Source organism: Halobacillus sp. ABR2_026 (genome assembly GCF_056158545.1).
Genome location: NZ_JBSWTM010000001.1, coordinates 2846359 through 3307731 on the forward strand (window position 1 = coordinate 2846359; position 461373 = coordinate 3307731).

The 461373-nt window shown below is 44.0% G+C and carries 427 protein-coding genes, 1 tRNA gene, 3 rRNA genes, 1 other RNA gene, 5 pseudogenes, 8 riboswitches and 1 other annotated feature (1 of these 446 only partly in view); of the genes and pseudogenes, 94 read left to right on the top strand and 343 right to left on the bottom strand.

The features are described 5' to 3' along the window. Both ACXADE_RS14765 and ACXADE_RS14770 read right to left on the bottom strand, forming a co-directional pair. A protein-coding gene (locus ACXADE_RS14765; RefSeq protein WP_474981204.1) for a pseudouridine synthase crosses the window boundary here: on the bottom strand, positions 1 to 112 show its start. Its footprint begins 614 nt before the window's first position; the window shows 112 of its 726 coding nt (coding positions 1-112); it begins with the start codon at positions 110 to 112; the stop codon falls past the left edge of the window. Between the two features lie 19 nt (positions 113 to 131). Beyond that, positions 132 to 1739 (bottom strand): putative polysaccharide biosynthesis protein, encoded by a 1608-nt coding sequence (locus tag ACXADE_RS14770; protein WP_474981205.1) that lies wholly within the window; start codon positions 1737 to 1739, stop codon positions 132 to 134. A gap of 103 nt (positions 1740 to 1842) precedes the next feature. On the opposite strand from ACXADE_RS14770, the gene ACXADE_RS14775 reads away from it, so the two are divergent. Further along, the gene (locus tag ACXADE_RS14775; RefSeq protein ID WP_474981206.1) at positions 1843 to 3102 is read left to right on the top strand and encodes a BaiN/RdsA family NAD(P)/FAD-dependent oxidoreductase; all 1260 of its coding nucleotides are present in this window, start codon (positions 1843 to 1845) and stop codon (positions 3100 to 3102) included. A gap of 366 nt (positions 3103 to 3468) precedes the next feature. Here the strand turns inward: ACXADE_RS14775 and ACXADE_RS14780 are convergent, their stop codons facing one another. The 6 genes from ACXADE_RS14780 to leuS all read right to left on the bottom strand — a co-directional run bounded on the left by ACXADE_RS14780 (position 3469) and on the right by leuS (position 12151). Next, positions 3469 to 3738, bottom strand: coding sequence for a hypothetical protein (locus tag ACXADE_RS14780; RefSeq protein ID WP_474981207.1), 270 nt, complete (start codon positions 3736 to 3738; stop codon positions 3469 to 3471). A gap of 163 nt (positions 3739 to 3901) precedes the next feature. After that, positions 3902 to 4015: ribosomal RNA gene (gene rrf, locus ACXADE_RS14785) — 5S ribosomal RNA — on the bottom strand. 86 nt (positions 4016 to 4101) lie between these two features. Beyond that, a 23S ribosomal RNA gene (locus tag ACXADE_RS14790) occupies positions 4102 to 7017 on the bottom strand. 170 nt (positions 7018 to 7187) lie between these two features. After that, positions 7188 to 8752, bottom strand: a 16S ribosomal RNA gene (locus ACXADE_RS14795). The 16S, 23S and 5S rRNA genes sit together here, the layout of an rRNA operon. 556 nt (positions 8753 to 9308) lie before the next feature. Further along, positions 9309 to 9620, bottom strand: a complete 312-nt coding sequence (locus ACXADE_RS14800) for a rhodanese-like domain-containing protein (RefSeq protein ID WP_474981208.1) — start codon at positions 9618 to 9620, stop codon at positions 9309 to 9311. A 116-nt stretch (positions 9621 to 9736) separates the two neighbouring features. After that, a complete protein-coding gene (gene leuS / locus ACXADE_RS14805) occupies positions 9737 to 12151 on the bottom strand; it encodes a leucine--tRNA ligase (protein WP_474981209.1) in 2415 nt (804 codons plus the stop codon). Between the two features lie 52 nt (positions 12152 to 12203). Beyond that, positions 12204 to 12418, bottom strand: a binding site (T-box leader). A 117-nt stretch (positions 12419 to 12535) separates the two neighbouring features. On the opposite strand from leuS, the gene mnmM reads away from it, so the two are divergent. Beyond that, the gene (gene mnmM / locus ACXADE_RS14810) at positions 12536 to 13108 is read left to right on the top strand and encodes a tRNA 5-(aminomethyl)-2-thiouridylate-methyltransferase MnmM (RefSeq protein ID WP_474981210.1); all 573 of its coding nucleotides are present in this window, start codon (positions 12536 to 12538) and stop codon (positions 13106 to 13108) included. A gap of 15 nt (positions 13109 to 13123) precedes the next feature. Here mnmM and ACXADE_RS14815 read toward each other — a convergent pair whose 3' ends face one another. Beyond that, positions 13124 to 14200, bottom strand: a complete 1077-nt coding sequence (locus tag ACXADE_RS14815) for a tetraprenyl-beta-curcumene synthase family protein (RefSeq protein ID WP_474981211.1) — start codon at positions 14198 to 14200, stop codon at positions 13124 to 13126. Between the two features lie 20 nt (positions 14201 to 14220). After that, the gene (locus ACXADE_RS14820; RefSeq protein WP_474981212.1) at positions 14221 to 14997 is read right to left on the bottom strand and encodes a lysophospholipase; all 777 of its coding nucleotides are present in this window, start codon (positions 14995 to 14997) and stop codon (positions 14221 to 14223) included. Between the two features lie 59 nt (positions 14998 to 15056). On the opposite strand from ACXADE_RS14820, the gene ACXADE_RS14825 reads away from it, so the two are divergent. Further along, entirely contained in the window at positions 15057 to 15575 is a 519-nt protein-coding gene (locus ACXADE_RS14825; protein WP_474981213.1) for a gamma carbonic anhydrase, read from the top strand. A gap of 63 nt (positions 15576 to 15638) precedes the next feature. Here ACXADE_RS14825 and metK read toward each other — a convergent pair whose 3' ends face one another. Beyond that, positions 15639 to 16835, bottom strand: a complete 1197-nt coding sequence (gene metK / locus ACXADE_RS14830) for a methionine adenosyltransferase (protein WP_474981214.1) — start codon at positions 16833 to 16835, stop codon at positions 15639 to 15641. Positions 16836 to 17091: 256 nt separating this feature from the next. After that, positions 17092 to 17202, bottom strand: a riboswitch (SAM riboswitch). 448 nt (positions 17203 to 17650) lie between these two features. On the opposite strand from metK, the gene pckA reads away from it, so the two are divergent. Next, positions 17651 to 19243: a phosphoenolpyruvate carboxykinase (ATP) gene (pckA, locus tag ACXADE_RS14835; protein ID WP_474981215.1), complete on the top strand. Its 1593-nt coding sequence runs from the start codon at positions 17651 to 17653 to the stop codon at positions 19241 to 19243. Between the two features lie 100 nt (positions 19244 to 19343). Here pckA and ytkD read toward each other — a convergent pair whose 3' ends face one another. Then, positions 19344 to 19808 (bottom strand): RNA deprotection pyrophosphohydrolase, encoded by a 465-nt coding sequence (ytkD, locus tag ACXADE_RS14840; RefSeq protein WP_474981216.1) that lies wholly within the window; start codon positions 19806 to 19808, stop codon positions 19344 to 19346. Positions 19809 to 20009: 201 nt separating this feature from the next. Here ytkD and ACXADE_RS14845 point away from each other — a divergent pair, with 201 nt between their 5' ends. Beyond that, positions 20010 to 20831 (top strand): DUF6612 family protein, encoded by an 822-nt coding sequence (locus tag ACXADE_RS14845; protein WP_474981217.1) that lies wholly within the window; start codon positions 20010 to 20012, stop codon positions 20829 to 20831. Between the two features lie 39 nt (positions 20832 to 20870). On the opposite strand, the gene ACXADE_RS14850 is transcribed toward ACXADE_RS14845, so the two are convergent. From ACXADE_RS14850 to ACXADE_RS14880, 7 genes are all read right to left on the bottom strand, one after another. Next, complete coding sequence (locus ACXADE_RS14850; protein ID WP_474981218.1) at positions 20871 to 21182, bottom strand: hydrolase; 312 nt, start codon at positions 21180 to 21182, stop codon at positions 20871 to 20873. 41 nt (positions 21183 to 21223) lie between these two features. Then, the gene (gene menC, locus ACXADE_RS14855; protein ID WP_474981219.1) at positions 21224 to 22339 is read right to left on the bottom strand and encodes an o-succinylbenzoate synthase; all 1116 of its coding nucleotides are present in this window, start codon (positions 22337 to 22339) and stop codon (positions 21224 to 21226) included. Further along, a complete protein-coding gene (locus ACXADE_RS14860) occupies positions 22336 to 23799 on the bottom strand; it encodes an o-succinylbenzoate--CoA ligase (RefSeq protein WP_474981220.1) in 1464 nt (487 codons plus the stop codon). Before ACXADE_RS14860 ends, menC begins: the two co-directional genes overlap by 4 nt. A gap of 109 nt (positions 23800 to 23908) precedes the next feature. Next, complete coding sequence (menB, locus tag ACXADE_RS14865; protein WP_474981221.1) at positions 23909 to 24727, bottom strand: 1,4-dihydroxy-2-naphthoyl-CoA synthase; 819 nt, start codon at positions 24725 to 24727, stop codon at positions 23909 to 23911. A 66-nt stretch (positions 24728 to 24793) separates the two neighbouring features. Continuing rightward, positions 24794 to 25591 carry a 2-succinyl-6-hydroxy-2,4-cyclohexadiene-1-carboxylate synthase gene (gene menH / locus ACXADE_RS14870; protein ID WP_474981222.1) on the bottom strand — a complete coding sequence of 266 codons (798 nt, stop codon included), beginning with the start codon at positions 25589 to 25591 and terminating at the stop codon, positions 24794 to 24796. Then, positions 25588 to 27324 carry a 2-succinyl-5-enolpyruvyl-6-hydroxy-3-cyclohexene-1-carboxylic-acid synthase gene (menD, locus tag ACXADE_RS14875; RefSeq protein WP_474981223.1) on the bottom strand — a complete coding sequence of 579 codons (1737 nt, stop codon included), beginning with the start codon at positions 27322 to 27324 and terminating at the stop codon, positions 25588 to 25590. The genes menH and menD overlap by 4 nt, the downstream gene beginning before the upstream one ends. Beyond that, positions 27312 to 28715, bottom strand: a complete 1404-nt coding sequence (locus ACXADE_RS14880; protein ID WP_474981224.1) for an isochorismate synthase — start codon at positions 28713 to 28715, stop codon at positions 27312 to 27314. Before ACXADE_RS14880 ends, menD begins: the two co-directional genes overlap by 13 nt. A gap of 227 nt (positions 28716 to 28942) precedes the next feature. Between ACXADE_RS14880 and ACXADE_RS14885 the strand changes: the two genes are divergently transcribed. From ACXADE_RS14885 to ACXADE_RS14895, 3 genes are all read left to right on the top strand, one after another. After that, positions 28943 to 29887, top strand: coding sequence for a 1,4-dihydroxy-2-naphthoate polyprenyltransferase (locus tag ACXADE_RS14885; RefSeq protein ID WP_474981225.1), 945 nt, complete (start codon positions 28943 to 28945; stop codon positions 29885 to 29887). 1015 nt (positions 29888 to 30902) lie between these two features. Then, on the top strand, positions 30903 to 31295 hold the full coding sequence (locus tag ACXADE_RS14890; RefSeq protein ID WP_474981226.1) for a hotdog fold thioesterase: 393 nt from the start codon (positions 30903 to 30905) through the stop codon (positions 31293 to 31295). A 33-nt stretch (positions 31296 to 31328) separates the two neighbouring features. Then, positions 31329 to 31706 (top strand): TraR/DksA C4-type zinc finger protein, encoded by a 378-nt coding sequence (locus ACXADE_RS14895; RefSeq protein WP_474981227.1) that lies wholly within the window; start codon positions 31329 to 31331, stop codon positions 31704 to 31706. A 31-nt stretch (positions 31707 to 31737) separates the two neighbouring features. Here the strand turns inward: ACXADE_RS14895 and ACXADE_RS14900 are convergent, their stop codons facing one another. Further along, positions 31738 to 32331, bottom strand: a complete 594-nt coding sequence (locus tag ACXADE_RS14900; protein WP_474981228.1) for an ECF transporter S component — start codon at positions 32329 to 32331, stop codon at positions 31738 to 31740. 156 nt (positions 32332 to 32487) lie between these two features. After that, a riboswitch (FMN riboswitch) is annotated at positions 32488 to 32634 on the bottom strand. Between the two features lie 1556 nt (positions 32635 to 34190). On the opposite strand from ACXADE_RS14900, the gene ACXADE_RS14905 reads away from it, so the two are divergent. Beyond that, positions 34191 to 34970: an HD-GYP domain-containing protein gene (locus ACXADE_RS14905; RefSeq protein WP_474981229.1), complete on the top strand. Its 780-nt coding sequence runs from the start codon at positions 34191 to 34193 to the stop codon at positions 34968 to 34970. 197 nt (positions 34971 to 35167) lie between these two features. Beyond that, positions 35168 to 35551, top strand: coding sequence for a DUF4183 domain-containing protein (locus ACXADE_RS14910; protein WP_474981230.1), 384 nt, complete (start codon positions 35168 to 35170; stop codon positions 35549 to 35551). Positions 35552 to 35598: 47 nt separating this feature from the next. Here the strand turns inward: ACXADE_RS14910 and ACXADE_RS14915 are convergent, their stop codons facing one another. From ACXADE_RS14915 to ACXADE_RS14935, 5 genes are all read right to left on the bottom strand, one after another. Then, positions 35599 to 35976 (bottom strand): DUF4183 domain-containing protein, encoded by a 378-nt coding sequence (locus ACXADE_RS14915; protein ID WP_474981231.1) that lies wholly within the window; start codon positions 35974 to 35976, stop codon positions 35599 to 35601. Between the two features lie 976 nt (positions 35977 to 36952). Next, a complete protein-coding gene (locus ACXADE_RS14920; protein ID WP_474982240.1) occupies positions 36953 to 38047 on the bottom strand; it encodes a glycosyltransferase in 1095 nt (364 codons plus the stop codon). A gap of 38 nt (positions 38048 to 38085) precedes the next feature. Beyond that, positions 38086 to 38934, bottom strand: coding sequence for an exosporium glycoprotein BclB-related protein (locus ACXADE_RS14925; protein ID WP_474981232.1), 849 nt, complete (start codon positions 38932 to 38934; stop codon positions 38086 to 38088). Positions 38935 to 39240: 306 nt separating this feature from the next. After that, positions 39241 to 39453: a hypothetical protein gene (locus tag ACXADE_RS14930; RefSeq protein ID WP_474981233.1), complete on the bottom strand. Its 213-nt coding sequence runs from the start codon at positions 39451 to 39453 to the stop codon at positions 39241 to 39243. Between the two features lie 98 nt (positions 39454 to 39551). Then, complete coding sequence (locus ACXADE_RS14935; protein ID WP_474981234.1) at positions 39552 to 40610, bottom strand: M20/M25/M40 family metallo-hydrolase; 1059 nt, start codon at positions 40608 to 40610, stop codon at positions 39552 to 39554. 118 nt (positions 40611 to 40728) lie between these two features. On the opposite strand from ACXADE_RS14935, the gene ACXADE_RS14940 reads away from it, so the two are divergent. After that, on the top strand, positions 40729 to 41280 hold the full coding sequence (locus ACXADE_RS14940; protein ID WP_474981235.1) for a thioredoxin family protein: 552 nt from the start codon (positions 40729 to 40731) through the stop codon (positions 41278 to 41280). A gap of 96 nt (positions 41281 to 41376) precedes the next feature. Then, positions 41377 to 42375: a potassium channel family protein gene (locus tag ACXADE_RS14945; protein ID WP_474981236.1), complete on the top strand. Its 999-nt coding sequence runs from the start codon at positions 41377 to 41379 to the stop codon at positions 42373 to 42375. On the opposite strand, the gene ACXADE_RS14950 is transcribed toward ACXADE_RS14945, so the two are convergent. The 3 genes from ACXADE_RS14950 to ACXADE_RS14960 form a co-directional block, all read right to left on the bottom strand. Continuing rightward, a complete protein-coding gene (locus ACXADE_RS14950; protein ID WP_474981237.1) occupies positions 42358 to 42774 on the bottom strand; it encodes a YugN-like family protein in 417 nt (138 codons plus the stop codon). The genes ACXADE_RS14945 and ACXADE_RS14950 overlap by 18 nt on opposite strands. 83 nt (positions 42775 to 42857) lie before the next feature. After that, positions 42858 to 44207: a glucose-6-phosphate isomerase gene (locus ACXADE_RS14955; RefSeq protein WP_474981238.1), complete on the bottom strand. Its 1350-nt coding sequence runs from the start codon at positions 44205 to 44207 to the stop codon at positions 42858 to 42860. A 288-nt stretch (positions 44208 to 44495) separates the two neighbouring features. Beyond that, positions 44496 to 45662 carry an iron-containing alcohol dehydrogenase gene (locus ACXADE_RS14960; RefSeq protein ID WP_474981239.1) on the bottom strand — a complete coding sequence of 389 codons (1167 nt, stop codon included), beginning with the start codon at positions 45660 to 45662 and terminating at the stop codon, positions 44496 to 44498. Between the two features lie 134 nt (positions 45663 to 45796). On the opposite strand from ACXADE_RS14960, the gene ACXADE_RS14965 reads away from it, so the two are divergent. After that, on the top strand, positions 45797 to 46036 hold the full coding sequence (locus tag ACXADE_RS14965) for a DUF378 domain-containing protein (protein WP_474981240.1): 240 nt from the start codon (positions 45797 to 45799) through the stop codon (positions 46034 to 46036). Between the two features lie 61 nt (positions 46037 to 46097). Here the strand turns inward: ACXADE_RS14965 and yugI are convergent, their stop codons facing one another. Then, positions 46098 to 46478, bottom strand: a complete 381-nt coding sequence (gene yugI / locus ACXADE_RS14970) for a S1 domain-containing post-transcriptional regulator GSP13 (RefSeq protein WP_474981241.1) — start codon at positions 46476 to 46478, stop codon at positions 46098 to 46100. A gap of 165 nt (positions 46479 to 46643) precedes the next feature. On the opposite strand from yugI, the gene ACXADE_RS14975 reads away from it, so the two are divergent. Both ACXADE_RS14975 and ACXADE_RS14980 read left to right on the top strand, forming a co-directional pair. Next, complete coding sequence (locus ACXADE_RS14975) at positions 46644 to 47000, top strand: helix-turn-helix domain-containing protein (RefSeq protein WP_474981242.1); 357 nt, start codon at positions 46644 to 46646, stop codon at positions 46998 to 47000. Between the two features lie 203 nt (positions 47001 to 47203). Continuing rightward, entirely contained in the window at positions 47204 to 48403 is a 1200-nt protein-coding gene (locus tag ACXADE_RS14980) for a MalY/PatB family protein (RefSeq protein WP_474981243.1), read from the top strand. A 41-nt stretch (positions 48404 to 48444) separates the two neighbouring features. On the opposite strand, the gene ACXADE_RS14985 is transcribed toward ACXADE_RS14980, so the two are convergent. Continuing rightward, positions 48445 to 49014, bottom strand: coding sequence for a superoxide dismutase family protein (locus ACXADE_RS14985; protein ID WP_474981244.1), 570 nt, complete (start codon positions 49012 to 49014; stop codon positions 48445 to 48447). 86 nt (positions 49015 to 49100) lie between these two features. Then, entirely contained in the window at positions 49101 to 49295 is a 195-nt protein-coding gene (locus ACXADE_RS14990; protein WP_474981245.1) for a hypothetical protein, read from the bottom strand. A 126-nt stretch (positions 49296 to 49421) separates the two neighbouring features. On the opposite strand from ACXADE_RS14990, the gene kapB reads away from it, so the two are divergent. Both kapB and deoD read left to right on the top strand, forming a co-directional pair. Further along, positions 49422 to 49802, top strand: coding sequence for a kinase-associated lipoprotein KapB (kapB, locus tag ACXADE_RS14995; protein ID WP_474981246.1), 381 nt, complete (start codon positions 49422 to 49424; stop codon positions 49800 to 49802). A gap of 92 nt (positions 49803 to 49894) precedes the next feature. Continuing rightward, positions 49895 to 50605 carry a purine-nucleoside phosphorylase gene (gene deoD / locus ACXADE_RS15000; RefSeq protein WP_474981247.1) on the top strand — a complete coding sequence of 237 codons (711 nt, stop codon included), beginning with the start codon at positions 49895 to 49897 and terminating at the stop codon, positions 50603 to 50605. A 15-nt stretch (positions 50606 to 50620) separates the two neighbouring features. Here deoD and ACXADE_RS15005 read toward each other — a convergent pair whose 3' ends face one another. Together ACXADE_RS15005 and ACXADE_RS15010 are read right to left on the bottom strand one after the other, a co-directional pair. Then, a complete protein-coding gene (locus tag ACXADE_RS15005) occupies positions 50621 to 50869 on the bottom strand; it encodes a hypothetical protein (RefSeq protein ID WP_474981248.1) in 249 nt (82 codons plus the stop codon). Between the two features lie 599 nt (positions 50870 to 51468). After that, on the bottom strand, positions 51469 to 52947 hold the full coding sequence (locus ACXADE_RS15010) for a leucyl aminopeptidase (protein ID WP_474981249.1): 1479 nt from the start codon (positions 52945 to 52947) through the stop codon (positions 51469 to 51471). A gap of 239 nt (positions 52948 to 53186) precedes the next feature. On the opposite strand from ACXADE_RS15010, the gene ACXADE_RS15015 reads away from it, so the two are divergent. After that, positions 53187 to 53669: a divergent PAP2 family protein gene (locus tag ACXADE_RS15015; protein ID WP_474981250.1), complete on the top strand. Its 483-nt coding sequence runs from the start codon at positions 53187 to 53189 to the stop codon at positions 53667 to 53669. Between the two features lie 38 nt (positions 53670 to 53707). Here the strand turns inward: ACXADE_RS15015 and ACXADE_RS15020 are convergent, their stop codons facing one another. Further along, on the bottom strand, positions 53708 to 54409 hold the full coding sequence (locus ACXADE_RS15020) for a 3D domain-containing protein (RefSeq protein ID WP_474981251.1): 702 nt from the start codon (positions 54407 to 54409) through the stop codon (positions 53708 to 53710). Positions 54410 to 54489: 80 nt separating this feature from the next. After that, positions 54490 to 54807, bottom strand: a complete 318-nt coding sequence (locus ACXADE_RS15025; protein WP_474981252.1) for a YuiB family protein — start codon at positions 54805 to 54807, stop codon at positions 54490 to 54492. A 213-nt stretch (positions 54808 to 55020) separates the two neighbouring features. Between ACXADE_RS15025 and ACXADE_RS15030 the strand changes: the two genes are divergently transcribed. Beyond that, complete coding sequence (locus tag ACXADE_RS15030; RefSeq protein ID WP_474981253.1) at positions 55021 to 55374, top strand: DUF2200 domain-containing protein; 354 nt, start codon at positions 55021 to 55023, stop codon at positions 55372 to 55374. Positions 55375 to 55499: 125 nt separating this feature from the next. Here the strand turns inward: ACXADE_RS15030 and ACXADE_RS15035 are convergent, their stop codons facing one another. Continuing rightward, positions 55500 to 56720, bottom strand: a complete 1221-nt coding sequence (locus ACXADE_RS15035) for an NAD(P)/FAD-dependent oxidoreductase (RefSeq protein ID WP_474981254.1) — start codon at positions 56718 to 56720, stop codon at positions 55500 to 55502. Positions 56721 to 57007: 287 nt separating this feature from the next. Here ACXADE_RS15035 and ACXADE_RS15040 point away from each other — a divergent pair, with 287 nt between their 5' ends. Next, positions 57008 to 57994: an NAD(P)/FAD-dependent oxidoreductase gene (locus ACXADE_RS15040; RefSeq protein ID WP_474981255.1), complete on the top strand. Its 987-nt coding sequence runs from the start codon at positions 57008 to 57010 to the stop codon at positions 57992 to 57994. An 845-nt stretch (positions 57995 to 58839) separates the two neighbouring features. Here the strand turns inward: ACXADE_RS15040 and ACXADE_RS15045 are convergent. The 3 genes from ACXADE_RS15045 to ACXADE_RS15055 all read right to left on the bottom strand — a co-directional run bounded on the left by ACXADE_RS15045 (position 58840) and on the right by ACXADE_RS15055 (position 59968). Then, complete coding sequence (locus ACXADE_RS15045) at positions 58840 to 59199, bottom strand: HesB/IscA family protein (RefSeq protein WP_474981256.1); 360 nt, start codon at positions 59197 to 59199, stop codon at positions 58840 to 58842. Between the two features lie 131 nt (positions 59200 to 59330). Further along, positions 59331 to 59561, bottom strand: a complete 231-nt coding sequence (locus ACXADE_RS15050) for a YuzB family protein (RefSeq protein ID WP_474981257.1) — start codon at positions 59559 to 59561, stop codon at positions 59331 to 59333. A 77-nt stretch (positions 59562 to 59638) separates the two neighbouring features. Next, positions 59639 to 59968: a YuzD family protein gene (locus ACXADE_RS15055; protein WP_474981258.1), complete on the bottom strand. Its 330-nt coding sequence runs from the start codon at positions 59966 to 59968 to the stop codon at positions 59639 to 59641. Between the two features lie 167 nt (positions 59969 to 60135). Between ACXADE_RS15055 and ACXADE_RS15060 the strand changes: the two genes are divergently transcribed. Continuing rightward, on the top strand, positions 60136 to 60357 hold the full coding sequence (locus tag ACXADE_RS15060) for a NifU family protein (RefSeq protein WP_035511544.1): 222 nt from the start codon (positions 60136 to 60138) through the stop codon (positions 60355 to 60357). Positions 60358 to 60529: 172 nt separating this feature from the next. On the opposite strand, the gene ACXADE_RS15065 is transcribed toward ACXADE_RS15060, so the two are convergent. Further along, a complete protein-coding gene (locus ACXADE_RS15065) occupies positions 60530 to 61516 on the bottom strand; it encodes a 2-hydroxyacid dehydrogenase (RefSeq protein WP_474981259.1) in 987 nt (328 codons plus the stop codon). Positions 61517 to 61704: 188 nt separating this feature from the next. Here ACXADE_RS15065 and ACXADE_RS15070 point away from each other — a divergent pair, with 188 nt between their 5' ends. Both ACXADE_RS15070 and ACXADE_RS15075 read left to right on the top strand, forming a co-directional pair. Next, positions 61705 to 62211 carry a phosphatidylglycerophosphatase A family protein gene (locus tag ACXADE_RS15070; RefSeq protein ID WP_474981260.1) on the top strand — a complete coding sequence of 169 codons (507 nt, stop codon included), beginning with the start codon at positions 61705 to 61707 and terminating at the stop codon, positions 62209 to 62211. Between the two features lie 1124 nt (positions 62212 to 63335). Then, positions 63336 to 64889, top strand: coding sequence for a DUF998 domain-containing protein (locus tag ACXADE_RS15075; RefSeq protein ID WP_474981261.1), 1554 nt, complete (start codon positions 63336 to 63338; stop codon positions 64887 to 64889). 75 nt (positions 64890 to 64964) lie between these two features. Here the strand turns inward: ACXADE_RS15075 and ACXADE_RS15080 are convergent, their stop codons facing one another. Together ACXADE_RS15080 and ACXADE_RS15085 are read right to left on the bottom strand one after the other, a co-directional pair. Further along, positions 64965 to 65750: a TIGR01457 family HAD-type hydrolase gene (locus ACXADE_RS15080; protein ID WP_474982241.1), complete on the bottom strand. Its 786-nt coding sequence runs from the start codon at positions 65748 to 65750 to the stop codon at positions 64965 to 64967. 26 nt (positions 65751 to 65776) lie between these two features. Further along, positions 65777 to 66214 (bottom strand): DUF86 domain-containing protein, encoded by a 438-nt coding sequence (locus ACXADE_RS15085; RefSeq protein ID WP_474981262.1) that lies wholly within the window; start codon positions 66212 to 66214, stop codon positions 65777 to 65779. A 169-nt stretch (positions 66215 to 66383) separates the two neighbouring features. On the opposite strand from ACXADE_RS15085, the gene ACXADE_RS15090 reads away from it, so the two are divergent. After that, a complete protein-coding gene (locus ACXADE_RS15090; protein WP_474981263.1) occupies positions 66384 to 66650 on the top strand; it encodes a DUF3055 domain-containing protein in 267 nt (88 codons plus the stop codon). A 56-nt stretch (positions 66651 to 66706) separates the two neighbouring features. After that, positions 66707 to 66991 (top strand): cytosolic protein, encoded by a 285-nt coding sequence (locus tag ACXADE_RS15095; RefSeq protein WP_474981264.1) that lies wholly within the window; start codon positions 66707 to 66709, stop codon positions 66989 to 66991. 46 nt (positions 66992 to 67037) lie between these two features. On the opposite strand, the gene ACXADE_RS15100 is transcribed toward ACXADE_RS15095, so the two are convergent. Continuing rightward, the gene (locus tag ACXADE_RS15100; RefSeq protein ID WP_474964247.1) at positions 67038 to 67313 is read right to left on the bottom strand and encodes a YutD family protein; all 276 of its coding nucleotides are present in this window, start codon (positions 67311 to 67313) and stop codon (positions 67038 to 67040) included. A gap of 134 nt (positions 67314 to 67447) precedes the next feature. On the opposite strand from ACXADE_RS15100, the gene ACXADE_RS15105 reads away from it, so the two are divergent. Both ACXADE_RS15105 and ACXADE_RS15110 read left to right on the top strand, forming a co-directional pair. Continuing rightward, positions 67448 to 68077: a YhcN/YlaJ family sporulation lipoprotein gene (locus ACXADE_RS15105; RefSeq protein WP_474981265.1), complete on the top strand. Its 630-nt coding sequence runs from the start codon at positions 67448 to 67450 to the stop codon at positions 68075 to 68077. A 115-nt stretch (positions 68078 to 68192) separates the two neighbouring features. Next, positions 68193 to 69095 carry a M23 family metallopeptidase gene (locus ACXADE_RS15110; RefSeq protein WP_474982242.1) on the top strand — a complete coding sequence of 301 codons (903 nt, stop codon included), beginning with the start codon at positions 68193 to 68195 and terminating at the stop codon, positions 69093 to 69095. A 127-nt stretch (positions 69096 to 69222) separates the two neighbouring features. On the opposite strand, the gene ACXADE_RS15115 is transcribed toward ACXADE_RS15110, so the two are convergent. The 16 genes from ACXADE_RS15115 to ACXADE_RS15190 all read right to left on the bottom strand — a co-directional run bounded on the left by ACXADE_RS15115 (position 69223) and on the right by ACXADE_RS15190 (position 85760). Continuing rightward, positions 69223 to 69321, bottom strand: coding sequence for a MetS family NSS transporter small subunit (locus tag ACXADE_RS15115; protein ID WP_474981266.1), 99 nt, complete (start codon positions 69319 to 69321; stop codon positions 69223 to 69225). A gap of 1 nt (position 69322) precedes the next feature. Beyond that, the gene (locus tag ACXADE_RS15120) at positions 69323 to 70849 is read right to left on the bottom strand and encodes a sodium-dependent transporter (protein WP_474981267.1); all 1527 of its coding nucleotides are present in this window, start codon (positions 70847 to 70849) and stop codon (positions 69323 to 69325) included. 271 nt (positions 70850 to 71120) lie between these two features. Continuing rightward, complete coding sequence (locus ACXADE_RS15125; RefSeq protein ID WP_474981268.1) at positions 71121 to 72677, bottom strand: Na+/H+ antiporter NhaC family protein; 1557 nt, start codon at positions 72675 to 72677, stop codon at positions 71121 to 71123. 135 nt (positions 72678 to 72812) lie between these two features. Then, a riboswitch (Lysine riboswitch) is annotated at positions 72813 to 72996 on the bottom strand. A gap of 54 nt (positions 72997 to 73050) precedes the next feature. After that, the gene (gene yunB, locus ACXADE_RS15130; protein WP_474981269.1) at positions 73051 to 73821 is read right to left on the bottom strand and encodes a sporulation protein YunB; all 771 of its coding nucleotides are present in this window, start codon (positions 73819 to 73821) and stop codon (positions 73051 to 73053) included. Between the two features lie 138 nt (positions 73822 to 73959). Further along, positions 73960 to 75345 carry a bifunctional metallophosphatase/5'-nucleotidase gene (locus tag ACXADE_RS15135; RefSeq protein ID WP_474981270.1) on the bottom strand — a complete coding sequence of 462 codons (1386 nt, stop codon included), beginning with the start codon at positions 75343 to 75345 and terminating at the stop codon, positions 73960 to 73962. Between the two features lie 11 nt (positions 75346 to 75356). Next, on the bottom strand, positions 75357 to 76169 hold the full coding sequence (locus ACXADE_RS15140; RefSeq protein WP_474981271.1) for a sulfite exporter TauE/SafE family protein: 813 nt from the start codon (positions 76167 to 76169) through the stop codon (positions 75357 to 75359). A 793-nt stretch (positions 76170 to 76962) separates the two neighbouring features. Then, the gene (sufB, locus tag ACXADE_RS15145; protein WP_474981272.1) at positions 76963 to 78360 is read right to left on the bottom strand and encodes a Fe-S cluster assembly protein SufB; all 1398 of its coding nucleotides are present in this window, start codon (positions 78358 to 78360) and stop codon (positions 76963 to 76965) included. 30 nt (positions 78361 to 78390) lie between these two features. Further along, positions 78391 to 78834 (bottom strand): Fe-S cluster assembly sulfur transfer protein SufU, encoded by a 444-nt coding sequence (sufU, locus tag ACXADE_RS15150; RefSeq protein WP_474981273.1) that lies wholly within the window; start codon positions 78832 to 78834, stop codon positions 78391 to 78393. Then, positions 78824 to 80044, bottom strand: a complete 1221-nt coding sequence (locus ACXADE_RS15155) for a cysteine desulfurase (protein ID WP_474981274.1) — start codon at positions 80042 to 80044, stop codon at positions 78824 to 78826. Before ACXADE_RS15155 ends, sufU begins: the two co-directional genes overlap by 11 nt. After that, complete coding sequence (gene sufD / locus ACXADE_RS15160; protein ID WP_474981275.1) at positions 80044 to 81351, bottom strand: Fe-S cluster assembly protein SufD; 1308 nt, start codon at positions 81349 to 81351, stop codon at positions 80044 to 80046. The genes ACXADE_RS15155 and sufD overlap by 1 nt, the downstream gene beginning before the upstream one ends. A 19-nt stretch (positions 81352 to 81370) precedes the next feature. Beyond that, positions 81371 to 82150 (bottom strand): Fe-S cluster assembly ATPase SufC, encoded by a 780-nt coding sequence (sufC, locus tag ACXADE_RS15165; protein WP_089654165.1) that lies wholly within the window; start codon positions 82148 to 82150, stop codon positions 81371 to 81373. A gap of 240 nt (positions 82151 to 82390) precedes the next feature. After that, complete coding sequence (locus tag ACXADE_RS15170; protein ID WP_474981276.1) at positions 82391 to 82531, bottom strand: YuzK family famiily protein; 141 nt, start codon at positions 82529 to 82531, stop codon at positions 82391 to 82393. A gap of 226 nt (positions 82532 to 82757) precedes the next feature. Beyond that, positions 82758 to 83123: a carboxymuconolactone decarboxylase family protein gene (locus ACXADE_RS15175; protein ID WP_474981277.1), complete on the bottom strand. Its 366-nt coding sequence runs from the start codon at positions 83121 to 83123 to the stop codon at positions 82758 to 82760. 66 nt (positions 83124 to 83189) lie between these two features. Then, positions 83190 to 84047: a MetQ/NlpA family ABC transporter substrate-binding protein gene (locus tag ACXADE_RS15180; RefSeq protein ID WP_474981278.1), complete on the bottom strand. Its 858-nt coding sequence runs from the start codon at positions 84045 to 84047 to the stop codon at positions 83190 to 83192. A gap of 26 nt (positions 84048 to 84073) precedes the next feature. Next, positions 84074 to 84742 (bottom strand): methionine ABC transporter permease, encoded by a 669-nt coding sequence (locus ACXADE_RS15185; RefSeq protein WP_474981279.1) that lies wholly within the window; start codon positions 84740 to 84742, stop codon positions 84074 to 84076. Continuing rightward, a complete protein-coding gene (locus tag ACXADE_RS15190) occupies positions 84735 to 85760 on the bottom strand; it encodes a methionine ABC transporter ATP-binding protein (RefSeq protein WP_474981280.1) in 1026 nt (341 codons plus the stop codon). Before ACXADE_RS15190 ends, ACXADE_RS15185 begins: the two co-directional genes overlap by 8 nt. Before the next feature lie 76 nt (positions 85761 to 85836). Beyond that, positions 85837 to 85941: riboswitch (SAM riboswitch) on the bottom strand. A 455-nt stretch (positions 85942 to 86396) separates the two neighbouring features. Beyond that, positions 86397 to 86502, bottom strand: a riboswitch (SAM riboswitch). Positions 86503 to 86593: 91 nt separating this feature from the next. Here ACXADE_RS15190 and ACXADE_RS15195 point away from each other — a divergent pair. After that, positions 86594 to 87013, top strand: coding sequence for a TlpA family protein disulfide reductase (locus ACXADE_RS15195; RefSeq protein WP_474981281.1), 420 nt, complete (start codon positions 86594 to 86596; stop codon positions 87011 to 87013). A 122-nt stretch (positions 87014 to 87135) separates the two neighbouring features. On the opposite strand, the gene ACXADE_RS15200 is transcribed toward ACXADE_RS15195, so the two are convergent. The 8 genes and pseudogenes from ACXADE_RS15200 to ACXADE_RS15235 all read right to left on the bottom strand — a co-directional run bounded on the left by ACXADE_RS15200 (position 87136) and on the right by ACXADE_RS15235 (position 95477). Further along, on the bottom strand, positions 87136 to 87447 hold the full coding sequence (locus ACXADE_RS15200; protein WP_474981282.1) for a thioredoxin family protein: 312 nt from the start codon (positions 87445 to 87447) through the stop codon (positions 87136 to 87138). 10 nt (positions 87448 to 87457) lie between these two features. Next, the gene (locus tag ACXADE_RS15205) at positions 87458 to 87805 is read right to left on the bottom strand and encodes a toprim domain-containing protein (RefSeq protein WP_474981283.1); all 348 of its coding nucleotides are present in this window, start codon (positions 87803 to 87805) and stop codon (positions 87458 to 87460) included. A gap of 124 nt (positions 87806 to 87929) precedes the next feature. After that, positions 87930 to 88313 (bottom strand): glycine cleavage system protein GcvH, encoded by a 384-nt coding sequence (gene gcvH, locus ACXADE_RS15210; protein ID WP_474981284.1) that lies wholly within the window; start codon positions 88311 to 88313, stop codon positions 87930 to 87932. A gap of 87 nt (positions 88314 to 88400) precedes the next feature. Continuing rightward, positions 88401 to 88757 (bottom strand): arsenate reductase family protein, encoded by a 357-nt coding sequence (locus ACXADE_RS15215; RefSeq protein ID WP_474981285.1) that lies wholly within the window; start codon positions 88755 to 88757, stop codon positions 88401 to 88403. A gap of 189 nt (positions 88758 to 88946) precedes the next feature. Next, positions 88947 to 90728 carry an acyl-CoA dehydrogenase family protein gene (locus ACXADE_RS15220; protein WP_474981286.1) on the bottom strand — a complete coding sequence of 594 codons (1782 nt, stop codon included), beginning with the start codon at positions 90726 to 90728 and terminating at the stop codon, positions 88947 to 88949. Positions 90729 to 90746: 18 nt separating this feature from the next. Further along, on the bottom strand, positions 90747 to 91922 hold the full coding sequence (locus tag ACXADE_RS15225; protein WP_474981287.1) for an acetyl-CoA C-acetyltransferase: 1176 nt from the start codon (positions 91920 to 91922) through the stop codon (positions 90747 to 90749). Between the two features lie 26 nt (positions 91923 to 91948). Beyond that, positions 91949 to 94347 (bottom strand): annotated as a pseudogene (locus ACXADE_RS15230) (3-hydroxyacyl-CoA dehydrogenase/enoyl-CoA hydratase family protein). A 212-nt stretch (positions 94348 to 94559) separates the two neighbouring features. Continuing rightward, positions 94560 to 95477: a proline dehydrogenase family protein gene (locus ACXADE_RS15235; RefSeq protein ID WP_474981288.1), complete on the bottom strand. Its 918-nt coding sequence runs from the start codon at positions 95475 to 95477 to the stop codon at positions 94560 to 94562. A 211-nt stretch (positions 95478 to 95688) separates the two neighbouring features. Here ACXADE_RS15235 and ACXADE_RS15240 point away from each other — a divergent pair, with 211 nt between their 5' ends. Together ACXADE_RS15240 and ACXADE_RS15245 are read left to right on the top strand one after the other, a co-directional pair. Continuing rightward, complete coding sequence (locus tag ACXADE_RS15240) at positions 95689 to 95949, top strand: hypothetical protein (protein ID WP_474981289.1); 261 nt, start codon at positions 95689 to 95691, stop codon at positions 95947 to 95949. 10 nt (positions 95950 to 95959) lie between these two features. Continuing rightward, positions 95960 to 96289, top strand: a complete 330-nt coding sequence (locus tag ACXADE_RS15245) for a spore coat protein (RefSeq protein WP_474981290.1) — start codon at positions 95960 to 95962, stop codon at positions 96287 to 96289. 46 nt (positions 96290 to 96335) lie between these two features. Here ACXADE_RS15245 and ACXADE_RS15250 read toward each other — a convergent pair whose 3' ends face one another. The 12 genes from ACXADE_RS15250 to ACXADE_RS15305 all read right to left on the bottom strand — a co-directional run bounded on the left by ACXADE_RS15250 (position 96336) and on the right by ACXADE_RS15305 (position 106038). After that, complete coding sequence (locus tag ACXADE_RS15250; RefSeq protein WP_474981291.1) at positions 96336 to 96542, bottom strand: heavy-metal-associated domain-containing protein; 207 nt, start codon at positions 96540 to 96542, stop codon at positions 96336 to 96338. 135 nt (positions 96543 to 96677) lie between these two features. Continuing rightward, positions 96678 to 97442 (bottom strand): STAS domain-containing protein, encoded by a 765-nt coding sequence (locus ACXADE_RS15255; protein WP_474981292.1) that lies wholly within the window; start codon positions 97440 to 97442, stop codon positions 96678 to 96680. Next, positions 97429 to 98082 carry a cobalamin B12-binding domain-containing protein gene (locus ACXADE_RS15260; RefSeq protein ID WP_474982243.1) on the bottom strand — a complete coding sequence of 218 codons (654 nt, stop codon included), beginning with the start codon at positions 98080 to 98082 and terminating at the stop codon, positions 97429 to 97431. The genes ACXADE_RS15255 and ACXADE_RS15260 overlap by 14 nt, the downstream gene beginning before the upstream one ends. Positions 98083 to 98093: 11 nt before the next feature. Next, positions 98094 to 98462: a hypothetical protein gene (locus ACXADE_RS15265; protein WP_474981293.1), complete on the bottom strand. Its 369-nt coding sequence runs from the start codon at positions 98460 to 98462 to the stop codon at positions 98094 to 98096. After that, a complete protein-coding gene (locus tag ACXADE_RS15270) occupies positions 98459 to 98764 on the bottom strand; it encodes an antibiotic biosynthesis monooxygenase family protein (RefSeq protein ID WP_474981294.1) in 306 nt (101 codons plus the stop codon). Before ACXADE_RS15270 ends, ACXADE_RS15265 begins: the two co-directional genes overlap by 4 nt. 210 nt (positions 98765 to 98974) lie before the next feature. Further along, positions 98975 to 99781, bottom strand: a complete 807-nt coding sequence (locus ACXADE_RS15275) for a VLRF1 family aeRF1-type release factor (RefSeq protein ID WP_474981295.1) — start codon at positions 99779 to 99781, stop codon at positions 98975 to 98977. A gap of 82 nt (positions 99782 to 99863) precedes the next feature. After that, complete coding sequence (locus ACXADE_RS15280; protein ID WP_474981296.1) at positions 99864 to 101090, bottom strand: hypothetical protein; 1227 nt, start codon at positions 101088 to 101090, stop codon at positions 99864 to 99866. Continuing rightward, positions 101077 to 102300: a DUF58 domain-containing protein gene (locus ACXADE_RS15285; protein ID WP_474981297.1), complete on the bottom strand. Its 1224-nt coding sequence runs from the start codon at positions 102298 to 102300 to the stop codon at positions 101077 to 101079. The genes ACXADE_RS15280 and ACXADE_RS15285 overlap by 14 nt, the downstream gene beginning before the upstream one ends. Then, positions 102297 to 103244 (bottom strand): AAA family ATPase, encoded by a 948-nt coding sequence (locus tag ACXADE_RS15290; RefSeq protein WP_474981298.1) that lies wholly within the window; start codon positions 103242 to 103244, stop codon positions 102297 to 102299. Before ACXADE_RS15290 ends, ACXADE_RS15285 begins: the two co-directional genes overlap by 4 nt. Positions 103245 to 103412: 168 nt before the next feature. Further along, the gene (locus ACXADE_RS15295) at positions 103413 to 104315 is read right to left on the bottom strand and encodes a glycine betaine ABC transporter substrate-binding protein (protein WP_474981299.1); all 903 of its coding nucleotides are present in this window, start codon (positions 104313 to 104315) and stop codon (positions 103413 to 103415) included. A gap of 196 nt (positions 104316 to 104511) precedes the next feature. After that, positions 104512 to 104688, bottom strand: coding sequence for a YfhD family protein (locus ACXADE_RS15300; RefSeq protein WP_474981300.1), 177 nt, complete (start codon positions 104686 to 104688; stop codon positions 104512 to 104514). Between the two features lie 180 nt (positions 104689 to 104868). After that, positions 104869 to 106038, bottom strand: coding sequence for an MFS transporter (locus ACXADE_RS15305; protein ID WP_474981301.1), 1170 nt, complete (start codon positions 106036 to 106038; stop codon positions 104869 to 104871). 324 nt (positions 106039 to 106362) lie between these two features. Here ACXADE_RS15305 and ACXADE_RS15310 point away from each other — a divergent pair, with 324 nt between their 5' ends. Continuing rightward, positions 106363 to 107121: a TrmB family transcriptional regulator gene (locus tag ACXADE_RS15310; RefSeq protein WP_474981302.1), complete on the top strand. Its 759-nt coding sequence runs from the start codon at positions 106363 to 106365 to the stop codon at positions 107119 to 107121. 38 nt (positions 107122 to 107159) lie between these two features. Here ACXADE_RS15310 and ACXADE_RS15315 read toward each other — a convergent pair whose 3' ends face one another. Together ACXADE_RS15315 and ACXADE_RS15320 are read right to left on the bottom strand one after the other, a co-directional pair. After that, positions 107160 to 107399 (bottom strand): hypothetical protein, encoded by a 240-nt coding sequence (locus tag ACXADE_RS15315; protein ID WP_474981303.1) that lies wholly within the window; start codon positions 107397 to 107399, stop codon positions 107160 to 107162. Between the two features lie 67 nt (positions 107400 to 107466). Beyond that, positions 107467 to 108063 carry a serine/threonine protein kinase gene (locus ACXADE_RS15320; RefSeq protein WP_474981304.1) on the bottom strand — a complete coding sequence of 199 codons (597 nt, stop codon included), beginning with the start codon at positions 108061 to 108063 and terminating at the stop codon, positions 107467 to 107469. A 137-nt stretch (positions 108064 to 108200) separates the two neighbouring features. Here ACXADE_RS15320 and ACXADE_RS15325 point away from each other — a divergent pair, with 137 nt between their 5' ends. Then, entirely contained in the window at positions 108201 to 108587 is a 387-nt protein-coding gene (locus ACXADE_RS15325; protein ID WP_474981305.1) for a hypothetical protein, read from the top strand. A gap of 36 nt (positions 108588 to 108623) precedes the next feature. On the opposite strand, the gene ACXADE_RS15330 is transcribed toward ACXADE_RS15325, so the two are convergent. Both ACXADE_RS15330 and ACXADE_RS15335 read right to left on the bottom strand, forming a co-directional pair. Then, entirely contained in the window at positions 108624 to 108875 is a 252-nt protein-coding gene (locus ACXADE_RS15330; protein WP_474981306.1) for a small, acid-soluble spore protein, alpha/beta type, read from the bottom strand. Beyond that, complete coding sequence (locus ACXADE_RS15335) at positions 108875 to 109078, bottom strand: DUF4025 domain-containing protein (protein WP_474981307.1); 204 nt, start codon at positions 109076 to 109078, stop codon at positions 108875 to 108877. Before ACXADE_RS15335 ends, ACXADE_RS15330 begins: the two co-directional genes overlap by 1 nt. A gap of 127 nt (positions 109079 to 109205) precedes the next feature. Between ACXADE_RS15335 and ACXADE_RS15340 the strand changes: the two genes are divergently transcribed. Beyond that, positions 109206 to 109343, top strand: coding sequence for a hypothetical protein (locus ACXADE_RS15340; RefSeq protein WP_474981308.1), 138 nt, complete (start codon positions 109206 to 109208; stop codon positions 109341 to 109343). Between the two features lie 11 nt (positions 109344 to 109354). On the opposite strand, the gene hpaB is transcribed toward ACXADE_RS15340, so the two are convergent. The 4 genes from hpaB to ACXADE_RS15360 form a co-directional block, all read right to left on the bottom strand. Further along, positions 109355 to 110794, bottom strand: a complete 1440-nt coding sequence (gene hpaB / locus ACXADE_RS15345; protein ID WP_474981309.1) for a 4-hydroxyphenylacetate 3-monooxygenase, oxygenase component — start codon at positions 110792 to 110794, stop codon at positions 109355 to 109357. A gap of 157 nt (positions 110795 to 110951) precedes the next feature. Continuing rightward, positions 110952 to 112244 carry an isocitrate lyase gene (gene aceA / locus ACXADE_RS15350; RefSeq protein WP_474981310.1) on the bottom strand — a complete coding sequence of 431 codons (1293 nt, stop codon included), beginning with the start codon at positions 112242 to 112244 and terminating at the stop codon, positions 110952 to 110954. Positions 112245 to 112256: 12 nt separating this feature from the next. Continuing rightward, a complete protein-coding gene (gene aceB, locus ACXADE_RS15355) occupies positions 112257 to 113849 on the bottom strand; it encodes a malate synthase A (protein ID WP_474981311.1) in 1593 nt (530 codons plus the stop codon). A 404-nt stretch (positions 113850 to 114253) separates the two neighbouring features. After that, on the bottom strand, positions 114254 to 115135 hold the full coding sequence (locus tag ACXADE_RS15360) for a LysR family transcriptional regulator (RefSeq protein ID WP_474981312.1): 882 nt from the start codon (positions 115133 to 115135) through the stop codon (positions 114254 to 114256). 111 nt (positions 115136 to 115246) lie between these two features. Here ACXADE_RS15360 and ACXADE_RS15365 point away from each other — a divergent pair, with 111 nt between their 5' ends. After that, positions 115247 to 115780 carry a flavodoxin family protein gene (locus tag ACXADE_RS15365; RefSeq protein WP_474982244.1) on the top strand — a complete coding sequence of 178 codons (534 nt, stop codon included), beginning with the start codon at positions 115247 to 115249 and terminating at the stop codon, positions 115778 to 115780. An 81-nt stretch (positions 115781 to 115861) separates the two neighbouring features. Beyond that, positions 115862 to 116275, top strand: coding sequence for a VOC family protein (locus ACXADE_RS15370; protein ID WP_474981313.1), 414 nt, complete (start codon positions 115862 to 115864; stop codon positions 116273 to 116275). 32 nt (positions 116276 to 116307) lie between these two features. Here the strand turns inward: ACXADE_RS15370 and ACXADE_RS15375 are convergent, their stop codons facing one another. From ACXADE_RS15375 to ACXADE_RS15385, 3 genes are all read right to left on the bottom strand, one after another. Next, entirely contained in the window at positions 116308 to 116880 is a 573-nt protein-coding gene (locus ACXADE_RS15375; protein ID WP_474981314.1) for a histidine phosphatase family protein, read from the bottom strand. A 108-nt stretch (positions 116881 to 116988) separates the two neighbouring features. Beyond that, positions 116989 to 118689, bottom strand: coding sequence for a dihydroxy-acid dehydratase (gene ilvD, locus ACXADE_RS15380; RefSeq protein ID WP_474981315.1), 1701 nt, complete (start codon positions 118687 to 118689; stop codon positions 116989 to 116991). A 195-nt stretch (positions 118690 to 118884) separates the two neighbouring features. Beyond that, positions 118885 to 119043 carry a DUF1540 domain-containing protein gene (locus tag ACXADE_RS15385; RefSeq protein ID WP_474981316.1) on the bottom strand — a complete coding sequence of 53 codons (159 nt, stop codon included), beginning with the start codon at positions 119041 to 119043 and terminating at the stop codon, positions 118885 to 118887. Positions 119044 to 119293: 250 nt separating this feature from the next. Between ACXADE_RS15385 and murB the strand changes: the two genes are divergently transcribed. Then, positions 119294 to 120214, top strand: a complete 921-nt coding sequence (gene murB, locus ACXADE_RS15390) for a UDP-N-acetylmuramate dehydrogenase (protein WP_474981317.1) — start codon at positions 119294 to 119296, stop codon at positions 120212 to 120214. 87 nt (positions 120215 to 120301) lie between these two features. Here murB and ACXADE_RS15395 read toward each other — a convergent pair whose 3' ends face one another. The 3 genes from ACXADE_RS15395 to ACXADE_RS15405 are packed head-to-tail and all read right to left on the bottom strand — an operon-like array spanning position 120302 to position 121791. Further along, positions 120302 to 120796: a lactoylglutathione lyase family protein gene (locus ACXADE_RS15395; RefSeq protein WP_474981318.1), complete on the bottom strand. Its 495-nt coding sequence runs from the start codon at positions 120794 to 120796 to the stop codon at positions 120302 to 120304. Positions 120797 to 120817: 21 nt separating this feature from the next. Beyond that, positions 120818 to 121657 carry a zinc-binding dehydrogenase gene (locus tag ACXADE_RS15400; RefSeq protein WP_474982245.1) on the bottom strand — a complete coding sequence of 280 codons (840 nt, stop codon included), beginning with the start codon at positions 121655 to 121657 and terminating at the stop codon, positions 120818 to 120820. Beyond that, positions 121654 to 121791 (bottom strand): hypothetical protein, encoded by a 138-nt coding sequence (locus ACXADE_RS15405; RefSeq protein ID WP_474981319.1) that lies wholly within the window; start codon positions 121789 to 121791, stop codon positions 121654 to 121656. The genes ACXADE_RS15400 and ACXADE_RS15405 overlap by 4 nt, the downstream gene beginning before the upstream one ends. A gap of 151 nt (positions 121792 to 121942) precedes the next feature. Here ACXADE_RS15405 and ACXADE_RS15410 point away from each other — a divergent pair, with 151 nt between their 5' ends. Continuing rightward, positions 121943 to 122314: a winged helix-turn-helix transcriptional regulator gene (locus tag ACXADE_RS15410; protein WP_474981320.1), complete on the top strand. Its 372-nt coding sequence runs from the start codon at positions 121943 to 121945 to the stop codon at positions 122312 to 122314. A 29-nt stretch (positions 122315 to 122343) separates the two neighbouring features. On the opposite strand, the gene ACXADE_RS15415 is transcribed toward ACXADE_RS15410, so the two are convergent. Then, entirely contained in the window at positions 122344 to 122949 is a 606-nt protein-coding gene (locus ACXADE_RS15415; protein ID WP_474981321.1) for a YpjP family protein, read from the bottom strand. A 295-nt stretch (positions 122950 to 123244) separates the two neighbouring features. On the opposite strand from ACXADE_RS15415, the gene ACXADE_RS15420 reads away from it, so the two are divergent. The 3 genes from ACXADE_RS15420 to ACXADE_RS15430 all read left to right on the top strand — a co-directional run bounded on the left by ACXADE_RS15420 (position 123245) and on the right by ACXADE_RS15430 (position 125422). Beyond that, positions 123245 to 123868 (top strand): spore coat protein, encoded by a 624-nt coding sequence (locus tag ACXADE_RS15420; protein ID WP_474981322.1) that lies wholly within the window; start codon positions 123245 to 123247, stop codon positions 123866 to 123868. A gap of 118 nt (positions 123869 to 123986) precedes the next feature. Beyond that, positions 123987 to 124604, top strand: a complete 618-nt coding sequence (locus ACXADE_RS15425) for a LysE family translocator (protein WP_474981323.1) — start codon at positions 123987 to 123989, stop codon at positions 124602 to 124604. 62 nt (positions 124605 to 124666) lie between these two features. Further along, a complete protein-coding gene (locus tag ACXADE_RS15430; protein WP_474981324.1) occupies positions 124667 to 125422 on the top strand; it encodes a YqcI/YcgG family protein in 756 nt (251 codons plus the stop codon). On the opposite strand, the gene ACXADE_RS15435 is transcribed toward ACXADE_RS15430, so the two are convergent. After that, complete coding sequence (locus tag ACXADE_RS15435) at positions 125411 to 126727, bottom strand: amino acid permease (protein WP_474981325.1); 1317 nt, start codon at positions 126725 to 126727, stop codon at positions 125411 to 125413. The two genes, ACXADE_RS15430 and ACXADE_RS15435, sit on opposite strands and share 12 nt — an antisense overlap. Before the next feature lie 126 nt (positions 126728 to 126853). Between ACXADE_RS15435 and ACXADE_RS15440 the strand changes: the two genes are divergently transcribed. Both ACXADE_RS15440 and ACXADE_RS15445 read left to right on the top strand, forming a co-directional pair. Continuing rightward, complete coding sequence (locus ACXADE_RS15440; RefSeq protein ID WP_474982246.1) at positions 126854 to 127786, top strand: arginine deiminase family protein; 933 nt, start codon at positions 126854 to 126856, stop codon at positions 127784 to 127786. A 110-nt stretch (positions 127787 to 127896) separates the two neighbouring features. After that, positions 127897 to 128331 (top strand): DUF2512 family protein, encoded by a 435-nt coding sequence (locus ACXADE_RS15445; RefSeq protein ID WP_474981326.1) that lies wholly within the window; start codon positions 127897 to 127899, stop codon positions 128329 to 128331. 55 nt (positions 128332 to 128386) lie between these two features. Here the strand turns inward: ACXADE_RS15445 and ACXADE_RS15450 are convergent, their stop codons facing one another. From ACXADE_RS15450 to smpB, 6 genes are all read right to left on the bottom strand, one after another. After that, positions 128387 to 129631, bottom strand: coding sequence for a molybdopterin-dependent oxidoreductase (locus ACXADE_RS15450; RefSeq protein WP_474981327.1), 1245 nt, complete (start codon positions 129629 to 129631; stop codon positions 128387 to 128389). 3 nt (positions 129632 to 129634) lie between these two features. Further along, positions 129635 to 130672, bottom strand: a complete 1038-nt coding sequence (locus tag ACXADE_RS15455) for a sensor histidine kinase (RefSeq protein WP_474981328.1) — start codon at positions 130670 to 130672, stop codon at positions 129635 to 129637. Further along, entirely contained in the window at positions 130669 to 131376 is a 708-nt protein-coding gene (locus ACXADE_RS15460) for a response regulator transcription factor (protein ID WP_474981329.1), read from the bottom strand. The genes ACXADE_RS15455 and ACXADE_RS15460 overlap by 4 nt, the downstream gene beginning before the upstream one ends. Positions 131377 to 131441: 65 nt before the next feature. Next, positions 131442 to 131774: a hypothetical protein gene (locus ACXADE_RS15465; protein WP_474981330.1), complete on the bottom strand. Its 333-nt coding sequence runs from the start codon at positions 131772 to 131774 to the stop codon at positions 131442 to 131444. A 266-nt stretch (positions 131775 to 132040) separates the two neighbouring features. Then, positions 132041 to 132403, bottom strand: a transfer-messenger RNA (tmRNA) gene (ssrA, locus tag ACXADE_RS15470). A 100-nt stretch (positions 132404 to 132503) separates the two neighbouring features. Then, the gene (gene smpB, locus ACXADE_RS15475) at positions 132504 to 132968 is read right to left on the bottom strand and encodes an SsrA-binding protein SmpB (RefSeq protein WP_474981331.1); all 465 of its coding nucleotides are present in this window, start codon (positions 132966 to 132968) and stop codon (positions 132504 to 132506) included. Between the two features lie 155 nt (positions 132969 to 133123). Here smpB and ACXADE_RS15480 point away from each other — a divergent pair, with 155 nt between their 5' ends. Then, a complete protein-coding gene (locus ACXADE_RS15480) occupies positions 133124 to 133990 on the top strand; it encodes a GNAT family N-acetyltransferase (RefSeq protein ID WP_474981332.1) in 867 nt (288 codons plus the stop codon). A 93-nt stretch (positions 133991 to 134083) separates the two neighbouring features. Continuing rightward, on the top strand, positions 134084 to 134503 hold the full coding sequence (locus ACXADE_RS15485; RefSeq protein WP_474981333.1) for a Thoeris anti-defense Tad2 family protein: 420 nt from the start codon (positions 134084 to 134086) through the stop codon (positions 134501 to 134503). A gap of 41 nt (positions 134504 to 134544) precedes the next feature. Here the strand turns inward: ACXADE_RS15485 and rnr are convergent, their stop codons facing one another. The 3 genes from rnr to secG all read right to left on the bottom strand — a co-directional run bounded on the left by rnr (position 134545) and on the right by secG (position 138059). Further along, positions 134545 to 136836: a ribonuclease R gene (gene rnr, locus ACXADE_RS15490; protein WP_474981334.1), complete on the bottom strand. Its 2292-nt coding sequence runs from the start codon at positions 136834 to 136836 to the stop codon at positions 134545 to 134547. Between the two features lie 38 nt (positions 136837 to 136874). After that, positions 136875 to 137618 carry an alpha/beta hydrolase gene (locus ACXADE_RS15495; protein WP_474981335.1) on the bottom strand — a complete coding sequence of 248 codons (744 nt, stop codon included), beginning with the start codon at positions 137616 to 137618 and terminating at the stop codon, positions 136875 to 136877. A 207-nt stretch (positions 137619 to 137825) separates the two neighbouring features. Beyond that, entirely contained in the window at positions 137826 to 138059 is a 234-nt protein-coding gene (gene secG, locus ACXADE_RS15500) for a preprotein translocase subunit SecG (RefSeq protein ID WP_474981336.1), read from the bottom strand. Positions 138060 to 138331: 272 nt separating this feature from the next. Between secG and ACXADE_RS15505 the strand changes: the two genes are divergently transcribed. The 6 genes from ACXADE_RS15505 to ytzI all read left to right on the top strand — a co-directional run bounded on the left by ACXADE_RS15505 (position 138332) and on the right by ytzI (position 144191). Further along, a complete protein-coding gene (locus ACXADE_RS15505) occupies positions 138332 to 139081 on the top strand; it encodes a DeoR/GlpR family DNA-binding transcription regulator (protein WP_474981337.1) in 750 nt (249 codons plus the stop codon). Continuing rightward, the gene (gene pfkB / locus ACXADE_RS15510; protein ID WP_474981338.1) at positions 139078 to 140001 is read left to right on the top strand and encodes a 1-phosphofructokinase; all 924 of its coding nucleotides are present in this window, start codon (positions 139078 to 139080) and stop codon (positions 139999 to 140001) included. The genes ACXADE_RS15505 and pfkB overlap by 4 nt, the downstream gene beginning before the upstream one ends. Before the next feature lie 6 nt (positions 140002 to 140007). Next, on the top strand, positions 140008 to 141903 hold the full coding sequence (locus tag ACXADE_RS15515; RefSeq protein ID WP_474981339.1) for a PTS fructose transporter subunit IIABC: 1896 nt from the start codon (positions 140008 to 140010) through the stop codon (positions 141901 to 141903). Positions 141904 to 141958: 55 nt separating this feature from the next. Further along, positions 141959 to 142225, top strand: a complete 267-nt coding sequence (locus ACXADE_RS15520) for a phosphocarrier protein HPr (protein WP_474981340.1) — start codon at positions 141959 to 141961, stop codon at positions 142223 to 142225. A gap of 4 nt (positions 142226 to 142229) precedes the next feature. Next, positions 142230 to 143948 (top strand): phosphoenolpyruvate--protein phosphotransferase, encoded by a 1719-nt coding sequence (gene ptsP, locus ACXADE_RS15525; RefSeq protein WP_474981341.1) that lies wholly within the window; start codon positions 142230 to 142232, stop codon positions 143946 to 143948. Between the two features lie 81 nt (positions 143949 to 144029). Further along, positions 144030 to 144191 (top strand): YtzI protein, encoded by a 162-nt coding sequence (ytzI, locus tag ACXADE_RS15530; RefSeq protein WP_474981342.1) that lies wholly within the window; start codon positions 144030 to 144032, stop codon positions 144189 to 144191. Here the strand turns inward: ytzI and ACXADE_RS15535 are convergent, their stop codons facing one another. The 11 genes and pseudogenes from ACXADE_RS15535 to ACXADE_RS15585 all read right to left on the bottom strand — a co-directional run bounded on the left by ACXADE_RS15535 (position 144192) and on the right by ACXADE_RS15585 (position 153874). Further along, positions 144192 to 144788 (bottom strand): nitroreductase family protein, encoded by a 597-nt coding sequence (locus ACXADE_RS15535; protein WP_474981343.1) that lies wholly within the window; start codon positions 144786 to 144788, stop codon positions 144192 to 144194. Between the two features lie 10 nt (positions 144789 to 144798). Further along, positions 144799 to 145380 (bottom strand): YdcF family protein, encoded by a 582-nt coding sequence (locus ACXADE_RS15540; protein WP_474981344.1) that lies wholly within the window; start codon positions 145378 to 145380, stop codon positions 144799 to 144801. Positions 145381 to 145469: 89 nt separating this feature from the next. Continuing rightward, positions 145470 to 146756 (bottom strand): phosphopyruvate hydratase, encoded by a 1287-nt coding sequence (gene eno, locus ACXADE_RS15545; protein WP_226591942.1) that lies wholly within the window; start codon positions 146754 to 146756, stop codon positions 145470 to 145472. Positions 146757 to 146769: 13 nt separating this feature from the next. Further along, a complete protein-coding gene (gpmI, locus tag ACXADE_RS15550) occupies positions 146770 to 148308 on the bottom strand; it encodes a 2,3-bisphosphoglycerate-independent phosphoglycerate mutase (protein WP_474981345.1) in 1539 nt (512 codons plus the stop codon). Beyond that, positions 148301 to 149062: a triose-phosphate isomerase gene (gene tpiA, locus ACXADE_RS15555; RefSeq protein WP_089651370.1), complete on the bottom strand. Its 762-nt coding sequence runs from the start codon at positions 149060 to 149062 to the stop codon at positions 148301 to 148303. Before tpiA ends, gpmI begins: the two co-directional genes overlap by 8 nt. A gap of 19 nt (positions 149063 to 149081) precedes the next feature. Then, positions 149082 to 150263 carry a phosphoglycerate kinase gene (locus ACXADE_RS15560; RefSeq protein ID WP_474981346.1) on the bottom strand — a complete coding sequence of 394 codons (1182 nt, stop codon included), beginning with the start codon at positions 150261 to 150263 and terminating at the stop codon, positions 149082 to 149084. A 179-nt stretch (positions 150264 to 150442) separates the two neighbouring features. Beyond that, positions 150443 to 151449 (bottom strand): annotated as a pseudogene (gene gap, locus ACXADE_RS15565) (type I glyceraldehyde-3-phosphate dehydrogenase). A gap of 38 nt (positions 151450 to 151487) precedes the next feature. Next, positions 151488 to 152516, bottom strand: a complete 1029-nt coding sequence (locus tag ACXADE_RS15570) for a sugar-binding transcriptional regulator (RefSeq protein ID WP_474981347.1) — start codon at positions 152514 to 152516, stop codon at positions 151488 to 151490. 151 nt (positions 152517 to 152667) lie between these two features. Then, positions 152668 to 152889: a glutaredoxin family protein gene (locus ACXADE_RS15575; protein WP_474981348.1), complete on the bottom strand. Its 222-nt coding sequence runs from the start codon at positions 152887 to 152889 to the stop codon at positions 152668 to 152670. Positions 152890 to 153314: 425 nt separating this feature from the next. After that, the gene (locus ACXADE_RS15580; RefSeq protein WP_474981349.1) at positions 153315 to 153539 is read right to left on the bottom strand and encodes a hypothetical protein; all 225 of its coding nucleotides are present in this window, start codon (positions 153537 to 153539) and stop codon (positions 153315 to 153317) included. 259 nt (positions 153540 to 153798) lie between these two features. Beyond that, positions 153799 to 153874 (bottom strand) — tRNA-Arg (locus ACXADE_RS15585). A gap of 679 nt (positions 153875 to 154553) precedes the next feature. Here ACXADE_RS15585 and clpP point away from each other — a divergent pair. Continuing rightward, positions 154554 to 155141 (top strand): ATP-dependent Clp endopeptidase proteolytic subunit ClpP, encoded by a 588-nt coding sequence (gene clpP, locus ACXADE_RS15590; protein WP_474981350.1) that lies wholly within the window; start codon positions 154554 to 154556, stop codon positions 155139 to 155141. Positions 155142 to 155240: 99 nt separating this feature from the next. Here the strand turns inward: clpP and ACXADE_RS15595 are convergent, their stop codons facing one another. The 19 genes and pseudogenes from ACXADE_RS15595 to ACXADE_RS15685 form a co-directional block, all read right to left on the bottom strand. Next, complete coding sequence (locus tag ACXADE_RS15595; protein WP_474981351.1) at positions 155241 to 155495, bottom strand: HPr family phosphocarrier protein; 255 nt, start codon at positions 155493 to 155495, stop codon at positions 155241 to 155243. A gap of 137 nt (positions 155496 to 155632) precedes the next feature. Then, on the bottom strand, positions 155633 to 156589 hold the full coding sequence (gene whiA, locus ACXADE_RS15600; protein WP_474981352.1) for a DNA-binding protein WhiA: 957 nt from the start codon (positions 156587 to 156589) through the stop codon (positions 155633 to 155635). 33 nt (positions 156590 to 156622) lie between these two features. Next, positions 156623 to 157576 (bottom strand): gluconeogenesis factor YvcK family protein, encoded by a 954-nt coding sequence (locus ACXADE_RS15605; protein ID WP_474981353.1) that lies wholly within the window; start codon positions 157574 to 157576, stop codon positions 156623 to 156625. Between the two features lie 3 nt (positions 157577 to 157579). Beyond that, complete coding sequence (gene rapZ, locus ACXADE_RS15610; RefSeq protein WP_474981354.1) at positions 157580 to 158464, bottom strand: RNase adapter RapZ; 885 nt, start codon at positions 158462 to 158464, stop codon at positions 157580 to 157582. 16 nt (positions 158465 to 158480) lie between these two features. Beyond that, on the bottom strand, positions 158481 to 158948 hold the full coding sequence (locus ACXADE_RS15615; RefSeq protein ID WP_474981355.1) for an NUDIX domain-containing protein: 468 nt from the start codon (positions 158946 to 158948) through the stop codon (positions 158481 to 158483). Between the two features lie 534 nt (positions 158949 to 159482). Next, positions 159483 to 160303: pseudogene (locus ACXADE_RS15620) on the bottom strand (FAD-dependent oxidoreductase); the annotation flags it as partial. 116 nt (positions 160304 to 160419) lie between these two features. Then, positions 160420 to 161436 (bottom strand): tetratricopeptide repeat protein, encoded by a 1017-nt coding sequence (locus tag ACXADE_RS15625; protein ID WP_474981356.1) that lies wholly within the window; start codon positions 161434 to 161436, stop codon positions 160420 to 160422. 89 nt (positions 161437 to 161525) lie between these two features. Next, complete coding sequence (hisIE, locus tag ACXADE_RS15630; protein WP_474981357.1) at positions 161526 to 162149, bottom strand: bifunctional phosphoribosyl-AMP cyclohydrolase/phosphoribosyl-ATP diphosphatase HisIE; 624 nt, start codon at positions 162147 to 162149, stop codon at positions 161526 to 161528. Then, on the bottom strand, positions 162146 to 162904 hold the full coding sequence (gene hisF, locus ACXADE_RS15635; RefSeq protein WP_474981358.1) for an imidazole glycerol phosphate synthase subunit HisF: 759 nt from the start codon (positions 162902 to 162904) through the stop codon (positions 162146 to 162148). The genes hisIE and hisF overlap by 4 nt, the downstream gene beginning before the upstream one ends. Then, positions 162905 to 163636: a 1-(5-phosphoribosyl)-5-[(5-phosphoribosylamino)methylideneamino]imidazole-4-carboxamide isomerase gene (gene hisA, locus ACXADE_RS15640; protein WP_474981359.1), complete on the bottom strand. Its 732-nt coding sequence runs from the start codon at positions 163634 to 163636 to the stop codon at positions 162905 to 162907. Between the two features lie 12 nt (positions 163637 to 163648). Beyond that, entirely contained in the window at positions 163649 to 164278 is a 630-nt protein-coding gene (gene hisH, locus ACXADE_RS15645; RefSeq protein ID WP_474981360.1) for an imidazole glycerol phosphate synthase subunit HisH, read from the bottom strand. Continuing rightward, the gene (hisB, locus tag ACXADE_RS15650) at positions 164278 to 164871 is read right to left on the bottom strand and encodes an imidazoleglycerol-phosphate dehydratase HisB (protein ID WP_474981361.1); all 594 of its coding nucleotides are present in this window, start codon (positions 164869 to 164871) and stop codon (positions 164278 to 164280) included. Before hisB ends, hisH begins: the two co-directional genes overlap by 1 nt. Then, positions 164868 to 166142, bottom strand: coding sequence for a histidinol dehydrogenase (gene hisD / locus ACXADE_RS15655; protein WP_474981362.1), 1275 nt, complete (start codon positions 166140 to 166142; stop codon positions 164868 to 164870). The genes hisB and hisD overlap by 4 nt, the downstream gene beginning before the upstream one ends. Continuing rightward, on the bottom strand, positions 166142 to 166777 hold the full coding sequence (gene hisG, locus ACXADE_RS15660) for an ATP phosphoribosyltransferase (RefSeq protein WP_474981363.1): 636 nt from the start codon (positions 166775 to 166777) through the stop codon (positions 166142 to 166144). Before hisG ends, hisD begins: the two co-directional genes overlap by 1 nt. Further along, complete coding sequence (locus tag ACXADE_RS15665) at positions 166770 to 167954, bottom strand: ATP phosphoribosyltransferase regulatory subunit (protein WP_474981364.1); 1185 nt, start codon at positions 167952 to 167954, stop codon at positions 166770 to 166772. Before ACXADE_RS15665 ends, hisG begins: the two co-directional genes overlap by 8 nt. 698 nt (positions 167955 to 168652) lie before the next feature. Next, complete coding sequence (locus ACXADE_RS15670; RefSeq protein ID WP_474981365.1) at positions 168653 to 170311, bottom strand: acyl-CoA dehydrogenase family protein; 1659 nt, start codon at positions 170309 to 170311, stop codon at positions 168653 to 168655. A gap of 10 nt (positions 170312 to 170321) precedes the next feature. Further along, positions 170322 to 171839: a class I adenylate-forming enzyme family protein gene (locus ACXADE_RS15675; RefSeq protein ID WP_474981366.1), complete on the bottom strand. Its 1518-nt coding sequence runs from the start codon at positions 171837 to 171839 to the stop codon at positions 170322 to 170324. After that, positions 171836 to 172228 (bottom strand): MerR family transcriptional regulator, encoded by a 393-nt coding sequence (locus ACXADE_RS15680; protein WP_474981367.1) that lies wholly within the window; start codon positions 172226 to 172228, stop codon positions 171836 to 171838. The genes ACXADE_RS15675 and ACXADE_RS15680 overlap by 4 nt, the downstream gene beginning before the upstream one ends. 893 nt (positions 172229 to 173121) lie before the next feature. Next, positions 173122 to 173940: a hypothetical protein gene (locus ACXADE_RS15685; RefSeq protein WP_474981368.1), complete on the bottom strand. Its 819-nt coding sequence runs from the start codon at positions 173938 to 173940 to the stop codon at positions 173122 to 173124. Between the two features lie 164 nt (positions 173941 to 174104). Here ACXADE_RS15685 and ACXADE_RS15690 point away from each other — a divergent pair, with 164 nt between their 5' ends. Then, the gene (locus tag ACXADE_RS15690; RefSeq protein WP_474981369.1) at positions 174105 to 174269 is read left to right on the top strand and encodes a hypothetical protein; all 165 of its coding nucleotides are present in this window, start codon (positions 174105 to 174107) and stop codon (positions 174267 to 174269) included. Between the two features lie 49 nt (positions 174270 to 174318). On the opposite strand, the gene ACXADE_RS15695 is transcribed toward ACXADE_RS15690, so the two are convergent. The 16 genes and pseudogenes from ACXADE_RS15695 to ACXADE_RS15770 form a co-directional block, all read right to left on the bottom strand. After that, positions 174319 to 175986, bottom strand: coding sequence for a glycerol-3-phosphate dehydrogenase/oxidase (locus tag ACXADE_RS15695; RefSeq protein ID WP_474981370.1), 1668 nt, complete (start codon positions 175984 to 175986; stop codon positions 174319 to 174321). A gap of 231 nt (positions 175987 to 176217) precedes the next feature. Beyond that, a pseudogene (gene glpK, locus ACXADE_RS15700) lies at positions 176218 to 177716 on the bottom strand (glycerol kinase GlpK). After that, complete coding sequence (locus tag ACXADE_RS15705) at positions 177713 to 178531, bottom strand: MIP/aquaporin family protein (protein WP_474981371.1); 819 nt, start codon at positions 178529 to 178531, stop codon at positions 177713 to 177715. Before ACXADE_RS15705 ends, glpK (ACXADE_RS15700) begins: the two are co-directional and overlap by 4 nt. A 122-nt stretch (positions 178532 to 178653) precedes the next feature. Further along, positions 178654 to 179199, bottom strand: coding sequence for a glycerol-3-phosphate responsive antiterminator (locus tag ACXADE_RS15710; protein ID WP_474981372.1), 546 nt, complete (start codon positions 179197 to 179199; stop codon positions 178654 to 178656). Beyond that, positions 179196 to 179717, bottom strand: coding sequence for an acyltransferase (locus tag ACXADE_RS15715; RefSeq protein ID WP_474981373.1), 522 nt, complete (start codon positions 179715 to 179717; stop codon positions 179196 to 179198). Before ACXADE_RS15715 ends, ACXADE_RS15710 begins: the two co-directional genes overlap by 4 nt. Positions 179718 to 179721: 4 nt before the next feature. Next, positions 179722 to 180360 (bottom strand): pyrophosphatase PpaX, encoded by a 639-nt coding sequence (gene ppaX, locus ACXADE_RS15720; RefSeq protein WP_474981374.1) that lies wholly within the window; start codon positions 180358 to 180360, stop codon positions 179722 to 179724. Next, on the bottom strand, positions 180335 to 181291 hold the full coding sequence (locus ACXADE_RS15725; protein ID WP_474981375.1) for a nucleoside recognition domain-containing protein: 957 nt from the start codon (positions 181289 to 181291) through the stop codon (positions 180335 to 180337). Before ACXADE_RS15725 ends, ppaX begins: the two co-directional genes overlap by 26 nt. Positions 181292 to 181304: 13 nt before the next feature. Further along, the gene (lgt, locus tag ACXADE_RS15730; RefSeq protein ID WP_474981376.1) at positions 181305 to 182138 is read right to left on the bottom strand and encodes a prolipoprotein diacylglyceryl transferase; all 834 of its coding nucleotides are present in this window, start codon (positions 182136 to 182138) and stop codon (positions 181305 to 181307) included. A gap of 15 nt (positions 182139 to 182153) precedes the next feature. Next, on the bottom strand, positions 182154 to 183086 hold the full coding sequence (gene hprK / locus ACXADE_RS15735; protein WP_474981377.1) for an HPr(Ser) kinase/phosphatase: 933 nt from the start codon (positions 183084 to 183086) through the stop codon (positions 182154 to 182156). A 1038-nt stretch (positions 183087 to 184124) separates the two neighbouring features. Further along, positions 184125 to 184475 carry a phage holin family protein gene (locus ACXADE_RS15740; protein ID WP_474981378.1) on the bottom strand — a complete coding sequence of 117 codons (351 nt, stop codon included), beginning with the start codon at positions 184473 to 184475 and terminating at the stop codon, positions 184125 to 184127. Positions 184476 to 184506: 31 nt separating this feature from the next. Next, a complete protein-coding gene (locus ACXADE_RS15745; RefSeq protein ID WP_474981379.1) occupies positions 184507 to 185541 on the bottom strand; it encodes a DUF4097 family beta strand repeat-containing protein in 1035 nt (344 codons plus the stop codon). A 96-nt stretch (positions 185542 to 185637) separates the two neighbouring features. Then, positions 185638 to 186294, bottom strand: coding sequence for a bacillithiol biosynthesis deacetylase BshB2 (bshB2, locus tag ACXADE_RS15750; protein WP_474981380.1), 657 nt, complete (start codon positions 186292 to 186294; stop codon positions 185638 to 185640). Then, positions 186287 to 186658, bottom strand: coding sequence for a YojF family protein (locus ACXADE_RS15755; protein WP_474981381.1), 372 nt, complete (start codon positions 186656 to 186658; stop codon positions 186287 to 186289). Before ACXADE_RS15755 ends, bshB2 begins: the two co-directional genes overlap by 8 nt. Before the next feature lie 66 nt (positions 186659 to 186724). Beyond that, positions 186725 to 189601 (bottom strand): excinuclease ABC subunit UvrA, encoded by a 2877-nt coding sequence (uvrA, locus tag ACXADE_RS15760; RefSeq protein ID WP_474981382.1) that lies wholly within the window; start codon positions 189599 to 189601, stop codon positions 186725 to 186727. A 7-nt stretch (positions 189602 to 189608) separates the two neighbouring features. Then, the gene (gene uvrB / locus ACXADE_RS15765) at positions 189609 to 191588 is read right to left on the bottom strand and encodes an excinuclease ABC subunit UvrB (RefSeq protein WP_474981383.1); all 1980 of its coding nucleotides are present in this window, start codon (positions 191586 to 191588) and stop codon (positions 189609 to 189611) included. 215 nt (positions 191589 to 191803) lie between these two features. Beyond that, positions 191804 to 193393 (bottom strand): peptide chain release factor 3, encoded by a 1590-nt coding sequence (locus ACXADE_RS15770; RefSeq protein WP_474981384.1) that lies wholly within the window; start codon positions 193391 to 193393, stop codon positions 191804 to 191806. 318 nt (positions 193394 to 193711) lie between these two features. Between ACXADE_RS15770 and ACXADE_RS15775 the strand changes: the two genes are divergently transcribed. Next, positions 193712 to 196915 carry a DEAD/DEAH box helicase gene (locus ACXADE_RS15775; RefSeq protein ID WP_474981385.1) on the top strand — a complete coding sequence of 1068 codons (3204 nt, stop codon included), beginning with the start codon at positions 193712 to 193714 and terminating at the stop codon, positions 196913 to 196915. Between the two features lie 150 nt (positions 196916 to 197065). Here ACXADE_RS15775 and ACXADE_RS15780 read toward each other — a convergent pair whose 3' ends face one another. Continuing rightward, entirely contained in the window at positions 197066 to 197953 is an 888-nt protein-coding gene (locus tag ACXADE_RS15780) for a COX15/CtaA family protein (protein WP_474981386.1), read from the bottom strand. Positions 197954 to 198057: 104 nt separating this feature from the next. Beyond that, positions 198058 to 198618 carry a metal-dependent hydrolase gene (locus ACXADE_RS15785; RefSeq protein WP_474981387.1) on the bottom strand — a complete coding sequence of 187 codons (561 nt, stop codon included), beginning with the start codon at positions 198616 to 198618 and terminating at the stop codon, positions 198058 to 198060. A gap of 76 nt (positions 198619 to 198694) precedes the next feature. Between ACXADE_RS15785 and ACXADE_RS15790 the strand changes: the two genes are divergently transcribed. Continuing rightward, positions 198695 to 199345, top strand: coding sequence for a haloacid dehalogenase type II (locus ACXADE_RS15790; protein ID WP_474981388.1), 651 nt, complete (start codon positions 198695 to 198697; stop codon positions 199343 to 199345). Positions 199346 to 199377: 32 nt separating this feature from the next. On the opposite strand, the gene ACXADE_RS15795 is transcribed toward ACXADE_RS15790, so the two are convergent. From ACXADE_RS15795 to ACXADE_RS15805, 3 genes are all read right to left on the bottom strand, one after another. Then, entirely contained in the window at positions 199378 to 201438 is a 2061-nt protein-coding gene (locus ACXADE_RS15795) for a sensor domain-containing protein (RefSeq protein WP_474981389.1), read from the bottom strand. A gap of 328 nt (positions 201439 to 201766) precedes the next feature. Further along, a complete protein-coding gene (locus ACXADE_RS15800; RefSeq protein WP_474981390.1) occupies positions 201767 to 202606 on the bottom strand; it encodes an ABC transporter ATP-binding protein in 840 nt (279 codons plus the stop codon). A gap of 205 nt (positions 202607 to 202811) precedes the next feature. After that, a complete protein-coding gene (locus tag ACXADE_RS15805; protein WP_474981391.1) occupies positions 202812 to 203474 on the bottom strand; it encodes a hypothetical protein in 663 nt (220 codons plus the stop codon). 340 nt (positions 203475 to 203814) lie between these two features. On the opposite strand from ACXADE_RS15805, the gene ACXADE_RS15810 reads away from it, so the two are divergent. Continuing rightward, a complete protein-coding gene (locus tag ACXADE_RS15810; RefSeq protein ID WP_474981392.1) occupies positions 203815 to 204789 on the top strand; it encodes a C-terminal binding protein in 975 nt (324 codons plus the stop codon). A gap of 23 nt (positions 204790 to 204812) precedes the next feature. Continuing rightward, a complete protein-coding gene (gene rpiA, locus ACXADE_RS15815) occupies positions 204813 to 205529 on the top strand; it encodes a ribose-5-phosphate isomerase RpiA (protein ID WP_474981393.1) in 717 nt (238 codons plus the stop codon). A gap of 75 nt (positions 205530 to 205604) precedes the next feature. On the opposite strand, the gene ACXADE_RS15820 is transcribed toward rpiA, so the two are convergent. The 32 genes from ACXADE_RS15820 to ACXADE_RS15975 all read right to left on the bottom strand — a co-directional run bounded on the left by ACXADE_RS15820 (position 205605) and on the right by ACXADE_RS15975 (position 233700). After that, the gene (locus ACXADE_RS15820; protein ID WP_474981394.1) at positions 205605 to 206078 is read right to left on the bottom strand and encodes a DUF4367 domain-containing protein; all 474 of its coding nucleotides are present in this window, start codon (positions 206076 to 206078) and stop codon (positions 205605 to 205607) included. Between the two features lie 172 nt (positions 206079 to 206250). Further along, positions 206251 to 206394, bottom strand: a complete 144-nt coding sequence (locus tag ACXADE_RS15825) for a hypothetical protein (RefSeq protein WP_474981395.1) — start codon at positions 206392 to 206394, stop codon at positions 206251 to 206253. Positions 206395 to 206487: 93 nt separating this feature from the next. Then, complete coding sequence (locus tag ACXADE_RS15830) at positions 206488 to 207675, bottom strand: PDZ domain-containing protein (protein WP_474981396.1); 1188 nt, start codon at positions 207673 to 207675, stop codon at positions 206488 to 206490. A gap of 109 nt (positions 207676 to 207784) precedes the next feature. Continuing rightward, complete coding sequence (locus ACXADE_RS15835; RefSeq protein ID WP_474981397.1) at positions 207785 to 209284, bottom strand: S41 family peptidase; 1500 nt, start codon at positions 209282 to 209284, stop codon at positions 207785 to 207787. A 424-nt stretch (positions 209285 to 209708) separates the two neighbouring features. Then, positions 209709 to 210395 carry a cell division ATP-binding protein FtsE gene (ftsE, locus tag ACXADE_RS15840; RefSeq protein ID WP_474981398.1) on the bottom strand — a complete coding sequence of 229 codons (687 nt, stop codon included), beginning with the start codon at positions 210393 to 210395 and terminating at the stop codon, positions 209709 to 209711. Between the two features lie 197 nt (positions 210396 to 210592). Further along, a complete protein-coding gene (locus tag ACXADE_RS15845; protein WP_474981399.1) occupies positions 210593 to 211006 on the bottom strand; it encodes a c-type cytochrome in 414 nt (137 codons plus the stop codon). Positions 211007 to 211057: 51 nt separating this feature from the next. Then, entirely contained in the window at positions 211058 to 211897 is an 840-nt protein-coding gene (locus ACXADE_RS15850; protein ID WP_474982247.1) for a YitT family protein, read from the bottom strand. 228 nt (positions 211898 to 212125) lie between these two features. After that, positions 212126 to 213007 (bottom strand): UTP--glucose-1-phosphate uridylyltransferase GalU, encoded by an 882-nt coding sequence (galU, locus tag ACXADE_RS15855; RefSeq protein WP_474981400.1) that lies wholly within the window; start codon positions 213005 to 213007, stop codon positions 212126 to 212128. A gap of 141 nt (positions 213008 to 213148) precedes the next feature. After that, positions 213149 to 214253 (bottom strand): peptide chain release factor 2 gene (prfB, locus tag ACXADE_RS15860; protein ID WP_474981401.1). Its coding sequence is split into 2 segments (ribosomal slippage): positions 213149 to 214180 and positions 214182 to 214253, totalling 1104 coding nucleotides; the frame shifts between segments, so codons are not numbered across the junction. A 66-nt stretch (positions 214254 to 214319) separates the two neighbouring features. After that, complete coding sequence (secA, locus tag ACXADE_RS15865; protein ID WP_474981402.1) at positions 214320 to 216833, bottom strand: preprotein translocase subunit SecA; 2514 nt, start codon at positions 216831 to 216833, stop codon at positions 214320 to 214322. Positions 216834 to 216953: 120 nt separating this feature from the next. Next, positions 216954 to 217136, bottom strand: a complete 183-nt coding sequence (locus tag ACXADE_RS15870; RefSeq protein WP_474981403.1) for a hypothetical protein — start codon at positions 217134 to 217136, stop codon at positions 216954 to 216956. A gap of 363 nt (positions 217137 to 217499) precedes the next feature. Continuing rightward, on the bottom strand, positions 217500 to 218060 hold the full coding sequence (gene hpf, locus ACXADE_RS15875; protein WP_146816972.1) for a ribosome hibernation-promoting factor, HPF/YfiA family: 561 nt from the start codon (positions 218058 to 218060) through the stop codon (positions 217500 to 217502). 296 nt (positions 218061 to 218356) lie between these two features. Beyond that, positions 218357 to 218740, bottom strand: a complete 384-nt coding sequence (locus ACXADE_RS15880; protein WP_474981404.1) for a DUF8042 domain-containing protein — start codon at positions 218738 to 218740, stop codon at positions 218357 to 218359. Positions 218741 to 218753: 13 nt separating this feature from the next. Then, complete coding sequence (gene fliT, locus ACXADE_RS15885; protein ID WP_474981405.1) at positions 218754 to 219104, bottom strand: flagellar protein FliT; 351 nt, start codon at positions 219102 to 219104, stop codon at positions 218754 to 218756. Then, a complete protein-coding gene (fliS, locus tag ACXADE_RS15890) occupies positions 219104 to 219493 on the bottom strand; it encodes a flagellar export chaperone FliS (RefSeq protein WP_474981406.1) in 390 nt (129 codons plus the stop codon). Before fliS ends, fliT begins: the two co-directional genes overlap by 1 nt. Positions 219494 to 219516: 23 nt before the next feature. Then, positions 219517 to 221058 (bottom strand): flagellar hook-associated protein 2, encoded by a 1542-nt coding sequence (locus tag ACXADE_RS15895; RefSeq protein ID WP_474981407.1) that lies wholly within the window; start codon positions 221056 to 221058, stop codon positions 219517 to 219519. A gap of 12 nt (positions 221059 to 221070) precedes the next feature. Then, positions 221071 to 221427, bottom strand: a complete 357-nt coding sequence (gene flaG / locus ACXADE_RS15900) for a flagellar protein FlaG (protein WP_474981408.1) — start codon at positions 221425 to 221427, stop codon at positions 221071 to 221073. Positions 221428 to 221637: 210 nt separating this feature from the next. Next, on the bottom strand, positions 221638 to 221772 hold the full coding sequence (locus ACXADE_RS15905) for a flagellin (RefSeq protein WP_425484301.1): 135 nt from the start codon (positions 221770 to 221772) through the stop codon (positions 221638 to 221640). 310 nt (positions 221773 to 222082) lie between these two features. Continuing rightward, positions 222083 to 223228: a flagellin N-terminal helical domain-containing protein gene (locus ACXADE_RS15910; RefSeq protein ID WP_474981409.1), complete on the bottom strand. Its 1146-nt coding sequence runs from the start codon at positions 223226 to 223228 to the stop codon at positions 222083 to 222085. 123 nt (positions 223229 to 223351) lie between these two features. Next, positions 223352 to 223579: a carbon storage regulator CsrA gene (csrA, locus tag ACXADE_RS15915; RefSeq protein ID WP_474981410.1), complete on the bottom strand. Its 228-nt coding sequence runs from the start codon at positions 223577 to 223579 to the stop codon at positions 223352 to 223354. Beyond that, positions 223566 to 224012 carry a flagellar assembly protein FliW gene (fliW, locus tag ACXADE_RS15920; RefSeq protein WP_474981411.1) on the bottom strand — a complete coding sequence of 149 codons (447 nt, stop codon included), beginning with the start codon at positions 224010 to 224012 and terminating at the stop codon, positions 223566 to 223568. The genes csrA and fliW overlap by 14 nt, the downstream gene beginning before the upstream one ends. A gap of 2 nt (positions 224013 to 224014) precedes the next feature. Beyond that, positions 224015 to 224566 carry a DUF6470 family protein gene (locus ACXADE_RS15925; RefSeq protein WP_474981412.1) on the bottom strand — a complete coding sequence of 184 codons (552 nt, stop codon included), beginning with the start codon at positions 224564 to 224566 and terminating at the stop codon, positions 224015 to 224017. A gap of 63 nt (positions 224567 to 224629) precedes the next feature. Beyond that, positions 224630 to 225523, bottom strand: coding sequence for a flagellar hook-associated protein FlgL (gene flgL, locus ACXADE_RS15930; protein WP_474981413.1), 894 nt, complete (start codon positions 225521 to 225523; stop codon positions 224630 to 224632). An 11-nt stretch (positions 225524 to 225534) separates the two neighbouring features. Beyond that, complete coding sequence (gene flgK / locus ACXADE_RS15935) at positions 225535 to 227091, bottom strand: flagellar hook-associated protein FlgK (RefSeq protein WP_474981414.1); 1557 nt, start codon at positions 227089 to 227091, stop codon at positions 225535 to 225537. 18 nt (positions 227092 to 227109) lie between these two features. Then, positions 227110 to 227601, bottom strand: coding sequence for a flagellar protein FlgN (locus ACXADE_RS15940; RefSeq protein WP_474981415.1), 492 nt, complete (start codon positions 227599 to 227601; stop codon positions 227110 to 227112). Between the two features lie 18 nt (positions 227602 to 227619). Continuing rightward, positions 227620 to 227880 carry a flagellar biosynthesis anti-sigma factor FlgM gene (flgM, locus tag ACXADE_RS15945; protein ID WP_474981416.1) on the bottom strand — a complete coding sequence of 87 codons (261 nt, stop codon included), beginning with the start codon at positions 227878 to 227880 and terminating at the stop codon, positions 227620 to 227622. 85 nt (positions 227881 to 227965) lie between these two features. Next, positions 227966 to 228379: a TIGR03826 family flagellar region protein gene (locus tag ACXADE_RS15950; protein ID WP_474981417.1), complete on the bottom strand. Its 414-nt coding sequence runs from the start codon at positions 228377 to 228379 to the stop codon at positions 227966 to 227968. 75 nt (positions 228380 to 228454) lie between these two features. Continuing rightward, positions 228455 to 229015 (bottom strand): ComF family protein, encoded by a 561-nt coding sequence (locus tag ACXADE_RS15955; protein ID WP_474981418.1) that lies wholly within the window; start codon positions 229013 to 229015, stop codon positions 228455 to 228457. Between the two features lie 101 nt (positions 229016 to 229116). Then, positions 229117 to 230532: an ATP-dependent helicase ComFA gene (locus tag ACXADE_RS15960; protein ID WP_474981419.1), complete on the bottom strand. Its 1416-nt coding sequence runs from the start codon at positions 230530 to 230532 to the stop codon at positions 229117 to 229119. A 60-nt stretch (positions 230533 to 230592) separates the two neighbouring features. Continuing rightward, the gene (locus tag ACXADE_RS15965; RefSeq protein WP_474981420.1) at positions 230593 to 231438 is read right to left on the bottom strand and encodes a DegV family protein; all 846 of its coding nucleotides are present in this window, start codon (positions 231436 to 231438) and stop codon (positions 230593 to 230595) included. Between the two features lie 274 nt (positions 231439 to 231712). Further along, entirely contained in the window at positions 231713 to 232390 is a 678-nt protein-coding gene (locus ACXADE_RS15970) for a response regulator (RefSeq protein ID WP_474981421.1), read from the bottom strand. A 170-nt stretch (positions 232391 to 232560) separates the two neighbouring features. Further along, entirely contained in the window at positions 232561 to 233700 is a 1140-nt protein-coding gene (locus ACXADE_RS15975; RefSeq protein WP_474981422.1) for a sensor histidine kinase, read from the bottom strand. Between the two features lie 161 nt (positions 233701 to 233861). On the opposite strand from ACXADE_RS15975, the gene ACXADE_RS15980 reads away from it, so the two are divergent. Both ACXADE_RS15980 and ACXADE_RS15985 read left to right on the top strand, forming a co-directional pair. Then, entirely contained in the window at positions 233862 to 234503 is a 642-nt protein-coding gene (locus ACXADE_RS15980) for a YigZ family protein (RefSeq protein ID WP_474981423.1), read from the top strand. Between the two features lie 16 nt (positions 234504 to 234519). Further along, positions 234520 to 235545 (top strand): LCP family protein, encoded by a 1026-nt coding sequence (locus ACXADE_RS15985; protein ID WP_474981424.1) that lies wholly within the window; start codon positions 234520 to 234522, stop codon positions 235543 to 235545. A gap of 34 nt (positions 235546 to 235579) precedes the next feature. On the opposite strand, the gene ACXADE_RS15990 is transcribed toward ACXADE_RS15985, so the two are convergent. Further along, positions 235580 to 236617 (bottom strand): glycosyltransferase family 4 protein, encoded by a 1038-nt coding sequence (locus ACXADE_RS15990; protein WP_474981425.1) that lies wholly within the window; start codon positions 236615 to 236617, stop codon positions 235580 to 235582. Positions 236618 to 236996: 379 nt separating this feature from the next. Between ACXADE_RS15990 and ACXADE_RS15995 the strand changes: the two genes are divergently transcribed. Continuing rightward, the gene (locus ACXADE_RS15995; RefSeq protein ID WP_474981426.1) at positions 236997 to 238445 is read left to right on the top strand and encodes an APC family permease; all 1449 of its coding nucleotides are present in this window, start codon (positions 236997 to 236999) and stop codon (positions 238443 to 238445) included. A gap of 36 nt (positions 238446 to 238481) precedes the next feature. Here the strand turns inward: ACXADE_RS15995 and ACXADE_RS16000 are convergent, their stop codons facing one another. Continuing rightward, positions 238482 to 241607, bottom strand: coding sequence for an FN3 associated domain-containing protein (locus ACXADE_RS16000; RefSeq protein WP_474981427.1), 3126 nt, complete (start codon positions 241605 to 241607; stop codon positions 238482 to 238484). Positions 241608 to 241945: 338 nt separating this feature from the next. On the opposite strand from ACXADE_RS16000, the gene ACXADE_RS16005 reads away from it, so the two are divergent. Then, positions 241946 to 242830: an LCP family protein gene (locus tag ACXADE_RS16005; RefSeq protein WP_474981428.1), complete on the top strand. Its 885-nt coding sequence runs from the start codon at positions 241946 to 241948 to the stop codon at positions 242828 to 242830. A 76-nt stretch (positions 242831 to 242906) separates the two neighbouring features. On the opposite strand, the gene ACXADE_RS16010 is transcribed toward ACXADE_RS16005, so the two are convergent. Together ACXADE_RS16010 and ACXADE_RS16015 are read right to left on the bottom strand one after the other, a co-directional pair. Continuing rightward, the gene (locus ACXADE_RS16010; RefSeq protein WP_474981429.1) at positions 242907 to 243164 is read right to left on the bottom strand and encodes a hypothetical protein; all 258 of its coding nucleotides are present in this window, start codon (positions 243162 to 243164) and stop codon (positions 242907 to 242909) included. 175 nt (positions 243165 to 243339) lie between these two features. Next, on the bottom strand, positions 243340 to 243549 hold the full coding sequence (locus tag ACXADE_RS16015) for a YkvS family protein (protein ID WP_474981430.1): 210 nt from the start codon (positions 243547 to 243549) through the stop codon (positions 243340 to 243342). A gap of 193 nt (positions 243550 to 243742) precedes the next feature. On the opposite strand from ACXADE_RS16015, the gene ACXADE_RS16020 reads away from it, so the two are divergent. Continuing rightward, a complete protein-coding gene (locus ACXADE_RS16020) occupies positions 243743 to 244324 on the top strand; it encodes a YdcF family protein (protein WP_474981431.1) in 582 nt (193 codons plus the stop codon). A gap of 6 nt (positions 244325 to 244330) precedes the next feature. Here the strand turns inward: ACXADE_RS16020 and ACXADE_RS16025 are convergent, their stop codons facing one another. The 4 genes from ACXADE_RS16025 to ACXADE_RS16040 all read right to left on the bottom strand — a co-directional run bounded on the left by ACXADE_RS16025 (position 244331) and on the right by ACXADE_RS16040 (position 249064). Continuing rightward, positions 244331 to 244792 carry a hypothetical protein gene (locus ACXADE_RS16025; protein WP_474981432.1) on the bottom strand — a complete coding sequence of 154 codons (462 nt, stop codon included), beginning with the start codon at positions 244790 to 244792 and terminating at the stop codon, positions 244331 to 244333. A 220-nt stretch (positions 244793 to 245012) separates the two neighbouring features. Then, positions 245013 to 246026, bottom strand: a complete 1014-nt coding sequence (locus tag ACXADE_RS16030) for an SEC-C metal-binding domain-containing protein (RefSeq protein ID WP_474981433.1) — start codon at positions 246024 to 246026, stop codon at positions 245013 to 245015. 213 nt (positions 246027 to 246239) lie between these two features. Beyond that, entirely contained in the window at positions 246240 to 247940 is a 1701-nt protein-coding gene (locus ACXADE_RS16035) for a methyl-accepting chemotaxis protein (RefSeq protein ID WP_474981434.1), read from the bottom strand. Further along, entirely contained in the window at positions 247937 to 249064 is a 1128-nt protein-coding gene (locus ACXADE_RS16040; protein ID WP_474981435.1) for an ATP-grasp domain-containing protein, read from the bottom strand. The genes ACXADE_RS16035 and ACXADE_RS16040 overlap by 4 nt, the downstream gene beginning before the upstream one ends. 655 nt (positions 249065 to 249719) lie before the next feature. On the opposite strand from ACXADE_RS16040, the gene ACXADE_RS16045 reads away from it, so the two are divergent. Beyond that, positions 249720 to 250910, top strand: a complete 1191-nt coding sequence (locus ACXADE_RS16045) for an IS110 family RNA-guided transposase (protein WP_474981436.1) — start codon at positions 249720 to 249722, stop codon at positions 250908 to 250910. Between the two features lie 722 nt (positions 250911 to 251632). On the opposite strand, the gene ACXADE_RS16050 is transcribed toward ACXADE_RS16045, so the two are convergent. The 5 genes from ACXADE_RS16050 to ACXADE_RS16070 form a co-directional block, all read right to left on the bottom strand. Further along, positions 251633 to 252571 (bottom strand): ArsA family ATPase, encoded by a 939-nt coding sequence (locus tag ACXADE_RS16050; protein WP_474981437.1) that lies wholly within the window; start codon positions 252569 to 252571, stop codon positions 251633 to 251635. A 14-nt stretch (positions 252572 to 252585) separates the two neighbouring features. Next, a complete protein-coding gene (locus tag ACXADE_RS16055) occupies positions 252586 to 252849 on the bottom strand; it encodes a cory-CC-star protein (RefSeq protein WP_474981438.1) in 264 nt (87 codons plus the stop codon). Further along, entirely contained in the window at positions 252840 to 253202 is a 363-nt protein-coding gene (locus ACXADE_RS16060) for a hypothetical protein (protein WP_474981439.1), read from the bottom strand. The genes ACXADE_RS16055 and ACXADE_RS16060 overlap by 10 nt, the downstream gene beginning before the upstream one ends. Before the next feature lie 54 nt (positions 253203 to 253256). Further along, on the bottom strand, positions 253257 to 254993 hold the full coding sequence (locus ACXADE_RS16065) for a carbon starvation CstA family protein (protein WP_474981440.1): 1737 nt from the start codon (positions 254991 to 254993) through the stop codon (positions 253257 to 253259). 242 nt (positions 254994 to 255235) lie between these two features. Further along, complete coding sequence (locus ACXADE_RS16070; RefSeq protein ID WP_474981441.1) at positions 255236 to 256369, bottom strand: acyltransferase; 1134 nt, start codon at positions 256367 to 256369, stop codon at positions 255236 to 255238. 622 nt (positions 256370 to 256991) lie between these two features. Here ACXADE_RS16070 and ACXADE_RS16075 point away from each other — a divergent pair. After that, entirely contained in the window at positions 256992 to 258185 is a 1194-nt protein-coding gene (locus ACXADE_RS16075) for a S8 family peptidase (protein ID WP_474981442.1), read from the top strand. A 443-nt stretch (positions 258186 to 258628) separates the two neighbouring features. Then, a complete protein-coding gene (locus ACXADE_RS16080; protein ID WP_474981443.1) occupies positions 258629 to 259594 on the top strand; it encodes a sodium:calcium antiporter in 966 nt (321 codons plus the stop codon). 44 nt (positions 259595 to 259638) lie between these two features. On the opposite strand, the gene ACXADE_RS16085 is transcribed toward ACXADE_RS16080, so the two are convergent. The 3 genes from ACXADE_RS16085 to ACXADE_RS16095 form a co-directional block, all read right to left on the bottom strand. Then, positions 259639 to 260361: an amino acid ABC transporter ATP-binding protein gene (locus ACXADE_RS16085; RefSeq protein WP_474981444.1), complete on the bottom strand. Its 723-nt coding sequence runs from the start codon at positions 260359 to 260361 to the stop codon at positions 259639 to 259641. After that, positions 260361 to 261017, bottom strand: coding sequence for an amino acid ABC transporter permease (locus ACXADE_RS16090; RefSeq protein ID WP_474982248.1), 657 nt, complete (start codon positions 261015 to 261017; stop codon positions 260361 to 260363). The genes ACXADE_RS16085 and ACXADE_RS16090 overlap by 1 nt, the downstream gene beginning before the upstream one ends. A gap of 118 nt (positions 261018 to 261135) precedes the next feature. Further along, positions 261136 to 261951 carry a glutamine ABC transporter substrate-binding protein gene (locus ACXADE_RS16095; RefSeq protein ID WP_474981445.1) on the bottom strand — a complete coding sequence of 272 codons (816 nt, stop codon included), beginning with the start codon at positions 261949 to 261951 and terminating at the stop codon, positions 261136 to 261138. Positions 261952 to 262221: 270 nt separating this feature from the next. On the opposite strand from ACXADE_RS16095, the gene ACXADE_RS16100 reads away from it, so the two are divergent. Together ACXADE_RS16100 and ACXADE_RS16105 are read left to right on the top strand one after the other, a co-directional pair. Beyond that, positions 262222 to 263079 (top strand): GAF domain-containing protein, encoded by an 858-nt coding sequence (locus ACXADE_RS16100; protein ID WP_474981446.1) that lies wholly within the window; start codon positions 262222 to 262224, stop codon positions 263077 to 263079. A 47-nt stretch (positions 263080 to 263126) separates the two neighbouring features. Further along, on the top strand, positions 263127 to 264077 hold the full coding sequence (locus tag ACXADE_RS16105; RefSeq protein WP_474981447.1) for a nuclease-related domain-containing protein: 951 nt from the start codon (positions 263127 to 263129) through the stop codon (positions 264075 to 264077). Between the two features lie 155 nt (positions 264078 to 264232). Here the strand turns inward: ACXADE_RS16105 and ACXADE_RS16110 are convergent, their stop codons facing one another. The 9 genes from ACXADE_RS16110 to ACXADE_RS16150 form a co-directional block, all read right to left on the bottom strand. Continuing rightward, positions 264233 to 265513, bottom strand: a complete 1281-nt coding sequence (locus tag ACXADE_RS16110) for a (Fe-S)-binding protein (RefSeq protein ID WP_474981448.1) — start codon at positions 265511 to 265513, stop codon at positions 264233 to 264235. Next, positions 265506 to 266909, bottom strand: coding sequence for an FAD-binding oxidoreductase (locus ACXADE_RS16115; protein WP_474981449.1), 1404 nt, complete (start codon positions 266907 to 266909; stop codon positions 265506 to 265508). Before ACXADE_RS16115 ends, ACXADE_RS16110 begins: the two co-directional genes overlap by 8 nt. A 13-nt stretch (positions 266910 to 266922) precedes the next feature. After that, a complete protein-coding gene (locus ACXADE_RS16120) occupies positions 266923 to 267801 on the bottom strand; it encodes a MurR/RpiR family transcriptional regulator (RefSeq protein ID WP_474982249.1) in 879 nt (292 codons plus the stop codon). 14 nt (positions 267802 to 267815) lie between these two features. After that, the gene (locus ACXADE_RS16125; RefSeq protein ID WP_474981450.1) at positions 267816 to 268652 is read right to left on the bottom strand and encodes a carbohydrate ABC transporter permease; all 837 of its coding nucleotides are present in this window, start codon (positions 268650 to 268652) and stop codon (positions 267816 to 267818) included. Positions 268653 to 268671: 19 nt separating this feature from the next. Then, positions 268672 to 269565 carry a carbohydrate ABC transporter permease gene (locus tag ACXADE_RS16130; RefSeq protein WP_474982250.1) on the bottom strand — a complete coding sequence of 298 codons (894 nt, stop codon included), beginning with the start codon at positions 269563 to 269565 and terminating at the stop codon, positions 268672 to 268674. Between the two features lie 152 nt (positions 269566 to 269717). Then, entirely contained in the window at positions 269718 to 271088 is a 1371-nt protein-coding gene (locus ACXADE_RS16135; RefSeq protein ID WP_474981451.1) for an extracellular solute-binding protein, read from the bottom strand. A 57-nt stretch (positions 271089 to 271145) separates the two neighbouring features. Next, on the bottom strand, positions 271146 to 272051 hold the full coding sequence (gene murQ / locus ACXADE_RS16140; protein WP_474981452.1) for an N-acetylmuramic acid 6-phosphate etherase: 906 nt from the start codon (positions 272049 to 272051) through the stop codon (positions 271146 to 271148). 2 nt (positions 272052 to 272053) lie between these two features. Next, positions 272054 to 273013: an N-acetylglucosamine kinase gene (locus ACXADE_RS16145; RefSeq protein ID WP_474981453.1), complete on the bottom strand. Its 960-nt coding sequence runs from the start codon at positions 273011 to 273013 to the stop codon at positions 272054 to 272056. A gap of 167 nt (positions 273014 to 273180) precedes the next feature. Further along, positions 273181 to 273930, bottom strand: a complete 750-nt coding sequence (locus tag ACXADE_RS16150; RefSeq protein ID WP_474981454.1) for a nuclease-related domain-containing protein — start codon at positions 273928 to 273930, stop codon at positions 273181 to 273183. 311 nt (positions 273931 to 274241) lie between these two features. Between ACXADE_RS16150 and ACXADE_RS16155 the strand changes: the two genes are divergently transcribed. Both ACXADE_RS16155 and ald read left to right on the top strand, forming a co-directional pair. Further along, positions 274242 to 275492 carry a PucR family transcriptional regulator gene (locus ACXADE_RS16155; RefSeq protein WP_474981455.1) on the top strand — a complete coding sequence of 417 codons (1251 nt, stop codon included), beginning with the start codon at positions 274242 to 274244 and terminating at the stop codon, positions 275490 to 275492. A gap of 105 nt (positions 275493 to 275597) precedes the next feature. Then, on the top strand, positions 275598 to 276728 hold the full coding sequence (gene ald, locus ACXADE_RS16160) for an alanine dehydrogenase (protein WP_474981456.1): 1131 nt from the start codon (positions 275598 to 275600) through the stop codon (positions 276726 to 276728). A gap of 97 nt (positions 276729 to 276825) precedes the next feature. On the opposite strand, the gene ACXADE_RS16165 is transcribed toward ald, so the two are convergent. Then, complete coding sequence (locus ACXADE_RS16165) at positions 276826 to 277434, bottom strand: pyroglutamyl-peptidase I (protein ID WP_474981457.1); 609 nt, start codon at positions 277432 to 277434, stop codon at positions 276826 to 276828. Between the two features lie 122 nt (positions 277435 to 277556). Here ACXADE_RS16165 and ACXADE_RS16170 point away from each other — a divergent pair, with 122 nt between their 5' ends. The 3 genes from ACXADE_RS16170 (at position 277557) to ACXADE_RS16180 (ending at position 281219) form a co-directional block, all read left to right on the top strand. Then, positions 277557 to 278603 (top strand): CdaR family transcriptional regulator, encoded by a 1047-nt coding sequence (locus ACXADE_RS16170; RefSeq protein ID WP_474981458.1) that lies wholly within the window; start codon positions 277557 to 277559, stop codon positions 278601 to 278603. Between the two features lie 122 nt (positions 278604 to 278725). Further along, a complete protein-coding gene (locus ACXADE_RS16175; RefSeq protein ID WP_474981459.1) occupies positions 278726 to 279853 on the top strand; it encodes a glycerate kinase in 1128 nt (375 codons plus the stop codon). A 7-nt stretch (positions 279854 to 279860) separates the two neighbouring features. Then, positions 279861 to 281219, top strand: coding sequence for a GntP family permease (locus ACXADE_RS16180; protein WP_474981460.1), 1359 nt, complete (start codon positions 279861 to 279863; stop codon positions 281217 to 281219). Positions 281220 to 282249: 1030 nt separating this feature from the next. Here ACXADE_RS16180 and ACXADE_RS16185 read toward each other — a convergent pair. From ACXADE_RS16185 to ACXADE_RS16355, 35 genes are all read right to left on the bottom strand, one after another. Beyond that, positions 282250 to 283191: an LCP family glycopolymer transferase gene (locus ACXADE_RS16185; protein ID WP_474981461.1), complete on the bottom strand. Its 942-nt coding sequence runs from the start codon at positions 283189 to 283191 to the stop codon at positions 282250 to 282252. A gap of 63 nt (positions 283192 to 283254) precedes the next feature. Then, positions 283255 to 284223 (bottom strand): metallophosphoesterase, encoded by a 969-nt coding sequence (locus ACXADE_RS16190; protein ID WP_474982251.1) that lies wholly within the window; start codon positions 284221 to 284223, stop codon positions 283255 to 283257. A 525-nt stretch (positions 284224 to 284748) separates the two neighbouring features. Continuing rightward, positions 284749 to 286539: an ABC transporter ATP-binding protein gene (locus tag ACXADE_RS16195; RefSeq protein WP_474981462.1), complete on the bottom strand. Its 1791-nt coding sequence runs from the start codon at positions 286537 to 286539 to the stop codon at positions 284749 to 284751. A gap of 14 nt (positions 286540 to 286553) precedes the next feature. After that, a complete protein-coding gene (locus tag ACXADE_RS16200; protein ID WP_474981463.1) occupies positions 286554 to 287732 on the bottom strand; it encodes a nucleotidyltransferase domain-containing protein in 1179 nt (392 codons plus the stop codon). Continuing rightward, entirely contained in the window at positions 287692 to 288192 is a 501-nt protein-coding gene (locus ACXADE_RS16205) for a lasso peptide biosynthesis B2 protein (RefSeq protein ID WP_474982252.1), read from the bottom strand. Before ACXADE_RS16205 ends, ACXADE_RS16200 begins: the two co-directional genes overlap by 41 nt. A 27-nt stretch (positions 288193 to 288219) precedes the next feature. Next, positions 288220 to 288507 (bottom strand): lasso peptide biosynthesis PqqD family chaperone, encoded by a 288-nt coding sequence (locus ACXADE_RS16210; RefSeq protein WP_474981464.1) that lies wholly within the window; start codon positions 288505 to 288507, stop codon positions 288220 to 288222. Beyond that, complete coding sequence (locus ACXADE_RS16215) at positions 288504 to 289436, bottom strand: HPr kinase/phosphorylase (protein WP_474981465.1); 933 nt, start codon at positions 289434 to 289436, stop codon at positions 288504 to 288506. The genes ACXADE_RS16210 and ACXADE_RS16215 overlap by 4 nt, the downstream gene beginning before the upstream one ends. Before the next feature lie 68 nt (positions 289437 to 289504). Beyond that, complete coding sequence (locus ACXADE_RS16220; RefSeq protein ID WP_474981466.1) at positions 289505 to 289636, bottom strand: paeninodin family lasso peptide; 132 nt, start codon at positions 289634 to 289636, stop codon at positions 289505 to 289507. A gap of 14 nt (positions 289637 to 289650) precedes the next feature. Then, a complete protein-coding gene (locus ACXADE_RS16225) occupies positions 289651 to 291573 on the bottom strand; it encodes an asparagine synthase-related protein (RefSeq protein ID WP_474981467.1) in 1923 nt (640 codons plus the stop codon). Positions 291574 to 291827: 254 nt separating this feature from the next. Beyond that, positions 291828 to 294422, bottom strand: a complete 2595-nt coding sequence (locus ACXADE_RS16230; protein ID WP_474981468.1) for a hypothetical protein — start codon at positions 294420 to 294422, stop codon at positions 291828 to 291830. Between the two features lie 15 nt (positions 294423 to 294437). Continuing rightward, entirely contained in the window at positions 294438 to 295295 is an 858-nt protein-coding gene (locus tag ACXADE_RS16235; RefSeq protein WP_474981469.1) for a fibronectin type III domain-containing protein, read from the bottom strand. A 184-nt stretch (positions 295296 to 295479) separates the two neighbouring features. Further along, a complete protein-coding gene (locus ACXADE_RS16240; RefSeq protein WP_474981470.1) occupies positions 295480 to 297258 on the bottom strand; it encodes an ABC transporter ATP-binding protein in 1779 nt (592 codons plus the stop codon). 48 nt (positions 297259 to 297306) lie between these two features. Further along, the gene (locus tag ACXADE_RS16245) at positions 297307 to 298500 is read right to left on the bottom strand and encodes a glycosyltransferase (protein ID WP_474981471.1); all 1194 of its coding nucleotides are present in this window, start codon (positions 298498 to 298500) and stop codon (positions 297307 to 297309) included. Then, entirely contained in the window at positions 298497 to 299621 is a 1125-nt protein-coding gene (locus ACXADE_RS16250) for a glycosyltransferase (protein ID WP_474981472.1), read from the bottom strand. Before ACXADE_RS16250 ends, ACXADE_RS16245 begins: the two co-directional genes overlap by 4 nt. Before the next feature lie 16 nt (positions 299622 to 299637). Then, on the bottom strand, positions 299638 to 300828 hold the full coding sequence (locus ACXADE_RS16255; protein ID WP_474981473.1) for a glycosyltransferase: 1191 nt from the start codon (positions 300826 to 300828) through the stop codon (positions 299638 to 299640). Positions 300829 to 301148: 320 nt separating this feature from the next. After that, positions 301149 to 301565, bottom strand: a complete 417-nt coding sequence (locus ACXADE_RS16260) for an FAD synthase family protein (RefSeq protein WP_474981474.1) — start codon at positions 301563 to 301565, stop codon at positions 301149 to 301151. Further along, the gene (locus ACXADE_RS16265) at positions 301552 to 302706 is read right to left on the bottom strand and encodes a CDP-glycerol glycerophosphotransferase family protein (protein ID WP_474981475.1); all 1155 of its coding nucleotides are present in this window, start codon (positions 302704 to 302706) and stop codon (positions 301552 to 301554) included. The genes ACXADE_RS16260 and ACXADE_RS16265 overlap by 14 nt, the downstream gene beginning before the upstream one ends. After that, complete coding sequence (locus tag ACXADE_RS16270) at positions 302703 to 303761, bottom strand: glycosyltransferase family 2 protein (protein WP_474981476.1); 1059 nt, start codon at positions 303759 to 303761, stop codon at positions 302703 to 302705. Before ACXADE_RS16270 ends, ACXADE_RS16265 begins: the two co-directional genes overlap by 4 nt. 15 nt (positions 303762 to 303776) lie before the next feature. Next, a complete protein-coding gene (locus ACXADE_RS16275) occupies positions 303777 to 304955 on the bottom strand; it encodes a glycosyltransferase (RefSeq protein WP_474981477.1) in 1179 nt (392 codons plus the stop codon). After that, positions 304927 to 306075, bottom strand: a complete 1149-nt coding sequence (locus ACXADE_RS16280) for a glycosyltransferase family 1 protein (protein WP_474981478.1) — start codon at positions 306073 to 306075, stop codon at positions 304927 to 304929. The genes ACXADE_RS16275 and ACXADE_RS16280 overlap by 29 nt, the downstream gene beginning before the upstream one ends. 4 nt (positions 306076 to 306079) lie before the next feature. Next, a complete protein-coding gene (locus ACXADE_RS16285; protein ID WP_474981479.1) occupies positions 306080 to 306445 on the bottom strand; it encodes a helix-turn-helix domain-containing protein in 366 nt (121 codons plus the stop codon). Positions 306446 to 306470: 25 nt separating this feature from the next. Next, complete coding sequence (locus ACXADE_RS16290; protein ID WP_474981480.1) at positions 306471 to 307640, bottom strand: aminotransferase class I/II-fold pyridoxal phosphate-dependent enzyme; 1170 nt, start codon at positions 307638 to 307640, stop codon at positions 306471 to 306473. Between the two features lie 14 nt (positions 307641 to 307654). Then, positions 307655 to 308287 (bottom strand): acetyltransferase, encoded by a 633-nt coding sequence (locus tag ACXADE_RS16295; RefSeq protein ID WP_474981481.1) that lies wholly within the window; start codon positions 308285 to 308287, stop codon positions 307655 to 307657. Further along, entirely contained in the window at positions 308288 to 308890 is a 603-nt protein-coding gene (locus ACXADE_RS16300; RefSeq protein WP_474981482.1) for a sugar transferase, read from the bottom strand. A 4-nt stretch (positions 308891 to 308894) separates the two neighbouring features. Next, positions 308895 to 309056, bottom strand: coding sequence for a hypothetical protein (locus ACXADE_RS16305; protein WP_474981483.1), 162 nt, complete (start codon positions 309054 to 309056; stop codon positions 308895 to 308897). Then, the gene (galE, locus tag ACXADE_RS16310) at positions 309049 to 310146 is read right to left on the bottom strand and encodes a UDP-glucose 4-epimerase GalE (protein ID WP_474981484.1); all 1098 of its coding nucleotides are present in this window, start codon (positions 310144 to 310146) and stop codon (positions 309049 to 309051) included. The genes ACXADE_RS16305 and galE overlap by 8 nt, the downstream gene beginning before the upstream one ends. Positions 310147 to 310167: 21 nt before the next feature. Next, positions 310168 to 311238, bottom strand: coding sequence for an EpsG family protein (locus ACXADE_RS16315; RefSeq protein ID WP_474981485.1), 1071 nt, complete (start codon positions 311236 to 311238; stop codon positions 310168 to 310170). A 28-nt stretch (positions 311239 to 311266) separates the two neighbouring features. Further along, on the bottom strand, positions 311267 to 312157 hold the full coding sequence (locus tag ACXADE_RS16320) for a glycosyltransferase family 2 protein (protein WP_474981486.1): 891 nt from the start codon (positions 312155 to 312157) through the stop codon (positions 311267 to 311269). Then, positions 312154 to 313275: a glycosyltransferase family 1 protein gene (locus ACXADE_RS16325; protein ID WP_474981487.1), complete on the bottom strand. Its 1122-nt coding sequence runs from the start codon at positions 313273 to 313275 to the stop codon at positions 312154 to 312156. The genes ACXADE_RS16320 and ACXADE_RS16325 overlap by 4 nt, the downstream gene beginning before the upstream one ends. Next, entirely contained in the window at positions 313260 to 314411 is a 1152-nt protein-coding gene (locus ACXADE_RS16330; protein WP_474981488.1) for a glycosyltransferase family 4 protein, read from the bottom strand. The genes ACXADE_RS16325 and ACXADE_RS16330 overlap by 16 nt, the downstream gene beginning before the upstream one ends. 18 nt (positions 314412 to 314429) lie before the next feature. Continuing rightward, a complete protein-coding gene (locus tag ACXADE_RS16335) occupies positions 314430 to 316262 on the bottom strand; it encodes a polysaccharide biosynthesis protein (protein WP_474981489.1) in 1833 nt (610 codons plus the stop codon). Positions 316263 to 316540: 278 nt separating this feature from the next. Continuing rightward, positions 316541 to 317203, bottom strand: coding sequence for a CpsD/CapB family tyrosine-protein kinase (locus ACXADE_RS16340; protein WP_474981490.1), 663 nt, complete (start codon positions 317201 to 317203; stop codon positions 316541 to 316543). Continuing rightward, positions 317184 to 317930 carry a YveK family protein gene (locus tag ACXADE_RS16345; RefSeq protein ID WP_474981491.1) on the bottom strand — a complete coding sequence of 249 codons (747 nt, stop codon included), beginning with the start codon at positions 317928 to 317930 and terminating at the stop codon, positions 317184 to 317186. Before ACXADE_RS16345 ends, ACXADE_RS16340 begins: the two co-directional genes overlap by 20 nt. A gap of 187 nt (positions 317931 to 318117) precedes the next feature. Continuing rightward, positions 318118 to 318747, bottom strand: coding sequence for a hypothetical protein (locus tag ACXADE_RS16350; RefSeq protein WP_474981492.1), 630 nt, complete (start codon positions 318745 to 318747; stop codon positions 318118 to 318120). A gap of 65 nt (positions 318748 to 318812) precedes the next feature. After that, complete coding sequence (locus ACXADE_RS16355) at positions 318813 to 318956, bottom strand: paeninodin family lasso peptide (RefSeq protein ID WP_474981493.1); 144 nt, start codon at positions 318954 to 318956, stop codon at positions 318813 to 318815. Between the two features lie 304 nt (positions 318957 to 319260). Between ACXADE_RS16355 and ACXADE_RS16360 the strand changes: the two genes are divergently transcribed. Beyond that, positions 319261 to 320988 (top strand): ABC transporter ATP-binding protein, encoded by a 1728-nt coding sequence (locus ACXADE_RS16360; protein ID WP_474981494.1) that lies wholly within the window; start codon positions 319261 to 319263, stop codon positions 320986 to 320988. A 236-nt stretch (positions 320989 to 321224) separates the two neighbouring features. After that, positions 321225 to 323552 carry an immune inhibitor A domain-containing protein gene (locus tag ACXADE_RS16365; RefSeq protein ID WP_474982253.1) on the top strand — a complete coding sequence of 776 codons (2328 nt, stop codon included), beginning with the start codon at positions 321225 to 321227 and terminating at the stop codon, positions 323550 to 323552. Positions 323553 to 323601: 49 nt separating this feature from the next. Here ACXADE_RS16365 and ACXADE_RS16370 read toward each other — a convergent pair whose 3' ends face one another. From ACXADE_RS16370 to ACXADE_RS16415, 10 genes are read right to left on the bottom strand one after another with little or no spacing between them, the layout of a single operon-like run. Further along, the gene (locus ACXADE_RS16370; RefSeq protein ID WP_474981495.1) at positions 323602 to 324603 is read right to left on the bottom strand and encodes a sugar kinase; all 1002 of its coding nucleotides are present in this window, start codon (positions 324601 to 324603) and stop codon (positions 323602 to 323604) included. Continuing rightward, positions 324600 to 325232 (bottom strand): bifunctional 2-keto-4-hydroxyglutarate aldolase/2-keto-3-deoxy-6-phosphogluconate aldolase, encoded by a 633-nt coding sequence (locus tag ACXADE_RS16375; RefSeq protein ID WP_474981496.1) that lies wholly within the window; start codon positions 325230 to 325232, stop codon positions 324600 to 324602. The genes ACXADE_RS16370 and ACXADE_RS16375 overlap by 4 nt, the downstream gene beginning before the upstream one ends. A gap of 12 nt (positions 325233 to 325244) precedes the next feature. Then, entirely contained in the window at positions 325245 to 326087 is an 843-nt protein-coding gene (locus tag ACXADE_RS16380) for an SDR family oxidoreductase (protein WP_474981497.1), read from the bottom strand. Then, positions 326053 to 327138: a mannonate dehydratase gene (locus ACXADE_RS16385; RefSeq protein WP_474981498.1), complete on the bottom strand. Its 1086-nt coding sequence runs from the start codon at positions 327136 to 327138 to the stop codon at positions 326053 to 326055. The genes ACXADE_RS16380 and ACXADE_RS16385 overlap by 35 nt, the downstream gene beginning before the upstream one ends. After that, on the bottom strand, positions 327135 to 328544 hold the full coding sequence (gene uxaC / locus ACXADE_RS16390) for a glucuronate isomerase (protein ID WP_474981499.1): 1410 nt from the start codon (positions 328542 to 328544) through the stop codon (positions 327135 to 327137). The genes ACXADE_RS16385 and uxaC overlap by 4 nt, the downstream gene beginning before the upstream one ends. Beyond that, positions 328537 to 330951 (bottom strand): glycoside hydrolase family 31 protein, encoded by a 2415-nt coding sequence (locus ACXADE_RS16395; protein ID WP_474981500.1) that lies wholly within the window; start codon positions 330949 to 330951, stop codon positions 328537 to 328539. Before ACXADE_RS16395 ends, uxaC begins: the two co-directional genes overlap by 8 nt. A 19-nt stretch (positions 330952 to 330970) precedes the next feature. Further along, entirely contained in the window at positions 330971 to 332269 is a 1299-nt protein-coding gene (locus ACXADE_RS16400; RefSeq protein WP_474982254.1) for a TRAP transporter large permease, read from the bottom strand. Between the two features lie 9 nt (positions 332270 to 332278). Continuing rightward, on the bottom strand, positions 332279 to 332767 hold the full coding sequence (locus ACXADE_RS16405; RefSeq protein ID WP_474981501.1) for a TRAP transporter small permease: 489 nt from the start codon (positions 332765 to 332767) through the stop codon (positions 332279 to 332281). Then, positions 332768 to 334555, bottom strand: coding sequence for a beta-glucuronidase (uidA, locus tag ACXADE_RS16410; RefSeq protein ID WP_474981502.1), 1788 nt, complete (start codon positions 334553 to 334555; stop codon positions 332768 to 332770). A gap of 54 nt (positions 334556 to 334609) precedes the next feature. Next, positions 334610 to 335629 carry a TRAP transporter substrate-binding protein gene (locus tag ACXADE_RS16415; protein ID WP_474981503.1) on the bottom strand — a complete coding sequence of 340 codons (1020 nt, stop codon included), beginning with the start codon at positions 335627 to 335629 and terminating at the stop codon, positions 334610 to 334612. Positions 335630 to 335752: 123 nt separating this feature from the next. Here ACXADE_RS16415 and ACXADE_RS16420 point away from each other — a divergent pair, with 123 nt between their 5' ends. Continuing rightward, entirely contained in the window at positions 335753 to 336928 is a 1176-nt protein-coding gene (locus tag ACXADE_RS16420) for an ROK family transcriptional regulator (protein WP_474981504.1), read from the top strand. A 45-nt stretch (positions 336929 to 336973) separates the two neighbouring features. Here ACXADE_RS16420 and ACXADE_RS16425 read toward each other — a convergent pair whose 3' ends face one another. From ACXADE_RS16425 to ACXADE_RS16590, 34 genes are all read right to left on the bottom strand, one after another. Beyond that, entirely contained in the window at positions 336974 to 337423 is a 450-nt protein-coding gene (locus ACXADE_RS16425) for an RDD family protein (protein ID WP_474981505.1), read from the bottom strand. Between the two features lie 518 nt (positions 337424 to 337941). After that, positions 337942 to 339354 carry an NADP-dependent phosphogluconate dehydrogenase gene (gene gndA, locus ACXADE_RS16430; protein WP_474981506.1) on the bottom strand — a complete coding sequence of 471 codons (1413 nt, stop codon included), beginning with the start codon at positions 339352 to 339354 and terminating at the stop codon, positions 337942 to 337944. Positions 339355 to 339394: 40 nt separating this feature from the next. Continuing rightward, the gene (gene zwf, locus ACXADE_RS16435) at positions 339395 to 340840 is read right to left on the bottom strand and encodes a glucose-6-phosphate dehydrogenase (protein WP_474982255.1); all 1446 of its coding nucleotides are present in this window, start codon (positions 340838 to 340840) and stop codon (positions 339395 to 339397) included. A 591-nt stretch (positions 340841 to 341431) separates the two neighbouring features. Next, positions 341432 to 342946, bottom strand: a complete 1515-nt coding sequence (locus ACXADE_RS16440; protein ID WP_474981507.1) for a tripartite tricarboxylate transporter permease — start codon at positions 342944 to 342946, stop codon at positions 341432 to 341434. Positions 342947 to 342963: 17 nt separating this feature from the next. Beyond that, positions 342964 to 343428: a tripartite tricarboxylate transporter TctB family protein gene (locus ACXADE_RS16445; RefSeq protein ID WP_474981508.1), complete on the bottom strand. Its 465-nt coding sequence runs from the start codon at positions 343426 to 343428 to the stop codon at positions 342964 to 342966. A 49-nt stretch (positions 343429 to 343477) separates the two neighbouring features. Continuing rightward, complete coding sequence (locus ACXADE_RS16450) at positions 343478 to 344485, bottom strand: tripartite tricarboxylate transporter substrate binding protein (protein WP_474981509.1); 1008 nt, start codon at positions 344483 to 344485, stop codon at positions 343478 to 343480. Between the two features lie 247 nt (positions 344486 to 344732). Then, positions 344733 to 345398 (bottom strand): response regulator, encoded by a 666-nt coding sequence (locus ACXADE_RS16455; RefSeq protein WP_474982256.1) that lies wholly within the window; start codon positions 345396 to 345398, stop codon positions 344733 to 344735. Beyond that, the gene (locus ACXADE_RS16460; protein WP_474981510.1) at positions 345388 to 346992 is read right to left on the bottom strand and encodes an ATP-binding protein; all 1605 of its coding nucleotides are present in this window, start codon (positions 346990 to 346992) and stop codon (positions 345388 to 345390) included. Before ACXADE_RS16460 ends, ACXADE_RS16455 begins: the two co-directional genes overlap by 11 nt. Before the next feature lie 233 nt (positions 346993 to 347225). After that, a complete protein-coding gene (locus ACXADE_RS16465) occupies positions 347226 to 348152 on the bottom strand; it encodes an aldo/keto reductase (RefSeq protein WP_474981511.1) in 927 nt (308 codons plus the stop codon). Between the two features lie 78 nt (positions 348153 to 348230). After that, positions 348231 to 349340, bottom strand: coding sequence for a M20 peptidase aminoacylase family protein (locus ACXADE_RS16470; protein WP_474981512.1), 1110 nt, complete (start codon positions 349338 to 349340; stop codon positions 348231 to 348233). 264 nt (positions 349341 to 349604) lie between these two features. Further along, on the bottom strand, positions 349605 to 350912 hold the full coding sequence (locus tag ACXADE_RS16475) for a (Fe-S)-binding protein (protein WP_474981513.1): 1308 nt from the start codon (positions 350910 to 350912) through the stop codon (positions 349605 to 349607). Continuing rightward, the gene (locus ACXADE_RS16480; RefSeq protein WP_474981514.1) at positions 350905 to 352308 is read right to left on the bottom strand and encodes an FAD-binding oxidoreductase; all 1404 of its coding nucleotides are present in this window, start codon (positions 352306 to 352308) and stop codon (positions 350905 to 350907) included. Before ACXADE_RS16480 ends, ACXADE_RS16475 begins: the two co-directional genes overlap by 8 nt. An 11-nt stretch (positions 352309 to 352319) precedes the next feature. Then, complete coding sequence (locus ACXADE_RS16485) at positions 352320 to 353750, bottom strand: NAD-dependent succinate-semialdehyde dehydrogenase (RefSeq protein WP_474981515.1); 1431 nt, start codon at positions 353748 to 353750, stop codon at positions 352320 to 352322. 12 nt (positions 353751 to 353762) lie between these two features. Further along, positions 353763 to 355040 carry an aspartate aminotransferase family protein gene (locus tag ACXADE_RS16490; protein WP_474981516.1) on the bottom strand — a complete coding sequence of 426 codons (1278 nt, stop codon included), beginning with the start codon at positions 355038 to 355040 and terminating at the stop codon, positions 353763 to 353765. A 12-nt stretch (positions 355041 to 355052) separates the two neighbouring features. Beyond that, a complete protein-coding gene (locus ACXADE_RS16495; RefSeq protein WP_474981517.1) occupies positions 355053 to 356759 on the bottom strand; it encodes a M20/M25/M40 family metallo-hydrolase in 1707 nt (568 codons plus the stop codon). 16 nt (positions 356760 to 356775) lie between these two features. Continuing rightward, positions 356776 to 357729, bottom strand: a complete 954-nt coding sequence (locus ACXADE_RS16500; RefSeq protein ID WP_474981518.1) for a D-2-hydroxyacid dehydrogenase — start codon at positions 357727 to 357729, stop codon at positions 356776 to 356778. Between the two features lie 6 nt (positions 357730 to 357735). Beyond that, positions 357736 to 359022, bottom strand: a complete 1287-nt coding sequence (locus ACXADE_RS16505) for a TRAP transporter large permease (protein WP_474964593.1) — start codon at positions 359020 to 359022, stop codon at positions 357736 to 357738. Next, positions 359019 to 359519, bottom strand: a complete 501-nt coding sequence (locus tag ACXADE_RS16510; protein ID WP_474981519.1) for a TRAP transporter small permease — start codon at positions 359517 to 359519, stop codon at positions 359019 to 359021. The genes ACXADE_RS16505 and ACXADE_RS16510 overlap by 4 nt, the downstream gene beginning before the upstream one ends. 90 nt (positions 359520 to 359609) lie before the next feature. Further along, positions 359610 to 360626 carry a DctP family TRAP transporter solute-binding subunit gene (locus ACXADE_RS16515; RefSeq protein ID WP_474981520.1) on the bottom strand — a complete coding sequence of 339 codons (1017 nt, stop codon included), beginning with the start codon at positions 360624 to 360626 and terminating at the stop codon, positions 359610 to 359612. Continuing rightward, a complete protein-coding gene (locus ACXADE_RS16520) occupies positions 360623 to 361288 on the bottom strand; it encodes a GntR family transcriptional regulator (protein WP_474981521.1) in 666 nt (221 codons plus the stop codon). Before ACXADE_RS16520 ends, ACXADE_RS16515 begins: the two co-directional genes overlap by 4 nt. Before the next feature lie 251 nt (positions 361289 to 361539). Then, positions 361540 to 362688, bottom strand: a complete 1149-nt coding sequence (gene dgoD, locus ACXADE_RS16525) for a galactonate dehydratase (RefSeq protein WP_474981522.1) — start codon at positions 362686 to 362688, stop codon at positions 361540 to 361542. Between the two features lie 43 nt (positions 362689 to 362731). Then, entirely contained in the window at positions 362732 to 363733 is a 1002-nt protein-coding gene (locus ACXADE_RS16530) for a 2-dehydro-3-deoxygalactonokinase (protein ID WP_474981523.1), read from the bottom strand. Beyond that, positions 363730 to 364374 carry a bifunctional 4-hydroxy-2-oxoglutarate aldolase/2-dehydro-3-deoxy-phosphogluconate aldolase gene (locus ACXADE_RS16535; protein ID WP_474981524.1) on the bottom strand — a complete coding sequence of 215 codons (645 nt, stop codon included), beginning with the start codon at positions 364372 to 364374 and terminating at the stop codon, positions 363730 to 363732. Before ACXADE_RS16535 ends, ACXADE_RS16530 begins: the two co-directional genes overlap by 4 nt. Before the next feature lie 109 nt (positions 364375 to 364483). Next, positions 364484 to 365260 carry an IclR family transcriptional regulator gene (locus ACXADE_RS16540; protein ID WP_474981525.1) on the bottom strand — a complete coding sequence of 259 codons (777 nt, stop codon included), beginning with the start codon at positions 365258 to 365260 and terminating at the stop codon, positions 364484 to 364486. A gap of 98 nt (positions 365261 to 365358) precedes the next feature. Next, entirely contained in the window at positions 365359 to 366852 is a 1494-nt protein-coding gene (glpK, locus tag ACXADE_RS16545) for a glycerol kinase GlpK (RefSeq protein WP_474981526.1), read from the bottom strand. A 24-nt stretch (positions 366853 to 366876) separates the two neighbouring features. Further along, the gene (locus ACXADE_RS16550) at positions 366877 to 367707 is read right to left on the bottom strand and encodes an MIP/aquaporin family protein (RefSeq protein WP_474981527.1); all 831 of its coding nucleotides are present in this window, start codon (positions 367705 to 367707) and stop codon (positions 366877 to 366879) included. A gap of 276 nt (positions 367708 to 367983) precedes the next feature. Further along, the gene (locus tag ACXADE_RS16555; RefSeq protein ID WP_474981528.1) at positions 367984 to 368937 is read right to left on the bottom strand and encodes a TraB/GumN family protein; all 954 of its coding nucleotides are present in this window, start codon (positions 368935 to 368937) and stop codon (positions 367984 to 367986) included. Between the two features lie 72 nt (positions 368938 to 369009). Further along, entirely contained in the window at positions 369010 to 370890 is a 1881-nt protein-coding gene (locus ACXADE_RS16560; protein WP_474981529.1) for a family 20 glycosylhydrolase, read from the bottom strand. Continuing rightward, positions 370887 to 371888, bottom strand: a complete 1002-nt coding sequence (locus ACXADE_RS16565) for a Gfo/Idh/MocA family protein (protein ID WP_474981530.1) — start codon at positions 371886 to 371888, stop codon at positions 370887 to 370889. The genes ACXADE_RS16560 and ACXADE_RS16565 overlap by 4 nt, the downstream gene beginning before the upstream one ends. Further along, positions 371885 to 372667, bottom strand: a complete 783-nt coding sequence (locus ACXADE_RS16570) for a sugar phosphate isomerase/epimerase family protein (protein ID WP_474981531.1) — start codon at positions 372665 to 372667, stop codon at positions 371885 to 371887. Before ACXADE_RS16570 ends, ACXADE_RS16565 begins: the two co-directional genes overlap by 4 nt. Before the next feature lie 27 nt (positions 372668 to 372694). After that, positions 372695 to 373597 carry a hypothetical protein gene (locus ACXADE_RS16575; RefSeq protein ID WP_474981532.1) on the bottom strand — a complete coding sequence of 301 codons (903 nt, stop codon included), beginning with the start codon at positions 373595 to 373597 and terminating at the stop codon, positions 372695 to 372697. A 25-nt stretch (positions 373598 to 373622) separates the two neighbouring features. Beyond that, positions 373623 to 374450 carry a carbohydrate ABC transporter permease gene (locus ACXADE_RS16580; RefSeq protein ID WP_474981533.1) on the bottom strand — a complete coding sequence of 276 codons (828 nt, stop codon included), beginning with the start codon at positions 374448 to 374450 and terminating at the stop codon, positions 373623 to 373625. Positions 374451 to 374470: 20 nt separating this feature from the next. Next, on the bottom strand, positions 374471 to 375484 hold the full coding sequence (locus ACXADE_RS16585; protein ID WP_474982257.1) for a carbohydrate ABC transporter permease: 1014 nt from the start codon (positions 375482 to 375484) through the stop codon (positions 374471 to 374473). A gap of 21 nt (positions 375485 to 375505) precedes the next feature. Continuing rightward, a complete protein-coding gene (locus tag ACXADE_RS16590) occupies positions 375506 to 376840 on the bottom strand; it encodes an ABC transporter substrate-binding protein (protein ID WP_474981534.1) in 1335 nt (444 codons plus the stop codon). A 148-nt stretch (positions 376841 to 376988) separates the two neighbouring features. Between ACXADE_RS16590 and ACXADE_RS16595 the strand changes: the two genes are divergently transcribed. Together ACXADE_RS16595 and ACXADE_RS16600 are read left to right on the top strand one after the other, a co-directional pair. Further along, entirely contained in the window at positions 376989 to 378821 is a 1833-nt protein-coding gene (locus ACXADE_RS16595) for a sensor histidine kinase (protein ID WP_474981535.1), read from the top strand. A 2-nt stretch (positions 378822 to 378823) separates the two neighbouring features. Further along, a complete protein-coding gene (locus ACXADE_RS16600) occupies positions 378824 to 379879 on the top strand; it encodes a response regulator transcription factor (RefSeq protein ID WP_474981536.1) in 1056 nt (351 codons plus the stop codon). Positions 379880 to 379937: 58 nt separating this feature from the next. Here the strand turns inward: ACXADE_RS16600 and ACXADE_RS16605 are convergent, their stop codons facing one another. The 5 genes from ACXADE_RS16605 to ACXADE_RS16625 form a co-directional block, all read right to left on the bottom strand. Next, positions 379938 to 381995: an alginate lyase family protein gene (locus tag ACXADE_RS16605; RefSeq protein WP_474981537.1), complete on the bottom strand. Its 2058-nt coding sequence runs from the start codon at positions 381993 to 381995 to the stop codon at positions 379938 to 379940. Next, entirely contained in the window at positions 381995 to 383056 is a 1062-nt protein-coding gene (locus tag ACXADE_RS16610; protein WP_474981538.1) for a dihydrodipicolinate synthase family protein, read from the bottom strand. Before ACXADE_RS16610 ends, ACXADE_RS16605 begins: the two co-directional genes overlap by 1 nt. Continuing rightward, complete coding sequence (locus ACXADE_RS16615; RefSeq protein ID WP_474981539.1) at positions 383056 to 384072, bottom strand: NAD-dependent epimerase/dehydratase family protein; 1017 nt, start codon at positions 384070 to 384072, stop codon at positions 383056 to 383058. The genes ACXADE_RS16610 and ACXADE_RS16615 overlap by 1 nt, the downstream gene beginning before the upstream one ends. A 234-nt stretch (positions 384073 to 384306) precedes the next feature. After that, positions 384307 to 384462: a hypothetical protein gene (locus ACXADE_RS16620; protein ID WP_474981540.1), complete on the bottom strand. Its 156-nt coding sequence runs from the start codon at positions 384460 to 384462 to the stop codon at positions 384307 to 384309. Positions 384463 to 385342: 880 nt separating this feature from the next. Further along, complete coding sequence (locus ACXADE_RS16625; RefSeq protein WP_474981541.1) at positions 385343 to 385948, bottom strand: hypothetical protein; 606 nt, start codon at positions 385946 to 385948, stop codon at positions 385343 to 385345. A gap of 251 nt (positions 385949 to 386199) precedes the next feature. Here ACXADE_RS16625 and ACXADE_RS16630 point away from each other — a divergent pair, with 251 nt between their 5' ends. The 5 genes from ACXADE_RS16630 to ACXADE_RS16650 all read left to right on the top strand — a co-directional run bounded on the left by ACXADE_RS16630 (position 386200) and on the right by ACXADE_RS16650 (position 392851). Continuing rightward, a complete protein-coding gene (locus ACXADE_RS16630) occupies positions 386200 to 387399 on the top strand; it encodes a M20 metallopeptidase family protein (RefSeq protein ID WP_474981542.1) in 1200 nt (399 codons plus the stop codon). Between the two features lie 5 nt (positions 387400 to 387404). Further along, positions 387405 to 388703, top strand: coding sequence for an amidohydrolase (locus ACXADE_RS16635; protein ID WP_474981543.1), 1299 nt, complete (start codon positions 387405 to 387407; stop codon positions 388701 to 388703). Next, positions 388700 to 389947 (top strand): M20 family metallo-hydrolase, encoded by a 1248-nt coding sequence (locus ACXADE_RS16640; protein WP_474981544.1) that lies wholly within the window; start codon positions 388700 to 388702, stop codon positions 389945 to 389947. The genes ACXADE_RS16635 and ACXADE_RS16640 overlap by 4 nt, the downstream gene beginning before the upstream one ends. Continuing rightward, positions 389944 to 391251 (top strand): hypothetical protein, encoded by a 1308-nt coding sequence (locus tag ACXADE_RS16645; RefSeq protein WP_474981545.1) that lies wholly within the window; start codon positions 389944 to 389946, stop codon positions 391249 to 391251. The genes ACXADE_RS16640 and ACXADE_RS16645 overlap by 4 nt, the downstream gene beginning before the upstream one ends. 64 nt (positions 391252 to 391315) lie before the next feature. Continuing rightward, positions 391316 to 392851: an AbgT family transporter gene (locus ACXADE_RS16650; RefSeq protein ID WP_474981546.1), complete on the top strand. Its 1536-nt coding sequence runs from the start codon at positions 391316 to 391318 to the stop codon at positions 392849 to 392851. Positions 392852 to 392956: 105 nt separating this feature from the next. Here the strand turns inward: ACXADE_RS16650 and ACXADE_RS16655 are convergent, their stop codons facing one another. Then, a complete protein-coding gene (locus tag ACXADE_RS16655) occupies positions 392957 to 393136 on the bottom strand; it encodes a hypothetical protein (protein WP_474981547.1) in 180 nt (59 codons plus the stop codon). Between the two features lie 138 nt (positions 393137 to 393274). Next, complete coding sequence (locus ACXADE_RS16660) at positions 393275 to 394342, bottom strand: lactonase family protein (protein WP_474982258.1); 1068 nt, start codon at positions 394340 to 394342, stop codon at positions 393275 to 393277. A gap of 169 nt (positions 394343 to 394511) precedes the next feature. On the opposite strand from ACXADE_RS16660, the gene ACXADE_RS16665 reads away from it, so the two are divergent. Further along, positions 394512 to 394889 (top strand): PilZ domain-containing protein, encoded by a 378-nt coding sequence (locus ACXADE_RS16665; protein WP_474981548.1) that lies wholly within the window; start codon positions 394512 to 394514, stop codon positions 394887 to 394889. A 775-nt stretch (positions 394890 to 395664) separates the two neighbouring features. Beyond that, positions 395665 to 395768: riboswitch (purine riboswitch) on the top strand. A 144-nt stretch (positions 395769 to 395912) separates the two neighbouring features. Next, on the top strand, positions 395913 to 396782 hold the full coding sequence (locus tag ACXADE_RS16670) for a 5'-methylthioadenosine/S-adenosylhomocysteine nucleosidase (RefSeq protein ID WP_474981549.1): 870 nt from the start codon (positions 395913 to 395915) through the stop codon (positions 396780 to 396782). 968 nt (positions 396783 to 397750) lie between these two features. Here the strand turns inward: ACXADE_RS16670 and ACXADE_RS16675 are convergent. From ACXADE_RS16675 to ACXADE_RS16745, 15 genes are all read right to left on the bottom strand, one after another. Further along, the gene (locus tag ACXADE_RS16675) at positions 397751 to 398911 is read right to left on the bottom strand and encodes an amidohydrolase (RefSeq protein ID WP_474981550.1); all 1161 of its coding nucleotides are present in this window, start codon (positions 398909 to 398911) and stop codon (positions 397751 to 397753) included. A gap of 13 nt (positions 398912 to 398924) precedes the next feature. Continuing rightward, positions 398925 to 401045 carry a helix-turn-helix domain-containing protein gene (locus ACXADE_RS16680; RefSeq protein ID WP_474981551.1) on the bottom strand — a complete coding sequence of 707 codons (2121 nt, stop codon included), beginning with the start codon at positions 401043 to 401045 and terminating at the stop codon, positions 398925 to 398927. A gap of 52 nt (positions 401046 to 401097) precedes the next feature. After that, entirely contained in the window at positions 401098 to 401763 is a 666-nt protein-coding gene (locus ACXADE_RS16685; RefSeq protein ID WP_474981552.1) for a DUF1028 domain-containing protein, read from the bottom strand. Positions 401764 to 401766: 3 nt separating this feature from the next. Beyond that, a complete protein-coding gene (locus tag ACXADE_RS16690; protein WP_474981553.1) occupies positions 401767 to 402729 on the bottom strand; it encodes an ABC transporter ATP-binding protein in 963 nt (320 codons plus the stop codon). Beyond that, a complete protein-coding gene (locus tag ACXADE_RS16695; RefSeq protein WP_474981554.1) occupies positions 402680 to 403708 on the bottom strand; it encodes an ABC transporter ATP-binding protein in 1029 nt (342 codons plus the stop codon). Before ACXADE_RS16695 ends, ACXADE_RS16690 begins: the two co-directional genes overlap by 50 nt. A 16-nt stretch (positions 403709 to 403724) precedes the next feature. Further along, entirely contained in the window at positions 403725 to 404564 is an 840-nt protein-coding gene (locus tag ACXADE_RS16700; protein WP_474981555.1) for an ABC transporter permease, read from the bottom strand. Between the two features lie 16 nt (positions 404565 to 404580). Then, a complete protein-coding gene (locus tag ACXADE_RS16705) occupies positions 404581 to 405522 on the bottom strand; it encodes an ABC transporter permease (protein WP_474981556.1) in 942 nt (313 codons plus the stop codon). A gap of 77 nt (positions 405523 to 405599) precedes the next feature. Beyond that, positions 405600 to 407162, bottom strand: a complete 1563-nt coding sequence (locus tag ACXADE_RS16710) for an ABC transporter substrate-binding protein (protein ID WP_474981557.1) — start codon at positions 407160 to 407162, stop codon at positions 405600 to 405602. Positions 407163 to 408322: 1160 nt separating this feature from the next. Then, the gene (locus tag ACXADE_RS16715) at positions 408323 to 409372 is read right to left on the bottom strand and encodes a Gfo/Idh/MocA family protein (protein WP_474981558.1); all 1050 of its coding nucleotides are present in this window, start codon (positions 409370 to 409372) and stop codon (positions 408323 to 408325) included. 7 nt (positions 409373 to 409379) lie between these two features. Beyond that, positions 409380 to 410459 (bottom strand): Gfo/Idh/MocA family protein, encoded by a 1080-nt coding sequence (locus tag ACXADE_RS16720; RefSeq protein ID WP_474981559.1) that lies wholly within the window; start codon positions 410457 to 410459, stop codon positions 409380 to 409382. A 27-nt stretch (positions 410460 to 410486) separates the two neighbouring features. Then, a complete protein-coding gene (locus ACXADE_RS16725; protein ID WP_474981560.1) occupies positions 410487 to 411308 on the bottom strand; it encodes a carbohydrate ABC transporter permease in 822 nt (273 codons plus the stop codon). Next, entirely contained in the window at positions 411305 to 412243 is a 939-nt protein-coding gene (locus ACXADE_RS16730; RefSeq protein ID WP_474982259.1) for a carbohydrate ABC transporter permease, read from the bottom strand. The genes ACXADE_RS16725 and ACXADE_RS16730 overlap by 4 nt, the downstream gene beginning before the upstream one ends. 54 nt (positions 412244 to 412297) lie before the next feature. Beyond that, positions 412298 to 413566 (bottom strand): ABC transporter substrate-binding protein, encoded by a 1269-nt coding sequence (locus tag ACXADE_RS16735; protein WP_474981561.1) that lies wholly within the window; start codon positions 413564 to 413566, stop codon positions 412298 to 412300. A gap of 25 nt (positions 413567 to 413591) precedes the next feature. Then, positions 413592 to 414356, bottom strand: a complete 765-nt coding sequence (locus ACXADE_RS16740) for a sugar phosphate isomerase/epimerase family protein (protein WP_474981562.1) — start codon at positions 414354 to 414356, stop codon at positions 413592 to 413594. A gap of 120 nt (positions 414357 to 414476) precedes the next feature. Next, positions 414477 to 415496 carry a LacI family DNA-binding transcriptional regulator gene (locus tag ACXADE_RS16745; RefSeq protein ID WP_474981563.1) on the bottom strand — a complete coding sequence of 340 codons (1020 nt, stop codon included), beginning with the start codon at positions 415494 to 415496 and terminating at the stop codon, positions 414477 to 414479. A gap of 371 nt (positions 415497 to 415867) precedes the next feature. Between ACXADE_RS16745 and ACXADE_RS16750 the strand changes: the two genes are divergently transcribed. Continuing rightward, positions 415868 to 417283, top strand: coding sequence for an alanine/glycine:cation symporter family protein (locus tag ACXADE_RS16750; RefSeq protein ID WP_474981564.1), 1416 nt, complete (start codon positions 415868 to 415870; stop codon positions 417281 to 417283). 45 nt (positions 417284 to 417328) lie between these two features. Here the strand turns inward: ACXADE_RS16750 and ACXADE_RS16755 are convergent, their stop codons facing one another. From ACXADE_RS16755 to nikB, 9 genes and pseudogenes are all read right to left on the bottom strand, one after another. Beyond that, positions 417329 to 417781, bottom strand: a complete 453-nt coding sequence (locus ACXADE_RS16755; RefSeq protein ID WP_474981565.1) for a recombinase family protein — start codon at positions 417779 to 417781, stop codon at positions 417329 to 417331. A 162-nt stretch (positions 417782 to 417943) separates the two neighbouring features. After that, positions 417944 to 418477 (bottom strand): chromate transporter, encoded by a 534-nt coding sequence (locus ACXADE_RS16760; protein ID WP_474981566.1) that lies wholly within the window; start codon positions 418475 to 418477, stop codon positions 417944 to 417946. Next, a complete protein-coding gene (locus tag ACXADE_RS16765; protein WP_474981567.1) occupies positions 418477 to 419052 on the bottom strand; it encodes a chromate transporter in 576 nt (191 codons plus the stop codon). Before ACXADE_RS16765 ends, ACXADE_RS16760 begins: the two co-directional genes overlap by 1 nt. A gap of 32 nt (positions 419053 to 419084) precedes the next feature. Further along, positions 419085 to 420698, bottom strand: coding sequence for a gamma-glutamyltransferase family protein (locus ACXADE_RS16770; protein WP_474981568.1), 1614 nt, complete (start codon positions 420696 to 420698; stop codon positions 419085 to 419087). Positions 420699 to 420745: 47 nt separating this feature from the next. Beyond that, positions 420746 to 421720, bottom strand: coding sequence for an ABC transporter ATP-binding protein (locus tag ACXADE_RS16775; protein WP_474981569.1), 975 nt, complete (start codon positions 421718 to 421720; stop codon positions 420746 to 420748). Next, positions 421692 to 422693 carry an ABC transporter ATP-binding protein gene (locus ACXADE_RS16780; RefSeq protein WP_474981570.1) on the bottom strand — a complete coding sequence of 334 codons (1002 nt, stop codon included), beginning with the start codon at positions 422691 to 422693 and terminating at the stop codon, positions 421692 to 421694. The genes ACXADE_RS16775 and ACXADE_RS16780 overlap by 29 nt, the downstream gene beginning before the upstream one ends. A gap of 7 nt (positions 422694 to 422700) precedes the next feature. Continuing rightward, a pseudogene (locus tag ACXADE_RS16785) lies at positions 422701 to 424255 on the bottom strand (glutathione ABC transporter substrate-binding protein). Positions 424256 to 424264: 9 nt separating this feature from the next. Further along, on the bottom strand, positions 424265 to 425104 hold the full coding sequence (locus ACXADE_RS16790; protein WP_474982260.1) for an ABC transporter permease: 840 nt from the start codon (positions 425102 to 425104) through the stop codon (positions 424265 to 424267). 86 nt (positions 425105 to 425190) lie between these two features. After that, the gene (gene nikB, locus ACXADE_RS16795) at positions 425191 to 426132 is read right to left on the bottom strand and encodes a nickel ABC transporter permease (RefSeq protein WP_474981571.1); all 942 of its coding nucleotides are present in this window, start codon (positions 426130 to 426132) and stop codon (positions 425191 to 425193) included. Between the two features lie 316 nt (positions 426133 to 426448). Here nikB and ACXADE_RS16800 point away from each other — a divergent pair, with 316 nt between their 5' ends. Then, on the top strand, positions 426449 to 426898 hold the full coding sequence (locus tag ACXADE_RS16800; RefSeq protein WP_474981572.1) for an Lrp/AsnC family transcriptional regulator: 450 nt from the start codon (positions 426449 to 426451) through the stop codon (positions 426896 to 426898). 241 nt (positions 426899 to 427139) lie between these two features. Here ACXADE_RS16800 and ACXADE_RS16805 read toward each other — a convergent pair whose 3' ends face one another. Further along, entirely contained in the window at positions 427140 to 427358 is a 219-nt protein-coding gene (locus tag ACXADE_RS16805) for a hypothetical protein (protein WP_474981573.1), read from the bottom strand. A gap of 512 nt (positions 427359 to 427870) precedes the next feature. Then, positions 427871 to 428281, bottom strand: a complete 411-nt coding sequence (locus tag ACXADE_RS16810) for a hypothetical protein (protein WP_474981574.1) — start codon at positions 428279 to 428281, stop codon at positions 427871 to 427873. 230 nt (positions 428282 to 428511) lie between these two features. Beyond that, a riboswitch (SAM riboswitch) is annotated at positions 428512 to 428616 on the top strand. A gap of 67 nt (positions 428617 to 428683) precedes the next feature. Next, a riboswitch (SAM riboswitch) is annotated at positions 428684 to 428791 on the top strand. A 740-nt stretch (positions 428792 to 429531) separates the two neighbouring features. Between ACXADE_RS16810 and ACXADE_RS16815 the strand changes: the two genes are divergently transcribed. The 5 genes from ACXADE_RS16815 (at position 429532) to ACXADE_RS16835 (ending at position 435824) form a co-directional block, all read left to right on the top strand. Continuing rightward, positions 429532 to 430710, top strand: coding sequence for an acetyl-CoA C-acyltransferase (locus tag ACXADE_RS16815; protein ID WP_474981575.1), 1179 nt, complete (start codon positions 429532 to 429534; stop codon positions 430708 to 430710). Beyond that, positions 430707 to 432650, top strand: coding sequence for an acetoacetate--CoA ligase (locus ACXADE_RS16820; protein ID WP_474981576.1), 1944 nt, complete (start codon positions 430707 to 430709; stop codon positions 432648 to 432650). The genes ACXADE_RS16815 and ACXADE_RS16820 overlap by 4 nt, the downstream gene beginning before the upstream one ends. Next, on the top strand, positions 432650 to 433810 hold the full coding sequence (locus ACXADE_RS16825) for a thiolase family protein (protein ID WP_474981577.1): 1161 nt from the start codon (positions 432650 to 432652) through the stop codon (positions 433808 to 433810). Before ACXADE_RS16820 ends, ACXADE_RS16825 begins: the two co-directional genes overlap by 1 nt. Then, positions 433807 to 434229 carry a Zn-ribbon domain-containing OB-fold protein gene (locus ACXADE_RS16830; protein WP_474981578.1) on the top strand — a complete coding sequence of 141 codons (423 nt, stop codon included), beginning with the start codon at positions 433807 to 433809 and terminating at the stop codon, positions 434227 to 434229. Before ACXADE_RS16825 ends, ACXADE_RS16830 begins: the two co-directional genes overlap by 4 nt. Before the next feature lie 95 nt (positions 434230 to 434324). Beyond that, positions 434325 to 435824, top strand: a complete 1500-nt coding sequence (locus ACXADE_RS16835) for a sodium:solute symporter family transporter (protein WP_474981579.1) — start codon at positions 434325 to 434327, stop codon at positions 435822 to 435824. A 242-nt stretch (positions 435825 to 436066) separates the two neighbouring features. On the opposite strand, the gene ACXADE_RS16840 is transcribed toward ACXADE_RS16835, so the two are convergent. The 7 genes from ACXADE_RS16840 to ACXADE_RS16870 all read right to left on the bottom strand — a co-directional run bounded on the left by ACXADE_RS16840 (position 436067) and on the right by ACXADE_RS16870 (position 443823). Beyond that, the gene (locus tag ACXADE_RS16840) at positions 436067 to 436753 is read right to left on the bottom strand and encodes an L-ribulose-5-phosphate 4-epimerase (protein ID WP_474981580.1); all 687 of its coding nucleotides are present in this window, start codon (positions 436751 to 436753) and stop codon (positions 436067 to 436069) included. An 18-nt stretch (positions 436754 to 436771) separates the two neighbouring features. Next, positions 436772 to 438304, bottom strand: coding sequence for an FGGY-family carbohydrate kinase (locus ACXADE_RS16845; RefSeq protein ID WP_474981581.1), 1533 nt, complete (start codon positions 438302 to 438304; stop codon positions 436772 to 436774). Between the two features lie 45 nt (positions 438305 to 438349). Continuing rightward, positions 438350 to 439426 carry an alcohol dehydrogenase catalytic domain-containing protein gene (locus ACXADE_RS16850; RefSeq protein WP_474981582.1) on the bottom strand — a complete coding sequence of 359 codons (1077 nt, stop codon included), beginning with the start codon at positions 439424 to 439426 and terminating at the stop codon, positions 438350 to 438352. A 23-nt stretch (positions 439427 to 439449) separates the two neighbouring features. After that, the gene (locus tag ACXADE_RS16855; protein WP_474982261.1) at positions 439450 to 440376 is read right to left on the bottom strand and encodes an ABC transporter permease; all 927 of its coding nucleotides are present in this window, start codon (positions 440374 to 440376) and stop codon (positions 439450 to 439452) included. Positions 440377 to 440426: 50 nt separating this feature from the next. Beyond that, a complete protein-coding gene (locus ACXADE_RS16860) occupies positions 440427 to 441926 on the bottom strand; it encodes a sugar ABC transporter ATP-binding protein (RefSeq protein ID WP_474981583.1) in 1500 nt (499 codons plus the stop codon). Between the two features lie 58 nt (positions 441927 to 441984). Further along, a complete protein-coding gene (locus tag ACXADE_RS16865; RefSeq protein WP_474981584.1) occupies positions 441985 to 442932 on the bottom strand; it encodes an ABC transporter substrate-binding protein in 948 nt (315 codons plus the stop codon). A gap of 300 nt (positions 442933 to 443232) precedes the next feature. Then, complete coding sequence (locus tag ACXADE_RS16870; RefSeq protein WP_474981585.1) at positions 443233 to 443823, bottom strand: ANTAR domain-containing response regulator; 591 nt, start codon at positions 443821 to 443823, stop codon at positions 443233 to 443235. 116 nt (positions 443824 to 443939) lie between these two features. Here ACXADE_RS16870 and ACXADE_RS16875 point away from each other — a divergent pair, with 116 nt between their 5' ends. Next, positions 443940 to 445787, top strand: a complete 1848-nt coding sequence (locus ACXADE_RS16875) for a histidine kinase dimerization/phosphoacceptor domain -containing protein (protein WP_474981586.1) — start codon at positions 443940 to 443942, stop codon at positions 445785 to 445787. Positions 445788 to 446020: 233 nt separating this feature from the next. Then, positions 446021 to 447073: an S-layer homology domain-containing protein gene (locus tag ACXADE_RS16880; protein WP_474981587.1), complete on the top strand. Its 1053-nt coding sequence runs from the start codon at positions 446021 to 446023 to the stop codon at positions 447071 to 447073. A 381-nt stretch (positions 447074 to 447454) separates the two neighbouring features. Here ACXADE_RS16880 and ACXADE_RS16885 read toward each other — a convergent pair whose 3' ends face one another. After that, positions 447455 to 448726: a hypothetical protein gene (locus tag ACXADE_RS16885; RefSeq protein WP_474981588.1), complete on the bottom strand. Its 1272-nt coding sequence runs from the start codon at positions 448724 to 448726 to the stop codon at positions 447455 to 447457. A gap of 261 nt (positions 448727 to 448987) precedes the next feature. On the opposite strand from ACXADE_RS16885, the gene istA reads away from it, so the two are divergent. Further along, positions 448988 to 450220, top strand: coding sequence for an IS21 family transposase (gene istA / locus ACXADE_RS16890; RefSeq protein WP_474982188.1), 1233 nt, complete (start codon positions 448988 to 448990; stop codon positions 450218 to 450220). Beyond that, positions 450217 to 450978, top strand: coding sequence for an IS21-like element helper ATPase IstB (gene istB / locus ACXADE_RS16895; RefSeq protein WP_474979087.1), 762 nt, complete (start codon positions 450217 to 450219; stop codon positions 450976 to 450978). The genes istA and istB overlap by 4 nt, the downstream gene beginning before the upstream one ends. 232 nt (positions 450979 to 451210) lie before the next feature. Here the strand turns inward: istB and ACXADE_RS16900 are convergent, their stop codons facing one another. From ACXADE_RS16900 to ACXADE_RS16945, 10 genes are all read right to left on the bottom strand, one after another. Then, positions 451211 to 452620: an O-antigen polymerase gene (locus tag ACXADE_RS16900; RefSeq protein ID WP_474981589.1), complete on the bottom strand. Its 1410-nt coding sequence runs from the start codon at positions 452618 to 452620 to the stop codon at positions 451211 to 451213. A 157-nt stretch (positions 452621 to 452777) separates the two neighbouring features. Continuing rightward, positions 452778 to 453893, bottom strand: a complete 1116-nt coding sequence (locus tag ACXADE_RS16905) for a glycosyltransferase (RefSeq protein WP_474981590.1) — start codon at positions 453891 to 453893, stop codon at positions 452778 to 452780. A gap of 25 nt (positions 453894 to 453918) precedes the next feature. After that, positions 453919 to 454587, bottom strand: coding sequence for a glycosyltransferase (locus tag ACXADE_RS16910; protein WP_474981591.1), 669 nt, complete (start codon positions 454585 to 454587; stop codon positions 453919 to 453921). A 68-nt stretch (positions 454588 to 454655) separates the two neighbouring features. Continuing rightward, positions 454656 to 455072 carry a hypothetical protein gene (locus tag ACXADE_RS16915; RefSeq protein WP_474981592.1) on the bottom strand — a complete coding sequence of 139 codons (417 nt, stop codon included), beginning with the start codon at positions 455070 to 455072 and terminating at the stop codon, positions 454656 to 454658. Between the two features lie 49 nt (positions 455073 to 455121). Continuing rightward, positions 455122 to 456357: an oligosaccharide flippase family protein gene (locus ACXADE_RS16920; protein ID WP_474981593.1), complete on the bottom strand. Its 1236-nt coding sequence runs from the start codon at positions 456355 to 456357 to the stop codon at positions 455122 to 455124. Positions 456358 to 456374: 17 nt separating this feature from the next. Next, positions 456375 to 457655 carry a nucleotide sugar dehydrogenase gene (locus tag ACXADE_RS16925; protein WP_474981594.1) on the bottom strand — a complete coding sequence of 427 codons (1281 nt, stop codon included), beginning with the start codon at positions 457653 to 457655 and terminating at the stop codon, positions 456375 to 456377. A 25-nt stretch (positions 457656 to 457680) separates the two neighbouring features. Beyond that, entirely contained in the window at positions 457681 to 458694 is a 1014-nt protein-coding gene (locus ACXADE_RS16930; RefSeq protein WP_474981595.1) for an NAD-dependent epimerase, read from the bottom strand. Positions 458695 to 458713: 19 nt separating this feature from the next. Beyond that, positions 458714 to 459820, bottom strand: coding sequence for a glycosyltransferase family 4 protein (locus ACXADE_RS16935; protein ID WP_474981596.1), 1107 nt, complete (start codon positions 459818 to 459820; stop codon positions 458714 to 458716). 16 nt (positions 459821 to 459836) lie between these two features. Further along, complete coding sequence (locus tag ACXADE_RS16940) at positions 459837 to 460727, bottom strand: SDR family oxidoreductase (RefSeq protein ID WP_474981597.1); 891 nt, start codon at positions 460725 to 460727, stop codon at positions 459837 to 459839. Positions 460728 to 460747: 20 nt separating this feature from the next. After that, a complete protein-coding gene (locus ACXADE_RS16945; protein WP_474981598.1) occupies positions 460748 to 461332 on the bottom strand; it encodes a sugar transferase in 585 nt (194 codons plus the stop codon). Between the last annotated feature and the right edge of the window lie 41 nt (positions 461333 to 461373).

Genomic DNA, 461373 nt, shown 5'->3' on the forward strand with positions numbered 1-461373 from the left:
TCGGGCTTTTTTCAGGGTTTCCATTAATCCGAACGTTTCCTCCCTTTAAAAGGCTCTTTACCTCTTTCCTCGTACCATATCCCATATTGGCTAACAATTTATCAATTCTCATAGGAAGACGTGCCCTCCTTTTATCTTCTTTTTAGAAACTTATCCAGTACTCGAACGCGACCGCCCAATACATGCTCAAGCAGCGTCGTCTGGTAACTTAACCATAGATAGACGATACCTCCCGCTCCAATACTCAAAAACAGGACGATTAAAGCGTCTACTCTTTGTTCCATTGGATCCAGCATAAATTCCAGAACCCATTTGAAGACAAACACTACCACTGACATAATCGTCGTCAATATCAATACTAGCAGTGTCCTTTTGAAAAGCTGCTGATAGGAAAATTCAATCGTGGTGAAGATTTTCCAAAAATTAAGGATGACAGCAGCTGCTACTCCCAATCCTGTTGCTATGATGGCCCCTTTTGCCCCAAATAATTGAATCAGCCACCAGTTCAATCCGATCTTCATCAAAATCCCTGTACCTAAACTGATCACGGCAAAATTCTGCTTGTTGATCCCTTGCAGGATAGATGAAGTTACGGTGTATAGGGCTAAGAATAACCCTACAGGGGCATACCAGCGAAGCAAGTCTCCTCTGTAAGCCAGCTCCTCCACTCCATAAAATGTCGCATAAGCCTCAAACGCTACGACCGAGAGTCCTGCCACCGCTGGGATGATCAACAAGGCTACAATCTGCAGTGCTTGATTCACTTGATGATTTAACCGGCTCATTTCATTTTTCGTATACGCCTGGGTTATCGCAGGCAGTAAAGCCAGAGATAGCCCCAGTCCTAATGTGACCGGAATCATGATTAACTTATGACTCAGGAAATTAATGATCGAAAAAGCATTGTTATACTCAAGGCCCGAAGCCCTTATTGCTTTTTCCAGCGTGAATTGATCGACAAGCTGGTATAACGGTGTTGCAATTCCAACCAGAATAAAAGGGCCGGCATACGTAAACAACTCTTTAAACATATCTTTATTCGATAGTCCATACGTATACTCTTGTGCCTCTAATTGGCGGTCCAAGAATGGCTTTCGCTTTCTCCAATAGTAGTAGAGGACCATGCACGATGCAATGCCTCCAATAAATGCTGCAAACGTTGCAAAGCCAACTGCTTTCGAAGTAGGCCCCTGGAGAACTTCAATAATGATGAATACTGAAACGAGCAGGAACACAATCCTTACAATTTGCTCTATGACCTGTGAGACAGCTGTAGGAGCCATAGATTCATGTCCTTGGAAAAAACCTCGTGTAATACTCATCGGGGGAATGACTAGCAGGGCAAAGCTTACCATCTGGATAACCATAGTCGCCTGTCCAAGCCTTTCAGAATCTTCACCGATTGTCCAGGCGGCCACCTGTCCAGCGGAGAAGAATAGAATCAAGAAAGCTAATACCCCGGTAATAGCCATGAGCGTTAATCCAGCCCTTAGCATTTTGCGGCCTGTTTCATAATCACCCAGAGAGTTATATTTAGAAACAAACTTGGAAACAGCTACAGGTACCCCCATGCTTGAAAGGCTTAATAATATACTGTAAGGAACATAAGCGATTGAAAATAAATCCGTACCTTCCGTTCCAACCATGTTCTCAAATGGAACCGTATAGATCATTCCTAGAAACTTGGACAAGAAAGTGCCGGCCGTTAATAACATCGTACCTTTAAGTATCTTTGACATAATTCGCTTTTCACCTTCAATTTTATTGTAGAATCGACCTCATCTATTTTATCATAGATAAAGGAAGAACAAGGAACGAATGAACGAAGAAAGGAAGACATCCATGACTTACCAAGTAACTGTAATAGGTGGAGGGCCTTCGGGGCTGATGGCGGCTATCGCTGCAGCTGAACAAGGTGTTCACACTCTGCTCATTGATAAAGGAAAAAAACTAGGCACAAAATTGGCCATTTCTGGGGGAGGAAGGTGTAATGTCACCAACCGTCTTCCCGAAGACGAAGTGATCAAACATATCCCCGGGAACGGGAAATTTCTATACAGTCCATTCTCGGTATTCAATAATTACGATATCATTGATTTCTTTGAAGAACTCGGGGTCGCTTTAAAGGAGGAAGACCACGGAAGGATGTTCCCTGTAAGTAACAAGGCAAAAGATGTCGTCCAAGCCTTGCTCAACCGCATGGATGAGTTGAATATTGAAGTACGGAAAGAGACACCTGTAGATGCCATACATTACGGAGAAGACGAACATCAAATCATGTTAAAATCCAAAGAAAAGATAACGACTAAATCATTGATTTTGGCTGTGGGAGGAAAAGCTGTTCCTCATACAGGATCTACAGGAGATGGTTACGCCTGGGCAAAGAAAGCAGGGCACACCATCACTACATTATTCCCGACGGAAGTGCCCCTTCTCTCTAAAGATTCATTGATCAAAAACAAAACCCTTCAAGGACTCTCTTTGAGAGATGTGGATGTATCTGTGTTAAATGGTAAAGGGAAAAAAATCGTTACACACCGGATGGACATGCTGTTTACTCACTTCGGTCTCTCCGGCCCTGCCATTTTAAGGTGTTCTCAATATGTTGTGAAAGAATTCATGAAAGGCCACCGGCCGGTAACCATTGAAATTGATGCTCTTCCTGATGAGAAAGAGAATGTCCTGCTTGAAAAACTTCAAACCATGATGGTAGACCACCCAAAGAAAACCTTTAGAAACGTTACGAAAGGGATGGTCCCTGAACGATTTCTGGACTATATTCTCAATCAATCTGAGATTGCTGCTGAAGAAAAAACGGCCAACATTTCTAATGAAAAGCTACGGAATTTCACCAGTTTATTAAAAAAGTTTCATGTGCATGTTTATGATTCGCAGCCCATTGAAAAAGCTTTCGTTACCGGCGGCGGTGTTTCTATTAAAGAGATTGTTCCGAATACCATGCAGTCCAAACTGATGGACCGCCTTTATTTCTGTGGAGAAATTCTTGATATCCACGGATACACAGGTGGTTACAACATCACTTCTGCCCTGGTTACAGGTAGAGTTGCTGGGATGCATGCAGCCTGGGAAGCAATGGGATAACTAGTAATAGTGAAAGTACAGTTTATTTCTTTTGAATTTATAAAAAAAGTCGAGAAAGGATCATCCCTTTCTCGACTTTCTTTGTTCATATTCTCTCAATCTTCCTAATTCATCATTTATGATATGCTGCATTCTTTCGCGGTCCTCTCTTGTTACAAGAGGATCGGCCTCATGCCAATCTACCATATATACAATATAAAACCTCCGTATACGTCTGAAATACACCGTCGAATTCGGAAATTTATCAAAATATCCTCGGACCATTTTCCTTCTTGAATAGCTCCAGCGTATTAATTCCATACGGGACCCTCCGAACATATATTCTCTCTTAAGTATAATGAGTAATCTTAGAAACCTCAACCATTTTTACCAAATGAGGGTAAGTCCCAAATACGCAAAAAGAAGACTGCTCACCAAATATAAATATCCATACACCTTTAATCTCTCATAACGGTTCGTTATGCCGAAAACCCCTACCACAGACAGCCAAATGATGATTACAATAAAAAGAATATGTTGGATTGAACCGATTTCTTCCCTTAAAGATACTAAGTAAAATCCTAGAGGAATAAGGGTAAGCATAATCGCATACTTCCAATTCCAAAATGTATTCCGTCTTCTTACCAATTCTGCCATCTCAGACACCCTTCCCTTACAAAATGAAACTCTTCAATGTTTACTATTGTCGTAAATCTCCAACCATACCAAAAACTATGTACTTGTTATTTTATCAAATGTCCTGTGAAAATCTATACATAAAACAACCCTTCAGGCAAAATTCCTGAAGGGTTGTCGGTTTATGTGGCGGCGTCCTACTCTCACGGGGGTAAACCCGACTACCATCGGCGCTGAAGAGCTTAACTGCTGTGTTCGGCATGGGAACAGGTGTGACCTCTTCGCCTTCACCACCACATCAATATAAAGTTTGAGGTGAACCCTCAAAACTGGATAAGGAAACATCTATTTGAAGAAACGCTTTTCACGAACACTATCATTTCGATAGATAAGTCATCGATCCATTAGTATCCGTCAGCTCCACGTGTCACCACGCTTCCACCTCGGACCTATCAACCTCATCGTCTCTGAGGGATCTTATTTGCTTAAAGCAAAGGGAAATCTCATCTCAAGGGGGGCTTCATGCTTAGATGCTTTCAGCACTTATCCCGACCACACGTAGCTACCCAGCGATGCTCCTGGCGGAACAACTGGTACACCAGCGGTGTGTCCATCCCGGTCCTCTCGTACTAAGGACAGCTCCTTTCAAATTTCCAACGCCCACGACGGATAGGGACCGAACTGTCTCACGACGTTCTGAACCCAGCTCGCGTACCGCTTTAATGGGCGAACAGCCCAACCCTTGGGACCGACTACAGCCCCAGGATGCGATGAGCCGACATCGAGGTGCCAAACCTCCCCGTCGATGTGGACTCTTGGGGGAGATAAGCCTGTTATCCCCGGGGTAGCTTTTATCCGTTGAGCGACGGCCCTTCCATGCGGAACCGCCGGATCACTAAGCCCGACTTTCGTCCCTGCTCGACTTGTAGGTCTCGCAGTCAAGCTCCCTTGTGCCTTTACACTCTGCGAATGATTTCCAACCATTCTGAGGGAACCTTTGGGCGCCTCCGTTACCTTTTGGGAGGCGACCGCCCCAGTCAAACTGCCCACCTGACACTGTCTCCGGACCGGATCACGGTCCTGGGTTAGAATGTCCGTACAGCCAGGGTAGTATCCCACCAGCGCCTCCACCGAAGCTAGCGCTCCGGCTTCTAAGGCTCCTACCTATCCTGTACAAGCTGTACCAACATTCAATATCAGGCTACAGTAAAGCTCCACGGGGTCTTTCCGTCCTGTCGCGGGTAATGTGCATCTTCACACATAGTATAATTTCACCGGGTCTCTCGTTGAGACAGTGCCCAAGTCGTTGCACCTTTCGTGCGGGTCGGAACTTACCCGACAAGGAATTTCGCTACCTTAGGACCGTTATAGTTACGGCCGCCGTTTACTGGGGCTTCGGTTCAACGCTTCGCATAAGCTAACGCATCCCCTTAACCTTCCAGCACCGGGCAGGTGTCAGCCCCTATACTTCGCCTTACGGCTTCGCAGAGACCTGTGTTTTTGGTAAACAGTCGCTTGGGCCTTTTCACTGCGGCTCCTCGGCAGAGGAGCACCCCTTCTCCCGAAGTTACGGGGTCATTTTGCCGAGTTCCTTAACGAGAGTTCTCCCGCTCACCTTAGGATCCTCTCCTCGCCTACCTGTGTCGGTTTGCGGTACGGGCACCTCTTTCCTCACTAGAGGATTTTCTTGGCAGTGTGAACTCAGGAGCTTCGGTACTATATTTCCCTCCCCATCACAGCTCAACGTTGCCGGACGGATTTGCCTATCCGACCGTCTCACTGCTTGGACGCGCACATCCAGTGGCGCGCTCTCCTTATCCTCCTGCGTCCCCCCGTCGTTCAAACGGAAAGGAGGTGGTACAGGAATATCAACCTGTTGTCCATCGCCTACGCCTTTCGGCCTCGGCTTAGGTCCCGACTAACCCTGAGAGGACGAGCCTTCCTCAGGAAACCTTAGGCATTCGGTGAAAGAGATTCTCACTCTTTTTTCGCTACTCATACCGGCATTCTCACTTCTAAGCGCTCCACCAGTCCTTACGGTCTGACTTCACGGCCCTTAGAACGCTCTCCTACCACTGATCATAAGATCAATCCGCAGCTTCGGTGGTGTGTTTAGCCCCGGTACATTTTCGGCGCAGAGTCACTCGACCAGTGAGCTATTACGCACTCTTTGAATGATGGCTGCTTCTAAGCCAACATCCTGGTTGTCTAAGCAACTCCACATCCTTTTCCACTTAACACACACTTTGGGACCTTAGCTGGCGGTCTGGGCTGTTTCCCTCTCGACCATGAACCTTATCACCCACGGTCTGACTCCCAGAACAAAGTCGATGGCATTCGGAGTTTGACTGAATTCGGTAACCCGATAGGGGCCCCTCGTCCAATCAGTGCTCTACCTCCATGACTTTCTATTCTGAGGCTAGCCCTAAAGCTATTTCGGAGAGAACCAGCTATCTCCGTGTTCGATTGGCATTTCACCCCTACCCACACCTCATCCCCGTAATTTTCAACTTACGTGGGTTCGGGCCTCCAGTCAGTGTTACCTGACCTTCACCCTGGACATGGGTAGATCACACGGTTTCGGGTCTACGACCGCATACTCACTCGCCCTATTCAGACTCGCTTTCGCTGCGGCTCCGCTTCTGCTGCTTAACCTCGCATACGGTCGTAACTCGCCGGTTCATTCTACAAAAGGCACGCCGTCACCCATTAACGGGCTCCGACTACTTGTAGGCACACGGTTTCAGGTTCTCTTTCACTCCCCTTCCGGGGTGCTTTTCACCTTTCCCTCACGGTACTGGTTCACTATCGGTCACTAGGGAGTATTTAGCCTTGGGAGATGGTCCTCCCGGATTCCGACGGAATTCCTCGTGTTCCGCCGTACTCAGGATCCACTCCGGAGAGAGAAAGATTTCGACTACAGGGCTGTTACCTGCTCTGGCTGATCGTTCCAGATCGATTCATCTATCTTTCTCTTTGGTAACTCCAATGGAGTGTCCTACAACCCCAGAAAGCAAGCTTTCTGGTTTGGGCTGATTCCGTTTCGCTCGCCGCTACTTGGGAAATCGCATTTGCTTTCTCTTCCTCCGGGTACTTAGATGTTTCAGTTCCCCGGGTGTGCCTTCCTATACCTATGTATTCAGTATAGGATGCTGTCCCATTACGAACAGCGGGTTTCCCCATTCGGAAATCTCCGGTTCAAAGCCTACTTACGGCTCGCCGGAGCATATCGGTGTTAGTCCCGTCCTTCATCGGCTCCTAGTACCAAGGCATCCACCGTGCGCCCTTATTCACTTAACTATCTTCGTGAAAAGACGTTTACAATTTCAATTAGATGTCTTGTCATCAATTGCCTCATCGTTAGATGAAACAATGATTCCTTATCCAGTTTTCAAGGTTCACAAGTTGAAAGATTCTTTGATCTCTCAAAACTGAACAACCAACACAGTACGTTTCCGTAATATCCTTAGAAAGGAGGTGATCCAGCCGCACCTTCCGATACGGCTACCTTGTTACGACTTCACCCCAATCATTGGCCCCACCTTCGGCGGCTGGCTCCATAAAGGTTACCTCACCGACTTCGGGTGTTGCCAACTCTCGTGGTGTGACGGGCGGTGTGTACAAGGCCCGGGAACGTATTCACCGCGGCATGCTGATCCGCGATTACTAGCGATTCCGGCTTCATGCAGGCGAGTTGCAGCCTGCAATCCGAACTGAGAATGGTTTTATGGGATTTGCTACACCTCGCGGCTTCGCTGCCCTTTGTACCATCCATTGTAGCACGTGTGTAGCCCAGGTCATAAGGGGCATGATGATTTGACGTCATCCCCGCCTTCCTCCGGTTTGTCACCGGCAGTCACCTTAGAGTGCCCAACTGAATGCTGGCAACTAAGATTAGGGGTTGCGCTCGTTGCGGGACTTAACCCAACATCTCACGACACGAGCTGACGACAACCATGCACCACCTGTCACTTGGTCCCCGAAGGGAAATCCCTATCTCTAGGGAGGTCCAAGGATGTCAAGACCTGGTAAGGTTCTTCGCGTTGCTTCGAATTAAACCACATGCTCCACCGCTTGTGCGGGCCCCCGTCAATTCCTTTGAGTTTCAGCCTTGCGGCCGTACTCCCCAGGCGGAGTGCTTAATGCGTTAACTTCAGCACTAAGGGGTGGAAGCCCCCTAACACCTAGCACTCATCGTTTACGGCGTGGACTACCAGGGTATCTAATCCTGTTTGCTACCCACGCTTTCGCACCTCAGCGTCAGAAACAGACCAGAGAGTCGCCTTCGCCACTGGTGTTCCTCCACATATCTACGCATTTCACCGCTACACGTGGAATTCCACTCTCCTCTTCTGTCCTCAAGTTCCCCAGTTTCCAATGACCCTCCACGGTTGAGCCGTGGGCTTTCACATCAGACTTAAGGAACCGCCTGCGCGCGCTTTACGCCCAATAATTCCGGACAACGCTTGCCCCCTACGTATTACCGCGGCTGCTGGCACGTAGTTAGCCGGGGCTTCCTCGTTAGGTACCGTCAAGGTACCGCTCTATTCGCACGGTACTTGTTCTTCCCTAACAACAGAACTTTACGATCCGAAGACCTTCATCGTTCACGCGGCGTTGCTCCGTCAGACTTTCGTCCATTGCGGAAGATTCCCTACTGCTGCCTCCCGTAGGAGTCTGGGCCGTGTCTCAGTCCCAGTGTGGCCGATCACCCTCTCAGGTCGGCTACGCATCGTCGCCTTGGTGAGCCGTTACCTCACCAACTAGCTAATGCGCCGCGGGCCCATCTGTAAGTGATAGCGAGAAGCCATCTTTCAACTTTCCTTCATGCGAAAGAAAGTATTACCCGGCATTAGCCCCGGTTTCCCGGGGTTATTCCGATCTTACAGGCAGGTTGCCCACGTGTTACTCACCCGTCCGCCGCTCGTTCCACGAGCTTCACCCCGAAGGGATCCGCTCGCTTCCCGCGCTCGACTTGCATGTATTAGGCACGCCGCCAGCGTTCGTCCTGAGCCAGGATCAAACTCTCCATAAAAGTTAAGTTTGACTTGCTCATTTGCACACCGAATGTGCTTTGTTTCAAATCTCTTCTATAAAAGAAGAAATGTTTTGACGTACTGGTTGGTTCGTTCAGTTTTCAAAGATCAAATACTGCCTCACCCGACAGTAATCAAATTCTAGCATAGTTGACTGTGTATCGTCAATAACTTTCATAGAATTTGTTGAAATAAATCTTTTAATAAGATGTTTTGTGTGCTTTCAATTAAGCAACGTTATCTATATTACAACGTCTCTCTTCATTCGTCAATAGTTTCATAGATTTTTTCGCGAAATACAAAATAAACCTTAACGCTCCCTTAGGTGAAATAAAAAAAGGAGTTCCTTCCATCTCTTTGGGAAGAAACCCCATTTCTCTTTATACTAAGCTCTGGGTGAATTGAAAACTTTTGTTCATCTGTTGCTAAGAGAAAACCTGATGATATCGTTGCATGATTAGCAGGGGCCGTTATAAAAGATTCGATGTGCACACGGATGAATCCTCAGCCGTTCTCCCTGAAGCTTTTAAGTAAACCCCTGTCATAAGGAGGAAGTTAAAAAACCAATTCCCCTTTCCATTTCAACATGCCGCCCTCCATATTCAGGACATTCGCAAAGCCTCTTTCCTTCATGAATTCAGCTGCATTCATACTGCGGCGGCCGGAACGGCAGATCATAACATACTCCTGTTCCTTAGGAAGATTTTCTACGCTCTCAGGTATATCACCAAGTCGTATATGTTTGGCAGTAGGGATCATTCCTTGCGAAACCTCTTCATCTTCTCTTACATCAATGACAGTGATGTCCTCATTATTATTGATTTTTTCTTCTACTTGTTGAGGTGTAATTTCTTTAATTGTGGTCATTTTATCCCTCCATTAGAATGATTTCTATCTTCATTTTATTTTAGTATTAGCTAAAATCAAACACGAAAGCTTATAAAATTAGGAAAGCACCCTGATATCAGAGTGCTTTGCCATTATTAATTCGCTACAATATTTACAAGCTTTCCGGGAACAGCAATCACTTTACGGATGGTTTTCCCTTCGAGCCACTGTTTAACATCTTCGTTCTCAAGCGCCTGCTTTTCTAAATCTTCTTTGGAAGATTCTTTATTCACCAACATTTTTGCCCGTACTTTCCCCATTACCTGTACAACGATTTCCACTTCATCTTCTTCGAGCTTCGATTCGTCGAACTGCGGCCAGGATTGGTAGCTGATGGTTTCTTTATGACCAAGCTTCTCCCACAACTCTTCTGCAAGGTGCGGGGCAACAGGAGATAGGAGTTTAACAAACCCTTCTACGTATTGTTTCGGAAGAACATCTGCTTTGTATCCATCATTGATGAAGACCATCATTTGAGAAATACCTGTATTGAAACGAAGTTCTTCAAAATTCTCTGTAACTTTTTTGACGGTTTCATGATAGACCTTCTCCAATGTCGCATCATCTGAGCCCTCTTGAATCGCTTCAGATAATACACCTTCCGTCACAAATAACCGCCATACACGATCCAGGAAGCGACGAGCGCCGTCCAGGCCATTTGTGGACCACGCAACAGACGCATCCAGTGGTCCCATGAACATTTCGTAAAGTCTCAAGGTATCTGCCCCGTGAGAATAAACGATGTCATCCGGATTCACAACATTCCCTTTAGACTTACTCATCTTTTCATTATTTTCGCCAAGGATCATTCCTTGGTTAAATAATTTTTGGAAAGGTTCCTTTGTCGGTACAACCCCTGCATCATAAAGGACTTTATGCCAGAAACGGGCATATAGAAGGTGAAGGACAGCATGTTCAGCACCACCAATATACACATCAACCGGGAGCCACTTCTTCAATGCTTCATAATCAGCAAATGTGTCTGGGTTTCCTGCATCGATGTAACGAAGGTAATACCAACAGCTTCCTGCCCACTGCGGCATTGTGTTGGTTTCTCTGCGTCCCTTCATACCTGTTTCCGGATCAACGACATTCACCCACTCATCGATGTTAGCCAGCGGGGATTCTCCCGTACCCGAAGGCTTAATCTCCGTTGTCTTCGGGAGTTGGACAGGCAGATCTTCTTCTTTAACCGGAGCGATCGTACCATCTTCCCAATGGATGACAGGAATCGGCTCTCCCCAATAACGCTGTCGGCTGAAGAGCCAGTCGCGCAGACGGTAGGTCGTTTGTTTCTTCCCCTTACCGTTAGTTTCGAGCCATTCAATGGCCTTATCGATCGCTTCATCTTTTCCAAGACCATCCAAGAAATCGGAGTTGATGTGAGGACCATCTTCTGTAAAGGCTTCTTTCTCCACATCTCCTCCGTCGACGACAGGAATGATAGGAAGACTAAACTGCTGTGCAAACTCAAAGTCTCTTTCGTCGTGAGCTGGAACGGCCATGATTGCTCCGCTTCCATAACTCATGAGTACGTAGTCTGCCACCCATATCGGCAGTTTTTCACCATTGATCGGATTAATCGCATAGGCACCTGTAAACACGCCGGATTTATCTTTAGCTAAATCTGTCCGTTCCAGATCACTTTTATTTTGAGCCTTCTCGGTGTAAGCACGAACGGCTTCCTGTTGTTCTGCTGTTACGACTTTTTCCACGAGGGGATGCTCGGGCGCAAGAACTGCGTACGTAGCACCGAACAATGTATCCGGTCGGGTTGTGAACACATCAAATGAGCGATCAGTATCTGCGATTTCAAAAGTTACTTCTGCCCCTTCTGATTTCCCGATCCAATTTCGCTGCATATCTTTAATGCTCTCCGGCCAATCCAAATCTTCCAAGTCTTCCAAAAGGCGATCGGCGTATGCTGTAATTTTAAGCATCCACTGTTTCATCGGACGTCTTTCGACAGGATGGTCTCCTCTTTCACTGCGACCATCAATGACTTCCTCATTAGCCAAAACAGTACCTAAAGCTGGGCACCAGTTCACGGCAACTTCATCAATATAGGCAAGACCTTTTTCATAAAGCTTCAAGAAGATCCATTGGGTCCACTTATAGTAATCAGGATCTGTTGTATTCACTTCCCGGTCCCAGTCATAAGAAAAACCTAGTTCCTGGATTTGGCGGCGGAACGTATCAATATTTTGTTTTGTAAATTCTTCCGGGTCATTCCCCGTGTCAAGCGCATACTGTTCAGCCGGAAGACCGAACGCATCCCAACCGATCGGATGCAGGACTTCATACCCCTGCATTCGCTTCATACGGGAAAGGATATCTGTAGCCGTGTATCCTTCCGGGTGACCGACGTGCAGACCTGCTCCTGATGGATATGGAAACATATCCAGTGCGTAAAATTTCTTCTTGTCAGAATAACTGTCTGTTTTGAAAGTTTTCTCTTCCAGCCAGTGCTTCTGCCATTTCTTTTCAATGGTTTTATGATCAAAAGCCATTTCCTTACCTCCTCATAATCTCTCTACAAAATATAAAAAGCCCCTCATCCCAACATGGGACGAGAGGCTTGATTCCCGCGGTACCACCCAAATTAACACATACGTGTTCAACTTGATATCGATAACGGCGATCTCACCGGCGGAAACTACTTCTGTTCACTTCCGCGACATCCAAGGTGAGTTCATGACCTCCAAGGACAGCTTGCACCACCCGCTGTCTCTCTACTGCTTGGAAGAATCACTACTACTCCTTTTCAACGTCAGAGTATTATAACCGTATATTAATGAATGAAACGTGCTTTGTCAAGCAGCACAGAGGTGATCCACATGACAGGATGGTTCATGCTACAATAATCAAAGAACAAGACATATGGAGGCTTCACTATGACGATTGAAAGAATTTTAGACTATGCACATACTTTGATAAAAAGAGCGGTTGCCCCCGGTGATGCAGTCATCGACGGCACATGCGGGAACGGACACGATACGGCCTTTTTAGCAGGACTCGTTGGCTCAGAAGGGCGCGTCTACGCCTTTGATGTCCAAGAGAAGGCCATTGAAAACACTCATCAGCGTTTATTGGATCAAGGATATGACAAGCAGACGACCCTGATCCATGATTCTCATGAGCACATTCAAGATTACCTGCAAGAAGAACATGAAACGAACATTGCAGGGGCCTTATACAACCTCGGTTATCTACCTGGCAGTGATAAAAGTGTCGTCACTCAAGCGGGTGGGACAATCCAGTCTGTGCAAAACGTCCTGACCTCCTTGAAAAAAGGTGGTCTCATCGTTCTTGTTGTCTATCACGGACACCCTGGAGGCGCCGAAGAAAAAGAAGCCCTGATGGAATACGTGACACAACTAAACTCCCAAAAATACCAAGTCCTGCACTACGGATTCCTGAATAAGAAGAGCACTCCACCATTCATTTTAGCTATCGAAAGAATTTAAAAAAAGCCTGGTCCGCTACAATTCGCGGCCAGGCTTTAATTTATGATACATTTTGGTATTAAAATAGAAGAAAGTCGCTTTCCTTCCACTCACTTTCAGCATTTCCTTTACAAAGCTCTTCGCATTGGAAAGCCTGCCCACCTTCCTGTCAGCAAGATACATCCCGACTAAACCTTCGTGGATCATTTGATGGAAAGAAGCATCAGGTAGTCGCTGAATTTCTTCATGTGTCCTTTTTACGAAATATCGGAAACGTGTCTTCATGTCCTCATCATGATCGTAGTAGGCGCAAAAATTCAAATCCCCTTCTTTTTCATCCTCTTCTTGGTCAATGTAATAATCAAGCAGAATATGTAACCCCTGCATGTACGGAAAATAACTTCGGACGATTTGGTCGGATAAAGCCATATCCATACGACCACTCAATGTGTAGGAGATCAGGCAGAAAATCCCTAAAGTAGATCCTGTGCAAGCAGAGAATTCATACCAGCTAAGTTCGGGCCATTCTTTTTGATAACGCGTGAACCAACGTTGCAGCCTGGGGATTCTCTCATTTTCGATAACATGCTTATGTACTTGCAGGTCTCCATACAGTTCACCGAGCTTCAACGCTTGCGCCTGGACGGTCGAATAGTTCGAAGCTTCTGCGAGTACCTCCTGGCAAGTAGCCACAAGTTGGTGGAGGTAACCCCCATCATCTTTTTCTTCCCGGTACTGATAATAATCCTGCAATGGGTTGCCGGGAGTTAAAGCATCAATCATTGATTCATGAAGCATACGAAAATCTTCAGGGTCCATCGAAGTACTTCGATCGCAAAGATTGTCTAAATAATCACTGATGGTCTGATAAGCTACAATAAAACGGATGGCCTGTTTATCTTTCGTCCCCGACAGGACAGAATAAATGGACCCACCCTCACAATGGAATGTCTTTTCCTCAATACTCGTTAAGGCTTGATTTCTCAGCTCTTCGTCAGGAATTGCTTTGGCACGTTCAATCCAATGCGATAATTCACGATGAACAGCGGGAAAGACATGACGATACACTTGATACATCAAAAGGATAGCGTTGGTAGGAACGGCTCGTTTCAAAAGAAATCCTCCTTACAGTCTTACGTTAAGTGATCCTCTAAAAAAGACAGCGTATGTTGATAAACTTCCTTCCACTCAGGTTCATTGTAGATCTCGTGGTAGAGCCCCGGCCACTGTTTATACCTTTTCTCCTTCACTTGTAAACGATCGAACCACTCAGCTGTCTTCTCAATCTTCACCATGTAATCCTCTTCTGCCTGCATCATTAACAACGGGACATCAGGGTATTTGGGAAGATCTGCAAATGCTTCTCTGGTCGCTTTCTGGAACTCGCGGTACCACCGTACGGAAACTTTATCAACGATCATAGGATCCTGATTAAACTCTATAATCTTGTCCTTATTACGTGTAATGTATTCAGGGTCCTGCGGGGCTTTTATTCGTAAAGATGGAAAAAAAGTATTCAATAAATAAGAGATAACCTCCAACGGGATACTTGCTTTTTTGAGAAGTCCTAGAGCGGGAGAGGATAAGACCACCCCATCCACACCCAATCGGGCCGTTTCCATCGCTCTGACAACAGCAAGTCCTCCCATGCTATGACCGATGACGAATACTTTTTTTGTGGGATCCGCCTGATGGATCCAGTTTTTTATCGTATCCACATAATCTCCAAAAGACCGTATATGTCCCCTCTTACCAGAAGAACTCCCTTGGCCGGGCAGATCACCGTAAATGACAGAAAAACCATCATTATGAAATTGTTCAGCTAATCCATGATACCGACCGGAATGTTCAAAAGCACCATGAACAATAACAATGGTTGCCCGGTCATGAGCGGCTTCTAGTTTCTTCACAGCATCCCCCTCATTCCTTCTGCTATACTATCATTAGATATATTATAAGGGGGTTCTTCATGATTTGCGAATATAAAGGAAAAACACCGGCCATTCATCCAACTGCTTATATCGCTGGAGATTCGGTGATTACAGGGGATGTAACGATTAGTGAAAATGCCAGCATCTGGTTCAAAACGGTCATCCGCGGAGACGTTGCTCCCGTACATATCGGCAAAAATACGAATATCCAGGATTTGAGCCTTCTACATCAAAGTCCTGACCTGCCTTTAGTCATTGAAGATGGAGTAACGATAGGCCATCAGGTCACCCTACACTCTGCTCATGTGAAAGAAAACGCATTGATCGGTATGGGATCTTTAATCCTCGATGGTGCTGTGATAGGAGAACAGGCCTTCATAGGGGCCGGTAGCCTTGTGCCACCAGGTAAAGTTATCCCTCCAAATACCCTTGCTTTCGGCCGTCCTGCCAAAGTGATAAGGGAACTGAATGAAGAGGACATCCAAGAGCTGAACCGAATACGAAAAAGTTACGTTGAAAAAGGTCAGTATTATAAAGAGATGCAGGAGAATTCATAGATATCCACTCTGTGTCTATTCATAAAAAAAACCGTTCCTACCGATTGGTTGGAACGGTTTTTTTTATTTACAACGAGCTTTCAACTCATCGGCTTTGTCTGTCAGTTCCCAAGGGAATTCTACGTCTGTCCGTCCAAAGTGCCCGTAAGCAGCTGTTTGACGGTAAATCGGACGGCGCAGGTCCAGCATTTTAATGATTCCTGCAGGACGCAGGTCAAACAATTCACGGACAGCTTCTACTAATTTCTCTTCTGAAACCGTACCTGTTCCATTCGTATTGATAGCAATGGAAACAGGTTGAGCCACACCGATAGCATAAGCAAGCTGAACTTCTACAGAATCCGCCAGCCCTGCAGCTACGATATTTTTAGCGACGTAACGTGCTGCATAAGCAGCCGAGCGATCCACTTTCGTAGCATCCTTACCGCTGAATGCGCCGCCTCCGTGACGAGCATATCCACCGTAGGTATCGACTATGATTTTTCTACCAGTAAGACCCGCATCCCCTTGTGGACCGCCAATAACAAATCGCCCTGTAGGATTGATAAAGTATTTCGTCTTTTCATCGATATAACCTTCGGGAACGATCGGTTGGATCACATGCTTTTTCAAGTCTTCCTGAATCTGTTGAAGTGTGACTTCTTCAGCATGTTGAGTGGATATAACGATAGTATCTACACGGACAGGCTTGTCGTTTTCATCATATTCCACTGTCACCTGAGTCTTTCCATCCGGCCGAAGATAATCCAAGGTGCCGTCGTTTCTGACATCTGATAAACGTTTTGATAACTTATGAGCTAAGGAGATTGGCAGAGGCATCAACTCTTTGGTTTCATTGTTGGCGAATCCGAACATCAACCCCTGATCTCCAGCTCCAATCGCTTCTATTTCATCATCACTCATTTTCCCTTCGCGGGATTCAAGAGCAACATCCACGCCGCCTGCTATATCCGGCGATTGTTCATCAATAGCCGTTAATACAGCACAAGTGTCGGCGTCAAATCCAAATTTCGCCCGGGTATATCCAATATCTTTAATTGTTTGGCGAACGATGGCAGGAATATCTACATAAGTATTTGTACTAATCTCACCGGAAACGAGTACAAGTCCCGTTGTCACTGTTGTCTCACATGCAACCCTCGCATTGGGGTCGTTTTTTAATATTTCATCTAATATCGCATCAGAAATCTGGTCGCAAATTTTATCCGGGTGCCCTTCTGTAACTGATTCTGATGTGAATAACCGGCGGTTTGCAGGCATCTCTTAAAAACTCCTCCTTCTGTAAGTACAAAGTATTAGACGGAACTCTTTACCAGTATGTGCAGAAACTTTTATAAGTTTCATATATGTGCATGCTGCCTCTTTTACAAACAATGGAGCATTATCATAGGAATACATGTACAGGTTTTCCTGTAAACATTTCTTCATTAAAGGCTGATCTGATTTCACATTTAAAGAAAAGCCTATAAAAAAGAAAAAACCTTTCCTTATCGAGGAAAGGGGCTGCTTCCTTTCGCTCTTATCGTCCAAGGAGCATGTACTCCTTGCTTCAGGTTAGCACCGTGTCATGTTTATGACGGTTGCCGGGTTTCAAAGGGCCTGTCCCTCCACCAACTCTGGATAAGAGAGTATCCGTTCCTCGTTATCGTAACGAAATCCTAAATTAATGTCAATTGAATTCCATCCGGTGGATACAAGGCCGGTAAACGTTTTAAGTAAATGCACATATATTATTAGAACACTTTTCTTTAACGGGCCACCGGCAATCTTCCTTGTATAAGTGTTCCAATGACCACTCACTCCAGAAGCCCCGCTGAATGTTAACCAACACGATTCGTAAAACTCACCCTTATAAATAAGTACGAATGATTCTTTGACAGAACTAGCACATTTTTTCTCTTGTGGTCCTAAAATTCCCCTAGGTTGTTGAATGAACCAGCTATTTTATGGTTTAATTTTTCTGAATAAACAAAATGTAAGCTTTTTCACATATAGTATGGACTAATATATTTAATGTGTTATACTAATCTCACATTAGGTTGATCATAATTAATTGCAAAGGCGGGTCGACGCATATGAGTACCATTAATCAAATGTCTGAACTGAATCTTTTACTTGCCCAAGAACATGTGAACCATCAGTTATCAGTGCCACACTTGGTGGAAAGAATCTTATCTCGTAACGAAGGCACTCTTACTGAAAAAGGGGCCATCCAAGCAACAACAGGTACTTATACAGGCAGATCTCCAAAAGATAAATTCATCGTCAAAGATGATGTGACTAAAGACAAAGTTCAATGGGGCGCTGTAAATCAGCCTATTGACGATCAAACATTCGTAAAACTTTATCATAAAGTACTAGATTATTTGAAAGATCGGGAAGAACTCTTCGTTTTTAAAGGATTTGCAGGCGCTGATGAACGATACCGCCTTCCTTTACAAGTACTTACAGAATTCGCATGGCACAATTTGTTCGCTCAGCAAATGTTCATTAAGCCCGATGAAGAAGAGCTGGAAGATCATGAAGCAGAGTTCACCGTCGTATCAGCTCCTACTTTCAAAGCTGACCCACAGGTCGATGGAACAAACTCAGAAGCGTTTATCATGATCTCATTCAAGCACCGAATCGTTCTAATCGGCGGAACAGAATATGCCGGCGAAATTAAGAAATCCATCTTCTCTGTCATGAACTATATTCTCCCAGAGAAGAACGTTTTACCAATGCATTGCTCAGCGAACGTAGGTAAAGAAGGAGATGTCGCTCTATTTTTCGGTCTGTCAGGAACCGGGAAGACAACTTTATCGGCGGATCAACAGCGCCGGTTGATTGGTGACGATGAGCATGCCTGGTCCAACTATGGCGTCTTCAACATAGAAGGCGGCTGTTATGCCAAGTGCATCAACCTTTCTCAAGAAAAAGAACCGCAAATTTTTGATGCCATTCATTTCGGTTCAGTATTGGAGAACGTTGTGCTCGATCCACAGTCTCACCGGCCTGATTATCATGATACGAGTCTTACGGAAAACACACGCGCCGCCTATCCTTTGGAGCACATCAGCAACACCGTGCAGCCAAGTATCGCAGGTCATCCGAACGCGATTATTTTTTTAACGGCTGATGCTACAGGTGTTCTTCCACCAATCAGTAAATTGACAAAAGAGCAGGCCATGTATCACTTCCTGAGTGGATACACAAGTAAATTAGCAGGAACTGAACGAGGGATTACAGAACCACAGGCTACTTTCTCCGCCTGCTTCGGATCGCCTTTCCTTCCGCTTCCACCTTCCACCTATGCTGAGATGCTGGGAGAGAAAATTGATCAATTCAATACAGATGTTTATTTGGTCAACACTGGATGGTCCGGAGGTTCCTATGGGGAAGGTCAAAGAATTAAGCTAAGTTATACAAGATCCATGATCCATGCAGCATTAGAAGGAGAATTGAGTTCAGCAGAAACGTATCAGGACCCGTTCTTCGGTCTTAATATCCCAACCCACTGTCCAGGCGTCCCAGATGAAGTTCTGTTCCCTAGAAAAACGTGGGCAGATCCAGATGCCTATGACGAGAGTGCGAAGTCATTAGCTGGAAAGTTTCACGATAACTTCAAGAAGTTCACTTATGCGAGTGACAATATCAAAAATGCAGGACCGACCTATCACAGGTCATAACCATTGTTTCCTCATCTCCTCATATAAAAAGACCCCGCTGAAACATTCAAGCGGGGTCTTTACTATTCCCTCCGGCTCATAAAAAAAGGAAGAAAAGCCATCATGGCTTTTCTACCTTTTTCAAACATTCCGGCAGAACTTCGTCTTTCATCATAAAGCTGAAACGGTCATTGGTTTTCAAGTTACGAGGGAGATGACGGAACAATACTGGTCCGTGTGTCTCAAAGTAATGGTCTTGATCATCAATTGTTTCAATCCTGGCAAAATAAACGTTTTTGATGACCGTCCCCCCTTTTCCCTCTACGTGGTACTGGCCGATGTAAGATAACTGGGAGATGACAGCTCCTGTCTCTTCTCTTACCTCGCGATAAGCTGCTTGCTCTGCCGTTTCTCCTTCTTCCACTTTTCCACCGGGAAATTCGAGACCTCGATCTTTATGCTTGGTGAGCAGCCATTGATCCTTGTATCGGCATATCACCCACACATGTTTCGGGGTCTCAGAAAAAGGATGATCCTCAAAAGATAAGCGCACAGGATTGTGGTAAAAATCATAAAAAGTTTTCATGTCTGCTCAACTGCCTTTAATCCTTGATATACGTTCTGTTATTTACCTGTATAAATCGTACCACAAGCCGAGCTAAATACAAACCGGTCCGCAGACAAACTTCTTAATGACATGAAAAAAATGTAAAAATAGACAAAAAAACGAAACTTTCTGCCTGGTAATCCGTAAAGATATGAAAAGAAACATGAGAGGAGACTAACCATGACAAAGCGAATGTGTGTCGTCATGTTTACCATGGTACTTACACTTTTTTTGAGTGCCTGTGGAAGTTCAGAAGGGAGCAAGCTCGAGGAAGTCATGACAGAAGCTTCTAAGGTGAATAATGACTTGAAGAGTTATGCTGTTCAAACAGAGACTGAACAATTGCTGCAGATGGGAGGAGAAGGGAACAACGGACTCCCGGAAAGCGGAATACCGATTCAATCAACTATTGATGCTGTTCATCAGGTAGAACCTATGGCCTTCCATCAGACCATCGAGACAATGGGGCTGGAAATCGAACAGTATTATACAGACCAGGGCCTTTTCATGACAAACCCGGATGGGGAAGGATGGGTAAAAGCGCCAGAAAGTGTGCTGGAACAACTTCAGAATCTTCAATCCAACAGTCAAACCCCAGCTGAACAAATAGAAGTCCTCAAAGAGTACAGTGATGACTTTGAATTAACAGCTGAAGAAGACCGGTACGTCTTAACCTTTCAATCGGAAGGAGAAAACGTTCAAAAAATCATGGAAGATTCGCTTGAGGACACCCTGCCTTCCGGACAATTACCTGAAGAACTATTAAAAGGATTGACGGTGAAGGACCTCTCTTACACGATAAAAATAGATAAAGACACCTATTACCCTGACATGTTCCAAATGGATATGAGCCTGGAACTTGATCAAAATGGGGAAAAGAGTGAAATAGAGCAATCCATTTATAGTGAGTTCAGTCGCTTTAACGAGATTAAAGCCATTGAAGTTCCAGATGAGATCATTCAAAATGCCGAAGAAATGGAAAGTATGCAGGGATTGTTCTAGCTCCCATAGAAGAACCGCCTCTTTTTAAGAAGCGGTTCTTCAGTCATTCAGGACTCCCATTCCCTCAATATGATGCTTGGTGGTTTCATCACCCAGTTCATAAATCTTCTGAAAAGCCTTGACCATCTCCATATCCGCTTCATCATTCGGCTGATCATCATGATAAGGTTTAAAAGGCACATGGGATCTCCAGAATGATTCAGCGTCCGCATTATAAATTTCGTCAAAGACTTCTCTCAAAGCCTTTACCTCTTCGTGTGTCGCATAAATTGTAAAATCATCATTGTTTGCGTCATGGTTCAAAGAAATTTCCCTTGTTCCCATATTTATATAATATTTATCTTTTTGCACCTTCGCACCTCCTCTTCCTATTGTGAGCAAGTAAGAGAAGTTTATTTATGATTACCCGTTTTTAAAAAAATTTGAGAAGCTGTAGTTACTTTTCCTAAGTATTCTTCATCAACATCCAACCCAATACCTGCTCCATGTGGAACTTTAATGGTACCTTCCTTCATTACGATTTCCGGGCAGACAATGTCTTTGTGGAAATATCGGGTGGATGCTGACAAGTCCCCCGGCACCGTAAAGTTCGGAAGAGAAGCTAGGGCAAGATTATGCGCTTTGGATATGCCAGATTCAACCATACCCCCGCACCATACCGGAATCCCCTTGGATTGACAATAATCATGGATTTGTTTTGCTGCGGTTAAGCCACCTACACGGCTAATCTTTACATTGATGACCCGGCAGCTGCCCAGTTCAACAGCCTGTACAGCATCTTGCAAAGACATGATAGATTCATCCAGACAGATAGGGGTCTTCATTCGCGCCTGCAGAAGGCGGTGACAATAAAAGTCCCCCGCTGGAAACGGCTGTTCTATCATCGTCAATCCATAACCATCCAGTGAAAGGAGATGTGCCATATCTTCTTGTGAATATTGACCATTAGCGTCAATCATTATCGGAAGTCCCGGCTCGATTTTTTGAATGGTTTCGATGGCTTCTTTTTCCTTTCCTTTGATTACTTTTAATTTATATCGTTGAAACCCTTCCTTTTGAAGCAGGGATAGATCTTTTTCAAGAGAAGACCCCAGGCTGATAACAGCACCTGCTGCGACAGAAGTCCGCTCCCCGCCAAGGAGTTCGGAAAGACTCTTTCCTTTCTGCTTCCCAAATAAGTCCCACAATGCTGCCTCAAGTCCGGCTTTAGCCATCGGATGACCCTGCACCTTATGATATAGCTCCACAAGGTCACCAGGGGAATGGATGTCATTGTCTAACACCTCAGGGATAAGGTGTCGCTCAAGAATATGCCAGGCTGTACGGATGGTTTCATACGTATAAACAGGTGCAGGAAATGCTGTCACTTCTCCATATCCAATCCTGCCGTACACATCTTTTGCTTCAATAATGATTAATGGCCTCTCGTTCATCTCGAGTTGATGGGTTACAAACGGCGCTTTGAGCGCAAGGGATACCTCTCTCATGCGAATAGATTGGATCCTCATTGCTTCTCCCCTTCCCGCGACTTCTCCGCTAAATGCCTTCGCAAAATCTTATTGGAGGCGTTCCTTGGAAGTTCCTCGATCCAATAGATCGCTTTTGGACATTTATACCCAGCCAAATGCTTTTTACACCGATTCACCACTTCTTCCTTTGTCAGAGTCGCACCCTGCTCACGCACGATATACGCAGCGGGTACTTCCCCCCAGCTCTCATCAGGTTGTCCACTCACCCCTGCCTCACGCACACCCGGGATGGATGCAAGCACACTCTCAATTTCTGCTGGATAGATATTTTCACCACCGGATATGATGACGTCTTTTACCCGATCCACCACATACAAGAAACCATCTTCGTCCTCATAACCGAGGTCCCCTGTTCTCAAATCGACCGCTGCTCTCTCTTCACGATTGTAATACCCCTTGGACACCATCGGTCCCCGAACAATGATCTCCCCAATATCTCCTCTTTCCTGACTGTCGATATACAACTGTGCTGTACTTAATGCTTTCCCGGCAGAACCAAGCTTAGAAAAGGCGAACTCAGGACTGAGTGTAGCAATCTGGGAGGATGTTTCTGTCATACCATACGTTTGGAATACCGGAATACTCTTCGCTGATGTTTTCCTAAGCATCCCCTCTGGGACAGGCCCCCCACCCAGAAGCATGCAACGGAAAACTTCCGGATAAGTCTGGTCCCGAAGATGTTCCAGCAGACGCTGCAGCATGACCGTTACAACAGACGCATGGGTCACTTCTCCGCTCATGATTGCTTTGTGGACCTTTTCCGCATCAAACTTCTCCAGAAGTAAGACCGGCATTCCATAGATGACGCTTTTCATTAAGATTGAAAAGCCGCCGACATGAAACAATGGCAGACAATTCAACCACTTGTCTTTTTCTACTACCCCTATGTTCATAGCGGATGCCATTGCGCTGTGCCAATGGTTCCCGTACGTATGCATGACAGCTTTAGGGTTTCCAGTCGTTCCGGATGTGTACATCATCGTATAGACTTTATCAAGGTCCAATTCTGTTTGTAACTCACATCTTTCTCCTTCCTGGCTAGACAAATCGGAGAGGCTGCAGAGTTTCAAGTTCAATTTCCCAGCCGCTTCTTCAGCTTTTTGAAACAGCGGTGCACTGACATACACATGCGAAACGTGAGCGTCTTTAAGCTGGTACGTAATTTCGCTCGGTGCGAGTCTTGTATTCAGGAGGATACCCACGGCTCCTATATAACTAATGGCGTGAACAAAAGCTGTGTACTCGGTGCTGTTTCCTGCCAATAGCGCCACATGATCGCCGTAATTCACCCCTTGTTTTCGTAGACCAAACGCCAGCCTGCGACTTTTTTCTCTTAACTCTGAAAAACTTAAAGAGAAGCCTGCTTCCGACTCCAATGCTGTGCGATGCGGATGTAAATCCGCCTGCTTGTCCAACCAGTGAGGAATAATTTCTCCCATTCCAATCCTTCCTTTACCTATGTACTATGTACTAAAATCAATTGAAACAAAAAGGGCCACCCTTCTTACAGGATGCCCCTTCTCCATTACTTTCATATATCCGGATCAATCAAGGAAAACGAGGGAACTGATCAAAGTCAGGCTTTCTTTTTTCCTTGAAGGCGTCGCGTCCTTCTTTAGCTTCATCTGTTGTGTAGTAAAGAAGTGTAGCGTCTCCACCCATTTGCTGAAGTCCTGCCAAACCATCTGTATCAGCATTGAATGAAGCTTTAAGAAAACGAAGAGCCGTCGGGGATTTCTCAAGCATCTCACGGCACCATTGAACCGTTTCAGCTTCAAGCTCCTCCAGTGGTACGACTGTGTTTACGAGTCCCATATCTTCAGCTTCTCTTGCCGAATATTGACGGCACAGGTACCAGATTTCACGGGCTTTCTTATGTCCTACGATACGAGCAAGCAAACCTGCTCCATACCCAGCATCAAAGCTGCCTACTTTTGGACCTGTTTGACCAAAGATGGCATTATCAGCGGCAATCGTCAAGTCACATACGATATGTAGAACATGGCCGCCGCCGATAGCATAACCAGAAACCATGGCTACCACCGGTTTCGGAATGACACGGATCAAACGCTGCAGATCAAGGACATTCAAACGCGGAATATGGTCATCCCCTACATAACCACCGTGGCCGCGGACTTTCTGGTCCCCACCTGCACAGAAAGCGTCATCGCCTGCACCAGCTAGAACGATGACACCAATTCTGGAATCGTCACGCGCATAGGCAAAGGCATCAATTAACTCATGCACCGTTTGCGGACGGAATGCATTACGAACTTCCGGACGGTTGATCGTAACTTTGGCAATCCCTTCAAATCTTTCATACGTAATATCTTCGTATTCACGATCGTGAACCCAATCAAAAGACATTGTATTTCCTCCTTCTTTTTACGTACCTTTACTTTATTCCTCATGAAAAACGCTTTCAAGCACGTTTCATTTTATCATGAAGCCATCTACAATTTTAGCAAAAATTCCAGGATTCTCAAGGTGAACGGTGTGACCGGCATCATTTACCACTCGATGTTCAGCATTCGGAAAGCTTGCGGCCATTTCCTTATTAATGTTGTGAAACTTTTCATCTTTTTCCCCGGTGATCAGTAGGACCGGGCGTTTAAACGAAGAAAGCTGCTCCCACCATGAAGGCTGATGTCCTGTCCCCATACCCAGAAGTGATTGAGAAAGACCTTCGGCAGACTGACTTAACCGCTCCTCCCGCAACGCTTGTTTCACTTCTTGAGAGAGACTATGCTGGGATGCAAAGAGAGGAATCCTTTCCCAAAATCCCACAAAATCTTCGAGTCCATCCTTCAGAAGCTTTTGAGACAAGCCTTGATCTTTGGCTTGCCTTGCCAGCTGCTCTTCAGTAGTAGCTAAACCAGGAGAGGCACTTTCCAACAACAGGCGGTCAACTTTTTCCGGATACAGCATGGCAAAAGACAGGGCTGCTCTTCCTCCTAATGAATAGCCGAGGAAGGAAACCTTATCCATTCCCCGTTGGACCAGGATGGAGTGAAGGTCACGACAGAAGCGCTCCATTGTTACCACACCTATAGGACCGGTCCTGCCGTGGCCAGGTAAATCGATCTTCAATAACCTGTAGGATTGATTGAGCTTCGCCTCGATCGAATCAAAGGTAGAAGGAGTTCCCGTAAATCCATGCAGCAGCACGAGCGGAGGGCCCTCTCCCTTATCTTCGACCCAGTAGGACCTTCCATTCACATCCAGCTTCATGAAAAATCGCTCCAATCCAAAACCGCTTGTTCCACACTTTCCCATCGTGCCTCGTGAAAAGCCACATGGTCTTCTCGGCTGGTTACAGCTTCAATGATATTTAGTCCAGGATTTTCATAACTTTCTGCCAGCGCCTGTTTATAGGAATCCCATGTCGTCACTCGTTTGTGAACCCCTCCATACATTTTGACAACAGGACCAAGGTCGAGACCGAGCGGTGTACCAAAGAGCTCCTCAAAATGGTCCGGATGTTTAGATTGAGGAAGATAAGAAAAGATACCTCCCCCATCATTATTAATCACAACAATAGTAATTGGAATCTGTTTTCTCTTAGCCATCCATAATCCATTTAAATCATGGAAAAACGATATATCCCCTAACAATAACGTTGTGTTCTTCCCTGTGGATGCTGCCCCTATAGCGGTACTGACGACCCCGTCTATTCCGTTCGCCCCTCTGTTTGCCATCAAATGAATGTTCTTGGGTGAAGACATAAAAAAGCTGTCAACATCGCGAATCGGCATACTATTTCCAATAAACAGGTTGGATTTATCGGGCAGAACCTCTGACAAATATACAACCGCATGCCCTTCATTCAACGGTTCTCCAGGGTCCTTCAACATTTCACGCTTCGCGGTAATGTTCATCTCTTGCCACTGATTCAGCCATTTAGTCTCAACATTTCCTTCAGGTACGTAGGCCGATAATCGTTCACATAAGTTGACGGGATCATTCCATATGAACGTAGCCTGAATTCCTGCCGGCTCGCGGAACCCTGCTTGATCATCTACGACAAAATGATCGATGCGCTCATCGATATCCTTTACCCACTTCAGATATGTTTTAGAAACCGGCATCGCTCCAAACCTCACAATGAAATCAGGAATAAACTGCTCCTTGACCATTTGAGACTTCAGCAGCGAGCCATAATTTTCAACGATATTCCTCTTGTCATGATCGCCGGTCCTGAGTTGAGATAGAGGATCAGCGAATACCGGGAGGCCCAGACGTGCGGCCAGTTTCGTGATACTTACCGATAAATCAGGGTCCGTTTGAGGCCCCACAACAAATAAACCCTTCTCTTTGCGAGCCAAACGTTCGAATAGCTGTTTTATCTGGTCCTCCGGTAACGTGAGACTTCCTCTATGAGCGATTTGAATCGGCCGAACATCTCCTCTCCACGCGCCCTTAAGACCGAAGTCAGGAATCAAGGGTTCGCGAAATGGCATATTCAAATGGACAGGTCCCTGGCCGGACAGTGATTCCTCAACAGCCCTCGCCGCCTGCTGCCTTGCATAGAAATAATTGTTCTCTTCCGGCAATGCCAAATCCTGATACCATTTGACGTAACTTCCATACATTTGGATTTGATTAATCGCCTGCGGGGCTCCAACCCCTCTCAATTCGTGCGGCCGATCTGCAGTCAATACGATTAAAGGGACTCGACTGTAAAAAGCCTCTACAATCGCCGGATAATAGTTAGCTGCAGCCGTACCGGATGTACAGACAAGCGCGACTGGTTTTTTCTCCTGTTTAGCGACCCCCATAGCAAAAAAAGCTGCTGAGCGTTCATCAAGGTGAACCCAGTGTTTCACCCCGGAATGCTCAGCAAAACTCATTGCTAAGGGAGTGGATCTCGACCCTGGTGAAACGACAACGTGTTCAACACCTGAGTACACCATTTGGTCAACAAAATGAGTCACATATTTTGTCAGAGCTTCTACATGTCCCATTCTGATCCTCCCAATACATTTAACATCGGTTTTAGTTTGACAGCTGTTTCTACAAATTCTGCTTCCGGATCGGAGTCTTCGACCACACCACAACCGGCAAACAGAGACGCCTCGTTCTGGCGGACCAGGGCTGAACGTATCGCCACAGCAAACTCTCCGTTATCCTGGGCATCAATCCAGCCAACCGGTCCCGCATACCACCCTCTATTCAGAGCTTCATGTTTCCGGATATACTCGACGGAAGTTTGCTGCGGCATTCCCCCTAGAGCTGGTGTTGGGTGCAGCTTTTCGATGACGTCCAATAACGAAAAACCGTCATCTAAAACAGCTTTCACCGGGGTATATAGATGCTGTAGATTTCGAAGTGGATAAAGAACAGGTTCCGTTGGGACTTCTACCTGACTACTGCACGCTTCCACCGCTTCTTTAATCATGTCTACGACGAATTGATGCTCCTGTCGGTTTTTCGCATCCTGGAGCAATTCTTGTCCCAATAGAATATCCTCTTCTTCGGTTCGTCCTCGAGGGACCGTTCCTGCCAGACAAGTCGAAATCAGCTCACGGTCTTCCACTTTGGCAAGCCTTTCGGGGGTAGCACCAAGGAAATGGTCCCCATCACTTTCGTAACAAAAGATATAACTATTCGGCTGTGTCTCAGCCAATGCTTGGAGTACACCGGGAATATAGACGTCTCCCTTAAACGAAACGCGCAGTTCCCTGGCAAGTACGACTTTTTCCAACAAACCGGAAGTAATATCTTTTGTCGCTTGTTTCACCGTATCTTTCCAAGATTCGGGTCCGATTTCAAATGCCTGGTCAATCACAGGCAGGGAGCCGGCCTCAGATCTTTTCAGAAGTAGGGTTTCTTTATGATTTTGTATTTGTCTTGTTATCTGTTGTAGATGATCTTCAGGAAAGAGCAGAGCATTGATGGTCAAGTAAGATTCCCCATCTACCTTCGTCAACAGGAAAGCCGGAATCGTCATTCGACTGTCAGGAAAGGATTCCCAAGGTGTCCCTTTTTCTTCCTCAGGGTCAAAACTAAATCCCCCGAGCGCCACCATCCCTGTCCCTCTTTTCTTGTATACATCATACAGTGTCGCGTTCTTCTGCAGTTGTTTCCATAGACCCTGGGTTTCGCGATAACGTTGTATACTTTTTGCATACAATTGACTTGCTTTTCCAACCCCGACCATGGTCAAATCATTATCTGCACTCTGCCAAAAGGAGCAGTGCGGATCAACTGTGAGTCCTGCTTCAAAAAAACGAAATGGATCTTGATGTTCTATATGTTGAACGATACTTATTAAATGAGGTTCCCCAAGATGATGTGCTTGTTGAAGAGCCTCCCCTATCATCTCTTCTATGTGAGGGGTCTTCGTATGAAGCATATATATTCCTCCCATTCTTTAAGGGACGTTATCTACTCAATACGCACACTACGTTTGATTGTTCTACGTGTGTCCATCACTTTCTATTTTATTCTCTTTTTTCTCTTGACTCAAGGAATCTAGCTTTAAATCCATCTTTTTCTTACAATGATTGACACTATTGAGCGGTTTCCCTAAACTTAAATTGTTATCATAACATTAGTATAGTGACAAGGGAGAGAACACCAATGAGCTCTGTTCAAAATCAAAACATTAAAGCTTCCTTGAATGAACGCGAAGGTTTCCAAGTATGGTGGCGGCTCCTCCGCCCGCATACACTTACAGCAGCCTTTGTTCCTGTTTTCGTGGGGACGATGCTTGCTGCTTCGGAACAAACGATCAATTTCTGGTTGTTCGCAGCCATGCTGCTAGCCTCCATCCTCATTCAAGCTGCTACCAATATGTTTAATGAGTATTATGACTATAAGAGAGGCTTGGATAATGAAAGTTCTGTGGGAATCGGCGGGACGATCGTCCGCGACGGTATCAACCCTAGAACCGTACTTACGCTGGCCCTTACCTTCTTTTTGCTTGCCGGGTTATTAGGCCTCTACATCTGCGCTTCGTCCAGCTGGTGGATCGCTGTGATCGGAGTAGTATCCATGTTGTTTGGATACTTGTATACCGGAGGACCTCTGCCGATCGCTTATACACCATTTGGTGAAATCACAGCCGGCTTTTTCATGGGCACCATCATCATAGCCATCAGTTACTTTATTCAGACATTATCCATCACTAGTGAAGTTATCATCGTTTCTATTCCGGTGGCCATTTTTGTGGGGGCCATTTTGTTAGCAAACAACATCCGGGACAGAGTCAATGATGCAGAAAACGGCAGGAAAACTCTTGCTATTTTATTCGGTCATAAAGGGTCTATCCTATTCATAAGTTCCCTGTTTGCTACCGCCTATATATGGACAGCCATTTTAATTCTCTCTGGTACCCTGCCTATATGGGCACTCCTCACTTTCTTTAGTGTTGGAAAAGCAGGGAAAGCCATTCAGGGATTTGTAGGAAAGACCCAGCCACTCGAAATGATGCCTGCTATGAAAGCCACAGCTCAGACAAACACTATTTATGGTTTTCTTTTAGGTCTATCCCTGCTCTTACACCTAAACTTCCCTCTTTCATAAAGGCGCAGTTAGAGTTTAGTGATGATATTACTGCAAAAAGGAGCTTCCAATTTTATGGAAGTTCCTTTTTTTATAGTTGGCTTATTCAACGAAAGCTCCCTTCTCTTGAAGACTCAGCTTCGAGATGTTTGTGTGATTCTAGGGGGCTCCGGGAAAAGGTTCGCTTTCCATGGGGCGGGCGGTGAGCCTCCTCAGGCTACGCCTTCCGGGGTCTCACCTGTCCCACACGTCCCATAGGAGTCTCACCGTTTCCCTCCGCCCCCTTAACCTAATAAGTGTCTCGAAGCCATTTTAAAAAGGGTGAGCTTGAATGGTCGAGGTTCGAACATCTGTATGGATTCGTAAGTTTCCAATTCTTCTCCCCCAGGCGGGCAGATCGTGCGTAGTATCAAGCGTTTGCTAAACGTTCATGGGGTAGAGATGATATCATTCCCTTCTCTTAACCATACAAGCTGATTTTTCAAGTAGTGGTTTCGAGTCACTTATATGGCAAAGGGGCGGAGGGGAATGGCGAGACTCCTGCGGGAAGAGAGTGCTTGGTGAGACCCCGCAGGACGTAGTCCGAGGAGGCTCACCGCGCTCCCGCGGAAAGCGAGCTATTCCCCATAGCCCCCATCCACTCAACAAAAGTCTCGAAATCAAGCCTTCAACAATCCTGACATTTAGCGAAAGGCTCCGTTTCGAGATAATAATCCAACAAGATTCAATGGTTGGATCGTGAAAGGAGATCATCTAAAGGTTTCGACACTTGGAAATAAATTCTCTTTTACCATCCTATCATTGTTAAGTTATGAACGGTATACGAAGCCTTTCTTACCTAAGTACAAATAGTGGAAGTGAACCTTTTCTTTTAAGTTTGCGGTGAGAGGTTAAACGTAAACCAGCAAACACGTGTATAATTTGAAATATAAATAAGTTCATTTGATTTTTCGAGATTACTTCTACTCCGGGCACATTGAACATAAAGGTTTGACCCAAATGACAATGGGAATAATACAAAAAGGACGGGATGAAAATGAATAGATCTATGATGGACAATACATTAATGGAAGCATTGGGAATGGAAGTTGTCGTTGCCGAAGCGGCTAAGGTCCAGATACGAATGCCTGTGGATCACAGAACACATCAGCCTATGGGATTCCTGCATGGAGGTGCCAGTGTCGCCTTAGCAGAAAGCGCAGCCAGCATCGGTGCCTTCTTAAACATAGACCCTGACAAACAACAGGTGTTCGGTGTGGAAATTAATGCCAATCATATTAAAAGTACCCGCGAAGGATATGTAACAGGGACGGCAACCCCCGCACACATCGGTAAAAATACGATGGTTTGGGAGATTGTCATCACCAATGATAAAGGAGATCCTTTGTGTTTATCGCGATGTACGATCGGAGTCGTCCCCAAAAAATGAATGGAATGCTACGTTGAAAGGAGTCGATCGAGGATGTTGAATGAAGAGCAGATCCAAAAATTTAAGAACCGCCTTCTGGAAATGAAAGAAGAAGCGGAAGCGCATATGGAAGAATACAGAGAGGACGAGGCAAAAGAAGCGTATGAGAATGATCGGACCGGTGAAATATCCAGTGTAGCCGATCATCCAGGCGACCAGGGAACCGACCAATTTGAACGGGCAAAAGAACAAACCTTTTACGAGCAGGCCCGGGAAAAACGAATGGAAGTCGAAGATGCATTGCAGCGGATAGAAGAAGGACGTTATGGATTAAGTGAGAAATCGGAAGAGCCCATTCCTGTCGAACGTCTGGAAGCTATGCCAACGGCCCGTTATAAAGTAGACGAAATTGAGAATGAAAAAAACGCATAAAAAAAGCGAGGGGTGACCACCCCTCGCTTTTTTATGCGGCCGTCTGACGGATACTCTTCTGTTCTATCCATCCTTTCATCTTAACGAACAAGAACACAAAGAGCGTCCCGGCAATCGCACCTTTCAGAACATTGAACGGGAGAATCCCCGCCATAATTGTCATCCACTTAACATCTGTACTCATAGTCTCCCATCCCATAAACCAACTGTAAGCAGGGAGTATTAGGAAATAATTGAGGACACTCATGATGACAGCCATAAAAATGGATGCTGAAACCAATCCAAGAACAAGAGATTTCATTGTACGTCCTCTACGATAAATAAGGGCGGCAGGAACAACGAACAGAACACCCGCAAAAAAGTTTGCAACGACCCCGATAGGATCAGAAACCCCTGTAAAAATTGTATATAATCCATTTTTCAACGCTTCCACCACGATGCCTGCCAGCGGCGAAAACATTATGGCCGCAAGAAGAGCAGGAATATCACTGAAATCTACTTTTAAATAAGGGGGTAAAAAGGGAAGCGGAAATTTCAAAAACATCAACACCATTGAAATGGTACCAAGTAAAGCTAGAATTACTAATTTTTGCAGTTTTGATGATTGTCCTGTATCGGATCTCATCATCGATCTCCTCCTTCATCTTTTCATCGATTCACATCCCAGATGAAGGTAAACGGCCTAATAAATAAGGACACAAAAATAACCCTGTAGCATTCGGGCTAAGGGTAGGCGTGTCCATAGGAAATTACAGATAGATTTTCACCTATCTGTTCCGTTCGACATCTTCTCCCATCCAGACTTTAACTGTCGGTCCCGGACTCTCACCAGGTCCACCGCATGTTGGAAACATACGGGTCACGGACTTAAAGAACCACTGTTCTTCTTACCGTCGGTCGGGAATTGCACCCTGCCCCGAAGATGGAATCGATATGATATTGTAAATTTATTTTATACAAAACCTTGGAATATCGCAAGTTTAATGTTTTGAGATTATTTACACCGGTTCTTTTAGAATAGCTCTGTTAAAGTTTAGTGTTGATATTACTGCAAAAAGTAACTTCCAATTTTATGGAAGTTACTTTTTGCAGTTGGCTTATTCAACTAAAGCTCCCGTTTGTGGAAGGCTCAGCTTCGAGATGTTTGTGTGATTCTAGGGGGCTCCGGGAAAAGGTTCGCTTTCCATGGGGCGGGCGGTGAGCCTCCTCAGGCTACGCCTTCCAGGGTCTCACCTGTCCCACACGTCCAATAGGAGTCTCACCGTTTCCCTCCGCCCCCTTTCCCTTATAAGTGTCTCGAAGCCACTTTAAAAAGGGTGAGCTTGAATGGTTGAGGTTCGAACATCTGTATGGATTCGTAAGTTTCCAATTCTTCTCCCCTAGGCGGGCACATCATACGTAGTATCAAGCATTTGCGTATGCTAAACGTTCATGGGGTAGAGATGATATCATTCCCTTCTCTTAACCATACAAGCTGATTTTTCAAGTAGTGGTTTCGAGACACTTATATGGCAAAGGGGCGGAGGGGAATGGCGAGACTCCTATCTTAAGTGTGCAGGCGCCTCGTTCAGCGGCGTATGGACTGGACTGAGCTGGAGGAGATAAAGGAAACACGAAGAACGAAGAGATTCGATGTTGACTTATCGTACAGAAGCGAGGGAAGTCTCACTAGCCGCTAGGCGCAGAAACCGGATATCTACGAGGAAAAAAGTTCAGGGTGAGACCCCGCAGGACGTAGTCCGAGGAGGCTCACCGCGCTCCCGCGGAAAGCGAGTCATTCCCCGCAGCCCTATCCACCACACAGAAGTCTCGAAATCAAGTCTTCAACAATCCTGCCATTTAGCGAAAAGCTCCGTTTCGAAATAATAATCCAACAAGATTCAATGGTAGGATCGTGAAAGGAGATCATTCAAAGGTTTCAACAATTGGAAATAAACTCCTTTTACCATCCTATCATTCATTGTCACTTCCATCCGTTGCTGCAAATATCAACACTGAACTTTAACAGAGCCTTTAGAATAGAAACTGGTGATGGTTGCTAAATTCAGACAACTGTTTGACAACAAAAAAATCCAGCAGGATCGTAGACTGTTGGGGTATATGAGATCTTCCTAATATTCCCCAAGGAATATTAGGAAGATCTGAAGAATCGGTTTGGGAAAATGTATTAATACCTAGTTTTAAATATGTAGAAGATTACTGCCAACCAGGTCACCTTATCAAAGCTTTAATGATTTAAATTAATGACTTATGGTTATATACTATTGTAACTATCCCTTAAAGAGCTACGTAGACCAAAACCATTTAATTTTTACAATAAAAAATGCGGACATTCTTTATCGTCTTTTATTAGATTATGCTCAGGAGGTCATTTTTATGGAAGCGTATACGTTAGATGAAATTTCTTAATATGTTGAGAAGAGTCCTAAAGTTATTGATCAATGGTTTGAAGAATTAAAAAATAGATTAAACCACCATATCAATATGGAAAACAATGAACATATCTATGACGATGAAGACTTTAAAATCATTCAATATATAGCTGAACAAAGAGAAGACAGAGTTCCCTATGACGATATATTTAAAAATGTGAAGTCTATCTTTTCAATTCGCGATAATATACACACGCCAGAAAATGATGCTACCTTTATGTTCGATAAATCTACTCAGAGTTTAGGACAAGATCCAGAAACACTCTTTTATGAGATCGCTCAAGATAATGAAGTCATACATCTATTTAAGTACCATTCGCTCCGCGTGATGTTTCTTTCAAGTATGTTAGCTAAAAGAGTGGGAGTTTATGATGAAGATCTCCGTGTGGCATCTTTATTACATGATATTGGTAAAATGGGGATATCTAAAAATATTTTGTTCAAATCAGAGAAGTTGAGTGACTTGGAGTTTACTATAATTCAAAGCCATTCACATGTTGGAAATGTAATTGTTCGAAAGCACCTTGGTTTAACAAGAGCAGCGAGGTTTATAAGAGACCATCATGAGAGATGGGATGGTAGCGGCTATCCAAGACGCCTCTTAGGAGATGAAGCAACGATACAGGGACGTATAATCTCTATTTGTGATGCATTTGACACAATGACTATTGACCAACGTATCTACTCAAGGGAGACATTGAGTGACCAAGAAGCATTTAAAGAGTTAGAAATGTGTTCCTGGACTCAATTCGATGGTAATTTAGTTAACGCTTTTATTAGGATGATGGAAGAAGGGGTTAAAATTCCTAAATACATGCTGGAAGAAATATAATTGATAATATTAGAGTTTCAAAAATCAAAAAATCATTTATGACCTATATATTTTTAATAACCGATGCCAATTTAATTCCATTCCTAAGTAAAACCAACTACTTCCAATACAATAGACATGATTTAATTAAAGAGTCTAAACCAAATCTAAATTCAGACCATATTATAGTAATAACGCTAGTATAAAGGAGGTTAATTATGGCCCTTCAACTTATGAAGCTTCAGATTACAGCTTCTTCCACAGTTTCCGTAGACCCAACTGCAGAAAAATATTTTCATATAACTACCGGAGAAACTGCTGCAGGAGCTACTTTGTCCATTGATACAGCTGATTTTTTTGATGACTCAGGCTCAGCAGCTACCGATCTACCTACACTCGCTACAGAAAACAGTTATTACAATGTTTATATTAATGGTGTTCTGCAAATGGGCGGAATTTCAACTTATACCCCAGGAGCCACTGCGGTTGGATCACTCGATATCGATGTACCAGCTGGTGGCGATCCACTCATTACCGGTTCCCCAGTATTATTAGAAGTAGTAAACTACACTCCAACTTCTACTACAGATATTACGACTTAATTATAAAAATATAAATAAGGGTTCCTAATATTAGGAACCCTTATTTATTATGATTGATACACTGTAATAAACTGAAGAATTATCGGTGTGTTCTCTGCCGGTATATGATTTGTATTTAAAATCAAATAGCCTTTTTTTACTGTATAGGTATTGGGAGGTTGTAATACTCCATTTACGAATAGATTGATATAAGATACAGTTGCGGGATCTAAAATACCTTGATTCCCATATTCCTTCAGTTCCTCATCATCAGTATAGATTAAACTCCTTCCGTCAGATAGAGCATTGTATTGGTAAGTATCAACTTTAAAGGGTTTTGGTTTAGGACTTGACTTTATAGGTATTTTAATTATAAATTCGTCGTTTGAGGATTGCCAATCATAGACCATTCGAGCGTTTACCCTGTGCTTTCCTTTCTTCCCCATAAACACCACCTAAATTAGTACTTTCTTTATAGTATGTTGTTTCATAATAGATGTACGTCAGTTAAGAATACTAAATGCATTTCCGCATACACCTACCATCTAAAGATCTCTTCTATCTTTGACAAGGCTTACTGCATTGCAATGAAACTGATGCTCTTGGTCATTTTCTATGCCTGATTACTATCTAGATTGGTTATGTTTCCAATCAACTCCAGATAATAGTTTTGAAGTGTTCAATCATTGGTAAATTAATGTAATTTTACTCCCTGCCTATTTTCTTATCTTCTTCCTATGATAGGGTGGGACAAAGTCTTGAAATGAAGAGTTGTGAAATATTGAAATTATTTCCTCTGAGATTTCTAAAACAGGAGGCTAATATCTGAGCAACTTCTCCTCTCCCTATGAAGAATTTAGTGACGAATTGTTAGTAAATGCTTATTATGATTTACTGACTCAAATCCATATCGGGAATTTATCAACTGCTATGTTCAATGAAACGACTTTATTAGAAAAAGCAGCATATAAACGAGGCATGAACCTAACGTACCTAAGAAGAATCGCCCATTCACGAAATCCCTTTCAAGTTCTAATTCTTATTGAAATGTTAGAGTAAAACCTATTTCTCTTCCTTTACTATATTTCCCATATGGGCAGGTACGGATCCTTCAACATCCTGGAACTGAACCCCTAATTGCCCCTCATCCAAATCTTCTCGCAAATGAAATGGATGCATATTTGGTTCAGGCTAGGAATTACCCAATCATTTTCCTTCATACACCCAAAGGTTGGGTATGAGGGGCTCCCCAACATCCCTGCCTTTGATTCCTCGTTAGATCTTAGATAGAAAATTTGCTGTATTTTCAATCTATATAAAGAGAAATAATCCATTAGTTGAATGAGTTTGTTTCATATTGTTTAATCGTTCTTCACCACACATAAAAACCAACAGTTTTAACTATTGGTTTTAAAGGTGATATTATTCAAGAATCGAACTACTTTTATTATTCTGGGTGCTTTCCAGCTTTTCCATTAAATATTTCTCATTGTATAACACATCAGCATTCAAAGGATTGAACTTTTTGGCGATTTGATTATGATAAGCGGCTTTCTCGTAATCTTCGATCCGATCATAGCAGAAACATAAGTTTAAATGTGGAAGCCATGTATAACACGGATAATTAATGAACCCGCCTTTCTCTTTAACAACATCCAACTCACAATTGGATGCAAAAGTATACCAGTAAATCGCTTCCTCGTATTGTGAATTCAATAAGTACATGTAACCTAACCGGCAGCATTGTTCGGCACGCGGAATATCATATTCAAATGTTTTATGAATCTGCTGAACGGCTTCCTCATTTTTTCCTATGAGACGATAACAATCGGAAAGCTTCGCATGTGCTGAAATTCGATCTTCCACCCAGCCCGAATCAGTATTCAAAAATTCCAAGTATCTTTCCGCTGCTTTTTCCCACATTTCATGATCAAAGCATTCATTCGCATAATAATATAAATCTCTCGGGGTCATCTCTTCCCCTTCTTCCATCATTTGCTCATAAATGTTCAAGTTTCGCTTCGAGAGTGAAACTTCACCTTTTTTATGCCATACCTGGATATCACTGCTTATCAGAGATCCGCTGACTTCCAGGTATTCATGGACACGCCCCTGCCAAGCGAAATTCCTGCTTCTTTTCACAAGGCGGTTCCTCGTCACACTGGACGTAATGTTCTCATTCTCATCTACTGCGAGAATATAGTGCATGGATAGGGCATCACAACCATGAAAACCTAGTTCTTTCATCTCTCTGATCTTCTCTTTGTCCGCTTCTAACACCACATCGTCTGCATCTAGCCAAAATATATAATCCATAGAGGCCTGCATGAATGAAAAATTTCGAGCTTTTGAAAAATCATGGACCCACGTAAAATCATAAATGAGATCTGTATACTTCTCCGCAATTCTTTTTGTTGAATCTTCCGAACCCGTATCAACGATGATGATTTCATCAACAACATCCTGGACAGATGATAAACATCTATCCAGGCAGTCTTCTTCATTTTTCACAATCATACACAAACTGATTGATGCCACAATGGTCTCCCCTGTCGTTAGTTGATGGTGACACCTGCACTTGCGTATCCTAAAACAGTGCTCGCGACTGTGATCCCTTCTTCAATAACGGAAAACACCATGAGCAAACGGTCGCCCTGTGATACGGGCACACTTAAATCAGATGCATCTCCCCGTGCGATATCACCAATGTTTAGAATGGGGTTGAACGTCGGGGACAGCTGAACGAGAGTGTCTGGAATTGGAGTGAAAACATTGGTTGCCGGGTCTTCAGAGACATAGAGTTGAGCTTGAATGGTAAGGTCACCGATAAGTTGGAGAGCTACTGTAGAACTAAAGTAAGCAGAGAGTGAAGAAATCGTACCATCACGCGGAACTGAAAAAGCAAAGTTCAGCAGCGTCCCTGCTGCTCCCGTCAAATCAATCTGACCACTACCAAGGATAGTTACACCCGTTACACTGCTTCCAAATCCAACCAAACTTGACGTTCCAAGTAGTCCGCCTAAGGCTGAAGTCATCGCCACTGGAAGTCCTGAAGCATAAGGAATGATAGAACCCGTAGTTCCAGGTAAACCTGTTGCTCCTGTGGCCCCCGTTGCTCCTGTTGCTCCCGTTGCTCCTGTTGCTCCCGTCGCACCTGTTGGGCCTGCTGGACCTGTCGCACCTGTTGGGCCTGCTGGGCCTGCTGGACCTGTCGCACCTGTTGGGCCTGCTGGGCCTGCTGGACCTGTCGCACCTGTTGGGCCTGCTGGGCCTGCTGGACCTGTCGCACCTGTTGGGCCTGTTCCTCCCGCTCTGGATGTACAGCATTGAACTGGACGGATTTGAGACGTATCTCCTACCACCCTGACTTCTCTAGCATCACTTGCATTAAACTTCTTTCTCATATTTTCTATCCTTTCCACACGTTATGAGAGTATTTTATTTCCAAAACTCTCAAATTGTTCGGGCGATATAATCATATATACTAAATATATAATTACAATCTACAAGTAGTAGAAAACAAATGCTTTTTAACATAACTGTTCATTTAATAAATACTCTTTTATGAATGTTTACTGGTTGATAAGAGTTGTTTTCAACAAGAAAGGACAGGCTGCATAAAAGCAAACAAAAAGAGCTCACCCGTGGTGCGCTCCCGTTCATGGTTTCTCTAACCATATTAAAGGTTACGTTCTTTTAATTTTATGTGGTCAATTTGATGGAGACTGTATTTTTTCCGTAGCATCAATAAACAAACGAAGGGTAGAAGAAACAGTGGACACATCGACAAGACCATCTTCACTATCTTTCACTTTATCCAGCTGCATGAGGAGGTATTCGTCATACCCATGGAGCTGAAGCTGCCCGGCACAAATCTTTCCTTTCAACGTCATAATTTGTTGATGCAGTACTTCCCGATCCATGCAGATCACTCCTTAATATATTGAAGATTATATCTGCTATTCTTTCCAATTATGCTTAAAATAAACAAAACACCGGGGTTCTCCCCGGTGTTTTGGCTTTAATCTTCTAACGGATTCAAACTTTCTTTCCCTGTCATATTTTTAATCATTTCTACAATCAAGGAAATTTCTTCTTCCATATCTTCCAAACTGACGGTCTCTACAGGTGAATGCATATAACGAAGGGGCAGGGAAACAAGACTAACGGGTACGCCCTTTCCTGTAAGTCTCATTTTATCTGCATCTGTTCCTGTCATTCTCGGTGTAAGCTCATACTGCACATCCATCTCCAGTGCTTTTGCTGTTTTTTCTAACAACTTGTTGATTTTACGGTTAATTGGCGCCCCCTTTGCGAGTACAGGACCCCCGTCTAAACGAATGTCCCCATGCTTATTTCTGTTGACGCCCGGATAATCCGTGGCAAATGTCACATCACAGGCTATGGCCATGGAAGGTTCAATGCCTGCTGCGGCAAAGTACGCGCCCCCCATGTTCGTCTCTTCATTCACCGTGCTGGCCGCGTATACTCCGACATGGATTTCCATTTCAGATAATCTCCTCAGCACTTCTCCTACGATAAATTGTCCTGTTCGATTATCTAAGCCGCGGCCCGCTATGTATCGGTCCATCAGCAGTTCCGGTTCCCTCTTATAAACGGCAAGATCACCGATTTGAACATACTGATCCATTTCTTCTTTTGACTTGGCCCCACAGTCAATAAATAAGTCATCGCAGCCAAAATCGCCTTTCAAACCTCCATGGTGCTGAGCATTCACCCCAATAACTCCTGTCAGTTCTTTTCCATAACCGAGTATGGTTACCTTCATGCCCACCGCGGCCTTCGGATTAACTCCACCCATTTTATCAAAATGGAGGTATCCTTGGTCATCAATCCTGTTGATGACCAGAGCAATTTCATCACAATGACCGGCCAAAAGAATTTTAAAATCAGCTTCAGGATTCAAAATAGCGATCGCATTCCCTGCATGATCAGTCTTGATTTCGTCAGCATATGGTCGCATTTCTTTGATCCACCTCTTCTGAATTTCCATTTCCATACTGGAAGGAGAAGGTGTATTCAGCAGTTCCAATAAATAATCCAATCGTTCTTTGTCCATAATCATCCCCCTTTTCTTCTATCATACCAAAAAAGCAGGATTCCATTATAATCGGACGCTTACTCCTTCACATTTTAGGGAACGTGATTATGTACGGAGTTTTTAGAGGAGGGGTTTTATGAATTTGGAAGAATGGTTTAAAAGAGGGATGTCTGCACAAACTTATGTAGACCATATGCAAACACATCAAAAAGACTTTATTTATATATATGAGAATTTCCCTATTCCTGTAGAGGACCATCCACTTTTTGAAAAGATCCAGCAAAAGCAATTACGTGCAATCGTCCTTACGGAGGACTGGTGTGGAGATGCGATGCTCAACCTGCCGATTTTCATTAAAATCGCAGAGTACAGCCGGATCCCAGTCCACTTCCTTTTACGCGATGAAAACCCTGAATTAATGGACCGGTATTTGACAGATGGCCGGTCACGAGCCATCCCTAAAATCATATTCATCAATACGGAAGGGAAAGAGGTTGGAACCTGGGGTCCGCGTGCTCCGGATATCCAGGCATTCATCGATGATTCGCTGGCCAATCTGCCGGATCAGGATGAAGAAGAATACAATGAAAAACGCAGAGAAGTGCTCACTTTCATTACAAAAGCGTACCGGGACAATAGAGATTTCTGGTATTGCGTCTATGATGATTTAAAAGAAAAGATTTCATAAAACATTGAAGAGGGTTTCCTTCACTAGAAGGAAATCCTTTCATGTTTGAAGGATGGATAAAAGAGCCATACTAAGGGTAAAAAAGGGGCGTATGGCATGCAATCCTTAATCCGCCTGTATTTTCAAATGCCGCTGTTTATGCGGTTATTGACAACCGTACTCTTTACCATGTCATTATTCGGCATGATCATCCATATCCTTGAACCTCATAACTTTCCTACATTTTTTGATGGCCTCTGGTGGGCATTCGTAACGGGGGCGACTGTGGGTTACGGGGATTATGTACCTTTGAGTGCAACAGGGAAGCTTACAGCTATCGTGCTGATTCTTTCCGGCGGTGGGCTTGTAACCTTCTATATGGCTACCCTGTCAGCTTCGACCGTTAAACATGAAACCGACTTATCTGAAGGCAAGGTAGCGTTCAAAGGAAACAATCACTTAATTCTCGTTGGTTGGAATGAACGGACCCGTCATCTCCTGGACATGTTGGAAAAACAAAACCTGCAGGAAAGAATCGTTCTGATCGACCGGACGATGAACCAATTCTACCAACGCCTCTCCAGCGTTCACTTTATCAATGGAAGTGCAACAAATGAAGAGACGCTAGAAGATGCGAATGTCAAAGAAGCAAGGATCGCCATCATCACAGCTGACCCATCCATGGCTGAGGAACAATCTGATCAGACCGTCATCCATCAGATCGTTTCTCTTAAAGGGCATCACCCTGGCTTATTCATTATTGCAGAAGTGTTAACAGACAGACAAAAAATCAATGCCGAACGAGCAGGTGCCAACACCGTCATCCGGTCTAACGATTTCATGAGCAGCCTATTCTATCAGGAGCTTTATCGAAACGATCCAGTTAAACCTTTCGAACTTCTTCTGGAATTATTAACAGAACGTCAATTCCACGAAGAAACCATTGACGGTAAGTTGATTGGCCAACCCATGTTAAAGGCATTCGAGCATTTCTTAAACGAACATTACCAAATCATCGGCATCAAAAAAGGGGAAGATCTATCTTTCGATCTCCACCCTGATATTGTATTGGAAGAAGGAGATGTTCTCGTCGTTTTCTCACCCCTTCGGAAGTAACACTTGTTCCACTTGCGCCAGTAGTTCTCTTCCTTCGTTAATTAATTCTTCAGGAAACGAAGCGTCCTTATCCACTGGTTCCTGGAACTGATCAAAAATGGCACGAAAATTCCCCTCTTTTACGTTATCATCAAGGCCGGGATTATACTTGTGGGATAGCAAGAACGGTTCCTTCATTTCTATAGTTGCATAATCACTAGGTGCGTCCAAGGAACCTGAAGTTACCACGAAAGGGAGACGGATGAACTGATAGCCCACATGGTCATCGATCTTGTAATCAAAATAACCATGCTCATAATCCCAGTTGTCAGAGAGTTTAAAACCCAGAACCTTCAGTTCACTTTCAACATCATTAAACGAGTACACCTGGCCAGTAATCGGTGAAGATAATGGAATCACTGTCATCACTCCTTTATTCCTTACTATGCCCAAACAAAAAAAGCTCAGGTCATCCATTTTTTGGAGACCTGAGCTACTCATTTTTATTTCAAGCGTTTTTCAAGTTCTTCTTTTTCTTTTTCAAATCCTGGCTTACCAAGTAGCGCAAACATGTTGACTTTGTATGCCTCTACACCTGGCTGGTCGAACGGATTCACACCCAATAGATATCCGCTGATGGCACATGCTTTCTCAAAGAAGTACACGAGATATCCAAATGTGTACGCATCGCGTTTTGGCAGGTGCAAAATCAAGTTCGGCACATCACCATCTGTGTGGGCAAGCATCGTTCCAAGGTAAGCTTTTTCATTAACCTCATCCACAGTGCCGCCTGCAAGGTAGTTCAGTCCGTCCAGGTTCTGGTTGTCCTCTTCAATCGTAATGTCTGAAGAAGGTGTTTCGACATTCAGGACCGTTTCAAATAAGTCACGACGACCTTCCTGTACATACTGTCCAAGAGAGTGCATATTTGTCGAGAAGTTTGCAGAAGCAGGGAAAATTCCTTTTTGGTCTTTTCCTTCACTTTCGCCAAACAGTTGCTTCCACCACTCCGCAAAGTATTGAAGGGATGGCTCATAGTTCACGAGCATCTCGATCGTCTTCCCTTTGTTGTATAAGACGTTTCTAACGGCAGCATATTGATAGGCAGGGTTTTTAGACAGCTCATCCGTGCTTAATTCGCTTTGTGCCGCCTGAGCCCCTTTCATCATCTCTTCAATATCAATGCCGCTAGCAGCAATTGGTAGAAGACCCACTGCTGTCAGTACAGAATAACGACCACCGACATCATCAGGTACTACGAACGATTCATACCCTTGTTCAGTCGCCAGTGTCTTCAAGGCTCCTTTTTCTTTGTCTGTCGTAGCATAAATACGTTTCTGAGCTTCTTCTACCCCGTATTTCTCTTCAAGGAACTTACGGAAAATACGGAAAGCGATTGCTGGCTCTGTCGTTGTTCCACTTTTAGAAATGACATTTATGGAAACATCTTTGTCTTTAAGTACATCGAATAGTTCATTCATATATGGCGCACTGATGCTGTTACCAACAAAGAACACTTGAGGGGTGTTCCGATCTTCTTTAGAAAGTTCATTGTAGAAGCTGTGGTTCAGCATTTCAAGCGCAGCTCGCGCTCCTAAGTATGATCCGCCGATCCCTATTACCAGTAAAACATCAGAATCGGACTTGATTTTTTCTGCTGACTTTTTAATACGACCGAACTCTTCTTTATCGTAATTCTCTGGTAGATCCAACCAACCTAAGAAGTCATTGCCTGCTCCTGATTTTTCATGTAGCGATTTATGAGCAAGGGAAACCGCTCCTTGCATATATTCTAATTCATGCTCTCCGAAGAATGGCAGAGCTTTTTCGTAATCAAAACGAACGTGTGTCATTGATGACCCTCCAAATCGTCATTTTTTAGAACCAATTTCACTTTATCGAAACCTTCCTTTCAAATCAAGCCATCCCTAAATTGTAAACGGATACATGCAAAACTTTCATAAAATTCTCTTTGAAACACCTCTATCATCAAGTGATAAATTTTCATTTTTTCTAATTTAATCCAAATACGTTAAGGGTGTCTTTACGTGAATTTTCATCAAAGTGCAGGAGGGTTATGTTTAAGAGGAGCCACGAAAAGAAAAATCGGAGGTTCCCCTCCGATTTACCAAAGCCATCTTTTATTTGGACATTTCCAAGATTTTTTGAACATCTTCTTCATGAAGCTGATTAAAATTACCGAATGGTCCGCGCTTCATTGCGCGATCGACGATAACATCGAACTTGTCATCTTCGATCTCATAGTCAGCGAGCGTTTCAGGTGCACCGATTGAACTCCAGAAACGGCGCAGCGATTGAATACCTTCTTCAGCAATCTCTTTATCGGTTTTGCCCTCTGGGTTCACATGGAAAACCTTAGTTGCCAGACGAGCGAAACGTTGTTCATTAACCTCAAGGTTGTGTTTCATCCAATTCGGGAATAAGATCGCCAGTCCTCCTGCATGCGGAATATCATATACAGCAGAAACCGCATGTTCAATGTTATGACTCGCCCAGTCCCCGCGGTAACCCATTTGCAGCATGCCATTTAAAGCAACTGTACCTGCATACAAAATGGTCTCTCTATGCTCCAGGGAATCAAGGTTATCAAGAAGCTTCGGCGCCGTTTCAATAACTGCCCTCAGAACTCCTTCAATCATTTCATCCTGAACCGGTGATTGAGTTGGATTATGGAAATACTGCTCAAACATATGTGTCATCATATCAACAATTCCATAAATGGTTTGATCTTCTGGAACAGAGGCTGTGTATGCTGGATCAAGAATAGAAAATGCTGGGTTTGTAAGAGGGGCTGCTCCCCACCCATACTTTTCATTCGTCTCCCAATTCGTGATAACCGAACCTGCGTTCATTTCTGACCCCGTAGCCGCAAGGGTCAACACTGTTCCAAATGGAAGGGCGGATTCCGGCTTCGCTTTTCTTGTCACAAGATCCCAAGGAGCGCCTTCGTACTCAGCACCGGCAGCAATCGTTTTCGTACAGTCGATAACACTTCCGCCACCTACGGCTAAAAGGAAATCGATGTTCTCTTCCTTACAAATCCGTACCCCCTTTTCTACAGTGGTCAACTTAGGATTGGGTTCAACGCCTGAAAGCTCCTGGACTTCTACGTCCGCCTCTTTCAATTGCGCCATTACCTGATCGTAAACACCATTTTTCTTTATACTTCCCCCTCCATATACCACAAGGACTTTCTTCGTCCCTGACGGCAGTTGAGAAGGTAATTGATTGATTTGATCCTTACCAAAAATTAATTTCGTTGGATTATGAAATGTAAATGCCTCCATGGAAATGCTCCTTTCTAAACTAAGCGTACGAGGTTATTATCCCCGATTTTCAAAGCATTCTCAAAGGATATGCAATTCGTATATTATTTTTTTATGGGTTCAACCTATAGAAGAAAGAACAAGGAGGTGTTCATATGAATGCATTGAATCGCGTTGCCCTGCTGCTTGTAATTATTGGAGCTGTCAACTGGGGATTGATTGGTTTATTTCAATATGACCTGGTTGCCGGCCTTTTTGGTGGAGGCGAACAAGGAGCATGGTTAGCTCGGGTCATCTATACACTTGTGGGTATAAGTGGACTTATCGTCATATCCCTTTATTTCTCTCCTGCAATGGATCGAGAAGAAGCCACGGCCACTGATCCAGTGGACTGACTAAAAGCAATAAAAAAAGGACCTGCTCAAAATGAACAGGTCCTCTTCTAAGATCGAAAGCTTATTTACGGAACTTTTCACGATCGTCGGACTGTTTGATCCAGTCTTCCAACTTATCTTTAAGCGTGTTGAATCCAGCAGTGGATTCTTCCTGCTTAGGTGCCGCCTGCTTACGTGGACGACGTGCGGCCTTTGGCGCTTCTTGTGTAGCACGGATGGATAGAGAGTACTTGTTACTCTTTTCATCGATGTTCAAGATTTTAACTTGTACTTCATCTCCTTCAGAAAGGTGCTCATTAATATCTTTCACGTAACCATGAGTAACCTCTGAAATGTGAACAAGACCTTGAACCTGCTCGTCAAGTGCAACGAATGCACCGTATGGCTGAATTCCTGTAACTTTACCTTCTAGTACTTGACCTTCTTGAAACTTATCTGACATGCTATACAACTCCTGATTTATTTATTATTCGCTTCTTTTCACGCAATAAATGATTTTACCATAAAGAGAGACATTTAGCAAAGGAATCTTAAACTTCTTAAAACATTAAAATTTTCTCCTCTAAACTAATGTTATAATAAGTGAAAATACAGAGGAGGTCTGCTCATGTCCACAGGTAATAAAATTAGGAAATATCGCGAATCAAAGAATTTCACTAAAGAAGAACTATCCATGAAAGCTAGAATCGGTATTCACACTCTCGAAAGCTATGAAAATGATGAACGAGTCCCTGAATTGGATACGATCTTAAAAATTTCAACAGTGCTTGATATCCCCGCCTCTGAATTGTTGGAGAATCATGAAGAACATGCTTCAGATATCGATGAAGAACTACAGTCCCTCATTCAGGAAATCGGGGTGAAACGTTCAAAACTTCTGCTCAAAAAGGCGCGCGATTTCTCAGAACAAGACGTGCTTCGTGCGATGAACCTCCTCTATGATTTAAATCAGCAAAAAAAATAAAAAAATAGGTTTATAAACTATGAAATATGGTTATATTAAGTAACGTAAGACTTTCTCGTATTCCCCCTGTGTAAGCAGAGCGAACGTTCGCTTTGCTTTTTTTTTGCGTTTTTCCGCTTACGATTTCCTCAAACAACATATTTTCATTCAACGGTCAGGTTCGGGTAAGATAGATACTAATTAGGAAATTGGAGGTACAAGTTATGGGACATTTCGATAAAGTCGTCACACGAAAAGGAACAAGGTCAGTCAAATGGGACATGGTCAAAGACCTTTATCAAGATGAAGAAGTATTGCCGATGTGGGTCGCTGATATGGACTTCAAAACCCCTCCTGCCATTACAAAAGCTCTTAAAGAAAGAGTGGAACACGGAATCTTCGGGTATACATGGCCGGACGCTCCTGTCAAAGATACGATAACAAGTTGGCTTGAAAAACGACACAATTGGAAAGTGGACCCTGAATGGATTACATACAGTCCCGGGGTTATCCCGTCTCTGCACATGATCATTCAGTCTTTAACCGAGATCGGAGATCATATTATCATCCAGACTCCTGTCTACCCTCCTTTCTACAGCGTCGTAAAAGACCATGGGAGACATATCGTAAAAAATCAATTACAGATCCATGGGGACCGTTATGAAATTGATTTTAATGACTTTGAAAATAAAATCAAAGAAAATAATGTAACTATGTTCATCCTCTGCAATCCCCACAACCCTGTCGGGCGGGTATGGACTAAAGCTGAATTGAACAGGATGATGGACATTTGTCTGAAACACGACGTCAAAGTCGTCGCAGATGAAATACATGCCGACCTGATTTACAAAGGTCATACTCATATACCGATGGCGAGCTTATCTGAAGAAGCAGCTGCTCAGACCATCACCTGCCTGTCACCGACGAAGACCTTCAACCTCGCCGGCCTTCAGGCATCCTACGTAGTAACTCCTGATAAGCAGGCAAAAACGAAAATGGACCGCTCCTTTAAGAATCAAGGAATGATGCTCCTTAATACACTGGGTCTGACAGCTATGGAAGCCGCGTATGACCACGGAGAAGAATGGCTGGAAGGATTAATGGAGGTTCTGGAAGACCATAAGGATTATGTTATGGAACAATTCCATAACGAAACCAATTCCATACGGGTATTTCCTGCCGAAGGGACTTATCTTCTATGGATCGACTGCAGGAATCTCGGATTGGACAATAAAGATTTGAAAAAACTCATGCAGAAAGAAGCGAAAGTTGGTTTGAATGACGGGGCTTCTTTCGGTAGCGAAGGCGAAGGTTTCATGCGGTTAAACATCGCAGCACCCAAACCAATTATTGAAGAGGGCGTTTCCCGTATCCTTGAAGCTGTCAAGAAACAAGAGAAATCACCAATTAACAGCCGATCATAAATGTTCAAAAAAGGTGTCGGAAAAATTCCCGACACCTTTTTTTATTCTTGTTTTTTATCTGGTTCTGTCGGGTCACTTGTCTCATCCTCATCCGCTTTCAGCGTGATTTTTCCACAAGCGACGCGCTCTCCCGAATCACCGGCTGGCTGAGTCATCCCGTCATCCGGACCACTATTAATGACGATTGAAGTTCCCTCATCCCTGAGGAGAGACTTCTTTCCTTCTTTAAGTTTTGCTTCTGGTAACATTAACTTGACATCCACCATTCCACTTTGATCGGCCTCAACATTCGGCATGTCCCCAACATGTGAGCCCTTTGGATTCATTAACCCATGCTCTTTTGACAAAGGATTAAAGTGATTTCCTGCACTTTGGAAGTCCGGGGCTTCGCATTTAGGGAATTCATGGATGTGAACCCCGTGCATTCCAGGCTCCAGCCCTTCAACTTTCAACTGCACTTCCACTCCTTCCGGTTGTTCCGTAAGAGTGGCTGTCCCGATTTTATCATTGTCACCATTATAAATCGACGTCTTCAAAGGAGACCGTTCCTGTCCTGCACAGCCTGTGAGGATTAGCAGAAGAGCAGTCACCAGACTCAAGATGAATTTCATAAAAACCCTCCGTTCCATGAAATATTCCATGGATAGTATCTCCTTTGAAGCATGAAAATATAACAAAAGCCACGTCAGGCTTATGCCTAACGCGGCTCTTCTTTTTCACGTGTGCTATGTTCTTCTGTTTTATATACCTGGTCCATCTTTTTCTCTTCTTTTTGGGAAGCCTTGATGAACCAAATCATCGTAACTGCAGCAAATACGATAAACAGCATCAACATGATGATCGCTGGAATATACTCTGATTTATCCTGTGGAAAATAAAGAAATTCCATCATAGGGCAACACATCCTTCTATTAAGCAGTATACCAAACAATCCCTCCTCTCATGAAGAGCTTCACGATATCTTCACATTTTCTATTTTTGTTACAATAGAGAAAGTATAGATAAGGAGTGATGGAACATGGATGGTTTTTCCAATGGATCGATCGTGAAAGCTCATTATAAAACCGGCATTTATATTGGAGAAGTGGTAGAAGACCGTAATCGGTTCTACCTCATCAAGGTGTTAGCTGTAGATAAACACCCCATGCAAGGAGATCTACATAACCCCGGCAAGACGGAGGAAGTCTTCTTCCATCAACGAAAAGCATTAAGCTTTAATGAAAAGGCTAATGTACAAAAAGAAGCCGTCAAACCCTTTGATGGGGAAATTCCAGGATATGAACAGTCCTTGAAAGAAGCTGTCGATTCTCTAAAGAATAAGTTAACGAGAAGAGAGACAGCATTCAATCAAAGTGCAAAGAAACAGTTGGATGATTTAGAAAAACAGTATTTTGGTTGATTGCACCATGAGAGCGCTTTTTTCGGAATTTGTTTTCTATTCAAGGGTATGGTAATTTTATATAGTCAAAAGTAATGGAGGAGGTCATATCCATGACAACACATATTGGTGCTAAACCAGGAGATATCGCAGACAAAATCCTTCTTCCCGGGGATCCGCTGCGCGCAAAATACATTGCAGAAAACTTCTTGGAAGATGCGACATGCTATAACGAAGTACGCGGAATGTACGGTTATACAGGTACTTATAAAGGACACAGAATTTCTGTTCAAGGAACAGGGATGGGCGTTCCTTCCATCTCTATCTATATCAATGAATTAATGGAAAGCTACGGCGTTCAAAAATTAATTCGTGTAGGTTCTTGCGGCGCGTTGCAAAGCGATGTAAAAGTCCGCGACGTCATTCTTGCTTCTACATCAACAACGGATTCACAAATGAACCGTATGGTTTTCAACGGCATTGACTTTGCACCAACAGCAGACTTCAACCTATTGAAAAATGCTTACGATGCAGGAACAGAAAAAGGATTAAAGCTCAAAGTTGGAAACGTATTTACAAGTGACAGCTTCTATCGCGATCAAGCAATGGACCTTTTCAACTTGTTGGCGAAATACAATGTCCTGGCAGTAGAAATGGAAACGACCGCTTTGTATACACTAGCTGCCAAATTTAATCGTCAAGCCCTTTCTGTGCTGACAGTCAGCGATCATATCCTGACAGGGGAAGAAACAACAGCAGAAGAACGTCAAACGACATTCAATGAAATGATCGAAGTAGCACTGGAAGCAGCCATTCAGGACTAATAAAGCAAGCACCTTCTACCATAATAGAGGGTGCTTCTCTTTTGGTTCGACTGCCTTTATATCCTTCAATGGAAGGATGTAGACACGATCCCCAATATTCATGTAAACATGACCATCCCACACCCGCTCCATTTTTCCTGTGAATACTCCATCTACTGTATGAATATGAAGAAATGTTCCCACGCGTTTCTTCACAGTGGTTTTGATGGATCGACGGCGTGCCAAAAAACAACATTTTTGCCACAGTTCCTTCAGATTGAACACCTTCAAGCCTCCCCGCTCCAGAACATCTAGACCTCCTTATACTTTATACACGGTTGCGTGAAGAGGAATGGGCAGCGATTTAAAAAATTGGCTCTGTTAAAGTTTAGTGTTGATGTTACTGCAAAAAGGAACTTCCAATTTTATGGAATTTCCTTTTTTTGATATTTGGCTTATTCAACGAAAGCTCCCTTTTCTTTTCTTGAAGATTCAGTTTCGAGATGTTTGTGAGGTAGTATGGGGCTGCGGGGCTGACTCGCTTTCCCCGCAAGGCGTAAGCCTGAGGAGGCTCACCGCGCTCCCGCGGAAAGCGAGTGGCTTCCCAGCCACCCCTAACGCTCAACCAGGCAATGAAACCCCGAACCATCTCGAAACGGAGTCTTCAACAATCCTGTTCTTTAGCGAAAAGCTCCGTTTCGAAATAATAATCCAACAAGTTTCAATGGTTGATCGTGAAAGTAGATCATCTAAAGGTTTCGATGATTGGGAATAATTTACATTCCGCCATCCTATCATTCATTACCACTTCGAACTGTTGATGCAAATATCAGCACTGAACTTTAACAGAGGTAAAAAATTAAAAAACCTCCCCAGAGGGAGGTTTACTCATCCAAAATATATTGGGCCAAAGTCTTGGACATGACCCCTGTCGGCCCTTTTGGACCGAGTTCGTGAGGGCCTTCTGCAGTTGATGTACCCGCTATATCTAAATGGACCCATGGGAGCTGTTCAACAAAAGCACCGACAAAAGCACCACCCATAATAGCATGAGCCTTTCTAGTCGGAGAGTTATTCAAATCAGCGACCGAACTTTTCCTGACCTGGGCTTTATAATCGTCATTGTACGGCAAAAGCCAAATTGGCTCCCCCGATATCTGTCCCGCTCTCTCCAACTCTTTGTAGAAAAAGTCGTCATTAGTCATAGCCCCTGTCATCCAGGACCCAAGCGCTGTCACAACGCCGCCGGTAAGTGTAGCGACATCGATCACTCGATCTGCCCCTTTGCTCTTCGCATAGGTTACTCCATCAGCGAGAGCCAGGCGCCCTTCTGCATCCGTGTTCGTAACTTCGATTGTCAAGCCACTCATTGACGTAATGACGTCATCAGGCTTAAACGCTTCTCCCGAAACCATATTGTCAGATGATGGGATGACGGCGATGACGTTTCTCTCCGGCTGCAATTGGCCAATGGTTTCCATTGCTCCGAGAACCGCAGCTGCCCCGCCCATATCTCCCTTCATTCCTGGCATACCTGTTTTGGATTTAATCGAATAACCACCTGTATCATAAGTGATTCCTTTTCCAACGAAGGCTGTAACATCCTTCCACTCTTCCAACCCCTGATACTTAAGGACAATCATCTTCGGTGGTTCAACTGACCCTTGATTGACAGCAAGTAAAGCTCCCATTCCCAGTCTCTCCATATCTTCCTTTTCAAGAATATCCCACTCAAACGAATAATCTTCCGCCAACGTTTTAGCAAACTCCCCCATTTCTGACGGCGTTAATATATTCGCAGGTAGATGGACTAAATACCTTGCCGTGTTCACACCATCCGCAAACGCTTTCCCTCTTCCCAAAGCTGTAAGCACTTCTTTTTCTTTCTGTTCGGTCCAAACAGTCAAACCGCTAAACCCCTCGTCTTCCTGTTGGTTCGTCTTGAAGGAAGGAAGTTTATAGGTGGATGTTCCCATAGCCTCTGATATAAGAGACGCGCACCTTTCAAAACCCTCTCCACCAGGAACGAGACTTTCCAGAAAGATAGAAGGGGAAGTCACTCCTTCGTGAAGAAGGCTTTGGAATACGCTACCGAATGACTTGCGATAGTCTATTTCATTAAACGTATGGAAGGATCCGAGCCCCATGACATAGATTTTTTTCAATTCACTATCGTTCATGAGTAAAATTTTATCTAATTTTTTTCTTTGGGCAGATAAGTGGCCCGCTTTTATGTAAGCCCCGAGATCTACCCCGCAGGAACGTTTCACCTGATCAATCATACGCTCATTCTCTTTATTTTCTTTAAAAAGACCAACGAGTAGTGCATCTGTTGCTTTCCATTCATTTGTAACCGTAAACATAATAGACACCTCCACACCCAGTATAACAAACTCGTCGGCAACTCCCCTTCCAGAAAGGTTTTTTCTATGTTAATAACAGCCATAGAACTATCTCCTGCTCTTCCTCCTATGGTATAATATCCTTGCTCTGGTAAGATAAATCATGAAAAACACCCTATCCTGTTCTTCATTCTTCACTGTATGGTGAACAACTACATAGATGGTTACTTTACTCCCCATTGATCAGAAAGGATGTCACAATGCTATTAGATTTAGTGCAAAACTTTCCTCTTTGGGCGTCAATTGCTTCTATCTTTTTCGCCCAGATCATCAAAATACCCATTCAGTTCATCGCTTCGAGACAATTGAATACAAGCCTCGCCTTCAGTACGGGCGGCATGCCCAGCAGTCACTCTGCAGCCGTCACGGCATTAGCTACAGGAGTAGGATTGGAACAAGGCTTCGGCTCTTCTGTATTTGCCATCGCCTGTGTGTTCAGTATCATCGTTATGTTTGATAGTACAGGTGTGAGACGCCAAACGGGTGAACAAGCCATCATGTTGAATATATTACTAAATGACTTTAACCGGTTCGTAAATGAGGCTAAGAGCTGGCAGCAGAAAGAAGGATACCAGAAAAAAGAAGAGTTGAAAGAACTCCTGGGTCACCAGCCGATAGAAGTTTTCTTCGGAGGCCTCACGGGAATTCTTCTCACCTTTCTCCTTCACTCTCTGATTTATTGAAACAAAAAACTCTTCCCTATTCTCTAGGGAAGAGTTTTTTAACGTTTCATTTGAGCTCGGAACACCTGTAAGGATTCATCATCATTTAGATGATTCAAGTCCTCTTCAGTCAGCTGGCCGTCTCCTTCCTTGACAACATATACTTGCAGGGTCTGCTTCCCCCACTGATCGTACACATCATCCACTGTAGGAAAGTAAAGATCAAGCTTATTTCCTTTAATCGCTCCACCTTTATCGGCTACTACACCATACCCGTAGCCCGGAATAAATAGAACAGTCCCTAAAGGAAACATCTCTAAATCAGCTGCAATCGTGGAATATAAATCTCTTTTTACATTCACACCTGAATATGTGATGCCATACCCAGGATGGGAAGGCGTTTTTCCTGTAGATTCAACCCCAGCTGTATACCCTGTGGCTGTGACCTCCCGACTCGGGTATTGACTGAAATCAATGGATTGTTCAAGAAGCTCCACCGCTTCGATAACTGCGCTAGACACATACGTATGAGGAGCATTCTTGACTTTCAAACTTTTTTCATCAATCGAAGAAGTTTTATCAAGAAGTGCCTCGCCTTCTAAAGGCTCTTTTCTCAACTTAGACGTTATCCATTCATCAAAGTCCGATAACGAAAGATTGGTTACATTCGTAAAAGTACTATAAAGGGCAAAGCTGAACAATAGAATGAAAAAGATAGACTTCGTCCGGCTGTTCATGAAATCACCTCTAGGTGTCATCATGTCCAAGCCTCTGTTTTTTATACGTGGCGGCCCTGAGGCTAAAAAAAGCTGACAGCACAAGAGCTGTCAGCCAATAAGCATTAAAACATTTGATATCCGTTTTTCCGAAGCTTGTTGATGACGATGCCTGCCACAATCGTTCCAAAAAAACCACTCGCTAAAATCACGATGTCGACAAGTTTCAAGTTAATGATTTCTCCAAAGACCGTGGAAAAAGAGTGACCAGGATTCCATATGTAGGAAGTCCATGGAAAGTCGTCAACAATGAACAATACAATAACCGGATATACAAAAGCCATCAACCAAGAAGAACGTAAAATCATATTCAATAAGAAAGAAATTCCGAAAAAAAGTACAAAAAACAATAACATTGATACGATGAACTGTACGATATTCACTAACGCTTCCCCCTATGTATGTTCAACGAAACACAAACAAATCCAATCCTCATTCTATAACGGTTGTAAAAAAAGCGCAAGAGCTCTGTTGTTCTGCTCCTCCATATCTGTTCAAGAGGGAACATTTGCTACAGGCTTGTTAGTTGTGCCTCGAGATTAAGGAGCATGATATAATAACCAATAACAACATAACCATGAACAGGAGGAACTATAGTGGCAAAACACAAAATCTATACGATGAGCTTTTCAAGTGTCTATCCTCACTATGTTGCAAAAGCCGAAAAAAAAGGACGAACCAAAGCAGAAGTTGATGAAATCATACGCTGGTTAACCGGTTATAGCCAGGAACAACTTGAAGATCATTTGGAAAAGAAGACAGAGTTTGAGGCTTTCTTTGCACAAGCCCCCCAAATGAACCCATCACGGACTTTGATCAAAGGGGTCATCTGTGGTGTACGAGTAGAGGACATTGAAGAACCTACGATGCAGGAAATCCGTTATTTGGATAAATTGATCGATGAGTTAGCGAAAGGGAAAGCCATGGGAAAAATTCTACGTACAGCATAAACACAAAATCACTTCTCTTCGATGGATCGAAGAAGGGTGAACTTCACCTAAAAAAAGCGGGAGCACTTTCATGCTCCCGCTTTCCTTATTTTTGAACGATGACCACTCCATCGGTGAACCATTAATTAATAGAAAAAGTTAAGCTTTCCTTTTTTCAGAACAAGTGGAAGACCGCCAAGTTTTAGTAGGTAGCGGTTATCGATCACTTTTTTCATAGCGGTTGCTGACCAGCCGAACAGCTTCTTATCATCAAAGACCACCCCGATGGCATCATTATGACCAAGAGATGCAACCGTCCCTTTTAAATCTGGCTCAAATGGCTCAAGATGATCTTCTCCGCCCACAAGACGCTTTAGATTTGCAGCTGTATGCTCTGCCTGTTGAATGGCAATTTGAGCGGTCGGAGGATACGGGCGTCCTGTTTCTTCGTTCATAATTAACGCGCAGTCACCAACGATAAAGACATCGTCATATCCGTACGGGCGAAGGTCGTCCCCTACTGGAATCCGTCCGCGGTTAGCTTCGAACCCTGCTTTTTCAACGAGGGAGTTTCCACGAACTCCAGCCGCCCAAACAACTGTATTTGTATCAATTTCTTCAATTTGTTCATCTTTTTCAAAGACAAGTTTGTTTTCAGTAACTTCTTTAATCATCGCACCAATTTTAAATTCTACGCCACGGGACTCCAGCGAGTTCATCGCATATTCTACAAGCTGTGGATCGAAACCTGGCAATGCTGTCGGAGCAGCCTCTACGTTAATAATACGAACATTTTCCCGGGGAACATCGTACTCCTTGCAAAGTTCAGGTACGCGGTTCGCCAACTCTCCAACAAATTCAATACCCGTGAACCCTGCACCGCCGACAACAATGTTCAGACGCTCTTGTTTCTTTTCCGATTCATTATTATATTTGGCAAAGTTATATTCAATATGCTGTCGGATCAAACGCGCACTATTAATGCTGTTAATAGTAAAGGCGTTTTCTTTCAATCCGGAAATTCCGAATGTAGCAGCCTCGAATCCGAGTCCAATGACAAGATAATCGTAGGATAGTTCCCCATCTTCAAGCAAAACTTTTTTCTCTGCAGGCTTAATTTCAGTCACCGTATCCTGGACGAAATTCACTTTGCTTGTGTTGAGGACGTCTTTAATTTGAATGCGTGTGCGGTCATGATGTAAAGTACCTGCCGCATTCTCATGCAGCCATGTCGTTTGATAATGATAGCTGTGCTTATTGACGAGTGTTACATTGGCATCGTGAGCCCCTAAACTCTTCTGTAATTTAACCGCCGTCATGATTCCACCATAACCGGCACCGAGAATTACAATATTAGGATTTTTCATGATTCATCACTTCCATCTCATTATTAATGATTTCGCTTGTGACATCTTTCACACAAGGTTACATGAAAAAAACCTGAGTCAGGTCCAGGTGAAAATGTCACAGAACTTTACTATTTCATCTTATTTTATCTTAGACCCTTTCCCATCCTTTTTCAACCCTGGAGACATTTATCGGAATTATTCATCAATTCAATCCGTGCAAAGGGTTACATCTCCCCCATTGTTCCCATTAGAAAAATTTTTATGATAGAATGTATTTTAGTGAAATTTTCATCAGGAGGTTTATTATGAGTGAAAAAATATATGATATAACCGTAATCGGCGGGGGTCCTGTCGGTTTGTTTACAGCATTCGATGGCGGAATGCGTGAAGCCAGTGTAAACATTATCGAAAGCCTTCCGCATTTAGGCGGACAGCTTTCAGCCCTTTACCCTGAGAAATACATTTTTGATGTAGCTGGGTTCCCAAAAGTAAGAGCACAGGAACTTGTAGACAATCTTGAAGAGCAGGCTATGATGTTCAACCCTACCATTTCTTTGAATCAGGAAGTCGTGTCGGTGGAACGTATGGATGATGAGACCATTAAATTGACGACGGATAAGGACATCCATTACACGAAAACGATCATCATCACTGCCGGAAATGGAGCGTTCCAACCAAGAAAGCTGAAAATAGACGACACGGAACGATTTGAAGAAACAAACCTCCATTATCACGTCAGTAATATGGATAAATTCCGCGATCGAAAAGTCATGATTGCAGGAGGCGGAGACTCTGCTGTAGACTGGGCGCTTATGCTTGAACCCATCGCTGAACAAGTCACTTTAGTCCATAGAAGAGATAAATTCCGCGCCCACGAACATAGTGTTTCCCAGCTCAATGATTCCAACGTGCGCGTTATGACCCCGTTCACTCCAGAGAAAATGATTGGCAGTGAACGAATTGAGCAGGTGGAATTAAAAGAAGTGAAGGGGGAACGCGTGGAAACCATTGACGTCGATGATGTGATTGTAAACTACGGCTTCATCTCCTCACTTGGACCGATTAAGGACTGGGAATTGGAAATCGAAAAAAACAGCATTGTCGTCAATTCCAAGATGGAAACCAATATTAAAGGAATTTACGCAGCAGGGGATATATGTACCTACCCTGGAAAAGTGAAACTAATTGCCTCCGGATTCGGTGAAGGGCCGACAGCCGTGAATAATGCGAAAGCTTTCATGGACCCTGGAGCCCGCGTCCAACCGAAGCATTCTACAAGCATGTTTTCTTAAATAATAGGCTCTGTTAAAGTTTAGTGTTGATATTACTGCAAATGAGGAACTTCCAATTTTATGGAGGTTCCTCATTTTTATATTTAGGCTTATTCAACGAAAGCTCCCTTTTCTTGAAGACTCATTTTCGGGATGTTTGTGCGGTAGTTTGGGGATGCGGGGGATGACTCGCTTTCCGCGGGTGCTTGGTGAGCCTCCTCAGGCTTACGCCTTGCGGGGTCTCACCAAGCACTCTTTTCCTCGTAGATATCCGGTTTCTGCGCCTAGCGGCTAGTGAGACTTCCCTCGCTTCTGTACGAGGCGCCTGCACACTTAAGGTAGGAGTCTCGCCATCCCCCTCCGCCCCTTGGCTAGGTCAGGGTCTCGAAACCCCTTCTTGAATCATCAGCTATTCTAGTTGGTGAGAGGATAAGGATCATACGCCCAAACCAGGGTGCTTGAACCCGGAAAGCTTGATACATAGCGTTTTATGCTTACAACAACCGGGGGAATGGAAGACCATCCAACGTTGGTAAAGGGGTCCGTTTCTCGCATGATCGAATGGGTGGTTGGGAAGCTGCGAGACTCCCGTAGGAGAAAGGAGATCAGCGAGATCCCGCAGGGCGATAAGCCTGGGGAAAGCGAGTAGCTTCCCAGAAACCCCTGGCACTCAACACGATAACGAATCCCGAACCCTCTCGAAACTGATAATAATCCCAAAAAGGCTCAAGTAAAAATGCTTTTGATATTCCAAGCAAAAACGAGGAACTTCCCATTGAAGTTCCTCGTTTTTATAGAATAAATCAGCGGCAAATGTTCATAGAGTCAAACAAAAAACCTTTCTGTAGTTACAGAAAGGTTTTAGATTAACAGTTAGGGTCAGGCGTACCGGCATTCGTAGCTGTCTTGAATGAAGAACCACAACCACAGGAAACGATCGCGTTAGGATTATCAATCGTGAAACCTCCGCCCATCATGTTTTGTTTGAAATCGATGGTCGTTCCCTCAACGATTGCTGCATCTTGGCGGTTAATGACGACAGGAATTCCCCCAGACTCTTCGGTCAAGTCAAGCTCATCATTGATTTCATCTTCGAAGCCCATGGCATAAGACAATCCACTGCAGCCTCCACCTTTTACACCGAAACGAAGACGGACCTCTTCGCCCTCTTCTTTCATCATTTCTTTAATTTGGTGACTTGCGGCTTCTGTGATGTTCAGAATCATACCAAGCCTCTCCTTTCTCTTCTTATCGTCAGTATACTAAATGGAAGAACTTTTTATCAAATATCCAGAACTGTTAAATAAAAGGCACCCTTTGGCTAAGGATACCTTTCACAAGCAGTGGCTGAACCGTGTTATAGGATTTCATCCAAATGTTCGTATATTTTATCGACCAGTTCATCAGGGGTATCCGCCATGATACGATCCCCTTCAACCACAGCGTATAACATCTGGGAACACAATCCACAGTTTCTTAAACATCCATAATCGACAACGTCTAAATCCGGATCTTTCTCCAGCGTTTCTTTCGCTTTTTGAGAACCGCTGACTAGGTTGTTGATACAAAACTCAATCAATGGATTCATCCTTATCACCTCTATTTATGGATGAAACCCTATTCACACTCATCATATCATACCGTTCACTACTCGAGCTATTGTTTCTATTGAGGAACAAGTCCATGCTTTTCCAACGCATGAAAGATCTTCTTAAGCCTTGGGTCCCCTTCACCCACAATTTCATCCTCCACCAGAACAAGTGGATAGAAAAGTTCACTATCCAAAAGTTGTTGGATTATGGAAGCATCCGCCCCCTCCTGATCCTTCCGATCGATATCATAATACTTGTACTCGATAGCCGTATCATTGTATTTTCTAGCAATCGCTGCCTGCAGCCATTCATATGTTTCCCGTGAACCCGGAGCATTGACACAGCTCGCACACTTTACATCAGCTCCATAAACTTCTACCTGAATTCGCCTGCGTTCCCCCATTCTCCTTCTCCCCCTTTTGGTTTGTCACTTTTTTTCTATTTTACAAAAGATACGAAAAAAGATAAAATGATAATAGTTCTCAATATTAATAAATAGAGACACAGTCAACCATAGATTTTTAAGTCATTTCGTTTTATAATGATACTTAAGAAAGGGGAAGATTGAACATGCATGAACAGGTTCAAGAGGTACTCAATAAACTTCGCCCATTTTTATTACGTGACGGTGGGGATGTCGAGCTTGTCGATGTTGAAGACGGAATCGTCCGCCTGCGGCTCATGGGTGCTTGCGGAAACTGCCCTAGTTCCACAATCACTTTGAAAGCAGGAATCGAAAGAGCTCTGGCGCAGGAAGTACCAGGGATTTATGAAGTCGAGCAAGTATTTTAATACAACGAACCAAAAGAGCCGCTCGGTTAAGCGGCTCTTTTTTTATGGGATATTAAAGCAAATTTACAGTTATATTTGCGGGAGGGCGGTCGGAGGAATGGCTCGCTATTGCCCCGAACACCCTGTCCATATTGTATTGAGCATACGGATAGAAACGGTCCATCACTTTTTATCAACCTTGTTTAGATGAAGGCCCGGTTACCGGGGTAAGAAGCGCTTTTCCTTGGAAATGGTGGACGAGATTATCCAGACTGAGCCTCATCATCTTGTACCTCGTTTCTTTTGTAGCTGAGCCGATATGAGGCAGACAAACGACTTCGGGCAGATGGAGCAAAGGATGATTGGAAGCAATCGGTTCATTTTCGAAAACATCCAGACCTGCTCCAGCGAGCTCCCCTTCAACAATCGACTCATATAAGGCATCTTCATCCATCGTTGCCCCTCTTGAAGCATTTATGAAGAAGGCCTCGTTTTTCATTCGCTTGAAGACCTCTTTATTAAACATATGTTTGGTTTCAGCTGTCAACGGAGTTAAACAAACGACATAATCCGCTTCCTCAAGCAAAACATCAAACTCCCTATAGGCAACACCGATGCTTTTCTCAGCTTCATATTTACGAGAGCGGTTGGAGTACAGCACATTCATATTGAAACCCTTTGCTCTTCTAGCTACAGCTTCACCGATTCTCCCCATTCCTACGATCCCCAATGTTTTTCTATGAATATCCGTTCCTGCTAACATGAGTGGAGACCAATGCTCCCATTTTCCATCTTTTATGTACTGATTCGCTTCAGTGATTCTTCTGCCGGCAGCCATCAATAGACCGAACGTTAAGTCAGCTGTCGTTTCCGTCAGTACATCGGGTGTATTTGTAACAGAAATATTCGCTTTCTCTGCTGCTTTTACATCGATATTATCATAGCCTACTGCCATGTTAGCTACGATGGATAAAGGGCCGGATTGGGCCAATATTTCATCATCAACTTTTTCTGTTAACATCGTCAATAAGCCATTGGATGAACGAGCTTTCTCTAAAAGATACTCACGGTCTATTGGATTTTCCTCACTGTTCCACATGTCGATATCCAGGAACTCTCTGTATGGATCCACCACTTCAGCTGGAAGATGACGGGTAATAAAGACTTTTGGTTTTGTCATTTTGACAACCTCCCTCCTATTTTCCATTATTTTATCATAGCCCTGTGCCGAGTGTAGATTTAATCCTGTCCACTTTTGCACCTTCAGGGGAAAGTTTTGGTATAATAAACATAACCCCGATCGTTTGTGCAATAATAAGCGCGGGTATGTAACAGGGCAAGTCATGATGAGCAGGGAGGTTTTTCACTATGGCAGAAAACAGAAAAGTATCCACTCTTGAAAAAACTGCAAGAGAATGGCTGGTGGAAAGAGGGGTTACCATTGATGACATTGCAGACCTTGTGTATTATTTACAATCCAAATATCACGATGAATTATCAATGGATGACTGCCGATTTAATGTAAATAAAGTTCTGACAAAGCGGGAAGTACAAAACGCAATCATCACCGGGATCCAAATGGATCGTCTGGCAGAAAAGAAAATGCTTGAAGAGCCTTTGCAAACCACTATTGAAGTTGACGAAAGCCTTTATGGAATAGATGAAATCATCGCTTTTTCTATTGTGAATGTATATGGTTCCATCGGATTCACCAATTATGGATATATCGATAAACAAAAACCAGGAATTCTACAGAAGCTGAATGATAAATCTTCAGGGGAGTGTCATACTTTCCTGGATGATATCGTCGGGGCTATCGCTGCCGCTGCATCAAGCAGACTGGCTCACAGTATTGCAGGAGACCCTGAAGATTAATGAGGATAGAAAGTCGTGCTATGGGAATACCACTGCACGACTTTTTCGTTTCTAAAATAATGGCTCTGTTAAAGTTTAATATTGATATTACTGCAAAAAATGAAATTCCATTTTATGGAATTCCCTCATTTTTATAGTTGGCTTATTCAACGAAAGCTCCCTTTTCTTGAAGACTCAGCTTCGAGATGTTTGTGAGGGAGTTAGGGGCTGCGGGGGATGACTCGCTTTCCGCGGGAGCGCGGTGAGCCTCCTCAGGCTTACGCCTTGCGGGGTCTCACCCAGCACTCTTTTCCTCGTAGATATCCGGTTTCTGCGCCTAGCGGCTAGTGAGACTCCCTCGCTTCTGTACGATAAGTCAACATCGAATCCCTTCGTTCTTCGTGTTCCCTTTATCTCCTCCAGCTCAGTCCAGTCCATACGCCGCTGAACGAGGCGCCTGCACACTTAAGATAGGAGTCTCGCCATCCCCCTCCGCCCCTTAGCTAGATCAGGGTCTCGAACCCCCTTCATGAATCATCCGCTATTCTAGTTGGTGAGAGGATAAGGATCATACGCCCAAACCGAGGGGCTCGAACCCGGAAAGCTTGATCCATAGCGTTTTATGCTTACAACAACCGGGGTAATGGAAGACCATCCAACGTTGGTAAAGGGGTTCGTTTCTCGCATGATCGAATGGGGTGGTTGGGAAGCTGCGAGACTCCCGTGGGAGAAAGGAGATCGGCGAGATCCCGCAGGGCGATAAGCCCGAGGAAGCTCGGCACTCCCCCACAGGAAAGCGAGTAGCTTCCCAGCCACCCCTGGCACTCAACACAATAACGAACCCCGAACCCTCTCGAAATCAAGTCTTCAACAATCCTGCCATTTAGCGAAAGGCTCCGTTTCGAAATCATAATCCAACAAGATTCAATGGTCACATCGTGAAAAGAGTAAAGGTTTCGACACTTGGAAATAAATTCCCTTTTGCCATCTTATCTTTCATTGTCACTTCCATCCGTTGATGCAAATATCAACACTGAACTTTAACAGAGCCAAAATAATAAGAAACTTTTTTCATTTTTCTGAAACCTACTGCCCCATAGCTTCGTACTAATTTAAGAGACAAAAAAAGGAAGGGGTAGGAACGCATGAAAAACTGGAAAGGAAAATTTATATGGATACTTCCTGCGATCATAGTACTGATCGCTGTATCCCTGTTATTTTCCCATAATTATCAAAAGGTAACGGAACCACCGGATGAGGATTGGAGCCGGGCCCTGGATATTGGATCGACCTCCGTATTACGAACGCCTTATACAGGAAATCATGGAGGTTCCCCTGCCGTTTCATTCTTAACTGAAAATGGAATTCAACAGAATGTATACAATGATCAATATGAATTACAAGAACAAAATACCTATAAGATTCCTGTGGACAAATTCACTCAGTTTTACATAGAAGGAAACCAAGTGATTTATGCGGACTATTATAGTATGTATGATCAAAAGACAAAGAATAAGATTTCGGATGTTCAATCCTTTTATCCACTTGAAACGAATGTGTTCTACAGGAACAAGGATAAACTGTACCGATTCGATGTAGAAGAATCATCCAGTGAAGAACTTATGACCATTGAAAACCCGAAAGCATCTGTGAATATGGAAGAAACGAATGATGGCATTTATCTGTATACGAACGAAGTCACCTCAAACGGAAATTTATTAAAGTATTATCAAGTGGAACTAAGTGAAATGAAAAAGCTCGGTGAAGCGACATTTTCTGTAAAGGAATCCGAGCAGGTAAAAGATGTCCAATTCACGACGAATGAAAACAAGTACCAACTGCTTGTGACAACGATTCAAAAACAAAGCCAATCCGGAAAGATTCAAAATTACTATTACTTTGGGGAGGCTCCGTTTGGAGAAAATCCTGAACTGAGTCAGGTGACCTTCCAGGATCCCCACTCCCCCAATGAACTGACAGAAATCTCAGATTTAAGTATTCAGAATACGAAAAAAGGACCTGTCACTCTTTTTAAAGCGAATGGTTGGACGGAAACCCTTTTCCGACCGGGTACACAATTCAATATTTATCAGGCTCTCCTTAAAGAAGACTCTACTACTGATGTGATGCGATTGAGCAATACCCCGGCCTTCTCCAATTTTCCAGTCCGCCTGGATGAGCAGACCATCGTCTGGGTCGATAATGGTGGTGAAAATCACGAGTTGTTACTTGCTTCCAATGAAGTTGAGATAGTAGATCGGGCTGACGAAATAACAAGTCATTCGCTGCTGCTTGCTTCAGGTAAAACCATCGGCATGCTTGCGTCCGGATTATTCGCGCTCATCATCTCAATCTTCTGGTTTCTCTGGCCTTTACTGTTCATGGTAGTGATCATGTTCTCTAAAGCAGATGCACTGGATCAAGATCGCAGTTGGGTCCTGTATACAGGGATTCTCATTTATCTTGCAGCGGCTATACTCGTAAGGGATCCCATGTTTTCAGATGCTCTACTTGCTAGAGCTCCCGATTATTTGAGCTTTCCAGGAAGCCCAGTCCTCTTTCTCCTTGGCTTTGCCATGATTGCTTATGGGATCATGAAGGCTGGTGCACGAGACTGGTCGAATCCAATAAAATTGACCTATTTTGTAGGCATGCATATCCTCTTTATTACTGTCTTTTTTGGACCTTATCTGTTGTAAAACTTTTAAGGAACCGTAAATAAAATCAACACAAAAAAAGGAACGTCTGAATTCCCTCCAGACGTTCCTTCTTTTCTACCCTTTATTATCCATTCGCCGCATCCATTCAAATAAATCTTTGCATTTGTAAGTGGGCTGATACCCGTTTTCCTTGATTTCATCAAATGTACTCAAACCAGTTTCCACCATCAATGTATCTAATCCAGCTTTCATACCGGCTTTAATATCTGTATGATAATTATCACCGACCATTAAGACATCCTCACGACTCAAACCAATCCGCTTCAAGGCCCGCGACATAATCAATGCTTCAGGCTTGCCTACAAATACAGGATCGACTCCTGTGCTCACGGAAATCACAGCCGTCAGTGCTCCATTGCCTGGTACCAGTCCACGTTCAGTAGGAATGGCAATATCAGCATTCGTACTGATAAAGGCAGCACCTTTCCTTACCTCTAAACAGGCGGCAGCCAATTTTTCATAGCTGATTTCGCGATCAATCCCGATCACGACATAATCCGCCTCTTTCTCCACTACTTTCAATCCCTCTTTTTTTAAAGCATCAAACAGCCCATCTTCTCCAATGGCGAGCACTCGAGCACCTGGTGATTGGCTGTTTATATGCTCTGCTGTTGCAAGGCTGCTTGTGTACACTTGGTGAGGCTTCGCATAAACACCCAGTTTGTCAAGTTTGTCAGCAATTTGAGCAGTTGTTTTGGAAGAGTTATTCGTCAAGTACATAAAAGGAAGACCTTCTGCACGTAAATGTTCTACAAATTCAGAAGCCCCTTCTATTTTTTCCGCTCCTTTATACATCGTTCCATCAAGGTCGATCAAGTACCCTTTATAGGCTTTTCTCATCATCCATCCGCCCCTCTTTACTCCAGTCAGTTGTTTGAAAAAGCGGAAACTGGACCGAGCTCATTATCCAAGTAACTGCGCACCCGATCAGGAAAAGCCTGAAGGGAATCCATTAATCTGCTCCACACATCTTCAATGGAGTGGTGGTCGATTTCCGTATACTGCTGAATAATCATCTTTCTTAGTTGTACAAACTCTTTATAAGCCTCCTGTTCGTCTTCCGGAAGCACCTTTTCATCGGTAAGGATATCAATAATGTCCTCATAACTACCTGGGTCTCTCATGATAAATCCATCAATCATCATATTACCGACGTCAATGATGGCCTCGATATTCAAATGAGTCATCCGTTCCAGGAGAAGTTGTCCAGAGAAACTCTTATAAGATTGGGCATGAAATTCTTTTTGTATTTTTTCCATATAGGATAAAATTTGTTCAATTTTTTCTCGATCTACAAAATACATACGACCTTGTCTACCTCCTTAAATGTGAACCTTTTCACCCCATGATACCATATATAGCTGATTCTCATGATTTATCATGAGAAGTATTTTATGCTCACTATTTCGGGCATACTATTTCTAAAGTTATACACAGCGGATCTATTACAACATGACGGGAGATGATGGCACCATGGTACAACGTCCGCTTCTTGAAGACGTCACACAAGATACGAGTACCCGATTTGTTTCATTTACGGCTGGCAGCCACAGATTTGAACTTGCCCTCATGAAAGCAGATTATTTCCAAAATCAAACGATGGTCATCAACCTGCCGAAAAATCGTCAGGCACTGCTGGATCATGAAAATATTAACGAAGTCGGCCATCTGGAACATATGTTCCAACTGAGTGCAATGGAAGCAGAAGAGTTGCGAAATTACCTCCCTTACCTTCTGTAGTTCAAAGCATAAAATAACCCCCTTTGGCAAAAATACTCCTTAAGGGGGTTATTTTGATGAGGAAAGAAAAACGTCAGTATTCGGATTTCGCCAATGTCGAAGCCCAACGCAACTATTTGACTCCTGAACAGCTCCCTGAAGGTCCGTATGGGGCACCAAGGAACAAATACGAACCCGTCTCCAATGAAAAAAGCGCACCTTGGACAGAAGATCAACGATATTTCAGTGCCTTCACCTATGAAAACAAGGCACTTCACCAGGATCTTCCTCGTCAGGAAGACGGCGCTCACCCCACGCATGACCAGCCGGGAGCAAATGTTAAACCTTCTGAAGAAAAGTAGGAAAAATAAAAAAACAACGGCGTGCGATCATTTTGCGCGCCGTTGTTTATTGACGGATTCTCTTTAATACAAAATAAGAACATCCAAAGTTGCAGTATTCATATAAATAATCTTCCAGCGTACTAATTTTCGTATCGAATGTAGCCTTGGAATTTTGATCATCATAAAAACCTTTCAACCTCAATTGACCGTAACCCCAATCACCTACGATGAAATCATATTTATTCAGAATATCACTAAAGCGACCTTCCACTTCTTCTTGTTGAAAGCCTTCCTGATAATCCTCCAGGATATCGTATGTTTTTCCAGCCAGCTCAATCATTTCGATCACCTCTGTCCTTTTTAGTGTATCACATTTCTTTACAGGTTAGGAAATACAAATGATATGCAAAGTATGTTTCCCGCAAAACTGCTCAATCTAATGATGACCAATGCTATTACTTAGGAGGAATTCTTATGAAAAAATTATGGAGTGTCCTACCTCTTTTACTCCTGTTCACCATCATAGCGGTAGGATGTCAGGAGACAAAAGAAGAAGAAGCCAAAAACATGATGGACGATGACACCTTAAATGGAAACGCGATGGATGGATATAACGAAAAACCGAAAGATGGACAAGTCGGTTATGTACGATTTAATAAAGACCAATTGAATCAAGATACAGAGAAAAAACGGGAAATTAAAGTGAACCGTGAAGAAATGGCAGATATGATTTCCCGGATGATTCTCCGCTATGATCAATTCGATGATGTAGCCACCGTTGTCACAGATAACGAAGTACTGGTAGCTTACCAAAAAGCAGATGACACAGATCGAGAATCAGCGGCTGATATGGTCCAGAAAACTGCATACTCATTAGTTCCAAGCTTTTACCATGTCTATGTGTCGGATAATCCAGCATCATTCGGTGACATTCAAAGTTTAAGCAACTCTACAGTTTATGATCAAGGGTATAACAGTACCATCGATAGCATCATCGAAAAAATGAAAAAATCCCCTCAAGGTAAAGTGGACGAATCGAATCCTGCTCAACCAGACGTAGGACCGAATATGAATACAGAAAAAGAAACCGGGATGGAGAACTAATATCATCCCTAATTTTCCATTCATAACCGGGGGCGGACTGCTCCATGCTAAAGGTATCAAAACATTGTAGGTGAATTTTATGAAATACATCTGTTCAATGCTCTTATGTCTTTGGATGTGTGCAGTTGGAACAACACACACGATACATGCAGATGAAGAGAGCGATTCGAGGCTTGCCTTATATAAGAAAACCTCAGCCATCACAGATATCCCCTGGGAGTACCTTGCTGCTATTGATCAGTATGAGCGCCAGGTCCATGACGATCCTGAGGAAGGGCGTGTAACAGCCATTGAAGCAGATCCTCTGTTCTGGAATGGATCTGCTGAAACCTTTCCATCTTTATTCTTCCCTGAAGGATGGGGCGCTGATGGTAATGGAGATGAAAAAATTCAACAAAAGGACGATGAAGATATTCTGTATTCTATAGGAATGTACCTGAAATCCTATGGAACGACAAGTGAAGATATAAAAATTGCTTTATGGAATTATTACCAAAGAGATCTTACCGTTCAAACGATTATGAACACCGCACGTGTTTTCAAAAAATTCCAGACCGTAGATTTAACGAATCGGGACTTTCCTCTTCCTTTACAGGCGAATTATAGCTATCGAAGCACCTGGGGAGATGCACGTGGCTTCGGAGGCAGAAGAGTTCACGAAGGCACCGATATCTTTGCCAACTACGGAGTGCCCGTCAAATCTACAACATACGGGGTAGTGGAAATGAAAGGATGGAATAAGTTCGGAGGCTGGCGGATCGGCATACGGGATATATACAACATCTATCACTATTACGCCCATCTGCACAGCTTCTCTGAAGATATCAAAGTGGGGGACATCGTCCAGCCCGGAGATGTGATTGGAGCAGTAGGTGCTTCTGGATATGGACCACCCGGAACATCCGGGAAATTCCCCCCGCACCTGCACTATGGGATGTACCAGGACAACGGTGAAAATGAATGGTCTTTCGATCCGTATCCTTTTTTAAGGAAGTGGGAAAGAATGACCAAAAATTAATCGCTTGAAGTGATGACCTGAAGTAAAAAGGTGTATGAATGGCCGATTCCCACCACATGTGCCGGATTGGACCAATCGCATTCGACCATAAAAAAGCGTCGCATGAAATCATGCGACGCTTCTCTTATTATTTTGATTTTTTCACGGCATTTGTAATACTCGCAGCGAGGCCGCCCCATATTACAAGCATTCCAATAATCATCATCGTTACTGCACTTGCTGTCATATTAGCTTACCTCCTTTTTTACCTCTTCGACTGCTTTGGAATCCCAGCGCTTCAAGGTCATCAAGAATCCTATGACAATGGCGAACGCAGCTACGAACCAACCACCGAATAAGATAAATCCATCTGCATAACCTTCATAGTTTCCAGTAGGTGTATCAAACTCTCTTAAAAGATTGGTTTTGAATAAATCGAACATCATGTAGCCTAACACCACTGGTGTGAGGACTCCAAGACAGATCTTCCACCATCCGCCAAGACGGATATCGGAAATACCGTTAGCATGAGCCTGAAAGTCATTAAGGTTCCGCAAGAACCATGCAACTACTAATACTTCCACAAGACCCACAAAGGCTACTCCAAATTGGTTGATGAAGTAATCGGCAGCATCCAATAGGAATAGACCACCTTGGGTTGCGAACAACAGGGAGATGACAGCGGATAGACCTCCACCGATACCAACAGCCGCTTTTCTTGACAGCCCGAACTTCTCACTCAAAGCTGCTACATATGTCTCGGAAATGGATATGAGTGAGGATAGACCAGCCAATACCAATGATGCAAAGAACAGGAATCCGAACAATGCATTGAATGCCGGAAACTCATTAATGATCTGTGGGAAAACAACAAACGCAAGTCCCACACCTCCACTGACAACTTCATTAACAGGAACACCACTTTGAGAAGCCATAAACCCTAAAGCACCAAACACTCCGATACCCGCTAATAGTTCAAAGCTGGAGTTACCAAAGCCTGCGATAAACGCATTGTTTGTCAGGTCAGATTTCTTCGGCAGATAACTGGAGTACGTAACCATAATTGCAAATGCGATTGACAAACTGAAGAAAATCTGTCCATACGCAGCTACCCATACAGAACTGTCCATGATAGCACTAAAGTCCGGAGCGAAGAATGTCTGCAAACCTTCAGCAGCTCCTGGTAGTGTGATTGCACGGATGACAATAATAAGGAAAAGGACGATCAATGTAGGGATAAAGATCTTGTTGGCAGCCTCAATCCCTTTCTTGACTCCCTTGAACAATACACCAAGAGTAATCGCCCAAACGATAAGAAGTGGGATCAATACACCAGGTACAAGGCTTCCTGTTTGACCAGGATCTACGGATAATTGCAAATAATCGCTAAACAAAAAGCCTTCGGTGTCCTCCCCCCAAGAAAGGTTGAAAGAGAAAATACTGTAGGAAATTGCCCAGGCAATAATAACAGCGTAATAAGTTGAAATGACAAAGGCTACAAGTACGGCCCACCAGCCCAGCCATTCTGTTTTACGGTTCATTCTAAAGAATGAAAGTGGGGCTGAACCTCTAAACTTATGCCCGATTGTAAACTCCATGACAAGCAAAGGAATACCTGCCGTAAGAAGAGCGAATAAATATGGAATAAAAAATGCTCCGCCCCCGTTTTCATAAGCTACTGCCGGGAAACGCCATATGTTACCTAAACCGATGGCTGAACCCACCGCAGCCAGAATAAAACCAGCCCGTGTCCCCCATTGTGCACGATTTTCCATGTGAAAGACCTCCCTGAGTCAAACATCCTAAAATTAAGATGTTTTTTAATTTTTATTTTTCTGATTATTCTGCTTAAATTATAACCAGCAATGCAGAGCTTGTCAAAATAATTTTTTAATTTTCAGAAATTGGAAGGTGATTCGAAAGTCTTATGAAGGAAAGGGGGCCATTTTCTTCCATGCAATGATCCATATAGGACCTTATCCCTTATTCACTCGCCTACACAAAAAACGAGGAGGAAACGTCATCCGTTTCCTCCTCGTTTTATAATCAGGCTGTAGGCTGGCTGTTATTGAATTTATGAAGGATCACTGCTGTGATTCCTACGATGAGTAAAGTCACAAATAATGGGATTAAAATGCCACCTGTCACTCCCAAAATGACGTATCCTATCGAAGCTCCTGCTGCGGCAATCAGTGCATACGGAAGCTGGGTAAGGACGTGATCGATATGGTTTGCTCCTGCTCCTGTTGAAGATAGGATTGTCGTATCTGAAATGGGTGAACAATGATCGCCAAATACAGAACCTGCCAATACGGCAGAAAGTGCTGGTAAGATCATTTCAGGCGCAGACACAGCAGCAATTTCCCCTGCAATGGGCAGCATAATTCCAAATGTTCCCCAGGATGTCCCGGTGGAAAGAGCCATGAAACCTGATAATAAGAAAACAATCAAAGGTAGGAAGGCAATATTGATGTCGGCTTGTGTGAATTGCTGCGCCAAATATTCACCAGTTCCTAGCTGGCCAATGATGTCTCCAATCATCCAGGCAAAAATTAAAATGTAAATAGCTGGAAGCATCGCTTTCAGTCCTTGTCCAAAGACACGTGCGATTCCGGATTTTGGTTTAGGTTGCCCTATATACAAAAGAAAGGCTAAGGCAACGGCAACCACTCCACCTGTGAACAATGAGATATTTACATTGGTATTGGCAAAGGTAGAGAGTAAATCGACACTTCCTTCTGTATTACGGATCCCTGTGATGACCATTGTCATGACGGTACCAACTACAAGAGCAACAATCGGCCAGATCAGATGCGAGATTTTACCATGATCATGTTCTTTGAATTCATTATTCAGATCTCCTGGTACATCACCTTTGTCAGGATTGTTCAATTCTCCCGTTTCAAGCGCTCGTTTCTCATGGGTCTTCATTGGTCCTAGATCAAGTCGCAAATATATCGTCATAAATACAAGCAAAAGAGCTGCAAAGACATATAAATTCGATGGAATCATATAGACAAATGCTTCGAGAGCTTGATACTGGGTAATTTCATTGGCTGCCAATATACTTCCGATTGTTCCAATGATATAGGCTCCCCAACTGGAAATGGGGGAAATCACTGTAACCGGCGCAGATGTCGAATCAATATAATACGCCAACTTCGCCCTCGATACTTTGTATCGATCTGTAACAGGGCGTGCGACTTGTCCTACTGCCAGAGCATTGAAGTAATCATCAATAAAAATGACGATTCCGAGAAGTGCCGGAACGAGTGTCGCTCCCTTTCTCGTCCGAATACGCTCCACAGCCCATTTTCCGAAGGCACGACTGCCTCCCGATGCGGTCATGAAGGCGGTAGTGATTCCTAATAAGAATAGAAATGATAACAAGTAAATACTACCCATATTCAATGCGCCTTCACTTACGAAGATTGTGGCAAAAGTCGACCAGATTAAAGCCAGGCCTCCGCCAATATCCATTTGTGTGAGCAGGAATGCTCCTACGATGATGCCGATCCCTAAAGATAGGATGACTTTCCTTGTCAGCAGAACAAGGATTAACATTAATACTGCTGGAATTAAAGAATAGATGGTTCCTTCCATGATGGTTCCCCTCCGTAAATCTTGATGTAACGGGAATGGAAGGCTACTGCGGATAAAAATGAGGAATAAAAAAAGACAATGATAGAAAATAACCTACCATCGCCTTTGTAAGTGGCAATTGGATTATCCTCCATTTCGATCAGTAGCGCCCCATGCACCCAAAAGCATGCATGACAGTGTATCTCTTGTTCAGATATACACCAGCGCCTTATAGCATGACGAACTATAAAACACTTCGGCAAACATCCCCTTCCATCAATCATCGTCGCTTGTCGGGCTCCTATTGATTACTGATGGTGTCTGCACCTCTACCTCACCGATCTGATAAGGTCACGCATATTCAATTCTCAGTCATTTTATCAATTCCAGACAATTATTGCAAGGGTTCCATTGGATAGGAGAATGATGGATCTCCCTCTCCACCCATCCCGCCATAGAAATTAGGAACCTTCCCAAGGATTGTCGCCTGATCAATCGGAATATTGTTTGTGACAACTGTCGTTTCTGTAGAGAAAGGGATAACAATTCGTACATTCACTTCAAAATGGATCGTCAGTTCAAAAAGTGCAGCATTGATTCCATATTCGGTCATCTTAATATCAACTTCAGATTGAACATCTCCGATCACACGTAACTGCACGGGAACTTTCGGGCCGAGGTTGGCTAATAAACTATTATTAGTCGCTACACCTATTGGAAGTTCAATGAGTGTGGCCGGCTGTTCTCCCAACTCATCCGGGGTCCGGTCCGGATCGATATTCGGTTCTAATGAAGTGTCCTCCATCGGAAGCTCTCCAAGTTCCATCCTCTTTAGAAAATTCTGCACGCGGATCGTCGTATCCCTAAGGGCTCGGTTCACCACTACGGAATTCCACCCCATATATACAATATTCCCTTGGTCATCTTTCTCCATATTAACAAGATCATTGAATTGCAGATCTTCAGCAATCGTTTTACTGACTGCTTCATTGATGGCGTCTCTTGCAAGCTGCTGTGCTTTTGTTTCAGCGATTTCAACAAGGGCAGGCGTGACCCCACGGTTGATAAACCAAAGGCTCAACGCTGTGAAAAGGGCGAAAAACAGCAGACTAAGTACAATTCTTTTTCCAATGGTGGATCCAGTAGTCGCACTCTTCTTAGACATAGGTTAACCCTCCTCATCTATCTATATGAAAAGAAAGGAGAGTTTAAGCACCAACTTATTAATATCAAGTGAGGCCCCACCAATCTTCAAGAGGGAGCTTGCCACTATAAAAAAAGCTACCCGATGAGGTAGCTGAAATTATGATTGAAGCGCCTCGGACAAGAGGTCCCTAAGAAGCTCAGGCATAAAATACTTTTTGGACTTTGCATATGCAATCTCAGGAAAGAAGCGGCCGAAAGTGAAAGTATCAGCGGTAGCAAAGCGATACAAACGGTCATGGTCAATCGGCTCCCCACCGAAAGTAACCCGCTTCACATGCTCTTTTTCCTCTTCATCTTGCTCTATTTCAATATCAATACCGGCAAAGACCATTTTCCCAATCACTTCACCTCTGAACCCGAAACCTTTAAGCCTGATCTCTGTAAGTTCTTTGGTATGGGCTGCCCGGATCACCTCAAGAATCTCATCACCTTTCAACTCCACGAGGCATGGATTCATCGGATGTGGACAGATGCGATGGATATCCTCATAAGTGATTTCCCCCGCCGGCAGATGATCGAGGAGAACCCCGGCATTTAACATCGCTATATCTGCCGAGGTCCATCTCCGCAACTGTTCAGTTAGACGATCCATTAATGGTGTATTCTGAAACCATGCAATATGAAGAGGTGCATCGAGGTGAGCAACAGGATTACCCAGCTCATGAATGGCCTTGGAACGAATCTCCTGGACCTTCTTTGTCACGTCATCATCTTTTTTCATATGTTCGGTAGGAATAGCATAAGCTTCTTTCTTCTCCAGGTGACGCGTATCAATATTCCATTCCACAGCAATTTCACCAAGATGGGTGCCATGTTTCCCTGCAGCTGTTAATAATGCTCCCTCAATATATTCCCCATTCTTAAACAGGTGATGGGTATGACCTCCAATAATGATATCTACGCCAGGATAACGCCTGGCAATTTCTTCGTCTTCATTAATACCCAGGTGGGACAAAAGAATAATGATATCCGTCTGTTCTCTTAACTCACTCATGATTTCATCCAATACATCGGAGGGAGACCTAACTTCCCAGCCGAGTTGCTGATAGAACGCTTGGAAAGGTGCTGTCAAGCCGATGACGCCGACCTTAGTCCCGTGTTTAGACTCAAGGATGTGGTAAGGTTTCAGCCAATCAGGGGTGTCCGAAACCACGCAATCCAGATTTGCACAAACAACGCTGAACGATGCCTCATTATATAACGAGTGAAGATCGTCACTTGCAAGCGTAATTCCTTCATTATTACCAAGAGTAGCAACATCGTATCCTGCGTCATTGATCAACTCGACATTGCCTTTTCCCATCAACCCTTCAGCAATAGGATGGAAACGATCCACGTGATCCCCATTATCAAAAAACCAATACTCTTCCCCTTTTTTCTCATGCTTTTTTTTCTTTTCATTAAAATACCCTACGATTTGGGGCCAATTTTCAAAGTGACTGTGCAGATCGCTAGTATAATAAAAGTGCAGTTTTTCCTTCATCATCAGTCTCCTCACCCTAAACCTTGCCAAATTAACCGCAAACCGATAAGGATAAGCAGCAACCTTAAGAATCTTTCCACTACTTTCTCATCAAGTCGGCGATTGACCCATGCTCCAAGAGTACCACCTGCATATGCCCCTGGTATAAACCATAGCGTATGACTCCAATCCACGTGTCCAAGAAAAACATGGGTGGCGGAACTTGTTATGCTCGCAAAAAAGATCATGAACATAGAAGTAGCTGTGGCAATATGCGGGGGAATATTCAACAGCAGAATCATAGCCGGAACCATCAGTGAGCCCCCGCCTATGCCTAAAAGTCCTGAAAGCATCCCCACACAAAAGGACAACACAAAACCGACCCAAAAAGGCATCCGGTATTTGTAAACTTTTCCATTTATCGTCTTCTCGCTTACCATTCCTTTATGGAACAAAGGACGATCCGTTTGTCTTCTCGGAATAAAAAATAATAGGGAAACTCCAATCATGACAATACCAAAAAACAAGGAAAAACCATCTGTTTCAAAGAACTGGTTCAACCATGAACCAAGGATACCTCCCGGGATACTCCCATAAAGGAAAACTCGTCCAATCGCTGTGTCCACACGATTATGTTTCATATACGAGATTGCAGAGGACATCCCTGTGAAAATCATGACGACTAAAGAAATGCCTACGATTGTTTGCGGGTTCACCCAATCAAAAGCTGAAAAATGGTCTCCTAAAAACAGGAGGACAGGTACCAATATAACGCCCCCGCCAAGTCCTGCCACACTGCCGACAAGGGCCGTAATCAATCCGACCACAAACATAATCAAAAACATAACGAACCTTCCTTAACTCTTAATAGATAATATTATAGTATCATGTTTTGTATTCATAAAACATCTTGCTTCCATTGGAGTATCAAATAAGCTCCCGATTGTGGAATACTCCGTTTGGAATTACTCCGGGGTCGTTGCCTCAGTTGAGCATCAGGGGGGCTGAAAAGCTACTCACTTTCCTGTGGGGGAGCGCCGAGCTTCCTCGGACTGCGTGCTGCGGGATCTCGCCTATCTCCTTCTCCCACGGGAGTTTCGCTGCTTTCCAACCATCCCATTTGATGTATATGAGAGACGAACCCTTTTACTAAGCTTGATTGTCTCCCCTATCCTGATTGTTGAGTTCAAATACCTAGACAGGGGGAGTTTTAGTCTTATTCTCCAATCAAACGGTATAGCTGTTTATTCTGTAAGCAATTTCGAGACACTGATATCGCAAAGGGACGGAGGAGAATGGCGGGACTCCTAATTTAAGTGTGGAGGCGCCTTGATCAACGGCGTATGGACTGGGCTGGTGGAGATAAAGGAGACACGGAGAACGGAGTGATATGATGTTGACTTATCGGACAGAAGCGAGGGAAGTCTCACTAGCCGCTCGGCCCCGGAACCGAATATCGAAGCGGAAAAGAGTGCTAGGTGAGACCACGCAAGGCGTCAGCCTGAGGAGGCTCATCGCGCTCCCGCGGAAAGCGAGCTATTCCCCGTAGTCCCCATCCACACAATAAAAGTCTCGAAACAGTGTCTTCCACAATGAAAAAGCCGTGCAGATGATATCTGCACGGCTTTAATCCCGTTATTAACCGATAGAACCTTCCATTTCAAATTTGATCAGGCGGTTCATTTCAACAGCGTATTCCATAGGAAGCTCTTTAGTAAACGGCTCAATGAAGCCCATGACGATCATTTCTGTAGCTTCTTCTTCAGAAATTCCACGGCTCATCAAGTAGAACAACTGCTCTTCAGATACTTTGGAAACTTTCGCTTCATGCTCAAGAGAGATGTTCTCATTCATGATTTCGTTGTAAGGGATCGTATCGGATGTAGACTCATTATCCATGATGAGCGTATCACACTCAACATTTGAACGAGCACCTTCAGCCTTACGACCGAATTGTACAATTCCACGGTACGTTACTTTACCACCATGTTTAGAGATGGATTTCGAAACGATAGTAGACGATGTATTCGGTGCCAGGTGGTGCATTTTCGCGCCGGCATCCTGGTGCTGTCCTTTACCAGCAAGAGCGATGGAAAGCGTCATGCCTCGCGCTCCTTCACCTTTAAGAAGTACAGCAGGATACTTCATCGTCAACTTGGAACCTAGGTTTCCGTCGACCCATTCCATCGTAGCGTTTGATTCTGCAACTGCACGTTTTGTTACAAGGTTGTAGACGTTGTTCGCCCAGTTCTGGATCGTCGTATAACGGCAGTAAGCGTTATCTTTCACAAAGATCTCTACAACGGCACTGTGAAGAGAACTGGAAGAATACGTTGGTGCTGTACAACCCTCTACATAGTGTACTGAAGACCCTTCGTCAGCGATGATCAACGTACGCTCGAATTGACCCATGTTCTCAGAGTTGATACGGAAATACGCCTGAAGTGGCGTTTCTACTTTTGTATCTTTCGGTACATAGATAAAGGAACCACCGGACCAAACCGCAGAGTTCAATGCTGCAAATTTGTTATCAGACGGCGGAATGACTTTACCGAAGTATTCTCTGAACAACTCTTCATCCTCTTTAAGAGCTGAATCAGTGTCTTTGAAAATAACACCCAGTTCTTCAAGGTCTTTTTCCATATTGTGATAGACCACCTCAGATTCATACTGTGCGGAAACACCAGATAGATATTTCTGCTCAGCTTCAGGAATCCCAAGACGGTCAAACGTGTTTTTGATTTCTTCCGGAACTTCATCCCATGAACGTTCAGAACGCTCAGACGGCTTCACATAATAAGTGATGTCATCAAAATTAAGTTCAGATAGATCGCCGCCCCACTGAGGCATTGGCATTTTATAGAATTGTTCCAAAGACTTCAAACGGAAATCAAGCATCCATTTCGGTTCTTCTTTATAGTTGGAGATTTGTTCAACGACTTCTTTCGTCAAACCTTTTTGCGTACGGAAAATCGAAACATCTTTTTCGTGGAAACCGTATTGATACTCTCCCACTTCTGGCGCTTTTTTGGCCATGTTATATACCTCCTTTTGGTATAGAAAAGCTTAGTCTTCCTTCTCTCCATCTACACCTTTTTCCATTGCTTTCCAAGCAAGCGTCGCACATTTTATACGCGCAGGAAACTTGGAAACTCCCTGCAGGGCTTCGATGTCTCCGAGATCCATATCACCTTCATCGACATCTTTCCCCTGCATTAAATCAGAAAAAAGTTCAGACATTTTTAATGCTTCGTCAACTGGCCTTCCTTTAATTGCCTGCGTCATCATAGAAGCTGAGGACAAGCTGATGGAACAGCCTTCCCCATCAAATTTCGCATCCTTCACTATACCATCGTCCACTTGCAGTTGAAGCTGGATACGGTCGCCGCATGTAGGGTTATTCATATCTACAACCATGGGGTCTCCTTCGATGGATCCACGGTTGCGCGGATTTTTATAGTGATCCATGATGACTTGACGATAAAGTGTATCCAGGTTATTAAAAGACATCGCCAAAATACTCCTTTGTTGTTTTTAATCCTGAAACGAGTTTATCGATATCTTCTTCCGTATTATACAGATAGAAGCTCGCTCTTGCGGTCGCTGACACTTCCAGCCAACGCATTAACGGCTGTGCGCAGTGGTGCCCGGCACGGACGGCAATCCCTTCAGCGTCGAGTACTGTCGCCAGGTCGTGAGGGTGGACATCAGCAAGGTTGAATGTGACAAGCCCAGCACGTTCTTCAGGACCGTAGATCTTCATACCATCCACCTTCTGCATTTCCTGCATGGCATAGGTGGCAAGTTTCTCCTCATGAGCTTTGATATCATCCAAACCGATATCTGTTAAGAAATCAATCGCTGCCCCTAATCCTACAGCACCTGCAATAATCGGGGTGCCCCCTTCGAACTTCCACGGGAGCTCTTTCCAAGTAGAGTCATATAGATTAACAAAGTCAATCATTTCTCCACCGAATTCTGCAGGTTCCATGTTCTTAAGGATCGCTTTCTTCCCGTACAACACTCCGATTCCTGTCGGCCCGCACATCTTATGACCAGAAAACGCGTAGAAATCTGCATCCAGATCTTGAACGTCAATCTTCATATGAGGGGCACTCTGGGCACCGTCTACAAGCATAACAGCCCCCTGCTGGTGAGCAATTTGTGCAATCTCTTTCACCGGGTTGATTGTGCCAAGAACATTCGATACATGCATAACGGCTACGATTTTAGTTTTCGAAGTGATCGTTTCTCTTACATCATCCAACGAAATCGTGCCATCCGCCTGAAGAGGGATATACTTAAGTGTAGCTCCTGTTTCCTTCACAATCTGCTGCCATGGAATGATATTACTATGGTGTTCCATAGGGGTAATAACAACTTCGTCCCCTTCACTCAAGTTGGCTCGACCATAGCTTGACGCTACCGTATTAATAGCTGTCGTTGTACCACGGGTGAAAATGACTTCCTGTGTGCTTGACGCATTAATAAAGCGCCTTACCTTTTCACGAGCTCCTTCATATTCATCAGTAGCTCTCGTTCCGAGAGTATGAACACCCCGGTGAACATTGGAATTGTAACCCTGGTAGTATTCTCCCAGCTTTTCAATAACCTTGATCGGCTTTTGAGAAGTAGCTGAAGAATCCAAATACACGAGCGGATGTCCATTAACTTCCTGATGGAGAATAGGAAACTCGTCGCGTACCGCTTTTACATCCATTAATATACTTTCCTTTCAATTACTTGTTGAAGCTGACGTTTAACCGCTTCTACAGGCAATTGTTTTACTACTGGTGCAAGGAATCCGTGAATGATAAGTCGCTCCGCTTCAAACTTGGATATCCCACGGCTCATCAGATAATACAATTGAATAGGATCCACACGTCCCACAGAAGCTGCGTGTCCTGCTGTTACGTCATCTTCATCAATGAGAAGGATTGGATTGGCATCCCCGCGTGCATCACTGCTAAGCATAAGAACACGTGATTCCTGTTCAGCATTCGACTTGCTCGCGCCATGCTCAATCTTGCCAATTCCGTTGAAAATGGCTGAAGCTTTATCTTTCATTACTCCGTGTTGGAGGATATACCCATCAGAACCTTTTCCGAAATGAGTAATGTTTGCTGTAAAGTTCTGTTTCTGTGTGCCACGTCCGATCGCTACCGTTTTAGCGTTGGAGTGGGAATTGTCACCGATTAAATGAGTGATGTTCTCAGAAACAGTATTTCCTTCGTTCATTTGGCCAAGAGCCCATTCGATGACAGCATCGCGATAGGCAACACCGCGACGGTTCGTGTACACTGTAGTACCTGCTTCGAAGTTGTCCACCGCACCGAAAGAGACTTTTGCTCCATCTTTAGCAATTACTTCTGTAACGATATTCGCAGATGTTTTATCTTCCTTGTTGTTAGAAATATAGTTCTCAACATACGTTACTGAACTATTCTCTTCAGCTACGACTAAAATGTGATTGATCAAAGAAGCTTTAGGATCTTCCTGCCAGAAGATGGCCTGGATAGGATCTTCAATTTGTACATCTTTCGGAATATAAAGGAAAATACCACCGTTCATAAGGGCTGCATGAACAGCTGTCAAACGATGTTCATCTACATGGACAGCATCATTCATATAATACTTCTCCACAAGTTCGCTATGCTCTTTAAGAGCTGTGCCGATGTCTGTGAAAATGACACCCTGATCTTTCAGCTTTTGATCGATCGTACCATAAGCCACCGTATGGTTACGCTGGATTACAAGATTCTGTTGTTCTTTTTCTTCATCTAAGAAGTCTTTAATTTCAACTGGAAGTTCATCAAGAGATTCAATGATATCACCTGATACGTGATGATTGAATTCTGTAAAGTTCCATTTGGAGATATTCGTTTTGTCCGGTTTCGGAAGCTCTAAAGTTTCCGACTTCTCCAGGGCGTTAAGACGAAGGTTCTTCATCCATTCAGGCTCGTTCTGCCCTTGGGAGAATTGCGAGATATACTCTTTGTCATATGGTAGTGAGACTTCTACTGTCATGATTACCCTCCTATCTTAATTACGCGTTAACGGTTTCGTCTTCGATGCCAAGTTCCTGTTTGATCCAGTCATAACCTTCCGCTTCAAGACGCTGGGAAAGTTCTGGTCCGCCGGATTTAACAACACGGCCCTGCATCATAACGTGTACTTTATCAGGAGTGATGTAGTTCAATAGACGCTGGTAGTGAGTGATGATCAAGCAACCGAAAGCATCGTTACGCATTTCGTTGATTCCTTTTGCAACGACTTTCAATGCATCAATATCAAGTCCTGAATCAATTTCGTCCAAGATAGCAATCGCTGGTTGAATCATCATTAATTGTAGGATCTCGTTGCGCTTTTTCTCACCGCCAGAGAAACCTTCGTTAAGATAACGCTGTGCCATGTTTTTATCCATATCAAGCGTATCCATCTTAGCGTCCATCTCTTTGATGAATTTCATAAGAGAGATTTCATCGCCTTCTTCACGGTGAGCATTAATAGAAGAACGTAGGAAATCAGAGTTTGTTACACCACTGATTTCACTAGGATATTGCATAGCAAGGAATAGACCTGCTTGAGCGCGCTCGTCCACTTCCATTTCAAGAACGTTCTCGCCATCAAGCAAAACTTCACCTTTTGTCACTTCATATTTAGGGTGACCCATAATTGCGGAAGCTAGTGTAGATTTACCAGTTCCGTTTGGTCCCATAACGGCGTGGAATTCCCCACCGTTGATTGTTAAATTAACACCTTTAAGGATTTCTTGACCTTCGATTTCTACGTGAAGATCCTTGATTTCTAAAGTTGATCCTGCCATAAATGAATACCTCCAGTATCTATTATTATTGAATGTCCAAGTTGATCGGAATCAAAGAACTATTCTCAATTTATTCTCATTACAATCTTATATCATTTAGTGTGTGTTATCAACTTTTTCCCCCTCTGCAAAATGAAGGGATTATGATAGATCAACACCAAAATTCGTCGCTTTTCATCAATATTATAACATGAAAAAATCAGGTGGCTAAACACACCTGATTTTAGAAAATTGTATCTATTACCTATGAAGCTGTCGATCAACCTGGGCAAACATCTTTTGACTCTCTTCGAATTCACGTTGGCGTTTTTCTTCCACTTTCAAGCGTGTATCCAACTTCCTGCTGTACTCCGCATAGCTCATGTTATGTGCCTGATGCATGGCCTTCTCCATATCAGCAGTATAATTCAAACTGAGATCGTCACTAATAACGAATCAATCCTTTCAGATTATTTACACAATTTAAAGTAACACAATTTCTATACCCTTATAAACCCCCCTGAAACTTTAAATTTGCGTAAAATAAATACTGAACACCAATGTAAGCGCTTAACTCGTTTGATACTATACTATACATTAAATTTCCTCGAATTTTCTAATTAATCAATTAATTAACAGTTGTAGTCAAGTCCATATATGCATCCTGCACAAGAGTTACCGCCTGACTAAGAGCAGCCCCTCCTCCGAATGCTGCTGCTACACCGCAAGCCTCAAGAATTTCCTTTTCAGTAGCCCCTTGATCTACACACCCTTTGGTATGATAAATCATACAGTATTCGTCCTGGGCAACGATACTTATTCCTAAAGCCATCAATTGTTTATCTTTCTTTGACAACTCCCCCGCTTTAAAACATTCTTCTGTGAATGCATCAAATTTATGGGCAACTTCCGGCATATGTTCTCTGAAAGAACCCATTCCTTCCTTATAATCATGTAGGTACGTTTGCGTCCATGTCATATTTTGCTCCTGCATAAGGTGACCTCCCAATAAAAAATAAGTGACTGCGGTTAGTATCACCGCAGTCACTCTTTTTATCCGCTATTCCGCACCCTCTGACACTGGAACAACGGCTCCATCATATTCTTCTTTAATAAAGTTTACAATTTCTTCAGAACGAAGAACTTCCACGAGTGTATTCAACGCTTCGTTATCTTTATCTTCACTGTTGGCAGCAACCACATTCACATACGGGGAATCAGATGACTCGAGAATGATGGAATCTTCACTTGGAGAGAGTCCAGCTTCGATGGCATAGTTGGTATTAATCGCTACAAGGACATTTTCTTCACGTTGATAGACTTGTGGAAGATTAGCCGCATCTACACCTGTATCAAACTCGATGTTTTTTGGGTTTTCTACAATATCCTGCACTGTTGCATCAACTTTTTCGACACTTTCATCCAACTTGATCAATCCCTCTTTTTCAAGAAGAGAAAGGATACGTCCATGTGTGGATACAGAACGACTCATTACAAGCGTTGTGCCATCTTCAACGTCTTCCAGGCTTTCATACTTTTGAGAATACACACCGATCGGTTCAATGTGAATCCCTCCGAGATTTGCAAAGTCATATCCTTTTTCCTCTTCCTGAATCTCCATGTAAGGGATGGTTTGGAAGTAGTTCGCATCAATGCGGCCTTCATCCAAATCCTGGTTTGGCAAGATGTAATCCTGGTACTCTTCAATCGTCAATTCGATTCCTTTTTCTTCAAGCATAGGTTTCGCCTTCTCTAATACTTCCGCGTGTGGAACACTTGTCGCACCTACCTTAATTTCATCAGATCCACTATCTTCACTATCAGAACCTGAAGTGGATTCTCCTTCATCTGATGATCCGCAGGCCGCGAGTACGAATATTAGCAATACAGCTGCAAAACTTGTCCATAGTTTTTTCATGTCTTAATACTCTCCCTTTTTTAAAATTATCTTTTATCCAATTTCCGAGAGATAAGATCTCCGATGAATTGAAATATAAACACGATTAAGATGATTAAAATTGTACAAATGAACACAACATCAAAGTTACTTCTTTGGAAGCCATAAAAGTAAGCAAAATCACCAAGACCACCCGAACCGATAGCACCGGCAACGGCCGTGTAACCGATCAAAGCGATGGCTGTAACAGTAATCCCTGATATAAGGGCGGGCATAGACTCTGGGAGCAAAACCTTAAAAATGATCGTCGAATATTTGGCACCCATGGATTTCGCTGCTTCCACGACTCCTTTATCCACTTCTTTCAAAGCAATTTCCACTAAGCGAGCGTAAAAGGGAGCTCCTCCAATAATTAAAGCCGGTAAGGCTGCCTGGGGCCCTCGAATCGTTCCTAACAGAAAATCTGTAAACGGGAACAATAACAAAATGAGGATAATAAATGGGATTGCCCTGAATACGTTAACGACGGAGGCAGTAATCCAATTCAATGTCTTATTAGCCCACAACCCACCGGGGCCAGTTAAATAAAGCAGGAGGCCTAAAAGCAGCCCCAATACAAATGTGCCAGCCACAGAGATCAGTGTCATGTACAACGTTTCGTTCGTAGCTGTAATCATGTCTTCCAGCCTTACATTAGGAAACCATTGATTAAACATGTGGATTCACCTCCACTTCTACGGACGTCGATTCAATATATTCAATTGCACGTTGCACTTCTTGCTGGTCACCCTCAAACTGGACAAACATGGTTCCATAAGCGCCTTTCTGCGTCTGGGTGATCTTACCGTGAAGGATATTCACATCCAGGGCGAACTGTCTGGAAACATCACTGATGAGGGCCTGGTTGGTACTTTCCCCTACAAAATGGAGCCTTAGAATCTGTCCGGATTGATAATTATCCTTAATCAATTCCATAGAGGTTTCTTTCTCAGGATCCCCCATCACCTGATCCACAAATTTCTTGGTGACGGATTTTTGTGGATGCAGGAAAACATCGAGCACTTCTCCCTGCTCCACAATTTTCCCTTGTTCCATAACTGCCACCTGATGACAAATTTTGCGAATCACGTGCATTTCATGAGTGATTAATACAATAGTAAGACCTAGTTTCTCGTTTATGTCTACCAGAAGGTCGAGGATCGAGTCGGTCGTTTCAGGGTCCAATGCAGATGTCGCTTCATCACAAAGCAGCACTTTAGGGTTATTAGCAAGTGCCCGGGCGATTCCTACCCTTTGCTTTTGGCCGCCACTTAACTGAGAAGGGTAAGAGCCTCCTCGGCCTTTTAAACCAACTAATTCAATCAGCTCGTTGACTCGTTTTTGCCGTTCACCTTTTGTAAAACCCGCAATTTCTAGAGGAAAAGCAATATTGTCATAGACCGTGCGTGACCATAAGAGGTTAAAATGCTGAAAAATCATGCCGATCTCCTGTCTCGCCAGCCTCAATTTGCTTTTGTTCATGGCTGTCAGTTCCTGGTCATCGACACTAATACTTCCGGCTGTCGGGTCCTCCAGTCGGTTGAGTAGGCGGATGAATGTACTTTTACCAGCCCCACTATATCCAATAACCCCGTATATTTCCCCTTTTTTTATATTAAGACTCAGGTCATCCACCGCTCGGACATCCTGATCTTTCGTCTGGAAAATCTTCGATAATCCTTTGATTGTAATCATGCTGTTTCCCTCCAACTAAAAAAGCGCCGCTCTGTGGAGAACAGAGTGGCGCTTTTAATCTACCTGATTTTCTGTTCTCTCATCTGCCAAAGAATCACTTTGCAGGAATTGGCACCTGAGCAATACTATTGCTGGTTGCCGGGCATCGTCGGGCCAGTCCCTCCGCCACTCTGGATAAGAGATTTTAGTATATTAAATTATTATTGCTTTAACTCGTTTAAGCAGTACAAAATGGATTGTAGCACCGTACGAATTTTATGTCAACTCAGAATACAGAGTGTTCAGAAAAAATAAGTGATAAAGAATCTTCCTTCACCTTTTTTAACCAACAGGCTCTGTGGTAAATAGTGTTGGTATTCCCAAAAAAGATTCCATTTCGAGATGGTTGTATAGGTTTAGAGGCTACAGGAAAAGGTGCGTCTTGCTCCATCAATATCTCAAAACGACTTCTTTTGTAAGAGTGTAGAATCTTAAGACCTGTCTTGCAAAAGAGGGCGATTTTCTTTCCTTACCATCGAACAACTAAACTTCGTGTAGGAGCCCGAGGAATACGAGGGATTATCCGGAGCCCTCATACTTTAACAGACACTCTCAATAAAAAAATCCCATCTATGATAGAAGGGATTTATTAGTACCTTCTCATCTATCAAAGTTAAAAACTTTGCAGGATTTAGCACCGTGCAGTTATTCTGCCGGTTGCCGGGCATCGTTGGGCCAGTCCCTCCGCCACTCTGGATAAGTGAAGATGTCGATATGAAATTAATCAATATGTTAGCATGGAAAATAGAAATGCGTCAATCCTAAACGGTCTTTCGGTACAAAGGAGAATGAATATGAATCAGCAAGCACCTTTATTTGAATTGCCCTCTATTAATAAAGCGTTTCATTATAGTCTAAAAGAAGACTTAGGGAAAGTCATCGTATTAACGTTCTGGGCTTCCTGGTGCCCGGATTGCGGCAAAGATTTGCCTAAGAAAGAGCAACTCTATAAAACCATGGATCATGAGAAAGTGAAAATGATAACAATCAATGTGACCGGTCGGGAACGTGATGCAGAAGAAGCCGTCCAATACACAGAGAAGTTTTTGAAACAACCTACCTTATCAGACAACGGACGAACTGTATATGACCTCTATAAATGCGTGGGCGTTCCTACCACTGTAATCATCAATCAAAAAGGGGAAATACATGCTTCTTTTGGTGATCAAGCCCCTTTTCTTGACATTGTAAGTAAATTAGGAGAACTAATATAAACATTGGAATAAAAGAGACAGCGTAAGTCCAACGGACCCATGCTGTCTCTTTTTTATACATTCTACAAACCCTTTTTCTCAAACGTTGAACAAAAACGGTCATTTCCCGGGAAATTGTACCACTATTCTACATACCTTTTTACTTTTTCATACATGAAAGTAACAGAGTGAAAAGCATAGATTTTCTCTTCTACTTCTCCATCTCTTGTCACTAAAAGGCAGGGAACACTTTCAACCTGATAATGCTGCATCCAATCGGGGTGTAAGGAAGCATTCATTTCTGTAAAGACTTCCTTGTGAAAAACACTTTCCAGCGTAGTGAGCATTTTACGCGCTAAGTGACAAGTGGCACAAAACGGGCTATGGATGAACGTTAGACTTGTATGTGAGGACTCAAAAGTTGTCTGTACCTCTGTTGCGAGAATTTCCTCCACAGCCATCCTCCTATATTAGATAAATTGATTTCACGTTAAAGTGTCTACTAAGTAGAGCTCTTGCCAATTCAGGTTCAGGTGTGGCTGCCACTTCCCTGAAAGCACGATCGATATAAATATGCTCAGCATGGGGGAGTTCTTCCGTAAGCTGCTTTCTCAGTTTATATCCTGAATCGTCTTCATCCACCAAAATATAGACGGTGCGTTCATCCAGGTTATGGTCGAATATCATTTCTTCCATTCGTTCAATCCCTAGTGTGCCGTGTGTACAGATGATTTCAATTTCTTCATCCAGAACCTTATTCAATTTCTTTTTATCTGTGATCCCTTCCACAATGACGATACGCTCTCCATCCATCCTCATCACCTACTATATAGAAACAGACCATGCCATCCAGGCATGGTCTGAACATGATTAAGATCAAACGTGATCATGTCAGACAAGGTATCCAATGATCCCTGCCTGTCCAATGCACTAACCTTTAGTCTTCATCAATCATGGCTTCATATTCTTCTGAAGTCATCAAATCGTTGATGTTTGATGGTTCACTTGGTTCTACAACTACCATCCAGGCTTTATCATATGGAGATTCGTTTACATACTCTGGACTGTCTTCAAGTTCTTCGTTCACTTCTACAACTTTACCACTTAACGGGGCATAAAGTTCAGATACCGTTTTTACAGATTCTACACTACCAAATGGTTCATCTGCTTCAAGTTCATCCCCTACTTCAGGAAGCTCTACGAAGACGATATCCCCAAGTTCTGACTGAGCAAATTCAGTGATTCCGACTCTTACTTTTTCTCCTTCTTCTTTCACCCATTCATGTTCTTCAGAATAACGCAAGTCTTTAGGTACGCTCATTTTCATTACCTCCAAAATAAATAGTAATCGTTCAACTACAAATATAAACATAAAAGCTATAAGCTTCTATTCCCAATCAAATGCTCATCAAGACCAAATTCTTTCATACTCTTCCTGCTTGAACCCTACAGTCGTATTTTCACCATCTGTAAGAATTGGGCGTTTGATCAGCATGCCATCAGATGCCAGCCATTCTATCATTTCGTCTTCTTCAGCATCTTTTAGCTTTTCCTTCATGTTCAACTCTCTATACTTTTTTCCGCTGGTATTGAAGAATTTTTTTGCCGGCCGGTCACTGGATGCAATAAAACTCTTCAACTGCTCTTCTGAAGGGGGATCATTGACGATATGTACAGATTCGTAGTCAAACCCTTCATCATCCAACCATTTCTTTGCTTTTTTACATGTACCGCAATTCGGATACCAGTAGAAGGTTAAAGACATCTACAAACCCTCCTTCGATCTTGTTGTCTAATATTTTATCATAACGGAGGGAATGTTTTCATTTTTTTCTACTATTGTTTTATTATCTATTCCAATCCCCAAACCGTACTTCTATTGTATATTGCAAAACAAAGGCCTGCACCTTCGCTTCTTCGAAAGTGCAGGCCCTGTATCACATGGAATTTCTTTTTAAACCGTGTATTTTTCGGCTTCGATCAATGCTTTGGCAATTTCACGTTTTTTAGGAATCACGTTTGTCGGTGTGTGGCGTGTCAGCTTACGAAGAGCGCCCAGCATCATTCGAAGAGAATCTCCGGATTCGGCGGCAATCAATGTTTCTTTGGCATGACCTTCAATCCGATTGAAAGCTTCCTGGACATACACTTGCGTATAAAGAAGTTTCTGCTTGTTTTTCTCTTCCCCTGTTTTGTTGATCGCTTTTTCAGTTCGGAGAACGGCAGATTCCATGTTGTAAATTTCACCCACTATATCAGCAATATTCACAAGAAGTTCCTGCTCATTTTCAAGTTTTTCCCCGTATTTTTGGGCAGCCAGACCTGCGGCTAGTAAACCGATCTTCTTGGCATTTTTCAATAGATATTTTTCTTGCTCAAGTACTTCCACTCCAGGTTCTTCAGGCATCATCATCATAATTTCTTCCTGCAGCGCCTGCGCTTTTTGAAGTAGAGGAAGTTCCCCTTTCATGGCTTTCTTCAATAATGTACCTGGAACAATCATACGGTTGATTTCATTCGTGCCTTCAAAAATACGGTTAATCCTGGAATCGCGGTACATTCTTTCTACTTCATATTCAGCCATGAACCCATAACCACCGTGAATTTGGACCGCTTCATCTACTGCAAAATCCAGAAGTTCTGTACCGAAGACCTTATTCAACGAACATTCAATCGCATATTCTGCAATGACTTTTGCTACTGCGGCACCGTCTTTTAGTTCTTCATCCGATAATTTACCCATGCTCTGTTCAAACAATCCTACTGTCCGGTAAACAGAACTTTCATTTGCATACGTATTCGCGGCTACAGAACCAATTTTTTCTTGAATAAGCGGGAAACTTGCGATTGGAGTTTTAAATTGTTTTCTGTCTTTTGCATACTTTACAGACAATTCGATTGCCCGTTTGGATCCACCCACTCCGCCAATCGCCAATTTATAACGTCCAACATTCAAAATATTAAAAGCTATGATATGACCGCGTCCGATTTCACCCAGCACATTCTCTACAGGTACTTCTGCATCCTCAAGGATTAAAGTACGTGTGGATGAACTCTTAATCCCCATTTTCTTCTCTTCAGGACCAGTAGATACCCCAGGATAATCACGCTCGATGATAAATGCGGTAAATTTATCTCCATCCACCTTCGCATAGACGACAAACACATCAGCAAATGCTGAGTTTGTTATCCACTGTTTCTCCCCATTCAATATATAGTGGGTTCCAGTATCATTTAATTTAGCTGTTGTCTTCGCTCCAAGTGCGTCAGAGCCTGATCCAGGCTCTGTCAGAGCATAAGCCGCGATTTTTTCTCCTGTTGATAGTAGTGGAAGATATTTCTTTTTTTGGTCTTCATTACCGAAGAACACTATAGGAAGCGAGCCGATTCCTACGTGTGCGCCATGCGTAACAGAAAATCCACCTGCACGGGAAAACTTTTCAGTAATTAAGGAAGAACTGATCTTATCCAACTGAAGGCCGCCGTACTCTTCAGGTACATCTGCTCCTAGCAATCCCAGTTCTCCCGCTTGTTTTAACAATGCTACTGAATGTTCGAATTCATGGTTTTCAAGATTATCTATTTTAGGAACAACTTCGCCCAGGACAAAATCTTCCGCAGTTTTTGCAATCATTAAATGTTCATCCGTGAAATCCTCTGGTGTAATTACATCCTGTGCAGCCAAGTCTTCAACAATAAATCCTCCGCCTTTGATCATCTCTTTCAAATCGCTCATCATTTGTTCCTCCCCGGATTAAATTAATTCAAAAACGCCAGCAGCGCCCATTCCTCCACCAATACACATCGTCACAACACCAAACTGCTCATTTCTGCGTTTCATTTCATGAATCAAACTTAACGTCAGCTTTGTACCCGTACATCCTAATGGATGTCCTAGAGCAATGGCGCCACCGTTAACGTTCACCCGGTCTTCATCAAGCCCGAGTTCACGGATGACTCGTAAAGATTGTGAAGCGAAGGCTTCATTCAGTTCAAACAGGCCTATATCCGATAGAGAAAGTCCAGCCATCTTCAATGCTTTTGGTACAGCTTCAATTGGACCGACCCCCATTATTTCCGGCTCTACACCTGCAACAGCGAAAGAACGGAACTTAACGAGAGGTTTAAGACCCTGACTCTCCGCTTTTTCACGGTCCATGACCATTACCGCTGCTGCTCCATCACTCATTTGTGAAGAGTTGCCAGCAGTTACTGAACCTTTCGTGGAGAACGCCGGCCTCAGCTTTCCAAGAACGTCTGTCGTCGTATCCGGGCGTACTCCTTCATCCATGGAAAAGACCTTTGTCGATTCTTTAACCTTGTTATCCGTACCAAGTTCACGGTTCGTCACTTCCACTGGTACGATTTCATCTTCAAATTTCCCTTCCTTGATCGCTTTCGCAGCACGTTCGTGACTTTGGACGGCAAATGCATCCTGCTCTGCTCTTGAAATCTCAAAACGTTTAGCTACTTCTTCAGCCGTGTGCCCCATCGACATGTAATATTCCGGTGCATTTTCAACCAGCTGAATATTAGGTTTAATAACATGGCCTCCCATTGGGATGAGACTCATAGATTCTGCCCCTCCCGCAATGGCTGTATCACTATGTCCAAGCATAATTTTTTCAGCAGCATAAGCGATGCTTTGCAGCCCTGAAGAACAATATCGGTTGATTGTAATGGCCGGTACTTTATGGTGCAGACCAGCAAGCCCCGCAATGTTCCTCGCCATGTTCATGCCCTGCTCAGCTTCTGGCATTGCACATCCGATAATGACATCATCAATATTCCCCTCATAATTTCCAGCCCTTTTCAGAGTTTCCTTAATGGTCAACGCTGCTAAATCATCAGGGCGTGTATGGGCAAGCGCCCCTTTTTTCGCGCGTCCTACTGGTGTTCGAGCTCCTGATACGATTACTGCTTCTCTCACGACTCTTCCCCCTTTTAAATATATGATTAATTGCGTAGCGGCTTCCCTTTCATCAGCATGTGCTGCATTCGCGCTTGAGATTTCGGCTCTCCTACGAGACTAAGGAAAGCTTCACGCTCAAGGTCTAATAGATATTGTTCATCCACAAGTGTGCCTTCTTTCAACTTTCCTCCTGACAAGACAAAAGCAAGTTTTTCGGCTATTTTAAGATCATGTTCACTGGCGTAACCACTTAAAGCAAGAGATTTTGCACCAAGAAGCATGGTGGCATACCCCTGTTCACCCACTACAGGAACTTTGGTACGTTTAGGTGCCGTAAAACCAGAGCCAGCAAGACCGAGAACTTTCTGTTTAGCGTCGTGAAGAAGATGATCTCCGTTCGCACTGATCGCATCCTGCTGATCCAAAAATCCGTTTTCCTTCGCTTCATCTCCAGAAGTTGAGACTTTCGCCATGGCAATCTTTTCAAAAACGCTATTCGCCACCTTCTGAAGATCGAAATCGACACCCTCTGGTATATTTCTCAAATGTTTCATGTAGAGTTCTTTGTTACCGCCTCCGCCAGGAATCAATCCGACCCCTGCTTCTACGAGACCCATGTACGTTTCCTGGGAGGCTTGAATTGCATGAGCAGGCAGACACACCTCTGCTCCCCCCCCCAAGGTCATACCAAAAGGTGCGGCCACGACAGGCTTATCTGAATACTTCAATTTCATCATGCTGTCTTGAAAGCTTTTGACGACCATTTCAATTTCAAAGAAGTTGAAGTCCTGCGCTTCCATAAGAATCATTCCGAGGTTTGCACCTACACAGAAGTTTTTAGACTGGTTACCAATGACGAGTCCCTCGAAGTTTTCATCTACATGATCAATGGCATAGTTGATCATTTGAATGATATCCAATCCGATGGCATTACTCCTCGAGTGGAACTCTAAACCGGCCACGCCGTCACCAAGATCAATCAGGCTTGCCCCGGCGTTCTTTTTGATGACTTCCCGCTCTTCCTTCAAGCGCTTAATATTTATAACTTTCTCATTAAATGACTGTTTCTCATAACTTCCATTATGATGGAAGAAAACGCTCCCATTTTCATGTTTATAAAAAGTTTCGCTTCCTTGTGCCAGCATCTTAAGGATCCAATCAGGGACGTTTTCTCCTTCATTCTTCATACGTTCAACGGAAGCCTTCACCCCTATGCTGTCCCACATTTCAAATGGTCCAAGTTCCCAGCCGAAGCCCCAGCGCATGGCTTCATCAATGGAAGGAACATCATCCGCGATTTCTCCATACAATTCCGCCGAATATAGAAGGACTGGTTTCACTATGGACCACACTAAATCTCCTGCGCGGTCTCCTTCCGCATTTACAAGAGCCTTTAATTTACGGTGTGGGCCTTTTTCTTGCTTAGCCATCTCTGTGGCTTTCGTTTTCAATCTTCCCCGTTTTTCATAATCCATGGTTTCAGGGTTTAACTGAAGGATTTCACTACCGCTTTCTCTTTTTTGTTTAAGGAAAAACCCCTGACCGCTCTTAGAGCCGAGCCAGCCCTTTTGAAGCATCTCCTTCATGAATGAAGGCACTTCAAATGCTCTCTTTTCGTCCCCTTCTACTTGATCGTAAACGTTATTAGCAACATGGATAAATGTATCCAGCCCCACCACATCAAGTGTACGGAAAGTCGCACTCTTCGGCCGTCCAATCATAGGCCCTGTGACAGAATCGACTTCCCCGATAGAGTAGCCTTTTTCCAACATCTGCTGAACAGTGATCAGAAGACCATACGTACCAATTCGGTTGGCGATGAAGTTAGGAGTATCCTTGGCTTCAACGACTCCTTTTCCAAGAACGTTTTCTCCGAACTCTTTCATGAACTGAAGAACGTCCGGGCTTGTATGTTTGGTAGGAATAACCTCCAACAATTTCAGGTAACGGGGAGGATTGAAAAAGTGTGTTCCTAAGAAGTGGGCTTTGAAATCCTCACTGCAATCCTCTGACATATCTTCAATTGAAATCCCAGAAGTATTGGAACTGACGAACGCCCCTGTTTTTCGATGACGGTCGACATCTGCTAATACTTTCTTCTTCACTTCAAGATTTTCTACTACTACTTCAATGATCCAATCCACTTCAGACAAGCGTTCCATATCATCTGTAAAATTACCGACTTCAATCAATTCTAGGTTCTTCTTACTAGTGAGCGGAGACGGCTTCTGCTTGAGCAAGGCTTTTTTATTTTTAGATGCGATGCGGTTTCTAACGACCGGATTTCCAGCGTCAATCCTTTTCCCTTTTCTTCTTCAGTAAGTTCACGCGGAACGATATCCAACATCAATGTTGGAATTCCGACATTCGTTAAATGAGCGGCGATGCCTGCCCCCATAACACCAGATCCAAGAACGGCTGCCCGCTTGATTTTATGATTCATTATAGTTCCCCCTATCTCGTTTGAATGAATACTCATTCATTTTGAAACCAAAAAAATAAGTACGGCTGAATCGTATCTATGTATAATATAAAATATTTTCAGACATTTCGCAATCCTTTTCTCCATTTTCTGTGAAATCTTCCTGCGTTTTTTTCTTCTGTACGCAGTATATGCAAAAACAGATAAAATGCCCGCACTAAACGGGCATTTTATCATTTTCCAAATACACCTTTTAATACAAAAGCTACGTTCGCCGGCCTTTCAGCCAGCCTTCTCATAAAATACCCATACCAGTCATTGCCGTAAGGGACATAAACTCGCATTTTATACCCTTCTTTCACCAATTCTTCCTGCCTCTCCACCCGAATACCATAGAGCATTTGGAATTCAAAAAGGTCCTTGGGAATATTTTTTTCTTTCACAAGGGATTTCGTGTACTCGATCATCTTATCGTCATGACTGGCCACAGCTGTATAATTCCCATTCATTAAATGAATACGAATGATTTTCTTTAAGTTTTCATCGACGTCTTTCTTTTCCGGGAACGCCACTTTAGGGGACTCTTTATAGGCTCCTTTAACAAGGCGGAGGTTTGGATTGTACGTATCAAGATCCTTGATATCCTCTACCGTCCGGTACAAGTATGATTGCAGGACCGTCCCGATATGGTCATAATCCTCTTTGAGTTGCTTAAAGATCTCCAGCGTTTTTTCACACCGTTCATAATCTTCCATGTCAATCGTTACAAATACATCTTTTTCCTCGGCGACATCGAGGATTCTCCTCATGTTCTCCATGACAAGATCTTCTGATATATCCAATCCCATAGACGTTAACTTTAATGAGAGTTGTGAATCCAGTTTATAATAAGCGATCGCTTCGATCGCTTTTATACACCCCTCTGCAGCTTCTCTAGCTTCCGACTCGCTATCGATGAATTCCCCGAGATGGTCAATCGTTACAGACATCCCTTTATTATTGAGTTCTTGTATCGTTTTAACAGCATCCGGTACGGTTTCACCAGCTACAAACTTTCCAGCTCCGAAGCGAAGTCCGTATCTTTTAGCTAATTTCGTAAAGAAGCGGTTTTTTGATAAAAAAAGAAAGAAGTTTCTAAGTAAACGTTCCATCCTTTATTCAACCCCCTAAATCCATCCCCATATCGGGTCAGACTTTTCTGTCTTGTAATCGTTAACATACTACAATTTTATCATTTTTTTAATAAAATAGGGAAAAATAATGGTTTGTTCGACGAAATCCTATATGTTTCGTAGGTATACAATTTTTATTATAGAAATAAAGAAGACGGTCATAATAAGAAAAGAAAAAGGAGGTTGCCTCATGCAACAACAAAATCAATCAGCTATGCAGCAATCCCAGTCTATGCCTCAACCCCCGGACATTGTAAGCACCAAGGACCAACTCTATCTGGCTGATATGCTGTCCTGGAATTTAAATGCATGTAAAAAAGCGCACTTTTTCGCGCAAAATTGTCAGACGCCTGAAATTCAAGCCGCTTTGGAAGAGGCTGGTCAAATGCATCAGCGACATTATGATCGCCTGCTCAATCATTTGAATACTCCCTCTCAAAAAATGAATTAGGAGGATAATAATGACCCAAACACAAAAAATCCAAAATCCTGAAACAAATGTCCCAAAAACACCGCAAATGAATGAAAGAGACTTCATTAATGACCAATTGACGACAGAAAAGTATATGACGTCTTCTTATAATGTAGCTTTAAATGAAGCAAGCAACCAAAACCTTTACCAAGACCTGGCTACGATTTTCAAAGAAACCCAAGACTGTCAGCGCAACTTATACAACCTCATGTTTAAGAATGGCTGGTATGCGCTTGAAGTTGCGGAGAGTCAAAAAGTTGACCAGACGTATCAACAGTTCACCGGTTATAAGACTCAGCTCCCCTATACCGTTCAGTAATCCTATGAGTAGAGAAAAAGGAGCCCGGCATTCGGGCTCCTTTCCTTTATCCTACAGGTTCAAAACCTTGGGCAGATACTGCCTCTTTCATCATTCCCTTTGTCACATAAGCTTCATCGAAAGTGATGTTCACTTTTCCACTGTCTGCGTCTGCTTCAACTCCATGAACACCTTCCAATTTTTGCAGGACACCTTTGACTGATTGTTCACACTGTTTGCCTGTCATTCCATTTACCTCTAATGTCATTTCCATGATCATTCACCCTTTCTCATTTGATATTGTCCTTTTTATTACCATTCCACAAATTAGGAAAGATTTAACCTACAATTTGATTAGGACCGCCTAAAAACAACCCCCCGCTTCCATATTGGAGACGGGGGGTTGTTTTTAGGTGATTTCATATTTTTTTAAAGCTTGATGTAAAGAGTTCATAAAAGTGATTTGGGAGGGAAAGCCAAGAGATTGTACACGTTTGACTTGTTCTGGACGAATGCCAATGATCATGACTTGTGATCCCATATAGAAAAGGGAGGTCATCAGGTTTTTTAATAAGTGGGCTCCGTCTTCATCCATCTCACCTACAGCGGTAAAGTCGAAAAGCACTTGATCGACATCACTTTCCTGCACGGATTGTAGCAATGGTTCTTCAACGGCGTGCATCTTTTCAGCAGTGATAAGCCCGAAAAGTGGAATCAACGCTGTTTCCTCTGTTAAACGTATAAAAGGAGCGGATAAACGGTTCCCGTGATGAATGGCCTCTTCAAGCTTTTCTTTCTCCTCCAAAAGCTGAAAGTTGGTATCATTCAATCTTGATCGCAATTGATCCATCGTTCTGTTCACTTTCAGTAACTGATCATCTTTAGAGATAATTAGTACTTCTGCATATAAATCATTTTTCCAGCTTACATGCATATCACATGTCACAGGTACGCCTTCATCTACGGAAGGTTTGACCGCAATTTCTATCGACAGTTTGTGCACCTCTGGATTCACCCAATGTTTCACTTTAGAAAGACTTCCCTCATCGATAATATTCAACAGGCTTTCAACCTCACCAAACGTTGATGCCGCCTCATCAGACAGGGATTCAATCCGATAATTTTTATTCATGATAAAATGCGGGAGAGGGAAGCTGCGTTCAACTCGTTTCATTAATCGTTTCTTCCCTTCCTTCATTGAACCACCGTTTCAGATGATCCAGATCCTTGACGATCATGACCTGATCGGACTCAAATTCTTCTAAATCGTAATTCATCGCCAATCTTCCGCCAATCATGATTAAAGGTTTCCACTCCAGCGCTGAAAATTTCTCAACCATTGTCTTTATTGATTTCAACCGATAAGGCAAAGCAGCAGACACTCCAATGACATCCGGTCGGTATTTCTCAATTTGCGTGAAAGAATGAGCCATCGGAAGGTCCGGGCCCAGGTACCTCACTCTCCATCCATATACTTTGAAAGTGTCTGCTACCATTTTCAAACCAATATAATGCTGCTCTTCTTCCACACCAAACAATACGGCTTTGAACCTTTTCTGCTGCTTACTGCTGGAAAGAACTATTTCTGCTTCTAGTTTGGATAATACGAAATCACAAATGGCTGTAGCTAGATGTTCATCTGCTACTGAAATCTCATTTCGCTCCCAGAGTTCTCCAACATAATACATAGCAGGAGTAATAATGTCTTTATATAAATAAGCCCTTGGATATTTTTCTAACAAAGCTTTTGTATAGTCTACAGCCCCTTGTTCATCTCCTTCAAGAAACAAGCGGGCCAATTTTTCATGTTGCACGTCCAAAGTATTCACCTCTTTGAAAGTGTATGCAAGTGTTGTAACGCCGTCTCCAGGTAATTGATATAACACTCTTTTTCGTCTTCATCCACTACATTCATTCCTGTTAATAAACGAACAAGACGTTCATAATTATCAATGATTAATGTAGTGGGGACCTCCCTTGAAGTAAGGACAGTGTTCAACCATTTGGTATAATCCATAAAAAAATCGACGCTATTCATTTCATAGGCCGCTTCTAAGTGATCCAAATGATGGAAATTATCTTCTTCCGTACGATCCCGGCCGTTTTGTCCAAATTTCTCCCATAAATAGGGGTAAGCCTCATAGATTTCATCAGCTACCTGCTGAACCACGCGTGACTGCTCAGATTTATTCACGTTGCAACCACCTCATATTTCGTCACCTTAGGAACGATGCCTTGAAGCTCTTGATCGGGATAGTGCTTCTCTAACTCATGGATCTTCTTGAACTGTTCACTGCGCGCCCACTTTAAATAAGCTTCTTTCGATTCCCACTCCATATGAACCGTTAACTCTCCAGGCTTTCGATCATTCTGAAGCAATTGAAAAGATAAGAATCCCTCTGCTTCATCTACAAGCCTCGATCTCTTTTTGTATATATTAATTAAGTCATCCGCTTTATGTTCAGGTACCTTCACCATAGAATCCACGACGAACATATATAATTCCCCATTCTGAATTATTTTCACTAAATACTATTTTATCATACCTATTTCTTTTATGTATAATGTAAAGGTTCACCATTTCCCGTTCCATAAGCAGGCTATTTTCTATGGATAAATAATGAACCAGCACTTCACAAAACCCTCTCCCCACACTACATGCCCATAAAAAAAGTACCGGCGCATAACCGGTACTTTTCCACACCATTATTGGACGACTTCATCGATGACATGCATCTCTTCATGATCCAATAGGTTTTTGTTGACCATATCTTTCGCTTCCTTATTCATGTTATCCTGCAGATCCTTAAGCTCTTCCTTATCTCCAACGAGATAGAAGCGCTCCCATCCATAATCCTTGGCCAGTTTATCAATTTTCGGAGCTACACTCTTGTACCAGCGATAACGATTGGCATCAAAGCGCTCCTGAAATTGATCCTTTTTGGATGTTTTCGCTCCACCAGATCCCATGGAAGGCTGAGCTCGGTGTGGACCTTGATGCTGCCTCCAGTCTTCTGTATCCAGGTCAAGTTCGAACAATTGTGTATCTTTCAGAGAACCAAGCTCTGCATCAATCAATTTTATCTGGTTCTTTTGTGTTAAAACGATTCCTGTTTTAGGAAAGTTCTTCTGCATTTCCTTCAACTGATCCAGAACAGGGCTTTCTTCCCAATAAAATTCCGTCTTCACAGGCATCTGAAAGCGTTCCGCGAACCAGACAGTCTCATCACCGCTTGCAAATAAGACCACGCTTTTAGCAAAGTTTTGTTCATTCTCTTCTATGAATTGCTCCACTTTTTCTTTGACCGCCCAGTAATTCCGTTTTTCGTCGGAATCACCATCTTCCTTTAAATAGGATTCGAAGTTATTCAAACCGTTCTTTAAATGGATTTTCCATTCTCCTCCTTGTTGCTCTGGGTCGGAAGGGTCGGTGTTTAAATACATCGTCAATACTTTTTGTGGTTTTTCTAAGTGTACTTGTTCTAGTTTCTTTATTTCTTTATTTAAGTCCATAAAACAGCGACTCCTTTCAAGAATTGTAAATCGAATCTACACTATATGTTTCCTGAAAAAGAAGGACTTAAACTTATTTCTTTTACGAGTCCACGCATTTGTTCTCGATTTGATTCTTCAATTCTTTCAATTCCCGATCCAGCTGTTTTTTTTCTTCTGATGACAGTGTTTGCTTTCCATAGCGGACATTTTGGTAAAGGACGGTCGATTCAATATCCAGACCAACTCTCTTGAACCAATCTTCTATAGATTCATGCCAATCCCTGCCACAGCCTTTTTTCGCTGCGAATTTTTCAAATGAACGAAATTGCTTTCGCGCCCATCCATTTGCACTTGAACGATGAAAACGAACAGGGAAGATTGATCGATTCCTCTTTTTTTCGTCATACGTAAAATACTTATAGGTAACGGCATCCACAGGTTGAGCACTAGAATCTTCTCCCCGCTTCCTTACAATAAAGAAAATGAAGAGAGCCAACAGAACCGCGCATACAATCAGAACGACTACGCCTGTTTCCACTGCCTCCGCTACGGCTTGAGCCGTTTCTTGATTACTTTCATTCATCTGCTTCAACTCTTCTTCTCTTTCTTCAGTCGAGGTTTGGAACTCATGAAGTGCATCTTCCTCTATCTGCTCAATCTTTGAAACATCAAGGCCGATCATTGCAAGAAGGGACAAGAGCCCATGAACTACGACAAGACCACCATACGAGATCCCACTCCAAAGAAACCCAACAGTTGCACGCATATAGGGAAGAAGAAATAGAAGGACGTAGGTTCCTGTAATCAGAGATAGAAACATGACGAGAAGGCTTCCCCAAGCCCCTTTCCGCTTCCTTTTTTCCACTTTGTAGTAATGGGAAACTGCATATCCTCCCCAAGTTACCACGTACAAAGAACAGAGAGCGGCAACAAGTTCCCATGCAGGAAAGAAAAACAAGAAGAGAAAAGTCATGATAGACGCGGTCAATAGTAACGGAATTTCATGATTCATATCCCCGTCCTTATCATGCGCATGGTATCTCCAAATTAAGAAGGACCCTACCATGAAACTTATAAGCAAATCCCCTTCTATGAAATAAGCTGTCAACATTACGACACCTATACTTAAAAGAAAGGGTAGAAAGCTGGATGTCCATTTCCCAGTAAATAAGAATGAAGCAATGCTAAAAGCCACATATGTACAGAATTGACCAAAAGAAAGAGAGAGTGGCGTCCATTCCCATACAGGAAAGAAAAGAATGTAAAAAACCAGTACTTCGCTTAGTACCTGATAAAAGAATACGATATCCTTTTTACCTTCTACCATAAGTGACCACTCCTTTATCCAAGGCTGGACGTAAAAAGGAAGAGGTTTCATCAAGCTCCACCTGGAGGACGCGAATTCCTTTTGCCTCCCATTTCTGTATTTGGGCTTTTGTATTTTCCGGGACTTCTCCGACAATCAGAACAACCTTACTATCTACACCATCAGTTCCCAACCAGTGAAACAGTTCATGGACAGGGAGAAAACGCATTTCTTTGTCAATCCTCGCCATCATTTCCAACGACTTTTTCAAGTGTTCCCGGCCTTCTCCTTTTTCCTGATAAAAGTAAGGGTTCTTCTGGGGCTTCCTCGTATTGATGAACAACTCATAAGGATAACCAAAATCCGCCGCAGTATAGCATAAATAACAGGCCGCAGAGAGTAAAGGTTCCAGTTGCAAAGAAATATGCTCATTCCCGAGCCGCGTTTGTTCCACTACATTGACAATAATCGTCCAACTCGCATCCGCCTGACGCTCCAGTACCTTCGTTTTCAGCGTTTGGGATTTAGCACTGGCTTTCCAATGAATTTTATGAAAAGCATCCCCTTGTTCATAGTCCCTCGTTCCAACCGGCGTTAGAAAATCTTCATATGGAGAGAGACTCGCTCGTTGTTCCCCCACTGTAAACGGAATGAATTCCTTCACCCCATGGACCGGAGCCGGAGATGGATAAACGATAAATTCTGTTTGAAAAGGCTTTTGATACCACATCCTTACAGGTGTGAAGTTCATCAAGTGAGGAAACCTGAATGATAGATGATTCGCCTTTGTGACTCCGCGTTTTACTCCTTTTATCGGAATGTTGACCACAGATGCCCCTCGACTAATTAAAGAAAATGGAACCTTGTACGCGTTCCATTGCGTCATTTCCTGCATAATCTCTTTACGACTGCTTACTGATTTTCCAATATAAAAGGAGATGGTTCCATTAAGCACGGGGACACGTGAATAATTGTTCACTTGAATTTCCCAGTCTACTTCATCTCCAGGAAAAAGTCGGACAGACCCCCGCTTATTGATCACTTCGAAGTTTGACCCTCCAAAACGGTCAAAAGCTATACTTCCTATTAAAAAAATAACGAGGAGCACAGTAGGGACGTAGAGTAGAGGCTGGTTGATGACAAAACCGATGAAACCAGTAAAGACAACAGCAGCAAATACGCCATCATAGAACCCCCGGCCCATTCCGGGCTGCTTTTTCCAATCCTTCACTGCACAGGACCTGCTTCTACAGGGACCGGGACAGACTGGATCACTTCCTGAATCACCTGGATTTTCGTTTTCCTTATCGAACCTTCCATGGAAAGAACGATGCGGTGCTCCAACACATAAGGAGCCAGAAACTTCACATCTTCAGGACGTACATACGAATAATCTGAGAGCAGAGCTCTTGTCTGACAGGCATTCATGAAAGCAAGCGCCCCTCTCGTACTCACCCCTAAGTCAATATCATCATGTTCACGAGTAACACGTACAAGGTCCAGTATATAATTCATCACATCGTCCTCAACTTCGATCTTTTTCGCCTGTTCGCGGAGACTCAAAATATCCTCGATAGAGATTTGCTGGGTTAAAGCATCCATGGGTTCACCTTTTTGATAGGTCTTTAAAATGTTTCTTTCTTCTGTTTCGCTCGGATAGCCCATGTCGATCTTAAAAAGAAACCGATCCAACTGTGCTTCCGGAAGAGGGAAGGTTCCATGATTCCCTTCTACTGGATTCTGTGTTGCCAGGACGAAGAGCGGCGGTTGAATCTTCATCGTTTCTCCATCTACCGTGGTTTGCTTTTCTTCCATAACTTCAAGCAGACTGGACTGTGTCTTTGGGGTCGCCCGGTTGATTTCATCCGCCAGCAGGATGTTTGTCATGACCGGCCCTTCTCGAAGTTCGAACTCGTGCGTTTTAGGATTGTAGATTTGAATCCCTGTCACATCACTGGGAAGTACATCCGGTGTAAATTGAATTCTAGAGAATTTCCCATCCATCACCTTCGCGATGCTTTTAGCCAATTTCGTTTTGCCCGATCCCGGTACACTTTCTAATAATGTGTGACCATCTGCAATGAGGGATATGAATAACAGCTCTACTACATCATCTTTACCAAGGATTACTTGGCTGATTGTTTTTTGGGCGTTTCTTATTTTCTCTATACTCACTATGTATGAACTCCTTTATCCTTGAATATTCAGGCCCCATTATATCAGATGTTATTGGATAATTCTTTCAATTCAGACGAAGATTCAAAGTTTTCACTTCGTATTGGGGCCCTTCGATTATGCAAACATACAAAGAACCCGCTCTGAATCAGAGCGGGTTCTTGTGTGTTATTCTTTCGTCCATTCGTCAATAAGGTCCTGGTGCTCATCAATCCATTTCTGCGCACCTTCTTCAGCGTCACCAGCTTCATTAATACTGGCCATTAAACTTCCAAGTTGATCATCGTTCAACATGAACGTGTCAAACCATTTAACGACTTCTGACTGATCCTCTTCCAAACCTTTGCGCGCTGCATAGGAAATGTTCTCGGAATCGCCATAAACGTTCTTCGGATCTTCAAGGAATTTCAAATCCATCTCTGAGAATACCCAGTGAGGCTTCCAAAGGGTTGCAACGATCGGTTCTTCACTTTCCATTGAATTTTTCAATTCTGTAATCATCGTTGGTTCTGAAGATGCTGCAAGCGTATAATCCAGGTCATACTCGCTGATCACATCATCAGTCAATGACATAATACTTGCTCCGGCATCAATTCCTACGATCTGTTTGTCAGGGAATGCGTCTGACCCTTTCAAGTCCTCAATGGAATTAACGTCTTCCATATAGCTTGGTACAGCAAGTCCTAACTTCGTTCCTTCATACCACGTTTCCCGCCAGTCGATATCTTCCTCATACTTTTCATAAAAGGCTTTGTCTGTATTTGGAAGCCAGATCTCCATTCCGATATCCAAATCTCCACTGGATAGAGCTTCGTAAAGGAAACCTTTCTCCACCTGTTCCAGTTCCACTGTATAACCTTTCTCTTCCAGAATAAGCTTCCACATGTTGGATACTGCAACGTTCTCGGCCCAGTTGTTCATTCCTATACTAATGGTTCCTTTTTCATCGGAACTTTCTGCATTGTCACCTTCACTACCGTTTGTATCTTCTCCAGACTCTCCACCGCAAGCAGCTAATGTCAAAAGAAGACCAAGCAGCATGGTCGGCAACCATATACGCCATTGTTTCATAACTTTAAACCTCCAATTAAGTATTCCTTGCTTATTATGTGATTCGTTTTGTAAACACCATTCGGAATTATACCATAAAGTATTACAAGTTCAAACAATTCAAACTGTACAGAATGAATAACTGTTTATTTTATGGGAGACCAGGTCATCCAATATTTGGATGACCTGGTGTAGTAATATTTACCAATTCTAACCTTTATTGTCGTTTGTGTGCGCGACGATCTGCGGCTTCTGCTCTTTCTTGAGCGATTTTGTCGTCACGATCAGCAAGCTCTTGAGAGAACTCTACATCAATGTTCTTTTGATTCTTTGGAGTCTGAGGCAGTTTACGCTTTTGTTTTCCTTTATTCTTACGGTGGTCATCTCTACCCATGTTCTTCCCTCCTTTTAGGTTGGAACATTGATAGTATTTATCGAATGAGGAAAAATATGCTCAGCGCAATCTTTGATTTTGTCGCTCCTGTGAGGGCATTGTACAGATTGGGGTGCTGGAGCTCCCTCCATTAAAATGGCACCCAATAAAAAAACCCCACCGTTTCCGGTGGAGTTGTGTCTATTGCTGGACGGCTTCCTGACGATACGCTTGACGGCCGCGAGTGATGGAGTAATAAGCAGAACCGAGCGCCATAAGAATGAAAAATCCACCCACGGTTGCATTATGAATCACCGAAGTCTGTTCAATGACAAATCCACCAATGGAAGAACCAAACGCAATCCCGAAATGCAGCGCAGAGTTGTTCAGACTTTGCTGGATATCGGATGTCTCAGGTGCCGATGAAATCAAGTAATTTTGCTGTGCAGGAGTTACGGCCCAGCTCAGGGCACTCCAAACCACCATCACCATTAAGAATAATGGAAGGGAGAAAGTAACATATGGAATCGTGAAAATGGCAACTGCAAAAACAAGAATAATCCCGAGGATACTTTTCTCAGACCCAAATCTATCGGATAAGAATCCTCCGACTCCTCCTCCCATAACTGCAGCTACTCCAAAGATAAAGTACACGATACTTACCCACGTACCGTTCATTCCCATTTCCGACTTTAGGAATGGAGTCAAGTAAGCATACAAAGCAAGGTGACCGCTCAGGAACAAAAATGAAGTCAGCTGCGCAGAGAAAATTTTCTTATCTTTCAACGTCCTTAATTGTTCTTTAACTGAAATGACAGGTTTCGGAGCGATACTTCCCAGTGAAATCCAAACTGCTGCAAAAGAAAGCAGCGTCAGTACACTGATCAGTAAAAAAGGGGCACGCCATCCGAAACTGTTTCCAATCGTCAGTCCGATCGGTACACCGAGAACAAGCGAGGCACTGATCCCCATAAAAATGGTACCAATAGCTCTTCCTCTATACTCTTTATTAACAATAGCAGAAGCAATCGTTACAGCGAGCACCACCAGCAGCGATCCACTGGCTGCTGTCAATACTCTTGCCAACATGATTGTTGAATAATTCGGACTCATATAAGCAAGTATGTTACCAAGAAAGAAAATGACCAACGTGACAAGCATCAATTTCTTCCGATCAAACCGGGCGGTTGCTGTTAATAAAATGGGGGACGCCACCGCGAATACTAAGGAGAAAATGGTAATTAATAAACCTGCTTGACCAAGTGTAATGCCAAGGTCATTGGCTACAAGGTCTAAAATTCCGCCGATAATCAATTCGACTGTTCCGACAACAAAGGCAACAAGTGCTAATAAATATACTTTTTTATTCATAATTGCACGACCCTTCCTATTAGGTTACCACTATAATGGTAACCATTTAAAAAGGAGAAGACAAGAGGAAATGTTTACGTTTTTCCTTCCTCCATGTATTCTAAATTTAACAAGGGAATTTACTCTTCAATTGTGGATTTTCAGTTTGACATGTTTTGGGGTTCCCCTCCACTAAAGGGGTGCTTTATACTCTCTTTTGGTTATTTACTCTCCTTCTATAGAACCTGGACAATCAACTCACACAAAAGCCTCGAAACTGAGTCTTCCGCATTCCCATAATAAAGGTGTACACCTAAAATTCTTTTCATAAAAGCGAGGTACATGATGTTACAGAAATTCGGTTTTACTCAATATGAAAGCCAAGTATACGAAACCCTTACCGCGAGTGAGGATCCAATGGATGCTGCGACCATCGTCAAATATTCCCAAGTTCCAAAATCTAAAATTTACGAAGTGCTTCAACGACTCGTGGAAAAAGGGTTGATTCTTACATCATTTCAGGAACGAAAAAAACTTTATTCCGCTCTTTCTCTAGAAACGACCATTGAAAAGCTAACAACTGAATTTCAAACAAACATTGATGAGATGAGACACAACACCTATAAACTCCACGAATCAGATGAGCGGGTATGGACGATTCAAAACGAAGCCTCCATCCAGGCGCTTTTAAAAGAAAACATTGAAAAAGCTCAGGATGAAATCCTCCTTACGGGGTGGAGTGATGAATTGCAGCAGCTGCTCCCTCTTCTTGAAAAGAAAAAAAAAGCTGGAATCAAAGTAGAAATTTTATCAGTCGGAGAGCTGTACAGCTCCCCCTTCAATGCCCATGTGCTTCTTCCAGACGAACGACATGAAGCACTGGAAAGGCATAAGCTCATCATCATTGACAACGAAGAAATTTTGTTCGCTGGCGTTGAAGGTGGCGTGTTCCAAGGGATCCGTACATTATCAAAACCTCTCGTGAAGTTTTTCACTGAATTTTTTTACCATGACGTAGCTTTAACAGAAATCACGAAGAAATATGAAGACATCCTCCTGAAAGATGAAGAGGTAAGAGAAATTCTCATGAAGTTAAGGTACTGATTTCCACATAAAAAGGGCGCCCATTATGGGCGCCTTTTTTATACCTTTTCAACGATATAGGCTTTCTTTTCACGATAATATTTTTCCCCGTCTTTGGAAGAATGTTCGAAAAACCCTTCAAAGACATCTACAACTTTGTACTCTCTATCTGGTTCTGTGAACAATTGCGACTCATTGTTGGAAAGGACCAGAACATCTGTCGTGGAGACGAAACTGTCTAATTCCTTCGCTTTATAATTTTTTCCGATTTCTACTTCACTCAAACGATATTGTGTCATGATTTCATTCCACCTTTCTAGTACTGCAAATTCCCAGAAATATGGAATATCAAACGACTAAATCGACTTAAATAGGCAAGAGCCTTTTTCGATACAATCGTATGATAAATTCTATAAAGAAACGGGGATATTTTTTAGGAGCATACCGGCGCTGATAAAACGTCTCGTAAGCCCTTTTCAAGTCCCGCCAATGGGGGCAGTCCAACTCTTGCGTGAAACGGACGACATCGATCACCTTCACTTCGCCTTCAGAAGTGAGCAGGATATTTTTCAGATGTGTATCGGAAGGGTTGAAACCAAGCTCGTAAGCAAATTCGAGCGCTTCATCTACACGATGGACCATTTCATCAGTTATGGCTACTCCGTTGACAAGACAATCATAGAAGGTTATGCCTTCTACATACTGCATAGTCAAGTACCCTTCCCCCTTCTCATAAAATGCAGGGAAGAACTCATGATTGTTCAACTTCTCATAAACATCACCCTCAATATCAGCAAGCTCCTCATAACCGGGGTAAAAAATTTTTACAGCTATATTCGTTCCCGTCAGTTGAAAAACAACAGCACTTCTTCCTTCGCCCACCCATTTCAGTTCGCGTGGAACCTGGATGAGACGTTGACCTTCAAACTGTACTTTTCCAACCAAATCTTTGATATTCCCCATAAAGATTCTCCTCTGTGAAAAAGCCATGTTATTACTATACATTATAACAAAATTCAGATAAAAGACGTGTATTTTTGTTTGACATTGATAATCATTATCAACTATTATGATGATATCACGTTGAAAGGAGAATGGCTATGGAGAATATCTTAACCGTTCTACGACCGTTTACTTATGAAAAAGGCAATCAAGGATGCTCCTGTCATGAGATGGTTGAATTCCATCCAGGAGACCACCTTCATATAATGGAAGATCCCTTTTATGTAGATCAGGCAGGCTGGCATATCGCCGTCGGAAAAAATGAAAGTGACCCTTTTTACATGTCCATTCCATTCATCGACGAAAGATACGAGGACCGTTCTCTTTATACCGAAATGGATTTAGATTTGGCCATCCTCATTCACCAGCATCGAATTGATCAATCACTGGCCGCTAAAAACAAGTCCGAATTCATCTATCATAAACAGGAGCTGGATACATTGCTGCTGATGCACCCTAAAAAAATGCTCACCAACAATGAATAAAGATAATCAAAAATAAAAGGCGCCTGCCAGCGCCTTTTATTTTTCCATTTGTTCACGAGCTCTTTTCACCAATTCTTTTACCATGGTTCCGCCGATACGGCCACCGATCCGCCCTGCATCTCTTGATGAAAGTTCAAGATTTCCACCTTTAGAATGCAGAGGGATGCCTTGCTCCCTTGCCACTTCGTATTTCGTTTGCTCAGGAGAAGATGTCCTTTGAAGATCCACTTTCATTTGATCAAGCCCAGCCCGGGCCTCAGGAACTAACAATTGATTCCTGCGAGCCATCAGCGATTACGCCTTTTCCCTTTCTTGACGTCTTCACCCCGATGACTAATCAACTGTCCATCATTATCCACTTCATCTATTTTCGCATCAAACGTACCTTCTGTAAGCGTATCTGAAACCTGCTCTTGTGTGATCGCTAACCCCTGGGAGCTGAAATCCTCCCTTTCGTCATTCGTTTTACGTTTCTTTGATTTGTGATTCATCCAAAAAAACCTCCTTCACCCGTAGCTTCTGCCTATAGGAAAAAACCATTCATTGTCAGCTTTTGCCTGCAAATGAAAGGGATAAAGCAGACCCTCTATCTCCAAAATAAGTGTCAGGAGGTGTGTTATGAGTAAAAAGAGCAATGCTTATAAAAGAAACGCTGGAAACACAGTAAACCCACAAGGGATCTCTGAAGATACTGCCGATCAACAGCCACAATCTCAATTGGAGCAAAAAGCGAAAAAAGCGAATGCGAAACGATAAGAAGCTGACATTTACTTGTCAGCTTCTTTGGTTAAAAATGGGTGAATGCTGCTAGATGCTGTCCGATCATCATATAGTTGGTAGATGGTTTGAGAAAGCCTGATAGGGTCTCCAAAAAAGAAGCGCTCATACTGCGTTTGTCTTGAACCGAAACTGCTCATCGTCAAGTCCCAAGCCAGACGAAATAGAGCGACCCGATCCTGCCCCTTCACATCAACCCCTTGAAGGAAATGATCGAGTTCTTCCCCCATTTCTCCTTCGAAATCCTTCTCTTTAGGAATACTCATCATCCCACTCGCCCCAAGCAACTGTAAGATTTCAGAAAATCGAGGATAGGCTTCCTGAAAATGATTGACAGCTACATATAAAGGCTGTTTAGCAGGTACCATGATTCCCGAGTCATCCAGTGAAGCTTCTTGTTCTGATTTAAGAACAAGGGCTTTCATTACTTCCAACCCTTTTACAATTTCTACCACTTTGCTTTGCACATGCTGATATTCTCCAATTTGTATCGTGTCTACAATTGCCTGCGCCACCCCTAACAGAAATTCAGTTTTTACAATTTGACGGGAGACGATTTGATGCAGCGTAAATGGGACAAATTTCCCTTGGACATACATTCGGGTAGTCGCACGAATATTATCATGGATGAATACGCGCTCCCAAGGGACGACCACATGATCGAAGAGTACGATGGTGTCCATTTCCTCAAACTTGGAAGACAAAGGATAATCATACGAAGACCCTGTGTGCGCAAAGGATTCTCTACATATGAACTTCACCCCTTTTGTATCACTCGGGATGGAGAAGCAGTACGCCTGATTATTATCTTGAGCGCCTGGAGCGGAGAAAACGATCAATTCATCCGTAATCCCACCCTGGGTAGCGAGCAGCTTAGCTCCGCGAATAACAATCCCCTCATCCGTACGATCGACAATGCGGGCATTGGTAACATCCTCTTCTAAAAAGGCTAACTTCGAACGATTGCTTTGAGGATTGACAAATGTATGCGTGAACGATAAATCATTCTCGCGGGCATAGTCGTAAAACTTAAGAAGCCGCTCTGGATAGCAGTTTTCTTCTCCATCCAATACATCAATGGATGCTGCGAAGGCAGCGAGCACTGTATTCATGTAATCAGGGCTTCTTCCCATGACTCCTCCAGAATGATGTGCCCACCGCTGGATCATTTTTCTTCTTCGCTCCCACTCCCCTTTTGTACTAGGTATTAAATAAGAGAGGCCTAATTGATTCCCTGTGATCTCAGAGGGAAAGGTCATTTCATCCATAGAGGAGCACTGAAGATCATACAGTTCCGCCTGGCTCTTAATGATCCCTTTGAAAGCTTCATGTTCAGAGATTTTCCCTTTGACTCTCTCTCCAGCTATCCAGACTTCCGTAGTCATTCCATCAATCCGCCGTTTATACTCATCTCCTGAAATCACCGGCATGTTATCACTCCTGATTTTAACCATTCACTGAAAATGACTGATAACATACCATATTAATTTGATGCAGAAGTGTGAGCTATGGACAAGAAAAAGACGAAAAGTCAAAAAAGAAACGCCAGAAGTCTGGCTTCTGACGTCCTCTTTTTCTTCCTGGTTTCTATGAGGGGCTTACAGTTTCCGAATTAAATTGTTCGGATTCTGTAGATCCTTTTAGAGCGGTTGTAGACGATGTGCCACCAGATATGACCTGAGCAACCTCATCAAAATATCCTGTTCCTACCTCGCGCTGGTGTCTGGTCGCTGAGTACCCATGAATCTCACTGGCGAACTCAGCCTGTTGAAGTTCAGAGTAGGCTTCCATCCCACGGTCTTTGTATTGACGGGCCAATTCGAACATCCCATGATTTAAAGCATGGAATCCTGCCAGCGTAACGAACTGGAACTTATACCCCATTTCTCCCAGCTCCCTTTGGAAGTTAGCGATAGTTTCATCACTCAGTTTTTTCTTCCAATTGAAGGAAGGTGAGCAATTATAGGCGAGCAGCTTTCCAGGATATTGTTCGTGAATAGCTTCAGCAAATTGGCGAGCCTCTTCCAAATTCGGTTCCGAAGTTTCACACCAAACCAAATCAGCATAAGGCGCATAAGCTAGTCCCCGGGCTATCGCCTGGTCCAGCCCCGAACGTGTTTTGAAGAATCCTTCTGCTGTTCTCTCCCCTGTAATAAAAGGATCGTCGTATGGATCGACATCACTGGTAATCAAATCGGCTGCATTCGCATCTGTCCGGGCGATAATAATCGTAGGCACTCCCATAACGTCAGCAGCGAATCGAGCGGAGATAAGATTACGAACCGCCGTCTGTGTCGGTAACAGGACCTTACCACCGAGATGCCCGCACTTCTTCTCGGAGGAAAGTTGGTCTTCAAAGTGAACAGCAGCTGCTCCAGCTTCAATCATGCCTTTCATCAGTTCGAAAACGTTCAATTGGCCGCCAAAACCTGCTTCCGCATCTGCCACAATAGGCGCAAACCAATCAATCTCATTCTTTCCTTCCATATGATGAATTTGATCGGCTCTTTGAAGCGCTTGATTGATTCTTTTCACCACTTGAGGGACACTGTTTGCAGGATAGAGGCTTTGGTCAGGGTACATATGACCGGAGAGGTTGGCATCAGCTGCCACCTGCCATCCACTCAAATAAATAGCTTTTAAACCAGCTTTCACCTGTTGCATCGCCTGGTTCCCCGTGAGCGCACCAAGAGCGTGAACATAATCTTCTTCCTGCATCAATTTCCACAGTTTTTGTGAACCTTTTTCCGCCAGCGTATGTTGAATATCCATAGACCCTCTTAAGCGGATAACTTCTTCAGCTTCATAGGGGCGAATAACCCCCTTCCACCGGTTTTCATCTTCCCATTGCTGCTGCAGATTCTCTACTCTTTTATTCATAAAATCTCCCCCTCAGGATAAATGATTGTAGGCATTTAAAGTTAAAAATTCTGGAAATTCATCATCACAAATCAATTGATCAAATAGTTGAGCCGCTTCCTCATAAGACCCCGATTCAAAAGCGGCATCCCCTACTTCCCATCGGATCGCTTCCATTTCTTCATCTTTCCATGCGGCATACAGTTCCAAAGTGATCTCTCGCCCATCATTCAAAACACCTTTTGGATGCCGGATCCATTGCCACACTTGAGCTCTTGAAATTTCTGCAGTAGCCGCGTCTTCCATCAAGTGATGGATCGGGGCAGCCCCTCTACCATCCAACCAGGAAGCCATATATTGTATCCCGACATTTATATTCGTTCTCAAACCTTTTTCAGTGATTGATCCCTCGGGAACCTCAAGGAGATCGTCCTGGCGGTAGATTGTTTCTTCCGGACTTTTATTCAATTGATTCGCATCAGGCATATATTTGTCAAAAATATCCATCGCTGTGCCGACCATACCCGGGTGGGCGACCCATGTCCCGTCGTGCCCATCTTTCACTTCCCGCTCTTTATCTGCACGTACTTTTTCAAAAGCGGCTTCGTTTTTATCTTTGTCATTTTTCACAGGAATCTGGGCAGCCATTCCGCCCATAGCATGAGCTCCCCGCTTGTGGCAGGTTTGAATCGTCAACTTGGAATACGCCCTCATAAACGGCACTGTCATGGTTACATCTGCTCGATCCGGCAGAAGAAATTGTTCGTTATGTCGGAACTTTTTCAAATAGCTGAAAATGTAATCCCAGCGGCCGCAGTTCAACCCAGCAGAATGGTTTCTTAACTCATAAAGGATTTCATCCATTTCAAAAGCTGCCATAATCGTTTCGATCAAAACCGTCGCTTTAATCGTTCCTTGAGGGATATTCATGTATTCCTGTGCGAAAACAAATACGTCATTCCACAGGCTCGCTTCACGATGATTCTCGAGTTTCGGCAAGTAAAAATACGGTCCAGAACCATTTTCCATTAACTTTTTCGCATTGTGAAAAAAATAAAGTCCAAAATCCACGAGACTGCCGGAAAGTCTTTCCTGGTTATAGGTGAGATGCTTTTCTTCTAAATGCCACCCCCGGGGGCGCACTTTAAGTACAGCGGTTTTTTCTTTTAACGCATACACTTTGCCACTTTTGTTTACAAAGCGGATGTTCTTTCTGACCGCATCTCTCAAATTGATCTGCCCTTGAATGGTGTTCTGCCAAGTAGGTGAGTTGGCATCCTCAAAGTCAGCCATAAACACTTTTGCACCGGAATTCAGACCATTGATGACCATTTTCCGGTCAACGGGACCTGTAATTTCCACCCGACGATCTTGAAGATCTTCGGGTATAGGAGCTATCGTCCAATGAGATTCTCTAATTTTCTTTGTAGCCTCGAGAAATCCAGGTCTTTCTCCTTGGTCAAGTTTCTTTTGAATATCCCTGCGATCCTGGAGTAGCTTTACTCTTTGGTCATTGAACTTTTCATGAAGTTGAATCAAGAACTTTAAAGCTTCATCTGTCAGAATCTTTTCAAATCCATCATGCATCGTACCGTGAATTTCAATACCGGACAATCGAGTTTCCATGAATTCGCCACCTTCTGTTGTATATTAAAGATAAATAAAAAATTACTGATATATAACAGTAAGGGTGTGATTATTCGTCTTTTTTGGAAAGACACCGATCGCACTCCATCATGTAATTGTAAGTATGACCCTCAATTTTTGAACCACATTGCGGACAAGGAACCGTTTGTTGTTTTTTCATTTGAACTCCTCCTTTGTTATAACAGAACTATTTTTATTAATCTGTTATGGTACAGTTTACTGTGGGAAATTAGAATTTGCAACCGTTTTCTGAAATTTTTTAAAATTTAGGCGTTTATGTGACATAGAAAAGGCGCTGGACGTAGGGTCCAGCGCTTTTAAAAACTTTATTAGATTCACTTTAAAACAATGATTGTTTAACTGTTATCATACAGCAGCAAGAATTAATGAAGTTCGTGAAGCAATTGAATAAATTTCCCGAGAGAAGGCGATAACCATTTTTTCTTATGATGGATGATCTGTATGAATAACACCAACTCTTCATGGTCAAATTCCAGCGTCCGCAAATTTCCATCCTTCAATTCTTTTGTAACCGCCATTTCCGGGAGCATGGCTATTCCAAGGTCATCAACCACGCATTGTTTAATGGCCTCAATACTCGTAAAGGAAATGATAGAACGAGGTTCTACCGAATGCTCTTTCAAAAGCTTCTCTAACATATTTCTGTATGAACAGCCCTTTTCTGTAAGAATGAGCGTTTCATGCTCGATATGATGCAGATTCACGCTTTCTTTTCCCACTAGAGGATGGCTATGAGGGGCGACCATCACCATCCGTTCTTTTCGGATCGGGAAAGTTTTCAGTTGGGGATGATGGATTTCCTCATCCAATACAACAGCGAGATCGTATTGACTTTCTAATACACCTTCTTTTAGATTCGGACAGAGTCCGGACTCCAACTGAATGCGCAAATCAGGATTTTGCTCTTTGAACGTTTTCAATGATTTCGATATAAAATATGCGGCCAAAGATTCTACAGATCCAATTCTGACAGTCCCGCGCATCCGGACATTTGCAGACAAGTGGCTTTCTGCTTCTTCCAAGAGATCGATCACTTGTTCCACATAGAAAAGCAGCTGCTCACCGGATTGAGTCAGCCTCATGGATTGTCCGGCACGTTCTAAAAGCTTGACTCCATAATATTCTTCTAATTTTTTTATTTGTGTCGTCACACTGGATTGTGCATATCCTAATTCTTCTCCTGTCCTGGTATAACTCCCCCATTTTGCTAATTCTTTAAACGTGTATAAGTACGAAATGTCCATGTATCCACCTCTATCATTTTTTACAATAGTTATTATCAATAAGTATAGATAACTATGATACTCCATTCAATGATATAATCTCAAAAGAAGAAGGGAGTAGAATTCATGAGAATTTTAACGATATTAGGAAGTTCACGCCAGAATGGAAACTCTGAGTATCTTGCCATGAAAGCTATGGACGGGGTGGAACACACGCAGCTGCGTCTTAGTGATTACAACATTCTACCCATTATGGATGAGCGTCATAGTGAAGAGGGCTTCTCGCCGGTGGAGGATGATTATGAAGCGTTACTTCGTGAATTTTTATCCCACGATTTGATTTTATTCGTCACTCCGATTTACTGGTTTGGAATGACTTCCCATATGAAATTGTTCTTTGACCGCTGGTCCCAATATATGCGTGATGACCGTTTTGATTTTAAGAATCAGATTCATGGGAAAAAGGCCTATGTTATAACAACCGGAGGAAGTAACCCATATGTCACGGGGTTGCCGTTGATTCAGCAATTTGGTCACATTTTCGATTTCGTAGGGATGAATTTTGAAGACTACGTAATCGGTCATGCCGTTAAACCAGGGGATATTCAGAAAGATCTCCTGGCCCTGGATAAAATGAAAGCTTGGAACCATACTTTTAAAAAATAATCGAACGAATGTTCTTGTTTTCTTCTGATCAACAGCATATAATAAGGGTGCTCAACTATTTTAAAAGGAGTGTTCACTTTTATGAAGCAACAGGCAACGCCCTATCTAACGTTCAATGGTCATGCAAAGGAAGCTTTGAACTTTTATAAGCAGGTTTTTGATGGCGAAATCACCCAGATGCAGACTTTCGGAGAGGCTGACTTTGAAACCCCGCCTGAAATGGACGACCGTGTGATGCATGCACGATTTCAAAAAGGTGCACTGTTCTTTATGGTTTCCGATTCTTTTTCTGAAGAGGAAATACAGACTGGAGGAAACATCGCTCTTGTTTTAGAATTTGATCAGGAGGATGAGATTCAAACCTATTACAACCGTCTAAAACAAAATGGAACGGTATTGATGGAGCTTCAAGATACTTTCTGGGGCGCGGCCTATGCAAAAGTGAAAGACTCATACGGAATTACTTGGGATTTAAATCATACAAAAGAACAGTAAAAAAAGAGCGGCTCTTAGTTGAGCCGCTCTTTTCATTCCAGATGCAGGGTACAATTAAACCGATCACAGCACCATTGATCATTTCTGAAATAAACTTCCGATAAGGAAGTGTTTTTCATATGCTCTTCCTTTATACATGCAGGATCCAACTCTCTCAGCAAGAGACTAATCCATGCCCCATGACTGACAACGATAATATTTTTTCCACGATGATGGTGTAAAACATCATCCATGAACGATACTCCTCTGGTGACTACCTGCTGGGGAGGCTCCAATCCCAAGTCTAAAGACCTCCAATCCTCCCCCCACTGGGCTACTCTTTCGGGTTCTGTCGTTCCTTCGATTTGACCGCCGCCGGCCTCTTTCAGCCTCTCATCGAACACAATTTCCAAGTTTGTTTTTTCCTGTATGTATTCGGCTGTCTGTTGCGCCCTTTTCAAAGGACTTGAATAGAGGACATCCCAAGAATGATCACTCATTCTCCCTGCCAGCTTTCGGGCGTCCGATTTCCCATCGTCATCCAATAGTATATCTGAACTCCCCTGGGCTCTTTTTTCTTTATTCCATAGTGTACTTCCATGTCTGATTAAAGCAACCTTTGTCATATCATCCCTCCCCCTCTTCATTTTCTACAAAAGTCCTCCTTCTCCTCCTCTGGGATTTCCTGATTCACACCATCACAAAAATACCCGGAGCGCACTCCGGGTCTCTTCTTACTCTTCATGATCCAAATCAGTGACAGCGCCTTTGGATGAGGAGGACACAAGCCTAGCATATTTAGCAAGTACCCCTCTTTTATGTTTAGGTTCCGGACGCTTCCACGCCTGTTTTCTCCGTTCGTATTCTTGCTCATCCACTTCAAAGTTAATTTGCTGTGTATCACTATCGATTGTGATGGTGTCTCCTTCATGCAACAAGCCAATTGGACCTCCAACAAAGGCTTCCGGTGCCACATGACCAATGACGAAACCATGGGAACCACCGGAGAATCGACCGTCCGTAAGAAGAGCCACTTTGCCGCCTAACCCTTTTCCTACAATCATGGCGGTAATGGAGAGCATCTCAGGCATTCCAGGTCCCCCTTTAGGACCTACATTACGAACGACCAGCACATCTCCCTCTTTAATCTCATCGTTGACGATTGCTTCTGTCGCTTCATCTTCACTATTATAGACCCGTGCCGGACCCTCAAAGCGGCTGATTTTTTGGCCGGACATTTTGGCTACGGCTCCTTCCGGGGCGAGATTGCCTTTGAGAACGACCAATGGACCTTTTTCCTTGATCGGCTGATCGAATGGAACAATTACTTTCTGCCCTTCTTTCAAAGAAGGAACTTCCGCTAAGTTTTCAGCGACGGTCTTTCCTGTGACGGTTAGACAGTCACCGTGGAGCAACCCTTCCTCCAGAAGGAGCTTCATGACAGCCGGCACTCCCCCGCTCTCATATAAATCCTGCATGACATACTTTCCACTTGGTTTCATGTCCGCGATATGAGGAACTTCCTGTCTCACACGCTCAAAGTCATCCAGTGTGAGATCTACATCTGCAGAATGGGCCATGGCCAGAAGATGTAGAAAAGCATTGGTGGAGCCACCAAGAGCCATCACAACCGTAATGGCGTTTTCAAAAGCTTCTTTTGTCATAATGTCGCGCGGATAAATGTCCTTTTCGAGAAGCTCAAGGACAAGTTCTCCTGCCTGCTTACATTCTGACTCTTTATAATCGTTCACCGCAGGCGTTGAAGAGGAACCAGGGATACTCATCCCCAAGGCTTCTACTGCAGAGGCCATGGTATTGGCGGTATACATTCCTCCGCAGGCTCCCGCTCCAGGACAAGCGTTACACTCCACACGGTGTAGTTGTTGATCATCAATCTGTCCTTCATGATACTGACCGACCGCTTCAAAGGAGGAGACAATATCAATATCTTCGCCATCCAGTTTGCCTGGTTGAATGGTCCCGCCATATACGTACACGGAAGGAATATTCAAACGCCCAATAGAAATCAGACACCCGGGAGTCGTTTTATCACAACCGCCGATTGCAACGAGGCCGTCCAGTCTTTCAGCATTCGTAACGGTTTCAATGGAATCAGCAATGACTTCACGGGATGGAAGGGAGTAAAACATCCCCTCATGCCCCATGGCGATTCCGTCAGCCACTGTGATCGTATTGAAGATCATCGGCGCGCCACCATTTTCTCCCGCTCCGCTTTTCGCTTCTTGAGCGAGTTTATCGATATGTACATTACAAGGTGTAACCTCACTCCATGTACTGGCAATTCCGATCATCGGCCTTTGGAAGTCTTCATCTGTAAATCCAACCGCCCTCAACATCGAGCGGTTCGGGACACGGTTGACACCTTCACTGATGACTTTACTTCTGATTCTCAAATCTTTTTTTGTTTTTTCCATCCCTTTCACCCCTTTGAAAAATGGTCGAACATTTTAATAAATGAAAATAACTTACCATGATGATACTAACAAGTAAGGAGCATAGCAATGATTTTTCTGAATATAATAAACTTTCTGTATAATAAAACGCTTTCATTTAGAGAAAAATATGAAAAAAAGGCCTGCAGAAACGCAGACCCTTCTATTAGGTGAAGGCTACACATTGGCAGGTTTGAATGTTTTACAATCCGTTTCTTCACTGTGTGACGCTTTTTCACCAGTGTGGCTGACAACGAAAATTTCATCCGCTCCGCAGGAAATACCGTCTTTATTGTGGACGCAATTACGAACTTCACATTTCACATCTAATGCCATTTCCAACACCTCCCTATCGTGATTATTTTCACCTTATGGACGTATTATATTCTTGTCAGTAATGTCCATCTCCCTCCGGAAAATCCTACACAATGACCACAATGATTTGTGATAGAATAGATAGCATGATTGTAATGAAGCAAAATGAACTTTTCATACGCTGCTTCATAACATTGTAGTAGAACCAATCGTTAAAAAGCTGGTTGAGGTCCAACCCGAATTTAATCAACTAATAATAGGACTGGTGGTTATGAATAACAAACAAAAGATCTACAATAAATTGTTGAAGCTTGTCAAAGAGGAAAACGTTAAAGTGGATGAAATGTTGAAAGACCACTTGTATACAAAGCTTGGAGGAAGAGCTGATTTTTTCATCACTCCAACTTCCTACGAAGAAATCCAGAATGTCGTTAAGCTTTCCAATGAAGACGATATTCCTTTCACCCTCCTCGGCAATGGTTCGAATTTGATTATTAAAGACGGTGGAATACGTGGGATTGTCATCAATTTAAAGCACCTCGATGATATATCCTCTGACGGAGATACGGTTGTAGCCCAGAGTGGCGCACGAATCATCGATGCTTCTCGTTATGCCCTGTCTGAAAACCTGTCCGGTCTTGAATTTGCCTGCGGCATCCCCGGAACTGTCGGTGGGGCTTTATACATGAACGCTGGAGCATATGGCGGAGAGATCAAAGATGTGCTGGATTATGCTTATGTGGTTGATAAACAAGGAAACCTCGTAAAGCGGCTGGCTTCTGAGCTTGACCTCGATTACCGTACAAGTAACATTCCTGATAATGGAGACATTGTCGTTGAAGCCACTTTCCATTTAAAGCCTGCTAAATATGAGGACATTAAAGAAGTGATGGACGACTTGACTTTCAAACGGGAGTCCAAGCAGCCGCTAGAATATCCTTCTTGTGGAAGTGTTTTCAAACGACCACCAGGATACTTCGCCGGAAAACTGATCCAGGACAGCGACCTGCAGGGAATCAATATCGGAGGGGCCGAGGTTTCTAAAAAGCACGCTGGGTTCATCATCAACAAAGATAATGCCACGACCTCGGATTACATCTCCTTAATTGAACACGTTCAAAAAACGGTCAAAGAAAAATTCGGAGTTGATCTTGAGAGAGAAGTCCGCATCATAGGAGAAGATAAAGAATAAAGAAACAGCCTGCGCATAAACGCAGGCTGTTTCTTTATTCTTTTCACTTCTTCATTTTTCGTATCGTTCAGGCGGCACAACCCCCTCTTAGTATGCACCTTTCGAATACGTCAACTCATAGCTGTGGGTGTAGATCTCAAATACGTTTCCGAAAGGATCTTCCACATAAACCATCTTGTATGGCTTTTCCCCTGGGTAATATTCACGGATCGGCATCCGCTGTTTTCCGCCTTTTGCTTTGACCTTTTCCACAACGTCTTCGATATTCGGGTCTTGGATACAGAAATGAAATATTCCATTCTTCCAATACTCGAAGTTGTTTTCCGGCTCTTCCTGGTTGGGAAATTCAAAAAGCTCTATTCCGATTTTATCTCCTGTTGAGAGATGAGCGATTCTAAATTTGTCCCAATCATCTCCGAATACATCCCGGCACATTTGACCGACGGGTGTATCATCATTGAAAACCTCGGAAGGATCCATCAAGACATACCACCCGAAAAGTTCGGTGTAAAACTCAATCGCTTTTTCTAAATCAGGTACAGACAAACCAATATGTGAAAAACTTCTTGGATATGGATACATATCTTAAAACTCCTTTGCTTCTTATAATTTGGCTACGATTTTTCCTTTGACGTGACGTTCTGACAACCGTTCCAGGGCATTGGGAACCCCTTCCAATGAAATCGTCTCTTCGTGTAGGGATCTAAGACTGCCTTCCGCCAACATGTTCAACATCACGTCACCAATGACAGCGAGGTCCTTTCGGGATCGATCATCTGCCTGATGGGTCGCTCCAAGGGCAATTTCATGAAGGGAGGGCACATTTGTAAATGGCTTTACTTTAGCAAAATCAGGAGCACCAGCAATGTATACAAGGTGTCCCATAAAAGCAAGAAAATCGAGAGCCGCTGTTGCACTTTCACGGCCGATCGCATCAATAACTGCATCCACACCCCGCCCGTTAGTGATTTCTGCTATTCTCTCCCCAACGTCACCTTTGCGATAATCAATCACATAATCGGCACCCAGCTCGTGCACATGATCATGGTTATTGGAAGAAGCCGTGGTGATAACCGTCTTTCCTGCGGCTTTTGCAAGTTGAACCCCATAACCACCAACACCACCTGCACCCCCATGAATCAGGATTGTTTCTATATGGTTGAGGGGGAGCTTACGATGGATAGCCTGATAGGCCGTATAACCGGCAGTTGGTAGAGCCGCAGCAGCTTCAAAGCTGATTTCATCAGGGATTTGTGAAATTGTATCAGCGGTCGTCACAGCAAATTCAGCATAAGCTCCTTTCCTTTGCAAATCTCCGTGGTAAACGACTCTGTCCCCTTCTTTCCAATGGGTAACACCTTTTCCAAGAGCTGCAATGGTACCGGCAGCGTCAAGACCCAGAATATGAGGATACGACCAGTCCGAATGACCATTTGCCGCTATTTGTAATCAACAGGATTCAATCCGACCGCGTGTACTTCAATGAGGACTTCCCCCTCCTCGGGAGCAGGCATCTCTACTTCTTCAACCTTCATTTCTCTCCGGCCATTTTTTTCATGTAAAAGCAATGCTTTCATTTGTTACCCTCTCCTTATCCATCCGTTTCTTTCCACAAACGTAACAATATCCTTTATACTAACGAGTGGACAAAAGAGATACAAGAAGGCACTTTTCAGTAACTGAGTTACTAAAGAGTAACCTATGATCTTATAGAAATGAGGCATATACATGAAAGAACTGCAGTCTGACTACCAATGTGCGATCAATTTAGTCATAGATTTAGTTGGTGGGAAATGGAAAGTATTAATCTTATGGCATCTGAATGAAGGAGACAAACGATTCAACGAATTAAAAAAGACCATTCACGGCGTCACTAAAAAGATGTTGACCCAACAATTGAGGGAACTTGAGGAACATAGACTTGTAAAGAGAACAGTCTTTGAAGACGTTCCGCCGAGAGTAGTCTATGCAACGACGGATATCGGCCGTAAGATTCAACCCGTCCTTTATGAGATGTGTAAATGGGGCGATGACTATGCAGAAAAAAATAGCATCCAAATGAACAGCCACTGGACAGGCCGGGATTTCATGCAAAAATAAAAACGACCTCTCACAAGGTCGTTTCTTCTTTATGACATCCATTTCGGTGGAGTATTCTTTTCCCAATAAATATCACCAAGCTCATGGTGTTTCACAAAGTTGTCGTCGTGAAGGTGGTAATGAAAATTAAACCAATATCCTTCGCCCGGTCGTTTATCTCTGCGAACGTGGAAACGGGCTACTTCCTCGTCTGTATGTTTGTTATAAATATTAAAAATTCTCTCCCCGTATCCGGGTGAGGGGTCTTCAGTTATTTCAAAATAAGGGACAACTTCCGGGTCTGCCGAAGTAAGAATATTTTTCATCACTTCTTCAATTTTAGGTAAAATCGTTTCTGTCATGTCTTCATCCACTTTTTCGATGATCCGCGGCCCCATTTTCGTGAGAGTTTGAGATTTAGCCTGTTCTGTCATTTCAGTTATCCAATCCTCAGTCGTCAGAGGCTGTTCTAACGATGGTGGATCGATTTCAAGTTCTTCAGATTCCGTGGAAAAAGAAGATTCTTCTATGTGTCGGTCAGAGGACAGTTCTTTCTTGTCCGCAGCGTCCGTATCCATCTGCATCGGTGGTACATAAAGACCTAAAGTCATAACAGATATAAGTACAACGAATATTTTTCTCATTAGCGGCTTCATATCAGACAATCTCCTTCTACTTCAGGCTACCTTCATTCTACCACTTCCACATAGGTTGTCTATAAGTAAAAAGAAACCATTTCCAGTTGGAGAAAGGGTTTCTTTTTTTCTGAATGGTCACCGACCTCCCGTTCGGAGCTTTGAACGAATACTTCCGATATCATAACCCCCTGCGTCCCATCACCTTCATGGATTCTCCTCATTTCTCCTAAGTGGAGCATGTTGTTATGGAACTCTGTACATGAATTGAATGATTAAGGATAACTTAAAAAGTGAACATGGAGGAGGAGTAGATATGAACCCTAATCAAGGGCAAAACCAACAACAAAATCAGCAAATGCCACAACCCACGATGAACTTAAATCATGGTGGTCATGAATTGTTTGACGCTCACGAAGTCATCGCAAGCTTAATCAACATGCTGGATCAATATCAAATGTATGCCCAGCATATTCAGGACCCGGAACTACAAAGCATCCAGCAGCGTCAACATGCTTTTGTAACGGATATGTACAACACGATAGTCCAGAGCTTCAGTACTGGTAAAGATCCTGCTCAAGCTACAAAGTCATACAAAATGCAGCAAAGCAATGATGTTGTATACGGCATCAAGCCTGGTCAGCCGAAAAAGCCGAACCAATCCGTCAATGACCTGGCTGATAAGGGACTCTCTGCCTATATGCTTGGTCAAACAAAGACTCTCGCCACCTTATTGTCGATGACCGCCCTGGAAATGACCAATCCTGTGCTGCGGCGTGTAGTGGCGGACAGTGTTCCAAACTTCATTGAAATGAGTTACGAAATCTTTCTTTATCAGAACAAGCATGGGTATTATCAAGTACCTCAGCTCCAGCAGCAGGACATGAATCAAATGCTGCAGAGTTATGCGACCGTTCCTGAAGGAAACAAACCTCACTAACCCAAAAAGGACGCCCATCCAAACGGGCGTCCTTTTGTATCTCATGACATTTTATTAATACAAATAGAAAATGATTAATATAGTGTAGGGACAAGAACCAAAAAGGAGGCTGTAAGAATTGCTCTTCAGTTATATTCTCCTCGGTTTATCCCTATCCGCTCCGATCGGTCCTATTAATGCTGCACAGTTGGACAGAGGAATCCGCTACGGATTTTGGCATGCCTGGCTGGTCGGCGTAGGAGCCATGTGTGCGGATGGACTGTTCATGATGTTGATCTATTTCGGACTTGCTCAGTATGTGGAGCTGCCTTTTGTAAAGACGTTCCTCTGGTCCTTCGGTGCCTTCGTTCTGATTTATACAGGGATTGAAAGTTTGACAGCCTCCCCTGCGGATGAGAAGGATAGATCCCCTAATACATCCAAAATGAAATCATACCGTACAGGTTTTCTGATGGCTTTATCCAATCCATTGAACATCCTCTTCTGGATCGGTATTTACGGATCGATATTAGCTCAAATTTCATCTCAACATGGACAATCCCAACTACTTATGTACAGCGGTGGCATTTTTCTAGGCATCATGCTTTGGGACTTCATGATGGCAGGAGCCGCTTCCGGGGCAAGAAAATGGATGACGGGCGGAGTGTTAAGGGGGATCTCCATATTCTCCGGCTTCATGCTGATCGGTTTCGGGATGTATTTTGGTTATCAAGCGGTCAGGATGTTCACAGGATAAACAGTCACCTATCCCCTCTCTCTCCAATAGGATATGGATGTATCCTAGGAGGGAGATTTTTTATGTTGTACACCAAAGAAGATATAGAAAACCACACCATCGACCTAGACCTCTGGCAGTTAGAGGTTTATGAAAAATTTGCCCGGATGATGAATCAGCGGCAAACCCCCTACCCATGTGTCCCCGGCATTCAAGGGTTCCAAAAAAATATGCTGCGATTCGGCTTCGTCGACGACCCGCGTACAGACGCCTGCTCGGATCAACTTGCTGCATTATTAGAAGCATACGGGCGCATATCCAGAGAGACTGGAAACTATGCGTCTCTTGTCGTCTTTTGTGAATCACAAGCGCTTGTAAAGGAACATACGTCGGTTGAAGCATATGAAGACCTTTTTTGGAAAACAATCAATGAAACACATCGAAAAGATCCAGTCCCCTGGCCTGAAGATATCCCAACGACCCCTGAGAATACCGCCTGGGAATTTTGTTTCGGAGGGGAACCTTATTTCGCCTTTTGTGCAACACCTGCCCATAACGTTCGAAACAGCAGAAATTTCCCGTGTATGCTGCTTGCTTTTCAACCTCGGTGGGTCTTTGATGAAATCAATGATACTACTCCCTTTGGAAGAAAAATTAAGCGCGTGATCCGCACACGCTTGGAAGATTATGATGGCATCCCCCCACACCCCGCATTGAAATGGTATGGCCAAAAAGATAACCATGAATGGAAACAGTACTTTATCAAAGATGATGATTCTACCCTGCCTAAATGTCCTTTCTCTGCTTTCATGAACAAAGGGAAAAGCTTACGCCCCTGAATGGGGTGTTTTCTTTTGCTTCACCCAGGAAGCGCCCCCAATCAGGATCAAAAAGGATAAGCTGACAAAAAAACCGATTCTTGTCATGGAATCCAACCAAGTGCCTGAAACAGCTATACCAATAAGCCCGATGCCGATACAGACCACCACGGTTCCCTTTTTCCCTCTTACCATCAACTTTTGGTAAGACATCAGGATGAACGCCCAGTTATACAGAAGCATTAATCCTGCTGCAGTAGTTACATATTCAAAGAGCCGGTTCGGCAGAAGGACGGCGAGGATAATTGAAGAAACAACAACCGAAATAGTAAGGACAAAGGCAGCCTTAGACACCTTCCCTTCTTGTTTTCCCGCAAAGATTTCAGGTGCATCCCCTTCTTCACTTAAAGTCATCAGCATAGTCGTGACCGCATACAGCGAGGCCACCATCGTAGAGAAGCCGGCGATGATCAAGACACTGTTGAACACATGAGGGATCCATGGAAAGGAAAATTCCATCAAGGCTGTGAGAAATGGGCTTTCCTCTGTGGAAATGTTCTGCCATGAAGTGAGCTTGATGACAAAGTAGAATGCAGCGACATACACGAAAGTCAGAATAAAAAGCATCAAAGTTCCAGACTTTGGTGCTTCTTTGGGATTTTTCAATTCATTGGCCATCAATCCCATGACTTCAATGCCACCATAGGCATAAAAGGCATAAAGCAGAGCCCCCCACATGCCGGACCACTTCCCTTCAAAGAAAGAAGATATCGGGAGTTTCACACCTTCCTCATTTCCATTTCCGATCATACCTGTCAAAGCAAGAACAGCGATTAAAATGAACATAAGAATCGCCGACATTTTTATTAATCCAAAAACATTTTCCATCCGCTCCACTTGAGTTATTCCAAGCCAAATCACAAGAAGACCGAGAACGGCAAATACTCCCGCCAGCATCCACAATGGAAGTTTCGGGAACCAAAATTGCGCAAAAATCGCAAGAGCCGTTAACTGACTTCCCATAATCAACATCTCTGACGACCAGTAAACCCATCCGTTACTGAACCCGGCCCATGGACCGAAAGCCTGTTTAGCATAGGTGCGGAATGAACCTTTTTCCGGGTGATTGGCCGTCATAGCTGCCAGCGACCGGAAAACGATATACGTCCCCATTCCCGCTGTGAAATAAGCGATGAGCACGGAAGATCCTGCCTTTTGGATCGCGATACTTGAACCTAAGAAAAATCCTGTACCGATGATGCATCCAATCCCAATAAAGGAAAGCTGCCACCATGAAAATTTCCCTTTGCTATGGACTTCATCCATTTTCATCCCACCTCTTCCGCTTAGTTTGAAAGGATTCGGCAAGATTATGTGTCACCGGAGAATGTTTTCAGAATTGGAGGAGAAAGTATCAAGAGATGATAAAGGAGCGTGACCCAATTGTTAAAAATGACCCCGAATTGCTGGAATGAATATGACGAACTTAAGAGTGTCGTTGTTTGCAAGCCTTCCATCCTTGACGTCCCTAACAAGCAAATTGCTGATGATTTACGTTGGGAAAGGACAGCAGACAGCAATAAAATGAGAGATAACTTCCATCATATGGTAGACGCTATGAGTTCTCAGGGTGTCCAAGTTGTGGATTACTCTCATTTTTTAGAACAAAAAGAAGAGAACTTCCATGAACAATTGATCAACCGAGTCTTTGTACGCGACCTTGCCTGTGTGTTTGGAACAAATGTCTTTCCCGGTGAAGCAGGAACAACGCTCAGGCGGCCAGAGTATAAATACGCTCACAAAGTTTTTCAGGAATGGTTCAATGATGACCAATTCTCGATTCATGAAAACGATCAGACGAATGCATTGGAAAATGGGGATGTTTTCGTCCTTGGGAAAGATGCGGTCTTCATCGATGTCGGCATGAGGACAAGTTATGAGAGTGCCCAACGTTTGAAAGAAAAACTGATTCCTCTTGGTTTTGCTGAGATAGGAGTCATCGACCTTCCACGGCGCGGGGATACCATGCATCTGGATATGAATTTTAATATAACCGGAAGAGGAATGGCTTTAGCCAAAAGTTATATGCGTTATTTCCCAGTAGAAGTCCTTACAACGAACGGCTCCTATTATGTCATGATGCATGAATTTTTAAAGCGGCATGGCTATGACATCATATGGACGGATGACGTCAGGCATACGGTGGCAGACATCAATTTTTTGAATCTAGATCCTGAAACACTGTTAATCAGTAGTAAAGCAAATAAGAAAATCTTCCGACACGAACAGCTCAGAAAAAAGCGCTTGATCGAAGTGGATGTGGATGAACTAGAAGCAGGTGGAGGAGGGATTCGTTGCATGACTCTTCCAATAAAACGAAATTAACTGGAAAAGAGTGATGGTTCAAGCGAAAATGTCTGATGATCCTCTTCCACCTCCTGATGTCTGAATGATGAGCAAAGGATTGTGAAAGGCTAAAAGAGGAGGTGCATTCTTTGGAACATCTGAAATTATTCGCTGTTAAGTTCATCGTTACTTTCGCTGTTTTCATCACGCTTTTAGGATCATGGTTGGCTGTTTCTATTGGAGATGTTTTCCTGATTAGTATGGTTGTGAGCATCGTAGGATACACCTTGGCGGACCGCATCATCCTGGACCGGGCAGGGAACATCTTGACTACCCTCCCCGATGTTGTCATCATTTTCGGCTTTGTCTATGTGATGACAAACGTCGTCCTCCCAGAAGCATTTATATTTACCGCCGTATCCATGGCCACCCTCTCCCTGACTGCATTCGAATACTTCTTCCACCGCTACGTCCTCCATACCCTGGAAGAAGCAGAAGATACCGAAGAGAGTCTCCCCCATTCCTTGGATTCCTATCAGACAGAAACATCGGAAGAACTGTCCCAACACAACGATGGAAAATAAAGTAAGACCTGGTCACCCAAAAAATGGGTGACCAGGTCTTACTTTATTTTCCATTTTAGCTATTCGAGTTTTTTACCCAGGCATTTTTATCATACCCTCGCTTTTCCCAGTATCCGATGTGTTCTTCCTTGATCAATTCGATACGGTTCAGCCATTTGACGGATTTATAAGCATACATTCTTGGAACGATCAACCGGACAGGTCCGCCATTTCTGCTCTCAATAAGTTCGCCATCTATAAGCATAGCTACCATAATATCGTCCCCCATGGCTTGTTCCAACGTCAATGTGTCGGTGTAAACACCATCCTGCGAATAGAACTTTACGTATTGTGCCTCATTCTTAACTCCTGCCGCATTTAAGAGATCCTTCAGTTTGATCCCTTCCCATGTGACATCATAGACGCTCCAGCCCGTTACGCAATGAAAGTTCGAAACCTGGACATCACGGTTCAACTCGACAAATTGCTTCCAATTCCAGGACTGAGAGCGGTCAACGAGACCATCAATTTTAAATGTGAAATTCTGATCGGAAATTTCAGGCATACTGGTTACCGTATAATATCGGAAACTTCCACTACGCCCTCCGCCTACTGGTGGATTTGAGCGTGGAGCAGGGGTTGGCATAGGAGAAAACATTTCAGTCAACGGTAAAGGAGAGGAGGATGGGGGAGTTGTTGCAGAACCAAGGTACGGTTTCAACCACTGATAAATAAACGGCGTGAAAATAAAGGCTATGGCTGCTCCCGTCCCTCTTCTTAAAAGGGTGCGGCGGTTAAGAATTGGATTCCCTTTTTCAATGACCATCCTTTTTTCCTGAAGCTTTTGATCACGTCTTTTTTCCATTTTTTTAAACCGCAAGCTTCTCGTAATGCTGTGATAAATAAGATAAGGAACACCCAGCCATGTCATGATGTCGTGAATGATCAATGCAAATGAACTGAACCTTGGGCCGAAGCTCCGATGGTAGGTCAGTACTAGTCCGGACAGGATGAGAGATAAAAGAATAAATAAAACAACATATAAATTTATTCGATTTCCTCTTCTTTTCCTTAAGGTTTGCAGATGTCTAGTCATTTTCGGACCATAAAAGAGCACTGGTAAAAGACTGATCAAACCCATCCATATATGAATGTCTTTCACCCAAATCCTAACCTGGGGGAGCGATTGTCTAAATTCAGTGGAGACCAGAACAAGGCCAGTGAAGGCAAGAAACGTAAATAGAATAGCATTCCAATGGTGAAGCTGTTTCAGTTGCTGACCGAATTTCTTTTGTATTTGATAGAACACGCGTTTATCCAAGACCTATCCTCCTTCCAGAGGAAGTGAAATTTGAAAAACTGCCCCTTCTCCCTGATCACTGACAACTCCGATTGAGCCGCCATGAGCTTCGACAATATGTTTGGCAATTGCAAGCCCAAGACCAGTTCCTGCCGATTTCTGACTACGGGAAGCTTCAACCCGGTACGTACGCTCAAAAATGAGCGCCTGATGCTCTTTCCTTATCCCTTCTCCCTGATCAGCGACTTCAACATACACGGTCTTCGCATCCTGTCTGATGCGAATGCTTATAGTCGTATCCGGCGGGGAATGGCGCAGGGCATTATCCAGTAAGTTAATCATGACTCTCTTCATTTTTTCCCTGTCGATCAAAGCCCGTTCCATCCGATCAGGCAAATCGATGTCGACCTCTCTTTCTTGTTCTTCCAAAGTGAATCGTTTATGTTCCATAACTTCCAGCATCCATTGATCAAGGGCTACCCATTCTTTATGGAGCTTCAACTGACCCGAATCATAAACAGACAGCTCAAATAGCTGCTGTATCATTTGATCCAGACGCTCAACTTCAAGGGATATGGTATGCATATATTGAGCCTTTGCCCTCGGATCCTCCACTACCCCGTCCTGAATAGCTTGAATGAAGGCACGGATTGAAGCCATCGGCGTCCGGAGGTCATGGGAGATATTGGCTACAAGTTCCCGCCTCGATTGTTCAGACTGATGGATCTGCTGAAAAGATGTCCGCAACCGCTCGTTCATAGCGTTGAACTGGCGAGTAAGCAAGCGTATTTCCTTGGGCCCCTCTTCTGGAATAAGTGACCCAAAATCCTGACCGGAAATTTGACGGGCCTCTTCCGATAACCGCTTGATTGACCGCTCTACCGGAGAGGTCAAAAGATAGTAAACGACAAACGAAAGGGCAGCCGAAAGAATCGTAAGCAAAGACAGCCATCCGATCACTTCAACTGAGAGCAGCATAGAAAAGTAACTGATGATCAAAAAAGTACTCATCAAGAGAATACTACTTCCATTTGCAAGTAAAAAAATGGTTTTGATTTTCATTTCGATTCCCCCGGGTCAAACTTATAGCCAATGCCCCATACCGTGTGGAGAAGCAGCGGCTTGGAAGGGTCTTTTTCTATCTTTTCCCTCAGCCTGCGGAGATGTACTGTTACCGTCGTTGTATCTCCATCATAAGAGGTTTCCCAAATTTGGTGGAGAAGCTGGCTTCTAGAAAACACCTGCTTCGGATGACTCATTAGTAGGAGAAGCATATCAAACTCTTTAACGGTCAGATTAACAGATGTACCGTACGCAAAAACTTCCCGTGTCGCTGTATTTAATACAACTCCTCCTGCTTCTATTGTTTCCCTTTGCTCACGGATAGCAGGATTCGAAGAGTCCATTAAACGGAACATTGATTTGACTCTTAACACCAACTCCTGCGGGTTGAAAGGTTTGCTCATGTAATCATTCGCACCGATTGTCAGTCCGAATAAACGGTCGTAATCCTCGGACTTGGCCGTAAGCATGAGAATCGGCGTTTCATCCTCCCCACGTATCGTCTCACAAACCTGCCAGCCATCTACGTGAGGCATCATCAAGTCTAATATGATTAAGTCGGGATGATACTCCCGCCATAGCCGGAGAGCTTTACGGCCATCGTATGCTTCTATTATAAAAAAACCTTCTCTTTCTAAATAACGTTTGCAAACATCTACGATCGAATTTTCATCATCCACGATCAGCACCGTTCTCTGCTCCAACTCGATTCCCCCTTTTGCCCACTTTTTATTATCATAGCATGAACAGCAAAAGGGAACGGGAGGACTTACTGACCTTCCATGTCGTCATTGTCCATATCATCGCTTTTCTCCATATCACTACTGTCACCACTCATGTCATCGTCGCCTTCCATATCACTGCTTTCCTCACTCCTATCATCATTGCCTTCCATGTCATCGTTGCTCTCCATATCTGATTCGGAACCTTCCATATCCATGTTTTCCTCACTCATCTCACCATCGTCACCATTCATATCCTCGCCGCTTTCCATCTCTTCCTGCTGTTCACCTTCCATTTGATCCTCTCCATCATTACCTGATCCACAAGCAGCAAGTGTTACTACAGATAGCAAACCTATCATCAGCATCCATTTCTTCATCGTGTTGATCATCTCCTTTCGATTTGTCTTCAGTGTAAAGGACAGGACTTACAGATCACTTAAGGAAACCTTACAAAAGTATTAATACTTTCTAATATAGAGGGAAACTCCTGAATAGGAGGAGGGAATGTAAAAGGAATCGTGCGCAAAAAAGCCGGGAAGCGATAGCTGCTATCACTTCCCGGCTTTTTTATTTTATTTGAAAGGTTACCACCTGTATTCATGAGTCAGGCATATAGACATAAAAAAACCACCAATATATGTATTGGTGGAGACGGTGGGAGTCGAACCCACGTCCGGAGATATCGGCACTCGGGCTTCTACGAGCGTAGTTGATATATTATTGTTCACTTCCTCTTCAGCCTACCAACAGGCTTCCGAGGAGCTAGCCTGATTAGTCTCTTCGTTTTTCCTCAGGCGGTGGAAAAACGCGTAGCCCACTTTAGTTTGAGACCCTTCATCTAGCACATGGGCGATGCCAGGAAGGATCAGCTATAGACTACTTACGCAGCTACAGCTAGGTTTTCGTTAGATTCGCCAGTTATATTTAGGCAAATGACGGTTTTACGAGGCGTCGCTCGACTCGCGACCCGAGCTCGACCTATCCCCGTCGAATCCGTAACGTCCCCGTTAGGATTAAGGGATAACAGTCAAGCTGTTGATCCATGTCGTAATGACGACAATAAACATTATAGCACAAATATATTATTTTTCAAGCTCAGGAGATTCTTATCGAAGACTATCCTTAATGGCACGGTCAATTTCGCGATTCTGCTGTTTCCGCTTCAAGTCTTCACGCTTATCATATTTCTTTTTCCCTCGACCGACACCAACCAATACTTTCGCCACACCATTTTTAATGTAAACTTTCAATGGAACCAGCGAATACCCTTTTTGCTGAGTTTGGCCGATCAGCTGATTTATTTCTTTACGATGGAGCAATAGTTTGCGTGCACGTGTCGGTTCATGATTGTAAATGTTCCCCTGCTCATATGGAGAAATGTGCATGTTGTGCAGGTATACTTCCCCTTTATTGATGCGGGCAAAACTGTCTTTCAAGTTCAACCGCCCGTTTCGAATCGATTTGATTTCAGTCCCCTGCAATACGATTCCCGCTTCAAAAGTTTCCTCTATGGCAAAATCGTGACGGGCTTTTTTATTTTGAGCTAACGTTTTTCCATGTCCTCTAGGCATAGCTTTTCCTCCTCTGTTGCGTCCCTTTATTGTACCAAAATACTCGTCCATTTCCAATTGATCGAACATATGGGGATTCTGGTTTTAAAAATAGACTTCAAAGGTCTGCCTGTGAGAATATTAAAGAGACCTGTACGATAAAGGAGATCGAACATATGGAACAAGTGATGAATGTTAAGCCTTTAACCATGGAAGACTACCCATCCCTGAAGAAAATGGATACTGGGATTGAAGACGACTATGTGGTCAGAATTTTCGACCGTCTGATCACATCGGAAAGCCATGAACTTTTTGGTCTGTTTCATAGGGAACAATTGGTTGCCGTCGGTGGGTACAGTTTGTTCGGCCAGGGGAAATTCGCCATGCTTGGGCGTCTCCGGAGTGACCGGCGTTTTCAGATGAAAGGGAATGCTACCGAACTATTAAAACCCATTGTGAATGCCCTAAAGGACGATCCTCAAGTCCATTGGATCGGTGCGAATACACATCTCGGAAACCTCCCTGCCCGACGCGTCCTCGAGAAACTGGGAATTGAGCAGGGACCTATCATTCATTACCTCGTACTTAAGCGCCCTGAACGAATCACTGGACACACGCCCGGTCCTATCTGGACGCCTGTCCATGACTTAAACAAAAAACGCGAACTCTTGAATCATTTACAGGAAAATGCTCTGGAGATATTCCCTTACGAATGTTATTATCCATTCCCCTATGACCCTGCGTTGTTCACCGACGAATATCTGAAGGAATGCGCGTTCTTTGAAAGTCCTGATCAACAGCGCTTCATCGTTATTAAGAAGGACACAAAGAAATATGATTACTCTCATGTGAAATACTTTTGGGACGATCATTATCAACAACCAGGCTGGTTCGAGACGGTTCTCCACCATTGGGCAGAGCACTCTGAGCACGTCGGCTGTTGGATTGACTTCTCTGATTGCGGATTCAAGAAGATTCCTGACCTGGAGGCTTACGACGTCCAGAACCCGTGGATCCTGTATGGCACATGGAAAAAGGCATAATTATAGAAATACTTCTGCTCATATTGACAAGTACCTTCATAGTATTTAGAATCCTTTAAGGAAATATTTTAACGCAAGAAAGGATTAAAGACTATGAACTTTATGCAAGCCGCTCAGCTGTTAGATGAAGGTCATGCTTTGGAACGTCATACATGGAAGAATTCCGGATATATTGTGAAAGATGAAAAAGGGAAAATCGTATATTTTGATCATAATGAACCTGCGTTTTATTCCTTAACAACAGAAGATGCCCTGGCAGCGGATTGGGAACAAACAACGAAAGACCAATGGACGATCGTATCTGTTTCTCATGACCGTGAATTAATGGAGGGGCGCTTGTTCGTCTCTTATCATATTTGCTCTGAAAACGAAGGAAGCATTATGAACAATCACCTGGTGGAAGAAGATGAACTTTCTCAATGGGCCCGATACGTGAAATTGGATATGGCCAACTCTTCCCGTTATTTAAATGAACAGGATGTAGCAACTGTCCAAGACGCGATCAGTGCTTAACTCCCATAGAAAAAACGCGCGAAATCCTTCGCGCGTTTTTCTTATTTTTTCTTCTTTTTATTTCCTTTTTTCGGAACACCTTTATTTCTATAGAAAGGCTTATTCCCTTTTTGCTTGTTCTTCTTTTTATCTTTGTTACGATCAGGTCCTTTGGACTTGATCTGTTTCGGACGCTCCGGACGCTTCCGTTCTTTCCTCGGCTTCATGCCATCAATCTCAAAGTCAACGACTCGTTCCTCTATGTTGACGTTCGTCACTTTGATGGTGACTTCATCACCTATACGGAAGACATTCCCTGTACGCTCACCAATCATCGCATATTGTTTTTCATGGTAATGATAGTAATCGTCGGTCAGGGTGCTGACATGGACGAGACCTTCTACTGTATTCGGAAGTTCAACAAACATGCCGAAGCTAGTGACCGAACTGATGACACCCTCGAATTCTTCTCCGATTTTGTCCTGCATGAACTCGGCTTTCTTCAAGTCGTCTGTTTCCCGCTCCGCATCAACGGCTGCTCTTTCCATTTCTGAGGAGTGACGGGCAATTTCCGGCATTTGATCCTTCCAGTGCTTCCGTGTTTTGTAATCCAGCTTTTTCTCAACCAAATACGTGCGGATCAGACGGTGGACGATCAAGTCCGGGTACCGGCGGATTGGAGATGTGAAGTGTGTATAGAAATCTGTCGCAAGACCGAAGTGACCGAGACCTTGCGGGTCATATTTCGCCTGCTGCATGGAACGAAGCATCAGTTTGGATATGATCATATCCTCCTGCGTATCTTTCACTTCTTCCAGCACTTTCTGCAAGGCTTGTGGATGAACATTGTCTGCCGTGCCTTTGACAGAGTACCCCATGTTGGCGACAAACTCAAAGAAGTTCTGTAGTTTATCTTCATCTGGATCCTGGTGAATACGGTGAATGAATGGAACATCCATCCAGTGGAAGTGTTCAGCAACCGTTTCGTTGGCTGCCAGCATGAACTCTTCGATCAACCGCTCAGCAACGGAACGCTCACGCAAGCGAACATCCACCGCTTTTCCTTCTTCATCCACTACGACGCCCGCCTCTTTGAAGTCAAAGTCAATAGCGCCGCGCCCCATTCTTTTTCCTCTAAGAATACTCGCAAGTTTCTCCATGTCCCTGAACATCGGTACAAGTTCTTCATACTTCTGGATCAATTCAGGATCTTCATCTTGAAGAATGCTGTTCACATCTTTATAAGTCATACGTTCATTGGTTTTAATGACACTTTGGAAAATCTCATGGTTCACGACTTCCCCGCGGCTGTTAATTTCCATTTCACACGTCAAGGTTAGACGATCCACTTGCGGGTTCAGGGAACAGATGCCGTTGGATAACCTGTGAGGGATCATAGGTATGACCCGGTCTACTAAGTAAACACTTGTCGCTCGCTCACGCGCTTCCTGATCAATCGGCGATCCTTCTTCTACATAATATGTGACGTCTGCAATGGAAACGCCCAGCTTATAATTGCCGTTGTCGAGTTTTTTGACCATAACTGCATCGTCAAGGTCCTTAGCATCGGCTCCATCAATCGTAACAATGGTTTCATCTCTCAGATCCCGGCGATTCTTAATTTCATCTGGATTGATTTCATCCGGTGTGTCAGCTGCTTGCTGCAGGGCTTCTTCCGGGAAATCCATTTTGATGCCGTGCTTGTGAATAATCGAAATAATATCAATACCTGGATCATTTTTGTGACCGAGGATTTCTACAATTTCACCTTCCGCGCTCATTCGATCTTCTGGGAATTTCGTAATGTTCACGATAACTTTATGACCGTCGATCGCCCCGTTATTCTGACTCTTCGGGATGAAAATATCATTAGGGATACGTTTATCATCGGCAATGACAAACCCGAAATTCCGGCTGGATTCGTAGGTCCCGACTACGCGTGTCGTCGCCCGTTCAAGAATTCGGATCACGGTTCCTTCAGGGCGTGTTCCATCCTCTTTTCTTTTCTCAATCCGTACAAGGACTTTATCGTTATTCATAGATGAATGAAGATCAGAATGGTGAATGTATACGTCATCCTTATCCTCTTCATCGGGAATGAGAAAGGCGAACCCTTTCGCATGCATTTGAATACGACCGCGGATCAAATTCATTTTCTCAGGAAGACCGAAGCGGTTTTTTCTTGTCCGCACTAGTTCTCCTTCTTCTTCAAGCTCATTGAGTGCCTTCATGAGGTCCTTGAAGTCGTCGGAACTTCCAAGCTCCAGCGTCTCTTCAAGCTCTTGTACAGATAATGGCTTCGATGCTGTTTCTTTGAAAAAGTTTGAAATTTGCTGTTTCAACTCTATACTCAATTGTCTTACCTCCTTTTAAATGAAGGACAACACTCCAGTCAAGACCAGTCGAGAGACTCGAGGAAAGCGAGAATATCTTCGTGCAACTGCTCTTTTTCCTTGTCCATCGTAATGACGTGACCAGAGTTTTTGTACCATTTAATATCTTTTTGATTGGATTCTACTTGTTCATAAATATAGTTTGCACTATCCGTATTAATCATTTCATCATTTTCTGCTTGTACGACAAAAGCAGGGGTATAAATTTGATCGATCTCATGATGAACTTCTGTAATGAACCCGCCCAATTGTTTGAACATTTCTTCCGATTCATTCAGCAGTTCCTCTACTTCATAGTCGATGGTTTCTTTATCTTTCCCTTCCAGTTGCTTGTACTGGCGTGCTTTAAACTCAAACCCCTGGGTCAACTGTTTTTCATTGTCGAAAAACATAGGCGAACACATTGTAATAATCCCTTTGATTGGTTCGGAATAAGCGAGCTTCAGACCCAGTACTCCACCTAGAGACAAACCAGCGACAGCAATTTTCTTATACCCAAGCTCCCGCAAATGGTTAAGGGCGCTTTGGACATCTGCCCACCAGTCTTCAGGTCTGGCATCAATCAAGGCTTCAAGCTCTTTCCCATGCCCGGCGTATATGGGCGCATGAGACGTATAGCCATGCTTCTGAAGAAAACGTCCGAGCATACGTACATCTGCCGAGTGACCGGTAAAACCATGTAATAATAATACCGCACGTTCTCCTTCCTCAAACGTAAATGGCTGAGGTTGTTTAATTTTCATGTCATTCTCTCCTTACTTCATCTATGTCCTTATTTTAAGATTTCATTCTAAAGTGCAATGGATTCTATTTTACCAAAATTACGCTCCCCTGGCACATGTTGCATGAGAACCTTTAACACTCATTCAGACACAAGCTTTCCGCAAAGCGGAAACAGGGGGGAAATAATAAAAAAACTGTGCTCCTTTGGGGAGGCACAGTTTTTTTGATTATCCAAGGATATATGCAGTCAAAAAAGCTAAAACAAAGAAAAGAACACCTGTCACCACAGTAGCCTTGTGAAGGAAGGCGTCGATTCCCCGCGCTTTCTGCTTTCCGAATAGTTGTTCCGCTCCACCAGAAATAGCTCCTGAAAGACCGGCACTCTTTCCTGATTGCAATAGTACAAGAACAATCATCGCAATGGTATTGATGGTCAGTAAAGTAATCGTAAGTGTTTCCATGATGTGCCCACACCTCCTAAAAACGTACAGATAACTAGTTTAAATGTAGCACAAATGCCCATCATCAGCAAGCGAATTTTGAAGTCTGAAAAGAGTACACAGCCCCTTACTCTCCTCCTGTCATTTAAGATCCATTCGCATGAATCCTATCCCTCATTTGATCGTTCATGAAAATTAGTGATTGTTTTTGATTACTTTTGAAAGATTATGGTTGATTTTTGTAAGGGTTTTCTTTATGATTAAATTAGATAACAAGCAAGGAGTGTAGGGAAATGCTTACTCCAGAACGCCAAGAACTTATACTAAAAACTGTCAAAAACGATCACACTTCTAAAATCAAACGATTGGTCGAAGTCACAGGAGCATCTGAATCCACCATTCGCCGCGATTTAGACCAGCTGGAAGAACAAGGTCTGCTTCGACGTGTGCATGGCGGGGCGTCACTTCGGAGTTCAACCAGTGAAGAACCGACCATGGGTGAAAAACTCACGAAGTTTCACACAGAAAAACAAAAGATCGCACGATTCGCAGCATCTATTGTCCAGGATGGTGACTGCATCTTCATCGATGCAGGTTCAACTACTTATGAAATGATCCCGTTCCTTAAGGAAAAAGACATCATTGTCGTTACGAATGGTTTGACTCATCTAGACGCATTGAATGCTCACAAAATCAAAACCTACGTTTTGGGCGGCTTGATGAAACATCAGACAGGGGCAGTTGTTGGGGCAGGTGCTATTCAGAACCTTCAGCAATACCGATTTGATCAGTGTTACATGGGAGCCAATGGAGTAACTGCGCAGGATGGTTTTACAACGCCAGATCCAGAGGAGGCGGCGATTAAACAGATGGCATTGAGCTTATCCAAGAATCGTTATGTACTCGTCGATCATTCTAAATTTGAGAAAGTTTCCTTCATGAAGTTTGCTGATTTGAAAGAATCATCGATTATTACCAACGATAGCGGTGAACCTATGGAAGACTACCGCGATATAACGAATATAAAGGTTGTGACAACATGATTTACACATGTACTTTGAACCCTTCGATCGATTACATTATGAACGTCGAAGGGTTTGAACCCGGAGCGCTGAACCGCGCCAAAGGAACGTTCTATTATCCAGGAGGCAAAGGGATCAACGTTTCCCGCGTCATGTCCCGCCTGGAGGTTAAAACAAAGGCATTAGGCTATATCGGAGGATTTACAGGTACTTTTGTCCAGCAATTTCTAGATGAGGAAGACATTGCCCATGCCTTTATTGATACTGCTCAGAACACAAGGGTGAACGTTAAGCTGAAAAGTTCAGGTGAAACCGAAATCAACGGGCCGGGACCTGATATCTCAGAAGATCTCCAAAGAGAGTTGTTAGACCAGGTAAGCAACCTCACCAGTGAAGATGCACTTGTGCTGGCCGGAAGCCTCCCCTCCTCTCTGCCAGCGGATTTTTATATTACAATGGCATCCATCTGCGCAGAGAATGATGTGAGAATTATAGCCGACACTTCAGGAAAAGCTTTGGAACAACTGCTGGGGCAGCCTCTTTTTCTATTGAAGCCGAATCATCATGAATTGGGGGAGCTTTTCAATGTTGAGATAGATACTAAAGAAAAAGCTGCCATGTATGGAAAGAAGCTTACCGAACAGGGTGTGGAACACGTCATCGTATCCATGGGAGGTGAAGGTGCCGTTTATACAGGGCACGACCGCCAGCTTTTTGCCAATGTACCCAAAGGTCAAGTGAAGAACTCAGTAGGAGCAGGCGATTCCGTTGTCTCAGGCTTCCTTGCTGCACTGGAAAAGGATGAAACAATTGAAAACGCCTTTCGATATGGAGTGGCAGCCGGCAGTGCCACCGCTTTCCAGGATGACCTCTGCCAAAAAGAAGATGTGGAACAACTGCTTGAGCAAATCCATGTTTCAACTATAAATAATGGGGAGTGATTAACCATGAAAATCACAGATTTATTAACGAAAGAAACCATCGCTTTGAACATGTCGGCTTCTTCAAAACCGGAAGCGATTGATGAGCTTGTCGGTCAATTAGATAAAGCCGGAAAGCTGAATGATCGGGATGAATTCAAGAAGGCCATTGAGGCGAGAGAACAACAAAGCACCACAGGGATTGGTGAAGGAATTGCCATCCCCCATGCGAAAACGGCCTCTGTTAAAGACCCGGCCATCGCATTTGGACGCTCTCAGGAAGGGTTGGATTATGAATCGCTGGACGGACAGCCCACCAATCTATTCTTTATGATTGCCGCTTCCGAAGGAGCAAACAATACACATTTAGAAACACTTTCCCGTCTCTCTTCCTTTTTAATGGATAATAATTTCCGTAAGCAATTGGAAGCTGCCAAAACAGAAGCAGATGTCATTGAAGCGATCAATGCAAAAGAAGCTGAAGATGAGGAAGAAGAAACAACAGAACAGAGCTCAGGGAAAATTTTAGCGGTCACTGCTTGTCCGACTGGTATTGCGCATACGTATATGGCTGCTGATAAATTGAAAGCGACGGCAAAAGAAATGGGTGTGAACATCAAAGTTCAAACCAATGGCTCAAGCGGAGTGAAAAACCGTTTAACACATGAAGATATCGCTGAAGCTGATGCTATTATTGTAGCTGCAGATACGAAGGTGGACATGGAAGCGTTCCAAGGGAAACCTGTTATTGAAGTACCTGTGGCTAAAGCGATTCACGAACCGAAGGAATTGATTGAAAAAGCCACAAAGAAAGATGCTCCTATTTATCAAAGCACAGGCGAACAAAAAGAAAGTTCTCAGGAAAAAGGTCAGCGTACAGGATTCTATAAACATTTGATGAACGGTGTATCGAACATGCTTCCTTTCGTTGTTGGTGGAGGAATACTAATCGCGATTTCCTTCTTCTGGGGTATTAATTCAGCGGATCCTTCGAACGCTGAATATAACCGATTCGCTGAAATGCTCAGCATTATCGGTGGCGGAAATGCGTTCTTCCTTCTCGTCCCTGTTCTTGCCGGGTTCATCGCATCAAGCATTGCCGATCGGCCAGGTTTTGCTCCAGGTATGGTTGGTGGATTGATCGCGGTTACGCAGACAGCCAACGAGAACGCGGGCAATGGTTCTGGTTTCCTTGGCGGTTTAATTGCAGGTTTCCTTGCCGGTTATATTACTTTACTCATTAAAAAGTGGCTCGAAGGATTGCCAGCTATATTAGATGGAATGAAGACGGTACTTTTCTACCCTGTCCTTGCTATTTTTGGTACAGGTATGATCATGTTACTCATCAACCCGGCTCTTACTAGTGTTTATACAGCTCTTTTCAACTTCCTGGAGAATATGAGCGGATCCAACCTTGCCCTTCTAGGACTGATCGTCGGAGGTATGATGGCTGTAGATATGGGCGGACCTGTTAACAAAGCAGCCTATACATTCGGTATCGCAGCACTTGATGCAGGAAACTATACGTTCATTGCTGCAGCTATGGCTGGTGGAATGGTTCCACCGCTTGCCATGGGATTAGCAACAACACTTTTCAAAAATAAATTTACAAAACAAGAACGTGAAACAGGTAAAGCGGCTTACCCGCTTGGAGCATTTTTCATCACAGAAGGAGCGATTCCGTTTGCAGCGGCCGATCCAGCTCGTGTCATTCCTTCAATGGTTGCCGGTAGTGCATTAACAGGTATGCTTACCATGCTATTCGGAATCGGTCTGAGAGCCCCTCACGGCGGGATCATCGTAGCTCCACTTGTTGAAGGTGGATTCATGCAAGTGGTCCTTTATCTTGCGGCCATCATTGCCGGTACAATTCTTTCAGCAATTGTTGTAGGATTCTTGAAAAAAGACCTTCAAAAGGCTTAAAATAATAAAGTTAGGGTAACTCATAAACAAGAGCATGTTTCAAGGAGGAATAATAATGGTAGAAAAAACTTTCAAAATTACATCGTCAGACGGTGTTCACGCTCGTCCAGCAACTGTACTTGTACAAAACGCAGGTAAGTACGAGTCAGATATCAACCTACATTACAAAGAAAAATCCGTGAACCTTAAATCCATCATGGGCATCATGAGCCTTGGAATCCCTGCAGACGCTGAAGTGAAGATCACAGCTGAAGGCAGTGACGAACAAGAAGCAATTGATCATTTGGAAACAACTATGAAGAATGAGAACCTGGGGGAATAACAGCATGACACAGCTTCAAGGTATTGCGGCTTCCAGCGGTATAGCGATCGCTAAAGTATACCGCCTGGAAGCGCCGGACCTTTCTTTCGAAAAGAAAGATATCGACCAACCGGAACAAGAAGTTAAACGACTGCATGACGCTTTGGAAACTTCAAAATCAGAGCTTGAAAAAATCAAAGAACATACGAGAAAATCATTGGGTGATGAGCACGCTGAAATTTTCTCTGCCCATCTCTTAGTGTTGAGCGATCCTGAATTGATTCAACCGATCGAAGATAAGATCAAGAGCGACAACGTGAACGCAGAATCTGCTCTTTCTGAGACAGCGAACATGTTCATTGATATGTTTAAGAACATGGATAATGAATATATGCGCGAACGTGCGGCTGATATCAATGACGTGACAAAACGTGTCATGGCTCACCTTCTGGAAGTTACATTCCCGGATCCAGCCTTAATCAATGAAGAAGTTGTCATCGTTGCGGACGATTTGACTCCTTCAGATACCGCTCAATTGAATAAACAATACGTAAAAGGATTTACGACTGACATCGGCGGCCGTACCTCCCACTCTGCTATCATGGCTCGTTCCCTGGAGATTCCTGCCGTGGTCGGTACGAAAAACATCACCTCTCAAGCTGAGAAGGATACCATGATCATCGTCGATGGAATCAATGGCGATGTCATCATCGATCCGAACGAAGACCAAATTGCAGAATACAAACAGAAGCAAGACGACTTCGAAAAGCAAAAGCAGGAATGGGCCAAGCTTAAAGATGAAACGACTGTTACGTCTGAAGGCGACCATGTCGAGCTTGTTGCGAATATCGGTACACCAGACGACGTAGAAGGCGTCTTAAATAACGGTGGTGAAGGTGTCGGACTTTACCGTACAGAATTTCTGTATATGGGTAAAAGTCAACTTCCTACAGAAGAAGAACAGTTTGATGCGTACTCTTCTGTATTGAAACAGATGGAGAACAAGCCTGTCGTTGTCCGTACACTTGATATCGGTGGCGATAAAGAGCTTGATTACCTGGACCTCCCTGAAGAAATGAACCCGTTCCTAGGTTATCGTGCGATCCGACTCTGCCTAGAACGTGATGACATCTTCCGTGTTCAGCTGCGTGCCCTACTGCGTGCCAGCGTCCATGGAAACTTGAAAATCATGTTCCCAATGATTGCTACCTTGGAAGAATTCCGTCAGGCAAAAGCGATCCTCGATGAAGAGCGCACAAACCTTAAAGAAGAAGGTCACTCGATTGCTGATGATATCGAAGTCGGCATGATGGTTGAGATTCCTGCAACAGCAGTAATTGCCCGTCAATTCGCAAAAGAAGTCGATTTCTTCAGTATCGGAACCAATGACTTGATCCAGTATACAATGGCTGCTGATCGTATGAACGAACGTGTATCATACCTGTACCAGCCTTATAACCCGGCTATTCTTAACCTTGTCAACAATGTTATTGAAGCTGCACACGCCGAAGGCAAATGGGCCGGCATGTGTGGAGAGATGGCGGGTGACGAAATTGCTATTCCACTTCTTCTTGGACTTGGATTGGATGAGTTCAGCATGAGCGCAACCTCCATCCTTCCTGCCCGTACACAGATCAGAGATCTATCCAGAAAGGAATGGACTTCCTATAAAGAGCAGATCCTTTCTATGGGCACGGCAGAAGAAGTTGTTGCATTCGTTAAAGAAAAAACGGAGACCAAGTAGTATTTGTGATCTGAGTGTGGGACAATAGGATTGTGCCGAATAATGTTCGGCAAGTTTTCGTAAAGAAAGAGATGTGTTTCCATGACATTTACTGTGATCATGATCGTATGTATCGCCATTGTGCTTGGGATTGCCGCCATGTTCGGCATGGCTGTCTCTAAAGGATACGAATACAAACACACGGTAGACCCTTTGCCTGATGAACAACACTCGAAAGACGATCATAAAAAAGCTGACGCTTAATCAAGCGTCAGCTTTTTCATTTTCATTATAAATGGAGAGTTTTTGATGGATGGGTGTACGGGTTTTCGGTTTAGGGATGCGTTTCGGCAAGCCTATTTGCAAAACCGATACCAATTTATATCGATCGACGTCGAGACCGACCTCCTCTGAAAATTTCTCATCATGGAGATACGGACTTGTTGTCCACAGCATACCTACCCCCGCCTCCCACGCAAGAAGCTGAACATTCTGTATATAAGCACATACGGCAGCATAATCTTCTTCATACTTACGGACGTCCCTATCCTTTTCCATATAAACTAATGCATGATGAGGGATGTTCAATAAAAAATCTCGAATTCCTTCTTGCAGGCTATGCGCTTTTTCAGGATCATATCCTGCAAAGAACCCCTCCCGCTCATAACTCTCCAAGACGCACCTGGCATACTCCTTTACCCCTTCATCCTGATACAACCGTATCTTCCAGGGTTCTTTCATCCGATGGTTCGGCGCCCAGGCAGCCTCAGAAAATATTCGCTCCAGTACCTCCTCTTTCACTTTTCCCTGTTGATACTCGTGAACAGAACGGCGGGAACGAATCGCCTCCAGCAAATCCATCACGTACACCTCACAAAATAATCAAGTTTGTCACCGGCTGCCCCATCCAGTATCCCCATTCCCTTAAAAAGAAAGGAACCTTAGTTTCCATGCTTTTATAAGCAGAATATTGAGTCGGAACACCTTCCACTTTCATATCTAATTGTTCCGCCATGGCAACAGCCCTTTTCAAATGAAACTGATCACTGACAATGAGAAAAGAATGGATTCCTTTTTCATGACTCACTTCTTTGGCATTGCTCAAATTGTCTTCTGTAATCAGAGAACGATCCTCGTACAGAATATCTTCTTCATTTACTCCGTGTTCCATGGCATAGGATTTACCGACTTCAGCTTCAGAGGAAGCGGCTTTTTCACTTTTGCCACCGGTAAGGATCAGGAATTCAACCTTACCATCCTTGTACAGCTCAATCCCTTGTTTAAGACGTCCTTCAAAGACAGGACTTGGCTTCCCATTCCATTGGGCGGCTCCCAATACAATCGCGGCGTCCGCTTTAGAATCTTCCGACTGCCCATAATTCCATACTGAGTACCCTGTATAAAGAGCATACAGGACCATTAATCCTAAAATAATACGAATGATTCTTTTCATAACTTCTGGTTCTCCTACTAGTAAATATATGTACCATCATACCATAGAAAAAAGCCTCTCTGAATAATCAGAGAGGCTTTTTGTAAACATTATTTATTCAAGTTGTAGAATGCTTTCTTGCCCGCATATGTTGCAGTTCCAAGCAGCTGGTCTTCGATACGAAGAAGCTGGTTGTACTTCGCTACGCGGTCCGTACGGGATGGAGCACCTGTTTTGATTTGACCCGCATTTGTCGCAACAGCGATGTCTGCAATTGTCGCGTCTTCTGTTTCACCAGAACGGTGAGAGATGACAGCTGTGTAACCAGCGCGCTTCGCCATTTCGATTGCTTCGAAGGTTTCAGTAAGTGTACCGATTTGGTTCACTTTGATCAGAATGGAGTTGCCAACGCCTTCTTCAATCGCACGGCTTAGCTTCTCTGTGTTTGTTACGAACAAATCGTCACCGACAAGCTGTACGCGGTCTCCGATACGGTCTGTAAGAAGTTTTGTACCTTCCCAGTCGTTTTCATCAAGACCATCTTCAATGGAAACGATTGGATACTTGTTCACAAGCTCTTCATACCAATCAACCATTTCTTCAGACGTACGTACCACACCTTCACCTTTCAGGTTGTACTTACCATCTTCATAAATCTCAGAAGAGGCAACGTCCATTGCAAGCTGCACTTCTTCGCCTGGCTTGTAACCAGCCGCTTCGATCGCTTCGATAATTGTAGATAGAGCTTCTTCGTTTGAACCAAGGTCCGGAGCGAATCCGCCTTCGTCACCTACAGCCGTGTTGTAGCCTTTGCCACCAAGTACTTTCTTAAGAGCGTGGAAAATCTCAGCACCCATGCGAAGCGCTTCTTTGAATGTCGGCGCGCCAACAGGCATGATCATGAATTCCTGGATGTCTACATTGTTATCCGCGTGCTCTCCACCGTTTACAATGTTCATCATTGGTGTTGGAAGCGTAGCTGCTGTGAATCCTCCAAGATATTTGTAAAGTGGAAGACCTACAACGTCTGCAGCTGCGTGAGCAACAGCCATGGATACGCCAAGAATAGCGTTCGCACCAAGGTTTCCTTTGTTTTCTGTACCGTCAAGCTCTCTCATCATCTGGTCGATGATGACTTGCTGTGTTACGTCCATACCTAGAAGGTTTGGAGCAATCTTTTCGTTTACGTTATCAACAGCGTTTTGTACGCCTTTGCCAAGGTAACGTTCTTTGTCACCATCACGAAGTTCTACCGCTTCGTATTCACCAGTGGAAGCACCACTTGGAACAAGTGCTGTACCGAAGGCTCCGGATTCTGTATAAACTTCTACTTCAACAGTTGGGTTACCACGAGAGTCAAGGACTTCACGTGCATATACGTCAGTAATGTAAGGCATGAATATCTCTCCCTTATTTTTTAATGAGTGATGTTCCTGTCATTTCTTCAGGTTGTTCAACATTCAAGAGCTCCAGCAATGTTGGTGAAAGATCACCAAGAATTCCTCCATCACGGAGTTCCGCCCCATCCTTCGTTACAATGACGGGCACAGGGTTTGTTGTATGAGCTGTCATAGCGTCTCCATCCAAGGTCGTCACCTCATCAGAGTTCCCATGGTCAGCGGTTATAATTGCATGTCCACCTTTTTCGTGTATCTTATCTACGATCTTGCCTAAGCATTCGTCCACGGCTTCAATCGCTTTAATAGTCGGCTCAAGCATCCCTGAGTGTCCAACCATATCAGGATTGGCAAAGTTTAGAATGATGGCGTTGTGCTTTTCAGCATCCAGTGCTTCAAGAAGAGCATCTGTAACTTCATAAGCACTCATTTCTGGTTTCTGATCATACGTCGCTACTTTCGGAGAATCGATGAGGATGCGCTCTTCCCCTTCGAATTCTTTTTCGCGGCCGCCACTCATGAAAAACGTCACGTGTGGATACTTTTCTGTTTCAGCGATACGCAACTGCTTCATGTCATTGTCAGCAAGGACTTCCCCGACTGTATTTTTCAAGTCATTCGGAGGGAAAGCAATCTTACTTCTGACCTGGTCACTGTATTGCGTCATTCCCACAAAGTGAAGGTTTTTCGGTGCTCTGTCTCCACGCTCATAACCGTCAAAGTCGTCATTTGCAAATGTACGAGAAAGCTGGATGGCGCGATCTGGACGGAAATTGAAGAAAATGATACTGTCTTCATCTTCTACTTTTCCGATTGGGTTGTTGTCCTCATCTGTTAGAACAACAGGCTCCACAAACTCATCATACACTTCCTGCTCATAAGAATCGTCGATGGCTTTGATTGGATCCTTGTACGTCGAGCCTTCACCGTAGGCAATGGCATCATAAGCTTTCTTGACACGCTCCCAGCGATTGTCACGGTCCATCGCGTAGTAACGACCAGATAGGGTAGCGATTTGGCCAACGCCCACTTCTTCAATCGCTTCCTGTGTCTGTTTGATATAAGTCTTAGCCGATTTCTGACCTACATCACGGCCATCTAGAAAGGCATGGATGAAAACTTTCTCGAGCCCTTCTTCTTTCGCCAGCTTCAAGGTAGCGATCATATGGTCGATATGACTATGGATACCACCATCAGATAACAGACCGAAAATATGAAGAGCTTTATCTTTCGCTTTCGCTTCACGAACCGCGTTCAGCAGCACTTCATTCTCAAAGAAATCCCCTTCACGAATGGAAAGGTTGATTCTTGTAAGACTTTGATAGACGACACGGCCTGCGCCAATGTTCAAGTGTCCAACTTCAGAGTTGCCCATTTGACCTTCTGGCAGTCCTACAGCTTCCCCGCATGCCGTTAATTGAGAATGGGGGAATTGGTTCCAGTAACGATCAAAGTTTGGGGTGTTCGCTTGTTTGACAGCATTCCCTTTCTCTTCATCACGAAGAGCGTAGCCATCAAGGATGATTAAGGCAGCAAGGTTTTTCTTACTCATTCTTACCTGCCTCCACTAGTTTTAGGAAAGAATCAGCTTCAAGGCTGGCTCCTCCTACTAGAGCACCATCGATGTCGGACTGAGAAAGAAGTTCATCAACATTAGCAGGCTTCACACTGCCACCGTACTGAATGCGGACAGCCTCTGCAGCATCTGCACTGACGTAATCACTGACGACTTTGCGGATATGTGTACAAACTTCATTGGCTTGTTCAGAGGTTGCTGTACGACCGGTACCAATCGCCCAGATTGGTTCATAAGCAATGATCGTTTCCGCACATTGATCGTTTGTCAAACCGTCCAATGCTTTTTTCACCTGGGTTTCAACAACGTTCATCGTTTCATTCGCTTCACGCTGTTCCAATGATTCACCTACACAAATGATTGGAGTCAGGCCATGGTTGAATGCCGCATGGACTTTCTTGTTGACCTCTTCATCGGTTTCTTTGAAGATTTCACGACGCTCGGAGTGACCAAGAACTACGTAAGAAACGCCAAGTTCTTTCAGCATAACCGGGCTTACTTCACCGGTGAAAGCACCACTTTCTTCAAAATGCATGTTTTGAGCTCCGATTTTAAGGCTTGTGCCTTCTGTTTCCTCTACAAGCTTTTGCAGAAAAGGAAATGGAGCACAAACAACCGATTCTACCTGCTCTGAAGAAGGAACTTCATTCTTTGCTGTTTGAATAAAATCTTCCGCTTCACGGTGGTTTTTATTCATTTTCCAATTACCTGCGATTACTTTTTTACGCATATGGTTTCACCTCTCCTTTTTATTTATCGTTCAACAAAGATACACCAGGAAGATCTTTACCTTCCATGAATTCCAAGGATGCCCCGCCACCAGTGGAAACGTGGTCCATATCATTCGCGTATCCGAATTTTTCAACGGCTGCTGCAGAGTCTCCTCCACCGATGACCGTATAACCATCTGTTTCAGAAAGAGCATTCGCTACAGCTTTTGTACCGTTAGCAAAAGATTCGATTTCAAAGACGCCCATAGGTCCGTTCCAGATGACCAATTTAGAATCTTTAATGACTTTTGCATATTTTTCTCTTGTTTTCGGACCGATATCCAGCGCTTCCCAGTCGGCTGGGATGCTGTCGATTCCTACTTCTTCCTTATTAGCAGAATCAGAGAAATCATCAGCAACAACGACATCTTCTGGCATAAGGAAATTGACGCCTTTTTCTTCTGCTTTTTTCATATATTCTTTAGCTAAATCGATTTTATCTTCTTCTAGCAGCGATTTACCGATTTCATGACCTAGTGCTTTTACGAATGTGTAAGCAAGACCTCCACCGATGATCAAGTTATCAACTTTATCGATCAAGTTGTCGATGACACCGATTTTATCTTTTACTTTCGCACCACCAATGATGGCTGTGAATGGACGTTCTGGGTTAGATAGGGCCTTACCTAGAACATTGATTTCTTTTTCCATCAGGAAACCTGCAACAGCCGGAATATGCTCGGCAATACCTGCTGTAGAAGCGTGCGCACGGTGTGCCGCTCCAAATGCGTCGTTAACATAGAGGTCAGCCATATCTGCAAAAGCTTTGGCTAATTCCGCATCATTCTTTTCTTCACCTGGGTGGAAGCGCACATTTTCAATAAGAAGGACATCGCCGTTTTCCATTTCGGAAATGGCTTTATTCACTTCATCGCCGTACACTTCATCCGTCTTGGTAACCGTCTGTCCAAGAACATCGCTCAGACGGTTCGCCACAGGGTCAAGGCGAAGTTCTTCGACAACTTCCCCTTTCGGGCGGCCAAGGTGACTGGCAAGAATGACTTTTGCACCATTTCCAGTCAGGTGCTTGATTGTAGGGAGAGCCGCTCTGATTCGTGTGTCATCAGTGACTTCACCCTCACTCATCGGAACGTTGAAGTCAACACGGCAGAAGACCGTTTTTCCTTGTACTTCAACATCGCGGATTGTTTTCTTGTTCATAGAATGACAACCTCCTTGGTTTGTGGTCAGGTTCAACGCCTGCCCATATGTACGTTTCCACAGTTTCATTATGCAGAAACGCCGATAAGCAGGAACGGAAAAAACATGGATAAAGGAGGAGGACCTGAGACCTCCTCCTTTCCAGCTTTTTCATAGTATTTTCTACTAAGACTCAGATATTACAAGCCTTGGTTTTTAAGATATACAGCCAAGTCTACACAACGGTTGGAGTAACCAGTTTCGTTGTCATACCAAGAAACGATTTTAACCATGTTGTTTTCAAGAATAAGTGTAGAAAGACCATCGATTACAGAAGAGTGTGTGTTTCCATTGTAGTCTGTAGAAACAAGTGGCTCGTCACTGTAGCCAAGGATTCCTTTAAGGTTGCCTTCAGCTTCTGCACGAAGAGCTTCGTTCACTTCTTCAGCAGTTACATCTTTATCAAGCTCAGCTACCAAGTCTACGATAGAAACGTTAGACGTTGGTACACGCATAGCCATACCGCTAAGCTTACCATCAAGGTGTGGAAGAACTTTTGCCACGGCTTGTGCAGCACCTGTAGTTGTTGGGATGATGTTTTCTGCAGCAGCACGAGCACGACGATAATCTTTGTGTGGAAGGTCAAGGATTGCTGGTCGTTCGTGTAAGAGTGAACAGTTGTCATCATACCGCGCTTAAGACCGAACTTCTCATCAAGAACTTTAGCGTATGGAGCTAGGCAGTTCGTTGTGCAGGAAGCGTTAGAAATAACGTGGTGAGAATCTTTGTCGTACTGGTCTTCGTTAACACCCATAACGACTGTAAGATCTTCTTGCTTAGCTGGAGCAGAAATAACGACTTTCTTAGCACCTGCATCCAAGTGTTTCTTCGCATCGTCACGCTGAGTGAAGCGACCTGTAGATTCAATTACGATATCTACACCAAAATCTCCCCAACCAAGTTGAGCTGGATCTTTTTCAGAAAGTACTTTGATTTCCTTACCACCAACGATTAGGTTGTCACCATTCGTTGTTACTTCTTGCTCAAGTTTACCATGTACAGTATCGTATTGAAGCAAGTGTGCAAGCATGTTCGCATCTGTCAAGTCGTTTACCGCTACTACCTCAACTTCATTGTTGTTCAATGCAGCACGGAAAACGTTACGTCCAATACGTCCAAATCCGTTAATACCAATTCTTACTGTCATGCAAAATTCCTCCTTAGGATGATTGAAATCATATTTATTTAAAGGGATAAATCCCTTATTAACTCTTGGGCTGCGCCTTCATCAGTGATGAGGACATTACTCTGACCCGGCTGGAAATAAGATGAGATGGCCTGAGCTTTTGAACGGCCTCCAGCGACAGCAATCACATGATTCGCACGCTTCAAATCTTCTAATTGCAATCCGACAGTGCGAACCTTGTGAACGATCTCACCATTCACATTGAAATAGTAACCAAAAGCTTCACCAACAGCATGATGTTCTTTGATCAGTTCCAATTGCTCGGGAGAGGTTTTTCTACGTTCTGCCATCGTGAGTGCGTCTCCAACACCGTGGATGACGATTTCAGCGTTACGGATGATGTCCAACACTTCTTTGATCGAAGGTTCTTCTTTTATCGTCTGATAGGATTCCTCACTCAAAGGATCGGGTACATATAACAGACGATAGTCACCTCTCGCTTTCTTCGCCATTTCAGCACAAATGGTGTTGGCCTGATTTTCAACTCTTTCACCAAGGCCCCCACGTGCTGGAACATATAAGCACTGGTCAGCTCCGGAAAGCGGCGTCATCACCTGTGCGACAGAAGCCATTGTAGTTCCACCCGTAATGGCAATGGCCTGGTCTGGTGACATATGTTCTTTCAAATATTGGACACATGCTTTTCCCATCTCTTGTTTTACCCAATTGAGCTCATCACTATCACCTGGAACAACAACGACATAGTCTAAATTTAATTTATCCTTTAATTGTTGTTCTAAAACCTTTATCCCCGAGACCTCTTTAATAAACTCTGACAGCTGCTCAAGTATGTTCTGCCCTTCATAACTCAAGTGCATCCCCCTTGAAGTGATTTCTACAGCTCCTTGTTTATTCAGAAAGTCCACTTCACTCCGGACTGTACGCTCAGCAAGTTCAACACTTTCTGCTAACGCTCTTCGTCCTACAGGCTGCATGATCTGAATGTGGTACAACAGCTGATAGCGCCGTTGAATAACCTCCAGAACATCCGGGAATAATTTTCTTTGTAAGTCGATGAACGCTCTCATGGAAAAAGCCCCTTTTTTGAAATGGTGCCTAGCGGGATGTAATGCGTCCCAGCTAGTCGTATTATGTCCCGCTCGGAGCAAAAAAATATCTTATTTCAATTTTATATTAACAGTGGGGGTGTCCAGGTGCAAGCGTAAAACTCAACGTTTTTCATTGTAAACGCTTCATCAGCTCCACGTAATCGATCTGTCGATAATCCAGCTCTTCTTCACCTATTTTCAACACCGGAACCTCCAGCATATACTTCTCAAGAAGCAAAGGGTCCTTTTCAATATCAACGACGTCAACCTGGGTGTCAAATAAGGTTAAAAGATTCTTCACTTCCTCACACAACCCGCAGTTTTCTTTGACATACAATAAAACCAGAGACATGCCATATCCTCCCTTACTCTACATCCATTTCTACCCCTAGTTTATCAAAGCCCCCGACCTTCATCCATTCTCACAAATTCCCCTTGGAAAAAGTTTGTTTTGCTTCATCGTTCAGAAGCGAAGGAAACCTCTCTAGTCACCAGGCGCCAGAATTGGATACCAAAGAGGAAGAGAGTGCTTGGTATGGCCCCAAAGGAAGAAGTTCGCAGAGACTTAAAGAGAGGAAGTTCGATTAAATCCTGTACTCATATCGCCCCCACTTCGTGTGAATTCCCGTGGCAAACGAGTGACTACCCGGAGTCCTTCCGCTCAACTAAAATTCGAAATAAACGATTCAACCATTGCTTCCTTATAAGGAAAGTTCCGTATCCAGTTAATAAATATCAACAGCAAACTTTATAAGAACCAGCAAAAAAAGACACGCTTCACGAGGCGTGTCCTTTCTTATCGTAAAAACCGTTATCGATTTTCATCTTACGTTTATTCAAAAAATCCGCTAACTCTTCGCCTACGTAATTCTCGGGTGTGCGTTTTAATGACTCGTAATTGAAGGATAACTTTTGCTGCTCCTGCATGTCGAACACATGAATCCGCCTGTCTTCAGAAACTTCCTCAGTCGACAACATTTTGTAACGGATTAAGTTTGTCATAAATACCCCTCTTCTAAATAAAGCGAAAAGTCTGACTTTATTTATTAAATCATAACATAGAAAAACCAGGAAAGAAACTACATCGAGATAATATACCCAAATAAACGTTCGTATAATTCTTGTGAGGTTTCTGTGTAATCTTTATTCAAATTACATAAGTGTAACTGTGGTCTTTGAGGGGGTATATGATATTAATATAATGATTTTTCTGTAAAAAAAAGGATCATCCTTACATAATAAGGATGATCCTTCCAATTAGCGCGCCCGAGAGGATTCGAACCCCCGACAGACGTAGAACCGGAATCTACCGCTCTATCCAACTGAGCTACGGGCGCAAAAGCGACATGCAAATTATATTATAAGGATAATACTCCAAAAACACAACCCATTTTTTCAATCTTCAAGAAAACTTTGCCTTTGTTCACCCTTGAGTTCCGAAAAAACAGGCGCACCTCCAGGGGGTAGACAAAGATTCGCTTGCCACAGGACGTCCTCCTTCTAAAATTCTTTGGGCCTCGCCTGGCGCACACCCCTTTGAAGTTTCACCTTTCCTCTTTATACCGTTCTCACTTTCTCATAACGAACATTGTACGATCGATGCTCAGATTATGGCTAATCGTTTAAATGGGAGAGTTCAAAAACTCTATCCTTAAGAGGGGGAGACATGTGGAGTCTGCGAATGAAACAAACAAAGATCATGTCAGAGGATGATCAAGAGGGGGAGCTCGATAATGATTCTTCAACTGATCTCTACCTCTACTTTCCTTCTACTGTTTCATACGATAATTCTAGTTCAGGACGTTTATATGGGCAATTTTAGGGTATGATGGTAGGAGGAATCGGAACACTTCACATAGAACGAAAAAGTAGAGCCTTTTTTCATACTTAGATATTAAAACACCCCTGCTGAAATACAGGAAAAAGGTCGATTGTTTTTGTTTGACCTTTATTGACCTTAAAGGTATGATGAATGTATTCCATCATTATTAATTTGATGTTAAGGAGGAATTTCAAATGAATTTAGTCCCTACAGTCATTGAACAAACAAACCGCGGAGAACGTGCGTATGATATTTACTCCCGCTTACTTAAAGACCGTATCATCATGCTTGGAAGCCCGATCGATGATAACATTTCAAACTCTGTCGTCGCTCAATTGCTTTTCCTTGCAGCAGACGATCCGGAAAAGGATATTTCCCTATACATCAACTCTCCAGGTGGATCGATCACAGCCGGCATGGCAATCTATGATACGATGCAGTTCATCAAGCCGAACGTATCCACCATCTGTACAGGTATGGCGGCTTCTATGGGAGCTTTCCTACTGAACGCCGGAGAACCAGGAAAACGTTATGCACTACCGAACAGTGAAGTCATGATTCACCAGCCCCTTGGTGGTACACAGGGTCAGGCATCGGATATTGAAATTCATGCCAAACGCATCATCAAAATGCGTGAGAAGCTCAATAAAATCCTTGCAGAGCGCACAGGACAGCCGATGGAAGTCATCGAGCGTGACACGGACCGCGACAACTTCATGTCCGCACACGAAGCTGTTGAATATGGTTTGATTGATAAGGTTATGGAGAAAAACGAGAAATAAGTAAACGTAAAAAACCGCTGTGGGTCCACAGCGGTTTTTTTGATGGGCATGAGAACGTTCCCTCATATGAGAACGTTCATTTTTTCACATACTTGAATATTAATCATTGGTGACGAAATCAGTAAGTACCTGTACCGCCTGTTCCTCATCCGAACCATCAGCAATCAATTTAATTTCCTCATCTGTGCCTACGGCCAGACTCATTAAACCCATGATGCTTTTCGCATTGACTCTCTTTTCACCTTTCTCTATGAAAACGTCAGCGGTAAATTTATTAGCTTCCTGTACGAATTGTGCAGCGGGTCTTGCCTGCAAGCCCGTTTCCAGTTCAATTTTTACCATTCGTTCAATCACGTATCATTCCCCTCTCTTCCTATATTTTGAAATTCTCATATTTTGTAAGCGGATTCAACTCTAAGGAAAAAGAACGCTCTCTTAAAGAAAGCGTTTATAATTGTATTTCATTATAGCATGAATCTGGACAAGAAACATTAATTTCTTGTGTTTTCTGTTACTTCACCTTTTCTTACTTTTTCAGCAAATTCATCGATTTTACGCAGGCGGTGATTGATTCCTGATTTACTGATCGAACCCCCGGATACGTATTCCCCGAGCTCTTTCAAGGAAATTTCCTGGTGTTGAAGTCTTAGAGAAGCAATTTCCTGAAGTTTATCAGGCAACGCTTCCAAACCAACCGTCCGTTTAATGAATTTGATGTTTTCAACTTGACGAAAAGCGGCTCCGATCGTTTTGTTCAAGTTCGCTGTTTCACAATTCACAAGCCGGTTGACAGAGTTTCTCATGTCTCTGACTATCCTTACATCTTCAAATTTGAATAGCGCCTGGTGCGCCCCGATGTTGCTAATGAGTTCCGTGATTTTATCTGCTTCTTTCAAATAAGTGATGTATCCTTTTTTACGACTTAGTGTTCGTGCATGCAAACCGAAACTGTTCATAAGCTTACACAACGCCTCGTTGTGTTCCTCATCGGAAGAATGAATTTCCAGATGATACGAAGAGGTTTCCGGATTGTTCACAGAACCGCCCGCCAGAAATGCCCCGCGCAAATACGCTCTTTTACAGCAGGTTTCTTGCATATATTTTTTTGGAATATCTGGATTGATGGAAAGCGGCCCATTCATGATCTCCAAATCTTCCAGCACCACATTCGCTTTTTCTGTCATCCTTACTATATAAACATTATTCTTCTTGAGCCTCATTTTCTTACGGACAAGAAGTTCTACTGGGTAGGGATAAAGCTTTTTGATTAACGTGTAGATCCTCCTGGCGATTGCTGCGTTTTCTGTCTGAATATCAAGGATATATTCCCGGTTGGAAAGGGAAAACGTTCCATTCATACGCACAAGAGCAGCTAATTCAGATTCCAAGCAGCACGTGTCCGCTTCTACATTCGTTAATTCTTTTTTGATTTCTGATGCAAATGACATGATGTACACCCCCTTCTACCCACCATACAAAGCCTACAGCATAGAATGCAGCAGTTTCGCTAATTTTTCTGTGTCATGCCGCAACATAGGCTTACTATGGTCGATGATGTCTTCTTCTATAACTTTCAATCCCATGGATTTAATTCTCTCAATATCATACACGACTGGTTCTGCATTTTCTTCTGCATAAGCAGCTCTAACACCTTGATCAATCGGTCGGTTATGCACAATCACTGACTGTAACACGCCTGACCCGATATGATCAAATAATGCCTGAATATGATCACCAGCCGTGTAACCGGAGGTTTCTCCCTCCTGCGTCATGACATTACAAATATACGTAACCTGCGCTTTTGTATCTCTTAAAGCTTGTCCAATTTCAGGAATGATGATGTTCGGCAGAATGCTTGTATAAAGACTCCCTGGTGATATCACGACCATATCAGCGGATTTGATGGCTTCCACCGCCTCAGGAAGAGGTTGAATCGGGAGAGGGCTCACGTATACTCTCTTAATTTTTTTCTTTTGTTCAGGGATTTTGGATTCGCCTGTAACCACGGTCCCGTCTTCCATCTCCGCATGAAGGTTCATGGAATGGTTGGCAATGGGATAAATATGCCCCCGGACGTTAAGGACTCTTGAAATTTCTTTGATTCCTTTGTAAAAATCCCCTGTCATCGAGGCCATGGCTGCAAGCAATAGGTTCCCCATCGAATGACCGGACAACCCATTTCCAGAAGCAAACCGGTGCTGAAAAAGATCTAACAACATAGGTTCAGCATCCGAAAGGGCGGCGACAACATTCCTAATATCGCCCGGGGCCGGAATCGCCATCTCATCCCGTAAGCGGCCGGAACTCCCACCATCATCGGCAACTGTAACGATTGCCGAGAGGTCGATCGGTAAATTTTTTAACCCGCGCAACAGCACAGGCATTCCGGTACCGCCACCTACGACGACGACACGCGGCTTCGTCTTTTGGTCCATCCGTTACAATCCCTTTCTTTTATCAATATCTCTGTGTGTGACATGAGTCACAAAATCCGTTGCGAAGTACTCGGATAAATGTTCAGCAAGCGCAACAGATCGGTGCTGACCGCCTGTACAACCGACAGCTACGACGAGCTGGCTTTTCCCTTCCCGTTTGTACTGAGGAAGCATAAAGTGAAGCAGATCTTTCAATTTTTCAAGGAACTTCTGCGTATCCGTCCATTTGAAGACATATGAAGAAACCTCTGTATTCAAGCCTGTCAAAGGACGCATATGCTCGACATAATGTGGGTTCGGCAGGAAGCGGACATCAAACATCAAGTCTGCATCGATCGGAACCCCATATTTGAATCCGAACGACACCATCTGCACAGAAAAAACCTGCTGTTCTTTCTGACGATACGTTTCAATGATACGTTCCCGGAGTTCTTTCGGTTTTAAGGATGTCGTATCGATAATCGTCTGCGAACGGCCCCTTAGTTCATCGAGCATTTTTCTCTCTCTGCGGATGCCTTCCAGGGGCAGACCCTCTTTAGCAAGTGGATGAGACCTGCGGGTTTCTTTATATCTGGAAACGAGCGCCTGATCCTCGGCATCGAGGAATAGGATATGCTCCTGCATCCACTCCTCTTTCCCAAGACGATCGAGGGAATCGAAGAGCGCATCAAAGAATTCTCTTCCGCGCAGATCCATGACGAGCGCTACATTTTGAATGTTATTGCTGGAATCTTTCATCAGTTCTAAGAATTTTGGAAGCAGAGCTGGCGGTAAGTTATCGACACAAAAAAAACCGAGATCTTCAAAGCTTTGAACAGCTACGGTTTTTCCTGCCCCTGACATTCCTGTGATGATTACTAACTGCGTATCGTTGGCATTTACTATCATCTTTCATCGCTCCCCATTAGTCAGGTCGAGACGGATCCAGGTCTTGATCAATCAAACGGAAATCCGTCGTATATACAAATGTTCCATACACTTGCTCGTCACTACTTAAGATATGCTCGAATATTCTCCGATCTCCCTCTGCCATCGGCTTTTGAAGAACTTCTGAAACCGGAACCCATTCCAGTTCCCCTTCTTCACTTTCATCAAGCAAGTCACCTGAATAGCTCGTACTGTAAAACGTGAACATCATCCATTCGTGGGAGGTTTTTCCTTCTTCCCGCATGACGAATGTGAAAGAACCGCGCAACTCTGGATTTTCAATGAATAGGCCGGTTTCTTCCTGGAATTCCCTGACGACGGAATCTTTTATGTTTTCTCCGGCTTCCATCTTACCTCCGGGTGCTACATACCAGCCTCTGCGTGGTTTTTTCAACATTAATACGGAGTCGTTAACTTTTAAAATACAATTGGCTACACGCTGCATCGTTATGGTCACCTCATTTTCTTTCTAGAGGGCATCTCCACCCATTATACAATGAATATACAGGTTGCTACAATATTATGTTCCACAGCCTTGATTGAAAACGATTTCCTGAAATTTATTTGGATGATTTACAGATCGGTCGTTTTGAGTAAACGGATGATGGTTGGGAAAGCACATGGTTCCCCGTCACCCCGCTCTTCTTCTCATACCTCTAGAAAATATCTCTTTACACCGTTGCCTATTCCAACCCCCATTTTTAACAGCTAAAAAACAAAAAAAAGCACAGATGACGAGCACCTGTGCTTCATAGAGATTAATCTATTAAAAGGGGGTCAATTAATCATCACCATCGTATCAAGAAAATGTTTCACAGGTGTTACACCTGAGTTAAGATGGTGTTTCTTTTTAATTGACGACTTTTAATTCCTCCAGAAGGTTTTCGATATAGTGCTGGGCTGATTGTGCAGCGATACTTCCGTCACCAGTCGCCGTCACAATTTGACGCAATTCTTTTTCACGGATATCTCCCGCAGCGAACACGCCAGGCACTTTCGTTTCCATGTTTTCATCGGTTTCGATATATCCCTGTTCATTCGTGATGCCAAGGGTTTCGAACGGCTGGGATAATGGAATCATCCCAATATAGATAAAGGTACCATCCGTATCAAACTCATACTCTTCATCCGTTTTTTTGTTGTGAAGCGAAACGCTTCCCACTTTTCCATCTTTGTCATTGATGGATTTGACAACTGTATCCCAAATAAAGTCGATCTTATCGTTATCGAAAGCACGATCCTGCAAAATCTTCTGCGCACGTAGTTCGTCACGACGGTGAACGATCGTCACTTTGCTGGCAAAGCGTGTAAGATAAACGCCTTCTTCAACAGCGGAGTCCCCTCCGCCAACGACTACAAGTTCTTTATCACGGAAGAATGCACCGTCACATACGGCACAGTAAGATACACCGCGGCCACCGAGTTCTTTCTCTCCGGGCACACCAAGTTCTTTATATTGAGCACCTGTCGTTACAATCACCGCACGTGCTTTATATTCTTTATTTCCAGCTTTTACTGTTTTATATTCTTTACCCTCTACGACTTCTTTGATATCTCCGTACGCGTATTCTGCACCAAATTTTTTCGCATGGTCAAACATTTTATTGGATAAGTCCGGTCCGAGATGCTATCGAATCCCGGATAGTTTTCCACATCTTCAGTGTTCGCCATTTGACCGCCTGGAATTCCACGCTCGATCATAAGCGTATCCAGGTTGGCACGGGAAGTATAAACAGCTGCTGTCATGCCAGCAGGACCTGCACCAGCGATAATAACATCATAAATGCGTTCTTCACTCATCAATCTTCACTCCTTATGACCTAAATAATCTTAGGTGTCTTTCCTGTACATATCATAGTAAATCATACGAAAACCGTCCATTAATGTGCTTATAGAGCTAAGAAATGCATCTTTACCTATTCCTGTTCCCAGGGACCGCCCTCTTCACCCATCTTCGGGAATTGTTTACATCCTTCTTCCCATAGCTGAAGAGCTTTCGAAGGATTTCCAGTATGATATGCAGAAATGCTGTACCATTTATAATAGACCCTGCGACGGGTCACTTGCTTATCACGAAGCCCCTTGAAACGTTCGACCGCTTCCAGGTAGTAACCGGCTCGGGCCAGGATTTCAGCTACCGCTAGTTTCTGCTGTTCATGCATAGGAAATACATTGCGCAGACGTTCGATATGAAAATCTGCTTCAGAAGAGCGTCCCTCTTTCAAGTAAAAAGTAGCCAAGTTCACATCACAATGGATGTTCCCTGGTTCCTCGTTGAGGTTTTCACGTTCAAACTGGATAGCTTCCTGCCGATTCCCGTTCATAAACAGAGCATATGCATAGCGGTGATTGGCCATTTTGAATTCTGGAAAAAGCTCCATCATTTCATCAAGGACACTTAACGCCTGCTCCCATTCTTCATGTTCTAAATGATAAAAAGCTGTTTCCTGATAAATGATCAGTTCATCTTCATCTTCAAAAGCCCATTCATCATCCTCATCCTCTTCTTCTAATGAATCAAGCATGTCCCTCAGCTGTTGGGCCGCTTCCTCAAACTCCCCGTCCCCAGGCTGTTCAAGATACGTTTCCACATATTTTTTTGCATCATTAAGAAGACCGAGGTGCGCGTAATTGTTCGCCATCAGATAATAACAGTCGACATATTCTCTTCCATGCTCTGCTAAAACCTCGGTGAGTACCTGGTTTGCCGCATGATAAGAGCCAACTTCCGTATACACGACCGAAAGTTGGCATGGATATAATGGTTCATCGGGAGAAGCTTCAATCGCCTTTTTCAGCCACTTGACAGCAGCACTGAACCGACGCTTCTGGAAAGCCTGTATCCCATGTGAAAAATAAAATGAGCCTGTAGGTACAAATGGGATAATGTTCGTATCCTGTTGTGCTGTAGTTCCTTTAACTGTAGTCGTCATGACTGTCCCCCTATTTCCGTTTCAAATCTCACTAATTATGCAGTATAACATAAATGACACATGAGAAATAGGAGAAAAATGTAATTCATTCAGGAATGACGTTTCTCGAGAACAGCCAGTATATCATCCAGTGGGACATGACGGTCTGCAAGAATCAGCAGCAGGTGGAAAAGGAGATCCGCGGACTCAAGGGCAATTTCATCTGGATCATCATTTTTAGCAGCAATGATGACTTCACCAGCTTCTTCTCCAATTTTTTTAGCAATGCGATCGACACCCTCCTGAAACAGTGTCGACGTATAGGAGCCTTCTGGTAGAGTGGCTTTCCTTTCCGCTAAAATCGTTTGCAGTTCATCCAAAATTTGATAGCGATGATCTTTTAAACGATCATCCGTCTGAGTCAGTTCTTCGGAAAAACAACTATACTCTCCTTTATGGCAGGCGGGCCCGGCTGGAGTGACCTGGACGAGAAGAGCATCCTGATCACAGTCGTAATGGATACTTTTCACTTTCTGCGTGTTCCCTGAGGTCTCTCCCTTGTGCCACAGCTCTTGCCGAGAACGGCTGTAGAAAACCGTCTCCCCTGTTTCCAACGTTTTCTTCAAAGACTCTTCATTCATGTAAGCCAGAGTAAGCACGGCTTTTGATCCTGCATCCTGCACGATCGCTGGAACGAGTCCATGTTCATCGAATTTGATTTCCTCTATATTCATCGGACAGGCACTCCTTTTTCCTTCAAATACGCTTTAACGTTTTGTACAGATGTTTCTTTATAGTGGAAGATAGAAGCAGCAAGCGCAGCATCTGCCTCTACTTCCGTGAAGACATCATAAAAGTGCTCGCTTGAACCCGCACCACCTGAAGCGATGACAGGGACATTCACAACCTGCTGTACTGCATCCAGTAACGGGAGGTCAAAACCTGACTTTTCTCCATCTTTGTTCATGGATGTCAGCAGAATCTCCCCTGCTCCAAGTTTGACGGCTTCTTTCGCCCAGTCAGTGACAAGCCATTCCGTAGCCGTTCGTCCACCGTGCGTGTAAACCCGCCAGTTTTTTACGGACGGATCATACTTAGCATCAATCGCCACCACCATACACTGGCTACCGAAGTATGCGGCACCTTCTGTGATCAATGACGGATTTTTCACGGCAGATGAGTTCAGGGAAACTTTATCAGCTCCATTTCTCAACGTCTCCTTAATGTCTTCGAGTGTCCGGATCCCGCCCCCCACTGTAAATGGGATGGCAAGTTCTGAGGCCACGGAACGAACAACATCAATCATGGTTTTCTTCCCTTCATGACTGGCTGATATATCCAAAAATACCAGCTCATCCGCCCCTTGTTCATCATAAACCTTTGCGAGTTCAACGGGATCACCGGCATCACGTATGTCGACGAACTGAATGCCTTTGACTACACGTCCTTCTTTGACATCCAGACAAGGAATAATTCGTTTGGAAAGCAATCAATCCACCTCCACAGCAAGCGCTTCTTTTAATGTGAACTGGTCGGTGTAAAGAGCTTTACCAACAATGGAGCCTATCACGTTCCGGTCTTTGTATTCTTTCAGCTCTTTCAAATCATCCAAACCTTTGATACCGCCTGAAGCAATCACATCGACACCCGTTTCTTCTGCTAAACGAACAATCTCTTTCGTATTCGGTCCGGAAAGCATCCCATCTTTAGCAATATCAGTGTAAATAAACGTTTTCGCACCGGAACGAGCAAGATCTATGCCTAAATCGACCGCCTTAACTTCTGACTGTTCCAGCCAACCGGCCGTCGATACATATCCATCTCTTGCATCCAGTCCAATCGCAATGCGCCCCCCATACGTTGCTAAAAGCTGCTTCGTCGCTTCCACGTCACGGACAGCTAGGGAACCGATAATCACACGATCTACCCCTTGATCCAAATAAAAGCGGACATCTTCTTCTGAACGGATGCCACCACCGATCTGTACACGACAATCCAGTTCCTTAGCCACTCTCAATACGTGTTCCGCATTTTGCTTGGAACCTTGCTTTGCTCCATCAAGGTCGACCATATGAATCCATGAAGCACCAGCTTCTGCGAACTCTTTCGCCACTTCAAAAGGGTTTTCCCCATAAACGGTTTCTTTATCAAAATCTCCTTGCTCAAGACGTACACATTTTCCGGCACGCATATCAATCGCAGGATAAATCGTAAAACTCATCGTTAAAACTCCTCACTGTTTGCACATTACTTTACAGAAATTCTCTAATAATTGCATACCTGCGGTCCCGCTCTTCTCCGGGTGGAACTGGCTGGCTACCAGATTCTCTCTTCCAATAACCGCTGGTACTTCCATGTGATAATCTGATGTTGCATATAATATAGAAGGATCATTTGCCTTCACAACGTAAGAGTGAACAAAGTAAACGTGGTCTTCGCCTACATCTTTCATCAGAGGTTTTTCGGGTTGGTGAAGCTGCAGCTGGTTCCAGCCCATATGCGGCACTTTGTATGAACGTCCTTGTTCATCTAATCCAGGAAAACGGGAAATGGTACCTGGGAACAATCCCAGCCCTTCCGTAAATCCGCCTTCTTCACTGCTCTGAAATAAAAGCTGCATTCCAAGGCATATGCCATAGACAGGGACACCATCAGACACCTTATCTTTTATAAAATCAATGAATCCGTGTTCTTCGAGGGCTTTCATAGCATCAGGAAAAGCACCGACTCCTGGAAGAATGTAACCATCGCATCCGTCAAGCGCCTGCGGACGATCGCCTAATTTATAGTCCACGCCCAATCGTTCGAGCGCTTTTGAAACACTGAATAAATTCCCCATTCCATAATCAATGATGCCTATCATTATAAACTTCCTTTCGTACTCGGAACTCCTTTGACACGAGGGTCAATCGTCGTCGCTTCATCAAGGGCACGGGCGAAAGCTTTAAACATCGCCTCAATAATATGGTGTGTGTTATACCCGTGGTGGAGGACGATATGTAAGTTCATCCGGGCTTCAACAGCAAGTTTCCAGAAAAACTCATGGACATTTTCCGTGTCGAATGTTCCCACTCGATCTTTCGGCAGCTCCGCCCGCCACTCAAGGTGAGGACGGTCACTCAAATCCACAGCGACAGTAACGAGCGTCTCATCCATTGGAAGTGTCATAGACCCATAACGTTTCATGCCATATTTATCTCCTACAGCTTCTCTTAACGCCTGGCCGAGACAGATTCCGATATCTTCCGTTAAATGATGATCATCAACCTCTACGTCGCCGCGACCGACAACTTCTAAATCAAAAAGACCGTGCTTCGTAAACAGTTCCAACATATGAGAGAGAAAGGGGACCTGGACATCCAAGTCCGCTTTTCCCCCGCCATCAATATCCAACTGGAGTTGTATATCCGTTTCTCTCGTTTTCCGTTCAATTCTTGCCTTTCTCGTCTCTGTCATTTCCAACGCTCCTTCCGTTTTTCTACAGCACGCGCATGAGCTTCCAACCCTTCCAGCCGTGCGAACCGGGCGATTTTATCGGCATTGTTCTCAAGAGCCTGCCTGCTATATGAAATGACGCTTGATTTCTTCACAAAGTCATCTACACTCAAAGGACTTGAAAAACGGGCGGTCCCGTTTGTTGGAAGAACGTGGTTCGGCCCCGCGAAATAGTCTCCTACAGGCTCGCTGCTGTAGGGACCGAGGAAAATAGCTCCTGCGTGCTTGATCTTTCCAAGCTCCTGAAAGGGATCTTCCGTGACAATTTCCAAGTGTTCCGGAGCGATTTCGTTGATGGTCTGGACCGCCTCCTTCCACCCTTCCGTAATTACAATCATTCCATAGTCTTCCACACTCTTTCTTGCGATATCAGCACGCGGCAGAGATTCAATTTGAGTCTGCACTTCCTCCTTGACCGCTTCCGCAAGAAGCTCGCTTGTCGTTACGAGGATGCTCGAGGACCGTGCATCATGCTCGGCCTGGGAAAGAAGATCGGCAGCAATTTCCTCTGCCCGGGCGGTATCATCGGCAAGGATGGCAATTTCACTCGGTCCGGCGATCATATCAATATCGACATCGCCAAACACTTCTCTTTTGGCAAGGGCTACGAACACATTTCCCGGGCCGGTGATTTTATCGACGGAAGGGATCGTTTCTGTTCCATAGGCAAGTGCCGCCACAGCCTGGGCTCCACCTACCTTGTAAACGGCGTCAACACCTAGGATCCGTGCAGCAAGGAGGACCCCGGCAGGAACTTTCCCATCTCGCCCCGGGGGAGTCACCATTACGACACGGCCCACACCCGCCACTTGAGCAGGGATGACATTCATGAATACGGAGGATGGATAAGCAGCCGTTCCACCGGGTACGTATACTCCGGCCGCTTCAATTGGAGTGATTTTCTGTCCTAAGAGAGTTCCATCCTCCGAAGTGTCGAACCATGAGGCACTTTTTTGTTTTTCATGAAAGCGGCGGATGTTCTCTGCCGCCTCTTGCAAAATTCCCACGAACTCTCCATCCAAGGAGTCATAGGCTTCATCAAATTCTTCTTCTGTCACTTTGAAAGTGTCCAGGCTGACATGATCAAAACGTTCTGTAAATTGTTTGACAGCCTCATCCCCGCGGTTTTTCACCTCTATGAGAATCTCCTGGACCGCCCGTCGCTGTTCTTCTGTTCCCTGATCGACGGAACGCTTCATTGATGGTAAATCACTCTTCTTCATGATCTGCATCAGCGCACCCCTTCCATGACTTCCTGCAGGTTCCCTACCATTTCATCGATCTCACGGCTCTTCAGACGATAACTGACGGGGTTTACAATTAACCGTGACGTGATGTCTGTAATTTTTTCATACTCTACCAGACCATTTTCCTTTAACGTCCGACCGGTCGATACAATATCCACAATCCGGTCTGCCAACCCGATCAAAGGGGCGAGTTCAATTGATCCATTCAAAGGGATAATTTCAATCTGTTCTCCCTGCTCCCGGAAATAATCTGAGGCTACTTTCGGGTATTTGGTTGCGATCTTTGGGGCAATACGGCTCAAAGGCTGTTCAGGTAAGCCGGCCACCGCTACGTAACAAGGGCTGATCTTAAGATCAAGCACTTCGTACACGTCACGGTCCTGTTCGAGAAGGACATCCTTTCCTGCAATCCCCAGATCCGCTGCTCCATATTCAACATATGTTACCACATCCATCGGTTTCGCCATCATGACTCGGATGTTCTGCTCAGGAAATTCCAGAATCAACTTTCTTGATTCATCCATGTCCGCTTCAAGCTCATAGCCCGCCCGTTTCATAAGCTCAGCCGCCTCTTCGTATATACGGCCTTTAGGCATGGCGATAGTCAACGGCTTACTCATGACGATCACCTCCACCTTTCGTTAAATCGATTGTATCCGATAGCTCGGCTTTGAAAGCTTCCAGATCAGGGATTTGATCTACGTGCTGCAAAAGGACAGCAACACCACTTTCACGGAAACGCTTCGCTTCCTTCAATCCCTCTCCATAGTTGTCATCGTCCACAATGACTCCGATTCGTTCATCCTCTGATTCCTGTTCATTCAAAGCTTCGACGAGACGTTCCAGATGGATGGCAAAACCGGTGGCTGATGCACTGAGTTGAAACGATGGCAGCAGCGTATCATACCGTCCCCCATTGCAGAGGAGCGCTCCCAGGTTCGGAGCATAACCTTCGAATAAAATCCCTGTATAATAGTCCATGTGACTAATCAAATTCAAATCAAAATGAATATATTTCTCCACTTCATATTGTTGCAGCAGTCGATACAGTTGCTTTAATTCATTCACAGCCTGCATACAGGTTTGGTTACGCGCAAGGGAACGGCTGCTGTCGAAAATCTCTTCTCCCCCTTTTAAGGTAAGCAATTGGAGGAGGGCTTCCTTTTTCTCCATGGAAACCGTTAACTCTTTGACTGCTTCGCGATACCCAACATAGTTTTTACGATAAAGATAATTCAAGAGGTTTTCGATCGTCTCTTCATCATCGCCTAAAAGATCTGTGAAGAAAGCCTTGACATAACCGATATGACCAATGGTGATGACAAAGTCATCAAGCCCCGTCGCTTTTAAGGATTCGACGAGAAGCGCTATCCCTTCTGCATCTCCATAAGAAGAATGATCCCCGATCAATTCCGTTCCTACTTGTTCAAATTGAGCAGGTTTTCCACCTTCTGCTTGTTGAGCACGAAAGACCGGCCCTTCATAGGCAAGACGAAGTGGAAATTCCGCGTCTTTCAGCTGGGAGGCAGCAACCCTGGCGATCGGTGCTGTCAAATCCGGTCTCAACACGAGCGTATGCCCCTGCTGATCAAGAAGCTTGAACAACTGCTGATCAAGCGTCGCACTTACTTTTCCTACCGTCTCGTGATACTCCACAATCGGTGTATCCATAAATGAATACCCGAAGGATAAGATTTTATTGGATAATTGTTGGCGTGCTTTTGATTTCTGATTATAAAAAAAGGGAAGCGTATCTCGCATTCCCAGTGGTTTTTCAAACATCAGGCGTTTGACCAATGGAATTCATCCTTTCCTCAATCCTTTAACTTGCTAATATGCTAACATGATAAAGATAGACCGTCAATGAACAAACTTATTGGCTTTGTTCCCCTTCTTATCATAGCAGAAACCGGTTCATAAATACGGATGGAAGAAAGGGAGAACCTCATACGTGGAAATCTGAATGGAGAAAGATTTGGAGAAGGATGTCCGGAATCAAAAAGAAACGCACAAAAGTGTACGTCTCTCTTTATTCACACAGATCTGTTAAAGTTTAGTGTTGATATTACTGCAAATGAGGCACATCCAATTTCATGGAAGTGCCTCATTTTTATAGTTGGCTTATCCAACTAAAGCTCCCTTTTCTTAAAGACTCAGCTTCGAGATGTTTGTGCGGTAGTTCGGGGCTGCGGGGGGATGACTCGCTTTCCGCGGGAGATCGGCGAGATCCCGCAGGGCGTAGCCCGAGGAAGCTCGGCACTCAACACGATAGCGAACCCCGAACCCTCTCGAAACGGAGTCTTCAACAATCCTGCTCCTTTAGCGAAAGGCTCCGTTTCGAAATAATGATCCAACAAGCTTCAATGGTTACATCGTGAAAGGAGATCATCTAAAGGTTTCGACACTTGAAAATAAACGCCCTTTTACCATCCTATCATTTATGGTCACTTCCATCCGTTGGTGCAAGTGTCAACACTGAACTTTAATAGAGCCTTTCACATAAAAGCTTTATTGAATTGAAGAATTTCATCTGCGTATTGAAGGGCTAACGGGTGATCCGTCGGTACCTCCTCTTGAAGGTTCTTCCGGATGTACAGTCGTCCTACTTTCTTATACCTGCCACCTTTGTTCATCAATTCCAGAGCAATGACCGCTTCATACACGGAAGCCATTTTTTCTGCCAATGTTTTGCTATAGTATGTCTGTATATCACCCTGCTGTTTTAAAACGTGATCGACATACTGAATCAGGTTTGATAAAGAAGCATTTACCAGCTCTTTTTCAGGAGCTTCATTGATTTTATTCAACCGCCCCTTTAGGTATTGAACAAATAACTCGTGAGCATCGTACTTGTTCATCAGCTTTAATACTTCCAATCCAAGGATATTCGCCGTACCTTCCCATACTGTCAGCACTTGAGCATCCCTTAAAAGACGGGGAGTGACAAAGTCTTCGATATATCCGTTACCTCCATGCATTTCAATGGCTTCGTGTGTAAAATGGACGGCCTGTTCAGCCGTTTCCTTTTTCATAATAGCAATGAGTAGCCTGTTCAAGATCTGCTCTTCAAACCTTGTACCTTCAGGGGAACGGGCTACTCGCTCAAAGGTTTGGATGAGGTCGAACACTGTTCTCGTTTCAACTTCCTGTTTCACCGTCATAGTAACTAGCGTATCTTTAATCATCGGAAAATCAAGCAGTGACTGACCGAAAGCGGTTCTGTTTCCTGCATAGTCACGTGCTTCTGATAAGGATCGCCTCATAATGCCGATGGAAGCGACAGCATTGCAAACACGTGAGAGGTTCAGCGCCTCCATCATGTAATAAAATCCCCGCTCTGCATCACCGACCCTATATGCTACAGCTCCTTCAAATTCAACTTCTGCAGATGGTACCGCCCGGACTCCAAGCTTATCTTTCAGTCTACGGATTTTTATCCCATTCAATTCCCCGTTTTCCTTCCTCCATGGAACAAGGAAAAGGCTAAGCCCTCTCGTCCCCGCTGGTGCTCCTTCTGTGCGGGCGAGGACCATAGCTACACCGCATGGACCCGCATTGCTCGCAAAATATTTTTCCCCGTAGAGGGTATAATGCCCGCCTTCCTTCATGGCTTTCACTTCATTGGCCCCGACATCCGATCCCCCCTGGCGCTCTGTAAGAAAGGTAGCCCCTTCATAAAGCTCAACATCTCCCGTTGATAAAACGTGAGGGAGGTACTTTGCTTTTAGTTCTTCGTCGGCATAATGATCGATCAAATAAGCAGTAGCCATCGTTAACGTCACAGGACAGTAAAACCCCGGCTCTGATTGGGAAAGAAGATATCCTTGCGCATAAGAATACGTGTAATCCGCTGTACGTCCAAGCTCAGGAATTTCCTTATGCACATAACCAACAACCCCCTCCCCGTACGTGTCTTTGATTGTTTCCTTATAGCCTTCGTTCAGCCACACATGTGAAATATCGTTCCCCATCTTATCGTATTTGATCAGCCTCGGTTGTCCTTCCCGGTCCGTATGATCCGCACGTTCATCAATATCATGCGCACACCTCTCTCCGAAATAACGAAGCCGTTCCTCCGCCCATTGATGAAAAGGCTGGTCCCAGAGCTCCTTCAACAGGTCCTTTAGATTTTCATCTCTCTCATAAAAATTCATCCCGCTCCTCCTATGCCTGACTCGTCTGTTCACGCAGACGATGTTTCATTAGTTTTCCGGTCGCATTTCTTGGAAGTTCCTCCAATGCCTCGTACAGCTTAGGAATTTTATAATCGGCTAGATGCTCTTTCAAGAAATCCCGGCACTCTTCTTTGATATCCGTGATTCGGCCGTTCTGAACGATATATGCTTTCACCGTTTCTCCCCAATCCGGATGCGGAATCCCGACGACAGCAACATCATCAATATGCGGATGCTGCAGCAATACCTCTTCTACTTCACGGGGATAAATGTTCACACCTCCGGAAATGATGATATCTTTCTTCCGATCGATGACCCATAGATAGCCATCTTCATCCTTCTCCCCTATATCACCGGTTAACAGCCACCCATCCCGGAAAGCCGCTGCGGTTTTTGCTTCATCTTTATAATACCCTTTCATGTTCCCTTCACCTTTTATGGCGATTTCGCCGACTTCCCCATTTGCAACTTCCTGACCATCTTCATTTACGATCTGCACTTCACAATTCAGGGCTGCCCGCTTCCCTACACTGCCCGCTTTTTCATCGTGTTCCTGCGGGAGTAACAGCGTCCCGTTTGGTCCTGCTTCCGTTAACCCATACAAACAGCAAAGACTGTCGGTTTCAAACTGACTTCTCACAAACTCTACTTCCTGTTTGGAAAGCGGCGCCCCGCCGTATGTCCAATACTTCACCCAGCTTAAGTCTGTCTCTTTTACCTTTGGATGCCTGGCTGTCATTAAATAAGCGACAGGGGCACCGAAGAAATGAGACGCCCGCTCCTTAGAAGCAAGATCCAGCAATAAATCAGGAGTGAACGTAGGAGCAATAATGTGTGTTGCCCCTACAAACGTGCCGCCCGCTAAGAATAAATGCAAAGGAGCAGAATGACTGAACGGCATCATATGAAGCATCCGGCTGGACGGCTTCATTTCCAACTCCAAAGCCATCATGGAAGAGACAGTTAAAATATTTTTGTGAGTAAAAACGACCCCCTTCGGCTGCCCCGTTGTCCCTGATGTATATAAAATAGAAGCTTCTTCATCTTCATGGGCATCATTAACGAGTTCCAGCGGTTCTTCCTGCTGCAGGATTTCGGAAAAAGAACGCCATCCCCCGTCTGCATCCCCGGTTTTTATAAAAGTACCCGGCCTCTCCTCCGCAAGGTTTTTCACTTGTTCATAAATCATCTCATGAGTCAAAAAGGCGACAGCATCACTGTGATCGTATATGTAGATCACTTCATTTAAAACTAACCTGGCGTTGATGGGCACAGTGATAGCCCCGATCCGTTGGAGGGCAAAGTAGCTGATCACAAATTCTGTCGTGTTCGGCATATGAATGACCACTTTGTCGCCTGTTTGAATGCCAAGCCTCATCAAACCTCTGGCGAACTGGTTCACCCGGCTGTTCCACTCTTTATACGTCAAACGGTCCTCAGGCGTGACAATGCCCTCTTTTTCAGGATATTTACGAGATTGGTAAGCCAATAATTCAGAAAGATTCATACAAAATCTCCTCTCCGTTCCTTTAATTCTTTTTCGAACTTGTCCAGCCATTGACTCATTTCCGCCTTTAAATCCTCCAATTCCCGAATCCGATCCTCAACCTCCTGCAGCTTTTGCCGTCCATAATCCAGCGTACGCTCCAGCTGACGAACACCAGAGGGGTCCTGGTCGAAAAGGTGGATCATCTCTTTGATTTCATACAGCTGGAAACCATACTTTTTCCCGCGAAAAACAAGACCGAGACGTGTCAGATCTTTCGTTGAAAATGAACGGTGCCCCCCTTGATTCCGGGAGGGTTTGATCAGTCCCAGTTCTTCATAGTACCGGATGGTCCGTTGGGTGACATCAAAGTTTTCGGCTACCTGTTGGATCGTTAAACGTTCCGTCATATAATCCCCTCTTAATGAAAGAAAATTCTAACAATTTAACTATACCATTAACGTTAACGTTAAGTTCAACTATAAAAATATGGAAATTAATCATAAAAAAAAGACCCTTATGGAGGGCCTTTTTAAATGGCTCTGTTAAAGCTTAGTGTTGATATTACTTTTTTTATATTTGGCTTCTTCAACTAAAGCTCCCTTTTCTTGAAGACTTTATTTCGAGATGTTCCGGGGGTTCATTGCCTGGTTGAGCGTCAGGGGTGGCTGGGAAGCCACCCCATTCGATCATGCGGGAATCGAACCCCTACATCAAGAAGGAGCATCCTCCACTATTACTACTTACAGTAAGAAAGTGCTCTATAACAAGCGATTATGACCTCCATCCATACGATGGAGGTAAGGGATACAGCTCTCCATTCGTATAGAGAGCACCTACTTCTGAAAGTAGTTTCGAGACACTTATATGGCAAAGGGACGGAGGGGAATGGCTCACCAAGCTCCCGCGGAAAGCGAGTCATTCCCCGCAGCCCCCATCCACTCAACAAAAGTCTCGAAATTAAGTCTTTAATCATCCTATCATTCATGGTCACTTCCATCCGTTGATGCAAATATCAACACTGAACTTTAACAGAGCCTTTTAAATAAGGGTCATTTACCGCTTAGTACGGATCTTTCTAACATAAATTTATTTCGAGTGATTTGTATAGGTTTTAGAATCCAGACTGCGCCAACATCGAAAAACCTCACTTCGTATGATGGGGCTTCGTGGAAAGCGAGCAATTCACCGCACGCCTCTCCTCACCAAACCTCTCGAAATAACACTTTCACAATTCTGTCTTACATGTACCATTTTCATACAGTTGCTGGAACATATATTTCATCTATGGAAATAAAGGCTATTATCTTTCCCTCGTATGAAGCAGGAATAAAAAGGCAAGGAGCGAAGCAGGGATATCATCCCGAATGTGCCACTCTACGAGATAGCCGGGCATATGTTCAAACCGATCTACTGCTTCAGTCGGAATAGCGCCCCGTTTTATAATGGCCCATACCTTTCCTTCGTGGTCTTTGATGGTATAGTGACCAATATAATCATCCCCCTCTGCACTCCAGCTACATTTGTCCGCTTCAATATAACGTGTGATACGCTGGCCGGTCGTTTTATTTTTAGATTGCTTCGTGTAAGCCACATAAGCCCCTTCTTTATGCTGAATGTATCCTCTCCACTTGAAACCTCCTTTTTTCTCAACCTGATAAACCTTCTGCCCATGTTGGTCTTTCAAAGTATAATCCGCTGGTCTGAAGGAATCGTAGGAAAAGGCGGCTGTAAACATAGAGGCTGCTTTATTTTTCCACTTCATTTCTTCCCTGATTTCCCCGTAACTCTCACCGTCCATATCAAACAAACCCGCCTGGAAGGTTTTTAACCCTTTCTGCCCCATAAACATGCGTGCAGGCACCCGGTCTAATAAAATAGAGGTGAAATCCTGTTCAAACTCCAAAGCTGTCTTTGATTTTTGAAGGTCGTTGAAGCCACTTTTTAATAAGCCAATTCCTGTGATTGCAAAAATCAGGAAATAGACGATCGTTATAAGAAAGCTGCTCGCTTGAAATGTAAAAAAGCCTAGAATAAAGACGATCGATACAATAGAAAGAAGAGCTCCCCCCCATAGTTGCCGTCTTGCATCTTGATAGATCATAGTTTGAACAAGTGACATGTGAACTTCCTCCTTGGCATACGCTTTTCTATCTATACGGATGAGTGAGGGAAAAGTTCCATAATCAGGGAGAATCATATTTAACTTCTTCACAGCCATATACTTCAGCTATTTCTAACGGGTGAAATGACTTATAATAAGTAGAAGGAAGGAGGTTGTAACGAGTGAAAAGATATCTTCCAGGATTTTCAGGACTGATCTCAGCTTCAATCGGATATTCGCTCAGTTTTTTTGATAATTTTACAGGTCCTACTCTATTTTTTTACTTACTGGCAGCGGTCTGCTTTGTCGTTCAAGCTGTCCAACTGATCGGTAACAGGAAGAAATAAAACACGCTTGGAAAAGTAATCCAAGCGTGTTTTATAATCGTTGCTGTAATCAAACATATTCAATTGGAGTGACGGCTTCTTCCAGAAGTTGATCAAGCTGATCTGTATATTCCTGCTTTTGCTCATCTGTATAATCCAGAGCTTTCGCCATGTAATCTATGACAGAAGCTTTATGGTCGTGTACCCAGTGGATATTGAAGAACAGGGCAGCTGTCCGTCTCACAAAGAAATCAACCGGCTTGTAGGTCATTTCTTCTTCAAGCGCATAAGCGAGCTGGGCGAAAACAAGAGCATCAATATTTTCCTTCTCGGCTTCTGCTTTGCGGTCTTTGAAGTTGTGGAAGACTTTATCCACATTTGAACCGTACAATTGAATCATTTGATCGGCCTCTTCTTCACTCAATCCAAGAGATTCACCAATCTGGATTCTTTCTTCCTTGAATTTCTTAAAGCCTTTAGAACCGCCTACATCTCCGCCTGAGATCGGCATATGCTTCGTTTCAGAATCCGAATAACGAATGCCGTACTCTTCCATCAATTGATCACGGACAAGATCGATAGCTGTTTCAGCCATTTTACGGTAGCCGGTCAGTTTTCCACCAGCCATGGAAATTAGCCCGGAATCAGACACGAAGATTTCATCTTTACGGGAGATCTCGGAAGGATCTTTTCCTTCTTCATGAATCAATGGACGCAAACCTGCCCAGCTTGACTCTACATCATCAGCCGTAACTTCAACGGTCGGGAACATATCCTTCATGGCATTCAGAATATAATCACGGTCTTCCTCAGTCATCGTCGGATGAGCAATATCCTGATCATACGTCGTATCGGTCGTGCCGATATAAGTTTTGCCATTACGAGGAATCGCAAAGATCATCCGCCCATCCGGGCTATCGAAATAAATGGCCTGACGCAGTGGGAAGACAGATTGATCAAACACAAGGTGGACACCTTTGGTAAGCTGCAATGTTTTCCCTTTTTTGGAACCATCAATTTCACGCAGTTCATCCACCCATGGACCGCCCGCATTGATGATCTTCTTCGCTTTCACATGATACTGTTCCCCGGAAACTGTATCTTCCACTTTAGCTCCTACGATAGAACCTTGATCATCATATATGAAATCGACGACTCTCGCATAATTCGTAGAGCACGCTCCATAATCTACCGCTTTCTTCATCACTTCAAGGGTGAGTCGGGCATCATCTGTCTTGTATTCCACATAATAGCCAGCGCCTTTCAAACCTTCTTTTTTAACAAGTGGTTCACGTTCAAGGGCTTCTTCTGCGCTCATCATGGTACGACGCTCAGATTTTTTCACACCGGCTAGATAGTCGTATACACGGAGACCGATATTCGTTGAAAATGGTCCGAAGTTACCTCCTTCGTGGAACGGAAGCATCATCCACTCCGGAGTGGTTACATGCGGACCGTTTTCATAAACGATTTCCCGTTCTTTTCCTACTTCAGCTACCATTTTCACTTCAAACTGTTTCAAATACCGCAGTCCGCCATGCACCAATTTCGTGGATCGGCTGGACGTACCTGCCGCGTAGTCCTGCATTTCAACAACCGCTGTTTTCATTCCTCGACTTGCTGCATCGAGAGCGATTCCAGAACCGGTAATCCCTCCACCTATAACAAGAACATCCCACTCTTCCTGTGTTAAACGGTTGAACTGATTTTGTCTTTCGTAACTAGAAAATGATTGCATGGTATCTCTCCTTCTTCCGTTGTCTTCGAAATTCTTGGTCTGATACGGGTATTCCCTTTTCTACCGGCAAATATGTGTTGGATTGACTTTTTATGTGTTTGAATCCATAAAAAAAGAGACCACGAACACCCTTATGCGGATTGCATAAAGCTTCGTGGTCTCTCCGTATCTCCGACCGATTTCATTAACTTGTGACTCTATTATATCAGAGCGGGAGATGTTTTCAAGGAATTATTCTTCTTGTTTGAATACCCTTGTTGCTTCCACAGCTTTCTGCCAGCCTTTATATAGTTTCTTACTTTTCTCTTCATTCATACTCGGTTCAAATTCTCTTTCCATCTGCCATTGTTTGGCAATCTCGTTTCGATTTCCCAGAAACCTACAGCCAGTCCAGCTAAGTAAGCGGCGCCAAGCGCTGTCGTTTCATTGACTTGCGGTCGTTCCACCGGAACATCCAGCAGGTCACTCTGGAACTGCATGAGAAGATTATTTTTAACAGCTCCTCCGTCGACGCGAAGCTTCTTCACTTCAATACCTGAATCTTCGACCATCGCATCAACGACATCTTTGGTCTGATAGGCCAGTGACTCTAGTGTAGCCCGGACAAAGTGCGCCTTTTTCGTGCCACGGGTCAGTCCAAAAACGGCCCCTCTCGCTTCACTGTCCCAGTAAGGCGTCCCGAGACCTACGAAAGCAGGAACAACATAAACACCATCTGTCGATTTCACTTCACCCGCTATTTCTTCACTCTGCGGCGAGGATTCAATCATATTCAACCCATCTCTGAGCCATTGAATGGCCGAGCCAGAAACGAAAATGCTTCCTTCAAGGGCATACTCAACTTTTCCATCGATGCCCCAGGAAAGTGTCGTCAATAGACCATTCTCGGACTTGACGGCTTCCTCCCCGGTATTCAGCAGCATGAAACCACCTGTACCATACGTATTTTTTCCCATTCCTTTTTCAAAACACGCTTGCCCGAACAGAGCAGCCTGCTGGTCGCCCGCGATTCCGGCAATCGGGACCTCTTTACCAAAGAAGTGATAATCTACCGTATTTGCATACTTTTCCGAAGATGGTTTTACTTCCGGCAGCATACTCTTCGGTACTCCAAGCAAGTCGAGAAGCTCATCATCCCACTTCAGATCAAAAATGTTGTACATTAATGTGCGGGAAGCATTGGAATAATCCGTCACGTGGGCTTTTTGACCGGAGAGCTTGTAAACGAGCCATGTATCGATCGTACCAAACATAAGGTCACCATTTTCCGCTTTCTCTCGTGCTCCATCCACGTTATCCAGAATCCACTTCACTTTTGTCCCTGCAAAATATGGATCAAGCAGAAGTCCGGTTTTATCACGGAACGTCTCTTCCAGCCCTTGCTCTTTCAGCTCATTACATATGCTCTGGGTCTGACGGGACTGCCAGACAATCGCTTTATAGATCGGTTTACCCGTATTTTTGTCCCACACGACTGTCGTTTCCCTCTGATTGGTGATTCCAATGCCCTGGACCTGCCCTGCATCAATATCCGATTTCCTCAAAACATCTGCGATACAAGCTAAAACAGACGTCCAAATTTCGTTCGCATCGTGTTCCACCCAGCCTGGTTTTGGAAAATGCTGCTCGAATTCTTTTTGAGCGGTTTCTACAATCTGTCCTTCATGATTGAACAAAATGGCTCTGGAACTTGTTGTTCCCTGATCGATCGATAAAATGTACTGATTCATGATTCCACTCCTTTTTCAGATGTCTTTACTTTTCTAAGCTCCACTCGCATGGAAGCTAGTAGAATAAACAAAATGACAGCGGTTCCTATCCAGAACCAGACGTTGGCATTCGCTTCAAAAATAGCCTGGTAAAACAATCCGCCGTAGACACCGCCAATAATCGGCCCCACGAGAGGAATCCAGGAATACCCCCAATCCGAATCTCCCTTTCCAGGAATCGGCAAGAGCGCATGAGCCATGCGCGGCCCTAAATCACGCGCCGGATTGATGGCATAACCGGTCGTAGCACCGAGGGACATCCCGATGGCAACAATCAACAGTCCGACAATAAGCGGGTTCAGCCCCTGAGTGAAATCATTGGCCCCGATGAACAAAATTCCCATGACTAAAACGAACGTTCCAATGATCTCACTAACCAGATTCGATATCGGACTGCGGATGGCAGGGTCTGTACAAAAAATCGACTTGATGGCCAGTTGATCTTCAGTATCCTTCCAGTGGGGAAGATAGTGAAAGAAAACGATGACCGCCCCGGTAAAAGCACCTGCCATCTGTGCCGTGATATACATCGGAACCTTGCTCCAAGGAAAATCCCCAACCGTCGCAAGACCGAGCGTTACCGCCGGATTAATATGGGCCCCGGTCACTCTACCGACCGCATAAACCCCCATCGCTACAGCAAGTCCCCAGGCAACCGTAATCAACACCCAGTTCCCTTCCGCTTTGGTCGCTTTTAAATTAGCCCCGGCAATGACCCCTCCTCCGAAGATGATGAGGATCATCGTACCAATCAACTCGCCCATAAATTCTGTCATGATGAAATCTCCTTTCTGTGTACACCAGTGACGTATAAAAAAACCACACAACCATTAGTGTCATCTAATCATTGTGTGGATCCGCCTGTCTCTTCACGAAAGGTGAATATGTAATCCTGCTGTTAAAACCGCCATAATTCAGAACGTGAAGTAGAGACTGCAGATGCACCTGAGGCAAGCGCTTGATCGACTTCTTCCTTAGAGCGGATCAAGCCTCCAGCAATGACAGGAACACCAATCTGCTCCTTAATCTCTACTATCATTCCCGGTAATACTCCTGGTAAAACTTCCACAAAGTCCGGAGCTGTCTTTTTTATGAGCTTCACGTTGTGCTCGATCGCCTGACTATCGATTAAAAAAAGCCGCTGCACGGAGACGAGATGGTACTTTTTCGCCTGCTGTATGACATGGGCTCTCGTCGAAATGACGCCATCCGGCTTTACTTCCTGACCAATGTATTCCATTCCGTAATCGTCAGCCTTCAAACCTTGAATCAAATCGACATGGACAAATATTTTCTTGCCTGCCTTCTGTCCGATTCTGACTAACTTTCTTAACAGTCCTAATCGACTCTCCAATAGAATGATATACTCCGTATCGCTGTCTAATAAGGCTTCAAATTCTTTTATTTTCTTTACTGCTGGGAGAACCGGCTGTGTCAAAATCATCTTTCTCCTCCGTTCTGTCTCCGCTCTTCCATCTGCTCATTCGTGTAGATGAGCTTCATAGGGTTCCCGCCTACGAATGCGCCTGCTGGGACATCCTTGTGCACAAGGGTACCCGCAGACACTACCGCACGGTCACCGATGGTAACGCCGGGAAGAATGGTCGTATTCGCTCCGATCAGGACTTCATCACCAATAATGACATCGCCGAGACGATATTCCTCGATCAGGTACTCATGAGCAAGGATCGTCGTGTTGTATCCGATGACCGAATTGCGTCCCACCCGGATTTTTTCCGGAAACATAATATCAACCATGACCATTAGTGCAAAAGCCGTCTGACTGCCGACCTTCATATGGAGGAACGTCCGGTACAACCAGTTCTTCATGGAGAGAAACGGCGTGTACCGGGCCAATTGAATAACGATGAAGTTTTTGACGACTTTGAAAAACGGGACCGTCTTATAAATGTGCCAAAGTGAGTTGGCTCCCTTGACTGGATAGCGTTCCGTTTTCCTCATACCGTCATCCTCCTGTAATGTCTAATAGATCACGCATATTACCAAGCATGTAATCTGGATTCAAATCATCCAGGACTTTTCTACCTTTAACGGTCCAGGCCACTCCGGCTGTCCTCGTTCCTGCATTTTGACCAGCTTCAATATCATGCGTATTATCACCGACCATCAATGCTTCCGATGCTCTAGAACCCAGGTTCGTCAAAGCTTTTACGATAGGTTCAGGATGAGGCTTTGCATTCGTTACATCATCCAAGGTCACAACCGTTTCAAACATGCCGTCAAGATGAGTCAACTCAAGACCCATATGAACGGTATTTCTCATTTTCGTCGTGACGATCCCGAGCTTATATCCCTGGTTCTTCAATGTGTGAATGGTTTCCACCACACCTTCATAGGCTTCCACATAGCGGTCATGATTTTCAATGTTGTGCTTTCTATACGTCTCCACCATTTCTTCTACTTTGTCCGGGTTCACTTTGTGCAGGCTCTCGCGAAGTGGAGGGCCGATAAAGTCAAGAATTTCTTCCCGGCGGTAAGGACGGTCTGAAAATTGTTCAATCGTATGTGTGAAAGAAGCGATGATCAATTCATTCGTGTCGATCAATGTTCCATCTAAATCAAAGAGAATGGTACGTATGCTCATTGGAAGGGTCCTTTCTTTTCTGTAGTAGTCTATTCCAGACAAAGCCGACGAGAGCTGTCAATAGGATGGCTGTCAAAAGCCGGATCAACAGCAGGGGCCAAACCGGGATGCCGAGCGGGATGAAGATCAACGTATCTTCAACTACCGCATGGCAGGAAACGAGGAAAAGGATGGCTAAATACATATCTTTTCTGGAAACCCCATCCTCTTCCACCGCCTGAATCATAAGTCCGGCGCCATAAGCAAGGCCGATGGTCAGGCCTGCTGCCAGGGTCATCGATGTATTTCGCTCCATCCCGAGCACTCGGGTAGCTGGAGCTACCCACGTGGAAAAGCGGTCCAACCAGCCTTTTTCACGAAGGTATTGCATAAAGATCATCAGCGGAATAACGATTAATGCAAGCTGCACGACGCCCATAAAAGCGGTTTGAAAGCCCTGAAGGACGATATCCACCCACCCGGACGGATCAGCAGTCTTTTCAGGAGCAAACCCATACTTTGCGGTTTCGCCTCCGCCTTTCCAAAACAGGTTGATGAGTGCAGCTGAAACAAATGCGAGGCTTAAGCGAACACCGGCCACAAACCACCAGCTGACGCCCACTTTTTTAGCCACTGTAGATTCAATCAACAAATTGTGAGAAAAAGAAAGCATGACAGCAAGGATGAAGACCTCTTTTACCGTGAATTCAAAGGAGATGATCGCAGCAATTCCGGCATACAGGTTCAAAAAGTTTCCGACCACCAGTGGAACAGCCGCTTCTCCGGACAGGCCGATCCATCCCATTAACGGCTCCAGTTTCTCCATGATCCACGGAAGAATCGGCGTATATTGGAGGATCGTAACGATGAGCGTTACAGGAAAAATGACTTTTCCAAGCGTCCACGTCAAATCTAAACCTTTCTTACTTCCGCGTTGTAAAATCCCCTTCATGCTACCTGCTCCCTTATTTTACTTTCTTTCCGTTATAATATTTATCCGACATTCCATTCTTTCTGCGGTAGATGATCGTAAGGACGGCAACGATCACAAGCACTATTGAAATAAACTGGGCGGTACGGATTTCACCGAATAAATAGAGGCTGTCTGTACGCATGCCTTCTACGAAGAAACGGCCGACAGAATACCAGATCACATAACTTAAGAAAACTTCACCACGACGTGGGTTGAATTTATGACGCAGTACCAGCAGCAGGACAAAACCGATAATATTCCATACCGACTCATATAAGAAAGTCGGATGATACATCGTCCCATCGATACACATCTGCTGATTGATGAATCCAGGCAGATACTGCATGAAGTTATTGTAAAAAGATTCCGAAACAGGTCCGCCGTGGGCTTCCTGGTTCATGAAGTTCCCCCAGCGGCCGATCGCCTGGCCGAGAATAATACTTGGAGCCGCAATATCAGCCATCATCCAGAAGGACAATCCTTTGATTTTCGTATAAATATAAGCCGTTAACACAGAACCGATCAATGCCCCGTGGATGGCGATCCCGCCTTCCCAGACAGCAAACACTTTCCACCATGGGCCGCCGACATATCGGTCCCATTCAAAAATCACATAGTAAATGCGTGCACAAACAATGGCCGCTGGAATCGCAAATACAACGATGTCGACCATATAATCTTTTTTCAAACCAAGGCGCTCAGTCTCTCTTGTCGCAATCCAAAGCCCAAGAAAAGCTCCAGTAGCAATGATTAGTCCATACCAGTAAATCGAAAGCGGACCTAATTGGAGGAAGACCGGGTTCAATGGCTCAGGTGTACAAGTCATCAGTGGTTCCCTCCTTTATCCTTGCGTTTGGTCTTGATCGATCACTTTTGTCAGACGCTCTGAAAATTCTTCCGCTGCGTTGACACCCATACGTTTCAGACGGAAGTTCATAGCCGCGACTTCGATGATGACGGCTAAGTTACGGCCTGGTCGGACCGGAATCGTAGCTTTTGGAACTTGAACATCCATGATTTTCATCGTTTCTTCTTCCAAGCCGAGGCGGTCGTATTGTTTGTTCTTGTCCCACAATTCAAGGTTGATGACGAGCGTGATCCGTTTATAACTGCGGACAGCACCTGCGCCGAATAAAGTCATCACATTGATGATGCCAAGTCCTCTTATTTCTAAAAGGTGCTCAATCAAAGGCGGACTATTACCAATCAAGGTGTCGTAATCTTCCTGACGAATTTCAACACTGTCATCCGCAACGAGACGGTGTCCCCGCTTCACGAGTTCCAAAGCAGTTTCACTTTTACCGACACCACTTTGACCTGTGATCAACACACCGATCCCATAAATGTCCACAAGCACCCCGTGGATGGCTGTAAATGGAGCAAATTTAGATTCCAAATAATTCGTCAGTCTGCTGATGACCCGTGTCGTCTTATAAGGAGACAACATCAATGGAACACCTGCTTCATTGGCGGCATCATAAAGCTCATCAGGAATGTCCATTCCCCGGGTAATAACGATTCCAGGTGTAACATCTGTACAAAGCTTTTCTGCACGTTCCTTCCGCTGGTCTTTCGTCAATTCATTAAAGTAAGAGAGTTCTGTTTTGCCAAGCAGTTGCAGTCGATCTTTCGGGTAGAACTTGAAATAGCCTGTCATTTCTACTCCAGGTCGAGAAATATCGCTCATATGTATTTCACGGTGGACGCCGTCAGCACCGGCAACAAGTTCAAGCGCGAATTGTTCCAACAAATCTTGTGTACGGACTTTACTCATGGTCCATCAACCTCCTCTTTCATCAATCACTGTCCCCTATTGTAGCACGTTTTCCTTCAATCTTGGATAGGGAGGTTTTCCGCCACCCTTTTACTTAAGGCTCTGTTAAAGTTCAGTGTTGATATTTGCATCAACGGATGGAAGTGACAATGAATGATAGGATGGTAAAAGGGAAGTTATTTCCAAGTGTCGAAAACTCTAGATAATCTACTTTCACGATCCAACCATTGAAAACTGAGCCTTTCGCTAAATGGCAGGATTGTTTAAGACTCCGTTTTGAGATGGGTCGTGGTTCGTTATTGTGTGGAGTGCCAGGGGTGGCTGGGAAGCTTCTCGCTTTCCTGTGGGGGAGTGCCGAGTTTCCTCGGGCTTATCGCCCTGCGGGTATCTCATCGATCTCCTTTCTCCCACAGGAGTCTCCCAGCTTCCCAACCACCCCATTCGATCATGCGAGAAACGAACCTCTTTACCAACGTTGGATGGTCTTCCATTACCCCGGTTGTAGCAAGCATAAAACGCTACGTATCAAGCTTTCCGGGTTCGAGCACCTCGGTTTGGGCGTATGATCCTTATCACCTCACCAACTAGAATAGCTGATGATTCATGAAGGGGTTTCGAGCCCCTAACTACCTTACAAGCATCTCGAAATAAAGTCTTCAAGAAAAGGGAAAAAATTTGATAATCTGTATGAAGGAGTCTAACAATCTCGCAGGGAGGTGATCACCTCTGTATGTGAAAAAGATTCGTTTACCTTGTTACGAGTCAGCGGTGATAGAAAGCCCCTTTCCCCTGAATGGATGGAGAGTTGTAGGAATAAGAGGTACAATCGATGGCCATTAAGTAGATTTTGAAGACTTTAGGAGAATGATGAGAAGACGATTGCTTTAAAATATACAAATCCCCCTGAGTTCTTCTGTTTGAGAGAACTCCCCCTTTGTAAGAGGACGAACTTACTGAATGGCTGCGTCACATAAAATTCGGAAGGGCGTTCTACAATCAAGAAAAAAACCGTATGAGGGACTCATACGGTACGAGAGGTTATTTCATGTCTTTGATTAAGCTGTTTAGAATGAGGTTAATGAAAGAGATGATGATGGCTGCGATGATAGTCATCCCAAAGCCTGCAATTTCAAATGTGCTTCCAAGGAATACATCAGTCAGCCACAATGTAATTGCGTTGATGATGAATAGGAACAGGCCAAGAGATAATATGGTGATCGGCAAAGTCAGAACCACTAACACCGGCCTTACGATCGCATTAAGGATGGATAAGATCAATGCCGCAAGCAAGGCACCACCAACACCATCAATGTTGACGGAGTCAAACAAAGCTCCAACCGCAATAATTGCTACCGTGTTGACGATAATATGAATCAACCAATTTTTCATGCCTTCTCCCTGCCTTTCAAGAATCGTCTATTTAAAGCTGTACAGGAGGCTGTACAGCTACGGCGCCTGTCTTCGTTTCCGCCTCCATATGAAATTTATCTTCGAACTGCTCATATGCTTCGAACTCCAGCATTTTTTGGGCAACGTCTTTTTTATCTTTCAATATTTTATAGTTATCCAATTCACATTGTACCTGACCGAACATTGTGCGAAGGATTCCATCCACTTTCTTTTCTTTCGGGAGAGAAACTTCAATTTTCCCTGCTGTTGTTTTATAAAAGCCAGTATGAGCTTTCGATCCTTTATAATCTACGGCAATACTTCCACTTACTGCAGAAGCATCCACCTTACCGATATCACCGAATAAAGTGACCGAGCCATGGACTGTGTCTGCTTCACATTCTTCAAACGTACTTTCTTCTATTTGAACAGGGCCGTTCGCCGTTTGCATTTTACAAGTAAGCCCGGACGTTCGCTTTAATTCAATCGGTCCATTGGAGTTTTTCAGTTGGAAATGATCACTCTTCACATCCTTAAAGGAGAGGTTTCCGTTCATTAATCGCGTTTTAATGAACTCGTAATTTTTATGAGGGATATAGAGGTCGACATTCCATTTAATTTTCTTCCCGGAAGAAGCGACACGGAGCAATCCATTCTTTATCCCGATTTGTGTTTCCTCATGAAACCGTCGTCTAGCTTCTTCTTCGGTCTCCACTTGATAAACCTTTGCTTGATAGGAAGCTTTCACTTCCTCCTGGTCCCAAGTGTGGACGTTTACCGACCCGTTGGCTATGGAAAGATCGATGTCATGAAACTCTCCGCTGGAAAGTACCGTTTCATCGCTGAATTCTACATATTCTCCAAAAGAGAAATCGAAGTCAGCATTTTTTATCTTTTCCATTGCATCGTCCAGGAAGTTTCGAATGCCATATTTCGTCTTTTCACTTTTTCCAGAATCATATGATGAGGAGGGTTCTTCAACCGCTTCTAGCAATTTTGCGCCTTCTTCAGCGGTGATCGTTCCTTTTTCAATCATTTCTAAAATTTTCATTCGCTCTTCGTTCATACCATCAGCTCCTTTTCATCTTCTACGTTTTTCCCTTCTGAAAGGATTCAAAAACAAAAAAAACCTGAGAAAAGATGTTTTTCTCAGGTGTTGGGTTCACTGAAATGTATACCTATAGAAACGTTCGGTCTTCAGGCGCTCGAGTTGTTCAGCTGTTTGATCATGATTTTCAATCAAACTCATCATCCCATCGGCCTGGGAGAGGTGAGCTTTTATCGCAGCTAACTTCCTTTCCCAGTATGGGCGCACATCTGTAACGATTTGCGGGTTTCCTAAATCCTTCTCAGAGTTGTTAGAAATCGCATGCATCCATACTTGTGGACGGGCCGATTCCGGCATTGCTTTGACCGCTTCCACAACAGCTGCTCCTAACGCATCATGGTCCGGGTGAACTCCATAGCCAGGGTAGTGAGTAATGACGATGGTCGCCCCTAACATTTCAATCCGTTTTTTCAAGTGCTCTGCCACTTGCTGCACAGGTTCGAATTCTAATGTTTTATCCCGGTATCCAAGCATTTCCACCTCAATATCGAGTTCTGAAGCGGCTTCTGCTAACTCCTTCTTCCGAAACGAAGCAAGCGTTTCACGATTAGCGAATACGGGATCACCCATATTTCTTCCCATTTCCCCGAGGGTTCCGCATAAATAAGTGACCGGCACGCCCTCATCACGGAACTTAGAGATCGTCCCGGACGCACCGAACGATTCATCGTCGGGGTGAGGGAATATGACGACGACTCTTTCCTTATTCATCAGGGTCCGCCTCATGTGAAAAAGGGGTTTCGCTGATTTCAAGCGCGACCATTAAGCGACCTTCACGGTCATGGCCTGCCATCAGCAGTCGATTTTTTTCATCAATTTCAAAATCCGTCAGACCTTCAGCATAGACCCAGCCAAGATCGAGCTTTAATCCTACCCTGTAGGACCCGCCGGTGCTGATGATCTTACCATGCTGGTAAGAGACATGAGCATTACGGATGAACGCCCCGACGTTATAGGCATTTTCATCGAAATGGCTTGCATACGCCCCGTTTGTCGTTTCTAAATGTACGTAAACTTCTTTATTGGACAGTTGATCGATTTTATCTTGAACAACCTTTTGTTGGATAGCATCCACTCGTATTCCTCCCGTCAAACGATTCTTGTTTAACGATACTCAATTTAGAGGCAAGCGTCAAAACATCTACTTATTCCCTACTTTTTCACGGGCGTCCATTTGCTTTTCCATGCGGGCTCTGTCCCGCTCCAAAATCGGTTTCAAATAGTGCCCTGTATAAGAAACTTTCTGTTCTGAAACGTGCTCAGGGGTTCCGCTCGCAATGATCCGTCCTCCGCCGTCTCCACCTTCCGGGCCGAGGTCGATGATATGATCAGCTTCTTTAATAACATCAAGGTTATGCTCAATGATCAATACTGAATCACCGTTGTCGACAAGCCTTTGCAGGACTTTCAACAAGCGGGAGATATCATCGACGTGCAGACCAGTGGTCGGCTCATCTAGAATGTAGAACGACTTCCCATTGGAACGACGGTGAAGTTCACTTGCCAGCTTCACCCGTTGAGCTTCCCCGCCTGACAGCGTAGTGGCAGGCTGACCGAGTTTAATATATTCAAGACCTACATCAGCAACGGTTTGGAGCTTACGTTTGATCTTAGGAATGTTGGCAAAAAAGTCGAGAGCTTCTTCGATGGTCATTCCTAACACCTCAGCTATACTCTTACCTTTATATTTCACTTCCAACGTTTCGCGGTTGTACCGTTTCCCATCACAAACTTCACATGGAACATATACATCGGGCAGGAAGTGCATTTCAATTTTAATGATGCCATCTCCACGGCAGGCTTCACAACGACCACCTTTCACGTTGAAACTGAACCTGCCTTTTTTATACCCTCTGATTTTCGCTTCGTTAGTCTGAGCAAAAACATCCCGGATGTCATCAAACACACCCGTATAAGTGGCGGGATTGGACCGCGGCGTACGCCCAATCGGTGACTGGTCGATATCGATCACTTTATCCAAATGTTCGATTCCTTCGATGGTTTTGTGCTTTCCTGGTTTTTGTTTCCCGTTGTGAAGCTTCATAGAAAGAGATTTATAGAGGATCTCATTAATAAGCGTACTCTTTCCGGAACCGGAAACCCCAGTGACCGCTGTAAACAATCCGAGCGGAATTTCCGCATCCACTTTCTTCAAATTGTTCTCTTCCGCCCCTTTGATTTTTAAAGCGCGGCCATCTGTTTTTCTTCGTTCAGACGGGAGTGGAATGAATTTTTTGCCGGACAGATACTGCCCCGTTAGTGATTTTCGACTCTTCATCACCTGCTTTGGCGTCCCTTGGGTGACGATATCTCCCCCGTGAGCACCAGCGCCCGGCCCGATATCGATTAAATAGTCGGCTGCGAGCATCGTATCTTCGTCATGTTCAACGACGATGAGTGTGTTATCCAAATCCCGCATCCGCTTCAACGTATTGATCAACCGGTCATTATCCCTTTGGTGTAAACCAATGGATGGTTCGTCCAGGACGTACAAAACCCCGGTCAAAGCAGAACCGATTTGGGTGGCGAGACGAATACGCTGCGCCTCCCCGCCTGACAAAGTTCCTGCCGAGCGCGAAAGTGTCAGATAGTCCAGACCCACATTCGCTAAGAAACTTAACCGCTCGCAAATCTCTTTAAGGATCATGCGGGCAATCGTTTCTTCCTTCTCCGTAAGCTCGAGCGCTTCGAAAAACTCTTTAGCTTCTGTAACAGAATAATCTGTAGTGATCCCAATATGCTTTCCGTTGATGAGCACCGCTAAAGCTTCCTCATTCAAACGGTTTCCTTTACATTTCGGACAAGGTTTTTGTGCCATATACTTTTCCATTTGTTCCCGGATATAATCCGAGCTCGTCTCCCGGTAACGGCGGGAGATGTTCGGAATGACTCCTTCAAAGAAAATCTCGTTTTCACGGACTTTACCAAAATCATTCTCATAACGGAAGTAGATCTTATCCTCACCGCTTCCATACAACACCTTTTCTTTATGTTCCTCAGGAAGATCACGGAACGGTTGGTTCATATCGATTCCGTAATGATCGGCGACGCTCTTAAGCAGCTGAGGATAGTATTGAGAGCTTTGCGGTTCCCAGGCAGCGATGGCATGTTCATTTAATGAACGCCCCCAATCCGGAATCACAAGGTCGATATCGACTTCCAGCTGCGTCCCTAGTCCATCGCAACGATTACATGCTCCGTATGGGCTGTTAAAGGAGAACATCCTTGGTTCCAATTCACTGACGGAAAATCCGCAGATCGGACAAGCATGGTGTTCACTGAACATCAGCTCCTCTTCCCCGATTACATCGACAATTGTATGACCTCCGCCCAATTTCAGGGCTGTTTCGATTGAATCCGAAAGGCGGCCTTCCACCCCTTCTTTCACGACAATTCGGTCGATTACGACTTCAATCGAGTGCTTTTTATTTTTATCAAGATTTATTTCCTCGGAAATTTCGCGCATTTCCCCGTCAACACGCAGACGAATATATCCTTCTTTTTGGAGTTGGTCAAAGACTTTGGCGTGTTCTCCTTTTCTGCCTGAAACGACAGGAGCAAGAATTTGGAGTTTTGTCCTCTCCGGATATTCCATCACACGGTCCACCATTTGCTGCACGGTCTGAGAGCTGATTTCCACCCCGTGTTTCGGACACGTAGGGCGCCCGATCCGTGCATACAACAGCCGCAGGTAATCGTAAATTTCGGTGACTGTCCCTACCGTGGATCGCGGGTTCCGGCTGGTTGTTTTCTGATCAATGGAGATCGCCGGGGATAAACCTTCGATAGAGTCTACGTCTGGCTTGTCCATCTGCCCTAAAAACTGCCGAGCATAGGCACTTAGTGATTCGACATACCGTCGCTGTCCTTCCGCGTATATGGTGTCAAAAGCTAAAGAAGACTTCCCGGAACCTGACAAACCGGTCATGACGACCAGTTTATTCTTCGGGATGTCGATATCGATATTTTTTAAATTGTGAGCCCTGGCTCCTCTGATACTAATATGTTTACTGGCCATACTCTTCTCATCCCTCCGCTTTTAATTCCAACAGCACATCACGCAGTTCGGCTGCCCGTTCGAAATCGAGGTCGCGTGCGGCTTGTTTCATTTCCGTTTCCATATTGTCGATCAATTCCTGACGTTCTTTCTTCGTCATTTCTGAAGGTTTCTTGCCTGTATCATAACCGGCTTCCTCTTCCGCAACATTCGTAGCTTTAATAACGTCACGTACTTCTTTTCTAATGGTTTGCGGCGTGATGCCGTGCTCTTCATTATATGCGATCTGTTTTTCACGACGTCTGTAGGTTTCATCGATGGCAAACTGCATTGATTTCGTCATTTTATCAGCATACATGATGACCCGGCCGTTCTCATTACGTGCGGCTCGTCCGATCGTTTGAATAAGAGAACGGTCGGAACGTAAGAACCCTTCCTTATCCGCATCCAGTATGGTAACAAGTGAAACTTCCGGAATGTCCAGCCCTTCACGAAGCAAGTTGATTCCGACAATGACATCGTATTTTCCGACTCTGAGGTCGCGAATGATTTCAATACGCTCCAGTGTCTTAATTTCCGAATGCAGGTAGGCGACTTTCATTCCTAAGTCTTTCAAATAATCAGTGAGATCCTCCGACATTTTTTTCGTTAATGTCGTTACGAGGACACGTTCGTTTCTATCTTTCCGTTTATTGATTTCTCCGACAAGATCATCGATTTGACCATGGATCGGACGAACGTCAATTTCCGGATCAAGCAATCCAGTTGGACGGATGATCTGCTCAACCATTTTCGGAGTATGTTCAATTTCATAAGGTCCCGGGGTTGCCGAAACATAAGCGATCTGATTGATATGCTTTTCAAATTCAGGGAACATGAGCGGGCGGTTGTCCATGGCTGACGGCAAGCGGAAACCATGGTCCACCAATACTTGCTTTCGTGCACGGTCCCCGTTGTACATTCCCCGGACTTGAGGAAGAGTAACGTGAGACTCGTCCACCATCATGAGAAAATCATCCGGAAAATAATCAAGCAGCGTATAAGGAGTCGCTCCCTCTTCCCTGAATGTGAGATGTCTCGAATAGTTTTCAATTCCGGAACAGAAGCCCATTTCGTTCATCATTTCCAAGTCGTAATTCGTTCGTTGTTCCAGACGCTGGGCTTCCAGTAGTTTATTCTGATCCCTCAGCTCTTTCAATCGGACTTCCAATTCTTTTTCTATATTTTTTATAGCTTTTTTAAGCTTTTCTTCACGTGTAACGAAGTGAGAGGCCGGGAATATGGCGACGTGATCCCGATCTCCGACAACTTCACCTGTTAGTACATCCACTTCCCGAATCCGGTCAATTTCATCCCCGAAAAATTCCACACGCATCGCATGTTCTTCCCGTGAAGCCGGGATGATTTCTACAGAATCTCCACGGACCCGGAATGTTCCGCGCTGGAAGTCAATGTCGTTTCTCGCATATTGGATATCGACAAGATTTCTCAGCAATTCATCACGGTCTTTCTCCATTCCTGTTCTAATAGAAAGAACCTGACTGCGGTATTCGTCGGGAGAACCGAGACCATAAATACAGGAAACACTCGCTACGATAATGACATCGTTACGCTCGAAGAGAGCAGATGTAGCGGAGTGACGTAATTTATCGATCTCATCGTTGATGCTTGCGTCTTTTTCTATAAACGTATCCGAAGACGGTACATATGCTTCCGGCTGATAATAGTCATAATAACTGACGAAATACTCGACAGCATTGTTCGGAAAGAACTCTTTGAACTCGCTGTACAACTGTCCGGCCAGTGTTTTATTGTGGGCGATTATCAGTGTCGGTTTATTTACACGCTCGATCACATTGGACATCGTAAATGTCTTCCCAGTACCCGTTGCCCCAAGCAATGTCTGATGTTTGTCTCCTCGTTCGATCCCCTGGACAAGCTCTTCGATCGCCCTCGGCTGATCTCCTTGAGGTGAAAACTGTGAAACTAATTCAAACTTCTCCTCCACGACGAAAACCTCCGTTCATTGTCTATACTCGTACTTTTTAGTTTACCACAACAGTTTACCATTCTAACATCAAACGAACAAACATTCGCATCCGTGTTTTTCTGTAAATTCATGGATGACCTGGTGTGGAATTTTATTCCACACCAGGTCATCCAGTTTATTCCATTCAGACTCATAGAAAAAAGCACTTTGCGGGTAGCAAAGTGCTTTTTTGTTTAGGAATTCAATGTTTGGTTGTATTCATTGACTTCAAACAGATCGGTAAGTTCGATGTCAGGGTTCTTGTCTTTGAACCATCGGAGAGAGAAGTCGTTCTTAAAGAGGACAAGCGGGTTACCTTCCCGATCTTCAGCAAGCATGTTCCGCTCATCAAACAACGACTCATCCACCTGGTCTTCCTTTAACCAGCGTGGAATCCGCTCACCAAGTGGTGTCAATTCAATATCCACGTTGTATTCGTTTTTCATCCGGTATTCAAACACTTCATATTGAAGCTCACCAACAGCTCCAATGATATAGTCCTCAAAACGATAACGTTTAAACAACTGGATCGCGCCTTCCTGCACCAGCTGTTCCAAACCTTTACGGAACTGCTTCGCTTTCATGACGTTCTTAGCCGTCACTTTCTTAAACAATTCAGGCGGGAATTGCGGAAGCTCATCATATTCGAACTTGGATTTTCCGGTCACAATCGTATCCCCGATCCGATAAACGTTTGGATCATAAATTCCGATGATGTCTCCTGCATAGCCTTCTTCGACAGTACCTCGCGATGAGGCCACAAACTGCTGGGATTGAGCAAGTTTGAACGTTTTCCCTGTTCGAGAAAGCGTCACGTTCATGCCACGCTCAAATTTTCCGGAGCATATTCTGACGAAAGCAATCCGGTCTCGGTGCTGAGGGTTCATGTTGGCCTGGATTTTGAAAATGAAGCCAGAGAATTCTTCATGATCCGGAGACACAATGCCTTCGGTCGATTTTCTCGATGCCGGTTCAGGAGCCATGTCAATGAATGAATTAAAGAACGTTTCCACCCCGAAAGGAGCGAGCGCACTACCGAAGAATACAGGCGTCTGGTCCCCACGCATAACTTTCTCCATATCAAACGTATCACCGGCTTCTGCTACCATTTCCATTTCTTCCTCCGCTTCCTGGAAGGTGGCATTTTCCGTTAATTCAGGATGCTGGTCAAGTTCGCTGTATGGAATGTATTCTTCTTCCTCGTTTCCTGTGTATTGAACAAATTGCTCATTTTCACGGTCGAAAACGCCTAAGAAGCGCTTGCCCATTCCAGCCGGCCAAGTCATAGGATAGGTTTCGATATTCAACGTTTCTTCGATCTCTTCCATCAATTCCAATGGTTCACGACCTTCACGGTCCATTTTGTTAATGAATGTGAAGATCGGAATCCCACGCATTTTACAAACTTTGAAAAGTTTCAGCGTCTGCGCTTCAATACCTTTCGTTCCATCAATGACCATGACCACACTGTCCACAGCCGTCAATGTACGGTAGGTGTCCTCACTGAAATCTTCGTGGCCGGGTGTATCGAGAATATTTACTTGATAATCTTTATAAGGGAAGTTCATCACACTGGATGTAACGGAAATCCCACGCTGCTTTTCGATTTCCATCCAGTCGGACGTCGCAAACTTTCCTGACTTTTTCCCTTTGACCGTACCAGCTGATCGGATCAGGTTACCGAATAATAGCATTTTCTCCGTCATCGTTGTTTTACCTGCGTCCGGGTGGGAGATAATAGCAAACGTACGGCGTTTTTTCATTTCTTCTTGTATTTGACTCATCGTGATATCCTCCGTTTATTCATTATTTCAATTCAGTAGGCGGGGTAGGATATACGTTTTACATCGGCAGATTCACTCCATAAAAAAAAGCGCTCACACACTTAAGCGCCTTCGTCGAATTTTTTTATTATACTTTGAAAGGTAGCATACCCCACATGTAAAATCAATCACAAAAACAAAGAGCTTACAAATATTGGTGTACCAGGTCATCCAGAATATGGATGACCTGGTCACACAATTCTTCCCAACCCCTCTCATTCTCTTTGGGTTTTCAAACCTGTTATAATAGGGATAAAAACGATAGTAAGGATGCCAGTTATGCAGAGTTACTTATTACAACCGAACGATATAAAGAAAATCACCGGACCGGCTTTTTACACGCGCGGAAAACAATATTTTGATCGCGGGAAAGTGTACGGGCTTTCTCATAATAGTGCGATCCGTTCCTGGCGGGCAGTCGTTGCCGGCACTCACGACTACGAAGTCCGTGTCTTCTTTTTTGAGGATGAGGATGTGGAAGCTACGTGCGAATGTCAGGCTTATGCGACCTACTACACGTGTAAGCACATAGCAGCCGTACTGATCGCCATCCGGGAAAAGACTCTTGAAGACCTTGCCCCGAAGTTGGCCGAAAAAGGCCGGAAAGCTCAAACCAGTATGTCGAACCAAGACCGGATGTTCGCCGTCAGCCTGTTCGAGGCTTTCCGACAGCGTCAGGAAAATAAAGGCGGCCAGGATTTGAAGAAACCTCTTCAAATTCACTATTACCTTCATCTGCAGTCTATCCTGGGAACGAAAAGCCTCGGCCTTGAGATGAAGCTTGGTGAAAATTATCCTTATGTCATTAAGAATATCCGCGACCTGCTTGATCATATGAGGAAAGATCAGGCCTACCGGATCACAAAGAAATTTACGTTTGACCCTGCTGAACATACGTTTACCGCAGAAGACAGGGAAATCTTAAGACTGTTACAACTTGCTTATGAACAGGAACAGTTTTATGAACAGCAATGGAACACAACAGAATCCAAAGTGCTTCGCGTACCACCTGCCCTTGCCTCCCAGCTGCTTCCTCTATTGGAACAGCAGCAGACAGATGTCGTGGAACGAGGGGATAACGTAGGACCGGTCCGTTACGAAGAGGCGTTTCCTGACCTATCTTTCTATGTGTCCGAAGAACGCGGACATTTTCATATGCACATGAACCATTTGAAAGATTATGATTACTTGACGGACTATCACCTTCTTTATAAAAATGGAATTTTTTATCCTGTCGATGCTGAAAAAGAAGAGGTTATTCGGACGTTATACACGATACTTCCTTACAATTCGAACGGAAACCATACTGTCAGTCATCACGATATGGAGGGGATTGTCTCATACGTGCTTCCTGAACTGGAAACGATCGCGAATGTTCAACTCGACCGATCCGCACAGGAAAAGATCGTACAAGAGTCACTATCAGCTGAGACTTATCTGGACTTCCAACAATGGACACTCACCATTGATGTGAAGTTCCACTATGGTGATTTAACTATAGATCCTTTTAATGAAAAGAAATCAGCCAACCAAACGATCGTCAGACGTGATCGACAGACTGAGCAGGAAATTATGCAGATCATTGAACTTGCTGAATTTAAATTTGATGGAGAGATGGTCTACATTGAAGATGAAGATCAGTTGGATCATTTCCTTTATCATTACCTGCCGAAATTGAAAGAACATAGCGAAGTTTATCTATCCTCTTCGGTCCGTTCTCTCGTGAACGATCATCAGCATGAGCTGGAAGCGTCCGTTGAACTGGAGAATGAGGGCAATTGGCTGGATATTAATTTCACGATTGAAGGCATTAGTGATGACGATGTGACCGAAGCTCTCAAGGCTGTCATCGAACGAAAAAAATACTATCGCTTGTCGGACGGAGCTCTTATGTCGTTGACGAATGACTCGTTTGAACGTTTTCAAAGACTGGTGGAGGACCTGGATCTAAGCACGAAGGATTTAGAAGACAACCATTTCCAAGTCTCGACTGCACGAAGCCTGCAAGTGGAAGATGCACTCGGTCCGAAGGAAGCGGAAAGGAATCAACTGTTCCAAGAGCTTGTCGACCGACTGAAATCGCCCCACTCTTTTGAAATTGACCCACCGGAAGGACTGCAAGCCGATCTACGTCCTTACCAATTGACAGGTTTCAGATGGATGAAGATGCTGAGCCATTACGGTTTAGGCGGTGTGTTGGCTGATGATATGGGGCTCGGAAAGACCATTCAAACGATCACTTTCTTATTGGATGAGAAAATCAACGGGCATATGAAGGACCCAGCAATCATTATCGCTCCCGCTTCCCTTGTCTACAATTGGAAAAAAGAAATTGAAAAGTTTGCTCCTCCATTATCTGTACAGATACTTACAGGAGATCCATTAACAAGACAGGAAGCCTTGGCTGGAGCGAAGCAGAAAGATATATGGATCACGTCCTACCCATTGCTCAGGCAGGATATCGCCTCCTATGAAGAACAGTCATTTCATGCTATGGTTCTGGATGAGTCGCAGGCAATTAAAAATGAGACCACCAAAACAGCTGTCGCAGTCAGAGCCATCAAATCAAGATACCGCTTTGCCTTAAGCGGCACACCGATTGAAAACTCTTTACAAGAGCTGTGGTCATTATTCCGTGCCATCATGCCGGGGTTCTTCACGAGTAAGAAAAAGTTTTTACAATTGAAACCGGAGAAAATCTCCCTCATGACACGTCCCTTCATCTTACGAAGGATGAAAACAGAAGTACTCGACGAACTGCCGGATAAAATTGATACCGTCCAATATTCAGAGTTGACGCGAGACCAGAAAGAGGTCTACCTCGCATACCTGGAACGCATACAGAACGATATTCAGAAAACGATTGCTACAAAAGGAATTCAACGAGGGAAACTTGAAATTCTGGCGGGCCTTACAAGATTACGGCAGATTTGCTGCCACCCGGCATTGTTCCTCGAAAATTACGAAGGACAATCTGGAAAGCTCGAGCAATTAAGAGAACTGACCAGAGAGCTGAAGGAAAGCGGCAACCGGATGTTGATCTTTTCCCAATTCTCAAGCATGCTCACCTTGATGCATGACGAGCTTGCCAAGGAAGGATTGGAGTCGTTCTATTTAGATGGCAGCACGCCATCCGAAAAACGTATGGAAATGGTGGAAGCTTTCAACCAAGGCGAAAAGGATGCTTTCTTCATCTCCCTCAAAGCCGGCGGAACAGGGCTGAACTTGACAGGGGCAGATACCGTCATTCTCTACGACCTCTGGTGGAATCCAGCGATTGAAGAACAAGCAGCCGGCCGCGCGCACAGAATCGGCCAGGAAAAAGTCGTTCAGGTCATCCGGATGATCTCCGAAGGTACGATAGAAGAACGCATTTACCAGCTTCAACAAAAGAAACGCGACCTTGTCGACCAAATCATCCAGCCAGGCGAATCCATGCTCACCTCCCTAAGCGAAGAAGAAATCAAACAGCTATTCCAATAAAGAGCCGTACTCCACGGCTCTTTATTCTCACCCACTAATTGGTATTTTCTGTATGACCTGGTCTGGAACAAAGTTCCAGACCAGGTCATACATATTTTTCCATTCTCACCAAAAAAAGGAAGCTGCCTTCTATGGGCAGCTTCCTTTTTGTTATGCTTTGATCGCTTTCTTTTGTAATTTGAACCAGTATCCTCCCAGGATGCATGCGCCGATGACCATGGTCACAGTAGAGAGCAGCATGTGCATTGATGAGGCGAGGACAACATTTCCGGTAACGACAATGATAAATCCTACGACTGCATTCAACAGCAGGGAAATCAAATAGGCCCAGGACAACGTAATATGGTACTTGAACCGTGAAGCGTAAATGACGAACCAGATCGCGGCAACGATTACAACAAAGGTAGCAACCCAGTGCAGGGAGTATACAGCGTTCGCTACAGATTCACTAGTAATCAAGTATTCTACAGCTGGGATGTCCAGCATAACATTGCTTGCTCGGCTGTGCTTAAAGAAAGCGCCGAGAATGACCTGAGCCACATACGCGATATAACCAAGTAGAAAAGCGCGGTAACTCATGGAAACCGATGCCCAGCTCGTTCGATTCAGCTCGATTTTTTTCTCATGGAGACTGTAACTTAACAGGACAAGGACAATCAACAGAAGCTGACTGAACGTAACATCGAATGTTGTAAATCCCGGTGGTGTTCCGAGCAGGACGTTCAAGCCTCCGACCATGGATTGAAAAACGAGCAGTGCCAGGCTCAAAATTGCTAAAATAAAAACGGATTTGTGTTGACGGTATTTATAAATCGCACCAACAGCATTAATGGCTGTAAGCATGATCAGCAAGGGAACCATCAAACGGTGCGAATACTCTATGATGACATGATAATCCGTAATATCAGGAAAAACCTTTCCATTACAGACCGGCCACGTCGTCCCACATGCATCCCCCGAATCAGTCGCAACGACCAGATTACCAAGGATCAGTGCGAGAAACGTAACGAACGTCGTTAAAATTGAAAATTTCTTCATCGTCTTACCCTTTCTCTCTCTGTAATCATGAAGTTCTTATATAGTGTTTGTTCTCTACGTAAATCATATCATGAATTTCAGATGATAGAGAAAGGAAAGCGCAGTCATGAGTCATGAACTTTTTGTGAACGGCGCTTTTCCTTAATTCTGCTGATGAGTAAATACATGAGAGAGACGAAAATGAGTGTTGTATTTACAAGGGAAAAGGTGGCGGCATAATGGTCATCGTCCCAATAAGATATCGGACTATGGAACGTATAGCTGCTGATCGGATAAAACATCGGCACAGCATCATCATGGTGCGTAAGAATATCAAGAACGACGTGCCCCAGCCATCCGTATGCAAAAGCCGTCCATAACGTAAGCTTTTTCCCTTTCCATACTAAAAGGATGACAAAGGCCAACCCCCAGACGAACAATGAATGACCCGCTTGCCGGAGGATGAAGACGACGGGGTGTTCAAAAAGATCATGGACCAGTCGGAAAAGAGAACGAAGCGGCTCTGTGTCCTCTGCCACCTGCCAAGCCTTTCTGCTAATGCTCAAATAAATAAACATGACATAATACACAAGATCGGGGGCAAGACTTCCGAAGATGAACCAACCGGTAAACTTCTGTTTTCTTGCGGCAAAAAATGTCCAATAGCCGTGGTGTAGTGTGTTCATTGTTTTCCTCCCCTAAACACCTGTTTATCCTTTTTACCCAAGGGGAAACTTATCCAAAGGAAAGGAGTCTTTAACTATGACTTATAAAGCTTATGTGTTCGACGCTTATGGCACACTGTTTGATGTCCACAGCGTCATGAAGAAAATTCATCAATTTTTTCCTGACAAAGGCCCTTCGGTCAGTGCGGAATGGCGGAGCAGGCAGGTCCATTACTTTCTAGTACGACAATTAGTGGACGGCTACACCCCTTTCACCAACATTACCCGCTGGGCGCTGCTCGATGCCCTGGCCTACAGTGACGTGGACATTAAACCGGAAATTGTCGACGAATTGATGGCTGAATATGAAGAACTTCATCCTTACGACGAAGTTCCTGGACTTAAAGCATACCATCAGGATAAAACGTTCACCATTTTTTCGAATGGCACGCGTTCTATGCTGGAGCCCCTTTTAAAGAATAACCAACTGCAGGGAGACTTCCAGTTACTGAGTGCTGATGATGTGAAAGTGTACAAACCCCATCCGAATGCGTACAGCTATGCGCAGGAACAATTAGGGTTTGAAAAAGAAGAAATTCTCTTCTTCTCTAGTAATCCTTGGGATCTTACAGGTGCCGCTTCCTACGGGTTCCATACCGCATGGGTGAACCGTAAACAGCAAAAATGGCCGGAACTTGGGGTCCAGCCGACACATATCATCAATAACCTCAAGGAAATCCCCGAGTAAAAAGACGGAGCCTCCCCGGGCTCCGTCTTTGCTTATATAAAACGCACCTGGTTTTTTCCTCCCCGTTTCCCTTGATAAAGAGCACGGTCTGCCGAACGGAAAAGATCATCCAACGTCCGGCCATCTTCCGGATAACAAGCAGCACCAATGGAAAAGGAAGAATGGATGACTTCATTTTTGACATAGTAGGGCAGTCGAAGTTTTACAAGTGCCCGCATAGCTACTTCAAAAATTTGATCACGGTCTCCGATGTTTTCCAGGAGGATGGCGAATTCATCGCCGCCGATTCTCCCGACAGAGTCACCCGCCCGAATGCAATCTTTCATACGCTTCCCTACGTGGCATAGAAATTCATCACCGATTTCATGACCATACTCATCATTGATGCGCTTGAACCCATCTCCATCTAAATAAAGCAGAGCAAATGAATCACCCGAACGTTCCGACTTCGTAATCGCCTGCTCGACACGGTCTTCAAACAACCTGCGATTCGGCAGGTCTGTCAAATAGTCATAAAAAGCAAAGCGTTCCAGCTTCTCTTCGTAATTCTTTTGTTCTGAAATATCACGCGCCACTATGACAAAGTGGCTGACCCGGTTCTGTTCACCTATGACAGGTGTTCCTCTGCATTCAAACCAAACCGGCTCCCCATTTTGACTCGTCAATTTAAGAGACACCGTGAACGCTTCTTTACTTTTTCCGCTCCAGCGAAAGGCTCCCGAAACCTTTTCAAGTCCTTCAGGTTCCAACATTCCCATCAGGTCGTGCGGCTCCATTTCCAACGGATCACGACCGAAAAACTTCGTGTGGGACGGCGAGGAATAAACTAAATGTCCATTCGGTGAAAAGACGGAAATCAAATCATTGGAATGATCGGCGATCAGGCGGAATTTTTCTTCACTCTGCCGCAGGGCTTCATGCGCTTTCACCTGTTCGGTACGATCTTCAAGAATCGCGTACAGCCCTTCCTTCTTCCCCTCATTAATGATAGGCACTAAGGAAACTCTTAAAATGCGCTCTTCTCCGTCCATCCAGAAACTTGTTTCAAACCGGGTCCCTTTTTGAAAAAATGACTCCAGAAGCTGTTGGCTGAGCCAGGATCTCTGCTCCCTGGGCACCCATTCGATAATTGATGTTTGGACCAGGTCATTTTCGTCAACTTTCAATAGTTTTGCTGTCGCCTTGTTCACCTTTTGGATAACGCCTTGGAAGGTTAGTGTCAAAATAGGCTGCGGATTATGCTTGAACAACGAGCGGTAACGGGACCTGCTCCCTTCCAGTTTACGCTGGGCCGCCTTGTCTTTCGATACGTCCCTCACAATCGAACTGACCCCGATGATTTCACCTGCTTCATTATGAATCGGCGATAAGCTGATGGACACGTCTACCAATGTGCCATCTTTACGTTTATGTACGGTTTCATACCTGGGAATCGCTTTTTCCGCCCCTTTGCGAATCAGCTCTTCGGCTTCTCCTTTCCTACTGGCAGGGACAAAAGGAAAAGGAGAAATGACCATATCTTCTTTTGAGTACCCGTACAATTCCTCCAGCGCACGATTCGCTTCTAAAACACACCCTTCTTTATCCACAATCAATATGCCGTCCGTTGTATCCTTCATCAACGAACGGTACATGGCATTGATACGGCTGAGATCCCGCTCTTTTTCGATGACTTCGGTTATGTTACGAGTGATGGCAATGATATGGGTAACTTCTCCAGACTCGTCCAATGTCGGCGTTAGGACCGTGTGCCCTCGAAACAGTTTTCCATTTACGGAAATCTCGTCTTCATAGGTCAACGATTCTTTTTCTTCAACCACTGCCTGATAAGCTTCAATGAGATCCTCCGCCTGGGTATTTCCTAATAAATCCTCTATGTATCTGCCTTCCCACTCTGCTCCTTTAATAGGGGAATGGTTTTTAGCTGAATGGTTCATATAAACGTATTTAAAGCGTCTCTCTTCAACGACTTCCATAAAAAAGATATAGTCGGATATTCCATCCATTAACATACGCAGCAAGTGTTCATGAGGGATGCGCTCGGCAATCCCTGCAATGACCTCTTGGTCCATCCATTCTTTCACCCGTTCCATGGATTATCCCCTCAATCATTCATTGTATTTACACATGTATCCTATGTTATCACGTTTGATTCGCTCTTCTCTATGTATCTTTCTACCAATAGCAGAGAAAACCCTTTTCTAATTCTTATAAAAACTCGCGGTCAGAGTTTAGGGTGATGATTTATGCGACGGATACTTACGATTCAATATGAAAGAGATCTTCTCGATTTACTCAGACAAGAAAGGCTCACAACAAGCCCCGAGAAGAGCATACAACGGAGTCTCATTTCTAGTAATACCACCAACCTTTTAGAAGCCATAAAAAAAAGCAATGTGCTCTGCACATTGCTTTTTTTAGTCATACGGTTTGTTTTTGCTGGACTTGAGCTTCCGCCTGGGCTTCTTTAATTAAACAGCGTCCCTTCCCGTGCGGGATACACATAGGTGTACCAAAAAGCGGATCTTCCCTGACATCACACATCATTTCAAAAACATGATGCATCATATCACACGTAACGACTTCTTCAGGTTTTCCTTGAGCAAATACCGTTTTATCTTTTACCGCGATGATATGATCCGCATAGCGGCAAGCTAAGTTAATATCATGCAGGACCATGACGACCGTACGTCCATTATCCTGGTTCAAATCAAACAACAGATCGAGAATTTCAATCTGGTGTGTCATATCTAAATACGTCGTCGGTTCATCCAAGAGGATAATGTCCGTATTCTGTGCGAGCGTCATCGCAATCCAGGCACGCTGACGCTGACCACCGGACAGAGAATCGACGGTCCTGTCTTTCAACTCCATCAGGTTCGTATCTTCAAGGGCGCGTGTGACCGCCTGCTCATCTTCATCCGACCAGCGTTTGGCAAAACCTTGATAAGGATAACGTCCCTGCTTCACAAGCTGATAGACGCTGAGACCTTCAGGTGTTGTCGGGCTTTGGGGAAGGATCGCCATCTTTTTCGCCACATCTTTTGTACGCATCTTGGAAATGTCCGAACTATCCAGTACGACTTCTCCGGATTTTGGACGTAAGAGACGAGCCATCGAACGGAGCAAAGTAGATTTGCCGCAACCGTTTCCACCGATAAGCACAGTAACTTTTCCTTTAGGAATTGTTATATCCAATGAATCTATGATGATGGAATCTCCATAGCCAAGAGTTAAGTTATTCGCCAACAGGGTATCCATAATCTGACCTCTCCTTTATGTCTCACGAAATCTATCGCTGTTGGAGCTACACGAAAATCACGAATTCTACATATTTTCTCTAATTCCTAGTTTATGGGCTCGGTTCCACTCTGTCAATGAATTTGAGAATCATTTTCATCATTGGCCTGTGAAAAGTGTATGCCTAACAGGATAAATGGAGAACACATCGAGGATGCCAGAAGGCTCAGGAAAAATTTCCGGTGCGTCGTTCTTCCCTGATCAACTGCCTGTATTGAAGATCACCAAGGCCAAACTGTTGAAAACGTCCAATCATCCTTCTTACTAATTCTTCTTCCGGTATTTCCGAATGAGCTCTAATGTATCTCACAAGTTCGTTTTCCCCTGATTGATATAGCAAATACAACTCAATCCCTCGAAGGAGAGATTTTACAGATACATAGGCTGGACGCTCTCGATTCAAAAGAACCATTCGATACAAAGCATGATAACCACTTACATCGAGTCTGCAAGTAGTCAGTGGTTCAAACGTTCTCGATATGAGACACAGCTCCACCTTTTTGTCGTATCCGATTTGATCCAGCCATGCGAGCAGTGTGAGAAGGTTGATTTGACAGAACATATCCTCATCAAACCATAACTTAAGAGCCTCTATTTCCGGATCAAAGATCGGCTCCAATTTTTTCACCGTCACCTCTCTGTATTGTTCCTTGGTCACCCCGTGTACCTTGGCCCTCCGTGCTATAAACTCTTCCGAAAAAATCTTCTCATCTGTACTGCCTGCACACATCGCTTCATTGAAAGGGACCTTCACCCCTTTTTCAAGGTACCCGTTCTGTTTAAATACGTTCAGCATTTCTTCCCCGTTCAATATGTGTAAGACCGTCATGGAACCTTCCTTTCTACAAGACTGATGCATCGTAAATTCATCTGCTGATGTTTTTATTCTACTATGTTTTACCAAGAGAAACACCCGCCATTCGTCAGGGTGGTAATGAACCTACTATAAAAATATTTTCAATTCATTCTTCTTTTACTAGAAAAAAATTTTATGTATAATAAGCGACAAGAAAGTATTTTTTGAATATTTAATCAGCCCTCATTTGTTTGTGGAAAACTTCAGGCTTCCATTTCACTCTTTTTTGAATCCGCTTACAATTGAAGGCTGTTCAGGAAGCTTGTCACAAACGAGAGTCTTCCTATTCTACATACTATAAGGAGAGATGACCATGAGTAAATACAAGGTGTTGATCGCTGATTACACGTACAGCACACTGGAACCGGAAAGAAAAGTGCTGGAGGAAGCAGGAGCAGAGATGATAACCGCTCAGTGCCGTACGGAAGAAGATGTCATCGAAGCCGCTAAAGATGTGGACGGTATCATTTGTCAATACGCTCCAATCACGAAAAACGTGATCGATCAACTGGACCGTTGCAAAATCGTCGCCCGTTACGGTGTCGGGTTCGATACGATTGATGTTCCAGCCGCTACGGAAAAAGGCATCATGGTGACGAATGTGACGGACTACTCTTTGGATGAAGTGTCCAATCACGCATTTTCCCTTCTGATCGCGTGCTCAAGAAAAATCGTTCAGCTTCATGAATCCGTACAAGACGGCACATGGGATTCTAAATTAGCAAAACCTGTATACCGACTCCGTGGCCAGACGCTTGGATTGATTGGGTTAGGCAATATCCCGCAAGCGCTCGCCGCCAAAGCGAAAGCGTTCGGGTTAGAAATTCTTGCGTATGATCCGTTTGTATCCAATGAATTAGCAGCAGAGCTCGGAGTAAGACTCGTCGATTTGGAAGAACTGTGCGCTTCCTCCGACTATATTTCTGTTCATCCCCCGCTGAATGAACATACCAAAGGCATGGTCAGTGACGAGCAGTTCAAATCAATGAAAGAATCCGCCTACATCATCAATACAGCACGTGGAGGTGTCATTGATGAAGCAGCATTGATCCGGGCGCTGGAATCGAAGGAAATTGCAGGGGCCGGCCTCGATGTCCTGGAAACTGAGCCGATTGCCGAGGATAACCCACTGCTGTCGATGCCAAATGTCATCCTTACCCCACACGCTGCCTACTATTCCGTAGAGTCAGAGCTTGAATTGAAACAGAAAACAGCTCAAAACGTAGCTGATGCCTTATCCGGCCGCGTACCAACCTATATAGTAAACAAAAACGTCGTTCATGCCTAGTTTTGAGAGAGGGAGGGATACCATTGTCCGAACAAGCAGATTATGAAAAACTGGTGACCGACAGTGACCGCGGAAAGAAGGCAGCCGCCGAAAAAGCGGTGGATTATATTGAGGATGGAATGAACATTGGGCTGGGTTCTGGCTCCACCGTGTACTGGGCAATCAAAAAGTTAGGACGGCTCATAGAAGAAGGGGTGAACGTCAAAGGCATCCCTTCTTCCAAACGGACGGAGAGATGGGCACACGAATTCGGAATCCCCCTGACTACTTTCCACGAGGTTCAGGAACTTGACCTTGCCATTGACGGGGCAGATGAAGTGGATGATCATCTTCATCTCCTCAAAGGAGGCGGCGGGTCTCTAGTGAGGGAAAAGATTGTCAACACAGCTTCCAGCCGGGTGATCATCGTTGCGGACCCTTCCAAAAAGGTGTTCCAACTTGGCAAACGTCCTCTGCCTGTAGAAATCCTCCCCTTTGGCTGGGAAGTGACCGCTAAGGGAATTTCTGCAAAAGGAGCCCTCGTTTCCTTACGTGAAAAAGAGGGCAAGCCTTTCATTTCAGACAACGGCAACTATATCCTTGATTGTCAATTTCCGATGATCCCTGACCCAGACCAGCTTCACGCAGGCCTCAAACAAATGGTGGGAGTTGTGGAGACCGGATTATTCCAACCTGCTGATACCGTCATTCTGGGCCTCGACCAGGAACTGCAGATTTTAGAATCCCCACGAATTCAATAAAACAGAAAACAGCAGCCATTTTCCCCAAAGGAAAGTGGCTGCCTTTTATCGCTCGTGAGCCTCTCAGCTCAACCATTATTCAAATGACTCCGAAACACTAATCAACTGCTCTTTCGTCACTTCTGTCTCGGACTGGCCGGAAAGATATTTCAATACGTATTGAACCTCTCCCTGCTTCCATCGCAACGTCTTCGTATCTTCCTCATCCACAAAAAATTCTCCATCGCTCTCCCCTATTTGCACATCCTCATATTCTTGACCAGACGTAGAGGAAACGTCGCCACCATTGACCGTAAGCAGACTCAGGTGTTCCTGTTCTTCCCCGTAAAAATCGAACGTCAATGTTTTCGCCGGTCGCTGAACTTCAGGTGGAAGTGTGAGTTCAGCATTCGATACCTCAAATGGAAGCTCTGTCGGCAATTCAGGCTGAAAAGCTGCATCTTCTCTCTGCGTATCAAGCTCGCTATGATCAAAAGACTGCAGTCCACTAGTTGACCCGCATGCAGCTAATAACAGCGGAATTGTCATCATTAATAAGATTCGTTTCATATCGATCATCCTTTCTCTGCGATTCAAAAAGCTATGTATAACCATCATAAACTTCTGTACCTTTCTATACGGCTGCGACTCCAGGAAGTTTCACTTCAGTGTGAAATCGCATAAAAAATCAGTAACCCTTCTCCTTTTTGGAAGATCAGGTTACTGAATATTATCTAGAAGCTTATTGAAAGAATGGCATAATCCAGACGATCAAGTACATAGGAACCGCTACTATGATCATTCCTGTTAATATATAACAGATACAACGGCATAGAAACATCCCTACATCATAGAGAGAGCCTGCTACATCCTCGATGAACTTCACCCTTCCGCCACCTCCTTCTTATTCCTCACAATCACGAGAAGGTGAGAGAGCACGATCAAACCAATCTATAACAGAACGATTGGAAAGTTACCACTAGAAGATTCCAACAGAGGCCTCATGAGTCGCAGGTTCCACAAAGACTAAGCCGAGCTCATAATGTTCCCCTTCGTACATGGCCCGCTGCACATACCGGTTCTCTCCCCATTCATCACGCACTTCAATTTTTGTAAATGCTCCTGAATTTTGAAGAGCTTCATAAAACTGATTTTCTGTCCGGACAGGAATCGCGTTCACTTGTTCAATGACTTCCCCTGGGATAAGGCCCATCTGATCAGCGGGACCGCCTGGGATCACCCCTAGAATACGAATCCCTCTCGTAGCGGAAGAAAAGAACGGCGACCGATCTTCTCGCACCCGATGACGGATGAAGATAAATTCACGCCCGAGAAGCCCTGCGATGATCGCAGCCAGCGAAAGCACGGGAAAAAACAAACTCCCTATCGATAAGGCAAGTACAACAATGGCCAAAAGAAATACGTGCCTCCCCATCGTTTTGGCAGCCACAAGCGGAGACTGTCCTCGGGCTTTCCACTCCCATCCTGTCACGAATGGAATAAGAATAAGCGCATACGAGTCTTCTCCCATCGAGAGAAGCGGCCACCAAGGCGCAAAAGCTTCCAGCATTCCCCCCGGAAGCAACCCAAAGAAGGGGACAACCGCCAGTTTTCGCGACCGGTGTTGACCGATCCACATCCCCCGTGACCCCTTCACCCGTTCAGGATAGGTATGGGAAGGAGTGCTGCGAAGCATGAGAACAGCCTCTGTCACGAACAAAACCCCCATGACAACCGGCAATACGCTCAAGGGTGTCTCTTCAAGAATGAGAATCCATTTATGAGTCCTGATCTCTTCCGGAAGATAAGGGAGGACGAGCAGAAGGAGGTAACTCACGCCTAGTGTATAGGCAGGAGAATACCAACTCAAACGCCCGCTTAAACTTGCCAGCAGCAGCACCGCTGATATAAGAAAGAGAAGAGGATAACTGAACACCATCCCGCCCGCAACAGCGATGACGGACAGCAATGCACCACTAATGAGCGCTGTCCCCCAAGTGCCTTTCCACTCGGTGAACCGATCAAAAATTCTAGTTCCGAACACCGCCCGTTCTTTTTTTATGCGTTGTCCAGATAATATGAAAATCATTCCTATAGCTATGTATAAAAAGGGGAGGGTGAACAACATCCCTGCACCTTTGCCTAATGCCATCAACCAAACGTCCAACATGATTCTCCTTTCAAGTCGTGCCGCTCTGAGTTGTCCCATTTGAAAACGAAAAAATCCGCAGTCTCAGACTACGGATATAATTCGTCATTCAACGTCAAAATCCTGCTTATTGAAACAAGACCTCGACCGCTTTCTGCATTTGTTCGTCGTTACTCTTGTCTCTTACTTCCTGAATGATCGCTTCCTCAAGCTTTCCACCGGTCTTCTCATCCACGACACCGGTAGCTTCAAGGCCTTGATCCTTTTGGAACGCTTTTACAGCCTTTTCCGTGTCCTTGCTGTAATAACCGTCCGTTCGGCCAGGTTCATGCCCGAGACCATCGAGCATGATCTGGATATTTTTCACTTTTTCATCATTGTCGTTATACTGTAGAGGTTCTTCGATCTCCACTGGATTCGTGTAAAAGTATTCCGGCTGCTTGATAGCGACCGTCGGCTCAATGCCTTTTTCGTGAATCCAATTGCCTTCAGGCGTCAGCCACTTATACAAGGTCAATTTGATAGTACTCCCATCGCCCATCGGCAGTGCCTGCTGGACAGTCCCTTTACCGAAACTCTTCGTACCTACCAGATCATAGCCGCCGGCTTCCTGCATCGTTGCTGCTAATATTTCGGAAGCTGAAGCACTTCCTTCATCCATCAGTACCGTAATCGGATACGGTTTTTTCTCACCGGTTTCAGACATGTAACGGGTCTTCTCTCCGTTACGATCCTCGACTTGTACGAGCGTTTCATCTTTCGGGATAAACTCTTTCAAAATCTCACGCACATCCGTGAACAAGCCGCCCGGGTTGCCGCGAACATCGATGACAAGGCCGTCCATTCCATCGTCTTCAAGCTTCTCCAACGCTTTATGGAACTCATCAGACGTTTTCTCTGAGAAAGAAGTGATTTCAATGACACCGACATTCTTGCCGTCCACCTTTTTCGTATCGGTATAAACCGTTTCGAGAGGAATGTCATCACGGGTGATCTTAATATTCAACGGATCCGTAACGCCGGGACGATCAATCTGCAGCGTTACTTCCGTCCCTTTTTCCCCACGGATCTTAAGAACCGCTTCGTATAGGTCAAGACCTTCAACACTATTGCCATCGACTTTTAAAATTTGATCATTCGGCTTCAATCCCGCTTCTTCAGCCGGTGAACCTTTAATCGGAGCAACGATCGTCACTTTGTCATTGACCATGCTCACTTCGGCTCCGATCCCTTGGAACGAAGATTCGATCGTCTGGTTGAACTGCTCCATTGTTTCAGGGTCCATGTACACACTGTATGGATCCTCAAGCGTGTCGAGCATCCCCTGGATTGCCCCTTCGACAAGGGTATTCTTATCAACATCTTCTACATAATTTTCTTTGATCGTACTGAATGCCTGCTCCACCTTTTTAAGATCGGTGTTGCCTGACATACTTTGTATGAATGCCTTCTGTTCCTCTTCTGACAGACTTCCAAAGTTCTCTGCATCTTTATCCGCATATTGATCGGACTGCGACTGCTCGTTCGTTCCGTCAGCAAAGTATTCTATTCCTATGTACGAGCCTGCCGCTCCAAATAGGACCGCTAGCGCCAGCAAAAGCGCAACGTAACGCGGTTTTATATTCATCGCATTCACCCTTCTATTTTGGATTTCATGTTGCTTCTATCCTAGCAAAAAAGCGCCTTCAACGTAAATGAACGATTGCTCTAGAGTTAACATATGCCAGGAACAAGTAGAGCATGTCCATTTCATTATAGGACATCCCTACATATCTATCTACCTGTTTATGGTTTTCAAAAGAGAAACACTGTTTTTGGAGTGGGTGGGGGCTCTTCTTATTGGTTCCTTCTTATTGGTTCCAGGTACAGTCACTGATTTTTTCGTACCTGGTACCGGGCCACTGGTTTTAGGTACCAGGTACCGGATTTTCAATTCCTGTACCTGGTACCAGTGAACCATCATTCAGTGCCAGGTACAAAAACCCGTCACAAACAGTGCACCCGTTTGTAAAGAAAAAAGACCATCTCTAGTCAGAGACAGCCTTTACCTTTTACATTTCGTAACCGTATTCTCCGTTGCTTTGGTCACGGACAACCATCCCGTCTTCGATCGCGATAACACGCTTACGGATCGTGTTGACGATTTCCTGACTGTGCGTGGCCATCAACACGGTTGTCCCTTGAGCATTGATTTCTTCAAGGATATGCATGATCTCCCAAGACGTCTCAGGGTCAAGGTTACCTGTCGGTTCGTCAGCAATCAGCACTTTCGGGTGGTTTACGATCGCACGGGCGATCGACACGCGCTGCTGTTCGCCTCCGGAAAGTTCATCTGGAAGGAAACGGGCTTTGTTCTTCAAACGGACTTGGTCGAGCACATCCATCACGCGGCGGCGGATGTTCTGTGTATTCTCCTCGATCACTTCTAATGCGAAAGCGACGTTCTCATATACCGTCAGCGTCGGCAATAGACGGAAGTCCTGATAAACGACTCCAATTTGACGGCGCAGCATCGGGATGCGGCGCTGTTTCATTGTAGAAGTATCGATATCATTTACGAGTACAGTCCCTGTTGTCGGCTTTTCTTCACGATAGATCAGCTTAGTGAAGGTGGATTTACCAGCACCACTCGGTCCGACCACATAGACGAATTCTCCCTGGTCAATGCGGATATCCAATCCGTTCAAGGCTGTGACACCGTTCGGGTATGTTTTATATACGCCTTGCATTTGAATCATAGTTCATCACCTGTATCTCTCATAATGTTAAGTCAGTTGTCTTCTTTCTTGTCTACAAACACGTCTATTATAACATTAATTTTCGATCTTTTTAGACAAGAAATTATTACAATTGTTTATCATCTCGTAATGTCTAACCTCCGGCATTCCTTCCAATAAAAAAAGTCTGGCATGAGCACCAGACTTTTTCCAACTCATTATTTCATTGTTTCAAGCCAGCTTGCTACCAACTGAGCATCTTCATCAGAAACTTTGCCCTGAGCTGGCATACTACCTTTTCCGTTCTTAATAATATCTACGATTTCATCCGCAGAATACTTGGAACCTACTTCTGTCAGAGCTGGTCCCATTCCACCGCCGAGGTCCCCGCCGTGACACTTGGCACAGTTGTTTTGAAAAACTTGTTCAGCAGCTTCGGTATCTACTGTTCCCTCATCACCGCTGTCAGAAGTGCCTTCGTCTGTACCTTCACCAGATTCCTCGTCGGTTTGTTCTTCGCTCGTTTCATCGTTGTTTGCACTGTCGTCGGTCGCGCCTTCGTCTCCGCCGCCCCCACAGGCGCTCAAGACGAGGATCAGCCCTAAAAATAGAGCAGATAATAGTTTTTTCATTTCTGTATCCCCTCTCGTCATATGATGACATCTAGAGATATTATAACCGAGTCAGGTCGTTTTGAAACCCTCGCCGAGGACTTCGGTGGCGTTCATGGCTACCACGAAAGCCCCGGGATCCACTGTTTTCACGGTTTGTGTCAATTTGATGAATTCATTCTGCTGAACGACACACATGACGACCCGGCGTTCTCGATCGGTATATCCACCAGCACCGCTCAAGACCGTCACTCCACGGTCGATTTGTTCAAAAATGGCGGATCGCACCTCATCGACATCTTCTGTTATGATCATGACGTTTTTCGATGTATTGAGTCCGACCTGTACAAAGTCAATCGTCCGGCTCGTTGCAAATAACCCAATGAGCGCATACAGTCCTTCCTCTAAAGAAAACACGATGGCTGAGGTTAAGACGATCATTCCGTCTAGTAAAGCCACGCTCACGCCGAGCGGCAGATGGGTAAACTTGTGTAAAACCTGTGCAGCCAAATCGATGCCACCGGTCGAAGCCCGTCCTCTAAAAACGATGCCAAGACCGAGACCGACGCCCATGCCACCAAATATAGCGCCGAGCAGAGGATTCGGTGTCGCTGGCGCCATCTCACTCGTCAAGATTACAAAAAGAGGCAGGGTCACAGTTCCCACAAAAGACTTCAGGCCGAAGTTTTTGCCGAGAATGACGACGCCCATGATGAACAGAGGAATGTTCAAGATCCACTGGACGAGACCAGGCTCCCAGCCGAAGACTCCTTTTGTAATTGTACTGACACCGGCCACCCCTCCGGAGGCGATGTTATTCGGTAACAAAAACAGATTAAACGCTAAGGCAACAAAAAAAGATCCAAGAATAACCAGTCCATAATCCAAAGATTGTCTAAGCACAGGCGGCATCGGTTCCCGCCGGTATTTTTTAGCCATCATCATCATGGTGTTCGACTCTCCCTATGTAACGTTCTCTATAAACCGTAAGGAGTATAACACTAGGGGATGCTCCTGTAAATGAGAGTAAAATAACGCATTAATACGGTAAAGGAGAAAGCTGCCTGATTGCGATTAGTTTCTACTTCAAATCATTGACTATACAAAAAAACGGCGGGGCTAAAGCCCGCCGTTTCTATATTAAATATTGATGGATCTTTGTTTATCCATGACTTCCTTCATAAGCTGAAGCACATCATCCCGCATTTCATCACGTTCCATGGCGATTGCAAGGGTCGTTTTGATGAAACCGATTTGATCCCCGACATCATATCGTTCGCCTTCAAACTCATAGCCATAAACCGTCTGATCCGTATTCAAGCGCTCGATTGCATCGGTCAACTGGATCTCTCCGCCTCTTCCCGTCTCCTGGGTAGCCAGCAAATCCATGATCTCCGGTGTAAAAACATACCGGCCGATGATGGCCAGATTGGATGGAGCATCATCCACCGCCGGCTTCTCGACAAAATGTTCCACCTGGTAACGGCGCCCTTCCTGATGCTTAGGAGCGATAATACCGTAGCGATCCGTTTCTTCTTGCGGAACCTGCTTCACGCCGATGACAGAGGATTCCGTTTCCTCATATTGATCGATCAATTGTTTCAGGCAGGGTTCATTCGACCTTACGATGTCATCTCCTAAAAGGACAGCAAACGGCTCGTCCCCAATGAACTTACGGGCACACCAGATGGCATGACCAAGTCCTTTTGGTTCCTTTTGACGAATATAGTGAATATCTACCTTCGCCGACTGTTTCACTTTTTCCAAAAGATCGAACTTCTCTTTTTTATAAAGATTATCTTCCAGTTCGAATGCATGGTCGAAGTGATCCTCAATCGCACGCTTCCCTTTACCCGTTACTATGATGATATCTTCGATTCCAGATTCAATCGCTTCTTCTACGATATATTGAATGGTCGGTTTATCAACGACCGGGAGCATCTCTTTCGGCATGGCCTTTGTTGCCGGCAGGAACCTCGTACCGAGTCCCGCTGCCGGGATAATCGCTTTCTTCACCTTCATTCTTCATTCGCCTCCTACTATGTAAGTATCTTCATAGTAGCAAAAATTTATCAAATTGGACAGCAATGAAGCGGGTATCTTGTAACATTTGTAAATCTTTACAACAATAAAAAGACCCCCGGCTCAGCGGGAGTCTCTGTATTAGGCATCCATCTTGGATCGCAGGTAAGAGTTAATGAATTTATCAAGGTCGCCATCCATAACGCCCTGCGTATTTCCGACCTCTTCATTCGTACGATGGTCTTTGACCATGGAGTAAGGGTGGAAAACGTAGGAGCGGATTTGGCTTCCCCATCCGATTTCTTTCTGTTCTCCACGGATGTCATCAAGCTGCTGCTGCTGACGTTCGATTTCCAGCTGGTAAAGCTTTGCCTTCAGCATTTTCATCGCCTGATCACGGTTTTTGATTTGAGAACGCTCCGATTGACACGTGACGACCGTGTTCGTTGGCAAGTGTGTAATACGAACGGCGGAATCCGTCGTGTTAACGTGCTGACCGCCGGCACCACTTGAGCGGTACGTATCGATTTTCAAATCTTCCGTACGTACATCAATCTCGATTTCATCGTTGAACTCTGGCATGACTTCACACGATACGAATGAAGTATGGCGGCGACCGGATGAATCGAAAGGTGAAATCCGCACGAGGCGGTGAACTCCTTTTTCAGCCTTCAGGTACCCATAAGCATTGTGCCCTTTGATCAAGAGCGTCACACTTTTGACCCCTGCTTCATCTCCTGGAAGATAGTCCATCGTCTGTACAGAAAAACCGCGCTTCTCAGCCCAGCGCGTGTACATACGCAGAAGCATGCTCGCCCAGTCCTGAGATTCGGTACCACCGGCTCCTGGGTGAAGTTCAAGAATTGCATTGTTCTTATCATAAGGTTCACTCAACAAAATGTTCAGCTCAAACTCATCCAGGTCTTTCTTCAATTGTTGGACTTCCTGCTCCAAGTCCTCACGAAGCTCATCATCCTCTTCTTCTTTGACAAGCTCATAGGATACTTCCAGGTTCTCATGAGATTCTTCATGATCTTCAAGCGTATGAACAAGGTTTTTCAATCCATTCACTTCATCAATGACTTTTTGAGCGGTCGTCTGGTCTTCCCAAAAGCCCGGCTCTGTCATTTGTTCTTCTAATTCTGCAATTCGGGTTTTTCTTTGATCGACGTCAAAGAGACCCCCTGAAGTCCGCTAATCGCTTAGCTGTATTATCCAATGCATGGCGGATTTCTGCCATATCCATATCCATCACTCCTATATGATTCTTACACAAGGGAAGACACCCTCTAGAAAGAGAGTGCCTCTACCCTTATTTTCCGTGACAATTTTTATATTTCTTCCCGCTTCCACAAGGACACGGGTCATTACGCCCAACGTTTTCTTTTCTTACAAATGGCGTTTTCTTCTTCGGCTCTTTGCTTTCACTGCCGCCGGATACGGCTGTTGCCCCCTGGGCCACTTCCTGGCGCTGCAGGTTATTGCGAATCTGCGCTTTCATGACGTAACGGGAAACTTCTTCATCAATGTTGGTAACCATCTGTTCAAACATACGGAAACCTTCGAAGTTATATTCCCGAAGCGGATCGTTTTGACCGTAGGCACGCAGATGGATTCCCTGGCGCAGCTGGTCCATCTGATCGATGTGATCCATCCACTTCTGATCGACGGTACGAAGCAGAATGACTTTTTCAAACTCCCGCATTTGTTCTGGAGTGAGTTCTTCTTCTTTCTCGTCATAACGCTCTTTGACTTTGGCAAGGATCAGCTCCTCCATCTCTTGAGGATCTTTCCCTTTCAAGTCAGCCGCCGTCACATCACCTTCATGCAGCAAGTTAGCACGCAAATACTCCACAAGGCTGTCAAGATCCCAGTTTTCATCTTCTTCATCACTCGTATGAGAAGCGACGGTTTGAGAAACGGTACGCTCGATCATCTGTTCAATGATTTCACGCAGATTCTCAGAAGTAAGCACGTCATAGCGCTGTTTGTAGATAACTTCACGCTGCTGACGCAGGACATCGTCATAAGAAAGAATCGTCTTACGTGCATCGAAGTTGTTACCTTCCACACGTTTTTGTGCGGATTCAACGGCACGGGAGATCATCTTACTCTCAATCGGCTGGGAGTCGTCCATACCGAGGCGGTCCATCATGCTGCGGATATTATCCGAAGCGAAACGGCGCATCAGTTCGTCATCTGTAGCCAGATAGAACTGAGACATCCCCGGATCCCCTTGACGTCCGGAACGGCCTCGAAGCTGATTATCAATACGACGGGATTCGTGACGCTCTGTACCGAGTACGGCGAGTCCTCCCACTTCTTTCACGCCTTCCCCAAGCTTGATGTCCGTACCACGACCAGCCATGTTGGTAGCGATCGTCACTGCACCCTTTTGACCGGCGTTTTCAATGATTTCCGCTTCACGGAAGTGGTTCTTCGCGTTCAGAACGTTATGCGGCACGCCTGCTTTGTCCAAATAACGGGAGATGATCTCAGACGTTTCAACAGCTACCGTACCGACAAGAACCGGCTGCCCTTTTTCATGACGTTCTTTAATGTCTTCAACTACCGCTTTGAACTTGCCATCCATCGTTTTATAAACAAGATCAGCCTTGTCATCACGGATGATCTCACGGTTGGTCGGAATGACAATGACCCGCATGTTATAGATGTTCAAGAATTCCTCTTCCTCGGTTTTGGCTGTACCTGTCATACCGGAAAGCTTTTCATACATACGGAAAAGGTTCTGGAACGTGATCGAGGCTAGTGTCTGGCTCTCATTTTGAATTTCAAGACCTTCTTTTGCTTCAATCGCCTGGTGCAGACCGTCGCTGTATCGGCGCCCTTTCATCAGACGTCCCGTGAACTGGTCGACGATAACGACTTCGCCATCTTCCACAACATAGTCAGTATCTTTCTGCATCGACGTGTGGGCTTTAAGCGCCTGGTTGATGTGGTGGATCAGGGAAACGTTGGAAAGATCGAACAAGTTATCAATTTTGAAAAAGCGCTCGGCTTTGTTGATTCCTTCCTCTGTCAGCTGCACATTTTTCGTCTTTTCATCATAGGTATAATCTTCTTCGTTCGCCAAAAGACGGACAAAGGAGTTCGCCCCCTGGTATCGGTCCGGAGATTTGGATGCATTTCCGCTGATGATCAACGGTGTACGCGCTTCGTCAATCAGGATCGAGTCTACCTCATCTATGATTGCGAAATGAAGCGGACGCTGGACCATCTGCTCTTTATAAAGCACCATATTATCACGCAGGTAATCGAAACCGAACTCGTTGTTTGTTCCGTACGTAATATCCGCCAGGTATGCTTCTCGCTTCTCGTCTTTGGACATGCCGTTCGAGTTGAGTCCGACAGTCAGACCGAGAAATTTATACAGTTCGCCCATCTCTGTCGCATCACGGCTCGCCAAATAATCGTTGACCGTGATGATGTGGACGCCTTTTCCAGTAATAGCATTCAAATAAGCCGGCATCGTTGACGCAAGTGTCTTACCTTCACCGGTCTTCATCTCTGCGATGTTCCCTTCATGAAGGGCGACAGCGCCTAGAAGCTGCACACGGAACGGGCGCATTTCAAGCACACGTTTAGCCGCTTCACGAACAACCGCAAAAGCTTCTACGAGCATATTATCTAAATCTTCGCCTTTTTGATAGCGTTCTTTGAATTCTTCTGTTTTATTTCTTAAGTCTTCATCAGACAAGCTTTCAATTTGCGATTCCATCGCTTCGATATCATCAGTGATTTTCTCCAATCGCTTCAGTTGACGCGTATTTCCATCGCCAAAAATTTTCTTTAAAGTCCCAAGCATTGCAACCGCTCCTCTATTGATTTCCGATCTTCGGTTGAATAGTGTAATCCATCTCTTATCATAACACTAAGAGAAGCGGCCTGACAATCAAGACTAGGACCAGGGACACCCACGGGGAAATTATGTAGAGGACGTAAAAGAAAGAGGACGTTCGCGGATGATTTGATGCTCCACACCCATCTGTCTGCGATCAAGATCTGTAATGCGGCGGTTCGTCGTACCGATGATTTCCACCAGCTGAGCAATCGTTTCTTCCTGCTGGTTCAAACGCCTGTATAAATACGCATATTCTTTGTTCTGCACTCCATCACCTCCTGTCATAACCTTTATACACCAAACGAGACCATCGAGCGAATCTACAAATCTCCATTTTCTACTAACATGAATGATAGAAAAACCATTTTCATACAGGGAAAAACGATTTTTCGATACGCTAAAAACATGTATCTATCAAAGTTTGTTTGATTTTATCATCTGGAAACGAAGGCTTTGAGTAGAATAGAATGTTAGTTTTCTTCCCTCCCCTCATAAGAAAACCAACTCAAACAAGTAGAGGCTTCGAGATTGATAAAAAGCACTGAGACTATAATGGAAAGTTACATTTACACAGAGCCCATAACATAAAAACGCTCCTGCAGATGCAGGAGCGCTTGCTTTATTGGGTTATCATGTTTCGATCAAGCCGTAACGGCCGTCACGTCGTTTATAAACGATGTTCGTTTCATCTGTGTTCGCGTTTGTGAAGACGAAGAAGTTGTGGCCAAGCATATCCATCTGCAAGGCAGCTTCCTCGCTATCCATCGGTTTCAAATCAAAACGCTTTGTTTTCACGATTTCAACATCAAATTCATCATCGATCGTCTGTGTTTGGTATTGCTGCGCCTCGCGTTCCAGCTCGGCAAAGACGTGTTTCGGAGCACCCTCTTGTCGGAACTTACGATTCACCTTCGTTTTATGCTTGCGAATTTGTCGTTCCAATTTATCTACCACAAGGTCGATGGCAGCGTATAGATCTGTGTTGTGTTCCTCTGCACGAAGAAGTAGATTCTTCATCGGGATCGTGACCTCGATAGTCTGCTCATCATTATAGACACTTAGATTAACGTGTACCTCGGAAGACGGCGGAGTATCAAAGTAGCGTTCGAGCTTGCTCACCTTTTTCTCCACATATTCTTTAATAGAATCCGTCACTTCCAAGTTTTCCCCACGAATGTTGTATTGTAGCATTAGAAGTGTCCTCCTTTCATCCTTATGTGATATATATTCTATCATACCCATGCCCTTTCCTGCATAAACTTTCTAAATATTTTGTCTAATTTGTGTCAGTAATTGTTGGAAAAGGTAGAATGTTTGGGGAGGAAAGGTAAAATGCGGACAAGTTTTGGCAGATTTTGAGCTGAAATTGCTGTTGTTGGTGCGGTTTGATAGAAAAATTAGTAGAATCGTAAGCCGAAGTTATTTTATGAAAATTTGTTCTGTTCATAAAAAAAGAAGCGTCTCCTTCTCCAGCAGACGCTTCTTCTTTAATGTGAGATATAAAGTTTTACGAACGACTGCATCCTTGTCCGCCATTCTTCATAAGCAGGTACAACCTGTTCGACTAAAAGGCTACGCTTTTCTTCATTCGTTTCAAGCGAGAACCACCCTTGAAGTAAGTGTACGACGTTATGAAAGTCGAGGATGAGCGGTTGAACCTCTTCCCGACCTTCAAAAATCACGGTCATCTGGTCATGACTTCGGCTGATTTGTTCAAGCCCCAATAACACGTCCTGAAATACCTGCTGGGTTTGTGGGGGAGCTTCTGATGTTATATTATTCTCCAAGTACTCCAGACCTTCGCTGATAGTATCTAACAGCTGGTCATACTGTTCAAGCATATGATGCTGTTCTACTGTAAGTTCTGACAAAGAATCACCTATCCTATTTCTTGAAATCTACGTAAGTCCCATCATAGCCGGAAACACTCTGATAAGGATTGATGTACTGTTTTTTACTGGATTTCTGTTTCTTCATCAAACGCATGTCACGTTTTAATCCATCAAGAAGAAACTCTAGCTTCTGATTCACTTTCAAATCCAGACGAATCACTTCCTGGACCGTCGCTTTTTCTTCATCTGAAGGCTGTGGAAGGTCTACAAGCATGGACTCCCGTTTGTCCAGAAGGGCTTCTGCCTGTTCGACAACAGCGGAACGGTTCTTCTCATGAACCGGCTGCTGAACAAGCTCGTCCAGTTCTCTCGTAACTGATAAAAAGTTGTTCCAAGCACTCATCAAGCATTGCCGCCCTGTCCATACTGAGCTTTACGCGCTTGGAGAATGACCTGTTTCCAAGTATCCCTGAACTCTTCGACAAGGCCCTGCACCTCATCCAAAACCACAACATCATTCTTCGTGTTCGCTTCCATCAAACGGCGGTTCATATAATCATACAACGGCATAATCTCTTTCGTCACCGCATACTGCTGATCCATCGTCACCATCAACTCTTGAATGATCTTCTGCGCTTTTTGGATATTCGTATTCTTCTTCTCAATTTCGTTATTTTCCATCGACTTCCGGGCCACTTTAATGAACTTGATACATCCATTATAAAGCATCAGCGTCAATTCGCCAGGGGAAGCCGTTTCTACTGAATTATTTTGATAGGCTTGGATAGACATCTAGCCGCACACTCCCTTTTCCTTTAACCGAAGTTCTGCATAATATAGGCAGACTGCTGGTTCATTCTTTGAATCGCTTTTTCCATCGCACCGAACTCACGCCAATACCTGTCCTCGATTTGAACGAGACGGTCCTGGAAGTCATCCATTTCCTTGTTCAAATCTTCTATCCGGCGTCCAAGTAAAAAGGTGCTGTCAACCGTGGTAGATTTACCCGCTTTTTTCTCAATCGACTTTACCGTCTGATCAATCGTCTGTTCCAACCGGCGGGCAACTCCTGGATTCTCATCTGTCCCTGAAAATAATTGATGCACAGACTCAGGATCCTTACTGAGCGCCGTCCGCAAATCATCTTCATCAATGAAGAGCTTGCCACCATCTCTATAGTTGGAGGAGGTCGTTATCCCGATCTCTGACATCATTTTAAATGCCCCGTCATTCTCAACCGGCGTATACCAGTTCGTACGCATCTGGTTCAGTCCGCCTTCAATGACTGAATCATTTCTGAGCATACCACTCTTCGCTTTCTCTTCCCACAGCTCAATTTCCCGTTCTTCCATATCTTCCTTCTGCTTTTCCGTCAAAGGAGGGAAATCACGGTAGCGCTTTTCATCCGTCTTTTCATTGAGCTGTTCAATGACCTTGTTATACTTTTCAACAAAAGCCACGATTTTATCAATGGCATCATCGACGTTGTTGGACACATTAACTTTGATATTTCCGTCGGTCACATCATTGAACTGAAAGTTGACGCCGTTAAGGGTGTATTGGTTGGAGTGAGAAGTGATTTCAAGGCCATTATTGTAAGTGAATTTGGCATCTTCTCCACCTTTTTCATTTAACTTCCAGGCGCCGGACGAATTGTCTCCGTTTTTTATATCTAATGTTGTTGATAAAAATTCCGCATTTCCATCAAAGCCGATTTCGGCTCCCAAGAATTCATTTTCGTTCTGGTTAAAGTTTCCTGTCACTGTTCTTTCAATCATCACTTGATCTGCGCTTTTATCATAAAAAGCTCGAACACCTAAATCAGAATCGCTGATTTCAGAAAGTATGTCATTCAATGATTTATCTCCAGTGACATCAAAAGATTGAGTATTCTTTGAACCATCTTCATTATATGTTGTGATAGAGAACGTTTCCCCCAACGTCAACCCATGTTTGAAGTTTCCGGTTTGAGTACTTAGGTTGGCGTTTGGATCTAGAGTTTTTCCATCTGATGTAATAGGATTTCTACTATAATTATAAGCAGAAGTAGCCACCTGCTCTACGCTAAGGGTATAGTCCCCGTTGCCCGCGGATGCCGTTGCCGTCGCAGTCACAGCAGAGCTTGAGGATGTGACATTTTTGGAATTGAACGTCCGCTCTAATTTCATATCAAAAGCGAGCGTATCCAGTTCACTCAACTGCTTATTCACATCACGATACGCATCTCTTTGATACGTCAGCCAATTCCGATCCTGCTCCATTTTGTTCAAGGGCTGCCGTTCGGCACGCATCAAATCATTGACAAGCTTATCAATATCCATGCCGGAGGCTAAGCCCCCGATTCGCATATCACTCATTATTTCACCTACTTATATTTTTTCATCTACGATCATTCCGATAGACTCTATAATCCAAGCATACAAATCCAGCATCTTTCTAGGCGGGATTTCCTTTATTACCTGGTCCGTCTGATTATCGACGATGGTAACATAATATTCTTCAAGTTTTTCGTGAAATTGAAAGCGCAGGGAGGTTTCCAGCTTTCTCAAAATTTCATTCATGGTATCTGTCGCTTTCAATACCCTCTCTTTTTGTTCCTGAATAGTACCTTTATATTTAGAAGTTTCATTTTCGTTTATTTTCTCCTGAACCGATGAACTGCTGCCATGTTGTCCTTGATTTTTCTGCAGAAGTTGTGAGTGGGATGAAATATTTCTCACATTCACCTTCAACAACTCCCCTTTTTATTTAGTTTCTTTTTATATCGGATGAGTGAGATTATTGTTAAGTTATGAAGCAATAAATGAATGGGGGATAGGTAAGTAGTAATAACGTGAGTACATTTAGAATTTAACAACAAACATTAGCTTTATGTACAATAATAAATTTCAAATAGAAAAAGGACCTCAAATCTGAGGTCCTTTTGGTAAAAAGTATTAACGTAGAAGTTGAAGAACTCCTTGTGGCATTTGGTTCGCTTTTGCAAGCATTGCTTGAGAAGCTTGAGACAAAATAGATGATTTCGTTTGGTTCATCATTTCCTTCGCCATCGTGCGAACATTTACTTTCATAAATGACCAGACTATATCTTCACCCTTTTATAAAAGGGGTCGGGCACTTCGGATTCACAATGCTGATGATCAATTGTTTCACCTACGGATTTCATCACCTCTAGCGGTGGTTTATCCTAGTCGTTGAACCTTCTCCACTTTTTCAAGACAGGAGCTTGGCTGCTGATTGCCCAATCTTTTCTTTTTTTTCACCCTCACGTCTGTCGTTTCCAACTACGTTGTGGTAAGAAAAGTTCTCAGGGGTTTCCAGCAATTCACCCGATTGTAATCGCTAACCGTTACCAGTTAGGACGACTGCGCTTTTTGCTGCTTAGGCAGCTAAAGCATAATCTACGTCACGGATACGTGATTCAGATGCTGTAAGATTCTCAGAAGAAGTACCAAGGTTGTTAATGGTGTGTTCAAGTCTGTTTTGATTAGCACCTAGTTGAGAACGCTCAGCTGACACGTCCTCAATTGCTGAATCTATAGCAGTAATTGCAGCTGCTGCGCTGTCAGCCGTAGATACATCAAGGCCATATTCCGCCCCTGCATTATCAGTTCCATTTGTTACTTCTTGGTTAGCAGCAAAACCGCTTCCTGATGTAGTTGATGAAAGTCCTAAAGCTACAGATCTCATATCGCTAATTTCAAGTGTAAGACTTTGGTTTTCATTTGCTCCAATTTGGAATTCTAGTCCCGCGCCAGCATCTGATCCACCAGCTAAATTAGTTGCAGCCACTGTTCCAGATGTTGGAGGAGTTGATGTCCAAGTAGCGTCTGCAGATACAGTCCAATCAGATACATCCACACCATCTACAGTTCCTAAACCTTGAATTGCACTTTCGATTGCGGACGCTGCGTTATTACTTCCTGTAGTTCCATCTAAATTGACAGTAATAGTGTCGCCTGATGAAGAAACACCGAACGCTCCTCCTGAAGTCATCTCTACTTTAATATTATTAGCATCTGCACTTCCACTACCATCAGTGATTGTTATGATACCAGCACCCGAATCCAGCGATACAGCCCCTGCTTGAGCTGCAGTACCTGATGTCTTCTCACCGTTTAAGAGGTTTTGAGTATTGAACTCAGTAGTGTTACCAATTCTATTGATCTCAGATGTCAGAGAGTTAACCTCTTTTTGGATTTCTGCTCTGTCTTCAGCAGTATTCGTATCGTTGGAAGATTGTACAGCTAATTCACGCATTCGCTGAAGAATTGAGTGCGTTTCATTTAAAGCACCTTCAGCTGTTTGAATAAGTGATACACCATCTTGAGCATTACGACTAGCTTGATCCAATCCGCGAATTTGCCCACGCATTTTCTCAGAAATCGCAAGACCAGCTGCATCATCCGATGCACTATTGATACGAAGACCAGAAGATAGTTTCTCCATTGAATTTGACTGGGCATTGTTTGCCTGCCCTAGCTGGCGGTAAGTATTTAGCGCCGCAATATTATGATTAATTCTCATTTTTAAAATTCCTCCTTGAAATAAGTGACCCCACATCCTTGTGTGGTCCTCTAGTTACAAAACAAAGCCGGCCGACTTATGTAATGTTTTACATTACTTATATCGACCGACTTCCCAATTGTTTTAATCTTTTTTTGCATTTTTTAATAGATTCAACAGATTTTCCGACACATTTGCGGCTTTCCTATTCTCTTCTTCAATCGCCGCATACACTTCCTGACGGTGGATGCTGATATGTTTCGGTGCGTCAATCCCAAGTTTCACCTGACCGCCTTCCACATCGAGGACGGTAATGGTAACATCATCTCCCACCCGGATGGATTCTCCTTGCTTTCGATTAAGAACGAGCATGAGACTCACCGCCTTTTCCATAGGACATCAATGGATGCTTCGTATGGTAATCCGTTTCGTTCAAAATCAACTGTTTCGCCTTCCACTGTTTCGTGTTCATGACAATCGGCGCCTTTAGATTTAGAGTGGATTTTTCAAAAGGATCTTGCAGTGTAACGACATTGTAGACGGCAACGTCTTCCTCCGTTTGAATCCCCAATTCTTCTGCATCAATATCAAACGCATAGTCTTTAAAGAATACATACGGGTTTGTAACAACAAGAGAGACCCCTGCTTCATCTACTGACTGTAGGGCAAAGTATGTACCAAGATCGTCTACAGGGAGCAGGATAAAGGAGTGATAGTTTTCAAAACCCGGGAGGCCGTTCGGAAAGTCGATCAGCTTTTCTTGTTCTACATCCACCTCACCAAAATACTTCGTTTCAACTTTCATCTTTACACCTTCCAATCTATTTTCAAGTTTGGCATTTGTTCCATCGTCACGTTCACGTTCCCCGGTTGATAATGGTGCTCGGGGTCACGTTTCCTCGTTTCAATGGAGGGTTCCCGCCGTTGGATATCGATATGCGCTTCTTCCGGCTGGTATTTGATGTCGACGAGATCATAAGCAGGTCTTCCGCCAGGTTCGAATGTAAAATCGAATCCTGCGTTCCGCTCGGCTTGTGCGGCGATTGGGTTGCCGCCGTTTTCGATCCGCATCATTTCATCTCCTTCTTGAGAGACGCGGGCGATTCCTTCCAGCCACTGATTTTTTGCCATACCGACGAGTTCTTCACTTCGAACAAGGACGTTTTTCAAATCAAGGTTATGCCAGGCGTTCGTCTGGTCGATCGTCAGCTTGCCGGGACGCTGACGAATATCCATCTCTGCCTGTGGCTGCTGGATCGATTGTTCGGCTTTATATTGACGGATGGTTCGCTCGGGCTTTTGTATGTTCAAACCAATACGTCCGGGCGTCGACTGGATGTTCAGTTTAGGTATCGTCATCATCACACCTCATTTCCTTGTCCATTCAAGAAAAATAAGACTGTCTCGTATGGAGACAGCCTTTTATCTTAGGAAATCCATCAGTGTCGGTTGAATGATTCTCGCCCCGACGCCCATGGCCGCTCTATGGATACTTTCCTGGGTCTTTAAATCGGTGATCACTTTTTCGATGTCGGCATCTTCGTTATCGGACATCATCTTCGTGGCACTGACTTTTTGAGTTTCCAGACGGTCTTCCACTAATTCGACCCGGTTCATCCGGGCGCCCAAGTCGGCACGCTCATTGACGATATTTCCGATGTGACCGTCAAACTTGCCAAGGAAATCGTCTAGTTCACCTTTCGTGGCATCTCCTTCCAAGGCCTGTGCAAAATCATCAAGATCTTTGAACAAGTCCTGGTTGAACACTCGGCCCGGCAGGACATTGGCTTGAAGTTTGACACCAGAGGATACCTCGATTCTTACTTCATCTTCCGTAGTTGCAGTCGGAATCACTGTATCTTCAAGGGCATTAAGATCCGCAAACGGCGGATTCGTCGTATCACCGCCATTGAAAATGTACTTGTCGTTCACCTTTGTATTGGCAATTGTTCCAAGGTGCTCCTTTAACTGTCGGATCTCCTTGGCAATGTTTTCACGCTGCCCTTCTTCATACGTTCCGTTGCTTGCCTGAACCGTCAGCTCACGAACACGCTGCATCGCCTGGGTCGCTTTGTCCAGGGCGGAGTCACTGTTGTCCATCCAATTGTGGACTTCACCGATATTGCGCTGGAACTGTTCGACTTCTGTTACCTGCTTACGATAGTTGATCCCTTTCATCGCTACAACGGGGTCCTGAGACGGACGGGAGATTTTTTTCCCTGTCGACAATTGATCCTGGTATTTCCCCATGTTGTCATAGCTGTTGCTCAAATTGCGGAGCATGTTGTTCGAAAGCATCGATTGTGTTACGCGCATCGTTCATTCACCTACCTTCCGACTCTACCCATTTGATTAATGATTTTATCCAGCATCTCATCCACGACCGTGATGTTCCTTGCAGCAGCATTATACGCATGCTGAAACTTAATCATGTTGGACATCTCTTCATCAAGAGAAACGGAACTGACGGACTGCCGCTGTTCACTGACAGAAGCTTTCAGAGTTCCTGCGTTCCGTGACATCCGCTCCGCTTCCTGTGTTTCAACGGCCATCGTTCCGATCATCGATTCGTAATAGCTGTTCAATGATGTTTCTTCCCCAAAATAATCTCCATTTGCAGTGTTCTGTACCTCAGAGAGCGCCAAGGCATTTTCGCCGTTCCCCGCCTGGTCGAGGGACGCAGCAGCGATATTGTCTACATCCGCCCGGATTTCATCGGAAATCTTCAAGGTACCGGCAAGACCTTCCACCACATCTCCAGCGGCAGGGGGTGTTGTTCCAATGTCAAAGAAGTTCGGAACTTCTGCACGGTCTCCGCTAATTGTATTCAACGATTCTCCCTGCTTGTGAACAGCATTAAAGGAGGTCGCAAAACCAGTAGCCATCCGGTCCAGGTCACTAAGCATCTGCTGGTAGGTACCTTTGGACTCTCCGTCCTGTATGTAGCCACCGGATTCAATTAAACCTTTCAACTTCCCTTGAGAGCCGAACTCGTCAATCGAATAGGCCTCTCCCCCTCCGAGTTGAATGCCATTCGCAAGAGAACCACCGTTTTCATACTGAACGTTCATCTCATTTACCGTATTCGCCGCTCCATCTACAAGGACTGCTTGTGGCTCCAGTGGCTTTCCGTCAGAATCCACGATAGTTACCGACGCTTTCCCCATGGCGAGTGGATCGGCAGATGTTGGAGCATCTTCATACTTCACATCAATGTTGACATGTTGAGATAATTGATCAAGGATTCGGTCACGTTCATCATACAGATCGTTCGGTACCATTCCGTGTGGTTCCACTTCTGCAATCTGCTGGTTGATCCGGTTCACCTGATTGGCGAGAGAATTGATTTCTTTAACGGTGACGCCTGTCTCCCGCTTGATATCTTTCTGCTGGGCCTGCAGCGTGTTGGACAAGTAGTTGAAGGTCTCGGCAACGGCCTCTCCCCGTTGACGGACGACCGAACGTGCTCCTGAATCTTCCGGGTTCACCGATAAATCCTGGAGAGATTCCCAGAATCGGTCCATCGTACGCGCTAGACCATCATCGGACGGTTCATTCATCACTGCTTCCAGTCGGCCGAGTGCATTGCTGCGGGTATCGTAATAACCTGCTTTGCTGCTTTCCCCGCGGTATTGAAAATCGAGGTATCCGACACGTACACGTTCGATGGAGCCGGCCTGCACACCACTCCCTACTTGACCGGGAATTTCCGGACGGTTCCGGGAAGCAGGTGGATACGGACCCGTCTGTTCAAAGTTTACCCGCTGGCGGGTATATCCTTCTGTATTCGCGTTGGCAATATTATGCCCTGTCGTATATAAAGCGGATTGTTGGGTGAAGAGTCCGCGCTTTGCGACTTCCAATCCGTGAAACGTTGATCCCATGATTGCTGCTCCTCTGCTTTAAGCTTTTGAATCGAAAATCGAACGATCAGCCGTGCTGCGGTTGCTCTTCTCGTTCCCTCCATAGTTCACGGACTGAAGGGTAGGCTGAAGAAGATCGAGAGACATATTGATAAACTGCAGAGATTGCTGAGTTAAATCTGTGTTCAGCTGCTCCTGCTGTTTTAAGTCTGCCAATACAAGAATGAGCTTCTCATAAGCATTTTCCAGCTCCTCTTTTTCATCCCCTTCCAGGATTTCAATCATCGCTGAAACGGTCTTCCTGTCCTGAGGTACCTCTTGCTGTGAGGCCCACTCGTCGACAGCCTTCTCTCGTTGTCCATCAACCTTCCCAATCGCCTGCACATGCTTTTTTTCCTGAATCAACAGCTGTTGAATGTCTGTGACATCATTCGTCTTCAAAGCTTCTGTTTTCTTCATGGACAAAGACAACAGGCTTTCATGCAGCTGTTGAAGCTGATTCATATGGTGAATGACCATTTGGATCGTCATGATGATTCTCCTCTATCTTTACTTGGACCAAAAATCAAGCATCTTCTTAGCCGTCGCCTGGGCATCGACGTTGTAATTTCCTTTATCAACATCCGATTTCACTTGTTCGACGAGCTTTTTCCGTACAGCATCGCTTTTCCCGGATTCCTGCATCTGTTTGGCTTCATTAGAAATCTCAATTTTATCGGTGTTCTGTTTTTTCGGTCCGACTTCTGCCTGTTTATTCAGTTGTTTTTGATATGGGTTCAAATTCGTATGATTCGGGCCGTTGATTTTCACGCCAGTCACCTCTTTTCCTCCGTCTGTCTATTAATCCTTATATCGGCAATGGATGTGGAAGTATAAATCATGCTTATGATTCATTTCACCATGAATAATAAGTCCTGTTTGCCTTTTCACGTTCCTCTTTTTCTTTTTTCGCTTTTAATGTTTCCTTACGCTCCTGTGACTCCAGTCCTTTTTGAATCGATGCTTTACATTCGTTACACAAACGTTCCTCTCTAATCGGTGCCCCACACTTTTCACATGAATAGCTCACATTTGGAAACTGGGCGGGATGCAGGCGTTTCTGTTTGACGAACTCCCGGATCTGACTTTCAGAAACACCCGTACCCTCTTCAATCTGTTCGACTGTCGCGGTCCGGTTCTGTTTCCTTCGTAAAAAGGAATAAACGGTTTGAAAGTCCTTTTCCTCCTGCTTACGGCACTCTGGACAAACGTTGCTCGATCCTTTCAAAAAAAGGGTGTTGCATCGTGAACAATTGGCTAAATCCCCCATCACATCGTCCTCCATATTCTCTATTTATCTATTATATCGGCAGAGGGATGTAGATTCAAAAGTCCTATTCCCTATTCAGCGGAAAATCGTAAAGGAAGAAACGGAAGGACACCCCCTATTTTTCAGTAAAGCTGCCAGGTGACGGACCGTTCGGCCGGTAGTATATATATCATCGACGATCACCACAGGTTCTGTGACGGGCTGGAGCAATCGGAAGGGGTTCTCTGCTTCCATCCTGTCCTTCCTCCCCCGCTTCGACTGCTTTTCAGTGTGGGAACGTTCGAATAGGAGGAGGGGAGTCTCTCCTAGCAGCCGAATAATGGCTTCGGATTGATTGAACCCGCGCTCCTCGAGACGCTCCTCACTTAAAGGTACCGTCACTACATGCTTCCCTTTGTAACCGGAATTGAACCAGGATTGGAGTAATGCATCTTGAAGCACATGGACCAGCACATAATCCCCGCGATATTTCCAACGTGCAGAGAGCTCCTTATTAAAGGCATTGTAGGGAAAAACGGAAACATTGCGTTCCAGGAGGCCCGGATTTCTTTTCTCCCATTTTTCACAGTCCTGACACACCTCGCTATAATTCGGACGATGGCAGAGCGGACAGCAGGAGGAAGTTAGTAGCTCCATCCTGTCCTCACAGTCCCGGCATAGCTTTTTCTGGATCGGCGGTTTCCAAAACGTGCTCCACGTCACATCTGGAAGAACATCTACGCTGCAAATATAACACCTCACAGCTTTCGTGCCAGCCTGTTCATATAGCGGATCGATTCGACGGCATCCAGCATGTCATCTGTTTTTCCCGCGTGATAAAAGAGGACCTCTCCCGTCGGATCATGAGGGCTCCGGCCTGCCCGCCCAGCGATTTGTACAAGCGCCGCTTCATCAAAAACGACGTGTCCGGCATCCATGACGTAGACATCAACGGATGGAAACGTCACCCCGCGTTCTAATATCGTTGTTGTAATAAGGACACGGTATTTTTTATCTCGGAACGCCTGGATTTTACCAGCTCTTTCGGCATCTTCCGCATGCACAGACTGAACTTCCATCCCTCTATGTTGTATAAAAGCAGCGACTTGTTCCGCACTTTTAATGGACGGGAGGAAAATGAGCAATTGCCGTGCCGTCTGTTGTTGGTCCATAATTTGCTTCATCAGTTTCGGTGGAAGCTCTCCTTTTTTCAAAAAACGATGCAAGGAAGGCGTCAATTTCAAGAGGGGGACGGGGAGAGGTTGTCCGTGGAAACGCTGGGGAATGAAAACAGCGGGAAGGTCCCTGCTTCGGATCTTTCGCTTCTGCTTTTTCCTTGGTGTGGCGGTTAAATAGATGAGAGAGGCATCAGGTTTTGCTGCCCGGCGGCTGGCGTAATGAAGGGAGGGATCGCTGTGGAAAGGAAACGCATCGACCTCATCGATGACCATGACATCAAAGGCATGAGCAAATCGAAACAGCTGATGAGTGGTGGCGATTACGAACGGAGCGTTCCCCACTTGATAAGGACTGTCCCCGTACAACGCCTGAATAGGAACATGAGGAAAAGCACTTTGTAAACGAGGGAGCAGTTCACGAACGACATCTGTTCTCGGCGTCGCCAGGCAAAAGCGCTTCCCATGTTCAAGTGCCGCTGTAATGGCTGGAAAAAGGATTTCGGTCTTTCCTGCTCCGCACACGGCCCAGACCAACTTTTCGCCTTGGCCGTTCTGGATGAGTGTCACTAGTTCATCGGCAGCTTTTTGCTGGTGAACTGTCAGTTCTCCCTCCCAGCGGCACGGATTTTTATAATCCGGCCACTTGTAGGTAGAGGTTCCGTAATATAACGGCTGACACTCCATCACCCGGCCCATTTGAATACAGGACCGACAATAAAGACAGGCTGGACTGCAGTTGGCGTGCGGCATTTTTGCAAACAGGTAAGCCTTTGTGTTTCCGCAGCGACGGCACCGATTTCCCCAGGGGAATGACTCGATGCTTTCGACTTTTGTTAGGACTTTTTCGTGAAGGAGTTGTTCAATCTCATCATTTTCGTAACGGAGGTCATCGCGCAGCAGAAGTTTGCCGGATAGAGAGGGATAATCATGAGGAGAATTCACATGAGGAATCCAGGAGAAATCATCGTGAAGGTATTGCTTGAAGGTTTGGAACATGGAATCACCATCCTTTAGAAAAGTAGAGCCTGTTTGAGTCTCACAAACAGGCTCTACTTCTTAGGAGTGGCGGTACCAGCCGAGGCCCATCGCCCCTTCACCAAGGTGCGTGCCGATAACAGGCCCGAAATAACTGAGGACAACTTCGACGTTGTCGTGTTTTTCTTCCAGCTCTTTTTTCAGTTCAGCTGCTTCTTCCGGGCGGTTGGCGTGAATCAGGCAGGCTTTATATGTGCCGCCTTCTTCCACCTTTTCTTCAAACAGAGTTGTGATTTTTTTGATCGCTTTTTTACGCGTCCGGATTTTTTCGTAAGGGACGATTTTCGTGTCTACGAAATGAAGGACCGGCTTCACTTGAAGGAGACTGCCGACGAAGGCCTGCGCTCCATTTAAACGACCGCCACGTTGAAGGTGGCTGAGGTCATCGACCATGAAATAAGCACTCATCGTTTTCTTCATTTCGTTCAGCCTGCTGAGAATCTGGTCTGGCGTTGCTCCATTGTTCGCTAATTCAGCTGCTTCCAATGCATAAAATCCCTGCATGTGGCAGCTGATCTCTGAATCAAACACATGGACTTCGACTTCCTCCACCATTTCGCCAGCGGTGACCATTGCCTGATACGTGCCGCTGATGCCGCTCGAAAGATGGATGGATATGACGGCATCATAATCCTGAGCCAGTTCTTCCAGCTTCTCTGTCATACTGCCGATCGATGGCTGGGACGTTTTCGGAAGCTGTCCGCCTTCTTTTACCATATCGTAAAAATCATCGGCGTTAATATCCACTTCTTCCTGATAGGATTCGTGACCAAAAATTACATTCAACGGAACCATATGTATATTGTTGGCTTTTCGTACATCTCTCGGAAGGTAAGCCGTACTGTCTGTGATTACCGCTGTTTTCATCCGATCCAACTCCTTGTTTTCTTTATCGTTTCTATCTATGAATATATGTAGGTTCATTTCCGATATTCTCTCTATCTATTTTACATGAAGCCGCCCTACAATGCACCCACAATTCCCAAAACAGTTGTCCGCATGTCTATATTTGGAGTACCAGGTCATCCATATTATGGATGACCTGGTACTCCAAATAATTCCATTCCCGCACATAAAGAAGGCTGTTTTTCCTTGTGCTTGGGGGCACGGGAAAAACAGCCTGGAATTCTATTATTTTTATTTAGATGACTTCGACCCATCCGTTTTTGATGGCTGTTACGACAGCCTGGGTCCGGTCGTTGACATTCATTTTCTGGAGGATATTGCTTACATGGTTTTTAACCGTCTTTTCACTGATATACAAAGCTTCCGCTACGCCACGGTTGCTGTTTCCGTCCGCCAACAGTTGCAGCACTTCACATTCACGGCGCGTCAGCAGATGCAGTGGTTTCCGGTATTCAATCGTACGGTAGGCACTGCTTCCTTTGCTGTCTGCCAGACGACGATATTCTGCCACGAGGTTATGAGTAACTTTCGGATGCAAGTAAGAGCCACCGGCACCGACGACTTTAATCGCATCGATCAAAGCATCTGAATCCATTTCTTTCAGAAGGTATCCTTGTGCTCCTGTTTTCAAAGCGTGGGTTACATAATTCTCATCATCGTGGATGGAAAGAATGATCACTTTCATGTCCGGGTAACGTTTAGTAATCTCAGCTGTTGCTTCGACTCCATTCATGCTTGGCATGTTGATGTCCATCAGAACAACATCCGGCATATGTTCTTCAATAAGGTGGATGGCTGTATCGCCGTCATCCCCTTCAGCTACAACTTCGAAACTGGATTCAAAATCTAGTATTCTCTTTACGCCCTCACGGAATAATTTATGATCGTCAATTAGGACTATTCTGGTCGTCATGGTCATTTCCTCCTGTTTCTCATGTATAGAATGGTTTTTTAGTTCCCCTAACCTATTCTTTATCTCTCTCTATGTTTTTTCTTTGTCTTTTTTAGAAATGTGAATCTACCCTAATCCTATTTCCTATTATAAACGATTCACGTCCATTTACATAGTTTTTCCTTGTTATTTCAATTTATTGGTAAATGGATTGTGACAATCGTCCCTTCTCCGATGCTTGAATCGATATGGAGGTCGCCATTTAACATATCGACGCGCTCTCTCATTCCGACCAAACCGAAAGAATTTTCTTTTTTACGGGAGGTGTCGAAGCCTTTTCCGTCATCCTTCACGATGATCATGACAGCATTCGACTGCAATTCAACTTTCACTTTGATTTCTGTTGCTTCTGCATGCTTGAGCGAATTTTGGACAGCTTCCTGAACGAGACGGAATAGAGCGACCTCATATTTTGTTTCCAGACGCTTCTCTTCCCCGAAAGCGGCAAAAGAAAACTGGACATCTTTGTTGTAATCTTCGATCGTCGCCAAGTACTTTTTCAACGTTGGAACAAGTCCAAGGTCATCCAACGCCATCGGCCGGAGGTCATAAATGATCCTCCTCACTTCATAGAGGGCTGAACGTACAAGGGATCGTACGCTTTTGACCTCTTCCATCGCTTCTTCTATCCCACGTTCACGGTACGTTCGTCCAACAAGGTCGGAGCGTAACATGACGTTGGCCAGCATTTGGGCCGGGCCGTCATGGATTTCCCGTGATAAGCGACGACGTTCTTCTTCTTGAGCCTCTATAATCTGCAAGCCGAATTCCTGCTTTTCTTTAGCATCCTCAAGAGCGTCTGTGACGTGCTTGAAGTCTTCTTGCAAATAATTCAGAACGATGGAGATTTTTCCACTGAGCGCTTCTGCGCGGCCGATCGTCTCCTCCAAATTCCGAAGTCTGATTTCCAAGTCGTCTCTTCGTTCACGCAGTTGTTTTTCTTTCTCCCGCTTCATGGACAAATCCATTTGCAGTCCATGGGTTTGTTCATAAACTTTTCGAATGTCTTCTTCAGAATACTTTTGGAAGTGTTTGCTGACTTCTGATAAGCGGATTCTTGAATGTCTGACTTTTTGTTCAAGCTTATCCCCTTCATCAATCAGAGAGATGACTTGTTTTTTCGTTTCCGTCAGCTCTTTGTTCAGTTTCTCAAATTCATTGCGGGATTCTTCACCAATTTGAAAGATTTCATCCTTACTATTGGTAACCGTATCGACCATTTCATTAATGATGTGGTCAAGGGCGATATCCCCGGTCTTTTGTACACTCATCATAAGTCCCTCCATCAATATTCACATACTCATTCGTTAGTCCCATGTCCATTTGTGGGGGTGTTTTGCAGTAAAAATGTACAATAGTGAACAAAAAATCACGCCGTTTGCCGTTTTTTTCACCCCTCGATATAATAAAACCTTAGGAGGTTTTGTAAACGATGTTAGAAAGCTATTATACCGTAAAACCTGAAGGATCAGAAGAAGTGACAATACAGAAATCCCGCTTTATCGGCTATGTACAACGTTGTGAAACAGAAGAAGAAGCCCAGCAGTTTATTGCTTCTATTAAAAAGAAGCATAGTGATGCCACCCATAACTGTTCAGCCTATATGATCGGTGAGCACGACCTCATCCAAAAAGCAAATGATGATGGAGAGCCTAGCGGTACAGCAGGCGTTCCGATACTGGAAGTTTTGAAGAAACGCGGCTTGAAAGACACGGCGGTCGTCGTGACCCGTTACTTCGGTGGCATCAAATTAGGCGCCGGAGGGTTGATTCGTGCGTATGGTTCAACGGCTTCAGCGGCCATTGAGACAACAGGCGTCGTTAAGCGTCAATTGATGCAGGGGATGAAAGTGAAGATGGAATACCATCTGCTTGGAAAAGTGGAAAATGAAGTCAGGAATTCCTCCTATACACTTGAAACGGTTAATTACTTGGAGAATGTGGAACTAATAGTATATGTAGAAAGCGGTCTTGAGGAAGAATTCGAGAACTGGATGACGGACCTGACGAGCGGTCAGGCTGCCATTGAAAAAGGGGACGCTTCCTACGTGGAATTTGATGTCACACCTGAGTAAAGGAGCTTAAAGCACCATGAAACTCACCAAGCTGGCCATGTTCATGTGGTCGATCGCTTTTATCCTGTTAGTCGGTGTAGGTGCGGCTGCCGGTTACGCCGTCTATCTCACCGACGAAGTGAAGGAAACCGCTACAGAATCTCACCAGGGGCTCGACAGAGGAGACAAGTCTGACAAGCGAGTGGAAGTAATAAACCCAGCGAAGGATCACACGTCCGTGCTATTTGTCGGCATTGATGACAGTGAAGCGAGATCCGAAGAATCCTCCCGCTCCGACGCCCTTGTGCTCGCCACATTCAACCGAGATGATCAGTCGATCAAGATGGTGAACATCCCTCGTGATTCCCTCACGTATATTCCAGCCGTCGGTTATGAAGATAAAATCGCCCATGCTCATGTGTTCGGCGGCATTGATTCAACGGTAGAAACCGTGGAACGGATGCTTAACGTCCCTGTGGATTATTATGTACGGATGAATTTCCAGTCATTCGTAGAAATCGTCGACGCCATTGGGGGCATTTCTTATGATGTGCCTTTTGCAATATCTGAAAAGAACAGTTCAGATGTGTCAGGTGCCATTGAACTTCAGGAAGGAAAACAAACGTTGACAGGAGAAGAAGCTCTCGCTTTAGCAAGAACTCGGAAGTATGACAGCGACCTCGCCCGTGGAGAAAGGCAGATGGAACTCATCCAGCAGATTTTTCGCGAAACCATCACAACAAGAGGATTGAATAATGTCGATGAAATTCTTACTTCCGTCAATGAAAACCTGCGTACGAACTTGACCTTTGAAGAGATTATTACGTTCAAAGATTATTTTCTCCAGGAACAGGGATTCACGTTTGAAAAGATGCAGTTGGACGGCGAAGGCGGATTTACGGATCATGGATGGTATTACCAAGTCGCTGAAGAGGATCGTATAGAAATAAGCGACGAGTTGAAAGCCCACCTAGGCATTGATCACCCGATCGCCAGCGAAACCCCTTCATCAGTAGAAACGAAAGACGACAGTCAAACGTCCTTAGAATCCTCATCCTCATAAGAAAAACGGCTTCCTGCTCAGGAAGCCGTTTTTCTTATTTTTCTTTCTTGATCATATTCAGTATCGGTTTATAATCCTTTCCGATCAAACCGGTCATTTCGACAATCATTTCAATCATGAGCAGCAGCATACCGAGAACAATCACTGCTCCGTACATCGTCGCTTGGGAGAAGATGACGGCCGCAAGACTGAACAGAGCGCTGACAGCATAGATCATTAGAACGGATTCAGGGTGACTGTACCCTAGATTCAACAGGCAGTGGTGCAGATGAGACTTATCAGGTGCCGACAGGGGTTTCCTGTGGATGACTCGTCTCACAATCGCAAACAAGGTGTCTGAAATAGGAACCCCAAGGATAATGATCGGGATGATGAATGAGAACAAGGTGACGTTTTTAAAGCCGAGCAGGGAAAGAACACTGATCATAAATCCTAAAAACAAAGCCCCTGTATCTCCCATAAAGATTTTAGCCGGGTAGAAATTATAGACGAGGAATCCGAGCGTACTTCCAAGCATCATCAAACCCGCAAATACGACAAACACATTGCCCATCGTTATGGCCATTCCGGAAATGGTCAAAAGAGCGATTGCTGATACACCTGCGGCCAAGCCGTCAAGACCATCAATCAGGTTAATCGCATTGGTAATCCCAACGATCCACAAGATCGTAATCGGAATGCTTAAATACCCGAATTCGATTTGACCTCCGAATGGAAGGTTGATGTAATCAATCTGTACGCCTCCGAAAACGACGACAAACGTAGCCAAAAGCTGTCCACCCAGCTTCACTTTAGCGGACAATTCCTTCAGATCATCAAGCACCCCTGTAATAATGATGATCGTTGCCCCTATGAGTACGGGCCACGTGTAATCACTTTCTGGAAAGAAAAATAAAATACCGAAAGCAAAACTGAGATATATGGCTAAACCACCTAAACGCGGCATCACATTTTTGTGCACTTTCCGATGGTTCGGTTGATCGGTGGCACCAATTTTCACTGCTATCTTCTTGACCAATGGTGTAATTAAAATGGATGCGATCAAGCAGAATAGCAAGGCCTTGTACTCCATAAAGATCCTCCTCAGGTTTATTATGTCCTCTCCCAGAGGTCATAAGCTGATATATAATTTCCATATTTGTCTGTATAGTTACAGCCCATTTGCTACATATTAACCGTGAAAAATTATATCACATGAAACCGGCTTTGATTGTAACGATTCGATTACTTTTCTTTAGCCATCCCCCCATGTTTTGAAACATTTCTATGTAAAAACCTCCAAAACCCGCCAGCGATCAACAATCAGAAAAGAAAGAATTATTGACAACAGACCTGATGAACTTGCAAAATACGTCAAGTACCTACATTCTATTACATCATAACAGAATGGATTGGAATATTTTACACATAAATGAAAATTTACAATCATTTTCATTTGGGAGGTCTTACACATGAGAGAAAGACGCAAATTGGATCGGTCCCTGAAGCCCCACTGGGTATGGGCGATCGCCTTTGGGTCTGCCATTGGCTGGGGAGCTTTCGTCTTACCCACCGACTGGATCAGTCAGGCTGGTCCGCTAGGCGTAGTGATTGGTCTATTATTAGGGGCAATCCTGATGATGGTCATCGGCGTAAGCTATGGATTTTTAATTGAAAAGTTCCCTGTAACCGGTGGAGAATTCGCCTATGCCTATATCGGCTTCGGCCGGCAGTTTGCCTTTGTGGCGGGATGGTTTCTGACGCTCGGTTACATTTGCATCGTCGCCCTGAACGCTTCCGCATTAGCACTACTTGCTAAATTCTTATTCCCGGACCTTGTCCGGACCGGGAATCTTTATACAGTGGCAGGTTATGACGTATCCATCATTCAAATAGCGATTGCCAGCCTTGCGTTGATCGCTTTCGCCTTTTTGAACATTCGTGGGGCTAGCTTTTCCGGACAGACACAGTTTGTTTTCAGTATGATTTTAATCGCCGGCATCGCTTTACTGGCGATCGGTGCGGTGATGACAGAAAGCCCTCAACTTTCAAACATCACTCCTGCGTTTCATCCGGACCAGACATCCATCGCTTCCATTCTTACGATTTTAGCGATCGCTCCATTTGCTTACGTAGGATTCGATAACATTCCGCAAGCTGCAGAAGAATTCAAATTCGAGGCAAAGAAAGCATTCGGTCTGATCATTTGGTCCCTGCTTGCGGCCGGGGTCGCCTACAGTGCCATGATATTAATCACGGCAAGCACGATGCCTTGGCAGGAACTGCTCACTTCCATTGCCGAGAACAATTCAGTGTGGGGGACGGGCGATGCAATTGAAAGTTACCTTGGAAGAGCAGGCGTTTGGATTATAGCTGTAGCAGTCTGTATGGGAATTTTCACTGGATTGAACGGGTTCTATATTTCCGCCAGCCGCCTGACGTTTGCGATGGGGCGGGCGAGGATTCTTCCGGATCTTTTCAGAAGGCTTCACCCTAAATATAATACCCCTTATATCGGGATTCTCTTTACTTTGATCATCTGCTTGATCGCCCCATGGTTCGGACGGGAAGCTTTGTTGTGGGTGGTGGACATGTCGTCTACAGGAGTGGCAATCGCCTACTTTTTCTGTACAGCCACTGCTTATAAGTTTTTCTCATGGAAAAAAACAGAGACTGATCAGAAACGGACGGTTTCTCCGTGGAAGAAGATGTTTTCCTTAATCGGAATGATCAGCGCCTTAGGGTTTCTTGCTTTACTCCTTTTACCTTTCTCTCCTGCCTCGCTCGGGAAAGAATCGTACATCGCCCTGCTGATCTGGATCGTTATGGGAGTCGTTTTCTATGCTTTCAACGCCAAGCGTTACAACAGCATCGATCGAAAAGAAATGAACTATTTGATTTTAGAAAAAGAAGAAATATAAAGAAAATCCCCCGCTGCTCCCAGCGGGGGATTTGTATTAATGGAAGAGATATTCCCACAGTTTTTTCAACCATGGCGGGAAAAAGGAATGCGATTTCTTCACGTGAATTTGTGCAAGAACTGGATCATGATCACTGGCACGGCCATCCGCTTCAGAAAAGTCGGCATTAATATTCACCGATTCCACTTTTGTACGTTTGGCGAGATGGTTACTCACCAGGATATGATCAAGTACTTGAGAGTTTCCTTGATAGATGTACGTATAGCGTTCCTCCTCAGGAAGCTTCTCCATCATGTTTGTCAGGTCATCCCCTTTAAGGGTTTCGACTGGTGCCGAGAACTCAAAGTCATTCAAGTCACCAAGGACGACGACATTGGCATCATCCACCTGTTTTTCTACATCTTCAACAAAACTATTGATGACCTCCGCCTGCTTTAACCGCTGGACCTCACTTCCAAGCTCTACCGGGTGTTCCGCACCGAATAAAGCGTCATCTCCGCCTTTGGAATTGAAATGATTGGCAACGACCACCACTTTTTCGCCGTTAAATTCAAATTCAGCCGCTACCGATTTTCTAGAATCGTTGAATGCTTCATTCCCAGGGTCAATACGTCCAGGGTTCAACGTCAAGCCTTCATCGTTCACACCAATCGCCGTTTCCGCATCACCTGCCGGCTTATCTGTCAGGGTTACGCGGTCAGGGTTATAAATAAACCCGACACGGATGTTTCCACCCGGCTGCCCCCCGTCCGTTTTATCCTGCGGGGCAATGTCCGTAAATTTATACTCTGGCCCACCGGCCTCTGCGATGGCATCGATCAGCGTTTGGTAACTTTCATCCGCTTTTACTGTGCCATCATCGGTCGGACCGCTGTTATCCTGCACTTCTACAAGACCGACCACATCCGGGGCATTCAAATGGTTCACCATGGATTCGGCAATACGCTCGATCTTCTCCGGGTCTGTCCCTGCATGGAAATTTTCCATGTTATAAGTCGCCACGGTCATTTTCTGTTTCAACCCACGAAGTTTTGCCGCTTCCCTTACTGTTCCACCATCCTGAATCTCAGGAAGTTCCCCTGTGACTCGAATTTTGAAATTGCTGTAATCGTAACTGACCACACCCGTAATGGACGCATCAAAATAGTCCCCGGTCTTCGCCTGGACGTCGAATCCATCTACATCAACAAGCACACGTTCTGGATTATAGTCTTCCGGAGAAATCAGCAGTCCACCTGCACGGGTAAAGGCTTGATCTTCGTTCGTTTCCACGTATACAGGAAGTTCATCATATTTGACTGGTCCCGTGACCTTAGGTTCAGAAAGCTCAATCAGCATCCCTTCCAGACTCTCATAAAAATCAAGCCCATCTTGTTCGGGGTCAAAAGTTTCCATCCCGTCATCTTCTATATTTTTCATCGGTTGTTCCCGGTCTTCCCCGATGACCACAGGAGCTGGTAAAGGATTCCCGGAAGAAGATACGGTCACTTCGTTCGCACTAATTTGTGTCGTTAAAAGATCTGCTGCATCCGAATAGCCGTCTTCCCGATATTCCGTCACTTTTCCATCCACTGACACGACATCGCCAGTCTGTACGCTTACAGATCGTTTGTACACGTATATTCCTTCAGAAGTAGCAGGGTCTTGATCAGGTTCCAACGATTGGATATAGAAGCCATTGGCCCCATCCACCTTCGTGACCACACCTTCTACATTTTCAACCGTTTGCCCTTGATAAGGAGAGGTGTGACCTGCCCCTTGTAAATCGTGGATGGCTACATCATTCAAAGCTTTTAAAACCTTGTATTCAAAGACGGCAACATCACTCGTTTCACCGTTATCACGAGCAACAACCGCTTTCACTATGGCATCCTCAGTGATTGCAATCGGTGAATCATAGACCTCACTATCCATCGTAGGGATGGACCCGTCTACGGTGTAATGAATACTTGCGTCAGGTTCTGCAGTCATCAGTTCAACTTCTGTTCCCTCAACGATCTTCCCGGCAGCGGGGTTCGCTGTAACAGCAAATACTTTTTGAATCACATCAGAAGCATTTCTAGGAAGCAGCTTATACTCCCCATAGCTGTAATCCACTACCCCCATTAACCGTTCATACGTCTCTCCAACACGGACAGAAGCGCCTCCCTGAGGCTTAAGCAAAAATGAACCTTGCTCCCCTTGAATCGTAAATTCACCATGCTCATTTTCATCAACGACCTCGAGATCGTTCACTTGAACGAACTCCCCTTCTATTGCTTCTCCTTCAGCCGAAGAGAAAGCAGAAGCATCGACCACTTGAGGATCCGGGACTCCTCCACCACTTTCCACAACTTTCACATTCGCAGAGGAGGTGGTTACCTGAGCCATTCCGTAATAATCACTGTTTTCCCCCTGAGCTTCGATACGATCACCAGGCTTAGCATCCAGGCGTGGGGCGCGGACGATGATGCCGGCTGTTTCATCTTGTATGTATAGGTTCGTCTGTCCACCAGCCTCAAATGATGCGGTAACAATGCCGCTGACCCGGACAGTCGTTCCCTCATCTGTCTGACGGGCTTCCTCAATCGTTGTTAATTCTGCAGGCGCTTCTTCCTCTCTTTCATAACTTCCAAGGTGAAGGAACGTATCCATCGGAAAAGCATCCCATTCTGCACCAGCTTCAAACGCATCGGTAGGATCCGTATCCCCTTTGAGGATTTCCGGCTGTCTTAGCAGGGTTACATCCTGCCCGAATGAATCGGTGTTCCTGATTTGTCCCATACTGTCTATAACACTGCCCTCTTTCTTCAAGACGAGAGCATCGTTTCCATTAAAGTTTACGACTCCGCTGGTCATATCTGTCACGGATTGAATGTCTTCCCCAGCACTACTGTTAGCGACCACATACACTTCACCTGGTGCCAGATTTCCTGTTAGACGCTCTGTCTGGGAAGGCTCAGTGTTTCCATTGGAGTACAATTCCAGTTGGTAACGGGACAGATCAACTTGTCCCCCCGTTCCATTGTAAATCTCCAAGGCTTTGTTGTTCAATGATCCCTCCACATACTCCGAAATCAACAGCTCCTCTGCTTCTTCCGCATGAGCAACCGGAGATGTAGGTAAAACGGCATAGCTTAGGATTAAAGAACCAATCAATAGAATATGAAAAAATTTCTTCAACAGATTTCCTCCTTCTTATAATGCATTCAGGTCCAGTATATAAAATTCAGAAAATAGTTGATATTTATTTTCCGTAAAAATATGTAAATGACTACAATGACACATGAAAATCCGACTATTTGTAACAGCTTTTTTACGAATACTCCGACAAAAGGAGCGTTTCTATCGAATGTTTTCAACTGTGGTAAAATAAAAAGATGAGAGGTTAGAAATAGAGGTGTTACAATTTGGCGAAAAGAATCGTACGTGTACGAAGACGAAAAAAGAAGAGAAAGCTGCGCATTTTTGCTGCTCTCTTATTTCTCATATGCTTACTAGTTGGCGGAGGCTTTTATTATGTGACACAAGTCTACACAGCCGCCTTTGAAGGTCTGGACCGTGGAGAAAAATCCGACCTGCGCGAAGAAGCTGTGGATGCTCAGGAAGATCCGATTTCCATTCTGCTGATGGGTGTTGAGGATTATTCCACCGACGGGAAAGCTGGACGTGCGGATGCACAAATCGTTCTGACGCTCGATCCAGATACGAATAAAATGACGATGACGAGTATACCGAGAGATACAATGGTGGATATTCCAGCGTCCAAAGTCCGCCAGCACTATGCGGGTACCCATAAGATCAATGCTGCCTATACCCTGGGCGAAGTAACTGGATATGGAGCTGAAAAACTTACCGTGGAAACAGTAGAAGATCTGATGGGCATCCCCATCGATAAGTATGCAACCGTCAACTTTGATGGTTTCATAGAAGTTGTAGACCTCCTCGGCGGTGTAACGATTGACGTTAAAGAAGGATTCTGGGAGCGAAGCAGTTTAGATTTTTATAAAAAGATCGAATTTGAAGAAGGTCCTATGAAAATGGATGGAGAGGAAGCACTGGCCTTCGTCCGTATGAGAAAGCGTGATGTAGCTGTTAGTTACACGAGAGATGAAAGACAACGGCAATTTATTAAAGCAAGCATTGATGAAGCCTTGTCCCCCGGAATGTTATTCAAAATAAACGAAATGAAAAACATTGTAGGAAAAAATGTGAGCACCAATCTCACTCCAGGTGAGATGCTGAGCCTACGAAAAGCTTTTTCTTCCAATGAGACATCCGTAGAAACACTAGAGATTGACGGGGAAAATAAACGTCTGGAAGATGGACTGTATTATTTCGTACCCGACGAAGAAAGTCTGAGTAAAACAAAAAACACTTTGAAGAAATCACTGGATTTCCCGTGACCGAGAGCAACACTTATGAGAACTCTATTAATGGAGAATAAGAAAAGGGACTTCCATTTATTGGAAGTCCCTCCCTTTATGTCAATGGCTTAAAAATGAGAATCCCGTTCATCCGGCGGAATTTAAACGGACCCTCGTATCTTTCAATCAATTCCTCATCCGCATTTTCAATGCCGATGGTATGTACATTCTCCTGATTCAAAACTTTCCTGAATGTGTCTTCCGTCAACTGCCTCAATGGTTCAATCACAATTGTCCGATCAATTCTTACACTATAACGTGCTTCCAACGCTAACTCTGTGTGCTCTAATAAAAGCCTGTTCAATTGCGGCAAATGATCACACCCTCTCATCAAACGTACGCCTGACTTTTTACTTCCTTCTAATATATCTACAATTTCAATGATTGGAAACAGTATTTTTGACTAGTAATTATTGATTACAGAAGAAAAAATTACCAATAAAAAACCATGAATAAAATACCCTTCCAGTTAAGGAAGGGTACACGGTTTATTCTTCTATGATACGATAATTGGTATGAGCCACAACCGTTCTGTCATATTCGAAATCGATTTCATCTAAGTTATCCATTATCGTCAAATCTACAATCACCGATTGTTGGCATTGACTCGGAATGACTCTACCTGTAAAAGTAATATCATTTCTCTCAAACGTTACGATTTGCCCAGGAGTGGCAATGCGATCATCAGGTTGCACCATATCTCTCTACCCCTTCTCTTCCTCGTATTTGAATAAACTTTACAATAAATTAACAAACAATTCAAACAAAACTTTTACAATATATGTTACTAAATTCGACAAGATTATACAAGTAAAACACCTGTATGTTTAATTTTTTTCCAGGGAGATATATACAGGATTATGGGCATTTAAAAAAAATGGAGGGGTTATGATGGCATTAACGAAAAAAATCATTCTGGTTTCCTTTTTAGGAGGCGTATTATTACTGGTTGCCGCAGTCATTACCCCATTTCTCTTAGGGGCTGAATATCTGGTCGTCGAGGATACGCTTGATTCCTCCGAAACCTATGATGCCATCATTGTCTTAAGTGGAACGGAAGAACGGATCACCCGTGGGGCAGAACTTTATAATGAAGGAAGAGCTGATCACTTCATCTTGACCAATTCGACAGAAAACTGGACCACCCCTGAAGTGGCCCATGAATTAGGCGTGCCCAGGAGCGCGATTTTAGAAGAACCTGAAGCCACCAGTACATATGAAAATGCGACACTGTCTAAAGAAATTATGGAAGAAGAAGGATTAGAGTCAGCGATTGTCGTTACGAGTGAGTACCATTCCCGCCGAACTAAGATGACGTTCGATGACATTTATGATAACAACATCCAGTTGGACTACTCCTTCTCTTCATCCTTTTTCGACCCTTCCGATGGTCTGACTGAACACGAAAAGAGGGTAACGTTTGGGGAATATGTAAAGATGGGAGTTTACTGGATCCGCCTGCTCTTCCAGTAGGACGAATCACTTTTGGTAATCCCATAAAATCTTCCATTCCCCTTCCTCTTCAGCTACATACACCTCTTGATGAAGACGGAAGAGTCCATACTTCCCTTTATACGTTTGAATCACGACGGAATGATACACAGGGGATAAAGATTCAGCCCCTTTTTCCATCGTCCATTGATCGATTTTTTTCATATCTCCAATATCATAATCGAACGTTTCTACATCAAAATGGTTCATAAATACATGGGCCCTGTCCTGTATGTAATGACCTTTCGTGAACTTCTCCTTCATTTGGGAGTGAAAAAGCTCCCAGGAATCCGAAAACTTTCCCTGCTGTTCATGCAGATAAAACTCTTCAATAGCCTGTTCGGCACGGTGCCCGGGCCGCATCATGAAAAATAACGTGAGCCCAACGGCAAGGATCAGAATCAAAGCCGAGCAAACGATGAAAATCACCGGTGAACGATTGCGCTTCATGCGATCCCCTCCCTTTCATACCTTATGCAGCAGAGAAGAAAAAAAGAAAAGCCTGACTCTCGGTTTAGCGGCATCCAGGGTTTTATTATCACCTTTGATCATTTTATTAGCGGGTTTGTTGAGTAAATTAGCGCCTTTCCAGTTTTTATTAGCGAAATTACCAACTATATTAGCAAGTTGATAAAAAAAGCTTAGAGCGAGTGCTCTAAGCTTTTTACCATTATCCTTCCATATATCCTTTCAGCTGAGTGATTCGTTTACTCATGCTGCTCGGACTCACGTCATACTTCGTTGCCACCGCTTTTTTCGTTACTTTTTCTGGCTCTGAACGGAATTCTTCAGACGTCCGATAAATGTGCTCCAATGCAGCAGACACTACTTCCGGCTTCCGGAATGTAGGATCTTCCTGCTGTTTGTATGAAAGCCACGCTTCCCGGAGTCTTTCAAACGTCGGCTCTGCTTTAAGCTCATCATCGACTAGATCGAGGACGACGTCTTTTGATATTTCTTCGGATGGTGAGCCTTGCTCCTCCACTGCTTCTTCAGAAACGTTCATATACATCCAGCTTCTCAACTGCTCAATCAGCGTTTCCTGCATGTACGCATGAATGGAATCATAACCAGCATCTTGACTATCCTTCGTGACCTTATCACGGAAAGTCTGATAGGTCTCTTCATAATTTGGAATAGCAAGGGGTACGAAATTGAAGATCGGTCCCCATTTTAAAAGAACGCCGATAACATAAGGCATGTGAGCGTAATTCTCTTCCTTCAAAGGAATACCGTCACGTTTCACTTCATATTTTTCACCATTCCAAACGTCCTCAACCCCAACCGTCTGCTCGGACGGAAGGTCCTGAATGCGGAACACACTCACATGGGGCGCTTTCCACGCTTCCATGGAAGCAGCTGTTGACGGACGGTTCAGCTTGTCTTTCTTCTTTTCGTAAAACTCATCATACAAAGTGGTTCCATCTTCCTGTTTGGCAATGAACACCCCATGAACCATACGGAAAGCCGCTTCCACTTCTTCTTCCTGCGTTTCACGCTCTTCGTTCGGCGTCACATTCGGATAGTTACGGTTCACATATGCCATGAAGTGGCTGTAATGGCCTTTCAACTCTTCATGAAGACTAGTGGAACCTACACCCTCTTCCCTCTTATTCATGCAGCACTTCTTATATTTCTTCCCACTCCCACAAGGACATGGGTCATTTCGTTTGATCTTACTCATTATAAATCCCTCTCTTAACTTATAAACGTTCAACTATACTAGAGTACCGAAGATTGAGCCAACATGCAAAAAATCAAGGAAAAAAGGAATAAAAATTCCCTTGTTTCATTAAAAAGTGCCCAGGCAACCTACTGTCTCCTTGGGCACTTCGTCTTGTTAAGATTTATAATTTATTCAAGTTAAAAGCGCCTGCTTTTTTGTCTAAAAAGCTTTTCACACTTTAAATTCTTTAATATTATCACTAAGTTCTTCTGCCAGCTGAGACAATTGACTCGCACTTGATGACACTTCTTCCATTGAACTGCTGGTTTGTTGGGAGGAAGCAGCGACCTGCTCAACCCCTGCTGCCGATTCTTCCGAAACAGATGCAATTTCTTCAATTGACCCATTCATGTTCTGACTGCGAACGACGATGTCTGATAAATGTTCTGAAATGTGCTGGACTTTTCCTGCCATATCCGATACGGAATGATGAATGTCTTCAAATGTTTTTTCGGTGATATTTATTTGTTCAGAACCTTCATTCACTTCTTCATACCCGGATTCCAAGGATTTCACGACGTGGCTGGACTCTGACTGTATCGTTCCAACAATGGATGTGATATCTACGATCGAATTCGAAACCTGTTCCGCCAGTTTACGAACTTCATCCGCTACGACCGCAAAACCTTTCCCATGCTCACCAGCACGCGCGGCTTCAATAGCTGCATTCAATGACAATAGATTGGTTTGTTCAGCAATGTCCTGAATGACCTGGACGAGTTTTGTAATTTCTTTGGACTGCCGGTCCAATCCCTGCACTTTTTCAACCGCATCTTTTACGATTCCGTTGATCGATGTCATTTTTTGGACAGACAGCTGGATTTGAGTACGCCCTTCATCAGTCATGCTGAGTACTTGACGAGAGGTATCAGAAACACTTCGACCGCCTTTGTTCGCTTCTTCAATTTGCTGTACGAATCCTTCCATGACCTCTGATAGGTGACCGGAACTATTTGCCTGAGATTCTGCCCCTGAAGAAAGTTCCTGCATCGTTGAGGCAATCTGCTCACTTCCCGACCGTACTTCATTTGCCGATTGGGTAAGTTCTTCCGATTGTACGGATACATGATCAGAAGCAGATGCTACACGATGGACGAGGGTTCGGAGACCTTCCACCATTTCCTTCATAGAAAGAGAAAGCTCTCCAATTTCATCTTTTCGATCTGTTTGGATTTCTTCAGTTAAATCTCCATCTGTTACGCGCTTGACCGAATTTAATAGAGAACGGACAGCCTTATTCAATCGGTTTCCAAACCAGGATGCAAATATTATTCCGATAATAAGGGCAGCTGCAAGGAATATAGCAAGAAAAAGGAGAACATTCTTTTCCAAATCTTTCACAAATTGAGTGCTCATATCTACTCCGATGATGGCATCCGTTCCTTCCACGGGCATGAAGACGGATTTGTGAACACCCCATTCATCCTCATAGATATCAGTAACGACAACTTTATTATCATTAAAGGATTGATTTTGTGCTTCTGTAAATGGAGATTCTACCATCACGTCTTCGCTGCCACTCAAGCTGACAATATAATCCGTATCTTCTTTCTTCGTTAAGATGTACATATACTCCAAGCGATCATTGTTTTCCATCATCATGTCGAGCGTATTCAGCAACGGACTATGATTACCCCCAGGGTTCTGGATCGCTTCCTGGACCTGTTCACCATCGATGCTGCGTTCTAATTCCTTCCCATTTGATATTAAAATTTCTTCAAATTGGGGAAGGACATGTTCATCTACAATATAAGAGGAAAGCATTTGGACAAAAGCGAAAACCAGTACCCCCAGAATGATCATAGGAATCATAATATTAATGAATAATTGCGTCTTTAATGATTTTCTTGGATTCAATCTCTGAAGGTTCATCGAACAGCTTCCTCCAATTCTTTGATAAACAAATAAGGTTCTAAATCAAGAGTTAATAAGCGATCGATTTCATCCATATCTCTCGTTTTAAAGAATACGACTGCAAAAGTACGATCGTTCACCGATTCAATTTCACGATAGTCCAATATTGCGCTGAACTCCTTTTTCAAAGCCTCATGGTCTGCACCTGCGATCAAATTCCTGCTAATATGAGTCGGTACTTCCGCACAGAAAAAGCCATAAATAAAGGAATCATTTTGTTCTGTAATCTCCTCCCAGTGTGGAGATTCATCCAGAAAGTACGCCTCAGCCGCATTAATTCCGTAAGCAAAGTGACTGATGTCTGTTGTTCCAATCCCTGCAAAACGCATAGGGTTCATTTCAATTGGAACTATACCTTTGGCTGACCTCCTTACCTCCATATGAAATGGATAATTTTTAAACCCTAAAGTGTGATTCAAGGACGTCATGTATTCAAGGGCTTCATCATGGACTTCGGAAATAACTTTGACGGAGGTGTAATAAATCCGGTCAGATGTATCCCGTTCACTGGCAAACCTACGCTTCATAATGTTCAATATGACAGGCTTCCCTTGATCATTAAAATAACAGTCAAGCGCATACTCTTCCCCGTCGATCCATTCTTCGATAATGATTTGTTCACTATCGATGACAACGTCGGAATATACACCACGGGTCAAAAGAAGCTCCGAATATAGCCGTTGGACAGAAGGCTCCCAATCGGTTTCAGATTCGACGATATGGACGCCGACGCTGGAATAACCTTTGTTCGGTTTAATGACAACCGGGAACGGAATCCTCGATGAATCGAGATACTGAAGTTCTTCCAGATCAACCCGGCGGTAATAAAATTGATCGGAGATAGAAGCTGTAACTTCTCTGAATTTAGCTTTATCTTTTACAAGTTTAGAAGCTTTCACGTGGACATGTCCGGGTTCGTTCTTCTCAAGCAGCTTTAAGCAGCTCTCTGAGTTCGTTAGGATTTTGGATTGATTCGGAAGACTGAGACTCCTTACATCATCGCTGTAATAAATAGGAACGCGATGGGTAAGGGCCGTCTGCATCAGAATAGGTGATAAGATTTGTTCGTCAATGATTAACAAGATGGACACCTCCGCATATAGTAGTTGTCTAATCGACTACCTTTATATCGACGCGTAGGTAAAAATGTACAGCCGGGATATATCAATTGAACATAAAGTCCCAATAAGTTCGAAAAATCACATTTTTAAAGCAAAACTCTGATAAAGTTCAGTGTTGATATTTACATCAACGGATGGAAGTAACAATGAATGTTAGGACGATAAAAAGGAATTTATCCCCAAGTGTTGAAACCTTTAGATGATCTTCTTTCACGATCCAACCATTGAATCCTTGTTGGATTATTATTACGAACCGGGGTCTTTAGCTAAATGGCAGGATTGTTGAAGACTCCGGTTCGAGAGGGTTCGGGGTTCGTTATTGTGTTGAGTGCCAGGGGTGGATGGGAAGCTACTCGCTCGTATATTATAGTTACCAGATCATTTCTGGTGGACCTCACTACCTTCTTACGAGGTATAATGAGGACAATCAGATGGAGGTGTCGACGCCTCGCTTGAAGCCATGTCTTCGTAGGAAAGAATGACACCTCCCTCTTTACAAGATAATCCGTATAAGCTGGATGACACGTCGTTGTCGTATATCTAACGAGCCTGGATACTTGTAAAGATTCGGAGGAACCCTCCCATCTGGTAATTATTACAGGGCAGGTGGATTTTCTTGTATTATCTCGGCATTGATATTGGAAAACAGAACCATGAGGCTGGTTTAATTGATGAGCATGGACAACCGATAGGTAAAACCGTACGTTTCTCTAATTCCAAATCAGGGAGCGACAAACTTCTAAATTTTTTAACTCAACACGAGATTACACCAGATAATTGCGCATGTGGACTTGAGGCCACAGGTCATTACTGGTTATCCGTCTTTTCATTTCTACATAAGCTTGGATTTAAAGTAACCTCGTTCAATCCTCTACAATCCGATGCCTTACGGAATTTTTATATTCGTAAGACGAAAACAGATGAACGAGATGCGTACCTCATCGCTCAGGTTATCCGGATTGATAACCCGGAGGCTACCCCATTTATTGAAGATGACCTCCTTCAGTTAAAGAACTTGGAGCGACTTCGCTATTCTTTAGTGGACCAAAGTTCAGATATCAAACGAAAGATTATTTCTCTTCTCGATCAAGTGTTTCCGGAATATGAACGTTTGTTTTCCGATACTTTTGGTGTATCTTCTACCGAAGTTCTCCTTCATTATCCTTTGCCTGAAGACCTTCTATCTATTGATACAAAAAAACTGGCTGAGCTCCTAAATCAAGCTAGTAAAGGAAGATACGGCGAACGGCGTGCTCAGGAAAAGGCAGATCAATTGAAAGAAAAAGCACAGGAAAGCTTCGGCATATCCATAGGAGGAGAAGCATTTCGGGTGCAGATTCACATTCTCCTTGAACAACTATCCCTCTTGGACCGACAAATTAGCGAGATAGAAGCATCGCTCATAGAGCTTTCAAATCGCCAGGAGCACTACTTAACTACAATTATCGGTATTAGCGATGTTCTTGCGGCAGCCATATTAGGGGAGATCGGTTCCATCGACCGTTTTGAACGTCCTGAACAACTCGTTGCCTTCGCAGGATTAGATGCTTCTGTACACCAATCAGGCAACTTCCAAGGAAACAGGATGAAGATGTCGAAGAGAGGGTCTCCTTACCTCCGTCGTGCCATATGGCAAGCCGCTTTTGTCGCTAGCTTTCAAGATCCTGCTTTGTCTCAGCACTATAAAAAGCTAAGAAAACGAGGGAAAGCCCACGGAACAGCCGTGGGAGCTGTAGCCCGTAAGCTGACCCATATTATCTTTGCGATATTAAGGGATAAGAAGCCTTACGAGTCTCGCCCGAAATAAAGTCATAACAGAAAAAAGCTAAAAGCTTTTAAATGCCTCTTCCAAGAGGTTTATTTGGCATGGAGACAAAAATGCTTCATAAAGGATAATGAAATTTCACTTTACAACCTTGACTTTTTATAGCTGGTCTTTCCTGTGGGGGGAGTGCCGAGCTTCCTCGGGCTTATCGCCCTGCGGGATCTCGCCGATCTCCTTTCTCCCACGGGAGTCTCGCAGCTTCCCAACCACCCCATTCGATCATGCGAAAAACGAACCCCTTTACCAACGTTGGATGGTCTTCCATTCCCCCGGTTGTTGTAAGCATAAAACGCTATGTATCAAGCTTTCTGGGTTCGAGCACCTCCGTTTGGGAATATGATCCTTATCCTCTCACCAACTAGAATAGCTGATGATTCATGAAGGGGTTTCGAGAACCTGATATAGCCAAGGGGCGGAGGGGGATGGCGAGACTCCTGCGGGAAAAGAGTGCTGGGTGAGACCCCGCAAGGCGTAAGCCTGAGGAGGCTCACCGCGCTCCCGCGGAAAGCGAGTCATCCCCCGCAGCCCCTAACTCCCACACAAACATCTCGAAACTGAGTCTTCAAGAAAAGGGAGCTTTAGTGGAATAAGCCAAATATAAAAAAAGGACCTTCCATAAAATTGGAAGGTCCTTTTTTGCAGTAATATCAACACTAAACTTTAACAGAGCCTAAAGCAAAAAAGAATGAAAAGGGAGCCCCTTCTCATTCTTTTTTGCTTATATAGGATGAAAAAGTATGTAACTTTTCCATATCCGAAACATCTTCTTCAAATAATGGGATGCGGATCAAATGCTGCTGAGCAAAGACTCGCTCAATTTCCTGCAGATATACACTCTCCTGCCTGCGCCTTTTCTCCAAAAAAGTACCATCTGCATGAGCAGGCAGCACCTTGTTTACAATGAGTGTATTTACGGTCAAATCATGTTGCTGTAGCTTACGGACGGCCTGTTCCGTTTCTAGTATTGGAAGCCGTTCAGGGTTAAGTACAAAAACAAAACCTGTCTGAACGGGATCGAGAATCACTTTCCTCACAGCCGCGAATTTTTCTTTCCGCTTCTGCAGAACGTCGTAGATGGGATCATCAACAGGTTCCCCGTCGTTCAACAACTCGGTATAGTTATCATTGATTTTCTTTCGACGCTCAAGCATTCCATCAATCCAAACACTCATGAGCTCCGGCAGGGTCAGCAGACGAATCGTATGACCGGTCGGTGCTGTGTCAAAAACGATCTTATCAAAATTCTCCGCTTCTTCCAGAATGATGGATATGAGTCGATCGAACAGGGCTGCTTCGTCTGCCCCTGGAGATGCACTGGCCATATCAATCTGCCTGTGGACTTCCTCCACCATTTTTGATTTTACCAACCCTTCTAAATTGCCTTTCACTCCTGCAATATACCGTTTCGATTCGTGATTCGGATCTATCTCAATGCCCCAGAGGTTGTCCAGTAACGGTGTTTTCTCATGGTCTACTTTTTCATGAAAGATGTCGCCGAGGTTATGAGCAGGGTCCGTAGAGACGACAAGCGTCCGATTCCCTTCTTTAGCAAATGCTACGGCCAGAGCAGCCGAAGAAGTGGATTTCCCCACCCCTCCTTTTCCTCCAACAAAAACCACTTTATTTTTTTCGAAACTATCCACTTTTACTTCCTCCTCTAACAACAACGAATGCCATCGAGTGGAGACTTTTCCATCCCCATTCGCAAATGCCAGTCGTGAAACTTTTCAATGATATGCGGATACAACTCTAACGTATAATAAAAAGCTGGATTTGGAATCCCTAACAAGTCTGAGTACACAAGAAGTAAAAAGAGGTCATCCTCGTCCCTCAATTCTCTGGCAATTTCCTGTTTGTGAGGGAGACTCAACACTTCATCATAGAATTCGAACAAACGTTTTAAAGAAAACTTTATTTCCATGCCTCACCCTCCTCCATGTTCACACATGTACCATCAATGAAAATACTTTGGTAACGGATGCGGAAAAAAACAGATCTTAAAGCACTCTGAAACGATATATTTCCGCTTTTCACGTGGCGGAAAAAATATACAAGGATTGCCAGGAGGTTTCTTGGATCTACATAATCTACCTGGAGGTCTCTACAATTCTCCATCACATTCTCTCTATACCATTCCCCGAGTTTAAGACGGTCATGGTCGTAAGGCTGGAACTCCTCTTTCATGTTGATCAACCCATCATCATCGCTGCAGATCCCACCACAGCACCCCATGCCTATTTCTTTCTCCGGACGGATGATTATGACTTCCTTCATGGTGTCTCCTCTCCTTTCAAGGCAAAAAAAGCCGACAGATGCCGGCTTTTTTAGTTAAGCACTCTTTTCAATCGAGTTTTTTCGGTTGCCACTGATGGTTGAAACGGCGGTGATCAGAATCCATAACGTAAAGACAAGAATGATAGCCCCGAATGTGAACAGCATCCAGTCACTTCCTTCATTCCAAGGTGCCCATTCGGTCACCACCTGATCAATCATTGCCCATAAGGTCATAAACATAAGAAAGACCATGGGAATGATTGTAGGAAGATAATTACGTCCCTGCTGCTTCAGCCAAATCGATACAAGCAGTAGGCTGATTCCCGCCAGAAGCTGATTGGACGTCCCGAACAGCGGCCATAGTAAGTACCCGCCGGAACCGAATCCTTTTGGACCTTGAGGAATCAATGTCAGTGCCGCACTGGATACAACAGCTACTGTTGTAGCGACGTGGGTCTTCGTAAGAGGTGTCACTTTATATTCCGTTCCAAGCTCTGCAATAATATACCGCATCAACCGGACGGACGAATCAAGGGTAGTTGCAGCGAAACTAACGACAATGACAGACACAATGGTTGCAGCGACAGATGAAGGAATGCCAAGTCCTGAAGCTAATTGCCCGGCACCCTGGATAAAGACATTGAGACCTGCTCCACTTGCCGCTTGGAAACCACTGTAGGTGGCCGTAAATTCTCCTGCGGTCGGGAAGAAGGTGACCACAGCGATAATCGCTACAAGGGCTAAAGCTCCTTCACCGACAGAACCTAAATAACCGACAAAACGTGCGTCGGTCTCTTTATTCAATTGCTTTGAAGACGTTCCTGATGAGACAAGGCCGTGGAATCCTGAAATCGCTCCACAAGCAATCGTAATAAACAGCAGCGGGAACCACGATGTATCTGCAGATGCGTTGGTTACAGGTGCCGTTATTTCAGGATTTGTGAACAACAGACCTAAATACAATAGACCCAGCCCGACAATCAACTGGTGGGAATTGATATAATCCCTCGGCTGCAACAATTTCCATACAGGAAGAGTCGAAGCGATATAGACGTAAACCATCAACACGACAATCCACACTAAAAAAGCTGTAGAAGTTGCACTAAGTCCGAATAATGCGGAAGCCCCTTCTCCTCCAAAATAGCGGACGAGGTCAATCTGCAGGGCAGGGACATAACTGGCAACAATGGCTGCTAAGTACATGACCGCAAGCGCTACGACGGAAGGAAGCAGCATATTCCCCTGCTTTTTATAAACGCTGTAACCAATCCAGATGGCCAGTGGGATTTGAATGAATACAGATACGACACTAGCTGGGAAAGAAATGAACAGATTCGCAATGACCCAGGCGAAAACAGCATTTACCATGAGAACCAATAGTAAAATGATGAATAAAAACAGGACTTTCGCTTTTTGACCGATCAACTTACTTGCCAGTGTCCCAATCGACTGGCCTTTATTGCGGACGGATAAAACCAATGTCCCAAAATCATGAACTCCTGCAGCAAAAACGGTTCCAAGCAATACCCAAAGCACTGCCGGCAGCCATCCCCAGTAGACCGCAATGGCCGGTCCAACAATCGGGGCTGCGCCTGCGACCGAAGTGAAATGGTGACCCCATAAAACGAATTTATTCGTCGGGACAAAGTCGACCCCATCCTTATACTGATGGGCCGGAGTTACGTAATTCGGTTCCAAACGATAGATTTTCTCTGCAATAAACTTCGAATAATACCGATAACCTAGAAAAAAGACGAGACCTCCAACAACCGCTAACCATATGCCACTCACAAAAACCCTCCTCAATCTCCAAAATTATGTATGCGTTTACATTTAAATGTATTATATATTACTTTTCTCTCGGAATTCAATGCTGTATACAGATTTTTCTGAAAATATCAACAATAGAAAGATGTTTCAATTGCGATCTTCCATTAGATTATTTAAATAAGGCCTATTCTTCCGTACGTCATAATCCGAACAAAAAATACTTCTCCAAATACATAAAAAAGAAAGGAGACTAAACTCCTTTCTTACTGTGCAGATGATTTTGCTTCTTCATATTTCTTAACTGGTCGTTTAATTCCCAAAAATCGTGGTTTCCCCTGTGGCAGTTTACCAAAGATCAAACTGGCAAATGGGAAATACCGATGCGTCAACCATATAATGGAATAGCACAAAAACAGAGTCAAAAGTAATCGCAGGGAAATCCCTATATGGAACCAGTAATTATTAGGGGTTGGAATGATTCGGGCAACTACTTTCAATACAAACGGGTGAAGTAAATAAAAACCAAAGGAGTAAACCGCTATATTTTTCACATATGGAAGTACTGGCTTCCATTTAAAGGCGATCCATTCCATCAGGCGGAACATCGCGTAACTTCCAGTCATCATAAACATCAGGTTCACTAATAAATAGACCCACCCAGGCAAATAAAAAGTCGAAACAATATATAGGTGATAGTGAAGCTGCACTGTTGCAATACCCGCAATTCCTGCCACTACTGCCCAAACAGCAGTAGATTTACGGAAGGCTTTTTGTTTCTGTTCTTTAAAGTTAATTCCAATCCAGGCTCCAAGTAAATATGGGCCCATACTACTCAGGAAAAAAGTGAAAGGAATCAGTTCGAATTCACTATTCAAGAAATAATAGGATAAAGAAATGACCATTCCAAACAGCCACAAATATTTCCGGAAAAATGCTATCTTTTGCACTATAAATAATACAGCCGGGAAAAACAGGTAGAATTGCACAATTAGAAAAATAAAATGGAGCTGGTAGAAAGACTCTCCTTTTAATATACGCATTCCCATCTCGCCTAAGTCAAAGCTGACAACGCCTATATACACAGAAAGAGCTTCATAGAATAAGGCCCATACGATATACGGAAAGACGATATATAAAGCTCTCTTTTTATAAAAAGATTTTAACTCAGCGCCGTCCATTTTTTGACTAATATATTTATAGAAAAATACCATTGCTGTAATCATAATGAAAATTCCAGCTTCTATTCGTATAATTCTATTAATAAAATGATATTTAGTGTAAGCATCTCCGTCGGGTGGTAGGACGGACACATATGAAGCTGTTACGTGAACCAACACAACCATGACCATGGCAAAGAGACGCAATAGAAAAATAGACTCGATTTTTTCTCTAGCCATTTTAATCATCCTTTACTTGTTATATATGAACATAAAGCCTTTGCTATCTTACCACGGTCAACTAGCAATCTCCAGGTTGTTTCCTTATTTTTATAAAATTTTCATATCAAGTAATAATGCAGACAGATATTTCCTGTCCCTACTAAACCAGAATCTACTTTTCTGTCACCGAGAAAAGTTATCATAGGATGATCTGCCAACTCATTCTACTACCTCTTCACATCTGTCTACTTTCCAATATTCCCAGAGGTAAAGAACGAAAACCTTCCATATAAGTGTTGAATTCAATACAGAAAATTCTTTATAAACTGGCAGAAAAAGGTCACAAAAAAGAAGAAACCTACGAAACATGTAGCAAAATCCCCCTTCATTGTTCCCCCCCATTTTTCACAAAAATTTAACTCGATACGTGAAAATTTCATGATACCCCCAAAAATTACCACTCATTTACATTTATATAAGCCCCAAGACCCTTTTCGCCCACAAAAACTTGGGAATATCCACATTCAAAAAGATCACTTAACCGGCCTATATTCCTCCGACTATCCCAACCCGTATTTTGAAGGAAAACGGCGAAAATCTTAGAATTAGTAGAGTATAAACTTTTAAGGAGGAATTGTATTTGAAGTTCAAAAAGTTAGCAACATTGTCACTCGCAGCCTCATTAGCCCTTGTGCCGACAACAGGTCAGGTGTTCGCTGATTCCGAGCCGGAGTCACTGAACAAAGTGAACGTACAGGATGAGAAAGAAGAGTTCGTCAAAGGAGAAGTTGTCGTTAAATTTAAAAACGGCAAATCTCTCAACGCAAAACAATTGGAAAAATACGGTGCAGATGAAGTGACGGAAAAACGCTCCTTCGTCAACTCCCAAGTAAAAGTACTTAAAGTAGGAAACGTAGAAGCCGTAGCAAAAGCTCTCAGCAAAAACCCTAACGTTGAATATGCAGAACCAAACTACGTTTTCGAAGTTTCATGGTCACCAAATGATACTTACTATAGTGGATACCAGTACGGTCCACAAAACACAGACACAGAAGCTGCGTGGGACATCACACGCGGAAGCAGCAGTCAGGAAATTGCCATCATCGACTCTGGTGTTGACTACAATCACCCAGACCTTAATGATAAAACAATCAAAGGGTATGACTTTGTAGATGAAGACTATGATCCAATGGACTTGAACAGCCACGGTACTCACGTTGCAGGAACAGCAGCAGCAGAAACGAATAACAATGCTGGTGTTGCTGGAATGGCACCAGATACGAAAATTCTTGCTGTCCGTGCTCTTGATGCAAGCGGAAATGGTTCTTTGTATGACATTGCTGATGCCATTCGTTATTCTGCGGATGCTGGAGCAGAAGTCATCAACCTGTCTCTTGGCTGTAACTGTGATACACAGACACTTGAAGATGCCGTTAACTATGCATGGGGCAAAGGTTCTGTCGTAGTAGCTGCCGCGGGTAACGACGGTGTATCTACAACGTTTGAACCAGCTTCCTATAATAATGTCATCGCTGTTGGTGCTGTTGACAGCAACAACAACAAGGCCTCTTTCTCTAACTATGGAACATGGGTCGATGTAACAGCCCCTGGTGTTGACATTGCCTCCACTGTACCAAACAGCGGATATGCCTACATGTCAGGTACATCCATGGCTTCCCCACACGTTGCCGGACTTGCTGGACTTCTTGCATCCCAAGGGCGTTCCAACAGCAACATCCGTGCAGCTATCGAACAAACAGCAGACCCAATTTCCGGGACCGGCTCCTACTTCGAGCACGGCCTAATCAACTCTTATGACGCTGTAAACTATTAATCTAAAAAAAGCGGCCGGGTGGCCGCTTTTTTTATTAGTTTTCTTGAAAGATAATCTTCCTGGTGCAACAATCCCATTCATTCAAAAGAGGGTTTCGACACCCGCTATTCCTAAAAAGGGTTCAACGCCCCCCTTCACGAACAGCATTCCTTTTCACGGATCCCCAACAATCGAAAAAAACCTCGAAATCCTATCTATATTAAATAGCTCTACCCATTATAAGTAAAAAGCATTCAAAGGAGAGACTACCTTTGACGTCCTAGTAAAATTCCGCTATATTATTGGTAACAAGGGGAGTAGCGACCGTGCAACACGGTTGATGAGTCGTCATTTCAGTGGACCACCACTCGGCTCATCAAACTATGACCATAGTACGCAAGACCTTGGCCTGATTGAATAAGGGCCAAGGTCTTTTTTATTGGCCCGATAGGAGGATGAAAAATATGAACGCCCTATTATTCGCTGTATCCGCTGCTGTCGTCGTATTTGCTGCTGTAAAGCTCAACCGCTATGGCGATGTCATCAGTCAAAAATCTAAACTGAGCGGTGCAGTCGTCGGCACTTTTCTTATTGCAGGAGCCACTTCCCTGCCGGAACTTACCACCAGTTTAACGGCGGTGTACATCGATAACCCTGATATCGCCGTCGGGAACATGCTCGGCAGCAATGTGTTTAACGTTCTGATTCTCGCAGCTGTCGACCTCATTTACCGAAAGCATCAAATGTTCAATAGGATTGAAAAAACAGACCATATGCCGGCTGCCATTGCCAGTATACTTTTCACAGTCGTCGTAGCCACCGCTCTTTTCATGAGCTCAACGGTATCGATCTTCAATGTTGGGATTGAAATGTTCATTCTTGTTGGATTGTATATAGCCACTGTGAAGTTTTTTGAAAACAAGGATAAAGAGGAAATGGATGAAGCTGCGGCTACGAGTGACGGGATATCGCTAAAAAGAGCAAATATTGGATTTGCAGTCAGCGCTCTCGTTGTGTTCGCTGCAGGAAGTGTTCTTTCGATATCCGGGGATGCATTAGCTCAGCAGACGGGGATGAGTTCAAGCTTCGTCGGCAGCTTTTTGATTGCCGCTTCCACTTCCCTTCCGGAACTTGTCACTGTTCTTGCAGCCTTTAAAATCGGCAATTATAATATGGCCGCTGGATCAATATTGGGCAGTAACTTATTCAACTTACAGCTACTTGCCATTACAGACATTTTCTATCAAAAAGCTCCCATTTTAAGTACGACATCAGGAGGAAACCTATCTGTCGCCATTTTATTCATGGCCATGATGGTTCTGATCATTTTTATGATGATCCGAGGGAGAGTCGAGCACTTTATCAAATATGGAGCTCCATCCTTACTTATTGTCCTGCTTTATTTTGTATCATCCTATTACCTTTTCTGAAGATCGTAAAAAAATCTGCAGACCATCCGGCCTGCGGATTTTTCTTATAGGACTTTACTTAAGAATTCCTGAGTTCTTGGGTTTTGTGGATTGCCGAATAAATTCTCCGGCACATCCTCTTCCATGATGATTCCTTCATCCATAAATAAGACCCGGTCCCCTACTTCACGTGCAAACCCCATTTCGTGGGTAACAACTACCATCGTCATGCCTTCCTTTGCCAGATCTTTCATGACAGCCAATACATCACCCACAAGTTCAGGGTCGAGCGCAGACGTCGGTTCGTCGAACAGCATAATACTTGGCTCCATCGCGAGAGAACGCGCAATCGCTACACGCTGCTTCTGGCCGCCGGATAAGCTTTCCGGATAAGCGTCGGCTTTATCGCTTAACCCTACTTTTTCAAGAAGCGGGCGGGCTACTTTTTCAGCCTCTGCTTTTTTCATCTTTTTAACTTTGACGGGGCCGATCGTAATGTTTTCTAGCACGGTTTTGTGCGGAAACAGATTGAAGTGCTGAAACACCATCCCAACCCTGGAGCGTACATCATTAATATTTATTTTGGGATCCGTCAGGTGATCGCCTTGAATGATAACATCTCCGGAAGTTACCTCTTCCAGTAAGTTCAAGCAGCGAAGAAAGGTACTTTTCCCTGACCCCGATGGTCCAATCACACAAACGACTTCTTTTTCCTTGATTTCAGCATCGATTCCTTTCAAGACTTCGTTGGAACCGAATGATTTATGCAGATCTTTGACAGTAATCATTAGACATCCAGTCTCCTTTCCACTCGTCTCAAGTACACGGCAGTCGGTACCGTAATAATCAAGTACATCACACAAACCATCGTCAACGCCTGAAAGGCCTGGAAGGTCATTCCGTAATATTGCTGCCCCATGTAAAGCAGCTCACCCACAGCAATGACCGAGAACAAAGAGGTATCCTTCAAGCTGATGACAAACTGATTTCCAAGTGGCGGAATCATCCTTCTGAACGCCTGCGGCCAAATAATGTAGCGCATGGTTTGATTGCGGGTAAGACCGATGGACCGTCCGGCTTCTTCCTGTCCTTTGTCAATCGAATAAACGGCACCACGGACAATTTCAGCTATGTATGCACCGGCATTAATGGCGATTGCTATGATGGAAGCCGTAATTTTATCAATATTGATGCCTGTCAAATCAGATAAACCGAAATAAATGAATAAGATTTGGGCGAGGATAGGCGTACCACGTACCGCCTCAACATAAACAGTCGCGATTCCATAAATGATTTTACTTTTAGACAATCGTGCAAAACCGAAAATCGCCCCGAGGACAAATCCGATGAGCAATCCGACGAAAGTGATGAGTAATGTCCACACCAAACCCTCCAGCAAAAACGGCATGACACGGTAATAGTGCGATTCCGTAATGAACTCCATAGATGTATTCGCTCCTTGTGTTTTGATTTGTGTAATGAATCGTGCCAACCATTCCACTCATGGAAAAAGCGTAACAAGCCAATCACTTGCTACGCTTTATCTGATCAGCTTTGCTCTATTACTCGGATGATTCTGTGCCGTATTTACGCTCACCGAACCATTCTTCATAGATATCATCATAGGTTCCGTTATCAATTAAAGTCTGAAGAGCTTCATTCACATCGCTCACAAGTTCGGAATCCTTAGGAAAAGCGATTCCGTATTGCTCACCCTGGAGAATATCACCCGCCGTTTTCAAACCTTCAGAGTCGTTAGCTACATAATACTGAACGTTGGGAACGTCATACATGACCGCATCCAAACGACCGGATTCAAGATCCATATAAGCTTCTACGATTCCCGGGAATGTGATTAATTCTGCATCCGGGTGATTTTCTCTAATGTATGTCTCACTCGTTGTACCGGAACGAGTCCCCACCTTTTTACCGGCCAGATTGTCCTCAGATTGAATTTCATCATTGTCCGCGCTTACGGCAAGCATGAGACCAGCATCGTAATACGGATCAGAGAAATCAATAGTCTCCTTACGTTCATCTGTTATTGTCATACCTGCAATTCCAATGTCGTAGCGTCCAGACTGCATGCCTGCGACTACTCCATCAAATTTCATAGATTCAATTTCGATATTAAATCCTGCCTCATCGGCAATCGCCTTGATCAAATCAATATCGAAACCTTCCATCTCCCCCGTCTCCTCATTCATGAACTCGAACGGGACAAAGTTGTTATCCGTAGCTACTGAATATGTCTCTCCTCCAGAGTCTCCGGAATCACCAGAGTCCCCTGAGGACCCTGTGTCACTGTCACTGCCACAGGCAGCAAGTAGCATACTTAAAGCGATGACCATAATGAATAAGTACCATTTTGCTTTCATTCATATTTCCCCCTTTTATTATGTGACCTCTATTATCTCAAATTTTACTACTAATGCAAATTTTCTGAATAATATATATTTCACCCTTTTAAGGGGAAAAACTGGGTTTTAGGAAATATTTCATAAAATCACTCACTATTTCATTATTTTCTATCAAATATCTCACGATTACGACAAATAAATGAAGAATTTAAGGATTAATCTCAGCTTCAAAGGGTAATAGGGTATAATGGGGTATAGTTCCTAATTTTGTGTAAGGGAAGGTTTTACATGGCGGTAGAATATCACTTGAGATCAGAGCAATACCAGTCTCTTAAATCAGCTGCTCAAAAGATTTTTGAAGTCATTACGAGAAGACTGAATGTCCAGACCGCGTATATCACCATGCGGGGGAAAGACTCCATGACTGTCTTAAGTTCATTAAATAAAGAAGAAGAAATTGTTCCAGAAGGGTTCACCATTGATTATAACGAAAGTCACTGTCGCTTGGTCATTAATGACGAAAATAACATACTTAATACAAACAACCTGATGGAAGACCAGTTCACAAGGGAAATGGAAGCTTCATCCCTTTTAAAGGTGAAAGGGTACCTTGGGGTTACGCTTAGAGATCTCAAAGGAAGTGTGTTCGGAACATTATGTGTGATGGACAGGGAAGAAAAAGATTTTGATGAAGAAGACGTAGAATTTCTTCAAACCATCGCTTCCGTTCTTGCTCATATGATTGATCTGGACCAGACCCATTACAATATGGGATTAATGAATGTACCCATCATACCTATAACAGAAGGAATTTCCGTAATACCCATTCAAGGGATTGTCGATGAGGAACGGGCGGATAAATTACTTAGTGATGTTTTGACCTATGGTAAAGAGAATGATATCGATCATTTTGTCCTTGATCTGTCAGGTTTGGTCGTCAGTGATCAATTTTTCTCTGAAATGCTCCCCAAACTGATCCATGCCCTTCAAGTCATGGGAATTGAAGCAATTCTGACAGGGATTACGCCGGAAATTGCACAGAGAGAGATTCAAACGAACGTGTTGACCAAATCTAAGCCAAGAACAGTACCGAATTTAAAAACCGCTCTTTCTTCGATTGGGTTACAATTGATCGAAAGTCCATGAATCCTGCCTTCCCGGCAGGATTCGTCTTTCCTGAAAGGAACGATGCCATGATTATTAAAACAAGAACATTTCCCCGCGATATTGAACAGTTACAAGCGATCGAAAGACGCCTACAGGAAGAACACCCTCAATCATCAAAGGCGAAAGAACTATTAAAAGTCCGCCTCTCCGGCCATAAAGGAGAAATCGCCCTCGACTACCCTCTCTCTTTCCTCCCTGATCATTATCAAATCTTTCATCACCTTCGCCTTTTCGACGGCACCCACCACTTTCAAATGGACGGCTTAATCTTAACCGATGCATGGATCCTTATCATTGAAGCAAAAAACATCGGAGGAGATTTATTTTACAATCAACAGTTTAATTTTCTATCAAGGACCAGGGATGATGAATCCCAAACATTTTCCGACCCTGTCCTCCAAGTGCGCAGGCACCGTAGACAGCTCCAACATTGGCTTAAATGGAAAGACTTCCCCGAAATCCCTATCTACTGTCTCGTTGCAAACAGTCATCCAGCAACCTCGATCCAGACGGATGACCCTTCGTTAGATATTGTCATTCGGACAGAGACACTCCCTGAAAGAATCCAAAATATAGCTGATAAACACCAAGGACAACCTTTTTCTCCATCTATAGTTACAGATTTTTGCCGTGAGATTCTCCAGTCCCACAAGCCTTATCATTTTAACTACATGCGTAAACTCGCCATTAAGGAGTGTCACCTTAAAAAGGGCGTTTTCTGCCCGGCCTGTCGATGGTTGGCTATGATATGGGAGCATGGAAAATGGAAATGCCCTCACTGTGAACACAAGGATAAAACCGCTCACCTCCAAGCGTTAAAGGATTACTGTTTATTGTTTGATCCTGTAATTACGAGCAAGGATCTAAGAGCCTTTCTGATGATCCATTCCATTCATACGGCTCAGAGGATATTAAAGAATCTCGGATTAAGGTATGAGGGAAAGAACAAAGGTCGGGTGTATCATTTGAAATGCTAATAAAATGAACATTTTCGCTAATATCACCCGTGAAGTCGCTAATAAAACGACCAAAATCGCTAATAAAACTCTAAAAGGCGCTAATAAACGGTCACAACCTGCTAATTCCCATCACCTCCCCCAACAAAAAAAGACGACCTCCTAAAGAGATCGTCTTACTTCTTTGGCTTCGGGTCCGCCTCCATTAATAAATCAACGAGGTGCACAGTTTCCATCTCTAACCCTTCACGCTCAACCCCAAGCTTCATCTGAAGCTGGCAGCCTGGATTTGAAGTCACAATGCCCTCTGCACCTGATCCGCATACATCCTTCATTTTGACATCTAATATATGCATAGAGTCTTCATAATTGACAATGTTGTAGACCCCTGCAGAACCACAGCAGAACTCCGGCCGCTCCAATTGCCTAAGTTCAATTCCTGGAATCCGGCGGATCAATTCCAACGGCTCCTCAATCACGTGCTGTACGTTTCGTAAGTGGCAGGAAGGTTGATAGGTGACCGTTCGATGCAGTTCTTTTTCAAAAGTGAGCCCGTCTATTTCAACAAGTACTTCTGATATATCCTTCACACGTTCAACAAATCGTTCGGCTCTCTCCCGCCATGCTGTCCCTTCATCAAACAGATGTGAATATTCGATCAGGCGGGCGCCACATCCCCCTGCGTTGTTTACGACGTAATCGAAACCTTCTTCTTCAAAAGCTTCGATATTCCGTTTCGCAAGTTCTTTGGATTGATCCACTTTTCCTGAGTGGGCATGAAGGGCGCCGCAGCAGGTTTGACGATCGGGGAGCACTACTTCTGCACCGCTTCTCAATAACAGTTCAATCGTCCGTTGGTTGGTATCGAAAAAAACGCTGTCCATCACACATCCTTTGAAAAAGCCTACCTTCGCAGCTGCAGGGCGAGAACGGACATAACGGTTCGACCGCTCCTTACGTCTTCTTTTTGGTGAAGGCATCTCCGGTATTGCCGCTTCAAACTCATGAATCCGTAGTGGCGCTCGTTTTGTCAGACCAAAACGCTGGGAAACTTTTTGCAGGCCGCTCTTCTGATAAAGCCAAGTCGCGTTCCCTAATGTATCCATCCACTCGGATGAAGGGAAGAAAGATTGGAATAAAAAATTCTCCATTCGCGAATGGGGTTCATGATCATCAATGACCTGTTTTGCTCTTTCAAAAATCTCTCCGTATTGGACGTTCGTCGGACACACCGTCGTACACGCCATGCAACCCAGGCATTTTTCAATCGGTTCTTTCAAATCTTCAACCGAAGCTTTCCCTTCGGCCACCATTTTCACGAGGTTGATGCGCCCTCTCGGAGAGTGGGTTTCCTTCTCCATCGTTTCATAAGTGGGGCACGCAGGCAGACAGTAACCACATTGAACACAGTCAAACGTCAGATCATAGTTCAACTTTTCCTTTAATGTACTATTCATGATGAAGCACCAACTTCTGTCCTTTCTCAGGGAACACTTTTCCCGGGTTCAAAATTCCGTTCGGATCCCAACTGTCTTTGATTCGTTTCATCATATCCAACCCTGCTTCACCAAGTTCAAGCTCCATAAATGGCGCTTTCATCGTACCGATCCCATGCTCTCCTGACAACGTCCCTCCAAGATCTAGAGCGGCCTGAAACATTTCCTCTACCGCTTGTTCCACGAGCTTCATTTCTTCCGGATTACGCTTGTCACACAATATATTCGGATGCAGATTCCCGTCTCCTGCGTGCCCGAAAGCGACCACTTCCAGGCCGTACTTTTCCTTGATGAGTTCGAGCCTGTCCATGAAGTCAGGAATTTTACTACGTGGGACAGTTGCGTCCTCGGAAACTTTCGTCGGTTTGATCTTTGCAATCGCAGGGGAAACCTGCTTTCGGGCATGCCAAAGCTTGGCGGCTTCTTCATCACTTTTAGGGATGATGATTTCTTTGGCTCCCATACCTTTCATGATGTCTTCAATCAAGTTCCGCTCCGCGCGGAGAGTCTCTGGATGGCCATCCAGTTCGATAATGATGATCGCTGCTGCATTCACAGGCAGGCCGACGGGCTGAAAATTTTCGACCGCGGCAATACAAGCCTGATCCATGAATTCCATTTTGGCAGGAAGAATTCCTGAAGTAAGGGTTTGTGAAATGGCTTCCCCGGCTTTTCTTACCTCATCAAACGCTACCATCATCGTCTGTACAGCCGGTGGCTTTGGCATCAGTTTTAAAGTGGCTCCCACAATCACGCCAAGCGTCCCTTCTGAACCGACAATCAATTTTGTCAGATCAATTCCTGTGACATTCTTGATCGTACGTCCCCCCGTTCGGATCACTTCTCCTTCAGGGGTGACGACCTCCAAACCGAGCACATGGTCCTTTGTTACCCCGTACTTTAACCCGCGGGGGCCGCCTGAGTTTTCTGCGAGATTCCCGCCGATTGTTGCTACATGGGCACTGCTTGGGTCAGGAGCATACATAAGTCCGTGTTCCTCTGCCGCTTTATTAATGTTCCCCGTCAGCACACTAGGGGTTACGTTCACCGTCAAATCCCTTGGACTAAGGTCGATAACAGCAGGGAATTGGGACAAATCAAGCACCATCCCTCCATGGACAGGAAGAGGGCCGCCGCTCAGACACGTTCCTGAACCACGAGGATGCACCGGCACTTTATAACGGTTAGCAAGCTTTAAAACATCCGCGACTTCATGTTTGTCTTTTACTTGTACGACAGCATCGGGAAGATGTTCTCCGAATGACGCATCAAAACTATAACTATGCCGGTCAGCGAGCGCCGTCAGCACCCGACCCTTCGGGATCAAAGTCTGCAATTCTTCCAACCATGGTTCCATAGAAGTTTCCTCCTTAGCCTTTTTTATGTTTCTCTTTCAACAAATCCATGACATCCGTTATTTCATGAAAGTATTCCGATGCAAGGTCCCACTGTTCGGTCACAACATTTACAAATAAAATATCAATCATATGTAGCTGAGCTAAACGCGAAGAGGTGGCTCCGCTTCGAAAAGGGGCTGGAATCTCTCGCGATGCCGAGATATATAAAGATACATCCGCATAGTCCGTCACGGGAGACTGTCCATACCGTGTCAAGCTGATCGTCCGAGCACCCTTCTTCCGGGCGATCTCCATTATCTTTGCTGTTTCATGAGTTTCCCCCGAAAACGAAATACCGAAAACGACATCGTTCGAGTTTACGTTGGCAATATTCATCGCTGCATTATGCATATCGGTAAACGCAGAGGTCGGCTTGTTCATTCGCAGGAATTTCTGCTGAGCATCCTGAGCAATAATCCCCGAAGCTCCTACTCCAAAAAAGTGGATCGACCCTGCATCCTTCAACAAGCGCACCGCTTCAGACAAACTCCGGTAATCGACCATTTCCGTCGTCTCCTGAATGGCCTGCAGACTGTTGCTTGTTATTTTTTCTACAATCGAATCCGATGCTTCTCCCGGTTGAATATCCCGGTACCGCGCCTCGGGTTTTTTTTGCAAATCCCCAGAAATTCGCAGTTTCAACTCCTGCAGCCCTTTCAGACCAAGGGATTTACACAACCGTATGACAGCTGCACTACTTGTTAAGCTCAATTCCCCCAATTGGGTAGCCGTGCAGTGGATCGCTTCATGAGGCTGATCCAGTATAAATTCGGCAATCTTTTTTTCAGAAGGCGGAAGCTTGTCTTTCATCTCTTTCAAAATGACTAGACCGCCTGTAAGTGAATTTTTCAATATCAACACCACACTTATCCTTTAATGGCTCCTTCAGTCATTCCTTTAACAATTCTTCGTTGGAAAATCGCATACAGAACAATGACGGGAACGATGGCAATGACAAGGCTCGCAAACAGCGTCCCCCATGCATTCGTATATTGGGTTTCATTGCTGATATAATCAATGGCAAGAGCGAGCGTATAGTTTTCTTCGGTTTGAAGAAAAATCAGCGCCATGAAATATTCGTTCCAAAACTGGATCATATTCATAATCGTAACGGTAATAATGCCGGTTGTCGAAAGAGGGGTAATGATTTTCCACAGAATCCCGTAAGGAGACATTCCATCAATAGCGGCCGCTTCTTCCAAAGACTTCGGAATCGTTGCCATAAAGCTCGTCAGAACAAAAATACTGAACGGCAGCTGACTGACCGCATAGACAATACTTAAACCAAAAATATTATCCAGAAGGTTCAGCTGCATCAATAAAAAGAATAAAGGAATCCAACCGAGGACCATAGGAATCATCATGGCGGAAATATATAACGTAAACAACAGCCGATTACCTCTGAACCTCATCCGCTCAAGCGCATAGGACGTCGGGATGGCCATGGCAAGGGTCAGAGTCGCGCCGAGACCTGTCACAATGAAACTGTTGAACACACTCGTATCAATGTTATAGTTGCTCCACGCATTGACAAAATTACTGAAACTGAAGGATTCCGGCAATCCCCATGGATTTGCATAGATTTCAGCATTGGATTTGAAGGCCCCAAGAACCATCCAAAAAATTGGATATAAAACAGCGAGCGACCATATGATCAGTGGGATACGAACGATCGTTCTTGAAAAAAAGCTCCCTTTCTTCACTCTATTCCCCTCCTGCCTATCAGTACTCTACTTTCTCTCTTCTCATAAGAAACTGCATGATCAAAACAGTCACAAGCGACAAAATCAAAATCATAACGCCGATCGTCGCACCATAACCAAAGTTATATTTCACGAAAGCCTGCTCATATAAATAGGAGCCCATTACATGGGTAGAATTGTTCGGCCCTCCTTTGGTCATGACCTGGACGATGATGAAAGAACCATTCAATGTCGTAATAATGATATACAAAATTGAAATTTTGATTTGAGGCCAGATCAAAGGCAGCGTCACTTTCCAAAATTGCTGCCATTCCGTAGCTCCATCAATTTCCGCCGCTTCGTAGTAGCTCTTTGAAATATTTGATATTCCGCCCATAAGCATGAGCATAAACAAACCGATTCCTGCCCATACAGACGGAAGAACAAGACTCGGCAGCGCCCAGTCTTCACTCCCAAGCCATGGACGTGTCCAACTTTCCAGACCTATTAATTCAAGTCCTGAGTTCACAAGACCGAGACTCGGGTTGTAGATGAACATCCAAAGAATACCGATGACGACAACAGACATGATGTTCGGGAAGAAGAATACAATCCGGTAAAATGGGGCTTCTTTGATCTTCATTTGTGTCAACGCCACTGCAAAAAAAGTGGATAGAATCATAATGCCGATCACTTTTGTAATCACGAGAAAGTAATCATGCCAAATAGTGCGCGGAATGATGCCATCCGTAAAAAGGCGTCGATAGTTATCAAAGCCTACGAATTCTGCAAGCGACGATGCTCCTGACCAACGGAAGAAAGAATAATAAAGTCCATTGAACAAAGGGTACAATGTAAATACAGCAAACAAAACGAAGGTAGGAATAAGACAAAACGCAAGGAACATATTCCGCTGCCGCTTGGACTGTACCATAACAAACACCTCTTTCTTTTGTAGGAATGAGTATCCGAAGCATAGGTCAATCAACAGCAGGAACGTTCGATTCCCGCCGTTGATTGGCTCATGCCGGGATTCATGTGGAAAATGGAATGTGAAGACACGCGCCTCCACATTCCACATCTCTTTTACTCCAAGCTGCTGCGGTAATCCGCCGCCGCTTTTTCAGCTTCTTCTACGAATTCTTCTGCTGAAATATTTCCGAGCATCAACGATACAAGTGAGTTACTGATTGGTGTCTCAAGCTCTGAACTCATCGGGTGAGGCTTTTGGTGAATTTGAACTTGTTCAGGGTCATTGATCATCTTGTTTGCTTCGATTAAGAATGGAGGGACTTCCTCACTGGAAGCAAGATCAACGCCTTGAAGGTTCATAATCGCCCCCGTATGTTCAGAAAAGCTCTTCGCATATTCTTTTGTGAATACAAACTCAACAAAAGCTTTGGCTGCATCAGGATTTTCTGCTTTTTCAGCAATGGCTAATGGGCGAAGGTCCGGGACAATCGCATAAGGTTCGCCTTCATCCTGCATAGGAGATGGAATGAACCCATATTCGAAATCTTCCGGCGTATCATTGGCCATTTCATTCGGAAGCCAGAAGCCTACAGGAATAAACGCATTGTCATGAAGCAGGAAGTTCATTTGGGACTGAGTATGGTTCAAGGCACCAAAGCCTGAGTCAATCATACCTTCCTGCTGCATCTGTTCGACTTTTTTCATGACATTCAATACAGGCTCACTTGTCCAGGCGCCTTCTTTACCTGTAATGACATCATTAAGAAGCTCATCCCCTCCAGCTGCCCCGAAGGCAGGGTAAAGAACTCCGCGGAGGAAATAATAAGGATACTGTCCGGTCGTCACGAACGGTTCCATTCCTTCAGATTCTTTAATTTCGCTCATCGTATCCATAAAGCTTGGGAAATCCTTAGGCACATCCCAGCCCTTCTCTTCGAACCAGGCATTGTCATACCACGTTCCCCATGTGTCAAAAACGAGGGGCAGGCTGTGAATTTCACCATCATAAGTGGAAGGGTCGACGATGAAGCTCTCACTTAGAGCCGAACCATCTTCCAATTCAATCCCATTCAACCATTCCGTCAAGTTCATCAGCTGCCCATCTTCAACCATCTGCGTTTCACTGGATCCCGCTCCATCAATATATACGACATCAGGTGGATCATCGGACACCCAGCGCGACCTCATTTCTTCATTGATATTAGGGCCTGCATGTTCCGTGATGGTGACATCAGGATATTCTTCTTGGAAATCAGCGATGACTTCCTTCCACCAGGAATCTCCGTATCCTCCTACAAAATATTGAATTTCAAGTTCTCCAGAAATGGAACCAGACTCTCCAGAATCAGAAGTCGATTCCTCCTCGCCACCTTCACTCTCCGTCTCTTCCGTACCCGCTCCAGGTGCACACCCGACAAGCAACAAGAAAGCCAATAAAACCCCCATCATCAACCAAGCAGATGTTTTCCGCCACATGCTCAACATAAGCTCCCCCTTTTTGATTGGAAAATATATTTGAAACCATGAAATATGGTCTTCAAATCAGTCATATTCCTTCATTGCTTTTCGTAGATTCTCCTCATTCTCCTGAAGTAGCCGCCTTGCCTGGTCGTAGGAAACGCCAAGCTTCAACATGATGACCGCCGGCTTCACTTGCAAATGGGCGAGCTGTAATGTTTCTTCTGCTTCCTCATAAGTCGCAGACGTACTTTCCATCAGAATGCTCTTTGCCCGCTCCCTCAATTTATGGTTACTTGCGTGGACATCCACCATTAAATTCTCATAAACTTTCCCAAGTTTGACCATGACTGTCGTACTTATCATGTTCAACACCATTTTGTGAGCCGTCGCTGCTTTCAAACGTGTAGAGCCTGTCAATACTTCAGGACCTACGATCACTTCTATCGGACAGTCTGCAAAGCCGCTAATTTCAGATTGTTCATTGCACGATAAGGAAATCGTATAAGCGCCGACAGAACGTGCGTGTTTAAGAGCGCCGATGGGGAAAGGTGTGCGGCCACTAGCCGTTATGCCGACCACCACGTCTTTGGAAGTCAACTTCTTAGCCTGGAGGTCCTTTTCACCTTGGGAGGCATCATCTTCAGAGTTTTCGCTCGCTTTCATGAACGCTTCCCCTCCGCCAGCCATGACGGCCTGGACCATGTCAGGGTCCACTAAGAAAGTCGGTGGGCACTCGGAAGCATCCAATATCCCGAGCCTTCCACTCGTCCCCGCTCCTACATAAAAAAGGCGCCCTCCTTTTTTCAATGAAGCAGCCGTATGATCCACAGCCTTCGTAATGGAAGGAAGGACGGCCTTCACCGCTTCTGCCACTTTGTAGTCCTCTGCATTCATCACTTTTAAAATCTCTGAGGTTGTCATTTCATCCATATTTTTTGTGCGTTCATTTCGCTTTTCTGTCGTCAGGAACGTTAACGAATCCGTCACCGTCAGCACCGCCTTTCGTGATTATCAGATAATGCCAGCATCGCTGCTCCAAACTCTGGGGGAGCCAAAGGTTCCTTGAAGACACCGTAGCCTTTCGTCTCGATCTGGCGAATGAAATGCTGTTTCAACAATTTCGAGTGTTTGAAGATAGACCCTGCTGCAGTAATAGTGGCGCCTGTTTGAACCCCCTGCCTGACTATACTCTCCACATGAAGGACAAGCTCATCAGCCGCTTCTTTCAGAAGTTGGATCGCCACAGCATCTTCTTTCGCTGACGCTTCAATGACGCATTCAGCCAGCCTGGCAATTTCATGTTTTCCATAGGGGCGGCCATACATATACCGAACAAGATCCTCCTCCTTTTCCAGCTTCAGCTTATCCAGCAATAGCCGGGTGAGGAGCGTTTCACGCCCCCGCCCATCAGCGGCTTTCGCCACTGATGATAGCGCTTTCAAAGAAAGGGAATAGCCACTGCCTTCATCCCCGATCAGATGCCCCCAGCCTCCGCATCGATAGAGAGCACCACGAGAATCAATACCAACAGCATTGGACCCTGTTCCCGATATGATTAGAATTCCGGACGAATCATTAGGAGAGAGTGCTCCTTTTAGAGCCGCTACACTATCAGAACCAACCCATATGTTGCAATTTTCAGAAAATGAAGACCGTAAAAAAAGATTCTGGACCATCCTTTTCATCTGTTCTTCATCTTCAGGCCTTCCAATACCCGCAAGTCCGAAACCGATGCCAACGATTTGTGCAGAATCTAAGTGGAACATTTGCATCCCTTTTTCAATCAGAGCCTTCAACCGATGAGAAGATTCCTCAAAGCCTACTTGATGAGGATTCGTTCCAGGGCCCTGGACGACTTTAGGTTGTTCAGGATATGTAGCGTGATGAGCTTCAAGGAACAAACAGGTCGTTTTCGTACCTCCACCATCAATACCAAGTAAATATTCCATAGACTTCCTCCAACCTTTGTTGGTATCATTATAAAATCTATGAATTATTATGTCAACATATGTTTTAATATACTGTAATTTTATTTCAAAAGAATAATTACGCATTATATTTGTTTTATATTATCCATTTATTGGATGACCTGGTGCACCATTTTTTTCCTTGTTATTTACATGCGACTGGATGTGAAGCGGCATGTCGGGAATTCCTGGCATCCTTTGTAAGCGCCATACTTACCGATCCGGTCGATGAGTTGTCCGCCACAATCAGGGCACTCCATTTTTTTAACTTTTTCTTTCCTCTTTTCTTGTTTCCATTTAATCCTTTGGACGTGTTGAACTCTCGCTTCTTTACCCTTGATATTATAGTGGTTCAAAGCATAAACGATCCCCTTCATATGAGCGTTGGAAATTAGTCGTTCATCATATCTTTTGATAAGGGCAAGCAGGTCTAAATGATTCACAACATGAACGAGTGGCGAAGCAATGGAAATTTCCTTGAGCGTGGACTTGGAGCTGAAGGATACGATTGAACAATAAGGATGCGTATAGGTTTTTCCCAATACTTCCTCTAAGCTTTTCATGTGACCATAATTTTGATGGATCGGATTCATAAACTTATATTCTCGTTTGTAAATGGCCTGCGTCCATTTCTTATTTTTTTCATCCCCATAAATCCACCCTCGATAATTCTTCGTTTCAATCACAAACACTCCGTATATAGAAACAACGACATGATCAATTTGTGTCGTCCCCCGCTCTGTCTCTAGTAAAAGATCGTTCATCACACAATACTCGTTTTCATTCAGAGTCTGAAGCAGAAAAGAAACCTTCGCTTCACCGATCTTTCCCTTGACCACCGGCGTCGCGAAGGCTCCACTCAAAAACATTACGACCACTACCAAAATGACAATCCCCACAAAATCCCCTCCAAATCAAACTTGTCCATAACTTTTCTCTTATCGAATTATAGCTTCATATGTAAATAAATGCCACACCAGGTCATACAGAAATTGTAAAAACCACTTCTGTATGGTGATCCACCAGGTAGACATATGATTAATAAACGCTCTTTTTCTGTTTCTCTCGTTTCAAGCGGAATGGTCTGTAAAACCTACGATACTGAGCCCGATTACGATAACGTTTGTAAAGACTACAATAGGAAAATGGATGTTTCTAGTGAAGAATCAATGATAATATAAGGGTAGACACACGATTAAGGAGTACGGCTATGAAACATTCATCACATTTAAACTATTCCTATAAAGATTTCATCGACTCCCCCGAAGGATTGGCCGACAGCATCGCCGAAACTTTGGGCTGTCCTGTAACCATTGAAGATGCCAACCACCGCATCGTCTCCTACAGCAGACATGAGAAAAATGTGGATGAAGCAAGAACAGCAACTATCATGAGACGGAAAGTACCCGAGCATGTTATTAACGGCCTGTGGAAACAGGGAATTATGGCAAAGCTGTTTGAAAGTGATCAGCCGCTTATTGTCAAAAAAATTGATACCATCGGTTTGGGCCATCGTCTGGCGATTTCCATACGCAAAAACAATGAAATCCTCGGGTTCATTTGGGCACAGACGAACGAACTTTCCGTTACGGCGGAGCATTTGGAAGAGATGAAAGAAGCTGCCCAGTGGGTAAGTCACCATCTCCTACGACAGCAGGCGAAAAAAAAGAAAACCGAAGAAAATCGCAAAGAGTTTTTCTGGCAGTTGCTCACAGGGTCCCTGCAAAACCAGGCGGAAATCAAACGCCTCGCCAAAAAGTTCCATATGAATCTGCAAGGGCAATTGTGCGTCGCTGTTTTTGAGTTTACAGAAGAAATGAGTCAAGCCGTCGAGCGGCATGCCTATTATTTGACGGAGACCCTTCACCAAACGAGGATCGTTAACCGGATTTTTGATGACCAACAGCTGATTCTCCTCGTTCGGACGGACGATAATAAGGATGCTAATGAAATGAATCAGGCATTCATTCGTGAATTCACCCAGAAGATGGAAGAACGTCTGCATTTTGAAGATTTAAAAGGGGCGTTCGGGCTGATCTACGATTCACCGACTTTGATCAGCGACAGTTATAAGCAGGCGTTGAAGGTTTTGGAACTGAAAGAGCAGTTCACAGGAGCACTCCAACATATCGACAACTATCAGGATCTCGGGGTATACCAATTCCTTAACGAACTTTCCGCCCTTCAGAAGCGGGAAAACTACAAGAACGATGCATTGAGGAACATTCAAAATTACGACAATCAGCACAATTCCAGGCTTCTTGAAACATTAAAGGTCTTCCTTGAGAGAAACAGCAATGTCCACCAGGCCGCTGCTCATATGCATATCCATACCAATACGTTGAACTACCGCCTGAAGCGTATAAAAGAGATTGCCAACATCGACTTCAAGAATGCCAATCAGAAAACAATGCTTTACTTGGATCTATTGATTCATGAGAACGAACAGGAGGGTTTGTGATTTTTCACAAATCCTCCTGTTTATTTTTTCATTTTCACCTAAACAAAAATTCAGCTTAGCAAGCTATACTTTTGTTACATTCAATTTGAAAGGTGGACGTTCCTCATGATTATCGGAATTCCAAAAGAAATAAAAAACAATGAAAACCGCGTAGCTATTACGCCTTCAGGTGTCATCAACCTCATGAATGCCGGGCACACGATCCGCATCGAAACCCAAGCGGGTACAGGCAGTAACTTTACGGATGAAGAATATCGTAACGCCGGTGCTGAGATTGTTGAAACCGCTTCCGATATTTGGGCGGATTCAGAAATGGTCATGAAAGTCAAAGAACCTCTTCCATCTGAATACGGATACTTCCGTAAAGGACTACTATTGTTCACATACCTTCACCTTGCAGCGGAACCTGAATTGACAAAAGCATTGGTCGAAAACGAAGTGACCGCTATTGCCTACGAAACGGTGGCTGTTGACAATAAACTGCCTCTACTCACACCGATGAGTGAAGTGGCTGGACGTATGGCTACACAAGTAGGTGCGCAGTATTTGGAAAAATCCTTCGGTGGCAAAGGAATTCTTCTCAGTGGGGTTCCTGGTGTTTCCCGCGGAAAAGTCGTCATCATCGGTGGTGGAATCGTCGGAACCAACGCAGCGAAAATCGCTATTGGTCTCGGAGCTCATGTAACTGTATTGGATCTCAATCCAAACCGTCTGCGTGAATTAGACGATCAGTTTGGCGCAGACATCCAAACAATGATGTCCAACCCGTTCAACATTGCGGAAGCAGTCAAAGAGGCAGACCTCGTAGTCGGAGCTGTCCTTATCCCAGGCGCCAAAGCGCCTAAACTCGTAACGGAAGACATGGTGAAAGAAATGAAAGAAGGATCCGTCATCGTAGACGTAGCCATCGACCAAGGCGGAAACTTCGAAACCGTCGATCACATCACGACTCATGATGATCCGATCTATGAAAAACACGGAGTGCTGCATTATGCAGTAGCCAACATTCCAGGAGCGGTTCCTCGCACATCTACAATCGCCCTGACAAACGTAACCATCCCATACGCTTTGCAAATTGCCAATAAAGGCGTAAATAAAGCGGTCGAAGAAAATAAAGCGATTGAAGCAGGCGTGAACACAGCCAATGGCCACCTAACGTACGAAGCCGTCGCCCGCGACCTAGGGTATGACTTTAAGCCAGTCAAAGAAGCCCTGGAAACCATGGCCCATGCCTAAAACACAAAAACTCCCCCACACCGCTGGGGGAGTTTTTGTGTTGGGTTTTTACAAATTTTACCGCACCAGGTCATACATATATTGGAAACACAAACTCTTATTCGTCTAAACTACGGATCATAACGCGTACGGCTTCCGTTAAGGTGGCCTGTGACCAGCTTGGTAGATCTCCGTGCTGAACTGCCAGTTCATGAGAGGCTGGCATGTGGATGAACCCAGAGCGGACCAGGCGATTATCTTTCTTAAAATAATCGAGTCCTCTATATATGACATGGTTACATAAATATGTTCCTGCCGTATTGGAGATATCAGCCGGATATCCCTGATCATTCAAAACATCAACGAGTGAGCGGATGGGGAGAGTTGAAAACAACCCGTCAGGTCCATCCTCCTCTATCTTCCCACCTCCCGGACGATTCCCCTCGTTATCAGCTTCCTTGCTTTCGTTCCAATTCACGGCCATCCGTTCAGGCGTCAATTTATACCGTCCCGCCGCAAGCCCTAGAGACATTACCACATCGGGGTCCACATCCTTTATGTAGGAAATCAATAGATCGCCAGACTTGCTATAATCCACAGGGAGAACCCGACCTTCGATTTTATAATCCCCAACTGCCTCCCCGTCCAAGGCTTTCACTATTTCTTCTGTAGGATTGATTTTATAACCCAGAAAGGGTTCAAATCCTGTCAGCAGTATTTTTTTCATATTCTGTTCCCTCCTTAATCAGCATCGATCGTTAATGTAAATCTTACCTCCAGCGTTTTCCTCCTTCAAGAGATTCAGTTCTACTACAATCTGATAGAATGATAGAAAAGGAGGAATCGACCGTGGAAATTACAGTTCAACTAGGAAAAGAAATCATCCATCGCTTATCAAGATACATCGACGTATCCATCAACCTCATGGACCCCACGGGAAAAATTGTAGCCAGTACGGACCCCGGGCGTGTCACACAAGTTCATGGAGGTGCACAGTTGGTCGTAGAAACGCTTCAACCCCAGCGGATCACTCCCCAACTCGCTCATCGGTATATCAACACCAAACCAGGGGTCAATCTCCCTATCTTTCATAGAGGGGAACTGGCAGGCGTAGTCGGATTGACAGGAAACCCGGATGATGTCTATCAGGCAGCCGGAATGACACAGGGTTCTGTAGAAATTGCCTTGGAACAGCTGTACTTACAAAAAGAAAGCTTTTATCAAGAAAGACAATGGAACCACTGGTTTCACCGCCTCCTCTCCAGTCCGGATACGGCTGATTTGGAACAAGAAGCCCGCTATTCCCTTGGGACAGATATAAAGAAAACATGGCAGGTCCTCGTTTTCAAATCTGAATCTCCTTATGAAGAATCAGAACAAGTAAGGTTTCAGGCCGAACGTTCAAATATTCCACCACTTTTCGTCCTGCCTTTTCAAGATAATCTTGTTGTCATGCCGATCCCTTTTCAAAAGAATCTTCCATCTTTGGACATACAAAGTCCAGCAGCCATCGGGGAACCAGGCTTCAGCGCCAAAGGAATTTATGCTTCGTTCCAACAGGCCAAGCAATCGCTGGAGATTGCCGGATCTCAAGGAACTATTATTGAAAGCTCGTCTTTGAAAATGGAACGACTCCTCTCAAGCATAGCGCAAGCAACCTTTCAAGAAATCACAGAACCTTATGCTCAACGGCTAAGTCAATTAGAGAGCCCTTATCTCACCACCCTCCATGCTTTTTTTACCAACGATTTAAAAATGAGCCGGACCGCCGGTGAACTGCACATCCACCGCAACACTCTCCTTTACCGTTTGGATCAAATCCATAAGAAAGTAGGGCTGGATGCCCGGGTTTTCAAAGATGCGATCATTTTACAATCGATTTTGATTTGCAGATAACTTGTGCAACTGCACAAGTATCCGCTTTCATTTTTCTGATATTTTGTTCATCCCATCAATTGTTTTCCTTTCTCTTTTCTTGTTGAATGGAAGTAACCAAGAAAATAAAGGAGGTCAAAGAAATGAAGGTCGTTTTCGCTCCTGATTCTTATAAAGGGAGTTTATCATCCATTCAGGTCGCAGAAATCATGAAAAAAGCTTTCCAGTCCGTGGATGCCGATATAGAGACCATCACAAAACCCATGGCCGACGGGGGAGAAGGCACCCTTGAAGTATTTTCTGAGTCGGTCCCACACGAGAAAATCCACTTCTCATGCAAAGGACCCTTAGGAGAAGAACGTGAAAGCTGGTATGTGAAAATGAATCAATCCCAAGCCGTCATTGAAGGTGCAGTAATAGCGGGTCTCCCCCTTGTCCCAGAAGAAAAACGCAATCCAGACAACACGACAAGCTATGGAATTGGCCAGGCTATCACGCATGCCCTGGATGAAGGCTGTACAAACCTGATGATTGCCATCGGTGGGAGTTCAACAAACGATGGAGGGCTTGGAATGCTTCAGGCTCTGGGCATGAAAACGTATGATGCAAATGGACAAGAAACAGACATGTACGGAAAAGATTTGCACGATGTTCATCAGGTCGATTTTTCTCATTTAGATCTGCGTCTGAAAAACACATCCATCCAGGTTGCATCGGACGTTGACAATCCATTGACCGGTCCTGAAGGGGCCAGTCACATTTATGGCCCGCAAAAAGGTGCGACACCCAAGCAAGTGGAAACGTATGATCAGTCGCTATCCCGATATGGAACTCTCATTGAAAAAGAAATAGGAACCTCCCACATGGAAACTCCTGGAGCAGGGGCTGCCGGCGGTCTGGGCTTTGCTTTTCTTACCATCGGTGCTGCGCTTGAATCAGGCGCAAAGCTTGTAGGTGAAGCGACCGGTCTCAAAGAAGCGCTCCACGGTTCCTCCTTTGTATTAACAGGAGAGGGACAAAGCGACGAACAGACCCTGTTCGGAAAAGCTCCCGGATACGTAGCGGAGCAAGCTCAGGCGCAGCAAATTCCTGCGATCCTCGTCTCCGGAAGTCTAGGAGGAGATTGCGAATCTCTAAACAAACGATTCACGAGTTGTTTTTCCATTACCCAAGGCCCTGCTTCTCTTGAAAAGTGTGTGACCCATGCAGAAGACTATTTATTTGAAACTACGAAACAAATTGCACGGTTGATCGTAAATAAAAAGGAGTGAGCATTGTATGGAAAGTTTCGGTTTAGTCCTCATTATTTTACTAGGTGTTTTATTCGTTATTGTCGCTACAGCAAAGTTTAATCTTCACCCTTTTCTTTCTTTATTAATCTCAGCTTTCGCTATTGGAATTTTATCAGGGATGCCCCTAGCTAATGTAGTAGAGGCTGTAAATGGTGGCTTCGGGGGGCTGATGGGAGGAATCGGACTCGTCATCGTGTTCGGTACAATCATCGGCGTCATCTTAGAAAAGTCAGGGGCTGCTCTTCGTATGGCCGAGGTTGTACTGAGGATTGTAGGAGAAAAGAGACCTCAACTTGCGATGAGCGCCATCGGAAGCATTGTAAGTATCCCCGTTTTCTGTGACTCTGGTTATGTTATTTTATCCTCCTTAAAGAAAGCGCTTGCAAATAAAACAAAAGTGACCGTTGCTTCGATGGCAATCGCCTTATCGACGGGCCTATTTGCTACCCACACGCTCGTCCCGCCGACTCCAGGACCGATTGCTGCCGCAGGGAACATTGGAGCACAAAATTATCTCGGTACTGTTATCTTATTCGGCATCATCGTTGCGATCCCGGCGATCTTAATCGGGTACTTTTGGGCGGTCAAAGCAGGAATGAATATTCATATTGAGCAAAATGAAGAAGATGCCGCTTATGATTATGACGAGGTCGTCAGCAGCTTTGGTGACATGCCTTCCACTGCAAAATCATTTGCGCCGATCCTCGTTCCCATTCTTCTCATCGGCTTCAGCTCGGTCATTACTTTTGCCGGTTGGGAAGGAGCTTTGTTCTCCTTTTTCTTATTCCTTGGATCACCAGTCGTCGCACTTTTAGTCGGCGTGTTGTTCGCCTTTTCGCTACTTCCTAAATACGATGAGGAGACTCTTACTCAATGGATCGGAATCGGTATTAAAGAAGCGGCTCCCATCCTCCTTATTACAGGTGCCGGCGGGGCATTCGGGTCTGTTATTAGTTCAACCAGCATCGCGGACCTCATTAAAGGAATCGCTGGCAACGAAACCGCTGTCGGAGCCGTATTCATTTTCATTCCATTCATCATTGCAGCCGCATTAAAAAGTGCTCAAGGATCTTCAACAGCAGCCATCGTTATTACATCAACATTGATCGCTCCGCTCCTTCCACAAGTTGGAATCGAAGGGGCTGTTCCACTCGCTCTTGTCGTAATGGCTGTCGGTGCAGGCGCCATGGTCGTCTCCCACGTCAACGACAGCTACTTCTGGGTGGTGAAGGAATTCAGTGGGATGTCGATCACTCAAGCCTACAAAGCTCAAACAATGGGGACATTGCTGCAAGGTTTGACCGCTATCGCAGTAACGTCCATTTTATGGTTTGTATTTGTTTAACAGAAAGACAAAAAGACAGTTGTTGTTCTATTAATAAAAGGAAACATGAACAAACCCAACAAAAAAGTGATGCACCTCCGTCGGAGAGCATCACTTTTTTAATTTACCAAACAAAATAAACAACCGTCGCCACTAATCCCCAAACAGGCAGAGAAAGAAGCACTGCCCATAGAAGTCCTTTAAAAAAATTCCCTTCCGACTGCTCCATACCATCACCTCTTACCATTCAGTATGGACATGACTAAGAATAAACCTACCTTCTTTATTGATACAAAATCCGACGCATATTTCCCAGGTAATAATCATTACCCGGCATTTTTCATCAAGTTTCATAAAAAAGAACTTCCAATTTTATGGAAGTTCTTTTTTATATTTGGCTTATTCAACTAAAGCTCCTTTTTCTTGAAGACTCAGTTTCGAGATGTTTGTGGGGGAGTTAGGGGCTGCGGGGGATGACTCGCTTTCCGCGGGAGCGCGGTGAGCCTCCTCAGGCTTACGCCTTGTGGGGTCTCACCCAGCACTCTTGTCCCGCAGGAGTCTCGCCATCCCCCTCCGCCCTTGGCTATATCAGGGTCTCGAAACCCCTTCATGAATCATCAGCTATTCTTGTTGGTGAGGTGATAAGGATCATACGCCCAAACCGAGGTGCTCGAACCCGGAAATCTTGATACATAGCGTTTTATGCTTACAACAACCGGGGGAATGGAAGACCATCCAACGTTGGTAAAGGGGTTCGTTTCTCGCATGATCGAATGGGGTGGTTGGGAAGCTGCGAGACTCCCGTGGTAGAAAGGAGATCGGCGAGATCCCGCAGGGCGATAAGCCCGAGGAAGCTCGCCAGTCCCCCACAGGAAAGCGAGTGGCTCCCCAGCCACCCCTGGCACTCAACACAATAACGAACCCCGAACCCTCTCGAAACGGAGTCTTCAACAATCCTGCCATTTAGCGAAAGACTCAGTTTGAAATAAATGCAAATATCAACACTGAACTTTAACAGAGCCAAAAAAAAGCTGCTCAATAATTGAGCAGCTTACGATTGATAATCCAAGATCATATCTCTTACTTCCTGTACTTCTTCATCCGGAACTTCTAAATAGTAGATACCATTAATTTTTGTTCCAGTCCCACTCATCTGATAGGTCGATAGATTTTCTCTAGCCCCGCTGTAGTTTTTCATCAAGTCCTGCATCGTACTGAAATCCATATTGGTCGAAACATTCTTACCAAGCACGTCCATGACATTTCCAATTTTATTAATGGATCCGACATTCATCCCTTTATCTACAATTCCCTGGATGACTTTACGTTGACGTTCATTACGCCCAAGGTCACCCTGTGGATCATCATAACGCATACGAACATATCCTAGAGCTTCTTCACCATCCATGGTCAGTTCACCTTTTTTATAATGGAAGTTGTCCTTCCCATACCATTCGATATCATTTTGAATAGTGATTCCACCAACGGCATCCACCATTTCTTCCAAGCCCTCCATGTTCACCTGGACATAGTAGTCAAGGTTAATGTCGAGGAATTTTTCGACAGTCTGTATAGCCATATCTGCTCCGCCAAAGGCATAAGCATGATTGATTTTATCCAGATTGCCCGCTTGAGAAGAATCGCCGACCATCTCCGTACGTGTGTCACGAGGGATGCTGATGATTTGACTTCGATTCTCATTTGGATCAACAGACAATACCATCAAAGCATCGGAACGGCCGGAATCGCCAGCTCTTTCATCGACGCCCATCAGCAAAATGTTAAGCGGTTCTTTTTCCTTGCGCTTTTTCTCTGTCAATTCATGATCGATGGATGCAACTTGTTGATGCATTTTCGAATCCACTGTATCCTTAGCCCCGCTATATACAGAGTAAGCATAAACACCTACTGGTAATAACAACAACACTAGTAAAACAAGGGATACCTTCCACCATCGACCTTTTTTCTTCTCGTGTTTTTTAGAACGACTCATCTTCCAATTCACTCCATCTTTATAGCAATCTATACCTATTATATAATTTTGCAACTTAGATTACTAATCTTTTTTCAAGGTAATCCTATTGATTTCTGGAGTGTTAAACAAGCGAAAGTTTAGGAGATTTATAGCATCACTACTGCCTAAGCCCGCACTTACATATTGTTTTGTTCCTCTGTATTCCCAAAGTCCTTTCACACGATTTCTTGGGGGCATAAACCCTCCATTCTTATAAAAAGGTTCCGGAATAAAAAGCGCACCCAAAAAAGGTACGCGGATTTGCCCGCCATGATAGTGACCAGCAATAATTAAATCGTATTCCCCAAAACTATAATAAGAAGTCTTATTAATTTGATCGATTCGTGGATCAGAAACGGGATAGTGATTGAGCGCTATTGTAATTCCTTCGCCATTCATTTGATTTAATTCTTGCAATAATTGATTATGGTATTGGATGTAAGGCTCTGTTTTAGAATACTTGGGTTTCACTCTCCCATTTGCAACAACAAATCCATTCTCAGGTTTCAGAATAGAAAGTTCGAAGTCAAGAAGGTTAAGTCGTTCCCCTAGGTGCTCAATGACTTCAATAGATTCAAGGAGTTTCACCCCTCGTTTTTCCGTTTCCTCTATAAATTCACTTTTAACCAATACACCTTCCTCTATATCATAATTGGACGGGTCTGTATTACCAGCGACATAGTAGGCATATTCTTTATTTTCAATCCCGTCAATAAGACTAAAAAAAGGTGCTGTATTATCACTGTTTACGCCATCCATCATGTCTCCAGTAAAGAGGACCAGGTCATAATCCAAAGAATTTATTGTACTAATTAGTTTTTCCTGATTCTTACCAAAGGTCTTCTCGTGAAGGTCAGACACCTGTAATATTTTAAAACCATGAAGCACATCTGGTAATCCTTCTACAACGATTGCTTCATCAACTATTTTTACCCTCTTGTTATCCCAAATGGTATAAGGAATGACTAAAATGATTAAAAGAGTAGTGGTTATTATAAATAAGAGGATCATTTTTTTCACCCGTCATTCCCTCCGAAACTATAACTTAATGAGCTTAATCTTATTGCGTATCTGCTGCTTATGCCATTATAAGTGGAGCAACTAATACTTACTACCAATGTCCCAAACTCCACAAAAACCATTATTTCAACTGGACTGAAATCACTTTGTACCGCTGCATCGATGCTAATAAAGGTACGAGCAGAGAGAATTTGAGCAATCTTCTCCTAATCCAATACTCTTCAAAACGTACATTCGCTTTATGAGGACCTATTATTATCCCGTTCCCTCTTGCCATTTGAAGACTTTCAACTTTCTTCCTTTGTTATCTCCGCCCTGTTCCTTTCCCCGGAGCTCTGCTCTACCTGGAGTAGGTGTTGTATTACATGATGGAAAATTGACGCCAACACTCCCTTTTCCAGGATTCCATCTCTGAGCTGTTTCAAATTTAATTGACAGATGATCCCTCACTTCAAGAGCCTTGCATTTCTTTGTCACGCCCCCCATTCTTAATAAAGAACGATGAGTCAAAATTTTTTATCGAACAACTTTCATTTGATTACTTAACAAGTGACTAAATACATTCTTCTTATCTTTAGCCAGTTGATGGAATTCTCCTTTTTGAACCACTTCTCCTTCTTCAAGAACAACGACCTGATCCGCATTTCTTATCGTAGAAAGACGATGGGCAATGACGATGATGGTCATTCTACCTTTCAGGTGTTCAATAGCCTGTTGAATTTTCTTTTCATTTTCTGAATCCAACGCGCTTGTGGCTTCATCTAAAATGAGAATGGATGGTTTTCTTAGAATGGCGCGAGCTAACACTAAGCGTTGCCTTTCTCCACCAGAAAGCTTGATTCCACGGTCACCAATAAGTGTATCGAGTCCTTGAGGGAGCTTTCGCACGAATTCCGCTGCAGATGAAAATTCTAACGCACCCCATATTGCCTCTTCACTCGCTTCTGGATCCACTAACAGCAAATTGTCACGAATGCTCTCATTGAAAAGAAAAGGATCTTGAGGAACATAACTGATCGCTTTTCGAAGAGACCGAATCTTCTCGTCGGATATAAAATCACCATCAACAAGAACTTCACCCTCATCTGGGTAATTTAATCCCATTACCATATCTATCAATGTACTCTTCCCTGCCCCGGAGCGTCCGACAACTGCCGTCATTTGCTGTGCAGGAATAGTAATATTAATATTCTTCAGAGCATAACGACTTTCCTTTTTATATTGAAAAGAAAGATTCCGACATTCGATGGCATTATTAACCTGCAAGGGCTTATTCTGTTGATTCTCATCCATAAACTCACGGTCCTGTTCACTTTCATGCCTTACTCTGTTCACAGCCTCTAAAGAAGGTATTACTTTTGCAATTTGTTCCATAGACGCTTGAATGCCTGTGACTCGCGGCCACAACCTGGAAAAGATTACAATGATCAGCATCAATTGACCTGCTTGAGCATTGAATAACCGAATGGCAATGAATATAAAAGCAGCAATCAGAATAGACGAAGCAATTTTGTAATAGAGCCTTGATGTAGCTTTCAATTTTGTGTATTCAACCTGCTCATCCTGCATCCCTTTTGTAATCATGGCATGCCAATCGCCTCTGGATTCTTCCAGTGTATTGCTCTTTAAGTCTTTCATTCCATTCATCTGATCCGTTACTCCAGAAAGGTACCTTCGATTCAGACTATAACTGCGATTGCCTAACTCAAGCGACCTCTTTAAGAACTTCCGGTTAAAAAGGATAAGAATAAATCCGCATGTAATAACGAAGGTCGTAATGTTTGGAGACAGAATAAAAGCGAGACCAACCTGGATGAAAGTGAAAACTAAGGATGCTGCAAACTGTAAGAAAGACTGTGTACCGCTGGCTGCACGGGCAATTTCCCCGGTCATAATATTTACTAAATCTGACTTTCTCTTGTTCAAATAAAACTGCCACTTCGCATGAAGGAGTGAATCATACGTTTTCATTCGCAAATGCCTCATAAATCCCTGATGAATCACTGCATTTCTTACAGTAATCCTCCGTTGAAGTAAATTTTGAGTAATAACAATTCCTACATAAAATAAAAGAATCGATGGAAGCCCGATTTCAGGCGGAATTTGCTCCACAAACTGAAAAGCCTCGATAAAAGGCAAACCCTGAGTGCCTAAATCTACAATTCCACTTAAGCTAATCAAAGGGACAAGCAATAAGATTCCGATCCCTTCCAGGAGCCCGATTACGGTCATAGCAAACAAATTGATATACAAGATTTTTCCTGAATAACTATGAATCTCTTTCAAAAAGTAAAGGACATGCTTCATAATTTCGCGTCCCCCTATGTGATTGCGTGCTTTCTAGTCTTTCTCCACCCCCACAGAAAAGGGCGTAGAGGAAAATATAAAAAGTGGAGTCTTTTAGGCAATGGCAAAAGCTCGGCATCCTCGGGATAAGGATACAAAAAGCTCAGGATAAAAAAGAACTTTTGATTCCATGACATTAAAGAAAATAAATGACGCTTATGATAGTCTGCAACCTCCTGCGGCAAAGGCTCTGAGTGGAGGTTGATCATAGACTCTAAATAGAAAATCGCTTGTTGTGCCAAAACACGGGACTTTTTATTAACTGGCATTTCCAATGGAACAGGAGTTTCCAAAAGGACGGAAGATAAGTAAAGAGCTTGAGCTCCAGCGAGGTGGAAGTGATTGTGAATCAATAATCGCTTAAGGTTCTTCCAATCAATGGACGGATCCACCAAACGGTCTATATCTACCAACCATCGTAACCTGGACCACCCGTGCCTCGCTCCATGTGCAGATAAAAACAAAAATAAATCCTCTTTCCCCAGAATGTAGATAGGGGTTTTTGAAATCGAGCTAACCTCTTTTCGCTTCCATAAGTGTTCAAACCCTGGCTCTTTGCACGGACCGGGATTCAAACGCCAATGCAGCTCGATTTTCACTTTCTTTCGGGGATGATAGTAGGTCACATGATGATGCCTCCACTTCCAATCTTCTAACACGGTTTCGATGTAATCATCTTTTTGATATCCGTGACTTGTTAATAAATGTTCAGCTTTCTGAAGATCTTCAATCGAAATCATCACATCCAAATCACCCGAAGTCCTCAATGAAACATCCCCATAAAGTTCATGGGATAGCATGGGGCCTTTCAAAAAAAGCAACCGAATTTCATTAGATGAAAACAAACGACTCATCCGTTCCATCTCTCCACTCAATTGCAACATTTGAAAGGTATTACGCTTATATTCAAAGCAAAGTTTTTCTTCGACAAACTCTGGTATACGTCCGCTTTCAACCATTTTTACTTTGGAGTAGAGTAACGGGTAAACACGGTGATGTAACGATTGTTTAATAAACAAATTCCAATCGATGTCCTCAAACGAACTTCTTGAAAGTGCATCAATATCTTGTTGTTTATCTGACTTTAGCAACTGAAGAATCAAGTGAACCTCTTTAGGTACGTTCGCTAATTGAAGGTTTGTAGCTTTGCTCATGTGATTCACCTCCTACAGGACACGCAAAGGTACTGACAATAGTAAACCTCTCCATCCCCTTCGCTCCTGTGACAATATAAGGACCGCTTCTCAACCAGGCATGAGCAACCATCTCACCGTTATCTTCTTTTGCCGTCCCCAAGTAAAGAGTATTTCCGACCCCTCGTTTTTCAAGCATCTTCTTTGCAGCAAGAGCCTGGACAAGGCAACGACTCTCCCAGAACGTGTATTTACTCATGATTTGAATAGCTTGAGAAACTTTCGCTAATGTTCTACGATCTGTACACTCATCGTCCATTCCTGTTTCTTGCATATGTTTCCCTAATGAAGGAGCTAAATTAGAAAAAGGACGGCGCTTTTGGATTCTCGCCCAACCCAAATAAAAAAAAGACTCCAACAACAATCTTTTTGATTCCCTACCCAAGGTCAAAAAAGTCATCAACTTCCTCATGAGCTTAATTCCTTTCCAAGACTGTTCTTCTGAAGTCTATTTCTTCACTTCTATTAAATTCTCATCACGAAGGTGCTTAAGAAACGCTTGAACCTGGTCTTCACAAACATCCCGTTCCACTTCATAGACCTCAAGCAACTCATCAATCAATTCACTTACAGGTTTCAGGTTTTCGATCTTATCCCATATCTCCCCGCCAAGCTCTCCTAAATTGTAATACTTCCCATTTTCAATACTGAGCATCACACGCTCCCCATCCATATCACTCACAATATGTCCTTCTTTCTGCTGAACCATTTGTACTAAAGCTATCGATTGACTCATACTACAGATTCCTCCTTACCAATGGCCTGTAGAACCTTGTCTACTAACTCATTAGCTGTAAATTTTGAAACTGGTCTCCTCATATGAAACATATCCACATGGGGCAAGATCTTTGAAGAGGTATTAAAATGCCAATCCATCAGCCCGGCACGTCGAATAATAAAATTCCGATACGTATGCTTGAATAAAGTACTGAAGCGATATAAATCCTGTATTGGTTCAATATGAATCTGTTCGTCATCTGTTTTTGTTAATTCAATGATGCCCGCTAAAGGTAACTGACGTTCTTCGAATTGATCAACGACTGGAACTTTGAATTTCGTTTCACGATCAATGATTGGTTCGAACTCCCTTGATTCCAACCCAAAGTGATCCATGCTTTCCTGCCATAGTTTCTGTTGCGGATACGCTGGTGTGACCCTCGGAACTCCTTCATCGGAAAATGAGACGGGGATGACATCATCACTTAATAATTTATATCCGCGCTTTAGGAATGCTGAGGCCAAGGTTGATTTTCCTGCTCCCGAGTCCCCAACGATGGCATAGGCTTTTCCGTCGATGGAAATGGCGCTGCCGTGTAAGGGGAGTAATCTCCTTTGCATAAGTATAATTCCTAAGCATGTGCCCAAAACAAATATTGGAAGGCTATCATCACTATTATCCTCAATCGGAAAAATACAAATATCTCTACCATCAGATACTTTAAAAAGTGCTTTATTCTTGATTAAAAATGTTATAGAGTCAGAATCATAATGAAAACATCGCCCTTCCCGAAACTGTTGGAAGTCTACCTCTTCTTTCTTAATCTGCACCCTTACACTACGACTTTCCAAATTGTCCTCAGCTAAAGGTAATTCAGGTATATATAAATTACTCTCAAGGGTAAAACCAAACGCTTTGTATTTAGTTATAGGTATAGATAAAGACATCCACTCACCTCTTGAAGAAAGTTATTAGGCCCTGACACTACATGTTAGGGCCTAATCTATCAAAACTCTTAACTGTAGTGGTCTGCATCTTCTTCGTCTGGGTCATTTTGATGCTCATCTTCATATCTTAGTCCAGGGCCAGCCATAGTCTTATTGAAATGAAGTGTTTCTAAGTAAGGTTTTTTCCAAATTTCTTTCATATTTTCACCTCCTTTCAAGCTGTTCTAGTCATAAACCTGTGCAATATTAAGCACCTCATCATATTTTTAAATACTGGATCGAAGACATATTCATCTTTTGGCCCTTTTTCTAAATGAGTGATTCCTTCAGCTAGGCTTTGTTCATTTATATAATTTTTGAATAAAGGATCCTTTTGTAAAACCTTCAGCTCATGTATTAGTCCTTGCCATTCGGGTTTCATCCTATAAATCACGTCAGCTCCTTGAACTCCTCTCACCTTCTGGTTCAATCTAATCTCATCAGGTAGATAATTTTTTGTAGCTTTACGAATCAGAGCCCTATCCAAACCATCGTTCACAAAACATTTATCAGGTAAAGACAAGCAAAACTTTACCACTCTCAAATCATTGGTAGGATCTCTTTCCCAGAGACCATACTTCAGTGATAATTGTGTAGCATTAATACCATTCAAATTCCAAAAGAAGAGCTGTTCAAACTGTTTCATTCTAGCTTTGTTTAAATCCTGATATTGAATAAATTTGAAGTCTATTCCCTGATTTAACAACTTCTCTTTTACTCTTATTCCATTTGCGAAATTAGGATTAATGATGCTTGGGTAACTTCCTACCACTTTATTTGCATTGAAAATCCTACGCTTCATTTGTGATAATAGTTTCTTTCTGCCAACACCTGTGTTTTTACTGTACATGTGCACTTCTTTGAATAATTTAATCCACTTTAAATTTTTCATTAAATTGCTGTATTCAAACAATGCTGACCCATGAGATATCGTATAATTTCCTCGAGACCCTTTTAATAGTATGTTCACTCCATTTTTCTTGGCTTCCTCATAAATTCCTTTTGTCCAAAACGAATTACTAAAAGATTTATAGGGCATTTCTCTAAGGTCCAACCACTTATTCACTTCACTCAAAGGGCTTTTTCCTTGGAAATCATAATAATGAGCGTTTATATTACCTACAAAGTTTGCTGTAGATTTTATAAGAGGTTTTTCATTAGCCACTCTACTTTTTGGCGTCCAATCTTCGAATCCTTGAACAGGTATATAACTAAAAGTTTCTAAATGCATATTTTGTTCTCTTAAAGTATTTGCTGCAAAACTACACACTGATCCGGAATCAAGACCTCCACTTAGCTGAGCCCCTACTTTAGATTTAACTCTTAGGCGATCTTTTACAGCCCTATGGAATAACGATTGAAATTCACCTATATAATCTGTGTCAGACTTATATATTTTTTTTTCAGTATTTGTTATATCGCAATACTTTGAAAATTTCACCTCTCCCTCTTTAACTACTATTGAATGAGAGGGAGGTATCTGAAATACATGCTTATAAACCGTGTTATAGTAATCTGTTGACTCATGAACTCCTGGTATAGCTAAATATTCAGCTACCCAATAATCGTTTATATCCCTATTGATATATGGGAGTGACAACAACGCATGAATGGTTGTACTAAAAGCAAATATGTTCGCTCTATGATGGTAGTAAATTGTTCTCATTCCAGAGAAATCTCTTGCTCCAAACAACTTTTGATTTCTTTCGTCCCAAATCATAAATGCGAAATCTCCTATTAGATACCTCGGACAATCCTCTCCCCATTTCTCATAAGCCAAGAGAATAATTTTGCTATCTGGCATATTATCTTTTAGAACCTTAGATACTCGTAACATTTCAAGGAGTTCCATTCTGTTATCTATAATAGCGTCTGAAGTAATAGCCAACTTTCGATCTTGATCGTAATAAGGTAATTTTTCACCAACCGATTCTGGAGTAATCCACTGTGAATGACATCCTAAGAACACATTACGATTTTTCCAAGTATGCCTGTCATCAGAAGGGTACTTTCTTAATGACTCCATCATCCCATTCATGTGTTCCGTCAATATGGATTGTTCATTTTTCATATCAATAATACCTACGATTGCACTCATGGGATCCCTCTTTTATATTCATTTCCTGAATGAATTCTTTTTCTTTATTAAGAACGCATAGCTAAAAATAAAAAACACAGATATATTTATAGGATAGGAATATTCTATATAAAGAACATACTACACTTCTATAAAGAACGCAATATTAATCTCTATAATTCTAGCAATTATTTCAAAAAACGCCCCTTGAGTTAAAACAAGCAAAGAAGGGTACCGGTACTTTCCGGTGCCCTTCTTTGCTTGTTTAACTACAATTATTCTTCTATTTTTCCATATTGTTTGAATACCGCTAAGTCACTAATAAAAGACCACGTTACACCCCCATCCGACATATTACCAGATGAATGGTTCGGTGCAACAGAAGATGTAGTCCCACCACTTAGAGCTTCATAAACTTTTTCATTTACATTCACTCTGTCACCAACCTTATATACAGTCGATGGCCGCCAATTCGTATTGTTTGCCGTTCCTTCTTTTATGCAAATCCATCCAAGGTAATCACCAGGTTGGATTACTTCTTTCTCCACCTTTTGCCTGTATTTAAAGTACCCACTGGTTGGTTTCATATTGAAAATATAGTATGGATCCTTCACCCCATCTATAATGTTTTCATAAACGGTTAAGTTAACATTTGATGGGTTCAAAATTGTGTTTTCAAGTGTATTATCGGTAAATCTGAATGTTTGGATAGGAAATTGGGAAAGAGTCATTGCTTCCATTGGAGCACCATTAGAGTCAAAAGTATTTCCTGTTACTAATATTTTTTCACAAGAGGTAAATGAGGAAGCGAGCAAAGATAGTACTGTACCTCCAGTAGCTGAGTCCATAATAAATCGATTATTTGTAACTTCAATGACACCATTCATATCTCTAAAATAGAAAAATCTGTTCTTTGTGCTCTTTATATCACACCGATCAAACCTTAATAATTCCATGGGCTGATTATAACTTGCAAAGAAATCAACATCCTTAAAATCACAATCAATATACTCATATTTATAACCACTGCTATTAACACGAAACTGTATGGGGGTAGTTAGATTAGAACAATCAAATATGCAATTTTTATAAGTACCCGGAGCCAATGTAATAGCGACCGACCCTGTAATTAATTTAAAGTAGTTATTCGAAAATAACCAATCATTCACATCAGAGAAATTGTATATTCTCACTTTATCAAAATGATTATTTTGAATGATTTGAGGTTGACCAAATGTATCAAACTCGCTTTTGTTATTGGAAATATCAGTATTCACTGCGTCTCTACAAAAATAATTATCACTCACCAAAGAAGTAAAGCGCAAAGATTTATTAACACTCAATGAACTATTGTAAAAAAAATTATCATTAATAATGTGCATAGACTTATTCCTTGAACTTACAGAGGAATGATATAATGTATTTCCATGAAACAAGGTCTCCCCTTGTAAATCCCATGTAGATGACCTGACAATATTTTGGTTAATATGGACTTGCCTACACTCCCCCCACACGGTGCTAGGTCCCAATCTTTCCATGTAATTGCCTACAAAGTGTACATACTGGGTACTTACGAAAGCTACTCCAACCCTTGTATCGTAGAGATGATTGTCATATATTCTGATGTTTTGATTTAATCCATAACCATCCTCTACATCTATAGCACATCCAGGAGATGTCCCTCTTATGTGATGAATTTTATTATCCCGAACGTAAATATGCTTGCCTGTCGGTACTAATCCACACCTTCTAGAATGATGGAGATCGCATTTCTCAATATATACGTGGCGTGGACATAGGGATATACATAAACTTAAAGCAGTACCTTCTTCATCCAAAGGAAGATTCGATTGGTAATAAGAAAGTTTAAATTTATAGGCTCCCTCTGGTACTTCAATATCATCAAAAACCTTTACTGTCTGAACAACACTTAAAAAATCATTGTTGTTATCATAAAAAAAGATGTCAAAAGTTTCGCTTTCAATATCCCTTCCATAATCTCCAAAACTATTTCCGCAGACATTAAAGAAACCATATTCATCACGCGCACGCTCGGGGATAGATATAAAATCCTCACTTCTAATCCGAGAGCTATCCGTTATTAAAGATCCATCCCCAGTGCTTATACTTCCTTGTTCCCAACGATCGAATGCTCTCATATCAATGAAATTTGGTATTGCTTCAGTATAAATACAATCACCAGTAAAATTAAACGCATGGATATAATCGATATGAATAAATCGACTATGATGCATTACAGATATCCCCATCCCCCACTCATGAGTACCTGGTACTGTATCATAATCATGGTTATAGCGGTCTCCCTCTAATTCACCATTCGTAATTCTAATATATTCCGATTTATTCGGAATTGTAATTATCGTGTACCTTTCCAAGCTGTTATCTCTAATTCGCAATCTAGCTCCACCTAGATTTAACGTCATTCGACTTGGGACAATAATAGGATTGTTTTCATCAATAAGATAAGTTCCATTTGGTAAGACAAATTCATCATACCCATTTCCACTTGCCCATTGAAGTGCTTCATTTATCTTTGACGAAGTATTTTGAGCGTCCTCCCCAGTATTTGAAACTTCCCATTTTGACAAGTCAAAAAAATAACTATTCGTTATATCGGGGACAACTTTCAGTGCTCCACCTTCAAAAGAAAAAGTACTCCTATCCTTGACTGCTCCAAAATCAATATCAATAATGTCTTCAAGCGATATTTCATTTATTTTTCTATCTAACTCAAAAAGCTTACTTTGTAAATTTTGCTCTTCATTTACATATACAGCTTTTGACACTGTTAAAGGATATATGAATTTATTTTCACAATTGTCTTTTAATCTTTTTATTTTCCCTAACATTTATACACCCCTTAATTAATCAGCTTCAATAAACTGATGATCTCCTACGATATTGGCGTCATATCCATTTCCAGATTGATCCAGAACACTTCCAGTTGATGTATCATAATAAGCAATTACATTCTCATCATAATAAACAGATACCTTGTATATATTTCCAGGAACAGCATTAGAGTTATTTGATCCAAATATTGAAAGGATTTTATCTCTCGAAGAAGTAAGATAAATAGTAACCCGACACTCTACTCCTATTGGAACCTCATGTCCAAAATTCCCCATAACTTCTACTCCGTTTATTTCCACTTTATTAATATTCATTCTTCCTCCAGACATCGCCAAGAATGTATTGACCCCCCCTGCGTAAAACATATCTCCATTATCTTTCCGAGCAATTAATACGTTTAAATCTACTTTATTATATTTAGGCAAAGAAGTAGGAGCTGATAACCGACTTTGTTCGCCCGACATCCGGAGAAAATATTTAACATTCTCGGTAGTAATTGTTAAACTTACACCTGAAGATTCATTATTGTTAATATCGACTGATTTTATAGTGAATGTATATTGTGTTCCAGCATTAAGTGATGACACATAAAATTCTGTTTCTGAGGTATTTCCAATCAAACTCCCTTCTAAGTAAATATTGTATTGTTTTACATCACTTGAAGTACTCGCTATCCAGTTGAGAATCAAGCTTTCTTGTTGAACGTTTAGAGCAGAAAAGTTAGAGACTTCATTTGGAGGTAATGAGTCTTCTATTTCGACAGCTTCAGAACCATCAACCCAAGTTAATGCAGAAATATCTTGACATTCCTCTGAAAAATTCCGCCCCCCATTTTTAACTTTCGCATCAACATTTATTTTTTTTGTCATTAACTCCCTCCTATATACCTTGATTTATAAAATGAACAATATTATGTATATGGGGTTTATGGAAGCAAAAGAATTAGTAATCGTACAGACAACTTATTCCTTTATTCTCCATTAAATTATTCATTATATCCAAATATTGTAAATTAACGCGAAAAGGTTAACTCCCATTGGAATTAACCTCTTTTCACATAATTGATTTTTTCAGTGTCTTATTCTCTATGTCTATAAGCTTACCTTTACTCATTTTATATACGACATCGCAATTTTCTATAGTACTAAGTCTATGAGCAATAATAATAAGGGTTTTCTCACCTTTTAACCCGTCTATAGCTGCCATGATTTCCTTCTCTGTTTCATTGTCTAATGCAGAAGTTGCTTCATCCATAAACAAAATCTCCGGGTTAGTGTACAAAGCTCTAGCTATACCAATTCGTTGTCTCTGGCCACCAGATAGCCTTACTCCATTTTCTCCAATTTTAGTATCAAGTTTTTCAGGCAAGCCTTTCACAAAATCTTTTAACTGCGCCTGTTCTAATGCCCTCCATACGTCATCGTTAGAAATCTCTTCTTCCTGAATACCAAATGCAACATTAGCTTTTATTGAGTCATCAGACAAGTATATAGATTGAGGTATATAGCCTATTTTTTTCTGCCACAGATCTTTTTGATAAGATAGTTGTTTTCCATCAACTGTCACCTTTCCTTCTTCAGGTTCATATAATCCCAGAATAATATCAACTACAGTTGTCTTTCCTGCACCAGATGCCCCTATAAATGCTACAGATTTACCTATTGGTATATCTAGTGACACGTCTTTAATAGAATAAACATCTTGTCCAGGATATTTATACCAAACACTCTTCATACTTATAGAATCATTAAATATTTTATCATCCGCATTAACATTTCCCGTTTTATTTGGCGGATTTAGAGCAACTTCTGATCCCTTGTTTAATATTAAATCATTATAAACTACGTCAAGAGCAGGTTGATTATATTTTATTGAAGTAAGCATAGCTACTACTCGTGTGATTGAAGGCATTAATCTAAAGGCAGCCATAGCGAATAAAGCCATTGTAGCAATAAGCTCAGAAGTGTTTTTACCTTGAATTAAAATAATAACCATTGTCATTAAAACTACTGAGACTAATAAAGTTTCAATAAACAAACGAGGAACTTGCTCCAACATTTTTATATATCTACTATTATTTGCTTTAATTTGGCTTTTCCCTTTATACGCGTTTATGAAAAAGCTCTCTCTCCCTGATACTTTCACTACTTTACTAGCTCCTAACCCTTGGTTTACCCATTTAATCATTGAACCACTCACATCTTGCTGTTCTTTTCCTAATTGTGATATTTTTTTCTTGAAAAATTTGAAGAAAATATAAACACTTCCACCTAATAAAATAAAAGCTGTGATTGTTGCAACAGGAGAGGTAATAAGCAATAAAGTTAATATACATATAATAACTAAAAACTCTGTAAGCAATTGAAAAGTTGACATTATTACACCTTGAAACATTTTGGATACTTCCTCATTTACATTACGAAGTAAATCAGCTGTATTTCTTTGTAAATGGAAAGTGTACGATTTAGTTAAATATTCCTTAAACAAATTACTTGATAATTTCACTTGTTGATTTAATATCACTCTTAACTGTGAATATTGGAAAAGTAATAAATAAATATTTTTTAATATAAAGACTATAAGAAGTACTCCTACTGAAAATATAATAAATGAATGGTCAGACTTGAAATTTAATGAGTCATATATATTGGACAAGAAAACGCTTTCCTGAATTTGATTTGGGTCTGTAATAATACCAACAAATGGAACGATTAATCCTATTCCGATTGTTTCAAAAAAAGCTGCAAGTATCATCATAAAAAATAATATTAAAAACTTCTTTTTATCTTTCCTTTCTACTAATTCCATAACTTTCTTTATGGAATTTGACATATGAATCGCCCCTTTATCTAGCGTATAGAATAAGATATTAAAATGCCTTCAAAATACCACTTTGCTTGATACCCAAGTGGAGTTAGTGTCTGATATTGCAAGATTATTGCATAAGTACTCTCGATATTCTCTTTTCTCTATAACCTTAACTAGATTACTATATAACTCTTTTTCGTCATTAACTATTATTCCGTTTTCCCCATTCTCTATTTGCTCCTGGGCCCCAGCAAAATTAGTTGTTATGATGGGCTTTCTTAAACATTTAGCTTCAGCTAAGGTCATGCAAAAACCCTCATGCCTAGAAGGTTGTACGTACACATCCCCTCTATAAACATAAGGATATGGATTCGTTTTAGCGCCTAATAGAATAAAATTATCTTCCAAATTATATTTTTTTATGAGATCTTCATAAAAAGCACGATCTTTTCCTTCTCCTATACAGAACCACTTCACATCATAGTTTCTTTCCCTTAATTCACTTAATACTTTTATTGCTATATCTTGCCCTTTTTCTTTAGATAACCTTCCTACAGTTACAATTTTAATCCCTTTGTATTCTTCATCAAAATCTACTTTTTCTTTTGACATTTCAATAATTATATTAGGCACTATTAGATTGGAAACTCTTTCACATTTGTATTGAATTTCTGGGAACTTTTTTACTAACCGTTTTTTAGCCATTTCTGATACGACAAAAATTCTGTTAAACTTTTTATACAATTCACTATAAAGGTTATGATTAACTTTGTGTTTTGACACATCAAAATGCACCCAAGATATTTTTTCAACTGCTTTTACTTTTTTGGCTATATAGTAATCTATGATTTCAGTTGGTCCTTGATATGCGATGGCAATGTCATACCTTTCAAGGCATTTTGGTATTCTTCTCATCACTTCCTTATAATATATATACCTTTGATCAAGTTTCTTTGCTAATAGGTAAGCTAAAATAAAAGAAGGTATTTTATGAATTTTTTTATCTTTTAAGAATCCATGAACTGTTGCTTGCGGCGATTGCATTATTATTGGTGCCAAATCCGGGTACCATTTCGCTTCCTTAACGTTCACCCATTTTGGTATATAGTTCAGAAGCTCTCCTTTCTTTTCAAGTAATAGGACAGTAATGTTATAATCTTTTTTTGATAGAGATTGCAAAAAAGAAAGTAAAGATTTCTCTACTCCACCTATATTCATGCTACTTAACATGATAAGTATTTTTTTTCTTTCATCCCCCTTTTTCATGATACTCCCTCTTTTCTCTCAATAATTTTAAGCAAAGTAATTATATTCTCACTCATATCATGTTCATCAAAATTTACAATTCTGGCCTCTTTCCTATTGCTTAACTGCTCGTAAGCTCCTGTAAAATTAGTACTAACGATGGGTTTGTTAAAAACTTTTGCTTCAGCTAGAGTTAAACAATAACCTTCATGTCTAGATGGTTGAACATATAGATCACACTCTTTCATATATGGATAAGGATTTGAAGTTGAACCTAATAAAATTAAGTCATTCTGAAGTTCACTTTCTTTTATAAGCTTTTCATACCGTTCTCTTTCCTTTCCCTCACCAATGCAATACCACTTAAAACTTAAACCCTTCTGCTTTAGTTCCGTAGCTACCTTTATTATTAAATCGTGTCCTTTTTCATAACTTAAACGTCCGACAGTGAGTAATCTGATTCCACTATAATTATCATTAAACCCACCTCCTTTAACTGCCATTTGTTCGATCATGGTATTTGATATTTGGTTAGGTTTTGCATATACTTTTCCTTCCAAACTTGGAAGCAATTCTAGAAGTTTGCTTTTGCCTTCTTTTGAAACAACATGAACTTTATCGAAATTCATATATAGATTCTCAGCATTTGCTTTATTGAATCCGATCTTAGTCACATCAAAATGAATCCATTGAATTTTTTCAATAGCTCTAACTCTATTCAGAATAAAATAGCTTATGAGGTCCATTGGACCTGCATAAGCTATTGCTTGATCATATTTATCTCTATAGTTTTTTATGTCTTTCAATAAGTACTTTATTATTAAACTATTATTTTTTTCAAATTTAGATCTAACGTACAATTTCAGGAAATTATATGCTTTTAATAACTGTTTTTTTATAATAAATTGTTTAATTACATGTAAAGGAGGATTATCAATCAAAGGTTTTATACTTGGATAATCATCAAGATAGTCAATATGAACGTGACTTGGGATATATTTCAGAAAAGCACCCTTCTTCTCTAACATTAAAACAGTGATTTCGTACTTTTCCTTTGGCATCTCTGCTATTCTATTTAGCAGGGATTTTTCTGTTCCACCGATGTTCATATTAATGATCATAAAGAGGACTTTCTTTTTCATTTCTTATCCCTCACAGTCAACTTATTAGTTCATAAAACTTCTCTAACTCTTCCGTATTCCCTTTCTTTTCTTCTTTTAAGTTCTTTACTATTTGTTCTTTGAGTGAAGGGTTATTTACAAGTTTCATTATACCTTCAAAAATGCTATGCCCATCCATATCCACAACCAAACCATTTCTTTCATGGATCATTTGATTATACACGGCATCAAATCTAGTTGTAACAACAGGGATATTTAACATCCTTGCTTCTGCAATGGCTAACCCAAAACCTTCAAACCTTGAGGTCTGGACGTATATATCCGAATTTTTTATATATGGATATGGATTCGATTTAACACCTAGTAATATAAAGTGATTCGCTAAGCCTCTTTTAATAATTTCTCTTTCTACAAACTTTAATAAAGGTCCTTTCCCTAAAACATACCACTTAAAATTCACCCCTTGTTTCATTAATTTTTCACAAGCCTGTAACGCAATGTCATACCCCTTCTGATAGGATAGCCTCCCTATAGTAAGTATCCTCAAATCTCTCGATGTTTCTCCAAACCCCGATCCTTTCTGAGCCATGCTTTGGATTAAACTTGCATTATTTATATCGTATATTACCTTCATTTTTTTCTCGAATTCTGGAAATGTTTCAGCAAGTACATCCCTAGCGTTTTCTGAAACAGCAATAATTTCATCTATCCTTTCATAAAATTTAGTTTGATATTTTTTGTTTTTTCTATTTAACCTGTAATTAGCATTCACCCAAGCAACTTTACGTCTTGCTTTTACTTTTTCTGCCACATAAAAAGTTGGTACTCCTTGAGCATAACTTATAGCGACATCATAAAACTTATTATTGTTTTCTAACACCATTGATGTAGTTTCCCAATAAATCCGTGCTTTTTCTGGGTTGTTGTATTTTTTTAACCTGATTTTTGTGGAATATTTTATTCTAGATAATAGCAAAGCCGAATTTTTACTTTTAAATGAATATATAACAGCATTGTTAAGCTTTTCATTAGAATACTGAGTGAATTTTAATTGAGGTAAAACATTTACTTCCTTTGGTAAGAACTGCTCTAGAAGCTTTCCATGTGAAAATAACATCATATTTACCGAAAACTTTTGATAATCAAGTAGATTCAGCAATGAAATCAAGCTTTTCTCTGCCCCTCCGATATCTAATGAATCAATTACGAATAACAATTTCTTCTTCATTAACCCTGCCTCCTCTTCCTATTCACAATTAAAAAATAATTTTAATCCTATAAATTAATGAATCCGCCTCACATTATTATTTAATAAGAGGGATAATCTCAAAATGATTTACATCCTTTACTTTTATATTCATTTACTTCATGTGATATATAGCATGAGGTGTCTTGGTCCAATAATCGTAAGGTAATATACACAAAGCATTCTTGAAGTAATATTTTCTTTTTTGAAATTAATTATTTCATACCGACACTGTAATGCCTATGAGAATTGAAATTATATACTGGTATAATGACACTTTTTACAGGTCACATACCTATACCTTAAACGTTCATTTTCTCTTTCACCGAGGTAGAAGATACCCCTTTCGTATAAGGAAAATACACGATTTCTACTCCAACTTCTGAAAAGTCTTGCTCTAACTTAAAAAACAAAGGATCACCTTTCCAATCATCTCCTACAAACATGACATCAAAATTAAGGCGTTCCCATGCTCTATATTTATCTCTATCAACCTGTGGGACAACTTGATCTACGTACTTAATCCCTTCGACAATTTCTCTCCGATCTTCATATGGAATGACCGGCGTTTTGTTTTTATATTTCTTAACTAAATCATCTGTGCTAACACCGGCGATTAGATAGTCACATTGCTCTTTTGCTCGTTTTAAGATATTCAGGTGACCTACGTGAAAGAGATCGAAAACCCCTGTAGTATATCCAATTTTATATTGCTTCATCTAACTCACTCCTCTTATTGCCAAAGCAAGAGTCCGTTATATAATTCACTACTTCTTCTGACGCTCTACCGTTTTCAAAGGTGCCGATTTGATGTAAAAACAAATTTAGATTTCTTTGGTAATGACTTAATGAAAAGTTACTTATCACCCCTTCTAGTTCCTCATTTGAAAGAGCTGGAAGGAAAGGCAGCTGGTTGACAGCGAAGTAAAGCTTTCTATCTTGTTTTTGGTAATTATCTAAATCAGGAACATATAAAAAGCACGGGCGTTTTGTAATAGAGAAATCAAACATCAATGACGAGTAATCTGTAATCAATACGTCTGATATATGAAGCAGTTCTTGGATATCATCATACTTTGTAACATCAACAATGTGTTCGCCTTGGATTCTATCAATTAAGGATATGAGGTGAGGATGGAGTTTCACTAGAACGATCCATTCGTCACCAAACCGATTGGTAAGGCTTTCTTTCAATTTTGCATAATCTAGATCATAAACAGACATGTCGTTATTTTTTCTGAAGGTTGGCGCATACAGTACGATTTTCTTTTTTGATTCAATGTTCAACTTCTTTTTGATTTTGTTGGTTACATCACCTTGATATAAAAGATCATTCCGGGGTGTCCCTTTCTCTAAAATTTCTCCTTTATACCAAAAAGACCGCCTGAATATTTGTGTGCTGTAGGCACTCCCTGAGAGTAAAAGATCACACTTTTTGGAGTCTTTCTTAGCCATATCAATATAATGAGCAGGCAATGCATGTTCTGCGTCTTTCTCTATTTGTTTCAAACGGAGCGAGCTATGCCAGGTTTGGATATAGATTTGATTCTTTCTTTTTACAAATAAATCTGTGCTCCTGAAATTGGTTATGATGACTTTTGAAGTGCACAATTCATAAAAGTACCTTAGCGACATAATTTTCACTTTTCGAATTCGATCATCAATCAGGCGCGTGTTTGGGTCATTGAATGCCCAAACAATCTCGAATTGGTCGGGTTTATGCTTTAACATGTACTGAGTTAAATATTTTGGATTACACCCATATTGGCTTCCGTAATAGCTGAACATGAATACTTTGTTCTTTTTTATAGGAAGACAGTTGAATAAATGGGTGATGATGAGCGATAATATTTTTTTCATACAAGCTGCCCTCCATTTTTATTTAGCACCTTAATTTTTTCTAAACCATTCGTTCGTGAACGGAATGTTAATTTTCCACCTATTTTCTTCCCCCCTAAATAGAAGATGTTCAAATATGGATGAATATAAAAAAGACGCAGCTGACGATTCAGCTCCGCTTCATTTTCTGTAGCCTCATTATATTTTTCAAATTTTATATTGATTGTGTGCTGAATTTTACGACGGTGTTTGCCTTTTCGATCAACCCTTTTATTCAAGGTCAGAAGGTTGTAATGAATAAGAGAGGTTTCTAGTAACACTCTGTATGAGTCTGCTGTTAGTGATTTATAATACTTTTCTATGAATGCATGTCTTTCTTTCAATCCTTCTAAAATATCCAGATTTCTTTCTGTGTACGCCGCAACAATGCTGTCTTCTCTCTGTAAATAATGATAAAGAGGAGCCTGGATGTGAATGAACATCTTCACTCTATGCATGACTTGGTAGGCCCAATATACATCTTCAAACAATACTCCTTTTTTAAATGGAATATCTTTGATCAGTGTTGTTTTATAAAGCTTTCCCCACGCAAAGTTCTTTACGGTTTCATTTTTTAGCAGCTCTTTCATCAGCGTTTCGTTATCCAATAGGAGGAGATCCCCACTTTTAGCATAGTACCTTTGATCAAACAAAAGGTAAGAATCATGCGCATAGTAGAAGGCAGATTGTACAACATCCGCATTGAAACTCTGACTGTGGTTAATCATTCTTTCAATGGCATCCACTTCTAACCAATCATCACTGTCTACGAACATCGTATAGTGGCCGGTCACATGATTCATCCCATAGTTTCTAGCATCTGATAAACCCCCATTTGATTTATGGTAAGTTTTCACCCTCGAATCGCGGTTCGCATATTGATCAGCGATATCCCCGCATTGATCCGGAGATCCATCATCTACTAAAATAACTTCAATATTTTTATAGGTTTGATTCAGGATACTGTTGATACAGCGATGGATATATTTTTCCACCTTGTAAATCGGGACAACGATACTCACTTTTTCTGCGTCCAAATGACTCCCTCCCTTCTATACCAATTCATATAATTTATTCAGTTCTTCATGGTTGCTAAAATTCTTTTTCTCACAATGGGATGATAATTGATTTCTGGTCGATGGATGTAAATACAACTTTTCGATTCCGTCGGCAATACCTTCCGAAGACTTCTCACAAATGATGCCGTCCACCCGATTTTCCACTTGGCTTCCCGACGTTGGATATTTCGTAATGAGCACTGGTTTGCTTAGAATCTGCGCTTCCGTTACCGTCACGGCCTTTCCTTCATATCGGGATGGCTGTACATATAGGTCGGCTGCTTTGATAAAAGGGTAAGGGTTTACTTTCTTCCCTAAAAGAATAAAATCCTCAGCTAACTCATGTTCTTTGATCAGCCTTCTCATATATTCTTCATCTCCACCATAACCAACCACATACCAGACGATGTCTTTGTAACCACGTTCCTTTAAGAGCTTTAATGCAACAATCGCTTGATCGATTCCTTTGGCATGGGAAAGCCTGGAAACTGTAACTAATTTAAATCGCTTGTCCGCTTCTAGTGGATTTTCCGTGCGTTCTTCCGCCAATTCTCTTACAAGATCCGGGGAAGCTATATTCTCGATCACCACTACCTTTGTAGACAGCGATGGGTATTTCTTGATAAAAGTCTTTTTACAATCTTCAGAGACGGCAACAATATGATCAAAGTGATTCCACATTTCAATATCCAACTTTTCATCCGTATCAACTGTAGAAAAATCGGTGTGAATCCAGGCGATTTTCGTTTTTGCGTTCACCTTTTCAGCCACAAAGTAATGTGGCCACAAATAGCTGATGGCTACATCATAGGTCTTTTCGAATTTTGGTAGATACGGAATCAATAACTTCCATATATATTGCATTTGTTTATATCCGTTTTCTTCTGAACGGTGCCTGCTTGCCCTGTACTTGGCCAGAAGTCTCATTAAGCCAATCAGAAACTGTCCACTCTTCATCGTTTGAAGTATGGACATCCGAAAGGTTTTATATGGCTTCATTTCACCTACCAAACGTGGAGAAGTGGGAAGTAAATCCATGAAGTCTCCTGTATGACTATAGAGCATGAGATCCACTTTATATTGTTCATAATCGAAGTTATTTAAAAGGCTGATTAAACTTCTTTCAACCCCTCCAACTTCCATATCATACGAAGCGATCAATACGTCTTTCATACACTTTCCCACCTGTCTGTTTGTAAATCTCCATCACTTTTTGAACAGCTTGCGGAATACTATATTCGTGATTTTGAAATCGATCCTTAACTCTCTCTTTATCCCTTTCCTTCTGTCCGACTAAATTCAGAACATTTTCAGCCCATACATCAGGTCCTTGAGATAATTCTAAATTCCACATCAAATTAAGATTTAAATCAGCTTCCGGCTGAATGGCTTCCGATACAACACATGGAAGTCCAGCCGCTTGGGCTTCGAGTAAGACTAATCCTAAACCTTCATAAGTAGATGGAAAAACAAAAACATCCATACATTGGAGAAGGGTAGGGATGTCTTGTCGGACTCCTAAGAATCGGATATGATCTTGTAAATGATACTCTTCAGCTTTCTCTTCTATTTCTTTTCTTAGATTTCCGTCCCCCACTAACAACAGTTGGATGTTCTTATCCTTTTTCACTAGGAGCTTCATCACTTGTAAAAGGAACCGGTGGTTTTTGGCATCCATGAATCTACCAATATGTCCAATTACAGTTTTGTTTTCAATATCTAATTCTCTTTTTAATGCTCTTATTTCAATATCTTGCACGTTCCAACATTCCTCATAGTTGATGAGATTAGGAAAGTAATCATATTTTTTATTTGAAAGGCCAACTTTACCGAACAGATACTGCCCAGCCTTTTCGCTGCAAGCCAGATAATGGGTGGAAAATAACTTTACCGCTCCCCTCATGCAGGAAAGGTACATTTTCCTCAGCAGCGTGTCACTTTTGTCCAAAGTGGTATGAGCGTGAGAAATTCTCGTTTTGATACCCGCCAACCAGGCTGTAAGATTGGCAATGCCACAATGGAAAAGGGTATGAGAGTGGATGGCTTGATATGGGCCATTCTTTTTGATGACTTGGTATAGCTCTTTGATGGAATAAGTATGTGAAAGGTGGATTACTCTGCCGCCGAGACGTCTGATTTCTTCGTCATAATGCGCCTCTTCCGGACTATAAGATATAAAATCAAATTGAACTCTTTTCCGATCTATGTTTCTATACAAGTTCATCAGCATGGTCTCAGTTCCCGCACGGTTCATCCCTCCCACCACTTGGAGAATGCGTATAGGTTCGGTCATTCAATTATCCCTCCTTCCACTCTCTGTCTGTTTTCTGTACATTCTGCCAACGGATGAATTCCATGATCATTTTATACTCATGGATTTGTTCTTTTTTCATGCCGGAAGATTGCAAATCATGAACGAACTCAATCCATTCTTTCTCTATTGGAAAGGAAGAACATCTGCTGTATTCTCCAGAATTAAGGACTTCTTCGAGATTGACGTTTAATGCAATGGATATTTTCCGGAGCATTAATATAGAAGGATTTTGATTAATTTCCCTCTCAATATTGCTTAAATAAGACTTGGATATACAAGCTCGTTCAGCTAATTCAGATAACGAAAGGTTCTTCCTTTTTCTAATTTCCACTATATTTTTCCCAATCATTATAAAAATCCCTTTTCATTTAGAATCATACAATTCCTTCTTTAACCCCAGCACGCTCGACCAAACTTGTTAAGAAATCTATGACTTTCCTCTGATCATCAGAAGTAAGACTGGAACCGGATGGTAAACAAATCCCTTGGGCGTATAGATTATCGGAAACACTGTTTCCTTCTTGATGCGAATAGAATTTCTTGTCCCTGAATAAAGGCTGTAAGTGTAAAGGTTTCCAAACTGGACGAATCTCTATATTGTGTTTAACCATTTCATGAGCTATGTCTAAACTTCTAATTCCAGTTTCTTTTTCATTGATGGTAAGAGCAGTCAGCCAACGGTTACTCTCGGTCTCAATAAATTCCGGCAGAAAATTGAGACCAGGGAGAAAGGATAGTTGTTCATAATACTTATTGAAAATTTCCCTCCTTGTTTTCACACGGTCTGCGATGACCTCCATTTGAGCTCGACCGATGCCGGCAAGGACATTACTCATTCTATAATTGAATCCAACTTGACTATGTTGATAATGAAGTGCGGGGTCACGGGCTTGTGTAGCCAAATACCTTACGCGCTCCAGTGCTTCCAAGTCATCTGACACTAAGGCGCCACCACCGGATGTGGTTATAATCTTGTTCCCATTGAAAGAATAAACGCCATATTTTCCGATCGTCCCAGTCATTCGCCTCTTATAAGTAGAACCCAAACTTTCTGCAGCATCTTCGATTACTGGAACGCCGTGGGCCTCACTCAAGCACATAATCTCATCCATTTTTGCAGATTGCCCATAAAGGTGGACGACGATAATCGCCTTTGGTAACTGGCCTTCTCTTTTTGCTTCTAGTAATGCTCGTTCTAAGGCTTGCGGTGACATATTCCATGTGTCTGGTTCAGAATCAATGAATACAGGTTCAGCGCCTTGATAAAGGATAGGGTTTGCACTAGCAACAAACGTCAAACTTGAACAAAATACTGTATCACCTTTTTCTACACCTAATATAGAAAGAGCTAAGTGAATCGCAGCTGTTCCTGAACTGACAGCGACGGCTCCCTTAGCTCCTACATAATGAGCAATATCCTGTTCAAATAAATCTATATTTTTCCCTATAGGGGCAATCCAGTTCGAATCAAAGGCTTCTTTGATATACTTCTGTTCATTTCCCGTCATGTGTGGGGGCGATAAATAAATTTTGGAATCAGTCATTGGCACACATCCTTTTATATTACTGATGCTTTTGAAATGACCTTGGCAGGGCATCCAACTGCCGTTTGATTTGCCGATATGTCCTCGATCACGGTCGCTCCAGCTCCAATAACTGCCCAAGACCCAATTTTTAATCCCGGGATCACAGTAGCTGCAGCCCCTATGTTCACACCCTCTTCTATATATACCTGACCAGTTAATGTAGCCGTTGGAGACAAATGTACGAAGTGATCAACAAAGCAGTCATGTTCTACCGTTGATCCTGTATTTAAAATGCAGTGATTGTTCACAACAGCATTTGCATTTACGACCACTTTTGGCATCACTACAGTTCCTCGCCCAATACTGGCTGATGGGCTTACGATGGCTGATGGATGAATAACAGTTACGAACTGGCTCGGGTGGATTTGTAATCTCTCGACCAGTTTTTTTCGAACTTTATTATTCCCGATGGCTAAGATGATTCCCACATTTCCCTTTATGATTTCAAATATAGAATCGACAGGGCCTACAAAGACATTCTTTCTTGTTGAACCCCTTTCATATTTATCATCCAACAATCCGATCACCCTGTGCTTCCCTTCAGATTGAATGATTTCTTGAATAACTTTGCTGTGCCCCCCGTCCCCGATCAACAGCACATCCATTTACATCACATCCTGTGAACCTTTAAATTTTTCCATGCTCACGTGATTATCCTGATGGATCCCTTCCCCTTTCAAAACTTTTGAGAAAGTTAGGAATAAGATTTTCAAATCGAGCAGGAAAGTTCGGTTGTTTACATACCAGGCATCCAATTTGAATTTTTCCTCCCAGGTAATAGCGTTTCTTCCATTGATTTGAGCCCACCCTGTAATTCCCGGTTTGACATCATTCCTAACTGCTTGTGAGGCATTGTATAAAGGAAGATATTCCAAAAGCAATGGCCTTGGTCCGACGAGACTCATTTCTCCTTTCACTACATTAAATAGCTGTGGAATTTCATCTAGTGAATACTTTCTTAAGAACTTACCAACAGCTGTCAACCTTTCTTCATCGGAAAAAAGATTCCCGTGACCATCCATCCGGTTATTCATTGTGCGGAATTTATAAAGTTTGAAAGGCTCTCCGTTCATTCCTGGTCTTTGTTGTTTAAATAAAATAGGAGACCCCATTTTCATTTTTACGATTAAACTAACTACTAAGAAAATAACAGATAAAAAGATAATCATAATTAAGGAGACAGTTAAATCCAATATTCTCTTTCTCATATGATTAACCCCTTTTATCAATGGATGACATAGTAATGGAGAGTTTTCTTTTCATTCCCTGGATCATATCGATTGCGTCAAGTTCTTTGGAAGCAAGGCTTCTGTTGTAAACACTTAATAAAACATGATGTACATGTAATCGGGTCAATTCATTCGTTTTATTCATTGAGAACCTTCTCCTGTTTTTGAGGAACAAAAAACTTCGTCGGTTCTTTCTCCAACGAAGTTTGTTTATCTGTTTCTAGAGAAGGATAGCCCTCCGGATTACTCCATTGCCATCTCCATGCGTCTTCACACATTTCATTGATTCCTCTCTCTGCTCTCCAATTAAGTTCTTCGGACGCTTTTCTCGTATCTGCAAAACACACTGGAACATCTCCAGGACGTCTTCCTAAAACCGTATAGGAAATTTTCTGTCCGGAAGCTCTTTCAAACGCTTCCACCATTTCAAAAACGCTATATCCTCGGCCTGTTCCTAAATTATAGGTATGAACTCCTTTTTCATTCTTCACCTTTTCCAAAGCCTTGACATGACCAATAGATAAATCAACAACATGGATGTAGTCGCGCACCCCGGTTCCATCTTGTGTTTTGTAATCATTACCAAACACCTTCAATTCATCTAACTGACCAACAGCAACTTGAGAGATATAAGGAAGCAGATTATTTGGTGTACCTTGAGGCGCCTCTCCGATCTTTCCACTTTCATGAGCTCCAATGGGATTGAAGTATCTTAACAGGGCTATGCTCCATTCCGGATCTGCAACATGAAGGTCCCTTAGAATCTCTTCTATCATATACTTCGTTCTCCCATAGGGATTATTTGTTTTCAATAAAGAACATTCAGGTATAGGTACAGTTTCCGGCTCCCCATATACAGTTGCAGATGAACTGAATACTAGGTTTTTCACGCTATTCCTCTTCATTACTTCACATAAGACAATCGTTCCAATGACGTTGTTCCTGTAGTACCAAAGAGGTTCCGATACGGATTCCCCAACAGCTTTTAATCCGGCAAAATGAACCACACAGGTAATTTCATATTCTAAAAAAATACGTTCTAATCCTTCTTTGTCCAATAAATCAATATGATACGTGTGAAAAGTCTTGCCTGTAATTTCTTTTACTCTTTCTAATGCTTCGGGATGACTGTTGGAGAAATTATCAATCACCACAATTTCATGACCAGCATTCAATAATTCTACACATGTGTGACTGCCGATATACCCGGCACCACCTGTAACCAGAACGGTCATACACTAACCTCCTAAACATTATTACCAAGTTAAATAATCACTTCGGTATTCTAAATTCAAGTTGATCACATTCTCAAAATAAAAGTACCCGAAGTATAAAACGATAATAGCCAAATAAATAAGCTTTTCATCTCTCGGACGAAAAAGCTTAACAACCCATGAAATAAGAATTAATTGATATAAAGTAAAGTAAATGGAGAACCTCGCAAATATCCAGTTTTGTGTAGAAACGATCATGAAAACCAATCCTACCAAGGTTAAATTAACGATATAGTCACTTTTAGGGAAAATGTTTCTTAACTTATGCCTCCCAAGATAAGCCAATACGATAGGAGCTCCAAAAACAACCACTCTTAAGAAACTCGCTCCCCCTTCAGTAAAATCTTTATATTCACCATACTGCGTATCTTCTATCGCACTGAATAAGACCGCTGAAAATTGGTCAAATCCAATGACAATCGCTACGGATAATAATAATAAGGCAACCGTTGCTTTTGACCATGCTTTGAAACGTACAAGAAAATAAATAGGTAGTAAAACTAATGCACTTTGATGAAATAAGGAGGCAACGAAAATAACGATCATGTACCTTTTCAAATTTCCATTGATAATGTATCGGAGTGCTGTAAAGGCGATAGCAGCTGCGAGAACCTGACGAATTCCGTTCATAGATACGATGAACAGTCCGCCTGTAATATAGACGTATAAACTCAGTTCAAATAATCTGGAATATTGGTAAAGGACCAAAATAATGAGTGTATTCGTAATAAGTGCTGTAGTGAAAACCATAATTTGTGGATCACTGGATATGTTTTTAAGTAGGGCTTGCAAAAGGCCGAAACCAATATCTTTTTGTGATTGAATAAACTCCCAAGTGAAATCGTTAATTTCATAGATCCTCTTGTAGAAATACGTATCCCCAATGTTCGACCTTAATCCCGATACAATCACCAATGTGGCTAAGGCCAACAATACAAAAAACTTGTTCGGCTTTGGCAGCACCATTGTTTTTGTTTGTATATTCACTCCAGCAAACCTTGCACAAAAGGCGAAGGTGAAAACCAGGGACAGATTCATCCATAATTGAGCCATAATCATTTCCTTTCAAAAGGAACGACGATCAATAGATGACATCCTTCGTTTTATTCGTAATATATAAATACAATAAAAAACCGGGAGGGATAGCTAGGCAGGTTAACCCCTTCTTCGGTGATTCACTAAGAAACCGCCAGTTTTTTTCTAGAAGACTACTAGATACATAATGGATCGACTGCCTGAATTGAAATGGAACACTAGTGAATGATAATTTCATAAGTTCTTTTCGATAAAAGGAAAAACCCTTGGGATTTCTCCGGTATTGTTTTAACATGTTTCTCGATGATCCGTCTTCCAGGTATTCGACACAACACAATACTTCATTCATTAACAACATTTCATATTGTTCATCCAACTTGAAATATTTATAGGCTAAACCTACATACTTTTCTTCATCAAACAATGGATAAGGATACTTTTTCGTTAGTTCTGTTCGATAGACTAGTTTCTTATCACCCTGTACACCATGTTTATGGTAAAGATCAAAAAGCGTTGAACGCTTGATGTGTATAGGAAACTTTGTACCAATAATGCTTTGATCCGTATACGCATCGAGGCCGATGATTCCTCCCACTGACGGACTTCCATATTCCTTCCAGAAAGTGGTAATCTTTTCGACGGCATCTTCCGGCATATAGTCATCTGAGTCAATACAGACATTTAATTCTGTTTCAATTAACTGATAAGCTGTATTATGGGCACCATGCATCCCCTGGTTTTCTTGCCTGCAATAGTGAATGGTTATAAACTCTTCCTCTATCCAGCTTTTCACTAACTCTTCCGTATCATCCGTAGAACCATCATCAATAACCAACCAAACGAAATCTTGAGATGTTTGCTTTTTCAAACTCTCATAACATTTATCCAAGCAATAGGCTCGATTATAAGTGGGAGTGAACACGGTTAAAGTAGTCAATGTCCGACACCCCCCAGTTGCAAATACTCCCTTTGAATATTTGCTGCGGTATGGTTAATGTTATATCCTTTTTCATTAAAAGAATCAGAGGGAATGGGTTTACGTTGTCCATTAGATATTCGATCAATTTCATCCAACCAGCTAGGTAATCTGGTTGGACTTATAGGCAATTGTTGTATTAAGTTTATCCCCATATCGACTTCTTCAGAGATCCTATCTGATATAAGACATGGGATTCCAGCTCCTTGAGCTTCGATTAATGTTACTGGCAACCCTTCATGGAAAGAGGGGAATAAAAATACGTCCATTGCTTGAAGTAACTCATTTATGTCAGAACGAACTCCCAGCATAAGAACATCTTTTTCAATCCCTAACTCTTTCACCTTCTCTGAAACCTTTTCTTTTAAATCCCCCTCTCCCACCAGCATTAATTTCGAATGGGGATTTTTCTTTCGATATTCTGTAAACACTTCTAGAAGGAACATGTGGTTTTTTTGAAGTGAAAACCTTCCAACATGACCAAGCACTAATGTATCTTTACCAATAAGCAAAGATGAGCGCACCTTTTCTCTTACCGAAGTAGTAAAAGAAAATTTTTTTTGTTCAATGCCGTTTTTTAAGATGTGTGCTGATGCCGCCTTTTTCTTGAAAAGCCAGTACGCAGCTGAATTTGAACAGGCATACATTTCTGTAGCAGCCGATGAGACTTGTTTACCCGCATACCATTTATAAAGTTTGGCACCCGCTCCTCCTTCACTGCTTGTATTGTGACTATGCGCGATCCTCACTGGAATATCCTCATGTTTTGCAGCTTTCAGGACAAACCCACTCATTTTATCCATGTGAGAATGAACAATTCGATAGTTCTGGTTTTCCTGAAAGAACTTTTGTAAAGATTTGATATATTTACTATGCCCGACGTCTGTTACGTAAGGAATTCGATGTATTTTCCCACCCATTTCTTCAATTTCTTTATCGAACACGCCTTTTTTACATGTAAGGAAATCGAATTGAACTTTCGACCTGTCTATGTTGCGGTATAGATTCATAATCAAAGTTTCTGCTCCGCCTCGATTCATATTCACCACAACATGCAAGACTCTTAACGGACCGCCCATAGCTTCCGTTCACCTCCGTCCATATAGGTCTGATAAATCCGGCTGTTTTGTTTAATCACCCTATTTGTACTGTATTTGTTCAAGATCATATTCCGTCCATTTGCACCGAGTTTTTCCTTCACATCTTCAATCTGTGCGATCAACTTCAACTTTTCAGAAAACTCTATAACCTCATTTTTTGGAAGAACCCACCCATTCACATTATCCCTCACTAATTCGCGGTGTCCTCGATTGTCGATGGCGACTACCGGGGTAGAACAGGCCATAGCTTCCATAATATTAACCGGAAGTCCCTCTCTTAAGCTTGAGGCCGCTACTGCGTCACATATCGACACTATTTCTTTGATATCATTTCTGTATCCTAGGAAATCCACCATATTTTCTACTCCCAGTTTTTTTGCGAGTTGCTTGCACTCAGCCCATGTACAACCCTCACCAGCCAGCAATAACCGTGCTTTGGGAACTTCTTTTTTCAATAAGGCTAGAGCTTGAATAAGCAGCTTTTGATTTTTATTCTTATTAAACTCTGCCGCATAAAACAATAAAAAGTCATCCGGCTTATAACCGAATGACTTCCTGGCTTTCATCTTCTCCACACGAGATAACGGCTTGAATTCATCCGTATCTACTCCTACACCATGAACATGCTCGATATGTTTCGTTTTAAATCTCTTCTGCGCCAACTGATAATCTTCCTGATTAATGGTAATCAAACAATCCGTATAGGAAGCGAGCTTCCATTCAATGGGATAATACAATAACCAATTAGCTAAAGGAGCACCTTTGCAAAAATGGAATCCGTGAGCGGTATAGATTACTTTGGTTCCTCTTTTTCTGGCAGACCGTGCTGCAAGGCGTGCAAGCGTTCCTCCCATTGGTGTATGGCAGTGAACAATCTGATACTGGTTTTTATCTATTAGATGTTTTAAGATTTTGTACGCCTCTATGTTCTTCTGTGCGAGTGGAGATCGTTGAATCGGGATCTCGTATTTCACATCGACGTAAGGTAGGGTCATGTTTCCATTAGCTGCGACATGAACCTCCCATCCTTGTTCCTTGAACCACTTTAAGTATGGTAAGTGAAACAATTGAAAGTGGTAATCGACGGTGGCGCAAAATAGGACTTTTTTTGGCATGATCTACTTCCACCTTTATCAACTTGTAATTGAAACCGGAGACCCTGGTCGAGACAATCCTTCATTATTTGCTAAGCTTAATAACTGCTCTCTCAACGTGTGTTTATCTAAATGATGATAATTTTCTATCAGATCTTCAATATCATCCATGACCATATCTGTTGCTCTTCCCAGATGAATTTTCGGATACACTTGCTCCCTCTCAACTTCTTCATCTTTTAGCAGTTCTTCATATAATTTTTCACCTGGTCGAATACCTGTAAATTCAACACCAATTTCATCCACACTGTTTCCAGAAAGTTTGATTAAGTTTTGAGCAAGATCGACGATTTTCACAGGCTCACCCATATCAAGCACGAAGATTTCCCCACCTTGTGTTAGCGCCCCTGCTTGAATGACAAGACTGGATGCCTCAGGAATTGTCATGAAAAACCGAACCATGTCAGGGTGGGTGACTTTGACAGGGCCACCTTTTTCAATTTGCTTTGTAAAAATAGGAATCACGCTTCCTCTGCTTCCAAGCACGTTACCAAAGCGGACCGCAACAAATTTAGTTTCACTCACTTTATTCATATTTTGAATAATAATTTCAGCCAATCTTTTGGTGGCTCCCATCACACTAGTTGGGTTTACGGCTTTATCGGAGGATATCATCACAAACCGTTCAGCGTTACTCCAACTAGCTGCCTTAGCAACATTAAACGTTCCAATGACATTATTCTTAACGGCTTCTTCCGGATTGCGTTCCATAAGAGGAACATGCTTATGTGCAGCTGCATGATAAACGACATCCGGACGATAGGAGTTAAAGATTTCCATGATTTTTTGATCATCTTGAATATCGGCGATTTCTGTTCGAATGTCGATGTTCATGCCTGAGTATATTTCCCTGAGCTCCATTTCAATGGCATGGATGCTATTTTCTCCATGACCTAATAAAATCAATTGTCTAGGTTTGAACTTCACAATTTGTCTGGAAATTTCAGAACCAATGGACCCTCCTGCTCCCGTCACAAGAATAACTTGACCTGACACATAACCTGAAATCTGATTGATATCCAAATCAACCGGATCACGGCCTAACAAGTCCTCTACTTTTACATCCCGAAACTGTGTCACTGATACTTTACCAGTCACTAAATCTTCTAACATCGGTAAAATCTGTGTTTTAGCATTTGTTTTGGCGCATTCCTTAAAAATATTTTGGATACCCTTTCGACTTAAGGACGGGATAGCGATGATGATGTTTTCCACGTCGAACTTTTCCACATACTTTTGTATTTGATTGACTCCACCAACCACGGGAATCCCAAAGATATCCAAGCGTTGCTTTTTAGGGCTATCATCGATAAAAGCGACAGGAAGTAGATCCGTATCACGATTATTCTGCAGCTGTCTTGCCACCATCGTTCCAGCAGCACCTGCTCCTATAATCAACGTTCTTTTGTGTGTTTTTGGCTGAAGTAAATAATTATCACGATAGATCCTCCAAATGAAGCGCGAACCACCAATGATTAAAAGATTCATCATCCAAATAACCGCAACTGCTCTTGGAAACACCATTTGGAAAAGAAGCAAATGAATACCGACTGTAGTTAACAGGGAATATGTCACGGTTTTTAATATAAGGATTAATTCCCCTATACTTGCATATTCCCAGGCTTTTCGATAAAGCTTCAGTTTGTAAGCAAAAAACAAGTGGCTTACAAGGACGGCTGTAACAGTTATGACCAGCGGTAACACAGGCGCATTGCCTTCAGAAGTAACTAACAATCGACTAATTAAAATTGAGCTGAGAATAATGCATGAATCAATGAATATGAATAAGGACATTCTTTGTCTATACGTCATATATTTGCCCCTTTCTTTATTCTAAATCTAGTTGAATGATTGATTATGTAGGATTTTCAAAGTTTTTAGAAATAGGACCTTATCAATCCTACTTCTAAAAATTTGAAAATAATGGGCATTCAACCCGCCCTCACGCCACACCACTGACGACTAGCGTCTAAGGTTATGGATTCTCCAGTAACCCACAGCATGACCGAGTGCCTCCTTTGATATCGGTTAGGAGACATCACCACGTTTTAACAAACGAACATTCTTTATAAAGAACGATTAGGTGTAAATTATTTGTTATTGTTCAATAAAAGGCCTAGGACGTTGGCTTGAGCAAGATCCATAACCTTCTTCGATTCTTCCGCTTCCTCTACTTTCGTCTTACCTCGGTTCAAGAGTATAAATACACCATCACAGAGGCTGGCCAGAATTCTCGTTTCGGTTGATTTAAGTACAGGTGGCGTGTCTATCAAGACTAGATCATATGCTTCTCCGACTTCCTTCAGAAGATTCTCCATCCGGTAATCCCCTATGGTGTCCGACGGGTTAGGGGAGATCGTTCCACTTGTTAATAGGTCTAGATGAGCAATACCCGTTTGATCAATGGCTTCGTTTAATTTTGTACTGCCATTTATAACATTGGTCAACCCAATACTGTTAGACGTCTTAAATAGTTGATGTAACGCGGGTCTCCGTAAGTTCGCATCAATCAAGAGAACTTTCTCTTTGTTTTGAGCGATCGATACTGCTAAGTTAGCGATTGATGTGGATGTCCCTTCTTGTTTATTAGGAGATGTAATCAAGAACACCTTTCTATTGTTTTGTTCTGTTAAAAAGTGAATATTGGTCCTAATGGTACGAAATTGTTCTGCAATCATGGAATTAGGATTCGTGTAAGTGACCAGTGGTTTCTTGTTTTTATTCGCCAGCTTTCTAATTTTGCTTAATACCAACAGATTCACCTCTAACTTCCATATTATTTGAACCATTCTTAGCTTTCTTGATTACCGAATTCTTCCGATTCACATAAGAAATTTCACCGAGAACTGGGATATCTAAAATATCCTCAATTTCTTTTCTTGATTTAACAGCTCCATCTATTGAATCCAGCAAGTAGGCAAGTCCAACACCAGTAATTAGTCCGAATAGGATAGCTATATAGATGGGGCGGTTTTGGCTTCCACTTATCGAAACAGGATTAATACCAGCTTCTGATAGGAGCTGAACTTGCTCATAATTTAAGAGGTCAACAATTTTACTTTTGTACACACTGGCTGTTGTGTTTGCGATTTGAGCAGCTCGTTCAGGATCCGTATCTGTAACTGAGATTAATACGACTTGTGATTCATCAATCCTGGAAACTTCAATTCGATTTGCCAGCCCTTCAGGTGAGCCTTCCATGCCAATAGCTTTTTGTACTTCACTCATGATAATAGGATCTTTAATCATGACCATTAAAGTATTCATATCCATGTCCTGTTCACTGGAGCCGAGAATAATTCTAGTTGACGTTTGATAAAGAGATGTATTATTCATTTGGCTGTAGCCATATCCTAAAGCTCCCATGATGATGGTAATGATAACAATAAGCCAAAAGCGGTCTCTTAACACATCAAAATACTCTTTGATGTTAATATCTTTGGACATGTAATCATCGTAAACCAATGTTTTCTTTCTCATGAGACCCACCTTTTCTTAATTAATAACGAAAATAATATATAACGAACGAAGAGTGAAAAAAATTAGCTCCTTTTAGGCGAGCTATGATTACTTAACAGTATAGTTCTATATAAAGAACAAGTCAATACTATAATACAAAAATTGCTAAATTCACTTTATAAAGATTATATAAAAACTAAAGTACAGCCTACTTTCTACAAATTTTTTGTGTGAAAGAAAATAGAGGTCGTATTTTATTTAATATAGATGTATATAGACTCTTTAGAATTTGAAAAAAGTTATTATATTTAACAATTCTCATATCCTCTAACACATTATTAAGATCGTATGCTGTTATCGATACAGGTAGCAATTTAGTATTGTGTTCAATTAATGGTTTTCCTAATACTTCAATCTGAATTCCATATTCTATTTTTAACATACGGTAAAATTTACTTTCTATATAGGCCAGATAATAGAGAGGTTGATGCTTAGTGACATGGTGAGAGAGTACTTTAATAAACAGTTCAAAATAACCCTTTCTTTGGTATTCTTCCTTAAGGCAAAGTTTATCTACTTCCCATACTTTACCATTTATTTCTGCGAATTTATGAAACATTGAAAAGTCACAGGATTTACCTTCCACAGTACTTGAGTTACTATGAGGGAAATAAGGAATAAATTCCACCGTTCCTATTATTTTCTTCTTATCCATTAAATTATAACGTATACCATCAATTGCGTACGGGTCATTATACCAGCGGTATTTGCAGCAAAAATACTCCCACGTTTGTTCAAAGTCTTTTTGCTGTTTTTTTGTTTTGACAACTTTATACAAGGACCTTCACCACCTTCAAAAAAAATCCTTATATATAAAATATAAGGAAGTGTCATTTATATACCTTAGCTATCCATTCCATCAACTGGCCAACAATCGTCTAAGATGTCATCAATTTTATCTTTTATATGTTCATAATCCCCTCCCCCCTTCATCGTTTCATTAATATAAAGAGTTTGTACCGAGGGTTGTTTCCATTCTTTTTTCATTGTTCCCCTCCTAAATTCATCAAAGTTCATTCTTTATTAAGAACATTTTCATAATATCAATATCTTTGTCAAGTGTCAATCTAAAAGGTGACTTTAATACCATTCTTTCAAACTCACATTTACACTTTAAAGTTCCAAGTCACATTTGTTAACATAAGCACCTTAAAAGTTCTTTAAGAAAGATGTAAGAAAATTAAATGCACATCTTAATCATAAAGACATTTATAAAACAATAGTCCCCCATTCAAGAACGCTATCCGCTATACTGAAGATGAATCTAAAATAGTTAAGGAGTTCCTTACATATGCAGCCAAAATGGAAACAGCTTTTTCAACTCATCAAAGCTACACGGCCGCCTAAACTCATTTTCACTACAGCCTTGTTTCTAAGTTTGTTGACGACCATGGCAGGCCTTGCGATTCCGCTGCTCGCCAGCCGGTTGATTGACAATTTTGATTTAGAAAATTTGAATCACACTGTCATCATCGGAATGGCGACTGCTTTTTTCATTCAAGCAATTGCGGGAGGTGTATCGGTATACTTCCTTGCTAAAGTCGGTCAGCACATCATTGCATCCCTGCGTGAACAGCTATGGAGTAAACTTCTTCACCTGCCTGTTCCTTATTATGATGAACATGAGACGGGGGATGCTGTCAGCCGGATGACCAATGACACCGGCATCATTAAAAACCTGATCACGGAGCATTTCACTGGTTTCGTCACAGGAATCATATCCGTTGCAGGGGCGATCATCATCCTCTTCTATCTGGACTGGCCGCTAACCCTCGTCATGTTCTCGATCATCCCAATCGCTCTTCTTTTTCTTATTCCCATTGGACGTAGAATGGCCTCCATATCTCGTAATCTACAGGCCGAAACCGCTGGATTCTCTGCAAATTTAACAAGAGTCATTTCGGAGATCCGGCTGGTGAAAGCTTCAAATGCTGAGCATAAAGAATGGAACAAAGGGAAAAGCGGGATACAAAAGCTATACCGGCTTGGTTTACGGGAAGGGATCATCCAGGCATTGTTGTCACCCCTCGTCTCTTCCATGATTATTATTGTCCTTGTCCTCATCATCGGATTCGGTGGTATTCGAGTAAGCTCCGGAGCCATGACGGCTGGTGAATTGGCCGCTTTCTTCATCTATTTGTTCCAAATCATCATGCCAATTACTCAAATCGTGACGTTTGCCACTCAGTACCAAAAAACTGTCGGTGCTACGGAGAAGGTATTATCCATCTTGGATCTTGAAAGTGAAGATTTGGAGAATGGCGACCCTATTCCTGCCAACGACAAAGATCTAATCGTGGAGAACGTATCGTTTGCTTATACGGATGAGGAAACCATACTGAAGGATGTTTCCTTCACAGCTGAAAAAGGGGACGTGACAGCAATTGTTGGTCCAAGCGGGAGTGGCAAGACTACGATGTTTTCTTTATTTGAACAATTTTACTATCCTCAAGAAGGACGGATTCTTTACGGCTCTGCCCCTATTCATCATTACCCGCTGGAGTCCTGGCGGAGAATGCTTGGCTACGTTTCTCAGGAAAGTCCGATTTATTCTGGGACGATCAAAGATAATCTCACCTACGGGTTGGAGGAAGAACCGTCGATGGACGACATCCGATCCGCTGCAAAAATGGCCTATGCCGATGCTTTCATCGAGGAATTGACCCATGGGTATGACACCGAAGTCGGGGAACGGGGAATTAAATTATCTGGCGGACAACGACAAAGGGTCGCCATCGCTCGCGCCCTGCTCCGTAACCCGAATGTACTCATGCTGGATGAGGCGACCTCAAGTCTCGACAGTCAATCAGAAACTGTCGTTCAGCAGGCTTTGAAAAACTTGATGAATGGGCGCACGACGCTGGTGATTGCCCACCGCTTGTCCACGATCGTAGATGCGGACAAGATCATTTTCCTGGAAAAAGGAAAAGTAACAGGAACCGGGACACATGAAGAACTCTATCAAACGCACACCCTTTATAAAGACTTCGCCAGACAGCAATTGAAAATAAGGGAATAAGCAAGTTCGCTTTCCGGCATAGAAAAATAGTTAGCATAGACTATGGCTCCGAAAGAGCTGTAGTCTTTTTTTCTTATTTTTCTGAAAATTCAGTACATAATATTGATTATTCCCCTTCTTTTGATAAATTAGAAAATGTAGGATAAAAAAGGTTTCGAAAGAAAGGGGTCATTTTATTGAAGAAAACGTCAAAGATTGTAACATCTGCCTTAGCTTTAGCCCTAACGGTGGGGCCTATGAGCGCAAGTGCCATCGACATGCCGTCCTCAGGTCATGAGAACGTACATAAAACTCATAACCATTCTTCTACAGGGATGCCTTTTGATGGGGCAATCGCCAATGATGAACGGTTGATCGAGATGTTGAAGAAGAGCGGAAAGATTGCCAATGATGCTTCACCTGACGAGGCTGAAAAAGGATTGAAAAAGTTCCTGGAATCAAAACAGGCTTCAGCTGAAAAAGCAAAAGGCCAGTTCTCTGATGAAGAAGCAGATACAAAGAAAAAACTAAAAAAAGCGATGGAAAATAACAGCCTGACCAAGGGCAAAGGTAACAAACTTGGACAGGCAGACACGCCTGATGGTGTTAAGGAAGAAGCTTACGATGGAGAAATGCGTACAGACAAAGTCCTCGTCCTTCTCGTCGACTACCCTGATAAACCACATAATTCTATGACTGCCGATGAAACAGACATGTATTACGAAGGCGAAGATGCTTACTCCCGTGACCATTATCAGGATATGCTATTCGGTACAGGTGGCTGGACAGGACCGGACGGAAAAAACTATGTATCGATGAAACAGTATTATGAACAGCAGTCTGGGGGAAGTTATTCTGTGGAAGGCGAAGTCGCCGGCTGGTACACGGCCAGCCAGCCTGCAGCAGCCTATGGAGGAAACTATCCAACAGAAGATGGCAGTGATGTCAATGCCCGCGGTCTGGTCAAGGAAGCTCTTGAAGCAGCATCTCAAGACCCGGATGTTAATATTTCCGACTATGACCAATGGGATCGCTACGACCTGGATGGCGACGGTAACTACCTCGAAGCCGATGGACTCGTCGATCACCTGATGGTTATCCACTCCGGCGTTGGAGAAGAAGCTGGGGGAGGTTCCCTAGGTTCTGATGCCATCTGGTCCCACCGTTGGAATCTTGGAGGAGTGACTCCAATTTCAGACACAACAGCCACTGTCGATTACTGGGACGGTGCCATGGCTGCCTATGATTACACAATTGAGCCCGAAGACGGTGCTGTAGGTGTCATGGCGCACGAATTCGGACATGACCTTGGTCTTCCGGATGAGTATGATACCCAGTATACCGGTCAGGGAGAGCCAGTCAGCTACTGGTCGATCATGTCGAGCGGAAGCTGGGCGGGGGATATTCCGGGTACTATGCCGACAGGATTCAGTCCTTATATGAAAGAAATGCTGCAAGCGTCTGCTGTCGTAGATAACGAAGGGACCAAAGGAAATTGGTTAACCGGAACTGAAGTAAATGTAGAAGATGTGAATGAAAAAGGTATGGAATTCCTTTTGGATGAAGCTAATACCAAAGGTAAGAACAATGATGTTGTAAAGGTCCATTTACCTCAAAAAGCAACGGTCATTAATGAACCCGCTAGTGGTGAGTATGAGTACTTCTCCGGTAGTGCCGATGATTTGCACAACTATCTATCTACCACAATAGATTTAACAGACGCCGACAGTGCTGAATTCAACTTCAAGACTTGGTACGATATTGAAACAGACTGGGATTATGCATACGTGACTGTTGATGGTGAGTCGATAGCAAGTGATATCACAACAAACACAAACCCTTATGGTTCTAACCTTGGAAACGGCATCACTGGAAGCTCTGACGGATGGATTGACGCTTCTTTTGACCTTTCAGCCTACGCAGGTCAGGAAGTTGAAGTAGCCATCGAATACGTAACAGATGCTGCTGTATCGAACCCAGGGCTTTATGCGGATGATCTATCTATCGTAGTTGATGGAGAAGAAGTATGGCTTGATGACGTTGAAGGCGAAGCTAAATTCAGCCTTGACGGGTTCACAAAAGATGATGGAGTGAAACGTTCCGATCACTATTACCTTCTTGAATGGCGCAGTCACAACGGTGTCGATGAAGGTCTAGCGAACATTCGCCGCGGAGACAGCCTGATGACCTTCGATGATGGACTTGTTGTTTGGTACGTGGATAAGAAATACTCGGAAAACTGGACCGGGATTCATCCTGGGGATGGATTTGTCGGAGTCGTGGATGCCGATCAGCGTGTGAACAAATGGAGTGATGGAAGTGTTGGTCTGACCCGCTACCAGGTTCACGATGCTGCCTTCAGCCTTGATAAATCCGAAAAAATGTACCTCGATTACCGTGATCTGCTTGGCGTAACGATGAAAGATAACTACACGAAACGCACACCGCTTTTTGATGATGATGAGGATTATTCCAATAAAGGTCTCGTAGATGCGGGACGTAATGTTCCGGAATATGGACTGAAGTTCAGAGTCACCGGTCAAAGCGAAGATGGCACAGTTGGCCAAGTGTTGATTTACAAGTAAAAGAATACAAAAAAGTCATGGAAGAAAAACTCTTCCATGACTTTTTTATTTAACGGTTAACATCCTGCAGATGGGCATGCATGAACTGAAACACTTCATCTTCAGTAAAGGTGGAATGGTCCCCTTTGACGGTATGTTTCAGAACACTCGAAGCCATGCCGAAATCAAGGATCGATACAGGATCCAATTCTTCAAGCAGGCCATGCAGAATTCCGGCCGCAAAACTGTCACCGCCGCCGATTCGGTCAAGAACCTGGATGGAATGTTTGCGGCTTTCTAAGAGCCTTCCGTTTTGATATAAAAAGCCCTGCAGGTGGTGGTGCTGGGCATCGGCCACTTCTCGATTGGTACAGGCGAACATGGAGATATCATACTCGCTGGCTGCCTGTTTGAAGTACTTTTCCAACAAATGAGGATGGAAGTCTTCCTTCGGTCCTTTACCGAGCAGGTGAGTGAAGTCCTTCTGCCCCGCGAAACAGATGTCCACGTAAGGAAGGATCTGCTCAAACGCGTGCTTGGCTTCATCTTCACCCCAAAGCTTGCTTCGGTAATTACAATCGAAACTAACACGAACGTTTCTGTGCTTCGCTTCCCTTACCGCCTGGATTGTAAAGTCCCTCATTTTTGAGGAGAGCGCAGGTGTAATTCCTGATACATGGAACACATCACAGGTTTGGAAGAGTTCATCCCACTCCCATTCTTGTTCAGCTGTCTTCAAAAACGAAGAATAGGCACGATCATAGGTCACCTTTGCGGAACGCGGGCCGTATCCTTCCTCGACAAAATAAATGCCAAGACGCCCTTCTTCCCTTTTCACGAAGCGATCGCTGACGTTTTGCTTGCGTAAGAACGTCCGCACGTTTTCCCCGATGTCATTAGCAGGAAGGGCCCCCATAAGCGAGACCTCATGATGGAAGTTTGCCAGACTTACACCCGTATTGAGTTCTGCGCCTCCGATTGTAGCCTGGAATTCTTTCGACTCTTTCACTCTTTGAAAAGATGGAGGCGTCATTCTCATCATCGGTTCTCCAAGTACTACGATTCTACTCATACGAACACCTCTTCAACTGCCTCGACAAACAACTTCGCATTTGCCGTAATAGCTTCATAATTCCCTTGCGCGGCAGGTTTGGTAATGTCTCCTCCTACACCCACATGGACCGCTCCATTTCTGAACCATTCCTGGATGTTATCCAAATTCACCCCGCCCGTCGGCATGATTTCCACTTGGGGCACGGGCCCTTTGACCGCTTTGATATGCGATGGGCTGAACGCCTGCCCGGGAAACAGCTTCACTATGGATGAGCCATGTTCAAGGGCTTCAATCGTTTCATTCACGGTCATGCAGCCGGGAATATAAGGAATTTGATACCGATTACATAGCCGTGCCGTTTCTTTACTGAAATTCGGTCCGACAATAAATGCCGCTCCTGAATGAACCGCGAGTTTAGCCGTTTCAGAATCTAGAACAGACCCTGCTCCTATTATCAGTCCTTCACGATTGGAAAAATGCCGGATGACTGTTTCAGCCTGTGGGATGGTGAAGGTGAACTCCAGACTTTTAATGCCGCCTTTTATGCACGCTTCAGCGGTTTCAATCGCCTCCTCTGGAGAATTTCCCCGGACGACCACAGTCAGTTTGCTGTTTAATAATTGCTGATAAACCTCAAGTTTTTTCATCTCGTTTCCTCCTTATACTCCGGAATATGCGGAAAAACCACCGTCGACTGGGACGACGATTCCATTCACGAAGCTTGACGATTGGTGATCGACCAGCCAGAGGAGCGTCCCGGCAAGCTCTTCCGCCTCGCCGAATCGGTCCATCGGTGTCTGGGTCAAGATTTTCTCGGCGCGTTCCGAATACTCGCCCTCTTCATTGAGAAGCAGGTTCCGGTTCTGGTCGGTAAGAAAGAACCCTGGGGCTAAAGCATTGACACGGATGCCCACCTTGGAAAAATGGACAGCGAGCCACTGGGTGAAATTACTGACCGCCGCTTTCGCTCCACTGTAGGCAGGAATTTTGGTCAACGGTGTGAATGCGTTCATCGATGATACGTTAATGATCGTGCTGCCGACATGTCCCGGCATATCCTTGGCAAACACCTGCGTCGGAACAAGCGTCCCTGAAAAGTTGAGACGGAACAGATCATCAACGGCGTTTGGCGATAAGTCAAAAAAGGATTGTGATTCTTCAGCATCCCCGGTAAAATACTCGCCGCTTGTTGTTGCTTTCGGATGGTTCCCCCCTGCACCATTGATGAGGATATCCACGTCTCCCCACGTTTCGTTAATGCTCTTCTTCACCTCATGAAGACAGGCAGAATCCAGAACATCGACACTGAAGCCTTCGGCCGTTCCTCCATCTTCCGTTATGGATGTAACAACCTGATCAATTTTTTCCTGATTTCGGGCAAGGACAGCCACCTTTGCTCCACATTGAGCAAGTGTCCGGCTGAGAACGGAACCTAAGACTCCGCTCCCCCCTGTTACCACTGCTACTTTATCGCTGAGATCTACTTGAAATGGCAGCTTCATCTTTTCCCTCCGTTCTTAAATTCAACTTCCACGTATCGATGATGCCGTTCAAATATGTCGCACCGAGAGCCCGGTCATACAAACCATACCCGGGACGGCCCTCTTCTCCCCAAATCATCCGTCCGTGATCAGGGCGGATGGGACCCTCATACCCGTTGTCGATCAGTTTTCCAATGATATCGACCATCGGCAGTGATCCTTCATGAATCGAGTGGGAGGATTCCTGGAAAGAGCGTTCACCTGTCCACTTGACGTTTCGCGCATGGACGAAGTGAATACGACCTTTTGCAGCCTCGATGATTTGCAGCAGATCATTCGCATCACTCGCCCCGAAGGATCCGGAGCAGAACGTCAAGCCATGACGCGGACTGTCTACACGTGCAAGAATCCGTTCGATATTCTTTTGATTGGTCACGACCCTCGGTAGACCGAAGATGTTCCAAGGGGGATCATCTGGATGGATCGCCATGTTCACGTCTGCCTGCTCAGCGACTGGAATGACCTTTTCTAAGAAATAAAAAAGATGTTCCAGCAGTTGCTCTTCATCTATCTTTCGGTATTCCTCCATAATCGTCTGCAATTCAGTAGATTGATAGGATAAATCCCAGCCCGGGAGCGTCAAGGAACCGTCCAAAGGATTCAAACGCTGGGCAGTGTCTTCCTTATAAGCGAGCGAATGAGAACCGTCGGATAGGGGCTCTGTCAAGCTCGTCCTTGTCCAATCAAAGACGGGCATAAAATTATAGCAGACGGTAGAAACCCCGGATTTCCCAAGGTTCTGCAGCGTCTGTTGATAATTGGAAATGTAATGATCACGCGTCGGTCGTCCCAGCTTGATATCTTCATGGACAGGAACACTTTCGATGACGGTAAGCTCGAGTCCTGCCGCTTCAACGACTTCTTTTAATTCTTCAATTCTTTCAAGCGGCCACACTTCACCAGCCGGGATATCATAAATCGCAGAAACAATCCCTTTCATCTGAGGAATTTGCTTGACCTGCTCCAATGTGACTGGATCGTCTTGTCCATACCAGCGGAAACTCATTTTCATAACGTCACCCCGTTCTTTAATCCGAAGTATTCTTTCGCATTATAATAAGAGATATCTTTCACATAGGTCCCGAGCCATTCGCGGTCTGGCGGCACTTTTCCTTCTGCCGCCCACGTGCCGAACATGTTGCAGAGGATTCTCCTGAAATATTCATGCCGTGAAAAGGACAGGAAGGACCGGGAATCGGTCAGCATTCCGACGAAATGTTTAATAAGTCCAACGTTCCCCAGGATTTTCATTTGATTTTCCATCCCATCGATATGATCATTGAACCACCAGGCGGTCCCGAATTGAATCTTACCGGCACGACTGCCATCCTGATGATTCCCTGCAATCGTCGCAAGAGCATAATAGTCCCCGGGGTTGAGACAATAGAGGATCGTTTTCGGCAATCCGCTCTCATACTCAATCGAATCGAGCATCGCGGATAGAGGCTTCGCCAGCGGCTGGTCGCCGGGTGAATCATAGCCCGCATCCCTGCCCACTTTTTCAAACATCTTCGTATTATTGTTACGCATCGCCCCGATATGGAGCTGCATGACCCAGCCTTTTTTCTGATAGTGGGAAGCAAGGAAACGCAGCGTGTACGTTTTATATTTTTCAACTTCCAAAGCTGTGACATGCTCCCCGCGCCTCTTTTTGGCAAAAATACCGGCGACCTCTTTTTCATCTGTCCTGGCATAAAACATCTCATCAATGCCGTGGTCGGCGGCTTTGCATCCATGCTGGTCGAAATACTCGATCCGTGCAGCCAAAGCTGTAAGAAAGTCTTCATACGTTTCAATCTCAGCCCCTGTGACATGGCCAAGCTTCTCCAGCCATTGTGAAAATTCATCTTTTTCAATTTTCATACCTGGATCCGGTCTGAATGAGGGGGCGACTTGAAAAGAATGCCCCTCATCCATCAACTGTTTATGAAAAGCGAGATTGTCCGTCGGGTCATCCGTCGTCCCTACGAACTCCACCTTATCTCTTCTCAAAAGATGCTGAGTGGACATATGCTGAAGTTGTTCATTGGCCGACTCCCATATGCGGTCCGCGGATTCAGAATTGAGATAGTCATCGATCCCGAAGTATCTTTTCAATTCCATATGCGTCCAATGGAAGAGCGGGTTACCGAGTGTATTCGGAACGGTTTCCGCCCATGCTTTGAACTTCTCTTTAGCCGTCGCGTCCCCTGTAACATAGTGTTCATCGATTCCGTTCGCTCTCATCAAGCGCCATTTGTAATGGTCTCCCCCAAGCCAAATATCTGTCAGCGTGTTGAACGTGACATTTCCGGCGATTTCATCGGGCGGAAGATGGTTATGAAAATCGATGATAGGAAGGTCTTTCGCATAATCATGATACAAAGTTTTCGCAAAATCGTTGGTTAACAAAAAATCTTCCGTCATAAATTCACTCATCGCCATCACCTTCCTTAATATCTTGGACAAGCACATCTGTATAGCTCTCCCTCAAATGAGTGCCGTTTACGATGATCGTCCTTGTTTCATTTTCCGGGAAATAGATGCGCACCTTTTCATACTCAGGCTGGTAAGTCCCGTTCATGCTGAGATGAACGTTTATTTCTTCTGCATCTGTTTCTATCAAAACCGTCAGCCAGCTTGCTACATTGTTTTCGTAGGCCATCGTTTCTCCATCATCGTCATAAAATGACTTCAAAGATGAGTGCTCTCCTCTTGCTGGATAAAGGAGCAGTCCCCGTTCAACGTCTCCTTTATGTTTATAGGAAATTTCTCCATCCCTGATCGGAAAAACGGCTCCCCCTTGGGCGAACAATGGAACTTGATGAAGGTCCGCCTCCATCGTCACCGTCTGCCCGCCGTCATACCAGGTATTTGTATTCATGTCGTACCAGCCCCGGTCATTCTCAGGAAGATAGACTTCTCTTGTCGTCTGTCCTTTTTCCATGACGTTTGCGACCAGCAATTCTTCCCCGACCATAAAATCATCATTTTCCTGGTAAGTTTTTTCATCCGCCTCAAAATGGTAGAACGTCGGTGTTAGGACAGGCTTCTGCTGCTCATGCGCTTTATATAACAAATGATAGAAATAAGGCATCCATTTGACACGTTCTTTCATCCAGTAGCGAATGGTCTCCATATATTCCGGATACATCCACGGCACGTTCACCGTCTGGTCTTCATTCCAGGAATGGATCGTAAACCGCGGATGAAAAATGCCGTTCTGAATCCATCTGATCAACAGCTCCGGTTCTGGGGCTTTTCCTGAAAAACCACCGACGTCATGACCGAAATTGTAAACCCCGGACAAGCTCAGGCTGAGACCCATCTTCAAGTTGTACCGGATGGTTTTCCATTCCGTGTAATTATCACCCGACCATGTTTGCACATAACGCTGCATACCCGGACCACCGGAGCGTGAAATGAGATAAGGACGGCGGTTCCTATCGTATTCCTGCTGGGCTTCAAGTGAAGCTTTCATCATGAGCAAGGTCTGAATGGGCTTGATCTTCGATACGGACAGCGGCTCACCGAACCCAAAGGCCAGCGCTCGTTCGTCCCACACTTCATATTCATTGTTATCGTTCCAAGTGGAATCAATCCCAAATCGCAGGAGGGCATCCTTGACCTGGTCTTTCCACCACTGGACAGCCGTCGGATTGGTATAATCCAAATAAGAACCAACCGCATCCCAGAACTGGGAGATCTCAGGGGATTCGCCCGACTCGTCTGTAATGAACATCTTCTCTTGAGCCGCTTTTTCATACTCTGGGTGGTCGGTCAACAGCACCGGCTTTATATTGGCACATACTTGAATCCCGTTATGATGGAAATAGTCATTCATCCCTTCAGGATCAGGCACTTTGGAGCGGTTCCAATGAAAGACGTAGCGCTTATCGCCGATAGACGTATAGCCGGAAGACAGCTGAAAAGAATCACAGGGGATATCGTATTCTCTGCACGCATCCACGAACTTTTTAAGCTGTTCCTGGGCATCAGGAGCGTCTGTATAAGTCATCGTCGAACCCGAATATCCGAGGCTCCATTTTGGCGGAAGGATCATTTTCCCTGTCATCCACGTATAGGTCTGAACGACGTTTTTCACCGAAGGACCGAGGATGAAATAGTAATCGAGCGTCCCTGATTTCGACTGATAGTAGCGGTAGAGCCCATGATAGTTATCCAGCTCCGCCCCCATGTCGAATATACTGTCGGAATAATTGTCATAATACATCCCGTAAGCGGTATTCGTTTTTGGTGACTGAACGATAAAGAAAGGGATGTGTTTGTAAAGAGGGTCCGTCCGTTCAGCATCGTAGCCCATCGCATCAATGGTCCGCATTTGATACCGTTTATGGTGCCGGTCCATCTCCCCGCTTTTTTCGCCCAGTCCATAATAACGATCAGCAGGATCCCTCTCCATATAATGGAAGACTCCTTCTCCGAGCTGTTGGCCAAAATTGTAGCTCTGCGTTTTCCGATCCCCTGCAACTTTCCGCCATTCTTCTTCCTTTTTTTCAAACCAATCGATATGGAAACCTTGAAGGTTGACCACAGCCATCAATTTAGAGGTATAGATATGAAGCTGACTCTCTTTCTCAATGGTTTCATAGGAAGGAAGAGAAAAAGCTGTTACGTCCTCCCTGTCTCTTCCTTCAAACGGGACATCTTCCATTCCCGGGGCAATCGCCCACGTTTTTCTTTCATCCAGATCTTCACCTGTGTGATGATGGACCCGGAAAACATCTTCCTCTAAAACGTGTAGAGAAATTTTTTCATTAGTAGATTCAAAGGTTACACGGTTGTTGCGGCCATCTGTCCATGTGAACGCTAACTGGGTAATCATGAGAACACTCCTTTTTCATTTACAATAGTCCGAACAATTCCGGCAGAGCGAGACTGATCCATGGGATATAGGTAACGAGAAGCAGAGCGATAATCAAAGCAACGAACATACGCGTCAATGGTTTGAGCACCGATTCTATCGACACATCCGCCACACTGCAGCCGACAAACAATGCACTGCCAACCGGAGGCGTCATGATCCCTATACACAAATTGAAGACGAGAACAATTCCGAAATGAACCGGATCCATTCCCAGCTGTAAAGCAATCGGCAGGAAAATCGGGGTGAAGATCAGCACCGCCGGTGTCAAATCCATGAATGTTCCGATGATGAGCAAGATGATGTTCATAATAAGCAGAATGACAATCGGGTTCTCAGATGCTTGCAGCAGCATGTCACTGATTGCAGTCGGAATCCCTGTAAAAGCCATGACCCAAGACATAATGGAAGATGCACCCACAAGGAACAGGACAATTCCTGTCATGACGACCGTCTCTCTTAGAATATCCGGAATGTCTTTCCATTTAATTTCACGATATATGGCAGCCAGAATGATCGAATACAGTACAGCGACTGCTGCACCTTCTGTTGCGGTGAAAATTCCAGCGACAATCCCGCCAATGACGATAACAATCAGCAATAGACTCGGAATCGCATCCAAAACGACTTTGAGACCTTGCTGGAACGTCGGACGTTCCGCCACCGGGTACGACTGTTTTTTCGCAATGAAATAAGCAACGATCATAATGGCTAGTCCCATCAATATACCCGGGAGGTAACCAGCCATGAACAGCGCTGATATGGATGTTCCTCCACTGACAAGAGAATAGAGGATCAAGACACCACTAGGAGGGATTAACAGTCCGGCTGGTGCAGAAGCGATATTCACAGCTGCAGAATAGGAACGATCATACCCTTCTTTCGCCTGCAGCGGCCCCATCACTCGACCGATGGCAGCAGCTGACGCAACCGCAGAACCTGAAATTGAACCGAATAACATATTCCCCACCACATTCGTATGCGCAAGAGAACCAGGAAGACGACCACCGATCAACTTCGCTAAATTGATCAGCCGGATAGCGATTCCGCCATTATTCATGATGCTTCCGGAAAGAATGAAGAAGATAACGGCGAGCAGAGCAAAACTGTTGATGCCCTGGACCATCTTTTGTGCAGCTGTAAATACAGCAACATCAAAAGGCACGACACTTAGAGCCGTAATAAAAGAAGCGACCCCGATCCCGACGGAAATCGGCACCCCGAGCGCGAGTAATAAAAAGAAGACACCGAACAAAATAAGTGAAGCCTGTAATGCCATGTCCATCCGTTACCCCTCCTTTCCAATCCTGAGTTCTTCTTGATATTCTTTGATCAGCAGCAGTTTATAAAGGACGACAAGCACCCCGCAGATCGGCAGAATCGAATAGACGACCCCCATCGGAATGTTCAGAATCGGGGTTGTCTGTGTCATCGTAATGTTGACCACTTCCATCCCGCCTTTGATCATGATCAGAATCGCAAAAGCGAAGATGAATAGATCATTGACAATCCTTACTCCAAGACGACTTTTTCCTTTGAACTTGTTCTTCAAAAAAGTGATAGCCAGGTGCTGATTGGAACCGAACGCATAGGTCGCTCCCAAAATCGCTGTCCAAACTAACAAAAATCTGAGCAGTTCACCGGTCACGGTACTAGGAGCATTGAAGAAATACCGGCTGACGACCTGCCAGATCGCTCCGACGACCAACACAGCTGTAAACACGGTCGTGACGGCCATAATTGTGCGATCCAGCACTTTTTTTATTGTTGCTACCATTTACATTTCCTCCCTCAGCGGGCTTTTCCATCTCTTTTGCAAAGTCGATTGAGCCATTTTTGGCTGGCGATCTCGGGTGAAAATTCCTTTTTTGTTACCGTCCACCCGTACGGTATCCTGCTTTGTCAAGAAGTCTGCAAAGTTCCATACCTGTTCCCCGATCACTTTTGGAAATTGATCAAATGACGCATGGTACGTCTCCAAAAACTGGACTTGAAATTCTTCAGTGAACATGACTGCTGGCACTTTATGCAGCCCTGGGATCGTATCAACCCCATATTCTGTGATGACCAATGGCTGTTCGTGGGTTTGTGTCCATCTTTCCAAGTAATCTTGCAAGTCCTCGGCCCCTGTTTTCAAATCCCCGGGGGTCGAATACCAGCCAAAATATACATTCAAGCCGATCACATCTACAAGCTTCGATACAAAGCATTTTTCCGGTTCGATCAGCATCAAGTTCACATTCATGATCGGCCGGTCATCAAGCGCCCGCACCGTTTCCACCAATGTCCGATAGTAATCTTCTGCTTCCGGCTCCATCGTGGAGGCTTCATTGGAAAGCGACCACATAATGACCGATGGATGATTGCGGTCCCGTTCAATCAAGCGCCGAAGTGTATCCAAATGGTACTCTTTCAACCGTTCCGAAATCTTCCCATTGCTGAAGACAGGTTCTAAGGCCCCTGTAGCAGGGACTCCCTGGCTCAACAATCCAACAGCAGACGTTTCATCGATCACGAGAAAGCCCAGTTCATCCGCCGTTTGTAACACCTCTTCTGCGTAAGGATAATGAGCGGTGCGGAATGAATTCGCCCCGGTTTCCTTCATTAGATACATATCACGCAAATCTGTCACCGGGTCATATCCTTTGCCCCTCAGGATTGAATCTTCATGCTTGCCGAAACCCTTCAAGTAAATCTGTGAGCCATTCAACCACAACCGGCCGTCTTCCACTTCAATCGTCCGGATTCCCACACTCGTATAATAATGATCCACCACTGCTTTGTTCTCATCTTTGAGATAAACATCCAGCCTGTATAAATACGGATGCTCAGGACTCCAAAGTTCGGCATGAGGAACGTGGAGTTCAACACGTGCTCCTTCTGCTTCAGCTACGACACTCCCATGCTTATCTTTCAGCGAATAAAAGGCAGATGGGATCCCTGTTTCCACTGAAACCTTCCCGGCATCGCCATTGAAATCGGTACCAATGTGAAGCGAATGAATATACGTATTTGGAGTTGTATAAAGAGCGACAGATCGATGGATCCCCGCATAATTGAAGAAATCATGCTGCTGATGGAGCGTTCTGCTTTTCTCCCCATTTTTCTTGGTTTCCTCCATCACTTCTCCTGGTGGGAGCATCTCCCATGACAGTTCATTGTTCACTTTCACAACAATCCGGTTCATCTTTTCCTCGTACACAAAGGGACGGACATCCACCTCAAACGGAAGAAATCCATTATGGTTCTCCACGACAAAATGACCGTTCACCCATACTTCTGCATGATGGGCGACCGCACCGAACCGAAGCATAACCCTTTCTTTCATCCATTCAGATGGTACATACGTAGACGTTTCATACCAGACATCTCCTATGTGGTCGCGTATCACCTCTGAAGTGGTAATATCGTTATAGCTTGAAGGAACAGGCATATGTATCGGGGCCGGAAGACCTTGCGTCGGCCAGCCTTCCCCGGCACCTTCTCCGTTTGGATCCAACTGGAATTTCCAAACACCATCCAATGGCTTTTTTTGTCTTTTTTCAGTCATTTTTGGATACAACAAGATCTCCGCCCCCTTAAAGATGAAGGTGCCCATAATTATGAGCACCTTTTGGTTTTATTCGTTCAAACTCTTAATCTGTTCCATAATTTCAGCGATACGGTCATCCTCCATGAATTCTTCGTGCATCGGCTGTACCGCTTCAATAAATGGCTCTTTGTCCACATCGTTGAATTCAACGCCCATTTCTTCAGCTTCAGATACAGCTTCTTCGATCGCTTTGTTCCAGATTTCAGTATGATATTCTGTTGCTTCCTGAGCAGCTTCCTCAAAGGCTTTCTTCTGGTCATCAGAAAGTCCATCCCACGTCTGCTTGCTTACTATAGCAATATCCGGGATCATCGTATGTTCGTTACGTGAGAACGCTTTCGCAACTTCCCCATGTTTACCTGTCGTTAAGGCTGTCGGGTTACTTTCCGCCCCATCCACGACTCCCTGCTGAAGAGCTGTGTAAATTTCACCATAAGGCATTGGTGTAGGCGTACCGCCAAGAAGTTCAACCATCTTGATTGCAGTCGGACTGTCCATCACGCGAATCTTCAAACCTTTCAAATCTTCAGGCGTCTGGATCGGTGTATCTTTTGTATAAAAACTGCGCGCTCCAGAATCGAAATATGTCAGACCGACAAATCCCTTATCTTCTGTCGATTGATAAATGTCCTGCACGACGTCAGACTCCATCACTGTCCGATAATGATCTTTGCTTTCAAAAATGTAAGGGAGAGAGAAAACGGAATATTCATTGGAGAAACTTTCAAGGGCACCTGCGCTCACTTTTGTCATGTCAATCGCACCACTTTGAAGTTGTTCCAGCACTTCCTTCTCGCTTCCAAGAACTCCATTTGCAAAAATCTTGACCGTAACATTACCGTCCGTCTTTTCATCAACACCAGAAGCAAATTTTTCAAGAGCCTTATGAACCGGGTGATCTTCACTCAAGTTGTGAGCCAGACGAAGTTCCTGACTTTCTCCTCCAGAATCTCCATCCCCTGAAGCTTCCGAGTCGGAACTTCCACAACCAGCAAGCAAAAGCAATGAACCAATCAACAACAAGGACCATAAACCTAACTTTCTCACTTGAACCTCTCCCCTCATTTTTTTAAGCGTTTTCAAAACTTTGTTTGTTTACACAACAAACTGTTAATCATATAATAAAGGGAACCAAACTAAATTTCAAGAGTTTTTTGAAAGGGGTTACATATGAGTACTGGAGATGCCACTTATATTAAAGCGTTAAACAAACGCATCTTAATAGAAAACATCATTGAACATCAATCGATTTCCAGAATCGAGCTCTCCCGGTTGACGGGATTGAACCGCTCAACCGTTTCCTCCCAAATCAATCATATGATGGAGGAACAGCTGATCATCGAACGGCCATCTGAAGTTTCCTATGGGGGGAGAAAACCGATTCTCCTCCAAATGAATGAAGAAGCAGGCTACACGATCGGAATTGACTTTGACATGCCTCAAACGCAAATCCATATCGCCAACCTGCTGGGTAAACCACTCGCCCATTACCAAGTGCAGACCGATGAAGAAGAAGTTTGTAAAAACATCCTGAAAGTCGTCGGAAAAGTTCACGAAGTGCTTAAGGAACATCAAGTATCCGACTCACCAAAAGGTCTGACAGGTATCGGGATCGGGATCCACGGCATCGTCAACAGTGACCACACCATTGTTTTCACCCCGAAAGTACAATGGAATAACATCAACATGAAAGAAGAGTTTGAGCAGCACTTTGATGTACCGATCCATATTGATAACAACGCCAATTTGACCGTATATGCAGAACAAGTGTACAACTTTCCGATGGAAGATTTATTCAGCATTACGATGTACTCCGGCATCGGACTCGGGATTCTCGAAGGCAATGAAATTTACAAAGGAAGTCAAGGATTCGCCGGGGAAATTGGACATATGATCGTTGAGCGGAACGGGCGCCAGTGCAGCTGTGGCAACAAAGGATGCTGGGAATTATATGCCTCCGAACATGCTCTCCGGAAAACGCTTCTGGAGAAAGGGTACATGAACAGCTTCACGGATGACTTTGATTTTGAAGCCATTCAGGACGCTTCCATCATTGAGGAATTCCTGGATTACATGGCGGTCGGACTGAACAACATCATAAATATTTTCAACCCTGAAATCCTGATCATTAACAGCGAGTTCATGCATCAGAACAATCACCTGCTCACCTCGCTGAAAAAGCGATTGAATTCCAGGATGAACAATTACAAGGAGATCGTAACCTCCTCCTTCGGGAAAAATGCCTGTGCTCTTGGCGGGATCGCCATATCCCTGAAGGAATACTATGGCATCCATTCCTTAAACCTCAGTCAGTATCCTTACTTCGGAAGGCAGGATGAAACCTGAGAAAAAACGCTCCATAAAAAAAGCGTCCCTTTTGGGACGCATTTTTTATGCATGTTTTCCTTCCACTGTCTGTTGCGAAGAAGCATCAGGCGTCAGCTTGGTTACATAAGTACCGGCAATCATGTCATGAATCGCACGCTTATCCTCACGCATACCTACCATAAAAGCACTGACGATCAGAGCGATTCCAAGCGTGAACGCATAGATGAGTGAACCGACCACTTCCCTCGCCAGCAGGCGTCCTACTCCCGCTTCCTGTCCGTTCTTTTGTACAATACGGACACCCGCTGCCTTCTTACCAATCGTATAGCCGTGCCATACAATGGGAAGCACCACGAAATAAACCATATTCATTACATTTAAGTACGGATAGTCTCTGGAGACCTCTCCAAAGATCACTAATGAAAGCAGGCTGATAGTTATTCCGAGAATGGCACTATCCAGCAACCTCGCCCCAAACCTCGGCCAAAACCCGGCAGGTTGTTTAAAGTCCATGTCTCCAACTCCTTTCAATGTTATGGGTTATATACCACAATTTGTAAAATTAAATCTCGAATATAATACAGACTCTTTTCCTGTATATAATTTGAATTAGCGCAAGGGATTGTTTATTTCCTATAGGGTACCTTCCGAGAAGGAAACCCTTCTTTTCCACCGTTCCCATTTTTAATGAAGGCTCTGTTAAAGTTTAGTGTTGATATTACTGCAAATGAGGAACTTCTAATTTTATGGAAGTTCCTCATTTTTATAGTTGGCTCATTCAACTACTTTCCATGGGGCGGGCGGTGAGACCCCGCAGGACGTAGTCCGAGGAGGCTCACCGCGCTCCCGCGGAAAGCGAATCATTCCCAGCAGCCCTATCCACAACACAAAAGTCTCGAAATCAAGTCTTCAACAATCCTGCCATTTAGTCATCTTTCAAATTATAGGTTTTAAAGCTTTTCTTTCATAATAGGTTTCCGTTGTACACCAATAAAAAACGCAGGCCATTGAAGGCCTGCGCTTTAAAATAATTATCCGTTGATCCAGTCTGTATGGAACGTCCCTTCTTTGTCGACACGCTGATACGTGTGCGCCCCAAAGTAGTCACGCTGAGCCTGCAGCAGGTTCGCTGGAAGCTTGGCTGTACGGTAGCTGTCATAATACGCAAGAGCGCTTGAGAATGAAGGTACCGGTACTCCATGTTGGATCGCAAGAGCAAGTGTTTCACGAAGCTCTTTTTGATAAGAAGTGGCAATATCCTGAAAGTATGGATCAAGCAGCAGATTGGTCAAATTCTCTTCTTTATCATAAGCTTCCTTGATTTTCTGCAGGAACTGAGCACGGATGATGCAGCCCCCGCGGAAGTTCATCGCGATGTCACCGTACTGAAGGTCCCAGCCTTTTTCTTCAGACTGTGCACGCATTTGCGCGAAACCTTGGGCGTAGGAGCAGATTTTACTCATGTACAACGCTTTACGAAGGGACTCGATGACTTCTTCTTTGTTGCCGTCAAAAGTAATTTCAGGACCTGTCAAATATTGGCTCGCTTTCTGACGCTCTTCTTTCATAGCTGAAATGAAGCGTGCGAACACGGATTCAGTGATGATCGGAAGTGGAACACCAAGATCTAGAGCACTCTTACTCGTCCATTTTCCTGTTCCTTTTTGACCGGCGGTATCAAGGATCACTTCGACAAGCGGTCGGCCTGTTTCTTCGTCTACCTTAGTGAAAATGTCAGCAGTAATTTCAATCAGATAGCTGTCAAGTTCGCCTTCATTCCACTCTTTGAAGACTTCATGCAGTTCCTCAGCAGAAAGTCCAAGTACGTTTTTCATAATGAAATATGCTTCACAAATCAACTGCATGTCGCCATATTCGATGCCGTTATGAACCATTTTCACGTAATGACCGGCTCCGCCACGGCCCATGTAGGCGGCACACGGCGTACCTCCGACATTCGCTGCAATGGCATCAAAAATCGGCTTCACTTCTGCATAAGCTTCGCTTGGTCCACCCGGCATGATGGATGGGCCTTTACGCGCCCCTTCTTCTCCACCGGAAAAGCCTGCACCGATAAAGTGGATCCCTTTTTCCTCAAGGTACGAAGCCCGGCGTTCGGTGTCTTCATAGTATGTGTTTCCACCGTCGATCAGCATGTCCCCTTCTTCAAGATGAGGCACAAGGCTTTCGATGACTTTATCCGTCGTGTCCCCTGCTTTAACCATCATCAAAATTTTGCGAGGTTTTTCAAGAGAGGCCACAAATTCTTCGGCACTGTAAGCACCGGAAACATTTCCAGTATTTTGATCGTTTCCGACCAGCTCATCTACACGGTCTGTCCAATAATCGTAGACAGAAACTGTATAACCGTTATCCTGAATGTTCAGGGCAAGGTTCGCCCCCATGACTCCTAAACCGATGACTCCGATATTCTGCTTATCCATGTTCCGATCAAATCCTTTCCATTCTATCTGTCAAACGTTCTTACCACCATGTATAACCGTCTTCGTTCAAGAGCTTCTCCGCCGCTTCCGGTCCTTCAGATCCTGACTGATACCCGTGAAGGGGAAGAGCGTCATTTTCGAAGGCTTCCAAGATTGGCTGGACCCACTTCCACGAAAGTTCCACTTCACTCCAATGGGCGAAATAAGTGGAATGTCCCTGCATCGCATCATTCAACAGGTTTTCATAAGCTTCCGGCTGTGCATCCAAGTTTTTAGAAAAGTTGATGTACGCGGGTTCGAACTTCTCATTAGAATCATCCTTCAAGTTGATCCGTAGACCGACACTTTCATTCGGATTAATCTCGATCATCAGCAGGTTAGAAACTGCACCTGCAGCATCTTCCTCAGCGTCGACTTCATTTTTAAATTCGATGACGATGCGCGTGGATTTCTTCTCCATACGTTTCCCTGTACGGATGTAGAAAGGAATGCCTTTCCAGTAATCGTTATCGATGTAGAGTCGAGCGGCGAAATAAGTATCGTTGTTCGAGTTTTCCGCAACCCCGTCTTCTTCCAAATAACCAGGAATCGGTTCTGCGTTCATTTCCCCCGCTTCGTACTGTCCACGCACCACATCTTTGGACATTTCTTCCTCATTTACCGGGCGGAGCGATTCCATGATCGCTTTTTTCTTTTCTTCAATTTGTTTCGACGTCAGTTTTTCAGGGTGGTGAAGAGCCGTCATCATCACTAACTGAAGCAGGTGGTTCTGAACCATATCTCGGACCGCTCCAGCTTTATCATAATAACCGGCCCTCGTTCCCACTCCGACAGTCTCACTAGCTGTAATTTGGACATTCGCAATCTGTTCATGATTCCACAGAGCTTTCAAAATCGGGTTCGGGCGAATCAACGATTCAAGGTTCTGGACCATCGGTTTACCAAGGTAGTGGTCAATCCGGAAGATCTCCTCTTCCTGGAAAACTTTCGTCAATTCTGCGTTCAAATGGCGGGCAGAATGCAGGTCGCTCCCGAATGGTTTTTCGACAATCAGACGTTTCCAGCCACTTGTGTCCGTAATTCCGTGCTCATGAAGCGAAGCTGCGATCGGTTCAATGAGCTTCGGTGCAACGGAAAGATAGAACAAACGGTTTTCCGGAACAGATAGCTCCGTTTCCCTTTCTTCAATAAATGACTTCAGCCCTTGATAGGACTCATCCTTCATTGCATCAAAAATGAAGTAGCGGAAAGAAGATAGGAACTCCTCAAGGTTGGATGCATCCACGTCTCTTCTTGAGAATGCTTCGAGTGATTCTTTAATAATGCTGTGGAAGTCCTCCTGCGAATAAGGTCTGCGTCCAAGGCCTACGACAGAAAGGGAAGTCGGCATTTTCCCTTCGATATATAGATTATAGAGAGCGGGATAGATTTTCCGTTTTGCCAAATCACCGCTTGCTCCGAATAAAACAAAGGTCATGTCATCCATCATTTCTAAGGTATCGATTCCATGACTTTTCATGTTGAGTTGGTCCATGATTCCTGTTACCTCCTGTACTTTTGCGCTTTTCTCAGTATAAAGCATGAGCATCAAATATGTAAGTGAACAGACTTACGCCAGGAACACTGGTTTATTGTTTGTCTCATCCATGACTATTATGAAAAATGGCAGTTCTTTATCGTGTGCCATGAAAATTATTTTACTGAAAATTCGGCTGTTTTTAAAGAGGCACCAGGCATCACACAGTCCGCCGCAGGCTTAATTTTAGCGATGTGGGAAACGTGACGCTTTGTATGTCGGCTATACTCTTAGTGTGAGCGTTTTCACTCGTATTTGCAATAGATTGAAAAAATTTTTCATAATATATTTTAATTTCACTTGATTTGCTACAGTTCTGAAGCTTTCTTTTGAAAGGATTTCACATCCTTCCAATGTCCTTTTAATCTCATTAAAAACTCTCTGACCACCACCCTGGATGGTGGTCCAGGAAATAGATGGTTTCAGTCCACGTTCTTATATAACGTAAAGGGGTTGATCGTTCATCAATGAATCCGTAATAAAAAGCCGAATGCTCCTGTATTAGGAGGCATTCGACTCTTGGTCCTTTTCGTCCGTTTGTGACCGGCGGTTCCGGATAATTGGAACGACAAACGAAAGGATACTTACAATATAAAGTCCGATGGATACGGGATCTGAAATGAGTGTCATCATATCCCCGCCCGCTGCCGTCAGCGACTGTCTGAGCGACTGCTCCATCATTCCACCGAGGATGAACGCTAATATGAAGGGCGCAGCTGGGAAGCTGAACAACCGCATCAAGTAACCGACAAAACCGAAAATCAACAGCAGGTACAAATCAAATGTACTGAAGCTGATGGCGTACACGCCGATCAAACTGAAAATTGCAACGAGAGAAATGAGCATCGGACGCGCGATTTTCAAAATTTTTGCGATGTAGGGAATCAACGGCAGGTTCAGAATCAGTAAGAAGATATTTCCGATATACATACTGGCAATGATTCCCCAAAATACTTCCGGACGGTCTGCCATAAGAAGAGGTCCTGGCTGGATACCGAGAACTAAAAAGGCACCGAGCATGACAGCGGTCGTACCAGACCCTGGAATTCCCAGGCTTAACAGAGGGACGAAGGCTCCACTTGTCGCAGCGTTATTGGCCGTCTCGGGAGCCGACAGACCTTTGATTGAACCTTTTCCGAATTCTTTCGGATTTTTGGCGATTTTCTTTTCCGATATATATCCGATGAACGAAGCAATCGTTGCTCCTGCACCTGGGAGAACGCCGAGAATGAATCCAAGAAACGACTGGCGGGTCATCGGGCCACGCATTTCTTTGAAATCAGCTTTGCTAAGCTTCAGACTCCCGATGTCCCCTTGATTCTGCAGGGATTGATCCTTCCGCTTTTTCACTAGAAAACAAATCTCAGCAAGGGCGAACAAACCGAGAGCGATGACAAGAAAATCAATGCCTTCCAGCAGGTTCGGATTTCCAAAGGTGAAACGACTTGTGCCGGTCTGGCCGTCGATTCCGATCGTCGCTACCATAAAACCGACCGTAGCTGCGATCAATGCCTTAATGGTTGAGCCGTCAGATAAACTGGAAATCGCGGTGAGTCCTAAAAACATCAACGCAAAATATTGCGGTGGTCCAAATGAAACGGCAACCGCCGATAAAGCGGGAGCGAACAACATCAAAAGGACGACAGAAACGGTTCCTCCGACGAAGGAGGAAATCGCAGCGATCGCCAGCGCTTTTCCTGCTTCTCCCCGTTGTGCCATCGGATAGCCGTCAAAGGACGTCGCAACAGTCCCGGATATTCCCGGGGCATTCAAGAGGATGGAAGATGTCGACCCTCCAAATACTGCACCATAATAAACTCCCGCCATCATGACCAAAGCGACGGAAGGGTCCATTCCGTAGGTGATCGGAATCATGATGGCAATCGCACTGATCGGACCGAGTCCCGGCATCATACCGATCAATGTTCCGGCAACGACACCGATCAGCACAAACATAATCCCCTGCCAGCTGAACGCGACTTGAATTCCCTGCATTAATCCTTCCATTGCACCCATGGTGACTCACCTCCTTTTTAAAATGGTAATAATCCTTGTGGTAGACGGATTTGTAGTAAATAGTTGAACGACAGATACATGATTAAGGGAAACAGAACGGCGACAAGAAGGGTGGTTACGAGTTTTCTATAACCCAGGAACCATGAACAGGCGAAAATAAACAGCATGGAGCTTAAAACAAATCCGAGGATTTCAAGTAGAAAGATATAAAGAAAAATCATAGAGCCGACTGCAAGTAAAACGAGCATTTCTTTTTTAGGCACCTGACGCTTTTCTTTTTCTTCTTCCGTTTCTGAAGACTTATCAAAAAATAGGAAAATAGCGAGGACGATCAGTAAGTAACCGAGGATTTTCGGAACTAAATCTGAATCGACCGGCACGTAGGGATACTCCTTCAAGTTGTAACTCAAATACAGATATCCAGCAGCAAACAAAATCAAAAAGATACTGACTTTCTGGTTCAACGTTTTCAGCAATTCCATCACCTTCGTTCTAATAGAAAAGGGCCTGCGCACAGACCCCGTCTATCGATTATTGATTCAATCCAAGCTCTTCCATCAAGATTCCGAGTTGATCCCTTTGTTCGTCCAGGAACTTGCTGTATTCTTCGCTGTCCATATACATTTCGTCCCATCCGTAGTTGGAGCGGATTTCTGCGAACGCTTCAGAATCACTGACTTCTTTCAGTTTCTCTTCATAGTAAGCGACTTGTCCTTCGGTCATATCCCCAGGTCCGAAGAAGCCTCTCCAGTTGACGAATGTCGCATCAATGCCTTGTTCTTTAGCTGTCGGGAAGTCTTCCAACACTTCTCCTTCCAGGCGTTCTTCTGCGGTAATCCCAAGGACACGCACTTTTTCAGCTTTCACTTGTTCAACCGTTTCAGCGATCCCGGTAGAATAAACATCAGCACTGCCATTCAGAATCTGCGTCATTCCGCCGCCATCCTGGGCAGAAACGTACTTGATTTTTTGAATATCCACACCTGCTTCTTTCGCAATTGTGACGAACTGCATGTGGTCCATAGAACCAGGAGCAGATGTACCTACAACCGTTACACTGGACGGGTCTTCTTTCATGTCTGCAAACAGCTCGTTCAAATCCTGCCACTTCGCATCATCAGCAACAGCAAAGGCTGCATAGTCTGCGATCATGTTGGAAAGCGGCGTGAAATCTTCATGAGACAAATCAGACTGTCCGTTCAATGGAACGAAGATCAATGGAGGAGAAGAAACAAAGATGTTATGCGGGTTGTTCGTACTGTTTATGTAAGACCAGCCGACAGCTCCCCCGCCACCTTCTTTGTTAACGACGCCAACACTTTGTTCTGTAATCTCTTCTTCTTCAAGAATTTTACCAACAGAGCGGGCCGTTGTATCCCAGCCGCCTCCGGACCCTGCCGGTGCAACGATTTCAATGTTCTTATCCGGCGACCATTCTCCATCGCCGCCCTCTCCACTCGTTTCAGAAGAGTCGCCGCCACAAGCAGCTAAAACCAATACCAACAACAAACTACCAAACATCCATAATTGCTTTTTCATAGAAACGCGTCCCCTCTCTTCTTGCTATTTGTTGATAGTGTATAAGATAAAAACACAAATGTAACCGTTTTCAAAATAACCGAAATTAAAAGCATAAAATCAATTAACCAAATAAAATGCACGGGCATGGATAAAACTGTAAGACCTGGTCACCCATTTTATGGGTGACCAGATCTTACAGTTTTTTACTATTCACTTCCACCCACAAAAAAACTCGCCTTTTAGGCGAGTGGGTATGTTCGTTTTTTTATTCTCTATAGTACTTTCTCTGCGGGCGGCCGACTTTTCCATAGTTCATTTCGGCCCGGCCTTTGCCAGTGTGGATCAAATATTCTAAATACCGCCGGGCAGTCGTTTTGGAAGCACCCATTTGGCGGCTGGCCTGCTCAGCTGTCAGCCCTTCCCCATCTGCTTCTGTCAGCATTTCTTCTACTTTTTCAAGCGTCATAGGGTCGATGCCTTTGGGAACAGGATCAGACACAGCTGCTGTTTCATTGGATGATTTGATCAACTGGTCCACAGCCTGCTGGTCGAACGTCTCGATTTCAGCCATTCGCTTTTTTCGTTCCTGATAACTCTCAATGGTCTCTTGGAAACGCTCCATTGTAATCGGTTTAATGATGTAATCAAACACGCCATACTTCAGCGCCTTTTCCACAATCTCTTTTTCTTTAGCGGCAGTAATCATGATAACATCCGTCAGCGGAGCGATCGCACGGACGTCATGGAGAAGCTCAACACCAAGCTGGTCCGGCATATAGACATCAAGCAACAAGAGGTCCGGTTGTTCCTGCTCCAACATTTTCAATGTTTCTTCCGCATTCAATGCCTTGCCGACAACTTTCACTCCATCGACCACCCGCAAAAATTGAGCATGAAGCTCTGCCACTCTGAAATCATCTTCACTGATCATCACTTTCACCGCGCCCACCTCCTCTATGTTTGGGGATAAAGATTGAAAATACAGCTCCTCCTGCTTCACTGTCGTCCACTTCCATTGTTCCTGCCAATCGCTCTACGATTTCCCTCACATTATGAAGACCGTACCCGCGGTGCTCTCCGTCTTTCGTAGAAAAGCCTCTGACAAACAACGAAGAGTACACGTCATCCGATATCCCCGGGCCATTATCTGTCACTTCAAAGACAAGGTCGTTTCCTACATCTGTCACAAAAAACTCCACCTGTTTCCTACTCTGACCGCTCACCGCTTCAAAGGCATTATCTATGAGATTCCCCAACATCGTCACAAGTTCTGTCCTTGTAATGTGAGAAGGAACCCGCTGTAATTCTGATTCTTCCTGTATGGTGAACTCCACTTTCTGTTCAGAAGCAGCACTCATTTTCCCGGTAAGGATCGCCTGCACAGTTTCATCCTGAATCCGATCAAAAATCAGCGCTTGATGCTTTTGAGAAGTTTGGAAATCTTCCTCCAGCATACTCATTGCTTCCTCCTGTTTTCCAAGCTGCAATAATCCAAGAAGCACATACATTTTGTTGGCATGCTCATGCGTTTGGGATCGAAGACCTTCAGAATGGCGTTTCACTTCTGAAAGCGCCTGAACCATGTTACGTACTTCCGTCTTATCACGAAAACTGGATACGACTCCGGCCACTTCTCCTCCGTGCAAAATCGGTGTGCGGTTGACGATCACGATTTTATCCAACAGGACCATCTCTTCGTCGCGAATTGCTTCTCCCGTTTCCAATACTTTGAGCATCTCTGTATTCGGGAAAACATCTGTGATCAACCGGCCTTCCGCTCCATCCGATACGTTCAATAAATCTATCGCTGACTGATTGATCATCGTCACAACGCCTTTAGAATCAATCGAGATGATCCCTTCCTTGATCGAAGAAAGAATCGCTTCCCGGGTTTGATAAAAGGATGTAATTTCATAAGGCTCAAGACCAAGTGTATCCTTCCTGATACTCCGGGCGAGCAGTAGACTACCAACTGCTCCGACGATCAATACTAAAACAGCCACCCCGAAGACGTTCTCAAGCTTACTCCAGACAATCGACCTTACATCCTCAAGCAAAAATCCGACTGAGACGATGCCGATGATTTCACCATCCTCACCGATAATTGGAGCCTTTCCCCTCAACGAAGGTCCAAGCGTTCCTTCTGCTTTTGATATGTAAAACTCGCCATTTTTCAAGGCACGCTCATTATCCCCGCCGACCATACGTCGGCCGATTTTCCATTCATCCGGATGCGCATAGCGGATGCTGTCTTCGTTGCCGACAACCACAAATTCCGCACCCGATTCTTCCTGCACACTCAGTGCAATCGGCTGGATAATTTCCGAAGGATGATCACTGTTGAACGCTGCTTTGATTGAAGGCATGAAAGAAACCGTGCTCGCAACTTGAAGAGCCAGCTGCCCCATCTGATCTTCGACATCTCTTTTCTCCATATAAGCAAACACACCCGCTAGCGTCCCGATGACGAAAACGAGCAGGGATAAGATCAGCACCATGATTTTCGTGCGCAGGGAAACCCTCATTGACATCTCCACCTATGAAAACGTTATCTTACTTATCGTAACATAGGAGAAGATTCTATCGATTGATAAAGTCTGAATTTTTCATCATCTATTTCGTTTATAAAAGGAGAAGGCATTCCTCTCAGTCGCCCATAAGAAAGTAGCCAGTCACAAATCGTGTTTTATAGGCTGACTTGCACCTAAAAAAATGTTCACTCCTTTTAGAAGTGAACATTTTTCAATAACTCAGATCCTTACGAAAAAATCTTATCAACCTTAGAAATTTCATCATCTGTCAGCTGTACATCTAATGTTTTCAAATTATCGACGACCTGCTCCGTGCGCTTCGCCCCCGGAATAACAGCATCTATGGATGGCTGATTCAAATACCAGGCTAATACAATATGAGGAACCTTTACGCCTTTTTCTTCAGCAATGGGGCGCAGTTGATCCACTTTAGCCAAATTCTGTTTAAAGTTCTCTCCTTGGAAAAGAGGATTTTTCGCCCGGAAATCATCAAACGTCGTATTTTCATTATACTTTCCTGCAAGCAGCCCGGATGCAAACGGGAAATAAGGAACGAACGAAATTTGGTTCTCCTCAGTATAAGGGAGCATTTCCTTCTCTGCTTCGCGCTTGAACAAGTTATACTCCCCTTGAATTACATCTACATAACCATCCTTATTCGCTTCTTTCAACTGCTCCACAGAGAAGTTCGACACCCCGATGGAGCGGATTTTCCCTTCATCCTTCAATTCTTTTAGAGCTCCTACAGCTTCGTCTTTCGGCGTTTCTTCATCAGGAAAATGGATATAGAAGAGGTCGATAAAATCGGTGCTCAGTCGCTTCAAACTGTCTTCCACAGATTTTTTCAAAAACGCAGGAGAATTATTGAAGACGACATCTTCCCCTTTGAACTGATGAGCTCCTTTTGTAGCTAGGACGATTTCTTCCCGCTGATACTCTTTCATGACCTCACCGACCAATTCTTCGGAACGTTCCGGTCCATAGATGAAGGCGGTATCCAGGAAGTTCATGCCATGATTCAAAGCGGTCCGGACGACAGCCTTCCCTGCATTTTCATCCAGATTCGGATAAAGGTTATGGCCACCGACCGCATTGGTCCCGAGTCCGATCGGATTAATCTGCAAATCTGACTTTCCTAACTGCGTCTTTTTCATCGTTTTACATCTCCCTTGATCGTTGTTCTCTTCCATTGTTTACCACGATAGCCTCCTACAGAAACAAGCAAACCGGACTTACCTCGTCTTTAATACTCCTAAAACCGCTTCGACCAATACTTCTGAGGCTTCATTCATGACGCTTTTATCAAAATCCATATGAGGGTGATGCAATCCCGGCTGCAGGTCACATCCCACCGCAAGCATCGTGGCCTTCAGATCAGGTTTCTGGATGGTATAAAAATGAAAATCATCTCCCCCGGTCGTTTGAATCGGAGGCTTCACTTTATCCTCACCTGTAACTCGGACAATCGCCCGCTTCAGTATATCCGCGGCATCTTCGCTGACTACGGCTGCCGGTACGTGAGATTTCTCCAAAAGTCCTATAGTCGATCCATGCAGAGAGCCAAGCATTGTACACGTTTCTTTCACTCTAGCCACTAATGCTTCCATGACATCATTCGTTTGAGCCCTTACATCGATTGAAAATGTAGCATTCCCCGGGATGATGTTTGTACTTTGGCCCCCGCTGTTAAAAGAAGTCACTTTTGCTGAGTGTGGAACGGATGGATCCATGTGAATGTTATTGATCATTTGGACGATTTCCGCCCCAAGTTCGATAGCATTCTTATTCAAATGGGGACGAGCTCCGTGCGCATCTTCCCCCTCAATTCTTCCCTCTAAAAATCGAACAGCCCCATGCCGGATGGCAGGAGCAAATTCTCCCGACCGCATCTCCTGAATCGGCCGCAGGTGAAGGCCGAACAGATAATCTACAGGATCGATGACGCCTTTTTCCACCATGGCAAGCGCCCCTTCGATCTTTTCTTCAGCAGGCTGAAAAATGACCCGAAGTGTTCCTGTCCACTCCTTCTGCGTCTTTTCCAAAGCAAACATGGACTGGAGCACTATAGACATGTGGGCATCGTGGCCGCAGGAGTGATTGGCCTTGAATTCGCCATCTACTTCCTGCCAGAGCGCGTCTATGTCTGCTCGAAGCGCCACACACGGTTTTCCTTGACCAAGTTCTGCGACTAATCCTGGACAATCACTAAAACGATGAATTTTAAAGTTGGTATCCTCTAACAATTTCATGATGTAATTAGTAGTCTCGTTTTCCTCCCAACTTGTTTCGGGATGATTATGGAGGTGGGTGAAAATTTGTTGAATGGACGGATAATTCAACATAATATATATTTCCTCCTTTAAAATATTTATCAATTTAATTCTCTTTCCTTATTAATTTGCTTTTGTAACTTCTATACTTTTCCTTAATTATCCTTTGACAATAATAAAGTGAATACATTATCACAAAAAAATTATATTTTTCACTTCTTCATAAGGGAGACTTTTTAATCATAAAGTGATCACTTTCCTGTTAAAGAACCATTAAAAAATTGAAACCAAAGCGAAAATTTTCGCTCTGGCTTATTTAAGGAAAACCCCCATACCCTAATAATCGTTCTTATTTTGAGGATTCGATTGAAGCAATAAATCAACAAGATGCTCTGCTGATATGCTTTCAGATTTCCCTTCTCTTTCAATACCAACTTTCATTTGCAGCAAACATCCTGGATTGGTGGTTATAACCATGTCAGGATTTTTCGCACAAACATCGTTCATCTTCACATCAAGGATTTTCATCGACTCGTCATAGTTCACCATGTTGTAAATCCCGGCACATCCGCAGCAAAATTCAGGACGATCCAGTTTCTTGAAAGTCAGTCCAGGAATTTTACTCAGCAGTTCCAACGGTGGAGAGGTTACCTTCTGCACATTCGTCATGTGGCAGGATGGTTGGTACGTAATCGTTTGATTTACGGGTTCTTGGAAATCCAGACCGTCCACCTCGACAAGCACTTCTGAAATGTCTTTCACTTTCTCTGTAAAGACTAGAGCTCTGTTGTACCATTCTGATCCTTCCTCGAAAAGATGATGATATTCAATAAGGCGAGCGCCGCACCCGCCTGCATTGTTAACGATATAATCGATCTCTTCCTCTTCAAAAGCAGCAATGTTTCTCTTTGCCAGCTCTTTGGATTCTCCCACTTTTCCTGAATGAGCATGAAGCGCACCGCAACAGGTCTGCTCTTCAGGGAGTACGACTTCAAGACCACTTCTCAGCATCAGTTCAATTGTTTTCTGATTGGTTTCAAAGAAGACACCATCCATGACACAGCCGGTAAAAAAGGCAACCTTTGCTTTGGCTGGACGGTTCCTTATGTACCGCTTCACCCGCTCGTTCCGTCTCTTCGGTGATGGTTGTTCGGGTATGACTTTTTCAAACACACCTAAATGAAGCGGAGCAGCCTCGGTGATCTTCATCAGCTTGGCTAAACGCTGGACTCCGGACTTTTGATAAAACCAGGTTGCTTTCCCTAAGGTATCCATCCATTTACTCGAAGGGAAGAACGTACGGAAAAGGAAGTCCTCTGTCCTCTTTTGTAATGGTCCCTTAGATCTGTTCTCTTCGATAACTTCTTTTGCACTTTCTAAGATTTGGCCGTATTGAACGTTCGTAGGACAAACGGTCGTACAAGCCATGCATCCGAGGCATTTCTCAATGGGGTCCTCCAAGTCTTTAATGGAAGCTTTATTTTCTGCGACCATTTTTACAAGGTTGATGCGTCCTCTTGGAGAATGAGTCTCTCGCTCCATCGTTTCATAGGTTGGACAGGCAGGAAGGCAATAGCCACACTGGACACAATCAAAGGTTTGATCATAGCTGAGTTTTTGCTGAAGCTCTAATAAATTACTCATGAGTCAGCACCAGCTTCTGGTCTTTTTCCGGAAATATTTTGCCTGGATTCATAATGCCATTCGGATCCCAGCTGTCTTTAATGCGTTTCATCATATCCAAGCCAACAGCGCCTAGTTCGTATTCCATGAATGGAGCTTTCATCGTGCCGATGCCGTGCTCGCCTGAAAGGGTCCCTCCTAAATCGACCGCTGCTTCAAATATTTCCTTCACGGCCTGCTCCACGCGCTCCATTTCTTCTGTATCCTTTTTGTCACAAAGGATGTTTGGATGCAGGTTTCCATCACCGGCGTGGCCGAATACAACAAGAGAAAGATGGTATTTCTCTTTGATTTGTGTCAATCGGTCCATCATATCCGGAATTTTGCTTCTTGGCACCGTAGCATCTTCGGATACTTTGGTAGGCTTGATCTTAGCAATCGCCGGTGACACCTGTTTACGAGCAAACCAAATCGCTTCCTCTTCTTCTGGAGTTTGCGGCACGGTGATCCCGGTTGCTCCAATGGTGGTCATAATTTCATGAAGCGAATCCATTTCGATTTTCAACGTTTCCGGGTGCCCATCCAGTTCAACGATGACGATCGCCTCTGCTTGTTGCGGAAGCCGTGACGGTCGGAAGTTTTCTACCGCGACAATACAGGCGTGATCCATGATCTCAAGCTTGGAAGGTAAGATGCCGGTGGTCAGCGTCCGTGAAATAGCCGCTCCAGCTGTGCGCACATCAGCAAACTCCACCATCATTGTCCGTTTCGCCAACGGTTTAGGGACGAGCTTCAAGGTCGCTTGTGTGATCACTCCTAAGGTACCTTCAGATCCAACAATCAGTTTGGTCAAGTCAAAACCAGTGACATTCTTGATCGTCTTTCCTCCTGTCCGGATCACTTCGCCTTCCGGGGTGACCAGCTCAAGTCCAAGCACATAATCTTTCGTCACTCCGTATTTCAGCCCTCTTGGTCCTCCTGAATTTTCTGCCAGGTTTCCACCGATGGTTGCCACATGGGCACTGCTTGGATCCGGGGGATACATAAGACCATGCTTTTCAGCTTCCGCATTGATCCTCGCTGTCAACACACTGGGAGAAACCGTCACCGTAAGGTCTTCAATAGCTACATCCAGCTCTTCAGGCCACTGGGACAGATCAAGAACGATTCCTCCATGAACAGGCAAGGGACCGCCGCTTAAGCAAGTCCCTTGTCCTCTTGGATAAACTGGAATGTGGAAGTCGTTCGCTACCTTCATCACATGAATGACCTGCTTCTGGTTCTTCGCCTGCACGACCAGTTCCGGAAGATGCTCACCGAAAGAGGCGTCGAAGCTGTAACTGTAGCGTCCGGCCAGGTCGGCAATCAACTGCTGACTGGGGATCTTCTCTGACAGAACTTCCATCCACTTCTCCATATGTTTTCCTCCTATATATTTCCGATGGAAACAAATTTATCTTCCAAGTATTCTTCGATTCCCTGACGTCCGCCTTCACGTCCGGTACCACTTTCTTTCATTCCCCCGAAAGGTGCTTGAGCGGTTGTCGGAATCGGATCATTCAGACCGATGATGCCGTATTCCAAACCTTCCATTAGCCGGTATGAGCGAGAGATGTCTTTTGTAAATGCATAAGCGGCCAGCCCGTATTCTGGATGGTTCGCCCGTTTGATGGCTTCTTCCTCTGAAGAAAATGTGTAGATAGGAGCGACAGGGCCGAACGTCTCTTCTTTTGTAATGACCATGTCATCAGTTGCATTCCCTAACACTGTCGGTTCAAAGAAGCTGCCGCCTTCTTGTCCAACTGCATTCACTCGCTGGCCACCACATAAAACGACGGCTCCTTTTTCTGTCGCATCTTTGATTTGTTCTTCGACCTTTTCTACGGCACCTCCGTCAATGAGTGGACCGATTTCAACTCCATCGTCCAATCCATTTCCAATCGAAAGGGCCTGGACTTTCTCAACAAAACGTTTGGAAAACTCTTCGGCGATCGTATCCTGCACATAGATCCGGTTGGTACATATACAAGTCTGTCCGGCATTACGGAACTTGCTCCCTACAACACTTTCGACAGCGAGATCCAGGTCAGCATCCTCAAAAACGACAAAAGGCGCGTGACCTCCGAGCTCCATCGATACTTTTTTAACGGTCTCTGCCGAATCACGAATCAACTTTTTGCCGACTTCCGTGGAACCGGTAAACGTAATTTTTTTCACTTTCGGGCTTTTCGTCATTTCACCGACTACTTTGGAAGCTGAACCCATGATCAAGTTGGCGACACCCTTAGGTAGTCCTGCTTCATGGAAAGCTTGAAACACTTTTATCGCAGACAAAGGCGTAGCGGAAGCAGGCTTGACGACGACCGGACAGCCGGCTGCGAGGGCCGGGGCGATTTTTCTAGTAATCATCGCCACAGGAAAGTTCCAAGGCGTGACGGCTGCGGTCACACCGACAGGTTCTTTGAATACGTGCAGACGCTTGGAAGGATGAGAAGCCGGGATCGTCTCTCCATACACCCGTTTGGCTTCTTCGGCGTACCAATCCAAATAATCGATCGCAAGATTCACTTCGCCTTTCGATTCATTCAACGGTTTGCCCATTTCTTTTGTAACGGTCTCTGCAAGTTCATCCGCTTGTTCACGCAGGATGTTTGCTGCCTTCACAAGATAGGCGCCGCGCTCTTTGGCGGTCAACTTCTTCCATCCTGAAAACGAACGATCGGCGGCATCAATGGCCTGTAATGAATCTTCGGATCCGCCTTTCGCCACTTGTTGAATCACTTTTCCAGTGGCAGGGTTCGTGACATCCAACTGTTCTCCCGACTGGCTGTTTGTCCATTCTCCATCGATATATAACATGAAAGGCCCCTCCTATTTTTCCGTCAAAACTTGTTCAACGACGTTGATTACTCGATCAATTTCTGCACGCTTAACTGTTGTTGGTGGAATGAAACGCAGGACATTCTTCTTCGTTCCGCAACCTAGTAGAATAATACCTTCATTCAATGCTTCTGATCTGATTTTAGAAAGCATATCGGAATCTGGAGAACCATCCTCTTTACGAAGTTCGATGGCAAGCATCAGTCCGACACCACGAACATCTCCGATCCCTTTCACCCGTTCTTTCAATTGGATGAGAGCTTCCTTGAAGTAAGCGCCTTGATTTTTGGCATTTGGCAAACCTTCTTTTTCTAAAATGTCGATAGAAGCAAGAGACGCAGCACATGCTACAGGATTTCCTCCGTAAGTCCCTCCGTGGGTGCCGGCCGGCCACTGTTCCATGATTTTTTTCGGTGCCACAATCGCACTGAGTGGGAAGCCCGCTGCAATCCCTTTCGCAAGCGTTAAAATGTCTGGTTTTACACCGAAATGCTGATAGGCGAACATTTCACCCGTACGTCCGAAACCCGTTTGGATTTCGTCAAAAATAAGAAGGATGCCATGCTCATCACAAAGGGTGCGAAGTTTTTCCAGGAAGCTCTTCGGTGGAACGATATATCCGCCTTCGCCTTGAACAGGCTCGAGAATGATCGCAGCAACACTCTCAGGGTGGACTTGGAAATCGAACAGTTCCTGCAGTTGAGCGAGGCAGCGCTCGACTTCTGTTTCTTCCGAAAGTCCCGTCTGGTAAGCATAAGGATAGTCTGCATAGTAGACACTCGGAAGCAGCCCTTCATAATCCTTACGGTACGCCGCGTTCGAAGCGGTAATGGACGTTGCCGCAATCGTACGACCATGGAAGCCTCGTTTGAAGGAGATCACCGCTGGACGTTTCGTCACTTTTTTCGCAAGTTTAATGGCGCCTTCATTCGCTTCGGCCCCGCTGTTGCTGAAATACACCATCTGATCTCCACCGTTCAACTCGTTCAGCTTCTCCGCGAGCTTCACATACGACGGGTAGTAGACGACATTGTGTCCGCCATGGATCATTTCATCGAGCTGTGCTTTCGCTGCCTCCACGACTTTCGGGTGGTTGTGACCAACGTTCGTCACGGCTACACCACTCGCAAAATCTAAATACTTCGTTCCATCCTCACTGAATAAATAATGGCCTTCGGCTTTCACCATTCCTAATGTCGTTGCACGGGAAGCTGTCGGTGGCGTTACTTCACTCGCACGTTCATATAAGCTTTTTGTCATTTGCACCATTGGTCGTACCTCCTAGTTTTGAAAAATTTTCTCCGTAACCTGACGAGTCAACTGCGGTAACGTTTTGAACGTGTAGGGTTTATACACGCGTTCTGTATATTTGTGCGCATCCTTTCCATAGACACCCATGTTGATCGATGGGATATTCAACTTACGAATCTCCTGAATCGGTACTGGATAGATTTCATGATACTCTGGAAAGTTATCAATCAAGGCCTGCACTTCTTCCTCTGAATCGTGCAGCGATAAATAACTGCTGTCCGATAAGAACGGAAAGAACTTTTTGACAGCAAAAGTTCCTTCCACCTGATTCTTGTTTTGGTCCGTTACTTCTCGAAGCACATCTATGATTCTCTTTTCACTATCGATCTCTTCCCGCAAAAAGTTGTGCGGGCAGTAAGGCGGTGCAAAGAATATGACGACTTTAGGGTGTTTATCAGGGTCGATACTCTGTAAGCTTTCTACAACTTGGAAGGCGATTTCCCTTTTGTCCATCGTCTCCTGAGAGTAATCCAGCTCCTTAATGAAAGTTTTGACATCGATTCCCTGCCCTTCAAGGTGACGAATATATTCTTCATACGTATAAATGGAAACATCCCAGGTGAGTCCTTCGTGGTCCGGGTAATTCCCCGTATTTAAAAACGTTTGATACTGCTTCTCCATATGCCTTTGTGTGGACGCACAGGCTTCAGCCGTTTTGGAAACAAGCTTTGCCATCACTTCATCTGGTGAAGATTCATAGATGAAATAATTGAAGTAGAGCCGGCTGGCGAGAGGCGTCTGTACATTATAGAAATCTTTCTGATCACGCTGATGCAGGCAGGTCGGTGGAAGCATATGTTCACCACTGATCCGCTCTGAAAATTCCATATTATTGTTGATGCGCCGGTTGATCTCTGCTGAAATCAACGTTGGATCGACCCCTGTCAGCGTTTCCCCAACGTGGGCTTCCCGCCCGTAAATGGAGAAGCACGGAAGCAATTTCCCGATAGCCCCCGTATACATGTAATAGTTCGGGTCGCCAGGGTACAGCTCCGTTACAAAGTCATTGTTGATGGCTACCTTCAACTCCAACTTCCACTCTTCTTGGAGGCGTTGAAGCTCCCCCACCGAGTCTATGATCCCGGTGTGCTCGTTTTCTTCAATGGGATTCAGCATAAGGAGAATATTTCCTTTAAGCTCCTCCGCCCTCTGGGAAAAATGGATAAGGTTCACTAAGTGAACTGCGATCCCGCTTTTCATATCCACAGAACCGCGTCCGAACATCCAATCGCCACTTCGTGCGTGACTACGAACTTCAGGCGTTGGGGCATGTTTGGCGAAATGTTCGTTCAGTTGATCCGGATTGTACGCAAGCCCCTTCAATTTCCCAAAATCATCGATGCCCACCGTGTCCATGTGGGAGTGATAAAGTACCGTTTCTTCATACTTAGGATTCCGAATGATCGCGTACACATTTTTTCTTCCTAGAGAATCGTTGTGCAGCTGTTGTGTCCATACAGCTTCTGGTCGTTCTTTAAAATAGGGAATCTTTCGAATGAACGCTTCCAGATACTCCGCGATTGTGACTTCTCCTGAGGTCCCGTTAATGCTTGGAATATGTACAAAAGCTTCCGTCAATCGCTCGATCTTGTCTGCATCTTTGAGGTCGCGAATTTCGTTGTAGAGAGTTTCCGGACTCTTCGGTTCCAGCGCATCTGCATGAGAAGATAGATTCATAGGAACGCTCCTTCCTTTAATAGTATTTGGCCAGGTCGACGAGATTTCTCATTCGATGCTGTTCGTTTCCCGTGAATTTGCGATAGTTCTCCAAAAAGATCTCCATACACCTCGTCATATAATGATCCGATTTCGCTGACATGTGAGGAGTCAACAGCAAGTTGGGCAATTCCCAAAAAACATGGTCACGTGGGAGGGGCTCTTCGACGAAGACATCCAGCACCGCGCCTTTTATTTTCTCCTGCTTCAAATAAGCGGCAAGAGCTTCTTCATCAACGACACCTCCACGACCCAAGTTCATAAATACAGCCTCGTGATGGAGACGACCGAGCTTTTCATGAGAGAAAATATTTTTCGTTGACGGTGTGTAGGGAAGAACCGAAAGGACATAATCGTATTCACCAAGCCGATCAAGCCCTTCCTCCATCGTGTACACCCGTTCAAAAGGCTCTTTGAAGCTTCCCCTTGTGTTCACCCCATCGATCCTCATCCCGAAAAATTGAGCGGCTTGCCCAATTTCGCATCCTATCGTGCCTGTACCGAAGACCAGGACTCTGCGGTCGACCAATTCCCCGACCAACGTCTCTCGTTCCCAGACCCGGTTTTCCTTTAATTGCAGGAAGCGGTGGAAGTGTTTTTCAAAATGGAGCATTGCTCCGATCACGTATTCCTTCATAGACCGGCAGTGAACACCTCTGGCATTTGTAATCAACAGCTGCTTATCTCGTAATTCTTCAAAAGGAAGATCTTCCAAACCTGCGCTTAACAGCTGGATCCATTTCAATGACTCAAAATGGTGGATATTCTCATTCGTCAAATCATTTCCGAAGGTAATCAAAACATCCGTTTCACTGCGGACGTCTTGAGGGACTTCATCGAGACATGAATAGATGAGAACGTCTTCTTTGTTCTCCCGCTGCCAGCTTTCTATATGGGTTTGTCTCCATTCATCCGAAGTACTTACGATCATGGCCGTTTACCTCCCATCATAAAGTTCTGGTAGATATAGAGATAAGGAAGGAACAAAGGTAATGATTAAGAGCGACACAATCAAGACCAATAAGATTGGCAGAATCGCTTTAGATATGCTCTCAATTCTTGTTCCGCTTATATTTGAAGCAACGAATAAGTTGACGCCTACAGGCGGTGTAATGAACCCAATAGCAAGGTTCGCGACCAATACGACGCCGAAGTGGACAGGATCAACGCCAAGCGCCGTGACCACCGGCAACAGAATCGGCGCCAGAACAACAAGCGCGGAAATCGTATCAATGAACGCTCCGACGATCAGAAGTAAAATGTTAATCAAAAGGAGAATGACAAACGGATTCTGTGACAAATTCGTCAAGAACTCCGCAATCGTCATCGGAACACGTTCTGACGTCATGAGGAAGGAAAACGAAATGGACAAGCCGATGATAATCATCGTTGCCCCGTTAATGACAGCTGCCTCAGACAGCGCGTCATAGACATCTTTCCAGCTGAGTTCCCGGTAAACGAACAGACCGACGACGATGGCATAAACGACGGCCACTACAGCTGCTTCCGTCGGAGAGAAAACGCTTCCGTAAATCCCGCCAAGAATGATGAAAGGTATGAGCAACGCCCACTTCGCTTCCCAAAACGTGCGAACAACATCCTTGAACGAAAAGGATTCTACAGCCGGTTTGTAATCATTCTTTTTTGAAATGACATACGAAATCGCAAGCAGACATATTCCGATGATAATTCCCGGGATGATTCCGGCTAAGAACATGCTTCCGACAGAAACACTTCCGACAACCCCGTACAGAACGAAGGGAATACTAGGCGGGATAATGACCCCTATGGAACCGGATGCGGCCGTAATGGCAGAAGCGAATCCTTCCCCATAATTTCGGCGCTTCATTTCCGGAATCATGAATGAACCAATAGCGGCAACCGTTGCCGGCCCAGATCCTGAAATGGCAGAGAAAAACATACACGCTACAACTGTGACCATCGCCAGTCCACCGACAATCCAACCGACGAGCGCACTGGCGAAGTTTAGAATCCGCTTGGACACTCCCCCTTTTCCCATTAAGATCCCTGCCAGCATAAAAAACGGGATGGCCATTAATGGAAAGGAATCGAGCGAGGTAAAGGCTCGCTGGGCGACAATCGTCAAATTCATATTGGTTGTAAATAAAATCGTAAAGATCGATGACAACCCGAGAGCAATCGCAATCGGAACATTGATGATGATAAATAGAAACAACGTACCAAATAAGATTAATATCGTCATAATTGTTCACCTTCCGAAGAGGAGTAGTCTCGATTCGGATTCTTGATGAGGAGGAGGAATTGTTGAATCAAACGGATGGACATCAACAAACCACCTGCGGGAATTGCAAGATACGCCCACCACATCGGGACCCTCATCGCAGGGGATACTTGTCCTTGCTCTATCAAGCTGAGAATTACATCGCTCCCGACATAGGCAAGCGTCACTGCAACAAAGAACCAAAGACCAAGGGCAATGAAGTCTATGATTCTTCGATAGAGCGGGGGCAGCAGATCTTTGAACATCTCCACTTTAATGTGCTTGCCTTTGCGAACCGCAAAACTTGCCGCAATCCACACCTGCCAAATATGTATGTAACGGGCTAATTCTTCTGTCCAGCTCATCGAGTCATTGAACACGTAACGCGATACTACTTGATAAAAAATGAGAAGTACCATTAAGGCCATCGTGATGACAATGAGTATTTCTTCTAACCTTTCATCTATAAATGTCTTCATCATGTCTCTCCTTTGATAATCACGCCTCTTTCCGTTTTTGAACAAATGAAAAGAGCCCGGTGGAGCTCATCACCCCACCGCTCTCTCTTATTATTCGTTCGCTGCTTTCGCCTGTTCGATTAAATCCGCACCAATTTCATCTTCGTAATCGTCATACACGGATTGAGTGGCTTGAATGAACTGATCCTTTTGTTCCGGAGTCAATTCATTGACGTTCAACCCTTCATTTTCCTGCAATTCTTTCAGGAACTGCTCATCTTGCTCACTTGCGAGTTTACGTTGTTCGTCTCTGTAGGTTTTTGCTTCTTCTTGGAGGATCGTCTGTAGTTCTTCTGGGAGGCTGTCCATAAAATCTTTGTTCATAAGTAGAATTGTAGCGGCATAGAAGTGGCCACTGACGGTCAAATAATCTTGGACTTCGTAGAATTTGTTTGTGTAGACAAGGGATACTGGACTTTCCATCGCATCGTATGTACCTTGTTGCAAAGAGGTATAAAGTTCACCAAAGGCAAATGGTGAAGCATTTGCTCCTAAGGCATTAAATGTATCTGTGTGGACAGGGTTTTCCATTGTTCTCAACTTCAAACCATCCAAATCACTAGGGTTTTCAATCGGACCTTCATTATTGAGGATATGACGGAACCCATTTTCACCGAAAGCCAGCCCCTTAAACCCTTCATCTTCAAGATCTGTTAACAAAGACTCGCCTAATTCCCCATCCAGCGCAGAATATGCGGCTTCCTTTGTCTTGAAAAGGAATGGTAAATCAAACACCATGAATTTACTATTGAAACCGGAAAGAGGTGCAACCGCAGGGATCGTCATCTCAAGATTCCCCATTTGAACTGCTTCAATGGCTTCTCGGTCAGAAGCATATAAGGATCCGTTCGGGTACGCTTCGATTTGAAGTTGACCATCCGACCTTTCTTCCACACGCTCAATAAAAGATTCTAATGCCACGTGTGTCGATTGTTCTTCACTTACTAAGTGGGCAACTTGGATTTCGTATGTATCCCCTCCCCCTTCTGAACTTGCTTCATCACTGCTACACCCTACTAATGCAGAAGATACCAACAAACCAACAATCGGTAATAACCATTTTTTCATCTTTTAACTTCCTCCCCGTTATGATTGATAATTCTTTTTGTAACTTGTTTTATGTGTGTTTCCATTGCACACTCTGCCTGTTTTGGATCATCTTTCTCAATTGCATCAATGACTTGGTAATGCTCCTCCACTGCGCCAATCGCACTATTGGATAGAGTACTCGTCAATATCAAAAAACGTTGGATCTGGCTGTTTAAATTCTCAATGAACTCTTTTAATTTATTATTTCCAGATATCTCGGCGATGTACGAATGAAACGCATAATCAAGGTCGATAAACTTATGAAAGTTCTTTTCAGCGACTGAAGCACGCTGCAAATCTGATAACCTGCGAAGCTCTTTCACATCTTCTTGCGTCGCCAGACTGCATGCTAAACCTGCAGCCATCGACTCCAAACGCTCACGAACCAATAAAAAATCGTGTGCATTTTCTGGTGAAACCGAACTGACTCTTGCTTTACTTCCTTTCTTCACCTCCACAAGCCCTTCAAAGGCTAACTTCTTTAAAGCCTCCCGAATAGGGGTTCGACTAATTCCCAATTGAGAAGCAATTTTCTCTTCTGTTAAATAATCTCCAGGAAAAACTTCATTATTAATGATGGATGCTTTGATCGCCTTATAGGCTTGTTCCATCAATGTTTCGGTACGAGCAATTCTTTCCACGAAACCTTCCTCCATCGTTTAAGTATTCTGTATTTCGCATTCTGTATACTGTATACAGAAATCTTAAGTCTTATTGTGCTCGTCAAATGACTGAATGTCAACACTTTTCAGAAAATTTAAGAAAATAATGGTTCTTTCACGTTCTTTACTTATTAGAATGATTAATAGCTCTTAACCAAATAATAAGAACTACGAGGCATGCCCCGTAGTTCTTATCATGATCCATTATATATCTGTTTACTTCTCGACCTTTACCACTCCGCTATACTCCCATCCCTATGTCTCCAAATCGGATTCCGCCAATTATGACCTTCTTCCGCACGCTTTCGGACGTAATCTTCATCAATCTCAATTCCGAGACCCGGACCAGCAGGAAACGAGACATGTCCGTCATCGTAATCGAACACGCTCCGGTCTTTCACATAGTCTAATAGATCATTCTCTTTATTGTAGTGAATCCCTAAACTCTGCTCCTGAATGAAAGCATTGTGGGCTGTCGCATCAACATGGAGGCAGGAGGCCAATGCAATCGGTCCTAATGGACAGTGTGGCGCGAGTGCGACATCATAGGCTTCCGCCATGGAGGCGATTTTTTTCACTTCGGTGATTCCACCGGCATGGGAGAGATCAGGCTGGATAATGTCGACGACGCCATCGGACAAGAGGTTTTTGAAATCCCATCGGGAATACATTCTTTCACCGGTCGCAATGGGAATCGAAGTATGGGCGGCGATATCTTTCAACGCATCATTTTGTTCAGATAATACCGGCTCTTCGATGAACATTGGGCGGTAAGGTTCCAGTTCTTTGGCCAGGATTTTTGCCATCGGTTTATGGACTCTGCCGTGAAAGTCGATGCCGATGCCGACATCTTTCCCAACACTTTCTCTTACACTCGCGACTCTTTCGACCGCTTCATCGATTTTGCTGTACGAATCGATATACTGCAGTTCTTCCGTTCCGTTCATTTTGACGGCAGTGAATCCTGTGGAGACGGCTTCCTGGGCCGCTTTTCCGACATCGGATGGCCGATCGCCGCCGATCCAGGAATAGACTTTGATGGAATCGCGGCAGGCACCACCGAGCAGTTGATAAATGGGAGCGTTATAGAACTTCCCTTTGATATCCCACAACGCCTGGTCGATGCCAGCTAATGCACTCATCATGATCGGGCCGCCTCGGTAAAATCCGCCTCTATACATCCTGTTCCAATGATCTTCAATGCGTAGAGGATCTTCACCGATCAAACCCTCCATCAATTCTTCAACCGCTGCTTTCACCGTATGAGCTCTGCCTTCAATAACGGGCTCTCCCCAGCCTGTCAGGCCTTCACTCGTTTCTATTTTTAGAAACAACCAGCGAGGGGGGACTTGAAATAGTTCGTAGCTTACGATTTTCATACCATCGACTCCTCCATATATATTTTTCCTTGTGTGTCTATTTTCATAGATTCATAACGAACTGTCTGCCGACTTCCAACGCTCCATAAACCGCAGCCGTCTCCACTTGATCATCATCCGCCATTTGAATAGAGACTGGGTAATTCTCCTGGACAAGTAAATGATAAAAAATACTTCGCAGCGGCTCGGAACCACCGATCGTAACCCAGGATACTCCTTCTTCCTCGAGCATTTGCGCCAATGCATCTATATCATAGGACAAAACGGCTCCGGCATAGTAGTTCGCCCGCTCATTCTCACTCAAGTCTGAGAACAGCTGCAGAAGACGGATCTGGTATAGACTGCGCGTCACTCCGGATTTTCTGGCCGCTTCAAATCCTTTCAATAGATAGTAGGGATCGACTTCATCCACCAGCTTTTCATTCAAAGAGTCCGATAGAATCGTTTGGTCCCTTACAGCCTTCAACATCTCTCCACCAAGAGTGGAACGGCAGCTCAACAGTTTCTGGTCCTCCCCGACGAGGACATATTTCGTATGCGACCCTGGGAGGATCATGATCCCTTTGCCTTCTGCAGGAATTTGTTCCAACAGGCCGTAAGTCTCGACTTCTTCTCCTCGCATCACATCGTACTGGTCAATGACCTCCAAGTCTTCTTTCAGGGAATCAGTTACGCTGTTCTTCATTCCCGGTACATAGAGGCAAGGGATATGGAAAAACTCTTCTGCCTCCACGATTTTCGCTCCCTGGATGAAATCCTCGATGCCTGCTGGTGACTCTACATGAGGGACTTCATAGAGTCCGAGATTAGAGGTGATCATGCCTGCTGCGACGATGTAACGGATGTCTTCTCCTGTAAAAGAATGCTCTTCCAGCAATTGAGCCACGCCTTTCGAAAGCTCCTGCTTCAAACGTTCATTGCTACCGTCAATCGCAGTATTCCGAACACCGATCGGAAGCTTCACTACTCCGATCACTACTTTATCCTCTTCCTTCACTAAACGTATGCGGGAATTTGTTGTACCCGTATCAATCAGGATGATCAATGTCTCACCTCATTTTGGTTTATGATTTCGTCCCGTTTTTGAATCAACTCGACCGCTCTTGCTTTCACTTCATCCATATTTATGTTTCCGCTCACCAATGAACTGCCGATGCCGACCGAAGCCCATCCGGATTTCAAGTAATCAGCCACATTGTCGACCGATACTCCGCCGACAGCCATCACTTGAATGGAAGGAAGCGGTCCTGCCAGATCCTTCGCAAACTGGAACCCGACCGACCGGGCCGGAAAGACTTTGACAAGCTTCGCTCCCCATTCATAGGCCGTCAAAGCTTCTGTAGGTGTCATGACTCCTGGGATGACAGGAATTCCTCTGCGATTCCCAATCTCGATGGTTTCTTTTTTTAGTGTTGGCGCGAGCAGGAAATCAGCACCTGCATCGATCGCCGCCTCTGCTCCATCCGCGTCGAGAACTGTCCCGGCACCGACGAATAGTTCATTCTGAAATTTTTCTTTCATTGTCTTCAAACCTTCTAATGCTCCCGGTGTGTTTAATGTGATTTCAACCACCCGGATTCCGCCCTCATACAAAGCCTGCGCTAAGCGTTCGACGGATTCGATACGCTCAAGCCTTACGATAGCGACAACCTTCTCCTTATTGATCCGCTCAATCGCTTGATTCATAATAAACCTCCTCGTTCCTTATTAAGGAACACTGTTCCAATTATGTAACAAAAAAAGAGGAACAGCTTTTCAAATTTTATAAAAAGTATATCCCCTGCTGAAAACGCTGTCAACTTCCAGGCAAACCGAGCAACCCTGAAATCTCTCGCGAAACCCTCTTCAAATCTTCCGCCAGCTGCTGCAACTTTTCCTCATCGACTCTCATCTTCGGTCCAGCCACACTAATTCCAGCTATGACACGACCATGATGATCGAACAAAGGGGCTGCTGCACACTGGATGCCATATTCGTGTTCTTCCAGATCGAACGCTACGCCACGGCTGCGGATTTCAGCCAGGTGCTTTTTCATCTCGCCTGGATCGATGATGGTATGTTCCGTGAATTTTGTCATCGGTCGTTCCGTTAATACTTCGTCTATTTTCTCTTCCGGTAAAAAAGCGAGCATTGCTTTACCTACACCTGTACAGTGCATCGGTGACCTTTTTCCGATGCGGGAAAACATCCGGATGGTCGTTTCCGGTTCCGTCTTATCAATATAGACGATCTCCAGTTGATCCATCATGACTAGGTGGACAGTTTCTCCCGTATCCCCGGCGAGCTGGTTCAAATAAGGCGCAGCGATGCTGCGGATATTCAATTGACTCGAAACGACTTCCCCGAGTTCTATCAACTTCAATCCAAGCTGGTACCTTTCTGTTTCCGACTCCTGCTTCACATAGCCCTGGATGAGGAGAGAACTCACCAGCCGGTGGATCGTGCTTTTGGAAACATCCAGCCGGTGGGACAGTTCCGTCACTCCCAGCCCTTTCGGATGTTCTTTCAGGATGTTCATAATATGTAAAGCCCTGTCGACGGATTGAACGGTCACTGCTTCTTTTTTGGCCATTCCTAAAACCACCCATCTGCTAAAGTTACAACAAAATTATATCATAAAGCCAAACAAAGGACCGACGATATTCCGCCGGTCCTCGTCCTTATCATCCATTACTTGAACTGTCTCGTCGCTTCGACTGCTTTCTGCCAGCCTTTATAAAGGTTGTTCTTTTCTTCTTCACTCATTTCAGCTTGGAACGTACGATCATTTTCAGATTGCTTCCGTATATCCTCTTTATCGTTCCAATATCCGACCGCAAGGCCTGCCAGATAAGCTGCTCCGAGAGCCGTCGTTTCCTGGACGACCGGACGCTCGACCTGGACGCCGAGAATGTCACTCTGGAACTGCATGAGGAAGTTATTTTTAACGGCCCCGCCATCGACGCGTAACGCTTTAAGATCGATGCCTGAATCAGCGATCATAGCATCCAGCACATCTTTCGTCTGATAAGCGAGCGATTCCAGTGTGGCACGGACAAAGTGCTCCTTCGTCGTTCCACGTGTCAACCCGAACATCGCCCCGCGGGCTTCACTGTCCCAGTAAGGCGTTCCGAGTCCGACAAATGCAGGAACCATATACACGCCGTCGGAAGATTCTACACCTGTAGCCAAAGCTTCTGTTTCTGAAGCGCTTTCGATAAGGGCCAAGCCATCCCGGAGCCACTGAATGGCTGATCCTGCAACGAAGATGCTTCCTTCAAGAGCATATTCCACTTTTCCGTCAATGCCCCACGCGAGCGTTGTCAAAAGTCCATGCTCAGAAGCTACGCCTTCTTCCCCTGTGTTCATCAACATAAAGCAGCCGGTACCATATGTGTTTTTCGCCATTCCTTTTTCAAAACAGCCCTGACCAAACAATGCCGCCTGCTGATCTCCAGCGATACCGGCAATGGGTACTTCCTGACCAAAGAAGTGATAATCAACGGTTTTCGCATAAATTTTTGAAGACGGTTTCACTTCCGGCAGCATAGAAGCTGGCACACCGAGGATATCCAGGAGTTCTTCGTCCCATTTCAAATCATAAATGTTGTACATCAACGTACGGGAAGCATTGGAATAATCCGTGATATGCGTTTTTCCACCAGACAGCTTGTAAACGAGCCATGAATCAATCGTTCCGAATAGCAACTCACCATTTTCCGCTTTCTCACGCGCTCCTTCTACATGGTCCAAGATCCATTTCACTTTGGTCCCGGAGAAATAAGGGTCCAGCAACAGGCCTGTCTTTTTACGGAACCGCTCATTGTGACCAGCTGCACGTAATTCTTTACAAATATCCTCAGTTTGACGAGACTGCCAGACCACAGCATGGTAGATCGGCTTTCCAGTATTTTTATCCCATACAACCGCCGTTTCCCGCTGGTTGGTTATCCCGATACCGGAAATCTGCCCGGCCGTAACATCTGCTTTTCTTAACACGTCAGCTATACAAGCAAGAACAGAGGTCCAAATTTCATTAGCGTCGTGCTCGACCCAGCCTGGTTTTGGAAAGAACTGTTCAAATTCTTTTTGAGCTGTTTCAACGATTTTTCCTGCCTGATCGAAAAGAATGGCTCTTGAACTTGTGGTCCCTTGATCAATCGATAGAATGTATTGGTTTTGCATATCCAACATCTCCTTTTGGTATGATTAACTAATTTTCTCCTCTAACTGTCCACTGACGGTCTGGCCTTTCTTCAACTCAGAATTGACCGCTCCCAGGATAATAACGGAAACGATTCCAGATAAAACCCAGAATGGTACGGAGAACTCCTGCATAAAGGTCGCTTTGTAAAACAGAGCTCCATAAATTCCTCCAAGAATCGGTCCTACGACAGGAATCCAGGCATAGCCCCAGTCTGACCCACCTTTTCCCGGAATCGGAAGCAAAGCGTGGGCAATTCTTGGACCCAGGTCACGGGCGGGGTTGATCGCATATCCGGTCGTTCCACCAATGGACATCCCGATAGCCACAATCAAAGCTCCAACAATGAGGGGATTCAATCCTTCGGTAAATTCATTGGCTCCAATGAATAGAAGACCCATCAACAGAACGAATGTCCCGATCATCTCACTGAGCAGGTTGGAAAAAGGACTGCGGATTGCAGGATCGGTAGAGAATACCGCCCGTTTCGCTCCTTGATCTTCTGTTGCCTTCCAGTGAGGCAGGTAGTTCAGAAAGACAATGCCCGCGCCGATGAAAGCTCCGATCATCTGGGCAGCGATGTAAGCAGGTACGTCCGCCCATGGAAAGTCCCCAACGGAGGCGAGCCCTAAGGTTACGGCCGGGTTAAGGTGTGCCCCTGAAAAACCACCGACGGCATAAACGCCCATCGTTACCGCGAGTCCCCAGGCAATCGTGATGACAATCCAGCCGGAACCTTCCGCTTTTGAATTTTTTAATACGACCCCTCCGACGACTCCGCCGCCAAAGATGATCAAAATCATGGTGCCAATAAGTTCAGCTAAAAACACTGACATATCGAACACTCCTTTCTTGGATGGCTGGGTTGGAACGAAAAAAAGACCCACAACGATTCACCAGACGATAAACGTCCGGCTTTCGTGTGAGTCTCCATGTCTCCGTCACAACCTTAACTTGTAATGCTGATTGTACTCCTTTATGAAAGCGGTGTCAAACATAATTTCAAGGATGTTTTTTCCATTCATTCTTGAAAAGGAACTTCCACCTTTGAAAAAAAGACAAGACCACTCAGACGTTAAACATCCAGGTGGCCTTGACGTAAAAGCGATGGTCTACGGCTTCATCGTCTGATAGCTTTGATATTTATGAATCGCCTGTCCCGCATAGGAAGGTTCGTCCTGGTACATCTGATGGAGGATCTGCAGTTGTTCATTCATATAAGTTTCACCTTCTTCAAAGAAAGACACTTTTTCATAAGGTTCTAAGTACTGCGTCTCTACGCCAAGGACTACGGTGCGGTTAATCTCATTGCCGTATTGGATTTCGTGATCCGTATGATAGGTGATGGAATCCTTACCTTCCGCAAAATCCCGATAAGCCATGATCACCACTCCATCACTCACGATGTCCATGACGTGATTGGAAAGAGGCTTCGTGACCCCATGATAAGTGGTTTCATATTTATCCCCATCAAACCAGAACGGCATAGCGACCATGAACTCGAAATCATGCTTCCAGTTGTAAACACTCACAACCGATTCGATGATGTGCAACCCTTTCAAATATTGATCGATGACGTCCGCTCGTTCTTCCGTATCCCATGCATCCAGTAAATAAGGTTCAATATCAAACTGGATGCCGTCAAAGCGCTGATCTTTATCCGCTTTCCGGTTATATTTCATGACGTCGAACAAACGTGACAAGGGGACGCGTCTGTTTTCTGCCAGGGCCCACTCTGCAGCACCGTCCAGGGCATGGACTTCAATGCCGTTTTCATGAGCACGTTCAATAAACGCTCGATAATGGTCCGGATGCTTTTGAATATAGGGAAGGTCCTCCCTTGCGCCAATGTTCAAGTATATGACGTTGACACCCTTCTCTTTCGCGAAAGCAATCATCTCTTCCCGTGATTCTTCACTATTGATATCCTCATTCGGGAACCAGGACCACATGCCTTTCACCTTACTGCCGGAAGCATCTGCAGAAATCACTCCAGGGAACATGACAAAGCCACAAACCATCACCATCAAAACCATCCACCATCGCCATTTTTCAGTTTGCTTCATCCGACTCCTCCCATCTTTTTATCACCCACTAAGACACGAACCCTGCGCCCTTCACCTCCTTGAATCTATGCTTTATAGCGGATTGGCGGATGCGATGTTTCGGTAAACATTGCACCGGACCCATCCGTTATTCGTTGGTTCTGAAAAAGGCAGCCTTTTCTCATCCAGTTCAGGAATGTCGTCGATGCGCCCTTGCACATAATCCGATAGTCTTCGCTCAGCTGTCTGGAATCTCGCGATCAACCCGCCGTAACGCAGATCGAGAACTTCCCATCCGAAGGGTTTGTTGGTCCTCATCCACTGTTCATAGTGCCTCTCTCTTAGCTGTTGAATTTCCTCTTTCACCTTGGGGAGGAAAGTACCATGAAGTAGCTGGAGCGCTGGAAAATCTTTCTGCTCATAAGCCTTTTTCAATCGTTCGGTCCACTCCACTTTCAACCTCAACACGTTGCACATCTGGCAAGGGACATCGAAAATCCATGCCCACTGACCGGCATGTTTTTTCAAGTCGTCCAGCTCGTGGAAGAGAGTCTCATAATAGATACTCCATGAACCATCTTCCTCTTGTGGAGCGAACAATACGACGAGGGGGTCCTGCCACAATAAATATTTGGACGGATTGGCAGGTTCAAGCTCACCTTCTACAGACCCTGGAGGCTGATCAAGCGTCCCCAAAGTCAAGAATGCCTTCATCTCAGCCCCTGTACAGAAAGCGAATCGTCGGTTGACTTTTTCCATATCCACTTCAAGGGAATACCCATGTTCCGCAATAAGCTGAAGTCCTAACAACGCTTGGAATGGATGGGTTTCTGCACCATCATCCCCCCAGAGTGTGGCGAATACTTCCTGGATGCCTTCTTTCTTGCACGCTTGATAGGAGGACTGGATGACATGGAACGTTTTCGGATAGTTTATGGAAACCCCATTCCATGTCCAGATGCCCGAAGCGAAGATGGGCGCACGACCAAAGGTGTGGTGCTTTTGAAGAAAGGAACGATAAAAACCTTCTTCTTCATGGTAATAATCCCAATAAACAAAACGGACATCCTTCGGCATATCGTCGATGACTTCCTCCGGGATATGAGCTTGCGGATCATAATATTCCCCGTCATCTGATGCCATCCGGAAGTACATGTCACTCCATACCATCGGATGGAGTCCATAGCTGCGCGTAATGTTCAAAACTTCATGAAGGTGCTCATTCATAATGTCAAAGCTCGCCCGGTGTCCGTTTTTCTTTTCATACTGCCCTTTACCTAACAGATGGGCTTCGTCCATTCCGATATGGATCCGTTTTGTCCGGAACGGCTGCATGACGGATGAAATCATTTGATCGATGAGCCGGTAAGTGTCAGTAGACCCCGCAAGCAGGATATCGGATGTGTCTCTAATCGGAGCATTTACATCCCAACGTAGAAACGTCGAAAGGTGAGCAAGCGTCTGAATACTCGGGATGATCTCGATTCCGAACTGATGCGCATAGTCGTCCAATTCTTTCAGTTCATGTTTGCTGTACCGGCCTCGCCGGTAGCCGAAGTAGGGCTGTTCTTCGATTTCGTATGTATCTTCCATATAAAGCATCAGCATATTTAAACCCATGACGGCCATCGTCCGGATCAACGCTTTGATTTGTTCCGGCTGCATGACCGCGTTCCTCGAGCAGTCGAGCATGATTCCGTTCATTGTAAACTGAGGCGTTTCCTCGATTGTAAAAGACTCCTTATGAGCAGCCATTTCCAACAACAGCCCCATCGCCCGGAAAAAATGAATCGGTTCATGATAGAAGATCGCACCCTTACGACCATCGAATGTGACCTTCAACTCATTTCGATCCCATTGGGTCACATGAACAGGAAGTCCGTCCTTTTTAACGAACGAACAGCCATACGAGTCCTTTAGCTCTGCCACCCCCGCATGTAGGAATCCTGACGCTCCTTCGAGTTTTACGTTCATATAACATCCTCCTTTCTTTCCATGGATAATGGAATTTGTACAGGTTCCTTCTCTTGATCAGATTCGTAGATGGATTGAATGGTATGAAGGATTGACATTCCATAGGCTCCTGTATTTGTAATCGGACGATGACCAGAAATCCCGTCCACCAGTTCTCTCAACTGTTGTTGAAAAGGTTCCTCTTTCCTAGACACATAGATTTGTTCATATTCACCATCGTTACTGATCCAAACCCCTTTCCCGATTTCCACTTTCATCATCCCATCCGTAAACACATATTCCGTCACATGAGTGGGGACCGGGTTGTAACCGGAGATGGACATACTTACCGGTATTCCTCCAGCTGTTTCCAAATGCACCAGGCCAGCTCCTTCGATCCCGGGGGAGTGATACGATAAACGGGCCGTCACTTTTTTAAACGGATCCTCCAAGACCCATTGGACCTTATCGATGCAGTGCGCACCGATGTTCATCATAATTCCTCCGCCGGAGCGGCCAGGATCTAAAAACCATGGAGGACGCTCTTCCGTAAAATAGGGAAGATGACGCGTTTCATTGATGAACACCAACTCTCCCAGTGCTCGATTGCGAACGATCTGACGCGCCTGTATGTTTTCTGGAAAATAATGCTGGATGTGTCCGACCAAAAGTCGTACTTGATAGTGTTCAGCTGCTTCGATTATTGTCTTGCACTCAGAAGTGTTCAAAGCCATCGGTTTCTCAAGCAGCAAATGACATCCTTGTTCGGCGGCGTAGAGAGCCGCTTCCTTGTGTAAATGGTGAGGAAGGGTAATGATAACCAGATCAGGAGTCGTCTCCTGGATCATCTGCCGGTAATCGGCATAGCCGTTCATTCCATAGGCTTCTGCCAGTCTCTCTCGCTTGGACGTATCGATTTCCGCTAAGGCTACAGCGTGAAGGTCATCCATCTGTTGGATGGCATTCAAATGTTCGGTTGCGATGATGCCGCCCCCGATGACTCCTACTGTTAACATCATCGCTGCACCTCCTGTTTCTTTAAAAGTTTTTTGAGAGTGTGTAAATCCTCTACCGCCTGCACATATACATCCTGTGTCTTTTCGGCTGGAGCAGCCACACCTTTTGTAAATTCAACGGAATACGACCCACGGTATCCAAATGCCTGCATTATGTGCAGCCGCTCTTGTATGAAACGAGGATCTTCCGACAAGGCATGGAACATTTGGTCTTTGTAGAAACTAACGTGAGCATGGACAATGCGGTCTCCTAACGCACGGAACCACTTCTCTATCTCCACTTGTTCATGGAACGGATGTATGATGACTTGGCAATCAACAACATCCAGCTGTCCCAGGACTTCCTTCGCAAAAAACGGGTCTTCCATTACCGTCCCAGGATGACATTCACATAAGAGCCGGCAACCCTTCGGCAGTTGTTCCTTCCATTCTTTCAAGTTATGAATATACGTATCGATAAGGTTTTCAGAATCTCCGAAGTTGAACTTGACCTGCTTTGCATTCAGACGTTTGACCATGGCTGCAGCTTCCATTCTTTCTTTAACCTGATCACTTTCAAAACCGACATAGGAATTAAAAATTTCCACCGGCAGCGAATGACTCCTTAGTGCTTCTATTTCCTCACCGGAAACCTTTAGAGCGTGATTCGCCCAAAGTTCAACACCTTCAAATCCATCGGCCCTTATCCGATCCATCCACTCACTTCCGTAAATGGACGGCAGTTGGTCCGGGACCCAGCGGTTTTTCTCAAGCAGAACGGTATTCATAAAAAAACGCGTCATCCTCCACATCCTTTCTATACGATTCCATCATCCAAGGGCAGATAAAGAAGTTCTTTGGTGGAAAGAAGACAAATTCACCTGATAGACATACCTCGGACGTCCTCTTCCGACGACCTGCTCTTCCCCGACGATCTTTGCTAACTGGTTCGTTTCCAATGTCGCAAGAATCCTCCGTGCACTCCTCAGTGTGATCGAGAACCCTTTGGCTAACTCAGCGGCCGTCATCCGGTCACGCCCAAGCAGACGGCATAAGGCAATCAGACGGGAAATCGTCGCCCCGCTGACGCCGATATTTTTCACAGGCTGCATGGAGTGTTGATTTTCATGTGGATAAGCAGACGGGAAGCTGGCAAAAACACCGTGCTCGCTCATCTTTTTTAATACGGTCCGTATGCAGGAGCAGGTCGGCTGGATCAACTGAACGTCATCCACACGTCCATTCAATGAGTGGTAAACATCCGGGTGGGTCGTGATGAACGTCTTTACCATAGACCGCTTCATCGAATGTTCATGATGGGCAAGAAGATCCTCCACTTTGCTTCCCTTCCGATTGAGAATCATGCACACCTGTTCCAGTGGAAACCCTGCTTCCAACAGCTGCATGCGGACATCCGCTTCGCTGCCGAAATCAATGCTCAACCCTTCGTTTTCCTTTCTTTTGGAGAAGATTTTATATAACGCCGCCTGCAGGGCCACTTGTGAGCAATGAAGTTCATAGACAGGTACTGTTGGAAAGCGTTCATTCACGTGGACACTTTGAAAGCATGGAGTAAGAACAGCGTCGAAGGAGGACGTAAGCTTTTCCCGTAACGCCCCCGGATCTCCTTCTTCTAACCACGGAGTTATCGATAAGGAAGAAAATTCTTCAGCCACTCGTTCGACTTTCTTCCACGTTTCTTCCGGTCCGACGAACAAACATCTTTTATTCATTTGGATTCACATCCCATAGACAATACTATTTCAAACCCGAGGAACTGGCTCCTCTGACGAAGAATTTCTCTGTAAACAGGAAGACGAGCAAAATCGGCACCAACGTCATCAAAGCCGCTGCAACTAAATATTGTTCCTTCCCGAACCAGGCACCTGACATCGACAGGACACCGATGGGAAGGGTGAATTTTTCAGCAGAAGACAAGTAAATGACTGGGGCCATGATTTCATTCCACTTGGTCATGAACGTGAAGATCGTCAATGTGGCAAGCTGCGGCTTACACATGGGAAGGAAGATCCTCCAATACGTCTGAAATGGGGAACACCCATCAAGCTTCGCCGCTTCTTCGTAACTTTTCGGAATCGAAAGGAAGGCCTGGCGCATCAAGAATACGCCGAACGGCTGGGCGAGCCACTCCATAATCCACAACGGGACAAGCGTGTCCAGAAAACCCATATTCTTAAAGATAATGAACTGCGGAATGATCATAACGACCGGTGGAATCATCAAGGTGCCAAGGACCATCACGAACAAGGAATTCTTGAAAGGAAACTCAAGTCGGGCGAAGGCATAGGCGACCATCGAGCAGGAAAATAACGCACCAAGGACAGACAGCACAGTCACAACCAGACTGTTCCACCCGTACTGGGCGAAATCCGTCATCCTCCAAACTTCGATGTAGTTCTCCCATTTGAAAGGGTTCGGAATCCATTCGACCGGAATCGCCGTATATTGGGTATAGGACTTCAAAGAGTTCAGTGCAGCGGCCACAAAGGGCGTAAGCATGATCAGCGCACTGAAAGTAATAACAAGATAGCTGATGATTTTCCTTTTCTTATTGGGATTTTTCATAGAAAACACTCCTGGATCCTCTATTTCTCATAGTGCACCCACTTGTTCTGCAACTTCACCTGGACGAGTGTAATCGCGAATAATATCAGGAACAGTACCCAGGCAATGGCTGAGGCATAGCCCATCTTCAAAAAGGCGAACCCTTGCTGGAACAAGTAAAGCATGAGAACCATACTGGCATTGTTCGGACCACCGGCAGCTGTAATGTCTCCGGAATTTCCTGTCATCACATAAATCTGTTCAAATGCCTGGAATGTCGTAATTGTACTTAGAACAAGAACGAGAAACGTCGTTCCAGAAATGAGGGGAACCGTGACGTGTCTGAATTTCTGCAGGACGCCCGCCCCTTCGATATCCGCCGCTTCATAAAGGTCCTCGGGTACATTCTGCAAACCTGCAAGGAAAATGATCATCATGTAACCGATCCCTTTCCAAACAGCGACGATGACAAGAACAGGAATGACGAGAGCTTCATTATTCAGCCATTGCTGTGGTTCCATGCCGAGTTTAAGAAGCAGGTCGTTTGCAAGTCCAAAGCGAGGATTGAAAATGGCATCCGCGACGTACAGGACGACCGTCCAGGAAGAAATGACCGGGATGAAGTGGGCCATCCGGTAAAACTTCAGCCCTCTCAAACTCTGGTTCAAAGCGGTCGCCAGAATCAAGGCGAAAATCGTCTGTGTCGGTACAAAAAGTACCGTGAAGTAAACCGTGTTCCACAACGACTTCCAGAACACAGGATCATTGATCAGTTTGTCGTAATTATCAAGCCCGATCCATTGAGGTGCATTCAGCATGTCGTACTTGGAAAAGCTGAAATACAAGGATGCAAGCAATGTGAAGGCGATAAAGACGATGAACTGAATGAGGTATGGGGAGATCATGAACAATCCCCATTTACCCTCATTCGTCAACCATGATCTATTCGGCGGCTTCGGTTTCTTCTGCCTGGCTAATGTCAACTTTGATTTTTCTTTAGACTTTCCGTTCTGCTGATCCGGAAAGTCCTGCTTCGGTTTCAAGTTATCCGTCATATCAGCCACACACTTTCTTCTCTATTGGTTTTCGTAAAATTCATCCAATACTTTCTGCACTTCCTGATCCGCGTTTTCCAGCGAGTCTTCTACACTCGTTTCATTAAGGAACGCGCGGTTGATGTTATCCCCGAATTTCTTCACCCATTCGGACCAGACGGCGTTTACATCAAGCGTGCCCGCATGTTCGAAACTGTCGAGGAACGCCTGCTTGTTGGCCGGCTTATCTCCGGAACCGAGGAACAGATCAGAGTTTGCGACCGATTTCTTCACAGGAACCGCTTCACCTAGAGCCGCCCATTCTTTCTGGACCTCATCTTCCTGCACCCAGTATTTCACCCATTCCCAGGCTGCTTTCGCTTTTTCATCCGGAGCACTGTCACTGATGACCCAGGAGTTGGCGATAACCGGAGAAAATCTCTCTCCATCCGGACCTTTCGGAAGGACGGTTACATCATAGTTCACGCCTGTTTCATTCGCTGCGAGAGTTCGTGCGTAAATGCCGATCCGCATCGCGGCTGTTTCACTTGGAAACGGAGACATGGGACTTTGGAAAGCCTGCAGGTCAGATGGATCGGTGAAAATGCCACGCTCCATCCCATCTACGATATAGCTAATGGCTTCTTTGTTTTCTTCCGAATCAATGATCGAGTTGCGCAAATCTTCCCCAAGAACCCCGCCACCATAAGACTTCATGACCGGCATCCAGCCTTCAGTAATATTGAAGAAGGTCAGCCCGTACTGTTTTACGCTGTCCGGTTTGAAGGAAGCATCATCAGCGACTTTCCCATCCGTATCGATCGTCAATTTCGCTCCGGCCGCTTTCAAATCTTCCCACGTCCAACTGTCATCCGGGTATTCGACACCCGCTTCATCAAACATATCCTTGTTATAGAAAAGCGCTCCGATTTGGATCCCTTGAGGGACGCCCCAGTACTTTCCATCGGAGTCCTTATTGAAATCAAGGCCATAATATTCGTCTTTGTCCAAATCTTCATCAATCCACTCCGTCAAGTCCTTCGCTGCTCCTCGCTCTGCATATTTCTGGACGAACACTCCGTCCGATAGCCATACGTCCGGCGCAGTTCCGCCTGCAATCTGGGTGTCGAGCTTTTGGAAAAACTGCTGATACGGAGCATTCTGCGTGTTCACTTTGATGTCCGGATGCTCCTCTTCAAATTTCTGAATCAGTTCGTTCATTTTTTCATCCGCACTGCCGGAAGAATAAAACCCTAACGTAATCTCGGTCTGTTCCGAATTGGCATCCGCTTCACCGCTGGATGCATCCGAACAACCGGATAAAATAAATACAAAAGCTAAAAGAAGTATTGTCCATTTGGTCCACTTGCCAGCCATCTGATTGCCCCCTCAAAATTTTTGTTATCGCTTACAACCTTTATTCTATAGCGCTTTTAATAAACATAAAATGTAAATCCATTTGAAAATTTGTGTTTTTTTCAATAAAATTAAAAATATTCAAAATATTATCCAGGAGAGGATAAGCATGAAACGGAGATTATTGAAAAAGAACTCGATCCAGTCCAAACTTTTTATGATCATCGTTGTGTTCGTCTGTATTCCACTGCTTATCCTCGGGTTGTTCTGGTATGGAAAATCGACGAACACGATCGAAACCCATGCCGTGCAGAATAGTCAGCATCTGCTCGCCCAAACGAACGAATACCTCGATTTTTACCTGAACGATCTCGAACAGACGACGGTTCCAATCGTCTCGATGTCATCGATTCAAAAATACTTGGATGTAGCTCCGGAATCTTCCAGTCGTTACGAGCGCTTCACCTTATCCAGAGACATTAATGAAGACGCCTTCTCAAGCATCCTGGAAGGAAGAACGGACATCTTCGGCCTCTCTCTTATCAATCACCTTGGGATGCAAGTAAACAATTACAGCCAGGTGAACCATTTCCTGAATATGGACAGAATTCGTAAGCGAAATGAAGAACTGCTCAAACAGACCGAAAACCTGGACGCTTATCAGATTATGGACATTGACATCATCCATGACACACCTGTATTGACCGTCGTCCGGAAAGTCTACGATGTCCAAACTTTTGAAACCTCCGGATTATTGATCATCAACCTTCGTCTCAACCAAATTGAAAATATTATCAACGAAGTGACAAAGAGCCATTTCAACCGCGTATGGATCGTCAATGGCAGCAACCGGATCATTTTCCATCCTGACAAGGAAGAGCTTGGCCAGGACTTTGACTTTGAAGAAAACCAGACCGAAAGCCAGAACTTTCTCATCAATCAGATGGAAGATAAGCGGACGCTCATGGTCATGGACCGTTCCGATCAGTCCAACTGGATGATGATTGCGAACGTTCCGATGCAGGCAGTCATGACCAACCTGATGAGCTTCCGGAACTTGACCATCTGGATCGGACTAGCTCTTATCGGTGTGGCGTTATTGTTTGTAGGAGGATTCTCCTTCTCTTTGACGAATTCCTTGGTCAACCTTCAGAAACTGATGAAAAAAGCTCAGTCCGGACGGTTGAAATTCAATAAAATCAAACCTCCGAGGTTCTACCGGAACGATGAAGTGAGCGAGCTTTATGACAGTTTCTATACAATGACCGATGAATTGAATCGGCTAATCGAAGAAGTCCATCATTCCAAGCTGAAGGAAAAAGAACTGGAAATCAAAAACCGAGAGTCAGAACTGCGAGCCATGCAGTCGCAGATCAACCCCCATTTTCTTTACAACACACTCGAACTTATCAATTCACATGCGATCATTGAAAACCAGATGATGATCAGCCGGATGACGACTTCCCTTGCTGATATGTTCCGATACAATGTGAGCAACTCAAAAAAAGTCGTCACCTTGAAAGAGGAAATGCATCAAATCCGATCATACCTGGATATTCAGCAGGAGCGATTCGAAGATTTGGAAGTGGTTTACGATGTGCGGGAAGAAGAGACCGAAGAAGTCCTCGCCACACGGATTACCCTGCAGCCCGTCTTGGAAAATGCCTTCATCCATGGGTATGAAGAGCACGGGCTTCCTCCTTCTTTTATCGGCATTTATGGAAGAAGGAACAAGTTCGATTACTCCCTGCATATCGTCGATCGCGGCGGGGGCATGGATGATGGAACCAAAGACGATTACAACAGGGCGTTCCAAGCGAATGAACCGGAAGATGATCATGAAAAGACAACGAAAAGAATCGGCATGAACAATGTTCACCGCCGTCTCCATGCCACGTTCGGACAACCTTATGGCTTATCAATCGAGCAATCCGGTGACAATGGAACCGTCATCGTCATTACGCTCCCTTACCTGACAACCGAAACGAAGAAGGAGGCTTGACCATGTATACAGTGATGACTGTCGACGATGAGAAAATGATCAAAAAGAGCATGGCCGCATTGATCAGGACGAACGAAACGGGTTTTGAAATCACAGGGGAAGCGAAGGACGGGGTGGAAGCTCTCGAACTCCAACAGAACACCACCCCTGACTTGATCATTACCGATATAAGGATGCCGAAAATGGATGGATTGACTTTCATTAAAGAAGTGAAAAAGAGGAGTCCGCATACGAAGTTCATCATCCTCTCCGGATATGATGAGTTTGAATATGCCCAGACGGCGATCCGCTACGGCGTCGTCGACTTCTTACTCAAACCGATCAAACCGGATCAGTTTTTGACTTCATTGGACAAAGTGTTCCGCCAGATGGAAAGCGAGCAGTCCTCTACCCGGCAGCGCAGCGCGAGTCTGCTGATGGTCAAGTCATGTGCTGATGATTTATCCGGTCATCTCTGGCTGCTTGAAGAAGAGCAGGTTTTCCGGACAACTGGAGAATTTGCACAGAAGCTCGAGGTGTTGGAGATTGAGCCTGACGTGCTGAGAAGTATGTATTCCGATTTGATCGTTTATGTTCAAGGCAATTTGGAAAAACAGCAAGCCTCTTTCAAAGATTCCCCTTTATTCGCCGGGGTGGACTTTCCGAGAGAGCCTGAAGAATGGAAGCCGCGTCTCGACCGAATGTGTGAGGAGGTTCTTGAAGAAATCAAAGCCTCAAGGAACATCGGTCACCGCAACCGGATCCGGACCGCCGTCCATTATATCGAAGCCAATTTCACAGAAGAAAACCTCACGCTGAGTGAGGTCGCTGAAACCATCAATATGTCTCCTTCTTATTTCAGTATGGAATTCAAATCCGAGATCGGCATCAGCTTCAAACAGTTCCTGACGAAGCTGAAAATCGAAAAAGCGATGGAACTCCTGAACAATCCCTTATATAAAACGTATGAAATTGCGGAAAACCTCGGATATAATGATTATCCGCATTTCACGAAAACCTTTAAGAAGCACATCGGACTGACCCCTACCCAATACAGGAAACGAAAAGGAATCAGCTGATCATGCCTGGCAGTCGAACGGTGAGGAGCCCAGCCTCTTCGTTCGACATTCTTTCCACCTAAACCTTTACAATGAAACGCTGTTCTTCCTTCCCCTTCCGTTTTACCAGCAGCACCTCCCCGGTCATTTGCGTGTTGCTGAACTGAAAACTTTTCGGTCCCTCGTGGGAAAACAGCAGGACTTCAGAATCATTTCCGCATTTCACCTCAAAAGCCGTCACTTCTTCCTTAGACAGCTTCTGATTTCGCGTATCATAGACGTCGATCTTCGTCAGCTCCATAGCCGGCGATTCACCATCCCGATACGGGGAAAGGAGGGTGACGATGTTCGTCGTTCCCTTTCCTTTCCTTTCAGCTTTTATTTTTTGAGAGGCTGTTTTTTGGTTGTAGTCCCTTGATATCCAGCATTTTTCCTGACGGACGTAACAATCGTCCAAATAGGTCAGATTCAGGTGGACGCCTTCCCCGCCTTTGACTTCAAGCAGACGACGGGATGAATTGTAGTGAAGGCCCGTATGTTCTGCGAAATGAAAGTGCTGGGTATACGTATGCTCCTCTTTAGAGTGGAACGTATCGACCAGCACCCAATAATAAGGCTTCACGAACATCATTTGACGCTTTACCTGGACAGGGTCATCCAAGTGGAAATACCCATCATGTCCCGCCTGAACATAATCATAGGCATCCTCACTTTTCCAAACAGCATCTACAGGTTTTGCGACATTCGCCCAATGCCAGGAATCCACGTATGTGGAAATGGAAATATCGTCCACACTGCACGTGTTATGCTGAAAAGATTCCTTGAAATACTGACGGTCCTCATTCTCTTTGTACGTGTACCTGCCTGGATCGATGATCAACTCCGACCCGTAGGCGATCAGGTCAAAATGAAGAAAGTCATCATGCCCATGAGCTCTGATCACATCCATATGACCACCATCAAACAATAGATAATGGCTGTCCGGGTCCCACCCGCTTCTCATGATTCCGTACCCACTCTGCTCAAGGAACACCGAACGAAAGGAAGGCTCCGCCGCATCAAGCTTTTCATAATCTTCGAATCCTTCCCGTCCGTAATACCAGAGTCCCTCAAAATCCAGAACATCATACCCTTGGTGTTTTAGCTCCTTACGCCCATAAAGCAAAGCGCCCCGGGAAAGCACATCCCGGATATCGGTATGGTCACTGTCACTCGTCATTGGCTGGCAGCCCCCGGGTTTCACAAAAGATAACGACGCTGTCAACATTCGGGATAAAGTCTCTTCCATGATATCCGGCACCTGCAGCTGATTTTTACGGGCGAGCAACACCGGCTCGAACAAGCAGTGCAACACTTCATGGTGATACATCGGACTTTGTTCATTGTGCATGCCATCATTAAAAACCTGCAGCTCACACATCCGCGCAAGTCTTTCCCAGGCAGCAGCCAACCATTCCTCCGCCCCTTCTGTTTCAGGAAACAGAAGCGCGACCTGGAACAATCCATTCGTTTCAAGAAATCCCCAGTTGCTCTGCTGGTCATGAGGCGTATAAGCGATGTTCAGATAGTTCCCGTGAAGGGAGAGAGCCTTTTGAAAAATCTCCTCTTCAACTTCTCCCCATACGGCCGCTTCTTTCACGCAGTGGTACCCTTTAATCCAATTGCAGATCCGGATGCCGCTGTCCAGTTTCCTCCACGTATCTTTCACATTGTACTGGCGGTGTTCACTGGCATGGATTTCTTCATCAGTCAACGGGTTCTGCCGGAGCCAATCGTTCATCAGCCGAATGAAATGTTCGGCAAATTGTTGATCGTCGGTCAACCAGTAGGCCTGCCCGAGTTCTGCCATGAAACGTGCCCGGTTCAAATTTACCGTCCACTCGAAATCGTCCTGAAACTGAAAGGTCCAGTCGATGTCATCCGAAAAAGTGACCGGAGTTTCACACCTTTCCATATCCCACCGGTGAGTGAATATGAACGTATTCTGACAGGCGAGTCGCGCACGTTCAATCACCTCATCCCTTTCGTTTCTCCAATACTGACGGGTCAATTCCTTGATGCTTTCCCTGTCTTCACCCGTATAGAAAAACTGACGAACATCTGTCTTCGTTAGTTTCCTCTCTGAAAATGTCGACATTATAAAACCCCTGTTTCCATGTGCTGGCGGACGAAATCATCGTCAAGCAGATGCGGATAGTCGCGGCAGACGCGGTCGATTTCCGCGGCCTGCCCCGGACTGAGCATCTCATGATTTTTCAAACAAATCCGCTCCCTGAGCAGCCCCTGACGTCTCAAAATTTCATTGATTCCGGCTATGCTCCCTTTAAAACCATTGGCTGCATCAAAAATTGCCGCATTGGCATCTGTCAGTTCGGCCCCCGTCGTTAACAGTTCAGCGGGAATCTGCCCATGCCTCTTCGCTTCCTTCACTTCGTTTAGCAGCGTAACGGCTTTGGATGTCCAAACCGCCCATTGACCGAGCAGCCCTCCGACAATCGGCTTCGAGACGACTGTTCCATGGACAGGGAAACGAAACGTCGTCAATAAATCATCGACGATATGGTCATCGTTCCCGGTATACAGAGCAATCTCATCCACCCGGTCGGAATGGCAGACCGCACGGACCACATCAATCGTCCGATATCTGTTAAAAGGAGCGAGTTTGATCGCTTGAACCCCTGGAATATCAGCAAACGCGCGCCAAAAATCATAGGAAAAGTTGCGTCCTCCTACAGCCGGCTGCAAGTAAAAACCGAAAACCGGCAGAATATCAGCGACCGCTCTTACCCGTTCCAAATGTTCGCGTTCACTAAGGCGGGAGAGACCGCCCATACTGACGAGCGCCAGATCATACCCTAGTTCCCCCGCTATTTTCGCTTCTTCCAATGCCTGGCTCTTCTCTCCGACGACGCCCGCCACTTTAAGGAACGGCCGGGAAAGATCCGCCTGTTCGATTTCTTCCACCGCCATACGGAGTAAGGTTTCATACAAATCAATGCCTTCTTCGCGAATCTCGAACTGGGTCGTATGAACGCCGACCGCGACTCCACCGGCCCCGCTCGATATATAATAATTCGTCAAGACCCGCTGCCTCTCCTCATCAAGCTGACGTTCCTTCGTCAAAGCAAGCGGATGGGCAGGGATGACCGTCCCTTCATGCAGCAATCGATGAACGTCTGGTTTCAACGCTTTTCCCATCAGAACTGCCCCTTTCGTTCCTGGAAATGGGTTGGCTTATCAAGCACCTGCCCCTGACCTTTCACCCAATCTGCCGTCCATTCAATCATCTGTCGGATTCCAATCGTCGGGTAACCAAACAATTCATGGGCACGGGAGGCATTGCTCAACAGAGCTGTTTCCTGCTCTCTCCCTTCGAAAATCGGTCGTTTCCCCAGCCTCTCGCCCAGCCTTTCAGCTAGCCATCGTACAGACAACGTTTCCGGACCGGTAAGATTCAATGTGACGGGAGGCGAATCACAATGCAGCAGAGACCGGATCGCCACTTCATTGGCATCTCCCTGCCAAATGACGTTGACGTGCCCCATGCTCAGGTCGATCGGTTTTCCTTCATTCACGGCTTTTGTAATTTCCAATAACACCCCATACCTTAAATCGATCGCATAATTGAGCCGGAGGTGTAATAAAGGCGTGCCGTACCGGTGGGAAAAGTGAGTGAAGACACGCTCTCTGCCGAGGGCGGACTGGCCGTATTCCCCGATTGGTCCTGTCTCGTGTTCCTCAGAAGCTCCTCCTTGACCGACTACTGTTTGTGGATACACGTTTCCTGTAGAAAAAGAGACAAGCCTTGAGTTCCTGAACTTTTCAGCTACTCGCCCGGGAAGATAGGCATTCATCGCCCATGTAAAATGTTCATTTCCAGTCGTTCCGAATTTATTTCCAGCCATATAAATGACATTCTCCATTTCAGGCAGCCCCTGAAGCTGTTCTTCATTGAGAAGATCGGCTGCGATGGTCTCTATGCCATGATCATGGAGCTCTTCCTGCAGCGTTCCGTTAGAAAACCGTGACACTCCGATGACCTTCTTCTGCACCCCGGCCTCCTCAATCGCGTTTTTCGCAAGCTTAGCAAGGGTGGGCCCCATTTTTCCGCCTACCCCTAAGATCAGTAAATCCCCATCAACTTTGGCTATATCCTCAATCAACGCCGTTGTCGGCTGACACATCACAGACTCAAGTTCTTCGATCGTTTCCACGTGGATACCCTCCCTGATTTTTTCAAATATTTCCTCATCTTATAAAAAAGTTTAGAGAGACGCCTGTGATAAAACAACGACTTAAATATGTCCTTTTTTATCCCATGCGCTGACCAGGAAGGAAACCTCTGAAAAAAGACAAAAAAAAAGAGCCGGGGGACCGGCTCTCACATGTGAATCAAACAAAAAACTCAAACGGACGCATTTCCACCGTTTGAGTGTCATTTCCTTTTATTAGGCACCTACCATAGAAGGCGTCTGTTCTTTTTGCTGTTCTTTCTGCATTTGAAGGACCTTCATCCGTTCCTGCTCCAGCTCTTCGCGGAGGCGCTGATTCTCCTTCACAAGCAAATCTCTTTGATCAAGTACTCTCAGCATGTCTTCTCTCATTCATTTCCCTACTTTCTTTTAATGATCAATCCTTGCATCCTCAAAACTTATCGGCCAGCATCTCATTTGTCATGATTTGACGTTTTCTCTGTCTTTTTGTAGTCAAATGAATAATACCCCATTAGAAGAGTACCTAAACAATTGGCTCTGATAAAGTTCAGTGTTGATATTTGCATCAACGGATGGCAGTGACAATGGATTCACGGTGTAACCATTGAACCTTGTTGAATCATAATTTCGAAACGGAGCCTTTTGATATAGGGCAGGATTGTTTAAGACTCAGTTTCGAGACTTTTGTGTTGTGGATAGGGCTGCGGGGAATGACTCGCTTTCCGCGGGAGTCTCGCCATTCCCCTCCGCCCCTTTGCCATATAAGTGTCTCGAAACCACTACTTAAAAAATCAGCTTGTATGGGTAAGAGAAGGGAATGATATCATCTCCGTTTAGCATACGCAAATGCTTGATACTACGCACGATCTGCCCGCCTAGGGGAGAAGAATGGGAAACTTACGAATCCATACAGATGTTCGAACCTCAACCATTCAAGCTCACCCTTTTTAAAGTGGCTTCGAGACACTTATAAGGTCAAGGGGGCGGAGGGAAACGGTGAGACTCCTATGGGACGTGTGGGACAGGTGAGACCCCGGAAGGCGTAGCCTGAGGAGGCTCACCGCCCGCCCCATGGAAAGCGAACCTTTTCCCGGAGCCCCTAGAACCACACAAACATCTCGAAACTGGATCTTCAATAAAAGGGAGCTTTCGTTGAATAAGCCAACTATAAAAAAGATGAACTTCCATAAAATTGGAAGTTCATCTTTTGCAGTAATATCAACACTAAACTTTAACAGAGCCAAACAATAAAATGTATAGCTTTAATCCTCTACTTCTTTTTCTGGATCAAATAGAACAGAGCTCCTGCGATTGGTATCGCACCGATCCAATGAATGGAATGGCGGTGTCCTTCCTTATGCTCTCTCCAATTGATCACATAAATGGACAAAAGCGTCAGCACCAAGAAATCAACCGTCATCACATGGACGAACTGGGAAGTCCGGAATGCTTCAAGATAAACGTAAATATCGCCCTGGACGCCTCCATACCCGGCTAAAGCAACCGTCCCTATGAACAATAGAATGAGGAGAATACGAGATTGCAGCAGTGACAAAAGCCATGCCGGCGTCCTCTGAGGTCTTACGGATTCTCCTTTTGTAAGGAAAAAATAGGGCATAAGTGCAAATGCTCCGAATACGAACATTCCGGCAACAAAAGGCCATAGGGGAAGAGGCGCATCATCCGCCCCGAGCAGTAAACTCGCAAATACCATGGGATAGATTCCGAGAAAACTGAAAACCGCAAGCAGGGTGGGATCTGGGTCATCCATCCTCACCAATTGCTGGAGGTATCCTTGGTCTCCGTCCGGTGCAATGATAACCGCATACAGAATGAAGGCGATCCAACCTATGAAAAAAAGAAGACGTCGTCTCATAACTTTCCCTCCTCCCTATTTGGTTGCATCAGATTTTATATCTTTTTCCCAATTAAGAAAAAGAGAAACATAGATTGCGAAAACCCGCTATACGAAGGCCCTCTGTCCTATCTTCGTGAATAAAAGGACCATCGGTAAAATTCAGAAAATTAGTGAATTAGGGTGCAATCTTTCATCATGTCTGTTATAGTACATAATTAACGGAACATTTTAGGACAATGTCCAAAATAAATTTGAAGGGGTGCCTTTTTTTGGGAACCTTACAATCTTACATCCATGATATTGAAAAAGACATTTATCAAATTCGCAGACAACTTCATAAATATCCTGAACTGAGTGGCGAAGAAATTCAGACTTCCGCGCTCGTCAAAGAGAAGCTTACCGAATACGGCATCCCTTATAAAAACGGGTACGCCGCTACCGGCGTACTTGGCATCATCGAAGGTGGAAAACCCGGAAAGACCGTCGCCTTAAGAGCCGACATGGACGCTCTTCCGATTAACGAAACGAACGATCATGCGTTTGTTTCCACCGTCGAAGGAAAAATGCATGCCTGCGGACACGACGCTCATACCGCTATGCTCCTGGGAGCAGGTTACGCCCTCAAGCAAGTGCAGAACCAGATGGAAGGGACCGTGCTGCTCGTTTTCCAACCAGCAGAAGAGGATGCTCCGATCGGCGGTTCCAAACCAATGATGGAGGACGGCGTATTCGAGGAATACAAACCGGACGTCATTTACGGACAGCACGTCTGGACGGGACTTCCCGTCGGACAGATCGGGGTCCGCGACAAAGAAATGATGGGGGCATCCGATCGTTTTACGATCAAAGTAACGGGCCGGGGCGGTCACGCGAGCATGCCTCATGAAGGCAATGATGCCATTATCATCGCCAATCAGATGATTACGAGCCTGCAGACGATCGTAAGCCGGAACATCAATCCTCTCGATTCCGCGGTTGTCACTATCGGCCGGATCGAAGGCGGACACCGCTACAATGTCATTCCGAAAGAAGTGACCATTGAAGGTACAATCCGCACGTACAAGCCGGAAGTAAAAGAAAAAATCAAACACCGCTTCCATACCATTTTGAATCAAACCGCCGACGCTTTTGAAGCGGAAGTCGATATCGAATATTTGGACGGCTACCCGGCAACGATCAACACCCCCGCCTATGCCCAGCAGGCGAGACAGACTGCTCAGCGGTTGTTCGGAGAATCCTCCACCCCGGAAGTCGAACCTGCTCTCGCCGGAGAAGATTTTTCACGCTTTCTCCTGGAGTATCCGGGAGCGTTCATCTGGCTCGGCACTCGCTTTGAAGATGAGGACGGTCAAAAGCCGCTGCACGACCCAGGCTTTCAATTGGACGAAAGAGCCCTGCCGATGGGCAGCCGGTTTTTAGCAGAAATCGCCCGGGACACCCTGCAATCTCTATCGAGTCAGGAGGGATGACGAGAATGGAAACATTCGATGCTTTTATAAAAAATCTGCAGCCCCGGTTGACCGATTGGCGCCGGGAGCTGCACCGAGAGCCGGAATTAGGGTTCCTCGAATATAAAACCACGTATAAAATCTCCCAGGAACTGACGGAGCTCGGATTTACAACCATTACCGGACAGGAAGCCATGAACAGTACATCCCGCTACGGCGTACCTGATCGTCATGTACTACAACAGGCAGAAGCCGAAGCCCTTGAATATGGGATCCCTTCTGAATCGATGGAAAACATGAGAGGCGGGCATACCGGCGTTGTTGCACGTTGGGATACAGGCAAGGACGGCCCCCATCTCGCTTTTCGTTTTGACATCGATGCCCTGCCGATCCAGGAATCCACTTCCACCGGTCACTTTCCGTACCAGCATGATTTTATTTCCAATCATCCGGACGTCATGCATGCATGTGGTCACGATGGACACACCACCATCGGTCTCGGCCTTGCTCACATGATCGCTCACTTCCATGAAGAATTGAGCGGGACGTTCACGCTTCTTTTCCAGCCCGCAGAAGAAGGCGGTCGAGGAGCGAAAGCCATGGTGGACCAGGGATGGCTTGACGGAGTCGACGAATTCTACTCCGGTCACATCGGTATCAATTCCCTTCCAGTCGGCACGGTTGCTGCTTCGACTCAAGGGTTTCTCGCTTCATCAAAATGGAACGTGACATTCCGAGGAGAGTCTTCCCATGCCGGAATGAAGCCTGAAGATGGAAGGAATGCTTTACTCGCAGCAGCGACAGCGACCGTCCAACTGCACGCAATCCCACGCCACAGTCATGGGATCAGCCGGGTCAACGTCGGCAGACTAACGGCTGGAAATGGACGCAATATTATTGCGGACAATGGTTACTTGGAGCTTGAAACCCGGGGAGAATCCGCAGAAATTAATGCATATATGCAAAAGGAAGCGAAACGGATCATTCAATCGGCAGCATCGATGTACGATGTGGATGTTACGATCGATTTTGTCGGTGAAACGGAAGAGATGCGATGCGACGATTCGCTCGTTCGTCGCTTGACCGATCAAATGAAAAGTTCCTGGATTGACCGGGTCGATCCTGTCGCTTATGTATCCGGATCAGAGGATGCAAGTTTCATGATGAATGCTGTCCAATCGAACGGCGGCCTGGCGACCTATATGTTGTTCGGCACCGCCCTGCCGGCTAATCACCACTCGCCAGCCTTCGATTTCGAAGAAAAGGTTTTACCTGTGGCTCTTGCCGCCTATGCCCATACGCTTAGAGGAGGAACAATTGAATGAAGCAATGGTTGGAAGAAAAATTACTACAACTGAATGTAACCGAATTCATGGATGAAGAAAATGGGTTCACCCGCCTCAGCTACACCGAGGAAGAAAAGCAAGCCCACAAAGCTTTTATTGCGGTGGCTGAAGAATTGAACCTGGAGGTCACACAGGACAAGGCCGGGAACTTATGGGCCAGGTGGAACGCGGCAGATCGTGACGCACCAGTGATCGCTATCGGATCCCACCTCGACACGGTCAGTAACGGAGGCGGGTATGACGGTGCTGCCGGTGTCCTCACAGGCCTCGCAGCGGTCAAAAAACTGCAGGACAAAGGATTTCAGCCGAAAAAGAATGTAGACATCGTCTGCTTCGCTTCGGAAGAATCTGCCCGGTTCGGCGTATCCACCATCGGAAGCAAGGCGGTCACAGGCCTTTTGGAAAAAGAGGAACTCGGAAGCGTCGCGGACGTAGACGGCGTCACAGTGAAAGAAGCGGTTGAATCTTACGGACTTTCCTGGGAGGCCATCGATCAGGCAGAAAAGACGGTCGATGAATTGGAGAGCTTCCTGGAACTGCACATTGAACAAGGGACACAAATCGAAGATCACGGAGCAGAAATCGGCATCGTCCGCGGAGTCGCCTGTCCCGTTAGACTTCAGGTCACTATCAAAGGAATGGCTAACCACACGGGCACGACACCGATGAACAACCGTGCCGACGCGTTCGTAGCCGCCGCTCCCGTTGTTTCTTTCGTGGAAGAGGAAGTTCGGAAGCTGAATGAAACGCAGACGATCCCCATCGTCGCTACGGTCAGCACCGCTAAAGTTTCACCAAACGTCATGAACGTCATCCCAGGAGAGGTCGAACTCGGCATCGACATTCGGAGCGTAGATGATGACCTGAAAAGAAGCCTGGCGAAGCATATCCAGCAGTATTGTCTAACCATTGAAGAAACACGTGACGTAAATGTCCACGTTCATACGCTCGTCGATAATGATTCTGTACTCCTGGATGACTCGATTCAGGAGCAGCTCACTGCGCTTACAGAAAAAGCCGGTTACCGTCCCCACGCCATGGACAGTGGAGCAGGCCACGATGTAATGAACATGGCTGCACGCTGGCCGTCAGGACTCATCTTTATCCCGTGCCGCGAAGGGCTCAGCCATCACCCGAAAGAACATGCGTCCATCGAGGACTTGAATAAAGGAACAGACGTCCTCGCGTCTTATATTGAGACGATGGCGAGTGAACAGCCATGAAAACGAAAATCGGCGTCATCGGACCAAAAGACTCCGTTGAGCAGATTATGTATGTAGCAGAAGAATTCAAGCAAATAACGTTTTATCCATTTTGCTACGAAAAATTATCCGATGTCACGGACATTTTGAGAGAACACAGGCACGAAGTCGATCAATGGTTTTTCTCGGGTGTGCTGAACCATACGTACGCCATGGAAAATGGTTTGATCACCGAAGAAGAAGGTGGCTACCCTCCTCTTCACGGTTCAAGCTTTTTCGGAATTCTTCTGGAAGCTCAGCTGACGACGAACCACGTGTATCGCAAAGTGAGCATCGATACGATCGCCAACGAAGAATTCGATAAAATCCTATCTTATTATCAGATGGACGATTTGGAATATGAAAACTTTCCGTTTGAGAAAGTCCGTCACACCGATGAACTGACTGATTTTCACACCAAGGTGTACAACGAAGGGAAAGCGGAAGTGGTTATCACGTCGATCAAGGCCGTCTATAAAGAATTGAAAGAAAAGAACATCCCGGTCTTCAGGGTCACGCCCTCTTACCTTTCCATCAAAATGCTGATCCAATTTTTAGAGGAGCGGGCCCAGTCCAAACACTTCCGTAACTCCCAGGTAGCGATCATCGGCTGCCGGGTCGAAATGAACGCCTCGCATGCCGAAGAAAACTACTACTCATTCAAGACGAAATATCAGGAGCTCGATGTCCGCCGGCAGCTGCTTTCCTTTGCTGAAAAAACGAACGGTTCCGTGATGCAGCTCGGCGACGGCTTATTCTTCATCTTTACAACACGCGGCGAATTGAGTGAGGAGGCAGAAGCGGATTTGTTCACCCTGATCGAGGATATACGGATTCAAACCAATCTGACGGCACGTGTGTCCATCGGGTTTGGAGAAACCGTCTCCCAGGCGGAAAATCACGTCCGCATCGGCTTCCGCCACATTAAAGCAGAACAGGAACCCCTGCTTCTCATCGTCGACGAAGATCAGTCGATTTCTGTGAAACAGCAGCAGAAGACCTTGAGTTATCATACTACTGAAATCGGTCATGTGCTGCAGAACAAGATGAAAGAGGCGAACCTGAGCCCGGGGGTGATCTCCAAGCTTCTCGCCTATTCCAAACAGTATCACCGTGAACATTTCTCCTCCCAGGACCTTTCCCGCTGGTTGAAAAGTACAGAACGAAACGGACGCCGGATTTTAGCCGAACTCGAACGCGTCCAGATCGTCGAACAAGCCGGGGAACAACAATCCGGGGAACGGGGAAGACCGAGGAAAGTGTTTCGTTTCATGAAGGAGGAATAACCTTTCCTCCCTTTCCACTCTCTTTTACGGAATAATAAAGGAATTTTTCCTAAATATAGAAAGGATGATTGATGTGAGCGAAAAAAGCTCAACGAAGAAAACCAAAGGTTTCTCTAAGTTATTGAACGGTGTGGAGAAGGTAGGGAATAAGCTGCCCGATCCATTCATGCTCTTTGTTTACCTGGCTGTCTTTACTATCATCGGATCCTGGATCATTTCTCTTTTCGGGGTGACTACCACTCAGCCCGGGACAGGCGAAGAAATCCCGATTAAAAGCTTGATTTCAGGAGAAGGACTGCAGTACATCCTGACGTCGATGCTCGAGAACTTCACTGGTTTCAAACCGCTCGGCCTGGTGCTGGCCATGATGCTCGGTATTGGCCTTGCGAATAAAGTCGGCCTTTTGGAAACAGCGATTAAAAGCACCATTTTGAAAGCACCAAAGTCTCTGATCACGTACGCCGTCATTTTCGTCGGTATTCTAGGTAACTTAGCTTCAGACGCAGCTTTCGTCATCGTTCCCCCTCTCGCAGCCATGGTCTTCTATACGCTCGGCCGTCACCCGCTGGCTGGTCTCGCTGCAGGTTTCGCCGGTGTAGGTTCTGGTTTTACCGCAAATATCATCATCGCAGGAACGGATGCCCTTCTTTCCGGAATTTCCACAGAAGTGATGGAAAGTTTAGATTCCAGCATCGTCGTCACTCCTGTCGACAACTGGTACTTCATGATTGTATCCGTTATTGTCCTATCCGTTACAGGTGCATTAATCACAGAAAAAATCGTCGAACCACGCCTTGGAAAATACGAAGGTGAAGGCGGGACAGAACTTGAAGCAAGTACAGCTCTTGAGAAACGCGGTTTCAGAAACGCCGTTCTCGCAGCTCTCGGATTTATCGCTCTATTAATTTTTGCCATTGCGGTTCCAGGTTCAGCCCTTCGAAATGAAGAAGGCGGAATCATCCCATCCCCATTCTTAAGTGGAATTGTGCCAATTATTTTACTTTTCTTCATCACGATCGGGGTGGCCTACGGAGTAACCGTCAAGAAAATCACCTCCACACGTGACATTTCAGGTTTCATGGGAGAAGCCATGAAAGAAATGTCCGGCTTCATTGTCCTGATTTTCGCGGCTGCTCAGTTCATCGCATACTTTGATTGGACCAATATCGGAACATGGATCGCTGTCAGCGGTGCCAATTTCCTTGGATCCATCAACATGACAGGCATTCCAGTCGTCATCGGATTCGTCTTCCTGACCGCCCTCATGAACATGTTCATCTTCAGTGGCTCTGCCCAGTGGGCATTGGAAGCTCCGATTTTCCTGAAAATGTTCTATCTCTTAGACTATCACCCAGCGTTCATCCAAGCGGCTTACCGTATTGCCGATTCCTCAACGAACATCATTACACCGATGAACCCTTATATCATCATCGTGCTTGCGTTCATGAAGGAATACGACAAGAAAGCAGGGCTCGGTACGCTGATTGCCCTTATGCTGCCATACGCTGTCATCTTCCTTAGCGTCTGGATCGTGCTTCTACTTGCCTTTGCTCTCCTGGGCATTCCATTCGGTCCTGGTGTAGGCATGTATATCAATTAAATCTTTCCATGAAAAAGACTCCGAAACTTCGGAGTCTTTTTTTATGTCGATTCTATTTTTCGTAGTAGAAACCTCTTCGCTTATGTAGAGATTTCCAGACGTTCATTACGACTTATCGTTTTGGTGGCGTGCTTTTTCCAGGACTTGTTTCGCCATTCGGAAATGATGGTTAATTTCCGCTCTCGTTTTCGCTTCACGCATCTTCCTGACGTGCATCATGAATTTCTCTAAGGTCTCTTCCTGCCCTTCCATTCCGGATGGCCGGAAAGGAATTAAATCCCCCATCTTGATCGCTCCCATTCAAATATCTTCCATTTATCTTACGCTTGGATGATTAAAGCGTGTGGGGGATCAAACCAGATGAACACAAGGAATATAAAAGCAGTCCCGCTTTCAATGGGACTGCTTTTATACAAACAGGATTTAACGTAAGAATTTCACACAAACCGGCTCAGGTACTTCAACGCCGGATTGAATTAACGAAAGCTTCCCAGTCGTTTTGTCTCTCTCAAACAATGTCATCGTGTTTGATTTTTGGTTTGTAGCGATCAGAAATTGTTCAGAAGGATCGAGGACAAAGTCCCGCGGCCAATCGCCTTCGGTAGATGTCCATTCGATGAACGTCAGTTGTCCACTGTCCTGGTCCACTTTGTAGGAGGCAATAGAGTTATGACCTCGGTTTCCGGCATAAACGAACTGTCCGTCTGAAGAAATATGAATGGCACTTCCATCATTCGTTTCCCCGAAATCTTCCGGAATAGTACCGATGGACTGCTGCTCAGTAAAATGGCCATCGTTTTCATTATAATGAAGCGTCAGGACTTCAGAGCTCAACTCTGTCATGACATATGCATACTTTCCGTTTGGGTGGAACGTGATATGCCTCGGTCCGCTTCCTGGAGTGGTTTTCAAAACATGAACCTCTTCAAGCTTCCCGTCTTCGATCGCATAAGTAATGACACGATCGTTGCCAAGATCAATGGCAATCACAAACTTTTCATCAGGGGTAAACCCTGCAAAGTGCATGTGCGGTTTTTCCTGGCGTTCATGCGGGCCCGTCCCTTCATGCTCTATAACAGAAGCCGTCTGTTTCAACGATCCATTCTCATTCGTCAAATAAGAAACGATATTCTTCGTATGGTAATTGGCTGTCACTACTGTGTCTTTGTCATGATCGACACTTACATGACAAGGAGGAGATCCTGCATCTTTCAGATCGTTCATCTTCGACAGTTCTCCTGTTTCCCTGTTAATGGAAAAGGCTGTGACTCCACCTTCTTCTCCTTTCTTCATAACGGAGTACAAATGTTTCCCGTCATCGCTTACTGTCACATACGTTGGGTTTTGCAGTTCAGCCGCCAGCTTCACATCTTTCAGCTCTTTGCGATCAGTATCAAGCGTGAACTGGTACACGCCTTTACTTTCCTGTTTGGTATAGGTCCCGATATATCCAATAGACTTCGCCATTTTAAAACTCCTTTGATTTTTTATCATATATTCTGCCTCTATTATCTCATAAACTTCCTCACTCCTAAATAACCACCCATTAAAGGGATTTCCCCCGAATGCTGCTTGTCTATCCAATAGATCAGCCTTGTCATCCCCCCGGGTTGAACGTATGATAATAGTACGAGTGGCCAATGAGCAGGGAGGTAGCAGGATGAGATATAAACGAAAAGATTACTTCCGTTATGAGTTCAAAGAACCAATCCGAGCTCTCTTCCGCATCCAGAGAGTAGGTCCTAAAGAGGTTCACACATCGAATGGGGAAGCTAAAATCATCGACATCAGCCCCCGCGGTATGAAGTTGAATGCAAGTTTTGATATCCCGCATAGTGATGATCACAACATCGGGTTATTGATCAGCTTTCAACTGAATGAAGAAGAATTCCAGCTTCCGGGAACCATCGTTTGGAAACGAAGGGCAGCTGGATACAACTATGGAATTGATATCAACAATGATGAAACAGAAACCAGAAGATTGGTGAATGCGATCAAAGTGTACGCGGCCACCAATAACAATTTGAAAGAAGTATAAAAACAGGGAGGACCTCTCGTACAGAGTCCCTCCCTGTTTTTATACTCTCCTGCCTCTTTGTTCTTTTACTATTTTTTCCGTTTCCAGACGCGACGTCTTATCATAAGTCTCTATAATAGTTTAGTGTTAATATTACCAACCTATATGACGTCATTTCGAGGTGTTTGTATAGGTTTAGGGCTCCGGGAAAAGGTTCGCTTTCCATGGGGCGGGCGGTAAGCCTCCTCAGGCTATGCCTTCCGGGGTCTTCCCTGTCCCACACGTCCCATAGGAGTCTCACCGTTTCCCTCCGCCCTTTGCGAAATCGTTCTCTCGAAACAAATAGTTTTGTAAGGAATATTTCATTGATGGACGGTTAAGCGTTAAACACTACTTCTAAGTTTACACTACAATCAGTGCTTCTAGGACAACCAGCAACCCCAATTCGTATGGGTACTCACACAGAACGCGCATAATTACCTGTAACCTTCCCCTCGATAAAACATCTTGAAATGGACTCTTCAACAATCATGTATTCAAATTGGGCTGCGTATCCAGTCTATAAATATCAAAAAACCTTTAACAATGCCTACCCTAGAATTAGCGATCCATATCTAGTGCTCCACCCACTTTCCTATAAGACGTTAGCCGACTTAATATCAATAAAATTCTATACTCTTCCCAAAAAAATCTCTAAACAACACTAAAATAACCATAATAACCGAACGATATTTTAATAAATATTTCTATTGTTCACTTTTAGGTTGTTTATTCCAGAAGTGTTTGTTATAGTAACAACACAATCACATCACGTACTCGTATATTCTCAGTAATAAGGTCTGAGCGTCTCTACCTGGTTCCCATTGAAAGAACCGGACTACGGGTTGAAGCTATACACTTGCTATAATGCATCTATGATTTTATGCGTACAGTTGGGCTTTAACTTTTTAGTCTGGAAGGTAGAAAATTCTACTTTCCGGACTTTTTTATTTCCTGAAAAACGAGCAACGGTGGGGTTGAAATTACATCAAGGGAGAGCTACTAATGAAAAACATTCGCAGCATTGCATTCGTACTATTCATCACACTGATTTTTTCTTTCCTGACCGGGTGCCAAAATTCCACAGAAGAGCAAGCATCCGCGGAAGAAAATGAACAACAGCCCATCATCATCCAGGGGCCGATGCCTATTGAAGCAGAAAATTTCGCCGCAAAGCTTGATGGGGTGGAAGAAGAAACCTCCGGAAACTTCGTCTTTTATAAAGGGAAAGTCGACGATTATCCTGTAATTGTCATGAAAACAGGAAAAGGCATGGAAAACACAGCCGCTGCTACAGCCATTGCAATCGAAAAATTCGAGCCGGCTGCCATTATTAATCAAGGAACTTCAGGAGGGCACGATCCTGACTTGCACGTATTTGATATCGTCTTAGGTGAACGAACGGTCAACATCGGTTCATTGAAGACGGGACATAGAGAAGATGAAGCAGGCATCGCTCCGAAAGAATGGATTCCTATGGATCTCATGGCTTCAGAAGGCAGCGCAGGCGAAGACCCTGATGCTGAAAACATCCGCTATTTCGAAGGAGATAAGGAGCTGCTCCAAGCGGCCCAAGCCGTCAAAGATACGCATGAAGAAGGAAAAGTCGTAGAAGGAACGATTGGTTCTGCAGACGTTTGGAATAATGAAGTCGACCGGATCCAGTGGTTCCATGAAAACTTCGGCACTTCTGTGGAGGAGATGGAAGGAGCGGCAGGTGCCCAAATCGCCAAAGCCTATGATGTGCCATACCTCGGCATCCGCACCCTATCCAATAATAAAACGAACGGCGGCGAATATAATCCTGATACGGCTGAAGCGAACCAGGAGTATGTTTATGAAGTTGTGAAAGAGTATATTTCAAACAACAATTAATAAAAAAGTAGGCTCTGTTAAAGTTTAATGTACTGCAAAAAGGAACTTCCAATTTATAGAAGTTCCTTTTTTTATATTTGGCTTATCCACTAAAGCTCCCTTTTCTTGAAGACTGAGCTTCGAGATGTTTGAAAGATTCTAGGGGCTCTGGGAAAAGGTTCGCTTTCCATGGGGCGGGCGGTGAGCCTCCTCAGGCTACGCCTTCCGGGGTCTCACCTGTCCCACACGTCCCATAGGAGTCTCACCGTTTCCCTCCGCCCCCTTTCCCTTATAAGTGTCTCGAAGCCACTTTAAAAAGGGTGAGCTTGAATGGTTGAGGTTCGAACATCTGTATGGATTCGTAAGTTTCCAATTCTTCTCCCCTAGGCGGGCAGATCGTGCGTAGTATCAAGCATTTGCGTATGCCAAACGTTCATGGGGTAGAGATGATATCATTCCCTTCTCTTACCCATACAAGCTGATTTTTCAAATAGTGGTTTCGAGAGACTTATATGGCGAAGGGGCGGAGGGGAATGGCGAGACTCCTACCTTAAGTGTGCAGGCGCCTCGTTCAGCGGCGTATGGACTGGACTGAGCTGGAGGAGATAAAGGAAACACGAAGAACGAAGAGATTCGATGTTGACTTATCGTACAGAAGCGAGGGAAGTCTCACTAGCCGCTAGGCGCAGAAACCGGATATCTACGAGGAAAAAAGTGCAGGGTGAGACCCCGCAAGGCGTTAGCCTGAGGAGGCTCACCGCGCTCCCGCGGAAAGCGAGTCATTCCCCGTAGCCCCTATCCACCACACAGAAGTCTCGAAATCAAGTCTTCAAAAATCCTGCCATTTAGCGAAAGACTCCGTTTCGAAATTATAACCCAACAATATTCAATGGTTACATCGTGAAAGGAGATCATCTAAAGGTTTTGATACTTGGATATTAATTCTCTTTTTGGAAATATCAACATTGAATGTTACATCCTCCACCTTATTAATCCCGAGAGCCAGAAGTGATATTTTTATAAACAACCTCACCGTCCACAATTGTCATCTCCACACGTCCATTCCCTTCCAACGGATGCTCATCCCACAATACAAGATCCGCGTCTTTACCAACTTCAATACTGCCGGTCTGATCAGCAATTCCCAATACTTCAGCTGCCCGAATCGTCACGCCTTCCAAGCCGACAGCTGAATCTAGTCCCGCTTTTACAGCAAGCTGAGCCGAAGTCTGCAGCTGACCGATCGGAATGACAGGATGATCCGTAATGATGGCAAATGGTATGTCATGGGCATCCAAGGTCGCGTAAGTTTCCCACGAAATGTTTCCGAGTTCTACTTTCTTCCGGCTCGATAACGTCGGACCGACGGAAAACTTATACTGCCCTTTGTACTTTTCCAGATGCTTGGCGATTTTATGACCTTCCGTTACATGCTCGATATGTAAGTCGATTTCAAATTCATTGGCGATACGGATGGCCGTCATTATATCATCCGCGCGGTGGGCGTGGACACAAAGCGGAAGTTTCCGCTCAAGTACTTTTCCAATCGCTTCTAAGCGGAGGTCCCTGGGCTGGTCACGATCTAAGTAATTGGCGGCCTTCACAAAGCTCTCCCGGATCATTCCGGCGACACCCATGCGAGTGACTGGTGCCCGCCCCTGCTGGCCATGAAATTTCTTCGGGTTTTCTCCTAACGCCATCTTGAGGCCCGCTTCTTCCTTCACGATCATATCCTCCACCACGTCCGCAGGTTTCACTTTAAGGATCCCTGTTAACCCTCCGATGACATTTGCACTTCCCGGGAAAACCTGGGCGGTCGTGATCCCTGCGTGGGTGGCGTCCACAAAACCCTGATCGCTAGGATTCACTCCGTCAATCGCTCGCAGGTGCGGAGTCATCGGTTCAGACGTCTCATTAAAGTCCGCCCCTTCCCAACCGTATCCTTCTTCATCGATGCCGAGATGGGTATGAGCATCAATCCAGCCCGGCGTGACGACTTTTCCTTTTCCATCGATCACTTCCCGGCAGTCTGAGATGTCTACAGAACCTTTTTCCACTCGTTTGATTTTGCCTTCTTCGAGGATTATTGTTCCTTCATCAATCGGAGGTCCGTGGACTGGGATGATGGTAACATTTTGTATAGCTAGCATAGACTTTTCCTCCTTATTCATCTCGGATGTACGTATAAACCTGACAGGCAAGCTGGACGTTGAACCAATCTCCTGAATCATCAAAGTCAAGACCAAGGATGTCCTGGATCCTTTTGACACGGTAATAGAGCGTATTGGCATGAATGTTCAGTGCCTCTGTAATCTTGCGCAGATCTTTATCATGGTCGATGTAAGTAATCAACGTCTGAATCAACTCCCCGTTCTTCCTACGGTCGTATTGAATCAATGGACCGAGGATGTCGGAAACATATAGCTCGAGTTCTTCTTCACTGTGTTGCAGGAAAAAGCGGTAAATGCCTGCTTCTATAAAGCTCATCACTTTCTTTCCCGGCTGGTTTTCTAGAAGCTGGATGCATTTTTCAGCATCTTTGTAGGAAGCATTCAGCTGGGACAAATTTTTATGCACCCGGCCAATGCCAAGTTTCATGGGAGCGGATGACTTTTCCATCTGATAGATGAACGGTTTGATGTTTTCCCTTGCTGCCATTTTCCCTTCCTGATCCGGAAAGCTGACCATGGCAAAGATATAAGAGCTGTTCATGGAAACAATTCCATTAATGTGATGGTCCGCTAGTGCATCTTCCAAAGCCTTCACGATTTCGTCTTTCTGACGTTTCACATGCTGGGCCATCCCTTCATATTCAGCAGCGGAGGCATCCCGTTTACTCAAAACCATTACATAATAATCCGAAGGGGAAAATCCGAGGTTCGACGCCTGATTTTCTAAGGAAGGTGTCATTTCCCCGGACAAAATGCCTTCAACAAGTTCACCTTTCGCCCGGTTTTCCGCTTCGCGAATGGCATCCTGCTTCGTCAATTCCAAGGAAAGCACCGTCGCCCCGTATTCGAATAAGACAATATCGTTCTCAAAAAAGTCCGCGGAATCGATCCAGACACATAGGAACCCCCACATCGAATCGACACCTACAACGGGAAGGACGACCAACCGTTCTTCCCCCTCTGTCTTGATCTGCTGCCACTTGTTCGTGGAGATTACTTTTTTCACCCGATCATGGTTGAGAAACTTCTCCGGCAGCGTTTTTTCTTCTGCTTCTTTATGAATGTAAAAAGGTTTCAGGAGCGAATCATAAATGGCGAACGGGTAACGGACCATGCGCTCCAACGTTTTCACGATAGCATCCGCCCCCTCCCCCCGGGCCGCGATGTTTGTGAGCTGATGGTGGAAATCGGTCGTCCGCTGCATCGTGAGGTGTTCCTTCCGTAATGCCTGGTGCGTCTGCTGCAATTCTTTCCGCTGTTTTTGTTCCTGTTTGAACAGCTTCGAGTGGGTGATGACGACCGCAACGTGGTCAGCGAGCGATTCAAGAAGTTCCAGGTCCTGCTCGGAGAAGAAACTGTTTTCCTTGAAGCTGTCGATCGTCAAAACCCCGATCGTTTCATATTGGAAGCGGAGAGGTACGGAAATCATGCTGTCCGGAAAAGCTTTATCCATCGTCGAATCTATATAATATTGGAAGTTGGCTTCTGTCATGTTCTGCATCGTTGCCGCGATTTCCTTTTCTCCATGAATCATCATCGACTTCCCATGCTGGAAGACCATGCCGCTGACCCCTTCGCCGACCGTCAGTCTCGTCTTTTTATAGCTGTGTTCTTTAAAACCGACCGCCGACTGCACGAGCAATTTGTCCAGTTTGTCGTCATGCAAAAATAAAAAGCCTGTATCAGCCGCGGAAAGTGCGTCAACGACAGACTCGATGATAATGTCCAGAATGTGATCTTCATACATACGAGAAGCAAGCGTATGAGCGACATCCATCAATAAATCGAGTGAGTTCTGCTTTTCCTGATCCTTCTTGTAGTTCATCAGCAGTTTCAACCACGGCTCGTATTGATGGAAATAGTCATACGCTTCATTTTCGTCATAGTTTTTTGAACCGGAAAGAACGACGATGATTTCACTGAACTGGAAACCTTTCAGCGTCGGGGATAGCGGAATGATCTTCTCGTCACTCTCCAGGCATTGATCGATCCAGCTGGAAACGTTCATGAAGTTCTCCCTTCCTGAAACGGCCCGTCTGGATTCTTTATCAATCAAATAAATTTGGTTCTGTTTGAATTTGCTTTTCAACTGTCCTAATAAATCAGTTTTCATCGCCCCCACCTCATCCTCTACTATAGAAGAGATCATCGAAAAAAGAAAATTCTTAAAATACTGTCCCTTCTTTGACGGCATCGATCCACTCATAATAACGGTCGATCAAAATCGATTTGTTCTTCCCGTAAATCCGGCGCAGCTCCTTCACGGGTTCCTCATGATCATCCACACGGAAGTCGACGAACGGATACTGATCGACATCGACCACTTTGATGGCGGAAGACTGTTTGCCTCTCACATCTCCCCCCGCTTGATCAGCTGCATCCAGGGCCTCAAGCAGCCGCTCTGCCAATGGTCCGGAAGAATGTTCAAAAGCTTCCGCCATGGCATCCAGTACTTCTGGTCCTGTTAAAAGGTTACCTTGAATCGAATATTGTTCACCGATGCGGTGACCTTTGTACTCGTCATTTTCCACACCTGTATAAGCGGAACAGTTGCCGTAGGAGTCCATGACAGCGACCTGCCTCAGTTCTTTCCCAGGGTCATCGAGTAAAAGGTGGCTCAGCGTTTCGTTCGCTGTCCGTCCTTCTTTCAGATGATCGAGCCCTTCTTGGCCAAGCGGCGGGTTGACCCACCCCTGAGTGACGACCGCTCCGACGTCCGGTTGGATGTGAGGAGAATAAGCCCCTACTCCCGGGAAGGCCGTAGCGACCGCTCCGCCGAAATTACCCGTTTCAGGACAGCGGGCGATGATTGAAAATGTATTGAGTTTCATAGCTTACACCTCATGACAGGCCACATAATGACCGTTTTTTATTTCTCTGAATGCTGGAACCTCCCGTTTGCATTGTTCAGTCGCAATCGGACACCGCGTATGGAATCGGCACCCGCTCGGTGGATTGTCCGGGCTCGGTACCTCTCCTTCAAGAGGAATCCTGTCCCTCTTCACGTGAATATCCGGGACGGGAATGGAAGACAAGAGCGCCTGTGTATACGGATGAAGCGGATCCTCATAAAGGTCATCACTTTCGGCAAGCTCCATCATCTGACCGAGATACATGACACCGACTCGGTCGCTGATGTACTGGACAACACTCAAGTCATGAGCAATGAACAAATACGTGAAATTATATTCTTCCTGCAGATCCATCAATAAATTGATGACCTGGGCCTGAATGGATACATCAAGGGCTGCGACCGGCTCATCCGCGACAATGAACTTCGGTTTCAGCGCAAGGGCACGGGCAATTCCGATTCGCTGGCGCTGACCGCCGGAAAATTCGTGCGGGTACCTGTCTTTGTAACTTTCCGGAATGCCGACATCCTTCAGTAATTTATGGACACGCGCCATCCGTTCTTTTTTTGGCATGCCGACCGTCGTCAACGGTTCCTCGATGATATCAAGCACTGTCATCCTCGGATTCAGGGACGCAAACGGATCCTGAAAGATCATTTGAAAATCGCGGCGTCGTTTTTTCAATTCTTTTTTATCCCAATCGAGAATGTTTTCGCCTTCAAAATAAATCGATCCATCCGTTGCATCCAGCAGCCGCATCAGCAGGCGTCCCGTGGTCGATTTTCCGCAGCCCGATTCACCGACGATGCCTAGCGTCTCCCCTTTATGGACAGAAAAACTGATGTCATCGACAGCTTTGACCGTACTTTTCTTGCGGAACATCCCATTCGAAACGTTAAAGTACTTCTTCAACCCTTCGACGCGTAGAATTTCTTCCGTTGTCATCGTTGTTCTCCTCCTCTTCTAACCAGCAAGCCACCGTATGTTGTTCCGACTCAGAAGGTATAAGCTCTGGCTGTTTTTCCAAGCACTGATCCATGACGAACGGACAGCGTTCCGCAAACCGGCACCCTTCCGGCAAATTATGAAGGTTCGGGGGCTGCCCTTCGATCGGCTCCAGACGGTCACGGTTTCCCGGACGCGGCACAGAGTTCAGCAAACCACGGGTGTAGGGGTGTTTCGGACGGTCGAAAATGTCTTCCACCGTTCCTTCCTCCACGATTTTCCCTGCGTACATGACGGCAACACGATCGCAAAGTTCTGCTACCACCCCTAAATCGTGGGTGATCATGACGATGGCTGTACCGGTGTCGTCCCGCAACCCTTTCAAAATGTCGAGCACCTGCGCCTGGATCGTGACATCAAGCGCTGTCGTCGGCTCATCTGCAATAATCAGATCCGGATCACAGGCGAGTGACATTGCGATCACCCCGCGCTGCCGCATCCCCCCACTGAAATGGTGCGGGTATTGTTCGGCACGCTTCGCAGGTGACGGAATGCCAACCTTCGTCAGCATTTCGACCGCCCGCTTCCACGCCGATTTTTTATCCTTTTTCTCATGGATGATCGGCATCTCTGAAATTTGAGTCCCCACTGTATAAGCCGGGTTCAGAGACGTCATCGGATCCTGGAACACCATGGATAAATCTTTTCCACGGATCTTCTGCATCTCGAGGTTCGTTTTCTTCAAAAGGTCCTGTCCGTGATAGAGCACTTCCCCTGTGACCTCTTCACTTTTCTTTTCCCCGACGAGGCGCATGATCGACTGGGACGTCACACTTTTTCCACATCCGGATTCGCCGACCACTGCGAGGATTTCACCTTTTTTCACTTTGAGACTGACGCCGTCAACGGCTTTGACGACGCCTTTTTTCGTATGAAAATGGGTCTTCAAATCATTGACTTCCATAATGTACTCAGACATCGTATCTCTCCTTTTCTTACGCGGACTCATTTTTCAGGCGCGGATCCAGCGCGTCACGCAGTCCATCTCCCATCACGTTGAAACTGAAGACAGCCAGGGTGATGGCGATTCCAGGGAAGACAGCGATCCACCAGGCGGTCTCCATCCAATCCTTTCCTTCACTGAGCATGATCCCCCACGATGGCGTATCCGGAGAAACCCCTAGCCCAAGGAAACTGAGGGCCGCTTCTGCGAGAATCGCGAATGCGAACGATAAGGTCACCTGGACGATGAGCGGAGCCATACTGTTCGGCAGGATGTGCTTCCACATGATCTTCAAGTTGCTGACACCCATGGACTTCGCTGCTTCTATATAGAGCGAGTTTTTATTCGCAAGCACGGACCCACGAGCGATCCGGGCGAAAATAGGCGTATAAACGATACCGACGGCGATCATCAGGTTGGTCAGGCTCGGCCCGAGAATAGCCATAATGACAAGGGCGAGTAAAATGTCAGGAAACGCGAACATGACATCGGTCAAGCGGGACAAAGCCGCATCCACCCATTTTCCGTAATAACCGGCAACAACCCCGATGATCGTTCCGAACACAAGCGAAAGACCGACGGAAATGATGCCGACTTGCAAAGATATTCTCGTGCCATAAATGATCCGGCTCAAGATATCCCGGCCGAACTGATCCGTCCCAAGCCAGTGGGCCATGCTTGGTCCGGCGAGCCTCGCTTCCGGTGACATCTGGTAAGGATCATAGGGCGCAATGAGAGGGGCCGCGAGTGCGAAGATCATCAATGCTAGCGTCATGAACATGCCGAACATCGCTATTTTATTTTTCTTTAATTGATACCACAGGTCTGACACCTATGAGCCCTCCTTTCTAGTAGCGAATTTGCGGATTTAAAAATCCGTAGATGATATCGACGATCAAATTGACAAGGACGAAAGCACTGGCGATGAACAAAATCGTCCCCTGCAGCAAGGCATAATCCCGGTTCGTAATAGCTGCAAGCGCCAGCTGTCCGACACCCGGAAGACCGAAGATCTGCTCAATGACGACAGATCCGCCAAGCAGGTACCCAGTCTGAATTCCAAGGACCGTCACAACGGGAATCAACGCATTTTTAATCGCATGCTTCCAAATGAGCCGTTGATTGGAAACCCCTTTCGCACGGGCCATCTTGATGTATTCCTGATTGGTCACTTCCAGCATGGATGAGCGTGTCATCCGCATCGCAACAGCTCCGACCGCGGTTCCAAGAGCGATCGCCGGCAGCAGCATGCTCCTCAAATTGCCCCACACGCTTTCATACAAACCGACAAATCCTCCAGATGGGAACCACCCGGCATACAACGATAAGAAGAGAATCATCAACGTCCCGAGCCAGAAGTTTGGGACAGAGATGCCGAGCATTCCGAAAAAGCTCGCCCCATAATCGAACTTACTGTTTCTGCGCAGGGCAGCAATCGTTCCTAAAGGAATCGCCAGAACGACGGCAATGACGACGCTCAACACCGCAAGTTCAATCGTAATCGGGAGCCTGGCAAGAATCGCCTGCAGCACAGGGGTGTTCGTAAACTGTGAATACCCAAAGTCCCCTTTCACGACATTTCCTAGCCAAACTAAATATTGCTGAATCAGCGGTTTATCCAATCCATATTTCGCCCGAAGCGCTTCTGCCTGACTTTCTGTATAACTGTTCCCAAGCATCGCTGTCACGGTATCTCCCGGCACAAGCCGGACGATGAAAAACGCGACGATCGAGATCCCGAGCAACACCGGAATGGAAACGAGCAGCCGTTTTAAGACGTATTGAATCACCTTGTTTCCTCCTCCCGTAAATGGCTATGGATGAAGGAAAAAGCGGCCTTAAGCCAAGGTCGCTTTTTCCAATCCTGTTACTCTGTGACTTTCGTTTTCTCCAGGGACTTCGTCGTTACCGTCGGAGCCACTTCAAAACCTTCGACACGGTCACGAATCGCTGAAATGTGCGGGTTTGCATAAAGGAAGACCATCGGTGCATCCTCTGCAATCATCGTCTGTGCCTGCGCATAGATTTCTTTCCGTTTTTCCTGATCCATTTCCGCACGGCCCTGCTCCAGCAGCTCATCTACTTCCGGGTTGGAGTAATTTTGCTGGTTGTACTTGCCGTCCGTGTGGAAAATGTTGTACAAGAACTCATCCGGATCGACAAAACCGACCCAGCCGACGACCGTCATTTCAAAGTCCCCGGAACCTAATGCTTCAAAGAAAACACTTTTCTCTTGAGAAACAACATTCACGTTGATGCCGACTTCTTTCAACTGCTGCTTGATCACCTGGGCAGCATCAATCTGGTACTGGTTCGTTCCAACTTTCATCTTCACATCCAAGCCGTCTCCATAACCTGCTTCATCAAGCAGCTGTTGTGCTTTTTCAAGATCCGGTTCCGGATAAATGTCTTCTTCCAAATGCGACCAGTGGTTTTCAGGAATGTTTCCGCTTAGCAGTGGAGATGCTTTACCAAACTTCACCGCTTCGTTGATCGCGCCGCGGTCCGTTGCCCATGCAATGGCCTGACGTACCTTCTCCTCAGCGAGCGGCCCCTCTTCTGTATTCATACCGATATACTCCCAATAAGTTCCCGGCACACTCTCAACATTGACGCCTTCCGCTTTTTCCATCAGTTCAATATCTTTTGGTTCCGCCTGCAGAATAATGTCGATTTCGCCATTACGAATGGCTGTAGAACGAGCCGTTTCATCCGGGATTGAACGCCAGACGACTTTATCTAAGTATGGGAGGTCTTCTTTATAGTAATCATTGAATTTCTCAAGCACCATCTCCTGGTCCTTCGTCCAATTGACCAACTGGAAAGCCCCGCTTCCCGCATCCGCATTGGATAAATCGCCATCATTCTCTTCAACGACCGTCTGGTTCACAATCGCATTCATCGGATTCGCAAGGAACGTCACGAACGGCGCCACCGGCTTGCTCATCGTCACGACAACCTCGGTTTCAGAAGGAGTCTCAATGCTCTCCAGTGCATCAAACTGCGCCTTACGCACTTCACTCTCTATAATGCGTTCGATTGAGTACTTCACATCCTCAGAAGTCAACGCATCCCCGTTGTGGAAGGTCACCCCTTCATGAAGCGTGAACGTATACGTCTTGCCATCTTCAGAGACTTCGTAATCTTTCACCAGTTCCCCTTCGACTTCCCCATAAGCATCGCTCTTATAACGGAACAATGTATTGTACATGTTCTCGATGTAACGCATCGATGCCGCATCTGTTACTGTGTGCGGATCCAGACTCTGGGCATCCGTCAGGTCGGTGATGGTTAGCGTCCCACCTTCACTGCCAGATGAAGACTCTCCACCCTCTTCATTTCCTGAACTGCCTGTTTTGGTCGGATCCTGACACCCGGCTAAAACCAATGTGAAAATGACGAGCGATACAATCCAAAAATGCTTCTTCATTTTGTTCCTCCTCTAATTTTCAGTAAATTTAAAAAAAACAGTAAATTCATTGTATAAAAGAAGAGGTGGGAATGATATGTGACGGTTCACGAATATATCATTTTGTTTTTGCTACATCTCACAATAAAATTCATAACCATTTGTGTATGCGACAGGGAAAGTAAGGTCAGCTTTCCTTGCATGTGCTAAAACTAAGGTTATTTAATTAGGCTCTGTTAAAGTTCAATGTTGATATTTGCATCAACGGATGGAAGTGACAATGAATGAAAGGATGGTAAAAGGGAATTTATTTCCAAGTATCAAAACCTTGAGAGGATTTCCTTTCACGATGTAACCATTGAATCTTGTTAGATTATTATTTCGAAACGGAGTCTTAAGCTAAATGGCAGGATTGTTGAAGACTTGATTTCGAGACTTCTGTGTTGTGGATAGGGCTGCGGGGAATGACTCGCTTTCCGCGGGAGCGCGGTGAGCCTCCTCGGACTACGTCCTGCGGGGTCTCACCAAGCACTCTCTTCCCGCAGGAGTCTCGCCATTCCCCTCCGCCCCTTTGCCATATAAGTCTCTCGAAACCACTACTTAAAAAATCAGCTGTATGGGTAAGAGAAGGGAATGATATCATCTCTACCCCATGAACGTTTAGCATACGCAAATGCTTGATACTACGTATGATCTGCCCGTCTAGGGGAGAAGAATTGTACTAATCCATACAGATGTTCGAACCTCAACCATTCATGCTCACCCTTTTTAAAGTGGCTTCGAGACACTTATAAGGGAAAGGGGGCGGAGGGAAACGGTGAGACTCCTATGGGACGTGTGGGACAGGTGAGACCCCGGAAGGCGTAGCCTGAGGAGGCTCACCGCCCGCCCCATGGAAAGCGAACCTTTTCCCGGAGCCCCCTAGAATCACACAAACATCTCGAAGCTGAGTCTTCCACAAACGGGAGCTTTAGTTGAATAAACCAACTGCAAAAAAAGGAACTTCCATAAAATTAGAAGTTCCTTTTTTGCAGTAACATCAACACTAAACTTTAACAGAGCCTTTAATTAAAGGGTTTTCGCACTTCCAAATAAAAAAACCCCAACAATAAAGTTGAGGTCATCTTTATACGTCCTTGCTCACAAGGTTTTTCTTATTCCTAAGCTGAGGACCAGACTCTTCATGTACTGAAAGAAACTCGTTCAGTAGATACTTTCATAACCTGCTTCGACTCACTCGCCTCCAGAGCAGCTAAGATTACCTGCAATGACTTCATCCCTTCCTCTCCTGTAATTAGAGGAGATCGTCCATTCAGAACCGATTCCACAAAATGGTCGATAACATGAGTGGTTGTCTGGCCTCCTTCTCCATTCGTTTGAATCTTATCCAGGCTGTAGCGGACACTTTCTCCATTCTTATAGGTTACTTTCAGAGAATAATCAGGATCGTTCTCGAGCTCCATAATGCCTTTTTCTCCATAGATAACCGTTGAGTTATCATTTCCGGAAACGTAGGACCAGCTGGCAGTCAAAGTACCAATCAATCCAGATTCCATTTTCAGAATACAAACGGCATTATCATCAACGTTCGTATGTTCTTTCGCTGAAGTTTGGACGAAAGCACCAACCTCTGATACTTCACCTAACAAATAACGGATAAGATCCGCTTTATGTACGCCAAGGTCCCCCATCGATCCGACGAAGGCTTTCTCTTTTTCAAAAAACCAGCTGGACGATCCGTCAATGCTCCAGTTTTCAGGTCCTCCATGGCCAAAGGTCGTCCGAAAACTGTAGACCCTGCCTAAGTCTCCACTTTCAATGATCTTTTTCGCTTTCTGATGAGAAGAGACGAAGCGTTGATTGTGAGCGATCATCAATGTTTTCTGATTCGTTTTGGCAGCTTCATTCATAGAGTGAGCTTCTTCTGCAGAAACGGCCATTGGCTTTTCACAAAGCACATGCTTCCCTTCATTCAAAGCATGGACCGTAACCGGCGAATGTAAATAGTTGGGTAGACAAACACTGATGGCATCCACTTCTTCCAGTTCCAGCACCTTTTTATAATCCGTAAAAGCTACGGCCCCGTACTTTTGTGCCATTTCCCGTGCTCTGTCTTCCACAACATCACAAACCGCTACAATTTCCACATGCTCGTTGGCCTGATACTCAGGAAGATGTCGTTTCTGAGCAATACTTCCACATCCAATCACACCTACTTTAAAATTCCCCATTGCCTATTCATCCTTTCGATACAAGATTTTTTGCGAGATGTTCTGAACTTTGTATTTCCACACGTGTTCCTGATTTCGACGATTCATGAAAAGCGTGCATCACTTCTAAAATATGCAAGGCTTGCCGGCCGTCTGTTCTGAAAGAGGTTTGATGTTGTATGGCCTCCACCATTTCAACGATTCCTAATCCCCTGCTGTTACCGGAATGAGGATGGGTTAGTGCTACTTCCGTCCATTGATCGTCCTCTTTTGTTTTCATGAGTACTGGACCGCCAAAGGTATTCGGATCGGGCACTCTCAAGGTTCCCATTTCCCCGTAAATCTCCATTAATGGAGTTTCCGTGGCGGCAACATCAAAGCTCATCGTCACCATAACAACCGGTCCTTTTTCAAATTGTAAAATCCCTGAGTAATGCGTCGGAACCTCTACGTTTAGCTTTGTTCCTTTCTTGGCGCCTGTTTGAATTCTTCTTTCGCCCAGATTCTTTTTAGCAACTGCCATGACGGACTGAATCGGGCCTAATAATTGAACAAGGGTCGTTAGATAGTAAGGACCCATATCAAAAAGAGGACCTCCGCCTTTCTGATAAAAAAATTCCGGGTTTTCATGCCATCGTTCGGGTCCTAATTTGAGCAGGGAGGCAGCCCCTGCGGTCGGGGTACCGATCACCCCTTGATGAATCAAATCCCAGGCTGTCTGAATACCTGCACCAAGAAACGTGTCCGGTGCGGCACCTACCTGGAGCCCTTTTTCCTCAGCCAATTCCACAATCTTACGTCCGTCTTCTAATTCAACAGCCAGCGGTTTTTCACTATATACATGCTTGTCATTCTGTAAAGCTTTCAGTGAAATCTCAGCATGAACCGCTGGGGGAGTTAAATTTAGGATCAGGTCTATATCTTTCCGGCTCATCATTTCGTCCACAGAAAGGTTTATTACGTGATAAAGTTCTGCTTTCTTTCGTGCCAAAACGTCATCAATATCTGCACATGCCACAATTTCAAAGGTTGAAAAGCCCTTACTATTATTAAAATATATATCACTGATGTGTCCACATCCGATGACACCGATGTTCAAAGGCTCCATAAAAAGCACCTCTCTTTCCTCTCTTTCCTATTCTTTTACGGCTCCACCCGCTAGGCCTTTGACCACCTTTTCCTGGGAAAAAAGATAGATCATAAGGATGGGCAGACTGGCAAGTGTCAACGCCGCCATTAGCCCTGGAATGTTGACCGAAAATTCTCCTCTGAAATCCTGCAGCCCGAGAGGAAGAGTCATGCTTTCCGGACTGGAAATGAGCACCAAAGCAAAAATGAATTCGTTCCACAAATGAATGAAGTTATAAATCAACACAGTCATTAATGCAGGCGTCAACATGGGAAGGATGACCCTCCAGAATACACCAAAATGCGTGCACCCATCCATTTTCGCTGCCTCTTCCAGCGACTTCGGAATTTCCTGCATGAACTGAGTCAAGATAAAGATAGAGATGGGTAAGCTGAAAGCTATATACGGACCAAGCAGCGCCCATAATGTATCGTAAAGACCGATATTTTCTGTCAGTTTAAAAATGGGGATCAGCGTAGCATGAATGGGCAGCATCATTCCTGAGATAAAAATCAAAAACAACACACGGTTAAATTTGAATTTCATCCGGCTGAGTGGATAACTAGCCAGAGACGCAATGAACATGACAATGATGACAGCAAGGAAACTGATCAGGATGCTGTTGAAAAAGTAGCGCGTAAGCCCCATCTCAAAAACAGAGGCGAAATTTTCAAGGTTGAAGGATGTAAAGAATGAAAAAGGAGCCTCGAAAAAAGTCGTCTGATCCTTCAACGCGGTCGACAACATATAAAGAAAAGGAAATCCTGTGAATACGAGCAGCAGCAAAGCAATGGCGTACAGAGGCATTTTCTTGAAGGCAGCTGTCATACATATGCTCCTTTCTTTTTACGATAGTAGTCCAATAGTTGAATGATGATCGTCACGACCAAAGCAATAAAGAACATCAGAAAAGCAATCGCACTGGCGTACCCCATATTGAAATTGATGAACGCTTGCTTGAACATGTAAGTACCCATCAATTCTGTGCCATGGTTTGGTCCTCCACCTGTCATAATATAAAAAATATCAAAAGCCTTTAACGACCCGACAATAGCCAAGATGGAAGAGCTTACGATTGTAGGCATCAACATAGGTAATGTAATGTGAATGAATTTGGTCAGAGCATTGGCTCCATCCATCTTCGCCGCTTCATACAATTCCTCTGGGATGCCGACAATCGCCGCTTTGAACAGAATCATATAAAAAGGCGCAAACTGCCAGACGACAACAAGCAATACAGCAAACATAGCCGTATCTGCCTGGCTTAGCCATGAGACACTTTCAAGGCCAAAGAGTGTGACGAGTTGGTTAATGATACCGTTGATCGGATCATACATGAGCACCCATAACAATCCGATGGCAACCGTAGACATAAGAAAAGGAAAAAAGTAAACACTGCTCATAAACCGGATGCCTTTGATCGGGGCAAATAACATCATGGCCATTAAAAGGCCCAGAGGAATTTGCACAAAGACCGATACGATAACCACCCAGGCGTTGTTGGTTAATGAAGTCCAAAATACAGCATCCTGAAACAGTTGAATGTAATTGGCAAAGCCGACAAACGTCATCTCACTCATTCCATCCCATTGGTGAAGACTATAACGGAAGGTGGAGAAAATCGGATAAAGAACATAGACGGCATAAACGATGAAAGCTGGAGCAATGAAAAGCAGGATCGTAAGCGCATCTTTAAATTTAACGTTTGTACTTTTAGATTTCGTTTTGGACACGGCTTTAGAATGTGCCCTTTTATTCACCATTGTTTGCACAAGACCTCTCCTTTCATAGGGTGGAGGGGGAAAATCCCCCTTCCTTTATTCCAGCTCTTCCTCGGCCTTTTTCTCCATTTCGTTCGCCGCTTCTTCCGGTGTCATATTCAAACCGAAAATGGCCTGTGTTGTATCCTTATGAAGCTCAGCAAGTTCCGGCGGAAGTGTCTGATCGTAAGGCATCTGTAAATGCGTAGCCTGCTCGACAACTTCGTAGAACTCACTCGTAAATTCATCAGAAGGAACGACATCTTTCACAGCAGTCAGTGATCCAGTGCGATCCGTATAATTGCGTGCCGTTTCTTCACTAGTCAATTCTTTGATCAACTCCTTAGCTAGTTCAGGGTGTTCAGAGTTTTCCGCTGCAGACCAGACCGGTCCAGTCGCTGCCCCTACGTGGGTTTGATCGCCTTTACCGCCTTCAACTTTAGGGAAAACGAAAAAATCCAGCTTTTCTTCAAAGTCAGGGGCTTCACTTCGAACGTTGTTCAAAAAGGAGATTGTCATATCCATCATTGCTGCCTGTCCTGAATACAGCAGCTGTCTTCCTGTTCCTTCATCATATGGAACACCGTTGAACCCTTCATTGAATGCGTCTTTTTCCACCATTTCCTGTATGTACTCTCCTGCTTGTACATACGCTTCATCATCGAATCCTTTACCTTCTCGATTAAAAGCGCTTTCAAAAAGCTCCGGTCCCTCAATACGGCTGGCAAAATTCATGAGATAATACGCACCCGGCCATTTAGTTTTATTAGCTAAAGCAATAGGAATGACTTCATTTTCATTCAACGTATCAATGATGGTCAGCCATTCTTTATAGGTTTCAGGTTCTTCCAACCCGTACTCTTCAAAAATTTCTTTATTATAGAAAACGACATCAATAGAAAGACCTAACGGAAGCCCATAAACTTGATCATCAAAAGTACCATTCGCAAGAGCCAATTCATTAAAGTTCGACGGCTCGATATCTTCCGTAAGGTCCATGACTTTATCCTGATCGACGAACTGTTTCAACCATCCACCACCCCAGCTATGGAAAACATCGGGAGGATTCCCTCCTGACATCGCAACGGAAAGTTTTTGTTTATAAGCATCGTTCGGAATCCTCAACACTTTCACATCGACGTCCGGGTGATTTTCTTCAAACCTTGCTACTGCTTCTTCATAGATTTTTTCTTTCTCACCCGGGTCTATATGCCAGAATTCTAAAACCTTTTGATCACTTCCCCCTGAAGAACTTGAAGAATCTCCCCCACATGCTGTCAATACTAGTACTAAACCAAGCAACATCAAACTACCTATTTTTTTCAAAGTAACCTCTCCTTTTTACTTGAAATCAAATGGATGTAACGTTTTGACGCTGTAGATAACGAAAGCTCTCCTGTATACTATCTAAGGCAGATCCTTTCGACTGGTCTTGTTCTACGATCCACCATTCCACATCATTCTTTGTAACTTTGTCCAACACCCCTTTGACATCCACTCCGCCTGTTCCTAACTCTGCAAAAAACTGTTCCCCGTCTAATGTCATATCTTTCAAATGGACGAGCGGTGTACGTCCTTTATATTGCTCCAACCATTCTTGAGGAGACTCACCAGCTTTAGTTAACCAATAAATATCAAATTCTGCTTTCACCCATTCGGGGTTTGTTTCCGATAGGATGAATTCTAATGGGGTCCGCCCATCTTTCATTCGCCGTAGTTCAAAATCATGGTTGTGGTAGGAGAGGCTTATGCCTTCTTCAGCAGCCTTCCGTCCCGTTTCATTTAAAAGATGGACAAGACGATGATAGTCTTCATCCGTTCTCCTATCCTGAGGTAGATGCGGGCAAACAATGTGGGAGCTTCCAAGAACCTTTTGTACTTCAATCACTCTCTCCAAGTCACTTTCTAATGAAGGAAGTGGGATATGACTCGATGCTGCTTTCAAACCCAAATCGTCTATATAATCCCTCAATTCTTTTGGCTGAAGCCCCCAATATCCGGCAAACTCCACACCATCGAATCCAATCTGAGCGACTTTTTCCAACACTTCTTTAAAGTCTTTCTCACTCTCTTTCCGTAATGTAAACAATTGAAGACCTACAGGTATGTTCGTCATTATTTCCACTCCTTTTATCATGAATGTAATCGATTACATTTGATTCTGATAAAAATTCGGCCTCCTTTTCTTCCTAAAATGATTCACTTTGTAATCGATTACATTTTCACCTAAAAATTTTTACATGGACAGTAATTCCTCTTTCAACTTGGCCCCACAAGATTGTCGAATGATCAATTCATCCGGAAGAACATGCTCCGTTTGGGAAATCATTTCTCCATTCAGCTTTTTCATGAGGAGTTCCATGGACCTCTCTCCCATCCCATGCAAGGGCTGCGCAATCGTTGTTAAGGATGGATTGAACATGGATGCGAATTTGATATTGTCAAAGCCGACAACAGCAAGATCTTCTGGAACTTTAACACCAAGTTCATTGGCTGCATTAATGGCACCGATTGCCATATCATCACTGGACGCATAAACGGCTGTTGGAGCTTCCTCTTGTGAAAGCATGTCCAACATATGTTCATAACCCGACTCATAGGTGAATTCTCCTTCCCGAACGAACTTATCTTCAAACTTCAGCCCATGTTTTCTCAGTGCATTCTGATACCCCTCGCAACGATTCCTTGAAATTAATGAATAGGAAGGTCCGCTAATGTGGGCAATTCTTTTGTGCCCAAGTTGAATTAAATGTTCTGTTGCTTTTTCACTGCTCCCTACATTATCAATAGATACAAATGGAATCGTAGGTGTTTCCAAATGAGCAGTCGCAAGGACGATCGGGTATTGCTGACTGATTTCAATTAGAGTTTCCTCATCTAATTTAGGAGAAAGCATGATCATGCCATCGACCTGCCTCTGCTTTAAATGTTCAATAGAAGCATATTCGTTTTCCAATTGATTATTGGTGTTACGAAGCAACACACGATAACCATTTTTTGAAGCTTCCTCTTCAATCCCACCGACGATTTCAGAAAACACTGTGTTACTGATGTTCGGAACAAGAACTAAGATTGTATTCGTTTCTGTTCTTCGAAAATGTCGGGCCAGCATATTCGGTTGATAGTTCAACTGATTGATAGCATCATGTACTTTCTCCTTTGTATTTGTCGTTACAGCATCCGGATTCCTTAAAACCCTGGATACCGTTGCGGTTGAAACCCCCGCTAATTTGGCTACGTCACTCATCTTAGGCATATCTAATTCTCCTGTTCTACCAACAATGTAATCGATTACATTCAGTGTAGCGGATTGATTTCTGAATTGCAAGATAATTAAGCATGTTTTTTAGTTTGTCTAAAGAAATAGCATATAATATCTGCCATCACCAGATGTTTGTAGGCGTTTAGAATACCTTATATACGTTTCCTTAATAAACATCCCTTTCACTTGATTTGAGTATAAGAATAAAACTCCCTCGCTTACATTTGTTTATTACACACAAATGTAAGCGCTTATATTTTGTAGTTTCAACGAACGGTTATAGATGAAAACGTGGTAAGGTAGAAGATGGACATTTTCAAGACCGCCCCTACATAGACGGTTACAACAGGATGAGGAGGGTAATGATGCTAGAAATATTGAACCAAATCAATGATGTACTATGGGGAACTCCCAGTTTGGTCCTGTTATTCGGGACAGGGTTGTTTCTGACCATTATGTTAAAGGGCCTTCAGTTCAGCAAGCTGTTCTACGCCTTTAAACTCGCTTTTACGAAAGAAAACAAAACGGAATCATCTCAGGATTCCCAAGGGGATATCAGTAATTTCAAAACATTAATGACAGCGCTGTCAGCGACGATCGGAAACGGGAATATCGCGGGTGTCGCTACAGCCTTGACCCTTGGAGGTCCAGGAGCGATTTTCTGGATGTGGATCGTCGGCCTGTTAGGGATGGCGACCAAATACTCTGAGGCTCTCCTTGCGATGAAGTATCGAGTGAAAAATGAGAACGGAGAATATTCCGGTGGACCGATGTATTATGTTGAACATGGAATCGGAAGAAAGTGGAAGTGGCTCGCCGTCGCATTCGCTTTGTTTGGCGCCTTTGCTGCTTTAGGAATCGGAAACAGTGTACAGTCCAATACCATATCAGACGTCATGACGGAAAGCTTTCATATTAATGGTTGGTTTACAGGAGCGGTTCTGGCTATCTTGACGGGGCTGATTATTTTCGGAGGCATTCAACGAATCAGTACAGTGGCGGGATTTTTCGTTCCGATCATGGCCTTCCTTTATATTGGCGGGGCTCTATTCATTATCATCGCCAATTACGAGGCGATTGTCCCTGCTTTTGAAATGATCTTCCAATACGCATTCAGCCCGGTTTCGGCCGCGGGTGGTTTTGCAGGTGTTGTCGTCATGGAAGCCGTCAGAAGCGGTGTATCCCGAGGTATTTTTTCAAACGAAGCCGGTTTAGGTACGGCCGCATTAATTGCCGGTAACGCTAAGACCGATCATCCAGTAAAACAAGCGCTCGTTGCCATGACAGGTACGTTCATCGTAACGATCGTCGTCTGTACGATGACTGGACTTGTGCTGATTATGACTGGTTTTTGGGACCCTTCCGGTGGAGCGATCTCAGGCGTTCAGCACGCCACCGGCCTGGATGGCGGCGCTCTTACAAGTGCAGCATTCGGACATGCACTAGGAACGATAGGCGAATACATCGTAGCCTTTTCCGTCATTTTCTTCGGATTTTCGACGATTGTCGGATGGTATATGTACGGAGAAAAGTGTTTTGAATACCTCTTAGGTTTACGCTATATCGTCCCTTACCGTTTCATCTACATTACGGCAACCTTTATGGGTGCCGTCATGCAGCTTGATCTTGTATGGGCATTTGCGAATATGGCGAATGCATTAATGATGATTCCCAACTTAATCGCTTTGCTGCTTCTTTATAAAGTGATCGTGAAAGAAACGAACCACTACTTTCATGATTATATTCATCAGCATCACTACACGCGATCGAAAGCAAGCTAATCTTATGGTGGAAACAACCTGTCTTCGGGCAGGTTGTTTTTTCATTCAGGCTTCTTCCTTGTGATCCATTGATGGAATGAAGACTTGACTTTGATTATATATATCGCTGCTAGCAGCTCCTTTCATATACATTTCAAATTTCTCGTAATCCAATGTTAACTTTTCTCTATAAAAGTGTACCTGTTCCAGTACCTTCACCACTTCCAAAAGCAAATCAGCATTCGCTTTCATATCTGTTCTCAATCCAGCGATGCTGTAAAAAAGGAGCGAGTCAGCTCTCAGCTTAGGCTTCTCAATAATTTTGATCATCTCCAGCAGTTCAGGGCGACGGTAGGGAGACCCTAAATATCCCAGGTCACTGTACCTTTTTGTAATGGTCAGATCATTAGCTCTACAGTACCGATGCAAGACTTTGTCCTGGTGAACGATCCGTTGAACAGGAGACCACGAGTTCCTGAAATTCATAGATTTTCGATAATAACAGAACACATCTTTCATGCTCACTCACATCCCGTTCACGTAGTTCCAGGAAACTGAAGACATAAAAAAAGCATAATCCTCCAGCCAGCTGGATTCATATGCTAGTATCGCCCTTTTACCCGTACAAATATTCTTATTTAACTAGATTTACGTAGAAGCCTACGGGAGTCAGCAGATGACTTATGATCCCCCAAGAAAGATGCCTCCATAAACGAGGGAACCAAGAATGACAAAAGCGGGATGAACTTTCACTTTCTCCAGGAGAAGAAAACTTACCGCAATCAATAATCCCATCTGAAGGAAACCGCTGCTGTCGTAAGAAGTTTTGAAAAACTGGAAAGCCATAAGTCCGAGTAATACAGCGATGGCCGGGCGGATTAAGTTGGTCATCTTTTTTACTTTCGGTGAGTTTTTAAATTTGGCCAGAAGGCTCATTAATAGAATCATTAAGATTAATGAAGGAGCGACCGTGGCAAAAACCCCCACGACAGCACCTAAGATCCCTGCTTGCTGATACCCGATAAACCCAGCCATCTTGGTGGCAATCGGGCCGGGTAAGGCGTTGGCCATGGCAAGCATTTCACTGAACTCTGCGACAGACATCCAATGGAATCGATCGACCACTTCGTTCTCAACTAAAGGAATCGAAGCAGGCCCCCCACCGTAACCGACTATACCTGGAATAAAGAAAGCAATAAATATTTTCCATAACATTAAGATGATCGCTCCTGACGTTTAAGAGGGGGGCTTTCCTCTTTTTTTTGAGGCTTAAGCAGCGCATAGAGGAGCAGGGCAAAAATGATGATCCCGGGATGTATACCGCCCCATTCGATGAGAACAAGAGAGCCTGCTCCGAGTATTATCGTTGTGATCCAACCTATATTCATTTGCGCCTTTTTGATGAAATCATACGTCAGCTTTGCCAACATCACACCTACGACAGGGATAACCGCCTGGGTCATTCCATTCACCCATGGCTGATCCCTGAAATTGTTTAGCGAAGTAATTAACACGATCATGATGATGATGGTCGGCAAAATCGTAGCCAGTACGGCATTCACCATCCCCATCACCCCTGAGACCCTGTAGCCGATATAGCCTGCCATTTTGGTGGCAATCGGCCCGGGAAGGGAATTTCCTAATGCGAGAACATCACTGAAATCATCATCATCCAACCAATGATATTTCTCGACAACCTCCTTATGGACTAGCGGAATAGAAGATGGTCCTCCACCATAGCCGAGCATCCCCACTCTAAAAAAAGCGATAAAGAGATTCCATTGCTGCATGTGCTCAACTCCTTTCTAACCCCTCCTTTCCATTAATAAGCAGAGATTGTCCCATCCGTCCGAGACTCCGTCCCCCCATACAATGTCCCTGTATCCGGGTCGCGCCAGATGATTTGGCCCCTTCCAAAAGCACCGGACTCCAGCTGCACTTCTATGTTGTGACCTTTTCGGGTCAGAGCTTCTGCGACATGTTTAGGAAAATGGGGTTCCACCCAGACGGTCTTTTCTTTCATCCATTGCCATCTGGGTGCATCTAAAGCAGCCTGCGGGTTCAAGTGAAAATCGATGGTATTCATAGCCACTTGCACATGGCCTTGCGGCTGCATGAAACCTCCCATCACCCCGAACGGCCCGACAGGATTCTGTCCTTTTGTAAGAAAACCGGGAATGATCGTATGGTAAGATCGCTTCCCACCTTCCAGAGCATTGGCATGGGCAGGATCAAGCGAGAAATTATGACCGCGGTTCTGCAAAGCGATCCCCGTCCCAGGTACCACTAAACCTGAACCGAATCCCATATAGTTGCTTTGAATAAAGGAAACCATATTCCCTTCCGCATCAGCTGTTGCTAAATAGACGGTTCCACCTTTAGGAGGTGTGCCCGCTTCCGGTGTGCCGGCAACATCACTAATTTGACCTCTTCGTTCTGAGGCATAGTCATCATTCAGCAGTTCATCTGCTCGAACGTCCATATAGCTTTCATCCGCCACATATTTCTCCCCATCTGAGAAAGCAAGCTTCATCGCTTCGATTTGTTTATGGTACGTACCCTCCGTTTCCTTCCCATCCAATTCAAACCCTTTAAGTATGTTGAGGGCAGATAGTGCTACGATTCCCTGCCCATTCGGAGGGATTTCCCAGACGTCATACCCTTTATAATTCACAGAAATGGGGTCCACCCATTCAGGCTTAAAGCCTGCTAAGTCCTCTTTCGATATGTACCCATCATATTTGTTGGAAAACTGATCGATCTGGTCTGCCAGCTCCCCCCGATAAAAAGAATCACCTTTCGAATCAGCAATTTTCTTAAGCGTTTCCGCGTGAGCTTCAGACTTCCAAATTTCACCGATCTTTGGCGCCTTTCCATTCGGAGCAAAGGTATCGAACCAATGTGAAAATTCTTCTCCAGTCAACGTCTCTTTAAACTTCTCCACGGCCATCCCCCAGAACTTCCCTAAGACAGGAGTAATCGGATAGCCTTCTTCTGCATAAGAGATGGCCGGAGCCAGCAAGTCTTTAAATGGAAGCTTTCCAAAACGATCGGACAGTTCCACCCAAGTCCCAGGGGCACCCGGAACTGTGACAGGGACAAAGCCATATTTCGGGATTTCCTCATACCCTTTCTTTTTCAACTCCTCCCTGCAAAGAGAAGAAGGAGAACGCCCGCTTCCATTCAGTCCATAGAGTTTATCTTTCACCCAGACGAGAGCGAACGCATCCCCGCCGATGCCATTGGAAGTCGGTTCGACGACGGTCAGCGCTGCTGCTGTGGCGATGGCCGCATCAATCGCATTCCCTCCCTTCTGTAACATGGACAAACCTGCCTGAGCAGCTAACGGTTGGGAAGTCGCGACCATGCCGTTTTTGGCCATTGTCGTGTGCCGAGGCGTTTGATAGGGATTGTACAGATGATCTAAATGCTTCATTTTCGTGCTCCTTTCCTGGACCATACGTATTCTTCTATAGTACATTCTTAAACTTCATGACAGGCGACATAGTGCCCCTCTTTCACTTCCCGCCATTCCGGCCGTTCTATGCGACAGCGTTCATGAGCAAGTGGACATCGGGTATGGAAAGGACAGCCCGTTGGATAATCAGCCGCATTCGGAAGTTCTCCTTTCAAGCGAATCCGCTCCTTTTTCTTACCGACCACCGGCCTCGGAATCGCTGATAAAAGGGCACGTGTGTAAGGATGCAATGGATTTGAGAAGAGTTCCTCTGAAGATGCAAGTTCTGCCGTCGCTCCTAAATACATCACCAGCACACGGTCGGATATATGTTTGACCACACCTAAATCATGAGAAATAAACAAGTAAGTCAGCTGATGGGACTTTTGCAGCTGTTTGAGAAGCTGAATGATTTGTGCCTGGACGGACACATCGAGGGCGGAAACCGCTTCATCGCAAACGATCAACGAGGGATTCAAAGCCACCGCTCTTGCAATCCCGATCCGCTGCCTCTGTCCCCCGCTGAATTCATGCGGGTACCGGTCGGCATGTTCTTCTTTCAATCCGACTTCCACTAACAGCTGATGGACTCTTTTTCTTCTTTCCTTTTTATTCAGCTTCGTATGAATGATATAAGCTTCTTCCAGGGCATCTCCAATCCGCTGTCTCGGATTCAGCGAGGCGTATGGGTCCTGAAAAATCATCTGCATCTCTTTTTTATATTTTTTCAACTGACTGTCGGAGAGGCCGCCGATTTCTTCTCCTCGGAATTTGATGGAACCGGCCGTCAAGCTTTCTAAGCCAAGGATGGTTCGGCCGAATGTCGACTTTCCACATCCAGATTCCCCCACGACCCCAAGCGTCTCTCCCTCCATCACGTCCACCGATACGTTCTCGACCGCCTGGACATTGGAAGTTGTCCGCTTTAAGAAACTACTCTTAATCGGGAAATACTTTTTGACGTTTTCGACTTCAAGAATAGGCTTTGTCCCGGTACTCATTCGTTTCCACCTCCTCGTGTAACCAGCATTTAGATTGGTGTTGATCGGAAATATGAAAATCCGGCGGAACCTTTTCTTTGCATTGATCCATGGCATAAGGACACCTTGGATGGAAACGGCACCCCGGGATTTTTTCATTTAAATTAGGGAGCGTACCTGGTATAGCTTCCAAGCGATGATCCTCGTCATCCACGTTCGGAACGGAAGCTAAGAGCCCTCTCGTATACGGATGCTGCGGTCGTTCAAAGATCTCCTCGACCGTTCCTGTTTCCACTACTTCCCCTGCATACATCACCATCACCCGATCAGCTACTTCTGCGACAACCCCCATATCATGCGTGACCATCATGACGCCCATTCCTAATTCTTCTTTCAATTCGTCAATCAGATCTAAAATCTGGGCCTGGATCGTTACATCGAGCGCAGTCGTCGGTTCATCCGCTATTAACAAAGACGGGCTGCATGCGAGAGCGATCGCAATCATGACTCTCTGCCTCATGCCGCCGCTCAATTCATGAGGATACTTTTTGAGGACATTTTCCGGATTCGATAACCCCACTTGGCTGAGAAGCTCGATCGCCCGTTTGTTCTTCTCCTTTTTCCCAAGGTTCGTGTGCAAGTGCAAGGGTTCCAGCATTTGATACCCTACCGTAAAGACAGGGTTTAAAGCTGTCATAGGTTCCTGAAAAATCATAGAGATATCGTTTCCCCGGTGCTTTCTCATCTGTTCTTCTTTTTTCTTCGTCAGCTCTTCCCCTTTAAACGTGATTGTTCCATCACTAATTTCTCCATTATCCGGCAGCAGCCCCATCACGGATAATGTTGTGATACTTTTTCCACACCCGGATTCGCCGACGATACACAGTGTTTCACCTTCATGAACAGAAAAAGAAACCCCTCGCACAGCGGGGAGTTTTCCCTCAGCTGTGCGGAAAGAGGTGACTAAATGATTGACATCTAATAAAGGTTCCATCCTACACCTACTCTCTACTTACGTTATAAAGAGACCATTGGCCGGTCGGGTCAACAACCAAACCTTTGACGGAGCTATCAAATGCTGCCGTAACCACACCATGGTGCATAGGCACCCATACCCCATCATTTACCGCCATCACATTCGCTTCGTGAAGTTTCTCCTGACGAACTTCCTGATCCACGGTCGTCCGGGATTCATTCACAAGCTGATCGAATTCACTGTTATCATAAGCCGTACGATTGGAAGATCCGATGTTGTCGGAATGCAGATTCGGATATAGCAGTTCGCTCCCGTCTGCTGTACTGTTCGACCATCCGAGGAAAGTCATTTCGAAATTCCCCTCCGTTGTCGTATCCAGGAATGTGCCCCATTCCATTGTTTCAATGTTTACGTTCAAACCAGCATCCGTCAGCTGCGCCTGGACAATCTCAGCCATCTTCATATACATATCCCGGTTAGCGGCCAGCAGCGTAATTTCCTGCCCTTCATACCCATGTTCTTTAAACAATTGCTTCGCTTTTTCAGGATCATAATCATAGCCTTCTTCAGAGGCTGATTCGTCATAACCGAATACTTTCGGACCGATGATGCTGTTGTTCTGGACGCCTAACCCGTTCAATTGCTGAACATAGGCTTCACGGTCGACGGCATGGGATACAGCTTTACGGAAGTTGATATCATCAAACGGTTCCTTGTTCATGTTAAAGCCTAGGTAATAAACCGGTGTCCCCGATTTCTGTTGAACCTCTACATTATCCATGGATTCCAAACGAGGAAGCTGTTCTGTTGGAATCGCATCAAGGAACTGTACTTCTCCTGTTTGAAGCATGGAAACAGCTGTGGAATACTCCGGAACGACCTTCATCGTTACTTCCTCTAACTGAGGAGCTCCCTGCCAGTAATCTTCATTCTTAGATAGCGATACATGATCACCCTGTACCCATTCTTCAAAAACGAAAGGTCCTGTTCCCACAGGGTTTTGGTTTAAATCTCCAGCCTGGTCGGCTTCTGGACTGACAATCGAAGCATTCGTGTGGGAAAGAGCAGCTAACAATGGCCCATAAGGTTCAGCTGTTTTGAGGACAACAGTATACTCGTCCTGAACTTCAATAGACTCTACCGGCTCCATCAAAGAAGCACGAGGAGCTGCCCGCTCTTCACTTTTGAACTCTTCAAATGTGTATTTGACAGCTTCTGCATTGAATGGCGTGCCGTCGTGGAACGTGACATCCTCCTTCAACTTGATCACCCACGTCAGAATCATCCGGATTCTCGTAGGATTCTGCAAGGTGAGGTTTGATTTCCATAGTTTCAGGATCACGGACAAAAAGAGTTTCATAGACTTGTTCAATCACGGCAGAAGAAACAGAGTCGTTGGTATCAATCGGCGAAAGACCCACCACATCAGATGTTGTTGCATAAGTAAGCTCTTGAGGTGCATTGGAACCGGAGTCCCCCTCTCCTCCTTCTGAACTGGATTCATTGCTGCACGCAGCCAGCACCATCAATAACAAAACCAATACGGATAAACTTAACAAACGAAACTTCTTCACTGTCATTCCTCCTCTTTATTGATCGAGCTCCATATTCGGGTCGAGCGCATCTCTCAAACCATCACCTACGACATTAAAAGCAAAAACAACGAGCATAATGGCAATACCAGGGACAATCGTAAGGTGCGGGGATGTAAACATGAAATCCTGACCTGCTGCAATCATAGCTCCCCATTCTGCCGTCGGGGGTTGTGCCCCTAAACCAAGGAAACTCAAAGCTGCGGTCGACAGGATCGCTGTTGCCATCCGCATCGTAGCGAATACGATGATCGGCGCCGTACAATTAGGCAGTACGTGTTTGATCAATATACGAGTGTTGCTCGCCCCAAGAGATTTCATGGCAAGGATGTACTCCTGCTTTTTAATAGAAAGAACACTCCCCCTTACGATCCTTGCACATGTAGGAATCGACCATATGCTGATGGCTATCACTACGTTCACTAAGCTTGTCCCAAGCATCGCTATAATCAACATCGCTAACAGAATGCCGGGAAAAGCGAAGAGTAGATCTACGAATCTCATAATGATGCCGTCCAATCTCTTAAAATATCCGGAGATCAGACCGAGCGTGATTCCGCCGATCAGTCCCAAGCCGACCGATCCGATCCCAACCAGCAAGGAAATCCTTGCTCCAAAGACAATTCTGGACCAGACATCCCGTCCATAGTTATCTGTGCCCAGCCAATGCCCTTCCGAACCCACGCCTAATTCGGTGCTCGTCAAACTTTGTTTTATCGGATCATAGGTTGCAAACCAAGGGGCAAAGACGGCCATCACCACCTGGATCGTAATGATTATCAACCCGAACACCGCCAGTTTATTTTTCAGGAGACGCTTGACTGTCTTCAAAGCCATCTTCTCTTTCTTCACCTTGTCCTTCTTCACAAAAACTTGTTCATTCGCCGCGGAACTTGATTCTGCCAATTCACTCCCTCCTTTCCTTAGTCATAACTGATCCTTGGATCAACAAACGCATAAATGATATCGACGAGCAGGTTAACGACAACAAACAAAGTGGCTACCAATAAAACGGTGCCTTGAACGACAGGAAAATCCCTCGCAGCGATGGCATCAATCATCAATCGGCCCACTCCGTTGATCGCAAAGACCTGCTCGGTAATGATCGTACCGCCCAATAAGAAACCAAAGTTCAGGCCAATGACTGTAATCACCGGGATCATGGCATTTCTCAACGCGTGGACCCAAACGACAACGCTCTTCTTAACGCCTTTCGCTCTGGCGGTCCTTATGTAATCCGCACGTATAACTTCCAGCATGGCGGATCGGCTCATTCTGGCGATCATGGCCGCTGAAGCTGTACCGAGAGTAATGGCGGGAAGGATCAACTGCTTCATTCCTTCCATCGTCCAAAATGGTGCACTCAAACCTCCAACCGGTAACCACTGAAGCTCAACCGAGAAGATGAGTATCAACATGGCTCCTAACCAGAAGTTCGGGATGGAGATTCCAGCGAGTGCTACCGTTGTGCTGGAGACATCAAACCAGGAATTTTGCTTAATAGCGGAAATGATTCCTGCCGGCACTCCGATTAATACAGCGACCACCATACTTGCAACAGCAAGATTCAATGTTTGAGGAAAGCGGGTAACAATCGATTCAGACACCGATTGGTTGTTTTGGAAAGAGTATCCGAGATCTCCTTGTACAACGCCTCTTATGTAATCCAAATATTGAACCAGTACCGGTTCATTCAATCCAAGCTCCGCTCGTATAGCCTCAAGGTCAGACTCTGAAGCTGTCGGCCCGCCGATGATCGTCGCTGGATCCCCAGGTGCTATATGCATACTCATAAACACCAAAAACGAAATCCCGAAAAGAAGTAAAACCAATTGAAGCAATCGTTTTACGATTAAAGCAAGCACGTAATCCCTCCTCGTTTTTAACAAATCACTTGAAAGCGATTCCCTTTAAAATCCCCCATAAAATAACTAACACTCTCCAAACGTTTTCGAAAGTTAATCAAAAATCATTTTTTAATTAACAAATGGTAATACGTTGTAGATGAGTATAATGCAATATTCAGAAAATTAAAACCCCTAATGACAAAATAATTCAAATTTTTTGTTTTTTTATCCAAAACCTTTTCCCTCGTTTGAAAGGGGACTATTTTAGTGGTAAGATTTTTGAAGGCTGAGCTTTTGAAAAAGTGAGGTGTATTTTATGCAGGAAGATGCTTCAATGAAAATTGATGACACCGACAAACAAATCCTTGAATTACTAATTGATGATGGACGACTTTCCTATACCGATATTGGAAAAACATTGGGATTATCGCGAGTAGCGGTCCGGTCCCGCGTCAACCAGCTGATTGACTGCGGGATCATTGAAAAATTCACAGCTGTGGTCAATAGTGAAAAAGTAGGGAAGCAAGTATCCGCTTTTTTCGAGGTCGACTGTGAGCCCCGGTCCCTAGTGGAAGTGGCCGAAAACCTTGCCAACAACCCCTATGTTGCCAGTTGTTATCAGATGACAGGACCAAGCACCTTACATATGCATGTTCTTGTCAAAGACTTCAAAGAACTTGAGTCTTTTATTAATAACGAACTGTATGCACTGGAAGGAATTACCCGTGTAGAAAGTCACACGCTATTGCGCAGATTTAAGAGCAGAAATGGTTTGAAACTATAAAAAAGGCCGTTGATTCTTTTTTAGAATCAACGGCCTTCTTCTTTAGAGTTATAACGGCGTGACATATAAGTGGTATAAGGTATTGGAGTCATCGACGAGTCCTGGAGAAGAAGCGAGGGAATCATTCAAAACCTTGATTCCCCACTATTCTTATAAGTTCTCCGTCTATTAATTCTTGGATTCTTGGCTCTGTATCAAGATGAGGATTGAGCCTTCATCTTAAAATCTAAACACAGTCATCCTAGGAAAGATTCGAGCTGTATCCATATAAATAGGCGACCAGTCTATGGAATTCTTCATCTGAAGAACACTCGATCTGCAGATCAATAAAGGTCATGACAACTTCTTCATCCTCAAAAGGAAAATGGCTGTTATCCACATTGGATAGGATCTCGCGTTTCGATAACCCTTTTTGCAACAACAAGTCAACGGCCTGCTTCATTGAAGATACTTCTGCCATGTGTATGCCCCCTTATTTCGTATCATTCGTCCTGTTTCCATCCAACGGGAAGATCCTCCCTAAGAGCTCAACTTTCCGTTAACAAGAAGGATGTATTCCTGTACATAACAATTACTACATACCTCTTATAAATTCCTGCTAACCCTAAGTAAGATTCCTTTATTAAGAACCTGTTGGAGCGCTTGTACGACTACTAATTTCAGCGATGCCATCAAAAAAAGCGCCACATCCAAGATTGGATGCCACGCCTCCAGCTCATTTCTCACTTCGCTTACGACTCGCTTCCTTTAAAACCCAAATCGCCATATTATAGTGGTATTCTATTTCCGCCATTGATCTCCCGTTTTTCATGGCCTCTACATGCTTAAAATATTCCAGAATCGCCTCATCAAGCTCCTTAACTCCCGTCCGCCGAAAAGGTATCAAGTCCCCCACTTCGTTCGCTCCTATCCATATTGGCTTACCTATTACCATACGAAAGGAAGGGGAATACGTGTGTGCGTTTGAATGGTTTACTCTAATCCATTTATGGCGGATTCCAAATTCCTGTGGGTCTCCACATTTCCATATTCATAAAATGCCAATATGTTTTTATTCGTGTACCTTTCATGCTCCACTACGGAAGCACTTGCGGTTTTCATCTCAAAGTCCTCCATTCCCTTCTCCCGCGCTTTTGTGGAAGGGAATTCATAAATGGAGAATGTATGACCATCTATAAAATAGGATTCAGGCAAAACGTTGTTTAATTCTCTGGCGAAAGCGGAAATGCTTGGTAAATCAGCCTCCCCTAACATCACTTCTTGGTCGGTCACAGCCGTTATCACCTCATCTAAAGTGATAAGGTCTTCTTCTTTTACTGATTGCTGACTGCAAGCGCTAAGCATGACAAAGAGTAACCCCATGAAAATTAGTTTTTGAATCATATGCATCTCTCCTGAATATGGTTATATAAAAGTCGTAACCACTCCAAATAATTACTTATCCCAATATTCAGGAAAAATAAAGGAACTCCTTTTTATCGTCTCAATCTCTTAGACAAGCTCCTACGATAAACAGTCTTGAATAAAATAAATTTTCCCACTTTTCTATTAAATGCATTGACACCTATCCTTTCCCTTGCTAACATGGCACTTAACCAAATAATGAAAGAACGATCTTATCCAGAGAGGTGGAGGGACTGGCCCTGTGAAGCCCGGCAACCGCTATGTGTATAGCATGGTGCCAAATCCTACTGAGTGAAGGCTCAGAAAGATAAGAGATTTCCATAATCTCTAAACCTCTCGATACGGATCGGGAGGTTTTTATATTTTCCAATCGAATACGATTTCTTATCCAGAGAGGCAGAGGGACTGGCCCGTTGACGCCCGGCAACCATCAAGCGACCGCTTGAAAAGGTGCTAATTCCTGCAGGAGATGATCCTGGAAGATAAGAAGAGCACAAGAGCCCTCTTCTTATTTTTGTGAAGAGGGCTCTTTCTATTAAAAAGGCTCTGTTAAAGTTCAGTGTTGATATTTGCATCAACGGATGGAAGTGACCATGAATAATAGGATGATTAAAGACTTAATTTCGAGACTTTTGTTGAGTGGATAGGGGCTGCGGGGAATGACTCGCTTTCCGCGGGAGCGCGGTGAGCCTTCTCGGACTACGTCCTGCGGGGTCTCACCAAGCACTCTCTTCCCGCAGGAGTCTCGCCATTCCCCTCCGTCCCTTTGCCATATAAGTGTCTCGAAACTACTTTCAGAAGTAGGTGCTCTCTATACGAATGGAGAGCTGTATCCCTTACCTCCATCGTATGGATGGAGGTCATAATCGCTTGTTATAGAGCACTTTCTTACTGTAAGTAGTAATAGTGGAGGATGCTCCTTCTTGATGTAGGGGTTCGATTCTCGCATGATCGAATGGGGTGGTTGGGAAGCTGCGAGACTCCCGTGGGAGAAAGGAGATCGGCGAGATCCCGCAGGGCGGTAGCCCGAGGAAGCTCGCCACTCCCCCACCGGAAAGCGAGTGGCTTCCCAGACGCCCCTAACGCTCAACCGGGCAATGAATCCCTGGTATATCTCGAAATAAAGTCTTCAAGAAAAGGTAGCTTTCGTTGAAGAAGTCAAATATAAAAAAAGTAATATCAACACTAAGCTTTAACAGAGCCATTAAAAAAAAGGAGTTGTTCTATATATGACTACCGTTCTTTTAGATGGCATCCGTACCCCTTTTGGTAAATGGAAAGGGGCTTTGAAAAAGCAAACCGCTACAGAACTCGGATCACAAGCGTTGCGAGCTTTGATCGAGAAAAATCCAGTGGCTGCCACAGCTGATGGAGTCCTGCTTGCTCAGGTGATTCAGGCGGGCAGCGGACAGAACCCGGCAAGACAGGTGGCCGATCAGGCAGGCGTCGATATCCATACCCCCGCCATCACGTTGAACAATGTTTGTTTAGGAGGAATTGCGACCATCGCGGATGCGTCCCGGAGGCTGCAGGTGAAGGAAGGAGAATTATATATTGTCGGCGGCTTCGACTCGATGACGAACGCTCCCCATACCGCTCCTGTTCGTCCTTCTTCAGGGCTTGGACATACAACGTTGACCGATACCTTACTGAATGACGGGTTATGGTGCGCCTTGAGCGATGTGTCCATGGGTGCTTTGACCGATGAGAAAAACCGCTACTTCGATATCGGCCGTGAAGAACAGGACGAATATGCTGCACTCTCACAGCAGCGGGCAGAAGCGGCCCAGGATAAAGAATCGTTCCGACCGGAAATCGCTCCGGTTGCGGGGGTGCTTGAAGAAGATGAAGGCATCCGCAAAGGAACAACCGCAGACAAGTTAGCCGGCCTCTCCCCAGCTTTTTCCAGTGAAGGTACGATTACCGCAGGGAATGCCTCACAGATGACCGACGGAGCGAGCGTCGGCATCGTCACAACCAAAGAAAAAGCGGACGAGCTTGGACAGGAACCGCTCGCCGAAATCCTCGGCTGGGCAGAAGTCGCCGGTCCAGATGCAAGTTTACAAACGAAACCTTCCCAGGCGATCCAAAAATTACTGGACCAACACGAATTAACGACCGACGACATCGATCTGTTCGAGATTAACGAAGCTTTCGCCAGTGTCGTCATCGCGAGCTGTCGGGAACTTGGCATCGATTATGACCGCGTCAATGTGAACGGCGGGGCGATCGCTCTCGGTCATCCTTTAGGCGGTACGGGCTTCCGTCTCGTGTTGACACTCGCTCATGAACTGAAACGCCGCGGAGGGGGCAAAGGCATCGCTTCCCTTTGCGGTGGTGGTGGTCAAGGAATGGCCCTGTTCATCGAAGTCCCACATACAACAGCTGAAAGGAGAGAAAATCAATGAGTATACCAACACCCGCTACGCCATCCCCTTTTCTATGGGAACCGACGAGCGAACGAATCGAAAACTCCCACATCCGAGCATTTGCTGAATCAACGAATCAGCCGCTTTTTCCTTACGAACGTTTCCACCGCTGGTCCATCTCGCACCTTTCTGAATTTTGGTCAGCCGTGTGGGATTATGCCGATATCATCGGGGAAAAAGGCGAGTGCGTCTACGTCCCCGGGGATGCCATGCCGGATAGCCAGTGGTTCCCGGAAGCACGGCTGAATTTCGCGGAAAATCTCCTCCGTGGACCGCTCCACCGGACAGCGGCCTACGAAGCGAATGAAAACGGTGTACAGGGAAGCATTACATTAGGAGATCTGAGACGTTCGGTCGCGAAAGCTCAGGAAGGATTGAAACGGCTCGGGGTCGAGAAAGGCGATTGTGTCGCCGGTGTTACGAAGAACGACATCCAGGGAATGGTGGCCTTGCTTGCGACGACTTCCTTAGGGGCCACATGGACATCGTGTTCTCCGGACTTCGGAACAAAAGGAATCGTCGACCGCATTGGCCAGGTGAAACCAAAAGTATTGATTGCCACTCTTTCCTATCAATATAAACAGAAGCCGTTCCATATCGAGGAAAAAATCAAGCAGACGACCGAACATCTCGAAGGACTGTCGGCTCTCGTCACTTTGGGAGGCGAAACGTCCATAGAAGGCATCCACACGCTCTCATGGGAAGAGCTTTCCAGCAATGAAGCCGAAGAACCTTCGTTCCAACCGGTTCCGTTCCAGCATCCGCTCTATATTTTGTACACATCCGGAACGACGGGACTGCCGAAAGCGATCGTCCATTCCGTCGGCGGGACGCTGCTTCAGCATGTGAAAGAGCACCAGCTGCACGGCGATGTTCAGAAAAATGATGTCCTGTTCTGGTATACGAATACCGCGTGGATGATGTATCCATGGCTCGTCTCAGGCCTTGCCAGCGAAGCGTCGATCCTGTTGTATGACGGCTCACCTGTCAGAAAAGATTCCCTCACCCATTTGTGGGACATCGCCGATGAAGTGGGCATCACCCATTTCGGCACGAGCCCTAAGTATCTGGATACACTAATGAAAGCAGGTGTGGACCTGAAAAGCACCCATTCACTTCACTCATTGAAAAGTCTGCTCTCCTGCGGGGCCCCGTTAGCATCCGAGCAGTACGACTGGATCTATCAAACGATCAAAGAGGATCTGTTCCTGGCCTCCATTTCCGGAGGAACCGAAATCATCGGCTGTTTTGTGATGGGCTCTCCTGCCCACCCGCTGAAGCGTGGCGAAATCGCCTGTAAAGCATTAGGCATGGCCGTAGATGTGCTGGATGAGCGCGGAGCTTCGGTTTACGAAGAAAAAGGGGATCTTGTATGCACGAAACCGTTCCCTAGCATGCCGCTCACCTTTTTCGGGGAAGGGGGCGATGAACGCTACCGAAGGAGCTACTTTTCCAAGCGCCCTGGGATTTGGACCCATGGCGACCTGGCAGAACAGACCATCGACCAGTCGTTCATCATTTACGGACGAGCGGATACGACGTTAAATCCTGGTGGCGTCCGCATCGGAACAGCAGAAATTTACGGCGTCGTTGATCATATTCAGGAAATCAACGACAGCGTCGTTTTCGGTTTACCGAAGGAACAGGACGAAGAAATCGTCCTTTGTGTCGTCACTGACGAATTAACGGAAGACTTAGCGAAAGACATCCGTCAGCAGATCAAAACGAAAGCCTCTCCGCGACATGTACCGAAGCGGATCTATCAAGTGGAGGACATTCCTCATACGATCAATGGAAAAAGAGTGGAAGGTGCTGCGAAAACGGCTGCTCTAGGAGATGAAGTGAAAAACGAAGCTTCCCTCCGCAATCCATCCAGCTTACCAGCATTTCGTCAGCTGACAGAAAGGAAGTTCTTCTAATGGCAGGCAACATTCAAGGGGCGATCACAGGCATCAGTGAACTGAAGCCCGTGCGCTATTCTCAAGGAAAAACGACGTTAAGTTATATTGCCGAATCTGTCCGGCTTGCCATGGAAGATGCCGGGATTTCAAAGGAAGATGTCGATGGTCTCCTCGTCGGACCACAAGTCGGGGAAACGCCACAGCATGTACCGGCGACCGTTTCTGAATATCTCGGAATCGATCCCAACATGTCCAACACCGTGGACCTGGGAGGAGCGACCGGACCGGGGATGATCTGGCGCGCAGCTGCCGCCATTCAGGCAGGGATGTGCGAAACCGTCGTCTGTGTTCTTGCCAACAAACATGAAAAAGGCGAAACATTGAGATCCCCGAACCGCAATCCGATTCGCGAATTTGATGTTCCTTTTGGAGCGTCTGGTGCGAATACGTCCTATGCTCTCTTAAAAAGACAGCACATGGCCGTCCACGGATCCACCCAGGAGGACTTTGCAACCATCGCCTACTGGGCCAGAAAAAACGCCCAATTGAACCCGGAAGCCATTTTTTACGGGAAGCCTGTAGAGATCGAGGATATCCTCGTTTCCCCGATGATCACCGATCCGCTTCACCTCCTGGAGATCGTCATGCCTGTCGCTGGCGGGGCAGCCGTAGTCGTGACGTCGCCGGAACAAGCAACCAATAGTAAACACAAGCCGGTCTACTTGAAAGGCGCGGGAGAAAAAATCTCCCACCGGGCCGTGAGCCAGGCCCCCGACATCGATGCCCTGCCTTTCACCTATTCGATCCCGAGAGCGCTAGATCAAGCCGGGACGACCGTTGACGATATCGACCTCTTTTCTTTGTACGACTGTTACACGAGTGTCGTCGCCACAACGCTTGAAAGCGCGGGACTATGTAAGCCCGGGGAATTCGGAGCGTTCGTCAAAAATCACACCTTCAGCCACGACGGGGACTATCCATTAAACACACACGGTGGTCAGCTTGGGTTCGGCCAGGCGGATCTCGCAGGCGGCATGTCCCATGTCATCGAAGCCGTCCGTCAACTGAGGGGCGAAGCAGATCATCGCCAGGTCCCACATGCCAAACAGGCACTTGTCACAGGAAATGGAGCCACATTAAGTGAAACGACAGCGCTCGTGTTAGGAGGAGAACAATGAGTGATTCGCCAAACATTTCATTGCCGGGGCCGACCATCACCCCGGTCAGCCAGCCCTTTTGGGAGAGCATCAAAGATGGAAACCTCAGCCTTCAGCAGTGCGACAAGTGTGAGCAGTGGATTTTCTACCCACGGGAACACTGCCCTTACTGTTTCCATCACTCGTTATCGTGGAAACAATCGTCCGGTCGAGGAAGGCTGAAAACATGGAGCATCATCCATCGATCCGGTCATCCCGCCTGGCAGGACCACACGCCTTATGCCGTCGGAGTGGTCACTCTTGAAGAAGGACCTTCGCTTTTGACCCATCTCTTAATAGAAGAAAACCAGTTGACTCATCATCTGAAGGTCGAAATGGAAATCAGTAACATCGGACCACATCCTTTGCCATTTTTCAAAAAACAGGAGGAAACGCTATGATCCTAACCTATTTCATCGCCGTCGCTTTATTCTGGCTGCTCGGTTTATTCATTTGGAAGAGCTTTTACACGACAAAGAAGGGAGAACGATAAACGATGCTTACGAGTTCCAGTGTGTTGTTATGGACCGTCATTCTTTTATTGGCCGTATACTTTGCCGCTGTAACGTGGGTGGGTAAAAAAGGACGGGCACACAGCCAGTCGATGGCCGGATTCGCCACCGCCCGGGGGAAAGTAAGCCCTTGGCTAGTCGGGGCAAGCTTCGCCACCTCCTACGCCAGTGCCAATTTATTCATCGGCGTCCCGGGGCTCGCGTACGAACACGGAACCGCCGTGCTCTGGTACACGCTCGGCTGCTTCGGTGTCTCCTGGGTCGGACTGCTTCTTTTCGCTAAAACGTTCTGGCGTTACGGGAAAAAATTCGGCCATGTCTCGACACTTCCCGAATGGCTGGGCAAACGCTACAATTCGAAAGCCCTGCAAGCCCTCGTCTCCCTGTTGATCTTATTCAATGTCTATTATATTGTCGGGCAGAATGTCGGGCTTGCAACCATCTTTGAAACCGTCATCGGTATTCCTTACACGTGGGGAATCATCATCGGGGTCGCCATCACTATTCTTTACATCGGTCTTGGAGGCGCCTTCGCGCAGATCATCACCGACGGCATCCAGGGAATTCTCATGGCGATCACCTCAATCTTCATCGTCGTCTCCTTTTTCTGGACCATCGGTGGAGGATGGAACGTCTTCGGTGTCCTGACCGACCGCTTGCACAGCATCGATCCGAACCTGACCGCTGCCATCGCTGACGGAGGACCTTACAACAGCGCGCTCGCCATCATGGCCGTACAGTTCCTCTTGTTCAGTTTCGTATTGATGCCCCACCTCTTGAACAAAGTCTTGTCGATTGAAAAAGAGGAAGACCTGGCCCCGTTCACCTTATCTGCAGGGCTGGTGCTATGCATTATCTCGACACTGATGGTCCTCGGTGGACTCGCCGCCCGCGTCCTGTTCCCGACTTTGCAAAGTGCCGATGCGGCAATTCCGACCTATGTCATTGAAGCCTTCCCGAGCGTCATCGCAGCCATCATGATCGTCGGTATCATCTCCGCGATCTTATCGAGTACGGACAGCCTGTACTTAGGAATCACGACTAGTATCGGGAACGACTTGTACCGCGTCGTCGCACCATTCCTATCATCTAAAAAACGATCCGCCCAACAACTGGACAACCAGTCGTTAAAAGTCGCGAAAGGTTCCCTGATTGTCGTTGGACTCCTGTCGCTCTACTTCTCTTTAGAACGACCAGAATCGCTGGCGTTTCTGATCCAATTCAGCTTTTCCGCGATCATATCCGGGATTATCGCACCGATCACACTCGGGTATTTCTGGAACCGGGCCAATCACTATGGCGCCATCGCCGCAGTGGTTACGGGGGCTTCGCTGTATGTCACCTTTACTTCTCTGAACTTGATCGGAAATATTTTCATTGCGATGTTCTTTAGTGCCGCTGCGGCGTTTGTCATTATGGGGGTCGTGAGTGTGCTGACGGCTAGAGGGGAGGAAAGGAAGTTGGTGTTGGAAAAATCCAGTTAACTTCCAGTTACAATAAGTTGCTAAAAAGAAGCGTACTACCTTAGGTAAGGCCACAAGGGTACGCTTCTTAATTATCTATCTTTTTTTATTACATAAAGTATAGCAAGAATCCGGAGAAAGCTTTCCATACAAACAAAAACCTAAATAAACCCACTCAACAAGACCGCCCTACCAGTTTCTTTGCAATCTACTACCCTGTCAAAAAAGAGACTACCTAAATTAATAGATAGTCTCTTACATCCTCACTGCCCATAGTAAGCATTTTCCCCGTGTTTTCTTTTGAAGTGTTTATCCAGTAAATAAGGGTTCATATGATAAGCATCCTTTGAAAGTTGCTCCGTATAGTAAGCTGAACTTGCGATTTCTTCCATGACCCGGGCATTCTCTACTGCATGGGAAGGAGTGGTCCCCCAATTGAAGGGCCCGTGTTCCTTTACTAATACGCCTGGTAAGTGCACAGGATTCAAACCTTCAAATCTTTCCACAATGACCTTTCCTGTATTCACTTCGTATTCTTCTTTAATTTCGTCCCGTGTCATATCCCTTGTACATGGAATTTCATCATTAAAGTAGTCGGCATGTGTCGTTCCATATGTAGGAATGGGACGACCAGCCTGAGCCCAACGTACTCCCCACGGGGAATGTGTGTGCACTATGCCTCCAATTTCAGAAAAAGCTTTGTACAATTCAAGGTGCGTCGCCGTGTCAGAGGATGGATTCAACTCCCCTTCAATTTTGTTCCCATCCAAATCGACGACAGGAAGCGAATTCATAGTCAACTCATGGTAAGGCACACCACTTGGCTTAATTACGACAAGTCCGCTCTCCCGATCGATGCCGCTCACGTTCCCCCAAGTCAGGATGACTAATTGTTGTTTTGGAAGATCCAGATTGGCCTGGAGTACTTCTTCTTTTAATTGTTCAAGCATGGGTATCTCCTTTCGACTTTAGAGACTGCTCAAGACTTTCATATTTCCTTTGACATTTTCATAGACATTTTTATATTGCTCATAGTATTCATTATATAGAGAGTGATTCAATGGATTCGGATAGATGGTATCCTCAAAATCCAGCCAATCTCTCACAACATCCGGGCTCTCAATTGTATTAGTTGCTATGCCAGCTAATATTGCATCTCCCAGAGGAGCTTCTACATCATCTTTAACGATTTTGACTGGGTGCCCTGTGACATCTGCATAAATTTGCGGCCAAATAAGGGACTTCGACCCTCCTCCTACAATGACGATTTCCTCATCAAGATCGACATCTGTCCCCGCTACCATTTCCATATTGTGTCTAAGAGAATAGGCAACACCCTCCATGAAAGCTTTATACAGATGGGATTTTTCATGAGTCAAGCTCAATCCCATGACCATCCCGCGTGCTGAGCTGTCCCATATCGGACTTCTTTCTCCCATGAAATAAGGGAGGACAAGCAGCCCTTCACTACCAGCCGGGATGTCTTTAGCTTGAAGATCTAACAATGTATAGGCATTAATCTTCAATTTTTCTTCACTTGAGCGTTCATCCTGTCCCAGTACATCTTTAAACCATTTCAGAATCACACCGGCTGTCGCTGCCCCACCAAATGTATAAATAATCTCTTCGGAATTATACACATGAGGCATGCTTACAAGCTCAGGAGAAAGATTTGGCTTTCCTGTAATGAACCCCCAGCACATCGATGTCCCTAACATCGCCACATGGTTTCCTTCTTCCAGAGCACCTGCGCCTAATGTAGCGACTGGAGCGTCCACCCCTCCGCAAATGACGGGTGTTCCCTCCATTAACCCTGTTTTAAGGGAGGCTGCTGGCGTGATTGAACCGACAATATCGGTTGATTCTACTAACCTCTCAGGCAAATAGTCCAAAGGAATTCCAAGGTCCTCAGCCATTTCCGGTGACCATTTTCGTTCCTTCAGATCAAATACACCTCCTACGTTTCCAGCCGATGAGTAATCAACAGCCAACTGTTCGGTCATTTTAAATACGATATAGGGTGCCGGCGGGATAAAATAATTGATTTGGCCCCATACATCAGGAAGGTTATTTTTCATCCATAACATCTTAGTAAACCCAAAATAAGAATTGACGTGATTTCCTGTAATACGGAATAGTTTATCTAAATCGATATGGTTGTGAACCCATTCGACTTCTTTTTCAGCTCTACGATCCATCCAGATCAGACATGGAGCCAGCGGATTCATGCCCTGATCGACAGGAATGCCGGAACCCCCATATAAACTACTGACAGATACTCCATTTACCTTAGATGGATCCACTTGAGATTTCCTGATAACCCCCTGGATCGTATCATAGACGGCATCTTCCCAAACCTGAGGCCACTGCTGAGCCCAGGAGGGTTTGGGAGTTTCCACTTCATAACCTTTATAGCTATGTCCTAAAACTTCCCCCAATTCATTAATAAGAACTGCTTTCGTTCCCTGTGTACCAATATCTACTCCTATAAGATAGCTCATTCCGCCTCTCCTTCCCTATTTACTTACTTCTTCTATAACTGGAGGTTACGGTTTTATTGACACTTTGATGGCGCTGGCATCCTGAGCCATACCGATCGCCTCCTGGAAATCCTCCAGCTGATAAGTATGAGTCACGATTCCTTCGGCACTTACCAAACCTCTTTCAAAAAGATCAATAGCCACCGGGTACGTGTATGGACCTAAGTGAGAACCTCGGATGTCCAATTCCTTTTTATCCCCGATAACACTCCAATCTGTTGTCGTTTCCTGACCGAATACACTGAATTCTACATACCTGCCTAACTTACGAATCATCTCCAACCCTTGTGTTACGCCTTTTGGATTACCTGTAGCATCGATATATACATCGCACCCGTATCCGTCTGTCATAGATTTAATCTTTTCAACGGCATCCTCATTCATCGGGTTGATAACCATATCCGCTCCGAAATTCCTGGCTGATTCCAACCTTTTATCATTGGCATCCAATACGACTAATTTTTTGGGAGTCTTTAATTTAATCAACTGGGTCATACAAAGACCGAGTGTCCCCGCTCCCGCCAATACAACGACATCTTCAAACTCTATTTCTGCCCTTTGTACAGCATGAATCGCACAAGCCATTGGTTCAATGAGACTGGCTTCATCATCCGTGACACCCTCTGTGACTTTGTAAATTTTGGACTTGTTACTGAATCTCATGTATTCAGCCAACGCCCCTTCGGCTACCTCTTGCTGGAACCCGTACATATTGTGGACTTGGCACATCCAGTACTTTCCGGTATTGCAATACCTGCAATTTCCACAAGGGTTTATTTGATCGGTGGTAACCTTATCTCCCACTTCTATCCCGTGTAACTCTGCTGCACCTCCCCCTAAATGGACAACGGTCCCAAAAAATTCATGCCCTGGGATAACCGGAGCTTTCAACCATGGATCATCACCCGCCCAGTACATATCCGCTCCATGATAAACTTTCAAATCACTTCCGCATATTCCACAGGCTTCAACCTTAATAATCACTTCCCCCGCTCCAGGCTTCGGTGTTCTCACTTCTTCTACTCGGTAATCTTCCGGTCCATAGCATACGACAGCTTTCATATGTTCAGGTATGTTCGTCATATCAATCTCTCCTTTTATTAGAATTAATCCTTCTTCACTCGACTGCTGTAATAAATAGCACCGATGATAATAGCGCCCTTCAACACCCGCTGGACGTAAGGGGAAATACCCAGCAAATTCAGTCCGTTACTTAAAACACCAAGCAATAAAGCCCCAAGCAAAGTTCCAAAAATATGCCCACGGCCTCCCGAGATAGCCGTACCGCCAAGTACCACAGCGGCTATCGCATCAAGCTCGTATCCGACACCTGCATTGGGTTGGCCAGAAGCAAGTCTTGAAGTCATGATCAATCCACTGATACTTGCTGTAACCCCACTAATTAAATAAACAAGAGCCTTGATCCGCTTCACCTTTATTCCTGAAAGTCTGACCGCTTCTTCGTTTCCGCCCAGAGCATAAATGTACCTGCCTAATGGTAAATGGTTAAGAATCAAATATGCAGCTAAAAAGACAAGTGCCATGATGACCACAGGCATCGGAATGACGCCGAACAGATAACCCCGGCCGATAAACGTAAAGGAATCCGATAAACCTGAAAGCGGGTATCCTCCTGTATAAAGGAGGGCTGCCCCCCTCGCAATTTCCATCATTGCAAGTGTTACAATAATGGCTGGAATCTTGGCATACGCAACAAATGTACCGTTGATGTATCCAATAACGCCCCCGATTAAAATACCGGCCAGGATGGCCAGAAGAGGTGGCAATCCACTATTAATCATCAATCCAGCCATTATTGTTCCTGTAAAGGCCATGACTGACCCCACTGACAGATCGATCCCACCTGTCAAAATAACGAAGGTCATCCCTACAGCCAGAATTCCGTTGATGGAAACCTGCCTGAAGATATTTGCTATGTTCGTTCCCGTTAGGAATTCGCTGCTCATCACTGAGAAGACGATGCAGAGGATGACGAATCCTAGAAACGTCAGCATCTCTGGATTTTTGAACATTTCTCTAGAATTTCTTACTTTCAATTGATTCGTAAGTGCATTCGATGCATTCACTTCCCATCACCACCCGTTGCAGAATACATGACTTTTTCTGATGTTGCTTCGTCACCCTTTATTTCTGATTTCACATGACCTTTGTGCATGACAAGCACCCGGTCACTCATTCCTAAAACTTCCGGAAGCTCAGAAGAGATCATAATAATACCGATTCCTTTTTCGGCCAAATGCCGCATCAACTTATAAATTTCTTCTTTCGCGCCAATATCAATACCTCTTGTCGGTTCATCAAAGATTAATAGATTACAATCGGTATTTAACCATTTGGCCAATACAACTTTTTGCTGGTTTCCACCACTTAGATTTTTGACTTTCTGGTTGGCGTGCGGGGTTTTAATCAATAAATCCCTGATGGAATCCTGCACAATCTCATTTTCCTTCTTTTTGTTTATAATGTTCAGGTTATTTGATAGTTTATGAAGAATCGGTAAACTGATATTATTTTTAACCGTTGCCCCTAAAATGAGCCCTTGAGTTTTACGATCCTCTGGAATAATACAGATCCCATGCTCCAATGCTTCAGTCGGAGATTTAATGTTCACTTTTTTTCCATTCATAAAGATTTCTTTCCTTTGTGCTTTATCTGCACCAATCAGAGCTCTAACCATTTCGGTTCGCCCTGAACCAACCAAACCGGCAATCCCTAAAATTTCCCCTTTGCGGACATGAAATTGAATATTCTCTATGTTTTGATTATGAAGATCCTTCACCTCAAAAAGCATCTCATCATGTTGATACTCTTTCTCCTTGTTTGGAAAAGCATTGGTGATCTCTCTTCCAACCATCAACTTTACAATTTCCTGTTTATTTGTGTCAGCGACATCCTTGGTCGCCACCCATGTTCCATCTCTCAAGCAAGTCATACTATCACACATGGAAACGATTTCATCTAAATGGTGCGAGATGTAAATGATCGTGACACCCTCAGACTTCAATTTTTCAATTAACCGAAACAGGTCCTCAATCTCTTTTCCTGTCAAACTTGCGGTTGGCTCATCAAAAATCAATACTTTCGTTTCAATGGCGATTGCTTTCGCAATTTCGACAAATTGCTGCTGAGCGATGCTCAATTCCGATACCGGTACCTTCAAATCTATATCAGCATGAAGCGACTCCAATACTTCGACAGCTTTTTCTTTCATGAAAGATTTGTTCAACAACCCGTTTCTTTTTCTAACTTCTCGTCCGAGAAAAATATTATCAACCGTATTAAGATAGGGGATTAAGCTGAACTCCTGATGAATAATACTAATCCCAAGATTCTGCGCCTGTTTTGGATCGGTGAGTTGAATTTCTTTTCCTTCTAAGTAAATTTTTCCTTTTGTCGGATGATACACTCCAGACAATATTTTCATCAGGGTCGACTTTCCTGCACCATTTTCTCCGACGAGTGCGTGCACTTCTCCTTTCCGGATAGAGAAGCTGACATTTTCCAAAGCCTTTACTCCTGGAAACTCTTTCGTTATGTTTTGAATGTTGAGTATATCTGTCACATCCACACCTCCGAATTCTCAATAGCGCGCCTGAAGAAAGGAGCGCTATTGAATGCATTTACCAGCTGAATCCTTCCGCATTTTCTTTCGTTAGAAGTTTGACATCAATCGGAACTTCTTCAGGAACAACTTCTGCTCCCCAGTGCTTTGCCAAAGCCATACCCATTCCTACTCTGATTTGATCCCTCGGAAATTGAGCAACCGTAGATTTGAAGATATCGCCTGAAACAATCGCTTCCACAGCCTCAGGGTGACCATCGACACTATAAAGCGCTACTTCTCTTCCAGAAGATTCAATTGCGCCTAATGAACCAAGCGCTCCTCCATCATTCACGCTGAAAATCGCATCCAAGTTCTGATTGGCCTGCAGCATATTCTCTGTCACTGACATCGCTTTTGAACGATCTTGTTCTCCATTTTGAGTATCGACAATTTCAATGTTTGAATGTTCACTGATGGCATCTTTAAACCCTTCCACACGTTGCAGAATAGGTACAACTGGTATTCCATCCAGAATGGCCACATTCCCCTCTCCACCTAAATCTTCCACCATTTTTTCGCCTGCCATATAACCCGCATCATAGTTCTTGGATCCTACAAATGAATCGATGGGACCTTCTGCCTGAGCATCGATTGCCACTGTAATAACTCCAGCTTCCTCCGCCTGCATTACAGCGCTTTCAACGCCTTCACTATCCGCAGGGTTAATCAGTAGAATGTCAATGTCCTGCTGGACCATATCACTGATGTCGTTCACTTGCTTCGTTACATCATGCTGAGCATCAGAAATTATGGTTTCAGCCCCGACAGATGCAGCTGCTTCTTCAAAAGATTCTTTCATAGAAATGAAATAAGGATTGTTCATTTCCTGAAAAGACATTCCGATTTTCAAATCCTCTCCACTCTCAGCTCCACTTGCCGCTCCGCCGCTGTCGTCTGCGCAGGCACTTAGTAGAAATAAAGCAAGTGTAGATAATAGCAAAACCAATCGATAAGATATTTTCAAATTCATAACCTCCCATAGGATAAATTTCATCACATTCGTTTATGACACCTATTCACGTTCAATGATAGAACTACCACCCCCTTAAAAATTCATTAGAATAAAAAAAGCGCCTTATTAGACACTATACGTTCGTGATCCACACGAAAATATAGCTCATAATAAGGCGCTCTTAGCCTGAATGTCCTTCCACCACCCATAAGCGGAAGAACACAAAATATGTTTTGGATAACTTCTGTAACAAGAATAAAATAAACCGCTTTCAAAGTCAAGAATAATTAAAAAATAATTTCTGCTTCATCCTCATAGCAAACTTTCCATTTCGATAATACTCTTTGCAATGTCTACTAATTTCTTATTTTTGTTCCTGCTCATCGTCTGCATTTTTTTCATAGCTTCCGGCTCTTTCAAGCTTTTGGACTCCATTAATATTCCCTTAGCCTTCTCAATAAACTTCCTAGCCTCCAGAGCTTTCTTTGTATCATTGAGTTCTGCTTGCAATCCCTTGAATTCTTCTACTCTGGCCAGCGTAATGTTGATCGCTGCTTTCAAATCTTTCAGGTCAACAGGCTTTACTAAATAGCTGAACACTCCCTCTTCAGAGGCTCTTTTAATTAAGGTTTCGTCATGGTAAGCGCTGATGATAATGGATGGAACAAACATTTCCTCGTTGATCCTATGGATGGCTTCAATGCCATCCATTTTTGGCATACTCACATCCATAAGAGATAGATCAGGCTTCAGATCCAAGGTTAACTGAACGGCTTCATCTCCATCTTTCGCTTTTCCTACAATTTCATGCCCTAACTCTTGTAAGTTGGCTTCCAACCCCATCATAACCAGCATTTCATCTTCTGCGAGAACAATTCTAAGCTTGTTTTCGATCGATCCCACCCCTTTATCATCTATTAATCTTGACAAATTCCATGTCGATTTATGACTATTAGTTCATTTATACTGTACTAAAGTGTAATTGTAAAACGCAACTCAGAAAGGAGACAGGGAATACTATGGAACCATCTTTTTTTGAACTGAATAACTTCACCTACTCTGACCCTTCCCAGTCATTTAATATCCAGATAAAGAAAAACGAAATTCATTCGTTAATGATCAAAGACTCCAGTGAACAAGAATTATTCATCGAACAATTGCAATATATCCATCGCAATAGAAAAAATGTATTTTTTCAAGGGGAAGAGGTGAACCCGCCGCCCAATGGTCTTGATATCGGACATCATACGTCCATTGAATTTCTCCATCGCTCCCCATTGACGTCGGACAATTTAACCGTAGCGGAGAACGTAAACTTGATGCATTTACCAAGATATCCCTTCCTTCCCTTCCTGAATTGGAACAAAATCTATAAGAATACAGTCGATCTTTTCAACCGTTTAAACCTGGACTATGACCCTAAAGAGAAACTCTATCGTTTGTCTGCCGAAGATAAAAAATTCATCTACTTATGCCGGGTGTTGATTCTGAATCCTTCATTCCTCATCTTGCATGAACCAACAGAAAATCTCTCATCCAAGAACGCCATTAAAATGTTTAATATCCTCCAACAGTTCAAAGAAGAAAGAGGCAGCCTCCTATTAATAACCAAACAGTGGGAAGATGCCTTGAAAATCGGCGACCATATTTCCATTTTGAATAATGGGGAGTTAACCGGCCAGATGTCTGCATCAGAAGCCAAGGCAGATCCGCAAATGTTCCTGAAGCGAATCGAAGGATACAACTTTCAAAACCAGGATCAGATGAGTGAAGACGGCAAAAGCTTTCTGAATTCCGTATTCAAAGCAGCCGAGTTTTTGACATCTGAATATGAATTGAAGGACGTACTCCTCCTTCTCGCTAAAGAAGTCAATAAATTCATGCATGCAGACGGATGTGCTATTCAATTGCTGGATGAGGACACTTGGAATACTATTGATAAATTTGAATATCAGGATAACAGCAGCATCAACGTTCAATTAAAGAAGGATACCATCCTGAAAATTGCAAAATCCAACGAGATTTTTTATATCAACCAGAAAGACAAGGAATTCGATATTCTGTTCGAGAAAAATGATAAAGTCAGGACATTCATCTGCATTCCTGTACTTATCCGTTCTCAAGTCACAGGTTTGATCAGTATTTATTATGAAGATTACTATGTCTATTCCAAAGAAGAATCACAGTACCTTTCTGCTCTGGCTAAACATGTTGCAATAGCCATCGAGGATACAAGATTAATGGGGAGGTCCACCCTCCTGCAGGAAAGTCATCATCGCATTAAAAACAATCTGCAGTCGATCATCGGATTGATCACCCTGCAAAAAGCTGTTTACAAACAAGATAAACGCCGCTCCATCGATGAATTACTGGATAATGTCATTCACCGCATAAAGAGTATTGCAGCTGTCCATGACCTGCTCTCGAAGGATCGTATGGGGAGGAGCATCATCAATTTAAAAGACCTGGTGGAATCAATCATAGAAGTTTCATCGGCAACACCAGACATATCTACTTCTTTAAGGTTGGAAGATGTTTTTATCCCCTATAATAAAGCGACTTCTATTGCATTGATTATCAATGAGCTTGTGATTAACTGTCATAAACATGCGTTCAACCACCAGGACAGTGGTCATATATGGATTCATTCCTATAAGGATAATGATTATATCACCCTATCGGTTAGTGATGATGGAATAGGATTGCCCTCTGATTTTGATATAAAAAAAAGTGATAGTTTAGGTCTGACCATAATAAAGGGCATCCTGCAGAGTGAGCTTCATGGGAGCTTGAAGCTAGAGGAATCTTCAGTGGGAGGCAGTGCTTTCACTATTATGATTCCGACGAAGCACTTATTTGCAACATAATAACCCCATGCCCACTTAAAGGAAGTATTGTAAAAGGAGGATGATTGTGCTAATCTTGCGTGTGGCTCATCATTTACTCGTGTTTTTATACATTTACATATTAACTATTATTCTCACTGTTCCTTAAACCTATAAAACCTAACAATAGATTAGTAAAAACACTCTCCGACTCCCGCTCCCCCGCTTATTTGGAAGTCCAATATCTAAAAAAAATAATATAAAGGATGAATGCTTTGAAAAAATTAATGTTTATAACGTCTGTTGTTATGATTTTCTTATTGATTCCTAATCTCCAAGCTCACGCTTATCCATTTGAACCGGTCGATATTGAAGGGCATTGGGCCTATGAAGAACTGGATCAGTTTGCGAAATCTTCTCTTGTGAAGGGGTATGAATTGTCAGATGGCAGAAGAGAAATCCGACCAGACCAGTCGATTACTCGCGCCGAATTCGTAACCATTTTGAATCGTGCTTTAGACCTGAAGGAAGTAGAGGGTGGAGAGGAATTTCAAGATATTAAGGGGAAATGGTATGAAGAGAGCATTCATCTTGCTTCTTCCCATGGACTGGTGAATGGGGTTGGACATAATAAGTTCGCACCCAACCGTGACATTACACGAGCAGAAATTGCTACCATCATTATTCGAGCGATGGAAGACAGTGTTGACTTTTCTAAAGGATCTGCCAAAACGTTTGAAGACGTATCTCAGCACTGGGCATTAGATGCGATTAATCAGGCCAGTAAAGTCGGCATTATCCAAGGGGTCTCCCCGACAGAATTCAAGCCCAACCGGAACGCTAATCGTGCAGAATCCATTGTTATGATCAAGCGGGCCTTAGACAAAGAACAAAGCAATGCTCCTTCGGAAAAAGATCTGGTGAACCTCATTCATCAATTATCCGACGAATGGACTTCCGCTCTTGAAACGAAGGATCATGAAAAGTTAAGAGCTACACAAGACCGGACCACTGGCTATTATGAAGCGATGCAATCGATCAGTATTTCCTACGACATCAAAGGGATGGAAGACGGAACTTCGGTGGAATATGAGAGGACTACTCCGAAACAAGGACATGCCGTTCATATTGCTGATCGATTCGCTGATGTGAAGATTACGCAGGGGGAAGTAGAAAGAACAGTGACTTTCCCTTACGAACGTAATGGAAGTAATATTTGGACTTCCTCTATTTCTGAGGTGGGAACCTACCGTTTTTATAAGGAAGATGGAAAGTGGAAGATTTACGATGTACAATCACCAGAGGAAGATCATTTGCTGCTATATTAAACGTAAAAACCGCTCCAAAGCGACAATGCTTTGGAGCGGTTTTTTATTTGAAATTCCGCTGAATATTTTCTACACAATCACATAAAGACCTACTTAAAACAACGATGCTGAACCAGCCTATCATGGTCAGTCTTTTCTTATAGACATTGCTTCCACCAGAACCCTTATCGCCTTCTTATAGTGATCTTCCATTTCTGTCCCTGATTTTGCATTTGGTGTTTTTTTCTCTGTGCATTACCTGTCTCGGGTTAAGAAGTATGAAAACTCTCCTATGATTCTCATATCTTTGACAAGACGAGCGGATATGGAAAACGTGTGGATGTGGACGGGCGTTCTAGCAGGGAGTACTTTTACGAAATCGGGGCAGGAACCCTTATCGGATTAAAATTGTGAGAGATCAACAGGCCTTGCTTCAAGCGAATCATTAGTAAATAAGGTATTTTTCAAATAAAGATCCTCCAGCATTTCCGGAGCACACAATACAATCAATTGGACATCCTGATCTGTCCTGCTTAACTCAAATAAAAGTACCTGCTCATGATAACTCACTTTCAAATAACTTGGAAACTCCAAACCCTCTTTATATAAAAATACCTTCTCATAATCGGCATAGGCCTGGACTGTTTCTTCAAGCGTGCTTCTTCTGGCGATTCCCTCATTGGTTCTGGTCGTCTCATAATTTCCGCTCCTGCCCCAGGAGACAACCTTGACAACCCCATCCCTAGCGACAAACCTTATTGGCGGTGAATCGTAAATTGTATATCCTGAATTTCGATCAGACGGCTCCCCCATCCAGTCGATAATCAATTGCTCGGGGTCTCCTATTTGTCTCGTCCTGCTGAATTCCGCCAGTTTTCTTATTTCAAGATCAGGATCATATTCTCCTTCTGCTTCTGCATCCTTTTGAACGGGTTCTTTTTCCGGTTCCACGGTTTCCTCTTCAATATGATCTTCTTTTTCATTAGATTCTTGAGAACTTCCCACCATCACCTCTTCATTGTCGCTTTCTTCTGTTAGAAGCGTTTCATCCACCTCTTGATCGTTTTTTTCTTTCACAACAGGACGCTCGAACTTTTCGGAATCCACCAATAGATCTTCCAAAGTCATATCAAGTAAAGCAAAATATGTATCTTTCTTAAACATCCCCATTTGACTTATTTCATCTTCCTCTGCTTCAAAGGTGAGGAAATAAGACTTGTCGTATAAGTAGTAGGTGTCTGCCAATTGCAAAATGGAGTAATCAGGATATACTTCCAAAAGCTTGTTAATAGAATCACCGATCTTAATACCCGACGTCGTCTCTGTGTCATCCGTACTTCCAACAAAGCCCGTTATTCCACCCTCAACTAAGAGAAAATAAAGGGATTCTTCATAAATCATTTCTTCTGCAGCTTCAGACTGAAGGTCTTCCAACGGACTACTAGAGGTGGGCTCTCCTAATTGGTCGACCAATTTTTCTTTTGAGTCTGCAATGGTCACCCCTGATAAGGTAAGTTCGTATTTCAAATCTGATTCTTCCTGTTTTTCTTTCATCTCATTTTCTTCTGTTTCCACCTGTTCCGACTCTTCCTTATTAATTGTTTTCGATTCGGTTTCTTGAATGCAGGCAGTTAACAGAAATAGAAAGATTAGTCCAAATAAAAGTTTCTTCATATGTCACCTCAGTTTAGTATTTTCCCTATGACTTTTCTCCTATTCTTATCGGTCTGTGCAGACTATTTCTTTAGTCTTTAATTATAGAAAAACCTTAAGCGCATGTGCCTAATGAAAGGGAGCTGTTCTAAATTAAAATTACATCCTTTTCTTTGTACTGTAAGCAACGGTGGTAAAATCCCTAATAACAACGGTTCCAAATTCCCCAATAATAACAGATAATCATTTCTATACTAGATAAAGATATGGAGTGTAGAAGTGATGATCAAGATTGGGGAATTCATAATGATTAGAGAATTATTTCAAAAAGGGTGGTCAATCACAGCTATCTCTAACGAGACTGGCTTTGACCCAAAAACTATTAGGAAGTACATAAAATCTGAAGAATTACCAAAGATGAAGAAAGTACCTAGAAAAGGTAGTAAGCTAGATCCCTTCAAAGGTTACTTAGAGAAACGCATGAAGGAGGGCACCACTAACTGCACCGTATTATTAGAAGAGATTACATCTATGGGGTACGATGGCAAAATGACAATCCTCCGGGATTTCATTCGACCATACAGGGTGCGACCAAAAAAGCAAGCTACTATCAGATACGAGACTCCTCCTGGGAAACAAGCTCAGATGGATTGGGGACACATTGGTAAATTCGAAGTTGATGGTGAAATAAAGGATATTTATGCTTTTGTGATTTTACTAAGTTATTCGAGGCTTAAATATGTAGAGTTTACAGACAGCATGGATTTAGAAACGTTAATGAAGTGCCATATGAATGCCTTTGCTTATTTCAATGGAGTTCCTGAGCAAATTTTATATGACAATATGAAAACTGCTGTTATCAGGCATAGCCCAATCGAAATCAGATTCAATCGGAAGTTCGAAGAATTTTTAGCTTACTATGGAATTGTTCCAAAGGCATGTAAACCACACCGACCACAAACAAAGGGAAAGGTAGAAAATGTTGTTGGATACTTAAAGAAGAACTTTCTGCAGCGCAAGCATGAACCTACGTTAAAAGCATTAAATGAAAATGTAAGAGTGTGGTTAGATCAAGTAGCAAACCGTAAGGTTCATCAGACAACGCTTGAATCACCTCATACTCGTTTCCAGCATGAACAAAAGCATTTAATGACTTCAAATACGAAACCATTATTCCCTATTCATCATTGGGAAATTAGAAAAGTGAGTAAGGATTGCTTTATTTCTTATCTCGGTAAGAGGTATTCAGTACCCTTTCGGTACGTTGGACAAGAATTGAAGATAAAAGAAACATTAGATCATCATTTAGAAATTTATGACCATTATGAATGTGTAGCTAAACACCCTATTATGACTGGAAAGGTAAGAGATCATATAAATCTTGAACATTATAAAGGACTGCAACCGACTACTGATGGTTTGCCGACCCACAGCCGTTTACAGTCCCCTGATATTGAAGTAGAACAACGTTCCCTTCAAATTTATGAGCAACTAGAAGGATGTGATCAATCATGACCACAGACCTTTTAGTTGAACGCTTAGAAGAAATCGGTTGGCATTACACCGCCGATCAAATAGATGGTCTGCTTGAAGACGCATCTAAAAATAATGTACCATATTCGGACTTCTTAATCACGCTATTATCCCAGGAAATTGAACAAAAGGAAAAAGCAGCTTTAGATAAGCGTCTAAAGAAAGCGAAGCTTCCTTACATCAAGAGTATTCATGACTTCGACTTCAGTTTTCAACCTAGTATTGACGAACGAAGAGTGAAAGAAGTCTTATCGGGTAGATACATCCATAATGGAGATAACATCCTACTTCTAGGACCACCTGGAGTAGGGAAAACACATTTAGCCATTTCCATGGCTTTTGAAGCTATCACGAATGGACACCAAGCACTTTTTATCACAGCCAATGATTTTATAGCTGAGTGTCAAAAGGCAGAGAAACAAGGGTTAATCCAACGGATTATTAAAAGATATAGTCGACCAGAATTACTAATTATTGATGAATTAGGTTACTTCAGTTTCGATGAGCTAAGCGCGCACACACTTTTCCAAATCATATCAAGAAGATACGAACATGGAGCGATGATTATCACTTCAAATAAATCGTACGTTGAATGGGGTAAGATCTTTGGAGATGAAGTTTTAGCAACGGCCATACTGGATCGTCTAATCCATCATTCCACGACCTTTAATATTAAAGGAGACTCTTATCGTCTGAGGGAAAAGAAAAAGGCTGGCATACAGCCAGCCAAAATCCACTGATAATAGGGAATTTGTATCCGTTGAAAACAGGGAATTTTAAACCGTTGTTGACAGAACATCTTCATCATCAGGAAAACCATCGACCAGAGTGTGGTAAGGTTCAGTGGCTGTAATCATCTGGGTCCCTTCGATGTTGAGAATATGGATTACTTACTCACCCCCAATAAAAAGAGCCATCTCATTGGTGACTCAATTGACGGCATCCATTAATTTAGGAACACCCTAGGAACCTCTATGCGAGGTTCCTAAGGTGTTTTGTTTGAGTAGATCTTCTAATTTTTCTTATTCTTACTTTTTCACCAACAAAATAAAGTATAAGGAACGGAATGATAAAACCTTTTATGAATTGACTTGATAAATTGGTTAAATCCGCTCTTATGCAATAAATTAGTACTGGAATAAAAACAGCATATGCTAGTATCCAAAAATCACTTTTACTAAACTTCACTTTTAAGTATAGAAATTTACAAAAAAACCCGAGTAATAGGAAAAACGCGCAAACACCTATTGTTCCAAAGTTAACAAATGCTTCACCAACTAGAGTAAAACCACGACCGCCTCCTTGACTTACAACCCCAGGGAAAAAAGTTCGGTTGAACCACCCCACTGCGGAGTCAGGACGATCAGGCCAAAGCGCAGAAGGTATAGCATTTGCAAGGGTAGCCAAATAAGTAGAACCATACAGAAAATCTACATTATTAGGTATATTTTCCACTACCACAAACATATTTCTTGCGGCTGATTGAAACTCTCCACTTAAAGATGTGTACCATTCCAGTTTAACAGTTTTGAAAAAATGGGGGATCATGTTATAAATAGGGACACCTTTTAAGTAATTCAAGGTTTGGAATGCAAAATATCCAAATAACCCAATCGCAAAGAAAGGTGCAGATTTTATTCTCTTGACTTTATAATGACGAACAATCAATAAAGAAAATAAAAGTATAGAAATTTCTCCTCTCTCCCCAATAAGCATGGATAGAGAAAAGTAAATTAACAAAAAGATAAAAAACCCCTTCATTTTTCTCTTACCGATATTAACTTGGTAAAGATAAAAGCTTAATAAGCTGACATTCAAAAACTTAAAACCGAACAATAAAGACGAAACCCAACCCATGTCGCCCTTTGATTGGGATATCTGCATTTTCGAAAGACCACTAAAAGCCCCAACAGCAGTAAAGTACACCGCTAACATAGCAATACCGCCAGTTATTAAAAGAGTTATAGTTTTTAAATGACTTTTATTTAGTTGCATTTCATTCGATTCACTTTTTTTGCCTACCCTGTTATACCAAAACCCCATATAGAAGAACAATAATGCAAGGGTCTCTAAAATTAAGGTGCTTATCACACTATCCGTTGGATAGTACGATAGATTCATTAATACTCTGATTGGTTCTGTTAAAGAGTAAACAGTAAATCCACACACAAACAAAAAATCGATAGATAAAGGGTCAAACTGTTTACTTATTCCTTTGAAAATCTGTGGAATAATAGCCACACTCAAGAACATGGATATCCAAAAAAGTATTGGATTAAATGTAATCCTCCCACCAATTAATACAGATAATATACCTATGAAAATTCCAATTAAAGAAATAGGCAAGATATATTTAATACTAAATTTTAATTCACCATCCATTTACAACTCCCTCTCCAGCGAAGCTTAAACCTTAAACATTACACAAAAAGATTGTGGTGGGTTCAATAAAATTAAAAGTTAATACAGGTGTATTCTCACCAGTTTTACTGATAGTTGATTTAATATTCATAAGTCTATTTTCACTACTTTTTAAATCCTATTTATCTTGGTGATTTAAAATGATTTTTAGATATTGATTAGAGATTCTGTTTAAATCAAAGTGCTTAACTCTTTCACTAGATAAAACTGAATAATCAATCAACTTTTTATGACTTTTATAAAAATCAATTATTTCTTTAGCCATACCCTTTGGATCTTCTTTATTTATTAGAACACCATATTTACCATGTTCTAATATTTCCAAAGGACCTTCTGATTTAGTACTTAAAATAGGTAGGCTTACTGACATGGCCTCTAATATTACGTTACCGAATGCTTCATTTTTAGATGAAAGTACAAATAGGTCACTCTGACTCAATATTATAGAAGGATTTTCCACCCACCCATGAAACCTAACCTTATCTTCTATACCCATAAGTTTAGCTTGTTCCTTTAAAGAATACTCTAAGGGGCCTTCACCAACTATATTTAGGGTAATGTTTTGTGTATTTTCATTGACAACTTTAAAAGCTTTTATCAAATTTTCATGATCTTTTATAGAAACTAATCTTCCAACTGTAACTATAGAAAAATTCTCTTTTGGGGAAAGTTTATATTCATTGATACTTTCTTCAATTTTTATGGGGTTGTATATAACTTCAATTTTACTTTCGTCTATACCTAAACTTACTAAACTTTGCTTTACACCATTGGAAATTGCAATTATCTTATCAGAATTTACATAAGATTTCTTTATTAACTTCATCATTATCTTATCTTTAAGACTATTACTAGAATACGTGGCTGTAGTTATTGTCCTTTCAGATAGGATTATCCTATGCTTTTTACGTAAAAAAGTAAATGCATTAATAATGTTTGCTCTATTGAGAAAACTGACAACTGCAAATGGCCTTTCTTGTATGATGACTTTTAACAATTCCAAAATTTGTAATGGGAGATTCAGAATTTTTCCTGCTCCCCTATTAAAAACTCCCGTATGGAAACTTTTAATTTTAATCTTGGAATTAAAGTCATAAGCAAAAGTTTTCTTTTCTAAAGTATAAATTATAATCTCAATATTTTTTTCATCTAAAAATTTATGAGCTAAAATGTTTAATACTCTTTCTGCTCCCCCTCCCTCTAATGAGTTGATTAAGAATAAGATTTTTTTCATTATTAATACACCCTATACATGAAGGTTATTTTAATTCCTTAATATACACTTTTGATAGAGACTCAAGTGTGTTTTTTTGTGCAATTTTTAGTCCTTCAGTAGAAACTTCATATAATAATTGAGGATTATTTTGAATTCTCAATATCGTATTGCATATCTCATCTGCTGACTTTGGACTTATTAGAAAACCATTTACTCCATGCGTAATTACCCCAGGAATACCGCCAACATTTGTAGCAATGACAGGCGTTCCTTGAGACATTGATTCTAGTAAAACTTTTGGCGTACCTTCTGAAAGAGAAGGGAGAATAAATATATCACTGTCTCTATATAAGTGATATAATTCTTCTCTATTATTTACAGGACCTAACAAATTAATATAATCCTCTAAACCTATTTTTTTTATATAAGCATCCAAACGTTTAGAATAGCTACCTCCACCAACAATACTTAACTTCACATGAAGCCCATTTTCTATTAATAATTTTATAGAATCTATGAGATAGTCCAATCCCTTTTCTTTTGAAATTCTCCCCACATACAAAAGTTTTATTTTTGTAGAGATATTTATTTCCTTTGGTAATTTAACAACTTCATCGTCTTTAAGTGTTGTACTAATTATTTTAGTTGCATTATATTTTTTAAACTTTTGATAAAGAGCATTTCCCGTTACAAAAGATTTGGAGTTCTTCACCATATAGCTATCCATCATCTCCCAAATCTTCAAAAAAGGCGACGAAGCTATTCTTAGTATTTTACTATTTATGTAAAGTAGGTTCCCGTTGAAGGTTTCCCCCCCACATAAACAATATGTTTTTTCCCCTTTAATATACCACTTATCTTTAAAGAATAATAAGATATTAAGCTTAAGTAACTTGGAATTCTAAATTGTATACATTCCCATTCTTTAGAATAAGTAATAATCTTTTTAACAATTCCCCCCAAATAAACAGCCTTTATGAATCTACCATTAATAAATGGAACTTCATCGAATTGGATCTTACTATTAAAAAATTCCCCTTTATTATCATTGGAAACATACTCTATTGGTGCACATACTCTCACTTCTTCAAATTCAGATAAAAAACCTTCAACCGCTCGTACAAACCCGCCACTTGTGAAGTATTCGCCTTTATCATTTTTTTTTATATGCTTATGACTAATTATAGTAATTTTCAATTTGTTAATCCTCCGACATCTAAGTTTAAATATTCCCATGGAAGCTTATTTATTCCATCTTAATTATTAGATAAGCTGTTACAAACAATCTCGATATAAAAATGGTGAAAGAAGAAATAATAAGAACATAGGCCGCTCCTTTTATACCAAATGTTGGTATAATAAACCAGCTTGAAACAAGAGTTACACTTATCCATAAAAAACTCATGTACAACTGGAGTCTAAACTTCCTAAAGCCCATTATACAAGTACCTAAGAAAGTGCCCATATAATTAAATAAAGCTGCAACCATTACTAATAAAAACAGCCAATTATATTCAGCATACGCTTTAGAATAAAATAGTGTGAGTAACATTTCTCCTAAAAATAGAGATATTGCACACCCTATTACACCAATAAACATTCCTACTAACTCTAATTTTAGTAGGAATGTGAATAAAGAGGACTTATTATTGGCGTTAATTAATCTAGTTATTCGAGGTAAAACCGTTTGTCCTAATGCGCTTACTAATGTATTTCCGACCATTATGAAATAAGTGATGGAAGCAAAATAGCCCAATTCTTCAGCTCCAAAGTATCCTTCTAAAAAATATCGAGGTATATTGGTATTAAATGAACTTAGAGACTGAGCTAACCCTAAGGGGATAGCAGGTAACACAATTTTAATAACTATACTTTTATTAAAACTAAATTTCCACTTGGATAAGGAAGAAACCGTTTTAAGATCCAAAAAAATAAATATCAAAAACCAAGTTACTGTTACAGAAATTAATGAGATTATTAAACTATCAGAAATATACATAAATATCGAAAATATTAGCAAAGCTAATATCCCTCGGATGACTTTAGAGATCGCTATTAAATCCATTCTCTCTTTTTGCTGCATTAATCCATGGGTAATATCGCTACATGCTTCAATGGATTTCATAAACCCAACAATTAACAAAACCATGAAAGTCGTACCTTGGTCATAGCCCAACATTATAGCTACAAAAAATATAATAAGGAATGTCATTAAACTTGTGATAATTCTAACCGCCAAGTAATCTCCAAATTGATATTCATTATTTAAATCAGTAGTGAGTACTGACCTTAATTGTAAATTGAATAATATTTGAATGGGTGCTGATATAGCAAGACCTAATGTGAAAAGACCTACAAATTCAGCTGACCCTAATTTGGCCATTACTATTAAAAGTCCCCATTGAGTTGCTGAATATATTGCATTACCAATAAATCCCCATTGGAAATTCTTTTTAAGAGAAAGTTTTCTGTTAATTATCATAATTTTTCAAACCTTACTTATAAGGTCCAATGAGTAATTGAATGAGGGTTCCTTCCTTTATCTAAGCTGCTTTTTAGATCAACTACTATCCCTTTATTATGTTTTAGTAATCTTTCAAATTGACCCCATCCTTTATTAAAGTATTCAGTATGAGGTACTGCCAAAATTACAGCATCAGCGGGCTTTAGATTAGAATAAGGTATAAGATCAATATTAAATTCCTCTTGAGCTTCCTTGTTACTAGCATGTACATCGGACACTTGTAATTCTACTCCAAACTCTTCTAATTCATTAATCATATCAATCACTTTGGAATTTCTAAGGTCCGGAACATTCTCTTTAAATGTTAAACCTAGAACTGTTACCTTTGCCCCTTGAATTGGCATATTCTTATTTATCATTTCTTTAATGAGTGAGGTAGCTACAAACTTGCCCATATTATCGTTAATCCTTCTTCCAGCCAAAATTACTTCTGGATGATAGCCTACTGAATTCGCCTTATAAGTTAAATAATACGGATCGACCCCTATACAGTGCCCACCAACTAATCCCGGTGAGAATGGCAAGAAATTCCATTTAGTCCCTGCAGCTTTTAAAACCTCATCTGTATCTATATCAAGCTTGTCAAAAATAACAGCAAGCTCATTCATTAAAGCAATATTTAAGTCACGTTGTGTATTTTCAATAACTTTAGCAGCTTCCGCCACTTTAATTGAAGAAGCTCGGTAAACTCCAGCCTCTACTACTGAACCATAGACTTCTTCTATAATATCTGTAACTTCTTCATTTTCACCTGAGATGACCTTTGTAATCTTAGTGAAGGTATGCTCCCTATCTCCTGGATTGATACGTTCAGGTGAATATCCCACATGGAAATCTTCACCTTGTTTCATTCTAGAGAACTTTTCGAGGGTTGGAACACATATTTCTTCAGTCACACCCGGATAGACTGTAGATTCATATACAACTACTGTTCCTTTTTGCATATTTGTTGCAATTGTTTCTGTCGCTTTAATCATCGGTGTTAATTCAGGTTGTTTATTTTCATTAATTGGTGTTGGGACAGCCACAATAATAAAATCAACTTGATTGAGAGATTTAGGGTCTGTCGTGAAATCAATATCAGCTTCTTTTAGATCGTTCTCTTCTACTTCATCTGTAAAGTCGATTCCGTCTCTTAAAGTATGTATTCTATGTTCACTAACATCAAAGCCTACTACTTTATGAGTCTTCCCGAACGCAACCGCTACTGGTAATCCTACGTATCCTAAACCTACTACTGCAATTTTTCGATTCATCATTTAATCCTCCAAACAAATATTCTTATTTTACTTTGTAATAACTAAGATACCAATCCACAAAATTATTGACACCGTCTTGGATGGATGTCTCAGGTCGGAAGTTCACCTTCTCGAATAGATCCTCTACATCGGCATAGGTTTGAGGTACATCTCCGGCTTGTAGTGGAAGGTAATTCTTCCTGGCTTCCATTCCTAGCTTATTTTCGATTGCATATATGAAGTCCATTAGTTTCACAGGATTATTGTTTCCGATATTATATACTTCATATGGAGCATAACTCGTACCAGGGTCTGGTTTTTGACCATCCCAGCTTGTGTTTGGCTTAGCTTCCTGTTTAGTGAGTCTAAAAATGCTTTCAACAATATCATCTACATAAGTGAAATCACGCATCATATTTCCATTATTGAAGACATTTATTGGTTCATTATTAATAATTGCTTTGGTAAACAAGAATAAAGCCATATCTGGTCTTCCCCAAGGACCATAAACAGTAAAGAACCTTAAGCCTGTAGTAGGTAAGTTGTACAAATGACTGTATGTATGAGCCATTAATTCATTTGCTTTTTTAGTAGCTGCATATAAACTGATTGGGTGATCAACATTATCATGCACTGAGAAAGGAAGTTTTGTATTGGCCCCATAAACCGAACTAGATGATGCATATATAAGGTGATCAACACCATTATGTCTACAACCCTCTAAGATATTTGTGAAGCCGACAATATTTGCATCGATGTAAGCATGTGGATTTTCCAAACTATACCGTACCCCTGCTTGAGCGGCTAAGTTTATAACTATATTCGGTTTCACATCATTGAAAATAGATTCCACTCTATTCCGGTCTTCTAAATTGACTTTGTAAAAGGTGAATTGGTCTTTATCTTGTATTTGACTTAATCGGTCTTCTTTAAGTGTTACTTCGTAGTACTCATTTAGATTGTCGATACCTATTACTTGAAAGCCTTCTTTTAACAATCTCATAGAGACATGAAAACCAATAAAGCCTGCAGCTCCTGATACTAATACTTTTTTCATAAATGATTTCCTTCCTGGCTTAAACTAAGCACATTTCCTTTAATATTTTTCCATTCACTTTTGCTACATCAAACTTTTCTTCACAAATTTTATGACTAGCATTTGCCATTCTTTTAGTTTCCGTTTCATTATCTAAAATTCTCATCATAGCTTTAGCTAGTTGGTCATGATTTTTTGCTGGGATTAACAAACCATTTTCTCCATGTACTACCGTTTCTCTGCACCCCGGAACGTCAGTAGTAATGATCGGCCTACCTGTAGCCATAGCTTCGAGTACACTCTTAGGAGTACCTTCGTGATACGAAGGTAAGACATATGTATAGCATTCTTTTAAGAAAGGAGCTACATCGTTTGTTTTCCCTAAATAATCAACTATTCCAGCCTTTTCATAATCCTCAATAACTTCAGGGCTAATGGCTGTTGGATTCGTATCAAAATAACCTAATAATTGAAATTTCACATCTGGATACCTAGCTTTAACTATTTTTGCAGCTTCTAAGTATTCTAATATCCCCTTGTCCTTTATAATTCTCGCTATTAGTAAAAATTTTTTCTTTTGGGGTAAAGGAAACTTCGGGAATTTTTCTAAATTAACACCAGACCCATTTACTTTAACAACTTTACTTCGATTAACCAAGTTTGCGTCTATGCAAACTTGAACATCATCTTCATTTTGAAAGAATACACTATCACAAAAATTGAAAGCAATTTTATACTGTAGGCGAAGAATTTTTCCCACAATATTTACTTTTTCACTACGCATAACAGAGCCTAAGCCGCCCATCATTGCATAAATTCCTTTAACACCAGTGAGTTTCGCAGCTACACTCCCATAAATAACAGTTTTGGCCTGATAGGAGAAAATTTTATCTGGCTTTTCTAGCTTAATCACTTTTATGATAGATGCTAACCCTTTAATATCTGTGATTGGATTAGTACCGGTTCTTTCTAAGCCTCTAATTGACCTGTAACTTATACCCTTTTTAGAAAATTCCCCTTTCCACTCTTCTTCACTCTCTGGAGCAACTGCCACTACCTCATGGCCAGCTTCCTTCATTGAATTCATCATATCTTCACGAAAATAAAAAAGTGTGGGGGCATAACTTGATAACACCATTACCTTCATATAATTGTCCTACCTTTTAAACTTTCATTTTTTTGTATTGTTCTACTTCAGTGGATATGCCGTTACTAAAAGACATAGGATTATAGCCGAAATCGGCAGAAGCCTTTTCATGGGAGTACGATCGATTTTCTCCCATTCTTAATATCTTTTCAACTACATTTAGTTTCCCAGCTGTGAACAGTTTTAAAAATTTAGCTAAATATAATGATACTTTCATCGGAACTGGAACAAAGAGGGTTTTTGTTTTTAATTCCACAGCAATTTTATTTAGAGAATCCTTTAGAGAAATGGGTGCTTCTCCTGTCAAGTCATACTCTTTATTAGCGGTAATAGTAAGATTTTGCATAACCTGATAATAGGCCCTTCCTAAATCTCTTGCATTGACTGGCTGGATAAGAGCTTTTCCATTATTAATCAAAGGGAATACTGGGAATCTATCTATCCATCTAATAAAGCTACTCATGTTATGGTCACAAAGATCTCCATAAATCATAGAGGGTCTAAGTATGGTCACAGCAACTTTGCTGTTTTTTGAGATTTCTTTTACTTTTTGCTCAATCTCAATATACTCTTCCGAAGCCATCTTATAATTTGAATAAATGCCAGTAGTATGGATTAGTATGACATTCTCAACACCATTTGCTTTAGCAGCCTTCAACATATCTACCGAGTGATGAATGTTATAAATATGCACAATAGTTTTTACATCTTCTGTACACTTTTTAATAAATTCTTTATCGTTCAGATCACCGGTAACCGTTTCTATATCTAGCCCGGAGTCCTTTAATTTTTTCAGGTTACTTCCAGGTCTTACAGTACACCTGATTTTCCCTCCGTAGTTATTACTAATTAATTCATCTAAGAAATACCTTCCACTATGACCCGTAATACCTGTAACTAAAAGCAACTTCACCGCTCCTAAAGTGTTTATTTTTTTCCCTCTTTAACCCCATTGCTCGTTATTACACTAGTAATCGTTTTTAAGAATATTTTCAAATCGAATCCGAGTGATATGCTTTTTACATAGTCCCCGTCTAGCATAGATTTCTTTTCAATTGGTAGTTCGTCTCTACCATTGATTTGCGCCCAACCTGTAAGGCCAGGATAAATATCATTTGCCCCATACTTGTCCCTTTCATTAATTAAGTCAGTCTGATTCCAAAGGGCAGGTCGAGGACCAATAATACTCATTTCGCCTTTTATTATATTTAGCAACTGTGGTAACTCATCCAAACTTGTCTTCCTTAAGAAACTACCTACCTTAGTAATATATGTTTCAGGATCTTCTAACAAGTGTGTGGGCGTATCTTTGGGTGTATCAATTCTCATAGTCCTAAACTTATAAATATTGAAGTATTGTTTGTTTATTCCAACCCTCTTTTGTTTAAACAAGATAGGCCCTTTTGAGTCTAGCTTTATCCACAAGCATACTAGTAGAAAAAGGGGAGATATTAAAATAAGTATAATACTTGCCACTGTAATATCCGCAACCTTCTTAAAGTTAAAGTACATCATTCCATCTCCTATATAATTTCTAACATAATCGAAAGGTA

Excerpts from the sequence above, each read along its gene's own strand:
- ACXADE_RS14770 (WP_474981205.1), bottom strand. The coding sequence starts at position 1,739 with ATGTCAAAGATACTTAAAGGTACGATGTTATTAACGGCCGGCACTTTC.
- ACXADE_RS14775 (WP_474981206.1), top strand. The coding sequence starts at position 1,843 with ATGACTTACCAAGTAACTGTAATAGGTGGAGGGCCTTCGGGGCTGATG.
- ACXADE_RS14780 (WP_474981207.1), bottom strand. The coding sequence starts at position 3,738 with ATGGCAGAATTGGTAAGAAGACGGAATACATTTTGGAATTGGAAGTAT.
- ACXADE_RS14800 (WP_474981208.1), bottom strand. The coding sequence starts at position 9,620 with ATGACCACAATTAAAGAAATTACACCTCAACAAGTAGAAGAAAAAATC.
- leuS (WP_474981209.1), bottom strand. The coding sequence starts at position 12,151 with ATGGCTTTTGATCATAAAACCATTGAAAAGAAATGGCAGAAGCACTGG.
- mnmM (WP_474981210.1), top strand. The coding sequence starts at position 12,536 with ATGACGATTGAAAGAATTTTAGACTATGCACATACTTTGATAAAAAGA.
- ACXADE_RS14825 (WP_474981213.1), top strand. The coding sequence starts at position 15,057 with ATGATTTGCGAATATAAAGGAAAAACACCGGCCATTCATCCAACTGCT.
- metK (WP_474981214.1), bottom strand. The coding sequence starts at position 16,835 with ATGCCTGCAAACCGCCGGTTATTCACATCAGAATCAGTTACAGAAGGG.
- pckA (WP_474981215.1), top strand. The coding sequence starts at position 17,651 with ATGAGTACCATTAATCAAATGTCTGAACTGAATCTTTTACTTGCCCAA.
- ytkD (WP_474981216.1), bottom strand. The coding sequence starts at position 19,808 with ATGAAAACTTTTTATGATTTTTACCACAATCCTGTGCGCTTATCTTTT.
- ACXADE_RS14845 (WP_474981217.1), top strand. The coding sequence starts at position 20,010 with ATGACAAAGCGAATGTGTGTCGTCATGTTTACCATGGTACTTACACTT.
- menC (WP_474981219.1), bottom strand. The coding sequence starts at position 22,339 with ATGAGGATCCAATCTATTCGCATGAGAGAGGTATCCCTTGCGCTCAAA.
- ACXADE_RS14860 (WP_474981220.1), bottom strand. The coding sequence starts at position 23,799 with ATGGGAGAAATTATTCCTCACTGGTTGGACAAGCAGGCGGATTTACAT.
- menB (WP_474981221.1), bottom strand. The coding sequence starts at position 24,727 with ATGTCTTTTGATTGGGTTCACGATCGTGAATACGAAGATATTACGTAT.
- menH (WP_474981222.1), bottom strand. The coding sequence starts at position 25,591 with ATGAAGCTGGATGTGAATGGAAGGTCCTACTGGGTCGAAGATAAGGGA.
- menD (WP_474981223.1), bottom strand. The coding sequence starts at position 27,324 with ATGGGACATGTAGAAGCTCTGACAAAATATGTGACTCATTTTGTTGAC.
- ACXADE_RS14880 (WP_474981224.1), bottom strand. The coding sequence starts at position 28,715 with ATGCTTCATACGAAGACCCCTCACATAGAAGAGATGATAGGGGAGGCT.
- ACXADE_RS14885 (WP_474981225.1), top strand. The coding sequence starts at position 28,943 with ATGAGCTCTGTTCAAAATCAAAACATTAAAGCTTCCTTGAATGAACGC.
- ACXADE_RS14890 (WP_474981226.1), top strand. The coding sequence starts at position 30,903 with ATGAATAGATCTATGATGGACAATACATTAATGGAAGCATTGGGAATG.
- ACXADE_RS14895 (WP_474981227.1), top strand. The coding sequence starts at position 31,329 with ATGTTGAATGAAGAGCAGATCCAAAAATTTAAGAACCGCCTTCTGGAA.
- ACXADE_RS14900 (WP_474981228.1), bottom strand. The coding sequence starts at position 32,331 with ATGAGATCCGATACAGGACAATCATCAAAACTGCAAAAATTAGTAATT.
- ACXADE_RS14905 (WP_474981229.1), top strand. The coding sequence starts at position 34,191 with ATGGAAAACAATGAACATATCTATGACGATGAAGACTTTAAAATCATT.
- ACXADE_RS14910 (WP_474981230.1), top strand. The coding sequence starts at position 35,168 with ATGGCCCTTCAACTTATGAAGCTTCAGATTACAGCTTCTTCCACAGTT.
- ACXADE_RS14915 (WP_474981231.1), bottom strand. The coding sequence starts at position 35,976 with ATGGGGAAGAAAGGAAAGCACAGGGTAAACGCTCGAATGGTCTATGAT.
- ACXADE_RS14920 (WP_474982240.1), bottom strand. The coding sequence starts at position 38,047 with ATGATTGTGAAAAATGAAGAAGACTGCCTGGATAGATGTTTATCATCT.
- ACXADE_RS14925 (WP_474981232.1), bottom strand. The coding sequence starts at position 38,934 with ATGAGAAAGAAGTTTAATGCAAGTGATGCTAGAGAAGTCAGGGTGGTA.
- ACXADE_RS14930 (WP_474981233.1), bottom strand. The coding sequence starts at position 39,453 with ATGGATCGGGAAGTACTGCATCAACAAATTATGACGTTGAAAGGAAAG.
- ACXADE_RS14935 (WP_474981234.1), bottom strand. The coding sequence starts at position 40,610 with ATGGACAAAGAACGATTGGATTATTTATTGGAACTGCTGAATACACCT.
- ACXADE_RS14940 (WP_474981235.1), top strand. The coding sequence starts at position 40,729 with ATGAATTTGGAAGAATGGTTTAAAAGAGGGATGTCTGCACAAACTTAT.
- ACXADE_RS14945 (WP_474981236.1), top strand. The coding sequence starts at position 41,377 with ATGCAATCCTTAATCCGCCTGTATTTTCAAATGCCGCTGTTTATGCGG.
- ACXADE_RS14955 (WP_474981238.1), bottom strand. The coding sequence starts at position 44,207 with ATGACACACGTTCGTTTTGATTACGAAAAAGCTCTGCCATTCTTCGGA.
- ACXADE_RS14960 (WP_474981239.1), bottom strand. The coding sequence starts at position 45,662 with ATGGAGGCATTTACATTTCATAATCCAACGAAATTAATTTTTGGTAAG.
- ACXADE_RS14965 (WP_474981240.1), top strand. The coding sequence starts at position 45,797 with ATGAATGCATTGAATCGCGTTGCCCTGCTGCTTGTAATTATTGGAGCT.
- yugI (WP_474981241.1), bottom strand. The coding sequence starts at position 46,478 with ATGTCAGATAAGTTTCAAGAAGGTCAAGTACTAGAAGGTAAAGTTACA.
- ACXADE_RS14975 (WP_474981242.1), top strand. The coding sequence starts at position 46,644 with ATGTCCACAGGTAATAAAATTAGGAAATATCGCGAATCAAAGAATTTC.
- ACXADE_RS14980 (WP_474981243.1), top strand. The coding sequence starts at position 47,204 with ATGGGACATTTCGATAAAGTCGTCACACGAAAAGGAACAAGGTCAGTC.
- ACXADE_RS14985 (WP_474981244.1), bottom strand. The coding sequence starts at position 49,014 with ATGAAATTCATCTTGAGTCTGGTGACTGCTCTTCTGCTAATCCTCACA.
- ACXADE_RS14990 (WP_474981245.1), bottom strand. The coding sequence starts at position 49,295 with ATGATGGAATTTCTTTATTTTCCACAGGATAAATCAGAGTATATTCCA.
- kapB (WP_474981246.1), top strand. The coding sequence starts at position 49,422 with ATGGATGGTTTTTCCAATGGATCGATCGTGAAAGCTCATTATAAAACC.
- deoD (WP_474981247.1), top strand. The coding sequence starts at position 49,895 with ATGACAACACATATTGGTGCTAAACCAGGAGATATCGCAGACAAAATC.
- ACXADE_RS15010 (WP_474981249.1), bottom strand. The coding sequence starts at position 52,947 with ATGTTTACGGTTACAAATGAATGGAAAGCAACAGATGCACTACTCGTT.
- ACXADE_RS15015 (WP_474981250.1), top strand. The coding sequence starts at position 53,187 with ATGCTATTAGATTTAGTGCAAAACTTTCCTCTTTGGGCGTCAATTGCT.
- ACXADE_RS15020 (WP_474981251.1), bottom strand. The coding sequence starts at position 54,409 with ATGATGACACCTAGAGGTGATTTCATGAACAGCCGGACGAAGTCTATC.
- ACXADE_RS15035 (WP_474981254.1), bottom strand. The coding sequence starts at position 56,720 with ATGAAAAATCCTAATATTGTAATTCTCGGTGCCGGTTATGGTGGAATC.
- ACXADE_RS15040 (WP_474981255.1), top strand. The coding sequence starts at position 57,008 with ATGAGTGAAAAAATATATGATATAACCGTAATCGGCGGGGGTCCTGTC.
- ACXADE_RS15045 (WP_474981256.1), bottom strand. The coding sequence starts at position 59,199 with ATGATTCTGAACATCACAGAAGCCGCAAGTCACCAAATTAAAGAAATG.
- ACXADE_RS15050 (WP_474981257.1), bottom strand. The coding sequence starts at position 59,561 with ATGAATCCATTGATTGAGTTTTGTATCAACAACCTAGTCAGCGGTTCT.
- ACXADE_RS15055 (WP_474981258.1), bottom strand. The coding sequence starts at position 59,968 with ATGGGGGAACGCAGGCGAATTCAGGTAGAAGTTTATGGAGCTGATGTA.
- ACXADE_RS15060 (WP_035511544.1), top strand. The coding sequence starts at position 60,136 with ATGCATGAACAGGTTCAAGAGGTACTCAATAAACTTCGCCCATTTTTA.
- ACXADE_RS15065 (WP_474981259.1), bottom strand. The coding sequence starts at position 61,516 with ATGACAAAACCAAAAGTCTTTATTACCCGTCATCTTCCAGCTGAAGTG.
- ACXADE_RS15070 (WP_474981260.1), top strand. The coding sequence starts at position 61,705 with ATGGCAGAAAACAGAAAAGTATCCACTCTTGAAAAAACTGCAAGAGAA.
- ACXADE_RS15075 (WP_474981261.1), top strand. The coding sequence starts at position 63,336 with ATGAAAAACTGGAAAGGAAAATTTATATGGATACTTCCTGCGATCATA.
- ACXADE_RS15080 (WP_474982241.1), bottom strand. The coding sequence starts at position 65,750 with ATGAGAAAAGCCTATAAAGGGTACTTGATCGACCTTGATGGAACGATG.
- ACXADE_RS15085 (WP_474981262.1), bottom strand. The coding sequence starts at position 66,214 with ATGTATTTTGTAGATCGAGAAAAAATTGAACAAATTTTATCCTATATG.
- ACXADE_RS15090 (WP_474981263.1), top strand. The coding sequence starts at position 66,384 with ATGGTACAACGTCCGCTTCTTGAAGACGTCACACAAGATACGAGTACC.
- ACXADE_RS15095 (WP_474981264.1), top strand. The coding sequence starts at position 66,707 with ATGAGGAAAGAAAAACGTCAGTATTCGGATTTCGCCAATGTCGAAGCC.
- ACXADE_RS15100 (WP_474964247.1), bottom strand. The coding sequence starts at position 67,313 with ATGATTGAGCTGGCTGGAAAAACATACGATATCCTGGAGGATTATCAG.
- ACXADE_RS15105 (WP_474981265.1), top strand. The coding sequence starts at position 67,448 with ATGAAAAAATTATGGAGTGTCCTACCTCTTTTACTCCTGTTCACCATC.
- ACXADE_RS15110 (WP_474982242.1), top strand. The coding sequence starts at position 68,193 with ATGTGTGCAGTTGGAACAACACACACGATACATGCAGATGAAGAGAGC.
- ACXADE_RS15115 (WP_474981266.1), bottom strand. The coding sequence starts at position 69,321 with ATGACAGCAAGTGCAGTAACGATGATGATTATTGGAATGCTTGTAATA.
- ACXADE_RS15120 (WP_474981267.1), bottom strand. The coding sequence starts at position 70,849 with ATGGAAAATCGTGCACAATGGGGGACACGGGCTGGTTTTATTCTGGCT.
- ACXADE_RS15125 (WP_474981268.1), bottom strand. The coding sequence starts at position 72,677 with ATGGAAGGAACCATCTATTCTTTAATTCCAGCAGTATTAATGTTAATC.
- yunB (WP_474981269.1), bottom strand. The coding sequence starts at position 73,821 with ATGTCTAAGAAGAGTGCGACTACTGGATCCACCATTGGAAAAAGAATT.
- ACXADE_RS15135 (WP_474981270.1), bottom strand. The coding sequence starts at position 75,345 with ATGAAGGAAAAACTGCACTTTTATTATACTAGCGATCTGCACAGTCAC.
- ACXADE_RS15140 (WP_474981271.1), bottom strand. The coding sequence starts at position 76,169 with ATGTTTTTGATTATGTTTGTGGTCGGATTGATTACGGCCCTTGTCGGC.
- sufB (WP_474981272.1), bottom strand. The coding sequence starts at position 78,360 with ATGGCCAAAAAAGCGCCAGAAGTGGGAGAGTATCAATACGGTTTCCAC.
- sufU (WP_474981273.1), bottom strand. The coding sequence starts at position 78,834 with ATGTCTTTTAATAACCTGGATACACTTTATCGTCAAGTCATCATGGAT.
- ACXADE_RS15155 (WP_474981274.1), bottom strand. The coding sequence starts at position 80,044 with ATGGATGTAAAAGCGGTACGCGACGAGTTTCCTATTCTCCATCAGGAA.
- sufD (WP_474981275.1), bottom strand. The coding sequence starts at position 81,351 with ATGACAGTAGAAGTCTCACTACCATATGACAAAGAGTATATCTCGCAA.
- sufC (WP_089654165.1), bottom strand. The coding sequence starts at position 82,150 with ATGGCAGGATCAACTTTAGAAATCAAGGATCTTCACGTAGAAATCGAA.
- ACXADE_RS15170 (WP_474981276.1), bottom strand. The coding sequence starts at position 82,531 with ATGCATCAGGCACATAACATGAGCTATGCGGAGTACAGCAGGAAGTTG.
- ACXADE_RS15175 (WP_474981277.1), bottom strand. The coding sequence starts at position 83,123 with ATGCAGGAGCAAAATATGACATGGACGCAAACGTACCTACATGATTAT.
- ACXADE_RS15180 (WP_474981278.1), bottom strand. The coding sequence starts at position 84,047 with ATGAAAAAACTATGGACAAGTTTTGCAGCTGTATTGCTAATATTCGTA.
- ACXADE_RS15185 (WP_474981279.1), bottom strand. The coding sequence starts at position 84,742 with ATGTTTAATCAATGGTTTCCTAATGTAAGGCTGGAAGACATGATTACA.
- ACXADE_RS15190 (WP_474981280.1), bottom strand. The coding sequence starts at position 85,760 with ATGATTACAATCAAAGGATTATCGAAGATTTTCCAGACGAAAGATCAG.
- ACXADE_RS15195 (WP_474981281.1), top strand. The coding sequence starts at position 86,594 with ATGAATCAGCAAGCACCTTTATTTGAATTGCCCTCTATTAATAAAGCG.
- ACXADE_RS15205 (WP_474981283.1), bottom strand. The coding sequence starts at position 87,805 with ATGGATGGAGAGCGTATCGTCATTGTGGAAGGGATCACAGATAAAAAG.
- gcvH (WP_474981284.1), bottom strand. The coding sequence starts at position 88,313 with ATGAGCGTACCTAAAGACTTGCGTTATTCTGAAGAACATGAATGGGTG.
- ACXADE_RS15215 (WP_474981285.1), bottom strand. The coding sequence starts at position 88,757 with ATGTCTTTAACCTTCTACTGGTATCCGAATTGCGGTACATGTAAAAAA.
- ACXADE_RS15220 (WP_474981286.1), bottom strand. The coding sequence starts at position 90,728 with ATGAGCGATTTGAAAGAGATGATCAAAGGCGGAGGATTTATTGTTGAA.
- ACXADE_RS15235 (WP_474981288.1), bottom strand. The coding sequence starts at position 95,477 with ATGGAACGTTTACTTAGAAACTTCTTTCTTTTTTTATCAAAAAACCGC.
- ACXADE_RS15240 (WP_474981289.1), top strand. The coding sequence starts at position 95,689 with ATGCAACAACAAAATCAATCAGCTATGCAGCAATCCCAGTCTATGCCT.
- ACXADE_RS15245 (WP_474981290.1), top strand. The coding sequence starts at position 95,960 with ATGACCCAAACACAAAAAATCCAAAATCCTGAAACAAATGTCCCAAAA.
- ACXADE_RS15250 (WP_474981291.1), bottom strand. The coding sequence starts at position 96,542 with ATGGAAATGACATTAGAGGTAAATGGAATGACAGGCAAACAGTGTGAA.
- ACXADE_RS15255 (WP_474981292.1), bottom strand. The coding sequence starts at position 97,442 with ATGAAACGAGTTGAACGCAGCTTCCCTCTCCCGCATTTTATCATGAAT.
- ACXADE_RS15270 (WP_474981294.1), bottom strand. The coding sequence starts at position 98,764 with ATGTTCGTCGTGGATTCTATGGTGAAGGTACCTGAACATAAAGCGGAT.
- ACXADE_RS15275 (WP_474981295.1), bottom strand. The coding sequence starts at position 99,781 with ATGGACTTAAATAAAGAAATAAAGAAACTAGAACAAGTACACTTAGAA.
- ACXADE_RS15280 (WP_474981296.1), bottom strand. The coding sequence starts at position 101,090 with ATGGTAGAAGGTAAAAAGGATATCGTATTCTTTTATCAGGTACTAAGC.
- ACXADE_RS15295 (WP_474981299.1), bottom strand. The coding sequence starts at position 104,315 with ATGAAACAATGGCGTATATGGTTGCCGACCATGCTGCTTGGTCTTCTT.
- ACXADE_RS15300 (WP_474981300.1), bottom strand. The coding sequence starts at position 104,688 with ATGGGTAGAGATGACCACCGTAAGAATAAAGGAAAACAAAAGCGTAAA.
- ACXADE_RS15305 (WP_474981301.1), bottom strand. The coding sequence starts at position 106,038 with ATGAATAAAAAAGTATATTTATTAGCACTTGTTGCCTTTGTTGTCGGA.
- ACXADE_RS15310 (WP_474981302.1), top strand. The coding sequence starts at position 106,363 with ATGTTACAGAAATTCGGTTTTACTCAATATGAAAGCCAAGTATACGAA.
- ACXADE_RS15315 (WP_474981303.1), bottom strand. The coding sequence starts at position 107,399 with ATGACACAATATCGTTTGAGTGAAGTAGAAATCGGAAAAAATTATAAA.
- ACXADE_RS15320 (WP_474981304.1), bottom strand. The coding sequence starts at position 108,063 with ATGGGGAATATCAAAGATTTGGTTGGAAAAGTACAGTTTGAAGGTCAA.
- ACXADE_RS15325 (WP_474981305.1), top strand. The coding sequence starts at position 108,201 with ATGGAGAATATCTTAACCGTTCTACGACCGTTTACTTATGAAAAAGGC.
- ACXADE_RS15330 (WP_474981306.1), bottom strand. The coding sequence starts at position 108,875 with ATGGCTCGCAGGAATCAATTGTTAGTTCCTGAGGCCCGGGCTGGGCTT.
- ACXADE_RS15335 (WP_474981307.1), bottom strand. The coding sequence starts at position 109,078 with ATGAATCACAAATCAAAGAAACGTAAAACGAATGACGAAAGGGAGGAT.
- ACXADE_RS15340 (WP_474981308.1), top strand. The coding sequence starts at position 109,206 with ATGAGTAAAAAGAGCAATGCTTATAAAAGAAACGCTGGAAACACAGTA.
- hpaB (WP_474981309.1), bottom strand. The coding sequence starts at position 110,794 with ATGCCGGTGATTTCAGGAGATGAGTATAAACGGCGGATTGATGGAATG.
- aceA (WP_474981310.1), bottom strand. The coding sequence starts at position 112,244 with ATGAATAAAAGAGTAGAGAATCTGCAGCAGCAATGGGAAGATGAAAAC.
- aceB (WP_474981311.1), bottom strand. The coding sequence starts at position 113,849 with ATGGAAACTCGATTGTCCGGTATTGAAATTCACGGTACGATGCATGAT.
- ACXADE_RS15360 (WP_474981312.1), bottom strand. The coding sequence starts at position 115,135 with ATGGACATTTCGTACTTATACACGTTTAAAGAATTAGCAAAATGGGGG.
- ACXADE_RS15370 (WP_474981313.1), top strand. The coding sequence starts at position 115,862 with ATGAAGCAACAGGCAACGCCCTATCTAACGTTCAATGGTCATGCAAAG.
- ACXADE_RS15375 (WP_474981314.1), bottom strand. The coding sequence starts at position 116,880 with ATGACAAAGGTTGCTTTAATCAGACATGGAAGTACACTATGGAATAAA.
- ilvD (WP_474981315.1), bottom strand. The coding sequence starts at position 118,689 with ATGGAAAAAACAAAAAAAGATTTGAGAATCAGAAGTAAAGTCATCAGT.
- ACXADE_RS15385 (WP_474981316.1), bottom strand. The coding sequence starts at position 119,043 with ATGGCATTAGATGTGAAATGTGAAGTTCGTAATTGCGTCCACAATAAA.
- murB (WP_474981317.1), top strand. The coding sequence starts at position 119,294 with ATGAATAACAAACAAAAGATCTACAATAAATTGTTGAAGCTTGTCAAA.
- ACXADE_RS15395 (WP_474981318.1), bottom strand. The coding sequence starts at position 120,796 with ATGTATCCATATCCAAGAAGTTTTTCACATATTGGTTTGTCTGTACCT.
- ACXADE_RS15405 (WP_474981319.1), bottom strand. The coding sequence starts at position 121,791 with ATGAAAGCATTGCTTTTACATGAAAAAAATGGCCGGAGAGAAATGAAG.
- ACXADE_RS15410 (WP_474981320.1), top strand. The coding sequence starts at position 121,943 with ATGAAAGAACTGCAGTCTGACTACCAATGTGCGATCAATTTAGTCATA.
- ACXADE_RS15415 (WP_474981321.1), bottom strand. The coding sequence starts at position 122,949 with ATGAAGCCGCTAATGAGAAAAATATTCGTTGTACTTATATCTGTTATG.
- ACXADE_RS15420 (WP_474981322.1), top strand. The coding sequence starts at position 123,245 with ATGAACCCTAATCAAGGGCAAAACCAACAACAAAATCAGCAAATGCCA.
- ACXADE_RS15430 (WP_474981324.1), top strand. The coding sequence starts at position 124,667 with ATGTTGTACACCAAAGAAGATATAGAAAACCACACCATCGACCTAGAC.
- ACXADE_RS15435 (WP_474981325.1), bottom strand. The coding sequence starts at position 126,727 with ATGGATGAAGTCCATAGCAAAGGGAAATTTTCATGGTGGCAGCTTTCC.
- ACXADE_RS15440 (WP_474982246.1), top strand. The coding sequence starts at position 126,854 with ATGACCCCGAATTGCTGGAATGAATATGACGAACTTAAGAGTGTCGTT.
- ACXADE_RS15455 (WP_474981328.1), bottom strand. The coding sequence starts at position 130,672 with ATGAAAATCAAAACCATTTTTTTACTTGCAAATGGAAGTAGTATTCTC.
- ACXADE_RS15465 (WP_474981330.1), bottom strand. The coding sequence starts at position 131,774 with ATGAAGAAATGGATGCTGATGATAGGTTTGCTATCTGTAGTAACACTT.
- smpB (WP_474981331.1), bottom strand. The coding sequence starts at position 132,968 with ATGCCTAGAGGACATGGAAAAACGTTAGCTCAAAATAAAAAAGCCCGT.
- ACXADE_RS15480 (WP_474981332.1), top strand. The coding sequence starts at position 133,124 with ATGGAACAAGTGATGAATGTTAAGCCTTTAACCATGGAAGACTACCCA.
- ACXADE_RS15485 (WP_474981333.1), top strand. The coding sequence starts at position 134,084 with ATGAACTTTATGCAAGCCGCTCAGCTGTTAGATGAAGGTCATGCTTTG.
- ACXADE_RS15495 (WP_474981335.1), bottom strand. The coding sequence starts at position 137,618 with ATGAAAATTAAACAACCTCAGCCATTTACGTTTGAGGAAGGAGAACGT.
- secG (WP_474981336.1), bottom strand. The coding sequence starts at position 138,059 with ATGGAAACACTTACGATTACTTTACTGACCATCAATACCATTGCGATG.
- ACXADE_RS15505 (WP_474981337.1), top strand. The coding sequence starts at position 138,332 with ATGCTTACTCCAGAACGCCAAGAACTTATACTAAAAACTGTCAAAAAC.
- pfkB (WP_474981338.1), top strand. The coding sequence starts at position 139,078 with ATGATTTACACATGTACTTTGAACCCTTCGATCGATTACATTATGAAC.
- ACXADE_RS15515 (WP_474981339.1), top strand. The coding sequence starts at position 140,008 with ATGAAAATCACAGATTTATTAACGAAAGAAACCATCGCTTTGAACATG.
- ACXADE_RS15520 (WP_474981340.1), top strand. The coding sequence starts at position 141,959 with ATGGTAGAAAAAACTTTCAAAATTACATCGTCAGACGGTGTTCACGCT.
- ptsP (WP_474981341.1), top strand. The coding sequence starts at position 142,230 with ATGACACAGCTTCAAGGTATTGCGGCTTCCAGCGGTATAGCGATCGCT.
- ytzI (WP_474981342.1), top strand. The coding sequence starts at position 144,030 with ATGACATTTACTGTGATCATGATCGTATGTATCGCCATTGTGCTTGGG.
- ACXADE_RS15535 (WP_474981343.1), bottom strand. The coding sequence starts at position 144,788 with ATGGATTTGCTGGAGGCGATTCGTTCCCGCCGTTCTGTTCACGAGTAT.
- ACXADE_RS15540 (WP_474981344.1), bottom strand. The coding sequence starts at position 145,380 with ATGAAAAGAATCATTCGTATTATTTTAGGATTAATGGTCCTGTATGCT.
- eno (WP_226591942.1), bottom strand. The coding sequence starts at position 146,756 with ATGCCTTACATTACTGACGTATATGCACGTGAAGTCCTTGACTCTCGT.
- gpmI (WP_474981345.1), bottom strand. The coding sequence starts at position 148,308 with ATGAGTAAGAAAAACCTTGCTGCCTTAATCATCCTTGATGGCTACGCT.
- tpiA (WP_089651370.1), bottom strand. The coding sequence starts at position 149,062 with ATGCGTAAAAAAGTAATCGCAGGTAATTGGAAAATGAATAAAAACCAC.
- ACXADE_RS15560 (WP_474981346.1), bottom strand. The coding sequence starts at position 150,263 with ATGAACAAGAAAACAATCCGCGATGTTGAAGTACAAGGAAAAACGGTC.
- ACXADE_RS15570 (WP_474981347.1), bottom strand. The coding sequence starts at position 152,516 with ATGAGAGCGTTCATCGACTTACAAAGAAAATTATTCCCGGATGTTCTG.
- ACXADE_RS15575 (WP_474981348.1), bottom strand. The coding sequence starts at position 152,889 with ATGTCTCTGGTTTTATTGTATGTCAAAGAAAACTGCGGGTTGTGTGAG.
- ACXADE_RS15580 (WP_474981349.1), bottom strand. The coding sequence starts at position 153,539 with ATGACAAACTTAATCCGTTACAAAATGTTGTCGACTGAGGAAGTTTCT.
- clpP (WP_474981350.1), top strand. The coding sequence starts at position 154,554 with ATGAATTTAGTCCCTACAGTCATTGAACAAACAAACCGCGGAGAACGT.
- whiA (WP_474981352.1), bottom strand. The coding sequence starts at position 156,589 with ATGTCATTTGCATCAGAAATCAAAAAAGAATTAACGAATGTAGAAGCG.
- ACXADE_RS15605 (WP_474981353.1), bottom strand. The coding sequence starts at position 157,576 with ATGGACCAAAAGACGAAGCCGCGTGTCGTCGTCGTAGGTGGCGGTACC.
- rapZ (WP_474981354.1), bottom strand. The coding sequence starts at position 158,464 with ATGATAGTAAATGCCAACGATACGCAGTTAGTAATCATCACAGGAATG.
- ACXADE_RS15615 (WP_474981355.1), bottom strand. The coding sequence starts at position 158,948 with ATGCAGCGTGTAGCCAATTGTATTTTAAAAGTTAACGACTCCGTATTA.
- ACXADE_RS15625 (WP_474981356.1), bottom strand. The coding sequence starts at position 161,436 with ATGACGACTACAGTTAAAGGAACTACAGCACAACAGGATACGAACATT.
- hisIE (WP_474981357.1), bottom strand. The coding sequence starts at position 162,149 with ATGAATATAGAGGAAATCAAATTCGATGAACATGGACTCGTTCCAGCG.
- hisA (WP_474981359.1), bottom strand. The coding sequence starts at position 163,636 with ATGAGTTTTACGATTTATCCTGCGATTGATATGCGTGCCGGAAAATGT.
- hisH (WP_474981360.1), bottom strand. The coding sequence starts at position 164,278 with ATGATAGGCATCATTGATTATGGAATGGGGAATTTATTCAGTGTTTCA.
- hisB (WP_474981361.1), bottom strand. The coding sequence starts at position 164,871 with ATGACAGAGACGAGAAAGGCAAGAATTGAACGGAAAACGAGAGAAACG.
- hisD (WP_474981362.1), bottom strand. The coding sequence starts at position 166,142 with ATGCAGATCATGAAGAAGAGTGATTTACCATCAATGAAGCGTTCCGTC.
- hisG (WP_474981363.1), bottom strand. The coding sequence starts at position 166,777 with ATGAGTAAGCCGTTGACTATCGCCATGCCTAAAGGCCGTATATACGAA.
- ACXADE_RS15670 (WP_474981365.1), bottom strand. The coding sequence starts at position 170,311 with ATGAATTTTTATGAGAGAGATGAAAATCTAAAGGACCTGTTGAAGGAG.
- ACXADE_RS15675 (WP_474981366.1), bottom strand. The coding sequence starts at position 171,839 with ATGAATCTTTCTGAATTATTGGCTTACCAATCTCGTAAATATCCTGAA.
- ACXADE_RS15680 (WP_474981367.1), bottom strand. The coding sequence starts at position 172,228 with ATGACGGAACGTTTAACGATCCAACAGGTAGCCGAAAACTTTGATGTC.
- ACXADE_RS15685 (WP_474981368.1), bottom strand. The coding sequence starts at position 173,940 with ATGTCACTTGTTCAAACTATGATCTATCAAGATGCAAGACGGCAACTA.
- ACXADE_RS15695 (WP_474981370.1), bottom strand. The coding sequence starts at position 175,986 with ATGCAATCATTTTCTAGTTACGAAAGACAAAATCAGTTCAACCGTTTA.
- ACXADE_RS15705 (WP_474981371.1), bottom strand. The coding sequence starts at position 178,531 with ATGACAGAATTTATGGGCGAGTTGATTGGTACGATGATCCTCATCATC.
- ACXADE_RS15710 (WP_474981372.1), bottom strand. The coding sequence starts at position 179,199 with ATGATTTTGACACAGCCGGTTCTCCCAGCAGTAAAGAAAATAAAAGAA.
- ACXADE_RS15715 (WP_474981373.1), bottom strand. The coding sequence starts at position 179,717 with ATGAGGAAAACGGAACGCTATCCAGTCAAGGGAGCCAACTCACTTTGG.
- ppaX (WP_474981374.1), bottom strand. The coding sequence starts at position 180,360 with ATGAGCATACGTACCATTCTCTTTGATTTAGATGGAACATTGATCGAC.
- ACXADE_RS15725 (WP_474981375.1), bottom strand. The coding sequence starts at position 181,291 with ATGAAGGGGATTTTACAACGCGGAAGTAAGAAAGGTTTAGATTTGACG.
- lgt (WP_474981376.1), bottom strand. The coding sequence starts at position 182,138 with ATGACTTGTACACCTGAGCCATTGAACCCGGTCTTCCTCCAATTAGGT.
- hprK (WP_474981377.1), bottom strand. The coding sequence starts at position 183,086 with ATGAGTAAAGTCCGTACACAAGATTTGTTGGAACAATTCGCGCTTGAA.
- ACXADE_RS15740 (WP_474981378.1), bottom strand. The coding sequence starts at position 184,475 with ATGAAAAATTGGTTGATTCATATTATCGTCAACACGGTAGCAATTATT.
- ACXADE_RS15745 (WP_474981379.1), bottom strand. The coding sequence starts at position 185,541 with ATGAACGAAGAGCGAATGAAAATTTTAGAAATGATTGAAAAAGGAACG.
- bshB2 (WP_474981380.1), bottom strand. The coding sequence starts at position 186,294 with ATGAATAAGGAAAGAGTCGTCGTCATATTCCCTCACCCCGACGATGAA.
- uvrA (WP_474981382.1), bottom strand. The coding sequence starts at position 189,601 with ATGGCCAGTAAACATATTAGTATCAGAGGAGCCAGGGCTCACAATTTA.
- ACXADE_RS15770 (WP_474981384.1), bottom strand. The coding sequence starts at position 193,393 with ATGAGTCAAATACAAGAAGAAATGAAAAAACGCCGTACGTTTGCTATT.
- ACXADE_RS15775 (WP_474981385.1), top strand. The coding sequence starts at position 193,712 with ATGCAGAGTTACTTATTACAACCGAACGATATAAAGAAAATCACCGGA.
- ACXADE_RS15780 (WP_474981386.1), bottom strand. The coding sequence starts at position 197,953 with ATGAAGAAATTTTCAATTTTAACGACGTTCGTTACGTTTCTCGCACTG.
- ACXADE_RS15785 (WP_474981387.1), bottom strand. The coding sequence starts at position 198,618 with ATGAACACACTACACCACGGCTATTGGACATTTTTTGCCGCAAGAAAA.
- ACXADE_RS15790 (WP_474981388.1), top strand. The coding sequence starts at position 198,695 with ATGACTTATAAAGCTTATGTGTTCGACGCTTATGGCACACTGTTTGAT.
- ACXADE_RS15795 (WP_474981389.1), bottom strand. The coding sequence starts at position 201,438 with ATGGAACGGGTGAAAGAATGGATGGACCAAGAGGTCATTGCAGGGATT.
- ACXADE_RS15800 (WP_474981390.1), bottom strand. The coding sequence starts at position 202,606 with ATGGATACCCTGTTGGCGAATAACTTAACTCTTGGCTATGGAGATTCC.
- ACXADE_RS15805 (WP_474981391.1), bottom strand. The coding sequence starts at position 203,474 with ATGACGGTCTTACACATATTGAACGGGGAAGAAATGCTGAACGTATTT.
- ACXADE_RS15810 (WP_474981392.1), top strand. The coding sequence starts at position 203,815 with ATGAGTAAATACAAGGTGTTGATCGCTGATTACACGTACAGCACACTG.
- ACXADE_RS15820 (WP_474981394.1), bottom strand. The coding sequence starts at position 206,078 with ATGAAACGAATCTTATTAATGATGACAATTCCGCTGTTATTAGCTGCA.
- ACXADE_RS15835 (WP_474981397.1), bottom strand. The coding sequence starts at position 209,284 with ATGAATATAAAACCGCGTTACGTTGCGCTTTTGCTGGCGCTAGCGGTC.
- ftsE (WP_474981398.1), bottom strand. The coding sequence starts at position 210,395 with ATGATTCAAATGCAAGGCGTATATAAAACATACCCGAACGGTGTCACA.
- ACXADE_RS15845 (WP_474981399.1), bottom strand. The coding sequence starts at position 211,006 with ATGAAAAAACTATTATCTGCTCTATTTTTAGGGCTGATCCTCGTCTTG.
- ACXADE_RS15850 (WP_474982247.1), bottom strand. The coding sequence starts at position 211,897 with ATGCCGCCTGTGCTTAGACAATCTTTGGATTATGGACTGGTTATTCTT.
- galU (WP_474981400.1), bottom strand. The coding sequence starts at position 213,007 with ATGAAGGTGAAGAAAGCGATTATCCCGGCAGCGGGACTCGGTACGAGG.
- secA (WP_474981402.1), bottom strand. The coding sequence starts at position 216,833 with ATGCTTGGGACTTTAAAGAAAATTTTTGGCGATGGAAATACGCGTCAA.
- hpf (WP_146816972.1), bottom strand. The coding sequence starts at position 218,060 with ATGCTACAATACAACATTCGTGGGGAAAACTTGGAAGTGACGGATTCT.
- fliT (WP_474981405.1), bottom strand. The coding sequence starts at position 219,104 with ATGAGTGCTTGGAACAACTTTTTATCAGTTACGAGAGAACTGGACGAG.
- fliS (WP_474981406.1), bottom strand. The coding sequence starts at position 219,493 with ATGTCTATCCAAGCCTATCAAAATAATTCAGTAGAAACGGCTTCCCCT.
- ACXADE_RS15895 (WP_474981407.1), bottom strand. The coding sequence starts at position 221,058 with ATGAGTGATATGCGAATCGGGGGCTTAGCCTCCGGCATGGATATTGAT.
- ACXADE_RS15905 (WP_425484301.1), bottom strand. The coding sequence starts at position 221,772 with ATGAAAGTAAATGTTCGCACGATGGCGAAGGAAATGATGAACCAAACG.
- ACXADE_RS15910 (WP_474981409.1), bottom strand. The coding sequence starts at position 223,228 with ATGAGAATTAATCATAATATTGCGGCGCTAAATACTTACCGCCAGCTA.
- csrA (WP_474981410.1), bottom strand. The coding sequence starts at position 223,579 with ATGCTCGTTCTTAATCGAAAGCAAGGAGAATCCATCCGGGTGGGAGAT.
- fliW (WP_474981411.1), bottom strand. The coding sequence starts at position 224,012 with ATGAAAGTTGAAACGAAGTATTTTGGTGAGGTGGATGTAGAACAAGAA.
- ACXADE_RS15925 (WP_474981412.1), bottom strand. The coding sequence starts at position 224,566 with ATGACGATACCTAAACTGAACATCCAGTCGACGCCCGGACGTATTGGT.
- flgL (WP_474981413.1), bottom strand. The coding sequence starts at position 225,523 with ATGCGCGTAACACAATCGATGCTTTCGAACAACATGCTCCGCAATTTG.
- flgK (WP_474981414.1), bottom strand. The coding sequence starts at position 227,091 with ATGGGATCAACGTTTCACGGATTGGAAGTCGCAAAGCGCGGACTCTTC.
- ACXADE_RS15940 (WP_474981415.1), bottom strand. The coding sequence starts at position 227,601 with ATGACGATCCAAATGGTCATTCACCATATGAATCAGCTTCAACAGCTG.
- ACXADE_RS15950 (WP_474981417.1), bottom strand. The coding sequence starts at position 228,379 with ATGGGGGATTTAGCCAATTGTTCACGATGCAACACCCTTTTTTTGAAA.
- ACXADE_RS15955 (WP_474981418.1), bottom strand. The coding sequence starts at position 229,015 with ATGGAGCTACTAACTTCCTCCTGCTGTCCGCTCTGCCATCGTCCGAAT.
- ACXADE_RS15960 (WP_474981419.1), bottom strand. The coding sequence starts at position 230,532 with ATGTTCCAAACCTTCAAGCAATACCTTCACGATGATTTCTCCTGGATT.
- ACXADE_RS15965 (WP_474981420.1), bottom strand. The coding sequence starts at position 231,438 with ATGAAAACAGCGGTAATCACAGACAGTACGGCTTACCTTCCGAGAGAT.
- ACXADE_RS15970 (WP_474981421.1), bottom strand. The coding sequence starts at position 232,390 with ATGACGACCAGAATAGTCCTAATTGACGATCATAAATTATTCCGTGAG.
- ACXADE_RS15975 (WP_474981422.1), bottom strand. The coding sequence starts at position 233,700 with ATGAGTGTACAAAAGACCGGGGATATCGCCCTTGACCACATCATTAAT.
- ACXADE_RS15980 (WP_474981423.1), top strand. The coding sequence starts at position 233,862 with ATGTTAGAAAGCTATTATACCGTAAAACCTGAAGGATCAGAAGAAGTG.
- ACXADE_RS15985 (WP_474981424.1), top strand. The coding sequence starts at position 234,520 with ATGAAACTCACCAAGCTGGCCATGTTCATGTGGTCGATCGCTTTTATC.
- ACXADE_RS15990 (WP_474981425.1), bottom strand. The coding sequence starts at position 236,617 with ATGGAGTACAAGGCCTTGCTATTCTGCTTGATCGCATCCATTTTAATT.
- ACXADE_RS15995 (WP_474981426.1), top strand. The coding sequence starts at position 236,997 with ATGAGAGAAAGACGCAAATTGGATCGGTCCCTGAAGCCCCACTGGGTA.
- ACXADE_RS16015 (WP_474981430.1), bottom strand. The coding sequence starts at position 243,549 with ATGGTGCAACCTGATGATCGCATTGCCACTCCTGGGCAAATCGTAACG.
- ACXADE_RS16020 (WP_474981431.1), top strand. The coding sequence starts at position 243,743 with ATGGCATTAACGAAAAAAATCATTCTGGTTTCCTTTTTAGGAGGCGTA.
- ACXADE_RS16025 (WP_474981432.1), bottom strand. The coding sequence starts at position 244,792 with ATGAAGCGCAATCGTTCACCGGTGATTTTCATCGTTTGCTCGGCTTTG.
- ACXADE_RS16030 (WP_474981433.1), bottom strand. The coding sequence starts at position 246,026 with ATGAGTAAGATCAAACGAAATGACCCATGTCCTTGTGGGAGTGGGAAG.
- ACXADE_RS16035 (WP_474981434.1), bottom strand. The coding sequence starts at position 247,940 with ATGAACCTTCAGAGATTGAATCCAAGAAAATCATTAAAGACGCAATTA.
- ACXADE_RS16055 (WP_474981438.1), bottom strand. The coding sequence starts at position 252,849 with ATGGAAATAAAGTTTTCTTTAAAACGTTTGTTCGAATTCTATGATGAA.
- ACXADE_RS16060 (WP_474981439.1), bottom strand. The coding sequence starts at position 253,202 with ATGAAGGAAGTCATAATCATCCGTCCGGAGAAAGAAATAGGCATGGGG.
- ACXADE_RS16070 (WP_474981441.1), bottom strand. The coding sequence starts at position 256,369 with ATGGCTAGAGAAAAAATCGAGTCTATTTTTCTATTGCGTCTCTTTGCC.
- ACXADE_RS16080 (WP_474981443.1), top strand. The coding sequence starts at position 258,629 with ATGAACGCCCTATTATTCGCTGTATCCGCTGCTGTCGTCGTATTTGCT.
- ACXADE_RS16085 (WP_474981444.1), bottom strand. The coding sequence starts at position 260,361 with ATGATTACTGTCAAAGATCTGCATAAATCATTCGGTTCCAACGAAGTC.
- ACXADE_RS16090 (WP_474982248.1), bottom strand. The coding sequence starts at position 261,017 with ATGGAGTTCATTACGGAATCGCACTATTACCGTGTCATGCCGTTTTTG.
- ACXADE_RS16095 (WP_474981445.1), bottom strand. The coding sequence starts at position 261,951 with ATGAAAGCAAAATGGTACTTATTCATTATGGTCATCGCTTTAAGTATG.
- ACXADE_RS16100 (WP_474981446.1), top strand. The coding sequence starts at position 262,222 with ATGGCGGTAGAATATCACTTGAGATCAGAGCAATACCAGTCTCTTAAA.
- ACXADE_RS16105 (WP_474981447.1), top strand. The coding sequence starts at position 263,127 with ATGATTATTAAAACAAGAACATTTCCCCGCGATATTGAACAGTTACAA.
- ACXADE_RS16110 (WP_474981448.1), bottom strand. The coding sequence starts at position 265,513 with ATGAATAGTACATTAAAGGAAAAGTTGAACTATGATCTGACGTTTGAC.
- ACXADE_RS16115 (WP_474981449.1), bottom strand. The coding sequence starts at position 266,909 with ATGGAACCATGGTTGGAAGAATTGCAGACTTTGATCCCGAAGGGTCGG.
- ACXADE_RS16130 (WP_474982250.1), bottom strand. The coding sequence starts at position 269,565 with ATGGTACAGTCCAAGCGGCAGCGGAATATGTTCCTTGCGTTTTGTCTT.
- ACXADE_RS16135 (WP_474981451.1), bottom strand. The coding sequence starts at position 271,088 with ATGTTGAGCATGTGGCGGAAAACATCTGCTTGGTTGATGATGGGGGTT.
- ACXADE_RS16145 (WP_474981453.1), bottom strand. The coding sequence starts at position 273,013 with ATGGAATATTTACTTGGTATTGATGGTGGAGGTACGAAAACGACCTGT.
- ACXADE_RS16155 (WP_474981455.1), top strand. The coding sequence starts at position 274,242 with ATGAAACATTCATCACATTTAAACTATTCCTATAAAGATTTCATCGAC.
- ald (WP_474981456.1), top strand. The coding sequence starts at position 275,598 with ATGATTATCGGAATTCCAAAAGAAATAAAAAACAATGAAAACCGCGTA.
- ACXADE_RS16165 (WP_474981457.1), bottom strand. The coding sequence starts at position 277,434 with ATGAAAAAAATACTGCTGACAGGATTTGAACCCTTTCTGGGTTATAAA.
- ACXADE_RS16175 (WP_474981459.1), top strand. The coding sequence starts at position 278,726 with ATGAAGGTCGTTTTCGCTCCTGATTCTTATAAAGGGAGTTTATCATCC.
- ACXADE_RS16180 (WP_474981460.1), top strand. The coding sequence starts at position 279,861 with ATGGAAAGTTTCGGTTTAGTCCTCATTATTTTACTAGGTGTTTTATTC.
- ACXADE_RS16185 (WP_474981461.1), bottom strand. The coding sequence starts at position 283,191 with ATGAGTCGTTCTAAAAAACACGAGAAGAAAAAAGGTCGATGGTGGAAG.
- ACXADE_RS16190 (WP_474982251.1), bottom strand. The coding sequence starts at position 284,223 with ATGATCCTCTTATTTATAATAACCACTACTCTTTTAATCATTTTAGTC.
- ACXADE_RS16195 (WP_474981462.1), bottom strand. The coding sequence starts at position 286,539 with ATGAAGCATGTCCTTTACTTTTTGAAAGAGATTCATAGTTATTCAGGA.
- ACXADE_RS16200 (WP_474981463.1), bottom strand. The coding sequence starts at position 287,732 with ATGAGCAAAGCTACAAACCTTCAATTAGCGAACGTACCTAAAGAGGTT.
- ACXADE_RS16210 (WP_474981464.1), bottom strand. The coding sequence starts at position 288,507 with ATGAGTCAATCGATAGCTTTAGTACAAATGGTTCAGCAGAAAGAAGGA.
- ACXADE_RS16215 (WP_474981465.1), bottom strand. The coding sequence starts at position 289,436 with ATGTCTTTATCTATACCTATAACTAAATACAAAGCGTTTGGTTTTACC.
- ACXADE_RS16220 (WP_474981466.1), bottom strand. The coding sequence starts at position 289,636 with ATGAAAGAAATTTGGAAAAAACCTTACTTAGAAACACTTCATTTCAAT.
- ACXADE_RS16225 (WP_474981467.1), bottom strand. The coding sequence starts at position 291,573 with ATGAGTGCAATCGTAGGTATTATTGATATGAAAAATGAACAATCCATA.
- ACXADE_RS16230 (WP_474981468.1), bottom strand. The coding sequence starts at position 294,422 with ATGTTAGGGAAAATAAAAAGATTAAAAGACAATTGTGAAAATAAATTC.
- ACXADE_RS16235 (WP_474981469.1), bottom strand. The coding sequence starts at position 295,295 with ATGACAAAAAAAATAAATGTTGATGCGAAAGTTAAAAATGGGGGGCGG.
- ACXADE_RS16240 (WP_474981470.1), bottom strand. The coding sequence starts at position 297,258 with ATGTCAAATTCCATAAAGAAAGTTATGGAATTAGTAGAAAGGAAAGAT.
- ACXADE_RS16245 (WP_474981471.1), bottom strand. The coding sequence starts at position 298,500 with ATGAAAAAGGGGGATGAAAGAAAAAAAATACTTATCATGTTAAGTAGC.
- ACXADE_RS16250 (WP_474981472.1), bottom strand. The coding sequence starts at position 299,621 with ATGAAAAAGAAAGTCCTCTTTATGATCATTAATATGAACATCGGTGGA.
- ACXADE_RS16255 (WP_474981473.1), bottom strand. The coding sequence starts at position 300,828 with ATGAAGAAGAAATTGTTATTCGTAATTGATTCATTAGATATCGGAGGG.
- ACXADE_RS16260 (WP_474981474.1), bottom strand. The coding sequence starts at position 301,565 with ATGAAGCAATATAAAATTGGATATACTACAGGGGTTTTCGATCTCTTT.
- ACXADE_RS16265 (WP_474981475.1), bottom strand. The coding sequence starts at position 302,706 with ATGAAAAAAATATTATCGCTCATCATCACCCATTTATTCAACTGTCTT.
- ACXADE_RS16275 (WP_474981477.1), bottom strand. The coding sequence starts at position 304,955 with ATGAAAGACGTATTGATCGCTTCGTATGATATGGAAGTTGGAGGGGTT.
- ACXADE_RS16280 (WP_474981478.1), bottom strand. The coding sequence starts at position 306,075 with ATGACCGAACCTATACGCATTCTCCAAGTGGTGGGAGGGATGAACCGT.
- ACXADE_RS16285 (WP_474981479.1), bottom strand. The coding sequence starts at position 306,445 with ATGATTGGGAAAAATATAGTGGAAATTAGAAAAAGGAAGAACCTTTCG.
- ACXADE_RS16290 (WP_474981480.1), bottom strand. The coding sequence starts at position 307,640 with ATGACTGATTCCAAAATTTATTTATCGCCCCCACACATGACGGGAAAT.
- ACXADE_RS16295 (WP_474981481.1), bottom strand. The coding sequence starts at position 308,287 with ATGGATGTGCTGTTGATCGGGGACGGGGGGCACAGCAAAGTTATTCAA.
- ACXADE_RS16300 (WP_474981482.1), bottom strand. The coding sequence starts at position 308,890 with ATGAGAAAGAGAATATTGGATTTAACTGTCTCCTTAATTATGATTATC.
- ACXADE_RS16305 (WP_474981483.1), bottom strand. The coding sequence starts at position 309,056 with ATGAATAAAACGAATGAATTGACCCGATTACATGTACATCATGTTTTA.
- galE (WP_474981484.1), bottom strand. The coding sequence starts at position 310,146 with ATGACCGTTCTGGTTACAGGTGGTGCCGGGTATATCGGCAGTCACACA.
- ACXADE_RS16315 (WP_474981485.1), bottom strand. The coding sequence starts at position 311,238 with ATGGCTCAATTATGGATGAATCTGTCCCTGGTTTTCACCTTCGCCTTT.
- ACXADE_RS16325 (WP_474981487.1), bottom strand. The coding sequence starts at position 313,275 with ATGGGCGGTCCGTTAAGAGTCTTGCATGTTGTGGTGAATATGAATCGA.
- ACXADE_RS16330 (WP_474981488.1), bottom strand. The coding sequence starts at position 314,411 with ATGCCAAAAAAAGTCCTATTTTGCGCCACCGTCGATTACCACTTTCAA.
- ACXADE_RS16335 (WP_474981489.1), bottom strand. The coding sequence starts at position 316,262 with ATGACGTATAGACAAAGAATGTCCTTATTCATATTCATTGATTCATGC.
- ACXADE_RS16345 (WP_474981491.1), bottom strand. The coding sequence starts at position 317,930 with ATGAGAAAGAAAACATTGGTTTACGATGATTACATGTCCAAAGATATT.
- ACXADE_RS16355 (WP_474981493.1), bottom strand. The coding sequence starts at position 318,956 with ATGAAAAAAGAATGGAAACAACCCTCGGTACAAACTCTTTATATTAAT.
- ACXADE_RS16360 (WP_474981494.1), top strand. The coding sequence starts at position 319,261 with ATGCAGCCAAAATGGAAACAGCTTTTTCAACTCATCAAAGCTACACGG.
- ACXADE_RS16365 (WP_474982253.1), top strand. The coding sequence starts at position 321,225 with ATGAGCGCAAGTGCCATCGACATGCCGTCCTCAGGTCATGAGAACGTA.
- ACXADE_RS16370 (WP_474981495.1), bottom strand. The coding sequence starts at position 324,603 with ATGAGTAGAATCGTAGTACTTGGAGAACCGATGATGAGAATGACGCCT.
- ACXADE_RS16375 (WP_474981496.1), bottom strand. The coding sequence starts at position 325,232 with ATGAAAAAACTTGAGGTTTATCAGCAATTATTAAACAGCAAACTGACT.
- ACXADE_RS16380 (WP_474981497.1), bottom strand. The coding sequence starts at position 326,087 with ATGAAGCTGCCATTTCAAGTAGATCTCAGCGATAAAGTAGCAGTGGTA.
- ACXADE_RS16385 (WP_474981498.1), bottom strand. The coding sequence starts at position 327,138 with ATGAAAATGAGTTTCCGCTGGTATGGACAAGACGATCCAGTCACATTG.
- uxaC (WP_474981499.1), bottom strand. The coding sequence starts at position 328,544 with ATGAGTGAATTTATGACGGAAGATTTTTTGTTAACCAACGATTTTGCG.
- ACXADE_RS16395 (WP_474981500.1), bottom strand. The coding sequence starts at position 330,951 with ATGATTACCCAGTTAGCGTTCACATGGACAGATGGCCGCAACAACCGT.
- ACXADE_RS16400 (WP_474982254.1), bottom strand. The coding sequence starts at position 332,269 with ATGGCATTACAGGCTTCACTTATTTTGTTCGGTGTCTTCTTTTTATTA.
- ACXADE_RS16405 (WP_474981501.1), bottom strand. The coding sequence starts at position 332,767 with ATGGTAGCAACAATAAAAAAAGTGCTGGATCGCACAATTATGGCCGTC.
- ACXADE_RS16420 (WP_474981504.1), top strand. The coding sequence starts at position 335,753 with ATGAGTACTGGAGATGCCACTTATATTAAAGCGTTAAACAAACGCATC.
- ACXADE_RS16425 (WP_474981505.1), bottom strand. The coding sequence starts at position 337,423 with ATGGACTTTAAACAACCTGCCGGGTTTTGGCCGAGGTTTGGGGCGAGG.
- gndA (WP_474981506.1), bottom strand. The coding sequence starts at position 339,354 with ATGGATAAGCAGAATATCGGAGTCATCGGTTTAGGAGTCATGGGGGCG.
- zwf (WP_474982255.1), bottom strand. The coding sequence starts at position 340,840 with ATGGATGACATGACCTTTGTTTTATTCGGAGCAAGCGGTGATTTGGCA.
- ACXADE_RS16440 (WP_474981507.1), bottom strand. The coding sequence starts at position 342,946 with ATGGGTGCAATGGAAGGATTAATGCAGGGAATTCAAGTCGCGTTCAGC.
- ACXADE_RS16445 (WP_474981508.1), bottom strand. The coding sequence starts at position 343,428 with ATGGAATTGCTGAAAACGTTGAACCAGAAAGTCAGTATCTTTTTGATT.
- ACXADE_RS16450 (WP_474981509.1), bottom strand. The coding sequence starts at position 344,485 with ATGAAAAAGCAATTATGGATGTTTGGTAGTTTGTTGTTGGTATTGGTT.
- ACXADE_RS16455 (WP_474982256.1), bottom strand. The coding sequence starts at position 345,398 with ATGATCAGTGAAGATGATTTCAGAGTGGCAGAGCTTCATGCTCAATTT.
- ACXADE_RS16460 (WP_474981510.1), bottom strand. The coding sequence starts at position 346,992 with ATGAGGGTTTCCCTGCGCACGAAAATCATGGTGCTGATCTTATCCCTG.
- ACXADE_RS16465 (WP_474981511.1), bottom strand. The coding sequence starts at position 348,152 with ATGAAAAAGACGCAGTTAGGAAAGTCAGATTTGCAGATTAATCCGATC.
- ACXADE_RS16470 (WP_474981512.1), bottom strand. The coding sequence starts at position 349,340 with ATGTTGAATTATCCGTCCATTCAACAAATTTTCACCCACCTCCATAAT.
- ACXADE_RS16475 (WP_474981513.1), bottom strand. The coding sequence starts at position 350,912 with ATGAGTAATTTATTAGAGCTTCAGCAAAAACTCAGCTATGATCAAACC.
- ACXADE_RS16480 (WP_474981514.1), bottom strand. The coding sequence starts at position 352,308 with ATGGAGAAGTGGATGGAAGTTCTGTCAGAGAAGATCCCCAGTCAGCAG.
- ACXADE_RS16485 (WP_474981515.1), bottom strand. The coding sequence starts at position 353,750 with ATGTTATATATCGATGGAGAATGGACAAACAGCCAGTCGGGAGAACAG.
- ACXADE_RS16490 (WP_474981516.1), bottom strand. The coding sequence starts at position 355,040 with ATGGTGCAAATGACAAAAAGCTTATATGAACGTGCGAGTGAAGTAACG.
- ACXADE_RS16495 (WP_474981517.1), bottom strand. The coding sequence starts at position 356,759 with ATGAATCTATCTTCTCATGCAGATGCGCTGGAACCGAAGAGTCCGGAA.
- ACXADE_RS16500 (WP_474981518.1), bottom strand. The coding sequence starts at position 357,729 with ATGATCGTAAGTACTTCGGATGAATGGAGACAAACCCATATAGAAAGC.
- ACXADE_RS16505 (WP_474964593.1), bottom strand. The coding sequence starts at position 359,022 with ATGACGATATTAATCTTATTTGGTACGTTGTTTCTATTTATCATCATC.
- ACXADE_RS16510 (WP_474981519.1), bottom strand. The coding sequence starts at position 359,519 with ATGAAGACATTTATAGATGAAAGGTTAGAAGAAATACTCATTGTCATC.
- ACXADE_RS16515 (WP_474981520.1), bottom strand. The coding sequence starts at position 360,626 with ATGAAAAAATGGTTATTACCGATTGTTGGTTTGTTGGTATCTTCTGCA.
- dgoD (WP_474981522.1), bottom strand. The coding sequence starts at position 362,688 with ATGAAAATCGTAAGCTACGAACTATTTCAAGTCCCCCCTCGCTGGTTG.
- ACXADE_RS16535 (WP_474981524.1), bottom strand. The coding sequence starts at position 364,374 with ATGAATCAAGCGATTGAGCGGATCAATAAGGAGAAGGTTGTCGCTATC.
- ACXADE_RS16540 (WP_474981525.1), bottom strand. The coding sequence starts at position 365,260 with ATGGCCAAAAAAGAAGCAGTGACCGTTCAATCCGTCGACAGGGCTTTA.
- glpK (WP_474981526.1), bottom strand. The coding sequence starts at position 366,852 with ATGCAAAACCAATACATTCTATCGATTGATCAAGGGACCACAAGTTCA.
- ACXADE_RS16550 (WP_474981527.1), bottom strand. The coding sequence starts at position 367,707 with ATGTCAGTGTTTTTAGCTGAACTTATTGGCACCATGATTTTGATCATC.
- ACXADE_RS16555 (WP_474981528.1), bottom strand. The coding sequence starts at position 368,937 with ATGAAGCAAACTGAAAAATGGCGATGGTGGATGGTTTTGATGGTGATG.
- ACXADE_RS16560 (WP_474981529.1), bottom strand. The coding sequence starts at position 370,890 with ATGAACGTAAAACTCGAAGGAGCGTCAGGATTCCTACATGCGGGGGTG.
- ACXADE_RS16565 (WP_474981530.1), bottom strand. The coding sequence starts at position 371,888 with ATGATGTTAACAGTAGGAGTCATCGGGGGCGGCATCATCGCAACCGAA.
- ACXADE_RS16570 (WP_474981531.1), bottom strand. The coding sequence starts at position 372,667 with ATGACGCGTTTTTTTATGAATACCGTTCTGCTTGAGAAAAACCGCTGG.
- ACXADE_RS16575 (WP_474981532.1), bottom strand. The coding sequence starts at position 373,597 with ATGAATAAAAGATGTTTGTTCGTCGGACCGGAAGAAACGTGGAAGAAA.
- ACXADE_RS16580 (WP_474981533.1), bottom strand. The coding sequence starts at position 374,450 with ATGAAAAATCCCAATAAGAAAAGGAAAATCATCAGCTATCTTGTTATT.
- ACXADE_RS16585 (WP_474982257.1), bottom strand. The coding sequence starts at position 375,484 with ATGACGGATAACTTGAAACCGAAGCAGGACTTTCCGGATCAGCAGAAC.
- ACXADE_RS16590 (WP_474981534.1), bottom strand. The coding sequence starts at position 376,840 with ATGGCTGGCAAGTGGACCAAATGGACAATACTTCTTTTAGCTTTTGTA.
- ACXADE_RS16595 (WP_474981535.1), top strand. The coding sequence starts at position 376,989 with ATGAAACGGAGATTATTGAAAAAGAACTCGATCCAGTCCAAACTTTTT.
- ACXADE_RS16600 (WP_474981536.1), top strand. The coding sequence starts at position 378,824 with ATGTATACAGTGATGACTGTCGACGATGAGAAAATGATCAAAAAGAGC.
- ACXADE_RS16605 (WP_474981537.1), bottom strand. The coding sequence starts at position 381,995 with ATGTCGACATTTTCAGAGAGGAAACTAACGAAGACAGATGTTCGTCAG.
- ACXADE_RS16610 (WP_474981538.1), bottom strand. The coding sequence starts at position 383,056 with ATGGGAAAAGCGTTGAAACCAGACGTTCATCGATTGCTGCATGAAGGG.
- ACXADE_RS16620 (WP_474981540.1), bottom strand. The coding sequence starts at position 384,462 with ATGAGAGAAGACATGCTGAGAGTACTTGATCAAAGAGATTTGCTTGTG.
- ACXADE_RS16625 (WP_474981541.1), bottom strand. The coding sequence starts at position 385,948 with ATGAGACGACGTCTTCTTTTTTTCATAGGTTGGATCGCCTTCATTCTG.
- ACXADE_RS16635 (WP_474981543.1), top strand. The coding sequence starts at position 387,405 with ATGGAAACATTCGATGCTTTTATAAAAAATCTGCAGCCCCGGTTGACC.
- ACXADE_RS16640 (WP_474981544.1), top strand. The coding sequence starts at position 388,700 with ATGAAGCAATGGTTGGAAGAAAAATTACTACAACTGAATGTAACCGAA.
- ACXADE_RS16645 (WP_474981545.1), top strand. The coding sequence starts at position 389,944 with ATGAAAACGAAAATCGGCGTCATCGGACCAAAAGACTCCGTTGAGCAG.
- ACXADE_RS16650 (WP_474981546.1), top strand. The coding sequence starts at position 391,316 with ATGATTGATGTGAGCGAAAAAAGCTCAACGAAGAAAACCAAAGGTTTC.
- ACXADE_RS16655 (WP_474981547.1), bottom strand. The coding sequence starts at position 393,136 with ATGGGGGATTTAATTCCTTTCCGGCCATCCGGAATGGAAGGGCAGGAA.
- ACXADE_RS16665 (WP_474981548.1), top strand. The coding sequence starts at position 394,512 with ATGAGATATAAACGAAAAGATTACTTCCGTTATGAGTTCAAAGAACCA.
- ACXADE_RS16670 (WP_474981549.1), top strand. The coding sequence starts at position 395,913 with ATGAAAAACATTCGCAGCATTGCATTCGTACTATTCATCACACTGATT.
- ACXADE_RS16675 (WP_474981550.1), bottom strand. The coding sequence starts at position 398,911 with ATGCTAGCTATACAAAATGTTACCATCATCCCAGTCCACGGACCTCCG.
- ACXADE_RS16680 (WP_474981551.1), bottom strand. The coding sequence starts at position 401,045 with ATGAAAACTGATTTATTAGGACAGTTGAAAAGCAAATTCAAACAGAAC.
- ACXADE_RS16685 (WP_474981552.1), bottom strand. The coding sequence starts at position 401,763 with ATGAAACTCAATACATTTTCAATCATCGCCCGCTGTCCTGAAACGGGT.
- ACXADE_RS16690 (WP_474981553.1), bottom strand. The coding sequence starts at position 402,729 with ATGACAACGGAAGAAATTCTACGCGTCGAAGGGTTGAAGAAGTACTTT.
- ACXADE_RS16695 (WP_474981554.1), bottom strand. The coding sequence starts at position 403,708 with ATGTCTGAGTACATTATGGAAGTCAATGATTTGAAGACCCATTTTCAT.
- ACXADE_RS16710 (WP_474981557.1), bottom strand. The coding sequence starts at position 407,162 with ATGAAGAAGCATTTTTGGATTGTATCGCTCGTCATTTTCACATTGGTT.
- ACXADE_RS16715 (WP_474981558.1), bottom strand. The coding sequence starts at position 409,372 with ATGGGGAATTTTAAAGTAGGTGTGATTGGATGTGGAAGTATTGCTCAG.
- ACXADE_RS16720 (WP_474981559.1), bottom strand. The coding sequence starts at position 410,459 with ATGGAGCCTTTGAACATCGGTGTCATCGGATGTGGACACATCAGTGAT.
- ACXADE_RS16725 (WP_474981560.1), bottom strand. The coding sequence starts at position 411,308 with ATGACAGCTGCCTTCAAGAAAATGCCTCTGTACGCCATTGCTTTGCTG.
- ACXADE_RS16730 (WP_474982259.1), bottom strand. The coding sequence starts at position 412,243 with ATGGTGAATAAAAGGGCACATTCTAAAGCCGTGTCCAAAACGAAATCT.
- ACXADE_RS16740 (WP_474981562.1), bottom strand. The coding sequence starts at position 414,356 with ATGACGAACATACCTGTAGGTCTTCAATTGTTTACATTACGGAAAGAG.
- ACXADE_RS16745 (WP_474981563.1), bottom strand. The coding sequence starts at position 415,496 with ATGCCTAAGATGAGTGACGTAGCCAAATTAGCGGGGGTTTCAACCGCA.
- ACXADE_RS16750 (WP_474981564.1), top strand. The coding sequence starts at position 415,868 with ATGCTAGAAATATTGAACCAAATCAATGATGTACTATGGGGAACTCCC.
- ACXADE_RS16755 (WP_474981565.1), bottom strand. The coding sequence starts at position 417,781 with ATGAAAGATGTGTTCTGTTATTATCGAAAATCTATGAATTTCAGGAAC.
- ACXADE_RS16760 (WP_474981566.1), bottom strand. The coding sequence starts at position 418,477 with ATGTTATGGAAAATATTTATTGCTTTCTTTATTCCAGGTATAGTCGGT.
- ACXADE_RS16765 (WP_474981567.1), bottom strand. The coding sequence starts at position 419,052 with ATGCAGCAATGGAATCTCTTTATCGCTTTTTTTAGAGTGGGGATGCTC.
- ACXADE_RS16770 (WP_474981568.1), bottom strand. The coding sequence starts at position 420,698 with ATGAAGCATTTAGATCATCTGTACAATCCCTATCAAACGCCTCGGCAC.
- ACXADE_RS16775 (WP_474981569.1), bottom strand. The coding sequence starts at position 421,720 with ATGAGTACCGGGACAAAGCCTATTCTTGAAGTCGAAAACGTCAAAAAG.
- ACXADE_RS16780 (WP_474981570.1), bottom strand. The coding sequence starts at position 422,693 with ATGGAACCTTTATTAGATGTCAATCATTTAGTCACCTCTTTCCGCACA.
- ACXADE_RS16790 (WP_474982260.1), bottom strand. The coding sequence starts at position 425,104 with ATGGCTTTGAAGACAGTCAAGCGTCTCCTGAAAAATAAACTGGCGGTG.
- ACXADE_RS16800 (WP_474981572.1), top strand. The coding sequence starts at position 426,449 with ATGAAAATTGATGACACCGACAAACAAATCCTTGAATTACTAATTGAT.
- ACXADE_RS16805 (WP_474981573.1), bottom strand. The coding sequence starts at position 427,358 with ATGGCAGAAGTATCTTCAATGAAGCAGGCCGTTGACTTGTTGTTGCAA.
- ACXADE_RS16810 (WP_474981574.1), bottom strand. The coding sequence starts at position 428,281 with ATGATTCAAAAACTAATTTTCATGGGGTTACTCTTTGTCATGCTTAGC.
- ACXADE_RS16815 (WP_474981575.1), top strand. The coding sequence starts at position 429,532 with ATGACTACCGTTCTTTTAGATGGCATCCGTACCCCTTTTGGTAAATGG.
- ACXADE_RS16820 (WP_474981576.1), top strand. The coding sequence starts at position 430,707 with ATGAGTATACCAACACCCGCTACGCCATCCCCTTTTCTATGGGAACCG.
- ACXADE_RS16825 (WP_474981577.1), top strand. The coding sequence starts at position 432,650 with ATGGCAGGCAACATTCAAGGGGCGATCACAGGCATCAGTGAACTGAAG.
- ACXADE_RS16830 (WP_474981578.1), top strand. The coding sequence starts at position 433,807 with ATGAGTGATTCGCCAAACATTTCATTGCCGGGGCCGACCATCACCCCG.
- ACXADE_RS16835 (WP_474981579.1), top strand. The coding sequence starts at position 434,325 with ATGCTTACGAGTTCCAGTGTGTTGTTATGGACCGTCATTCTTTTATTG.
- ACXADE_RS16840 (WP_474981580.1), bottom strand. The coding sequence starts at position 436,753 with ATGCTTGAACAATTAAAAGAAGAAGTACTCCAGGCCAATCTGGATCTT.
- ACXADE_RS16845 (WP_474981581.1), bottom strand. The coding sequence starts at position 438,304 with ATGAGCTATCTTATAGGAGTAGATATTGGTACACAGGGAACGAAAGCA.
- ACXADE_RS16850 (WP_474981582.1), bottom strand. The coding sequence starts at position 439,426 with ATGACGAACATACCTGAACATATGAAAGCTGTCGTATGCTATGGACCG.
- ACXADE_RS16855 (WP_474982261.1), bottom strand. The coding sequence starts at position 440,376 with ATGTTCAAAAATCCAGAGATGCTGACGTTTCTAGGATTCGTCATCCTC.
- ACXADE_RS16875 (WP_474981586.1), top strand. The coding sequence starts at position 443,940 with ATGGAACCATCTTTTTTTGAACTGAATAACTTCACCTACTCTGACCCT.
- ACXADE_RS16885 (WP_474981588.1), bottom strand. The coding sequence starts at position 448,726 with ATGAAGAAACTTTTATTTGGACTAATCTTTCTATTTCTGTTAACTGCC.
- istA (WP_474982188.1), top strand. The coding sequence starts at position 448,988 with ATGATCAAGATTGGGGAATTCATAATGATTAGAGAATTATTTCAAAAA.
- istB (WP_474979087.1), top strand. The coding sequence starts at position 450,217 with ATGACCACAGACCTTTTAGTTGAACGCTTAGAAGAAATCGGTTGGCAT.
- ACXADE_RS16900 (WP_474981589.1), bottom strand. The coding sequence starts at position 452,620 with ATGGATGGTGAATTAAAATTTAGTATTAAATATATCTTGCCTATTTCT.
- ACXADE_RS16905 (WP_474981590.1), bottom strand. The coding sequence starts at position 453,893 with ATGAAAAAAATCTTATTCTTAATCAACTCATTAGAGGGAGGGGGAGCA.
- ACXADE_RS16920 (WP_474981593.1), bottom strand. The coding sequence starts at position 456,357 with ATGATAATTAACAGAAAACTTTCTCTTAAAAAGAATTTCCAATGGGGA.
- ACXADE_RS16925 (WP_474981594.1), bottom strand. The coding sequence starts at position 457,655 with ATGAATCGAAAAATTGCAGTAGTAGGTTTAGGATACGTAGGATTACCA.
- ACXADE_RS16930 (WP_474981595.1), bottom strand. The coding sequence starts at position 458,694 with ATGAAAAAAGTATTAGTATCAGGAGCTGCAGGCTTTATTGGTTTTCAT.
- ACXADE_RS16935 (WP_474981596.1), bottom strand. The coding sequence starts at position 459,820 with ATGAAGGTAATGGTGTTATCAAGTTATGCCCCCACACTTTTTTATTTT.
- ACXADE_RS16945 (WP_474981598.1), bottom strand. The coding sequence starts at position 461,332 with ATGTACTTTAACTTTAAGAAGGTTGCGGATATTACAGTGGCAAGTATT.